We start from the raw sequence: 461373 nt of genomic DNA, 5'->3' as shown, positions 1-461373 counted from the left end.
TTAGTAGAAGAACTTATACGCCAGGGATATGATGTACGAGCTTTCGTCTATTATAACTCATTCAACTCGTGGGGATGGCTTGACTCGTTATCAGGTGATGTTAAGAGAGAGTTAGATGTATTTTCAGGTGATATTCGTGATCCACATGGAGTAAAAGAAGCTATGAAGGGGTGCAATATGGTTTTGCATCTGGCCTCGTTAATTGCAATTCCTTATTCCTACCATTCTCCAGATACGTATGTAGATACAAATATAAAAGGAACATTAAATATACTTCAAGCAGCACGAGAGCTTGGTGTTTCTAAAGTAATTCATACGTCAACTAGTGAAGTATATGGAACTGCTCAATATGTACCTATTAATGAAGAACATCCTTTACAGGGACAATCACCGTATTCTGCATCGAAAATTGGTGCAGATCAAATGGCATTATCTTTTTATCGTTCGTTTGAAACGCCAGTAGCAATTATCAGACCGTTTAATACGTATGGGCCACGTCAATCTGCACGTGCTGTTATTCCGACGATTATCACACAGATTGCATCGGGTAAGGAGAAGATCAAACTGGGTGCTTTAAGTCCGACGAGAGATTTTAATTATGTTAAAGATACTGTGAGTGGGTTTATTTCAATTATGAATAGTGAAAAAGCACTTGGTGAAGTGATTAATATAGGTAGTAATTATGAAATTTCAATAGGAGACACAGTTAAGACTATTGCTGATGTAATGGACAAAAAACTTGAAATTGAAACAGATGAAGTTCGCTTTCGTCCTGAAAAAAGTGAGGTGGAACGATTGTGGGCAGATAATCAAAAAGCGAAAGAATTGCTCGGCTGGGAACCATCATACGGTGGAATAGAAGGATTTAAACGTGGATTAAAAGAGACAGTTGATTGGTTTACAGATCCCGCGAATTTATCAAAATATAAGGCAGATGCATATAACATATGAACAAGCAGTGGCAGGAAATAATTCAGGGCATAAAAGAAATTTATGGTAATAAAGACTTTATTCCCTTACATGAGCCTACCTTCAGTGACAAAGAAGTTGAGTATGCAACGGACTGTATTCGAACGGGGTGGGTCTCATCTGTTGGTAAATATGTCGATGAGTTTGAGAAGAGGCTTGTAGAATATACAGGTGTGAAGCGAGCTATTGCTGTTGTTAATGGTACTGCTGCTTTGCATATTGCGTTAAAAATTGCTGGTGTGCAGGCGAATGATGAGGTTTTTATGCCGGCGCTTACATTTATAGCAACAGCAAACGCGGTTTCTTACTTACAGGCAGTTCCTCATTTTATTGATGTTTCTGAAGAAACATTAGGCATTGATCCCAAAAAACTTGAAGAATATATTCGAGAGATTGGTGAGATACACAATAATCAGCTCATTAATAAAATGACGGGCCGTGTAATACGGGCTATAGTTCCCATGCATACATTTGGTCATCCTGTAGATATTGATCCGTTAATTGATGTTTGTAAACGGTATAATCTTGTTCTTGTCGAAGATGCAGCGGAATCACTGGGTTCTTATTATAAGGGAAAGCACACTGGGGGATTTGGCCTTGTAGGCGCGCTCAGTTTTAATGGTAACAAAATCATGACCACTGGTGGCGGTGGGGCGATATTAACGAATGACGAACAACTTGCAGACTATGCAAAACATATTACTACAACTGCCAAAATACCGCATCGTTGGGAATACCGTCATGATGAGATAGGGTATAATTACCGAATGCCCAATATTAATGCGGCTCTAGGATGTGCCCAAATTGAAAAGATGGATGTATTTCTTGCAAAAAAAAGAGTGTTAACTCAAAGTTATAAAAAGTTGTTTGAGCAAATAGATGGAGTAGAATTATTTGTAGAACCTGCATTTGGTACGAGTAATTACTGGCTTCAAACCATTATCCTTGATTCGGAGCAACACAGTCGTGATGACGTGCTAGATTTATTGAATAAGGATGGAGCAATGGCAAGGCCAATTTGGACGCCAATGAATGAGTTAACTCCTTATATGCATTGTCCAAAAGGTGATTTGACAGTGACAAATGAGCTGAATAAAAGAGTTATTAACATTCCATCGACTCCTCTTTGAAAGGGGTAATCAATCATGAATAAACGTAAAATTTGTGTTGTCACTGGAACACGATCTGAATATGGGTTGTTGTATTGGTTGATGAAAGAAATCCATTCTAATGCTGAATTGGAACTACAATTAGTTGTTACTGGGATGCATTTATCTCCTGAATTTGGCCTAACTTATAAGCAAATTGAGGAAGATGGATTTACAATTGATAAAAAAGTAGAGATACTCTTGTCATCAGATACCTCTGTAGGTGTAGTTAAATCAATTGGAATTGCAACAATAGGATTTGCGGATGTACTTGATCAATTAAAGCCTGATTTAATTGTTATCTTAGGAGATCGATTTGAAATGCTGGCTGTGTCACAGGCTGCACTAATCATCGGTATCCCGATTGCACATTTACATGGTGGAGAGTTAACCTTTGGCGCATTTGATGACTCTATTCGTCACTCTATTACGAAGTTGGCCACGTGGCATTTCACTAGTACCGAAGAACATAAACAACGAGTAATTCAACTTGGTGAATCACCAGATCGAGTGTGGAATGTTGGTGCGTTAGGAATTGAAAATATTTTGAAAGTGCCACTTTTATCAAAAGATGAGCTATACAATCAGTTAAGTCTTGATAAAAACAAGTCACTTTTGCTTATTACATATCATCCTGAAACACATGGAGATAGGGATGGAATTCATCCGTTATTAAGGGCTTTAAGTGAATATACAAATGTGAACTTGCTCTTTACAAAAGCGAATGCCGATAATGGTGGACGTTATATTAACGAAGAGATCGAAAAATATACTAAACAAAATGAGACTGCCTTCTTGTTTGATTCGCTAGGGCAATTGCGGTACTTGAGTGCAGTTAAACATGCTGAATCTGTTATTGGTAATTCATCCAGTGGGCTTATTGAAGTCCCCTATCTACAAACGCCTACTGTAAATTGTGGTAATAGACAGGCGGGGAGACATAGACCGTCATCGGTTTTTGATGTTGAGTTAGACGAAGAATCTATTAAAAATGGCATTGAACAAGCTCTGCAATATGCTGGGCCGTATGAACAGCTCTTTGGTGATGGAAATGCTTCTCGCAAAATAGTGGAAATTCTTAAAGATATACCTTCCTATTTGATTCAGAAGGAGTTTTATGACTTATGAACAATCAAGTATATATAATCGCCGAAGCTGGTGTAAATCATAATGGTTCTCTTGATCTTGCTTTTAGACTAGTTGACGCAGCAGTGCTAGCTGGAGTAGATGCGGTAAAATTTCAAACCTATAAGACAGAAAATCTTGTCACCAAAAATGCAAAACAGGCAGAGTATCAAGTGGAGAACATTGGAGAAGAGACCTCACAATTTGCAATGTTAAAGAATCTAGAACTTTCGTATGAAGAGTTTTTCCAAATTAAGGCTTATTGCGATGAGAAAAAAATCGAATTTTTATCTACACCCTTTGATCGTGAAAGTATCGATTTTTTAGTAGATGAACTCGCGATTCGTACTGTGAAAATTTCGTCTGGTGAATTAACAAACACACCGTTCGTTCATTATATTGCTACAAAACGTAAACCAATAATTTTATCAACAGGTATGGCAACTATTGAGGATATACATGAATCTTTGTCCTTCATTGCCTACGGTCTGGCGTATCCAACAGATGAAGTGAAAATAGAAGCTGTGCAAAAGTTTTACCCCTCCTCTGAGGCAAAGAAGTGGTTGAAGGATTATGTAACGGTATTGCACTGTACAACTGAATATCCAACTCCATACGGAGATATTAATTTGCAGGCGATTGATCATTTAACAAGAGAGACCCAATTAGATGTGGGGTTATCTGATCATTCAGAGGGGATATACGTGCCTGTAGCTGCGGTTGCCCGTGGTGCTCAGGTTATTGAAAAACATTTTACAACAAGTAGGCTGTTGCCCGGTCCAGACCACCTCGCATCCTTAGAGCCAGATGAATTACAAGAGATGGTGAAGGCAATCCGCATTATTGAACTCTCATTAGGAGATGGAAATAAAAAGCCAACTATCAAAGAGCAGACAAATCAAATCGCTGCTCGTAAAAGCTTAGTAGCTGCGAAGTCAATTATGATTGGAGATACTATTACTAAAGAAAATTTAACTGTCAAAAGACCGGGAAGTGGTATGGCTCCTTCGCAATATTGGTCACTAATCGGTAAAAAGGCATCGAAAAGCTATAGTGAAGATGAGCTAATTGATGAGTAAGCCTGTCATCCTTATTGGAAACGGTGGCCACGCAGCGGTTATAACTGATATTCTGTTACAGCAAAAACGTTCAATTATGGGTTTCACAGCACCGGAAAAACAAGAGAATCGTTTTGGACTTTCATATCTTGGCACAGATAAAGTCATTGACTCATACAATATTTCTGATATTGAACTTGTACTTTGTTTAGGTTCTATTGGAGTACCTTATATTAGAGCGGATATATTTCAGCAATTTAAAACAAAGGGTTATACATTTTCCTCAGTCATTCATCGAAATGCAATTATTTCTCCTTACTCAAAATTAGGTGAGGGTGTGCAAATTATGGCGAGTGCTGTTATTGAATCTTTTGCAAGTGTTGCCGATAATACTATTATAAACACATCTTCAAGTATCAACCACGACTGCTCAGTTGGAAGTAGTTCTCACATTGCGCCGGGAGTTACACTTTCTGGAAACGTGATAGTCGGTGATTTAACACATATTGGAGCAGGATCGACAATTATTCAAAACGTTCAGATTGGAAGTCAAGTAATAATTGGAGCAGGATCGCTAGTTTTGCAGACGATAAGGGATAGAAGCAAGGCATACGGAACTCCCGCTAAGGAAGTGTAGAATAATGACAAAGTGGAGAAAAATTTTGATAAGCCCTCAAGTAACGATTTTGCAAACTATGAAATTAATTGATGATTCTGCATTACAATTCGCAATAGTCGTAGATGAAAACAGGTGTATACTTGGGACCGTTACAGATGGCGACATTCGCCGAGGACTCTTAAAGGGTTTATCTTTAGATACTTCAATTCAAAAAGTCATGAATGAAACTCCTATATACGAAAACGCTGGAAAGAAGCAGTTTTATTATAAAGAAGTAATGAAAAAGCTGAAATTAAAGCAACTGCCGATTGTAAATCAAGAAAAGCAGATTCTTGATGTTATTTTTGTGGATAATATAGTAGAAACGTCGCAAAAAGAAAATACCGTTATATTAATGGCTGGCGGTCTTGGGACGAGACTTCGTCCTTTGACGGATCATGTGCCGAAACCTATGTTGAAAGTTGGAGACAAACCTATTTTAGAAACAATTATTGAAAGTTTTAAAGGTTTTGGATTTACTAATTTCATTTTGTCGGTAAATTATAAGAAGGAAATAATTAAAGATTATTTTCAAGATGGATCTCATCTCGATGTAAATATATCATATATAGAAGAAACAAAGAGGCTCGGTACAGCAGGTGCATTGTCACTTATAGTGGAGAAGCCCGACCATCCTTTTTTTGTGATGAATGGAGATCTTTTGACTAAAGTTAACTATGAGCAACTACTCAATTTTCATAGTGAAACCAATTCTGTTGCGACAATGTGTGTAAGGGAGTATGAGTATCAGATACCATATGGTGTTTTAGAGATGGAGAATCACCGCTTGTTATCGATTGAAGAAAAACCGATTCATAAAAGTTTTGTTAATGCAGGTATTTATGTGTTAAGTCCTGAGGTTTTAAGTGAGATTCCTCAAAATGAATTTTATGATATGCCAGATCTTTTTAAGAAATTGATGAATGAACAAATAGACGCGTCAGCTTTTCCCTTGAGAGAGTATTGGCTTGATATAGGACGATTGGATGATTATGAAAAGGCTAACTATGAATTTTATGGAGGCTTAGTATGATAAAAAATAAAAAAATACTAGCCATTATCCCCGCACGCGGTGGCTCAAAAGGGCTTCCAAGAAAAAATATTCGTGAATTAGCAGGGAAACCTTTGATTGCATGGACGATAGAGGCTGGGCGAAAATCTAAATATATAGATAGGTTAATTGTATCATCAGAAGACTCCGAAATAATCGAAGTAGCAAAGGAATATGGAGCAGAGATCCCTTTTGTTCGCCCGAAGCATCTTGCAGAGGATGAATCCTTAGGATTGGATCCGGTGTTTCATGCATTGGGAGAGTTGCCTGGCTATGATATTGTAGTTCTACTACAACCGACATCACCATTGCGCTTAACTGAGGATATTGATGCTTGTATTGAACAACTAATAGTTTCAGGGGTACCTGCATGCGTCAGTATGACAGAGACAGAAATATTACCCTATTGGATGTATACTTTGCAAGATAGTGGATTAATGAAACCTATTATCACAAAAAAAGAAATCGGGATTAGGCGGCAAGATTTACCACCTGTTTATATTTTGAATGGTGCAGTTTATGTTGCAGAGATAGAATGGTTGTTTAGAGCAAAGTCATTTATAACAGAAGAAACTTCAGCATTTATTATGCCTAATAGCAGATCTTATGATATTGATACCGAAGAAGACTTCTTGTTGTGTGAGTGGAAGATGAACAAGGATTAGGTATATTGTTTTTTTTGAGAGCATTATGTTTAAGAATAATATATAACTAATCACCTTTTAAGGCTTCTCTACGGAGAGGCTTGTTTTGTTTTGCTTGTTTAGTTTGAAAAATAAGCTCGCGTAAAAAACTAATAACCTTAACAATGAAACTAATATTCAGACTAGGGTCTCGGAGGCTATAAGCATTTGAAGCATAATCGAGAGAAACTTATATTTCTATATTCTCAAGGATAAGTCCTAAAGTATCCCAGAAATCAACCGATATATAGAGTATAATATGAGCGCTGTTGGAGGTCGGGGTATATGAATGTACAGTTTTCTTTATCTGCCAGTTCTATGTCTTTCGGACAAAGCAGAAATGAGGTAACATCTGGAGCTTTACCGGAGAAGGTTCAAAGTAATACGGTTACTATTCGCGATGCTAAAGATATCAGTCTGAAAGAAAAGCAAGGGGAGAATATAACCGTTGCTGAGGAACAGCTTATTCGTACGATTGAGCGAGCAGTGAAATCTCTACAGGGTCCCCAAACCGCACTAGCAATCAGCATCCACGAGAAAACGCATGATATTATTGTAAAAGTGCTTAATAAGGAAACCGGAGAACTTATTCGTGAAGTACCACCAGAGAAGACTCTGGATTTAGTAGCTAAAATGATGGAAATTGCAGGTATTCTTGTAGACGAAAAAATATAATGTAGGGGGTACTAATTTGGTTACAAGAATTAATGGGTTTTCAGGGATGGACATAGATAGTATGGTCAAGAGTATGATGGCCGTCAAGCGTGTCCCACTGGACAAACTATACCAACAAAAAGAAATTTTGAATTGGACCAGAGATAGCTACCGTGAAATCAGTAGTAAACTATATGACTTTCGAATTAATAAGTTATCGGATAAATATAATTTATCATCTGCATTAAACTCAAATAAAGCTGTTGTTACTGGTAATACCAGTGCAGTCAAAGCCGAGTCGACATCCACCGCTAACGGAATAGATATGGATGTCACAGTAAAGCAGTTAGCAACCAGTACTACGTTAGAGACAAATGGAGTAGGGCTAAATAAAACTGGGAAAACAACACTGGCAGAACTTGTAACAGGTAAAGCTTTTAACGATCTTACTGATGCAGAAAAGGAAAAAGATTATACTCTAAATATTAACGGCGTTAGCTTCAGTAGCGTGAATGATGCAACGAAATCTTTATTTACTGGAGCTACGTCTATTTCTACTTTAGTATCAACAATTAATGCTGACAGTAAAGCCGGTGTTATCGCAAGTTTTGATGAGATCACAGGGAAATTGATTATTCGATCTAAGACAAGTGGTGCTCCGAGTAATGATCCGACAAGTATGGATGGGAAAATAGTATTAGGAGCAGATAACACCATACTTAGTAATGTTTTTAATGGTATAAAGCAATATACCAATCAAGATGGAAGTTTGACGGACACAAAACCTGGATTAGACGCTGTTATCAGCATAAATGGTTCTAGCGACATAAAACAAAAGAGTAATACGTTCACTATAAATGGAGTACAACTTACATTGCTTGCTGAAACTGGTGGGAACGGAACAACCAAGATCAGTAATCAATCTGATCCAGATAATGCTATCAAAAATATAAAAAGTTTTATTGAAGATTATAACAGTCTACTTGAATTGTTTAACAAGAAAGTGAATGAAGCTAAATATAGTGATTTCACTCCTCTTACTGATGAGCAAAAGAAGGAAATGAAAGAAAGTGAAATTCTAACTTGGACTCAGAAGGCTCAGAGCGGGCTTCTTAAAAATGATGACATCTTAAGATCAACCATATCGTCCATGCGTATGGTTATCTCTGAAAAAATGGGTAAACTAAGTGAGTTGGGCATTACAACGGGGAATTATTCTGAGGGCGGAAAATTAATAATTAATGAAGCGAAACTCAAATTAGCGATTAGTAATAATCCTCAAAGTGTAATAGATTTATTCCAAGGTTCTGCTAGTGAACCAAATGAGGGGCTTTTTGATAAATTGGGAGATACATTGGCTAAACCATTGGAAAGTATCTCTATACGTGCAGGTACTAACAAGTATACTGCTGACGTCACTAGTACATTTAAAGAAGAGAGTGTTATGGGTAAAAAGCTCAAAGATTACAATACTCGAATAAACAACATGCTGACAATATTAACAAATGCTGAGACTCGTTATTATAAACAGTTTTCAGCGATGGAGACAGCTATGAATAAGCTAACGACACAATCTTCCAGTCTGTTATCCAGTTAATATAATTATTATAAAGAGGGTGAGTTTTTTGATTAGATCTCCTTATGAGACATACCGCAAGTCTTCAGTCCAAACCTCAACCCCTGCACAGTTGGTGATCATGCTGTACGACGGAGCGATCCGTTTTGTGAGAACAGCAATTGATGGACTTACAAAAAAAGACTTTGAGAAAACAAATCTTAATTTTGGGAAGGCCCAGACAATTATGAGTGAACTAATGTCTACATTAGATCATTCTTATGAAGTTTCTAAGAATTTGTTCTCACTTTATGAATATACTAATCATCTTTTAATTGAAGCCAATATTCGCAAAAGCCCAGAAAAGGCAGAAGAGGCTATTGGCTACTTAACTGAGCTTCGGGAAACTTGGCTACAAGCATCCAAAATCGCTGCAGGTCAGGGACAGGCTGAAAGTGCTCATGGATGAATTAATCCGGAGTCTGGATCAACTCACCCGGGAGATCGAAGAGCGTCTTCAAGAGACCACCTATGAGGAGATGGAGGCTTTTGTGGACGAGCGCCAGAAACTTGTCGATTCAATTGCAGAAGAAGCCAAAATTTGTCGAGCAACGCCTGCACAAAAGCAAGAAATTAATCGAATTTTGGAACATGATAATGTGATCTTAGATAGAATGAACGCTCTTCGCTTCGAAGCTCAAGACTGGCTGCAGAAGCGGAATCAGGCCAAAACACAACGCAACGCCTATGAGGCCGCCTACACCCCAGACAGTTTCCTTATGGATCGCAAAAAATAATTTATCAGTGTTTCACTATAGGAGTAGACGGGTATTAAATACCGTCTGCTCCTTTTTTTGATCATTGTACCGAATCTATTTCTTGTTTATGGAAAATTTAATAGTTTATTTTACGTGGTAAATTATTGAATGTAAACATTTTCTTTTCCAATTGACAATAAAGAAGTTACGGTGGTATAGTCGAATTGTGAGCAAGACTCACGTTCATCTGATGACGAAGGGAATGTTTAATCAATGGAAGGTAAAGTAAAATGGTTTAACGCAGAAAAAGGTTATGGTTTTATCGAGACTGCAGACGGTGGCGACGTATTCGTACACTTTTCCGCGATTCAAACTGATGGTTTCAAGACATTGGATGAAGGTCAATCCGTAGAATTCGATATCGTTGAAGGTGCACGTGGACCACAAGCAGCTAACGTAATCAAATTATAATCATCCGGCGAAGCCGACTACATATAAGTAGATGGTTAGCAATTTAGACAGCGCTAGCAGGGATCTTGGAATCTTCCAAGATCCTTTTTTTGTGCGTTCATATGTGTCTAGTATAGCCAATCCTAGTAAAGAAAATAGCCTATTTTGTAAATTCATTTTATGGAAAATGTTAGAACTCTGCAAAAGGTGGGTAATAGATATACGTTGAGCTGTTTATCTTACCTCGACACACACTATGTTAGCCTAGGTTACTACATTCACGAAGAAATTCAATATAGCCTAAGCTATCAAAACAATTAGGAGGGTGATTAGCAGGATGAAGAAGATGTGGCGCGGTCTTATGACCGGAATATTAGGTACTAGTATGTTATTGGGGTCTCTCGGCAGCGTATCTGCTGCAACTGTACCTAAGGATATTCAAGGCCACTGGGCACAAGGTCAGCTGCAGGAATGGCTAGATAGAGGTTACCTTGGAGGCTACCCAGATGGAACGGTGAAACCAAACAAAGCAATTACGCGTGGTGAGTATGTGACTATGGTAAATCGCCTGTTAGGTTTTACAACTAAAGCAACAGTAACTTTCAAAGACATGAAGAGCACAAACTGGAATTACAGTGAAGTGGCTAAAGCTGTGGAAGCTGGATATATCGGAGGATACGAGGATAATACGTTCCGTCCTAATAATCCGCTTACAAGAGAAGAAGCAGCTGTAATTACTGCAAAATTACTTAAATTGAGCACCAATACAACTTCGAACAAATTTAAAGACAATGCACAAATTGCAGCATGGGCAAAAGGTGCTGTAGCAGCCGCAGTGGAAAAGAAGATTGTTAACGGTTATCCAGATGGAACCTTTGGTCCTAAGAGATCGTTAACACGTGCCGAGGCTGTAGGTATTATCAATACTTCAGCTATCTATTATCCTGGTAGTGGCACAAGTGGTGGTGTAACACCTACACCAACTCCAACGGCTACTCCGACACCAACAGCTACACCAACACCAACTGCTGCTCCAGGTGGTAGTACGGGCGGAGGTTCTGGCGGTGGTAACGGTGGTGGAAGTAGCACAGCGCCAACAGTAAGTGGGGCAACCTACGGTAATGTTGGTTCGGTCACAGCGGATGTATACCTGACACCTTCCGTAACTGGTGCAGTATACTATGTTGTAGCTCCTTATAATGCTGATGTAACTGCTCCAACTGCATTGCAGGTGGAAAAAGGACAAATTAGTAACGGGACTGCAAGTGGTATCCATGGTAGTGTTGCGACTGTAGCTAACACATCGGTTACGTTCTCTGTTTACGGATTGAATCCTGGTACAGAATATGCAACATATATCACGCTTGCGGATGCAGCTGGTAACTTGTCTACTGTAACGACAGTTCGGTTGACTACTGCTCAAGCTACTGCTAGCTCGATTTCGCTTTTTGAGCCAGGACAAGTTAGTACAGTTACAGCAGATGTATATGTTAAATATGGTGTGACAGGTGGCACTACAACCCCAGTTAGATATGTAGTATTACCAGCAAATGATAAGGCACCTACTGCAGCGCAGATTGCTTTAGGTCAAAATGGTAGCGGTACTGCATTGGCTGCTCCATGGACTAACACGCTTACGTTTGCTCCTGGTGTAAAGCATACACAGACTTTAACTGGTTTAGCAGCAAATACTGCCTATAAGGTATATGTTATTGCAGGATCGGGTTCTCAATGGTCTCCTGTAGAAATCATTCAAATTCATACCAAATAGCCTGACCTTATGTGATTTCATTCGGAGAATATAAGAGTGGAATCCGTACTATAATAACGACAGGTTTACTTTTGGTCCGGTAGGGCGATTGGTTGCTCTCACCGGACTTGTTTTATTTGTGAACGCTATGACAACATTTGTTATCTAAATGTAAGGGCTGTAAGGAATTGCTTTTTACTTAGCGCTTACAATTTGGTATAATGAAGGTGTAACTAAAGGAGGAGTGGCCATGCAATTCACCATTCGAGGTCAACAAATTGACGTGACCGACGCTTTGAGAGAGTATGTTGATAAGAAGCTCAGCAAACTTGAGAAGTATTTCGAAGCACCCCCTACCTCTGAAGGGTCTGTGACGCTTGGCGTAGTTCGCGGCCTTCATACGGTGGAAGTAACCATTCCGCTTGCTGGCGTGACGCTTCGTGCGGAAGATCGCAGCGATGACATGTATGCTTCCATAGACGCCGTTGTGGACAAGCTGGAACGCCAAATTCGCAAACACAAAACGAAGCTGAACCGTAAGTTCCGTCAAGAGGGACTCAAGACGCTGTTTGTGGATGGAGCTAGTGCCGCTGTTGCTGTAGAAGAACAAGATTATGATGATTTAGAAGTGGTTAGGAACAAACGCTTTACGATGAAGCCGATGGATGTGGAAGAAGCGATTCTTCAAATGAACATGGTAGGACATAATTTCTTTGTGTTTTCCAATATCGACACCTCGGAAGTTAGCGTAGTTTACAAACGTGATGATGGTAAATATGGACTGATTGAACAGGGCTAAGATACGATGATGCCAGTTATGCTCTAAGTATAAAGGGCCTCGAGAGTTAGTCAGGACTTAAGAAATTTAAACCGAGCCCCTATTCGCTTATAGCGAATAGGGCTCTTGTGCGTATATATGAAAAATGTGGCTGTTACACCTTGTATTGCGGCATCTCTTACAAACTGTTACAATTTATGAAGCAGCGGAATCGAATTTATAAATGGCCCTTTCAATTTTGTGAGGATGGGCTCGGTTCCACCATCTGTGTTGCATGAAAGGGGTTAACCATGCTAGGACTTGTAAAGAAAATATTCGGAGACACAAACGATCGTGACGTTAAACGTCTCATGAAGACAGTCGATGTAATTAATGGATTGGAGCCGGAATTTGTAGCACTATCCGATGAAGCTTTAAAAGCTAAGACGGAAGAGTTCCGCGCCCGTATTGAGAAAGGCGAAACCTTGGAAGAAATTCTTCCTGAGGCGTTTGCAACCGTACGTGAAGCTTCCAAACGGACGCTTGGCATGCGGCATTTTGATGTACAATTAATTGGTGGTATGGCTCTGCATGAAGGCCGAATCTCCGAGATGAAGACTGGTGAAGGTAAGACTCTAGTAGGAACATTGCCGGTTTACCTGAATGCTTTGCTTGGTAAAGGCGTACATGTAGTAACGGTCAATGACTATTTGGCTCAGCGCGACAGCGCACAAATGGCACAAATCTATAACTTCCTGGGCATGACGGTTGGGGTTAACCTAAGCGGTATGGACCATGCTGATAAACAAGATGCTTACGCCTGCGATATTACGTATGGCACGAACAACGAATTTGGTTTCGATTATTTGCGTGACAACATGGTGCTTTATAAAGAACAAATGGTTCAGCGCCCTCTTTATTTCTGTATTATTGATGAAGTGGACTCCATTCTTATTGATGAAGCCCGTACACCTCTTATCATTTCCGGACAAGCTGAGAAGTCTACTGAATTGTACTTTGCAGCAGACCGTTTTGTGAAAAAGCTTAAAGCTGAAGAAGACTACACAGTTGATATCAAAGTGAAGTCCGTAGCCTTGACTGAAAAAGGTGTAGCTACTGCTGAACGTGCTTTTGGTATTGAGAACTTGTATGATCACAGTCATGTAACCTTGAATCACCATATCGTCCAAGCCCTGAAAGCAAACGTAATTATGCGTCGTGACGTAGATTACGTTGTTAACGAGGGTGAGGTCGTTATTGTTGATGAATTTACGGGACGTTTAATGTCAGGCCGTCGTTATAGTGACGGTTTGCACCAAGCGATTGAAGCGAAGGAAGAAATCGAAGTACAGAATGAGAGCATGACGCTTGCTACGATTACTTTCCAGAACTATTTCCGTATGTATCGCAAATTGGGCGGTATGACAGGTACAGCTAAAACTGAGGAAGAAGAGTTCAAGAAGATTTATGGTCTTGAAGTTCTTCAAGTCCCTACGAATAAACCAAATCAGCGCATAGATATGCCGGATGTCGTCTACAAGAGTGAGAACGGTAAGTTCAACGCTGTAGTGGCAGAAATTGTAGAACGTCACAAAAAGAACCAACCTGTACTTGTGGGTACAGTGTCGATTGAGAATTCAGAGCTCGTATCTGAAATGCTGAAGCGCAAAGGCGTTAGACACCAAGTGCTTAACGCGAAGCATCACGCTGCGGAAGCTGAAATCATTACACATGCAGGTCAGCCTGGTACAGTTACGATTGCTACCAACATGGCAGGTCGTGGTACGGACATCGTTCTGGGCGAAGGTGTGACAGATCTTGGTGGTCTGCATATCATTGGTACAGAGCGTCATGAATCGCGCCGGATTGATAACCAGCTGCGTGGTCGTGCGGGTCGTCAAGGGGACCCGGGTTCTACACAATTCTACTTGTCCCTTGGGGATGAGTTGATGAAGCGTTTCGGCGCTGACAACGTTTTGAGTATGATGGATCGCCTTGGGTTTGAGGAAGATCAGCCGATTGAGAGCCGCATGATTACGCGTGCTGTGGAATCTGCTCAGAAACGTGTTGAAGGTAATAACTTTGATATTCGTAAAGTCGTATTGCAATATGATGACGTGATGAATCAACAGCGTGAAATTATTTATAAACAACGCCGTGAGATTCTGGAGTCTGAAAATATTAAAGATATCGTACTTGAGATGATCAAGCCAGTTATTGAACGTATTGTTCATGCACACTGCAGTGACGATATTCCTGAAAACTGGGAGCTGCAAGAAGTTGCTGATTACGTTAACAGCAAGCTGCTTGAAGAAGGTGCTTTGACTCGTGATATTCTGTGGGGCAAGGAAGCAGAAGAGATCATTGAGTACATCTTTGAACGTGTACTTGAGAAATATGCTGCTCGTGAAGAACGCCTAGGTTCAGAATTGGTACGTGAATTCGAGAAGGTAATCGTGCTGCGCTCCGTGGACAGCAAGTGGATGGATCATATCGATGCGATGGATCAATTGCGTCAAGGGATTCACCTACGTGCTTACGGTGGTACAGATCCACTTCGCGAGTATCAATTCGAAGGATTCGAAATGTTTAATACTATGACGGCTACGATTCAAGAAGAAGTAGCTACTTATATTATGAAGGCTCACATCGAGACAAATCAGGAGCGTCAATCCGTTGTAGAGGAAAATAAAATTTCCACTAACAGCGAACCTGCTGAGAAACGTCCGGTACATGTTGAGGCGGCAGCTGGTCGTAATGATCTTTGCCCTTGCGGAAGCGGCAAGAAGTACAAGAACTGCCACGGTCAAAACGCATAAGACAAACGTTTAGTAGCGCTCATATTCAGGTGTTGAAGATGTAAGTCTTTAACCCTGATCTCTATGGGTATACTAACCATAAAGAGCGGCTGGGCCCGGGGGTATCCCCCGTTTACGGCCCAGTCGCTTTTTTTGGATATTTAGCACTTTGAGTGAATGTGGAATGGAGAGAAGGTTTGGAACTGGAGAAACGGAGTGTTCGCCTTTGTTTCGGGATTCCAACCGCTATGCGGTTATCAATTCAAGGAATCTGGAAACAACAGCGATCGGAAGTCCAATCCTTCTCGGAATGGCTGAACATTCACTCATTACTAACTTTCCAATAACGACGACCGTAACAACCTATTTTGAAAGGTGAAGTGACCATATGATTGAAGCTAATGTAAAGCAGGATCTGCGTGAAATAGGCAAGAAACTAACTGACCTTAGGGGGTCTCTTTGACTTAGATCTTAAGCAAGAGATGATCTCGAACTTTGAAGAAAAAATGGCTGCTCCAGGCTTCTGGGATAATCCAGAGCAGGCACAGAGCGTGATCGGCGAGATGAATGCCGTGAAATCGTCCGTGGATCAATACGAGAAGCTGCAACAAGAATACGACGATGCTGCGATGATGGCAGAGCTTGCGGATGAAGAGGGCGATGAAGATCTTGCGGCAGAGATTGGGGAGACGATCAGCAGTTTAGGCAGCAAAGTGGATGAATTCGAGCTGCAATTGCTACTTAACCAGCCGTATGACAAGCTGAATGCTATTCTTGAGCTCCATCCGGGTGCGGGCGGTACGGAATCCCAAGACTGGGGCCAGATGCTACTGCGGATGTATACCCGTTGGGCTGAAAAACGTGGATTCAAGGTTGAGGTGCTGGACTACTTACCGGGTGATGAAGCGGGAATTAAGAGTGTTACACTACTTATTAAAGGCTTCAACGCCTACGGATATCTGAAAGCTGAAAAAGGTGTACATCGGCTAGTACGGATTTCTCCGTTTGACTCTTCGGGCAGACGGCATACCTCTTTTGTATCCTGTGATGTCGTTCCGGAAATTGCCGATGATGTAGAAGTTGAAATTCGTACTGAGGATTTGAAGATCGATACGTATCGGGCGAGCGGCGCCGGTGGACAGCATATCAATACCACAGACTCTGCGGTGCGGATTACTCACTTACCTACGGGTGTGGTGGTAACCTGTCAGAACGAACGTTCACAGATCAAAAACCGCGAACAAGCGATGAAAATGCTGCGTTCCAAGCTATATGAGCGCAAACTGCAAGAGCAGCAGCAGCATTTGGATGAGATTCGCGGTGAGCAATCCGATATTGCTTGGGGCAGTCAGATCCGTTCCTATGTATTCCATCCGTATAACATGGTTAAGGATCACCGTACTTCCGTGGAAACGGGGAATGTGGGTTCTGTTATGGACGGAGATATTGATGTATTCATTGATGGTTACCTGCGTAGCCAGATCAAGATTGAGGCAGAATAAAAGAGAGAGTTTCGGGGGAAACGGATACCATTCATGGATTAGGATGGGATGGCCGTTTCTTCTTTCGTAGAGCAAGATGACACTTTAAGGAGAGCCTTTGAAATGCAAAAAGTCAATTCACGTAATAAACCCCCACTGATTCCTCTGAATGGGCCACTCCGACATGTGGTGGATACGATGTTAATTTTGCTCGGATCGCTAGTTACAGCGCTGGGGTTTAATCTTTTTTTTCTGCCTAATCATATTGCTTCTGGTGGTGTATCCGGTCTGTCGGTATTGGCTGAAGCTTGGTTTGGGGCTGAGCCGGCATTTACGCAATGGGCGCTTAATATTCCGTTGTTTGTACTCGGGGTAATCTTCTTGGGTAAACAATACGGAGTTCGCTCGCTCCTTGGGAGCTTTGTGTTGCCGCTCTTTATCTTGTTGACAAAAGATTTGCCTGCACCTACCACCAATCCACTCTTAGCCTCCATTTATGGCGGTATCTGTGTGGGGGTGGGGTTAGGTCTTGTGTTCCGCGGACGGGGCTCGACAGGTGGACTTACTATTTTGGCGCAGATTATTCAAAAGATATCCGGTCTCAGCTTCTCGATTTCTGTAGTGCTGCTGGACGGGACGGTCATTGTGCTGGCTGCTTTTATACTCGGTATGGAACAAGCACTGTATGCACTGATCGGTCTGTTTGTTACAGGTAAGGCCATTAATGCGATAGAGGTAGGCTTCCGTTATACAAAGGTGGCTTACATAATCTCGGACAAGACGGAAGAAATATCTGAGGCGATTTTGAATGATCTGGATCGGGGTCTGACGAAGCTGGATGCACATGGCGGTTATACTGGTGATGAGCGTACGGTGCTAATGGTTGTAGTAGGTCAGAATGAGGTTTCCAGATTAAAAGCGATTGTTCAATCGGTAGATACTAGTGCTTTTGTGATTATAACTGAGGCGCATGAGGTGCTGGGTGAAGGCTTTAAAAGAGAAGTGTAATTTCTCCGAAAGGAGAAGCTACGCTTCTCTTTTTTTGTAAATAGAATTATATTTAGGAATAAAGAAAGTTAACACTATGTGTTGTATTTATATTAATTCAGTCGTATAATAATACATATTTCTAAGACGGTATGCATTATATTATTTATTATAATTCATGATAAGCAGGAAGTGGGGATGACAGTGGAAGGCAAGCTGAGAGCGGCGATTGTTGGATCAACGGGTTATGGGGGCGTAGAGCTGATTCGGCTGCTACAAAGTCATCCTAAGGTAGAGATTACTTCGGTAATTTCCTCATCAAGTGCAGGGGATGCTATAGAGGAAGGTTTTCCGCATTTGACGGGCATCATTGATCGAAGGCTGGATGGCGTTGACCCGGCTCAGATGGCTGAGCGGGCGGATGTGGTATTTACGGCAACGCCGTCGGGTGTGAGCGCAAAGCTGGTGCCGCAGCTGCTGGAAGCTGGACTTAAGGTCGTGGATCTGTCCGGTGATTTCCGATTGAAGGATGGTGCAGAGTATGAGCACTGGTATAAACATCCCGCTCCGGCTGATGAATATCTAGAGCAGGCTGTATACGGACTTTGCGAGGTGTTTGGAGAGCGTGCGGCTGGGGTTGATTTTATATCTAATCCAGGCTGTTATCCTACAGCTACACTTCTTGGACTAATTCCTGCAATTCAGGCAGGTTGGATTAAGCACGACAGTATTATTATTGATGCGAAATCAGGAGTTACTGGAGCAGGACGCGGAACAAGCCTGATGGTACATTATGCAGAGATTAATGAGAACTTTAAAGCTTATAAAATCAATAAGCATCAACATATACCAGAAATTGAGCAGACGCTCACAGAGATTGCGGGAGAAAAGGTAACGGTAACGTTCACCACACATCTCGTGCCGATGAGCCGGGGAATTATGAGTACGATGTATGCAGGGATGATGGACAATTATACGGAGCAGGATTTTGTGAATTTATACCGTGAATATTATGCGGGCCGGCCATATGTGCGGGTGCGTGATGTAGGTGTGATTCCGGCGACAAAAGAAGTTAGCGGCTCTAATTATTGTGATATTGGATTTGCAACAGATGCTCGTACAGGGCGGGTGACCATAGTCTCCGTCATTGATAATGTTGTAAAAGGTGCGGCAGGGCAGGCAATACAGAACCTTAATTTGATGATGGGATGGGAGGAAACCCTTGGCCTCGGCTACACACCTGTGTATCCATAAGGATCAGCGGTACAAATAATATGAGCGAGATTGAGTTATTTACCACCTTGGAGGGTGGAAGCATCACTTCACCTAAGGGTTTTAGGTCCGGAGGATTGCATTGTGGATTGAAAAAAACAGATCGCAACGATCTCGGAGTGATTCTGTGTGAAGTTCCGGCAACGGCTGCGGCCGTGTATACTACGAATGTTTTTCAGGCGGCCCCGCTGAAAGTGACTCGGGAAAGCCTTTCGAACGGAGTATTGCAGGCGGTTATCGTGAACAGCGGGAATGCCAATGCCTGCACAGGCGAACAAGGTGAAGCAGATGCTTATGAGATGCGCGCTGCTGCGGCTCAGCATTTAGGTGTGGCCGTTAATGATGTGGCTGTTGCTTCGACTGGAGTTATCGGTGAACTGTTGAAGATGGACTGCGTACGTACCGGAATTACTGCAATACCAGAGAAGCTGGATGGAGGAGCTATTGGCGCGGAGGAATTCTGCCAAGCTATACTTACCACTGATTTAGTTAAAAAAGAGATCGCCGTGAAGGTGCTCGTTGGCGGTGTAGAAGTTACAATTGCCGGAGCTGCAAAGGGCTCAGGGATGATCCATCCTAACATGGCTACCATGCTTGGCTTTATGACCACGGATGCTGATATTGCAGCGGAGGATTTACTTAGTCTTCTGCGTTCAGCTACGAATGTTACTTTTAATATGATTACAGTCGATGGAGATACTAGTACCAATGATATGTTAGTGTCGATGGCGAGTGGGCTTGCCGGTAATGAGAAGCTGACACGACTGCATCCGGATTGGGACGCTTTTGCTGCTGGATTCACGTATGTGTGCCAGACGCTTGCCAAAGCGATTGCTCGAGATGGCGAAGGTGCAACTCACCTGATTGAGGTTCAAGTGAATGGTGCTGTTCATGATGAGGCGGCGGCAGCGATTGCCAAAACAGTGGTTGGTTCTAGTCTAGTGAAATCTGCTATTTTTGGAGCGGATGCGAACTGGGGACGGATTATTGCTGCGGTTGGACGCGCGGGTGTTCCGGTATCTCCGGAGCGTGTGAACATTTCGTTAGGGGATATTGAGGTGCTTTTGCACTCGAAGCCAGTTGCTTTTGACGAGGAAAAGGCTTTGGCCTATTTGCAAAAAAGTGAAACTGTGCTGATCACTGTAGATCTGCATGATGGAAGCGGGAAAGCAACGGCTTGGGGCTGTGACCTAACTTACGATTATGTGCGTATTAACGCCGCATATCGCACTTAATTTATGGCGTGTTAAGCCCATAAGGGAAGGATACCGATTATATGACGCTAAATAGCGAGCTTGAACTTATAGATGCTTTAGATGGTAGTGGATTGTTTGTAATGAAATGCGGCGGCAGTACGCTTGCGGCTCTACCTGATTCTTTTTTTGAGGATTTGCGAGATTTGCAGGAGGAGGGCATTCAGCCAGTAATTGTTCATGGTGGAGGGCCAGCCATTTCCGAGAATCTAGCGAAACTGGGCATTGAAAGCAGCTTTGTGAATGGCCTGCGAGTAACCACCGAGGAAGTACTAGATGTTGTAGAGATGACGCTGGCAGGAAGTATAAACAAGGCGATTGTCCGGCGAATTCAAGGGAGCGGCGGTCTAGCTCTGGGGCTTTCGGGCATCGATGGAAATATGATTATTGCTAAACCAGTGGCGAACAGCGACGAAGTAGGTTTGGTAGGAGAAGTAACAGAAGTTAAGGCTGAGATCGTAACTGGTATTGTTGGGATGGGTTATATTCCTGTCATTGCACCTATCGGAGTAGATACAGCAGGTCAGCGCTACAATATTAACGCAGATACGGCAGCAGGGGCAGTTGCTTCCTATGTGGAGTCTCCCAAAATGATCGTCGTCACAGATGTTCCAGGCATCATGAGTACAGTGGAAGGTGAAAAGGTTGTGCTTCCCTCCGTTACTGTACAGGAAATCGAAGCCTTGATCGAAAGTGGGGAAATCTACGGTGGCATGATCCCTAAAGTGCGGGCAGCTATAGATTGCATTCAGGGCAGCGTATCAGAGGTTATCATTGTGGATGGAAAAGAACCACGGGTGCTTAGTCGAGTACTGCAAGGTGAAGCGATAGGTACACGTATTATTCGTTCGTAGGATCATAGATGAATACAAATTAGAGGCGCAGCCTGTTCACAGGAGCAGCCGATGGGAGAGTGACTTAGAATGAGCAAGCTTACACAAGCGGAGTTGGGTTCGCAAGCAGGGGCACAGCAGACCGATACAGTAGGATCAGGTACACCGGATGTTGCAACAAGCAAGCTGAGTGCAGTGTTCCCTTCTTACGCCAGATATGATCTCAGCTTAGTTAAAGGCAAGGGTACCTGGGTATGGGATGATAAAGGCAATAAGTATCTGGATTTCACCAGTGGATTGGCTGTGACCAGTCTAGGTCATGCTCCTGAAAAAGTCGGCGCTAAGCTGAAGGATCAGATTGATACGCTCTGGCATGTCTCGAATCTGTTCCATATTCCGGGACAAGATAAAGTTGCCAACCTTCTGACAGAGAATAGCTGCGCTGATCAAGTCTTTTTCTGCAATAGCGGGGCAGAAGCGAATGAGGCTGCTATTAAGCTGGCCCGCCGTTACCATCAGAAGATTAAGGGTGTCGACCGTTATGAGGTTATCACATTCGAACAATCCTTCCATGGACGTACACTGGCCACACTAACAGCTACAGGCCAGCAAAAGGTGAAAGAAGGGTTCCTGCCACTTCCAGCAGGTTTCAAGACCGTACCCTTGCATGATCTCCCAGCGTTAGAAGCTGCTATCGGAGATCATACAGCTGCTATCATGCTGGAGATGGTACTTGCAGAGGGTGGCGTGCTTGAGGTAGAACCTGAGTTCTTGAACGCTGTAGTGGCCTTGTGTAAGAACCACGGATTGCTTCTGATTGTAGATGAAGTACAGACAGGTATGGGACGTACAGGCAAGCTGTTCGCTCATCAGCATTATGGAATTGAACCGGATATTTTCACCTTGGCTAAGGGGATAGCTAGCGGGTTCCCGGCAGGTTTAATGCTTGGCAAAGGGTATTTGCGTGAAGCCTTCTCAGCGGGCAGCCATGCGTCCACCTTCGGGGGAACACCGCTAGCAACAGCTGTTATGGCAGCGACGATTGAGACGATGCTGGAAGATGAGCTTCCACAGCGCGCCGAAGATATGGGTAAGTACCTGACAGGTCTTTTGAAAGAGAAGCTGGCGGACTGTTCTTTTGTGAAGGATATCCGTGGTAAAGGGCTGTTGATCGGGATTGAATGTCAATCCCCAGTGGGCGATATTGTACTGGCTGGACAAAAGAAAGGCCTGTTGTTCGTGACAGCCGGTCCTAATGTCCTTCGTCTGCTGCCTAATCTATATGTAAGCAAAGAGGAGATCGACCAAGCGGTGGACATCCTATGCGAACTCATTCATACTTATGCTAAACAAGCAAACGGGGAGGTAAGCTCATGAGTCAGGGCGTACAGAGTAACAAGCACAACATTGCGCAGCAACTGAAAGGCCGTGATTTACTGGAGCTGAACGACTACAGCCCGGAGGAAATTACGTATCTGATTGATTCGGCGATTGAGCTGAAGAAGAAGCAGAAAAATGGCGAAGAATTTCAGCCGCTGAAGGGAAAGACGATTGGACTTATTTTTGAAAAATCCTCTACACGTACACGTGTGTCGTTTGAAGTTGGAATGTATCAGCTGGGAGGGCATGCCCTTTTCTTGAGCAAAAATGATATCCAGCTTGGACGCGGAGAAACTGTTGGAGATACAGCGCAAGTAATGTCGCGTTATCTCGATGGAATTATGATCCGTACCTTCGGTCATGACAAGGTTGAAGATCTCGCTCGTTATGCTTCTATTCCCGTAATCAACGGTCTTAGTGACCTGGCACATCCTTGCCAAGTGCTGGCCGATTATCAAACGATTTATGAGCACAAAGGAAAGCTCAAGGGCCTGAAGCTGGCTTACATCGGCGATGGCAACAATATGGCGCATTCCTTAATGATTGGCGGAGCTAAGCTGGGCGTGGACGTATCTATCGCCGGACCGGAAGGTTATGAGCCAGATGCAGCGGTTGTCGCAGAAGCTCGTGAGATCGCTAAAGAAACCGGAGCGAAGATTGTGGTCACTCGCAGCCCGCAAGAAGCTGTACAAGACGCTGACGTCATCTATACAGACGTATGGGCGAGTATGGGCTTCGAGGAGGAGCAAAAGGCACGTGAAGCGGCATTCAAGGACTATCAGGTTAATGAGGAGCTTGTAAAAGGCGCTAAGAGCGATTATCTCTTCCTGCACTGCCTGCCAGCCCACCGTGAGGAAGAAGTCAGCACAGGCGTGATTGACGGCCCTAACTCGGTGATCTTTGATCAGGCTGAGAACCGCCTGCATGCGCAAAAAGCTTTAATGGCTGCGTTGATGAGTTAAGGAATTTAAAAAATATAAAATATAAATCACTATATAAATTGAATTAATGTTGGGCGAAGTTAGACTTTGGACGATGGAGTAATGGAGCGGAATTTTTGGAACTGTAGGAGCGTAGCGTTCGCCTTTATCATCAGATTTTATCCGCACAATGCGGTTTGAATTAAAAGAAATCTGATGATAACAGCGACCGGAAGTCCAAATATTCAGTGTAATTGCGATTTATCGTCAGAGTGCTGGCAAAGGCACGTTTATTTTAATTTATATAGCCCACACGAAAGGAAGTTGCCACACCATGGCTAAAGAAAAAATTGTACTCGCCTATTCCGGCGGATTGGATACATCTGTTATTTTAAAATGGCTTAAAGAAACTTATGACGCGGAGATCATTGCCTTCACTGCTGATATCGGCCAAAAGGAAGAGCTCGACGGTTTGGAGGAAAAAGCACTCGCTACTGGCGCATCGAAAGTATACATCGACGACCTGCGCGATGAGTTCGCTAGCGATTTCATCTATCCAATGTTCCAATCTGGTGCCCTTTATGAAGGCCAATACTTGCTCGGAACTAGTATTGCTCGTCCATTGATCGCCAAGCGCATGGTAGATATCGCCATCGCTGAAGGCGCAACGGCTATCGCGCACGGCGCGACAGGAAAAGGGAACGACCAAGTCCGTTTCGAGCTTGGCGTAGCTGCATTGGCTCCGAACATCAAGGTGATTGCACCTTGGCGTCTGGAAGAGTTCCGCAATCAATTCCCAGGTCGTGCGGAAATGATCGCTTATGCGGAAGCTAATGATATTCCGGTACAAGCCTCTGCGGCGAAGCCGTATTCGATGGACCGTAACCTGCTGCACATCAGCTATGAGAGCGGCGTATTGGAAGATCCTTGGTTCGATCCAAGTGCACCAGAGAACAAAGGAATGTTCCTACTGAGCAATGCTCCTGAGGATGCTCCGGATGAAGCGGAATATTTGGAGCTCGAATTCGTTAAGGGAGACTGTGTAGCCCTGAATGGTGAGTCCTTAAACCCACTTCAAGTGATGGAGAAACTTAATGAGCTAGGCGGTAAACATGGTATCGGACGTGTGGATATGGTTGAGAACCGTTTTGTCGGCATGAAGAGCCGCGGCGTGTATGAGACTCCAGGTGGAACAATCCTGTTCGTCGCTCATCGCAAAATGGAATCCATCACGATGGACCGTGAAGTGATGAACCTGCGTGACAGCCTGATCACTCGTTACAGCACTTTGGTGTATAACGGTTTCTGGTTCGCTCCAGAGCGTATCGCACTGCAAGCTCTTGTAACACAGAGCCAACAAAATGTAACGGGTACTGTTCGTCTTAAACTGTACAAAGGCAACATCATCGGCGCTGGAGTGAAGAGCCCAGTCAGCCTGTACAATCCTGAGATTGCAACGATGGAAGCTGATCCTACACAAGCTTATGATCAAGGGGATGCCACTGGTTTTATCCACTTGAACGCTTTGCGCCTTAAAGTTTCTACAGGTGTAAATGGAGCTTCTAAATAGTACGATAACATAAACTTAAACGGGCAACCCCGAAGGCCGTTCCTCCCGTCAGGATAGGAGCGGCCCTCTGGCGTCCAAGAGGAGGAAACTACAGGTGAGCAAGCTTTGGGGCGGACGGTTTACTAAAGGAACAAACAAGCTGGTGGAGGAATATACGGCTTCCATTGGCTTTGATAAGGCTTTGGCCAAAGAGGATGTACAAGGCAGTCTGGCGCATGTCACAATGTTGGGCAAGTGCGGAATCCTTCCACAAGAAGACGTGGAAACAATCAAACAAGGTCTGAACAAAGTGCTGGACAAGGTCAATGCTGGAGAGGTTGTTTTCTCAGTATCGGATGAAGACATCCATATGAATATTGAAAAACATCTGATCGAGGAAATCGGTCCAGTTGGTGGTAAGCTGCACACAGGACGTAGCCGTAACGATCAAGTGGCGACGGACATGCACCTTTATTTACGTGGCCGTGTAGTTGAGCTAGTTAGTTTGCTGCATGAGCTGCAGGAAGCTTTGATCGAACAAGCAAAAGACAATGTGGAGACCATCATCCCTGGTTATACGCATTTGCAACGGGCACAGCCGATTCTGTTTGCTCATCACTTGCTGGCTTACGTATCGATGTTCCGCCGCGATGCAGAACGTCTGACGGACAGCTACAAACGGATCAACGTGCTGCCACTCGGAGCAGGAGCGCTTGCGGGAACGACCTTCCCGATTGACCGTCATTTTGTAGCGGAACAACTGGGTTTTGACAGTGTGTATGAGAACAGTCTGGATGCTGTCAGCGACCGCGATTTCATCGTGGAGTTCTTGGCGAATGCTTCCCTTATCATGACACATCTATCCAGACTCAGTGAGGAACTGGTCCTGTGGAGCAGCACAGAGTTCAGCTTTGTAGAACTGGATGATGCTTTCTGCACAGGCAGCAGCATTATGCCGCAGAAGAAGAACCCTGACGTACCAGAACTGGTACGGGGCAAAACAGGCCGCGTTTACGGCAACCTGATTGGCTTGCTGACGGTGCTGAAATCATTGCCACTGGCTTACAACAAGGATATGCAGGAAGACAAAGAAGGCATGTTCGATACGGTTACTACGCTGACTGGTGCACTGCAATTGTTCGCGCCGATGATCTCCACTATGAAGGTGAACAAAGGTCGTATGCGTGAAGCTGTGAACACGGATTTCTCGAATGCAACGGATATAGCCGACTTCTTGGTAGGTAAGGGGCTTCCTTTCCGCCAAGCGCATGAGGTAATTGGGAAAACGGTACTCTACTGCATCAACGAAGGCAAATTCTTGTTGGATTTGACGCTGGAAGAGTTCAAGCAATTCTCACCGCTGTTCGACGAGAATATCTATGCTGTTCTTCAACCGGAAGCTGTAGTTAACGCTCGTAACGTTTATGGCGGCACAGCCACTGTTCAGGTGAAGGCTGCAATTGAACGGGCAGAGCTGGCATTGCACGAAGCTAATGAATGGGTTGTACAACACGGAGACGCTATATTGTGAAAATATGATATAAATCCCGCCTCGCATTGTTAATAATGCGGGCGGGATTTTTTTGGGAAATATCTTTCAGTTATTAATTAGTATAGCCATATATGCCATTGAGGTGTATTCATTTCTCTTAAGCAATTCAATAACCCCACGTAAGTACAAGGAATCATGCTCAACCGATTTGGCAAAGGATTGAATTAATTTAATTACGTGATCAACCCCGAAATCCTCCTTGTGATGTCCAGCCATGCCAATCAAATGTAATTTGATTGATGAATAGTGTACTACAAGCATAATATAAGATTCGAAAATATCTGTATCATCTGAGCTTGGAAATAGATTTTTGTAAACATAATTCACTAAATAGTTCTCTAATATATATTCGTTAGCTCTCATAAATGGATCATAGTAATCTGTGTAAGCAAGTTGGTATCTTTCTGTAATTTCCTCAACTGTTGCATCTTTCGTATATTGAATGCCCTTAAGTACCTCTGCAAAACACTCCATATATCGTGTGCTCAGCACCCCCTGAGATACACGAATATCGGCCAGTGCTTTTAGAAGCTGCATTTGAATGGTTGTTGAGGTGGGGATAGCTGATAAACCTTCCCGGAAGCTACCGTCTTCTAACAAGGTATTATAGGAGGCGATTTGCTGAACAATTTCATCTAATTTTCCTTCTGAAAGGTATCCTTGTACTTTTTGATAGAACATTCCAAGCACAATTAATCTATGTGCTATGGTATAATTTCTATTTTGTAAGACTTGTATTGTGAAAATACGGAGATCCCAAAAATATTCATCAATTCTGTGCTTAGTCTTTTCACGATTAGTGTTTAATAGTCTACTCATGGGATATCTGATATTCATGGATTCTTCAATCTCATTAAATTGAATACCGTCTGGGTTTAACAAAGCTAGACGAGCCGCTTCAGGACAAGATAATGTGGCGGATTTCTCTAAATTTCCATTTACCTGATTGGTTATACGAGGGTAAGAACTACAAATCTCAGATAAGTAGTCTTCTCCTAGAGACTTTTGTATAGAACACAATTTTTCTTCATTTAGAAGAGGACAAGAGGCATCGGATTTCATCGCTATTTTTGCATAACTAGCTTCTGATGGGTTAGAACGTTTGCGTTTTATATGTTTATTTAGTGATGATTTCATTTCTCTATCGCCTACATTTTTATACTTTTTATAGGTTTGCCGATCAATATCAACATTCCAGCCTATACAACATGTATCTTCACAATCTGATCCAATACAAGAGAATTTCTCCAAATAAGCAGGAATAAGAACGATTCGTTTTTTTTCTGTCATGATCTATTTCTCCTTACGGTGTAGAATGCTATGTAGATTTATTATCGGCAGATATCATGAACAAATGAATGCTTATCTCCTTCTTAAAGGTAGTTCATGTCAGTACATCACGGAATCTCAATTTATCGGTGTATGGGGATCTTTTGTGCTACAGCATTGGTATAGTGCTAGTTTTGGTCCCGTGGAGAGCTTAGCCCTCTCGAGCATACGGAGACGCTATATTGTAAACCGTATCAATATCAAATCTCGCCTCAGACCTTTATAGGTATCAGGCGGGATTTTTTTTATTATCTAAATGAACTATGACTGGATTAGCAGTGTTCTTTACGGTTATCCTTAGGTTAGAGATAGGAGGGTTCGTAGGTATGAACAGAGAGCAAATCCTAGACGAGCTTAGATCGGAATTAAAAGTAGGCAATCATATTATTGGAGTAGCCACCGGTGCTGGTATAACGGCAAAGTATGCGAAGCAAGGTGGAGCTGATTTCATTCTGATGTTAAACTCGGGTAAATTTCGCCAGATGGGGAGGAGCTCTCTCGCTGGTATTTTACCATTTTGTAATAGCAATGATATGGTGATGGACTTTGCATCTAGAGAGATCATACCGTTGGTCAGAGATATCCCTATTATTTTTGGCCTCAATGCAACTGATCCGACCAAAGATATGGAATCCTATATAAGTGAAATAAAGAATAGAGGCTTTGCCGGCATTAACAATTACCCCACGGTGGGTTTAATAGATGGTCAATTTGGAGAAGCGCTCGAAGAAGAGGGGAATGGTTATCTACTTGAAGTAGAAGCCATAAGAATAGCCCATGAGAAGGATTTGTTTACCATTGCTTTTGTATTTGACGAAATCCAGGCAGCACAGATGATTGAGGCTGGAGCGGATATTATCTGTGCACATCTAGGTCTAACAGAAGGCGGGTTATTAGGCGCTAAAAAAGTATTCTCTCTGGAAGCTGCCAAGGTTAAAGCGGACAAGATATTTAATACATGCAATGAGCTAAAGCCTGATTTAATTAAGCTGGTTTACGGTGGTCCGGTGAAAACGCCAATTGATGTGCAATATATGTACAGCAATAATCAAAACTTGATGGGATATATCGGAGGCTCTGCTTTTGAAAGAATTCCCTCGGAGAAGTCCATTACGAATATAACCAAAGCTTTTAAAGTGTCGGGGACGCTGGATGAAGATGATTTTATGGTCAAAATGTTAGATGGCATCACAAAGCACTATGATTATGTTGAATTTGTAAAAGAATACGTAGCTCAAAATTATAGGAATGAGATCTTGTTTGCAGATTTAGCTAAGGTGGCACATGTATCCCGAAGTTACTTGAGTAGTTTGTTCACCAAAAAAGTAGGCTGCAGCTTCCAAACGTATCTCGTGCAATTTCGGATGGATAAGGCGGCGGAAATATTACATAGAGACCCTATCCAGTTATCTGAGCTAGCGCCATTAGTTGGATACCAGGATTATGCGCAGTTTAGCAAAATGTTCAAGAAGTATAAAGGGTTCTCTCCAAAACAATATAAATCTAACATAAACACAAAAACATAAGACATAAAAGCGTTTTCATCGATAAATCAAAGAAGTATGATTAACTCATAAGTTGATCATGCTTTTTTTTGAAATATAAGAAAGCATAAGTTTCACATTATACATTATCCTTATATTTCTTGTTGTAGATATCTGAAGAGGAGGTTGAAGAAATGAAGACGATTGCTATTGCCGGAACTTTTGACACCAAGGGTGAAGAATATCTCTACATTAAAAATTTACTGGAAAGCTTGGAGCTGGGTACATTTACAATTCATACAGGTGTGTTTGAGCCCACTTTTACACCGGATATCTCTAATAGAGAAGTAGCAGCAGCCGCGGGTATAAGTATAGATGAGCTCGTTGCCAAAAAAGATAGAGCACTAGCAACAGAATTATTAGCCAAAGGTATGGAAAAATTAGTACCTGAATTATATAAGCAAGGCAAATTTGATGGAATTATCTCCTTTGGGGGCACTGGAGGCACTTCACTTGTAACACCGGGTATGCGGGCATTACCTATTGGTGTACCTAAAGTGATGGTTTCGACCGTAGCTTCAGGGAATACTGCTCCATATGTAGGCACTAGTGATATTGTCATGATGCCATCCGTAGTGGATGTTGCCGGACTAAACTCTATTTCAACAAAGATTTTTACCAATGCAGCTTTCGCCATCGCCGGTATGCTTAAATTTGAGAATAAACAAGTGATAGAGAAAAAACCATTAATAGCTACAACGATGTTTGGGGTAACAACCCCCTGTGTGACGGCAGCCCGTAACTATCTTGAAGCTAGAGGCTATGAAGTGCTTGTATTCCATGCAACAGGTGTAGGCGGCCAGTCCATGGAAGCGCTAATCGAGGCTGGTTTTATTGAAGGTGTATTGGATCTGACCACAACAGAATGGGCGGACGAAATTATTGGTGGTGTGCTAAATGCTGGACCTCATCGGTTAGAAGCTGCTGGAAAACATCATATTCCACAGGTTGTATCGGTAGGCGCGGTTGATATGTGCAACTTTGGCCCTTATGATACGGTACCAGCGAAATTTGCTGGGCATAAGTTTTATAAACACAATCCAACAGTTACTCTGATGAGAACAACAGTAGAAGAAAATGAAGCTATCGGCAAAAAGCTTGTCGAGAAATTAAATATGGCCAAAGAGAAAACGGTGTTAATGCTGCCGCTTAAAGGGATATCCGGCATTGATGTTGCAGGGGAAGCTTTTTATGGGGTAGAGGAAGATCAAATGTTATTTGATACCTTAAGAAATGGTGTAAACAGAAATGTTGTCGAGGTTATCGAAATGGATTGTGCCATTAATGATGTGGAGTTTGCAGAAGCAGCAGCGCAGAAGCTAATAGATCTCATGAGCAAATAAGATTTTTATAAGATAAATAAATATTTAAATGGAGGCGTTACACATGAACAAAAATACAAGAACTGAAATCATGGCGAAGTTTAGAGAAGAAGTGGCAAATGGAAAGATTCTTTTAGGCGTGGGAGCCGGCACAGGGATTACTGCAAAAAGCAGTGAAGCTGGCGGAGCGGATATGCTGATTGTTTATAATTCAGGAAGATACAGAATGGCAGGCCGTGGATCACTGGCAGGGTTATTATCTTATGGGGATGCCAACCAAATTGTGGTCGAAATGGGCTCGGAGGTATTGCCTGTTGTAAAAAACACCCCTGTATTAGCAGGCGTATGCGGAACAGATCCATTTAGAGTAATGGAGGTTTATTTAAAACAACTTAAGGAACAAGGTTTTAGCGGCGTACAAAACTTCCCAACCGTAGGTTTGATCGATGGCGTATTCAGACAGAATCTAGAAGAGACCGGCATGGGATATGGTTTAGAAGTAGATATGATTAGAGCTGCGCATGAATTGGATATGCTCACCACTCCTTATGTATTTGATCCTGAGCAAGCAAAAGCCATGGCAGAAGCAGGCGCAGATATTTTGGTGGCACATATGGGCTTGACTACCAAAGGTACAATTGGAGCTAAGACCGCTCTTACTTTAGATGATTGTGTAGAAAGAATTGAAGCGATTATTAAAGCAGGGAAAGCTGTAAATCCAGATATTATGGTGATTTGTCACGGTGGACCGATTGCAGAGCCGGAAGATGCGGCGTACGTAATTGAACGGACAGAAGGCATAGACGGATTCTTTGGTGCATCTAGTATTGAAAGATTTGCTGCTGAAAAAGGAATCACAGAACAGACTGGATTATTTAAAAATATCACCAAACAAGCATAATTGCCTTCGGCGTCCTTATAATTAAAAAGAACCCTCCGAAGAGGGCAATCTGAGTAGAACAGATATTAAGATGCAGCTTATGGCTGCATCTTTTTGTTGTCTATTAAGTACAGCTAGTTACTTTTTAAAGGTAGCCATGCCAGCACATCGCGGATTTTGGCATCCCAGTATCCCCATTCATGTGTCCCCGGACCTTCTTCATAGGTTAAAGAAAGTGAGGTTGCCTGGCAAGCATCGCGGAATCTCAAGTTATCGGTGTATAGGAAATCTTCTGTGCCACAGCATTGATACAACGCTGGTTTTGGTCCCGTGGAGCGGTTCACTTCCTCAAGCAGCCAAAGAAGGTCTTCCGGCGTTCCGGCGGTATCTTCTTTTCCGAAGATCATTTCGTATTCTTTGCTTTTAGTGGTAGCACCTTCCCCGTTCAAGAAATTATGCGCCATATCAAGTGCTCCAGACAAACTCGCTGCCGCTGCAAAAGACTCGGGTCTACGCAGTCCCAGCTTAATTGCTCCATAACCACCCATAGACAACCCGGCTACAAAGTTCTCCTCGCGTTTATCGGATAGCGGGAAAAATGAGCGTGCCAACATTGGCAGCTCCTCACTAATGAAGGTCCAATAACGGCCTCCCATCGCCATATCTGTGTAGAAACTGCGGTGCACATTTGGCATTACCACAGCTATCCCCATCTCCGCTACATACCGTTCTATAGAAGTCCGGCGCAGCCAGATCGAATCATCGTCAGACAAGCCATGCAGTAAATACAAAGTAGGGTGAAGATCACCTCTTGTTACATTACTCATCCCGATTTGTGTAGTTGTTTTTTGCGGCAAAATTACAGTCATTGAGGTATTCAAACCTAGTACTTCAGAATAAAATTTGCACTCTATTAAAGCCATTTCATTCATCTCCTCTCTTTCCAAATCATAGCATAGACCTAAAGTGAGAGATATTGTAGAAATATCTGAATTATAAGGGTTTTGAGGATTGCTGTAGCTGGATATGAGAGAATATAATGGAAGTAGAAAATTTAGGAAAAACGTGCAAATACGAAAAGTATTTTCATAGGCGAGAGGCGGAAAGTAGGATGAAACCGGGCCTAAAGCAGGAAAAAGGATTTACGTTAATCGAAGTTCTGGCCGCTATTGTAATTTTATCGATAGTTTCTCTGGTGCTTACGTCTTACTTTACTAACGCCATGAGTTACTCTAAATCGAACCAGAACAAAACGATTATGGTCAATCTGGCGCGAAACGCGCTGTTTTATGTGGAGAAGCAGGATTTTGAGGCGATGAAGGAATTTTTTACGCAAGGGGAAGATGCGATAGAGGCTGAAAAATGCACCATAGTTAATTGCAGCTATAGTAATCTATTCTCAAACATGACAGCTTTGGCAAATGTTCTGAATCCAACAGTTAATGATATCCGTTATAAGATCAATATTATCTATCAACCGGAATTAGTCGATCATCCGTCCACTACTCCGATTGATAAATCAGCTGTAAAGTATTATTTAATACCCGTTAAAGTTGAGGTAAGACGAGTAGAAAATAATGAACAGCCCGCTTATAACGTAATGTTGGAGGGATACATAACTGATGAAAGAATTCGCTAAACGACTTAGGTCGGAACAAGGTTTTACTTTGGTGGAATTAATTGCGGCACTGACTGTATTTGCTATGATAGTCGGTCTAATCTCTGGAGTTACTATGTATGGATTTCGCAGCTATCATAAAATCTCAGTTCAGAACGCTTTACGGGACGAAGCGGATCTGATCATGTCCTCTATTATTACTGAACTCTATACATATAGTCCTGAACGGCTACAAAATATATCTGGAGGAATTGAACTAATAAAAGGCGGGAGTTCTCCGCGTGTGATTCGGGTATCAGGAAATGAAATTGTTATAAATGGTAAGGAAAGTGGAGCGGAATCTGGTTCTCCTATCGCGGTACAATCGAATATGGCAGGTTCTATCATAACTGCTTCCACATCAGATGGTAGATCATGTAATGTAGCCTCGCTATGCAATTCTGGTCTGATCCAGATTAAGTTGGTATTAAAGTATAAGGGAAATGAAACGGATAAGATGGAATTGGAAAGCCAATTTGGATTTTAGGAGGAAAACAGAGATGTTGAGGCGGGCAAGCCTTCGATCGGAACGAGGTTCGGCTTTGGTACTTGTGATGTTTATCGTCCTGTTGCTCACTATTTTAGGAGTTACGGTGCTTAGTGCTACGATTGGAGGAGCTAGGCGTACCGAAACTCGTGAGAATGATGTACAAAGCCTTCATTTAGCGCAGAAATCGATTGATGAGGCGATTGCCTATATTACAGCAGATTTAAATCAGAAAATACAAGTTAGTAGTAATACTACTCAGGCACAGTTTGATCAAGAAATAGAGACATTTTTAAGGGGCCTCAATTCTAATAAAGGAGCTTTTGTTACCGATACAAGCTTACAGGGAGCTAGCAATGAAATCACGGGAATTACTCTCGATGGCAGTTCTACAAGTAGTAAGCATGTAGTTACGATTAAGGCCAATGCAACAGTAAACGGCGTGTTAAGGACGTTGCAACAAAAGGTTGTGATTACGACATTCCCAGATTTTTTGAATTATTCATTAGGTTCTGAGGGAACGATCTATTTGAATGGTGCTCCTTATATTCAGGGGAATATTTATGCTGGAAATCAATTAAAAGTTAGCCAAGTGGCTAAGTATAGACATAACGCAGATTTGGAAAAACGCAGTCTATTTCCGTTAGTCGATGGAGAAGCTCATATTCAATCAATGAACGATCTGCTTTATTCCAGAACGGGTGATATTTTTGAAAAGGTGCCGACAATTGATGATGCCGACTATTCTTCACTAGATAATAGGGTGAAGACGATCGTTGAAAAAGCAAAGATCAAAAAGAAAACGACGTTTGTCCAAGTGAATGTGGAGGATTCCTTCCTAGATAAAGTTGCTGAGGCTTCAGGGTCGGCTGGAAATAAGAAGGTATTCAGCGATAGATATTATGGAGAGACTGGATCAAATAGTAGTGAAGAACCCATTGCTAGAGGAACAAGATTAATTAACACGCTTCAGCAACCCGGAGGCATTTCCACCTTATGGATGCCTATGTTAGAAGATTTTGAGGACATTGCAACTGGTGATACAGATGAAGAGAAGGAGCAGGAGAAACATAGACTTTTCGAAGAAGCGAAGCTATCACTGAAGCAAAACCTTGAGAGATTGGAGAGAAGCACGATCTTTATAGGGAATCTAAAGTTGGATGGAGTAATGTTAAATCAGATAAGGGATACTTCTAAGCTTAATCTAAGCACAGGGGCTCATTGGCTTATTGTAAACGGTGATTTAACAATAGATAGTTATTCAACGGCCATTGTCCAAAGCAACATTCTGGTGACAGGGAATTTATATATCAGAGGAAAAGCTGAATTTGATTCTACTATGTTTGTGCTTGGAAAAACTGATATTGTGGATGCCACGATATCAGGAATACCAACTGCAGGTAGCGGAAGTAAAGAACTTGTATTGATCTCAAAGGGAGCTATACTTATTAATCGGGTTGAAGAGTTTAAAAATGAGGCTACAAGATTAAGAGCCTTTTTTTATACGGATAGTACGGCAGAGTTGTACGGTGTGGGCTCTATATTTTCACTGGATGGTGGCTTTTTTGCTAAAGGAGATTTGATTATCAATGCGGTTGTTGGCAAAGTCAAGAAGGAGACAGGATCCGCAAACTTTAATTTTGATATCCAGACGGAGGTTGAGTCTCCTCGTTTTATTGTTAATTATAATGAACAAGTATTCGAAGATCAAAATGTGGGACTTCCACGTGTGAATCAAATAAACATTAATGTAGGCCCCATCGAATTGTTGATCTCTGGAAATTAAAGGATAATATGAATTATAAAAGCAGCCGATCAACTTCTGATCGGCTGCTTTTACATAATATAGATTTTGATGTGATTTAGTAGCGATTTTCTATAGTATCTTGTGTTCCAATAACCGTTATCGTATAATACGCTTCAATTGTCTTCTTACTTTGGGTAAAATAATAAGCTCTAATAACAGCTTCTCCTTTACTGAGCCCACGATAGACTCCATTCTGTTCTTGCAGAACAACTGGCTTAGAAGCATCCTCACTTGATTTATTACTTACTATCTCCCATTGTAGTTTGTGTAAAATGCTATCAGGTAGATTTCCATAAGGAGTTATCCATAAGCAGGGTAGCAAATTAAGGGATTCTCCGACTGTGATTTTTCCTGATTCCGGGTGGAATAATAGTCCAGGATCAAGAGGCACACTTATTGTATGAATATTACTGATAGTACCAGCGGCTTTGACCTGGATCTGGATATTTTCATGTGAACTTAAGCCCTTTAATATAACGTTCTTCGTGGAAGTTGTTATAGTTGAGACAGGAGTAGGATTATCCGCTGCGACAAATCCAGCATATTCAAGATCATTCTGGTTAACCAAACTCCATTCATACTGCTCTTTACTTGCGCTGTCAGGATCAGTAATTACCTCTAAATTAATTGTTTCTTCCTGGAAAACACTCTTAGATCCTTTGATTGTTAAGGACTTAAGTCCAACAGTTATTGTTTTGAAGGTATTAACGCCACCTGTATTCAAATCAGTAGTTACAGTAAGTTTTACAGTATATACCCCTGATTTTGTTGCTGTAAGATGAGCCTGGTCGTTATCACTATTAAGAGCTACATCATTAGTTGGTAATCCATTTGCATCCACGACGCTCCATGAAAATTGGGTTCCCGTTTCTTTTGTTAAGTAAGTAGCGTTGAAATCTATTTTCTCATTTACAAGAGCACTGTTAGGTCCAACAATATTTAATTGTGGATCGAGAACAGTAACAGTAGCCTTACTAATAAGATTACTTCCATCGTTAGCAGCTACTGTAATTTCAGCAGAGCCAACCTTTTTACCAGACACGACGCCTAATGGACTAACACTAACAATATTATCGTTGCTTGATGTCCAGATCAGTTGATTGAATTTCTCCAAGGGCTTAATAATCAGAGAAAGCATTTGGCTATCTCCTAATAAAAGTTGTGCTCCACTTAACTCTAAAGTAGTTATTCTGTCGATGGCAGTAATCGTCATCTCAGAAAATTTAATGATCGTACGCACTAGCGGATTAGAAGACGGCGACGGTGTCGGCGTTGATGATGGTGTCGGTGTTGGTGTTGGTACAGGAACTGGTCCTGTATAGGGAAGGATAGCAATATAGCATGATGCAGTACTCAGAGAAGCGGCAATTACATTGCCATATACATTCCCATTGCTGATGTTTAGTGCTGCTTTAGGAGCCAGGATCGAACCTTTTATTTCTACCCCCGAGATATTGACCGTTGTTGCATCTGGAAAGTTATATAGGATGTTGTTACCTGTTGTATTCTGTGGCAGATCAAAGGCTTTGTGAACATTAACAGTTGAACCAGTAATAGTATAAATCATAGTAGAGCCTGAAGAAGCAGTAACATTAGTCCATCCTGCCTGATTAAAATAATCTGATGTAAGGTTAAATATGTTGACTGAATGATCTCCTTTAATATATAAACCGTTATATTTTAGCTCTGTTGTTCCATTTTGCGGAACCGTGGCTAGTTGATTCGATAGATTCACATAATATTGTTGAGCTGACGCAAAATCGATAAGTGTATCGGTAACCTTCCTGTATGTTCCTGAGATGATGCTGCCACTATCAACTTTATTGAATTCTCCCTGGTGAATGATATTTCCATATACAGTACCATTGGTGAAATCTAGGTTACCACCAGTAACTATAGCATAAGGTACTTTGTTGCCGTTGGACATGTTAATGTCCACGCTACTGGTAGTAGTATCACCCCCAGCTGCCAGGTTACCCCTCAAAGAAGCAGTCACTGTGGCTTTTCCAAATATAAAAGCATTATAATCACCAGCAATTCCAAGCCCGGAGCCAGTTGCAGAAACCGATGGGTTGAAATTAGAAGTAGCGCTAGATGATGGACTAGCCGTGACAACTGCTGTCGCCGTTGGAGTAGGAGATGCAGAAGGAACAGCATGAATATCTACGAAGTCAACTAAGGCATTATTGAATATATATCTTGCTGCTACATTTGCTGATACATTAATAGTGAATTTGATGGGTTCATTAGAATCGGGTTGGAACGTCTTAATCCCATTCATGTTCTTCAATGTATAAGTAATGTTATTAAGCGGCTTCTCTAATGTTAGTCCTGTTTCTACACTACCAGAAGGATTAGTCATCCCATCAGGTAAACCTGATGCTTCAAGTTTAATGTTCGCTGGTAGAGTATCACGGAAAATAATATTAGAAATTACTTGATGATCGTAGGCTTGATCGATAGTACTTACTTGATCAAAAGGAATAGGCTTGGCTTGAATGATATAAGTGATAGTAAAAGGTTCGTTTTTTGCTACTTCGCCGCTAGTGCTAACATTGGTTGACAATTCCCGTGATAATTCAAGATTCGATCTTGCCTCCGAAATGGTAATATCAATATTTTTGGGAGATGCATAAGCGCCTTGCTTATCACGCGCTGTAATTTCTATTGTGAGTTTACCACCGCTCGGCAGAGGGTTTGGAAATACCTGATGAATAGTTTCTCCTGAAAAAATTGCCTTCTCTGCCATCCCTGTATTAGGTAGATAAGTATCTCCGGACTTAAAACGAATAGTTGTAAATAAATCACGATCTTTTAAATCGGGATCTTCGACAACATAATCTATTAATAGTTCATTCTGGTAAGAAGGCTTTATTTCACCTTGCTGAGGTGTTGATACAGTGATCTCTGGCGCATGATTTGCACCAATATACGCGCGATACATTGTATTGACGAAGAGCTTTTGCTCCCATTCCGGAAATTTAATGCTGGATGTTCCGAATACATGACCGGTACCTGAGTAAGTGACATTTCCTTTTGAGTATGTGTAATAGTGGTTCCAGCTATCATCGATATCGCGCGAACTCCCGGTTATGTTATACCATGGGATGACCGAAGCATCCTCCAGATCCAAAGTGAAGTATTGATTATGTGTAGTTGCTACTTGTGGTGGAATAATATTTGTCTGCTCATTATTTGCATTGATAGTACTTAAGTAGAAAGGGTACTGGGTCAGCAAGCCATCATTGATTGGTTTGACTGTAGTTGAGGGACTAGGAGCGTTTAAACCTAAGTTTGTTTCCGGGTCGATCTGACCCGTGATTTTTTTGAATTTTTTAACCCAATTACTTTTATTTTGATATACCGTATCATGTGTGAACATAACGCTTTGTTTAGTAACCTCGGTAAAATCAATAACAGCCTGGGTTGCAAGGTCACTTAACGGGGCTTTGTCATTATAAACATCGCGAAATCCAAAAATGAGCATATCATATACGCCGTTTAATCCATATTTATTATCTTTGGCATACTGAGTCGCAATATCGGTGTTGAATTCGGAAATGGTCTTGGTTGTAATTTTTAACTCGTAGCTGCTATTACTTAGGAAGCTTTGCGTCATATTTTCAGGATTGCGTAAACTACTGCTTCTTTCATTAGCAGCGATAGTAGGCAACACCTGAAGAATATTAACGATTGTTTTCTTGCCAAGGAATTGAATCGTACCGCTATCAAAGTCTTTTAATTTGTTCGGATTTAAGTTATCTACGATTTCTAGCTTCCAATATAGAAGCCCGGAGTATGTATTAGGAAGCTTGTATACAATTTCACCATTAGGATCTTGATTTAAAGTCTGTACAGCTACGACGTCATTTTCAGTCATTTTAATCGACTTATCTACACTGACATACAATTTGGCTAGAATGGGACGATCGCTGAGATTATTTACATTTGATACGTTGAATTTAAAACTAAGATTATTTCCGGGTTTATAAACATGTTCCTGGTTCTGGCTGTAATCAATAATGTTAGCTTTATTAGTAATTTGAATACGAGGACGTTGCTTTAAAAGATCCTTCTGAGCAGAAGGATCTTTTTTCAAATTTTCGATCCATGTATTTAACTCATTGTTATCGACGAACTTAACATTTGATTTTGGTGTTAATGTCCGGTAGGTATTGAAGGTGTTGTACAATATTCCGCGTTGGTTAGTTGTTTGCGTATCAAACGGCTCTTTGTTGAGTAATACGTAAAGTCCTTTATTAATAAAATAGTCGGTAATTTCTTTGGCTTTCAGGGCAGTTATGTCATTCATAACTGCTTTGGTATTATGATCTTTTCCGGAGACCCCACTTGTACTGTAAGTCCCCTTCCCGATATATACCGCATCATATCTTCCGTCCAGATCATCCCGCAGCGCCACAAAGCGCTTCATACTCATCGTGTCGATGGTAAGGTTAGATATTCCCGTTTTTAGAGACGCAAGCTCACTAACCCCACTCTCTGTAACCTCCAGCATACGAATTTGGTATTCATTAGAACTGGCATCGACATTCATAAAGTGATTTTTGATTGGCAGAACAAGCAGAAGGAGAAGCAGGGTAGTTACTGTAAAAATAAAAACTTTTTTGTTACTGGCAAGTTTCATTGTCATCTCTCCCTGATTGTTAACTATTGGCAGATATGGTCATATTACGTCTCGTATATGCTAGATTCCGACAGCCTTTTTCATTCCGTGTCGTTGTAAAATTATCCAATCTATGTTATATACATTCTAGGACATTCAGCATTGATAGACAACATAAATCTATTGAAATATACCTATTAAATTATAACTAAAGTCCTAGTTAGATTGAAAAATACTCAAAATTGACAAATTTATGGAAGGTGTATTTATGGTAATTATATCTTTCGTTTTTGAGCGAATCTTGCTGGGAATTTGATTTCTATTTCTATAAAAAATATCCATTATTTCAGCCGGCATAAATAACGGCATACGGAGATGAATAGACTTGGCTATCGCGAAAAAGAGACTGGGAGACTTGCTGGTAGAAAATAATATTATTTCGCAGGACCAGTTGCTTGAGGCTCTCGCGGAACAGCGTAAGAGTAAACGTAAGCTCGGCGATCTGCTAATCTCTCAAGGTTATATCACGGAGCAGCAGCTGATTGAAGTGCTTGAATTTCAACTCGGCATCCCGCATGTCAGTTTATTTAAATACCAGATAGATCCCGCAATCACGCAGATTATCCCTGAAAGTATGGCTAAGCGATATCAGGTGCTTCCATTCTTAAAAGAGGGTGGCAAGCTGATGGTTGCGATGGCGGACCCGCTGGATTATTTTGCGATAGAAGATTTACGAATGAGTACTGGTTTTCGGATCGAACCCGCTATTTCTACGAGAGATGAGCTGCAGCGGGCGATTGCGCGTCACTATGGCATGCGCGATTCTATGAATCAGATGCTGGTAGAACTTCCGACACAGGAAGAAATAGAAGAGACCGAGATTACAGATGAGGACTCTCCAATCGTACGTTTGGTCAATCAGATGATTCAGCAGGCAGTTGCCCTGCGGGCGTCTGATATACATATGGATCCAGGTGAAAATAATTTAACCATCCGCTACCGCATTGACGGAACCTTACGGACAGAGCGGATTATTCCTAAGCAGATGCAGGGCTTTATCACCGCCCGTCTGAAAATAATGGCCCGCCTGAATATCGCAGAACGGCGTTTGCCGCAGGACGGGCGGATCAAAATGCAGTTCGATTACAAAATGGTAGATATTCGTGTGTCTTCATTACCAACGATGCACGGAGAGAAGATTGTGCTGCGGCTGCTAGATTTAAGCACAGGGGTCAAATCCGTAGATGCTTTGGGATTCAGTGAGGGGAATGCAGAAGCTTTTAAGGAGATGATAGCTCGTCCTTATGGGATTTTGCTAATCACGGGCCCTACAGGTAGCGGAAAAACAACAACTTTATATTCAGCGTTAAATCAACTTAATGTAGAAAGCGCAAATATTATCACAGTCGAAGATCCAGTGGAATACCAGCTTGAAGGAGTAAATCAGGTGCACGTAAACTCGGCTATTGGACTAACCTTTGCAGCTGGGCTGCGTTCGATTCTTCGACAAGATCCGAATATCGTAATGGTCGGTGAGATACGGGATGCTGAAACTGCTGAAATTGCTGTTCGCGCCTCATTAACGGGTCATCTAGTGTTGTCTACTTTACATACAAACGATGCGATTAGCTCCGTCTCCCGATTGCGGGATATGGGGGTAGAACCTTATTTGATCGCTTCTTCGCTGATTGGTGTGGTAGCACAGCGGCTGGTGCGCAAAATTTGCACTGACTGCAAAGAAACCTACAAACCATCTGAACAGGAAGCAATTATGCTACGTAGCCTAGGACTACCTGCGGAAGAGTTACAGCGTGGACGCGGCTGTGGTAGCTGTAACAATTCTGGCTATCGTGGACGAATAGCGATTCATGAAGTACTCAGTATTGATGATCACTTACGGCAGCTCATTACAAACACTGCCTCAGTAGAGGAACTGCGTGCAGCAGGTAAAGCGCGAGGGCTTGTTCAACTGATGGATGACGGACTACTCAAGGTCAGTCAAGGAATTACAACGCTTCAAGAAGTCATGCGCGAGACGGTCTCACATTAGAGGTTAACAGCGATTTAGCATTCTAACTTAGGGGGAGCGGCTAATGCCAACGTATACGCGGGATATTAGACAACTATTACAAACGGCTTACTCCTCCAAAGCTTCTGACTTACATATTTCCGTAGGATCACCGCCGGTTATTCGGATGGATGGAAAGCTGCACTCGCTTGAGGGTGAGTCCGTGGTTGCTGAAGAAGCGGCAGATATGGCCAAAATGCTACTTGGTAGTGAACGAATTGAAGCATTTCGGAATGCGGGCGAGTTGGATTTTTCATATCCGCTTGATGGTGGGGTAAGATTCCGGGTGAACGTTTATCGTCAGCGGGGCGAGGTTAGTATCGCCGCCCGGGCCATTCCTGCAGAGATTCCGAGTCTGGAACAGCTGTCGATGCCTTCGATTTTAACTACTTTGTCGCTTAAGCCACAAGGTCTAATTTTGGTTACAGGACCCACAGGCAGCGGCAAATCTTCTACGCTTGCAGCTATGCTGAATTATATTAACCAGACGGAGAGCAAGCATATAGTGACGTTGGAAGATCCGATAGAATTTCTACATAACCATGGAACCTGTCTAGTAGATCAACGTGAAGTGGGAAGTGATACGGCTAGTTTTGCTAATGGATTACGTGCTGCCTTACGTCAGGACCCGGATGTTATTCTCGTTGGTGAGATGCGGGATTTGGAGACCATTTCAGCAGCGGTTACGGCCGCAGAGACAGGTCATCTTGTGATGGCAACTTTACACACAACAGACGCACCACAGACGATTGACCGAATTATCGACGCTTTTCCGGGCCATCAGCAGGGACAGATTCGTTCACAACTAGCATCAGTGCTGCTGGCAGTAGTCAGTCAGCGGTTGTTCCCAAGGGCTGGAGGTCGGGGGCGATTATGCGCAACGGAAATTTTGGTCAATACACCAGCCGTAGCCAATCTTATTCGTACCGAAAAAACACATCAGATCAAAAATGTGATGCAAACCGGACGCTCACAAGGCATGCACACCTTGGACATGAGCATCCGTGACTATTTATCGCAGGGGCTTATTGATCCAGCAGCAGCTAAGGCGTTTATGGCGGAGGTGAGCAGCTGATGCCTCTTTTTGAATATCAGGTGAAGACATCCGCGGGCAAATCTATCAAAGGGAAACTAACGGCAACCGATAAACCTACGGCGATGGAGGAGCTACGCAAGCGGGGACTTACGGTATTTTCACTGATTGAACGCAAAACCACAATTTTATCGATGGACATTTATATTGGTAATCCCGTTAAGCCGATTCATTTCATCATTTATTGCAGGCAGTTTGCCACGCTTATGCGGGCGGGGGTATCGATTGTGGATGCAACGCGTATTTTGGCAGAGCAGACCGAGAGTAAGCCACTGCGCAAAGCGTTAGTAGATGTTAATTCCAGCCTGATGCGCGGGATATCGTTCTCACAAGCCGTTCAGGATCATAAAAAAATCTTCCCGCAGCTATTTGTCAGCATGATCCGTGCCGGTGAGGAATCCGGTGATATTGAGGGGACGTTGGACAGGTTGGCTATGTTTTTTGAGAAACAGCACACCACGACAGAGAAGATAAAATCAGCGCTTACGTACCCGATTACCGTAGGGGTTATGGCGATTGCCGCGGTTATCTATCTACTTTGGGCGATTGTGCCGCAGTTTGTAACGATGTTTGAATCGATGGATGCCGAGCTTCCGGCAATTACACAGATGGTCTTGGCACTTAGCAAAAGCATTCAAGGTCAATGGTATTTCTGGATACTCGGAGTACTCCTCCTAGTGATAGCTTTTCAGATTACAAAACGTACGGAAAAGGGTGCTTACGCTCTGGATTATGCCAAGCTTAAGATACCTGTGTTTGGTAAGCTGAATCAAAAAGGCTCGATTGCTCAGTTTACGCGCACATTTTCTTCTCTTTATGCCAGCTCTGTACCGATCCTACAGTCCTTGGTGATTGTTGAGGAGGTAGCAGGAAATAAGGTCATCGGGAAATTCATCCGTAGTGCAGGCGATTCGCTAAGACAAGGAAATCCACTATCTGAGCCGCTAAAAAAAGCTTGGGTCTTTCCGCCACTAGTTACGCAGATGATAGCGATTGGCGAAGAGACAGGGGCGCTCGACACGATGTTGTCCAAGGTAGCTGATTTTTATGAGATGGACGTGGAGAATACCGTCGACCGTCTGAAATCGCTGCTTGAACCATTATTGATCGCTTTTCTAGCCGCTGTTGTAGGTGTGATTGTGGCCGCCATTATGCTGCCGATGTTCAGTCTGTACGGTAATATGTGAACCACTTGGTTCCTTGTATATATTGAGAGGGGTGACGCCGGGGAGGCGGGGCAAGATCCACGAAACTTACGCTGGCGATTAGACGACGATGGACGAGCTGTTTCCGTAAGCACAAGAAAGATGATGCTGGATTCACTGAAATGAAGGATATAGGCTTTATCACTCACACACCACTTAGAGGGGGAAATTAAATGTTAGCACAAGCGATTAAGAAAAGATTGAGCAAAGAGGAAAATCAAAAGGGGTTTACGCTGATTGAGTTGCTGGCAGTTATCGTTATTTTGGGGATTATTGCGGTTATTGCAATTCCGATGATTGGTGGAATAATTAATAATTCTAAGAAGGATGCAGACCTAGCGACAGCCCGACAACTTTATGATGCATCTCGTATGTATATTATGGGTGAGAAAAATGGCAATTTCACATCTGTTTCCAAGGTAACCCTTGCTGAACTAAAATCAGGTAAATATATTGATCAAACTCTTGTTTTACCAAGTTCAAAAGAATCACTTAATGGTACTACAACATTTGTAGAATATAACACAGAGGGAGAGCTGGTTTCGGTTACTATGGATCCTAAACCAGCGGGAAGTGATGGTGGGGTCTATGTTGCCAAAAAGGTGCTAGGTGAGAAAACAGCAGCGTCACCAACGCCAACACCAGCGTCTGGTAGCTAACAGGAATATCTAATTAATATCTATAAATTCAAACTTACAATCTATCCTAAGGAATCGGACTTCCCGATTCCTTTTTTAAAATCCAGAAGCTAACAGAGGACAGCCATGACGATATTTATCGCAAGTTACATCACATTACTGGGTCTGATTCTAGGCTCCTTCTATAACGTAGTGGCGCTGCGGGTGCCAGCCAAGGAATCCTTGCTTAATCCGCCGTCACATTGCCCGAACTGCAATACGCGGCTGAAAGCGCGGGATTTGTTTCCGGTGGTAAGCTACCTGCTGTCAGAAGGCAAATGCCGATACTGCGGCACAAGGGTATCGCCATTATACCCGCTTGGAGAAGCGGCAACGGGTTTGCTTTTTTTATGGGTGTATATGCAATTTGGCCTGACGGGTAAGGGAATCATCGGGTTCATTCTTGTGAGTTTAGTGGTTATCGTGACGGTTGCGGATTTGAAGTACATGCTGATTCCCAACAAGGTATTGTTGTTTTTTTTACCGCTGCTGCTGATTCTTGTACTGCTATTTCCAGAAGGACCGATATGGCATCATCTGCTAGGAGCAGTGCTTGGGGGAGGGGGCCTTATCCCTTTTGTTCTATTAGGTGGCATGGGGGCTGGAGATGTGAAGTTATTTGCGCTGCTGGGCTTGGTGATTGGCTTTCCAAATGTGATTTTAGCCTTTTTTGTGGCTTGTCTGCTTGGGAGCGTGGTGGGCGGACTGCTGATGCTGCTCGGTGTAATCAAACGTAAACAGCCGGTACCCTTCGGCCCATGGTTAGCTATAGGAGCTTTAATTAGTTTTGGATATGGTTCACACATCATCGGCGCGTATCTCTCGCTCATCGGATAGGAGGACATCGATCACATGCTTGGATTAGGCCCCAAAGTGGCCGGACTTTCAATTGAAGCTGCCGGAATCCGTTATATTAGTTTTAAGAATAAACAGTCATGGGAAGTCCGTAAAAAACGGTTTCTCCCGCTCCTTCCAGGCATGATCATTGAGAATCAGGTGGCGGATAGCGAGGCGCTTTATGATCGGGTAAGGCAGTGGGTGAAGAAGGAAGGGTTAAGGGGAAGTAAGGTTTCTTTGTCCATTCCACCTTCGCAGATCATTATCCGCAAAATGAGTATTCCTAGTACCAACGACAAACAGGTAGAACAACTGGTGAAGCTGGAAGTGGAGACGGGACTGCATCTACCTTTTGAAAATCCTGTCTACGACTATGTAACGCTCGAAGTGGATGAGGAGCAAAGCCACCTGCTCGTATTTGCTGCTCCGCGAAAATCGATTCAGGATTACGTAGAAATTCTGGAGCGGGCGGGTCTTCGGATAAGCAGTGTCGAAATTTCGGCAACCGCTTTGGCGCGTGCTATAACCACTGGGCACGGGGAGAGTTTTGCGGAGACGATGCTGATTAATATGGAGCCATCGGTAATGGACATTTATATGTTCAGAAACGGGAATCCGGTCTTCATTCGTACGATAAACTTACTTGATCTACATAAAGGAAGAAATTTAGCGGGAATGGATCTTTTGACAGACAGTGAAACCTTGGCAGAAACAGCTGTCGCTGTAGAAGAACATTTATCACCCGAGCAAATGGTTGAAATCACTGCGGAAATCTCCCGTATGCTCAGCTTTTATCAATACAGCTTGCATGACGGTTCCACTCGTATCAACAATTTAGTGATTACGGGCACTCCCTCGATTCGTAAACAACTGGACCTGGAGCTCCAGCAGTCCCTAGCTGAACTTGAAATAACTCCAATAAGTCTGGAACAGATGGCTAGTGCTGCTGTTTCTGACCCTGATCTAAATGATTACCGTGTAGCTGCCGGGACCGCTCTAAAAAATAGCATCAACACGGATACGATTGATCTATTGCCGAGAGAAGATCGGGAGACATTGCTATTTCCTTATGTCACGATGGGGCTTGTAGCGATTTGGCTGCTGGGGATGATCGGAACGGGGATTTATTTTTCGGCCAATAAGGGTCAAATCTCTAACGGTAAAGAACAGCTGCAAGGCCTGCAGGATCGCAGTTTAATGCTCCAAGTAGAGCTCGCGAAGCTTAAGAACAGCGGACCTAGACAGCTAGATCGGAAAGCAGCCATCATAGTGCTTCAGGACAATAAGGTGATTGCAGTCCCTATCTTGGACGAATTAGTGGGAGGATTGCCTAAGGAGGCACTAATCCGTGATATTAACTATACCTACCGGACATCTATAGATCTGACTGTAAATGTATCCACTATGGAGGATGCTTCCAACTATTTAAGACAACTTCGCCAAATGTCTTTTACGGCCGATGCCTCTATTCAAAAGCTTACTGAAGGAGCCGCAGATGCCATTTCATACAATACGTATACGGCTATTTATAAAGTGAACTTAGCAGCGGCTAAGCAGCAAAACAGTGATACGGATGCCAGCCAAGGGGAGGTGAGCAGCGATGGAACAGATCAATAAATATCGCTCTCCCATCGTACTAGGGGTGTTAATTCTATTCCTGATATTGTTTGCATTCTATATGCTGGGTGTTCAGCCGACTAATAAGGAAATTTCCGCACAGAGCAGCGAGATCAGTCAGTTGGAAAAGGAAGCAGAAGTCCTCCAAAACAAAATCAATGAGCTGAAGGGCAGCGGCAATGAGGGAGATCTAGAACAGAAGGAATTACTGGGGGAACTCCCAAAGGGCGATGACAGCGAAGGTCTGATTGTTGATTTACGGGAGGTTAGCACGTCCTCAAAAGCGCGGCTAAAGGATCTTAGTTTTGTTTTGGATGAGGCTAATCCGATTCAGCAAATGACAGGTTCAGCTGAGGTGTCATTCCCGACGGTCAAACAGATCAAAATGACTGCAGTGGTGGAGGGGACATATTCGGGGATACGGCAATGGATGGATGAACTACAAGCCTTACCTCGTATTGTGAATGTAGACTCTTTCAATTTTCAGCAATCCTACGAGGATCGTACTAAGAACAATACGGAGAGTATTTTGACTGCTAACGTAGCTTTTACAGCGTATTATGAGGCCACCGCAGCAGCATCCAATTAGGGTTCTAGTACTACTTTATTTAACTATATTACTCCGCTTTTCCTGTGAATCAGGAGGGTGGAGTTTTTTTATATTTTCAAAAGAGTTGTAATACGTTTTCATTCCTCTGTTTATTGGGTATTTTAGCTTGCGGGGTGCATAAGCTGAAACAGTGGCGATCGCCTGTATTTTTTAGATGAAAGAGGAGGAACTTCAGATGAACAAAAAATGGATGCTTGGTTCGTTGGCCCTATCCTTAGGCCTTTTATCAGCAGGTAGCGGAGTTATGGCAGCTTCATCATCAGTGGGAAGCTCGGCAATAAAAAATGTGGCTGTGATTGGTACAGGAAAAGAAGGTCCAGCTACCATAAACAATTTGACGGTAAAAAGTGTTGTACCGCTTGTTGTACATGCCAGAGCAATCTATTTCTATACTAGCCGCGGGGGCAACTTTTTCCCGATGGAAACCTTCATGTATAAAGCGCAAGAGTACCGTTACCTTTCCAATGATATTGGGACAAAGGCGAAGCTGATGAATTACATAAAAAAAGCCTACACGCATAATGCAGCAGCTTATTATGTGCAGACTCAATTTTTGGAGCATGAAGGTAGAATGTCACAGGTGAATGCGGATCTTGGAAACTCATTAATGTTTGAAAAAGCCACCGCCCGAATGCTCTCCAAAACTGCAACAACCGCTGAATTTGACTTAACAGTTCCTTATTCGAGCGGGCAGGAAGGCAGTGAGTCGGTGTATGTGAAGCTGAAAAAGGTGAATGGATACTGGAGAATTGATACGTCACCGGATATTCTTTTTTGAGGAAGGTTTAGGGTAGAAGAGGAAAGGTAAAGAGGTTCTACGCTTGGGCGCGGATAAGGTCAGAGGTATATGCAACACCAGCGAATTTACCTTTGCGAGTGATAATGACACAATCATTTTTCATAGGATCCGGGCGGTTCATAGCGAGGCTCAATACCATATCGAGTGGAGTGGAAATATCAAGAATGAGCGGGGTTTTGTTCATAAGCTTCATGGCAGGTTCTCTGTAGAATAGATCTACTCCGGATCTTCCGGTAGCTTTCAAAAAGAAACGTTCGCTCATCAACATTCCTAGGGGTTCATTCATAGCATTGCAGACGACGATACATTTGGATTCTGGATGCTGAAACATGACGCGAAGGGCTTCTCTGCAAGTGCGTGAGGCAAAAATAGCAGGAGCACTGCGGACAATACCAGTAAGATCATTTACAAGAGCTGTTGTCATAGGATGTTCATCCTTTCTGATTATGGGTCTACTTCTAATGTACCCCTGAATCGTAAATTTCAAAGCCGGGTAACGTAAGCTACAGGTAAAATAGATTGCTGGAAAAAATAACCGATCAGACCTTAGGGGCTCTGACCGGTTATTTGTTGTTAGCTATTCACTGCGGACGCCGTCCTCCACCAGCTGCTTTCGGGGGACATCCGGGATTATGGATTTGCTCACGCCTCCACGATTAATGGCGATTAATCGTTTTTGTGCGTAATATACGTCGCGGGACAGTTTATTCACCTCAGTGGATTTACCGTCAACATACTTTGTAATGTAGGTTTCAACAATATATCCGGTTTTCCCATTTTGAATAACGCGTGAGCTGCCACGAGGCAGTGAAGAATCGTTTACGTATTTATCGACTGGTGGGAGTACCTCTACTGTTTTTGAATGAACTTTGTAAGTGACATTTTGCGGAAACGTGCCGAACAGCTTTATGGTCAGTGATTTACCCTGCACAGCTGCTTTAATTATGAGATATTTGCCAGTCGTATTGCGAAAACGAAAGTTGATATAACCTTCAGCGAATGTTGCGTCCTGACCTTTGGGCAAGTAGTTGACGGGCAAGGAATGATTACGGCGTTCCACAATTTCTAGCCCTATACGCAGTGCGGCATTGTAAAGAGTGCTCGACACTTGGCAGATCCCTCCACCAACACCTGCTTGCAGCTTGCCGTTCACAATCACCGGCGCTTCACGGAAGCCGTAATTTACCTTTGCTTTTTCTATAGCTTTTCCATAATCAAAGACGGCTCCAGGCGGGAGAATGGTTCCATCCACAGCTTTGGCAGCAGCTTCCACGTTGTAGCTTCGTCCAGGTCCACTTGCACCTAGAGAGGTGCTGAACTGCATTACTTTTCGCTCGATACCTTGTTCCTTTAATTTCTTTAAAGTTATGTCAGGCTGCAGAATTAACAAAGGGACCTCCATCGTGATTCCCTTCTCCAGCAGGGCATTCAGATGATTAAAGCTGGTGGGGGCAGCTGCTCCTAAGGAAGTCTCCAGAGCTGTCCAATCAACCTCCAGGGAAGTTTTCTCAGAAGTATATACGATTCGGTCATCGCCTGTAATTCGTCGTGTAGCGTCCACTGGTTCACCAAAGGACTCCTTCTCCCAAGTGGGACTTAGAATCTTTTGAAATTGTGCGATTTCAAGATGGGTTTCAAGCCTCCACAGCTGAGGAAAGTTATAGCGTGCCTTTACCCGCTCCCAAAGCGTTCCTTCGGCAAGCTCTTTTAAGCCCTGCTGAAAAGCAGAGGCTTCATAGCTCAATCCAGTCTTACTAAGAGTTAGGGGTAAATCTGCATTGCCTTCCACTTTTAGTACTAGAGGGACGGATTCGAGGGCATGTAGCCGTTTATCCAGCTGGGAGCGGACCTCGGTGAGGGTCATGCCTCCGACCTGCCAGCCGGCAAGGGTTGTACCCTTTGGAAGCGTGGTTTTGCTGCCATATAGATGAAGCCCTCCGTAAATACAGGAGCCGATAAGGACGAGTGCGATGACCACTATGAGGGCAGCATGGATTTTTTTCATGATAAATCTCCTTTTGGGGATTTGGATTGCGCTAAGCAGGCGCGGCCCTGTAACAGAACTTAAAGAACACTTCGTGGGATACCGATAATAAATTAGTAAGAAATAAGTAGTCTCTAATAAAGGGAGTTACGACATCTGATAACAGGCACCGCTAGGTGCTTTTTTATATGTATATGTCCAGTCACTACAAAACTTTCGAATAGTCGTGCAGTTACGGGGTACTCAATCAGTTACAGATTTGTTACAATAGATACATTGCGGAAATATTGAAGTTTATGGAAACTTGAGGTGGACAATGTCGATTCGCACAAGTGGAAAATGTCATAATTGGGAAGTGAGAAAATGATTGAAATGCAAGATGTATGGAAAACGTACCCTAACGGAACTCACGCACTGCAAGGAGTTTCAGTGAAAATCGACCGCAATGAATTCGTGTACGTTGTCGGCCCTTCCGGCGCGGGTAAATCTACTTTTATGAAATTGATTTATAGAGAAGAAGTGCCTACCAAAGGACAGATTTCGGTGGGAGGTTTCAATATAGGAAAGCTAAAACCACGCAAAATCCCTTATGTCCGCCGTAATATCGGCGTTGTATTTCAAGATTTTCGGCTTTTGCCCAGAATGACGGCATACGAGAATGTAGCTTTTGCTATGGAAGTTATTGAAGCACCGAAAAAAGTCATCAAGAAACGTGTGAATGAGGTTCTTGATTTGGTTGGGCTGAGAAGTAAAGCGAATCGTGAGCCCTCACAGCTTTCTGGTGGTGAGCAGCAACGGATCGCTATTGCACGGGCTATCGTCAACAATCCTTCTGTTATTATTGCGGACGAGCCTACAGGTAACTTAGACCCCGAGACTTCATGGGGCATTATGCAGCTGCTTGACGAGATTAATTTTCGTGGAACAACGATTGTAATGGCTACCCATAACAGAGATATTGTGAACAAAATGCGCAAACGGGTGCTTGCGATTGAGAATGGAAACATTGTCAGAGACCAAGCGAGAGGGGAATATGGTTATGAGTTTTAAAACCTTCTTGCGACATGTGCGGGAAGGCTTCAAAAGCGTATTCCGTAATGGCTGGATGTCGATCGCCTCAATCACTTCGATTGTTGTTTCTCTTTTTGTTCTAGGTGTATTTATTCTTCTTGTTCTTAACGTAAATTCTGTAGCTGATGAGGCAGACAGTCAGGTACAGATCAAAGTGCATCTAGCTTTGAATACAGATCAGAAGATGCGCGAGACCCTGCAGACTGAAATTGGCAATATGCCGGAGATCAGCAAGATTACGTTCATCTCCAAGGAACAGGGACTTAAAGATCTCCGCGCAGATATGGGCGAGGAGGCAGCAGAGCTTCTGGAAGGGTTCGATGAAGACAATAACCCGCTTCCAGATACCCTTCAGGTAGAAGTTATTGAACCTACTACCGTTGCTTTTGTGGCTGAGAAGATTCAAGCCCTTAACAAGACACATACCGAACAGCCTATCTACAAAGTGAAATATGGCAAAGGCTCGATAGAAACATTGTTTAAAATCACGCGTGCCGTACGCAACATTGGCTTTATTTTTGTAGCGGGGCTGGCACTTATGTCTATGTTCCTCATCTCCAATACTATTCGGGTAACGATTCTTGCCCGGCGTAAAGAGATTGGGATTATGAAGCTGGTAGGCGCGACAAATTATTTTATTCGTTGGCCTTTCTTTATAGAAGGGGCATTAATTGGACTCATTGGATCATTGATTACTTCGGGTGTTTTATATGCCGGCTACAAGGGTTTGGAATCTTCGATACAGGGAGATCCAATGCTCGGATTGCAGCTGATCCCTTTCAGTGATATTTGGCTGCTGCTCGTAGGTCTGTTAGTTGGACTAGGTGTGTTGATCGGCGTCTGGGGAAGTACGGTTTCTATTCGTAAGTTTTTGAAAGTTTAATTTAAGAGTGAAGGATGGGGAGTGCGAGTTGAAGAAGATTGCCGCCGGACTAGCCGTAATGTTACTAGCTGTCACTATATTCCAACCCTCTGATGGATATGCCAAAAAAACAAGTGTTGCCGAAATCGATAAGCAATTAAAGCAGCTGCAACAAGAGGTGCAGGAAGCTAAAGCGCAGCAAGAGAAAGCGGAGTCCCAAACGCAGGAAGCGCAGCACTATAAGAATAAGACAAATATCAATTTACAATATGTATTGCAGCAAGTGGATCAAGTTAAAGGCAAAATGACCGAAATCTCTAACAAAATTTCCGACACAGAAGAATCTCTTAATGTTACAGCAACGGAATTGGATGAAGCAGAGGCACGAGTGGCCTCAAGAGAAGAACTCTTAGGATCCCGTGTCCGGTTGATGTACACCGATGGAGCGGTGTCTTACCTAGATGTTTTGCTCTCATCGACAAGCTTCTCTGATTTTCTGGGCCGCACCGATTCGCTTAAGATGATTGTGGATCAGGATCAGGAGCTGTTAGTCCAACACAAGCTGGACAAGCAGACAGTTGTAGAGAAGAAGCAGGAGCTTGAGGGGCAATATGCTCAAGCCAAGCAGTTATACACCTCCTTGGAAAATCAGAGAAGCCTGCTGAAAGAGAAGGAAGCGGAGAAGCAGGAGCTTATCGCATTTTATGATAAGCAGATTCAAGAAAGCGATGATCTAAGTGAAGAGCAGAATGAGAAGCTGGTTAAGCTGGCAAGCGAACGTTCTGCTTTGGAAACCCAAAAGGATAAGATTAAAGCTGAGGAAGCAGCGCGCAAAGCAGCAGCCGCCAAAGCAGAAGCGGCACGCCGGGCAGCAGCAGCTGCCAAGAAAGCCGCAGCCAGCAAGGCAAGCAGCAGTTCAAGCTCCAGCTCCTCAACCGCGTATGCTGGTGGAGATGGACCCTTCCTGCTCCCTGTAGGCTCGGCAAGAATATCTTCCTCCTACGGACCACGGACACACCCTATTACGGGGGAGAAGGGGAAAGTACACACCGGGGTAGACTTTGCAGTTCCACAAGGAACCAATATTCATGCGGCTGATTCGGGAACGGTAATCGTAGCTGAATGGTATAGCGGCTATGGATATTGTGTAATTATTGATCATGGCGGCGGAGTTTGGACCCTCTACGGCCATATCCGTAAAGGTGGTATCAAGGTTAGTCCTGGGGATAGAGTCAATCGTGGGGATGTGATTGCTGAATCCGGTTCTACAGGTAATTCGACGGGCCCCCATCTCCATTTTGAAGTTCGGATCGACGGCAAGACAGTAAATCCGATGCCTTATCTCTAATTTTTAAGAACTTATAACTCATATTATTTGAGCGTACGGCATATACTGGAAGAGATACCGTACCTTTCAGGACGGACTTATGGAGTTGTTTGCGAGATGGACAAGAAGGGACGGTGGGAACATCATGTTAAAAAAAAGCACAGCGGCGTTTATGATTATCGCCGCCCTGCTATGCGGTAGTCTGGTGACCTTGGGCGTGACGGGTTATAGTCATGTTATCGGACAAGCTGCAGGAGAAGGACTGGCCTCAGCATTGCAGGTTACTGGCCTTCAGCAGAAGGAATCCCAGAAGCTTGGAACGGCTCTCAATCTGATTGAGAGCAATTACTACGAGACAGTAGATCGGGAGAAGCTGATAGACGGTGCTGTCAACGGTATGATGGAAGCGCTGGGCGATCCTTATTCCAACTATATGGGCAAAGAAACAGCTGAGAAATTCGAAGAAAGCATTGAGGGTTCCTTTTCAGGTATCGGTGCGGAGGTCTCTTCGGATAATGGCAAGGTAGTCGTGGTCTCTCCGATCAAGGGCTCACCTGCTGAGAAAGCTGGGATTCAGGCCAAAGATGTTATTCTGTCCGTTAACGGTGAATCGCTGGAAGGCATGGAGCTGAATGCAGCTGTTGCCAAGATTCGCGGTCCTAAGGGCAGTGAGGCCACTTTGAAAATACAACGTTCCGGCTCTGTAGAGCCACTCGAATTTGTTCTTACCCGGGATGATGTGAAGCTCGAAACAGTCTACGCTACTATGGAAAAAGACAATGTGGGTGTAATCGAGGTTACGCAGTTCTCCCTGAATACCGCAGAACGATTCAAGGAAGAGCTGGAGAAGCTGGAGAAGCAAGGCATGAAGGGACTTGTTATTGACGTCCGTAATGATCCAGGTGGTGTTCTTCCGATTGTTATTGAAATGGCAGAGCAATTCGTTCCAGCTGGAAAATCTATAGTGCAAATAGAATATAAAGACAAAAAACGCGAAGTTAGTACCTCAAAAGGATCGAGTAAAGCTTATCCAGTGGTCGTGCTGATGAATAAAGGTAGCGCAAGTGCTTCGGAAATATTGGCGGGTGCTTTGCAGCAGTCGGCAGGAGCTAAGCTAATCGGTGACAATTCTTTCGGTAAAGGTACCGTGCAGACGAGCTTTGATAAACAGCTTGGAGACGGCAGCTTGCTGAAAGTTACCATTGCCAAATGGCTTACGCCAGACGGCACATGGATCCACGGTAAGGGCATTAAACCGGATATCGCGGTAGCGCAGCCGGATTACTTCTCGGTGGCTCCGATTAACAAGAGCGTGGCGCTGCAATATAATATGAACAACGCTGATGTGAAGAGTGCACAGACGATGCTGGACGGTTTGGGTTATAAGCCTGGACGTAAAGATGGCTATTTCGATGCTGGCACTAAGGACGCAGTGAAGAAGTTCCAAAGTACAGCAAAGCTTCAAGTCACAGGCATAATTGACGCCAAGACAGCCGAGGCGCTGGAAGCGGCGCTGATCAAGGTCATTCAAGACCCTGTTCACGACAACCAACGGAATAAAGGGATTGCTGAGATTCAGAAGGAAATTAAGGCGGCAGCGTCGAAAAAGTAAGAAGGCTGAATTCAGCCTTCTTTTTTTCTTTTAGATAAGAAAATGCCAACCGACGTAGAGGAATTAGAATATATACAAATCAGTCATCGGACGAAAAGGAGTGTGACGAACAGTTTGAATGTGATTCAGGAACTGTTAGGAAGCTTGGGCACTGCGTTCTTACACTTATTGATCCAGCCGTATTACTACATTGCTATTATATTTATTGCGTTATATTACCGTAGGCAGGTGGCATTAGAACGAAAGCTGATACATGTGAAATTACATAGCTGGGGTCAGGAAACGTGGCGGACGGTATGGAGTGGTCTAGTCATGGGTTTGGTCGTCTCTATAGCAGCCGTTCTGCTAGGAATATCATTATCAGGTACGGCTGTAGCCTGCATTTGGGTAGTTAGTCTCGTGTTGTCGCTATTGCGTGTACGGTATTTGTGCTTTGCGTATTCTATAGGCTTGTTAGGTATCATACAATTTGTAATTTCTTTCTTTCCAGATGCTTTAGATAGTGGAACGGTAGGGAATATTACCACCGCCATACGGGAGATGGATATTCCTGCTTTGCTAGTTTTAGCTGCGCTGCTGCACATGGCGGAGGCACTGCTGGCCCGCAGACAAGGGGCCAAGCTTGCAACGCCGCTCTTCCTGAAGGGAAAGCGCGGCATGGTCGTCGGCGGCTATCAGCTGCAGGCCTTCTGGCCGCTGCCGCTGTTCCTGCTGCTCCCATCGGGAGCAGGAACGGATTTGCCATGGCACTCGCTGCTCGGCGGCAGCCTTGGCATCGTCTCTTTGCCCGTCATCATCGGCTTCAGCGAGATGACACAGGGCATGCTGCCCGGGCGCAAGGCGGCCCGCACTGCAGGACGGCTGCTGATCTACAGCATCGTCCTGCTCGGCTTAAGCCTGCTTGCCGCTTGGTGGAGCCCGCTGACTCTGGTCGCGGCGCTCGCAGCCATTGTGCTGCACGAAGGGTTAAGCTGGTACAGCGCTCTGGAAGAGCGCAGCATCAGCCCCATCTTCGTGCATCCACCGCGCGGCCGCAAAGTGCTGGCCGTGCTGCCGGGCAGTCCCGGCCAGGAGCTGGGCATCCTGCCCGGCGAGATCTTACTGAAGGTCAACGGGGTCCTGTTGACCGATGCGGCGCAGCTACATGAGGCGCTGCGCATGAATCCAGCGTTCTGCAAGCTGGAGGTGCTGAACCGTGAAGGGGAGAGCAAATACCTTCAAAGCCCGATCTATGATGGGGATCACCATCAGCTCGGTATTATTTTGGTCCCGGAGACAGATGGGATGATTACCGCTGAGGCGAAGCCTTCCAGCATCTACAGCATCATCGGGATGAAGACAGGCATACGCAGTCGGAACCTTCCGGACGGCCAACTTAAACGAAAAAAAACCACTGAAGCCAAGCAGGAATCAGCGGAAGGATAACTAGAAGATGCCCCATAAGCCATGAAATGGTGAATGGGGTATCTTTGTTTTTGATTAGATGGTAATTTCGCGTGCGAGAAGTTGCTATCGGACCCAGTTGCCCCTAATCGCAGCATTTTCGCTTTTTTAGAATGGTAACGGACCCAAAAGGCGCTATTGGCATCAAAAACACCCCAAATGAGCCTCTTTCTGAGGAATAACGTCGCTGGGGTCCGAAACTCTGCTCAAACGCCGATAAAATTGTAAATAGCGTCGCTGGAGTCCGAACCCGCGTCCAAGGAGTAATGTCACTGGAGTCCGAACCGGCGCCCAAGGAGTAACGTCACTGGAGTCCGAACCCGAGCCCGTGCCCAAGGAGTAACGGTACTGGAGTCCGAACTCGCGCCCAAGGAGCAGCATCACTGGAGTCCGAACCCGCGCCAAGGAGCAGCGCGTCACTGGAGTCCGTAAGAAAAACTAACTTTGGCAGTGGACTATTCATATGCTATATGTTACTAGTTCAACCTTGCCTATTCTTCAAATAAAAAATTGCAATTTGCGTACGATCGCGGAGCTCTAATTTGCTTAATATATCCGTTATGTAATTTTTGACGGTGCCCTCGCTTAAAAAAAGCTGTCCGGCGATTTCTTTGTTACTATGCCCCTCAGCGATAGAAGCCACTACAGCCAGCTCTGTTTTGGTCAATCCGAAGGATTCCAGTGGCTGTACCTGTGGCAATTCTTGCCGTGCCGTAGGCTGCAGAAAGGTTGCAAGCTTGCGGGCGATATCAGGGTGGATAAGCATGTTCCCTTCAAAAACCGTTTTAATGCCCTGGATGATCCGGTCTGGCGGTATGTTTTTGAGCAAATATCCACTAGCTCCGTTACGTAGTGCCTCAATGATATATTCATCGTCGTCGAAGGTGGTCAGCATCAATATCGCAATTTGCGGAAAAGCCTGCTTAATCTTCTCCGTTCCTTCAACGCCACCGCAGCCGGGCATGCGGATATCCATCAGAGCCACATCGGCCATTAATCCTTCTTGAAGTAATTCCAAGGCTTCGTTACCTTCACAAGCTGCTCCAACAACTTCAATATCTGGGTCCATCCCTAGCAATACTTGCAGACTTTGGCGAATAAAGGGGTCGTCATCAACAATTAACACTTTAATCATTAGCATGGCTCCTTTCGTTATACAATCTCATCTTGCTTATAAATGGGCAGCCGCGTAATGACTGTAAAATGTGGCTCCTGCCTTAGTTCGAGTGTTCCGCCGATCAGATGAGTGCGCTCGTACATGCCTTTCATCCCGTCCCCACCACTCCCCAATAATTTGCGGAGCTTCTCTTCTTCTGGAAGTGATCCATTGTTGCTAACCTCCATAGTGATTCCTGCTTGCGCGTAGTCAATTTTGATCCGGATGGACGTTGCTTTTCCATGCCGCAAGGCGTTGGTTATAGCCTCACGGGCGTTTTTGTACAGGATCACTTGGATACTAGGATAGAGCGGATAAGGTATGCCCTGAACTTGGTATGAGGTCTCGATCCCCGTCTCACGCCCAATCTCTTCGAGCAGCCGGTCTAACGCATAAGCTCCCTCAAGCTTCGGAGTGTAGTTGATACGTTTAACTGCGGACCGCATATCGTCCATGCTGGCCGACAGCTGGTCACGAATCAGTTCCATCATTTGCATTCCGCTCTCGGGAGAGGTAGGTAAGGTCTGGAGGGCGGCCTCCATCATCATTTTAATCCGGATTAGCCGGTGGCCGATATCGTCATGGAGCTGGCGTGAGATTCGGACGCGCTCTTTGGACTGGGCAGACTCTTCTACTTGCGCGCTGAACTCCAGCAGGCGGTTGCGAGCTTCATCGAGTTCGAAATGCTTTTTGCGCAACTCATCATATAGAAGAAGAGTGTCTTCGCGCCGCTGGCCAGCTTTCAATAATAGCTTATTTAGGTAGGCAGTGAGCAGAAATGAAAGGTTAATGTAAGTCACTACGAGCGATGGAGAATTCTGGAGTGCAACGTTCAAAGCTATCAGATGTACACCTGTGAACACATAAGGCACTGCTTTAGGCTGGAGTCTGGAATAATAAAGCAGTGCTGATATAGCGGGGAAAATCATCATGCTGCCATATTGATAACATAACCAGGCCGTGAACAAGATTTCAATGATACTAATCAAAGCATGAATGGATCGAGGGAGCTTTGGCACCATGACCACAAGGAATAGAAGCATCAGGATATGCAGCGTGAAGATTCCATAATCGTTATATTGATAGACATAAATGGTAATAAACGCAGGGATTAAGATGAGTCCGTAACGCAATAAGTTTAGCTCTCTGGGCACGCCTTAGTCATCCTTTATGTTTTTTAATAATCTTAGCATATTATCCCACTACTTCAGGAGATGACTTTAGTCACCTTCAAAAAATGACCTTTCGTACATCCGCAAAAATTCAACCTAGAATAAAATTGAAAATATAGAAGCACACACGACAGGGGAGATAAGAGATGGCAATCGCGGTGTTGACCGATGTGGTGAAACGGTATGAGAACAAATTAACGGTAGATCATGTGAATGTTACGATTCAAGCAGGAGAGATCTTTGGCCTGCTAGGCCCGAACGGGGCAGGTAAAAGTACAACTATAAGTATGATTTGCGGACTGCTAAAAATTGATAGTGGAGACATTGTTATTGATGGGTTATCAGTCTCTTCGTATGCACTGGAGGTTAAGAAAAAGATCGGCTTAGTTCCGCAGGATTTGGCTTTGTACAATACAATGACAGCAGCAGAAAATGTAACTTTTTTCGGAAGATTGTATGGTTTGCGGGGGAAATTGCTGAAAGAGCGGGTGGCGGAAGCTCTCGCTTTCACAGGACTTAGTGACCGGGCCAAAGAAAAACCAGCTACCTTTTCCGGAGGGATGAAGAGACGTTTGAATATCGCTTGTGCCATCATGCATCATCCAAAGCTGATTATTATGGATGAGCCGACCGTAGGGATTGATCCGCAGTCTCGTAATCATATCCTTGAGTCGGTCAAAGAGCTGAATCGGCTTGGCTCAACCGTCATCTACACTAGTCATTATATGGAAGAGGTTGCAGCCATTTGTGATCGGGTAGCGATTATGGATAAGGGACATATCATTGCTTGTGGCACGGAAAAGGAGCTGCGGGAACGGGTTTCTCAAGAAGAAAAAATAGTGGTCAAAGCAACGAACATCACCCCGGAGCTAATCAATGAGCTTAGTCTACACCCGCGGATCACGAGAGTGGAAAGTAAAGAGGGAACGGTAGAAATGTATCTCCCCTCCTCACAGGATGAGCTGCAGGATATCTTATTTATTTTTGCTAAACATGAAGGCGTTATTGGTTCTTTAAATATTGAGGAGCCGGATCTGGAGACTTTATTCCTTAGTTTGACAGGACGGACATTGCGCGATTAAAGGAGGGAGAGAACGCTTTGAGAAATATTTGGACAATTATGATTTATGAGCTTCGCAGGCTGTTTATTTCACGCTCAATCATCATTAATATGTTTCTGCTACCGCTGCTTTTGATCTTTCTGCTGGGTGCTTCCCTCTCCAGTGTAATCGGTGATAAGGCAGCGTCTAAGATTGACCCTGTACGTGTTGGTGTAGTTAATCTTTCTGGAGAAGGGTATGAAAGCTCGGCGATGATAGACAGCTTTTTGAAGACGCCGGAGCTTAAGGATATCATTATTCCGGTCAAAGTAGGGAGCCGAGAGACAGCGGAAAGTGGCCTGCGCGCCGGGAAATATGGTTATGCGGTTATTGTTCCCCTAGGCTTCGATAAGAAAGTACAAAGCGGCGAAACTGCAAAGCTAGAGTTTGTTCTGGGCAAAGATCGGACAGATAACATGGTTGCGGGGACGGTATTCGATAACTTTTTGAACAATATTAACTATAAGCAATCCGTAGCTATGACGTTGGGTCCAGAAGCTTTGACTGCTACTGCACCAAGTTTGGGAGAGCAGCCTTCTGTTAAGGTTGGGGCGCTCAGTGAAGGTGGCCGATCCTATACAGCCTCCCAATTCTATGCGGTATCCATGATGCTGATGTTTCTGCTATATAGCGGTTTGACCGTCAGCAGCTCTCTTTTTAATGAAAAAGAAAATCACACCCTCTTCCGAATAACCTCAATGCCGGTAAAAGGTTCTGAGCTGTTTATTGGTAAAATGCTAGGCGTAGGGGTTGTAAGTGTAGTGCAGTGCGCAGCGATTATTATCCTGACTCATTTGTTGTTTGGCGTAAATTGGGGCAATCGTCCGGGCTTGCTGCTGCTCTTCTGTCTCTTAATGATCATAGCTTCCATGACATTATCGATTGTTATTTCAATGTTTTGCAAAACTAAAGCAAGTGCAGGAAGTATTGTTAATGTTATCACTGTGGTCATGACCTTCATTAGTGGAGGGATGGCTCCACTTCCGGAATCATGGGTGAACTCGGTCGGGGCATTTACCCTGAATCACTGGGTACTACAAGCTGTTCTAAAAATGATGCTGCATGCAGAGGTCTCAGAGATTTTGCCGAATCTGCTGGTCTTGTCGATCATCTGTCTGGTTCTATTCAGTGCAGCGGTTATCTCGTACCGGAAGGTAGGTTACCATGGATAAGATCTTAACGATTGCTTGGAATATGGTGAAAAGAACGATTGGTTCTCGGAATGGGCTGCTTTCGTATATTCTTCTGCCATGTCTTGTCGTGGCCGGGGTAGTAGCAATTAGTGGAAGTATGGGTGAGAGACCGGCTACTATTTTATATTCGAATATGGACGATGGTGCAGCGGGCAAACATTTGCTTACCGAGCTGGAGAATACCGGTGATTATAAGCTGGTAGAGAAGACAGATGAGGCTGATTTGAGGGAGAGTATTATCGATCAGAACGGAGAAGCCGGTATTTTGATACCGCAAAACTTCACCTCCGCACTGCTTGCTGGAGAAGAGCCACAAATTAGTGTGTATGAGCTTAAGGCTACTGAAACATCCATTATGGTAAAAATGAAAATCAGTGTAATTGCTGATGAAATGCGAAACACTGCTGGACTAATTGGAGCAGCTCGGACTGAGGCTACGGACTCGGACTCACAGTTTGCTGCCGTAATGCAAAGAGCTGAGCAACATAGTGTAGGCAGTATAAGAACAGATTATGATTTATATCCCAAAGAGGGCTTAAGCATCGTCACAGGATTTACTTTGATGTTCTTAATGGGGCTGGTTACAAGTTCAGTGTCGCTTATTATGGATGATCGAAGAGAACGAACAATGAAACGTATGTTCAGTGCCCCGGTTCGTTCGTATGAGATTGCCCTCGGTAATTTTCTGGGAAGCTTCATTGTTGGGTTAATTCAAATTGTTGTAGTACTTGCTTTGGGCCGTTATGTACTGCAGTTTGACTTTGGATTACCGCTCTACTTGTATTTTTTGGTTCTTGCAGCATTTATGCTCGTTTCCATGGGCTTAGCCAGTACGGTAGCAGGTCTGATTCGCAATCCCAATAATACTGGCATGCTTAATTCGCTGATCCTGACCCCGACCTGTATGCTTGGAGGCTGTTTCTGGCCGTTATCCATTATGCCGGATTATATGCAGAAGGCAGCTAATTTTGTACCGCAAAAATGGGCGATCCAAGCGATCGATATCGCTGCTACAGGTGGAGGCTGGAATGAATTATGGCTGCCTTTTGCCATCTTGGGTCTTATGGCCGCGGTGCTGCTGGCGATTGGTTCTGCTATTCTACGTCCGAGTGAAGCCGGAATTAACGCTTAAAAAATTTACAGATCATATAGATATGCATAGCTTGGACTACTCTATTCAGGTACAATAATAGGTATCAAATGTCCCTAGTTCTTAATATGTGTAAAAGAGGGGATTTCTAGGAGGATGAGCAGATGAGCAGCAATAAATTGGCTTGGACATGGCGGGTGAAGGAAGAATGTTTAGAGGAGTATGTAGCTATGCATTTAAATCCTTGGCCAGAAATTTTGGAGGAGCACAGTAAGGCTGGTATTTCTAACTATTCCATCTTTCAGAATGGCAATCAATTTTTTTACTGTTATGAGTGTGAGGATAGTAAGGCGGCTTTTGATTACATTGCCAAAAGTGATGCCTGCAACCGCTGGAATGCGATTACCTCTAAGATGGTTGAAGGGTCATTTGATTTCAATGATGAGGTGCCTATGCAGCCCTTACGTGAAGTGTTCTATCTGAAATAAGCAATTCAATTCTAGAACAAATCAAATGTGCATAATTTATATTATCGGCGCATCTGGTTTACAGTTATTTTAAATATAGGTATAATATAATTTATAAAGTTAAATTGAATAATTATTTGTTTTTTGGAGGAGCCTGTCAACAAGGGCTCCTCTTTGTCTTTTTTTGGCTTGGAGAAGCTCCTGGTTGGCAGTTCTTATATACAACAAGGGAGTGGATTGAAAGATGGAGTTTGTTTTATATCTTATGCTGATCATATTGTTCACCAAAGTAGCTGGTGATCTATCTGTGCGGCTTGGGCAACCAGCTGTGCTAGGCAAGCTTATTGTGGGAATCATACTGGGGCCTGCGGTACTGGGCTGGGTTCAGGATGGAGAGTTTATTCATTATATCTCTGAGATCGGTGTTCTACTGTTAATGTTCATAGCGGGGCTTGAGACGGATCTGGATCAATTGCGCAAGAACTGGAAATCAGCTTTTGCAGTAGCCGTCGGTGGAATTATATTACCCTTTTTGGGTGGGTTCGCCTTAGGAGAAATGTTTGGTTTTGCTTATCATAATGCATTGTTTATGGGCGTTATTCTTAGTGCAACATCGGTCAGCATATCGGTGCAGGTGTTAAAAGATATGAATAAGCTGAACACACGTGAAGGCTCTACAATTCTGGGGGCTGCCGTAGTAGATGATATTCTAGTTGTTATTTTGCTCGCTGTTCTGATGAGCTTTTTCGGTACAGGGGCAGACGTTTCTATTGGTCTTTTAATTGGGAAAAAGGTGTTGTTCTTTGCCGTAGCGATTATTGCCGGCTGGTTCATTGTTCCTCGGGTCATGAAATGGATGGCTCCGTTGAAGGTGACAGAGGCGATTATTTCAGCAGCGTTAATGATTTGTTTCGCATTCGCCTATTTTGCTGAAATCATGGGGATGGCAGGAATCATTGGTGCCTTTGCGGCTGGGATTGCTATCTCGCAAACTTCCTTTAAGCATACGGTAGAATCCAAGCTCGAACCGATTGCTTATTCGATTTTTGTGCCGGTCTTTTTTGTAAGTATCGGACTTAGTGTTTCCTTTGAAGGGGTAGGCAGTCAAATCGGCTTCGTGCTCTTACTTACGGTGGTTGCCATTCTGACCAAGCTGTTTGGTGGCGGTCTGGGTGCGCGTCTTACAGGCTTTGATAACCACTCGTCTGCCATTATAGGGTCTGGGATGATTTCACGGGGGGAAGTTGCGTTGATCATTGCCGCCACAGGGCTGCAAAGCGGCTTGTTACAGCAACAGTATTTTACTTCGGTCATAATTGTTGTCATTGTAACTACACTTGTAACGCCGCCACTATTGAAATTTATGTTCCGTGATCCAGTACGTGCGGAAGGGAAATAAACCATAACAAAAGGGAGTCCTGTTGGTCATTTATATGGCTAACGGGGCTCTTTTTTTATGCTCACGTTCCAGTTGCCATCATCAAGAAAAAGGACGGGGATCTGTCTACAGAAGGGGAAAGTTCCCCGTCTTAAGACTGAGTACGAAACCAGCCGTAGGGCTGTTTTGAGTTCAGCCAAAAATGACTAAACTAAATCTCGGGATGGAAATTAATACATAATCAAACAGACATAAGGGGAGTGCCAGAAATCATGTGGAGTGGAAGGGGAAAAAGAAAATGAAATGGTTAACAAAATGGTCGTTCGGTAACAAGGCTGCGGTGGGGCTTTTAGTAGTCATGGCTCTTGTGGTGGGAGGGATGAGCTACACTTCGCTACCGATGGAATTTATGCCAGAGGCGGATAATCCTCAAGTGACTGTAACTGTGCTGGGTCCTGGCCAGGATACACATGCTATGGAGACTAATGTAACGAAGCCGATAGAAGCTGGAGCAGCTTTTGTGAAAGGGAAGAAGGAAATACTGTCCACTTCCGGAGACGGATATGCGCAGGTAAATATTTTTTATGATTCGAAAACGAATATGAAGGATGCTGCGCAGGAGGTTCAGAAGGTCGTCGATTCATTGAAGTTCCCGGAAGGGGTAATGGCTCCTTTTGTACTTCAGTTGAATACCTCCATGATTCCTGTATCACAGGTTACTCTTGCTTTTGACGAAGGCCTGACTAAAGAGAATCTTAAGCTTGCGGAAGAAACTATCATTCCAGAGATGCAAAAAGCTGAAGGGGTAGCGAACGTTGCTTTATATGGTAAGGTAACTCCGCAGGTCAGCGTTAAGCTGGACCCGAAATTAATGGCTGAGAAGGGAGTCACGACTCCACAAGTATTAGGTTTACTTCAAGGACGTAATGTATCGGCATCCCTTGGGGAGCAAACGATTGGTGGGCAGACCGGCAATGTTAACGTAGTTTCTACGATAGATAGTATGGATACTTTGAAAAAGCTTCCTGTATCTGCGGGCGTTAAGCTACAGGATATCGCTGCTGTCGAATTGAAGCAGGATCAGGAAAGTGTCAGCCGTTCGAACGGGAAAGACGTTCTATTCGCCATAGTGACCAAAGAGGCTAATGCGAATGCAGTCAGTGTCGGAGATAACATTCAGGCTGCCGTAAATCATATTAATACAACCATTCCTAATGCAGAAGCAGCAGTGGTATTCAGTACATCGGATATGGTAGTTAGCTCGGTGAACAGTATGATGCGTGAGGTATTGCTAGGTGCATTATTTGCGACGATTGTGATTCTGTTGTTCCTGCGTAACCTGCGGGCTACTCTGATTACGGCAGTATCCATCCCACTTTCGTTAGCAGTCACCTTATATCTGCTGAATATTTCCGGCATAAGCTTGAATATCATTACACTCGGGGGAGTCGCGGTTGCGGTAGGCCGTTTGGTCGATGATAGTATCGTGGTGATTGAGAACATTTACCGTAGGCTGCAAAAAGAACCCTTTTCCCGTGAAATGATTATTAGTGCAACTGGGGAAGTGGCTAGAGCGATTACCTCATCAACCATTGCTACCGTAGCAGTATTTCTGCCGATGGGTCTCTTGCGTGGTAGTTTGCAAGCTTTCTTACTGCCGTTTGCTTTAACAGTGACCTATTCATTGCTTACTTCACTCGTAGTAGCTTTGACGGTTGTTCCTCTTTTAAGCTCATGGCTGCTGAGAAGAACATCAATGAAAGAACACGAACCTTCTAAATGGTTTATCCGCTTTCTGGACTGGAATCTTCGCCGTAAATGGGTTAGCTTATCGTTGGGTCTCCTGCTTCTGATTGGCTCCATTGCTGCTTATGTGACTATGCCCAAAGGGGCGCTCGATGCTTCGGATGCCAGCTATGTTTCTGTTCAGATGAATTATCCGAAGGATGTTCCTGTCAAAGATATTTTGGAAAAGGGAAAGCAGTTAGAACAAGATTTGATGAAGCAGCCACAAGCAGAAACGGTAATCATGCAATCAGGGAATAGTGCGGACGCCGCTAAGTGGGGGAGTGTTACCTCTGAAACCTTAGTGGACTATACCGTTGTTATGAAAAAAGGTGCAGATGCTCAGGCTTTTATTGATCATGTTCGTGAGGTAAAAGATTCATACACTGGAGCAACACTTGTTGCTAACCAAATGAGTATGATGGGATCCAGCTCTACCAGTGAATATATTGATATTGTCGGAGATAATCTTACAGATATTACTACTGTAGCAACAGAAGTTACTGCTAAGCTGAAGACCGTAGAGGGGATTCAAAAAGTCAGCAGCAATATGGAGGATACGAAACCTGTATTTTCCTTTAAGGTAGATCCGGCGCAAAGTAATGCGCAAGAGATTTCAATGCAGCTGTCAGCGATGCTTAATCCGATTCCAATGGGGCAAATTGAGCTCGATGGTGATGCAGCAGGTGTAGTGTTAGATCCTATGGTTCAGCCGCAAACGGAGCAGGATTTAAAAGCGCTGACGCTCATGACGGCTGAGGGGCTGAAGCCACTGTCTCAGCTCGCAACTTACGAGGTTCGGAATGAACCGGCAATGTTGTTCCATAAAGATGGGAAGCCGTATGTACGAATTACAGCAGAGGTTGATCCGAAGAAGGTATCTGAGATCGGTGCGAATATTAAAAAAGAAACCGATAGTCTTACACTTCCGAAAGGCGTGACCTTATTTGCAGGCGGAGCGTCAGTTGATCAGTCAGAGGATTTCAACGACCTGGGTATGACGGCATTGATCTCCATCGGGTTGGTGTATCTGATTATGGTACTCACCTTTAAAACCCTTCGGGCTCCACTGGCGATTATGTTCTCCTTGCCGCTCGCGGCGATTGGTGCGATTGTTGGACTTATCGTGTCCGGTGTAACGCCTGACTTCACTGCTCTGTTCGGGGCGTTGATGTTAATAGGTATTGTTGTTACGAATGCCATTGTGCTCATTGACCGGATTAAGCAAAATGAAGCCAATATGAGTATCCACGAGGCTATTCTAGAAGCTGCCGGAACACGGATGCGTCCGATTCTCATGACGGCGATTGCCACCATCTGCGCCATGACACCGCTGCTGTTCGGCCATGCCGAGATGGGCAGCATCGTCTCGCAAAGCTTGGCGATTGTAGTCATTGGCGGTTTAACCGCAGCAACACTGCTTACGCTGATTGTAGTGCCGGCGATTTACGAGTTGTTCTACTTCCGTAAATCGGCAAAAGAGCGTAAAGGAGCAGAAAAGACTAATGCTCCGGCGCTTTAAATAAGCAAACGGCAAGCCTCCGGGTTAATGGGGCTTGCCGTTTTTTTTTGTTTTGTTACAAATTCTTATAATTATGGAGTTAACTTGTCTAAACTAATAGCCAAAACTTTGTTTAGGAAAGGCTGAAAGGCGCTTTGCCAGATTGCAATATCCCCCCCTGAAATAAATATTTATTTTTTAATTTTAAATATTGCTATTTTCACAACAATGTACAGAGCATTTAACATAATTATTAAGAAAGATATTATTGGAAATATTCTATTTACCGCAGAAAATGCCAATATAAATAATGAAAACAAAAGTAAAAATGGAATAGACTTTGTATACTTTCTACTGAAAATCCCTACTAAACTCTTGATGGAATTCATTCCTTTCAGGGTAGCAGATATAAATATGTTGAGCATGATTTCTCGCTAGTCTCAGACTCCATTGTGAAATTTTTTTCTAATCAACGAATATCCCTATTTTCATAGAAAAAATGGATTTCGTATATATTCTAGGTAGGATATAGACAAGTGGTAATTGTTATGCTCTATTCTTTTTTGACGAAATTCCAAGAATACAGGACAGGTGAAAATTTCTTATCAAATAATCGGCCATAGAAAAATAACCCAAACAATGTTATTTCAATTCTTACTAATCTCCCATAACCCTAACTAATTATGTCATTGTTTTCCTTTGGATGGAGTGCTATGCTCTGTTTAATAAATACCATTAGTTAGGAGAATCGACTGTTTGAATATTCTTGAATGCGAACGAGCTTGGTTTACAGTAGATGATGTAGATAAAAAATCTAATAATTCCTTGTGTGAATTTTACCAACCCTGGAGTAACCTCAAAACAGAAAAATCCTTTTCTATAGAAGAGCTGGTTCCCTACGAGATTTTAGTTGAAGTATTACATTCAGAATTGGCGAAAGTAATGGAATTTCTCTTATTGCCCTTTGTCTTTTTCTTAACAGATCAAGCCGGCAATATTATTAATATTGTCAGTCCATTCGAAACGTTTCAGGAGAAAGTAGATCATTATGGAATTAGGAGTGGAACTAATCTTTCGAAGCAAATCTCTGGAGTGAATGCAGTTTCTTTAGCGATGGAGGTTGAGTCAATTGCAGTAGTGCGTGGAGAAGAGCATAGTATGCCAATGTTTAAAGAGTGGAATTGTGTATGCGCTCCTATAATGATAAATGATTGTATATGTGGATATATAGACATCTCATTTGAAGCCGAGAGGCAACTTGGTTTTTCGATTCTCTTTATTAAACAATTATCCGAAAAGATTGTGTTGAAGTTGAAGGAACGAAGCCCGAAGTTAATTGAGTACATATTTCAGGAGAAGTGTGATTTGTATCGATTATCCCCTAGAGAGAGAGAGGTAGCGTATCACTGGGCACTAAGAAAAGGGGCGCTGCAAATTTCCAACGACCTTAATGTGAAAGAGGGAACTGTGCGGAATATCGTTAAGAGTATTTACAGTAAGATGAATATCAGCGAGAGATGGGAATTGATTGAAAGATTGGCCATTGTGGTCCCAACTATTTAGGAACTGTTCTATATCCGTATCAGCCAGAGAACGTAGGGGAAGCGGGTAAGATTGAGCTCCGGCGCTTTAGATAAGCAAACGGCAAGCCTCCGGGTTAATGGGGCTTGCCGTTTTTTTGTTTTGTTACAAATCCTTATAATTATGGAGTTAACTTGTCTACACTAATCGGATAGGTCTGATCCAGCATCCATTTGCCTGCTTTGGATTTCTTCAGCGTTGTGACAGAGGTGGAGCGGTTATCCTGAAACTCAGGACCCTTAAGCTTGATGCTCGTCTGAACCATATATACGGCTGCGGTATCCTGGGTATAATGAATGATTTTGGCAGATTCCAGAGTGAACTTTAGATCATAGACTGTGAAAATTTGGCTGAAGAGCTGTTTGGTTTGTTCGAGAGCAGGGGACTCAGGATCAATAGTAGATAGCACACCTTGAATATTTTCTGCATTGGTATAGTCCAAGTTGCTCTTAAGCACAGCTAATATATCCGTTTCATCCGACTTCGTCACAGCTGGCTTAGCGTTCAGCAGTTTATCTGGGAGGATATATTGTACGCCTTTAATCTGCAGGTTGTTGATTTTCCAGTCTTCAGTGCTGGCAGTACGCGTTAAGCTATAAATATATTCAGTGGTATTGTCTAAGGTGAATGGACCGCTGAGGTGTGTAGTCGTTTCAACGGTGTGAACCGTAGCCTCTGTGGGTTGAAGGCTGATAACCTCTAATTGATCAAGTGAAATGGTCAGATCGTATTGCTCCATTTGGCTCTTAATCTGTGGCCCGATGACCACAAGAGGAGACTTGCTATCGATTAGGCTCATGAACCCTTCATAATTCTCAATGTTGGTATAGGTTACGTATTTTTCAAAAAAAGCATTAATTTCCTGCGGGTTTACCTGGTTAGTCTTGCCTGTAATGGTTACTGTCTTCGAGTGTGCATTCCAGGAGACTTCATTACCTGTAGCCTCCCCAACGAAGCGCAGCGGAATGTAAGTGGAATTATTGATGAGCTTAGGGGCAACAGAGAGTTGGGTTATTACACCATTGACGCTGGCCTGCTTGCTGCCTGGTCGCAGTGTAATCGTAAGCCCTTCCTTAGTACCTGTTATGGTACCTGTGGTTTGATTCCAATCGATTGAAAGTCCTAGTTTTTCAAAAACCGGGCGAAAAGGAACGACAATTGTACCATTATCATTGAAGGGAGCCTGTCCCTTCAGTGCGAGCTGTTGCTGATTGATCTGAATGGAGATTGGCTTCTCTGCGGCATGGACAGGCCAGGCGATAGCAGTAGAAAGAAGAGTTGCTGCGATTAGGCTAGATATGGTTTTCATCTTGTGATATCTCCTTTGGGTTATGAATGATAAATTAATGGTTATTAGAGGATAACTCCACTAAGAGCCAAAGTAACTTTTGCTTGGAATAAACCGTACTTTACTTTTTGCTTATCGAATTGCCGATTTAAGTTTAGTAAATCCAGCTTGTCCTGATCTGCCTGAGCCGCTGAGATTAACCCGCTATTTAGGAGAGTATCATTATCCTGGGAGACGCGTACGAGTTCCAATTGCTGCTCTTTTAGTTCTGAATATTCAAAATCAATTTCATTTGCTTCCGGCTTATAACTAGCCAGTTTTTCTTCGAGTTGTTGTTGTACTATATTTTTGTGTGCAATCTGGCTAGACCATAGGACTGAATAATAAGTGATGAGTTCAGCATCGGAAGCTTTAGCTGCGTCAAGATTATCTTTGGCGAGTGTGATACGTGCATCTTCTTCGCGTAAATCATAATTACTAGAGAGGCTAATTACTGTATTACAATTCACAGGCTCTGGTGTACTGGAAATGACATCATCTAGAAGGACTTCTGAATAGGATGATAATCCTAACTCAAGCTTAAATTGTTCTAACTGAGCTTCATAACTTCGAAGGTTACGTTCAAAAATAGATTTTTGTACTATGTTTTTACGATTAAAATCGTCCAAACTTCTCTTAGACAGAAGACCATGCTCATAGGACCGCAAGGTATCCTCAGACTGTTGAAACCAATATTGGCTTTCTTGTTTGTCATATTCAATCGTTTTTTTTAGAGAAGAGAGTTGATAATATTTCTGCACAGCATAGTAGCGGATGAGGGCTTCTGTTTTTTGAAGTCGTAACTGATTAATTACTTTATCTGTTTCTAATGTGCGTAACTGGTCATGAAATTCCTTAAGCTGCACTGTTTTAGTCTCTTGATTGTAACTGTTTTGGCTTTCATTCTGAGCGCTAACCCATTGATTCAGAGATGTGTTAATCATAATTTGAATGAGAATGGATTGATTGACCCCTGCCTGTTCTTCTTCACTTAAATCACCGTAACCAGGAATACTATTGATAAAAATATCAGGATTTACTGGCAGCAGCCCGCTGGTTGTGACTACATTTTTTTGCTCCAACTTTTTCTCTTCAGATGATACATATGAAAATTTGGAATCCGTTTCTGCAATATTCCATTGTGAGAGCTTGATATCTACATAGTTAGTTAATGCTAGCTGGATTGCTTCTTCCATGGAAAGCGATTTTATTGCGCTAGATACCTGCGTATTAGCATAAACTGTAATGGAATGCGGCAATAGGAGTAATAAGAAGGAGAGTATCAAGAGAGCTGATTTCTTTAACATTTAGCTGGCAACCTCACTATTCCTTTAAGTTGATTTTTTCAAGAACAAAATCAATGATCTTCTTGGAGTCGGTAATAACAGAGGCTTGCGCTATCATCCCTACACGAAGCTCTCCACGTTCACCTCTGCGATTAACAAGTGGGTCATTGGATATCGTTGCCTCCACCAGATAGTAGCTTAGACCGTCTTGCTGAACAATTGAATCTGTGCTGATAGATGTAATCGTACCTTTTTGGGAACCAAAATTTTGTTTAGGAAAGGCTGAAAAGCTGAAATCAACTTTATTGCCAATCGCTATTTTTCCTGCTTCAGCATTAGGTACAGCGATGCTCATTTTATATTTTGACTCGTTGCTAGGTATAATGGAGATCAAGGCTTCGCCGGATTGTACCATGTCCCCGATGCTGGTTTCTTTTAAAATATTAATGGTCCCGGAAATTGGTGCTATGAGCAGTCTTTTGTCTCGTTCAAGCTCAAGTCCCTTAACAGCCTCTTGCAGCGTAATTAAGGTTCTTTTATTTTCTTCTACTGCTGAATGAATCTGTACAATACGGTCAAGTTTCAGTTTTTTCAATGAGGTTGCTTCAGATGAACGGTTAAGCTTCTCTTGATTCAGTAGATCATTTTGCTGCTCAGTCAGCTGTTTCTTTTGCATTTCTAAAGTTTTTCGTTCTGAAACTGATGGATCGTGCCCATTTTTTAGCAAATCGAGGCTGACCTCTATTTCAACCAATTGCTGATTGTAATTGGTGATATTGCTTTCTGAGCTGAGCACGGCTTCGGTTTGGAATTGGTTGATTTGCAAATATGAACTTTCATATTGATGCTGTTCATCTGTAATCTGGGATTGAGGCACAAGGCGGTCCCCCAAGCTGAGCGAACGATTGTAGATTTCTTTTTTCTCAGCAGATTGTTTAGACAGTTGGACATATTTAATTTGGTATGTATTATATTGTTCCGTCCGTTTGGTATCTTCAATTGGAAGAAGATTTTGATTCTCTTTGATGGATTGCACAAGCAATTTCTCGTTTGCAATTTCAACATTTAGCAGTTTCTTTTTTCGTTCCAATTCAATTTTATTCTGAAGAGATTTATCCGAACTAGATTCGGCACTAAAGGTAGCAGAATCTTGCAAGCCTATATTCTCGTGAATGGCAGCTGTAAGCTGATCCTGGGTTCCTTGAAAGGTCTGCTGCTGCTGGCTGTATTCAAGGAGAAATTGTTCTACCATGTCATAATAGTAACCCTCATCTGCACGTTCAGAAGAAAACTGATTATCTAAATTGCTAATGCTTTGTTTATACAGCCCGAGATAGTGCAGTTTCTTAGTGAGCTTATTGATTTCTGAATTACGATTTGATAATTCTATATCAAGTTCTTTATGCTCAAAGGAAATTAACTGCTCGCCCTGCTTAATTTGCATCCCTTCATGGACATATACCTGTTCCACTTTTCCCATAGATGAAGTCTGAATGGTACTGACTTTTTCATTGGGTCTAACTACAGCAGAGGCTTTGGCAACTTCATCGATCTGGCCAAAATAGGACCAGACTAACGCAGCCCCCAATAGAATGAATAAGATAAGTATGAAAATGGAAATCACAGGACTGGTCTTGGATTCCATGATTTCTCTGCTATCTGTCATTTCTGATAAGTTATGTATTTGTGCGCTCATACAAGAGACACCTCGCCTACTCCTGCGGCATATTGATGGTTATGTTCTTGTTTTTGTTCAACTCCAGGGAGTTGATCTTTCCACAATTCATAGTACTTTTCACGGTAATCCAGAAGCTCCTGATGAGTTCCATGCTCAATAATCCGTCCTTGATCCATGACATAAATCCGATCACAACGCATGATTGTACTCAACCGGTGAGCGATAATAATCGTAGTCATGTCTTCAAAAGCATTAATCGTCTCCGATACAGCCTTCTCCGTTGTAGAATCCAGATTACTAGTGGCTTCATCCATTATAAGAATATCGGGCTGTTTAAGAACTGCCCTGGCGATAGCTAGTCGCTGCTTCTGTCCCCCGGAAAGGTTAGTAGCATTTTCTTCTAACAAAGTGTTGTAGCGGAGTGGAAGCTGATTAATGAATTCGTGTGCCTGTGCGGTCTGGCAGGCCGAAACAATTTGTTCCAGATCCGTATCCTGATTGACACCCAGACATAAATTTTCCCGGATTGTTCCGCTAAAAAAGAAAGTATCCTGTGATATATATGCGATTCGCTGTCTCAAGCTATCTAAATGAATATCTTTAATATTGTAGTTGTTAATTAAGATATCGCCTTTTTCATGTTGGTAAAATTGCATGATCAATTTGATCAGGGTGGTTTTACCCGAGCCGCTCTCACCGACAAAGGCGACTTTCTCGCCCTGTCTAAGTCTCAAATCAATATCATGAAGTACAAGGGAACGTGTACCATATCTGAAGCTGACACGATCAAATCTAATATCACCTTTTAATGAAGCAGGTTGAATCTTCTTGTCCTCATCCTCAAGCTTCTCCGCTTCTAAGTCGAGTATTTCCCCCAATCGGTCCGCCGCTACAACAGCTGTTTGCAGGGTAGGCTGGAGATTGATGAGATTTTGAATAGGTTCAAGGAAGTAAGCAAGTAATGAGTTATAAGTGATAAGTTGACCCATGGTCATATTTCCTTTTATTACTTGATTACCACCTACCCAGAGGATTGCTACACCTCCAAGCAACTGAACCACACCTTTTAGCGAGCCTTGTATATTATTGAAAATACCAAAGCTGAACACGGATTTCAGAAACGTGATGAATTTCTGTTCCGTCTCAAAGCCAACTTTAGACTCCGCATGGTAGGCTTTGACCGTCTCGATACCGTCTATGGATTCAACGATGTAGGAGGTAAGTTGGGCGTTTTTCTCCATTTGTTCACGGTTTAACCGGTCGAATGGCTTGTGGAATCCCCACACTAATGCTAGATATAAAGGAACCAGCAGCACAGTTACACCAAATAAAAGGGCACTTTGCGAATAAAGAATGATCCCCCCAGCAATAACCATGATAATATCGATCATGATGGTTAGGGTTGCGCTGGAGATGGCATCCCGTACCTTAGAGGCATCCATAAGTCTTGAGATGATTTCCCCCGTCTTGCGAGTACCAAAAAAGTTCATGGGTAGCTTCAACACATGATGGTAATAGCCGAGAATTAGCGAAATATCAAGCTTTTGGCTCAATGTTAGTAGAATGTGACTACGAAAAGCGTTCAATAAAACTTTGAATAGATATAGAATGATTACTCCAATGGATACTATATTCAGAGTCTTCTTTAAGCCAAACGGAAGAATCTCATCTAGCAGAAATTGAAAATAAAAGGCTGATAATATACCTAATATTGTATAGAGCATGGATGTCAAAAAAATTCCTAGTAGCATTCTTCTCTGAGGAATAAGTAAACCAAAAAAACGAGTGAATAAACCCTTGGACTCACCGCCCTTTTTGAACTGAGGGGTAGGAACCATTAATATGAGAACACCGGTCCAGATTTTAAAGAAGTCTTCTGGTGTATATTTAACAATGCCCTTCGCAGGATCCGAAACGACAACTGTTTTTTTTGTGATTTTATGAATAACAACGTAATGCAATAAAGTTTGGTCTATGACCACATGAGCAATAGCCGGAAGGGGGAAATCTTCGAAGAATGCCTCGTGAGTCCCTTTTACAGCCTTGGCAGTGAATCCTAATTTTTCAGCAGCTTTAACAAGGCCATAGGCGCTGGTACCCATTTTATCGGTTCCCGACATCTCGCGAATTTTAGTTATAGGATAGTTGAGACCATAGTTTTTACTTATAGTGGCGAGACAGGCAGCTCCGCAGTCTTTAATATCTTGTTGTTTGACACATTGGTATTTAGTGAATGCCATATAATCCTCCGAAAAGCAATTATTAAATGATGATTTTATATTGTGACCTGTGCTATACAATGAATCATTTATCTTTGTTGCTCATGTAAAATGCAATGAAAAATCCGATCAGGCCTAACGCCACTAATCCTACGCTTAATAAAATATCTCCAGATCTATTGTCACTTCGAATAATACCTTTTGAAGTTAACATATCTAATATGACTAAAGAAAAATAGATGAAAGCATAAATAAAAACTGCTATAAATGTCTTGTTTTTATTTTTCTTATATATATATATACCTGTTAGAAAAATTAAGAAATTCATTATAAACCATTGGGATGGGAGGATTATATTAGGTCTTACAATTAATAAGAATGATATTACTAGCCCTAAAGTAATGTCTATTCTAATTAGATACGATATTAATTTATCTATTTTCAAAAAAATCACTCGCAATCTATTTATGATTATTCTCTTCTTTTATAGAAGAAAAGATGGAGACATATCCATCTGAAGATGAATGTCTCCATCAAAATTTAGAATGAAGTACCCACTAAATATCCGGCAGCCACTGTACCACTTATGTAGACAACTGCGGCTGTGGCTGTTACTGGTGCGGCAGCAACAGCAGACATGATTGTAACCATACCTAACACTCCTGCACCTACCTTGGCCCAATCAACGCCACCATCAATATTGATACTATCTTCAAGTGTAAGTTCTGAAAAACTAGGGGCATATGAAAGCATTTAATTCCTCACTCCTTATAACAGATATTTAATGTTTTAGTCCGCTACCAGTAAGATATCCAGATACTATTGATCCACCCACTGCCATAATCGCAGTAGGAATCGTTACTGGTGCTGTGGTAACAGCGGCTACCACGGTTACCATTCCCAAGACTCCATAAGCAACATTATCCCAATTTATACCTCCGGAAATCTCCATCGTTTCAATGTTGGACAATGTTGAAAATTGACTATTAAGACTCAGTTCCATTCTATTCACCTCCTTTCGAGATAGACGAGTTTTGACTAGTTAAAGAAGACTAGGATTGATGCCAATACAAATATCTATTTTTATATTTTCACTAGTACCTTCAGATAAGTTTATATTATATGCGGATGTTATTTGATGTAGATTGTTTTGAGAGATATATTTGACTAAAAATTCATAAGCAGAATTGATGCCATTCATTTTACCTTCATACATCAAGCAAATTGCATTTATTAACTTGAATTCTTTCTTATATATAAAAGGGGGATTTTTTTTAATTTCTCCTTTTACTGGTACCATAATCTCAAAATCCACCATCTCTATGCCATTATTTCGGGATACAGAATGAGTAGAAGTGATTAAAGGACCGTTCTTTTGGAGGTTATAGTTGTTTAGTGAAAGGATAAATTCGTTTAGTTTATGATGTAAACAACTGGAAGGAATAGTGTTGCGATATGAGACTAAATTAAAATACTGGAATGTTTGTTTTTCATTAATTTTATACAATTCCACTGTGTTATCTCCTTAGAGGTTTCTTTTTTCTATGACTTAAGGCACATTGAATAGAAGAGAGTGTAAGGATAATTATTAATAATAAATGGGGCATCTAGCGGTTATTTAAGTTCTACAAATGTAATTATGGTCTTTATAACAAAGTTTGAAAATATCCCCCATTGGATATTTACTAATATGAATAAATATGTTAATAGTTGGTTGAATCTTCAATATTTAAATATATAATGGTATCATTTTACATTATAAATGATGGAAATCAGGAGGAGTTGGAATTGACAGTAACATACGATCAGACAAAACTTTGGTGTTCAGCTGAAGATCTAAAAAAGGAACAAATGGATTCTATCTCTTCATTGGGTAAAGTCAAAAGTTCAAAGGCCCCACAAAGAACGAGTGCGCACTCTTTTGAGGAGATTGGCCAGGAATCTATTTATCACGAGGCAATGATTCTTTCCCTACATAACGAGATGATTAAAATTAGTAAGTATATATCGGTAGATTTTGCGGCTTTTCTAACAGATGATATGGGGGGAATTCTCGATCTGTATTTCTCTTCAGTACATATAAAAGAAGAATTTGATAAGGCAGGAATAAGAGTTGGGAAGAGTTTTGCCAAACAGGATTTCGGGCTAAATGGTGTTTCACTTTCTATGGAAATGAATTCTATTGGAGTAGTTAAAGGGAGCGAACATACGAATTCTATATTTTCTAATTGGAACTGTGTATGTTCTCCTCTCTACTCAGATGGTGTTATAAGAGGCTATGTAGATATTTCTTTCTACAAAGGACTGCAAATCGAATTTGCTATTCCATTTATGCAACAGATAGCTGAAAACGTTACCGAGAAATGGATGTGGAGTAACCCTGAGATGCAGTTACTTAAACTAGAGTTTAGTTTTGAACAATTCAACTTGACTGCCCGAGAAAAAGAGGTGGCTCAAATGTGGTTATGTGAAAAAAGTGCATTGCGTATTTCTAACGAGTTGGGAATTAGTGAAGGTACAGTTAGAAATGTAGTGAAGAGCATATATAACAAAATGAATGTAACTGACCGTTGGCAGTTCACTAAGAAACTTTCATTTAATCCCGTACATAATCCAGAACTTCTGTATGTAAAATAGCATTTTTTAATATGAGAAAAGGAGACCACGTGTTAAGTGGTCTCCTTTATTTAGTGCGCCCAGCCGATAGTTATGGATTTCGTCCGAAAAGACAAGGGCATGATGCGGTAAGGAAAGCCAGAGCATTCATGAAAGAGGGATATCGATTCGTAGTCGATCTAGACTTGGAGAAATTCTTTGATCGCGTCAACCATGACCGACTGATGATGAAGATTTCGGCTAAAGTGAAGGACAAGAAAGTTCTCCTGCTGATTCGTAAATATCCTCAGTCAGGTGTGATGGAGAACGGGCTAGTAAATACGACAACAGAAGGGACACCGCAAGGTGGTCCACTCAGTCCGTTGTTATCTAACATCGTTTTGGACGAGCTCGACAAGGAACTCGAGAAAAGTGGACACCGCTTCGTCCGTTATGCGGACGACTGTAACATCTATGTGAAAACACTAAGAGCAGGAGAGCGAGTGAAGGCATCCGTCACCAGATTCATTGAGACAAGACTAAAACTAAAGGTGAACCAAGCGAAGAGTGCGGTGGACCGCCCATGGAGACGGAAATTTCTTGGGTTTTGCTTTAGTAGCGATAAAGAGCCCAAGGTGAGGATAGCAAAACAGTCCTTGCAGAAAGCGAAGGCTCGAATTCGGGAGATAACGTCCCGGAAGAAAGCGATGCGAACGGAAGAGCGAATCCAGGAGCTCAATCGATACTTGATGGGATGGCACGGATATTTCTCGCTGGCGGATACGCCAAGTGCCTTTAAAGCGATGGATATGTGGATTCGAAGGAGATTGCGAATGTGTCTCTGGAAGCAATGGAAGAGCCCGAGAACCAAAGTCAAAAGGCTTATATCCTTAGGCGTGCCTAAGGATATAAGCCTTTTGAGTGGGGAAATACTCGGAAAGGGTATTGGCGAATTGCAGGGAGTCCAATTCTGCAACGTGCATTGAATAACCAATATTGGGAATCCAATGGATTAAAGAGTGTATTGGACAGATACAACTCCTTACGGAATACCGCCGTATACCGAACGGTACGTACGGTGGTGTGAGAGGCCGGGGGCTCGCCGCCCCCTCCTACTCGATTTATTATTGAAATATTAACCGCAAGAACAATTCAAAACCGGCTTACGCGCAGCCTGTGTCTCATCCAAACGGCTAATCTCTGTGGTATGCGGTGCGTTGATTACGATTTCCGGTGTCTCCTGCGCTTCTTTAACGATCTGAATCATCGTATCGATGAAGCCGTCTAGCGTTTCTTTACTTTCGGTTTCCGTCGGCTCGATCATCATGCATTCCTCAACGGTCAGAGGGAAGTACACGGTTGGCGGGTGGTAGCCGAAGTCGAGCAATCGTTTAGCAACGTCTAAGGTGCGCACGCCATATTGCTTGAGGTTTTTGCCGGACATAACGAATTCATGCTTACATACACCCGGATATGGGATTTCAAAATACGGCGCCAGACGGTGCATCATATAGTTCGCATTCAGCACGGCATTTTCGGATACCTCACGTAGTCCGTCTGGACCATAGGTGCGAATGTAGGCATAGGCACGAACCAGAATACCAAAGTTTCCGTAAAAAGCTTTCACGCGTCCAATGGATTCGGGTCCGCCGAAGTCGAGTGAGAAGCTGCTATCTTCACTCTTCACCACAGTAGGTTGTGGTAGGAATGGAATCAAGATGGATTTTACGCCGACTGGTCCGGCCCCAGGGCCGCCACCGCCATGTGGGGTGCTCATTGTCTTATGCAAGTTCAGATGCACAACGTCAAAGCCCATGTCGCCAGGGCGGGTAATGCCCATAATGGCATTGGAGTTGGCTCCATCGTAATAGAGTAAGCCCCCTGCTTCATGCACGATCTCAGCAATCTCGACAATTTGGGTCTCGAACAAGCCGAGTGTGCTTGGGTTAGTCAGCATCAGTGCGGCTGTGTCGCTACCGACGGCTGCCTTCAGTGCTTCAAGATCGACCATTCCTTTATCTGTGGAAGGGATCGTGATCGTTTCAAGTCCTGCTGCTGAGGCACTAGCAGGATTGGTTCCGTGCGAGGAATCCGGCACGATAACCTTAGTACGCGTCTCGCCGCGACTTTCATGGTAGGCGCGGATCATCATGAGGCCGGTCCATTCACCATGAGCACCTGCGGCAGGCTGTAAGGATACAGCATCCATGCCCGTCAGCGCGGACAGATCATTTTGCAGGGTATACATTAATTCCAGTGCGCCTTGAATACTTTCTTCCGGTTGGTAGGGATGAATTTTGGCGAAGCCGGAGAAGCGGGCAACATCTTCGTTAATCTTCGGATTGTATTTCATCGTGCATGAACCGAGTGGATAGAAGCCATTGTCTACACCAAAGTTACGACGTGAAAGAGAAGTGTAGTGGCGAATGACATCCACTTCCGATACTTCTGGAAGTACGACGGGTTCGCTACGGAGTAAACCTGATGGAATCAGGGACTCCAAGGTTTCTTCCTGTGGTACATCGCATAGTGGCAAGGAGTAGGCCGAGCGGCCCGGACGGCTTAATTCAAAAATTAGACTTTGCTCCGGTTTCATAAACAGCCCTCCAGTGCGCTAGCGAATTGGTCGATTTCGGTTTTGCTTCTTTTTTCCGTTACGGCAACCAGCATATGTCCAGCAAGTTCAGGATAATCACGACCCAGATCATAACCGCCGAGATAACCGTCCTTCAGCAGCTTAGAATTAATAGCGGTCACGCTGCTGCCTTCAGGAAGCTTCACAACAAATTCGTTAAAGAATGGGGAGGAGAAGGCAAGTTCAGCACCTGTTAGTCCGCTAAGTTTATTAGCAGCGTAATGGCTTTTGCGAATGTTTAGCTCGCCTACTTCACGCATGCCTTCTTTGCCCATAACGGACAAGTAGACGGATGCGCAGAGAGCCAGCAGTGCCTGATTGGAGCAGATATTCGATGTCGCTTTTTCACGACGAATATGCTGTTCACGCGCTTGAAGTGTAAGAACGAAGCCACGTTTACCGTTACGGTCTACCGTTTGGCCAACGATCCGGCCTGGCATGCGGCGCATCAGGTGATCAGCTACGGCAAAGAATCCGCAAGTTGGACCCCCGAGAGAAGCTGGAATACCGAGTGGCTGAGCATCACCGACTACGATGTCGGCTCCAAGTTTGCCCGGAGTTTCAAGTACACCAAGAGCTATTGGGTTGGCGCTGACTACAAGAAGACCTTTAACCGCGTGAATCAGCGGCTCAACCGAGCGAAGATCCTCAATGCTACCGAAGAAGTTAGGCGATTGCACCAGTACTGCGGCAGTATCACCATCGATAGCTTCAGCAAGTTTAGCTTGATCGGTAACACCGTCTTTATAGTCAATCTCCACCACCTCCAGACCCCAAGCATTAGCCGAAGTACGTAGCACTTGGCGAGCCTCAGGATGAACGGTACGGGAGACGATTAATTTTTTGCGTTTGGTAGCACCAGCCGCGAGAACCGCTGCTTCGGATAAAGCTGTAGCGCCATCATACATACTGGCATTGGCAACTTTCATACCGGTTAGTTCGCAAATGTAGGATTGGAATTCGAAGATCGCTTGCAGCTCACCTTGGCTGATCTCCGGTTGATAAGGAGTGTAGGCAGTGTAGAATTCAGAACGGGAAATGACATGGTTGATGACCACAGGGATGTGATGATCGTATAATCCGGCGCCGAGGAAGCTGGCGTGAGAATCAAAGTCGGCATTTTGGTCAGCCAACCCTTTCATGTGGCGCAGCAGGGCGTATTCATCGAGTGGTTCAGACATCGGCATAGTGCCTTGGTAACGTACCGCTTCAGGAATATCGGAGAACAGCTCATCTATAGACTGAATCCCGACGGCCTCCATCATCTCTACGCGGTCCTGTTCTGTCATGGGCAGATAACGGTGCTTCATTAAGGTTTCACTCCTTGGCTTTTTTAAAATATAAGAAAGTACAATTTTCACGCTATACTTTATTCTTCTATTTCTCGCTTAAAAGCTCACCGTCCTTATATGGACGCTAAAGGCGTTTATACTTGTAAAAAGGGGCCTTAATCACTACAGCCTTAAGCTGCTTACCGCGTATCTCTACGTAAACCTCTGTGCCTATTTCACTGTAAGCAGCATCAATCAAAGCCAACCCCAGGTTACGTTTCAGCGTAGGGGACTGTGTTCCGGTTGTGACCTCACCAATCTTAACCCCATCTGCCCAAACAGGATAATGGGAGCGTGGAATGCCTCGATCAATCATTTCTAGGCCGACAAGGCGACGGGGAATCCCAGTTTCTTTTTGCTGTATTAGTGCATCGCGTCCGATAAAGTCTATTTTGTCCAGCTTCACGAAGAACTGTACTCCTGCTTCAAGCGGGGTGATGTCAGCGGATAGCTCCTGACCGTACAGTGGTAATTTTGCCTCAAAACGTAGGGTATCCCGTGCACCCAGTCCAGCAGGTGTTAATCCGTGGGGCGCGCCTGCTGCAAGCAGTCCGTTCCATAACGTTTCTGCACCTTCCAGCGGAGCGTAGATCTCGAAGCCATCTTCACCGGTATAACCCGTACGGGAGATAAGTACCTCTACACCGCAAACGGTAGCGCGTTCGATGAAATGGAAAGGCTTGAGTGCTGAAATAGGAGCATCAGTAACTTCCGCGAGAATGGTCTCTGCCAGAGGACCCTGCAAGGCGAGCAAAAGCGTCTCGTCAGAGACATTAGTGAGCGTGACTTCGCCGAATTCAGAGGTCAAATGCTCTTGCAGCCATTGGAAGTCTTTGTCGATGTTGGAGACATTAACGACGAGCATATAATGCCCTTCGCTTAGGCGATACACGAGTAGGTCGTCGACAACTCCGCCATTTGGATAACAGAGCAGCGTATATTGCGCCGCACCATCTGTAAGGCGGCTGACATCATTGGTTGTCATTTTTTGCAAAAAGTCTTCTGCACCGCTCCCAATCACCATGAATTCACCCATATGCGAGACATCGAACAGCCCAGCCTGCTGGCGAACGGCTTCGTGCTCTTTCACGATACCTGTAAACTGTACTGGCAGCTCCCAGCCACCGAAGTCAATGCACCTGTACTCCGTATAAGCGGAATAGAGATCATAAAAAGGTGTTCTTCTCAAAGCATCCATGTCGTCACTCCCCTTGATCTGATTACATACGAAAAAAAGGACAGGCAGAAGCAATCATGCATAAATGCACAAATCGCTTTCTGCTCTGTCCTTTGTACCTGAGAGTTACCCTGCCGTAACTAGCTTGCAGGTTTCCCCGTTGGTGATCTGACGCATCTAGCCTTGCGTCTGATGCTCTCCAGAGATACGTCCGACAAAGGTCCTTTTGCCTGAGAGATTCACCCCTGTTAGGGCTTACTCCTTCGGCGCCGTCTTCAAGTGAGACAGTCTCTCCCTATGCCATCATCCGCAATTATATTTCTTCGAGAAACGGTTATTGTCTATAAAAAGACGACAACGTCATTTCTTCTTGTATGTCTCCATTAAACGGGTATAGTCGGGCGCTGTCAACAAGAAAACGTCGAAAAAATGACAAATTTAAATTTCCTGTTAGTAATATTGACATTGTGAGCCGGGATAACTTAGGCTATAACTAAATTTAGAACTCCAAATTGGAAATGAGGCGGCTTGAAATGAGTGAAGTATTAGACAACCTTCTTTACAGCGAAGAGCATGAATGGGCACAGCAAGTAGAAGGGCGAGTAGTACGTGTTGGGATTACGGACCATGCTCAGCATTTATTAGGCGACATCGTATTTGTTGAGGTTCCTGAGGTAGGATCGACCATTTCGGCCGGTGACAGCGTAGGCAGTATCGAATCCGTTAAGACGGTATCGGAGTTGTATTCGCCCGTCTCTGGGACGGTTACCAAGGTGAATGATGGATTAGAAGCTAGTCCGGAGCTTATCAATGATCAGCCGTATGGCGGGGGTTGGATTTTTGAGATTGAAGTTGATGGAGAGTATGCTGATGCTGTAAAAGGTCTGTTAGATGCAGCTGGTTATAGCGCGTTAGTTGCTGAATAATTGGAAATCGGGGACGGAAAATAGTCTGATCAAGTGTGATATTCTTAGCAGCAAGTTTCTGTGATTCGGGGACTTGCTGTTTGTGTTTCTTATGTGGATTGTGCGAGTATTCGTAAACCCAATCGAGTGGTTTGAGGGTCTAGTGGAGTATGGAATTAGGGAAAACCTCCCTCATTTTAGACGATTATAGCGTGAGAGTTAGGGTTTTAGGGAATTCCTCCCTATCATCTGGGTAAAACCACTATTTCAGACTAAAAAGAGTAATAATCAGGGAGAAATTCCCTCATTCCGCGATTGGATACGATAATAGGTGAATAATCAGGGAGGTTTTCCCTAATTAAATTGGATGAAGCCCCTTGTAAGCTCAATGTGGTAATTGCAAAGGCCCCTGCCGCCGAACTTAGCTCTGAGCGCAAGCAACTATATTTTATTCCACCTCTTGAAGCTGTCGAAGTACAATGATCTCTACGCGTCGATTTTTCTGTTTGCCTGCTACCGTAGTATTATCTGCTGTTGGTCGGGTATCGGCATAACCTGCATATTGAAAAGTGTCCGGGTTCAGTCCTTCATTATCTAAGAAAAAGCGCAGCACAGAAAGCGCACGAGCACCCGATAGCTCCCAATTGTCGTTATAACGTGAAGCTGATGACACTGGTGTATTATCCGTATGTCCTTCAATGCTGATCGTTGCCCCGATATCTTTAAATAAGCCAGACAACTGCTGAAGAGCAGGAAGGGCTGGGGACTTCACATCTGCTTTACCCACATCAAAAAGAAAACGGTCGCTGAGCGTGATTTCTATGCCCTGCGGTTTGTCGGCTACAAATATTTGTTCACCGAGATTATTCTCCTCCACATAGTGGGTGATCACACCCATTAACTCAGCAAGCTTCGCCTCTTGTTCTCGAAAAGCCAACTCCCGTGCTGAAGGTGTTTCATTCTCCGTTTGTTCATCAGAACCGTCATTTGGTTTTGCAGTTGCGTTCGCATTCCCATCTGTACTCTCTGGTTTGTTGTCAGGGGTCTTTCCAGCATCTAAAATACCATCCCCGCCTTCAAGAACAGTGCTGCTCGACTTGAAAGTCTGGGATAAAGAGCCGGTCACGATATTATATTTGTCAGTGTCCAGGCTGCTCATCGCATACAATATAACGAAAAATATAAGTAAAAGTGTAATTAGATCAGCGTAAGTAATCATCCAACGATCACGGCTTTCTCGATTCTCTTCCCGCCGTTTGCGCCGGTCTCTTTGTCTCATATAAAACCTCTTGCTTCTGCACGGTCATCTGTGGTGGTGTCTGAAATGAAGGAGTTCAGTTTTTTACGCACCAGCAGCGGATGATCCCCGTTCTGTAGAGAAAGAATGCCTACTAGCAGCATCTCCATGCTATGCAGCTCACTTTGGCTGCGGGATTTGATTTTGGAAGCAATGGGTAAAAATATTAGATTAGCGATGGCTACTCCGTACAGTGTTGCAGTGAACGCTACTGCGATAGAGGTACCTAGATTTGATGGGTCCGTAAGGTTGCCCAGTACCCTAATGAGTCCCATAACTGTACCGATGATCCCCATCGTTGGAGCATATCCGCCAGCGGCTTCAAAAATCTTGGCGTAGCTTTCATGCTTCAATTCTTTCGCATCCATTTCCAATTCCAAAATCTGTCTTACCTGCTCAGGGTCAGTGCCATCGACGATAAGCAACAGTCCTTCGCGTGTAAAAGGATCAGGATGCAGTTCCGCTTGTTTTTCGAGCATTAAAACGCCGCCGCGGCGGGCCACTGTGGCCATTGCGATAAGCTCTTCTGCTTTCTCTTCATCACGTTCAGGATTGCGGCCAAAAGCCATGCGCAGAGCGGCGGGAATGGAGCGTAGCTTAGCTGCCGGGAAGCTGATCATTACGGCAGCAATCGTACCTCCAAATACAATCAAAGCTGCATTAAGCTGCAGCAGTCCGGAAAGGCTTCCGCCTTCCCAGAGGTAGCCGCCGATTAGCGCAGCCAGTCCGGCCACTAGGCCGATTATTGCGGTAATATCCATGCTTCAAGCTCCTAACATTTCTGTGTATTATGGTTTGCATCGATCTAAGCAACACTGTATAATGAACGGGAACACATATTCTTATCTTCCATATTTTTTACTGTCGTATGGAGAGAGAAGATTCAGACAACAATTATAATATATTAATCTAGTTTAGACGATAGAGGGGAGACGGGCAAATGAGTGATATTGTCGTCAGTACGAAGACTTTTGAATTGGAGTCCGAGTATACACCCCAGGGCGATCAGCCTCATGCCATAGATGAATTACTACAAGGCATCCGGCAGGGTAAGAAGCACCAGACGCTGCTGGGAGCGACAGGTACAGGGAAGACCTTTACTGTCGCGCAAGTTATTTCCAAATTAAATCGCCCCACGCTGGTTATTGCGCATAACAAGACACTGGCTGCCCAGCTGGCAAGTGAGTTTAAGGAGTTTTTCCCGAATAATTCGGTAGACTATTTCGTCAGCTACTACGACTATTACCAACCAGAGGCGTATATTCCCTCCTCCGATACTTATATTGAGAAAGATTCCAGTATTAACGAAGAGATTGATAAACTTCGCCACTCCGCGACAAGCTCCTTGTTCGAACGGCGTGACGTTATTATTGTAGCGAGTGTGTCTTGTATTTACGGTCTCGGTTCACCAATGGAATACGGAAGCTTGCTGTTGTCCTTGCGGGTTGGGATGGAGAAACCGCGCAATGAGATTCTGAGCAGACTGGTGGATATTCAATACCAGCGCAATGATATCAATTTTGTACGCGGAACATTCCGTGTACGTGGTGATGTGGTTGAGATCTTCCCAGCCTCTCAGGGTGAACATGCGATTCGTGTTGAATTGTTTGGGGATGAGATTGAGCGGATCACTGAAATAGATGTTTTAACGGGCGAATTGATCGGTGAACGCGATCATGTCGCCATTTTTCCGGCTTCTCACTTTGTTACCAAGGAAGAAACGATGCGTGTAGCAATAGTCAATATTGAACGGGAGCTAGAAGAGCGGCTGACCGTGCTTCGTGACGCAGGCAAGCTTCTGGAAGCGCAACGTTTGGAACAACGGACACGTTACGACATTGAAATGATGAAGGAAGTGGGTTTCTGTTCGGGGATCGAGAACTATTCCGGGCCACTAACCTTCAGGGAACCGGGAGCAACTCCATATACGTTAATGGATTATTTTCCTGATGATATGTTAATCGTCGTAGATGAATCCCATGTTACCCTTCCGCAAATTCGGGCGATGTATAACGGTGACCGGGCGCGTAAAACAGTGTTGGTAGAGCATGGTTTCCGTCTGCCTTCTGCACTGGATAACCGTCCGCTTCAGTTCGAAGAGTTCGAAGATAAAGTAAACCAGATCATTTACGTTTCCGCGACACCTGGACCTTATGAAATGGAACACTGCGAAACTATGGTGCAGCAGATTATCCGTCCGACTGGTCTATTGGATCCAATCATCGAGGTCCGTCCTACAGAAGGTCAGATTGATGATCTGATTAGCGAAATCCGTGACCGGGTTGAACGCGATGAACGTGTACTCGTTACCACTTTGACGAAGAAGATGTCGGAGGATCTGACAGACTACTTTAAGGAAATCGGGATTAAGGTTCGTTACATGCACTCTGACATCAAGACACTGGAACGGATGGCGATCTTGCGGGATCTTCGTCTCGGTACGTTCCATGTACTGGTAGGGATTAACCTCCTGAGAGAAGGTCTCGACTTACCGGAGGTATCTTTAGTTGCAATTCTCGATGCCGATAAAGAAGGGTTCCTTCGTTCCGAACGTTCACTAATTCAGACGATTGGCCGTGCGGCTCGTAACTCTGAGGGTCGTGTAATCATGTATGGTGATCGGATCACTGATTCGATGGAAAAAGCGATGAGCGAAACATCGCGCCGTCGCGCCATTCAGATTGCCCATAATGAGAAACATGGCATCACCCCAACCACTATTAATAAAAAAGTGCGTGACATCATCGAGGCAACGAAGGTTGCTGAGTCTAAAGCTGATTATCTCACAGGTGTTGGTGGCAAGATGAATAAGAAAGAAAAACAAAGTCTGATCCAGCGTCTGGAAGCTGAAATGAAGGACGCTGCCAAGAACCTGCAATTTGAACGCGCGGCAGAGCTACGCGACGCATTGCTGGAGCTTCGGGCTGAGTAATAAACTATTAATGTATCACCGATATTTAAAATAGGTATTGAACGGTGCTGTCCTAGACCGTTCTTTTTGAATCAATAGAGGGTCGCGTATCCCGCGATGTTTATGACACTTATGCGTATTCGCAGGGACAGCACCATGCAATGAACTTGGCACTTATGCGTATTCGCAGGGACAGCACCATGCAATGAACTTGGCACTTATGCGTATCCCGCAGGGACAGCACCATGCAACGTTTATGACAGTTGCATGTACCTGTCTTTAGTTAGTGCGCTAACGTCCAAGCGGTCCCGTAGGGATAAGCGCTCTGAGCATTGTAGTCACTAAGTTACGTCCCACCATACTCCTTCTCCAGAAAATGCGGGTGTCCAGAGGGTGCAACCCTTGGGGCCCTCCCTTGGAAGGGAGGGTTTGGGAGGGATCGAAAGGCTTTGAAAAGGCTTTGAGAATATTTTGAAATAAAGTTGAAATAGTTTTTTTAAAAGGAGAGGTTCCGTTGGCGAACGAAAATATTGTAATTAAAGGCGCGAGGGCGCACAATCTCAAAAACATCGATGTGACGATTCCACGTGACCGTTTCGTCGTGCTGACGGGACTTAGCGGCTCAGGTAAATCATCGCTTGCATTTGATACGATTTATGCTGAAGGACAACGGCGTTATGTTGAATCTTTGTCGGCTTATGCACGTCAGTTTTTGGGACAAATGGAGAAACCAGATGTGGATTCGATTGATGGTTTGTCCCCGGCGATATCTATAGATCAGAAGACAACAAGCCGGAACCCACGCTCCACGGTAGGTACAGTTACGGAGATTTATGACTATTTGCGGCTGCTCTTTGCACGTATTGGTCATCCCCATTGCCCAGAGCATGGCATTGAGATTACCTCCCAGACCGTTGAACAGATGGTAGACCGGATTATGCAGTATCCAGAGAAAACTCGGTTACAGATCCTGGCGCCAATCATTTCAGGACGTAAAGGTGAGCATAAAGGACTTTTCACAGATATCTCTAAGCAAGGCTTCGTACGTGTGCGTGTGGACGGGGAGCTAAGAGATCTGTCAGAGGATATTGAACTAGAAAAGAATAAAAAACATACAATAGAAGTTGTGGTAGACCGGATCGTTGTTAAAGACGATGTGGAGACCCGGCTGACGGATTCACTGGAGACGGCGCTTAAGCTTTCGGGCGGTAAAATCCTTGTTGATATCATCGGCCAGGAAGAGCTGCTTTTCAGCTCTAACTTTGCTTGTCCAATTTGTGGTTTTAGTATTGAAGAGTTGGCACCACGGATGTTCTCTTTCAACAGTCCGTTTGGAGCTTGTACAGAGTGCGATGGACTTGGCATGAAGATGGTGGTCGATCCAGACCTGCTTATTCCTGATGCTGAGAAATCCATTGAAGAAGGTGCTTTTTTAGCTTGGACTGGAAGTACTTCTAATTACTATCCGCAATTTCTGAAGTCGGTTTGTGAACACTTTAAAATTCCTCAGAACGTTCCGGTAAGCAGTCTGACACCTGATCATATGAATAAATTACTGAATGGTACAGGCAGTGAGAAGGTTCGCTTCCGTTATGAAAATGATTTCGGTCAAAAGAAAGATGCGATGGTTGCTTTTGAAGGGATTATACCTAACCTCGAGCGGCGTTACCGTGAAACTGCTTCGGATGGTATTCGTGAATTTATCGAAGGATTTATGAGTGCTAAGCCATGTCATGTATGTAAAGGTAAACGTCTGAAAAAAGAAATATTAGCTGTGACTATCAATGATCATAATATTTCTGATGTTACGGACCTTTCAATAGGAGACTGTCAGCATTGGTTTGAAGAGATAAAATTGAGCGAAAAAGAAACAGCCATCGCCAATCTCATTTTAAAAGAGATCTGCAATCGGCTTGGATTCCTTGTGAATGTAGGCTTGGATTATTTGACGCTTAGCCGTGCAGCGGGTTCGCTTTCCGGTGGTGAGGCGCAGCGTATTCGGTTGGCTACTCAGATCGGTTCAAGTCTCATGGGTGTATTGTACATTCTGGATGAGCCAAGTATTGGTTTGCATCAACGAGATAATGATCGCCTGATCTCTACGCTTGCGCATATGCGTGATTTAGGCAATACGCTGATTGTTGTAGAGCATGACGAAGACACGATGATGGCAGCGGATTACATTATTGATATTGGTCCGGGCGCAGGTATTCATGGTGGACAAGTTATGGCTCAAGGGACGCCAGAAGAGATTATGAAAGATCCGAATTCATTAACGGGTGAATATTTAAGCGGACGTAAATTTATTCCGGTTACCGCTAAACGCCGTCCTACCGATGATCGCTGGGTAGAAATACGTGGTGCTAAAGAGAATAACCTGAAAAATGTGAATGTGAAGATTCCATTAGGTGTATTTACAGCGGTGACAGGTGTATCGGGTTCTGGTAAATCCTCGCTTATCAACGAGATTCTTTACAAGAGTCTGGCACGGCAGTTGAATAAGGCTGTGAAGGTGCGTCCTGGTCAGCATAAAGAAATTCGTGGACTAGAAAATCTCGATAAAGTTATTGAAATCGATCAGTCGCCAATCGGGCGGACGCCGCGTTCCAACCCAGCAACCTATACAGGTGTATTCGATGACATCCGGGACCTGTTCTCCAAGACAAATGAGGCTAAGGTACGTGGTTTCCAAAAGGGACGCTTCAGCTTTAACGTAAAAGGCGGACGTTGTGAAGCTTGCCGTGGAGACGGGATCATTAAGATTGAGATGCACTTCTTGCCGGATGTGTATGTCCCTTGCGAAGTATGTAAGGGCAAACGGTATAACCGGGAAACACTAGAAGTGAAATATAAAGGCAAAAACATTTCAGATGTGTTAGAGATGACGGTAGAGGACGCAACAGAGTTTTTTGTAAATATCCCGCGTATCCATCGTAAAATGCAAACATTGATGGATGTAGGACTTGGGTATATTAAGATTGGTCAACCGGGAACCACTTTATCCGGTGGTGAAGCACAGCGGGTAAAGTTGGCTTCTGAGCTCTACCGTCGCAGCACGGGTAAAACACTTTATATTTTGGATGAGCCTACAACAGGCCTGCATGTAGATGACATTGGTCGTCTGCTTGAGGTATTGCATCGTTTGGTGGATTCCGGAGAATCGGTTCTTGTTATTGAACATAATCTGGATGTAATCAAGACAGCGGATTATATCATCGATATGGGACCGGAAGGTGGTAGCGGCGGGGGTACCGTCCTGGCAACAGGGACACCGGAGAAGATCATTACAGTCACAGAGTCTTACACAGGTAAGTATCTGAAGCCGGTTCTGATTCGTGATACAGAGCGGACCGAAGCGCTTATGCTTGAGACGGCGGAAACCCTCTAAATAAACAGTAAGTAATATAACCTATGTATATAAGGCCTCGGTATCTTGCCGGGGCTTTTGTTGTAGGATTATCCGGTAATTATACGAAAGACGGCTCATAGATATATGATGTGATCTTTCTAGCAAAAGTTATACGGATTCTATAGAAAAAATGGATTTAATAATAGGTAAGGTAGGCATATGTAGGACATGTTCGTAGTAAGATTCAATGAGGAGTATTCTGTTGATAGGGTTAACGGGTAAGTGATTAACATTAGGGTCAAAAGTTCCTTGAAAACCGAATAATTAATCATTCATATCACTCTATCAAATAACTGTTTATTAGATTAGGGAAAACCTCCCTGATAATCACAAAATGAGCTGATAATCGGTCAATATTAGGGACAATTTCCCTAATTCATTAAAGCCTAAATTTCGAGCCCAGAGTTCTAAGTTCTAAGTTCTAAGTTCTGAATTTTAATTCCAATTCACTGCTCAATTTATCTCATCTCTAAAGCAGTTAACGGACTTTCTATTGTAACCTTTATGACGATAGAGTTGATTGGACTCACAGTACTTTCACTAATCCACCCCAATTGTCAGTGATCAATCTCATCGTTATTACGGATTTTGCAGGGATAAAATATATTTTTTACGACAAATACATAATTTTTCTACAAAACCTATTGCATCGCCCAAATGGTAGCGATAACATAGAAGGTGATATGGGGATTACTGGATCTTGCTTGACAACATTTTTGAGGAGGTAAGGTTATGCTGCTTGCAGAAGTTGCCGCGCAAGGACCGTCTAAATTTCATACCTTTGATGTGTTTATGATTTTATTTACCATCTTGATTTTGGTCGGGGTTGTTCGACTATTGAAAGCTCCCCAGAAGAACAAATTTGCCATTGGTTTTGGAGCCGTTAGCTTGCTGGTTTTTGTGATCTCTGACTATGCCATGGTGATGCATTGGTTAAGTTAATGAAAGAACTAAATTGAACAGCTTTGCACCAAAAGACTCCTTTAACGCCATGGGCGCATTGAAGGCGTCTTTTTTCAAATAATATAATGTAAAATTTATCCATGAGCAAAGAGAGGGTCTGGTGAGGAATGAGGAGTGTTGGGGAGAAGCTGGTGAAGAAAGGATTAGGTCTATTACTGTGCGGCGTAGTGCTATCGGGAGTATGGAGTCAGTCGGTGTTTGCTTTTGATAGTACTAGTAAGGTAGTTAGTAAAGCAGGGGCAGAAGATCCGATACCTGGAATTATTAAAAGTATCACTCCTTCTGTTGTGGGCATTATCGGTAAAGACGAGAGTGGCGGTAATAGTGGCCCGGATGATCGGTACAATCTGACGCATGGCTCCGGCATCATTGTGAAATCGAACGGATGGATTGTAACCAATGCTCATGTAATCAAGGATCTGCAAAATGCCATAGTGGTCACTTCGGACTCCAAAACCTACAGCGTTAAAGAAACCTATCTGGATGAAGTTAGTGATCTGGCGCTGATCAAAATCAATGCCACCCATTTAAAGCCCGCCAAGTTTATTCCAGCGAGTGGCAAAACAGTGGTTGGGGAGAAGGTTATTGCTATCGGAACACCGATTAGCTTTTCTCTACGAAACTCAGCGACAGTAGGCGTTATAAGTGGTCTTAACCGTGAGGTAGATGCGGCGTATCGTCTTATCCAGAGTGACACTGCGATTAATCCCGGAAACAGCGGAGGGCCGCTTGTAAATATGAAGGGTGAGGTGCTGGGAATCAACAGCCTGAAATACTCAGCGGTGGGTGTGGAAAATATGGGGTTTTCGATTCCAACGAATACTGTGCAGTATATTATGAACCAGCTTTTAAAATATGGTGAGGTACAGCATCCGAGTCTTGGGCTAGAGCTGGAGGCAAGCTGGTCTACGATTGTGGGATTGCCAACGCTGGACCCGCTGTCCGTCACTAAGGTGGTGTCTTCAGAAGCGCTCAAGTCAGGGGTTGCTGAAGGGGACGTCTTGTATAGCATCGATGGGCATCGTGTGGTCTCACTAGTTGATATTAATGAATTGTTCAAAAGCTACCTGCCGGGAGCAACTGTGCGGCTGGTTATGCAAAGCGATGGGGATATCGTCGTCCGTAAACTCGTGCTCACTCAAGGTGATCCGTTGTTAAGCGGAGATGATTATGAAACGGATGGGGACGAGCACGCGGAAGAGTGATCAGCAAACTGGAGAGGGGGACGGTAAATGGGCTTGAAAATTTTAAAACAAGGATTTTGTGCGATGCTGGCCTTATTATTGCTATTTTCTATATTACCCATACAAACAGCATTAGCTTCACAAGGAGATAAGCTACAGCTGAGTCTAAAAGTTGGCAGTACTTCAGCTACGGTGAATGGTAAGAAGGTGGTTATCGAGCGGCCTTATACGGAGAACGGAACGGTTATGGTCCCGCTTGGGGTTTTTAAAAAGACGTTTGGCAGCACTGTTTCCTTAGAGCAGAACAATGTTGTAAAAGTAACCTATGGTGCTCATTCAGGGGTGATGACGATTGGGAGTGATATCGCTTGGAAGAATGGGATCAAAGTTAAACTGGGCTCAGCGCCCCGGATGGTTTCAGATGTGCTGATGGTACCGCTACGCTTTGTAGCTGATGTGTTAGGTGCGACCCTCTCTCAAGGGAGTGGGGGTGAGCTAATGGTTACCCTAGTTCCTATAGACAACGAAGAAGATACGCCAGAGGATACTGGGATTGACAGCGATGTTGGTAAGACTCAAATTGGAAACAGTTATTTTCAATGGACACTGAATTATCCCTCTGGGCTGATTGCTGGAAATAGCGGTGGAGATGAAAGTGTGGCTACCTTTTCAAGTGCGGACAATCTATATTATGTGGAGATTCATGTAAGTGACCAGGCGGTTGCGGTGGATACGGATGGGCTGTTGGAACAGCTGGTTCGGGAGGTCGAGGCAGGTGGGGAGCTGATTTTGGATCGGGAGTCGTTCCCCAAAGCCGCGGTACCTTATGCTAGATTGATCAGTAAAGATTCCAGTGGAGCGCTCTGGGAAAGCAGACTGTTATATGCTGAAGGTCGACTCTACGAGATTTATTTGACGGATAACAAAGCAGTTAATTATAAAGATTTTGCTAAATATACAGGATTACTTAACTCTTTCCAGCCTTCTTTTGATACTAAAAGCAAAAAAATCCGTGATCTTTCTACGGTGAAAAGTGGATTGCGTGACGCGTACAATGAGGACTATGGGATTTCACTACAGGTTCCCGCAGATTGGAGTAAGGACGACCAGCATCTCTATTACGAGAGTAAGCAGGGAAGTCATCTGAGTGTGGCAGTTACCTCGGCACCTGCTGGTTCTACACTAGAGAGCTGGGCTGAAGATCTGAAAATGAAAACTAAAGAAAATTTTGTAGCGGATGCTTATATTCTGAAAGACAGCAACAAGTCGGAGATCTCGGGCGTATCCGCACAAATTAATGAGCTACAGCTAAATTACGGCAACGGTGTTACTACAGAATATCAAGCTCTCATACTCAAAAATGGGTATCGTTATTATTTTGAATATGTAACAGCTGCTGGGCAAGATGACGATAAGGCAAAATTCAAAGCCATCATATCCTCTATTGATATTGATTTTGCTCTGCTGAAGGAGAACTTCGGGCGACTCGCTAGTGATGATTATAAGACGCTCAAAAATAAGACACTAACCAAAGTATCCAAAACCTACGGTTATGCCATTGATATTCCAAGTTTATGGACACCTTATCAGGATATTTTTGAGACGCAGTCGATTGAATATCGGTTCAGCGGAGGACGTCTACAGATCTACTCAAAACCCGAGGGTTCAGTGGATTATACAGTTAATGTGCTCAAAGATGCTTATCAAAATAAAAATAATGATCCCAAAGGCCCTCGTATAGAAAGTGTAGTGGAGTCTACCATTGCGGATGTCCCTGCTACGATCATAACTGCACATCAAATCAAAAATGGCATCCCTCTTCGCAGTAAGCAGGTTGTGTTTGGTAAAAATGATGTGGTCTACACGATTACCGTTACGCTGAATGATGCCAATGCCACTGCAGAACAGCAGGCTCTGTTAGACAAGACACTACAATCGTTTCGGTTTACAAACAGTAAGTAGTTAAAAAAGTACGAAAATCGTAGCTGACACAGGAATAGAGGCGTATAATTTAATCAGACGAAGAACGTCCCAGTTGCCGATTTGGCTTGGGGCGTTCTTTTTTTGGATAAAGGGGGAAAAGGGATATGAGGTGTACGATTGGAATCGTTTGTCACAATTTATGATATCGCTAGGTTCGGAGCCAATGTTATCCAAGTTGGGCATAATGTGAATAGCTAAAGGGTGGATTGATGTATTTGATACAACATTCTATCGTATGTCCCGTATGTCACGGAATTCCTAGTGAATTGTTGTAAATGTTGCAACTTTTTGTGCCGGTTGTCGATACTAGAGTGTGAGAATGATGATTTATGTACAACATTTAGTTGTCGAAGCACTGAATTGGGCAATAAAGTTGCATGTTCTACAACATTCATGGAGTAAAGAGCAATAAGCAAGAAGTCGGCTTTCTGACAGCATTATGACTTTTATTCTATATAAATGTTGGTAAACGCATAGCGCTCAAGTGTGATATTTGATACAATTATCAAGTTAATCAACTAGAAATGACCCGTCAAATGGCGGTTTGGGAGGATATAAATGAAAGAGCAACAAATACGCAGAGAAGACGTGGAGCTATTGGCACCGGCAGGTGATTGGGACTGCATGCGTGCAGCGGTAGCAAACGGAGCGGATGCTATCTTTTTTGGCGTAGAGAAGTTTAATGCACGGGCCAGAGCGAACAACTTTCGCATGGACGAGCTGTCGGAAATTATGGCGTTTTTGCATAGCTATGGTGTGAAGGGATTTTTGACCTTTAATATACTGGTTTTTGAAAATGAATTGTCTGATGCAAAAGAACTGATTGATGCATGCGTGGATGCTGGCGTAGACGCAGTAATTGTACAAGATTTAGGTTTGGTCAAAATGATCCGCGAAATCTCACCGGATTTCCCGATTCACGGATCGACACAGATGACCATTACTTCGCCGGAAGCGGTCGAGTTTACTAAACCTTTCAGTTTGGAACGTGTGGTATTAGGTCGTGAGAACAATTTGAAACAAATTCGTACGATCGGAGAGCAAGCCCGCTTACCGATGGAAGTATTCGTACACGGTGCTTTGTGTGTTTCCTACTCAGGTCAATGTCTGACCTCTGAAATGTGGGGCGGACGTTCAGCCAACCGCGGTGAATGTGCTCAGGCTTGCCGCTTGCCTTATGATCTGATGGTGGATGGTGAGGTAAAACCTATGGGAGACGTAACTTATTTGCTTTCTCCTAAGGACCTGGCAGCAATTGATCTAATGCCTGAACTGATCGAGGCGGGTGTGACTTCTTTTAAAATCGAAGGCCGCCTCAAAAGCCCGGAATATGTAGCGAATGTAGTTAGTAAGTATCGTAAAGCGATTGATCGGTATTTTGAAGGCGATCTGTCTAAACCTTCGAAGGAGGAGGTGCGCGAGCTGCAACAAAGCTTCTCCCGCGGGTTTACACATGGTTTCCTGGATGGAACGAACAATAAGAAACTGGTAGACGGGACTTTCCCAAAAAGCCGTGGTGTATATTTAGGGACGGTTGAGCAAATTCTGCGTGACGGAGTGGTCTGCCGTATTCATGCACCGCTTAAGCGTGGGGACGGAATTGTTTTTGACGCTGGGGATCCAACGAAAAAAGAAGAAGGCGGTCGTGTCTACGACCTCCGTCGTAAAGGTGTGAAGCTGGAAGGCGAAGCCGGAGAAGGCTGGATCATCGACATCGTAGCCGGTCGTAATGATGTGGATCTTCGTCGTCTAAATGTCGGTGACCGCATCTGGAAAACAAATGACCCTGCATTAGATAAGGCGCTGCGCCAGACTTATGAAACTGAAAAGCCGTACCGGGTATTTCCGGTACATGTTAGAGTGCAAGGCTGCGTCGGCGAGAAGCTGACGACTTGGTGGACGGACGTTCAGAAGAACGTTACCGTCCGTGTGGACTCGGAGCTCGCGCTGGAAGCCGCGCAAAAGCGTCCGATGGATACCGCGCTGCTGGAAGAACAATTCGGCCGCCTGGGCGGGACCGTGTTCCAGCTTGACGCGTTGGAGTCGCATCTGCAAGGCGACGTCATCGTCCCTATGCGCGAGCTGAACAGCATCCGCCGCCAAGCGGTGGAGCTGCTTGCGGGCGAGCGCCCGAAACCGCCCGTCTACGTGAAACGGGCGATCGAGGTTTACGGCGACGCCACCCACAAGGGCGTCGCTCCGCAGCGCGCTGGTGAAGCGGAGCTCACCGCGCTGTGCCGCAGCCTGCCGCAGGTGCAGGCTGCGCTCGAGGCCGGCGTGAGAAACATCTACGCCGACTTCGAGTTTATCAAGCAGTTCCCGGCAGCGGTAGATGCGGTACGGGCTGCAGGGGCCAGCATAGCGCTGGCCACGCCGCGCATTCATATGCCGGGCGAGAACGGCTACCACGCGAATATTCTTCGCTTGCAGCCGGATGCTGTGCTCGTGCGTAATACAGGCGCGTTATATTATTATCTGCGCCGCCGCCAGGAGCAGCCGGATGCTGTGCATCCACGCCTGATCGGTGATTTCTCACTGAATATCGCCAATCATAAAGCAGTGGATTTGTTCCTTGAGGCTGGCTGTGACATAGTAACGCCATCCTATGACTTGAACATTCAACAGATGGTTGATCTGCTTGAACACAGTGATACGTCCCGGATGGAGGTTGTTATTCATCAGCATTTGCCGATGTTCCATACTGAACACTGCGTGTACTGTACCTTTATGAGTGAAGGCACAGACTATACGAACTGTGGTCGTCCTTGTGAAGAGCACCGTGCTTCTTTGCAAGACCGTATTGGAATGTCACATCCAGTTCGTGTGGATGAAGGCTGCCGTAATACCGTCTATAACGCTGTTGAGCAGTCTGGTGCGGAGTATCTGAATAATTTCCGTGACCTAGGAGTATCTTCATACCGTGTGGAGTTCTTGGAAGAGACACCAGAGCAAGTGGCTGAGGTAATTAGCCTCTACAGCCGCGCTCTGCGTGGTGAAATCTCTGGTACACAGGTATGGAAGAGCTTAAAGGCTACTAACCAACTTGGTGTAACGCGTGGGCAATTGGTGAACGCGAAGTAATAAGAGTTAAGAGTTGAAGAAAAAGGGCTAAGTAACTACCAGGTAGATGCTGGTATTGCTTAGCCCTTTTTTTAGAATTGATCTCGTCCTCATCCTAATTTGCATATACTAAATAGTAGTATATTATAGGGTCAGCAAAGTATTTAAAATAGCAATAATTGATTATAATTCCTGCCCTCTTATTTCATTGGAATAGATATACAAATATAACAAACACTCTGACATAAATGTGCTGTAACTGCTATAATTGAAAGAAATATGCCATTTTAGGGTACTTACAGATATGTAATTGAAAAGAGTATACGATAGAAGGAGTTAATGTGATGAAGATCCGTAAAGCGATTATTCCCGCCGCAGGTCTCGGCACTCGTTTTTTACCTGCAACTAAAGCAATGCCTAAAGAAATGCTACCGATTGTAGATAAACCAACGATCCAATATATTGTTGAAGAAGCAGTCGCTTCCGGGATCGAGGATATTATTATTGTAACGGGGAAAGGCAAACGTGCGATTGAGGACCACTTTGATAACTCATTTGAACTGGAATTTAACTTGGCTGAGAAGCAGAAGTGGGAGCTGCTTGAATCCGTTCGCAAATCTTCTGAAATGGCTGATATCCATTATATCCGCCAAAAAGAGCCAAGAGGTCTCGGACATGCGATTTGGTGTGCACGTAAATTCATAGGAAACGAACCGTTTGCTGTACTACTCGGCGATGATATTGTTGAAGCGGACAAACCGTGCCTCAAACAGATGATTGACATATATGATGAGTATAAATCTTCTATCGTAGGTGTTCAGCCTGTTCCGTGGGAGGAAGTATCACGGTATGGTGTGGTAGATGGTTCGCCTTTGGCGGAACGTGTCTACAAGGCAAATCGTCTAGTAGAGAAGCCGAAGAGAGAAGAGGCTCCTTCGAACTTAGCTATACTGGGACGATATATTTTAACTCCACGTATCTTCGATATGCTTGGAGAACAGCAGGTGGGTGTAGGTGGAGAGATCCAACTTACAGATGCGATAGCACGTCTAAGCGAGGTTGAACGAATTATTGCCTATGACTTTGAAGGTAAACGTCATGATGTGGGTGAGAAAATGGGCTTTATCCAGACTACCATTCATTATGCACTTCAACACGAGGAGCTTAAAGATGACTTGCTTCGTTATATGAAAGAGCTTGTCGAGAGCGAAGCAGCTAAGGTTGGGCTATAAGAAAATCTCATAAAATAAAAAAAGTGCGCCACTGTAATTACAGTGGCGCGCTTTTATGGTTTCATTCTTTTTTAAAATTGTGAATTTGTAATGGCCTCAACTTGTGCTGCTTCCGCAGGATCAGCTGCGATCAGCGAATCGTATAGTGCCTGATCCTCGCCACCAGTTTTCGCCAGTGCAGCAAGGTACCAACGAGCAATCTCACGATTGGTTGCATCAGCGAAATCTTGGCTTAAGGCTGTTTTTAAGATGGAGGCTGCAATTTGTATCTTTCCAGACATATATTGCATTTTCCCTACCTTCAGTGTCACATCCGGAGTAAATATCTTCGAAGGATCATTATCCGCAAGTACATGATCGTAGGCCAAAAGCCCAATAACAAAGCCAGCTTTCATGTTGTCTATTCTATCTGGATTATCTTGTTGTGCATAAGCTGCCTGCCCCAAATCAAATGAACGGCTGATGAGTGAACTGTACCAATTTATATCCCATGGAGTTTCACTGTTCATGATATCCGTGTAATTAGCATCTGAATTAAGCTTGAGGGTGGACTTCGCTGCATCCTCTTGTCCGGATAAAAGTTGCATTTTGCCAACGTTCAAAGCGATAGTTGGCGTTACTGAGAAAGGACGCCCTTGCAGTTGTTCTGGTGGAAGAGTCTTCAGATGTTCTATTCCAGCAAGAACATGATTATATGCTTCTTGCGCTTCATTGAAATACTCTTGTTTCTTTGTCTCATCTTTTTGATTAAGTGCCTGCTGACCTAAGGCAAAGGAACGGCTGATTATTGCATCATACCAATCGATATCCCAGTTGAACTTATCTGCGTTGTCACGGTAAATACCCAAGGCGACGTCGCTTTGACCTTTCAGATCGTAGTAGCTCACTAATTGGAGCAGAAGATTTTTGTTGTATGGCTCATCTTTGAGTGCGCGAGTTAATACACTGTATGCCTCGTCAAGGAACTGTTCCTGTTGTGTTTGACTAAATACCTGCTGATCCAAGGCCGATAGATAAATTGTCGATTCTGGATGACTTGGACGTTTGTTCAAAGTCTCAATCAATGGGGCTCTAAGCTCTTCGTAGGAAGTGCTATAACTTCTCAATTGCTTAGCTTTCAAAGCAGAGTTACTGGAGCCAATATAGCTGATTGACAAGAACACTAGGAACAAGGTTCCTAAAGAAAGCACAGCGAGGTATCCGAAACGGATGCCCGCTTTATTCCAATTTTTCCGCAGTGGCTTGCTCTCCATAACGGAGGCCATTCCGGCAAGGCCAATAAAAACTAGTATGCCCATAAAGGCATAACTCATGTTGAAATCAAGTAGACTGTGCACAAGAATAGATAGAGCAATAATTAGATAGAAGAAACCATTCTCAAATTCGTTTTTATCCCGTTTTACATATCCACGAATATATTTATAGAAGATATACAGAATGAAACTCATAAATATGAGAAATCCAACAATACCTACTTCAATGAGAAATTGTAAGAAGAAGTTATGCACCTGCCGGCTTGTATAAGGGTTGTTTTGATAATGCTCATACAGTGAGGCCCAGCCTCCTCCACCAGCACCGAGGACCGGATAATCCTTAACCACCTTCACGGCATCCTTATAAAAAGTAATCCGCTCGAGTACGCTATGTTGCTGGAAATTGATGTTCTCGAGGCGAGTCTCCATGTTGTCAGGTAAGATGCTTTTTGCACTCGTACCGATAAGCAAGAAAGCTACAATAGCAACTAGAGCGACAGATCCGAGCGGAATCCAAAGACCTGTCCGTTTACGTGACGACCAATTCTCTAGTTTTGCATACAACCATGGTGCGACAAAACGCTGAATGACCCAAGAAAGGCCAGCCACAACTATTGAGGCTCCTAATAGATACGCCCAACCTTTTAAAGCTGAAGAAGAAGTGAAATTAGCATTTAACTCTATTCCTAGGTTAGTAACGGGTGTCGTAATGAGCAAAGCTACAATACCAGCAATTCCTAGATGCAGAATCCAAAGGATTTGCTGTGCAGGTTTTAGGAATAGAAGTAGGAGTATGAATACTACAGGTAGCAGGACTAAGCCGCCACGAGATAAGGTTAACAAGATCGACACAATGATGGGAACTAACATAAAGCCATGCGTCAACGTTCCATACCATTTTTTAGAGCGAATAAGCGCGAATATTGCTACAAATAGAAAGGCCATCAAGAAGGCTGCGTACGTATTTGCGTACTGAAAGATCGAAGTCAGACGAAGTCCGTTAGAGTCAGTCATAACTGCATCTAAGTAGACATCATTTCGGACGGTGTTTGAGAACCAGCCCACAAGAGCTCCTGCTAATTTACTGCTGCCTAACCAATTTAAAAGTCCAAAACCCACTATAAAATATGCAATCGCTAATATAGCATTTTGAATGACAACATTTACTTGCTTTTGCTTCATGAGATAAAAGGCTATAATGAAAACTGCGGCATATGTACACTGAATAAATAGCATATTCATCGCCGTGTAATGCGAAACTGCGACAAACAGTGACAGAGCATAGGTCACAGGGAGCAATAATGCTGCCCAAGCTACTAAATCACTCTGCCCTTCAAGCTTGAACTTTTTGTAATACAAGCCAACACAGGCCAGCAGCATCAGTGCGCTTAATAGTGCTGATACATATATTGGCTTCTCGTAATCAACTAGTGATCCATTAAACAATCCCACTTGAAATGGGGTCCAACACAAAAATAAAATAAAACCAACAACTAATGCCCATATCGGACTTGCTATCTTTTCAACATTTCTCGACTGAGCGGCGTTTTTACCGTATACTGGTTTCGACACGTTATAATCTCCTTTTCCTGTAGGTACGACAATATTTTAGCATATTGCTAACTTCTATTACTACTACTATGAATTGCACAATAAAGACCAAGTAAACTAGTACCACTTATTGTATCATCTCTGGACCGTTCTACTAGCGATCTTGATTTAGTTAGACAGAATGGCGTGATTTTAAATATATATTTTTTTGAAACAGAGGTTATTTCTAAATTTTCGTGATAATTGAAGGGGTATACGAATGAAATTTAAAAAATTGATACTTGCTGTAATGGGACTTATCTTAGTGGTCTTATTCTTTAATATGTTTGCTACATATCAAAAAAATGGAACCAAATTAACTTTTGAGGTTCAATTGAATTCTAACCAGTCCGATGATTACCAACTATTTTATATTATGAATAAGGATCAGGAATGGACAGAAGAACAATCACTTCATCAAAAATATGAGCAAAAGGGAGACTGGGTAAATCTAAAGTATGATTTACCTAAAAATGTATACTCCCTTAGATTAGATGTGGGGAATCAAAAGGCTATAGTTAAGATTAAAGATGTTAAGTTAAAAGGCAACTCAAGTGTAATCATTCCACTTGATGAAATAATAACTCAAGAGCATGAAGTGAAAATAACAAGTCAGAAAGATAAACAAATAGAACTTCAAGTATTAGATTCTGATCCGTATGTGATTTTAGATATTAAAGACCATCGTGATACGGCGATAGAAGGAACTAGCCTTCTGAATATTTCGATAATTTCATTAAGTAGTGTCGTTGCAACGTTAATTAGTCTTTACATTATAAACTCCATTAAAGAAGTTTATAGATTCTTGAGAGAGATATTTAAGGGTAGAAGGCTGATTTTCAGCCTAGCTAAAAATGATTTTAAAACTAAATATGCGTCTTCCTACTTGGGAATAGTCTGGGGGTTCATTCAACCACTACTAACCATTGTGACCTACTGGTTTGTATTTCAGGTAGGGTTACGAAGTGGTAGTGTATCGGATGTTCCATTTATTTTGTGGTTTATAGTTGCCATAATTCCATGGTTTTTCTTCTCAGAAGCTTTGTCTAGTGCTACAAATGTGTACTCAGAGTATAGTTATCTTGTCAAGAAGGTTGTATTTAAGATTGAACTTCTTCCTATAGTAAAGATTATTTCGGCTTTATTCGTACATTTGTTTTTCATTTTATTTATATTCGTGATGTATACTGGATATGGATATTACCCTAATTTATACAGTTTCCAGATGTTATATTATTTAATTTGTACAATCATGCTTGTTTTTTCGGTGTCTCTAGTCACATCTGCAATTGTGTTGTTTTTTAAAGATTTAAATCAAATCATAATAATAATTTTGCAAATAGGATTTTGGTTCACTCCTATTGGATGGTCATACACCATGTTACCGGATTTTTGGAGTAATGTTTTTAAATTAAATCCAATGTTCTATATTGTAGAAGGCTATAGAGATACTTTCATTTATAGCGTTTTATTTATCCAACATCCCTACTATACTCTTTATTTCTGGATGTTCTGCTTAACAGCACTTGTAGTTGGGATAAAGAGCTTGAAAAAATTGAAGCCTCATTTTGCAGATGTAATATAAAGTTGTAAAGGTGGAGTAAAGTTTTGAATGAGATAATCGAAATTCAAGATGTTGTAAAATCTTATAAATTATACGAAAAACCCATAGACCGCTTGAAAGAGGCTCTTTCCATATCTCATAGAACGTATCACAAAGAATTCAAAGCTCTTAACGGTATCTCATTTAAAGTTGAGAAGGGAGACGCTCTTGGGATTCTAGGTAAAAATGGATCGGGTAAATCAACGCTGTTGAAGTTGATAACAGGAGTCTTATCACCTTCAAGTGGGTCTATACAAGTAAAGGGTAAGATATCTGCAATTTTGGAGCTAGGAGCTGGATTTAATCCAGAGTACAGTGGCAAAGAGAATGTGTACTTAAATGGTCTGATGATGGGCTTTAGCCGTGAAGAAATTGACATCAAAATGAATGATATAATCGAATTTGCAGATATTGGAGAATTTATTGAGCAACCTGTAAAAATTTACTCTAGCGGTATGTTTGCAAGGTTGGCTTTTGCTGTTTCTATTAATGTAGAGCCAGATATACTTATTGTTGATGAAGCTCTTGCTGTTGGGGATGTGCGTTTTCAAACGAAGTGCATTGATAAAATGAAAGAGTTGAAGAGTAAGGGGACAACAATATTGTTTGTATCCCATGCAACTGAGCAAGTGAAGAGGTTCTGCAACAAAGCAGTTTGGCTTAAGGATGGTATAGTGCAAGCATCAGGAGAATCATCTGAAATTGCTGATCTATATGAAGACTTCATGAAATACAATACTGAGCATATTATGGAAACTGCGATTACCAATGATAATGAGCCAATTCCAGTCGTGCCACAAGATGATTTTATTAGACCGACGAATCCCGATGTATTAGCGTCAATTACAAAAGTGGAACTAAACAAGAATAACTTTAAAACTTTTGATGAGCTAGTAGTGGAAGTTGAATATGAAGTTTATGAAGATGTCATAGAAGATTTATTATTGGGTGTAGCGATTTATACTCCAGATCGAGAGTATATATTTGGCCCAAATACACACTTAGAGAAAATTGATATTCCGAATAAATTAGGAAGACATAGAGTGAAATATATTATATCTAGTTTGCCGTTACTTGGTGGGACTTTCTGTATAGATGTAGGGATATTCAATAATGAAGGAATAGTATGTCTACACTATAAAGAGAATATTGTGGACTTTATTATAACAAATAAATATATTTCTGAAGGGCTAATATATATGAACCATAGATGGGAAGTGTCAAAATGAAAAACACACTCTTTGATCAATATCAAAGATATAATAATATTCGGAAAATTATTAATGAAATGCGATGTGGTGATGAAAGCTTCCGTATTCTTGAAGTTGGGGCTAATGAACATCGTAATTTAGAAAATTTCTTGCCTTTAGACAAGATAACCTATTTAGATATTCAACTACCGGAAGAATTACAACATGATCCAAGTTATATTCTCGGCGATGCTACAAATATGGATTTCCCAGATGATGAGTATGATGTAATTGTTGCATTGGATGTATTTGAACATATTCCAGTGGAAAAGAGAAATCAATTTATTGATGAGTTATACCGCGTTAGTTCGCAAGTGTGTATTATAACTGCACCATTTCATTCACAACAATCGATAGATGCAGAATCTAGAGTGAACTCGGTCTATAAGAGTCTATTTAAAAAAAATTTCATATGGTTAGAAGAACATATGGACAATGGACTCCCTAATAAGGATTCTCTTAAAGAGTATCTCGAATTAAAAAATATAAGATATATGATGATTGGACATGGAAGAATAAATATTTGGGAAAAGTTAATGGGAATTCACTTTTTTGCCGCAAAGAATCCGGAATTGGCTGTCTATCGCCAAGAAATTGATAGATTTTATAATTCTTATATATTTGACCATGATTATACGGAAGATTCCTATAGGAAAATTGTTATTTTAGAAAAAGCAAGAAATCTAAACTTATCATTTGAAACATCTTCAGAAATTCCTGTAGAAACATTGAAAACGTTAGAAATGATGGAACGCACATTTTATAACCTATGCTCAATGACAGGTGAAAATGAGGAAGAAAATGCTTTTGTGGATAAAGTTCAGATTTTTATAGATTGTGGTGATGGGTTTACAGAGTCAAATAGTGAGTATTTTCAATTTAATGATGTAGAATTAATGAAATTTGTTAAAGTTGATCTTCGTGATTTTGATGTTATCAAAGGTATTAGAATTGATCCTTCAGATTACTGTGGCTTTTATAAAATCGATAATCTCAGACTTATTGGGGCTAATAATGATACTGAGATAAAATATCAAATGTCAGGTAGTTTTGATTTTAAAACTTCTAATGTTTATTTGTTTGAAAAGGATGATCCAAATATAATATTGAATTTTGAATCTGAAGTGGGCATAGCGCACATTGAATTCTATATATCGAAATTATCTACAACTGAGATTGTCAATCAATATGTGAGTATGTCAGTTAGTAAAGAAAATGAAATTATGTCTATAAATAGTGAATATAAGCAGCAAATAGAGATGAAAGAAACGCATATAAATAATTTAACTAATGACAAATATATCTTGGAAGAAGAAAATGAAAATCATTTAAAGACGAAGGAAATTTTTATAAGTAATTTATCAGATAATGGCAGGGTAATTGAAAATTTGAATGCTGAAATTGAGCACTTAAGAGCAGGGAGTATTGTAAAAGAAACCGAAAAACAAGAGTTGATCCAACAATTAGTAGAAAAGGAGCAAGAGTTAAGTAGTATTTATAACTCTAAAGCATGGAAGTTAGTGGTTAAAACGAGAAGAATATTGGGGAAATAACTAACAAAAGAAGCGCACTTAGGAGGATTGTATTGAAGATTACAGACATAGTTATTCGAATTTTGACAGTAATAGCGGGTGTGTTTGGTTTTAGATCAACCTTGAACCCCCTTCCAGTATCTGATTTAAAAAAAGTAAATGGAACATGGATTTCATTGGGGACAGATCCAGCATTTATTTTGGAAGGGAAGTTTTATTGCGGCTGGAACATCATATCTTGGAATTCAGTGAGCAGCGATAGTATTCCAGTTAAACTATATTGGGATGATGGTGCGGGGTTTTCGGAAGAAAAAAGTATGAATTTGGCCTCCATTTCTGCGGGTGAAAGTAAGTATAAGAGTATTTTTCACATCCCCATTGGCGTTAAAAAATTGAGACTAGATCCAGGTGATAGGGAATTTGAGTTTAAAATGGAAAAGGTATTGATTAAAAAAACAATTAAATACTATCTGATTTTAAAATCAATTCTGAATATTTTAAAACAACGTGGACTTAATACAAAAACAATCAAAATATTATTGCACAAAGCTTTAACTGTTTATAAAGCCCAAGGGTTAGCGGGTTTAAAACAAAAAATTAAGAATGTACAAGAAAATAAATTAGATACTAATAATAGTTATCAAGTGTGGCTTACTCGAAATGCGGTTACACCAAGTGCTTATCAAGAAGCTAATGAAAGCATGAAGAATTTTAATTATAATCCTTTAATATCAGTTATTCTTCCAGTCTATAATGTGGATGAAGTATGGCTAAGAAAATGTATTGACTCAGTAGTAGGTCAAATTTATACAAATTGGGAATTGTGTATTTCAGATGATGCCTCACCTAAAATGCATATTAAAAATGTGTTAAAAGAATATGAAGAGCAAGATGCAAGGATAAAAGTGGTGTTTAGGAAAACGAATGGTCATATCTCGGAAAACTCGAACTCAGCTCTTCAAATAGCATCTGGAGAATTTATCGCATTATTAGATCATGATGATGAACTAGCTTCAACGGCATTATTTGAGGTAGTGAAATTATTAAATACATATCCTGACGCTGATATGATTTATACAGATGAAGATAAAATAGGAGTTAATGGGGAGAGACATTCTCCATATTTTAAACCAGACTGGTCACCTGACCTGATTCTTTCTCATATGTATACATGTCATTTAGGTATATATCGGAAAGAAATCGTAGATCAAATAGGTGGATTTAGAAAAGGTTATGAGGGCAGTCAAGATTACGACCTTGTATTAAGGTTCACTGAATTATCTGAGCGTATACATCACTTGCCGAAAATTCTCTATCATTGGAGATCGATTCCTGAATCTACAGCTTCTGGATCAGGTGCTAAGAATTATACACACTACGCAGGAGTAAGGGCTTTAGAAGATACAATTAAAAGAAGAGGTATAGATGGTAAAGTACAAGAAATCGATGGTTATCCTAATATGTATCGCATTCATTACAATTTAAGCGAAGAACCTCTTGTTTCAATAATTATCCCTACAAAGGATGGAAGTGGAATACTAGATCTTTGTTTAGAGTCTATTGTTAATAAAACGAATTATAGCAACTACGAAATAATAATTGTAGATAATGGGAGTAAAGATGAAGAGACATTTTCTGTATTTGAAAAATGGAAACAACGTTTAAACGATAATCTTAAAATAATTCCTTTAGACATTCCATTTAATTACTCAAAGATTAATAATGTCGCTGTTCAAGCATCTAATGGTTCTTTAATATTGCTGCTTAATAATGATATTGAAATTATAAGTCCAAATTGGTTAGAAGAAATGGTGGGGTACACCCTTCGACCTAATACTGGAGCAGTTGGAGCCAAACTATATTACCCAGATCGAACTATACAGCATTCAGGTGTAATTATGGGGTTAGGTGGAGTCGCTGGGCACGCTTTTAGAACTTGTAATGAATTCGACCCTGGGTATTTTGGTATGTTATTAACAAATCGTAATAGTTCAGTGGTAACAGCGGCGTGTTTAATGGTAAGAAAAGAAGTGTTTAATGAAGTTGGTGGACTCGAAGAGGATCTTTCTGTAGCATTTAACGATGTGGACTTTTGTCTGAAATTAATTGATAAAGGGTATTATAATGTTTGCCTAAATAATGTGAGTTTATATCATCATGAATCAAAAACTAGAGGCGCTGAAGATACAGCTGAGAAAAAGGCGAGATTTATGCAAGAAATCGAGTATATGTTAGAAAAATGGCCTGGCTATATTAAGGCTGATCCCTACTATAATATAAATCTCTCATTAGAGAGTGATAAGGCTTATTCGTTGAAGATCTAGCTTTCAATAAATTACTATTATTTTGACTGAGAGAATTGGAGATATTGTATAATGTTGAAAAAGATACGTCTGGAAAAAGGATACTTGGTCTTAACTTTATGTATTTTAATTATTGGTTTTTTTATATTTAAAGACTTTTTTTTATTGAAAAATGTTTATATTTATAATGATATAGGAAGCGATACTAATAATTCATATTGGCCATATCTAACGTATTTATCAAATATGATTTATTCGGGAGATTTTTCTCTATGGTCATTTAATATAGGTATTGGAACAAGTATGTTTTCAACAAATCCAATTCTCACAGATCCATTTAATATTCTTGCAGCTCTTTGGGGTCCACATCTATTGGTATATATATTACCTTATATTGCTTTGTTGAAAATTTTGACTGCGGCCATAGGGTTTTATACTTACTTGAAATACATAGGAATGAGCAGATACTCTTCATTGATATCCTCATTATTATATGGTTTTAATGGATTTGTTATATTATGGGGACAACATTATCATATGGGGACTATCATAGTATTTATTCCTTTTGTACTATTAGGGTTCGAAAGATGGATGAAGGAAAAGAAAATTTGCCTATACGTTATTTCTTTGTTTTTAATAGCTTTTAGCAGTTATTATTTTTTGTATATGTTTGCCATATTCTTTATTATGTACGTGTTAGTTAGATACTTTGAAGAATACACCTTTCAGTTAAAGCATTTTGTTGTTTTTTTATTGAAAAATGCTTTGTATTCAATTTTGGCAATAGGGTTAAGTTGTTTCATATTACTTCCGTCAGTGTATGTAGCTTTGAATAATCCGAGAATTAGCGGGCAATTTATAGGTAATAATATTTTTAGTTTTGCTACTGTAATGGACTATTTAACTATTATATTTAGGCTTTTCTCAAATGATATCCTTGGAACAGGTACTCAATTTTATGGTTTGTGGAACTATTATGAAGCGCCAATATTGTATACTGGAACGATATCTCTGCTTTTAGTACCTTTGTTTTTTGTTTATGCTAATAGAAAAAACAGAATTATATATGGAACCTTATTCTTTTTCTTATTTCTGTTCCTAGTGTTTCCTTTCTTTTCACAATTTCTTAATGCTTTTAGTGCGAACTCGTATCGATGGACATTTATCATTATCGTCTTTGTTTGCATATTGAATGCCAAGACTCTCAACTATATTAGTGAGATTAAATTAAAATCCAATAATCTACTTTTATTTCTTTTATTTCTAACCATCATGTTTATATCAATAATTTCTTTATTGGTTGGAGATGATCTGTTAAATTGGAGCCAATTTTTCACACATTCTTTTAAGTATTTATTTATTTCATTGCTTTTGCTATTGATGTATTGTTTCGTTATAAAAATGATGAATAATCGCATCTATAAAAAAGTGATTCTTATTCTAATATGTATAGAATTGGCTGTTTTCTCATCGATTACTGTAAATAGAGTTATGCTTAGCAAAGAATCTATAAACTCCAAAACAGGATATAATGACTATACTAAAGAAGCTTTGAATTATATCAATGAAAAGGATAATGGTTTTTTTAGAATAGACAAAAGCTATAATTCGGTTTTTCTTGCTGATGCAATGAGTCAGGGTTATAAAGGATTGAAATCATATAATTCATTAAATCAACCCTCATATGTAGAATTTCTTAGGAACATGGGAGTTCCGTTTAAAATATTAAATCATCCAAATTACTTAACTGGTTTAGACTCAAATACGGATTTAAGTAGATTGTTAGGTGTTAGATATCTCTTAATTAATAATGAAGCGTTCGCACCGAATGGGTATGAATTGGTCAATGAAATAGAAAATGTAAAAATATATGAAGATAAGTATGCCTTACCATTAGGTTTTGCTTATGAAAGAGTGATTTCATATGAGGAATTTATGAAATATAATGCTGAAATACGAAGTAATATCTTACTAAAATCTTTCGTCTCTAAAGAAAATATGACAGAGATTAATAAGTACGACAATCTCGATTTAAGTGGAATCGATAACTCTATTGTGCTCTTAACAATGCCAATAGATAAGCAGAATATTGGATTATTGAATATAGATTCTGTAAATGGTGAGCTTGCTAATTCTTTAACTTTCAATGCTATAAATAATGACCCGCAGATTATTCTGCCACTGATCAAGGGCGAATCTCCAAGCCAGGAAATAAAAGTGTCCATGCATATTACTAGTAGTATTGCTTCGGAAGGACAAGTGTTTTTTGGAGGAGATAATGGCTTTAGTGAAGAAAACTCTAAAACATTTAATTATGGCGTTGGAGAAACTTTTTACGAGTTCACATTCGATTATTCAAATGTTAGTCAGTTAAGATTGGATATTTCAAACGCTCCAGGGCTGTTCACCATTTCTGATTTTAAAATTCAGTTTGTTGATAATAAATCATTAAATGATATCGAAAGCTTAAAGAAAAATAGTTTGAGTATTTCTAAATATTCGAATGATTATATTCGAGGAAGCATAGAGACCGATAGTCCTAAAAAGCTCTTCATGTCAATTCCCTTTGATAAAGGTTGGAGCGCTAAGGTTAATGGGGAAAAAGTCGGGATATCTAACATTAATCTAGGATTCATTGGTATTGACTTATTTGCTGGAAAAAACATGGTTGAACTGAGTTATACACCTCCTCTATTAATTACAGGGAGCGTAATTTCGTTTATTTCGCTATTATTTCTTCTTGCTATAATATTCTTGAAGAAGCGTAAGTCAAAAAGAAGCAATTAATTGGAGGAACTTATGAAAACAGAAAATAGTAAGATTATTTACGTGAACGAATTGGGTGACGAAAGAGGTAAGCTGGCCGTTATTGAAGCGAATTCAGCTGTTCCTTTTGAGATAAATCGAGTATTTTATATCTATGGTACTAAAGGCGGTGTTAGGAGAGGTTTTCATGCACATCATAAAACTCGTCAGGCATTAATATGTGTTTCAGGCAGTTGCAAAGTACATTTGAATAATTTAAAGAGGATAGAAGAAATTACATTAGACGAACCTAAAAAAGTTTTAATTCTTGAACCAAATGATTGGCATGAAATGTATGATTTTTCTCCAGATTGCGTATTACTCGTTCTCGCTTCCCACTTATATGATTCGGCAGATTATATTCGTGATTATGACAAATTTATAGAGGTGTATGGGGGATGAAACATTACTTTACTCATCCACAGGCTATTGTCGAATCGGAAAAAATTGGACATAACACCCGAGTTTGGGCGTTTGCACATATCTTACCGAATGCGGTGATTGGTTCAAACTGTAATATTAACGATCATACTTTCATCGAAAATGATGTAATCTTAGGGGATAATGTTACTGTTAAATCAGGAGTGTATATTTGGGATGGTGTTACAATAGAAGATAATGTTTTTATTGGTCCCAATGTTACTTTTACTAATGATTTGAGACCTCGTTCCAAACAGTACCCAACTGAATTTTTGAAGACTGTGCTTGAGGAATGGGTTTCAATAGGTGCAAACGCAACAATTATAGCAGGGAATACAATTGGTAGGTACGCTATGATTGGAGCAGGGTCTTTAGTGACTAAAAACATTCCAAACAATACGTTATGGTATGGTAATCCAGCCAAATTCAAAGGATATATTTGTAATTGTGGAGAAAAACTTAATAATGAATTGTTATGTTCTGCTTGTAGTAAACAATACTTACTGGAAGATGAAGTTATAGTTGAGCAACACTAAATTAATGAAATAGGTGAACAAAACATGATCCCTTTCCTCGATCTGAAGAAAATCAATCTGCGTCATGAAGAAGCTATATTAAATAGTGTTCGCAAAGTTCTACACTCTGGATGGTATATAATGGGTGAAGAAGTTAAATCTTTTGAATCGGAATTTGCTGATTATTGTGGCACCAAATATGCTCTGGGAGTAGCTAATGGATTAGATGCTCTTGAATTAATAATCAGAGCTTATGATATTGGTCCTGGAGACGAAATTATTGTGCCTTCGAATACCTATATTGCATCTATATTATCCATATCCGCTAATGGCGCAATACCTGTGTTAGTCGAACCTAACTTACTAACTTATAACCTAGACCCTGACAAACTTGAAGATAGTATTACTCCTAATACAAAGGCAATTCTAGTTGTTCACCTCTATGGTCAAGCATGTAATATGACGCCAATTAAGAGTATTGCAGAAAAATACAACCTGAAGATAATTGAAGATTGTGCGCAGGCTCATGGTGCTGTTTATGCTGATAAAATGGTGGGCAACTTAGGAGATGCCGCAGCATTCAGTTTCTATCCTGGCAAAAATCTCGGAGCCTTAGGAGATGCAGGTGCCATCACTACCAATGATGAAGAACTATATACAAATCTTCAGGCTTTAAGAAATTATGGATCACATAAGAAATATGAAAATATTTTCAAAGGATATAATAGTAGATTAGATGAACTTCAAGCACCAATTTTGAGTGAAAAGTTAAAGTATTTAGATGAAGATAACAACTACAGAAGAACTATCGCAACATATTACTTGAATAATATAAATAACGAAAATCTTGTATTGCCGTATGTTGAAGAAAAACCAGAATCACATGTCTGGCATGTGTTTGTTGTTAGAACGTCCTTGAGAACTGATTTTATTAACTTCATGAACCAAAAAGGTATTCAAACTATGATTCACTACCCTATTCCGCCTCATAAACAGGAAGCTTATAAAGAATGGAATGAATTATCCTTCCCTATCTCTGAAAAAATTCATTCAGAAATTGTTAGTCTTCCAATAAGTCCTGTGATGGATATGGAAGACGTGATAAGAATTGTGGAGGTTGTAAATGAGTACAAACCGTATTAAATTATCGATTGTTGTACCTATATATTATAATGATTTGAATATTCCACATACTATCCCACGATTACAGAACTTAGAGAAAATCATTCCGAATTGTGATTTTGAGTTTGTATTTGTAGATGATGGTTCAAAAGATAATTCATTTTCTTTACTAATGGATGCTAAAGAAAAAGATCCCCGTATTAAAGTCATTAAACTAAGTCGTAACTTTGGTTCGATGGCGGCTATACAGGCGGGCTTAAAATACACCACTGGTGATTGTGTTGGTATTATAGCTGCTGATTTACAAGACCCTCCTGAAATGTTTGAAGAGATGTTAGAACATTGGCGGACTGGAAAAAAGGTTGTACTTGGAACAAGAGCAGATAGAGAAGAGTCTCTTTCTCAGAAAATGTTCTCCAATACCTATTATTTTTTATTAGAGAAATTTGCATTAAAGGGTTACCCAAAAGGCGGATTTGATTTTTTGCTAATTGATAAACAGGTTGTACAAGAAGTGTTGGAGATACAAGAGAAAAATACGAATATCATGAGTCTCATTTATTGGCTCGGACATGATCAAGTACAAATACCTTATGTCAGACAAGAAAGAAAACTAGGGAAATCTAGGTGGACACTCTCGAAGAAAATAAAACTATTTGTTGATTCATTTGTAAGTTTCTCATACACACCTATTCGTTTTATGTCATTTATTGGTTTTGCTACAGCTCTTTTGAGTTTTCTATATGGTGTTTTTGTTATATTTAGCACTGTTTTTGGTATTATTGAGTTACAAGGATGGACTACAATTATAGCGCTAATTACTTTTTTATTAGGGATTATAATGATTATGTTAGGGATTATAGGTGAATATCTCTGGAGGATATTAGATGAAAGTAGAGAAAGACCATCCTACGTTGTTGACCAAACTTTTGAATAAACAATTTTTGAAATTTGTCATTAGTGGAGGAATAAATACATTATTTACATATTTGGTTTATTTGCTCCTTCTTCAAGTCCTGAGCTATTCCATGTCTTATACAATCTCATATATCTCGGGTATATTTCTTTCATATTACTTAAATACAATTTTTGTATTTAAAGAAAAAGTTACATTCAGGAAGTTTCTTAAATTTCCGGTCGTATATCTCGTGCAGTATTTAATTAATTTATTAATGTTGTTTGTTTTAGTAGAGTATTTAAATTTATCGAAACAAATCGTACCCTTAATAGTTATTGTAGTGACAATTCCAATTACCTACACACTTTCCAAGCTTATTATTAAAAGTAAATGAATGGAGGGAATATAATGAAAGGCATAATCCTAGCAGGTGGTACAGGCTCACGCTTATATCCATTAACAAAGGTAACAAATAAACATCTTCTTCCTGTAGGAAAATACCCTATGATTTTTCATTCTGTTTATAAATTAAAGCAAGCGGATGTAACAGACATACTGATTGTTACGGGGAAAGAACATATGGGCGACGTAGTTAATCTATTAGGTAGTGGCCGTGAAATGGGCGTTTGCTTTACTTACAAAGTACAAGATGAAGCAGGTGGAATTGCGCAGGCGTTGGACTTGGCAGAGCAATTTGTCGGAGATGATCAAATGATTGTTATCCTTGGCGATAATGTTTTTGCTGATGATATTGCTCCGTATGTGCGCAATTTCCGTGAGCAAAAGACAGGTGCGAAGATTTTAATACAAGAAGTTTCTGATCCTAAGCGTTTTGGTGTACCTGAACTAAATGGAAATCAAATTGTTTCTATTGAAGAGAAACCAGCTATGCCTAAATCAACCTATGCAGTAACAGGAATTTATATGTTCGATAGTGAAGTGTTTAATATTATCAAAACGATTACTCCTTCTGCACGTGGAGAATTAGAGATTACAGACGTTAACAATGCATATATCAACCGTGGAGAATTGACATTTGATGTTCTACAGGGATGGTGGACGGATGCAGGTACACATGCCTCATTAGCTAAAGCACATAACTTGGCTCAAGACCTTCTCTTTGGTGAAGAATTCGGAAAACTGAAACTTTAGATGTGAAGGAGTTTTGCAATATGAAAGTTACACCTCTACAACTACAAGGCGCTAGTATACTAGAACCTGTGGTCCACGGCGACAACCGGGGTTTTTTTATGGAAAGCTATAATGAAGAGATAGTGCATAAACTCGGTATAACTTACAATTTCATTCAAGACAATCAATCCCTCTCCGCAGAGGTTGGGGTGTTGCGTGGCTTACATTACCAGTTAAACCCTAAAGCTCAAACTAAATTAATTCGCGTCTTATCCGGTGCTATTTATGATGTTATCGTCGATATACGTTGTAATTCCCCTACATTTGGTCAATGGGTCGGAGTAATTCTTAGCGAATATAATAAACGTCAGCTACTGGTGCCTAAAGGCTTCGCGCATGGTTTTTGTACGTTAGTGCCTAACACCCAAGTATTATATAAGGTGGACGAATATTATTCCCCTGAAAATGATCGTGGCATATTATGGAATGATCCAGCCTTAGATATTGATTGGCCGACTTCTAGTCCGATATTGTCGGATAAGGATCAACGTCATCCATTACTGAAAGATGCGGAAATAAACTTTGATTAACAGTGGTAAGCAAAAATTTAAATATAATCTCAAAGAACAAAAGGTGGGCTATAAATGAAACTGCTAGTTACCGGCGGGGCTGGGTTTATCGGCAGCAACTTTGTGCTGTACATGTTACAACAACACCCTGATTACGAAATTGTTAATGTAGATGCATTGACGTATGCAGGCAATCTAGAGAATCTGAAAGCAATTGAGAATAATCCTAATTACACTTTTGTGAAGGCCGACATTACAGATGTTACTGCGATGGATGAACTGATTAGCCAGGGTGTGGATGTCGTTGTCAATTTCGCGGCGGAGTCGCATGTGGATCGGAGTATTTTAGAGCCGGAAGTGTTTGTGAAGACGAATGTACTTGGAACACAAGTGCTTTTGGATGCGGCGAAAAAATACAGTATCACTAAGTTTGTTCAAGTATCTACGGATGAGGTATATGGATCACTGGGAGCGACAGGATTATTCACCGAAGAAACTCCTCTGGCTCCTAACAGTCCATATTCAGCAAGTAAAGCAGGCGGAGACTTGCTAGTACGTGCGTATCACGAAACGTTTGGACTGCCAGTGAATATTACCCGCTGCTCAAACAATTATGGCCCGTACCAATTCCCGGAAAAGCTTATTCCGCTGATGATTTCCCGTGCACTTGCTGATCAAGCGTTGCCTGTTTATGGCGATGGAATGAATATCCGCGATTGGTTGTATGTTGAGGATCATTGCAGCGCGATTGATTTGGTTATTCATGAGGGTGTGAACGGCGAAGTCTACAACATTGGTGGCAATAATGAACGTACGAATGTGCATATTGTAAACACGGTATTGCAGGAACTAGGCAAGCCTGATTCTTTGATTACTTATGTTCAAGACCGTCCTGGTCATGATCGCCGTTATGGGATTGATCCAACTAAGATTATGAATGAACTGGGATGGAAGCCGAAACATACGTTTGAAACAGGTATTAAAGAAACTATCCAATGGTATCTCAATAACCGCGAGTGGTGGACCCGTATTCAATCTGGGGAATACCAAAAATATGCTGAACAGCAATATGGTGATCGTTTAGGTGACTCATTGTAATTTTGATACGGGGGTAAAATAGCTATGAAGGTACTTGTTACAGGTGCGGCCGGACAACTAGGTCAGGACGTAGTTTTACTGCTCCAGCATCAAGGTCACGAAGTGTTGGCTTGCGATCGTCAGGAGATGGATATTACTGATCTGGATCAGTGCATCCAAGTTATTGGCGGGTTTGGACCGGATGCGGTTATTCATTGTGCTGCTCATACGGCAGTAGATGCGGCAGAAAGTGATATTGATGCAGCTTATTTAATTAATGCTACTGGCAGCCGAAATGTAGCGCTTGCTTCTGAAAAAGCTGGAGCCAAGCTGGTGTATATTAGCACGGATTATGTATTTGATGGTATGGGTGCACAGCCTTACCATGAATATGATAATACAGACCCTAAGAGTATATACGGCAAATCGAAACGTGCGGGTGAGGTACTCGTTCAATCCCTCTCCTCTAAGTATTTCATCGTACGAACGTCATGGGTGTACGGCAAATACGGAAATAACTTTGTCAAAACAATGCTAAAGCTTGGTCAAGAAAAGCCAATGCTTCAAGTTGTCGATGACCAAAAAGGTTCGCCTACTTACACAGTCGATTTAGCTCGATTCTTGCTTGAGCTTGTTCAAACTGAGAAGTATGGTGTATACCATGCGTCAAATAGCGACTCTTGTACCTGGTTTGAATTTACACAGGCAATCTTTGTAGAGGCCGAGGATATTTTGGGTTTCAAATTCACTGCTACGCTTGAACCGTGTGCCACGGAACAGTTTCCGAGACCTGCACCACGTCCTCGGAATTCGGTGATGGAGCATCTGTCGATACGTACGAATGGTTTTGAGGACCTTCGACCTTGGCGTGAAGGCTTGAGAGATTTCCTCTTAGAGCTAAAAGAATAGAATAACACCAATTGAAACTCCCAAATCGTTTATAACGATGCGGGAGTTTTTTGTGTTCTTTCGTTATAATAAGAAGGAAGCAGGTAGTTAATTAGAAATTACAAAGTCGAGGATACTCATGAATAACAAAACAGTTAGTGTACATATCGTCACCTACAACAGTGCGGATGACATTATAGATTGCTTAGAGGCAGTAATGGCACAGGATTATCCTATTGAGAAAATTGTTGTTGTGGACAATGCGTCTTCGGACGATTGTGCAGAGAAAGTGAATATATTCTTTAACGCGGTCGATAAAGGGGCTTTTTCTAGTAATTCACTAGAGGAATTAGATCTGTTCAATTTACAAGCTAACAAGGAAGCGCCCACGAGCCTGCTACTTATCCAAAATCAAAAAAACACAGGCTTCGCCCCAGCTCATAACCAAGCTATAGCTGCTACAGAAACAGATTATGTGCTTGTCCTCAATCCGGATTTGACGCTGGCTCCAGACTATATCTCTAGACTAATCGCACAAATGGAAGCCAACCCGCAGATCGGCAGCGCCACAGGTAAGCTTTTGCTAAAGGCTGATCACGGATTAGTGGATAGCACTGGTCTTCGGATGAACAAAGCACGTCGTGCGTTTGACCGTGGTGCGGGGGAGCCAGCAGAACTATGGACACAGTCGGGGACAGTATTTGGTGTATCTGGGGCAGCGGCGATGTATCCTCGGCGGATGATTGAAGACGTTAGTGTTGATGGGGAGTTTTTTGATGCAGATTTTTTTGCATATAAGGAAGATGTGGATGTGGCTTGGAGAGCCCAGCTATTTGGCTGGCAGGGGTATTATGATGCTGAGGCAATTGGGTATCATGAACGTGGGTGGAAAACGTCTGGCCGTAGTACCAAACCAATGTTCATCCGGCGAATATCTTACATTAATCGCTACAAAATGATCTACAAGAATGAATCGGCTCGAACTATGCTGATGACAATCTTGATTTCCCTTCCCTATGAAATTGCCGCTCATGGTTATATGCTTCTGAGAGAGCCGAAGTTAATCGTAGCGTGGAAATCCTTTTTCACTCAGCTCCCAGCGTTAAAAAAGAAACGAAAATATATACAGACCATCGTAAAAGAGCGAAAGAACACGTAAATCAAACAGAATCTGGAAAAACCTCCCTGAAAGGTCATCTCCTCTCAGGGAGGTTTTATGTTATAATAATTGTCGGTAGATTACTATATTTGTCAGGAGCGTTACGCAGTGAATGTAGATGTAAGCATACTTATTGTCAATTACAACACGTGTCGCCTGACGATGGACTGTATCAGGTCGGTATATGACTCAGAAACGAACTATTCCTATGAGATTATTTTGATAGACAACAATTCCCATGATGATTCGGTAGAGATGATTGGTAGAGAGTTTCCAAGTGTCATGTTGATCGCAAATAACGACAATGTCGGTTTTGCCCGTGCAAATAATCAGGGGATGGAAGCTTCATCCGGACGGTATGTACTATTGCTCAATTCAGATACGGTGGTAAGCAGGGATACGCTGGAGACGATGATCTCCTTTATGGATGGTCGGCCCGATGTTGGGGCGTCAGGATGTAAGATTATTTTGCCAGATGGGTCGCTGGATAAAGCGTGTAAGCGAGGATTTCCTACACCGTCAGCTTCCTTCTATTATGCTTTTGGTTTCAGTAAGTTGTTTCCGGATCGACCGAAGTTTAACGGTTATCAGTTAGGTTATCTGGACCCTGATCTTGATTACCCGATAGATTGTCTGGTGGGTGCGTTTATGCTGCTGCGGCGGGAGACGATTGATCAGGTCGGCGGATTAGATGAAGAGTTTTTTATGTACGGTGAGGATTTAGACTGGTGCTATCGTATTAAAGAGGCTGGTTGGGAGATTTATTATTATCCGAAGACCTCCATCGTCCATCTCAAAGGCGGCAGTGCCAGACGTAGACCGTTCAAGATCGTCTATGAATTTCACAGGGCAATGATTTTATTTCATCGTAAGCATTATAGTAGGAAGTACAACAGTATTATAAATGGAACAGTATATGCTGGTGTTGGTATGAAGTTTGCTCTGTCCCTTTTGCGGAATGCCCTAATCTTTCCTAAAGCAGTTCTATCACCTGCACAGAGTCTTAGCTCTTCTACGGAAACAGGCGCTCGTAACGATAAGAATACTGAGGTGAGATTATGATTCGGCGGAATCAGAAATTTTTGACACAGCTCTATATGGTTGCTGACTTTCTTGTCATCCAACTGTCCTTTTTAGCGGCTTGGTGGATCAAGTTCAAGAGCGGATGGATGGAATCCTATAACACGCTGCCTGTAGAGTCTTACGCTTATTGGAGTATGATTTATGGCGTAGTAGCTGTCTTAATTGGTATCCTTTTATCGCTTTATTTGCCTAAGCGTAAGAAACGTTTTGTCGATGAATTTATTAAGATTTTCCAAGTGCATATCATGAGCATCTTCATCCTGCTTGGTTTAATGTTTTTCGTGAAAGAAATTGATATCTCCCGTACATATCTGGCTATTTATATGGGATTTAATGTTCTTTCCATTATGCTTTACCGTTATGTGTTGAAGAAGATGCTTAAATCTTTGCGCGAAAAAGGATTGAATCGCCAGTTCGTACTTATCATCGGCGCAGGTACTCTTGGTAAAAGATTCTACAACAATTTGGAACAATATCCTGAGCTTGGATATGAAGCCATTGGTTTCTTAGACGACTATCATACTTGGGATGGAATTGAAGAACAGCGCTATAAACCGATTCTAGGTACGGTTGATCAGTTATCCGGAATGCTGGAGATGCTGCCTGTGGACGAGGTTATTCTTGCTTTGCCGCTCGATGCGCATTCTAAATATCCTTCGATTATTGCAGCCTGTGAAAAAGCAGGGGTACGCACATTGATTATTCCGGATTTCTTTGATTATTTACCAGCTCGTCCTTACTTTGATAACTTTGCAGGTATGCCAATGATTAATGTTCGTGATATTCCACTGGATATGACGGGGAATAAGATGGCAAAACGTTTGTTTGATATCGTGTTCTCTCTATTCGCTATTATTATGATATCTCCTGTGATGCTGATCGTAGCTCTCGGCGTACGTCTTACCTCACCGGGACCGATCATATTCCGGCAGGAACGGGTGGGACTTAATCGGCGTAATTTTATGATGTATAAGTTTCGTTCAATGAAGCTGCAGCAGGACGGGGAAGAGGATACAGGTTGGAGTACGCGGGAAGATCCTCGTAGAACTCGATTTGGAACCTTTATCCGTAAGACAAGTCTGGATGAGCTTCCGCAATTTTTTAATGTATTACTCGGTCATATGAGTGTAGTTGGCCCACGGCCAGAACGACCATTTTATGTAGAACAATTCCGTGATGAAATTCCGAAGTATATGGTGAAGCACCATGTGCGTCCAGGAATTACGGGCTGGGCACAGAGCAATGGGCTGCGCGGGGACACTTCAATTGAGGAACGGATTAAGCACGATATTTTCTATATCGAGAACTGGTCCTTACTGTTCGATATTCGAATTATTTTCAAAACGATTCGCAACGGCTTCGTTAACAAAAACGCATATTGAGACCTGCACTTATTTAGATTTGTGAAATTTTAATAATACCCCGTTTTGCCACTGGCAGAGCGGGGTATTAATTTTCTAATCTAAACTTTGCAAAGGAAACTCACAACTATGAATAAGAAAAAGATTATTGCAACCGTAGTAATGATTGTCGCACTAATAATGATTCTTGTAATAACGTTGAACAAAGAGGAAGAGCAACCCGCGAGCGGTTTTGAAGCGCACAGAATCGTTGCACATGCCATGGGGGGAATTAACGGATATACGTATACCAATGCTTGGGAGGCCTTTGTCGCTAACTATGAACGGGGAACTCGCGTATTTGAAGTTGATTTTTTGTTATCGAAGGATGATCAGTTGGTTGCTCGGCATGAATGGACAGGCAATATGAGCAAGCTTTTAGGTCAGTTGGAGGTTCTCCCTGCTAATAAACAGGGTGTGGCACTAGATTACGAGGAATTTATGGACAGCCCCATCCTGAATATATACTCTCCGCTTGATATTGAGAAGGTGCTTGATCTAATGCAGAATTATCCAGATGCTTATATCGTTACGGATACCAAAGAAATCCAACCGGAACTTATAGAGAAGCAATTTACATTGCTGACCGAAGCGGCGCAGCGTCGGGATCCAGCGTTGTTGGAGCGGATAGTTCCACAGATCTACAATCAGCCGATGCTTGATGAGATCAATAAGGTGTATTCTTTTCCAGAAGTGCTTTACACCCTGTACCAATCTAAGGATACGGATGAACAAGTTATTGAGTTTGTTAAAAAAACAGGTGTGGATATTACGATGCCAGTTAGCCGGGCCACCAAGAGTTTTGTCAAACAGTTAAAAAATATCGGAGCTCGTGTATACGTTCATACAGTGGATGAAGAGGATGAGATTAGAGCGTTATCTCGTATGGGTGTAGACGGATTTTATAGTGATTTTGTGCCTGAAAATGATTTGAATAACCTCAGAGGTATACGTTGAAATCTATCTCCACTCATTACAACTAATATATCCCTGCAAAGTGCTGCTTTCCTCAGATGCGTATTCAGGTACTTTGCGGGGACCTCAAATTTACATACGAAAAAATGTTCGTATTTTTGTTCGCTTTAAATTGACACACCTCCTGTGCTGGCATAGACTAGATCTATATCTTTTGCGGCGGCAGGAGTGTTTTGTCTTGCCCAAATGACAATTAAGGATGATTCCCATGAAATCAGTACAGCAAATGATCAAACCTTGGCGGCATGTGTTTAAGTTGGACCCAGATCGTATGATTTCAGATGAGGATTTGGAGGCCGTTTGCTTGTCCGGCACGGATGCCATATTGATAGGAGGCTCTACAGGAGTTACTTATGAGAATACAGTAGATCTCTTATCAAGAGTAAGACGTTTTGAGCTGCCCTGTGCACTCGAGGTATCCGAACTTGAAGCTGCTGTACCCGGATTTGATCTTTATATGATTCCTATGGTGCTAAATACACCTGATCCAGCTTGGATTGTAGGCCATCATCGTCGAGCTATAGAGCGTTATGGATTTATGATCCCATGGGATCAGCTGCTAACGGAAGGTTACGTCGTTTTGAACAGTGATTCTTCAGTTGCGCGGATTACAGGGGCCGAGACAACCATTAATGCTGAAGAGGCGGCTGCGTATGCCCAGGTTGCGGACAAGCTGATGTCCCTGCCAATAGTCTATCTTGAATATAGCGGTAGATTTGGGGATATGGAGACAGTACGTATAGTGCGTGAGATGGTGGAGCAAGCCCAACTATTTTATGGAGGCGGCATTACTTGTGAGGCAGAGGCCGAGCAGGCAGCAGCTCTATGTGATACAGTAGTTGTCGGCAATATTATTTATCGGGATGTAGAGCAGGCAATTCGTACGGTATTTGCTGTTAAAAAGACGGTGCAAGAGCAGTTCGACTAGCGGTTAGCTTATGGACTACTTATGATTTGTAATTTCATTTTTAGAAAGGAGCATGTTACACATGCAACTTATTAACATACAAGACGCGGTCAGCCGATTGAATCCTCCACAAAGGCAGGCTGTCGAAACTACTGAAGGACCCCTTTTGATTATGGCTGGTGCGGGCAGTGGGAAGACGAGAGTGCTGACTCACAGAATTGCCTGGCTGATTGCTAATCGAAAGGCGCCGCCTTGGGCGATTTTGGCGATTACATTTACGAATAAAGCTGCGAGGGAAATGCAGGAACGTGTATCTAAGCTCGTTGGACCTGAGGGAAGAGATATTTGGGTATCCACCTTTCACTCCATGTGTGTTCGGATCTTGCGGAAGGATATTGAGCGCATTGGATTTACTTCCAACTTCTCGATTCTGGACTCTACAGACCAGTTATCAGTCATTCGTAATTGCATGAAGGAACTGAATATTGATACGAAAAAATTCGAACCGAAAGCTGTACAAGCCATAATTAGCGCATCTAAGAATGAACTGATTACTCCGGCGCAGTATGAGCAAAAAGTCGGTGATTATTTCGAAGGTTTAGTTGCCAAGGTTTATAAAATGTACCAACGGCGTTTGAGAAGCAATAACTCGCTTGATTTTGATGATTTGATTATGAAGACTATCGAATTATTTAAGGAAGTTCCCGAGGTTCTGGATTTTTACCAAAAGAAGTTCAAATACATCCATGTGGATGAGTATCAGGATACGAACAGAGCACAATACATGTTGTGCCGCATGCTGGCAGACAGCCACCACCGCATTTGTGTGGTAGGGGATAGTGACCAGTCGATCTATCGCTGGCGTGGTGCGGATATTACGAATATTCTTAATTTTGAAGAGGATTATCCGGAAGCGAAGACGATTCTGCTAGAACAGAATTACCGTTCAACCGCTAATATCCTGAATGCAGCCAATGGGGTAATCGCGCTTAATAGTGGCCGTAAACCGAAAAAGCTGTGGACCGATTCCGAGGAAGGCGCCAAGATTAAGGTGTACCGGGCGGATTCCGAGCATGACGAAGGGTATTTTGTAACCGGAGAAATCAGCAAAAATGTGAAGCAAGGTCAAGCTTACCAGAATCACGCGATTCTGTATCGGACGAATGCTCAGTCACGGGTAATAGAAGAAATTTTGATCAAATCAGATATTCCATATCAAATCGTTGGCGGGATCAAGTTCTATGATCGTAAAGAAATCAAGGATCTGCTGGCGTATCTACGTTTACTGTCTAACCCTGATGATGATATCAGCCTGACACGTATTATTAATGTTCCTAAGCGTGGATTAGGGGATACAACGGTTGGCAAGCTGGCAGCTGCTGCTGGTGAACGTGGTGTTTCTATTTTCCGAGTGCTGCAAACGGTCGATGATTTGGGCTTTGCCGGACGGACGCGGAATATGCTAGTAGAGTTCTACGATATGATTGAAGCTCTACACCGTATGGTGGAGTTCTTGTCTGTAACCGAATTGACGGAAAAAATACTGGAAATGTCGCAGTACCGTTTGGAGCTGCAAAATGAAAACACACTCGAATCACGCTCGCGGCTAGAGAATATCGATGAGTTCTTATCGGTGACGATGGAGTTTGAAAAGAACAACGAAGACAAGTCGCTGGTCTCCTTCCTCACGGATCTTGCACTTATCGCAGATATCGATAGTGTGAACGATGATGAAGAGGATCGTAGTGATGCGGTTGTGTTAATGACGATGCACAGCGCCAAAGGTCTGGAGTTCCCGACGGTATTTATCGTCGGAATGGAAGAAGGCGTGTTCCCACACAGCCGTGCCTTCCAGGACAACGACGAGCTGGAAGAGGAACGCCGGCTTGCGTATGTGGGGATCACCCGCGCGGAGAAACAACTGTTTCTCTCTTGTGCGCGGATGCGTACGCTCTTTGGCCGGACGACGGCGAACCAACCGTCCCGCTTCTTAGAGGAGATTCCGGAGGAACTGAAGGAAGATACCGTTAAGACTCAAGACCGCTTCCAGCGCGGAGGCGCGGAGGCAGGCGGTGCTTACGGCGGACGCGGCTTCGGCAGCGGTGGCCGTGGGAACTTTGGCGGCCGGGGCGGAGCCGCCGGAGCTACGCCGGCAGGCGGCGGAAGCACGGCGTCAGCGGCGGCAAGCAAGAGCAGCGTGACCGTGACCTCCGGAGGCGCACAGCGTGCTACCGGAGCAGGGGCTGCTGCAGCTGGCGATTACAAAGCGGGTGACAAGGTCTCCCACGGCAAATGGGGCACGGGCACCGTTGTATCTGTTAAAGGCAGCGGGAATGACACGGAGCTACAGATTGCTTTTCCGGCTCCCGTGGGTGTGAAACGCCTGCTTGCGGGGTTTGCGCCGATTACTAAAGTGGAATAATAGCAGACAACGATTAACGAACGGATATTTAGACCACGCTAACTTTAGGAAACTTATTGACGGAGGGATGTACCTGCATGGATGCTATGCATGTGATGGAAGAGCTTGTTGCGGAATTAAATAACTATAATTACCACTACTACACGCTGGATGCACCGCTAGTCAGCGATAAGGAATACGATGTTTTATACGACAAGCTTGTAGCACTGGAGGCTGAGAGTGGCTTCGTACTACCGGATTCGCCTACACAACGTGTAGGTGGAGAGCTGCTTAAGGGCTTCACGCCGCATCGGCATCTGGCACCGCTTTGGAGTCTGGATAAAGCACAGAATATTGAACAGCTGCGCAGCTGGAATACCCGGGTGCTCCGGTTAGTGAATGAATACAATCTTAAGAATCCAGATACCCCTCTTCCTGATCCTTGTTATGCAGTAGAACTGAAGTTCGATGGCTTAACGCTGAATTTAACCTATCGTAATGGTGTTCTCGAACAGGCATCAACGCGTGGCAATGGTGTAGTTGGCGAAGGAATACTTGCACAGGTGAAGACCATCAAATCCGTTCCATTGACGATTCCCTTCAAGGATGGGGTCATTGAGGTTCAGGGTGAAGGGATTATGAATCTGTCTGTGCTGGCTGATTATAATACAAGGGCTGCAGAGCCGCTGAAGAATGCGCGTAATGCAGCAGCAGGTGCACTGCGTAATCTTAATCCGAAGACTACTGCGGACCGCCGTTTGAACGCTTTTTTCTATAATGTAGGCTTTGCAGAAGGCGCGGAGTTCGCTGACCATCAGGAAATGATGGATTTTCTGCGGAATAACAAATTTAAAGTGAACCCATACCTGACCTACTGCAATGATTTTGATGATGTAACTGAGCAGCTCGCTGGAATCGAGGAGAGTCGTTCGAGTCTTGATTACCTCATTGATGGGGCTGTAATTAAGGTCACGGATTTCCGGATCCGTGAGGTGCTTGGCTACACTGACAAGTTCCCGCGTTGGGCAGTTGCTTATAAATTTGAAGCCGAAGAAACGACGACCGTGCTGGAGTCTGTTAGCTGGAATGTAGGTCGTACAGGTAAAGTGACTCCGCTGGCTCGGGTTGAGGCTGTAGAGCTTGCCGGAGTTACCGTTCAGAACTGCACCCTGAATAATGTGGGTGATATTGAGCGCAAAAACTTGAAATTCGCCTTAGGTTCGCGGGTCTTTATTCGCCGTTCCAATGATGTTATCCCAGAAATTCTTGGCAAGGTAACAGAGGAGAATGACGGTGGAGAGATTATTTTCCCTGAGGACTGTCCAGCTTGTGGATATCCGTTAGAAATGCGCGGAGCACATCTTTTCTGTAACAATAAACTGAATTGTAGGCCGCAGATTATCAGTCGGATCACCCACTTTGCTTCGCGTGATGCGATGGATATCGAGACGTTCAGTGAGAAGACGGCGGGTCAGCTCTATGATGAGCTTAATGTACATGACTCTGCGGATCTGTATGAACTGAACTTTGAGCAGCTTGTACAGCTGAACCGTTTTGGTGAGAAAAAAGCACAGAATTTGCTGCAAGCTTTAGAAGATAGCAAAGGTAGAGATCTTGCTTCATTTCTCTTTGCGTTAGGGATCCCTAACACAGGTAAAGCAACGACGAAGATGTTGGCTGATCATTTCCGCGATCTGGATGCTGTGATGCAGGCCAAAGCCGAGGAGCTCGCTGAGTTACCAGACATTGGTGGGATTGTCGCCGAGAGCATTGTCAGCTTCTTCGCAGACCCAGTTGTAGTAGCTAATGTTTCCCGCTTGCGGACGTTGGGTGTGGAAGCAAAGGCTCCTGAGGCGCCACGTCCTGTTAGTACCGATTCCTTCTTTAGTGGCAAAACGGTCGTATTGACCGGTTCCTTGCAAAAGCTTACCCGAGATGAAGCAGCTGAACGTCTGGAAGCACTCGGAGCAAAGGTGTCGGGAAGTGTGTCCAAGAAGACGGATTTAGTTATCGCTGGTGAAAAAGCTGGCAGTAAGCTGGCCAAAGCCCAGCAGTTAGGCATTCAAGTCATTGAGGATGAAGATGAGCTAATTCGCTTGTTGGATATGTAAGTAACAAACTATATTCGATTCCAAAAGGTTCCCGGTTCCATTTCGTTTAAGTACGAGAGGAGCAGGGGCCTTTTTTGCGTGGATTACAACTAAACGTTTCATTTTTAGAAAAAAATTCGGATGATCTGCTAATATATAGCTATAGATATTTATTACTATATTTGAAAGGAAACCCTTCCTGTGAAGAGAGAAACGATATTGTTAGTAGACGATGAGAAGGAAATTGTAGAACTGTTAACGATTTATCTCTGTAATGAAGGCTATAGACTGCTAAAGGCTTATGATGGAATGGAAGCGCTGGAATGTCTGCAGAAAGAGGAAGTTGATCTAATTATTCTTGATGTCATGATGCCTAAAATGGACGGGCTAGCTGCATGTATGAAGATCCGTGAAGAGCGGAAAATGCCAATTATCATACTATCAGCCAAAAATACAGATATGGACAAGATCTCCGGCCTGAGCCTCGGGGCAGATGACTACGTGGGCAAGCCGTTTAATCCTTTGGAGATTGTGGCACGAGTAAAATCACAGTTGCGCCGTTATCACGGATTCAATAAGGATAGTAATACCTTGGGAAACGACAGCAAACTAAGCTTTGAGGATCTGACTATAGATACGTCTAAGCATGAGGTGTATGTAGACCAGCAGAAGATTAAACTGACTCCGCGGGAATTCTCTATTCTAGAGCTTTTGGCGAGACACCAAGGTCAAGTGCTTAGCTTGGAGCAAATTTACAATAAGGTATGGAATGAACCTTTTCTAGATGGCGGTAACACAGTGATGGTACATATTCGTAATCTCCGAGACAAAATCGAAATCGATTCGAAACGCCCACGTTACATACAAACCGTCTGGGGAGTTGGCTATAAATTGGACGGACCTTCCTGAAAGGATTAGGTGAGGCTTCTTGAATTCTAAATATATAACGACGATTCGCTGGAAGTTTATGTTTGCTTTTTTGCTGAGTGTGCTTTCGGGCGCTTTGCTGCTCATGGCAGGGTACCAACTCGTCAACTTTATGATCTATCTAAATCCGGCTTCAGAGTCGGCTCCCTATTCACGCATACTGCGCTGGATTATTAATCATATTGGCTCTATGCCACTAATGACAGCAGCGGGTATTATCAGCTTTTTATTATTCTTTTTTATCTACACTCGTAAAGTTGTGCTGTATCTGGAAGAGATCACAAAAGGGATTCGAGAAATTACAAGCTCCGGGATGTCCCATAGAATTGAAGTCAGAACCACGGATGAGCTGGGTGTGCTGGCTGAGAATATTAATGAAATGGCTGAGCGTTTGCAGTACTCCATAGAGGAGGAACGTAAAGCTGTAAATGCGAAAAATGACTTGATCACAGGTGTTTCCCATGATTTACGCACCCCGCTTACCTCTGTCTTGGGCTTTCTGGAATACATCGAACAAGATCGATGTCAGGAAGAAGCGGAAATCCGGTATTACGTGGATATAGCCTACAACAAATCCCTGGTGCTGCGTAAACTGATCGATGATCTTTTTGAATACACACGTGTAAATAGTGGAGAGTACCCTTTGGTTATGCAGAGATTGGATTTGAAGGCCTTCATACGGCAGCTGGCGGAGGAGTCAGTTCCTGAACTAACAAAGGCGGATATGATCTATGAAATCGAGGACGTTGCTGATGAGTTATGGATAGAGGCTTCGCCTAAAGAATTAGTACGTGCTTATGAAAATTTGATTACTAACGCGATCCGTTACGGCAGAAGCGGCGGGAAATTGGAGATAGGTTTCAGTAAAAAGGAAAATGATGCTGTGGTCCGTATTAGCAACTTCGGAGAGAGGATTGCGGAAAGTGATATCCCTTTTATTTTTGAACGATTCTATCGGGCAGAAAAGTCGCGTTCACAGCATACAGGCGGCTCAGGGCTTGGACTTGCGATTGCCAAAAGTATCATCGAACGCCACAATGGCGTTATTTATGTAGAAAGTACATCTCTTCGCACGGATTTTATTACCCGTTTCCCATTCTTCATAGAATCTTAAGAAAACTATGGCGGGTTCTTAAGATTTGGAAGTTATCCTTGTGGCACAAGGAGGGAACTACCATGCCAAAACTTCGGACGGTTCGTATCAGCTATTTATATATTTTTATGGGTTGCGCTCTTTTGAGTGCTGCCTTTCTTTTTGTTGTCCAGCGGGCTGTCGATTTGCTGTATTCTCATTATTCGGGTCAACCAGGAGCCTTTTTTGTCCGGCTTATTCATTGGGTTATTAATCATATGGGTCAAACCCCTAGTGCCATCCTTCTATTTATTCTAGTCTTCGGTGGGCTGTATGTTCTTCGTTCACAGAAAATGGCTGATGATTTGCGCTCGCTAGTGGTGGGAACCTCGGAGCTGGCAGATAAAGGAGTCGCCCAGAACATCAAGGTTCTCTCTGGAGGAGAAATAGGTGAAATTGCTGCTAACCTCAATCGAATGCAAAGAATAGAAGTTCCAGATAGAGGTGCAAGCTCAAAGCGGATAGAGGACACACCAGCAGTAGCTTTATTAATAAGGACTAGGGCGATACTTCGCACTCTCCGTGAGGTTGAAGAGGATGGGGCGGAAGTACATACACTTCTTGCAGCAGCGAATGATGAAGTACGCAGTATGGAGCGGTTCCTGGAGAACCTGATTATCGAATCATGAGCAGATGGAATGCACGCACCCGGATATTGCGAGTAGGGTACCTATTATTTGATGTGAGTGTTATTAGTACGGTATTGGTGCTTTTGATTTTGTTCTTTGTATACCAGTATGGGGGGATTGTACTTAACCGGCATGAGGATAGGCTGCAATTGCCAGAATCAAGCCGCATCACAGCTTCAGATGGAACAGTTATACGAATGACTCCGCTACCGAGCTCGGGTTATAGGCTTACAGCAGAGCTTGAGGAGATGCCGGCTTTATTAATAGATACCTTTTTAACAGTAGAAGACCGCCGTTTTTATAGCCATCAAGGGGTCGATTATAAAGGGATATCACGCGCGTTCTTAAAAAATATCTTGGACATGAGTTTATCAGAAGGTGGCAGTAGTATTACTCAACAGCTTGCTCGCAATCTTTATTTGAACAGAGATAAGAATATGCTGCGTAAGTTAAATGAAACCTCTATTGCTTTTGCCTTGGAGCAGCGACTGACGAAACGTGAGATTTTGCAGCTGTACCTCAATCAGATTTATATGGGGCGGGGACAATATGGAGTAAAAGCAGCAGCGAAGCGTTACTTCGGCGTGTCTGATCTGAAAAAATTGGAGATCTGGCAAATAGCCACTCTGGCGGGAATCCCTAAAGGACCCTCTATTTATAACCCAGTAGACAATAGTGCATTATCCAAAACGAGAAGAAATCTAGTGCTAAAGATGATGTTCAATCAGCGACTAATCACGTATGGGCAAATGCAGGAAGCTATGAATAAACAATATCAGCCTCCAGCTGCGGTCGAAAATGGGGTTGCCGGAGTGTATTATGTGGATGCAGCCCTTAAGGAAGCGGCTCAGATCACAGGGGAATCCGTAGAGGAGCTTCGTACAGGCGGCTACACTATAGTTACAGGTTTGAACATCAAAGCACAGCAGGCACTTGAGCAGGCCGTTCTCAAAGAGGCTTCATTTCCACCTGACGGAAAAGATCAGCAGGTAGAAGCAGCTATGACCATAATGGATCATCGTACAGGAGAAGTAGTGGCATTGATTGGTGGGCGAGATCAAAACGAGGGCAATTTGAACAGAGCTATTATTGATGCACGTCAGCCGGGTTCCAGCTTTAAGCCGATCATTGATTATGGACCTGCACTCGAGAGCGGGAAATTCAACCCGAATAGTATGCTGTCCGACCGTAAAGTTGCTTATGGCAGCTATAAGCCTGAGAACTTGAACGGTATATACCAAGGTCAGGTCACAATGAACACAGCTTTGCAAAAATCCATCAATGCACCAGCCGTATGGGTATTGAAGCAGGTTGGAATCTCTTCTGCGCGGCAATTTGCCGCCAAATTAGGAATTGTACTGACGGAGGAGGACAATCATTTATCAATAGCTTTGGGGGGGCTTCATAATGGGGTTTCTCCACTAAAAATGGCCCAGGCCTACAGTGTCTTTGCTAGTGGAGGAAAATTTAATGCGGCTCATATGGTGCGCTCCATAACGGATTCAAAAGGGAAGGTCTTGTATACTCATCCCTCTGAATCACGTCAGGTAATCTCGCCGCGTACCGCAGAAGCGATGACGGCTATGTTACGCAATGTTGTTAATGAAGGAACAGGGAAAAAAGCGCAGATGAACAGACCAGTAGCGGGAAAGACCGGTACGACCCAATTGGACTTGGCTGGCGTGAGCAAGAAAGCTAATCGGGATCTTTGGTTTGTAGGCTATACTTCGGAGTGGACAGCTGCGGTATGGATGGGTTTTGATCGTACGAATCAGGATAATTACATGACTGAAGGCAGCGGGAAGGCTGCCGCTCTATTTTCTACAGTAATGAGTAAAGCCTTAAGTGATCATTGAGAAGTTATTGCGCCGCCCATTCTTCTAATTTCTCATCTCTAGGAAGCAGCAAGGCAAGAAACCCAAGCAGCGGGAGGAAGCCGCAAGCGATGAACACTTTAGCAATCCCGATACTATCAATGAGGTTGCCGAGGACTAATGAGCCGATCCCGCCGAGTCCAAAAGCAAGTCCCGTGATCAGACCTGAAACTGTGCCAATGTTGCCCGGATATAGCATTTGAGCATAAATGACGGTAACAGAGAAGCTGGACAGAAGGATGAAACCGCCAATCAGCAGCAATACAGCCGCCCATAATGGACCTACAAAGGGTAGAGCAAGTGCAAAGGGAACGGTTCCTACCATTGATAGTAAGATGAGATTACGCCGTCCAAAACGGTCAGCCAGCGGACCTCCAAAAAATGTACCCACTGCGCCAGCAGCCAAATACATAAAAATATAGATTTGGGCTTTATCCAGCGTCATTTGATATTTGTCCATTAGATAGAAGGCGTAGTAACTGCCGATAGAAGCGCCATACCAAGACCTAACAAAGACTAGGAATACAAGAATAATCGTTGCTGTTCGTATACTTTTTCGGCGGGCGGGGTCGATTGCCCGTGCTGTTGATTTTTTATGAAAGGTATAACCGGCATCTAGCATTTCTCTATACCAGCGAGCTACATAGGTCTGAACAGCGATTCCGGCAGCCGCGACGATCGTGAAGCCTAGGGCACCAATCTGGCCAAAGGGGATGAATACCCATTTCGTAAGCATTGGACCAAGGGACTGGCCAGCATTGCCGCCCACTTGAAAAATAGATTGCGACAATCCCTTTCGCTGACCTGCCGCCATATGAGCAACACGCATACCCTCTGGGTGGAAGGTGGCTGAACCGAATCCGATCAGGATAACCGAGAATAAGACCAGAAAATAGCTATTGGCATAAGCCAATAGAAGTACACCTAGAAATGTGCTGCACATACCCAGTGGTAATAATATAGGACGGGGTTTACGGTCTGCAGCATATCCAATGACGGGTTGGATTACTGATGACGTCATATTTAAAGCGAATGAGATCCATCCAATCTGGGCGAAAGAGAGCAGTAGATTATCTTTGAGAATAGGGAAGATTGCTGGAATGACTGCCTGTATAGAATCATTAAATAAATGAACAAAACTGACAGCTAACAAAATTTTATAAATCGTTGCCTGCTGCAGATTACGCTGCTCCTTGTCCTTGCTGTCTACCGTGGACGCAGCGTCTGTAGGTTTGGTCTTCATTTTGACTCCTCTCTGTACTGATAGTTAAAAGGTAAGATTGGCGAATACGATAAATTCTATTTAGCCACAAATAATGGATGAATGGTATCAATTTGTGTTGTATCGAAGTTATTTATACGAATGATTTTTTTATTTCAAAAAAAGCTTGCAAACTCAATGACAGCATGGTATATTATCTCTTGTGCTTACGACGCATCGCACATACGAAACACAAGCGATGAAGAAATAAGTTGACAAGATAGAAACAAACATGATATACTCTAATTCCTGTGCAAGAGACATTGAATGTCGAAATGCTAGGAGCAAGTTCTTTGAAAACTGAACAAATGGAACACGTTAATTTTTAAAAAGATTCAATTAATGAATCGTCAGTTTCAAAATGAGCATATCGCTCTTTTCAATACTAATTGGAGAGTTTGATCCTGGCTCAGGACGAACGCTGGCGGCGTGCCTAATACATGCAAGTCGAGCGGAGTTATTTTGAAAGCTTGCTTTCAAAATAACTTAGCGGCGGACGGGTGAGTAACACGTAGGCAACCTGCCCTTCAGACTGGGATAACTACCGGAAACGGTAGCTAATACCGGATAATTTCTTTTTTCTCCTGAGAGAAGAATGAAAGACGGAGCAATCTGTCACTGAGGGATGGGCCTGCGGCGCATTAGCTAGTTGGTGGGGTAACGGCCCACCAAGGCGACGATGCGTAGCCGACCTGAGAGGGTGAACGGCCACACTGGGACTGAGACACGGCCCAGACTCCTACGGGAGGCAGCAGTAGGGAATCTTCCGCAATGGGCGAAAGCCTGACGGAGCAACGCCGCGTGAGTGATGAAGGTTTTCGGATCGTAAAGCTCTGTTGCCAGGGAAGAACGTCCGGTAGAGTAACTGCTACCGGAGTGACGGTACCTGAGAAGAAAGCCCCGGCTAACTACGTGCCAGCAGCCGCGGTAATACGTAGGGGGCAAGCGTTGTCCGGAATTATTGGGCGTAAAGCGCGCGCAGGCGGCTATTTAAGTCTGGTGTTTAAACCTTGGGCTCAACCTGAGGTCGCACTGGAAACTGGGTGGCTTGAGTACAGAAGAGGAAAGTGGAATTCCACGTGTAGCGGTGAAATGCGTAGATATGTGGAGGAACACCAGTGGCGAAGGCGACTTTCTGGGCTGTAACTGACGCTGAGGCGCGAAAGCGTGGGGAGCAAACAGGATTAGATACCCTGGTAGTCCACGCCGTAAACGATGAGTGCTAGGTGTTAGGGGTTTCGATACCCTTGGTGCCGAAGTTAACACAGTAAGCACTCCGCCTGGGGAGTACGGTCGCAAGACTGAAACTCAAAGGAATTGACGGGGACCCGCACAAGCAGTGGAGTATGTGGTTTAATTCGAAGCAACGCGAAGAACCTTACCAGGTCTTGACATCCCTCTGAATCTGCTAGAGATAGCAGCGGCCTTCGGGACAGAGGAGACAGGTGGTGCATGGTTGTCGTCAGCTCGTGTCGTGAGATGTTGGGTTAAGTCCCGCAACGAGCGCAACCCTTAACTTTAGTTGCCAGCAGGTAATGCTGGGCACTCTAGAGTGACTGCCGGTGACAAACCGGAGGAAGGTGGGGATGACGTCAAATCATCATGCCCCTTATGACCTGGGCTACACACGTACTACAATGGCCGGTACAACGGGAAGCGAAGCCGCGAGGTGGAGCCAATCCCATCAAAGCCGGTCTCAGTTCGGATTGCAGGCTGCAACTCGCCTGCATGAAGTCGGAATTGCTAGTAATCGCGGATCAGCATGCCGCGGTGAATACGTTCCCGGGTCTTGTACACACCGCCCGTCACACCACGAGAGTTTACAACACCCGAAGTCGGTGGGGTAACCCGCAAGGGAGCCAGCCGCCGAAGGTGGGGTAGATGATTGGGGTGAAGTCGTAACAAGGTAGCCGTATCGGAAGGTGCGGCTGGATCACCTCCTTTCTATGGAGAATCGTTCTCTGCAATGAGAACATTCAAATCGGAAGTTTAACTTCCACAACCAATTAACGTGTATCCATTTGTTCGGTTTTGATGGAATTTGCGGGGCCATAGCTCAGCTGGGAGAGCGCCTGCCTTGCAAGCAGGAGGTCAGCGGTTCGATCCCGCTTGGCTCCACCAACAAACTTCATCTATTTGTTATGTCTATACACTTGATCCTTGAAAACTGGATACCGAAACGAATTTGCGTTTTAGAACATCTTTTAGCAACTTGTGCAAACAAGTAAATGTTATTAGTGAGATGATTCCAAAGAGAATGTCATCGTATGATATTTTCCTGCGGAAAAATCAAGGTTAAGCTAATAAGAGCACACGGAGGATGCCTAGGCGCCAGGAGCCGACGAAGGACGTGGCGAACAACGAAACTGCCTCGGGGAGCTGTAAGCAAGCTTTGATCCGGGGGTGTCCGAATGGGGAAACCCAGCTGTGGTAATTCGCAGTTACTCATTTCTGAATACATAGGAAATGTAGAGGCAGACCAGGGGAACTGAAACATCTAAGTACCCTGAGGAAGAGAAAACAATAGTGATTCCGTCAGTAGCGGCGAGCGAACGCGGAACAGCCTAAACCTAAGAGCTTGCTCTTAGGGGTTGTGGGACGTCTCACATGGAGTTACAAAGGAATATGGTAGGTGAAGAGGTCTGGAAAGGCCCGCGATAGAGGTAAAAGCCCTGTAACCTAAACTGTATTCTCTCCGAGACGGATCCCGAGTAGTGCGGGGCACGTGAAACCCCGTATGAATCCAGCAGGACCATCTGCTAAGGCTAAATACTACCTGGCGACCGATAGTGAAACAGTACCGTGAGGGAAAGGTGAAAAGCACCCCGGAAGGGGAGTGAAATAGAACCTGAAACCGTGTGCTTACAAAAAGTCAGAGCCCTATTAATGGGTGATGGCGTGCCTTTTGTAGAATGAACCGGCGAGTTACGTTTAACATGCAAGGTTAAGCCGAGAAGGTGGAGCCGCAGCGAAAGCGAGTCTGAATAGGGCGAATTAGTATGTGGACGTAGACCCGAAACCGTGTGATCTACCCCTGTCCAGGGTGAAGGTGCGGTAACACGCACTGGAGGCCCGAACCCACGTACGTTGAAAAGTGCGGGGATGAGGTGGGGGTAGCGGAGAAATTCCAATCGAACTCGGAGATAGCTGGTTCTCCCCGAAATAGCTTTAGGGCTAGCCTCGGTATAAGAGTAGTGGAGGTAGAGCACTGATTGGGTGCGGGGTCCGCAAGGATTACCAAGCTCAGTCAAACTCCGAATGCCATATACTTATTGCCGGGAGTCAGACAGTGAGTGCTAAGATCCATTGTCAAAAGGGAAACAGCCCAGACCATCAGCTAAGGTCCCCAAGTGTGTGTTAAGTGGGAAAGGATGTGGAGTTGCACAGACAACCAGGATGTTGGCTTAGAAGCAGCCACCATTGAAAGAGTGCGTAATAGCTCACTGGTCGAGTGACTCTGCGCCGAAAATGTAACGGGGCTAAACACACCACCGAAGCTATGGCTAGATACGTATGTATCTGGGGTAGGGGAGCGTTGTGTAGGGGTTGAAGGTGTACTGAAAAGAGCGCTGGACACTACACAAGTGAGAATGCCGGTATGAGTAACGAAAAGATCAGTGAGAATCTGATCCGCCGAAAGCCCAAGGTTTCCTGAGGAAGGCTCGTCCGCTCAGGGTAAGTCGGGACCTAAGGCGAGGCCGAAAGGCGTAGTCGAAGGACAACAGTTTGAAATTACTGTACCACCGTAATCCGCTATGAGCGATGGGGTGACGCAGGAGGGTAGTGACGCGGACTGATGGATGTCCGTCTAAGCAGTGAGGCTGATGTGTAGGCAAATCCGCACATCGTTAAGGCTGGGCTGTGATGGGGAGCGAAAATTGTAGTAGCGAAGGTCATGATCTCACACTGCCAAGAAAAGCCTCTAGCCAGGAGAAGGTGCCCGTACCGCAAACCGACACAGGTAGGCGAGAAGAGAATTCTAAGGCGCGCGGAAGAACTCTCGTTAAGGAACTCGGCAAAATGACCCCGTAACTTCGGGAGAAGGGGTGCCCCGGTAGTGTGAATAGCACGAGGGGGCCGCAGTGAAAAGGCCCAAGCGACTGTTTAGCAAAAACACAGGTCTGTGCGAAGCCGCAAGGCGAAGTATACGGGCTGACGCCTGCCCGGTGCTGGAAGGTTAAGGGGAGTGGTTAGGGGTAACCCGAAGCTATGAACCGAAGCCCCAGTAAACGGCGGCCGTAACTATAACGGTCCTAAGGTAGCGAAATTCCTTGTCAGGTAAATTCTGACCCGCACGAATGGCGTAACGACTTGGGCGCTGTCTCAACGAGAGATCCGGTGAAATTTTAATACCTGTGAAGATGCAGGTTACCCGCGACAAGACGGAAAGACCCCATGGAGCTTTACTGCAGCTTGATATTGAATTTGGGTACGATCTGTACAGGATAGGTGGGAGCCGTAGAAATCGGAGCGCAAGCTTCGGTGGAGGCGCCGTTGGGATACCACCCTGATCGTATCTAGGTTCTAACCTAGTGCCCTTATCGGGTACGGGGACCGTGTCAGGCGGGCAGTTTGACTGGGGCGGTCGCCTCCTAAAGAGTAACGGAGGCGTTCCAAGGTTCCCTCAGAATGGTTGGAAATCATTCGCAGAGTGCAAAGGCATAAGGGAGCTTGACTGCGAGACCTACAAGTCGAGCAGGGACGAAAGTCGGACTTAGTGATCCGGTGGTACCGCATGGAAGGGCCATCGCTCAACGGATAAAAGCTACCCTGGGGATAACAGGCTTATCTCCCCCAAGAGTCCACATCGACGGGGAGGTTTGGCACCTCGATGTCGGCTCATCGCATCCTGGGGCTGAAGTAGGTCCCAAGGGTTGGGCTGTTCGCCCATTAAAGCGGTACGCGAGCTGGGTTCAGAACGTCGTGAGACAGTTCGGTCCCTATCTGTCGTGGGCGCAGGAAATTTGAGAGGAGCTGTCCTTAGTACGAGAGGACCGGGATGGACGTACCGCTGGTGCACCAGTTGTTCCGCCAGGAGCATGGCTGGGTAGCTACGTACGGACGGGATAAGCGCTGAAAGCATCTAAGCGTGAAGCCCCCCTCAAGATGAGATTTCCCAATTAGTAAGACCCCTTGAAGACGACGAGGTAGATAGGTTGGAGGTGGAAGTGCAGTAATGCATGGAGCTGACCAATACTAATCGGTCGAGGGCTTATCCTATACGTAGAATGCAGATTCGTTTCGGATTCAGTTTTCAGGCATCAAGCCTGTAACACGCTTAGAAATTCATTCTCACTTCTGTGATGAACCGAATTTCACGCGGCAGCGTCTGTTTCACAGACGCATGTTTGGTGGCGATAGCGGAGGGGTTCCACGCGTACCCATCCCGAACACGACCGTTAAGCCCTCCAGCGCCGATGGTACTTGGACCGAAGGGTCCTGGGAGAGTAGGACGTTGCCAAGCACAAATAGACCACTGTTGATAACTCGACAGTGGCTTTTTTGCGTCTATTATAGATTGTGGAAAACTTGTGGATAATTCATTGGAATTTGCAGAAAACTTACGCACATGTGGATAGATGATTAAAAGGCAAAAAATCACCAAATGGTGTGGATTAAGTACATATTTATGTAGATCTGTCAACAGAAAACCTAAGTAATACACGGGTTGCTGTGGATATAGTCATATTTATGTGGATAGAGGGATTAATAAGTGGATAATTATTTTAACTTGAATAGAACAAGATTACAAGACTATTTTTAAAACTGCCTAAGGCTGTGGATAACTGAAAAAAGTTCGAAAAATATCCTTATAATTCGCACACAATACACTCTCTTGTTATACTAACCATAAAAGTAAATTCATAAATGATGAGGTGAGTTTTGTGGATATCAGACAGTTGCACTCAGAAGAGTTTGATCTAAGCATGGATTTATCTGAATATGCTTTTCAATACAAGCTGCCTAGTGAGAAAAGGGCGAATGCTAAGGAAAGATTTAAAGCAGAACGCGTATGGGGTGCTTTTGAAGAAGGTACTTTGGAAGCTAAACTTACTCTTCTTCCGTTCGAAGTGTACATACAAGGTAGATTAGTACCTATGGGAGGGCTCGCAGGGGTAGCGACATGGCCAGAGAATCGCAGACAGGGACATGTGGCAAAGCTCCTAGCGCATACGCTGCAAACGATGAATGAGGCGGGGCAGATATTATCTTTTCTGCATCCGTTCTTGATCCCCTTTTATCGCAAATTTGGTTGGGAAGTTTATTGTGAATATAAGAAATACTCCATTCCTGTTGCCAAGTTTCCCAAGAAGGTTGAAGTTGAGGGCAAGGTAAGACGTGGTGTTATAGATATCGAAGTATTGGACAACTTATACAATCGTTTTGCAGTTAGATATAACGGAACACTTAAGCGTGATTTGGACTGGTGGGAAAACTCTGTTCTGGATGATGAAGGTCAGACTGCGGTATTTTATTCACAGCTTGGGGAACCTGAAGGATACGTACTATATAAGATAGAAAATAGAGAGCTGGTCATTGATGAATTTGTGTTTTTGAACGAACAGGCCTGGCAGGGGCTGTGGACATTTCTTGCGAATCACGATTCGATGGTGACCGGTGCATCGCTAAAACTGGTGCCATCCGATGATATGTTACCCTTTTTGCTGCCTGATCCGCGTATAGAGCAGGAGAATTATCCTTATTTTATGGCGCGTATTGTTAATGCTAAAGCATTCGTGGAGAGTTATTCTTTTAAGCGTCACAACAGTCAGAAGAAACAGGTTATCTATATTGAAGATAAATATGCCCCATGGAATGACGGGTTGTGGGAATGGACTGTCTCCGAAAAGGGAGCAGCAGCTTTCTTGCGTATAGAGGGTGAACGGGATGCAGCTGACTTAAGCTGTGAGATTGGTACGCTGACGATTCTAATGTTTGGATATAAACGCCCGACAGAGCTGGCTCGTTATGGACGTGTGACTGGTAATCCGACGGCTCTGGAATGGCTCGAAGAAATCATACCGCAAGCTGAAACAGCACTTTTTGATCATTTTTAGAAAATAATTAGGCTCTCCCCTTCGAAAGAAGCTGGGAGAGTTCTTTATTTCCGAATACATTCGCTGAAAAAAGTGAAAAATAAGAGAATCCTCTTGGAATTAGCACAGAATATGTTATAATATTAAAAAGTCAAAGAAAGTCAAAGTCAACGCACCTGATGACATACAGTGCGATCCTCTGAATTCGTGAAGTTTTCTTCAGACTTATATGAATGAAGTTCACTAATGAATGTCATTAAGGATGCGGGCCGTAAGCGATATTATGAAGCTTTAAAGAGCACTGGAGGATGAGTGATGCGCAATATCTCTGATATTATTGAACAATATCTGAAGAATATTTTGCATGAAAGTCCCGAAGGTACGGTGGAAATCCAGCGAAATGACCTGGCGGACCAGTTCTCATGCGTACCGTCACAGATCAATTATGTTATTAGTACACGCTTTACACTGGAAAAAGGCTATGTGGTGGAAAGTAAGCGTGGTGGCGGGGGATATATTCGTATTCAACGTTTTGAATTGCCGCCCAACGTGGCACTGCATGCCCATTTAAACCATACTATAGGTGGCGGGATAGATCAGAACGCTGCCGAAGGGTTGATTTATCAACTGGAGGAAGCTGGTTTTCTAAGCAAGCGTGAGGCGTGTCTTATGCGCGCTGCTGTTTCTCGGGATTGCCTAACGGTTAAGATTCCATATCGGGATGAGATTCGGGCCAAGATTATGAAGGCGATGTTAATCTCTTTGTTAGGCAAATAATTGTCAATCATAAGGGAGGGGCTTTCGCTTATGCAATGTCAGGAATGTGGCGTCAAGCCAGCAACACTCCATTTCACCAAGATCGTGAATGGAGAGAAGACAGAATTTCATATCTGCGAGAGCTGTGCGCGGGAGAAGGGTGAACTGATCCCGGGAACTGCTGGAGGATTCTCCATTCACAGCTTGCTGTCCGGTCTGCTTGATCTTGAAGGGGCCGGTAAGGAAAAGACGGCTGCTACGAAGACTACGCAGAGTCTGCAATGTGAGAATTGTGGGATGACGTACTCGCAGTTTAGCAAATTGGGTCGTTTTGGCTGCAGCTCCTGTTATAAATATTTTAACAGTGCACTGGACCCGCTCTTTAAACGGGTGCATGGCAGCACTTCGCATGTAGGCAAGATTCCTAAACGTGCTGGAGCACAAATTGTGTTCAAGCGGCAAATTGATGAATTGAAGCTGGAATTACAGCAAAGTATCGCACAGGAGGAATTCGAAACTGCGGCAGAGCTGCGGGATCAAATTCGCCAACTTGAAAAAGAAATGGCACAAGAGTAAAGTCTTTGATATATAGGGGGGATATGACATGTCAAGTCTCCGATTTACTGAACAAGCGCTTAGTGATTGGATGCGCTCGGGAGGCAGTCACTCCGAGATTGTAATTAGCAGCCGTATGCGTATTGCACGTAATTTAGAGCATCTTCCATTCCCTATGCTTGCTTCCTTAGAGCAATCGGAAGAAGTATTAGAGCTGCTGGCCCCTGTGTTTCATGGGGAAACTGCTGCCGAATTCGGATCTTTTCAACTAATAAAGCTTGCTGAAGTGAATGAACTGGATAAAAAGGTATTGGTCGAGAAACATCTCATCAGTCCTAATCTGGCTAATGATTCACGTGGCGCAGCTGTGATATTAAATGAAGATGAGTCGGTTAGCATCATGATTAACGAAGAAGACCATCTGCGGATCCAATGTCTGTTCCCGGGTCTTCAGGTAAGAGAAGCATGGGAACGTGCGACAGCCATCGATGATATCTTCGAATCGGCTGTGAATTACGCTTTTGATGATAAAAGAGGATACTTGACCAGTTGTCCCACCAATGTGGGTACAGGGCTGCGTGCCTCAGTAATGCTGCATTTGCCAGCACTAGTAATGACCCAACAGATCAATCGCATATTGTCAGCAGTGAACCAAGTGGGATTGACTGTAAGAGGAATTTATGGTGAGGGCAGCGAAGCAGTAGGGAACATCTTTCAAATTTCCAATCAGATTACTCTCGGTCAAACGGAAAGTGAAATCATCGAGAACCTTCACAGTGTAGTCACCCAGATTATAGAGCATGAACGAAATGCCCGTGAAAGGCTGCTTGTAGATTCCGCTTTGAGAATTACAGACCGAGTCAAAAGATCTTATGGGATTTTGTGTTACGCTGCTCTAATGGAGCTTAAAGAATCCGCACAACGGCTGTCTGATGTGAGACTTGGGGTTGACCTTGGCATACTGGAAGGCCCTTCGATTTCCGTGCTTAATGAGCTTAACGTTAAGACACAGCCAGGATTTCTGCAAAAAATGTTCGGTGACGAGATGAACGCCACTGAACGGGATATGTATCGGGCGAAACTGCTCCGAGAAACACTGGGAACACAACATTAATATAGATATTTATTATTCATGGAGGTGCAGGAGATATGATGTTTGGAAGATTTACGGAACGCGCACAAAAAGTGCTAGCGCTAGCGCAGGAAGAAGCTGTTCGTTTAGGACACAACAATATTGGCACAGAACATATTTTGCTAGGACTTATTCGTGAAGGAGACGGCATTGCTGCTAAAGCATTAATCGCTTTGGGTCTGGGTCTTGAAAAAATCCAGGACGAAGTGGAGACACTGATTGGCAGAGGCCAAGAACAACCTACGAACATTGCTTATACTCCTCGCGCCAAAAAAGTAATCGAGTTGTCGATGGACGAAGCCCGCAAGCTGGGACATACGTATGTCGGCACTGAGCATATTCTGCTAGGACTTATTCGTGAAGGAGAAGGTGTCGCGGCTCGTGTGCTTAATAACCTAGGCATCAGCTTGAACAAAGCTCGTCAGCAAGTGCTTCAGCTTCTGGGAAGCAGCGAGGCTGCATCCAGTCATAGCGGAACACCTGCTAATGTCAGCACACCGACTCTAGACGGTCTAGCACGCGATTTGACGGCTTATGCCAAGGATGGCAACCTGGATCCAGTTATCGGTCGCAGCAAGGAAATTGAACGTGTTATTCAGGTACTGAGCCGCCGGACGAAGAACAACCCGGTGTTGATAGGTGAACCTGGGGTTGGTAAAACAGCTATTGCTGAAGGCTTGGCCCAAAAGATCATTAATAATGAAATTCCAGAAACACTGCGCGACAAACGCGTAATGACGCTCGATATGGGCTCTGTAGTGGCTGGTACTAAATATCGCGGTGAGTTTGAAGACCGCCTCAAGAAAATCATGGATGAGATTCGCCAAGCGGGGAATATCGTACTCTTTATCGATGAGCTTCATACGCTGATCGGTGCTGGTGGCGCAGAAGGTGCTATTGATGCTTCCAACATTCTTAAGCCGGCTTTAGCCCGCGGAGAACTTCAGTGCATCGGTGCGACTACGCTGGATGAATATCGTAAATATATTGAAAAAGATGCAGCTTTGGAGCGCCGTTTCCAACCCATTACGGTGGATCAGCCATCTCCAGAAGAAGCGGTACAAATTCTATTTGGACTTCGCGATCGTTATGAAGCACATCACCGTGTGAAAATTACGGATGAAGCTATCGTGGAAGCTGTAAAGCTGTCTGATCGTTACATTCCGGATCGTTTCCTGCCGGATAAAGCCATTGACCTTATCGATGAAGCAGGGTCTAAAGTAAGGCTTCACTCTTACACTATCCCGCCAAATCTGAAGGAACTAGAAATGCGCTTGGATGATATCCGCAAGGAGAAGGATTCTGCTGTTCAGAGCCAAGAGTTTGAGAAAGCGGCTGCCCTGCGTGATACGGAGCAAAAAATCCGTGAAGAGCTTGATACGACTAAGAACCAGTGGAAAGAAAAACAAGGACGCACCGATTCTGAAGTTACACCTGAAGATATCGCACAGGTTGTTGCAAGCTGGACGGGAATCCCTGTAAGCAAGCTGAAGGAAGAAGAGACCGACCGTCTGCTTAACATGGAAGCTCTGCTGCATGAACGAGTGATTGGTCAGGACGAAGCTGTTAAGGCTGTCAGCCGGGCATTGCGCCGGGCGCGTGCGGGTCTTAAAGATCCGAAACGTCCAATGGGCTCCTTTATCTTCCTCGGTCCTACGGGTGTAGGTAAAACTGAGTTGGCACGTGCGCTTGCTGAAGCTATGTTCGGCGATGAAAATGCGGTCATCCGTATTGATATGTCGGAATACATGGAGAAGCACTCCACGTCCCGTTTAGTTGGTGCCCCTCCTGGATATGTCGGCTATGAAGAAGGCGGCCAATTAACAGAGAAGGTACGTCGTAAACCATACTCTGTAGTACTGCTTGATGAAATTGAAAAAGCACATCCGGAAGTATTCAACATTTTGCTGCAAGTGCTTGAAGATGGTCGCCTTACCGACTCCAAAGGCCGGGTAGTTGACTTCCGCAATACACTTATCATTCTGACCTCTAACGTAGGCGCACAGGCAATCAAGAAGAATTCAACGCTTGGATTCACGGCTGTGCAAGATGCAGGAGCAGAATACGGCAATATGAAGGGCAAGGTTATGGAAGAGCTCAAAAAGAGCTTCCGTCCAGAGTTCTTGAACCGGATCGACGAAATCATCGTCTTCCACTCACTCGATGAGAAACATATCGCTGAGATCGTTACGTTGATGTCTGATGAGCTGCGCAAGCGCCTGCGTGAATATGATGTTGATTTCGTACTCACGGATGCAGCGAAGGCCTTCTTGGCTAAAGAAGGTTATGACCCAGCCTTTGGTGCACGTCCATTGCGCCGGGCAATTCAGAAGCATATTGAAGACCGTCTTTCTGAGGAATTGTTGAGAGGAAATATCCAAAAGGGTGATTCCCTCAATATTGATGAGGTCGGCGGAGAACTTGTGGTGACTAAAGTGGACGCTCCAGTAGCGCCAGCGCTTGAAAAAGAAGTAGAATCCGAATAAAATAAACAAGGCTTTCGCTCCTTATTTATAGAGGAGCGGAAGCCTTTTTTATTGGAAATAGATCAATTTAAAATATACATTTAATGCAAATACCGAATGACCTTTCGTTAAAGGGGTAGAAATGGTAAACTTTCATTAGAAGAAAATGATCCGAATTGTAAACAGTTCGGACCGTAAGGAGAACAAATGGCTAAAGCAAAAACAAAATTTTTTTGCACCGACTGTGGATATGAATCGCCAAAATGGTTCGGGAAATGCCCAGGGTGCCAGGCTTGGAACTCCATGGTGGAGGAAACGGAAAGCGTAGTCAAAACACAGGGAATGAATGCCCCTATTTTTCATAGTAAAGAAAAGGCACAGTCGATCATAAGTATAGAAAGTGACAAGGAACCGCGCATACTGACAGGTATAGGTGAGCTTAACCGTGTTCTCGGTGGGGGGATCGTACCAGGATCGCTGGTACTAGTAGGGGGAGACCCAGGAATCGGTAAATCTACGCTCTTATTACAGACCTCGCACGCCCTTACAACACAGGGATTGCGAGTACTGTATATCTCGGGCGAAGAATCGGTAAGGCAAACTAAGCTGCGCGCGGATCGCCTCGATGCGTTGTCAACGGAGCTTTATGTACTATGTGAGACAAATATGGAAAGCATAGAAGAAGCGATCGAACAAATCCAGCCACAATTTCTTGTCATCGATTCTATTCAGACCGTATTTATGCCAGAAGTAACGAGTGCGCCAGGCAGCGTGACCCAGGTTCGGGAGTGTACGACAAGATTTATGCGTATCGCTAAGATTCGTGGAATTGCAACAGTTCTCGTTGGTCATGTTACCAAGGAAGGGGCTATTGCTGGACCACGGATGCTTGAACATATGGTGGACTGTGTGCTGTATTTTGAGGGTGAGCGGCATCATACGTATAGACTTTTGCGGGCTGTAAAAAACCGCTTTGGCTCTACGAATGAAATCGGCATTTTCGAAATGGGTGAAGCGGGGCTTACCGAAGTAGAGAATCCATCGGAGCTCTTTTTATCGGAACGTCCGCTTGGCGTGGCTGGTTCTACTGTGGTGGCAAGTATGGAGGGAACTAGACCTGTGCTTGTAGAACTTCAGGCACTTGTTGCTGCCACCCACTTCCCTTCCCCACGGCGAATGTGCACAGGCATGGATCACCAGCGTATGGCACTTATTATCGCTGTACTCGAGAAACGGATGGGCATGTTCCTGCAGAATCAGGATGCATACCTGAATGTTGCCGGGGGAGTAAAGCTGGATGAACCGGCGATTGATCTAGCTGTAGCTATTAGTATCGCCTCCAGTTTTCGTGATATTTCAACAAAACCTTACGACGTTTTCTTCGGAGAAGTAGGACTTACCGGTGAGGTAAGAGGCGTTTCGCGCGCGGAAATGCGCGTTAAGGAGGCCGCAAAACTTGGCTTCCGGCGGGTGATTATGCCTGAAAAGAGCATGAAGGGATGGAAGCACCCGCAAGATATCCAGATTATTGGCGTCAGTACCGTAGCAGATGCACTATCGGTCGCGTTAGATTAGGGGGCACAGGGATATGAAAGAATATAACCAATTAGAGAATATGAATGATCTGCTCAGACTGGCGGCACCGGGTACACCTTTTCGGGAAGGTTTGGAGAATGTGCTGCGCGCTAAGACAGGGGCACTTATTGTCGTAGGGTACAGTCCTGAGGTGATGGACGTAGTGGATGGCGGATTCTCCATTAACTGCGATTTTTCGCCCAATTATTTATATGAGCTAGCTAAAATGGACGGAGCTATTATTCTAAGTGAGGATTTAAAGCGTATATTGTATGCTAATACACAACTTATACCGGATTCCTCTATCTCATCCATCGAGACGGGGATCCGTCACCGGACCGCGGAGCGGGTAGCGAAGCAAACGGGTAAGCTGGTGGTTTCCATTTCACAACGCCGCAATATCATCACGCTTTATCAAGGCTCGATTCGTTATGCACTCAAAGAGATTGGCGCAATTTTGGCAAAGGCTAACCAAGCGATTCAGACACTCGAGAAGTATAAAGCAGTGCTCACGCAAGGACTGACGAATTTGTCAGCTTCAGAATATGAGGGCATTGTTACCGTTGCTGAAGTAGTGGGCGTTATCCAGCGTGTAGAGATGGTTTTGCGCATAAAAATGGAGATCAAACGCTATATCAACGAATTGGGCAACGAAGGACGCCTGATCAGCATGCAGATGGAAGAACTGGTTGGAAATACAGAGGAAGAAGCATGGCTTCTATACAGAGACTATGCTAAGGAAGAGCAGGAAGATAAAATCCGTGAAATTATCGCTGGTCTCAAACGGATAAGCGATGATGATCTGATGGATGACAACCATATTGCCCGTATATTGGGTTATTCTTCTACGGCAATTACCTCTGAAGAAGTGGTGACTCCACGTGGTTATCGCCTGCTTAACAAAATTCCGCGGCTTCCGAATGTGATCATTCACAATCTGGTGGAGCGGTTTGAAATGCTGCCTAATTTGATGTCCGCAAGCATAGCTGAATTGGATGAAGTGGACGGAATTGGGGAGGTGCGGGCCCGTAATATTCAGGATGGGCTCAAACGTTTACAGAAGCAAGTTCTTATTGACAGGCAAATGTAAATAACATACAATCACGTAATATTGGGGACGTTAAAGGCCAAAGTTAGAAAATTGAGGTGAAGAAATGATACAAAAATCAATTCCGAGTCTTTTTACGATAGGTAATTTGATGCTCGGAATGTTTGGTATCATGATGGCGTTTGACGGTAAGATTAGCATGGCCGCTATCATGGTTATTATTGCTATGCTGTTAGACGGCTTAGATGGTCGAGTAGCTCGCGCTCTAAAATGCGAAAGCGAATTTGGCAAGGAGTTGGACTCCTTATCTGATGTCGTTTCTTTCGGAGTCGCACCGGCCGTTATTTTGTACGTCTCAAGCCTGCAGGATTTAAACTCTGCATTAGGCTGGACAGTAACTGCGATTTTTCCGGTGTTTGGTGCTTTGCGCTTAGCCCGTTTTAATGTTCGTCCGGGGGTTCCGGGTTATTTTATCGGTTTGCCAATTCCTGCTGCAGGTGGTGTACTGGCCACATTAGCTCTTTTTAATAAAGATGTTTCGGCTCCGTTTATGATCGTTGCTACACTGCTCTTATCCTATTTGATGGTCAGCACTGTTAAATATCCTAATTTCAAAAAGATTGGATTGCCGAAAAAAGCGGTGGTTGGAGCGCCAGTGGTTATTGTTGTTGCAGTGGCTGTAGCTGTTGTGTTCCCAGAGCAAATCGCTAAGCTGATCTTTGTCTTACTTGGAATTTATGCATTATACGGCTTTAAGCAAAATATTGATCGGTTGACAGCCAGACGCCGTCATCGTCGTCGTAGCCGTTCAGAGGATAAAGTGTATCACTCCAAGAACGGTTAATCGGTCCATAAGGTAAGGTAACTGAATAAATTATGACCAAAGGTTTTGTCTTCCCTAGGGGATGGCAAAGCCTTTTTGCATTTCCAGCGCTACCCCAAGTTTATCGTCTTGAAAATTGGAACATACTGGTGAGGAATAGATCCATTTAGGATGAATAAAAAGGAGGTGCGTTAGGTTATGTGGAAAAAAGTGATTTTGTCTTTTGCCTTAATATGTGGTGCTTGGTCAGGTTTTTCGCTATACCATGCGCTCGAAAGAGGATTCCCCAAGGGGATGGAAAAGCTGGGTGAAAGCTTACCTGTAGAAGGAAGCATTTTATTTACGGTGCTGGGTGCCATTATTTTTTTGTTTGCGGGGTCTTTATGCGCGGAATGGGGAGGTTCAAAACTGCGGGAGGCGGTTCACTACTGTTCGCGTATTCCAATGAATGAATTAGCTGCAAGTGCAGCTGGGCTTACAGGGGGGCTTCTGTTATCTCTCCTGTTATACCCTGCAATGATCTGGCTTGGGAAAGCTGGGCAGCTGCTGCAAGTGCCAGCTACGTTGGCTTTTGGATATCTGGGGCTGCGGATCGGTTTGGAGAAAAAAGAGGAGCTTGCTGCGCTGTGGACATCTGGACGCTGGGGCCAAGCGGCTGAGCCGGAAGGCCGCGGGCTTGAGGAACATAAAATTCTCGACACAAGTGTTATTATCGATGGAAGAATCGCTGACATTTGTAAGACGGGATTTATTGAGGGAACCATTGTCATACCTGAATTCGTGCTTGAAGAGCTCCAGCATATTGCTGATTCTTCGGATCTGTTGAAGCGGAACCGGGGACGGCGTGGGCTTGATATTCTCAATAAAATTCAAAAAGAGCTTGATGTGAAGGTATTGATCTATGAGGGAGATTTTGAAGAAATCTCTGAGGTTGACAGTAAGTTAGTGAAGTTAGCGAAGGTACTCCAAGGTAAAGTAGTCACTAATGATTTCAACTTAAATAAGGTTTGCGAATTGCAGGGTGTTTCCGTTCTGAATATTAACGATCTGGCGAATGCTGTGAAGCCTGTAGTGCTGCCTGGTGAGGAAATCGTAGTTCAGGTCATTAAGGATGGCAAAGAACATGGGCAAGGGGTAGCCTACTTAGACGATGGAACGATGATTGTTGTAGAAGGCGGACGTGAATATATCGGGACTACGATGGAGGTTCTGGTCACTAGCGTGCTGCAAACTTCGGCTGGCCGAATGATATTTGCTAAGCCAAAACTTTTGGAAAAAGCGCAATAAGTGAAGATAAAGTGTATGGGGACTGTCCTATGGGTTGGAAATGCCCGCCAAACACGTTATGATGGGATTATACGTGAAAGACAGGAGCCAGATTAATGTCAAACAGTGTGGGCGTCGTCATTGTGGCGGCAGGCAGAGGAACGCGAATGGGAACTGCGGAGAGCAAGCAATATTTGTTACTGCAGGGGAAGCCGATTATCGTTCATACGCTGGAGGTATTCCAGCAGCACGAATTGATCTCTGAAATCGTGCTCGTAACCGGTGAAGAGGATATTGAACGCTGCCGGGAATGGATACAGCTCTATAAGCTGGACAAGGTTAAGGCTATAGTAACTGGTGGATCTGAGCGTCAGCATTCCGTACATAAAGGGTTGTTGAAACTTACGACACAGTGGGTAATGGTACATGATGGTGTTCGTCCGTTTGTACAGCCGAATGAAATTGAGGCTTGCTACGAACGAGCGAAGCAGATGGGTGCTTCGGTTCTTGCTGTACCCGTCAAGGATACGATCAAACAGGTGGATAATGAAGGACAAGTACTGTCTACGCCGGATCGGCGAAGTCTGTGGGCGATTCAAACCCCGCAGACTTTTCGTCTTTCTGATTTGCTGGAGGCTTATGCAGCGGCAGAGCGGGATGGCTTTCTGGGCACCGATGACTCCAGCTTGGCGGAGCGTGCGGGGATTCCGGTTTCTGTGGTAGAGGGAAGCTACAGAAATATTAAGATTACGACACCTGATGATTTGGATTATGCAGAATTCACAGAAAGAAACAGGGGAGAGGGACAATCATGATCGCTGTAGGACAAGGATTTGATGTGCATCAGCTGGTAGAGGGCAGGCCTTGTATTATTGGGGGAGTTACGATTCCTTACGAAAAAGGATTGCTTGGGCATTCCGATGCAGATGTGCTGCTGCATGCAGTTAGTGACGCGATTCTAGGCGCAATTGGACTTGGTGATATTGGCAGACATTTTCCGGATACAGATCCAGCCTTTAAGGACGCAGATAGCTTGAAGTTATTAGAAGAGGTATGGGCACTTGCTCGTGAGCGAGGATATAAGCTGGGAAATATCGATTCAACGATTATCGCCCAAAAGCCTAAGATGGCTCCGTACATTCCACAAATGACCGAGATTATTGCACGTGCGCTTAATGCCGACCCGTCCAAGGTGAATGTTAAAGCTACTACAACTGAGCAGCTTGGTTTTGCCGGACGCGGCGAAGGAATTGCCGCACAATCTATTGTCTGTCTACTCCAAGATGTGATATCATCTTGAGATGGTCTAAGTAGTAAATTAAGTTCAACCATATGAAGCGGAGGGAATACAATGACGGATGAAGTCCGGGTGCGTTACGCACCGAGCCCTACGGGACATTTACATATAGGTAACGCCAGAACGGCGCTGTTTAACTATCTGTTCGCCCGTAATAAAGGCGGTAAATTCATTATCAGAATTGAAGATACAGACGTAAAGCGCAATGTCGCTGGTGGTGAAGAGAGCCAGCTTAAGTATTTGAAATGGTTGGGTATGGATTGGGATGAGAGCGTTGATGTTGGCGGAGAGTACGGACCCTACCGTCAGACAGAACGTCTTGACTTATATCGTGTACATTGGCAGGATTTGCTGGACAGAGGTTTGGCTTACCGCTGCTATTGCACAGAGGAAGAGCTGGAAGCGGAACGTGAAGAACAGACTGCTCGCGGAGAAACGCCTCGTTATTCTGGCAAACACCGTGATCTGACTGAAGAGCAACGTTTAGCTTTTGAAGCTGAGGGACGAGTGGCTAGCATTCGCTTCCGTGTGCCAGAAGATCGTACGTATGCGTTTGATGATCTCGTAAAAGGCAGTATTTCTTTTGACACAAAAGAAATGGGTGACTTTGTTATTGTGAAGAAGGACGGAATTCCGACCTATAACTTCGCGGTAGCTGTTGACGATCATCTGATGGCTATTACCCACGTATTGCGTGGAGAAGACCATATTTCCAACACACCCCGCCAGCTTATGATCTATGAAGCGCTTGGCTGGGAGCCACCTTTATTTGGTCACATGACGCTTATTGTTGGCGACAACCACAAGAAGCTCAGCAAACGGGATGAATCCGTTATTCAGTTTATCGAGCAATATGATGAATTGGGTTACTTGCCTGAGGCTCTGGTTAACTTCATTTCTCTGCTTGGCTGGTCTCCAGAGGGAGAAGAAGAGATCTTCAGTAAAGAAGAACTTATTTCTATTTTTGATGCGGACCGTTTGTCCAAAAGCCCGGCTGTGTTCGATAAAAACAAGCTGGCGCATCTGAATAATCATTATATTAAACATGCTGATCCTAAACGGATCTCTGCACTAGCTATTCCGCATTTGCAAAAAGCGGGTAAAATACCTGCTGAGCTGAATGAAGAGCAACAAGCATGGGCGGAAAGCCTTGTCGCGTTGTATCAAGAGCAGATGACTGCAGCTTCTGACATCGTGGCGCTATCGGAACTGTTCTTCCGCAGTCACCTAGAGTTAGAGACGGAAGCAGCGCAGGTTCTGGCTGAAAGCCAAGTTCCTGAGGTATTGTCTGCTTTTCTGGCTAAGGTTGAGGCCTGTCAGGATTTCAGTGCAAGCAACATGGCTGTTCTGATTAAGGAAGTACAGAAAGAAACAGGTCATAAGGGCAAAGCACTCTTTATGCCAATTCGTGTGGCTCTGACCGGACAAACGCACGGACGTGATCTTAATATAACCATTGCTTTGCTCGGCAAAAACCGGGTCATCGAACGTTTGAAATCACAAATTAAGGGCGCTTAAGGTCGTATTTCATACGACTAAACCCCCTTGTCAGTATCTTGTCTTTTGCGCTAAGATAGAATTATATGATAATAGCTGTGATCAGGAGAAGTACGTCCATTGAAGACAATTGCCAGAGAGAATAACCGAGAAAGGGACACCCTTTCGGGCTGGGAGTTATTCATTTGTCCGGGGCAGAACATGCGCCTGTGAGCTGCACGGTTGAATGACCTTTTTAAGGCTCATTAGATCGCGCCGGGAACGTCGCCGTTAATGATGCCAAGTGGAACGAAGAAATTCTGCCGTTTGTTACAATAGCGGCTCATTTGATTCGTTCAAGCAGAGTGGAACCGCGGTTAAACGTCTCTGCAGCATTATGCTGCAGAGACGTTTTTTGTCTAAATATAAGCAAAAATAATTTTCATACAATACTCTTTGTCTTATATTTCTAAGAGATAACAAACCAAGCGAACACTCACAGCATATGTATGATAAGGATGATGGGCCTGGAGACAATACCTTTCTTGTGTACCTGTAAACAGGAGATAAGGAAGTTAAGAAGAGAGGAACCGTGATGTTTAAGCATATTAAGTCGGACATTCGGGCGGTATTTGATAACGATCCTGCTGCCCGCAGCTGGTTCGAGGTTGTCTTCACATATGCCGGCTTGCACGCCATTTGGGGTCACCGGATCGCCCACTCTTTTTTCAAACGCCGCTGGTATACAATGGCTCGTATGGTTTCGCAGTTTAGCAGATTTATGACTGGTGTTGAGATCCATCCTGGAGCTGTCATCGGAAATAGGCTGTTTATCGACCATGGTATGGGGATTGTTATTGGAGAAACCTGCGAAATCGGTGATGATGTTATAATCTATCAAGGGGTTACGCTTGGAGGAACAGGAAAAGAAAAAGGTAAGCGACATCCCACGGTCGGCAACAATGTAGTTATTGGTTCCGGTGCGAAGGTTTTAGGATCTTTTCGTATTGGTGACAATTCAAATATAGGTTCGAATGCAGTTGTGTTGCGTGAAGTGCCTAACAACAGTACAGTAGTAGGGAATCCAGGTCGTGTGGTAAAACGTAATGGAGAACGGGTATCCGATCGGCTCGATCATACGAAGATGCCTGACCCGCTTGTCGATTCACTGCGGTTTTTGCAGAAAGAAATCGAAGAAATTAGGGAAAAGCTTGGCGCAGAAGATAAACAAAAAACCGCACAGCGGATAGCAGAAGCTCAGCAGTATATTGGTGACTACGAAATTTAAGCATCCCGGTATGAAGGAATCCGGAAGAACAGAAAGGGCTGGAATAAGGATGGCTTTACAAATATATAACACAATGACACGCAGCAAGGAACAGTTTGTGCCCCAGGAGCCGGGCAAAGTTAAGATGTATGTGTGTGGTCCAACCGTTTATGGATATATGCATATCGGAAATGCTAGACCTATAATTGTTTTTGATATGGTCCGGAATTACTTGGAGCAGTTAGGTAATGAGGTGCGGTATGTTACGAATTTCACGGATGTCGATGATAAACTGATTCGCAAAGCCGAAGAAATGAACACTACTGTAGCAGAGGTAGCGGAAACTTTCATTGCTGCTTACCGTGACGACCTGGAAGGGCTTGGTGTTAAACCGGCAACCTTGAATCCCCGTGTAACGGAAAGCATGGAGCTGATCATTGGATTTATTAAAGAGCTTGAGGAAAAAGGATACGCATACGAAAGCGGCGGCGATGTATATTACCGCACTTCAAAATTTGAAGACTACGGTAAATTATCTCGTCAGAATCTGGATGAGCTGCAGTTTGGTATCCGTGTTGAGGTGGACTCACGTAAGGAAAAACCGGAGGATTTTGTGCTTTGGAAAGCAGCCAAACCTGGTGAAGTGCACTGGAGTAGCCCTTGGGGAGACGGACGTCCCGGCTGGCATATTGAATGCTCGGCTATGGCGCGAGAGTTCTTGGGAGATACGATTGATATCCATGGTGGTGGACAAGATTTGCAGTTCCCGCATCATGAATGTGAATGCGCTCAGACCGAAGCTCTGACTGGTAAACCACTCTCTAATTACTGGATGCATAATGGATTCATCAACATCGGGGACGAGAAAATGTCGAAATCGCTCGGTAATGGCTGGCTTGTAAAAGACATCCGTGAGCGTTTTAAAGCAGGAGCTATCCGCTATTTCATGCTATCGACCCATTACCGTAACCCGCTGAATTTCTCAGAGGAATCTATGACTTCCGCCGAAAAGAGCGTTGAACGGATCACGCTTGCAGAGAGTAACGTTAAACATCGGCTTGAACTCGCTGCTGATGGTGCTCAAGGTGAGGTCAACTCAGAGATTAATGATAAGCTGTCGGCTATAGTGGCCAATTTCCATGCTAGAATGCAGGATGACTTTAATACGCCTGATGCGATCACGGCTATGTTCGATTGGGTGAGCCTGGCAAACCATACGCTTGCGAATAACGAGGCTGCTCCTGCTGATTTTGCTGCATTACTGCAAGCTTTTGGCGAAATGAATGCTGTGCTGCGTTTGACGCCTGAACTGGAAGAGGAAATTGCAAGTGAAGAAGTTGAACGGTTGATCGCCGAGCGGGTTGAAGCTCGTAAGAATAAGAATTGGAGCCGGTCTGACGAGATCCGTGATGAATTAGGCCGCTTGGGCATATTGCTTGAGGATACTCCACAAGGAATGCGGTGGCGTCGTAAATGAGTGAGGAACGCAAGTTTGATAACGGATGGTTTCCTTATGAGCCTTCCAAACCTGCGCGACTACTTTCGCCTATTGTTCTAGCTTATGTAGGAGATGCTATCTATGAGGTGGCTGTTCGCCAGTATTTAGTATCTCTTCCGAATTTGCGTCCGAACCATTTGCATCGTTCTGCTACAGGGCTGGTATCCGCTAAAGCACAGTGTGCAATTCTGAACTTTTTGGAGCCTAGTCTCACGGAAGAGGAGAAGGATGTCGCCCGTCAGGGAAGAAATGCGAAATCGGGAAGTGTTCCTAAGAATGCGGATGTGCTTGAATACCGTCATGCTACAGCTTTTGAGTGCTTGATTGGTCACTTGTACTACACAGGACAACAGGAGAGAATAGAAGAAATTGTGCACAAGGGTATACAGTTTATGTTGAAACAGCCGTGATAGGCTTTGGCGAAATAGAAAATAGGAGAAGTGAACATGGAAGAAGAATTGAAGACTGAAGAGGAAATATTGGCAGGGAAGCATTCTGTGCTTGAAGCGCTTCGTGCTGGTCGTACATTAAATAAAATTTGGATTGCAGAGACAGCCCAGAAGCATCTGACAGCACCCATCGTTGCCGAAGCCCGGAAAGCGGGAATTGTCATTCAGCATGTGGACAAGCGTAAGCTGGATCAACTGGCACCAGGCGTGCAGCATCAAGGGGTGGTTGCACAAGCAGCACCATTTGCCTATGTTGAAGTGGATGATCTGTTAGCTATAGCAGAAGCCAAAGGAGAACCGGCATTCCTTATTTTGCTTGATGAAATTGAAGATCCTCATAACCTGGGCTCGATTCTGCGGACGGCGGATTGTACTGGAGTACATGGGGTAATCGTACCTAAACGCCGTTCGGCTCAGATAACTGCGACCGTGTCCAAAACATCCGCGGGTGCTGTGGAGTATGTTCCGGTTGCCCGGGTTACAAACCTGGGTCAGACCATTGACCGTCTAAAAGAGCAGGGAGTCTGGGTAGTAGGAACAGACGTGGATACCGATCAGAATCTATACCAATCTGATATTTTCACGGGTCCGGTAGCTGTTGTAATTGGCAATGAGAATAAAGGAATGGGACGCCTGATTCGTGAAAAATGTGATGTACTTCTTAAGCTGCCGATGGCCGGAAAGATCAATTCATTAAATGCCTCTGTCGCCGCAGGAGTCATTATGTATGAAGTGATACGCCGCCGGCAACAGCAGGGATAGCTATGGCCGACTGGCGCGATGTGCTGCTTGTGGATGGATATAACATGATCGGTGGCTGGCCGGAACTTGTGGCACTGTCCCAGATTGGTATGCAGGAAGCACGCGACCGCTTGATGGATTTGCTGGCAGATTACCAGGCTTTCTCTGGACGAAGAGTTATTGCTGTTTTTGATGCATACCGTGTTCCGGGGTTGGGAAGGTCTTTTGTCCAGGGTAAGGTCCAGGTGTACTTCACCAAGGAAAAAGAAACCGCAGATGAATGCATTGAGCGACTGGTTGGGGAATATAGCAATCGGCGCCGGCAGATCTATGTGGCTACGAGTGATTTTATAGAGCAGCATATTATTTTTGCACAAGGTGCATTGCGAATTTCGGCAAGGGAATTGCATCTGGAAATTGAAGAGAATCAGAAACAAGTGAAAAAAGCTATTGAACCTGGCGGTGTCAGTTCTACTCGTCATTCTTTGGAAGACAAACTGCCTCCCGATGTGCGCAGTAAGTTGGAAAAATGGCGCAGACAGTGAGATCGAGGAAGAATCAGGAAATATTTTATTCCAATTTATGCTATTCTAGATTGATTTTGGACAAACTCCGGTTGACGGTGGAAGGTAACATAATATATACTGATCCTATATTTCGCGAAGTAACGATGTGTCTTGCGTTGCAGCCGGGGGGATTCTTGGTGAGTGTCGACCTCAAGGAAATAATGCTGTCTGAGTATGATTTCATAAGTGATGAAGATATTGTCGAGGCTTTCCGTGGTGGCGACAGTGGCGCATTAGAACACTTGATTAATAAATACCGTAACTTTGTACGTGCTAAAGCCCGCTCTTATTTCTTGATCGGGGCAGACCGTGAAGATATTGTACAAGAAGGAATGATTGGTCTATACAAGGCTATTCGTGACTTTAAAGGTGACAAGCTCTCTTCATTCAAGGCTTTTGCTGAGCTCTGCATTACACGACAGATTATAACGGCTATTAAGACGGCCACTCGTCAGAAACATATTCCGCTGAACTCTTATGTTTCCTTGGACAAGCCCATTTATGACGAAGATTCTGATAGAACACTTATGGATGTCATTTGTGGAACACAGGTTCTAGATCCAGAAGAGCTAATTATTAATCAAGAAGAATTCATTGGTCTTGAAGATAAGATGGCGGAGATTCTAAGTGATTTGGAGCGCAAGGTTCTGATGTTGTATTTAGACGGAAGATCCTATCAAGAGATTGCTGAAGATCTTAAACGGCATGTAAAGTCTATTGATAACGCTCTACAACGAGTAAAAAGGAAATTAGAAAGATATCTAGAAGTACGTGACAATTGATGATATAATGAACAAGAGAGGGCTCGGACATCGAGTTCTTTTTTTTAGTCTTTTTGAAATCACTCGGATAGAATTAGGTGCTTGCACCATAAATTACTATTTGAGCCGATTTTAGTCGTTGCCGTTGAAGGTAGGTTTATACACAGACGGAATACCCCATAATGGTAAGGAAGACAGCGAAGTGTGAGGAAGAGATAGACCCAAAGACAGGGTACGGCCATATGACTACTAAACCCGGAATTACCCAGTGCAGAACGGAATTCTTTCGTTGACACAGACCTTGACATTATGCTAAAGTGTTTTAGGTAGGCCTAAATTCGCGGCTTTTTTTTAGGATCAATATTTGCGTCTTCTAATGTGAATTAGAAGGACGTCTCGGGAGGTGCACATCATGCGGGTAATTATCACTTTGGCTTGTACAAGTTGCAAACAAAGAAACTATGCGACTACCAAAAACAAGCGAAATCACCCCGACCGCATGGAGATGAAGAAATTTTGCAAGTATTGTAACTCGCAAACTCCTCATCGCGAAACCAGATAGTCTGTGGAGGTGTAATCGGCATGAAACGTAGTTTCAAGTCTATGTTTTCCTTTTTCACTGAGAGCTGGAGTGAACTCAAAAAGGTTCGCTGGCCAAGTCGTAAAGAATTGACCAACTATACATTGATCGTTCTCGGTACGATTGTAGTTGTCGCTATTTACTTCTGGGTTCTGGACATCGGTATTTCCGCTGTGATTGAAGCGATTATTTAGAGAGGTCCCAGGTGGCTTGATATGGAAAAAAGATGGTATGTCGTTCATACCTATTCTGGGTATGAGAATAAGGTCAAAGCCAATTTGGAAAAGCGCGTTGAGTCCATGGGCATGGAAGACAAAATATTCCGCGTTCTTGTTCCTATGGAAGAAGAAATCGTAAACAAAGACGGTAAGAAAAAAACCGTTATGCGTAAAGTTTACCCCGGATATGTTTTGGTGGAAATGGTTCAGACTGATGATTCCTGGTATGTTGTCCGCAATACTCCGGGCGTTACTGGATTTGTTGGTTCGACAGGCTCAGGGTCTAAACCAACAGCTTTGCTTCCGGAAGAGGTAGAACAAATTCTGAAGCATATGGGCATGGTTGAACCTAAAGCGAAGATTGATTTCGAAATCAAGGAATCCGTACGTATTATGGTTGGTCCGTTTGCGAATTTTGTGGGCTCCGTGGAAGAAATTTTGGCTGACAAGAGCAAGATCAAAGTGCATGTTAACATGTTTGGACGGGAAACCCCGCTAGAGTTGGATTTCACTCAAGTGGAGAAAATATAACATAAGCTAGGGTTTCTTGTGGGAGAGCGCTATTGGCGTTCGAAGACCACTATTTTTGCAAGGAGGTGTCACTCATGGCTAAAAAAGTTATTAAAATGGTGAAACTGCAGATTCCTGCAGGGAAAGCGAATCCAGCGCCTCCAGTAGGTCCGGCGTTAGGTCAAGCAGGTGTCAACATCATGGCATTCTGTAAGGAATTTAATGCTCGTACTGCCGACCAGGCTGGCTTGATCATTCCGGTTGAAATTACAGTATTTGAAGACCGTTCCTTTACTTTCATCACTAAAACTCCTCCGGCTGCTGTTCTGCTTCGCATCGCTGCTAAAGTAGAAAAAGGATCCGGCGAACCAAACAAGAAAAAAGTAGCAAAAATCGGCCGCGCTGCGGTACGTGAAATTGCTGAAACAAAAATGCCTGACCTTAACGCTGCAACTGTTGAAGCTGCAATGCGTATGGTTGAAGGTACTGCCCGCAGTATGGGTATCACAATCGAAGACTAGTAGTTTTCGAAGAATCGGTCATTCGTGACCCGCAAGTATGTGGGAGGAATTTCCGCTAACACCACAAAGGAGGAACATTTTCATGGCTAAACATGGTAAGAAATACCAAGAAGCTGCTAAGCTGATCAACAGCGAAGCAACTTACGAGCCTTCAGAAGCTGTAGAGCTTGTGAAAAAGGCAGCGACTGCTAAGTTCGACGAAACCGTTGAAGCAGCAGTTCGTCTGGGTGTAGACCCACGTAAACAAGACCAAGCAGTTCGTGGTGTTGTTGTCCTGCCTCACGGCACTGGTAAAACACAACGCGTGCTTGTATTTGCAAAAGGTGAAAAAGCGAAAGAGGCTGAAGCTGCTGGCGCTGATTTTGTTGGTGATCAAGACATGATCAACAAAATTCAACAAGGCTGGTTTGAATTTGATGTCTGCGTAGCTACACCTGATATGATGAGTGAAGTCGGTAAACTGGGTCGTCTGCTTGGTGGTAAAGGTCTTATGCCTAACCCTAAAGCTGGCACAGTTACATTCGATGTTTCCAAGGCTGTGCAAGAAATCAAAGCCGGTAAAATCGAATACCGTCTCGACAAAGCAGGTCAAATTCACGCGCCAATCGGCAAAGTGTCCTTTGATGCTGCACAATTGAACGATAACCTTAAAGCTCTTATCGACGCTTTGAACCGTGCGAAACCAGCTGCTGCTAAAGGTGTATACCTTAAAGGCATCTCGATTTCTTCCACAATGGGACCTAGCGCTCGTGTGAACACAACCGTCTTCAGATAATTAAGGGTTGACTCTTTGAGTCAATTTTGATAATCTATAACAGTTGTGAAACTTAAGGTATCAATCTTAACCTTGAATATGCTTACCGTAGACAGTAGGTGCCTTAGTGCTTAATTTCCTACCGAGGTGTTGTGATAGAAACAAGAAGTAACGAGCTCGCTCGTATAACTTTCGTTTTATCAAGCCTTCGTGATTCTGCGGAGGCTTTTCTACTGCCTGCGTAGGAGCGGTGAAGCTTTCCTTGGAAAGAACGCCGACACATAAATTTTCAGGAGGTGTATACATTGGCAAATGCAAAAGTAATTCAAGCAAAACAAGACGCGGTTGACGTCGTTACTGCAAAACTGCAAAACAGTCTTTCGACTGTTGTAGCTGACTACCGTGGATTGAACGTTTCCCAAGTGACTGAACTGCGTAAGCAACTTCGTGAAGCTGGCGTTGAGTTTCAAGTCCTGAAGAACACATTGCTGCGTCGCGCAACTGCTGCGGCTGAGTTGAGTGAATTGGATGAAGTTTTGACTGGTCCAACAGCTATCGCATTCAGCACAACTGATGCAGTAGCACCAGCTAAAATTTTGAACGATTTCGCCAAGAAAAACGACGCTTTGAAATTGAAAGGCGGCGTAGTTGAAGGTCGTGTCATTGATGCGGAACAACTGAAAGCACTGGCTGAGCTTCCATCCCGCGATGGTTTGCTGTCCATGCTGCTTAGCGTACTTCAAGCTCCAATGCGCAACTTCGCGCTTGCAGTTAAAGCTGTTGCTGAAAAAGAAGAACAAAGCGCGTAAGCCTTTGACTCTTGCAGCATAATCAATACCACAAATAAATTTAAATATAAAATGGAGGTTCAATCATGAGTAAAGAAGCAATCTTGGAAGCAATTAAAGGCATGAGCGTATTGGAACTGAACGACCTGGTTAAAGCAATTGAAGAAGAATTCGGCGTAACTGCAGCAGCTCCAGTAGCAGCTGGCGGTGCAGTAGCAGCAGTAGCTGAAGAGCAATCCGAATTTGACGTAATTTTGACAGGCGCTGGCGCTTCCAAAATCAACGTTATCAAAATCGTTCGCGAAATCACTGGTCTTGGCTTGAAAGAAGCTAAAGATCTTGTAGACAACGCACCAAAAGCAATCAAAGAAAAAGTAAGCAAAGACGAAGCCGAAGCTACTAAAGCAAAATTGGAAGAAGCAGGCGCAGCTGTAGAAGTGAAGTAATTCCTTCTATTACTGAAAACCCCTTGAACTTGTTCAAGGGGTTTGTTTTATAAATAGAGTTAGTAGGGCGTATATACCAACTGCTAACATAATAGGAAAGGGAGGAAAGAGATGTCGCAACATTATTATTCGCAGCAGCCGGAAGTACGTCATGACAGACGTAGCATTGATACCGTACTAAGAGGCAAAAGCTTTCGTTTTACGAGCGATGCCGGTGTATTCTCTAAAGGGGACATCGATTACGGTAGCCGAGTTCTTATTGAAGCTATGATAATTCCGGACGGTTCAGCGGTGCTTGATGTAGGTTGTGGTTATGGGCCGATTGGATTAAGTGCAGCATACCTAGCTCCCAAAGGACATGTAACCATGATTGATATTAACAGTCGTGCGGTAGAACTGGCGCGTGAGAATGCTCAGCACAATGGAATCCGGAATGTTACGATAATGGAAAGCGATGTGCTCGGCGCATTGAATGAGCAGCAGAAGTTCGATGTGATTCTAACTAATCCTCCGATTCGTGCAGGAAAAGCTGTAGTGCATAAGATTTTTGAAGATGCGTATGAACATTTAAATGAGGGTGGCTATCTGTGGATTGTGATTCAGAAGAAGCAGGGCGCTCCATCCGCAGTGGCAAAACTAGAAAGCTTGTTCTCAATGGTGGAAGAAGTGGGGAAAGACAAAGGCTATCGTATTATTAAAGCGCAAAAATAAAATACAATAGGTTATTGACATGTGATAGTGATAATGGTATTATTATAAAATGTCAGTATTAAGATAGGCTCCATGTCTTTAGTTTGCTGAAATGTCAAGCAATATATTGTCGCCCGGCTAGCGCATGCCGCACGGCAAGTTTTTGCGAGTTGGTTGTCTATGCTCTAACGCAGCGAATGCTACGTGGTAATAGATAATAGCGCATAAACTATTGCTTGGTGACGTATAATATGTACGTTTTGGGCAAATCTACTTGATAAGGAGTATTTTGGTCATGGATAAATGCGCTCTTTTTTCGAAGATTTCGATAAGGGCTTTTCTTTTATTTATGACTGAATCCTTGTAGTATGGTTCCATTATACGGTTCCAAACAAGGGTTCGCAATCAATTTTTAAGTGAGTAGACATGAGGGGTGAGTAAAGTTGGCAGGACATCTTGTTCAGTATGGTCGACGCACTCGGCGGAGCTATGCGAGAATTAACGAGGTACTCGAGGTCCCGAACCTGATCGAGATCCAACAAAAATCTTATGATTGGTTTTTGGAGGAAGGATTGCGGGAAATGTTTCAGGACATCTCGCCGATCCAGGATTTCACAGGTAATTTGGTACTAGAGTTCATTGATTACAGCCTGGGTGAACCGAAATATACGGTTGACGACGCTAAAGAGCGGGACGTAACGTATGCGGCTCCTCTGCGTGTAAAGGTGCGGCTCATTAATAAAGAGACCGGTGAGGTTAAAGAGCAGGAAGTGTTCATGGGAGATTTCCCGCTGATGACGGAGACCGGCACTTTTATTATTAATGGTGCGGAACGGGTTATTGTCAGCCAGTTGGTTCGCTCTCCAAGCGTCTATTTCAGCACAAAAGTGGATAAGAACGGCAAAAAAACCTACACCGCCACAGTAATCCCGAACCGCGGAGCCTGGTTGGAACTTGAAACCGATGCTAAGGACATTATGTATGTTCGTATCGATCGGACTCGTAAAATTCCTGTTACCGTACTTTTGCGTGCTCTCGGTTTCGGTAGTGATGCCGAAATTCTGGAATTGCTTGGCAATGATGAATATATTCGCAATACGCTGGATAAAGACAACACGGACTCCACGGAGAAGGCGCTTATTGAAATTTATGAGCGTTTGCGTCCGGGCGAACCGCCGACACTAGACAATGCCAAAAGTTTGCTGGTTGCGCGTTTCTTTGATCCAAAACGCTACGACCTAGCTAATGTAGGCCGTTACAAAATTAATAAAAAGCTACACATTAAGAACCGTCTTTTCAATCAACGTCTTGCTCAGCCTTTGGTTGACGACTCTACTGGAGAAATCCTGGCAGAATCCGGCCAAATGGTCGATCGTAGACTGCTTGATGAATTGATTCCATATTTCGAAAAGAATGTTGCCTTTAAAAACTACCGTGTTACTGGTGGAGTTATGGACAGCGAAGATATTCCTCTTCAAACAATTGACGTATTCTCGCCAATTGAAGAAGGCCGGGTTATTAAGCTGATCGCTAACGGCAATATCGACAAATCTGTTAAGCATATTACTCAAGCTGATATTATATCCTCAATCAGCTACTTTATTAATTTGCTTCACGGAATTGGCAATACCGATGATATTGACCACTTGGGTAACCGTCGTCTGCGTTCTGTAGGTGAACTCTTGCAGAATCAGTTCCGTATCGGTTTGTCCCGGATGGAACGTGTTGTACGTGAAAGAATGTCGATTCAGGATGCTAATGCGATTACGCCTCAGGCTCTGATCAATATTCGTCCGGTCATCGCGTCTATTAAAGAGTTCTTCGGTAGCTCCCAGCTGTCTCAATTTATGGATCAGACGAACCCGCTTGCGGAACTTACGCATAAACGTCGTCTGTCCGCCCTCGGACCTGGTGGTTTGACACGTGAACGCGCGGGCTTTGAAGTTCGTGACGTCCATCACAGTCACTACGGTCGGATGTGTCCAATTGAAACGCCGGAAGGTCCAAACATCGGGTTGATCAACTCCTTGTCTACCTTTGCCCGCATCAATGAATACGGCTTTATTGAAGCTCCGTATCGTTGGGTGGATCCGAAGACTGGCAAGGTGACTGAGCAAATTGACTATCTGACTGCTGATGAGGAAGATAATTATGTAGTTGCTCAGGCTAACGTGTTGATCGAAGAAGATGGCACCTTTAAAGAAGACATGGTAATCGTTCGTTACAACAAAGACTCAGACAACATTACAACGATGCCAAGTAATCGTGTCGATTACATGGACGTTTCGCCTAAACAGGTTGTATCTGTCGCTACGGCGCTCATTCCGTTCCTTGAGAACGATGACTCCAACCGCGCACTGATGGGATCTAACATGCAACGTCAAGCTGTTCCGCTTCTAATTCCAAAAGCTCCGCTGGTCGGAACAGGGATGGAACATAAATCCGCTAAGGATTCTGGCGTATGTATCGTTTCCAAGTATGACGGTATTATCGAACGTTCTTCAGCTAATGAAATTTGGCTGCGTCGCGTTGAGACTGTCGAAGGCAAGGAAGTTAAAGGCGATATCGTTAAATATAAATTACACAAATTTATGCGTTCTAACCAAGGTACCTGTATTAACCAACGTCCTCTAGCTAAAAGAGGGGACATTGTTAAGAAGGGTGATATCCTGGCAGACGGTCCTTCCACAGAAATGGGCGAACTTGCTCTTGGCCGTAACGTAGTCGTTGCGTTCATGACTTGGGAAGGTTACAACTACGAGGATGCGATTCTGTTAAGTGAAAAGCTGGTTAAGGAAGATGTATATACTTCGATTCATATCGAAGAATACGAATCTGAAGCTCGCGACACTAAATTGGGACCTGAAGAAATTACGCGCGATATTCCGAACGTCGGCGAAGAAGCTTTGCGCAATCTTGATGAGCGCGGAATCATCCGCATCGGTGCGGAAATCAGCGCTGGTGACATTCTGGTGGGTAAGGTTACTCCTAAGGGTGTAACTGAACTGACAGCAGAAGAACGTCTCCTGCACGCTATCTTTGGTGAGAAAGCTCGTGAAGTACGGGATACCTCTTTACGCGTTCCTCATGGTAGTGATGGTATTATCGTGGACGTTAAAGTCTTTACACGTGAGAACGGCGATGAGCTGCCTCCTGGTGTAAATCAATTGGTTCGTGTCTACATCGCTCAGAAACGTAAGATCTCTGAGGGAGACAAGATGGCCGGACGTCACGGTAACAAGGGTGTCGTTGCCCGTATCCTGCCAGAAGAAGATATGCCGTTCCTTCCGGACGGTACGCCAGTACAGGTTGTTCTTAACCCTCTGGGCGTTCCTTCTCGTATGAACATCGGACAGGTGCTTGAGGTCCATATTGGTATGGCCGCATTGCGTCTGGGAATTCACATTGCAACGCCGGTATTTGACGGAGCGCGTGAGTACGACGTGTTTGATACGATGGAAGAAGCAGGTATGCAGCGTAATGGTAAAACCGTGCTGTATGATGGCCGTACAGGTGAACGCTTCGAACGTGAAGTTACTGTTGGTGTCATGCACATGATCAAACTGGCGCACATGGTTGATGATAAGATTCACGCCCGTTCAACAGGACCTTACTCGCTAGTTACGCAACAACCATTGGGTGGTAAAGCTCAATTTGGTGGACAGCGTTTCGGGGAGATGGAAGTGTGGGCGCTTGAAGCTTACGGTGCTGCATATACATTGCAAGAAATTTTGACCGTGAAATCCGATGACGTGGTTGGTCGCGTGAAGACGTACGAATCCATTGTCAAAGGTGAAAATGTACCGGAACCAGGTGTTCCTGAGTCGTTCAAGGTATTGATCAAAGAACTGCAGTCCCTGGGTATGGATGTTAAGATTCTTAGCGGTGACGAGCAGGAAATTGAAATGAGAGAATTGGACGATGAGGACGAGACGTCAGGTGACAAACTAAGCCTCAATTTAGAAGGTTCAGAAGTCGGAGTAGAATAATCAAGCTGGAGCTTAAAAGTTCCATTTTATAAAGGACCGCACGCCCTCTTTTGATGTAACAGTCAGAAGAGGGCAAAGCGGTACTAAATCAGGATTAGGTTAAGGAGGGTTGCTCCTTGTTGGACGTTAACAATTTTGAATTTATGAAAATCGGACTCGCTTCTCCGGAGAAGATTCGTTCATGGTCCCGCGGAGAAGTTAAGAAACCGGAAACCATTAACTATCGTACATTGAAACCGGAAAAAGAGGGTCTTTTCTGTGAGCGTATCTTTGGACCACAAAAAGACTGGGAATGTCATTGCGGTAAATACAAACGTGTCCGTTATAAGGGCGTAGTCTGCGACCGTTGTGGCGTTGAGGTTACCCGTGCTAAAGTTCGTCGTGAACGTATGGGTCACATTGAATTGGCTGCTCCGGTATCTCATATCTGGTATTTCAAAGGTATCCCAAGCCGCATGGGGCTTGCACTAGATATGTCTCCAAGATCACTTGAAGAAATTATCTATTTCGCATCTTATGTTGTAACGGATCCAGGTGAAACTCCACTGGAAAAGAAACAACTTCTGTCCGAGAAAGAATATCGTAGCTACCGTGAAAAATACGGTTATGGTTTCCAAGCCGGCATGGGTGCTGAAGCTGTTAAAAAGCTTCTTCAAGATATCGACATTGATAAAGAGCTGGAATTCCTCAAAGAAGAACTGCGTACGGCCCAAGGCCAACGCCGTAACCGGGCGATCAAACGTCTGGAAGTCATTGAAGCATTCCGTAACTCCGGCAACAAGCCTGATTGGATGATCATGGATGTTCTTCCGGTTATTCCTCCGGAGCTTCGTCCGATGGTTCAGTTGGATGGTGGCCGTTTTGCTACGTCTGATTTGAATGATCTCTATCGCCGTGTTATTAACCGGAACAACCGTCTGAAAAGACTGCTTGATCTCGGTGCTCCTGACATTATCGTGCAGAACGAAAAACGGATGCTCCAGGAAGCTGTCGATGCTCTCATCGATAACGGCCGTCGGGGACGTCCGGTAACCGGTCCTGGTAACCGTCCGCTTAAATCGCTCAGCCATATGCTGAAAGGTAAACAAGGACGTTTCCGCCAGAACTTGCTCGGTAAACGGGTTGACTACTCTGGACGTTCCGTTATCGTAGTAGGACCGTACCTCAAGATGTATCAGTGCGGACTTCCTAAGAAAATGGCGTTAGAATTGTTCAAGCCTTTTGTTATGAAAGAATTGGTTAATAAGGGCCTTGCCCACAACATAAAGAGCGCGAAACGTAAAGTTGAACGCGTAAGTCCTGAAGTTTGGGATGTACTCGAAGAAGTAATTAGAGAACACCCAGTACTTCTAAACCGCGCACCAACACTTCACCGTCTCGGTATTCAAGCATTTGAACCGATTTTGGTGGAAGGTCACGCTATTCGTCTTCACCCACTCGTATGTACGGCGTACAATGCCGACTTTGACGGTGACCAAATGGCGGTGCACGTTCCTCTGTCTGCAGAAGCTCAAGCGGAAGCACGCATTCTTATGCTTGCATCTGGTAATATCTTGAACCCTAAAGACGGTAAGCCAGTTGTAACACCTTCCCAGGATATGGTCCTTGGTACTTTCTACTTGACCATGGATAACAAGGAAGAAAAGGGTAGTGGTATGATTCTGCGTACCGTTAACGAAGCTGTATCAGCTTACCAACGCGGAACTGCAGGACTTCATGCTCGTGTTGCTATTCCGGCTAAAGCACTTGGCAAAACATGCTTTACGGAAGAACAACAAAATGCAATGTTGATTACTACGGTCGGTAAGATCATTTTTAATGAAATCTACCCAAGTAGTTTCCCTTATATCAACGAAGCAACCAAAACTAACTTGCTGCACGGCACACCAGAGAAATACTTTATCTACGAAAAAGGCGCGAACATTCGCGAGCTGATTGAATCCGCTCCAGAAGCCAGTGCTGTAGGTAAAGAATATCTGGGTCTGATTATTGCTCGTTGTTTTGAAACTTATCACACAACCAAAACTTCTATGATTTTGGATAAAATCAAACAACTCGGATTCACTTACTCCACACGTTCTGGTGTTACAGTTGCCGTGTCGGACGTTATTGTTCCTGAGGAGAAAGTTACCATCCTGAAAGAATCTGAAGCTAAGGTTGATGTGGTTGCTAACCAATATCGCCGTGGTTTGATCACCAATGACGAACGGTATGACCGTGTTATTGAGATCTGGTCGAAGACTAAGGATGATCTTACGAACATCCTGCTTAAGTCGATGGACCGTTTCAACTCTATCATGCTCATGGTTGACTCTAAAGCGCGTGGTAACAAATCGCAGATCACTCAGCTGGGTGGTATGCGTGGTCTGATGGCAACACCTTCAGGTCGGATTTTCGAATTGCCAATCAAGGCGAACTTCCGTGAAGGTCTTACCGTCTTGGAGTACTTTATCTCCACTCACGGAGCGCGTAAAGGTCTTGCCGATACCGCACTTCGTACCGCTGACTCAGGGTATCTGACTCGTCGTCTTGTTGACGTTGCCCAGGACGTTATTGTCCGTGAAGAAGATTGTGGAACCGATAAAGGCTTCACAGTTAGTCGTATTCAGGATGGTAAAGAAGTTATCGAAGATCTGTATGACCGTATTGAAGGTCGTTACTGCTTCGAAACTGTTCGTCACCCAGAAACAGGCGAAATCATTGTTCACCGCAATGATTTGATTGACTCCGATAAAGCGGAGGCAATTGTAAACGCAGGTGTAACTAAGCTGCAAATTCGTTCTGTACTGAGCTGCCGTGCCCGTCATGGTGTTTGTAAGAAATGTTACGGACGTAACTTGGCAACTGGTAAACACGTTGAGATTGGTGAAGCAGTTGGTATTATTGCCGCACAATCTATCGGTGAACCAGGAACCCAGCTTACAATGCGTACGTTCCATACCGGCGGTGTTGCCGGTGATGACATCACTCAAGGTTTGCCGCGTATTCAGGAGTTGTTTGAAGCTCGTAACCCTAAAGGTCAAGCTACAATCAGTGAGATCGATGGCGTAATCAAGGAAATCCGTGAAACCAAAGACCGTCGCGAAATCGAGGTTCAAGGTGAAGCAGAATCCAAGACTTATTCCATTACTTATGGTTCACGTCTACGTGTTAGCGAAGGCCAAGAAATCGAAGCCGGCGATGAGCTGACAGACGGTTCGATTGACCCTAAAGAAATGCTGCGTATCAAAGGGATCCGTGGGGTACAAAACTACATTCTGCAAGAAGTACAGCGTGTATACCGTAACCAAGGCGTTGAGATCAATGATAAGCACATTGAAGTTATGATCAAGCAAATGCTTCGGAAGATCCGTATCATTGACGCAGGTGACACAAGTCTGTTGCCAGGTGCATTTGCGGATATTCATGAGTACGAAGGTGCTAACAAGGAAGCTATCTTGTCTGGTAAAGAGCCTGCTGTTGCTAAACCAGTCTTGCTCGGTATTACCAAGGCGTCTCTTGAAACGGATTCCTTCTTGTCAGCTGCATCATTCCAAGAAACTACTCGTGTCCTAACAGACGCTGCTATCAAAGGTAAAGTAGATAAGTTGCTTGGACTTAAAGAAAATGTTATTATCGGTAAGTTGATTCCTGCAGGTACTGGGATGAACCGTTACCGTAACGTTAAGCTAAGTGATCCAAATGCAGAAAGCGAACTTGAATCTTTAGAGACGGTTCCTGCTGAATAAATTAGCAATCATGGTAGTGTGCTCATGTCATACCTACTCATAGGTGTGGCATGAGTGTTCTGCTGTGTATAATTTCTATAAAAATTGTTGCTGAATTTCTTGACACCATCTATTGATAATGCTAAAATGTCTAAGGTGCGTGAGTAGCCATGTTATCCTTGTTCATTGGAGGTAAAGAGAATGACTGATGATAGAGGACTACAGGATGCTCAGGTCAAGATCGGTACCAAACAAACCGTCAAGGCGGTAGAGTTGGGCCTAGCCGCAGAAGTCTATGTGGCAGAGGACGGAGATCAAAGGCTTACTTCCAGGATAGTTTTGCTTTGTAACAAACAAGGTGTTAAGATCACATATGTGGATACGATGCTGAATTTGGGCAAGGCCTGCGGAATAGAAGTTGGCGCTGCGATGGCAGCCGTCTTAAAACAATAGCTACAGAAATGTTTTTGTACTGGGGTGAACACCAGCGGCAAGAACTTTTCATTTGTCTTTTTATGAACCGCCTGGGTCTGTGGGCTTAGAGTTCTTAAATCGACTATCATTTCAGGAAGGGGGTGGCAACAACATGCCAACAATTAACCAATTGGTTCGTAAAGGCCGTCAAGCCAAAATCGAAAAATCTAAATCTCCCGCTCTTCAAAAAGGGTATAACGCCCTCAAGCGTGAGGCTACAAATTTGAGCGCTCCGCAAAAACGCGGTGTGTGCACTCGTGTAGGCACAATGACTCCACGTAAACCAAACTCAGCGCTTCGTAAATATGCCCGTGTTCGTTTGACGAACCGTCTCGAGGTAACAGCTTATATCCCGGGTATCGGACATAACTTACAAGAGCACAGTGTTGTATTACTTCGCGGAGGTAAAGTAAAGGACCTTGCAGGGGTTCGTTACCATATCGTTCGTGGTGCTTTGGATACAGCAGGTGTAGCTAACCGGATGCAAGCTCGTTCTAAATACGGTGCAAAACGTCCTAAAGCTAAGAAGTAAGATAACAATATCTGAATAATAAACATTTAAGAAAGGGGGATATCCATGCCACGCAAAGGTCCAGTTACAAAGAGAGACGTATTGCCAGATCCGTTGTATAATAGCAAGTTGGTTACTCGTTTGATTAACCGCATTATGCTGGGTGGTAAAAGAGGTGTCGCTCAAAGCATTCTGTACAATTCATTCAAATTGATTGAAGAACGTACGGGTAAAGATCCGATGGAAGTTTTCGAAGCTGCCATCAAGAATATCATGCCGGTTTTGGAAGTCAAAGCTCGTCGTGTCGGTGGTGCTAACTATCAAGTACCTATCGAGGTTAAACCAGAGAGACGTACTGCTCTGGGATTACGTTGGCTCGTAAACTACTCTCGCAACCGCGGTGAGAAGACTATGGAAGAGCGTTTGGCGGCTGAGATCATCGACGCTTCCAACAACACAGGCGCTTCTGTTAAGAAACGTGAAGATACACACAAAATGGCTGAAGCAAACAAAGCGTTCGCTCACTACCGTTGGTAGGATAAAGGTCATTCAAATAACTTATATTTTGAAGGGAGATCCATTTCATGGCTAGAGAGTTCTCCTTAAAAAATACACGTAACATCGGGATCATGGCGCATATTGATGCTGGTAAAACAACTACCACAGAGCGGATTCTTTTCTATACAGGCCGTACGCACAAAATCGGTGAAGTTCACGAGGGTGCTGCTACAATGGACTGGATGGAGCAAGAACAAGAGCGCGGAATCACGATTACGTCCGCTGCTACGACTGCTGCGTGGAAAGGTCACCGCATCAATATCATTGATACCCCAGGACACGTTGACTTCACTGTTGAAGTTGAACGTTCCCTGCGTGTATTGGATGGGGCAGTTGGTGTATTTAGTGCAAAAGAGGGCGTTGAGCCTCAGTCTGAAACCGTATGGAGACAGGCTGACCGTTATAACGTTCCCCGGATTGCATATGTAAACAAAATGGACATTATCGGTGCGGATTTCCTTAACGTAATCGAAACTATGCGTGATCGCCTTCAAGCCAATGCAGTTGCTATTCAATTGCCAATTGGTGCAGAAAGTGATTTCACTGGTATTATCGACTTAGTTGAGCAAAAAGCACACATGTTCAGAGATGATCTGGGCCAAAACATCGAAGTAACGGATATTCCGGAAGAATATTTGGCCAAAGTTGAGGAGCTGCGTCTCGAGTTGATCGAGAAAGTTGCTGAACTTGATGAGGATCTGACTATGAAGTATTTGGAAGGCGAAGAAATTACAATTCCGGAAATTAAAGCTGCAATTCGCAAAGGCGTAGTTGAAGTTAAATTGTTCCCTGTAATTGCTGGATCTTCCTACCGAAACAAAGGGATTCAGCTTATGCTGGATGCTGTTGTTGATTACTTGCCATCTCCTCTTGACGTTCCAGCTATCACTGGACATCTTGATGACGGTACAGAAGCTGTTCGTCACTCTTCGGATGAAGAGCCGTTTGCAGCTTTGGCATTTAAAATCATGACAGACCCTTATGTTGGTAAACTTACGTTCTTCCGTGTTTACTCAGGCGTACTTGAGTCCGGATCATACGTAGTTAATGCAACTAAGAACAAGCGTGAACGTATTGGTCGTATCCTTCAAATGCATGCGAACAGCCGTCAAGAAATTTCCATCGTGTATTCTGGCGACATCGCAGCTGCTGTTGGTTTGAAAGATACCAGTACAGGTGATACACTGTGTGATGAGAAGAATCCAGTAATTCTGGAATCAATGAACTTCCCTGATCCAGTTATCGAGATCGCTGTTGAACCAAAAACTAAAGCTGACCAAGATAAAATGGGCGTTGCTCTCGGAAAGTTGACTGAAGAGGATCCAACTCTTCGTGCTCACACTGATGAAGAAACAGGCCAAACAATCCTGGCTGGTATGGGTGAACTTCACTTGGACATCATCATCGACCGTATGCGTCGTGAGTTCAAAGTAGAAACCAATGTGGGTAAACCACAGGTTGCTTACCGCGAAACGTTCAAGGCACCTGCTCGCGTCGAAGGTAAATTTGTACGCCAATCTGGTGGTCGTGGTCAATACGGTCACGTATGGGTTGAGTTTGAACCCCTCGAACCAGGTACTGGTAGCAAATTCGAAAGTAAAGTTGTTGGTGGCTCGGTTCCTAGAGAGTACATCGCTCCTGCACTTGCGGGTATTGAAGAACAAATGAAAAACGGCGTACTTGCTGGCTTCCCGCTAGTAGACGTTAAAGCTACCATCGTAGATGGTTCTTATCATGATGTCGATTCCAACGAAATGGCATTTAAAATTGCCGGTTCGATGGCACTCAAAGCAGCTAAAGACAAGTGTAAGCCTGTCCTGCTTGAGCCAATCATGAAAGTAGAAGTAACTGTTCCTGAGGAATATATGGGTGATGTAATGGGTATGCTGAACTCCCGCCGTGGCCGTATCGAAGGTATGGATTCCCGTGGTGGAGCGCAAATTATCCGTGCTAAGGTGCCTCTTTCCGAAATGTTCGGATACTCTACAACACTTCGTTCTGGTACCCAAGGACGTGGCGTATTCTCAATGGAGCTTTCTCACTATGAAGAAGTTCCTAAATCCATTGCGGAAGAGATCGCTGCAAAGAACAAAGGCGCTGAATAATTACCAGTTTTAACTTGCCGTCCCGGGTATAAACACTCAGTCATCTAAGATTACACGTATGCGGGCGGCTCAAATATAAGGAACCCCACATTAAGGAGGAACTGTTCAAATGGCAAAGGCAAAGTTTGAACGTAACAAACCGCACGTTAACATCGGTACTATTGGTCACGTCGACCATGGTAAAACGACTCTGACTGCTGCAATCACTACTGTATTGTCCAAAACTTACGGTGGCGCAGCTATCGCATTCGATCAAATCGACAAAGCTCCTGAAGAGCGCGAACGTGGTATCACAATCTCCACTTCCCACGTTGAATATGAAACTCCTAACCGTCACTACGCTCACGTAGACTGCCCTGGTCACGCCGACTATGTTAAAAACATGATCACCGGCGCAGCGCAAATGGACGGAGCTATCCTGGTTGTATCCGCAGCTGATGGCCCAATGCCACAAACTCGCGAGCACATCCTGTTGTCCCGTCAAGTAGGCGTTCCTTACATCGTTGTCTTCTTGAACAAATGCGACATGGTTGAAGACGAAGAGTTGTTGGAATTGGTTGAAATGGAAGTTCGCGACTTGCTTAGCGAGTATGACTTCCCAGGCGACGATACTCCAATCATCCGTGGTTCTGCTCGTGAAGCTCTGCAAAACCCAGATGGCGATTACGCTAAAAAAATCATCGAAATGTTTGAAACAATCGATGAGTACATTCCACTTCCTGAGCGTCAAACTGACAAGCCTTTCTTGATGCCTGTCGAAGACGTATTCTCCATCACTGGCCGCGGTACTGTGGCAACTGGTCGCGTAGAACGCGGAACAGTTAAAGTCGGAGAAGAAATCGAAATCGTTGGTATTCACGAAGATACTAAGAAATCCGTAGTTACGGGCGTAGAAATGTTCCGTAAATTGCTGGATTCCGCTCAAGCTGGGGACAACATCGGAGCATTGCTTCGTGGTGTTGACCGTAACATGATCGAGCGTGGTCAAGTATTGGCTAAGCCGAACTCCGTTAAACCACACACTGAGTTCACTGCTCAAATTTACGTTCTGACAAAAGAAGAAGGTGGCCGTCACAAGCCTTTCTTCACTGGATACCGTCCACAGTTCTACTTCCGTACAACTGACGTAACTGGTATCATCAACTTGCCAGAAGGTACTGAAATGGTTATGCCTGGTGATAACATCTCCGTAACCGTACAACTGATCTCCCCAATCGCTATTGAAGAAGGTACTAAATTCTCCATTCGCGAAGGTGGCCGTACAGTTGGTGCTGGTAGCGTAGCTTCTATCCAAAAATAATAATTCGACTTCTATCTGCGGGTAGATTCCGAATTACAAACACCCCTGATTCTTCTTGCGGAGAATCAGGGGCTTTTTTGTTTTTTCTGAGAATAATGTATTATTCGACACCAATTGATAATAAAGCATAACAATATGATCTTTTTCTACATAATTCGTCAAATTACAACAATCAATTGTTTACAATTATACTAATGATAGAGTAAAATGAAGGAGGAATAATAATGTAAAATAATAGGAATTGTGGGAGAGTGGTAATATGGGGAAATGTCCTTTTTCCTTCATGCATGCGTTAACTGCACGTAATAATAATGTGGATTCTCCTGCCTCTCATTCCTTAGACTTCAAGGATCAGAATCATTCTGTGGCAGAGTCTTTTCATAAGCTGGATGGACATGGTGAGCTTAACGAGCAGATGAGAATGATTGATCTAACTGAAGCAGATTTGAACTTACTACGCAGGGTGAAACCTGTTGTTGAGCAAAATATAGACTATATCATTGATCAATTTTACAATTCGGTATTAGGCGTAAATAAACTTGAAGCTATTATTTTAGAGCATAGCAGTATAGACAGGTTAAAAACTACTCTTCGTGGGCATATTCTAGAGATTTTTAATGGAAAGGTTGATGATGAGTACATAGCAAAGCGTCTATTGATCGCTAATATTCATAAAAAAGTAGGGCTTGAGCCCAAATGGTACTTATCTGCTTTTCAGAATCTTCAGAACGTATTTATACGCGTTATATATAATGAAACAAACGATGATAATACACGCCTTCGAGTGGTTCAGACCGTGACCAAACTCCTTAACCTTGAGCAGCAGCTGGTTCTAGAAGAATATGAGAAGGAGAACATAAAAGAGAAGGAAGAGCAATATCTATTGGTGAAAAATGAATTAAAACAAAAAATTTCAGAGTTTAGCGTTGAATTGATAGATTATAGCATCGATACTAATGCTGCTGTAAAGCAGCTAGTGGCAAGCAGCAATGAAGTAAGTAGAACATTCCAACGTACGGCTGCATCCGCCCTGGAGTCACAGGGATTAGCTACAGATGGGCATGAACACTTGGGTGATTTGACTGAGCAAATTAATCTTATATATCAGACCACCAGTGAGATGGAAGACTCGATCATTGAGTTAAGCGATTCCTCTAAGCAAATTCAAAAAATTGTGAACTCAGTAAGGGAAATTGCCGATCAGACTAAAATCCTCTCACTTAATGCAACGATTGAAGCCGCTAGAGCCGGTGAGCATGGTAGAGGTTTTAGTGTGGTTGCTCAAGAAGTTAGCCGACTTGCAGAGGATACTAAGAGTACTGTAATTCAGATCGTAGAGCTAACAAATAAATCAGGTCTACTCACTCAGCAGGTTGTAGAAGAGATTCGTAAGGTGCAGGAGTTAACTAAGAATGGGAAGCACCAATCGGTCGAGACTAGTCTTTTGTTCTCTGATATTGTAGACGCTATGCGTAGCAGTACACAGGAGATTGTAATAGTGGAAGAAGAAATAAGAACCTTAATCCAAACCATTGAGGGGATCGGAACAGCAACGGCTCAGACTGCTTCCTCCGCAGAGTTTTTTAAGTCTGCCACAGAGAATCTTTAACATATATATAGTAGAAGAACAGCGCATGAAAAAAATATGCGTTGTTTTTCTATTTTCGCTTGCAATACTGCTGCCTATTATATATAATAATAAATGTTGTTCTGAGACGTTGCGATGATGTGAGAGGTTACTGACACACCCGGCCCCTTTGCCATGGGGACGAGGTCAGAAAATTTTCACGGAGTATGTCCGATACCAAATTGGGCGATAGAAGGAGGGACTAAAATGGCAAAGCAAAAAATTCGTATTCGCTTGAAAGCATACGACCACAGAATTCTTGATCAATCCGCTGAGAAGATTGTTGAAACAGCAAAACGTTCGGGTGCAGGTGTGTCCGGGCCGATTCCGTTACCAACTGAGAAGCAAATCATTACTATTCTCCGTGCGGTACACAAGTACAAGGATTCCCGTGAACAGTTTGAACAACGGACTCACAAACGTTTGATCGATATTGTGAACCCAACACCACAAACTGTGGATGCCTTGATGCGCTTGGATCTACCGTCCGGTGTAGATATCGAAATCAAATTGTAATTCTATTTTAAGTAACTTAGGAAAAGAAAAGAGGTGTCAACATTGAAAGGTATCTTAGGAAAAAAACTCGGTATGACTCAAGTGTTTACTCCAGAAGGTAACGTAATTCCTGTTACTGTTATCGAAGCAGGACCTTGTGTAGTACTGCAAAAGAAAGACCTGAATATCGACGGATATGAAGCAGTGCAATTGGGCTTTTCTGATAAAAAAGAAAAACGCTCCAATAAGCCTGAACAGGGTCACGCCAAAAAGGCAAATGCAACACCTAAGCGCTACGTTCGTGAAATTCGCGGTGTTGATCTCGGGTCTCTCGAGGTTGGACAAGAGCTGAAGGCTGATATCTTTGCTGAGGGCGAATTTGTTGACGTAACTGGTACATCTAAAGGTAAAGGTTTCCAAGGTAACATCAAACGTTGGGGACAAAGCCGCGGACCAATGGCACACGGATCGCGTTACCACAGAAGACCGGGTTCCATGGGTTCTATCCAAGCTAACCGTGTTCCTAAGGGCAAACGCCTTCCAGGACATATGGGTCACACGACTATTACGGTTCAAAAGCTTGAAATTATCAAGGTTGATGTTGAACGTAACGTATTGCTGGTTAAAGGCGCTATCCCAGGTCCTAAAAACAGCTTCGTGAAAGTTAAACAAACCGTTAAGAAATAATTATTGAAGAAAGGAGGAACATGAAATGCCAAAAGTAACACTTTTTAATATTAGTGGCAACGAAGTTGGTGAAGTGGAACTGAGCGATACAGTATTCGGTATTGAACCGAATGAGCACGTTCTACATGAAGCTGCGCTTATGCAAAGAGCTTCCCTACGTCGTGGTACACACAAAGTAAAAGGACGTTCTGAAGTTCGTGGCGGTGGACGTAAACCTTGGAAACAAAAAGGTACAGGTCGCGCTCGTCAAGGCTCCATTCGTTCTCCACAATGGAAAGGCGGCGGCGTTGTCTTCGGACCAACACCACGTAGCTATTCCTGGAAACTGCCTAAGAAGGTTCGTCGTTTGGCGATCAAATCGGCTTTGTCCTCGAAAGTACTCGAGAATGACATTATCGTATTGGATAGCTTGACAATGAATGCTCCGAAGACGAAAGAATTCGCAGCAATCTTGAACAACCTGAAAGTAGATCGTAAAGCGTTGATCGTAGCTACTAGCTATGATGATAACGTAGCACTTTCCGCTCGTAACATCCCTGGGGTGAAATTCGTAGCGGCTGACGGCATTAATGTTCTTGACGTACTGACGTACGACAAACTGATCATCACTAAAGAAGCAGTTCTGAAGGTAGAGGAGGTGTTCGCGTAATGAAAGATCCTCGTGATATTATCAAACGTCCGGTGATTACGGAACGTACTTCCGACTACATGAGCGAAATGAAATACGCTTTTGAAGTGGATATCCGTGCTAACAAAACCGAAATCAAAAAAGCTGTCGAGGCTATTTTCAAAGTAAAAGTAACTAATGTGAACACAATGCGCGTACCTGGCAAACTGAAACGTTATGGTAAATATTCTGGTTACACTCCAGAGTGGAAAAAAGCCATCGTTAAGCTTAGCCCGGACAGCAAACCGCTTGAATTTTTTGAAGCGGTAGAATAATACTCTGTTGAAGTAAGGAGGGAACTACAGTGCCAATCAAAAAGTACAAACCGACCTCTCCGGCAAGACGCGCTATGTCCGTGTCTACGTTTGAAGAAATTACAACAAACCAGCCAGAGAAATCGTTGCTTTCTCCGCTGTTCAAACATGCGGGACGCAACAACCAAGGTAAAATTACGGTTCGTCACCATGGCGGCGGACATAAACGTAAATACCGTATTATCGACTTCAAGCGGACTAAAGACGGCATACCAGGTAGCGTTGCTACAATCGAGTATGACCCGAACCGCACATCTAATATTGCTTTGATCCACTATGCTGATGGAGAGAAACGTTATATCATCGCTCCTAAAGGTCTAAGAGTTGGGGATAAAGTAGAGTCCGGTCCTGCGGCTGACATCAAAATTGGTAACAGTCTTCCACTGGAGAACATTCCAGTAGGTACAGTTATCCACAACATTGAGTTGAAACCAGGTAAAGGCGGACAATTGGTTCGTGCAGCTGGTACAGAAGCTCAATTGCTTGGTAAAGAAGAAAAATACTGTTCCGTTCGTTTGTCATCCGGTGAGGTTCGTAAGATCCTTAGCGTATGCCGTGCAACTATCGGTTCCGTAGGTAACGAAGATCACGAATTGATCAAAATCGGTAAAGCTGGACGTAGTCGCTGGCTCGGCCGTCGTCCTGAAGTTCGCGGGGTAGTAATGAACCCTAACGATCACCCACACGGTGGTGGTGAAGGTCGCGCTCCAATCGGACGTAAATCGCCAATGTCTCCATGGGGCAAACCAACCCTTGGTTACAAAACGCGTAAGAAAAACAAGGCATCTGATAAATATATCGTTCGCCGCCGCACTAAATAAGACGCTTCTGGCAAGTTAATAAAGCGCGAAGCGTCGATTCGCGGTTTGAAGAACCGGATGAAGGGAGGATTCACACATGGGTCGCAGTTTAAAGAAGGGGCCGTTTATCGATGGCTACCTGCTTAAAAAAGTTGAGGAACTGAACGAGGCTGAGAAAAAGGTTGTAGTTAAAACTTGGTCCCGTCGCTCAACCATTTTCCCTCAGTTTATCGGACATACGTTTGGTGTATATGACGGCCGTAAACACGTGCCTGTATACGTAACAGAAGATATGGTAGGTCACAAGTTGGGCGAGTTCGCGCCAACACGTACTTACAAAGGCCACGCGGGTGACGATAAGAAAACAAGAAGATAATAATAAGGTCTCTGTTTGAAAGGAGGTTAAACAATGGAAGCAAAAGCACATGCAAGATCGGTGCGAATTTCCGCTCGTAAAGCGAAACTGGTTGTTGACTTGATTCGCGGTAAGCAAGTGGGGGAAGCAATTGCTATTCTTCGCCACACTCCGAAATCCGCTTCTCCGGTCGTTGAAAAGTTGCTTAATTCGGCAATTGCGAATGCTGAGCATAACTATTCTTTGGACGTGAACAGTTTGTTCGTTAGCGAGGTTTTCGTTAACCAAGGACCTACTATGAAACGTTTCCGTCCGCGCGCCATGGGCCGCGCAAGTCGGATCAATAAACGCACGAGCCACATTACACTGGTGGTATCTGAGAAATAAGGAGGGATAACACGTGGGTCAAAAGGTAAATCCAATCGGACTCCGAATCGGTATTATTCGCGATTGGGAATCTAAATGGTATGCAGGAAAAGATTTCGGTACTCTTCTGATGGAAGACGTCAAAATCCGGGAATACCTTAAAGGCAAATTGAAGGATTCCGCTGTTTCCCATATCGAGATCGAAAGAGCGGCTAGCCGCGTGAACGTTACAATTCATACAGCTAAACCAGGTATGGTTATTGGTAAAGGCGGAGCAGAAGTAGAAGTACTTCGCAGCGCAGTTACAGCAATCGCTGGTGGCAAAAAAGTACACATCAACATCAATGAAATCAAGCACCCTGAATTGGATGCAATTCTTGTAGCTGAGAGCATTGCTCAACAATTGGAACGTCGTGTATCGTTCCGTCGTGCCCTCAAACAAGCGATTCAAAGAACTATGCGTTCTGGCGCAAAAGGGATTAAAACTCAAGTGGGCGGACGTCTTGGCGGAGCTGAGATTGCTCGTTCAGAAGGTTATAGCGAAGGAACAGTTCCACTTCATACGCTTCGTGCCGATATCGATTACGGAACGGCTGAAGCACATACAACTTACGGTCTTATCGGCGTAAAAGTATGGATCTACCGTGGAGAAGTTCTTCCCCCAGCTAAGAAACAAGCTGCTCAGGAAGGAGGCAACTAATCATGTTGGTACCAAAACGCGTAAAACACCGCAAGCAACAACGCGGACACATGAAGGGTATGGCAAAAGGCGGTACTGAATTGAACTTCGGCGAATTCGGCCTGGTTGCACTTGAACCGTCTTGGATCACTAACCGTCAGATCGAAGCTGCTCGTATCGCGATGACACGTTATATCAAACGTGGCGGTCAAGTTTGGATCAAGATTTTCCCAGATAAACCTATTACTCAAAAGCCTCTCGAGGTTCGTATGGGTAGTGGTAAAGGTAACGTTGAGAAATGGGTAGCCGTAGTTAAACCGGGCAAGATTATGTTCGAACTCGGAGGCGTGTCGGAAGAAATCGCTCGTGAAGCGATGCGTCTTGCCGCTCACAAGCTGCCTGTAAAGACTAAGTTTGTGAAACGTGAAGAATTGGGTGGTGAAGCAAATGAAAGCTAATGAACTTCGCAACTTAACCACTGCTGAGATTGAACAAAAGATCGCTGGATTCAAAGAGGAACTTTTTAATCTCCGTTTTCAATTGGCAACTGGCCAATTGGACAACCCAACTCGGATTCGTGACGTGCGTAAGGAAATAGCTCGTGCTAAAACCGTGATCCATCAAAGAGTGCTTGGGATTAGTTAAGTGAGACGGATCGCAGATCCGTATTCAGGAAGGAGGCTAACTAATGAGTGAAGAACGTAATGCACGTAAAGTGCTAATCGGTAAAGTGGTCAGTGATAAAATGGATAAAACCATCGTAGTTGCTGTTGAAACCTATAAGAAACACAATTTGTACCACAAACGCATCAAGTCTACGAAGAAATTCAAAGCACATGATGAGGGAAATGTTGCAAAGATTGGCGATACCGTAAAACTCATGGAAACTCGTCCGTTGTCTAAGGACAAACGTTGGAGACTAGTTGAAGTGGTAGAAGCAGCGGTTATCATCTAAGATAATCAAGAGAGTTTTTCCGGAAGGAGGAAATTATAATGATTCAACCATTTACACGTTTGCATGTGGCTGACAACTCTGGTGCGAAGGAACTGATGTGTATCCGCGTACTGGGTGGTACTGGACGCCGTACAGCAGCAATCGGTGATTTGATCGTTTGTTCCGTTAAACAAGCAACACCAGGCGGCGTTGTCAAAAAAGGTGATGTTGTTAGAGCGGTAGTTGTTCGTACGAAACGTTCCGTTCGTCGTAAAGATGGATCTTACATCGCATTCGACGAAAATGCAGCTGTTGTTGTTAAAGACGACAGAAGCCCTCGTGGAACACGTATCTTTGGACCAGTTGCTCGCGAACTTCGCGATAAAGACTACATGAAGATCGTTTCCTTGGCACCGGAAGTTATCTAATAAACACGGCACCAATAAGTTGAAGGTTAGTTATAGGAGGTGTAATAAATGCCTAGAGTGAAAAAAGTTCTGGAATCCCATAACAATAAACTGCACGTGAAGAAAGATGACGTGGTGCTTGTGATCAGTGGTAAAGACAAAGGCAAAAAAGGCCGTGTCATCGCTGCTTATCCTCGTGAAAACCGCGTTCTGGTAGAAGGCGTCAATATGGTGAAAAAACACCAAAAGCCGAACCAGCTGAATCCACAGGGTGGAATTATTGAGCAGGAAGCTTCGATTCATGTGTCCAACGTAATGCACATCGATCCGAAGACCGGCAAAGTAACCCGTATCGGTTACAAAGTTTTGGACAATGGTAAAAAAGTTCGGATTGCTAAAAGATCCGGAGAGATTATCGACTAATCTAGCCCTTAAGAAAGGAGGTTAAATCTTCATGGCAGCAAGAATGAAAGAACGTTTTCTTAACGAAATTACACCTGCTTTGATGCAGAAGTTTAACTATACAACTGTTATGCAAGTGCCTAAGATCGAGAAGGTTGTCATCAACATGGGTGTGGGTGACGCTGTTCAAAACTCCAAAGTACTTGATGCTGCAGTTAATGACATGCAGTTGATCGCTGGTCAAAAACCAGTAATCACTAAAGCTAAAAAATCCATCGCTGGTTTCAAACTACGCGAAAATATGCCGATTGGGGTTAAAGTAACACTGCGCGGAGAGCGTATGTATTACTTCTTGGACAAATTGTTCAACGTAACACTTCCACGTGTACGTGACTTCCGTGGTGTTTCCACTAAAGCCTTTGACGGCCGTGGTAACTACACACTTGGTCTTAAAGAACAATTGATCTTCCCCGAGATCGAATATGACAAAGTGGATAAAGTCCGCGGTATGGACATCGTTATTGTAACGACTGCTAAGACGGACGAGGAATCCCGCGAGCTGCTGGGTCAGCTGGGAATGCCTTTCGCAAAATAAAGTCGGTTAATCCATTTTCTCCGAAAATGTTTAGGAGGTGTCAGGCTAAGTGGCAAAAACTTCGATGAAAGTTAAACAACAACGTACGCCTAAGTTTAAAGTACGTGCATATACACGTTGCGAACGTTGTGGTCGTCCACATTCGGTACTGCAAAAGTTCAAAATTTGCAGAATTTGTTTCCGTGAATTAGCTTATAAAGGCCAGATCCCTGGCGTGAAAAAAGCAAGTTGGTAAGAAGTTTATAAACGGGAAGGAGGTTTACACACATGACTATGTCTGATCCTATTGCAGATATGCTTACTCGTATTCGTAACGCTAACATTGTGCGTCACGAGACGGTAGAAATGCCTGCTTCTACTATGAAGAAACAAATCGCTGACATTTTGAAGCGTGAAGGTTTCATCCGCGATGCGGAATTCGTTGAAGATAGCAAACAAGGGATTATCCGTATCTTCTTGAAATACGGCCCTAACCAAGAGCGTGTTATTTCTGGTTTGAAAAGAATCAGTAAACCAGGCCTTCGCGTATACACGAAGAGCAATGAAGTGCCTCGTGTACTCGGTGGTCTAGGAATCGCGATTATCTCCACATCTAAGGGAGTTATGACCGACAAAGAAGCTCGTCAATCAAAATCTGGCGGAGAAGTTGTCTGCTACATTTGGTAATAAACGTCACAAGATAAGGAGGTGCAACACATGTCTCGTATTGGTCGCAAACCAATCGCAGTACCTAGCGGTGTAGATGTCACTTTGGACAACGCCGTTATTACAGTAAAAGGTCCAAAAGGTTCTTTGACTCGTGAGCTTCATAAAGACATGAAGGTTACAGTTGAAAATAACGAAATTACCGTTGTTCGCCCGTCGGATAACAAATTGCATCGTTCACTTCACGGCACAACCCGCTCCGTTGTCAACAACATGGTAGCAGGTGTGACTGAAGGTTTCTCGAAATCTCTGGAACTGGTTGGGGTCGGATATCGTGCAAGCAAATCCGGAGATAAAATCGTTCTGAACGTTGGTTATTCCCACCCGGTTGAAATTACACCGGAAGCTGGTATCGAGTTCGAAGTTCCTGCGAACACGAAGATCATCGTTAAAGGTATCGATAAAGAACGCGTTGGCGCATACGCTGCTAAAATCCGTTCCGTTCGTGAACCAGAACCGTATAAAGGTAAAGGTATCAAATATGAAGGCGAGCGTATCATCCGCAAAGAAGGTAAAGCTGGTAAGAAGAAATAACCAGTTTAAACTTAATTGTAAGATACCCCGTGCATCTTAAAGTGAAGCTGTTTACGGCAAACTGAAGGGAGTGAAAGGGAAGTCATGATTACAAAAGAAGATAAAAACAAGGCTCGTCTCAAAAGACACCTGCGTGTTCGTAAGAAGATCCAGGGAACTACTGAGCGTCCACGTTTGAACGTATTCCGTTCTTCGAAACACATCTACGCTCAACTGATCGATGATGTTAAAGGGGTTACTATCGTATCCGCTTCTACACTTGATAAAGATCTGAGCGCTAACATCGGTAATGGCGGTAGCGTTGAAGCTGCAGCGAAAGTTGGCCAATTGGTCGCTGAGCGTGCCAAAGAAAAAGGATATGCAGTGGTCGTATTCGACCGCGGAGGTTACTTGTACCATGGACGGATTCAAGCATTGGCTGATGCAGCTCGTGAAGCTGGTCTTGAATTCTAGAATAATTCTTAAAAGGAGGTTAACGACTTGCGTGTAGATCCGAACAGTTTAGAACTGACAGAAAGAGTTGTACACATTAACCGTGTTGCAAAAGTTGTAAAAGGCGGACGCCGTTTCAGCTTTAGTGCACTTGTTGTTGTGGGCGACGGCAACGGCTACGTCGGTGCTGGTATCGGTAAAGCCGGCGAAGTTCCGGATGCCATCCGTAAAGGCATTGAAGACGCCAAGAAAAACCTGATTCACATCCCAATCGTAGGAACTTCGATTCCCCATCTCGTTACTGGACACTTCGGCGCAGGACGCGTGTTGTTGAAACCAGCATCAGAGGGTACTGGCGTTATCGCTGGCGGTCCAGTTCGTGCGGTATTGGAATTGGCAGGCGTTGGCGACATTTTGACAAAATCACTGGGTTCTTCGAATTCCATGAACATGGTCAATGCAACTTTGGAGGGACTTTCCCGTCTGAAACGCATTGAAGAGGTCGCGAAACTTCGCGGCAAATCTGTCGAAGAATTGCGCGGTTAAGGAGGGGAACGTCAATGGCAAAATTGCAAATTACCCTCGTACGTAGTGTAATCGGACGTCCAGAAACACAACGTGTTACTGTTAAGACGCTCGGCCTGCGTAAACTCAACACGACAGTGGTTCACAATGACAGTCCTGCAATTCGCGGAATGATCAATAAAGTGAGTCACTTGCTATCTGTAACTGAAATTGAAGGCTAATCGCCTCGCATAAATTAACAAACATAAGGAGGTGCAAACGATGAAGTTACATGAACTTGCTCCAGCTCCTGGTTCCCGCAAAGAACGCAATCGCGTTGGTCGTGGTCCTAGTAGCGGAAATGGTAAAACTTCCGGTCGCGGTCACAAAGGTCAAAACTCACGTTCTGGCGGTGGTGTTCGTCCGGGCTTCGAGGGTGGACAAAATCCGCTCTATCGTCGTCTGCCTAAACGTGGTTTCGTCAATCCTACCCGTAAAGAGTATGCGATTGTGAACCTGGAAGATCTGAATAGCTTTGCAGAAGGAACTGAAGTGACTCCGCAGTTGTTGCTTGAAACTGGTGTTGTCAAGAATTCCAAAAGCGGCATCAAGATTCTCGGCAACGGTGAGTTGACCGTAAAATTGACTGTACAAGCAAATAAGTTCTCTCAATCTGCGGTAGAGAAAATCGAGGCTGCCGGCGGTAAAACCGAGGTGATCTAATGTTCAAGACGCTTAAGAATATCTGGCATGTTGAAGATTTGCGCAAAAAGATCCTGTTTACCTTGTTCATTCTGATTATCTACCGTATCGGTTCGTTTGTTCCGGTTCCTGGTGTGAACAAAGATGTACTGCAAACAGCAAATCAGAGCGGTGACGCTTTGATGGGACTCTTGAACACCTTTTCGGGCGGAGCGCTCAAAAACTTCTCGATATTTGCGATCAGTATTTACCCGTACATTACAGCATCCATCATCGTGCAATTGCTGTCGATGGATGTTGTTCCCAAGTTTGCTGAATGGGCTAAACAAGGGGAGCACGGGAAAAAACAATTGGCGCAAATCACTCGTTACGGTACAGTGATATTAGCCCTGATCCAAGGTTTTGCTACGTCGATAGGGTTTAACCGGATTTATGGAACTCAAATGATGCCGAATGCGACATTTGCTGATTACTTGCTGGTTGCCATTATCTTGACGGCGGGTACTTCTTTCTTGATGTGGCTTGGTGAACAGATTACCGAAAAGGGAATCGGGAACGGGATTTCGATCCTGATTTTTGCGGGAATCGTCGCCGCCATTCCGGGATATATCACAAGTACGGCTAACTCAAGTTTTATTCAGCCGGATCAGGTGTTCCTGAATATTCTTAAAGTCGTTATCGTGCTGATTGTGATTGTAGCGATTATTACAGCAGTTATCTTCGTACAGCAAGGTATTCGGAAGATTCCTGTTCAATACGCTAAACGCGTAGTCGGCAATAAAATGTACGGTGGACAGAATACACATATCCCATTGAAAATTAATGCGGCAGGTGTAATTCCGGTAATCTTCGCCGTATCATTGCTTCAGTTCCCAGTTGTTCTCTCCAGTTTCTGGTCAACACATGCCTGGGCTCAATGGATTGCTAAGTATTTAGCAACCGATGCTCCACTTGGTATGCTTCTGTATGTAGTGATGATCATTGGGTTCACGTTCTTCTATACGTTCGTGCAGATGAATCCTCAGCAGATGGCTGATAACATGAAGAAGAATGGTGGGTACATTCCAGGTATCCGTCCTGGTAAAGCTACAGAGAAATATCTGACTAGAGTAATGTCTCGTCTGACTATGTCTGGCGCGCTATTCCTAGCTCTGATCTCTGTTTTGCCGATGTTCTTCGGTGCTATATCTGGATTGCCTAAAGAAGTTCGAATTGGCGGTACTGCACTGCTAATCGTAATCGGTGTGGCATTGGATACTATGAAGCAGATCGAGAGCCAATTGATCAAACGCCATTACAAAGGCTTCATCAATAAATAGGTGATAGGTTCCGGTGAAGCTTAAGTTTTTATTCTTCCCGGCACCTATTATGCTGTTTCTTGCTTGGTGGCGAACTTTTGGGGGGAGAGAGAAATCGTGAACATTTTATTCATGGGCCCTCCTGGGGCAGGCAAGGGAACACAAGCGGCAGAAATCGTTAAAGAATTTGGTATTCCTCATATTTCGACAGGAGATGCTTTCCGTTTGGCAATCAAACAGGAAACTCCGGTAGGATTGAAGGCCAAATCATTTATAGATCAAGGTTTGCTTGTACCAGATGATGTGACCATTGGGATAGTCGAAGAACGGTTGCAGCAGTCCGATTGCGAAAAAGGATTTCTATTGGATGGTTTTCCAAGAACTCTTTCGCAAGCGGAAGCGCTGGATGATATTCTTAGCCGTTTGAACACTTCTTTGGATCATGTCATCAACTTGAATGTTGACCGTGGATTGCTAATGGCGCGTCTTACTGGACGTCGTATCTGCAGCGTTTGCGGAGCATCCTACCATTTAATCTTCAACCCGCCGAAGCAAGATGGCATTTGCGACATTGATGGCGGTGAATTATATCAACGTCCGGATGACAACGAAGAAAGTGTAGGCAAGCGCCTGGATGAGTATGATAATAAAACAGCGCCGCTGCTTGCGTTTTATGATAATAAAGGTCTTTTGCGTCAGGTAAACGGGGAAAACGAAATTAATGTCGTTACTTCTGAAATCGTGTCTTTAATGCGGGGTTAATGTAATGATCATTTGTAAATCCGAACAGGAACTTGCCTTTATGAGGGAAGCTGGTCGAATTGTTGCCGAGAGTCACCGTCTTATTGCTCAGGCCATTGAGCCTGGCATTACAACGGGTGAGCTCGACAGAATCGCCGATCAATACATTCGCAGTCAAGATGCTGTGCCGTCTTTCAAAGGCTACAACGGTTTTCCTGCCAGCATTTGCGCTTCAGTCAACGAACAATTAGTGCATGGATTTCCTGGTAAACGTAAACTGATCGAAGGCGATATTGTTACGCTGGATATCGGTGCAGAGTACCGCGGTTATCACGGTGATTCCGCCTGGACCTACGGTGTGGGCAGCATTTCCGAAGAGGCTCAGCGTTTGCTGGACGTTACGGAAGGCTCCTTGTACGCGGGACTGGCGTTAGTTAAGCCGGATGTGCGCTTGTTTACAATCTCCCATGCTATTCAGCAATACATCGAAGAGGCTGGTTTCTCAGTCGTACGTGAGTATGTTGGTCATGGTATTGGGGCAAAACTGCATGAAGAACCGCAAATTCCGAATTATGGCATAGCGGACCGCGGACCACGTCTGAAACCGGGTATGGTGCTCGCGATTGAGCCGATGGTAAACGCAGGAAAGAGACATGTCAGAACACTGGAAGATAACTGGACTGTCGTTACGGTTGATGGCTCACTATGTGCTCACTTCGAGCATACAGTAGCAGTTACTCCGGACGGCATGGAAATTTTCACAAAACTGAATGCGTAGGTGATCTCCACTTGAATACTGTGAGCAGCCCGCAGGTTGGTCAATTAGTGAGAATTCTCAAAGGCAAAGATGCCGGAGAGGCAGCCGTTGTTATCGCAGTTGTTGATAGCAGATTTGTATACATTGCAGATGGAGACAAACGTAAGTTTGATGGGCCAAAGAAGAAGAATATTCTTCATCTTGAGCTCATACCCTTCATCAGCAGTGAGGTTGTGGACAGTTTGAAGGAAACTGGGCGGGTAACAAACGGAAAGCTGCGATTCGCAGTCATGAAGTATGCTGGACCCACCGGAATAAGTGCTGATGAGAAAGGAGACTAACTGTGGCTAAGGAAGATGTCATTGAAGTAGAAGGTACTGTCCTTGAACCGTTGCCAAACGCAACGTTTAAGGTTGAGCTTGAGAACGGTCATCAAATACTTGCCCATGTATCCGGTAAATTGCGGATGCACTTTATCCGTATTTTGACCGGAGACAAAGTGGTCGTGCAGTTATCGCCTTATGATTTATCAAAAGGTCGTATAACTTACCGTAAATAGATGGGAACTACGAAAAAAGTTTTGCTTCGCAAAACTTTGAGGAGGTAATTAACATGAAGGTAAGACCTTCTGTAAAGCCCATTTGCGAGAAATGTAAAGTAATCCGCCGCAAAGGGACTGTTATGGTGATTTGCGAAAATCCGAAACACAAACAAAAACAAGGTTAAGAAGGGGGTGTAGCGTAAAATGGCTCGTATAGCTGGAGTGGATTTGCCACGTGACAAACGCGTTGAGATCGCCTTGACTTATATTTTCGGAATCGGTAAAACGACTTCTCAGAAAATTCTTAATGAAACAGGCATTAGCGCTAATACACGTGTCCGTGATTTGACGGAAGATGAAGTCAGCAAACTGCGTGAAACGATCGACAAAACGGTTAAGGTTGAAGGTGACCTGCGTCGTGAAATTTCCTTAAATATTAAACGTCTTACTGAGATCGGCTGTTACCGCGGTGTTCGCCACCGTCGTGGATTGCCTGTTCGCGGTCAACGTACTAAAACGAATGCCCGTACCCGGAAAGGCCCGCGTCGTACGGTAGCAAACAAAAAGAAATAATAAGGGGGGATAAGAGACAATGGCTAAACCGAAAAAAGTCGTACGTACCAAACGTCGCGACCGTAAAAATATCGAATCCGGCGTGGCACATATTCGTTCCACGTTCAACAACACCATCGTTACCATCACGGATCCTCACGGAAATGCAATTTCCTGGGCAAGCTCCGGCGGCCAAGGATTTAAAGGTTCCCGTAAGTCCACTCCATTCGCAGCGCAAATGGCAGCTGAATCAGCAGCTAAAGCAGCTATGGAGCACGGCATGAAGTCGGTTGAGGTTATGGTTAAAGGACCGGGCGCGGGCCGCGAAGCAGCCATCCGTTCCCTTCAAGCTGCAGGGCTTGAAGTTAACCTTATTAAAGACGTAACTCCGGTTCCTCACAATGGATGCCGTCCGCCTAAGCGTCGTCGCGTATAGTGAAATCAGTATTGTGAATGTGGTATAATTCTGACGCATCTGCTAATAATAGGTGTTTAGGCATACTACATGATGCACCTGATGGGGTGACAGTTTCATATAGGAGCGACGTTGAAGGAGGGGTAAACTCGTGATAGAAATCGAAAAGCCGAAGATTGAGACCGTAGAAGCTAATGATGAAGGTACCTATGGGAAATTCGTAGTTGAACCGCTGGAACGTGGGTATGGCACGACTCTGGGGAACTCGCTTCGCCGGATATTGCTTTCTTCGCTTCCAGGAGCCGCAGTGACTTCGGTCCAAATTGACGGCGTTCTGCATGAGTTCTCGACCGTTCCAGGCGTAATGGAAGATGTGACGGAAATCATTCTGAACCTTAAAGCCTTGTCTCTGAAGATTCATTCAGACGAGGAAAAAGTGTTCGAGATTGATGCTGAAGGGGAAGGCATCGTTACCGCAGGTGATATCCGTGCGGACAGCGATGTTGAGATCCTCAATCCGGATCTTCACATTGCAACGCTGGGACCTGGTGCGAGACTTCATATGCGTATTTTTGCAGGCCGTGGTCGCGGCTATGTCCAAGCGGACCGGAACAAACGTGACGATCAGCCAATTGGTGTTATTCCAGTTGACTCCATCTACACTCCAATTTCACGCGTTAACTACGGCATAGACAATACACGTGTTGGTCAAGTGACTAACTACGACAAATTGACGCTTGAAATTTGGACGGATGGAAGTATCAGACCGGAAGAGGCTGTAAGCCTCGGAGCCAAAATTTTGAACGAGCACCTCGTTCTGTTCGTAGGTCTTACGGACGAAGCGAAAGACGCCGAAATTATGGTTGAAAAAGAAGAAGACAAAAAAGAAAAAGTACTTGAGATGACAATCGAAGAGCTTGATCTTTCTGTTCGTTCCTACAACTGCCTCAAACGTGCTGGTATTAATACCGTACAAGAGCTTACCACGAAGACTGAAGAAGATATGATGAAGGTGCGTAACCTTGGTCGCAAATCTTTGGAAGAAGTTCAGGAAAAGCTTGAGGAACTTGGTTTGGGTCTCCGCACAGAAGAATAGCTGCAGATTGCTTTAGTAAAGGAGGGAAAACACAATGGCATACCAAAAATTGGGCCGTGATTCCAGTGCGCGTAAAGCGTTATTTCGCGACATGGTAACGGATCTGTTTTTATACGAGCGCATCCAAACAACGGAAGCTAAAGCGAAAGAAGTTCGTTCTATCGCTGAAAAGCTGATCACTAAAGCTAAAAAAGGTGATCTTCATGCTCGTCGTCAAGTAGCTGCATTTGTTCGCCGCGAGACTGTTGATGGTGAACAAGATGCAATTCAAAAATTGTTCTCTGACATTGCTCCTCGTTACACTGAGCGTCCAGGTGGATACACTCGTATCCTTAAACTAGGACCTCGTCGTGGCGACGCTGCGCCTATGGTTTATCTTGAATTGGTAGACCGCGCGTAGTATCACAAGTATTGATTTCCGATGCTTCCCTTTCATCCAGCCCTCTTTGGAGTAAAGATGGGGGAAATATCAGCGTTATTGTGCTGCAGAGGCGCAAGACTCTGCTGTACTAATAACCGTGGGAATCACCTTGGTTCAATTGAAGGAGCTCCCGCAGGGGCTCTTTTTTTTGAAATTAAGGATCCTATAGGACTTGTAGTTCTATATATGAAAAATGGATGCCGTCCTACTAAGGACGGCGAAGCCATTTCTTCAAATAGAAGATCAGACAGTGCTTCGATCGACGTTCTGCTGACCGGTTTAAAAAGGAGAACGGAATGCGTAATCTATTGATGAAGGTCAATTATGACGGAACGAATTATGATGGCTTTCAGACCCAGCCTCAGGGCAATACGATTCAGGATCGGCTGGAGCAAGCCATACTCCATCTGACAGGTGAGAAGCTTAAGATTACTGCTTCAGGCCGCACGGATGCCGGAGTACATGCCTATGGCCAGCCTTTTAACTTTACAACCTCCTCTCGAATCCCAACTGAACGTTGGTGTCTAGCGCTTAATGCCCGGCTGCCACAAGACATCGTGGTTACAGAGGCTAGGGAAGTTCCGCTAACGTTTCACTCTCGTAGAGGGGCTAAGCGTAAAACTTACCGATACACGATTAATGGCAACAGGTTTCCAGATCCGTTTCAACGGCGCTGGCAGCTTCACCATCCAGTGAAGTTGGATATTCCTGCGATGCAGCAAGGCTTAACGCAAATTATAGGGACACATGACTTCACTTCGTTTGCATCACGACGGTCTACGAAGACTTCTCATGTACGAACGATCTTTGAAGCTCATATGGAAGTAGACCGCAGTATGTGCCGACCCTCTTCATCAGATCAAGGAGTTATCCATACTTATATAACAGGTAGTGGATTTCTTCAGCACATGGTTCGCATTATTATGGGGACTTTGATCCATGTGGGGGAAGGTAAAATACCTGCTGATAAGGTTGCTGAAATATTGGCAGCATGTGATCGATCACATGCTGGTCCAACAGCTGTGGCCATGGGGTTAGCTTTGTGGAGTGTTGAATATGACGAGATTGAAAGTGAATAGTTTTTTCTATAAATTTCTTCCTGATTAATAGGCTAAATGTTTAAAAATCACTTGCACTTGTTATGTTTATACTGTAATATAAAAGTTGTGTTTTCTTGATGGCTATCCCACAGCCCCGATCGAGAAAATGCCAAGAAAATGCTTTGCTTAACTCACATAATCGTAATTCAATGAGAAACAAGATATACGAAACAGAAGATTTTCGTACGAGAACAAGGAGGAAACATTCATGCGTACCACCTATATGGCGAAGCCGAACGAAGTTGAACGCAATTGGCACATTATTGATGCCGAAGGCAAAACACTCGGTCGTTTGGCCAGCGAAGCCGCTGCTTTGATCCGTGGCAAACACAAACCGCAATTCACTCCACACGTTGATACAGGAGATTTCGTTATCGTAATCAACGCTGAGAAAATTCACTTGACCGGTAAGAAATTGCAAAACAAAAAATACTACCGTCACTCGATGCACCCAGGTGGTTTGAAAGTTACTAATGCTGAAACTCTGCTGAATACTAAACCAGAACGCGTAATTGAATTCGCGGTTCATGGTATGATTCCTAAGACTCGTCAAGGGGACCACATGAAGCTGAGATTGAAAGTATATGCAGGCGCCGAGCATCCACATGCAGCACAAAAACCTGAAGTTTACGAACTTCGCGGATAAGAATAGAGGAGGACAGTTTCATGGCACAAGTACAATACTATGGGACAGGTCGTCGTAAACATTCGGTAGCACGTGTTCGCCTTGTACCGGGTGAAGGACGCATTGTCATTAACAAACGTGAGATGGACGAATATTTCGGTGTGGAAACACTGAAAATGATCGTAAAACAACCTTTGAACCTGACTGAAACACTGGGCAACTACGATGTAATCGTTCTTGCACATGGTGGCGGCATTTCCGGTCAAGCTGGAGCAATTCGTCACGGTATCTCCCGTGCATTGCTTAAAGTTGACCCTGAATATCGCGGTGCATTGAAGAAAGCCGGTTTCCTGACTCGTGACCCACGTATGAAGGAACGTAAGAAATACGGCTTGAAGGCTGCACGTCGTGCGCCTCAGTTCTCGAAACGTTAATATTTACAGAATTCAACCCTTGGCCATAAGGCCAAGGGTTTTATTTTTTATTGCCTCTTTCCACAAGAAATGGGCTTTTTTTGCATCTATTTACTAATTCTAACGGATGAAACGCATTGACTTCCTCAGTAAAAGTTATATACTATTTCATATAGAATTAGTTGGTTTTATTACTTCTTTTACCTCATTTATTCATACGATTAATATTTTGGATGGAGGAATACCTTAATGAACTTGCTCGAGAAAGAGGATTTAATCAAAGTTAAGGCCGAAGAATTAGAAACTGCTTCACCCGAGGAAATTATCCGCTGGGCTGTAGAAACATTTCCTAACATTACTTTTGCCTGCAGCTTTGGTGCCGAAGATGTAGTGCTAGTTGATATGCTTCACAAAGTTAGTCCGTCTACAGACGTCTTTTATCTCGATACAGATTATCATTTTAAGGAAACCTATGAGACCCGAGATTTGATGGCAGATAAATACGGGCTGGAGTTCGTACGAGTGTCTCCACAAATCACTCCGCAGGAGCAAGCACTTCAACACGGTGATGCGTTATGGACAGTAGACCCTAACCAATGCTGTGGGATTCGTAAAGTAGAGCCGCTGACTCGTATCCTATCTCAATATGAAGCTTGGATTACAGGCATTCGTCGTGACCAAGCGCCTACCCGTGCTAATGCCAAAAAGGTTGAGTATGATTATAAATTTGGTTTGGTTAAGTTTAATCCAATTGCGGATTGGACAACCGAGGATGTATGGAACTATATTCGTGAAAATGATGTAATTTATAACCCTCTACATGACCGTAACTATCCAAGTATCGGCTGTGAGCAATGTACACGTCAGGTTATGCCTGGTGAAGATCCGCGTGCTGGACGTTGGGCTGGATCAGAGAAGACTGAGTGTGGATTACACAAGTAAGACCTATCCCCGTGAGAACACAGAAGGAGAGACGATAATGACTTCAATACGTCCGCATGGCGGAACATTAGTTAACCGTGTAGTAGAGGGTACAGAAAGAGAAGAATTACTGCAGCTTGCACGTGATTATAAGGCGATTGCCGTGAACACCTGGACTTTATCTGATTTGGATCTAATTGCGGTAGGTGCATTTTCTCCACTGACTGGATTTTTGAATGAACAAGATTATCACTCCGTAGTCAAAAACATGCGTTTAGCAGATGGCACAGTGTGGAGCATTCCAATAACACTTGCTGTAGAAGAGGATGTGGCCTCTGGTTTAGCTATTGGAGACAAGGTATCTCTAATCAGTGAAGAGGATGGCGAGATCTACGGTTTATTGGATATTGAGAGTATTTATACGGTTGATCAAAACCTTGAAGCGCAAAATGTATTCAAAACAACAGACCCTGAACATCCAGGAGTAAGTAAGCTGTTGGCCCGCCCGGCTACCTATGTAGGAGGACCAATTACAGTGCTGAATAGACCACAGCCAGAAAAGTTCGGAGAATTTTATTTTGACCCTTCAGCTACACGTAAGATATTTGCAGACAAGGGCTGGAGAACAGTTGTAGGCTTCCAGACGCGTAACCCAGTTCATCGTGCACATGAATATATTCAAAAATGCGCTATGGAGGTTGTAGACGCTCTGTTCTTAAACCCGCTAGTGGGTGAGACGAAGTCTGATGATGTACCGGCAAATGTACGAATGAAGAGCTACCTGGCGCTTTTGGAGAATTATTATCCTGAGGATCGTACCTTTCTAGGTGTTTTCCCGGCGGCCATGCGTTATGCTGGTCCGAGAGAAGCGATTTTTCATGCTATGGTTCGCAAAAATTACGGCTGCACCCATTTTATTGTCGGACGTGACCATGCGGGCGTAGGTGATTACTACGGAACTTATGAAGCGCAAGAAATTTTCGCGAATTTCACCGCTGAGGAACTTGATATTACTCCATTATTTTTTGAACACAGCTTCTTCTGTAAAAAATGCGGAAATATGGCTTCCAGTAAAACCTGCCCACATCCTGGTGATGATCATATGACTTTGTCGGGTACAAAGGTACGGGCTTTGCTTCGGGAGGGTCAATGTCCGCCTCCTGAATTTACGCGACCTGAGGTTGCGCAGATTCTAATTGAAGGCATGACTCAAGAAGTAACAGCTTAATCATCGTTAGCTAGTACTATTTGGCCTTCTTGTCCCATATAGATGAGTATTATCTATCGGGACGAGGGGGTCTTTGTTATGTCTGGCCGAAAACACAGTAAAGTCTCGGTCTGGATCTCATGGAGCAGTATCAAAAAATGTATGCTGGGCGCGACACTGCTGGCTATAATGATCGGCATTATAGCGTATGACATGCCTACTGCCAAAACGTTAAATTATTGGAGTCTGCCTTTGTCTGGTAAAGTGATCGCTATCGACGCTGGACATGGGGGAGCAGATGGAGGGGCAGTTAGCCGGGAAGGGCTAATTGAGAAAGACATTAATCTTGCAGTCTCTCTTTATTTACGTGATTACCTGCAACAGGCAGGGGCTATTGTTGTGATGACCCGTGAGGGGGATTATGATTTGGCTCAGGAGGGCACTAAGGGCTATTCTAAGCGCAAGACTGAAGATCTTAAGCAAAGAGTAAGAAGCATTGAAGAGAAGGGCGCAGATCTTTTTATAAGCGTTCACATGAACAGTGTGCCTTCGAACCGATGGAGCGGGGCGCAGACCTTTTACTATCCCAATCACAAGGATAATAAAGCTATCGCAGAGTTTGTACAGAGTGAGCTGAAGACTACACTGGAGAATACTGATCGTGTAGCTAAGACTGTAAATACTGTTTATCTACTAAAAGCATTAAAAATACCTGCGATCCTTGTAGAGGTCGGTTTTTTGTCGCACCCTCAGGAATCAGTTCTACTCGGAGATGATGTTTATCAACGCAAGGTAGCGACTAGCATATATCGTGGCATTCTTCGTTATGCTTCCGAGTAGCCGGGACTACTCATCAGGAGATGGGTAATGCTATAATAGACAAAAACTCCGGAAGAATTCTCCTCCGGAAAGGAAACAGAGGTGCTTTCCATGCTGACTAGGGAACATATCCAGGAAATACTGCAGTCAATAACAGACCCGGAAACCGGAAAAAGCCTTGTGGAACTACAGCTGATCCGTGACATTATGATTAAAGAAGATCGTATATCTTTATCAATCGTATGTCTGGATCCTGAAGAGCAAAGTCGCATGGATCTAGAACAACGGGTTCGTGAGTTGCTTGAAGCGGGTGGAGTCACTAATGTGCATATCCGGCTGCGTGATGCAACCGATTATGAACGTGCTCTGCTTCGCGGAGAGAGTGCCGGGGAAGAGCCGTTGACTGATGAACCTGGGAAACTTAAGGGACATGCAGCAGGTCTTGACGATCATGAATTAATCAATGAGAACTCTGGTGTTAACTTTATCGCCATTGCCAGTGGTAAAGGCGGTGTTGGAAAGTCTACAGTTACTGTGAATTTGGCAGTAGCTTTGGCTAGAAAAGGTAAAAAGGTTGGATTGATTGATGCGGACATTTATGGGTTTAGCATCCCTGATATGATGGGAATCGAAGAGGGACCCGTTGTAGAAGAGGGAATCATTATTCCTGTGGAACGTTTCGGAGTGAAGGTCATGTCTATGGGCTTCTTTATCCGTGAGAATAGTCCGGTAATTTGGCGGGGACCTATGCTTGGCAAAATGCTGCGCCAATTCTTCGGTGATGTGGGCTGGGGAGAACTTGATTATATGCTGCTTGATCTTCCTCCAGGTACAGGTGATGTGGCGCTTGACGTACATCAGATGCTTCCTCACAGCAAAGAGATTATTGTTACTACCCCTCATGCTACCGCAGCGTTTGTGGCGGCTAGAGCGGGCTCTATGGCTCTGCAGACAGAACATGAGATTATTGGGGTCATTGAGAACATGGCTTATTATGAGTGTAAAGACTGCGGTAAAAAAGATTATATTTTTGGCAGAGGCGGAGGCGCTCGGCTTGCGGAGACACTCCATACCGAGCTGCTTGCACAAGTTCCATTGGGCGCACCGGACAACCATATTTCTGAACCGGATTTCTCACCTTCCGTATACAAGGAAGACACAGCTACTGCGTTGTTGTTTGCTGATATCGCCGATAAGCTGATTGCGAAATATGAGCACTAATTATTGTGCATAAAAAGAGGCCGTCCCACTTTGTTAGGTGGGATAAGGCCTCTTTTTTGTTATGTGCTTGAATCATCGCCGCTACCGCTGCCACTTTCACCACCGCTGCCGCTGCCTTCCTGTTTATCGCCGCTTTCGCCGCCCTTTTTCTGTTCCTTCGGTTCGAGCTCGTCCTGAACGACCTTTTTAAGTAAATTCAATACCTCCATCCGGAATAATGGAGTCTGCATAGATTCCTGGATGGTCTTCATGGATTGCTTTCGGTAGTCAGGTGTTTTGGTGAGATTAAGAAACATGGTCATCATTTCTGGAGACTTCATGATTTCCTCGACGGATTTTTGATAGGTGGGATCTTTAATTAGTTGCAGGTGCAATTCTTTGCTTTGTGATTGAATGGCTTTAGCAAAATCGCCTGCGAACTTGGGATCAGTCATAATTTTCTCGATTTCCTTTTGATATTCCGGTGCAGTGAGGGTATCTTTAACAGCGGTTTTTATATCCTCTGTTGTTTGAAGTGGCATCATTTTCATACTCATTCCGCTGGTGCCTCCAGAACTGGAATTTGATAATGATTCCTCAACTGCTTTTTTTCCATCTTCACTTTTTAATATATCAATAACCATGGTCTTCATTTCTTTATAACTGCCCTGACCAGAAGAAGAACTGCTCTGCTCACTTCCGCAAGCCGTTAAGGCCATAACAAAGCTTAAAGCCAAACCCACAGATCCGATAAATCTCCATTTCATTGGCGCTGCCCTCCTTTATTAGGATTCTCCAGTTGTATTATGCCGCATTAACACACATTTATGTTGCTGATGTAATGGTGTTTTGTCGGTATCCTTGGTAAAATAAATCTGACATAGGGGAGGTGAAGTGGCTGAGTATAAAAAAATGGTTTTATTTATTTTGGACAACCCTTCTAATAGGAGCGGGCGGAGCAGTAATCGCAGGTCTGGCACTGCAATTCGTGAACGGTCGAATTGATTTCAAAAGTGTCGCTGATTTCTTTTTATACCCGCTGATACTATTCGGCTACGGTATGCTTGTCAGTGTTTATGCGCAACTTGGTTTTTTTGCTTATCTAATTTTAAATTACATGGGCAATGGTGTTTTCCCGCCAAAAATTTGGAAATACATACAACTGGTGCTTTCTGTGCTCGCATTGCTTGAACTGATTTTTTTGCGTACCGTCGTTGGCGGGGAAAGAAGTGTCTTGTCTGATCTAATATTAGGAATCTTTATTTTGTTAGCTGCCATTATTGTGTCTTATTTCAAAGTGAAAAGTACAAACATCTCAGCTTGGATTCCAACCCTCTTTTTTATGACAGCTATTTCAATTGTGGAAATTATCGGCGTGCTCCGTATAGGTGTTGATAGTGCGACAGTGTTTATTGTTGTTCCGCTCATCGCCTGTAATGCATTCCAAATTTTGATGCTTCACCGTATTCTCAAGCCGGCAGCCGGATAAAGGCTGGGGCGAATTCAGCAAATCATGAACCCCGTGCTCTGGCCTTCAGAAAACGGGGTTTTTTGCTCTAGAATGTATCCTAACGATTAAAATCCGCTGGAGGAGGTTAATCTTAAAGAACAATAGAGCGGATTCTTTGTGTGTAGCAACGCTCACAAAACTAAGCAGATGCTTCCGAAGTGAGTTTTGTACGAAGTTTTTCAATGATGCACATGCTTTACAAAACTTTTAGGAGGGGAATATATGGACATCAAGCGTTATATGATAAAAGACACAAATGAAATCCAGCTTAACAAGCTGGACCCGGACGATACAGGTAACTTTAAATCAAAAAAAGAAGCAGAAGCCAAAACAGAGCAGTTAAAGGAACGGTTGGCAGAGCTTCAAGATATTCTTTTTGCACAGAAAAAGCATTCACTGCTCGTAATTCTGCAAGGGATGGATTCCAGCGGTAAGGATGGAACGGTTAAACATATTTTTTCAGGGATTAATCCACAAGGCTTTATAGTGACCAGCTTCAAGAAACCTTCTCTGGAGGAAGAAGCTCACGATTTCTTATGGAGAGTGCATCAAAAGACACCCCCTAAAGGCTACATCTCTGCATTTAACCGCTCACACTATGAAGATGTATTGGTACCGCGGGTACATGGGGGATTGAAAAAGGATGATTTGAAGCGCCGCTTTCGTTACATACGGCAGTTTGAGGAGATGCTGGTGGAAGAGGGAACGACAGTTATCAAGCTTTTTCTGCATATTTCAAAAGAGAAGCAGCTTAAGAAAATCAAAGAACGGCTTGAAGATCCCAAAAAACACTGGAAATTTGACGCAAGTGATCTACAGGAGCGGGAGTTTTGGGATGATTACCAAGAGGCATATGTAGATGTTTTTAAGGAGTCAAGTATTGATAAAGCACCCTGGTACTGGATACCAGCCAATCATCAATGGTACCGCAACTATTTGGCCTTATCCATCGTTGTAAAGACACTGGAGAGTCTGGATCTGAGCTATCCGAAGCTGAATACCCCCACACCCGACATATCGGAGCTCATTTCCCCGCGTCATTAATATTTGGATAAGACCAACATCTATTGCGGTACCTAAGATTGGGAGGAGCGTTACAGCCCGGCAGCATCCTCTAAGGCACTATTTAGTGAGGCCGAGTCGCGAACCTCTTTACCCTCCGCATTGCTTTGGCTGATCAGCTCAGAGACGGTAACGAATTCATAACCTTGTCTGCGGAGCTCATCGATAATTTGCGGAAGAGCTTCGTGAGTTTGTTTGCAGGAATCACTGGCATGTAGTAGAACGATATCACCAGGATGTGCTTTAGTCGTTACACGCTTCACGATATTGTCTACACCTATGTTCTTCCAGTCCAGAGAGTCTGTGTCCCACTGGATGACTTTGTAACCAAGATCATTGGCCACTTGCAGAACTCTTTTGTCAAAATCACCATTAGGCATACGAATTAAATTTGGTTCTTTACCGGTTAATTCTGTAAGCACAGTGTGAGCCGTTGTGATCTGAGTGCGAATCTCTTCGTTACTTAGAGTGCTGTAATTGACGTGTTTATGGCCATGACTGCCAATTTCGAATCCTGCGTTTTTAATGCTTGTTACAATATCCGGGTGAGTCTTACTCCATGGTGACGATAGGAAGAAGGTGGCTTTGTCCACTTTCTTGTCTTCAAGTACCTTCAAAATTGGTTCGGGTCTCTTTTCTCCCCAGCTAATATCGAAGGTTAGGGCAATCAGCTTCTTCTCTGTTGGCACACTGTAAATGGCAGAAGGTCCAGCCTCAGAAAAAACGGTGATATTACCCCTCTCGACATAGACAACTCCAGCAGCAAGAAGCACAGCGGCGAAGATATAGATGAACCTTTTGATCTTTTTGCCGCTGAATACATAAAAAGAATTCATTAATGACAGCGCTCCTCTCCCATGCGAAATGCTTGTTTGTTCTAAATGTATGCTCGTACCGCACGGTTATGACCTAAGAAACAGAGATCACAATTTCAGGAGGTATTTATGTTGTCGTTCTTCACGTTTGTTAAAGATATTAAATCGATCCGCAAGGCTTTGCTGCTATCCTGTCTGCTCTTCGTAATAGGAGCGGTTGTTGGCTGGGTAGCGACAAGTAGTCTGGAAAAACTATTGGTTCAGCAATTGGAAGGGCTTAGTGAGATCAGCGGAAACTTAAGAGACACCGCTAATCCGCAATGGAACTTCTTTGTATTTATATTTCTGAATAACGCCATCAAGGGCGTGGTTATTATTTTCCTGGGAGCGTTGTTCGGCATATTGCCAGCTATATTCTTATTTATAAACGGAGCGGTAATTGGCTACTTGATACATTTATCCGCACTGCAAGGACAGGATTTGTTCGATTTAATCGTAAAAGGATTGCTGCCACACGGGATTATAGAGATTCCGGCAATCATTATCGCGTGTGCCTTTGGGCTGCACTTTGGCGGAAAAGTGATTTCAAGTCTATTTCGATCTACAGATAGAAAAGAGGAGAGAAGCGCAGACTGGTCTGCTTTCATGCGTCAAACACTTACGGCTTCCATATGGACTGTAATCCTGTTATTTGTTGCAGCCATTATTGAAAGTACAATTACTTTTTCACTTTTATCATAAAACTTCCGGGAATAGAGCATAACATTAAGGGCGTTCATCCAAGGATTGCCTAAAGGTAAGGAGTATATAATCTAGACGAAACCATAAAGGGAATTTTTAATAATTATGGTTATAAAAAGAGGACTCCGGTTAATCTAGTGTAAGAGGATCTTAAGGCAGCTTTCTCCATGAGATGTACTTACTGATTATGCAAAAAAGGTTTTGGGGGTTTAGAGAAGGTGTTAATTGCAACTTCATGAAGGAGGCCAAGCATATGTTGGGAATGTTGTTTAACGAAAAGGAATGCAAGGAACTGGATTATGTTTTGAGAAAAGAACTAGATGAGATGCTGTTAGATTTGAGTGATCAGCGCTTGGACCAAAATATCAGGCACGCCATCGCTAATAGATATAAGACTGTATTCCGGATGTATGCTCGCTTCGCTCCTCAGAAAGAGCTTTCCAAGTATGCATGGGGTGGGCGTTCTTCTCAGTATAAACACTGAAGATATACGAGAATTGCTACAGTTTTATAAAGTTTTCAGATTATTTAATAAAATAGCTTGACTAAAAAGGAGTGCTCATGATAAATTATATCTCGCGCTCCTTTTGCTTGTGTAAAAGGAAAGCGGAAGGCAAGAAAAATTGAAAAAAAGATTTTTCAAAAAAAAGACTTGCCAAACAGCTTAACACTGTGATATATTATAAAGGTCGCCGCTGATAAACAACGACGACGAAATGAGAGATATTGATCTTTGAAAACTGAACAACGAGTGAGTGGGAAATCACGCAAGTGAAATCCAAAATTAGAGAATTAATTTTCTCGTCAGATGTTTCAAAATGAGCATATCGCTCTTTTCAATACTAATTGGAGAGTTTGATCCTGGCTCAGGACGAACGCTGGCGGCGTGCCTAATACATGCAAGTCGAGCGGAGTTACTTTGAAAGCTTGCTTTCAAAGTAACTTAGCGGCGGACGGGTGAGTAACACGTAGGCAACCTGCCCTTCAGACTGGGATAACTACCGGAAACGGTAGCTAATACCGGATAATTTCTTTTTTCTCCTGAGAGAAGAATGAAAGACGGAGCAATCTGTCACTGAGGGATGGGCCTGCGGCGCATTAGCTAGTTGGTGGGGTAACGGCCCACCAAGGCGACGATGCGTAGCCGACCTGAGAGGGTGAACGGCCACACTGGGACTGAGACACGGCCCAGACTCCTACGGGAGGCAGCAGTAGGGAATCTTCCGCAATGGGCGAAAGCCTGACGGAGCAACGCCGCGTGAGTGATGAAGGTTTTCGGATCGTAAAGCTCTGTTGCCAGGGAAGAACGTCCGGTAGAGTAACTGCTACCGGAGTGACGGTACCTGAGAAGAAAGCCCCGGCTAACTACGTGCCAGCAGCCGCGGTAATACGTAGGGGGCAAGCGTTGTCCGGAATTATTGGGCGTAAAGCGCGCGCAGGCGGCTATTTAAGTCTGGTGTTTAAACCTTGGGCTCAACCTGAGGTCGCACTGGAAACTGGGTGGCTTGAGTACAGAAGAGGAAAGTGGAATTCCACGTGTAGCGGTGAAATGCGTAGATATGTGGAGGAACACCAGTGGCGAAGGCGACTTTCTGGGCTGTAACTGACGCTGAGGCGCGAAAGCGTGGGGAGCAAACAGGATTAGATACCCTGGTAGTCCACGCCGTAAACGATGAGTGCTAGGTGTTAGGGGTTTCGATACCCTTGGTGCCGAAGTTAACACAGTAAGCACTCCGCCTGGGGAGTACGGTCGCAAGACTGAAACTCAAAGGAATTGACGGGGACCCGCACAAGCAGTGGAGTATGTGGTTTAATTCGAAGCAACGCGAAGAACCTTACCAGGTCTTGACATCCCTCTGAATCCACTAGAGATAGTGGCGGCCTTCGGGACAGAGGAGACAGGTGGTGCATGGTTGTCGTCAGCTCGTGTCGTGAGATGTTGGGTTAAGTCCCGCAACGAGCGCAACCCTTAACTTTAGTTGCCAGCAGGTAATGCTGGGCACTCTAGAGTGACTGCCGGTGACAAACCGGAGGAAGGTGGGGATGACGTCAAATCATCATGCCCCTTATGACCTGGGCTACACACGTACTACAATGGCCGGTACAACGGGAAGCGAAGCCGCGAGGTGGAGCCAATCCCATCAAAGCCGGTCTCAGTTCGGATTGCAGGCTGCAACTCGCCTGCATGAAGTCGGAATTGCTAGTAATCGCGGATCAGCATGCCGCGGTGAATACGTTCCCGGGTCTTGTACACACCGCCCGTCACACCACGAGAGTTTACAACACCCGAAGTCGGTGGGGTAACCCGCAAGGGAGCCAGCCGCCGAAGGTGGGGTAGATGATTGGGGTGAAGTCGTAACAAGGTAGCCGTATCGGAAGGTGCGGCTGGATCACCTCCTTTCTATGGAGAATCGTTCTCTGCAATGAGAACATTCAAATCGGAAGCTTAGCTTCCGCAATAGAACCTTCGGGTTCGAACACTCACTCGTGTTCAGTTTTGAAAGAGCAAGTCTCTTTCGTATGCGTTTGGTGGCGATAGCGGAGGGGTTCCACACGTACCCATCCCGAACACGACCGTTAAGCCCTCCAGCGCCGATGGTACTTGGACCGAAGGGTCCTGGGAGAGTAGGACGTTGCCAAGCGGACAACCAATTGATTGGTTGATTCACAATGTTATACATGTTATATGGGCTTTTAGCTCAGTTGGTTAGAGCGCACCTCTGATAAGGGTGAGGTCGGTGGTTCGAGTCCACCAAGGCCCACCATATAACATTATAGAGTAATTTTATGGGGCCATAGCTCAGCTGGGAGAGCGCCTGCCTTGCAAGCAGGAGGTCAGCGGTTCGATCCCGCTTGGCTCCACCATAAATTTTTGAATGAATAACTTTTTCAACTTGATCCTTGAAAACTGGATACCGAAACGAATTTGCGTTTTAGAACATCTTTTAGCAACTTGTGCAAACAAGTAAATGTTATTAGTGAGATTTTTCTTCGGAAGAATCAAGGTTAAGCTAATAAGAGCACACGGAGGATGCCTAGGCGCCAGGAGCCGACGAAGGACGTGGCGAACAACGAAACTGCCTCGGGGAGCTGTAAGCAAGCTTTGATCCGGGGGTGTCCGAATGGGGAAACCCAGCTGTGGTAATTCGCAGTTACTCATTTCTGAATACATAGGAAATGTAGAGGCAGACCAGGGGAACTGAAACATCTAAGTACCCTGAGGAAGAGAAAACAATAGTGATTCCGTCAGTAGCGGCGAGCGAACGCGGAACAGCCTAAACCTAAGAGCTTGCTCTTAGGGGTTGTGGGACGTCTCACATGGAGTTACAAAGGAATATGGTAGGTGAAGAGGTCTGGAAAGGCCCGCGATAGAGGTAAAAGCCCTGTAACCTAAACTGTATTCTCTCCGAGACGGATCCCGAGTAGTGCGGGGCACGTGAAACCCCGTATGAATCCAGCAGGACCATCTGCTAAGGCTAAATACTACCTGGCGACCGATAGTGAAACAGTACCGTGAGGGAAAGGTGAAAAGCACCCCGGAAGGGGAGTGAAATAGAACCTGAAACCGTGTGCTTACAAAAAGTCAGAGCCCTATTAATGGGTGATGGCGTGCCTTTTGTAGAATGAACCGGCGAGTTACGTTTAACATGCAAGGTTAAGCCGAGAAGGTGGAGCCGCAGCGAAAGCGAGTCTGAATAGGGCGAATTAGTATGTGGACGTAGACCCGAAACCGTGTGATCTACCCCTGTCCAGGGTGAAGGTGCGGTAACACGCACTGGAGGCCCGAACCCACGTACGTTGAAAAGTGCGGGGATGAGGTGGGGGTAGCGGAGAAATTCCAATCGAACTCGGAGATAGCTGGTTCTCCCCGAAATAGCTTTAGGGCTAGCCTCGGTATAAGAGTAGTGGAGGTAGAGCACTGATTGGGTGCGGGGTCCGCAAGGATTACCAAGCTCAGTCAAACTCCGAATGCCATATACTTATTGCCGGGAGTCAGACAGTGAGTGCTAAGATCCATTGTCAAAAGGGAAACAGCCCAGACCATCAGCTAAGGTCCCCAAGTGTGTGTTAAGTGGGAAAGGATGTGGAGTTGCACAGACAACCAGGATGTTGGCTTAGAAGCAGCCACCATTGAAAGAGTGCGTAATAGCTCACTGGTCGAGTGACTCTGCGCCGAAAATGTAACGGGGCTAAACACACCACCGAAGCTATGGCTAGATACGTATGTATCTGGGGTAGGGGAGCGTTGTGTAGGGGTTGAAGGTGTACTGAAAAGAGCGCTGGACACTACACAAGTGAGAATGCCGGTATGAGTAACGAAAAGATCAGTGAGAATCTGATCCGCCGAAAGCCCAAGGTTTCCTGAGGAAGGCTCGTCCGCTCAGGGTAAGTCGGGACCTAAGGCGAGGCCGAAAGGCGTAGTCGAAGGACAACAGTTTGAAATTACTGTACCACCGTAATCCGCTATGAGCGATGGGGTGACGCAGGAGGGTAGTGACGCGGACTGATGGATGTCCGTCTAAGCAGTGAGGCTGATGTGTAGGCAAATCCGCACATCGTTAAGGCTGGGCTGTGATGGGGAGCGAAAATTGTAGTAGCGAAGGTCATGATCTCACACTGCCAAGAAAAGCCTCTAGCCAGGAGAAGGTGCCCGTACCGCAAACCGACACAGGTAGGCGAGAAGAGAATTCTAAGGCGCGCGGAAGAACTCTCGTTAAGGAACTCGGCAAAATGACCCCGTAACTTCGGGAGAAGGGGTGCCCCGGTAGTGTGAATAGCACGAGGGGGCCGCAGTGAAAAGGCCCAAGCGACTGTTTAGCAAAAACACAGGTCTGTGCGAAGCCGCAAGGCGAAGTATACGGGCTGACGCCTGCCCGGTGCTGGAAGGTTAAGGGGAGTGGTTAGGGGTAACCCGAAGCTATGAACCGAAGCCCCAGTAAACGGCGGCCGTAACTATAACGGTCCTAAGGTAGCGAAATTCCTTGTCAGGTAAATTCTGACCCGCACGAATGGCGTAACGACTTGGGCGCTGTCTCAACGAGAGATCCGGTGAAATTTTAATACCTGTGAAGATGCAGGTTACCCGCGACAAGACGGAAAGACCCCATGGAGCTTTACTGCAGCTTGATATTGAATTTGGGTACGATCTGTACAGGATAGGTGGGAGCCGTAGAAATCGGAGCGCAAGCTTCGGTGGAGGCGCCGTTGGGATACCACCCTGATCGTATCTAGGTTCTAACCTAGTACCCTTACCGGGTACGGGGACCGTGTCAGGCGGGCAGTTTGACTGGGGCGGTCGCCTCCTAAAGAGTAACGGAGGCGTTCCAAGGTTCCCTCAGAATGGTTGGAAATCATTCGCAGAGTGCAAAGGCATAAGGGAGCTTGACTGCGAGACCTACAAGTCGAGCAGGGACGAAAGTCGGACTTAGTGATCCGGTGGTACCGCATGGAAGGGCCATCGCTCAACGGATAAAAGCTACCCTGGGGATAACAGGCTTATCTCCCCCAAGAGTCCACATCGACGGGGAGGTTTGGCACCTCGATGTCGGCTCATCGCATCCTGGGGCTGAAGTAGGTCCCAAGGGTTGGGCTGTTCGCCCATTAAAGCGGTACGCGAGCTGGGTTCAGAACGTCGTGAGACAGTTCGGTCCCTATCTGTCGTGGGCGCAGGAAATTTGAGAGGAGCTGTCCTTAGTACGAGAGGACCGGGATGGACGTACCGCTGGTGCACCAGTTGTTCCGCCAGGAGCATGGCTGGGTAGCTACGTACGGACGGGATAAGCGCTGAAAGCATCTAAGCGTGAAGCCCCCCTCAAGATGAGATTTCCCAATTAGTAAGACCCCTTGAAGACGACGAGGTAGATAGGTTGGAGGTGGAAGTGCAGTAATGCATGGAGCTGACCAATACTAATCGGTCGAGGGCTTATCCTATACGTAGAATGCAGATTTGTTTCGGATTCAGTTTTCAGGCGATTAAGCCTGAGCATTTACGCTGTAAATGCCCGTTTGGTGGCGATAGCGGAGGGGTTCCACACGTACCCATCCCGAACACGACCGTTAAGCCCTCCAGCGCCGATGGTACTTGGACCGAAGGGTCCTGGGAGAGTAGGACGTTGCCAAGCGGATATTCCCTGATAGCTCAGTTGGTAGAGCACTCGACTGTTAATCGAGTTGTCACAGGTTCGAGTCCTGTTCGGGGAGCCATGCTCTCATAGCTCAGCAGGTAGAGTGCTTCCATGGTAAGGAAGAGGTCACCGGTTCGAATCCGGTTGAGAGCTCCACAGATTTGCAAGGCCCGTTGGTCAAGGGGTTAAGACACCTCCCTTTCACGGAGGTAACATGGGTTCGAATCCCATACGGGTCACCAACTTTTACTTGTACTTACCCTTAGAGGGTCCCATAGATATGGAGGCTTAGCTCAGCTGGGAGAGCATCTGCCTTACAAGCAGAGGGTCGGGGGTTCGATCCCCTCAGCCTCCACCATAATCTTCCTAAGAGATTATGGGCAACATAGAGGTACCATCAATGGGGATTAGCCAAGCGGTAAGGCAACGGACTTTGACTCCGTCACTCATAGGTTCGAATCCTATATCCCCAGCCAAGTGCGAGCCATTAGCTCAGTTGGTAGAGCACCTGACTTTTAATCAGGGTGTCGAAGGTTCGAGTCCTTCATGGCTCACTTTTATTATTATCATGCGCGTGTGGCGGAATGGCAGACGCACCAGACTTAGGATCTGGCGTTTCACGACGTGGGGGTTCAAGTCCCTTCACGCGCACCACTTATTGCGGACGTGGCTCAGCGGTAGAGCATCGCCTTGCCAAGGCGAGGGTCGCGGGTTCGATTCCCGTCGTCCGCTCCATAATTTTGCGCCCTTAGCTCAGCTGGATAGAGCGTTTGACTACGAATCAAAAGGCCGGGAGTTCGAATCTCTCAGGGCGCGCCATTTTATTATTAAGCAATTATAGTATTTATAACGGGATGTAGCTCAGCTTGGTAGAGCACCTGGTTTGGGACCAGGGGGTCGCATGTTCAAATCGTGTCATCCCGATTTTCACCTTTGCGGGTGTAGTTCAATGGTAGAACTTCAGCCTTCCAAGCTGATAGCGTGGGTTCGATTCCCATCACCCGCTCCATAATTTTATAGTAACGGGATGTAGCTCAGCTTGGTAGAGCACCTGGTTTGGGACCAGGGGGTCGCATGTTCAAATCGTGTCATCCCGATACTCAGCTTAATCGCTGCTCAAAAGCTCTTACTTCGGTAAGGGCTTTTTTTGTTATGTATTGAATATACATATAAATACAGCCAAAGAACATATGTTCTATTATTCCTCCAAAAAAAATCGGACTTCCGGTGGAATTCCAATCCGTAGATAATAGTTTCTCCATGATTCCTCTTGTTCGGGGCTTCTGCCTGAAGATAATAATTTTACAGCAAAGACATTAGCTTGACGTTCAAGCTTCCCAGGAGAGAAATAGGAGCTTTCCTCCAGAAAAAAGCGATTGATCCCCTTGTGAAGCCGATCATGTCCTAATTCATGCGCACAAACGAAGCGCTGCCATTCTACAGGCAACTCATTATGAATGACGATAAACCTTCTTCTTAGTTTTCGATAATATAATCCCTTTGTGCCAGTCCCCAGATTCATGAAACGAATTTGAATGCCTAGTGCTGCGGCAAGCTCGAACGGGCAGTTGGTTTTATATTTTTTAATCAGACTATTGATCAGTTCATCCATGTTCTTCACCTGCAGCATGTTAGTATAGTTATTTAGTGTCTTTGGATTTTTTTCTCTTATTCATCTGTTTGGCTTCCCAGAACAATCCGGTTAGTACATCTTTTATCCTCTGTTTATCTTCTTTGTCTAATGGAATTCCGTCAAACATCAGCTCTCCATCATCCTCTAGCATTTTTCGAAAGTCTCTTTTATCTTTGCTTGTAGCCCAATCTGGGACAGCCTCATCGCTTGAAAGAGTCTGGTCCTGCAAATACCCTGCCTGATCCATTAGCTCCCCGTAGGGGACGCCAGTGGCCTCAGCAATTTTGCGTAACGTGGTTGGTTTAGGAACCCCTCTTAATCCATTCTCAATCCGGGAAATTTGCGAACCGCTAATTCCGGCTGATGCTGCTAATTGATTAATGGTGAGTCCTTTTGTTTCCCGAAGATGCTTCATATAATCTCCGAATTCCTGTTTCATCTCAACTCACTCCTTATTGGCTGTAACCTTATGATAATAATATAAGCCATTTTTGCCAATAGGTAAACAACAAAGCGTATATAATTGCCAAAAGGCAAGATAATGGAGGGATATATGCTCTTTTTCGATAAAAACAGCCTAAAACGGGGTTTTACGAGATTGGTAAAGAAGTGGTATATTATAGAAAAATACGAACAGAATACGAACAAGATTTATTTTATCACATTGGGCTGGAAAATTCCGCAAATTAAATCTCATTCAGTTAAACCCAAAAGGAGTGCATAAATGATGAACATATCAACTTTACCAGAGTTGGACCGTCGCCGAACCCAGGTCGCTATAGAGAGCATGTTGGAGAAATACCGTATTTTTAAGACCGTTACATTTGAAGCTAAGGAAGCAAGCACAACTTATTCATACACAGAAAGATTTCATGGTCCTACTAACACTGTAACTGATCAGACTGCTGCGATAGCTTCTTATAATGTGGACATCCCCGCCGCAAGGAGAGCTTATTGTTCCGCAATAGACTCTGTGGTAGAGAGACTCGATACGAGAGAACAGCAGCTGGTACGGGAAAGGTATATGAGAAGAGACGAGATGTACGATTATACGATTTACAATCATGTGTTTGATCCACCGGTAAGTAAGGACACTTACGTGAAGATACGCTCGAAGGCTTTTTACAAGATGGCATTAGCGTTAACGGATCTCGGCTTACTGTCTCTGCAAACTTTAGTAACAACAGCGCCTAGGGTAAAGAAAGAGAAAATGAGTATTACTTAATAGAAGTAGAATAGTTTGATTAGTAAAGAAGACTGTATCGTCCGAGCGGATGATGCGGTCTTTTTTTGAATTATAAGAAACTATAAGTTTCAGAATGTACTTTATCCTTATAATCCTCGCACAAAAACTTGCCGTCCATAAAAGGAGGGACCAAGGCTCTTTAGCTTGTCTTCAATTGTCTACCTCCAAAAAACCGCTCTATACCATCCCAAAGCTAGCCAAAACCTCGTCCGTTTACCCTCTCCGCAAGGATAATATGGGGGTATGATTATAACATGGCAAATGAAGCAAAAGAACACCGCAAGAGCATGAATGCTCTGCTAATAGTTCCGCCCTAAGGGTGATGAGAACAACCTAGCGGTGAAAGATTCTTCTCGCATTTGCCTAATGAAGAAGGGATATTATCCAACCTCGGATAGTATCCTTTTTTCTTAAATCTAGTTGAGGGGGTGTCTGCTTAATGTTCATGCAGTTGAAGGTTAACACCATCAAGGATCGACGAACGGTCGCAGATCAGAAAGGGATGGAGTGATGTCGGTACAACAATTGCGAGAACACATTACAAGTACACTTGAACGGTATTTTCCTGATGTGCCTGTATATGTAGAAGGAGAAAAACCTCAAACCGCTTATTTTCATCCCGGATTGATCTCAGCAACACTGGATCGGCAGCGGGAGGGCCGGTATTTAGCGGTCTACCGTTTTGGCATCCGTTATGAGCAAGGCAATTTGCTGGAAGCTGAGAGAATGGCAGATAAGCTGAGTGAGGCGATGGCAGGAATGGAGCAGGATGGTGGAGCTTTTCGTGTAGTTAGGCAAGCTTGGGAAGCTGGAACTGAAGGGCATGGGCCGCTGTTTACAGTTGACTATATGTTGTATTTGCAAAACGACAAGCCTGACAGCATTAAGATGGGACAAATGATTGGAGGAGAACGATTGAAATGAGTACTAAAGGAAGTAACGGGAATGGGTTCAGTAAGGAACAGATTGTGAATTCCCCACTTTTTACGCCGAGGGAAAAGGATATATTGAACGTTATTTTGCAGGATGGCAAGAACTATACGCTAGAAGAAGCAAAGCAATCTATGGGATTGTTCAAAAATAAGGAGGTAATGAACTAATGGCAGGCGGAACATGGACAACGCAAAATAAGGTGCGCCCCGGGGTGTACGTAAATGTAGCATCAAATCAAGGTGCCATCGGCAAAATGGGAGAACGCGGGATTACGGCATTGGCGCTTGCCCTATCTTGGGGAGAGCCGGGAGTAATCATGAGGATTACCCCGCAGGATGATGTGAATAAGCTGCTAGGAGTGGATTTGGAACATCCAACTCTACTGCCAGTGCGTGAAGCGCTGAAACGGGCGGGAACCTTGCTGCTCTATCGATTGAATGAAGGTGTTAAAGCGGCAGTCACAAATAACGGCCTTCAGGTAACAGCTAAATATGGCGGTGTACGCGGAAATGATCTTTTGATTGTGATTGAGAAAAATATAGAGAATGCTGCTCTTTTTGATGTAAAGACGTTGCTTAATGGAACCGAACTGAACAAGCAAACGGTCGGAACGGCTGAAGAGTTGGTCGCGAACGATTATGTTCAATTCCAGAAAAATGGTGCAGAAGGCTTGAAGCTAATTGCAGGCATGCCGCTTACAGGGGGGGCTAACGGAACCGTGACGAATGGAGCACATAGTGACTTCCTGTCTGCTCTTGAGGTGCAGGAATTCCAAACAGTGGGTCTAGTATCGCAGGATAGTGCTCTGAAGGCACTCTACAGTTCTTTTGTGAGACGGCTTCGGGATACAGAAGGGAAAAAGGTACAGGCTGTACTATCCGATTATGTGGCTGCAGGTCATGAAGGTGTGATTAGCGTGAATAATGGGGTAGTACTGAGCGACGGAACTACGATTGATAACGTCAATGCCGTTGCTTGGGTAGCTGGTGCTACAGCAGCAGCTGCTGTTAATGAATCGCTGACTTATCAGGGTTATGATGATTCGGTGGATGCTGATGTAAGACTTAGCCATTCTGAGACTACAGCTGCGTTGCTAAAAGGAGAGCTTATCTTTACTTACAGTGGCGGACGGGCTGTGGTGGAACAGGATATCAATACATTTACAGCGTTTTCACCGGACAAAGGCAAAGCATTCTCCAAAAATCGTGTACTGCGCGTGCTGGATGGAATTGCAAATGATATGAAGCGTATTTTTGAGAACTACTATATCGGTAAGGTCACGAATAATGAAGATGGCCGTGCTCTTTTCTGGTCACAGTGTGCGACTTATATGAATGATTTGCAGGATATGGGTGCGATTGAGGGCTTTAACGCGCAGACAGATGTTGTAGTTGTGGCTGGTGCAGATAGTGATAGTATCGTGCTGGATGTGGCTGTGAAACCGGTAGATTCGGTAGAAAAAGTATATATGAAAGTGAAGGTGGTTTAAGATGGCATTTTTAAAAGCTAGTGATACGATTTCCGGCCAGGAGGGCCGTGCTTATGCTGTGATTGGTACACAAACCGAAGAGATGTTCTATGTGAAAACTCTTGAAGCTACAGTAGAAAAAACAAAGGCAGAGGTGAAAACACTGGGCCGCCGGGGTGTTCAGCATAAAGCGACTGGATGGTCGGGCAGCGGTTCGATGACGATTTTTTATATGACTAGTCGTTTCCGCCAGATGATGCTCGATTATATGAATACGGGTGTTGATCAGTACTTCGATATTGAGGTTACGAACGAAGATCCATCGTCCAGCGTGGGAGCACAGCGTATTATTTTAAAAGGCGTGAACCTTGATAGTGTCATCATGGCCTCTCTCGATACAGAGTCAGACGCTCTAGAAGAAGAAGTTAGCTTTACCTTTGAAGATGTGCAGATTGTGCAAGCTTTTGGTGCTCCGGCAGGTTCCGGGCTTTAATTAAGACAACTAGATAGATTGGAGCAAGCAAGACCCGAACGTAGAATGAGGGGCGGGTCTCTTCTCTGTCTATTGGCAGCTAGTAGCAGGAGAAGTATCTAAATAAAAAATTCTAGGAGGAAGACAATGAGCGAATTAAGTTTGTTTTTTGCCCAAAATGTAGCATGTGACACGACCGAGGAGTTTGTAGTATCCCAGCGTTTTAAGGATAAGGAAGGAAATGCGGTAGCTTGGAAGCTGCGCAGTATGACTGAGGATGAGAATCAGGAATGCCGCAAGGCCGCAACCCGCAAAGTCAAAGGTAAAAACGGAGTGTATACCTCCGAAATTGAGCCTAACGATTATATGGCGAAGCTGATGACCTCAAGTGTAGTGCATCCGGATCTAAAAAATGCTGAATTACAGCGTTCTTATGGTGTTCTTGGTGCTGAGACACTGCTGCGTAAAATGCTGCTACCAGGTGAATTCGCGGCGTTGGGTGAGCGGGTGCAGGCCTTAAATGGTTTTGGCACGGACATGAACGAGCTGGTGGATGAAGTAAAAAACTAATCAACGAGGGCGATAGTGAAGCCAATTTTGCTTATTACGCCCTCCATGAGCTGCACATTTTACCCCATGAGCTGATGAAGCTGTCTTCCCGCGAACGCGCCGCAATATATGCGATGATTGCTGTTCGTGTGGAGAAGGAGAAGCGGGATCAGGCACGGAGTAAGGCGAGGAAGAGATAGTTAGGGGGTGAGAGAATGGCAGGTGTACAAAATAATATAGCTGGAATACAGCAAGTCTCTAATCAATGGATCAATGATATAACCAATCAGATTACAACACAGGTTTCGGCAAATATTTCAAATTCCTTCTCAGCAACCTTAAACCGTATCAGTATGAAAATAGTCAATAAACCCGTGTACAACATCACTAATAATTACAGTGCAGCTTATACCAGAATTCAAGCATCTATTGGAGGTGCGGTTCAGGCTCAGGAGAGACTGAATGATGCGGCTGATAGAGGGGCTGGAGGAGCTGAAAAGCAAGCAGGAACCTGGGAGAAGCTTACTGGAGCCTTTGAAAAGGCTAAGAGTATGGTGGAAAAAGTTAAAGGTGTCATGGAGAAGGTGCTTGTGCCCGCTGCTGAGCAGCAAAAGTGGGAAGATCTTTTTAAAGCAAAAACCGGAAATGCTGATGTTGGTGTAGCTATGTTTGATAAATTCAAGAAGAGAGCGCTAGAAACCGGACAGGACGTCAGCAAGTCTATGGAAAGTGTCTTGTCGTTTTATCCTAAAACACAAAATACGGACCAGCTAGATAAGCTAATGGATTATTCCACAAGGCTTAGTATGATGTCTCCAGAAGGTAAGGATATTGGCGATACTTCATCAGCGATTAATTCTGCATTTGATGGAGACTCTAGTGACTTAGCATCGATGCTTCAGGTAGATGAAGAGGAGCTTGGTGGACTCGACCTAGTAGCCAGTACGGGGAACATGGGCGCTTTTTTAAGTACTTTGGGAGATATCATGACAACGGCAGGTATGACGAGTACTTCGCTGCAAACCATGATGGATTCACCCGTAAATCAGTGGCAGACGCTTCTTGGAAACTATAACAATTCCTTAGCTGGCATGGGGCAAGGGGCTCTTGCAGCATTTTCCCCGTTGTTAAGCATTCTTAACGATGCGTTCTCAGAGGGTACCTTTCAGCCTATTATCGATGGGATGGCCATTGGATTGGCTATTATAGCACAAGGTTTTTCACAAGTAGTACAGGGAGCTTTGTTTCTTTGGAGTGTTCTTAGCAGTACGTTGCCTTATGTAGTACCAATTCTTTTGGGAATTGTTGCTGGGATTATAGCTTATAAAGTTGCCATGGGTGCAGCTGCAATCGCAACTAATATGTCAGCAATTGCGACTGGGATCGCTACCGCTGCGCAAGGGATTTACAACGCTGTGTTAAATGCTAATCCTATTGCTCTTGTAATTGGACTTGTTATTGCACTTATTGTGGCTTTTCTAGGAATTGTCGCAGCTCTTCAGCCAGTAAGAGATTTTCTTGCCAATATGTTCAGGGCTTTGGGACAGATCGTTGCAGATTTTGTAGGTTATGTGATTGATCTTTGGACCGGGTTTATTAATGGCATCATTGATGCTGCCAATTTTTTATTAGGTGGTATTAATAAAGTAATTGGCGCTGTTGGTAAATTTATTGGTATAGAATCAGAGATTAATCTTCATCTTGAACAGGTTGACAGCAGTCAATTTAAACAGAACGTGGAGATGAGCATTGAAAATACTTTTGATACAGCTGCGAATTTCACGCAAGATTTTGATGTTAATAAATTTAAAGAAAGCCTAAACGTTGGTGGAAACACGAATAACGAGACTACAATCAATCAATGGAATACTACTCATCAAGATGAATCAACGAAACCTCCGAAATCGCCTACCATTCCTGAGGTTCCAGTAGTTCCTGTGACGACGACTCCTGCGTTAAATACGCCTTCCGCTGTAGGTTCTTTTCAAAATGCAGGAGTACCGGGTAATCTGAACACCGTAAACCGTGTGAACGAGCTCGGCTCCATCAACGACACCGTAGACATCTCCAGTGATGATCTGAAAATGCTGCGCGAGCTGGCCGAGATTCAGGCGATCCAGAATTTTGTGGAGCTTACGCCGACGGTGCAGGTGACGACCGGGAATATTAACAATGCCGGAGACATTGATACGATTATCAACAAGATCGGGCAAAAGCTGAACGAGGAGTTTGTCTCTACGGCGCAGGGGGTGTATACGTAACGTGGAAGAGTACGGAATTTTTTTGGGCTTTAATAATCAGGAGGATGCAATCCGGCTGCCAGTCAATCCAGAGACCTTGGAAATCAAGGAGAGTGGAGATGGAAAAAGCTATACCATTATCGATCTGGGTGAGATCAATACGATTGCTTATCCGAAGCTTACGGAGATCACAATTGAAAGCATTTTCCCGGAACAAAGGTATCCGTTCGTATTGGTGCAAGAGGATGGATTGAAAAGGCCTTTTGAATATGTGGAGCTTATTAAGAAATGGATGACGAGTCGTCGGCCCATTCGGTTTGTGTTCTCCGGTGTGAGGTATCCCGATGATACGAAAAAGGATGAAAAGAAGTTAAACAAACCGCAGAAATGGCTAGAGGAATCTTCAATTAGTGAGGATAGATCTTTAGAAATTGATTTTGCTGTGAATATGGCTATGAGCATTGAAGGTTTCACTTGGAAGCTTAGTGCGGGTACGTCAGGGGATATTGAATATTCGTTATCTCTCAAAAAATACGTATTCTATCAGGCGGTAGCTGTGAAGGTTGTCAAAGGTGAAGTGAAGGCGGAACAGAAGCGGGCCAATGAAAAAGCAAAGCCTACTACCTATACCTTAAAAGCTGGAGACAGTCTATGGAGTATCGCTCAAAAAAACCTAGGAGATGGCTCGAAGTACAAAGCCATTCAAAAGCTTAATGGCATTCCGGATAGTGAGCTGAAAAAGCTGCCCATCGGTAAAGTCATCAAGCTGCCGTAGGAGGATGTTATGGAACTGCTAGTGAAGAATAAAGAAGGGAATCTATGGGATATTTCTGGCATCGTCTCAGATATTTCTTGGAAAACCGCACGGTCAGGTAAACCGTCAACGCTAGAGTTAACGCTTGTGGATAGCGGAATCTATCAGCTCCCCAAGTTCGGGATCAGCAACGGTGATATTATTCAGTTCAGTAAAGATAATGTAGATGTATTTTACGGATTTGTGTTCAGCATTGATACGGGCTCGGATCAGGAGATTAAGCTGACTGCCTATGATCAGATTCGTTATTTGCTGGGCAATGGTAGTTATGTTTTGCAGGATGTTACGGCTAGTGATGTTATCAAGAAAATAACAACGGACTACGGATTAAAGACAGGTGTGCTGGAGGAGACAGAGTACCGGATTCCTTCTTTAATTGAAGATGACAAAAAGCTGTTGGACATCATTATGGGAGCCATCGGCAGTGAGCTTCAGTATAAGGGGCGGTTGATGGCTTTTTACGATGATTTTGGGAAGCTGACGCTGCGTAAACCGGATTCTATGTTGCTTAACCTGGTGCTCGGAGCGGGTCATTATCTGTACGATTATTCGCTCAAAAAAAGTATTGATGACGATACGTACAACACGATTTTTCTGTACAAGGATAACGAGGCATCGGGCAAACGCGATTTCTATCCGGTTAGTGACAAGGACAATGTGAAACGCTGGGGTATCCTGCACTTGTATCAGAAGGCTGATGACAAAGCGAATGCTGCCCAAATTCAGGAGAAGGCAAACAATTTACTGAAAATGCACAACCGTGAAAAGCTCAGTCTCTCCGTACAGGCGATTGGTGATATGCGTGTAAGAGCAGGCAATTTCATTTATGTCCTATTGGATGAATTCGAGACTCAATTGTTTCTGGTGGACCAATGCAGCCATAAGATTTCTGGAGGGGAGCATACCATGTCCCTCGATATTAAGGTGGTGTAGAAATGATGTTAGATATTATTAAAAAAGCAAGTCTAGGAGCCGTGGGAAGTACAAATCCCGTGGCTTTTTCTTATGGAACGGTAACGGAGGCAGCTCCTTTGCAGATCCAGGTGGATCAGCGGTTTATTTTATCGGGGAATGCGTTAGTGCTGCCTGAATCGGTAATGGAAAGCAAGATCGACATCGAGGGCAAAGAAGTAATACTTCGGCGAGGACTAGCGAGTGGGGACCACGTATTAATGGTTCGAATGCAGGGCGGACAAAGCTACATTGTTCTGGATCGGCTGGTGAGCCCGATATGATCCCTGCGATTGGAAAAGCTGGACCGATAACGGCCCTGCTTGAGGGGGAGGTCAACCTTGAGCGTGGGGAAAGTCCTAGTCTTACGTACCGGATGGATTGGGAGAGAAAAAGGATTACAGGCCAAACGGATGGACTAGAAGCTGTTCAACAGGCGGCGGCTAAAATATTGCGAACCGATCGGTTTGAACATCTGATTTACAGTTCTGATTACGGAACAGAGTGGCGGTTGGTGCTTGGCAAGGATCGGCTGCTGGTTAGAGCTGAAATCAGACGTATCGTAAGTGAGGCACTACTTCAGGATGAACGAATCCTTAGCTTAGAGAATATTGTTGTTTCGTTTACCGGAGATAATCTAACTTTTGACTGCAAGGTCGTCACACGTTACGGAAATTTTCAGCTGAGAAAGGAGTGGAATGAGGATGTATGAGGATCAGACGTATGAGGCTCTTTTGGAGCGGATGCTGGACCGGATTCCATCAGGATTGGATAAACGCGAGGGCAGCATCATTTATGACGCGTTGGCTCCAGCAGCCGCTGAGTTGGCACAGATGTATATTGAGCTGGATGTGAATAATAATCTGTATTTTGCAGATACGGCTACCGGAGAGTACTTAGAGCGAAGTATCTCCTGGTCAGGCATTGTAAGGCGTGAAGCTAGCAAGGCGCAGCTGAAAGGAATTTTTTATAAGGCGGATGGAGGATTGTTAGATGTTCCACTCGGCAGCCGCTTCTCACTCGAAATGCTGAATTATACGGCTGTAGAGAAGTTATCTCCTGGAGTGTATCGCTTGGAAAGTGAAACCGCTGGAGAAGAAGGAAATCGATATTTTGGCTCTTTACTGCCAGTGGATTATATTTTAGACCTAGCGCGCGGAGAAATAGCTTCTCTTCTGATCCCTGGGGAGGACATTGAAACGGATGATGCACTACGCCAGCGTTATTTGGACTCAGCCAGATGCCCAGCTACTAGCGGAAATAAATATCACTATATGGAGTGGGCACTACAAGTTCCGGGTGTGGGAGGCGCACGTGTTTTTCCATTATGGAAAGGTCCTAAAACTGTGAAGGTGATTATTGTGGACGCCGAAAAAAAACCAGCATCCGAGCTGTTGGCGGCTCAGGTGCAGCAATACATTGATCCGGTCTCAGGAGCGGGTGAGGGACAAGCACCGGTAGGGGCTGTTGTGACCGTGGCGCCGGCTGCGGGCAAAAACATCAGTATAAGCGCCAAGGTAACCCTTGCTTCTGGCTATGCACTGCAAGCTGTAAACCAAGGCTTTCAGGTGATGCTTGAGAAATATCGCAAGGAGAAGGCTTTTTCAGCAACCTATATCAGTCAGTCTGTCATCGGGGCATTATTGCTTGCTACTGAAGGAGTTGCGGATTACACAGAGCTGAAGTTGAACAGTGGAGCGGGCAATGTGATGTTGAACGAAGAAGAAGTACCGTTGTTCGGCAACATTCTACTGGAGGTGTAGCATGGGTTATCCAGAGCAAATTGATATTTTTCAAGAAAAACTTAATAAAAAAGTAAACGGTAGCAGCTATGTTATCGAAGAGAGATTACCGCTTGTAAATGGCGTTTACAGTGGTCTTCTAGCGCATGACAATATTAATAATCAGACCATTGCGGTGTACACAGGGTCACAGTATTCCGGGATCGAGCTACGCAATTTCACTGTGTCTTTTCCGGATGAGGCGCCCTGGCGGCGGTTGATTAAGATTTTTGCCGATGTGCCTGAGGTATATGTGACTTACGAAACTCCCGGCGATACGGTTGAAGCAGAGGATATTAACGGTTTGCAGGTGAGTCTTATTGCTGTCCAGACTGAAGTAGAGCGTTATAAGAACAAGGGCCAGATTGACGGAGGATCATTTAGAAGAGAGGTGTAAAATGGCACAGACCATACAAATAAAGCGGGGTACAAAGGCTGAGCTAACGAGTTATGGCGTGTTGAAGGCAGGCGAGCTTGGTTTTTGCAGTGATACTAAGGAAGTTTATATTGGTGACGGCACGTCCAATTCCATGGTCGGCAGGGCGCTGTCAGGGGGAGAAGCTTCGCGTCCGGTTGCAGGATCCGTTGGTCGTTTGTATTACGTGACTACGGGTTCGAATAGCGGATATTTATATTTTGATGATGGGGCAGCTTGGCGGCGAGTGAACGCGCAGAAGCTTAGCGATCTGACAGGTACAATTGACGATATCGCTGATGGAGCAACCTATGCGAAGGTGCTTAAAGCGGATATTAGTGCGGGACATATCAATAAAGTATCGGATGGCACAAACGTAAAGACTGCCGCTGAGATCAAGACTCACATTGATGATGTGGCCAAGCACCGGACAATCAATGATACAGGGACTACGATTACAGACTTGTGGTCTGCACAAAAGATTAAAAATGAAATTGAGCTGGCTAAGCATAACATCGAACCGCAAGCGTCGGTAAAAGACCAGAACCTGCTGGCTCCACCTGCCAGTCCGGTTGAGGGGGATCGATATATTATTCCAGCAGGGGCAAACGGGGCATGGGCGGGCAAAACGAATCAAATTGTTGAATACCAATCTGCCGCTTGGGTATTTTATGTTCCTGCCGTCGGTTGGACCGCTTACGTCGATGATGAGCAGAAGATTTATAGCTGGAACGGCAGCGCATGGGTACGTACCGGTGGTGCACTACAGACCATTACAGCCGGGAGCGGGCTGATTGGTGGTGGTCAAGCCGATGCTGTGACGCTGAACATTGGTGCAGGTAATGGTATCACGGTCACTGCAGACGCGATTGCGGTTACCGCTGGAAAAGGAATCACCGTAGATGCAGCCGGTGTAGCTGTAAGTGTGGATGGAAGCAGTATCGTTTATGATGCAGCGAATGGCAATAGACTTACCGTAGCCAGTATTGATGGCGGAACATTCTAGGGGGCGGGACAATGGCTCTAAAAACATTGATTCAAATACGCCGCGGCTTGGAAAGCGCCATTGGAGCGCTGGCTATTGGTGAGCTTGGGTATTGTACAGACAGTGGCAAGCTGTACATTGGTTCTGCCGCTGGTAATGTCTTGCTGGTAGCCGCGCAGAGTACCGGGGATATGCTGAAAAGCATTTACGATACGAATAACAATGGCAAGGTGGATTTTGCGCAACAAGCGGATAGTGTAGCTTGGGCGGGGGTAGCAGGTAAACCAGTGGTATTTCCTCCGGCGGCGCATACACATGATTATTTGCCCAAAGGCCCCCTAACCTGGAATCAACTGAAGGGGGTGTAGAGGATGAGTTACGGCAGCTCTTTATACAGCGAATTGCAATATTCCGCAGATAAAGATTCGAGCCATCCGGGTGAAGTCGAGGCGCCTGATCTAATGCAGTATTTGCCGGACTATTATAAGGATGTCCGCGAAATGGAGAAGCTTCAGGAGACCATCGGGCTAGAAATTGGTGGACTGAAGCTGGGCACTATAGACGTACTGGATCAGGCTTTTGTTGAAACGGCAACGGTGAGCCTTGGACGATGGGAAGCTGAGCTTGGACTAAATATCGATTCATCCAAGTCATATGCCACACGCCGAGAGATGATTAAGGCAAAGCTGCGTGGAAATGGGACGACCACACCGGAGATGATTCAGCGGACGGCGTCAGCTTTTTCAGGTGGAGTGGTTGAAGTAAAGGAAGTGCCTGAGGAGTACCGTTTTGAGATTCATTTTGTGAGTACGCTGGGCATTCCCCCGAATATGGCGGGGTTGATTCAAATCATCGAAGAGATTAAACCTGCGCATTTAGCTTATGAATTTGTGTTCAGCTATACCTGGTGGGAATCTGTTAAGGCTTTGACTTGGGAGAGTGCTCACAGTAAAACATGGAACGAATTAAGAACTTATAGATAGGAGAGTGACATATGCAAACCACAGGAAATTTGGGCTTAAAGAAGCCAGAGGGAACAGATATCGTTGATATTGCCGATTTGAACGGGAATATGGACATTTTGGACAATGCAGTGAATGGCAAGGTCGATAAAGTAACAGGCAAACAGCTATCTTCGAATGACTACACCGCAGCTGAGAAAACAAAGCTGGCGGGGATTGCGACGGGAGCGAATAATTATGTGCATCCTAATCACACGGGGGATGTTATAAGTACTGGTGACGGGGGGACCGCAATTGCGGCTGGGGTGATTGTAAACGCCGATGTTAATGCTTCAGCCGGAATTGAGGCTTCGAAGATTGGAACGGGAGTGGTCTCTAATGCAGAGTTTGGGTACTTGGATGGGGTGACTAGTGGGATTCAGGGGCAGCTGAATGGTAGGGCGCCGTTGGTTACTACGCCTCAGCAGACGACAGCGGATATTACTTACTATGTGCGGACGGATGGGAATGACACAAACAACGGTTTAGCCAATACGGCAGCAGGGGCATTTAAAACAATCAATAGGGCTATCGGCATGATTCCTCAAGTTGTTAATCATACTGCATCTATAAATGTTACATCTGGAACCTATGCCGAAGATGTGAGGATTAGCGGCAAAGTAGGCGGTGGTCATGTTCAATTTATGGGTACTTCTGTAACTATCCGCTCCTTCGTGGCTGAACGGTGCAATCGTATTGTTATAGACGGTTTTTCTGCTAATACCACAACCTCAATGGGTTTTAATGCATATGACGGTGGAAACATCGACATTAAAAATTGCTCCTGTGGAACTACCGCTAATTATCCGGGCATTAATATTGCAGGTCAAAACGCAGACATTAGAAATTCTTCGGTATCTGGACGAAACTTTGGAATAATAGTCGGAAGTGCTTCGATTGTTACATCACTCGAAAACACGGGGCAAGCGAATGGCGTAGGTCTTTACACTAGTCATGGCGGTTCAATCTATAAATATGGCTCACAGCCATCAGGAATAACTCCCGAAGGCTCATTAAATGGTATCATCACAAGTGGGGTTCTTAACCCATGGGGAGATAATACAACGAATTCTAGAAGTAATATTGCATGCGGCGGTAGCGCTACACAAACAATCGTACCGCTCACATTCACTAAACTTTTATTCCCATCGGTTTACTATGATCGTTTAGGTGAATGGAATGCGACCACCGGGATTTTCACTGCAAAAGCTGCTGGTATATACGCTATTGATGTTATGGCTACATGCACATCCGTACCCTTGCCATTTGTGGTTCAGATTCAAATTTATAAAAACGGAGCGCGGGATCAGTGCATTGGAAGAACCGTTGCGTCAGCTAGTGGGCAAGACGTTTCCGTCCTTGGGGTTTCTAATACAGATCTTAGCGCTGGGCATACGCTTGAATTTTACATTTATCATTACGGAACATCTAACGTTGGGGTAACTGGTGACGGTCTTTTCAGTCATTTGAGAATAGTTAAAGTTGCATAGAAAAGGAGATGAGGAACAATGAATATAGCACAAGCAATTATGTATCTATACCCAAACGCCGACCCAATAAAAGATTTCATAGTGCAAGATAACGGAGCTGAACCCGTATTACACGAAGGCGTACACGGACGCACACGCTACGAAATCCGACTATTAGATCAAGACGAAACCGAGTATATAGAAGATGTACACTATCGTTATGTAGTGGATTTTAACCGATTGAAAAAGGGCGTAGACTACGACATTATTGAACGTGGCCCATACATCGCAGCTTGGAACCTAGATGTCCCACAACCAACGGAAGAAGAACTCGAAGCCGCGTGGGAAGCATATCTAGAAGCAGAAGCTAACAAACCACCAGAATTAAGCGAATTCGAGCAACTCCGTGCTGAAAATACTACTTTGCAAGACAGGCTTCAAGATGTCGAAGTCATTATGGCTGAATTACTCAGCATATAAACCCAAAAGGAGGTGAGTTGTAATCATGACAATGGATTCATTGACAGCCGCCAAACTCCGCTTGATGGCCAATGCCTGCATCACTCGTTTTGAGCGTGAGGAGGGTCCGATAGAGAATATCATTTCTTCCTATAACATGCAGCCGGATAATGAGATTTTGGTTAAGGATCAGATTATCGAGAAACGATCAGATATTCATTTTGCTGAAAACGATTCGACTGAGCAAGCTTCATCAGCCAAATAATTAGCACGCATCCACACAGGAGCGTGTTTTTTTGTGCCCTCGGTGGTGCCGGGGGCTATTACGCATCAACATCATTACAGAAAGGAGCAGACGAATGGGCGAAGGGGATATTGCGCAATTGGAGAAGCTGCTGCCGCTGGCAGATAAGTATGGGCTGGCTTATATTGTTGCTTTCATTTTGATGATCGTACTGATGGTGTTATTGCGTGCGATTGTCAAAGGGAACCTTGTACCGCGAGAAATGCTGGACCGGGCAGAGGAGGATCGGGATCGTCTGCAAGCGATTTTGGATAAGGAGCGCTCGGAGTTTATGCAGCCCACACTGGACGTCTTAAAGAAACTGAAGATTGACCATACGGAAGACAGGGGGAGTTAGGAATGCTGTCACAATGGATTCGGCGGCTGCTTCTCCCCCGGCATGTCGATAAAGAGATGGAGCTCCGCAGAGCCTCTACCAGCGTTACACTGACCATAAGTCATTATAAAAATGTCTCGCAGGAAATTCAGGAGGAGATTGATCGTAACCGGTTCGCCAAATATTTAGTTTATGATCGAGGGGATCATGATGCACATGATTGAATTTTTATTATTGGTGCTATATGGCACTACTACGGCCTGCGGAATATACATTATTCATCGCCACAGGCAATATTTTTACGAAAGATTCCAAAAAGGTGTGGTCAGCGTTTTTATGCTGGCTATGCTTTTTTTCTTATTGGCTTATACATTCAATATGCTTATCGTTCTACTATTCCGTTTGGCAGAATTACTAGGAGTGGACATGGCAACATGGCTGACTTGGCTTCATTATAGCTGGGCTATTGCCCAATTCGGTACAACTGGTGGAATTATCATATTAGCGATACTGACACGTTCCGGGAAATACGACCAATTTATTTATCTGAAAAAGATAGACAGAAAAGAGGAACATCATGCTGACATTAACTCAGGTGAAAAATAAATCAGCCCAACGCCTAACAGGCCTACATCCCGTAGTTCGTTCCGCTGCTACTGCGCTTATCGAGCGGTGTTACAAACTCAATATCTCCATTCTCATTACGCAGGGACTGCGCACGATAGCTGAACAGGATGCTTTATATGCACAAGGCCGCACCAAGCCCGGAGCAATTGTTACCAATGCACGTGGCGGATATAGCTATCACAATTTTGGATTGGCTGTAGATTTTGCTCTTTTGCTGCCGAATGGATCTAGTGTGTCTTGGGATATGTGCCGGGATGGTAATAACAACCAAATCGCAGATTGGCAGGAGGTTGTGAAGGAGGCAAAAGGGCTGGGCTTCGAGTGGGGAGGCGACTGGACAAGCTTCAAGGATTACCCCCATTTTCAAATGGCGTTTGGGTTAACACTCACACAGTTACGAGCAGGGACAAAGCCCTCAACATCTGCGGTGGAGTCAGCGTATAAGGTCATCAATCGGAAGGAGGAGGAAGAATTGAAGAGTGATGTTATTGCTGTCGTAAAGGTTAACGGGGTTAAGGTTGCAGATGGAGTGCTTGAAAAAGGCATCACCTACGTCCCTGTACGTGTTATTGCAGAAGCGCTGGGTGCTCAGGTAGGTTATGATTCTGCGACTCGAACGGTTGAGATTATAAGTAGCCACTAAGGAGGGAAAAGGATGGAAAATGGAACAATTTTAGATGATGTTATGGCATTCGCCTCTATATTAGCAGTATTCGTACTGGCACTGGTTCAGTTGGTCAAAAATAGTATCAACATCCCGCGTAATGCAGTCCCGATTATCGGACTATTGATAGGTTTGTTCATCGGCGTAGTAGCGTATCCTTTTACCGAACTAGATTTAGTGCTTCGCCTTTGGGCTGGGGGCCTTGCAGGTTTATCTGCGACGGGGTTGTTTGAGCTAGCTTTTAAGGATCGCCCGGGCACGACGAAAGGGTAAGTGGATAATAGGTACGAATTATAAAAAGGGCTGTTCCAAAAAGTCTGAAAAAGACCTAAGGAAGAGCCCCATTGTTTTTCTCATGATATTACATAAATAAGTTTCAGAACGAAAGCGTGCTGCCGGGTTGTAAAGAGTATAGTCCTGTGAAACCTTCTCCTTTTAATATAGAAGCTACTTGGTCGATATGTGGTTTGGGAGCATGGACGAGCACTGTCCGGTGGCTGGGAATCGTTTGGAGCATTTTGCGAATGTCCGGCAAGCCTTGATGGACTTTATAGCGGATAAGTGAGATTGTACAGCGTATGCTGCTAGATTCTCCGATCATAGCTTGCTTAAGAAGACGATGTCCAAAGCTTCCCGCAGCTAAATGTCCCGTAAAAATCACATGGTTGTCAGGAGAAACAGAGAGTTGATGGAAGTATTCTTGTGCTTTTGCCGACTGCATCATCCCGTCATCGGTGAATACGATAGCTCCCTTAAGATTCAACAGTGCCTTCGCACGTTCGTCCGAATTAGATACAACACACAAGTTTTTTCTGTTAAAAAGCGCATTTACGCGCTGAATAGCGTCCTCTTTCAGCCATTCCACCTTGTCGCTTAATGCTCGTAAAGGAGCGACGAGTGCTTCTTCAACGATCAATTGATGATCTGGAAAACATTCATTTGCCCATACGACCAATTCCTGGCTTCTGCCATGGATAGGCACAGGAAGGAGGACGGAGCCCCCTTTTTGCAAGGTATTGTGGATGGCTAGTTCTAATTGCTGTAATTTCACAAGCTGCTCATCAGGATCTGCCCCATAAGCGGCATCGATAATGGACAGATCAGCCACATTTTTAGCTTTGGCTTCCATAATTGCTGGGGTGTCTGCCGTGAGCAGCTGCGACTCCTCCGTATAATCCCCTGAGAAAAATACAGTTTTGTCCTCCCATTCTAGGCCCAGCCAAACCGAACCTGCTAAATGCCCGCTACGTCCCCATTGAACTCGAAGGTTAGGCGCAATCCTCAGCCAAGTTTGAGGGGAGACATGCTCCTCTAAATACTCGAATTGAATAGCTTCTTTATCCGTTTCCTCATAGGGGAGCGGGGCGGATTGAGCCGCCAAATATTTATCCCAGGCCTCGAAATAATCAGGAAGCTGTAATGAGGTGGATCTAGTAGTCCATACCTTCCCTCTGTATCCGTGTTTATAAAGTAAGGGCAGCGCTATGGAATGATCCTCATGAGCATGAGACAGAAATACTGCCTGCAAATGTGGAATAATATCCTTATCAAGTAGGGGGTATTCCCCTGGGCCTTCTTTTTTTACGCCACAATCGAGCAGGATGCCATTTCGTGAATCCTTGCCCTGCAAAAGATAGGAGGAACGGCCATGCTCTCCGGCCCCTCCCCAAATCGTTAGTCTGCTCATTGTTGTCTCCGCTTTCTATCTGGGCTTAAATATTCTAAGACTAATAGTAATAGGGTAGTGATGCCTACAGAGATTACAGCCATGGCCATCCCCATGGCTACCGCACCTTGTTCAAACTGGGCAAAAATATAGGTTGCCGAGGTCTGCATTGAAGGTGGCAGAATGAGTAATGAGGCTACCAGTTCCCGATTAGAAATGGTGAAAGTCATCATCCAGCCAGCCACCATCCCCGGAAGGATGAGGGGAAGCAGGATACGGCGGAACACATACAGCTTACTACCTCCGAATACTTGTCCCGCTTGCATCAGAGAGGAATCGATTTGCCCATAGCTTGCTTTTACATACTGAACAGTATAAGGAAGGAAAAGTACGACATAAGTCAGTACAACCATCCAGTAGGTATTATAGAGCGGGATAGGCATCCAGCGGGCATTCCACAGCAGAATTAGCCCTACTACAATTACAATTCCAGGGACTGTATTTGGAAGCAAGCTGAATAAATCTGTAATTTTCTGCTTGAATGTAGCCCCTTTTCCTACCGTTAAGGCAAACCAAGTCCCCAGAATAACAGCGATACTGGAAGCAACGATAGCTAATGTGAAGCTATTTAATAAGGCCTCAAGTCCTTGTGAGCCCGGGGATAACAGCTCTGCATAATGTTTTAAGGTTAAATTGCTCCAGGATACACCTTCTCCCCGAAGCTTCAATAATGAGGCTGTTATGATAGAGAAATAAGGAATGCCGATGGATGCCAGAAGCAACAGAAGAACATAACCCCAGCTAAGAAACCCTACGATGCCTGTACTCTTATAACGTTTAGTACGAGTTCCTTTTCCACCGATCAGACGGTAAGAGTAGCGGCTGCTAATTATAGACTGGATGTACCACATGACAAGACAAACTCCGAGTAGCAAGGAGGCTAGTGAAGTAGCCTTACCAAAATCAATCGGCCAACTGGAGATATATTTATGGATCTCAGAGGTCAGCACGTAAAAGCCGATCCTGCGGCCAAAGGTCGCAGGGGTACCGAATTCAGCAATGGTTTTGACGAAGATGAGCAGTGCTCCAAGCCCATAGCTAGAGAGCAGTAAAGGAATAATCACTCTTTTAAATCTGTAAAAGAAGGGGGCGCCGTGAACCGAGGCTGCTTCCTCCAGATTGCCCCCGATCTGCAAAAGCGCATTGCGCAGCAGCAAATACAAGAAAGGGAACAGATGAAGGCTCATGATCAGCACCATACCCCCATAACTAAAGAAATACGGTGTCAACACGGAGGAGGAGGGCAGAAACTGCTCCATATACCCACCCGTCTGCATAAACAACATCCAGCCCATAGAACCAATGTAAGGCGGCGTCATAAATGGAATTAACAGCACGACATCCAGCCAGTTGTGGCGCCCTAAGTCGGTTTTTGCCATAATCCAGGCTAGAGGCAGCGCAAACAACGTAGTTAGCAGAATAACGCTTACCCCAAGCCCGATAGAATTCAGCAGCACCTCTACTAGATCATTGCTCGCCATAATGGTTCGTAGTGGTGCGGCTATGTCGAGATGCCTCTCTGGATAAATACTGGTCCAGAAAATGAGCAGGAGTGGCAGCAGCACGAGCACGGTTAGTATAAATAAAGCCAGTCCACCGCTCACCCATTTAAATGAGCGCAAAGAGTTAGTATTCATTACGCTTATTTAAAAATTTGTGTGAAGGTCGAGGAAACTTCATCGCTGTGCTCATTCATCCATTCCCAATTCACATCAAATGTTTTGATTTCTTCAAGATTGGCACGATTTTCTGCCTTCACGTCAGTTCTGCCTGGCAGCAAATAGGCTTTGGCAACAAGGGCTTGCGCTTCATCGGAGAGCAGGTAGTCGATAAAAGCCTTAGCGTTATCTACATTTGGGCTTGTCTTAATGATCGCAGCCGGACGAGGGCTGATTACAGTTCCTTCAGCAGGATAGACGATATCCACAGGTTCTCCGTCAGCTTTTGCTTTATAAGCCATGTAATCTACGCCAGCAGCAACGACGGATTTAGCACCGGTAATCACCGGATCAAGTGCCTCTTGATTGGCGCCTGCCATAGCTACTTCATTGCTTTTATATTGTTTAAAAAGTTCCCAGCCACTGTCCCCCTTAGCACTTAAATACCCAGTCATGAAATCAAGAGCCGAGCCGGAAAGTGAAGGATCAGGGATATTGACTGCACCCTTCCATTCCGCTTTGCTGAGGTCATCCCAGGAGGTCGGCGGTGAGCTTACTTTTTTTGTATTGTAGACAATACCGAGTGCGGATGCACTGTAACTGAAATAGTTACCTTCATCTATATCTGACCAATCGCTAACCAGCTTGTCTGCATTAATCGCTTCTTTATATGGAAGTAATAATCCGTCGTTTTTCATTCCTTGCATGGACGGAAGAGAGGCGAGGACAACAACATCAACGACCGGGTTGGATTTTTCTGCTTCCATGCGGGCAAGTATTTTTCCTGTAGTGCCTTGGAACATTTCAACCTTAACGCCAGTTTTGGCTTCAAAGCCGTCTTTGATTTTATTGGCTAAACCTTCAGGGCCTGCACTGTAAACGACAAGATTGCCGCTTAGTGTCTTTTCTGTTGGTTGTGGGGCTTCAGTTTGCGTCGCCGCCGCAGTATCGGTTTGGTTGTTGCTTGCGTTAGCCGCAGGGGTGTTCGAGGAGCCGCAGCCCACTAAAGTAATACCAAGTGCAGTTGTTAGAAGAAGTGAACTTAACCCTTTTGTCTTTTTCATTTGATTCAATGTTATTGCCTCCCTAATATTGTTGTGTGCATCTTGCTGCATGGAACAGCATCATATAGAGCCATTCCATGCAGTGGACGCTTAATTCAGATGATGGATTTGGTGCTCTGAAGCGTACAGCTGAATCTTTTCCCCTACAGGTAGGCGCCGCTCATGATAAGCGGTCCAAGTCCCATTGTGCTCCATGTCCAGAATGATCTCATAGCGATCCCCCATATAACTCACATGCTGAATAGTCCCTGTAAAAGGAAGAGAGGAAGCATTCTCCTGAGACCAGCGTAAATGTTCTGGACGCAGCATCTGTTTATCCGGAACGATCCAGTTGGATTTACCAATAAAGTGGGCTACAAAAGGATGACTCGGTTTACGATAAATGTCCTCAGGAGATCCACTTTGTAAAATAGTACCACCTTGCATTACAACTACTTCATCTGACATAGACATCGCTTCGGTTTGATCATGCGTCACATACAGGGCTGTAATGCCCATGTTTTTTACCAAGGAGATTAACTCCAGCCTCATTTCATCTCGCAAGACCGCATCCAGCGCACTTAAGGGCTCATCGAATAATACAAGCTGAGGGCGCATGACTACGGCTCTGGCAAAAGCAACCCGCTGCTGTTGTCCACCAGACAACTGATGTGGAAAACGCAGCTCCAGCCCCTCCAGCTTGACCGATCGAAGCGCCTCCTGCACCCGAACCCGTAAATTCTTTTTTTGTTTGGAAGCTCGAAGGCCGAAGGCTACATTCTCGAACACAGTCAGATGCGGCCAGAGGGCGAAATCTTGAAAAACCATGCCAAAGTTACGGCGATGAATGGGGTGGCTAATTCTTTTGCTGCCTGAAAAAATAAACTCATCATCGATCAGAATTTCTCCTGCATCCGGTGTTTCCAGCCCAGCAATCAGACGGAGTAGTGTCGTCTTTCCACAACCTGAAGGACCGAGTAATGTCGTAAAGCTTCCAGCGGGAATCTTCAGATCTGCAGCTTTCAAGGCATGCACATCTCCGAATTTCTTTTCCAATCTGTGGATTGTAATTTCCTTCATTCTATCTACCTGCCTGTTCTTAAGCTTGTTCTTAGTGTAAAGGTAAAGAATTCCCGCTATATTTGCTGAATGTAACTGTGATATTAACTTTTTTGCCGATTTATTTTAACATTCATAGAATTCTTCTATGTTACCGTTTAGGAAAAGGCGAGGGAGTGGAAGAGAATGAACCTTAATCTAATGAAGCTGGAAATTGTAGAACTGCTGAATAAACATAAGAAAATTACCACGGTCGCAGATAAACTCGGACTAAAGCAGCCCACCGTTACGTATCATTTGAAGAATTTAGAGCAGCAATTGGGGGAGAAGTTATTTGAATCCAGAATGGATAAAATGATTCTTACGGAGAGTGGCAAAGCTTTTCTTCATTATGCGATCAAAATCAATGCGCTTGCTGCGGAAGCGGAGCGGGTGGTAAAAGAGTTCAGTCAGGCAGGTCGGGGGACGCTGAAAATTGGCGCCAGTTATGTTCCAGCTACTTATATTCTTCCACAAATATTGGGGCAGTTTGGCGAACAGCATCCGGGGATTACCATTTCTTTATCGGTTAAGCCTTCACCGGTGATCAAAGAAATGCTTGCCAGCCATGAGATTGATCTTGGTATTTTGTCTACGGAATCTTTTTATCTGCCTGATCTGCATACTCAAGCCTTATGTGAGGATGAGCTTGTCCTTGTTTTTGCACCTACACATGATTTTGCCGGATTTTCTAATTTAAACTCGGCGATGATTGCTTCAGCCAGCTTTATTTTACATGACAAGGAATCAAGCACACGCCAGTTGACGGATAAATGGTTTGAACGAGAGGGAAAAGAATCAAAACCGCATATTTTACTCGATTCACTGGAGGCAATTAAGCAATCGCTCATGAGTGGACAACATGTTTCATTTATTTCACGCCTTGCTGTGGAGGACGAGGTAGCCAGAGGAAGATTGCTAATGCGAGCCATTCCGGATTATAATTTTGAAAGACATATTTATTATTCATATAACCGTGATCGCCATTATTCTCCTTTAATTGGGCTGTTCATTGACCAGCTCCGCACAATCCGAATATAAGCATACATAGAGAATATACGATAGAGCCATTATATATATGAAAGAATACATAAAATATAAGGACTGTATAAATTCAGAAATTGGTGTATAATCTTAGGTGCTGTGTCGCTTTACAGCACAAAAAAGTTGCAGATTTTCAAACGGTTTTATTGTATGATATGAGGAAGCTTTAATAGACGATATTTAGACAGACAAACTTAACACATTGATCCGGAAGAGAATGGGGGGAGCAGCATGACCGAACTTACGACTACCGTCAGCAAAAGCAACTCTAACAATCTGCTGCGACGGGACGTACGGTTCTTGGGGAACATTTTAGGAGAGGTCTTGGTTCACCAAGGCGGTAACGAACTGCTGGAGATCGTGGAGAAGATCCGCGAGACCAGTAAATCGCTACGCTCACTATTTTTACCTGAACTGCATAGTGAATTTAAGGAGTTAATCAATTCTTTGGATCCGGAGAACCGTCATCAGGTAATAAGAGCGTTCGCCATTTATTTTCAATTGGTGAATATTGCCGAACAGAACCACCGGATTCGCCGTAAACGTGACTATGAACGTTCAGCTGGGGAGACAGTACAACCCGGTTCTATAGAAAGCGCTATTCAAGAGCTTCGTGAACGTGATTTCTCTCATGAGGAAGTCAACGAGATTATTGAAGGATTGTCTCTGGAACTTGTAATGACGGCACATCCAACGGAAGCTATGCGCCGTGCGATTCTCGATATTCATAAACGGATATCCGATGATGTTATGGGTCTTGATAACCCTACCTTAACTTTCCGTGAACGTGAACAGCTTCGCGAGAAGTTATTGAATGAAGTGATTACGCTTTGGCAAACGGATGAGCTGCGTGACCGCAAGCCTACAGTACTCGATGAAGTGCGTAATGGAATGTATTATTTCCATGAGACGATTTTCCATGTATTGCCCGACGTGTATCAAGAGCTTGAACGCTGTCTGAGCAAATATTATCCAGGACAGAATTGGCATGTGCCAACCTACTTGCGTTTTGGATCATGGATTGGCGGAGACCGTGATGGTAACCCATCGGTAACCTCAACAGTCACTGCGCAGACTTTACGCATGCAGCGTAAGCTGGCCATTCGTGAATATCAGCGTATTATGCGTGAACTCATGAAATATCTAAGCTTTAGCACAAGTATTGTTAAAGTGACGCCTGAGCTCGTAGAATCCATCGAAGCTGATCGTCAGATCATTAACCTAGGCAAGATGGAAGAATGGCGCAATGACAATGAACCTTACCGTATTAAACTTAGCTACATGATCTCTAAGACACAAAATGTTTTGGATGATGAGAAAAAAGATACTCCTGAGCGTTATGCTACACCTGAGGAGTTCATAGATGATTTAAATGTCATTGACCGCAGTCTACGGCATCACTACGCCGACTATGTGGCCGATACTTATATTAAAAAGCTAATCCGCCAAGTGGAGCTGTTCGGATTCCATACGGCAACTCTTGACGTGCGTCAACACAGTCAAGAACATGAGAATGCCATGACAGAAATTTTGGCGAAGATGAACATTTCGCCGGATTACTCTAAGTTGACGGAGATCGAGAAGATTGATCTGCTGGAGAAATTGCTGAATGATCCGCGTCCGTTGACCTCTTCTTACCAGACGTATACTGAAAGTACAGAGGAGTGTCTGGCTGTTTACCGGACGATCTTCGCATCGCAGGAAGAGTACGGCAAACAATGTATCACCAGTTATCTGATCAGTATGGCTGAAGCTGCGAGTGACATTCTGGAGGTTATGGTCTTCGCCAAAGAGGTAGGACTATTCCGCAAGGATAACGACGGTACAGTTGTATGTACCCTGCAAGCTGTGCCACTTTTTGAAACGATTGATGACTTGCATGAAGCACCGCAAATTATGAACACACTGCTCAATATGCCGATCTACCGTGATGCGGTAAGAGCAATGAATGATTTGCAGGAAATCATGCTTGGATATTCAGATAGTAATAAAGATGGCGGCGTGGTTACTGCTAACTGGGAACTGCGTGTTGCCCTAAAAGAAATTACAGCGACAGCGGATAAGTTCGGAATCAAGCTGAAGTTCTTCCATGGTCGTGGTGGAGCGCTCGGCCGCGGGGGTATGCCACTTAACCGCAGTATTCTTGCTCAGCCTGCTTCGACAATTGGCGGCGGGATTAAGATTACCGAGCAGGGAGAAGTAATCTCCTCCCGTTACTCCATGCAAGGGATTGCTTACCGCAGTCTGGAGCAAGCGACATCTGCGCTTGTAACAGCAGCAATTAGTGCGAGAGTGCCACAAGCGGATCTTTATGAAGAGAAATGGGAAGAGATTGTTGCCCGTATTTCTGAGGTCTCGCTGAACAAGTATCAGGATTTGATCTTCCGTGATCCGGATTTCCTGACTTATTTCAAAGAATCAACACCTCTGCCTGAGGTTGGAGAGCTTAATATCGGTTCCCGTCCTTCCAAACGGAAGAATAGCGATCGTTTTGAAGATCTGCGTGCAATTCCTTGGGTATTTGCATGGACACAAAGCCGTTATTTGCTCCCAGCCTGGTACGCTGCTGGAACCGGACTGCAGAGTTTCTATGAGGGTAAGGAAGAGAATCTGAAGATAATGCAACATATGTATGAGAACTTCTCATTCTTTACTACACTGATAGATACGCTGCAAATGGCTATTTCAAAAGCGGACTTGATCATTGCTAAGGAATATGCCAGCATGGGCAAGAACGAGGAAGCACGTCAACGGATCTTTGGCCAGATTGAAGATGAATTTAATCTGACTTCTGAGCTAATCCTGAAGATTACAGGCCAGCAGGATATTCTGGATAACGTTCCTGTGATTCAAGAGTCGATCAGACTCCGCAATCCATACGTTGATCCGCTTAGCTATCTGCAGGTTCAATTGCTATCTGAGCTTAGAGCGCTCCGTGAAATTGATGGAGATGATAGCGAGCTGCTTCGCGAAGTATTGCTTACCATCAACGGCATTGCCGCCGGTCTTCGGAATACCGGCTGATATAGTCTTAACAACAAAAAGTCCGCCCTATTTGGGGCGGACTTTTTTTGCCTAATACAAGTTGTTGTGATCATAAACTGTATATTGCTGCTGTGAACTTTACTTGTTCCTAAATATTGGAGAGTCATACCCGATATTTCTCTATTACCCTACCCAAGTAACCGAGATGTAATCGGAGGTAATTAACGTGGCACTTATTACTTCGGTGATGGAGCAGCGTAGAGGATATTTGGAACTGTAGGAGCGCCAGCGTTCGCCTTTATCCTCAGATTTCGACCGCTATATGCGGTTTATAATCAGGAAATGTGAGGATAACAGCGACCGGAAGTCCAAATATTTCTCGGAGCTGCACTTAATCGCCTATACCAAGTTGTCCAGTTTTTAACTCAGTTTACATAGAAGGTTACAATACAATCCTTGATTTTTACACAAACTTGAATTACGATTTAATTGCTTGTACCGTGGATATTTGCGAAGAAATACCAAGGGCGGCAAGTCTGGGGGAGTTAACAGGTGGAGAATTTGGAAGGCAGATTGACAAAGCTCGCCTTGAAGGGCGACCAAAGGGCATTTGCCGAGCTTGTGGAACTATATAAAGACAAAATATATCATTTAGCTTACAGGATGTTGAACAATCGCCATGAGGCGGAGGATATTGTTCAGGAGACCTTTTTGCGTGTGTATAGGAATTTGGATCGTTATGATGATAAACAGAAGTTCTCCACATGGATTTACCGGATTGGAACGAACCTCTGTATTGATAGATTGCGTAAACGAAAACCAACCTATTCGCTGGATGCTGAAATGAACGATCAGGAGGGCCTTGATGGCTATTCGTTGATTCCGAGCGACAATGTGACACCTGAGACCGAACTATTGCTCTCTGAGACGCAGGGGCTAATCTATGAAGCGATTGACAGTCTGCCTGTGAAATACAGGTCGGTGATGATTCTGAGATACCTGCAGGATCTGTCCCTTCAGGAGATTAGTGATGTCCTGGATATGCCCGTGACCACGATTAAGACGCGTGTACATCGAGGCCGTGAATTTTTGCGTAAAAAATTAGGCCCAAAAATGTAAAAATAGATTTTATTTATGAAACATCTTTTCGAGAGCGACGTATGTAAGTTAAGCAAGTCTTATGTGTCCTGACCCTTTGTCTTAGGATAATTAAATAGCACTCATGAAAGGATTGGCTCCTATGGAATGCAAACTGGCCGTCTCTATGATGCATGACTACTTGGATGACGACTTGCCCGAACAGCAGCAGAGGGAATTGAAGGAGCATCTTCTATCCTGTCCAGATTGCCGTGCAAAGTTTAAAGAATTGGAACAGACAGATATGTTGATGTTCTCCCTAATGCATCAGAATCCTGTAGCTTCAGATGATCTTGTGAGCCGGATAATGAGTTCATTGCCAAAGACTAAGAAAGAAAAAGCCTTTATTACCTGGATCAAGAGGCACCCTGCACTTACAGCGGCATCTCTATTCCTTGTCGTTATGCTGATGAGCACCGTAACTTTTTGGAGTCCAGACAGACAACTTGTAGTTAGAGGTGTTGATTTGGATCAAGTGGTCATCAAAGGGGATACTGTAATTGTACCTTCCGGCAAAATAATTACCGGAGACCTTACCATAGAGAACGGTAAAGCACAGGTATATGGAGAAGTGAACGGCAACGTGACAGTCATTGACGGATCTCTATATCAGGCTTCAACAGCTCATATTTCTGGGCAAGTCAAAAGCATAGACCAGGCAGTAAGCTGGTTCTGGTATAAAGTGACGAACATGTTCTCTGAAGTTGCCTACCGTTAATGCGGGCAGTGGTTACCTTGAGCAGGAATATTAATTAGCGCCTCTTTTTCCGGAAAGATGGCGCTTTTTTGTTTCCTTAAATTGGGTGGTTTCGGAAAGGATTGAGGGACTAAACTTGCAACTGAAGCCCGAACGTTATAACCTAGATATGATACAGAGCTAACAGACATTTTACATAAACCCAGCTAATTTGAAATGACGGGGGTTTTAGGCAATGAGTTATTTTACTGAGCTAACATGGAAAGATTCCATTAAAGATATAATTGATATCCTAATCGTCAGTTACATTATTTATAAAGTGCTTAATATGGTACGCGGGACGCGGGCGATTCAGCTTTTAAAAGGGATACTGGTTCTGGTCTTGATTTGGGCGGTAAGCACAATCTTGGACTTGTATACACTTAAATGGCTAATGAATCAAATGTTTACTTTCGGGGTCTTAGCTGTCTTTATTATTTTTCAGCCGGAACTACGAAGGGGACTGGAGCAGCTTGGACGGGGCAGATTTTTCGGACGGGCTGGAGAAAGTGACGAAGAGATCAGTAAGTTAATCGGCGAAGTGATTAAAGCCGTGAATTATTTATCTCGCAGAAAAATAGGGGCGTTAATCGTTTTTGAGCGGGAGACGGGGCTAAACGAATATACAGAGTCAGGTATACCCATGCGTTCCCTGGTCAGCTCCGAATTGCTTATTAACATCTTCATTCCCAATACACCTTTGCATGACGGAGCCCTTATTATGCAGGGAAATCAGATTGCTGCGGCTGCTTGTTACTTGCCTTTGTCCGAGAATCCTTTTATCAGCAAAGAACTGGGAACCCGGCATCGGGCTGCTATAGGAATAAGTGAGGTTGCGGACTCGGTGTCTGTCATTGTCTCGGAGGAGACAGGGCAGATTTCCCTTGCCATCAATGGCCAGATCGTTAGAGACATTAAGGAAGAATCCATGATATCGAAGCTCCATCAAGAGCTTAGTGTAAGTTCATCGCTGAAGGAGAAGGGTTCAACTTTCTGGAAACGGAAGGGGGACAAGAATCATGGATAAGTGGATGAATAATAACAATTTCAATAAGATTCTGGCCCTTGTGTTTGGGATCATTTTGTTTACGATGGTTCATGTCGATACTGCGCCTTCTGGACAGACAACAGTGGATATTAAAACAAAAACTATTGAGAATGTGAAGATTGAAGTGACCGGCCTTGACGAGGACAAATATGTCCTTGAACCCTTGGCTGTCGATAGTGTCAGTCTGGAGGTAGCGGGTAAAAATTCCGATATCTCCTTTCAGTTCTCGGATGACTATAAAGTGATGCTTGATCTGAGTAAGGTTGAACCTGGGGACACCACGTTGCCACTTTACTATAAACTACCCAAAGGTGTATCTCTAGTAAGAATGAATCCTAAAGAGGTTACTGTACATGTAGAACCGCGAAACACGAAGTCTTTTCCCATAACATTGGTTACAAAGGGAAAACCTGCAGCGGGCTATCAAATAGGCACGCCTGTCTTGCAGCCTACAGATACTGTAAAAGTGACACTTGCGGATAATGAACTAAGCAAGGTAGCCAAGATACAAGGGACTATTGAGCTTAACGGTGAGAACGAAACCTTTGTAGAAAAAAAACTGAAGCTACACGCTTATGATAATAATGGAAATGAAATTAAAAATGCTGTAATTGAGCCTTCTACTGTATCTGTGGAATTGCCGATTACCTTACCTTTTAAGAGTGTGCCGCTGGAGATTGGCTTTACTGGGCAACTTCCAGATTCACTCGTATTATCCAAAGTGACTCCTGAGCAGGAAACGGTCGTAGTGTATGGACAAGCAGAGGCTTTAAAAGCTTTATCTGCTTATGAAGCTACAGTCGACCTTAGTGCAATAGATTCTGCGGGGACGAAACAAGTAAAGGTGGATCTGAAGGCACCGGCTGGAACGGAGAAAGTTATGCCAGAAGCTGTGAATGTTTCATTAACCATCTCAGAAATTGCTGAGCGGACGATTGAGGCGGTACCCATCAAGCTCCAAGGCGTGGGGGATGATTTGGAAGGAAGTATTGTTAATCCTTCAAGCAAGGAAATTGCGCTTACCTTAAAGGGTGCACCTGCTTTACTTGATCAACTTGATAAGAAAAATATAGGGGTTGTGGCTGATGTTAGCGGACTTTCAGCTGGAACTCACGAGGTTTCTTTGCGGGTATCATTACCCAAGTTCATCGCATTAGCCAATGCAGGGGTGCCACTTACTGTGACCGTGCAGCTGCTATCGCCTGCAGCACCAGTCCCTACGCCTCATCCGGATACGGGGGGTGTAACTACTCCTGAACCGAGTTCTGAACCTGTTATAGGCGATGTGGAACCTACGGAGAAGCCCACGCATAGTGGAGAGGCTGGTGGAGCAACACCAACGCCTGTCCCGACGGATAGCAATCCGGAGAATAACGGCACAGCTAACACAAGTACGAATTCCGAGAATCCTGTAGGTACAGGCGGGACGTAATCTTTTGAGCCCAGAGGTACACCAAAATAGTATGCAATTCATATGATAGTACATTAAGCTAACGTAGCGTATTCAAAGGAGAAAAATAATGGGGAAGTATTTTGGAACTGACGGTGTGCGGGGAGTAGCAAACCGTGAATTGACTGCAGAAATGGCTTATAGTATTGGCCGTTGTGGAGGATATGTACTAGCGGGTAACTTGGATAAACCGAAGGTTGTTATCGGAATGGATACACGTATTTCCGGTCCTTTATTGGAATCCGCGCTGATAGCGGGCTTATTGTCTATTGGAGCTGATGTAATCCGTATAGGCGTAGTGAGTACCCCTGCTGTTGCTTATATTACGAGATTGTTAAAAGCAGACGCAGGCGTCATGATTTCAGCTTCTCACAATCCTGTAGAGGATAACGGCATTAAGTTCTTTGGTGGGGATGGCTTCAAGCTTACAGATGAAACTGAACTGCGCATTGAAGAGCTTATGGATGCTGAGGTAGATGAATTGCCACGTCCTATCGGTTCGGGTTTAGGTATGGTTACCGTAGATAATGATGCTAAGTATCTTTATCTGGAGTATTTGAAAACTACCATTTCTCAGGACTTTAAGGGAATCAAGGTTGTACTGGACTGTGCGCATGGCGCAGCGTATGAGCTTGCTCCAAGACTGTTCAGAGAGCTTGGCGCTGAGGTTATTTCTATCGGGGCTGAGCCAGATGGATTGAATATTAATGATGGATTTGGTTCGACACATCCAGAGACTTTGCGTGAAGAAGTCTTGCGTCATGGAGCCGATTTGGGACTTGCTTTTGACGGAGATGCTGACCGCCTGATCGCTATTGATAATAACGGTGATGAAGTCGATGGCGACTTTATCCTTTGTATTTGTGGTGATGCCATGAACCGTGCAGGTAAGCTGAAGGATAGCACGATTGTATCAACCGTTATGAGTAACATCGGATTCTATAAAGCTACCGAGAAATTATCCCTGAATACTGCTAAGACAGCTGTAGGGGATCGTTATGTTATGGAAGAAATGCGTCGTGGGGGCTTTAATCTAGGCGGAGAACAGTCTGGACATGTTATTTTCCTGGATTACAATACAACTGGTGATGGTATTCTTACAGCTATTCAGCTGGTAGATACGCTTAAGGCTACAGGCAAACAGCTTAGCGAAGTTAAGAGTATGATGATTAAATACCCGCAGGTGCTGGTTAATGTTCGTGTACAGGATAAGACTAACTACCCTAATAACCCGGCTATAGAAGCGGCTATCGCTGAAGTTGAAGGTAAGCTAGGTGACAATGGCCGTGTGCTTGTACGTCCGTCAGGTACGGAATCTCTAATCCGCGTTATGGCAGAGGGACCAGATAAGTCAGACCTAGATCTTTATGTGAATCAAATTGTGGAAGTAGTTCAACGCGAATTGGTATAATCCATTACCTTAACTATAAGGCTGGTGCAGTGAGCGAGAGCGATTCGGACTCGTTGCACCAGTGTTATTTTATTTTAGGATTGGATCGTTTGAACTGCTTTTGTAAAATTTAGGTTGATGCGCCATTGCCAAAGTACAACAAGGTGCATATAATAGATTAAGTGTCATTCTAGAAGGAAAGCGGGGATTGTGAGGTTAGCAATAGCAAGCGCCAGAGCTTGGTCTAGCGCGGGGGAGAAGGGAAAGCTGCTTACTTGTTATGTAGGCTATGGCTTGAACGGATCACGGCAGACGTAAGCTGACGAGGTGGAGGTGTTCGAAATGTTCGGCGGGGACCTCCCGGTGATGCACCAGAGCCGTAAATGGATACGGAAAATGAAAGGGCGACCTTTCACACAACGTTTTCATGGGTGCAACAAATTATATTATTCATGTGTGCGCGCATCAGAAGGAAACACGTTATTTCTGCCACGGCAGAGGAGAAGGCTGTGCATTTCATGAACATTAGAATGTAAGTGACAGTTTATTTTGTTGATCCTAAAATACAACAGAATATTTGCTTTTTCTCAAAAACATGCCGCACGGCACGTTTCTTTCCTTATGCCGCCACATTACGATAACTCGGACGGGGGAAATTATAATGTGTGGTATTGTAGGATATATTGGTAATCAGAATTCGCAGGGGATCTTGGTTGAGGGTTTGAAGAAATTGGAATATCGTGGATATGATTCCGCTGGTATTGCTGTATTTACCCAAGAAGGACTGCAAGTAGTGAAAGCTCAAGGCCGTTTGGCGAATCTGCAGTCGAAGCTCGAAGACAGCCCGCTGGCAGGTAGCGCAGGTATCGGACACACACGCTGGGCGACTCACGGTAAACCATCCGATGAGAATTCACATCCACATACGGATAACAGCATGAAGTTCTCGGTAGTTCATAACGGTATTGTCGAAAACTATCTGGATCTGAAAGAAGAGCTGATCGCTGGCGGATGCCACTTTGTCTCTGAAACCGATACAGAAGTTATTTCACATCTGATTGCTCGCGAATATGACGGAGATATCGTGAAGGCTGTACAAAAAGCGATTACGTTCATGCGCGGTGCGTTTGCATTAGGCGTCCTGACTGAATATGAACCAGATAAACTGGTGGCTGTGCGTCAAGCTAGCCCGCTCATTATCGGTCTTGGCGAAGGAGAAAACTTTATCGGGTCAGATATTCCGGCACTGCTTGAATATACCCGTAACGTATATATTTTGAACGACGGTGAAATGGCTGTGCTGACAAGAGATGCTGTCGAATTGATGACGATTGAAGGCAATTTTATTTCTCGGGAAATGATTACTGTCGATTGGGATGCAGTTACCGCAGAAAAAGGCGGCTACGAGCATTTCATGCTGAAAGAAATACACGAGCAACCTAAGGCTTACCGCGACACCATGCGTGGTCGTATCAATGCCGAAGGCAACAAGGTTGTATTGCCTGAACTGAACATGACTGAAGAACAAATCAAGAACATCCGTAACATTCAAGTCGTTGCTTGCGGAACGGCATACAACGCAGGTGTGGTAGGACGTACTATGATCGAATCTTTGGTTCGTATTCCAGTTGAAAATGATATCGCTTCGGAATATCGTTACCGTTCACCAATCGTGACTCCAGAAACTTTGGTTATCGTAGTCAGCCAATCCGGTGAGACTGCAGATACTTTGGCAGCTCTGCGTGAAGCGCAAGCTAACGGGGCACACGTATTGGCGATCACTAACGTAGTGGGCAGCTCTATTGCTCGGGAAGCAAACGATGTGTTGGTAACCTTGGCGGGTCCGGAAATTGCAGTGGCTTCGACCAAAGCTTACACTTCACAATTGCTCGCATTTGGATTGTTTGCTCTTTACTTGGCTGAAGTTCGTGGTACACAAACCGAAGCACAAGTTACTAAGATTCTTGCAGCTATGCAATCTCTACCAGAGCAAGTAGAAGAGATCCTAGCTCAAAAAGAAGCGATCAAAGGTTATGCTGAACAAATTTCTGAGCACAAAAACTTGTTCTTCATCGGTCGCGGCGTAGACTACGCTGTTGCTCAAGAAGGATCCTTGAAGCTGAAAGAAATTTCTTATATTCACTCCGAAGCTTATGCTGCAGGTGAATTGAAACACGGTACATTGGCTCTGATCGAAGAAGGCGTTCCAGTTATTGCCCTGGCAACTCAGGAAGCTGTACTTGAGAAGACCGTCAGCAACATCAAAGAAGTGAAAGCTCGCGGCGCAGATGTGCTGGCAATCACGCACCAAGAGCATTTAACTGACCTGCTTAGATCAGTTGATCAAGTGTTCGTGATTCCTAAAACACTTCCAATGCTGACAGCAGCTTTGTCCGTAGTGCCTCTGCAATTATTGTCCTATTATGCTTCTCTTGCGCTGGGTCATGATGTGGATAAACCACGTAACTTGGCGAAGAGTGTTACTGTGGAGTAGAATTGGTGATGTAAAAGTACAGTTGTTTGACTAATTACATTAATGTGTTGTTCTAAACATTAAAGTATTGTTTTGAGTAACAAAATTGCAATAAAGTTGTGTTTTGAAAAGCTTAAGACAAAAATGAGCGTGGAACAGCAACACTGACATCTAGAGCCGTCCTGAAAATACAGGGCGGCTTTATCTTTTTTTTATATGGGGGAAGATGATCTCACAAGGCCGACTTAGTGAAATTGAGCAGGGAAAGACTAAACCCTCTGCCGAAACTCTAAAAGAATTAAGGAAAGAAATTAATGTTGATTTAAACTGGTTATTCGACGAGGATATTTAATTTTGTTAATATGTTGATGGAGTGCTACCCGCGTACGTTCTTTAATAGGTAATTGGAAATGGAATATAATGAGGAGGACGCAGCCCAAGCGAAGGCGCGGGAGCGTTCTTTTTATTAAACTAACGGGAGGATATCCCTCAATTCAATGTTTTAAGTACGGCAGCATAACGAAACAGTAGTTCATTAGCGTTCGAACCAAAACAGTGAGATACAGACAACTGAAGCACGGATGAGTCGGAACGAAACTATCATACGGACGAAGATCCTGTCAGGCAGCATATCTGACCTCCACCTCATGGACAGGTTGAATGAAGGAATGTGGGAGCTAGGCTGTGAGACTTGGGAGGGTTGACCTCCATGAGGAATGTGGAGATCCATAAGTGCAACCATACTTTTCCTAGATAACCACTTTCTTCAGGGTGTGGTTAAGGAAATGTTCTTTTGCGCTTTTCCTCATCCCAACATTTTCTTCGATTTCAACTTGATTCCACCATGAAGTCGTCTGCACTGAACGAATAAAATCAGAAACCTAAGATATTACGAGCATTCAAGAGAAAAGTGATTCCTCATAGAGGGAGAATAGTTTAACAAAGGACAGGATACCGAAGCACCTGTTCTTCAATAATTTCACCATACTTCGGCTACTCTTTGTAAGTGGATTGATCTGTGTCCATGTAGACTACACATTAAAAGACTTATTAGAACATAATATTACATAGAGGAGAATTGGAGATTATTGCGTAAGGAAATTAATATTATAGTAAACTGATGTTCACATGCACTTTAAAAGGTAGTATAATAAAATAAGGAAAATAATACATTTTTTAGTTTGATCTTTTCCTTTACGGACCTTATCCATTCGTTCAACATTTAAGTGAATATAATATTTTAAAGTAGGAAATAATTTATTGGTATAGAAAGGGCGGGATAATATGTTTAAAAAAATATATTTAATAGCCTTTGCAGTGACTATTATTTCAGGAGTGGCATTAATATCAAATTCAAAAGCAGACACCTATCCAGAAATGGAAACCGTAAATAAGACAGTTGAAAATCCTGTTAACACTAATTTTTCAACAAATAACGTAAAATCCGTAAAATCCGTAGAATCCGTAGAATCAGTAAAAAACGTAGAATCCGTAGAATCAAAAATCGCAAAAGGGTATTATAGTCAACTATATACACCTCATGGCATGTTCTTGCGAGCAGATAAACAAAGTATCTTTAAGGAATCGGAGATAGCAAGAAATTTAGATCAAATCGGGCCTAATACGAATCAACTAATTTTTGAAGGCGAGTTTTTTTTAAAAGTAGATGAATCAACATTTCTTAAATCGTATCCCAATTCGTTGATCTTAAATGAAACCTTAAATGAAACAGATGAAAACCCGATTAGACTGACGAGGCTTCATTAAGCTAACTGGCAGGATAGTTTGAATATCCAATATACGGTATTAGATTAATTATATCGATAGTAGTACTTTTTATATGCATCGGATACATTGAGTTCCAAAGGATGGTTCAAAACAGTCAAACAAAATCATGAAGGTATAAGCCGCTGTAATGCGGCTTATACCTTATTTTGATGGAATTCACTATCAAGCTTATATATTTTGGCCTTCGGGTACATCATAAGATAATCGATTTACGGGTCGGATCAACAACTTTATCAAGGTGATTTTCCATTACAAGACGGAGGGATATTTTATCGGTCATAGGCCGGTGGAAAGTCGAAGAGGTAGGACCAGAAGTTTCAAAAGTGAAACAGGGGTTATCCCTTTCAATATTGTATCTGACTTCATACGAGCTAATATTTAACTACTGGCTACTCAGAAAATTGTAAGGTAATATCGCCGTTATTTGTATAAGCAGATAATTTTTTTGAACCATTCTCTTTATTGGCAGGCAAATTGCTATCTCCTTTCTTTACCTTGCTTAAGATCGCGAAATCATCATATGACCCTAGAATAGAACCGCTAATATTTCCGTTTTTTGTTTCAAGGGTTATAGCCGTCCCTACATTCAATTTGTCCAGTTGGATATTTCCGTTATTTATGTTTACTTCCACTGTCCCTAAAAACACGATTGTTGGTAATACAATACTTTCATTTGATGTTTTTAAAGTCAAATTTTTTAAAGTTGCATCAGGTATCGATACCTGAATAGTTCTGGTTACTTGCGAACCTTTTCCTCCGATATAGTCGTTCCATTCCTTATTACTGTCACTTACCATTGACAGTTCTTTATCGTCAGATAGATCAATCTTGTAAAAATCTTTCTCACTTTCATAGTAAACAATATGAATTTGTTCATCTTTAGATTGGAGAATAGTTATTTTTTTGTCCTTTACATCAATTGTTAAGGTATCAATCTTTTGGGCAGGGATGATGTAATTTTTTTCCTCCATGGAAGTGGAGTGGGAGGAGCATCCTGCCAATGATATCAATAGTGTCACCAATATGCCTATAGTAGTTAGTAATTTTTTTGCAGTACTTTTCATTATAAAATGCTCCTTTGTTAAATCATTTTTCTTTTTAATATAGCCAGTCCTACGAATGCCAATCCTAAGCTTCTATGCAGAAAAATTGCGATATGCAACAAAGTATTAGAGTTGAACATAATGATCTTGAAAAGTCTACCCAAATATGTTGCAAGAGTTGGATCGGATCATTTTTGTATTTCGTTGCGTTTATCAGTCGCATATGTTTTAATCATCATAAACTTTTGTGTTACAAAAAGGTCAAGAGGGTAGATATGAACAACTATTTTACAATTAAGCAAGCAGCAGAAATCGTAGAGATGACCAGTGAGACCTTGCGGCACTATGATCGTATTGGATTAGTCAAGCCATGTCATAAAGATGAATTGTCGGGATATCGATACTATTCCGAGCAGGAGCTCGTAAAGCTGCAAACCATTGAACTGCTCAAAGCAATGGATCTTACTTTAATGGATATTAAAGATATATTGCAGCAGAATGATCTCTCTAAAGTAATTGAATTTCTAAAACAGGCAGAAAAAAGAGCAGACGATAAAATTGCTCGTCTGCAGTATGCAAAATCGAAAATTAAACGTGCCTATCTACATTATGAAAATAAGTTCCACAACGGTTATAGTCAAAGTGAAAATTACTTTATCAGAAACATAGAGGCAAGGGTAATTATGCTTTCGAATAAAATGGAAAGCCCCACACTAAAGAATTTATGGGACTATCACAGACATTTCTATCAACAAATTGAGACTTCTCTGCATTCACAATTTCTATTTGAAGATATGGCGGGAATGTTCACGAATGAAGGAATAACACGGTTATTTGCTGTTTGCTTAAAATATCCGTCTTTAGAGGGGTTGACTGTGCTACCAGAAGGGGACTATCTGTGTGCAAACTGTACCGAAGAGAATAAGAATGCTGTATTACAAAATTTACTTGAAAGGGCAAAGACGGAATACGATGTGTGTCCAGATTTTGTTCTTCATAACATTACTGTGACTGGAATATTGCAGTGGGATTATCAGATACAACTGTTCATTAAGAAACGCACATGTTAGATTAAATACAAAGGAAAAGGTTTAGGAAGAGAAAATCGTTTGATTAAAAGTCGCTAATTTAGCGGCTTTTTTTTTGATTAAGCAATCACGGTTCTTGCCCCAGGCTGAGGACAAGAACGTTATACTTCGCCGATTAGCTAAATAGATAACATTTAACTATAGTTCAATGTTATCTATTTAGCTAACTGGTAGATTAACGCTATAAGCCTCTTAGGAATAGTATGATTAAGTGAAAAAAGTATTCTAATGAATTCTCTAATGTGAATAAATACAAATTCCACTTCAGTTAATCCATTTTCTATACATATTTTTAATAGTATATTGAGGTAAATAAAGTGATTTTTTACTTTGATAAATCCGAAATTGCTTTGTCGGTATTATTTTATGGCTTCGTAAGGATTGCAAAACCAGCGAAATATGGGAGTTTAAAACAGATGTGTGCCGTAGTTAGTTTTATGAAAGGAAGGTATAGGGGTGAGTATTTATTACGCTTCAAGCAAAGAGGATATCACTAAGGATGCACTCCAAGAGTTATTTCTTTCGGTAGAATGGGAGTCTGGCAAGTATCCAAACGAGCTTTTACAAGCAATCGGAGGGTCTCATTCAATTGTTACCGCTTGGGAAGGAGGAAAGCTTGTCGGTTTAATAAATGCTTTGTCAGATGGTGTTTTAACGGTATATTTTCATTATATGCTTATTAATCCGAGTTATCAGAGTATAGGTATAGGTAAGGAAATGATGAATATAATGCTTGATAGATATAAAGGGTGTAAAACAAAGGTATTAATTTCTTATCCGCATGCAGTGGATTTTTATAATAAGTTTGGCTTTAATACAGAGGATGGAGCTACACCAATGTTTATCTCAGAGTTGATATGATTAAAATAACGGATCACGATAGTTTAATCGCAACAAGAAGGCAGCCGATCAGAGGATCAGCTGCCGTTTTTATTGAAGTAAAGGGGCAGGATAACTCAGTAATTTCGCGAATACTCAAAAGATGGAATTATCACAAAGCTCCCGAATAAGACGTTATAAGAAATCGGCGAGAAACTATAAGGAGCAGAAAACATGAAATGCCCTCACTGTAACAACGAATTAAGTGAACTTCCTTTATGTTACGGAAGTGAAGCACCATATTATTTTTACACTGTACCAGAAGAGAAAAGAACAGAATTAATTAGAGATTTTTGTGTAATTGATGAACAGCATTTCTTTATTAGAGGCCATATTGAAATACCAATAATCGATAGCAAAGAGAAATTTATATGGAGTGTGTGGGTTTCTCTTAGTGAAGAAAACTTTCTGAAGTCTAATGAATTATTGCACGTAGAAGGAAGGGAGACGGAAGAACCTTATTTTGGTTGGTTATCGACTGAACTTTCAATATATCCAATAACTACATTATCGTTAAAGACAATGGTGCATACACAAGAGGTTGGTGCTGTTCCGTTAATAGAATTAGAACAAACGAATCATCCACTTGCAGTTGAACAAAGAGAAGGAATTACAATGGAGAGAGTTAAAGAAATTGCTCATTTAATAAACCATAGTCAGTAAGAGAAAAATTTGAATCTATAGTCGAAGAAGCTGCCGACAGCTTATTAAATCATATCTACGCCAACAGACACCCCTGCAAGGCTAAACTCGGTGCGTAATGTCGTTTAAGCTAACAGGAGACTTTTGTTCAATGAAACAGAGACAGTCTTAATATTTTATTTTCTGCTGACAATGACACTTTTTTATCCAAAAGGCAAACTTTCGGAGGGTATATTCTTGAGGCAGACTAAGCTAACTGAAGTGTTTTTTTATAAGTTGTCGCCCGTGAAACACTCAACGTCACCCGTACTCCTATTAGGGAGTTAACGAGTGGCGTTTTTTCATGCCCGATTCTACAGATGTAGTATCAACAAGGCGTGCCCTAAATCATTACACCTATAAAGATCACGGGTTAAATTGCAATCAACTTCAGCTGATGGAAAGTTAGCTTTACATGTATAATCCAATGTGTTATTCTTACGGAAAGTTAACTTTCCATAATTGCTTCAGGAGGTAAGATATTGAAAAACAGGCTTGAAGAGATTAGAAAAGAAAAAGGTATTAAACAAGAAGAACTAGCGGATAAATTGGAAGTATCCAGGCAAACGATTGGTTCACTTGAAAATGGCCGGTATAACCCATCCATCATTCTTGCATTTAAGATTGCGCGATTTTTTGAAATGAGTATTGAAGATATTTTCATTTACGAGGAGGAGCTGGGTAATGAAAACGGCAAGTAAATGGGTGCTCTTAACAATTGCAGGTGCTATTATGGTTTATATGGGTGGATTTATTTTAACTGACGAGAAGCTAAAAGGAATTTCCGGTTTGCTCATTGGTGTGGGTTCAGTCCTTGCAGTGCTTGGAGTAGGAAATATGGTGTATTCGTTATGGCTTAATAAGCCCCAGAACAAAATAAAAAATGATGAGAAAGTTAGAATGAGTAAAATTGAGGCTAATGATGAACGGAAAATAAGAATAAGAGAAAAAGCAGGTTGGAAAACTAATATTGTTAACTTTTACATCCTAATGGCTCTAACTGTTGTATTTAGTTTAATGGGAGTAGATCAAACTGTAGTCACTGTGTTATGTGGTGTTTTTGTTTTTCAAATCTCCTTAGGAATCTTCCTGTTTAATTATTATGCTAAGAGAATGTAATTGGAATGACGTAACATCAATTAGACCATTCGAAAATATTTTATTAGGAGAGAATGACATGGAAGTATTTGCAGAATATTTAGCGCAAATTGATAACCCGCAACATCGGGAAAGAATGGAAGAGGTTTTAGCTTGGGTAGCTGGTAAATTTACTGATTTAAAGCCAAAAGTTGCGTGGAATCAGCCTATGTTTACCGATCACGAGACTTTTATTATTGGCTTTAGTGTATCCAAACATCATTTGGCGGTTGCCCCTGAAATTGCAGGAATTAATCGTTTTTCTGATGAAATATTGCAGGCAGGTTATGATCACACCAAGCAGTTGTTACGCATCCGGTGGGAAAGTCCCGTTGATTTCTCATTACTTGAAAAAATGATCGAGTTTAATATTTTGGATAAGGCAGACTGTTCAACTTTTTGGCGGAAATAAAACATATTATTTAGCGTTCAATTCATTTTAAGCAAATTTATAAGTGGAAGCACCAGAGGACAAGTCACTTTTAATATGTGATTTGTCTTTTTTATTTGAATTCTCAGCACGAAATATTCAATATTTTGGAAGGTGGATGGAATGTTGGAAGCGAATTTATACACGTTAGTTCAACCTGCTGAATGATGAAAAATGGAAGTGAGACAAATGGCTGCTGTAAGCGAGAGCCAATTCAGATTGGAGGATGAAAATGCCACTAAACGATGATCAACTATTAGAGCTATTAAGAGGTCAGGGTATTCCTGAGATTCTTGAGATTAAAAGAACAAAACAAGAAATACGCAATCGAGCAGCACTCAATAAAATAGAAGTGTATACGAAAGACAATAAGGTTTTGTCGTTATTAGAGAAAATTACGAAGTCAGATCATATCCCATTTGAAAATACTATTTACAATCATTACTCTACCAAGGATGTATCTATTCCGAGAGTCTTTTTTAATAAATATGATACAGTTGGACAAGAAGGTATATTGTTGATGGAAGATCTGACCCCGACACATAACAATTTAGCAGACTGGGAAGTGCCTATTGATTCTGATAAATTAGCAAACATTATTGATGTGATCGCACAGTTTCATTCTGCTTCTTGGGAGACAAGCGAGTTAGCTCATCCCGAGCATTTGAAAAGTATAGAGCATTATTTAAAGCATATTTCGTATTTGGAGAGAGATTATCTGGATTTTAGAAAGCACCAGACTTATAACCTTGGGGAAGAACAGTTTAGTATTTACGAGAAGTGTTTACTTAGCTTGCGTGAAAATGCCCAGAAACATATTAGTCGTATCTCCAGATATCAAAATACAACATGCATCCATGGTGATCTAAATGTTGGCAATTTATTATATCCGATGTTCAGCAGTTCAAGGCCGTGCATCATTGATCTTGAAGCAGTGAAGGTTGGGCTTTGTACCGAGGATCTCGTTATGTTATTTATCCACGATTTGTTTCATGGCAGTGAGGAGACTACACGTATTTTTGATCTGTATTTTCATTCAATTAACAATAAAATCAGGAGCGCATACACGTACACACAATTTGTGGAGGACGTTAGATTATCGATTATGGAAGGAATCTTTTTTCCAATAAAGTTATTTGTCCATGAAGGAATTAAGGATGGGGAGCTTATATGGAAATCGATATATGCTTATAAGAATCTATTCTGAAAGGAAGTGGCCCTCGTTGTTTTTTCTTCAGATGTCTGGATACCCCGGATCAGGGAAGTCTTCATTAGCCAGAGTAATAGCGCAGCATACTTCTGCTGTTATTCTTGATCACGACATTGTAAAGTCTTCTCTTATGGAATCACTTGGAGCAAACATTGGGTTCAAGGAAGTTGGAAAAATTTCGTATGACATTGAATGGGCTTTGATAGATTTCCACTTATCTCAAGGTCATAATGTTATACTCGATAGCCCTTGTTTATACTCTGAAATGATAGAGAGAGGATTGAATCTGACCCGGAAATATAATGTGGAATATAAATATGTAGAATGTCTATTAAATGACTATGATGAGCTCAATAATAGACTGCGAAATAGAAAAAGAATGATTAGCCAGATTGAAAGAGTGCCTTCTGAAGAGACATTGCTAAAAACTATTGAAAATGCTAAAAAGCCATCTAATGTCAGAATACATATTGTTAATACAAAGGAACCGATTGAATCCTATATTAAAAGTGTCATTGAATACTTAAATACTTAGCCTAAATTTTGAGGAGGGGAACAGATGGATTTTGAGAAAGCAGCCCATTTCATTTGGACACATGGCAGATTATTAGAAAGAAGGGTTTTTGAATATATTTTCCACGGTGGATCAATGAGCAATGTTATGACTTCACTAACAGCCTACCAAAACGAAGATGGTGGGTTTGGAAATGCAATAGAGCCGGATTTACGGGTACCCGGTAGTCAGCCACTTTTCATGGAATTTGCACTACGTTTTTTATATGACTGTAACATAAAAGACGAAGAACTTTCTCAAAAAGCATGTGATTATATTTCAAAGCATGCTGATTTAAAAAAAGGGATTCCAACAATATTTCCTTCATCAGCAAACTATCCAAGAGCAGAACATTGGAGTAACCCTCTTTCTACAGAGCCATCATTTAGCAGACTTACTGGTCTTGTCGGGCTTCTTAAGTGGCAAGGGATAGAACATTCCTGGCTTGATAAGGCGACAGAAATTTGTTTGGAAGATATTCACGCACAAGCATATGACGATGCGCATACAATTTTGACTGCATTTTATTTATTGGAAAGCTTACCTCAATCGGATTATATCAAAGGATTATTTCAAAAATTATCTAAGGAGCTTATTACTGCCAACTTCTTTTGTATGGATGCCGCATCCCACAGTTATGGACTCTCTCCTCTAGAATTTTCGCCATCACCCAATTCTTACTGTAGCAGCATATTTTCTGATGAAACCATTCTTGATCACTTAAAAGTATTAGAACACCAACAGGAGGATGATGGAGGATGGCAGATAAAATGGGAGCCTCCCGGTGAAACAGCGAGGTTGGAATGGAGAGCCTATAAGACGCTAAAGAGTTTGATGATACTAAATTCATACAATAAGATTAATCTATGAGACTATTAAGGAGATAATAAACACTCCAAGGAGAGGAACCTATGAACAAATTAAGGGCAATCATAGTTCCGTTATTCTTAATCTTTTTATTGGGATGTAGTAAGGAGCAAATTAGCGATAATTCAAAAAAAGAATATAGCAAAGCTGAACAATTTATTACCGATATGGGCTATCTGATCATTAGTAATGAAGGAATTGTTTCTGAATATTTATTAGATAAAAAACTGCTGACGGAAATGCCATACATACAATATTGGAGTGTTCAAAGTGTTGATCCAATCGATTATATAGGCAAGGAAATAACTACAAGTAAGTTCATCGTTAAAAACCACCCCTTAGATAATGAGAAGGATAATACAAAAAAACAAACCCTGATTTTTCTGCTAGAAGCAGACGATGAAGTGATAGGAGGTTATAGTTTTCCTGATTTCGCTGAATTACATATGGGCTGGGTTTATACCATTGATGGGAATACACTCGAAGAATTGACCGGAGAAGCTTTCCCGAAATGGTCTAAGGAGTGGAATTTAAGATATAAATAATGGCTGGGGAGTATTTATAAAGGAGCAGATATGAAAAAACTAATCCTAGTGCTTGTAGCTGTGGTTATTATTTCGAATGCGATATGGAGTTATTTATATTTCAATAAAGAGGTCGAAACAAATTTAAACACTGGTGTTCAAGTATATACACTTAAGGGTACAGGGGATACATGGGATGTTTTAGATTACAAAATAATAATAAGGATGAAACAGTTCTTGTAAATGAAGCTAGGTCAACGGATGGACCCGTTTCAATATTAAGTAACACTGATATCGCGTCTATAACAGGTCCGTATTCGTATGACGAATTAAATAAAAATAGACAAAATTATGAAAATACCACTTTATCTATTACATGGAATGATAATGAAGGGGAGCTTCATTCCGAAACAATAAGTCTAGATATTGAGAGTGAAATTTCTCTTAAGGATGATCTTTAAGGGTGATAAATCCAAGAGACTATGATTGAATCTCTACGGACTGAAGGAAGATCCTCTACGCCCCAAAAGCCTGCCGGTACTTCACAGGAGACATGCCTTCAAACCTTCTGAACACTTTAATGAAATAGCTGGACTGGGCAAAACCGGACTGAGTAGCAACCTGAGCAATGGAGAGTCCTGTGGAAACTAGTAAAAGCTTGGCTTTAGCCAGCCGACAATCGGTTAAATAACGGTTAGGTGTTTTACCCATAACCACCCGGAACAGCCTTAGAAAATGATAGCTGCTGTACCCGGTCAATCTTGCCATCGATTCCAGAGACCAAGGGCTGGCACATTCGACATGGATGATATCTGCAGCACTGCGGATGGACTGCCTAACCTCGTGCGGTACTGAGCCGTGAAGCGGCTCGGAGTTCTGCAGCAATTTTACTAGAAGCTCATACAGCAGAGCAGATAGTCTTGGCTCGCTACGGGTCACGTAGGAAGCGCTTAGTAGGTACATTTCCTCGAATAGCTCGTCCAGCTTAGCATCCAAATCAAAAGTGAACAGGTATGCACGAGACTGGTCCACTTCTTCTAATAAGGGAAGGACAATTTCAGTGTTAAAATGAACCCAGCGGACATCCCAAGGCTCGCCTGGGTCAGAGCCGTATTGCTGATAAGCCCCTTTAGGGTACAGAAAACCTCGTCCTCTACTCATCGGAATACGTTCGCCCTCATGGAATACATAACCCTCCCCACCAAAGATCAAATGCAGGTTATAGCTCCCCAGAAAACCTTCGCTTCTTCTCTCTGTATGTTGTGGAAAGTGAGTGTAATGTCCCAAAAATTCAGGATAACAGACATATTTCGAAAAAGCCGGTGTCGGCAAATACCATTGTTTCTTCATGTTTGGCAGCACCCATTTCTGTAGCGCAACAGAGCGCAAGTTGGATTAAGGCAATGAACGCAAGATTATTATATGATAGCAATATTTTGTTATATAAGACCTCTTATTATTGATACTACAATAGAATTATAAAATATTGAAAGCATATTTTTAATACTTTGGAGGTAATGATGAAGAAACCTGTCGCAACTGAAAAATTCGAGCTTGGCGTTTGTTATTATCCGGAGCACTGGCCAGAAAACATGTGGGAGGACGATTATCGCCGGATGCGTGAACTCGGCTTTACAATCATTCGGATGGGGGAGTTTGCTTGGTCTATTTTTGAACCGGCAGAAGGGCAGTTTCAGTTCGGGCTCTTTGATCGGGCGATTGATCTAGCACATAAATATGGTCTTCAGGTTGTACTTGGTACTCCGACGGCGACGCCTCCAGCTTGGTTGACTGATAAGTATCCCGAAGTTTTAAATGTAACCTACGAAGGTGTTACACTTCAGCATGGCATGCGCCGTCATTATAATTACAGCAGTCCTAAATACCGGGAACTGTGTGCACGTATTGCAGAACAAATGGCTGAACATTACGGCAATCATCCGGGTGTAGTTGGCTGGCAAATTGATAATGAACTCAACTGTGAGATCAGTGAATTTTATTCGGAGAGTGACCATAAGGCTTTCCGGGAATGGCTACAGCAGAAATATGTTACACTTGAGCATTTGAACGAGGCTTGGGGAGCTGTTTTTTGGAATCAAAGCTATAGTGACTGGTCTCAGGTCTATCTTCCACGTCCGACTCCAGTACCGAAGCAACCCAATCCTCATCAGGCATTGGATGAAAAACGGTTTATTTCGGACAATACAATTTCTTTTGCCAAAAACCAAGCGGATATCATCCGTAAACTAGCCCCTAAGCAGTGGGTAACCACGAACGGTCTGTTCGGGCATCTCGATAGCCATGAAATGACGGATGAACTGTTGGATTTCTTCAGCTATGATTCCTATCCTCAGTTCTCTACTATTTTTTATGACCCGAATGAGCGGAATCCGCTGAATGATAGAGGCTGGGGACTGTCGTTATCTGTTGTTCGTTCGATATCCCCGAATTTCTGCATTATGGAGCAGCAGTCGGGCCCGGGTGGCTGGGTGAACCGGATGGATATGCCTTCTCCAAAGCCCGGGCAGATGCGGTTATGGACTTATCAGTCGATCGCTCATGGAGCAGATATGGTGTTATATTTCCGCTGGCGGACAGCTACGATGGGCAATGAAATTTATTGGCATGGAATCAATGACTATCATAATCAGCCTAACCGGAGAGTGCGGGAAGCAGGGCAGATCGGTCAGGAGCTGGCAGCAGCAGGTCATGCGTTTGTCGGTACTCGTAATCAGGCTAACATTGCTATTGTTCGTGATTATGACAATGAGTGGGATGGAGAATACGATGTTTGGCATGGCCCGTTTATGTGGAAGAGCAATAAGGAGTGGTACAAGGCGCTTCAGCGGAAGCATATCCCGAATGACGTACTCTATTTACGCAAAAAAACAACGCTGGAGGAGCTTGCAAGGTACGACGTGCTTATCTATCCTCACCCAGCGATTATGACAGATGAGACAGCAGCACTGCTGGATGAATATGTTCAGCAAGGCGGCAAACTGATCTTCGGCTGTAGAACCGGCTATAAGGATGGGCGCGGTCAATGTTATATGCGTCCTTTCCCAGGTGCTGCTAAGGATCTATGCGGGATCACAGTTGAAGAATTCACAATGGTTAAGGGCAGTCGTCAGCCAACAACAATTAGCTGGTCGGGCGTGACCGAAGTCGTTACAGGAGCAGATGACTTTAATGATATTCTCAAAATAGAGGAAGCTTCGGTTGAAGTGATGGCGGTTTACGCCTCTGATTATTATGCGGGAAAACCGGCGGTAACTAGAAATCGTCGCGGCAAGGGTGAGGTTTGGTATTACGGAGCCGTATTTAATGAACAGGCAGCGGCTGAGATCATAAATTTAATTGATCTACAATCGCCAGCAGATTGGCTGGAGCTCCCAGAAGAGGTAGAGCTGCAAGTCCGTACCGGAGCTTCTTCCAGTTATGCTTTTTTGCTTAATTATAATGAGACTCCTGTCACGATCCATCTTCATGAGACCAAAACAGATTTACTGAGCGGCACAACATTGTCGGGCGAGGTGCTTCTGGAAGGATTTGGGGTATTGGTGTTAAACTAACGTATACATTGATCTCACATTTGAGTAGATTTGGATAATTCTCTCTTTTCGGTTATACTTTGAAGTAGCAATTATATAGTCACGGGAGCTTGGTGGGACCAGGCTGAGAGGATAGTTATAACTATCGACCGTCAAACCTGATCTGGATAATGCCAGCGGAGGAAATGGAGCTCTATTTCTATTTGTCTACTCTAAGGCCGCATCTTAATACAGATGTGGCCTTTTCTATGTGTGGGGAGTAGACCGTCTCCGCTTGATCAAATCACCTTATAGGAGGAATTGAGATGACAAGCGAATTGAACAACGATCCAATCAATCTATCAGCTTTTCCAGCAAGTCAAAAAGTGTATGTAAAGGGTTCACGGTCTGATATTCAGGTGCCTATGCGGGAGATCTCACTTAGTCCAACTGCGGGCATAGACGGCGAAGAGGAGAATGCTCCAATTCATGTCTATGACACAAGCGGGGCTTATACGGATGCTAATATTCATACTGATATTCGTCAGGGGTTAGAGCCCAATCGTCTAAGCTGGATTGAGGAACGAGGGGATGCGGAAGCGTACGAAGGAAGAACCGTGAAGCCTGAAGATAACGGGAATGCAACGGGAAAAGCTGTGGCGGAAGTGTTTCCAGCGCTCCATAGAAAACCTTTGCGAGCGAAAAAGGGGCGTAATGTCTCTCAAATGCATTATGCACGCAAAGGGATTATTACTTCTGAAATGGAATACGTTGCGATTCGTGAGAATGTGACACCGGAATTTGTAAGAGATGAAGTAGCCCGCGGCCGCGCCATCATTCCAGCGAATATCAATCATCCAGAGAGTGAACCAATGATTATTGGACGCAATTTTTTAGTGAAGATCAATGCCAATATAGGAAATTCCGCAGTATCCTCATCCATAGAAGAAGAGGTAGAGAAGATGAGATGGGCCACCCGCTGGGGTGCAGATAATATAATGGATCTCTCCACAGGTAAAAACATCCATACGACACGCGAGTGGATCATCCGTAATTCTCCTGTTCCTATTGGAACGGTGCCTATCTATCAAGCGTTGGAAAAAGTGAATGGGAAAGCGGAAGATTTAACATGGGAAGTGTACCGTGATACGCTCATTGAGCAAGCGGAGCAAGGGGTTGATTATTTTACCATTCATGCGGGGGTTCTGCTTCGTTATATCCCGTTGACGGTACAACGTATGACAGGCATTGTTTCAAGAGGTGGCTCCATCATGGCGGCATGGTGTCTTGCGCATCATCAAGAGAACTTTTTATATACACATTTTGAAGAGATATGTGAAATCATGAAGCTGTACGATGTTTCTTTTTCCCTAGGCGATGGATTACGTCCGGGTTCGATTGCTGATGCGAATGATGAAGCACAATTTGCCGAGTTAGAGACGTTAGGTGAATTAACAGCTATAGCTTGGAGTCATGATGTACAGGTGATGGTAGAGGGTCCAGGACATGTGCCGATGCACTTGATTAAAGAGAATATGGATAAGCAACTTGAAACTTGTAACGAAGCCCCTTTTTATACATTAGGTCCACTGACTACAGATATTGCGCCTGGTTATGATCATATTACCTCTGCTATAGGTGCAGCGATGATTGGTTGGTTCGGTACAGCTATGTTATGTTACGTAACTCCGAAGGAACATCTTGGCCTGCCTAATAAGGAAGATGTACGTATAGGGGTCATTACTTATAAAATAGCGGCTCATGCCGCAGATTTGGCGAAAGGGCATAAAGGAGCACAAGACCGGGATAATGCTCTTTCGAAAGCCCGTTTTGAATTTCGTTGGCGTGATCAATTTCATTTATCGTTAGATCCTGAGCGAGCGCTCGAATATCATGATGAGACATTGCCTGCGGAAGGCGCTAAAACAGCTCATTTCTGTTCCATGTGCGGGCCGAAATTTTGCAGTATGAAGATCTCTCATAATATCCGGAATACGACGAGAATTGAATCAGGAATGCAAGAGAAGGCGCAAGAGTTTCTCCAAGGCGGGAGCCTCATTTATAGATAACTTTTTCTGCTAAAAAGAAATATCTAAAAGAAGTCGTCATTGGCGGCTTCTTCTTTTATACTTTGAATAGATAGGAGTTGATGAATTGGAAGCGATTCGTTCAGAGGAAGCCATTTTAGAGGATTTAAGTAATAGTTTCTATCATTTTTTTGGATTGAAAGTCCTTCATGCTACCCCAATAAAACGTGGCTGGTTAAATCTTAAATGGAAAATTATAACGGATTCAGGACCATTTCTACTTAAACAATACAACAAAAAAAGATATAAATTGTATAACCCAGAAGAGCTGAACTTTGCTTTTTCTCAACAGAAAAGACTGTATCTACAGGGGCTCCCATGTCCCGAATTGTTGGCTTATAACCATAAAGTTTTATTGGAATCAGATATGGGAGAGACGTTTATGGTTATGGAATATTGTGAAGGGCGTGTCATAGAGCCGGGCAAAATTAACATCCTTCAAATGTTTGATTTGGGTCGTGCCACAGGTAAAATGCATCGTTTATTAAATGATGGGACCCTTAGTTTGAAAAGAACCCCACAATTTATTCCCCAAAGCCCTGAGGAACGTTTAGAACATTGGAATGTACTCCTACAACAATCAAAGGAAATGGGCAAAACTTCACTCATCACTGACCTAGAGATACAACTGAGAGCGACTGAAGAAATAGATCCGGAAATATTCGAAGGACTTGTAGCTGGATGGGCACATCGTGATTTATGGGTTGATAATCTTTTATTTCAAGATAGCCAATTGTCTGCAATTCTAGATTTTGATCGGTTCAAATATGATTATCCGCAGCTTGATGTAGCGCGAGCAGTGATGTCATCTGCTTTAGATGAAGATTTAGATGGAGCACTAGCTTCAGCATTTATTGACGGATATCGTGAGGAACGAACGGTGGAGCAGGGGTATTTAACAAAATCATTGCAGTTGTTGTGGTATATGGAAAGCCCGTGGTGGATTAATGCCGCGATGGACAAACATAGTGTACCTCCAAAACGTTTTGCAAAAGAAATGAATTGGCTGGCTAAGAACCTGAACAATTTACCTGCTATCTTAGGGTACTTATAGTGAAAACGATTGAATTATAGCCTAAAAGATGCATTGACCAGCAAAAGTTTGGCGCCTATAATCTTAACAAGGAAAATTCATCAGATATTGAACCGTTTGTAAACGCATACAATGAGTTTTTTCCTTATTAATCATTGAAGGAGGAGATTAAAACTATTAAGTATTTCTTTTTTTCTCATTTTTGCAAACGTTTGCACATCACGATGGGCTTAAAATCGTAAGCTGCACTTAAAATTATGAGGAGGTTATTTACTTGGTATCCAAACAATCCAGGCGTTATATTTCGTGGTTAATTATTTTTTCACTCATTTTTAGTTTATTTGGTTTATCGGGTGGAGCATCGGCCAGCAATACGGATCATACAGTCACCTATACCAATCCTACAGCGGCAGCTGTGACCTTACATTGGACTACGAATAACTGGGCTAATACTACGGACACGGTGATGACCAAAAATGGAACCACGTTCATCGCCAACCTCAACGTTCAGGAAGGTGCCACCCTAGTTTATTGTTATCACATCACGGCTCCAACGGATAGTTGGGACAATAACGGCGGGAAGAACTGGACGGTTGTTATTCCGGTCGCCGGAAAATACGAAGCAGAGAGTGCATCCCTATCTGGTGGTGCAAAAGTAAATACGAATCACACTGGATATTCGGGCACTGGTTTTGTTGATGGATATACAACTACAGGAGCAGCCACCACTTTTAACGTCCAGGCTTCCGCAGCAGGGTCCTATAATGCCACGCTTCACTATGCTAATGCATCCGGCAGTGCTAAAAAAGTGTCCATTTATGTCAATGGAATAAAGGTTACACAGACAACATTAGCCAACCTGACCAACTGGGATACATGGGCAGACCAAACAGAAACACTCTCTTTACAGGCAGGAAATAACACGCTTGCTTATAAATATGACTCGGATGATAGCGGGAATATTAATATCGACTATGTGACCCTTTCGGCCGGAGCTACACCAACACCAACGATAACTCCTACCCCAACAGTGACACCAACACCTACGGTAACTCCTACCCCAACAGTGACGCCAACACCTACGGTAACTCCTACACCTACGGTAACTCCTACACCAACAGTGACGCCAACACCTACGGTAACTCCTACACCAACAGTGACGCCAACACCTACCATAACACCCACACCAACGCCAACAGTGACGCCAACACCTACACCTACTTCAGCGGGGCTAACCGTTCACTTTAAGAAACCAGCAAGCTGGAATGCAGCGATCCGCATCCATTACTGGAATCTGAATCCGGCAACCGTTCCGACTAGTGGAGCATGGCCGGGAATACTGATGAAATCGGACGGGAACGATTGGTATAGCTATACTGTTCCAAATGCTACAGGGGCAAGCCTGATCTTTAATGACGGCAATGGCAAACAGACGGCTGACTTATCTCGCAGCGTAAAAGAGGGCTGGTATAACTCAGATAACGTATGGTATGATGCCAATCCAGACGTTCCTAAGGTTCCGGTGATATCCGTCTCGCCTGTGCCCAAAACCTATGATTCTGCCCAAACGGTGACCCTATCCAGTACAAATAGCGGCGATAAAATTTATTATACGACCGACGGATCAACACCTACGACAACCTCAACGTTGTATACGACTCCAATCCAAGTACCTTCTTCTTTGACTATCAAAGCATTCGGCGTTAACTCTATAGGGCAAGCGGGTAATGTAGGCTCTTTTGCTTATGTGATTGATCTGAATGCCGATTTGCAAGCTCCGATTATCACTGCGAATCTGCCTGTTGGGAATTCGAGCTCAGCGGTTTCCGTATCTTTTAATATAAAAGACAACAAGGCGGCAACAACCACAGCATATTACACAGATAATGGTACGGAACCAACAATGAGTTCAAAAGTCTATATTTCAGGCAATGCACTGACATCTCTTACCGGACCGTCTATCTTGATTAATAAGACGACAACCTTAAAATTCCTTGTGATCGATGGTGCCGGAAATGAAACTAAACAGAGTTTTGTTTATAACATTGGTAATAAGGGCGATTTTCGTGAAGATACGATTTATTTTGTAATCACTTCCCGGTTTTATGATGGTGATTCGAGTAACAATGAGCATGCATGGGAGGATGCCAAGGCAGGAAATCCGGACTCTGATCCAGCTTGGCGAGGGGATTTCAAAGGACTGATTCAAAAGCTCGATTACATTAAAGCCTTAGGATTCAGTGCCATCTGGATTACACCTGTGGTGCAGAATGCCAGCGGTTATGATTATCATGGGTACCATGCAATAAATTTTGCAAAAGTAGATCCAAGATATGAATCCGCAGGGGCATCTTATCAGGATTTGATCAATGCAGCACACGCTAGAGGGATAAAGGTTATTCAAGATATTGTCGTCAATCATACCGGTAATTTTGGAGAAGAAAATCTGTTCCCGATGTTCAAAAAAGATCCAACGGCGGCGGACACCGTGAGTAACATGCTCAAAATTACGGATAAGCTGCCAGCTAACTATGATTCCATGACCCCGGATCAGCAATATCAGGCAAGACTTGCCTTAATGAAGACTGCGGAGACTAACAATAATATTTACCATACGGAAAAAAGTCTTTCTTGGGAGTCTTACACCGTCCAGACAGGACAGATTGCGGGAGACTGTGTGGACTTAAACACAGAGAATCCTCTAGTGAATCAGTATCTAATCGACAGCTATAATCAATATATTGATATGGGTGTGGATGCTTTCCGGGTCGATACTGTAAAGCATGTAAGCCGGTATATTTTTAACAAATATTTTGTGCCGGCATGGAAAACAAGAGGGGGCTCAGACTTCTTTGTCTTTGGGGAAGTGGCTACTCGGTACAGAGATGTGTGGAACAGTGGAATTCCGGCGATATCAACACCATTTTATACTTGGAAAAGCTCAAAACCCTATCCAGGTGACGGTCAAAATGACTACGCTTCCAATAAGCTATCGGTGGAACAAGAGTGGGCAGATAACTCTACTACAGCAGGACAACCTACCTCGAACAATGCTTTTTTAACAGGAAATACTTATCATACGCCTGATTATTCGAAGAAATCGGGTATGGATGTTATTGATTTTCCAATGCACTGGGCCTTCAAGACTGCTCAGGAAGCATTTAGTATGAGAAGCGGTGATCAATTCTATAATGATGCTACCTGGAATGTAACTTATATTGACTCTCATGACTATGCACCTGACCAAGCACCAGAAAATCAAAGATTTGCCGGCACACAGGACACTTGGGCTGAGAATCTCGCGCTGATGTTCACCTTCCGAGGAATACCTGCGATCTATTATGGTTCTGAAATTGAGTTCAAAAAAGGATCAGTCATTGATGTAGGTCCAAATGCGCCGTTAAGTACAACAGGCCGTGCTTACTTTGGCGATCATATTGAGGGTAGTGTTACTGTTCAAGATTACGGTAAATATACCAATGCTACTGGCACACTTGCAGACTCGTTAAATTATCCTCTGGCGAAACATATCAGACAACTTAATTTAATTAGAAGAGCTGTTCCTGCTTTGCAAAAAGGCCAATATTCTACAGAAAATGTATCAGGTGATTTGGCATTTAAAAGAAGATACACTGATAGTAGCCAAGGAATCGATAGCTTTGCTTTGGTTACAATCTCAGGAAATGCAACATTCACTGGAATTCCTAACGGAACTTATGTGGATGCAGTGACTGGTGATACCAAAACCGTTACCAACGGTGTGATCACAATCAACTGCTCCGGTAAAGGAAATGCACGGGTGTATGTATTGAACGGTAGTGGTGGAATCGGAGAGTCAGGAACCTATTTGAAGTAGGACCTATATAAGTTAACAGAAATAGCCTCAGTTCGGGATGAACCCGTACTGAGGTTGTTTTTATATAGTACAGATTGAAACGTCAGTATTTTTACCCGTGTTTAATGCAAAGTTCTTGCCATTTCATAAGCCAACTATATTGTTCATCGCAGAATTCTTTGGATATACTTTGCAATCCTTGACACTGCACTATTCTTGAGATGATTTGAAAATGTCTGATCGCAATAAAATCGAAAAGAGCCTTAAACTCATTACTACTTATTGTACGTGTTGTACTATAACCCGAATAGAAACGTTCGTACAAACGCATGGTTTGATCATACATCGATTCATTTGAGTGATTAAAATCGGTAGCATCACACATGTATGCAACATCCATACTCGGATAATCACCCGAAGCATCATCGAAGTCCAAAAGAATATATTCACCGCACTCATTTCTGAGCATATTTCCTGTGTGAAGGTCACCGTGACAAAAGCTTTTGGGAAGCCTTGTGATACGTTCCCATAATTCATTGCCGTAATGATTTAGTTCAAGGATTTTTCCTGGGTCAAATTGGAGATCTTGCATATTGGAGATATAACCATCGATGTAATCGAATTTTGTTCTACGGATAAGCTTCTCGGGGTATCGCTCCATTAAGTTATGGAGTTTCCCGATCTGTGTCCCGATGCTCTTCGCCTCGATTTTACCATCGGGTGTTGCTCCCTCGACATAATCGTATAGTATTCCAACGCAGCTGCTAGCCTGACTACTGAGTATAATGTGGCTATCATTCTGTACAGTTCTAATCACAGAAACTGCTGGATATGAGTTAGCTTTTAAATAATCGAGGATGCGAACCGTCTGCAGAGCATCATCCGTTTTAAAGCTACGAAATATTTTGAACATATACTTTTTCTCTTGGTTCTGCAAAAAATACACCCTACCGATCATCTCACGATGAAGGCTGATATTCTCTATATTTATTTGATAGGAGTGTTTAATTTCATTGATAAGGCTATCATATTCCATATACAAAGATCTCCTTCTGATATATATCGAGCTATAAAAAAAGTATATTCTCTTTGTACTTTATAACTAATATATAAAGCTTACACATACCATATGTCACTAGAAAATATTTAAGACAACCAAATAATGCTTGTAAATCATGATTGGAGATATTTATGAATACTATAGACGTCGATTTAGTAGCAAGATTAATAAATGAACAATTTCCTGAATGGTCCGATTTAGAGATCAGACCTGTGAAATTCAGTGGGCATGATAATCGGACTTTTCATTTAGGTGAACAGATGAGTGTGCGATTACCAAGTGCAGTCGCTTATGTTCCTCAAGTGGAGAAAGAACAACAATGGTTACCTTTTTTAAAGAAAGGACTGACGTTACCTATTTCAACACCATTAGCGAAAGGGACACCTACCAAAGAATATCCCTGGCCTTGGTCTATTAATAATTGGCTAAAGGGAGAGACTTTATCCCATGAGAACATTAATGATCTCAATCAATTTGCGAGAGACTTGGGAAGCTTTTTAATTGAATTACAGTCTATTGATGCTAGTGGGGGACCTTTAGCCGGAGAGCATAATTTTTATAGAGGTGGGTCCTTAGCTGTATATGATGAGGAATCTAGAAATGCGATTGAGCATAATAAAGATATTTTTAATGAAGGTCTATTGAAAAAGATCTGGGAACTGGCATTAGACTCTGAATGGGAGTCAGAACCAGTTTGGGTTCATGGTGATGTCGCACCTGGAAATATATTAGTCAAAGACGGACAGCTTTGTGCAGTCATTGATTTTGGCATATTAGGGGTGGGTGATCCTGCTTGTGATGCTGCAATGGCGTGGACTTTTTTTGATCAGGCTAGTAGAAGGATCTTTAAAAAGGTATTAAACATGGATGCACAAACGTGGAATAGAGCAAGAGGGTGGGCTTTATGGAAAGCACTGATCACCTATAATGGAAATCGATATTATTCTAACCCAACAGTAGCGGAAGAATCCTTGAATATTATCAATGTAATAGTAGAAGACATCGAATTGTAGAAATTGAACTACATAAAACATGTAAACTAAACCATAATAGTCAATAAGCACGAATGAGCATCAGTCAGATGATAAAGTGTTGTATTTAAATCCGAAAGAAAGGAATTTGTATGAACATTTAGCGACTGACAACGATTATCATATTAGAATTATTATAAATAACTTGACAGGCCTTAATTTGGTTAATTATAATAATTATAAATAGTATCCACTCTATTCATAAATTAAACCCAAAGGAGATTAAACAATATGTCATTAATCGGAACAGAAGTACTACCATTCAAAGCAAGCGCATTTCAAGATGGGAAATTTATCGATGTTACAGAAGAAAACTTCAAAGGTAAATGGAGTGTAGTTTGCTTTTACCCAGCTGACTTCACATTCGTATGCCCAACTGAACTAGAAGATTTGCAGAACCAATATGAAACCCTCAAACAACTAGGTGTTGAAGTATATTCCGTTTCTACTGACACACACTTTACACATAAAGCATGGCATGAAAGCTCCGCAGCAATTGGCAAGGTGAAATACATTATGATCGGCGATCCTTCCCATGTGGTTTCCCGCAACTTTGATGTATTGATCGAAGCTGACGGTCTTGCTGATCGTGGTACATTCATCATTGATCCAGACGGTGTTATTCAAACTGTTGAGATTAATGCTGGTGGTATCGGCCGTGATGCTAGCGCTCTTGTTAACAAAATTAAAGCAGCGCAATATGTACGCAATCATCCAGGTGAAGTTTGCCCAGCGAAATGGTCGGAAGGTGCAGAAACTCTTAAACCAAGTCTCGATCTTGTAGGTAAGATTTAAGGAGCGAAAGCTAAATGAAACTAGATCAAGAAATAAAAGCTCAACTAGCGCAATACCTAGAACTCTTGGAAGGCGATGTAGTACTGAAACTCAGTGCAGGCGCTGACGAGGCATCACAAGAGATGACCGAACTAGTTGATGAAATTGCCAAAATGTCACCTAGGATTACGGTGGAAAGAACCGAACTGTCTAGAACCCCAAGCTTTAGTGTAAATCGTGTGGGTGAAGATACAGGCGTAACCTTTGCCGGAACTCCGCTTGGACACGAATTTACTTCATTAGTATTGGCTCTGTTGCAGGTTAGCGGAAGAGCTCCTAAGGTTGAGCAAAGTGTAATTGATCAGATCAAAGGCATTAGTGGTGAATATAAGTTTGAAACTTATGTTAGCCTGAGCTGTCATAATTGCCCTGATGTTGTACAAGCACTGAATCTTATGAGTATCTTTAATCCGGGCATTACCCATACGATGATTGACGGTGGAGTATTCAAAGAAGAGGTAGAAAGCAAAGAAATTATGTCTGTTCCAAGCGTCTACCTTAATGGTGAATTTTTCGAAAGTGGTCGTATGACGGTTGAAGAAATTTTAGCTAAAATGGGCAGCAGTGTGGACGCATCTGAGTTTGACAATAAAGCTCCATATGATGTGCTTGTTGTCGGCAGCGGCCCAGCTGGTGCAAGTGCAGCCATTTATGCGGCACGTAAAGGTATTCGTACAGGTATTGTTGCTGAACGCTTTGGCGGACAGGTTAACGACACGCTTGGTATCGAGAACTTTATTAGTGTGAAGTACACTGAAGGTCCTCAACTCGTAGCTAAACTTGAAGAGCAAGTAAAAGAGTATGGCATTGATGTGATGAAATTGCAGCGTGTCAGACGTCTAGACAAAAATGACTTAATTGAAGTTGAACTTGAGAACGGTGCTGTTCTAAAGAGTAAGACGGTCATTCTGTCTACAGGTGCTCGTTGGCGGAATATGGGCGTGCCTGGTGAAGCTGAATTCAAGAACAAAGGTGTAGCCTACTGCCCACACTGTGATGGTCCTTTGTTTGCAGGCAAAGATGTTGCAGTTGTTGGCGGCGGTAACTCAGGTATTGAGGCAGCTATTGACCTTGCAGGTATAGTGAAGCATGTAACGGTTCTGGAATTTGCTCCAGAGCTCAAAGCTGATGCTGTACTGCAAGATCGTCTCTATAGCCTTCCTAACGTTACTGTTCTTAAAAACGTGCAAACTAAAGAGATTACCGGAACTGATAAGGTAAATGGTATTTCTTATGTTGATCGTGCGACAGAAGAGACTCACCATGTTGAATTGCAGGGTGTATTTGTACAGATTGGTCTGGTTCCAAATACAGAATGGCTAGGTGACACAGTTGAACGTACTCGCGTAGGTGAGATTGTTGTAGATAGCCATGGTGCTACTAGCTTACCAGGAGTATTTGCTGCTGGTGACTGCACTAATAGTGCTTATAAACAAATCATTATCTCGATGGGATCCGGTGCAACTGCAGCGCTAGGAGCATTTGATTATCTGATCCGTAACTAATCGATATTGTTAGTAACAGCAAGAGAACGAAAGCCCTCACTTTTCACAAAGTGGGGGCTTTTTTTATCTTTTGTGAGAGAGAAATGGGTGTTTGTAAACTTTTTTGGAGGATTTTATGAAGATTTTCGCGAATACATATCTAAAATATGAATTAAGCAAAATTAAGGGTTTAGATTAAATGCATGTATGTAAGGCATGATCTGGTTAGACTTGGTGCGCTATAAATAACGTTTTGCTGGAATGGAGACTATATTTCTGTGATTAACAACATTGAATCGTTAGACAAATTTATCTCACTTATACCAATTATAAAATTATCTATCCCCGCTGATTTATCAATAGCGATATGTGATTTGGAACGGTTCGTTGCTTATTTTCCTGGCGACACCATAAATTTAAACATTAACGAAGGACAACCTTTACACAAAGAAGAACCACTTTACTTAGCGATACAAGAGAATCGTACCTTGAAGTCCGATGTTCCAGCCCACTTTTATGGATTTGAGTTTACAGGTACAGCAACACCTCTTCACGATCAAACGGGACAAGTCATTGGCGGGATTGCAGTTCAGATTCGAAGACAAAGTGAATTAAAAGCCATTGTAGAACAAATCTCGGAATCATTATCCCAAGCCAATGAGCAAATTAATAATATTTCCTATGGCGTAAGTTCACTTTCCGATCACTCTCAGGAACTACTCATTCAATCTCAGCAGGCTGGAAAAGATGTGGAGAATACAACAGAAGTCCTATCCATTATAAACAGGGTTGCTGATCAAACGAATTTACTTGGGCTGAATGCTGCAATAGAAGCAGCGCATGCAGGTGAGAAAGGTAGAAGTTTTGAAGTCGTAGCCAAGGAAATCCGGAAATTTTCAAGGGAAACCGTCGCCTCGACGCAAAACATAAATAAAACCATGTTACAGATTAAGGGAATTACGAATCAAATGGCTAATTCGATAGAGAAGATAGCAGCTATCGGCCAAGAACAGGCGGCATCTGTTCAGCATACTTCTACATTTATTGAGGAAATAAAGATAATGTCCCAAAAACTTAACGAGTTTGCTAATAAATTATAAAAAGAGATTCAGTAGCAGTATTTTTGTCGCAATAAAAGAAAATTTTAAACGTATATTTAAAATCATGAATGGTATAGTAAGATAGTAATGAGTAATCAACATAGGAGGAATAAATTATGTCAACGCCGCACAATGCAGCACAAAATGGTGAAATCGCCAAAACAGTATTAATGCCAGGAGATCCTTTGAGAGCGAAGTATATTGCAGAAACCTATTTGGAGAACCCAACCCAATTTAATACGGTACGTAATATGTTTGGATATACAGGAACTTATAAAGGCAAAGAGGTTTCGGTAATGGGTTCGGGAATGGGAATGCCAAGTATCGGTATTTATTCTTATGAACTATACAAAAACTATGGTGTGGAAAACATCATTCGTATCGGTAGTGCTGGAGCATATACTGATAAATTGAATTTATTTGACGTGGTGTTGGCGGATAGCGCGTGGAGTGAATCTACATATGCCTATGTGCAAAGCGGTGTAGAAGGAGATATCCAGCTGCCAAGTAAAGAATTGAACGAAGTCATTGAAGCAGCGGCTACACGTATTAACAAGCCAGTTCTGACGGCGAGAATTCATTCCAGCGATGTATTCTATCATGAAGACAATGTGCCTGGAGTTAATGAATTTTACAATGAACATGGCTGTGTTTGTGTAGAAATGGAGAGTTATGCGTTGTTCCATAATGCGAAAGTGTTAGGTAAACAAGCTGCATGTATTCTTACCATTTCCGATTCGTTAGTTACTCATGCTGTAACCACGGCAGAAGAAAGACAAAATTCTTTCAACGGCATGATGGAAGTAGCTTTAGAAGCAGCGATTTCTATTTAATAAAAAAGATTAAGCAGCTTAAAAAGTTCTACGAGAAAAAGCTTGAAAGCCTATTAAATTCAGGATTAAGTCCTGATATTTAATAGGTTTTTTTCTCATTTGTAAGGTTGTGGAAATGGATAGGTGAAGCGTGTAAATTATTGTTGTTTTTAATCAAAATTTAATGTTAAATTCGTAATAATTCTCTCGGATTATACCGATATAAAAATCAAACCAAATGGCTACAAATCTTAGAAAAGACATCTAATCTCCATATGGTGGAAGTATTTATATTTTGGTGTAATGCCAAAGGGGGAAAATTGTGATTAAGCGGAGTGGCAATCTTTTATTAGCAATAAGTTTAGTATTCTCTATCGTCAGTTCTCTGTTTATGCCTGCAGTAATTTATGCAGCACCCAGCAATAGCAATAGCAATATCATAGATCAAAGCTCCACATCAGCTGGAAATTTGAGCAGTGTTGCTTTTGGTAACAATGTTTTTGTAGCGGTGGGCCAAGGAGGGATATCTACATCATCAAATGGCGTAGATTGGTCTATCTCAAAAAAGGCGGGGAACCCCAAACTAACTTCTATTGTGTTCGCTAATGGGCTGTTCTTAGCTATTGATGGTAGCGAAAAGGCAGTTTACAATTCACTCGATGGTGAAAATTGGACAAAAAAAACGTTAGCTATCACACCGGAAAGGTTGAAAGCGGTCAATGAAAAGTTCTTTGTATGGCAGTCAGTATATAAACCTGGCACCAATCCACCTTCTTATGATGTAACTCTACTACAATCCTCGGATGGCATTAACTGGACAGACACAGGAATCACTTCTACCAATGCAATATTCGGAATGCAAAGCTTAACGGATATTGCTTATGGCAACAACAAATATGTGGTCTCTGCTAACAATGCTGTCTATTATACCTCAACGAATCTGATCAATTGGACAACGGTCACCTTAACCGATCTTGTGATCAACCACTATAACTCTAGTTGGCCTTATGTTACGAATGTAATCTATTTAAATAATCGTTTCTTTAGTTATATCGTGACTCCGTATGCTAAAAAAGTATTCACCTCTACAGACGGTGCTAATTGGACCGTTGATGCCTCATGGGATAACAAGCAATTTTATGGGGGAGGTTCTTTAAATGGGAGCTATTTGTTGTTTGGGCAGGGTGTAATTTATAAATCTTCTGCGGCTCCGCTGGACAGCACCCAGTGGACATCTTCGGATACCCATACAACAATGATGATGAACAATATGGTTTACGGAAATGGAAAATATGTTGCTTCAGGGGGCAACGGCTTACTGGTTTCTTCTGACCTATCGGCGTGGAGTAATGTCAGCGGTAATCTGAAAAGTATTGCTAAGGATGGTAATGGCAATTATGTTGCCGTCTCATCCGGGGAATATGGCTCTATTTACAAATCTAATAGCTCCGCAGTATGGAACGATGTCACACCCTCCAAGCTGCCGGGAATGAATGCGGTCACTTATGGAGCAGGGAAGTTTATTGCGGTTACAGATAAAGAAAACTACAATCTTAACGCCAAAGTGGTGACCTCGACCAACGGTGATACTTGGACTATGACAGATACCGGAGTGCAGGACAATCTGACTGGCGTTGCTTTTGGCACAAATCAGTACGTTGCTGTTTCCGATTATGGCGGAATTTATTCTTCAGTTAACGGAACCTCATGGACAGAGAGATTTAAAAATGGGGATTTTGCATTTAATACAGTAGCTTACTTGAATAATCAATTTGTAGCTCTTGGGATGAAATACAATAGTACTACTTATGAGCAAGAGAGCGTTGTTATCGCAAAATCATCAGATGGAATACAGTGGAATGTGCCCTTAGAGATTGGGTTCCCCAATACTTCTTTAAAGGGAATTGCCTATGATGGTAGAGCTTATATTCTGGTTGGAGAAGATACACTTAGCCAGCAGGCAGTAATTCTAACCACAGAAGATTTGGTAACTTTTACGAAGGTTACAATATCAGCTAGCGCACTAAATAATATCAGCTTTGGTAATGGGAGTTTTCTGGCTGTTGGATTGAAGGGGGAGTTATTCTCTTCGGCAGACGGATCCACGTGGACTCAGGAAACATCTGATCTTACCTCTAATCTTAATGGCATTATTTACGATGGTACTAACTTTAAGGTCGTGGGGGATTATTTCACTAAAATGACCCTGAACCTAGGACCTACTCTTGCATATAGCATCACCGCTTCAGCGGCGACGTTGACACCTGTCGTAGGTGTAGATAATGGCATTACGCTGACTGTGAAGAACTCGCTGGGCAATATGGATACAACGTTTACCGGAACAAAAGAAGTGACGGTAACGGGTTATGGTGTTGCGCCGGACGGAACGTACGGAAGCTTAGGAAGCACCGCTTTAGCGGCTTCACCGAGCAAGATCAACGTTAATTTCGTTGAGGGTGTAGCACAGGTGAACCTGAAGCTGAACAAAGCTGGCGCGCAAGCGGTTGTGTTTAGCCAAGCAGGCGTAACCTCGCCAGCGGCAACAGCGCTGAACATTACACCTGTCGCAGGTAGCACAGCGACAATGAAGCTGACCACAGGCGTAAGTGCTCCGCAAGCCAATGGCGGCAGCTTCGCGCAGCAGCCAGTAATTACTTTGCTGGATCAGTTTGGGAATGTAAACCTTGGCGACAACAGTACGGTTGTTACTGTGTCGAAGAAGGACACTGGAAGCTGGACGTTGACGGGGAATACGACATTGACGGCAGTAGCGGGTGTCATTTCCTTTACGGATCTGGGAGCTACGAATGCAGCTGGAATCACCGGAGCGCAACTGGCATTTGATGCGACAGGACTTCCACAGATCACTAGTGTAGCGTTGAATCTTCCACAGCCACAGGGAGCACAAAGCATCACCGCCTCAGCAGCGACCTTGACGCCTGTCGTAGGTGTAGATAATGGCATTACGCTGACTGTGAAGAACTCGCTGGGCAATATGGATACAACGTTTACCGGAACAAAAGAAGTGACGGTAGCGGGTTATGATGTTGCGCCGGACGGAACGTACGGAAGCTTAGGAATCACCGCTTTGGCAGCTTCAGCGAGCAAGATCAACGTTGATTTCGTTGCGGGTGTAGCACAGGTGAACCTTAAGCTGAATAAAGCGGGAGCTCAGGCTGTTGTGTTTAGCCAAGCAGGCGTAACCTCGCCAGCGGCAACAGCGCTGAACATTGCACCTGTCGCAGGTAGCACAGCGATAATGAAGCTGACCACGGGCGTAAGTGCCCCGCAAGCCAATGGCGGTAGCTTCGCGCAGCAGCCAGTGATAACGCTGCTGGATCAGTTTGGGAATGTAAACATTGGCGACAACAGTACGATTGTTACTGTTTCGAAGAAGGATGCAGGAAGCTGGATGTTGACGGGGAATACGACGTTGACGGCAGTAGCGGGTGTCATTTCCTTTACGGATCTGGGAGCTACGAATGCAGCTGGAATCACCGGAGCCCAACTGGCATTTGATGCGACAGGACTTCCACAGATCACTAGTGTAGCGTTGAATCTTCCAGAGCCACAGGGAGCGCAAAGCATCACCGCCTCAGCGGCGACGTTGACACCTGTCGTAGGTGTAGATAATGGCATTACGCTGACCGTGAAAAATTCGCTGGGCGATACGGATGCAACGTTCACCGGAACGAAAGAAGTGACGGTAGCGGGTTATGATGTTGCGCCGGACGGAACGTACGGAAGCTTAGGAAGTACCGCTTTGGTAGCTTCACCGAGCAAGATCAACGTTGATTTCGTTGCGGGTGTAGCACAGGTGGATCTGAAGCTGAACAAAGCTGGCGCGCAAGCGGTTGTGTTCAGCCAAGCAGGCGTAGCCACGCCAGCAGCAACAGCGCTGAACATTACACCTGTCGCAGGTAGCACAGCGACAATGAAGCTGACCACAGGCGTAAGTGCGCCGCAAGCCAATGGCGGTAGCTTCGCGCAGCAGCCAGTGATAACGCTGCTGGATCAGTTTGGGAATGTAAACCTTGGCGACAACAGTACGGTTGTTACTGTGTCGAAGAAGGACACAGGAAGCTGGACGTTGACGGGGAATACGACGTTGACGGCAGTAGCAGGTGTCATTTCCTTTACGGATCTAGGAGCTACGAATGCAGCTGGAATCACCGGAGCGCAACTGGCATTTGATGCGACAGGACTTCCACAGATCACTAGTGTAGCGTTGAATCTTCCAGAGCCACAGGGAGCGCAAAGCATCACTGCCTCAGCGGCGACGTTAACGCCTGTCGTAGGTGTAGATAATGGCATTACGCTGACTGTGAAGAACTCGCTGGGCAATACGGATACAACGTTTACCGGAACAAAAGAAGTGACGGTAACGGGTTATGATGTTGCGCCGGACGGAACGTACGGAAGCTTAGGAAGTACCGCTTTGGCAGCTTCACCGAGCAAGATCAACGTTGATTTCGTTGAGGGTGTAGCTCAGGTGAACCTGAAGCTGAATAAAGCGGGAGCACAGGCTGTTGTGTTCAGCCAAGCAGGCGTAGCCACGCCAGCGGCAACAGCGCTGAACATTACACCTGTCGCAGGTAGCACGGCGACAATGAAGCTGACCACAGGCGTAAGTGCCCCGCAGACCAATGGCGGTAGCTTCGCGCAGCAGCCAGTGATAACGCTGCTGGATCAGTTTGGGAATGTAAACCTTGGCGACAACAGTACGGTTGTTACTGTGTCGAAGAAGGACACAGGAAGCTGGACGTTGACGGGGAATACGACGTTGACAGCAGTAGCGGGCCTCATTTCCTTTACGGATCTGGGAGCTACGAATGCAGCTGGAGTTACCGGAGCGCAACTGGCATTTGATGCGACAGGACTTACAGAGATCACTAGTGCAGTTATTGACCTTACCTGGCCTGAACTTGCTGCGCCAAGTATTGAGTCTGTAACAGCAGGAAACGGACATATTCGTATTACTTGGAGTCCCGTATATGGTACCGATAGTTACGCTGTATATCAGTCTACAGCTTCAGGTGTTTATGGAGCTGAGGTAGCTACTATAAGTGGCTCTGAGAACAGTTACGATGCTGTAGGATTAATTAATGGAACTGCTTATTATTTTATTGTTAAAGCTGTTAATCCTGATGGTATCAGTGCGGCTTCCAATGAAGTAACTAGAACGCCTCAGGTTCCAGCGCCGGGCGCGCCAATACTTCATTCACCTGTGGCAAGTAATGGCCTCATCGGCTTAACATGGGATCCGGTGAAGGGTGCGATTGGATACACTATATATCAAGGTATCACTTCTGGAATCTATGAGACCCAAGTGGCTACAGTAAGCGAATCTGTCTACAACTATGATGTGACAGGGTTAACTAATGGCCAATCTTATTATTTCGTAGTTAAGGCATCTAATCCGGGCGGGGAGAGTGCAGCTTCTAACGAAGTCAGCACGAAACCAAGAACATCACCATCTGCACCTACGGACTTAATAGCGGTAGCGGGAGATGGCGAGGCGACTGTGACATTTGCAGTTCCTGATTCGAACGGGGGAACTCCAATTACGAATTATGAGGTTACTGCTTCTCCGGGTAATATCGTAACGGTTGGGGCAACAAGTCCAATAACGGTAACAGGTCTAGCGAATGGAACCACTTATTCGTTTACAGTTAAAGCGATTAATAGCGCTGGTAGTAGTGTAGCTTCTGAAGTTTCGAACTCCGTGACACCGAAGTCATCAACGGAGGTTGAGGTTACACCTACACCGCCAACACCAACGCCAACGCCAACAGAATCACCGCCAACACCAACGCCAACGCCAACAGAATCACCGACATCAACACCGACTGCACCACCTTCAACAACTGCACCAACTGCAACAGCAGGATCCACTGCTACAGCTACAGCTACACCATCTAGCAGCATGGTTGAGGTATTGGTGAACGGTAAGGTTGAAAATGCCGGAACAGCAACGATATCTGAGCATAACGGGCAGACGGTTACCACGATTGTTGTAGATCAGGCAAAAATAGAGCAACGTATCGAAAAGGAAGACCAGAATGCAATTATAACTATCCCTGTGACTGCGACTTCACATGTGATTATTGGCGAGCTTAATGGCCAAATCATCAAAGATATGGAGCAGAAGCAGGCGCTGCTAATCATTCGTACTCCAAAAGGCACTTATACAATATCAGCAGCACAGATTGATATCAGTGCAATTTCAAAACAGTTTGGCACAGACATTGCTCTACAAGATGTGAAGGTGCAAATTTCAATTTCTGTTCCGACTGCGGATGCACTGAAAAGAATAGAAATGTTGGCAGCCAATGAAAAGCTAACGTTGGTAGCTCAGCCATTAGATTTCACGGTGAAGGTTACTTACGCTGGGAAAACTGTTGAACTCACTAAGTTTAATACCTATGTGGAAAGAACTATTCCTCTAGCGGATGGTGTAGACCTTAAGAAGATCACGACTGGGCTAGTGCTTGAAGCGGGGGGGACGTTCCGCCATGTACCCACACAGATTGTTGCCATTGATGGCAAACACTTTGCGAAAATACACAGTTTAACGAACAGTACGTATTTTGTAGTTCAAGATCCACAGAACTTCAAGGATGTCGCCACCCACTGGGCTAAGGACATTGTCAATGAGATGGCTTCCCGTAAGGTTATTAATGGAGTCGGCGACGATTTGTTTAACCCTAATCTGGAGATTACACGTGCAGAATTTGCGGCGATTATCGTACGTGGATTGGGATTGAAGTTGGAAAGCGGGACAACATCCTTTGCGGATGTAAAGGTCTCAGATTGGTATAATGATGCGGTGCAGACAGCTTACTCCTATAAGCTAATCAACGGTTTTGAAGATGGAGCGTTCCATCCAACAGACAAGATTACTCGGGAACAGGCGATGAGTATTATTGCTAAAGCTATGGTGATTACCGATTTGAAGACAAATCTTCCGGCCAAAGAAGCAAGCGAGCTGCTGAGCATTTACACGGATGCGAATGAAGCATCAGACTGGGCGAAGAGTGGCATCGCAGACAGCCTGCAAGCAGGAATCATCACGGGCAGAAGCGGAAATGTACTTGCCCCACAAGCCTTCATTACGAGAGCAGAAGTTGCGGCTATCATCCAAAGATTGCTGCAACAATCAGATTTGATTTAATACACGGTTCTGATTCGAGAGGATCCTTCATGCAGGAAGAGCTGCGGAGGGTCCTCTTTATTTTATTAGGTCAGAGACAATCATTTGTTGTTGCTTTTTTATTGACAAGAAGAAAAATCCAGTTAATAATAACATATGAATACATGCTCATATGTTATTATTAACTGGAGCTTTTGAATGTAACTGCGCAGGGCTACGAATACTATCTAGCTGAAGGTAATAGGAGGTTAAGCATGATGAACAAGAAGAACAAACGCAATCATCAGGTCGAGAATGTACACGGGCAACAGTCCAATCACGATCACAGTAACCACGACCACGCTCATGAAGGACACAGTCACGCGCATGAAGGACACAGTCACGCGCATGAAGGACACAGTCACTCCCATGACTCTCACGGGCATCAACATTTTGATCCTAGTGGAAATAAAAAAGGGCTTTTGATTGCGTTGATCATTACGGTTGGAATTATGTTTTTGGAGTTTTTTGGTGGGTTGATTACTAACAGCTTAGCCCTGTTATCGGACAGTGGGCATATGCTAAACGATGCAAGCTCTCTAGCATTAAGCCTAGTAGCGGTCTGGTTTGCAACTAAACCTGCTTCTCCGAACAAAACGTATGGTTTTCATCGATTTGAAATTTTGGCGGCACTCTTAAACGGAGTTACTTTATTTGTAGTTGCTGGATTTATCATTGTAGAAGCTTATGGGCGGTTTTTTGAGCCGCCGACAGTTGCCAGCGGATCTATGATGCTGATCGCAAGTATTGGTCTTTTAGCCAATGTGGCTAGTGCATGGTCGCTTATGAGAAAAGGGGATGTGAAAAATAACATTAATCTCCGTAGTGCTTATCTCCATGTGCTTGGTGATGCTTTAGGTTCAGTAGGGGCAATTATTGCCGGTTTAATCATGATGATTTTTGGCTGGTATGTTGCTGATCCAATCATAAGCGTACTGGTTGCTCTATTGATTCTTAGAGGGGCATGGGGAATTATCAAACATACCGTTCACGTCCTTATGGAAGGCACCCCGATTACAATTAATCCAGCTGAAGTAAAGGAAATCCTCGAAAGCATTGAGGGGGTTAGAAATGTTCATGACCTGCATATCTGGACCATAACTTCGGGATTAGATTCACTCAGCTGTCATATCTTAATTGAAGAGGAAGCAGATGACCAACGCATTTTGCAGCAAGCGATTCGGTTAATTGCCGATCATTTCAAAATTCAACATACAACCATTCAGGTTGAAACTTCAGCTATAGTTCATGAAGAATTGAAAATCTAATCAATGATTTATTTTTTGAATAGAATAGGGGGGCTATAGTATAATAAAAATACGAGGAAAGGGGTGATCGGTGCATGGATAATCTGACTCACGAGCATGAATCATGCAGTACGGATGAGCGGAAAAGTCATCACTCAGATAAAACTAAAAAGAATTTGATTAGCCGGCTCAATAGAATTGAAGGTCAGGTTAGAGGGCTAAAAGGGTTAATTGAAAAAGACACCTATTGTGATGATGTGCTGCATCAAATCTCCTCGGTCCAATCTGCATTGAACGGCGTGGGCAAGCTTTTGCTGGAGCATCATATGAAAAGTTGTGTAGTGGAACGTATCCAGGAAGGTGAGAACGAGGTACTGGATGAACTATTAGTTACCATCAATAAATTAATTAGATAATTGATCAATCGGAAGGATTCCCCGGAATCCTTTTTTATTTGCTCAAATTGGGTATATATAGAGTAGGGGACTATCCTAATTAATGAATTGAGAGGAGAATGTGTTATGGCACATCAAAACTACAAAGAGTGTATCGATGAGTGTTTAAAATGTATGATAGCTTGCAATCACTGTTACTCAGCTTGTTTGGATGAGGATCATGTGGGGATGATGAAGGTGTGCATTCGCCTGGATCGTGAATGTGCGGATATATGCGAGTTTGCAGCTCATGCCATGTCGATGAACAGTAAATATGCAAAAGAGATTTGTTTAGCTTGTGCAGAAGCTTGTGAAGCCTGCGGCAACGAATGCCAAAAGCATGATCATGAACATTGCCAGCAATGTGCAGAAGCTTGCTTAGCTTGTGCAAAAGTTTGCCGTGAAATGGCGGCGTAATTTAAAGCTTGAAACTGAAAGGGCTGCTGCGGCAGCCCTTTATTCATGAATAGGAAGCCAAATCTAAGGGCAACTAGTGAGGTTTTGTAAAATTATTAAGCAATATAGGTAAATATAGTGTTAAAATTTATTGAAATAATACCTTTATAATCAAGAGATATAGATGCCATAGGGGATGGCTGAGAAAAATAAACAGTTATGAGAGGGATGTTAACGACGGTATGATCAATCTTAGTCCAGAACGACTCCAGCAAGTTAGCTATATAGGGATTACTGAGGCTGATTTAGAATTATTAAAAAGCAAGGAGAAAGAATTCAACTTAATCGTTAGCTCATTGGTTGAGGAGCTGTATAAACAGATGACGATGGAGCCAGAGCTGCTCCACATCATTGAGCAGCACAGTACACTGGATCGATTGAAAGAAACACAGCAGTGGTATTTTTTATCTATGGCCGCTGGTGTGATCGATGAAGCATTTATTGAAAGACGTTTGCTTATCGGGAAAATCCATTCCCGTATTGGATTAACAACGAATTGGTATTTGGGGACGTACATATTATATCTGGATTTGGCTACTGCTTATTTTGAACGGATATTACCAAACGAATGGAAGCCTGTTATTCATGCCTTAACCAAGATGTTTAATCTCGATTCACAGCTCGTTCTTGAAGCCTATGAAGTGGATGAAAAAGCAAAAATAGAAAACTTGCTGGAGAAGCAAAATCACCTGCTTACAGGAGTGAGTTCAGCCGTTCAGGAGCTGGTATCTTTGATGGTTCAATTAAAGGATAGCAGTGAATCGATAGAAAGTTTAGCTAGTAAAAATGCTGATTATCAAGAGAAAACGCATCAAACGGTATTATATTTGGACAAAGAGGTGGAGTCTATTCATCAAGTGGGTACGATGATTAGAGAAGTGGCTGATCATACGCATCTTTTAGGCCTGAATGCGGCTATTGAAGCAGCCAGAGCTGGGGAGTTTGGAAGAGGTTTTGAAGTTGTGGCTAATGAAGTTCGTAAGCTAGCCCGTCGCTCAAAGGATTCACTGGTAACCATTGACCAGAAACTCGACAATATCAATGCCACCCTTTCCAAGGTGAAAAAAGAATCGGAACACAACTCCATGTATTCCAAGGATCAGGTCAAAAGCTCTCAAGAGCTGGCTTCCTTCGTGAACTTAATTGAAAAAGTGACTGCTGAGTTAGAGAACTTGAAATGAAGCTGCCACGGATTGAAACACTCCTTCAGAAAATTCTGAGGAGTGTTTTTTGTTTGAAGAAGTTATTAGCGGTATAGCTTAAACATCAGTTTTGGAGACACCGTTTAAGCTGGGCACATAATCAGCAGCCTTATCGATGTTCACCATCTGAGCGGCTTCATTGAAATTGTTGTTATTCTCCGCATTGTTTTTCTTACTTGGTTGATGTTTTCCTGGAGCTTCTTTGGGATTGGCACTATTTTTGGGCATGACATTCACCTCCATATTCTTCACCTAGTATGAGAAGGTAGTTTGAATTTTATGCCAGCAGTTGACAAGTGTATCATTAAAAGATATAGTTCATTTAATGATATATCTTTTAATGATACATATGAGGAGGTGATTAAGTGTCAAGAACGGACTCATTGGAAATGGGAGAGCTCACAGACACTGCATTTTATATTCTCTTGTCTTTAGTCGAAGCCAAACACGGATATCTGATTATGAAATCAATCGAAACGATGACGAACAATCAATTTTCAATTGGGCCTGCTTCCATGTATACAACCATTAAGAAGCTGCTAGCGGCTGAATTTATTGAGCTGTATAAAGAAGAAGAGGACGACAAACGAAAAACGTATATTGCAACGGAAAAAGGGATTGGATTGCTAAGAAAAGAAGTAGAGCGCCGAAAAGAAATGATTAGACATGCAGAACAAATTCTCAAATAAAAGGTGGGGAATAGGCATGAAGAATACAAAATATGTGACCAGCGGGGGCTTAGCTTTTACTGAAAAAGGAGATATGCAGAAATTGAGTAAGTATGCCAAAGGGGGCTGGCTCCTGGAGAGCTTTGCACCTTTGGGTTATAAGTTAAGAAAGGGAGATCCCCAGAATCTTGAGTACAGTGTAGATTATCACACAAATGTCGATGAGGAGTATTATTTGATTTTTGAAGATGCCGGATGGACTTATGTCTGTTCTGCCGGAAATGGGTTTCATATCTTTCGGGCAGCTGCAGGTACGGCGCCTATCTACTCGGACACAGGGACCCTCATTGACAAATATGAACGTGAAAAGAAAACGATGGGCAAAGTAGCCTTGCCATTGCTTATAGCTTTGATTGCTTTTATCTTCCTAGCGATCTTGGGCGTTAATGGATGGTTACCTGAGATCGTGAGGAATATCAGCCTGGTGTTAGTAGTGGTCACACTTTGTATGTTGGTCTTTCCGGGTCTTCCATACATTGCGTATCGATTCAAATTGAATAAATTACGAGAATAGCGAATGGATTTTTATCTAAAGGATGTTTGCACAGCCATGAATGAAGTTGGTTGTGGAACCATCCTTTTTTTAGTTGAGGAGTGAGAACAAATCTAAGTCTCAGATATATAGTACTAATGATCTATTAATGGAATTGCTTATATATTAATTCCATATTCTGTATTACAATGATAGCGAATACGAATTAGCTTGCTGTTTTCTTTCAAATTTATTACCACAATTGAAGAGGAGGCAATGAATGATGAAGAAGGATGCAAAGCTTAGGTTGAGTTGGAAAAGCCTTATTGTCGTATGCTTGGTAATTAGTATTCTTCCTGCCGGTTCCGCGTTTGCAGCAGTGAACAAACCTTTTCCGCAACATTCCACCTACACGAGTGGATCTATCAAGCCAAACAATGTAACCCAGACCAGTATGGATAATTCAGTGAAGACCAAATGGGATGCGTGGAAAACGGCCTATCTCAAACCAGCTGGCACTGGCAAATATTACGTTAAGTATAATTCAGATGGAGAAACGGTATCTGAAGCACATGGTTACGGGATGTTGTTCACAGTTTTGATGGCTGGTTATGACAGCAATGCTCAGACTTATTTTGACGGCTTATATAATTATTACAAGGCTCACCCAAGTGCAATTAACCCTTATTTGATGTCCTGGAAGCAAAACAGCAGCTTTCAAAATATTGAAGGCGAGGACTCTGCTACAGATGGAGATATGGATATAGCGTTCTCATTGCTGCTTGCGGACAAGCAGTGGGGAAGTAGTGGTACGATCAATTATTTACAAGCTGCAAAAGATATCATTAATGCGATTATGGACAATGAGATTAACCAGACACAGTGGACGATCCGTCTAGGTGACTGGGCGAATAGCGGCTCGTATAATACGGCAACTAGACCTTCTGATTTCATGCTAAATCATTTAAAAGCATTCCAACAGGCTACAGGAGATACCCGCTGGACGAATGTTATCGATAAAACGTACACGATTATAAATAGCCTTTATACGGGTTATAGCTCTAGCACTGGGCTGTTGCCTGATTTCGTAGTTTACTCTGGGGGTGTGTATAAACCTGCTGCGGCGAATTTCCTTGAGGATGCCAATGACGGGAATTACAATTACAATTCTTGTCGTACCCCATGGCGGATCGCAACAGATTATTTGATTACTGGAGACAGCAGGGCGCTTACGCAGCTCAATAAGATGAATAGCTGGATTAAGACTAAAGTAAGCAGTACACCTGGTAGTATAAAAGATGGGTACAAGCTAAACGGAACCGTATTTGGAAGTTACAATAGCGGTGCCTTCTATGCTCCATTTGGAGTCAGTGCGATGACCTCATCAACTTACCAAAGCTGGTTGAATTCTCTCTGGAGCCACACAGCAAGCAGTGCTGCAGAAGATTACTATGAAGACAGCATCAAGCTGTTTTCGATGATCGTTATGTCTGGTAACTGGTGGACCTATTAAGATAACGTATAGTTAGAAAAAGGCTGTCCCCAAAACGTTCATGCCCAAAACCATAAAAGTCAAACAGAACAGCGATTCTCCTAATATTGGAGAATCGCTGTTTTGCATTTTTGGTCAACTACTGTTTGTTTCAGTAGATTAGGGGCAAAAGTAAAGCCACCTGATCTCTAATGTTACGGTGGAGCATCCTTTATTTGATAACCAATTGAATCAAGGGGCGTACCTATTGATGCTCCAAAGGATGCAATAAGTGAAGCACTTATACAGCAATTGGGGAATTTCTCCCTAAAATTCAGAGATTTCTGTTCATCAGACTTATAATTAGGGAAAACTTCCCTTAATTTTGGCCGATTCAGTAACTAATAAAGAAATCCCCCTGATTATTAGGGAGGAATTCCCTGATTCCGTCCTTTTAGAGCCAAAATCGGCTATTTTCAGGGAGTATTTCCCTAATTAGTTTACACTTACGCTGCACATCGCACATCGCACATCGCACATCGCACATCGCACATCGCTCACCATTTCACTATTTTTAGGACAACCTTACTGAAGACTTTGCGGCATACAGATAAGTAGTACCGCAAAAGAATTGTGGTTTTAACGAACGTTGTTTTCGGTGAAACGTCCTGCCTGGTTATATACAATTGGATTAAATAGGAAGATATAGTTCCTTATATCTAAAAAGGGTAGGTGATAATATTGCTCTCAGACAAGAAACAATCTCTTCTATTTATTATTATCGTATGGGCAATGGCGTTAGGGATGTTGCTGCTTCCGGAATCGGCGCAAGGTCTGTATGGATTTACTCCTTTTTTCACAGTATGTATCATGATGTTTCTGATTGTGAGAGATGGATACAGTGCTGAGGGATGGAGAAGGTTGGGCTTCAAATTTAGGGGAGGCAAAGAATACATATTGGCTTTAGTTATTCCCTTAGGTTCACTGGGAGCGGGATATGCTGTCTATTGGATGGGATGGAACTCAAGCTTAATTTCTCCAGATTCATGGATCAAGACTGCTATATATTTGCTCGTTTACATTGTTCTTGGTTCATTATCTGCTTTGGGGGAAGAGATCGGTTGGAGGGGTTGGCTGCTCCCGCGTTTTCAATGGATGGGAAGAGTAAGTTCTAGTGTAACAATGGGCTTAATCTGGGCTATATGGCATTATCCGGCGATTCTTGGGCCGCGTGCTTATCATTCCTCTGGAAGCCGCTGGCTCGTGGTGGTGCTCTTTACCTTATCTGTTATGTTTGCGGGCATCATTATAAATGAACTGCGTCTGACCTCCGGTAGTATTTGGCCGGCAGTGCTTTTACACGGAACTAATAATGCTGTAGATAGTGTTTTGCACAATATTACTGTCAGTTCTTCACCTATGTTGGAGTATGTAGCCGGGGAGAGTGGTTGGGTTCCAGTGATTTTATATGGCTGCGCAGCGATATGGATTCTGGATCGAAACCACAGAGTGAAGCAGCAAAAAGCCAGGATAGAGCTATAATTCAATGCGGATATTTAGAGGAGAAGGAATATCATGCATAAAAGTATATAATTTCCTTTGTGATTCATATAAAATGGTAGGGGAATACCAAATAAGAATAGAGATATGTATAATTTTGTTCGTTCGGGGGATTTGAAATGACAGTAAAACTCCGCCAGTTATTCATATCAGGGTTACTTTGCATTTTTGTTTTTCTTATTATTCATTTTGTGTGGGTCATTCACTCTAACATCTTGCTTGGCGTTGGTCTGGAGCAGAATGAAGAAGGGCAATATTATATTGCTGAGGCAGACGTTTCAAGCGAAGGGTATAAACAGAATCTAAGGGAAGGGGATATCTTATTACGGGTTAATGGGAAACCGATTGATAAAGTGGATGAAGCTGTGAGATATGGAAGCTTAACTCAGGTTCAATCCGTTGACCTTCTTCGTAACTCCAAAGGGGGGGCTCCACTTGCTTTGCATTATGATATTGAGAATAAGTCCTCCATCTATCATACGTTTACCCAGCTTGTAGTCCCTGGAGCGACATTTGTTTTTTTGGCAGTGTTAAGCCTTCTATTATACCGCAGGAAAAGCGGGGATCGCTCAGCAGAGCTGCTGATTTTATTCTTTTTATTAGTCGGAATAACTTACTTTGCGGGATATGCCTCAAGTAGATCTGATCTTATTGGTAGAATCGCGATGGGTAGCGTGTTGCCTTTAATTCCACTGGTTTTTATTCACTTTCTCCAAGTATATCTGAAACGATTTGATGTATTAGTTCTATCTACTACTGTAATCAAAATATACTATGGCCTGGTCATTTTACTAAGCCTATTTTCCACCTCCAGTCTAATGGTTTACTCCTGGGATAGATCCTTGTATTCCTTTGTAAGGTTAATTATTATTGGGTTCTTTGTTTTTGGGATTTTTTACAGCATATTTAAGCTGCTATATTTATACCTTGCTTATCGAAGCACAGCGCTTAAATCGATGTTTAAAATTATGCTTACCGGACAAATCCTTGCGTTTACACCGTTTGTTCTCTTCTCAGCTGCACCCATTGCTGTTGGGGTCAACCTGATTCCTTACGAAATTACTACGATCTTTTTGTTTTTGATGCCAGTTACTTATTTTTATCTGCTGACGGCTAGGCAACTATTTGATATTGATTTCGCTTTTAATCGGTTTAAATATTATTTATTAATTGCTTTTTTTCCGGCGCTAATGATTGTAGCCGTACTTGCGATCATTCAGAGCAGGCAAGAGTATGATTGGATCAAATGGATTCAGATGTTTTTGGTTGTATATTTATCTATTACAATCTTTTTATTCTTTAAGGAGAAAATAGATTATTATTTCCGGCCTAAACTGTTCCGTGAGCTTTATCATTATCAAGGTAGTCTGGAGCGATTCTCGAAGCAAATCTCCAAGGTTATGATGCGGTCTGATTTGGAGGCTGCAATTTACAAGGAAATCAATGAGATTTTACCGGTTAGTCGGTCTGCTTTTTTTGAGAGAGATGAGGATATGAGTAACCTCGAACAAATAGTCGACAATTCGGGCCAAGAGATCAACATAGAATTTGTATCGAAATCTCCAGTTTTTAAGGTAGGAGAAGTAGTTCAACTCAAACAGGGGATCTTACTCGTAATCGGACGTCACCAAAAAAAATTTCATCTCCTCTGGATTGATCATAAGAAGAACCATACAAAGCTTAATTCGGATGAGCTTAACTGGTTAAATACCCTCGCAAATTATGCGAGTATTGTCTATGAGAATTTATATCTTATTGAAGGCTTGATTGAAGACCTTGAAGCAGAGATGAAAAAAGAGCTACATGCAGCACCATGGGTTCTACGCCTGATCTTTAACTTATCAGAGAAAGAACGCAGAAAGCTGGCGGCGGATTTACATGATTCTGCTCTTCAGGATCAGCTCATTTGGCTTCGCAGGCTGGAAACACTGATCTCCGATCATGATATTGAGGCGGATATTTTGCCAGAGCTGCTTCAGATTAAAGAGGGACTTCTGGATGTGATATATCAGATTAGGGAGACCTGCAATGAACTGCGTCCACCGCTGCTAAGAGAGACCGGAATTGTGAAGGCACTGGAACTATTGTTTGAGTATGCCCAGCTGCAGTCCAACTACATTATCACCTTTACATCCAGTCCGATTGGTGAGCTAAGTGAAGACCTGGTGATTGCGTTGTATCGAATAGTACAGGAGCTCCTGCGGAATGCCGGGAAACATGCCAAGGCGAATCAGATTGAAATTGAGCTGGACCAGCAAGAGCACCTCTATTTTCGATATAAGGATGATGGGATTGGCATGAATATAGTTGATATCAGGGAATCTTTTCAGCATATGGGCCTGTCTGGAATCAAAGAACGTGTTGCTAGCTTAGAGGGGGAGTGCACTTTTACCTCGGAGAAAGGGAAGGGACTGGAGGTTATTATTTATTTACCGACAATGGCTTTTGTAGAAGAAAAGCACAGAGGAGGCGATGACGATGATACGTATCTTGTTGGTTGATGATCATCCTTCAGTCGGAGAAGGAACCAAAACTATGATTGAGCAGGACGCGGATATGGAGGTTACTTTTGTTTTGTCAGCGATGGAAGCTTTGGATAGGCTGGAGCAACAAGAATTTGATGTGATCTTATGCGACCTCAACATGCCTACGATCAGCGGACTTGAATTCGCCAAAAGAGCCGTTCAACGTGATCCTGAATCTAAAGTGGTGATTTATACCGGATATGAGATCAGTGCTCATTATAATCTTTTGATGGAGTCAGGGGTCACAGGATTTATCTCTAAAACAGCTTCCCGAGAACAGTTGTTAAATACCATTCGTTGTGCACTAAGGAATGAGGCGGTCATTCCGGTGTCTTTACTTAAACAGCTACGAAGAAATGATATCAAGATTTCTAATCACCGGGATAATCGGCTGCTTGAAGAAGTGTCCATTAATCAAAGAGAACAGGAAATACTCCAAGAAGTAGCTAGTGGAAAAAGCAATAAAGACATAGCCAGCAAGCTTTTAATGTCACAAAGGACTGTAGAGTATAACCTGACGAGAATCTTTGAGAAGCTTAGTGTACATTCCAGATCCGAAGCTATAGTGGAAGGGAAGCGACTAGGTCTTGTTAGGATGGAGACTTTCTAAGTTGAAGCCCATACAACCCAATACATAGTTTTGTTAGTTTTATTCATGGTGTTAAGCACCTCACTTTTGCATCTTGATCGTCATTACCTGTAATTCATAATTCTGAACCATTCAGGTATTTAGAGTATTATTCTGAAGAAATCAAGGAGGAACATCCATATGATTGACATGAACCAAATATTTTTGATTACAGATATCCCAGGTTACTCCCCGCAAATCAGCCGACTTTTATCCATGATGAACTATGCAAGATATACAACATTAGAAGCCGTTAAGGGTCTAACTATGGAACAACTGGATTATTTATTGGATGCTCAGAGTAACTCTATTGGAGCGTTATTATTGCACTACGCTGCTGTAGAATATGCATATCAAGTAGCAACGTTTGAGCAAAGAGATTTGTCTGAAGAAGAGCTAACGAGATGGGGGCCAGCATTAAATTTAGGAGACGAAGGACGAGCCAATATTAAGGGGTATGACCTGAGCTATTATTTAGATCGCCTAAATGAAGTTAGACAAAAGACTTATGAATTATTCGCAACCGTCGATGATAATTGGTTATATACTGAAGAGGAATTCTGGCATAACAAACCTGCGAACTACTATTTTATGTGGTTTCACGTTTTTGAGGATGAAATCAATCATAGAGGCCAGATTAGGCTGATCCGAAAAAGAGCACTAGCTTAAGAAAGGAGGCGCGCGAATGGAGTACATAGAGAAAAATATAAAGCCTTTATTTAAGAAATATCCGCTGCTCTCGAAATTTATATTAACAGTGGTGATTATAGACATCGTTTATTACGCCGGAAAACAAGTTGGAGGATTAGCTTATCACCTCATGCACTAATTTCTTTTGAAAATAAGCCGAATAGAAAAGGCGAGTTCCACTCATTTTGAGTGTGAATTCGCCTTTTTATATTGCTTAACCTAAATATCTGCTGTAGCTCTGACTCTTCCATGTGGCTATCCAGTTCATTATCAGTTCACACAAATTTGTTAGGATATGAAACATCAAAAGAGATATAGAGCATGACCAGGAGAGGAAGAGAAATAAATGAAAATATTAGAAGTTAAACATGTAAAGAAATCATATACTTTGTACGGTAAAGAAAAGGTGCCAGTACTCCATGATGTGAATCTAAGCTTTGAGACAGGTGAATTCGTCTCTATTCTAGGTGAGTCTGGCTGCGGAAAGTCCACACTGATGAACATCATTGGGGGAATGGACTCCGATTATGAGGGCGAGGTCCTTGTCCGCGGAAAGAATTTAAGCACGATGACCGAAAAGGAAATGGATGATTATCGTAAGAACAATATTGGTTTCGTTTTTCAAAATTTCAATCTGATCCCGCATCTATCAGTTTTGGAGAATGTTACAGTGGCGATGCAGATGACGGATACCAGTGAGAAGGACCGTAATAAACGTGCTATAGATATTTTGACTGAGGTAGGCTTGAAAGAGCACCTGAAAAAACGTCCCAATCAGCTGTCCGGTGGACAGAAGCAAAGAGTATCCATCGCCCGCGCGCTAGCGAATAATCCTGATATTATTTTGGCAGATGAACCTACAGGGGCCTTGGACAAGGATACCGGCGATCAAATTTTAGCCTTATTGGACAGCATAGCCAAAAGAGGGATATTGGTCATTACCGTGACCCACTCACAGAAAGTAGCCGACTCTGGTACCCGTATCGTAAAGGTGGAAGAAGGACGGATTAAAGATGATATTCAGTTAAAGGACCGCTCTTTGATTAGTTACGATGGAGGAGAGGGGTCATCCCGGAATCTCAGTTTATTTGCATCTTTTAAAATGGCTCTGCAGAACATGAAGCTCAACGCCAAACGTAATGTATTGGTAGCTTTGGGTGGGTCTATTGGTATTTTAAGCGTACTGTTGATGCTTTCCTTAGGGAATGGAATTACGAACTATATGAATGACGAAATTAATTCAAGTATGGATCCTTTACTCGTGGATATAACTAAACCCAGTGAAGAAGCTAAAGGTATGCAAGGTCCAGAGGCAATGATGTTGCCCGGCGAAACGTTTACGGCTGCCGATATTGAAACCATCCGAAATATTCCGAATGTTGATTATGTAGAAACCATCACTTCCATTTCGGGCAAATCTACTATGGTTTATGCAGATCAGACGGTTAGTCTTACACAATTAACAACCTTAACGGATGCTTTTGCTAAAGAGACGATTACCGCAGGGGCTTTTCCAGAGGGCAAAGAGATATTATTACCCGTGAAAACGGCTAGTAAATTAAGCGGAAACGACAGTCCAGAGTCTTTGGTAGGGAAATCGATTCATCTATATATTAATGAAATGGATGCTAAGCATAAACCGATCACATTGGAACAAGAAGTCACTATCTCTGGTATTTATGAAAGCACTGATCCAAGAGCGCAAATGCAACCCACGGGTTATCTTCCAGCGCAGACTTTGGAGCAAATGTATGCTGACAAGGGGATTACAATAGGTCCAATTCAAGTTAATGCTTTTGCAACCGATATGAAATATGTGAATGATATTAATGCAGCCGCTGTTGATGCTGGGTTCTCAGGTTCTCAATCGGCAAAAATCATGGAGCGAATCACAACTTATGTGAATATGGCTACTATAGTTCTCTCTGGTATTGCCGGGATTTCACTTCTTGTATCAGGGATCATGATATTGGTTGTGCTATATATCAGTGTAGTGGAACGGACTAAGGAAATTGGGATTCTTCGGGCAATTGGCGCAAGGAAAAAAGATATCAAACGTATATTCTTTTCTGAATCAGCTTTATTAGGTGTATTCAGCGGTATCTTTGCGGTACTCTTTGCCATTGTCATTAGTTATGTGTTAAATATTCTCTTGGACAATGCTTTTGGAGTGAAACTTATTAATCTATCCGGTTATTATGTGTTATTCGGGATCGTTGTGAGTACTCTGATTAGTATTATCGCAGGTTTGATGCCATCCTCTAAGGCTGCCAAACTGGATCCAATGGAATCTCTACGATATGAATAAATAGGTTAGCGGAGAGGAAAATTGAGAGATGAACACGATTCTAGTGGCGGATGATGATTCTCATATCCGTAGATTAATACGATTATATCTTGAAAAAAACCAATTTTCCGTAGTGGAAGCAGCAGACGGTCAAGAGGCATTAGACATTCTAGCGCATACAAAGATCGATTTGGTGATTGTAGATGTGATGATGCCAAATGTAGATGGTATTGAATTGACCGAAGATATCCGATCTTATATCGATATTCCAATTCTGATGGTTACAGCTAGAGGAGAATCTAAGGACAAAGTCAGAGGATTTAATGCCGGATCAGATGATTATTTAGTCAAACCGTTTGATCCCATTGAATTGGTCCTGAGGGTAAAATCACTATTAAAAAGATATCATTTAACCTCCTCGAGTGTGATTCAACTAGGCGCAGTGATGATTGATCTGGGGAATTTGAACGTTGTTACGGCTCAGAGAACGGTGGAGTTGAAGAAAAAGGAATGTGAGTTGTTATTTGCTCTGGCGGGTTCGCCAGGGCAAATATTCACGCGTTCTCAGCTCATAGAAAATATTTGGGGTGTCGATTATGAAGGCGACGAGCGTACGGTAGATGTGCATATCAAACGTCTGAGAGAAAGACTTGAATCGATTCCCGAGCTAATTATTTCTACGGTAAGAGGACTTGGATACCGTCTGGAGTTGGCCTAAATGTTGAAAAAAAGCCTGCGTCTGCGTATTGTCATTACGTTCATTGGGATTGTGATCGTCAGCTTAATGATCTCTTTTTTGCTAAATGTACGGTTTTCCGAAAATAATGTGACCCCAAACCATATCTTCATTAGAGTAGCTGGAGACGTAGCCAAAGTGCTTACCCTAATCGATGATCCGGAAAAAGCACAGGCATTTACTAAACTGCTCAATAAATATGGGGTCGATATTGCGAAAGTGAGAGTGAATGAGTGGAGTGATGCTGTTTTTTCAGTGGATAAGGAGAAGGTTGCCGCTCTATTTAAGCCAGATTCCACAGACGCAGTGATGCTTAATGATAAGTCTGGTGTTGCTATTGTTGGCATTCCCATCGTAGATAAGGAGAAAGCTGCGCTCATCATTAAAATTGATTTTTCGTCGAGCTTGATCACATTCAGACGCAACGTGTTTTTTACACTTCTAACGGTTTTAGTCATTGGAAGTTTACTGATTCTCTTGATGTCCGGATTCATTGTTAAGCCTATCAAACGTCTGACGGAAGCAGCTAAAAAAATGGCATCAGGCGATTTATCTGTGCGCTTGACGCATAAAAATCAAGATGAGTTTGGGGAACTGATGGAAAGCTTTAATCATATGGCTAGTGAGCTGCAAAAGATAGACTCTGTTCGTGATGATTTTGTCAGCAATGTCTCTCATGAAATGCAGTCTCCGCTTACGTCCATTAGAGGGTTTACTAGAGCGCTGCAAGATGGTGTCGTTCCAGTAGAAGAGCAAAAAGAACATCTGGATATTATTTATCAGGAAACGCTGCGCTTATCCCGCCTAAGTGACAATCTGCTTAGATTAGCCTCGCTTGATTCAGAACATCATCCGGTTAATCTCACCACTTTTCAGCTGGATGAACAGTTAAGAAGAGCGATCGTTCTGGCGGAGCCACAATGGGCACAGAAAAACATTCAGATAGAATTAGATTTATTGCCCTGCGAAATTACGGTGGATAAAGATTTGTTTGATCAAGTCTGGCAAAACCTTATCAATAATGCTATAAAATATACAAGCCAAGAGGGTATCATTCATGTCGAAATCGAGCGTTCTATAGCGTTTGTGAAGGTTTCTATTAAAGATTCTGGTCAAGGCATACCAGAGGCAGCATTGCCCCGCATTTTTGATCGTTTTTATATGGTGGATAAAGCGCGGAGCAGCGTTCATAAAGGGAATGGACTTGGATTATCCATTGTTTTAAAAATTCTAAAAATGCATGATTGTAAAATAGAAGTGGAGAGCAAGGTTGGGGAAGGAACCCAGTTTATCGTCTGGATCCCTGTCTCTCAACCCTATGAATAGTTAACGGGCTGAAGCTTAAGGCAACCGCAGACCCTTTCATTTGTGAACCAAGCAATAGAAGACTCTCAAAAAGTTCCCAGAACTCGGTTCGCGCAAGCCATAGTTGCAGTAGGAACTGAACATTTGATCGGCATGATTGAATTAAATATTAGAAGCCATACGGACAGAAGCGGCGAAATCGGCTATATTGTCCATCCTGATGCCTGGGGACAGGGAGTCGCTACAGCAGCGGCCAGACGAATGTTGAAATTTGGCTTTGAAGAACTGCAACTACATCGAATATATGCGACCTGTGACCCTAGAAATAGCGGATCATCCAAGGTACTCACCAAGATAGGTATGACTTATGAGGGAAGATTAAGAGATGCTTTGCTTATTAAAGATGGATGGCGGGATTCTTTGATGTTCAGTATGTTGGAGCATGAGTGGACGGTAGCCCGCTAAAAATTAACTCTTGCTTCCGATTGGTAAGTTCACTAGAATATAAGTATTAGCTTATATACTTTCGAGAGGAGGAGAGAAGGAAATGCAGACACTAATGGAAATTGCTGAAGACTTGAAGCTGTTCGGAGATAAGACACGATTGGCAATGCTTTCTCTTCTGAAAGAGCGGGAATGGTGCGTGTGTGAATTCGTTGATATCTTTGACATTTCCCAGCCGGCGATTAGCCAGCATTTACGGAAATTGAAAAGTAGAGGAATCGTTCGGGAAAGCAAGCGGGGACAGTGGGTACATTATTCGTTAAATGTCGAGGATAAACCACATCTTAAAGCTGTTCTTCAACAGATGCCTAGTTCCAAATCGATATTGGCTGAACTGAATAAAGAGGCTAAAGAGCCATGCTGCGACTAAATTTCAGGTAAGGATTTTTTTGATTTATATATAATCATATAGTTATATAATGATATTGGATTGAAGTCACATGCTTATATAGGAGTGTTGAAAAAGATGTGGATTTGCAGTAAAAGGAGGATGGCACTTTGGCTATTGTAGCTATCCTTATATTTTTAGTAACTTTAATCCTTGTAATCTGGCAGCCCCGTAATTTATCGATTGGATGGTCAGCCTGCGGTGGCGCGAGCATAGCTTTGCTAGCTGGGGTAGTCAGCTTTAATGATGTTCTGGATGTAACGCAGATCGTGTGGAATGCTACTTTAGCGTTTGTGGCTATTATTCTGATTTCTTTAATTCTGGATCGAATCGGATTTTTTGAATGGGCTGCTTTACATATGGCGCGGGCTGCCCGCGGGAATGGCAGACGAATGTTTGTGTATGTCATCGTTCTTGGTGCGTTAGTGTCTGCATTTTTTGCGAATGATGGAGCGGCTCTGATTCTTACGCCTATTGTGCTTGCGATGGTAAGGGCGCTGCATTTTGATGAGAAAAAAGTATTTCCGTTTATTATCGCCAGCGGTTTTATTGCCGATACCACCTCACTGCCGCTCGTGGTCAGCAATCTGGTCAATATCGTATCAGCGGATTTTTTCGGGATTACGTTTATGGAGTATGCAGGCAAGATGATTATACCTACGCTGTTCTCACTTGTGGCGAGCATCGTAGTGCTCTATTTCTTTTTTCGCAAAAGTATTCCCAAGCACTTTAACGATTCACAGCTAAAAGACCCGCATGAGGCGATTAAAGACAAAAAAATGTTCCAGCTGTCATGGATTGTATTGGCTGTTCTTTTGGTAGGGTATTTTGTCAGCGAATTTTTGGGTATTCCGGTATCTGTGGTTGCGGGGATCATAGCTATTTTGTTCCTGCTTCTCGCGAGAAGCAGCCCTTACGTCAAGGTGAAAGAAGTGATTACAGGAGCGCCTTGGGCGATTGTGTTCTTTTCTATCGGAATGTATGTCGTAGTATATGGACTTCGAAATGTTGGGCTGACGGATTTACTTGCTAAGATGATTGGGTCTATTGCTGATCAGGGCTTATTTGCCGCAACGATGGGTATGGGCTTCATAGCTGCATTGATCTCATCGCTGATGAATAATCTGCCTACCGTTCTGATTGACGCGCTTGCCATTGATGCGACGCATACCACTGGAATCATTAGAGAGGCTTTAATATATGCGAATGTTATAGGTTCGGACTTAGGACCGAAGATCACTCCAATTGGCTCACTCGCCACACTGCTGTGGCTACATGTACTTTCGGCTAAAGGCGTGAAGATTTCTTGGGGAACGTATTTTAAGACAGGTATTATTTTAACCATTCCAACGTTATTTATTACGCTTTTAGGTCTTTATATGTGGTTGTTGATTAACTAATTTGGACAGGGGAAGATCAAGATGAACAAGAGAACGATTTATTTTTTATGTACAGGGAATTCCTGCAGAAGTCAGATGGCTGAAGGCTGGGCTAAGCAATATCTAGGAAAAGAATGGAGCGTGTACAGTGCAGGTATTGAAGCTCACGGTCTAAATCCAAAAGCTGTACAAGCGATGAGCGAAGTAGGCATAGATATTTCCGGCCAGACTTCGGATATTATTGATGCTAATCTGCTGAATAATGCGAATCTGGTCATTACCTTATGCGGAGATGCTGCGGATAAATGTCCAATGACCCCTCCGCAGGTCAAACGGGAACACTGGGGCTTCGATGATCCGGCAAAAGCGCAAGGGAGTGATGAAGAGAAGTGGGCAGTGTTCCAGCATGTGCGTGACCAGATTGGTGAAAGAATCAAACAATTTGCGGAGACGGGTGAATAAGCAAAAGGGAGGAAGTAACCTATTCTTTTAACTTAGGGTATTTCACCACTGGCCATTTAACTTTCCGTAAGGCATTGATCACTTCGGGCCCAACGTTCAAATTACTTTGAACCAATTCATGGGGAGTGAGAGCCATCCATTGGTTCAGAGAGACGTCGGCAAAACGGTCACTTTTGAACATTTCGAGGAACCACAACGATTCTTCTCCTGTATTCTGAATATAATGTCCAAATGCAAAAGGAACATACCCAACATCGCCAGCCCTGTAATTAAAGGTACGTGCTGCACCGTTTCCGGCAAACACAGTCATCCGTCCTTTTCCGGTAAGATAATATTGCCACTCATCGTTGTTGGGGTGCCAGTGGAGTTCTCTCATTCCTCCAGGTTCAATCTCTACCAGTGCAGCAGCCACGGTCTTGGAGACCGGAAAGTTGCTGGAGTCAACGATTCTGACGCTCCCGCCAGGAGTCTTTAATGGAGGCTGTGCCAACAGCGAATGTTTGAAGCTCTGTGGAATTTCTCCATATGGCGATTGCACCTTTTGGCTTTGTAATGAGCCGGGAACTTGATCCTGATAAATGTAGACTTGTTCAGTGGGGATGGAGTCAAAGGCCTCGGCAGGTATTCCAAAGTTAGCTGAAAGTACCTCTTTAGGCGTATGGGCGAACCAATCGGAAATAGACAAGGTATTCAGATCAGAGAAGCTTCCGTCGTCGAAGACAAGGAGAAATTCACAGCCTTCTTCAAGACCTTGTATAGAGTGAGGAATACCCGGCGGAAAATACCATAGATCACCAGGTCCTACATCTGCTATAAAGTTCCGTCCATTCTGATCCACAGCAGTAATCCGAGCGCGGCCTAACAGCATATAAGACCATTCCGCTTGCTGATGCCAGTGAAGCTCTCGTACTCCACCGGGGGTCAGGCTCATATTCACACCTGCCAGTGTAGTTGCGATAGGGAGTTCTCTGACGGTTACTTCTCTGGACCAGCCACCATGATTAAGCTGCATATGCGCATCAGAGAAAGAAAATTTCAAATTGGGAACCAGGCCCGCATCAGTCACCGGAGGAACGAACATATCCGGATTCTCAAGATCCCGCATAACATCTCGGGGTCCTTTATCTAATCCCCCTGTGCCATCGCTTCGGATGGGCTGGGGGATGTTTGTTTTGTTTGCCGAATCCTGTCCAGCAGAAGTCATAAGAGGTTCTCCTTTCTTGTTCCTTAAGAGTTCAATGAAAATATATGCGGAATGCTGTCTTTTATGATGGATAGCAGAAGTGGTACAAGTTGACATGTGTAGGGTCATCATTGATTATTACTAATAGAGGCTAAGGTTCTAGATGAACTGGAGAGGGGTTTGTGATGATTCACATCAAGGAGTCCTTACAACGATTAGGGAAAATAAAAGCTTACGTAATAGGTCTATTAGTGATTATGTTCGCCGCGGGATCTGCGGTTACACCTACATCGGTGTCGGCAGCTGTCCAGTTAGGGACACAGGTAATGCCACTGTCATACGGGGGATATTACGTGCTTTTTCCAGGTAAACTCGCCCCTTATTTCAAAGCAGGTAAATTAATGGTGCCGATTCGAGCCTTCTCCAATGCGATTGGCGCAGATTTGCTCTATGACGCTCTGAGCAAGAGTATTACTGTTTCACTGCTGGACCGATCGGTAGGAAATATTAAAGCAGGGCAGCTAGAGGCAGATTTTAATGGGGAGACCGTAGATTCATTAGGCGTTGCTCCAGAGATAAAGGATGGCACTCTGTTTGTTCCGGCGTCCCCCATTTTAGAAGGGCTTAAGTCTTTTCGCTGGGAAGTGCAATTTAATAATGTGAATAAATTAACCCTTGGTATTGGAGCCAGAAAAGGGGAGGAATGGGTGAAGCCTGAGGCAGATCGTGCGCTTGCTCCTTATCCACTCGAAACGACAGCACATCCGTATCCGTTATATCCTACTATGCTAACGCAGGCTCAATCCGGGAAAGAATATAGATTGACCTTAGGCGTGCAAAATACCTCCGGATTCATCATCCCTAAAGGAAACGCGGAATTAGAGCTGGTGAGTGTGGACAGTAAAGGGAATTCTTTTTATCAAACGTTGAAAGGACCTGATTCCTCAACCGCCAAGACGGCATTATTATCATTTTCCGTTAACATACCAACAGAGGCTGAATACGTCATTTTCAGGTCACGCACCTTGAGAGCGCAATAAGGCAATTGCTATAGATTATTCCAACAAGCTAGACAGAGAGCGGGTAAAGAAACAGATGACAGGGAACAAAGAGCAGCAATATCGCTTCAGCGAAGCACCGATTTGGGAATTGCAACGAACATATTATGAAGAGCAGGGATTAAAGGCTTGGAATAATGATCAGGTCCCGCAGTACATCACGAGTAACCCTATGATTGCGACAGCATACGCAGAGATGATCTTTGGATTTCTGCAAGACCGGGCTGGACAAGGGCATCTCTCAGAGACCGTTACGATTCTAGAACTTGGAGCGGGAGCAGGCCGGTTAGCCTTCCATGTGCTTAAAAAGTTATGTGAAATCGTAGACTACGCAGATATTCCTCTTCCTCCTTTTCGTTATGTGATGAGTGATTTGCCTTCCAAAAATATATCCAGCTGGCAGCAGCACCCGAGCCTACTTCCTTACGTAGAGCAGGGTATTTTGGACTTCGCTCGTTTTGATGCTGTGCAGGATGTAGAACTACATTTAGTACACGCTAAGCTCAGCATTCGGCCGGGTGATTTACAGCAGCCATTGGTGATTGTGGCAAATTACTTTTTTGACAGCATTCCGCAAGAATTAATTTATGTGGATGAAGGAAAAATATATGAATGTGAGGTTTCGATCCAGTATTCGGCGGAAGTTGATCCGGATAACCCCTCCGATGCGCTCGGCAAAATCATCCCGCAGTACCATTATCGGCGTGCGGCTAGTTATGAAGAGGAGACTTATCCCTATCATGACGTTATAACGCTTTATCAGCAGAAGCTGGAGGATTCACATATACTCTTTCCGGTGGTGGGGCTTACTTGTCTGGAGCGGCTTGCGCGGCTCTCTACAGAGGGATTCGTGCTGCTTACAGCGGATAAGGGTGACCATCGCTTAGAGAACTGGGAATTTGCAGAACCTCCATTGCTGATTCATCACGGAAGCTTCTCTTTGACCGCGAATTATCATGCGATAGAGCATGTGCTGAAACAAAAAGGGGCGCATTCAATATTCACCAGTCATCATTATAAAAACCTGAACATCGGCTGTATTCTTATGCTACCAACACCGCTGAGCTATACAAACACTCGGCTGGGTTACAAGCGGTTTATAGAACGTTTTGGCCCGGATGATTTCTTTAGTATGAAGGAATGGATGGATCAGCAATTAGATACGATGGGGCTGCAGCAAATTTTGGCCTTTTGGCGTTTGGGTGGGTATGATGCTGAATGGTTTATCCATAGCGCTGAACAGATTTCGGAGCTGCTGCCGGGTGCCAGTGATGAAGAAATGCTGGATCTACAGCGAGGTATACAGTTGATGTGGACGGGCTATTATCCGATGGAACAGAGTTATGATCTGTCGCTAGATGCGGGGTTGCTGCTGTATGAAATGGATAAATTCGCGGAAGCATTGGGTTACTTAGAACGCTCCATGCATGCGAGTACGGAAGAACCATTGGCATCAGTGCTGTATAGCATGGCAATCTGTAACTATGAGCTAGGAGCTGAAGCTGCTGCATTGGAATACGCGCGTAGAGCTTTGGCTGCAGAGCCTGACAATGAAGTAGTATTGGAGCTCCTAACGGCGCTTAGCGGGGAATAAGCACATTTACATAGGGTTATCTTTTTGGTATCCTATACAAAATAATCAAACGCGATGACGAGAAGAGTACATGAAATCATTCCTTCACAGAGAGCCCTGGATGATGAGAACAGGGTAAGGGAGATTTTATCGAAACAAGCCTCTGAGCGGCATATCGGAACCGGACTAAGGGGATGGTATGACGGGAGCTCCTGTTATAGAGCTAGAGTATAAGCACTGCGCAAGATGTTTTGCCGTACTTGATGAGATTAATATGGCGACATATTAATGAACCTGGGGTGGTACCGCGAGAATTTCGTCCCCAAGACCATAAGTCTTGGAGGTGAGGTTCTTTTTATTTTGCAGATTAAGCAGGCGGATATCACTTATAAACAGGAGGTAACACCAATGAACGAGGAACCGGAAGTATTAGCAGAGAGTTACATCGACAGATGGATTCAAGAAGAGCTGGAAGCAGGGACTTACAGTAGAGATATTTGCACGAGATTTCCACCGGAGCCTAACGGGTATCTGCACATTGGCAGTGCGTATGCTATTCATACGAACTATACGACTGCGAAAAAGTATGGCGGGAAGTTCCATTTGCGCTTTGATGACACCAATCCTTTAAAAGAGGATCTGGAGTATGTAAATGCCATCATCGAAGATATTCAATGGATGGGCTATCCACCGGACTATATTTTTTATGGATCAGACTATTCTGAGAAAATATACAATAGCGCAGTTACGTTAATCCGAAAAGGAAAGGCGTATGTCTGTGATTTATCACCTGAAGAGGTGACAGCCTATAGAGGGACGCTTACGGAGCCGGGAAAAAACAGCCCGTTCCGGGAGCGTTCTGTGGAAGAGAATTTGCGGTTATTTACGGAGATGAAAGCTGGAGATTATCCAACGGGAGCCAGAGTGTTGCGAGCTAAAATAGATATGAGCTCACCTAATATCAACTTACGTGATCCGGTGATTTACAGAATCATTCATGCGGAGCATTATAGAACGGGTAACGAATGGTGTATCTATCCGATGTATGATTTTGCCCATCCTATACAAGATGCTATCGAAGGGATTACGTATTCCTTATGCTCGATTGAATTTAAGGATCATCGGCCGCTCTATGAGTGGGTATTGAAGGAGCTGGATATCCCTGAGGCTCCTAAGCAAAGAGAGTTTGGACGGGTGAACATCACCGGAGTTGTGACGAGTAAACGGTATATCAGACAGCTGGTTACAGGCCATTATGTGGATGGCTGGGATGACCCGAGACTTCCTACGCTTCGCGGTTTACGCAGAAGAGGTTTTACGCCGGAGAGTATCCGGAATTTTGTGAAGGAAATTGGCTTTGTCAGAAATAGCACCATTGTGGATATTGCCATGTTAGAGCATGCGCTTAGACAAGATTTGAAGGCAAAGGTTCCAAGTGTGATGGCTGTTCTTAAGCCTTTAAAAGTGGTCATTACTAATTATCCTGAAGATCATAATGAATGGCTGACGATTGAGAATAACAGTGAAGATAAGTCACTTGGAGAAAGAGAGGTTCCTTTTTCACGAACCCTTTATATTGAACAAGAAGATTTCATGGAGGAGCCGCCAAAAGGGTATCACAGGCTGACTATGGGGAACGAAGTAAGGCTGAAGGGTGCTTATTTCATAAAGTGCAATGAAGTAATCAAGGATGAAGTTACCGGAGAAATCCTAGAGCTTCGCTGCACCTATGATCCGAGAACGAAGAGCGGAAGCGGGTTTAATGAACGGAAGGTTAAGGCAACCATTCACTGGGTATCGGCAGACCAGGCTATCAAGGCTGATGTTCATCTATATGAGCGGCTGCTGAAAGATAACGACGGTCCTAAAGAAGACGGTGAGCGCTGGGACGCGTATCTTAATCCAGATTCCTTAACGATCCTGAAGGATTGTTTGCTGGAGCCATCAATGGGCAACGCAAGGCCAGAAGATAAATTTCAATTGATCCGGCACGGATTTTTCTGCGTGGATAAGAAGTATACCACGGCAGATAAGCTGGTGCTGAACCGGATAGTACCGCTGAAGGACACATGGAAGAAAAATTCATAAGCAGCTTAAGCTGGGCGAAGATCGGGTAATTCCTGATCATCGTCCAGCTTTTTTTGTGCCTAGTCGTTGGTGAACAAGCAAATGAAAATTCCATATGAAACATGTTTACATTTTTCAGAAATAAGCATATACTTTAAATATAAGTTGCACAGGGGAAACTTTCGTGTATATAGACAACTTTTTCAGGGCAAGAGGAGGAATTGAAATGCTCGAACAAACTTTAGTAGAACAACCACATATAAAACAACATAAGAACTCGATTTCAGCACAAGCCGTACTTAACGGGGAGATCAAAGGGATTAAACGATTACTTCCTTTTCTAGGCCCAGCTTTTATCGCTGCTGTTGCTTATCTGGATCCAGGTAATTTTGCCACCAATATTACGGCGGGCTCCAAATATGGATATCTCTTATTGTGGGTGATCGTGGCCTCTAATCTAATGGCTGTGCTAATCCAAGCGTTATCCGCCAAGCTGGGGATTGCGACAGGCAAGAACTTGCCTGAGATCGCCCATGATCGTTTTCCGAAGAGTGTATCGATCTTCTTATGGATTCAAAGTGAGCTAGTGATTATAGCTACGGATCTGGCAGAGTTTATCGGGGCGGCATTAGGACTATATCTCTTATTTGATATTCCGATGCTGCCAGCAGCACTGATTACTGCGGTGGGCTCATTTGCTATCTTAGAGCTGCAACGCCGGGGATATCGCTCCTTAGAGGCAGGGATTGCCGCGATGATCCTTATAGTCGTATTAGCCTTCGCTTTTCAAGTTATTGTAGCTAAACCGGATATGGGAGCAGTTGCCGTAGGCATGTTTACACCTAAGTTTGAAGGGGTGGACAGCATCCTATTGGCCGCAGGAATTCTAGGCGCAACCGTGATGCCACATGCGATTTACCTGCATTCATCACTTACACAGAACCGTATCGTCGGGGTGAATGAATCGGAGAAAAAACAGATTTTCAAATTGGAATTTATAGATATTATTATTGCGATGATTATCGCAGGTGCAGTAAATCTGGCTATGGTTATTGTCTCCGCGGCATTGTTTTTCAAAAATGGTCTCGTGGTTGAGGATCTGGATGTCGCGTTTCAACAATTTGGTCACTTAGCTGGGCCAGTAACGGCGATCTCGTTTGGGTTGGGACTACTCATTGCGGGACTGTCGAGTTCCTCCGTAGGGACTATGGCTGGCGATGTGGTTATGCAAGGCTTCATCAACAAAAGAATTAACCTGTACTTGCGCCGTGCGATTACCATCATTCCGCCACTAGCGATCATTGGTTTTGGTGTGAATCCAACCAAAGCACTCGTGATCAGTCAGGTGATCCTGTCCTTTGGGATTGCGTTCGCGTTGATTCCGCTGGTTGTGTTTACAAGCAATCGCCAGATTATGGGCGGGTTAGTGAATCGCAAAATGACAGCCACTCTGGGCTGGATTATCTCCGGTCTGGTTGTATCGTTGAACTTGTTCTTGGTCTATCAAATGCTCGTATAAGGAAGCAGTCAAAAGAGCCCGACCCACAGATCTCCTCAGATCATACCTGAGAGATACATGGGTCGGGCTTTTTTTGGAGTGTTGTTCCAGCCAGTTATTTAAAATAATCCGCAACGCCTTCAGCGATGGCTTTAGCCGCTTTTTTCTGATAGGAGGCCTTGCGGACAATGGACTCGTCTGTAGGATTGGTAAGGAATCCAAGCTCAACCAAGGTAGCTGGAATCCGATTCTCCCTTAGGATGTGATAATCGCCAAAGGACAACCCGTTGCTTTTCAGACCGATGCCTTGCCCCAGCCGGGTTTCAATCGCCCGCGCCAGCTTCAAATCATCCGCTTCTGAATAAAAGAAGGTCAACGTTCCGGACACATTTTTAGGTGAAGAATTATAATGAACGCTTACAAAAGCATCAGCACGCAGGGCTTGGCTCATCTGAACACGACGAGCTAACGTCGGCTTCTGATCGTCTCGGGTGCGCGTCATCTCTACCCGTGCTCCTTTAGCAACAAGAGCATCGCGGACATAAAGTGCAGTATGCAGATTCAAATCTTTTTCCATGGTGTTATATGTAGTGCCAAGCATGCCCGGATCACTGCCGCCATGACCAGGATCGATGACGATCAGCTTTCCTCGTAGTCCGCCTTTATGCTGGACGGTGCTTATGCTGCTTGTACTGCTTGATGTGCTTCCACTTCGGATATACTGCTCTGCCACCCAACCGGTTTCACCGCTGACTGTGCGAATTCGAGCCCAGCCGTTCTGATGAAGAAGGAGAGTGACTGTATCCTTGGCTTTTAAAGAACCGAGCACCTTATAGTGAGTTCCTGGGCCACTTCGGATGCGCAGAGAATCAGCCGTGACTGTAGCCTTTGAAGTTCTACTAGAAGTATTGGCTGATGTTGACGAGGCAGTATTGGTTCTAGTAGCAATAGACGTTCCAGAAGCGCTGGATTGCAGGGAGTTGCTGTTCACCTTTTTTAGGTAATAACCCGCTACCCAGCCAGAGGTGCTCCCCGCCTTAACCATTAACCATCCGTGCTGCTCATCAGTCACAGTAACCCGAGCCCCATTCTTAATTGATCCTACAACAGTTGCATTCTTAGCCGGTTCATCGCGTACATTTAAAGAACTCGCATATACCTGTGCGGTATAACTTCCCGCTGCTGTCTTTGCTTCAGCAGACTGTGGCGCTGCTATACCCAAAAGGCAAGCTGTGAGCAGGGTGACACCTATCATTTTGTTCATAGTATCCTCGCTTTTTGAGAGTAGTCGTAATTCCTTACCCAATTTACGAGGTTTAGAATAATATTTTTTGAGAATATGGCCTCTTTTCTGGTGGTCTAAAGACTTGTATAATTATTACATATCGGGAAAGAGGATGAAGGAGCATTGCCGTGACTAAACCAAAGCTATTCATTGGATCTTCCAGGGAGTCTATACGTTATGCAAGAGCGATTCATGAGCAGCTGAAGAGGGATGCTGAAGTGCATCCTTGGTATGCCAACGCTTTTCGGGCGAATGAATACACTATGGAGGCGTTGGAGCGAAATTTGGATGAGAGCGATTTTGCCGTATTTGTGTTCTCGCCAGATGATGTCGCCAAAATCCGTGGTAAATATTATTATGTGACCCGCGATAATACGGGGTTTGAAATGGGTTTGTTTTGGGCTAGATTACGGCGCAGCCGTGTTTTTTGTCTAGTGCCTGATCAGGTAACTGCGCGTGATGATCTCATCCCTGGAGAAAATGTAGAAGAATATCATCTGCTATCTGATTTAGCGGGAATTACATCTTTAGAGTATGAAGTGCATCACGATAATCCTACGGCTGCTGTGGATGTGAGCTGTGGTAAGATTATTGATAGTATTCAAGAACGTGGAAGATTCCGTGACCCGCTTAAAGATTTAGAGCAGCTAAAGATGGATTTAAGGCGCAAAGAAAGTATCCTTCATTTTTTTTGGCAATATAATAGTAATGTGACCATCTCCGAGAATGGAGATAAATATCACGCACTTAGTGAGGCGATACGCAATTCCTTTTTACCTCCGAAGCATTGTCGTGTAATCGGTGCAGCCATCTGGCAGGCACAAGAGAAGGAACAACTTGTTCAGGTGGGGGGGAATGTCGGACGTGGTCACTCCTATCCCTTGTCTGTAACGAAAGGGAATGAGAAGCAGCCTAGTGTGGTAGATGCATTTTTATCGAGTAAATGGACTTTTTTTCAACGCACGGAAGTTGCAGAGGTATATATCCTATGCTATCCTCTAGGTAAGAAGTATGTTCTTTCCGTTCATTTCTCAGGAAGTGATGGATTATCTGCAGATGATCTTAAGGCGGTAGTTGGGAATAATCAGGATTTATTCCGTACCATCAATCATTTAGTAGGAGAGGATTCAGCATGAAGAGAATAAAAGGTATTAACAGCTTATCCGATGCTGTTCTCCGATCTGCGAGTGGTGGGAGCAGGAGTGCAGGCGGCGATGACAAAAGCACCAAAAGAAAAGCAGGCTCGAGTCATTCTGCTCAGCAGCCAGCTTCAGCTCAGATTTATACTGCACCTTCTTTGGACGGCGGAGACGACGAATATAAGAAGCTTATCAGCGGGAAAGTAGATAATAATAAACCATCCTTTGCGTGATTTTATTTATAAAAAGGGGGCCTCAGCCGTTGGCTTGAGGGCCCCTTTTTGGTATTCCATTCTAACGGCTGTTCTTCTTGGCGATCTCACGCCGTACGACAGGTGCAACCTCTGTTGCCAAAAGTTCAATGGCTTTGGCTACCTTAGCGTAAGGAAGGCCGCCGATATCGAGCTGAGTCATAAAGCGGCTATGACCGAACAGCTCATGCTGATAGAGAATTTTTTCGATAATTTGCTGCGGGCTGCCTACAGCCATCGTGTTATCAGCAGATACATATTGCCCAAAGTCATCACGAGACACCTTGTACTCTTGACCCGGTTTTGGACTGATAGAGTTACGGTAACTATAGTAGTAAGGGTAATATTCATCCAACGCCTGCTGTGAGGTTTCAGCAATGTAGCCGTGGCTAGTGATCGCAATCTTTAGATCTTCAGGTGGATGTCCTGCTTGAATTCCGGCACGCCGATAGGTTGCGGCAAGCTCTTGAAAAGGCTCTGGACTGCCGCTTAGGATGGCGATAGCCATTCCGGTCCCGAGCATCCCGGCCTTCTCCGCACTTTCTGGAGAACCGCCTACACCAATCCAGAGCGGAAGATTCTCTTGCAATGGACGTGGAGCAATCTCCGAATCCTTCAGCGATGAACGGAAGGAGCCCTCCCAGTTCATAACTTCATGTTTGTTAAGCTCCAAGAGTAAATTGATGTTCTCGGAGAATAGACGGTGATAATCTTCAAGCTCATACCCGAAGAGCGGAAAAGACTCCACAAAAGCACCACGCCCCGCAATAATCTCTGCACGTCCATTCGACAGCAAATCAAGTGTGGCGAAATCCTCGAACACCCGTACAGGATCAATGGTGCTTAATACGGTTGTTGCGCTCGTTAGTTTAATTCTGTTAGTAACCTGAGAAATGGCAGCCAGCACCACTGGCACCGAAGAAATTACAAAATCAAGACGATGATGCTCACCTACACCAAATACATCAAGTCCCGCCTCATCTGCCAGCTTAGCTGCAGCTACAACGTCGTCGAGACGTTGTTTTGGACTGATCTTCTTCCCTGTATGACAATCCGCTACGATGTCTCCTAAGGTATAGATACCAAATTCAAAATCGGATGCTGGTGCTGCGGTTGCTTCGTTACTCATGCTCACAAACCCCTTGTTATTCATATATTTGCTAAAGCCTGTCCGTGTATGGAGGAATGTGATTATTATAACACAATGACTTACAAAATGTAAGTTTGTGAGTAAATGTTTTGATTTCTTCTGTTGGTTTTGACAAAATGGAATAATAATCCATAAGTATTATGTCCTGCTCGTCCAATATTATTATATTTGATTTTAAGAAGCTATCCAAATGAGGCAGTTACTTATATGAGGAGGAGTTTGGTGGTGAGAGGAACAATATTGAAATCTTATTTTCGTACTGCAGTTATTGGTTTAGGGGTATTGCTTATGGTAAATCCGGTACAAGCAGCTGCGGTTGATCCACACACCTCTTTTATAGGCTCGAATGGTGATGATTACTATGCAAACCTGCCTGCTGCGAAGGTTGAATGGTCAACAACAATGGATTTGCCAGCTTTGAAAGATGTGCCGTCGGATTATATCATGGGTAAGGGTGTTGTTGCAGTCGGAGCGGGCAAAGCTTTTATCCTTCAAAAGGGTCAGCTTTTAGCGATTAACGTCCAGACTGGAAAAGTAATGTGGAAATACGGCTCCAAATTAACAACGCCGCTGCTCTATCAGGATGGCGTGGCTTACGTCACTTCGGAGGCAGGTACGATCTATGCAGTTAACGCGGCTACGGGCAAAAATAAATGGAGCTCATCGGCAACCAGTAAAGGTGTCAGTAAATTGTTAATTGATAAAGAGCAGCTATTCGCTGCTAATGGCGATATTCAAGCCTACAATCTGAAAGATGGCAAGTTGCAGTGGCGCGATAATTTCAGCGAAATGCTGTTTGAACCATTTATGGTTGAGGGGAATCTGGTGCTAGCTCAAAACTCAGAATCCGGAGCGTATACGTATGACATTTTACATGCGTTTGATCGAACAACAGGTAAAGAGCTTTGGAATAGTGGTAATCATAGTCTTCCGATTGCAGCAGATGGGACTACGCTTATCTCACAACGGGAAGCTACATTGGTAGACCCTCTTCCTTTGACGACACTCGATCATTTGGATGTGAAGACAGGTAAGCTTGTAAAGGCTGTAGAGTATAACCCCACTCATATAGATCCTAATCATCCGAAACCAGAAGAAGAATATATGACTAGCGGAGGCAGAGCCTGGATCATTGGGGACAGGATATATATTGGGGGACAAAAAGGAGTCTATGGCTACCCAGTAAATGTTGATCCAGCTGCCGTAACACGAGATAATTATTCGTATGAATCCATCGGAGCTAAGTTATCCTACGCGGCGGGTCCTTATGATGGAAGAATTCTTTTTAGTAACGAACAGAGCATCTATGGTGTTAAAATGTCTAATAAATCTGTGTTCCAGTACGGAGGAATCAGCAATCCGATTGCCCGCTTCGATCTGCTCGGACATGGCATGTATGTTGCCCAGACCGATGGGAAATTGGTTGCTATTGATCTAATTACCGCCAAACCTATCGTGCAGCTCAAAACATCAGGTAGAGTATTCGGCCCAACCTTGCTGGAGGATGGGATGATTATTGTGCAGAGTAAAGGGAAGTTAACTGCTTTCAAGGAGCCTCAGGCTCTGAAAATGAAATAATCGAATCCACAACGGCTCTCCGATAAACATCCGGCAGAGTCGTTTTTTAGTGGAATGATTCCACAATCCCAGTGCGAAAAATACAAATCTATTTTATGATAATAAGGTTATAGGATGAGTAGACTGTAAGTTAACGAAATTACATAGAAGGACCGAGGGATATTATGGAACAGCAAGCGGTTTGGGCGATAGGTATTTTTCTGCTGATTTATGGACTTATTATTTCCGAAAAGATTCACCGTACCATTCTGGCGATGTTAGGAGCTATCGTCATGATAGCGATGGGCATTGTGGATCAGGAGACGGCACTACAGCACATCGATTTTAATACTATAGGATTGCTTGTAGGGATGATGATGATTGTAGGGATTACCGCAGAGACGGGGCTCTTTAAATACGCAGCTGTGAAATCAGCTAAGTTGGCGAAGGGGAAGCCGAAGAGAATACTGATTGCTTTGTTTGTGATTACCGCAGTGGCTTCAGCCTTTTTGGATAATGTGACGACAGTGCTGCTTATGGTGCCAGTCACCTTCAGTATTACAAGACAACTGCGCATACATCCGCTGCCTTTTTTGATGTCACAAATTATCGCATCTAATGTAGGGGGAACGGCAACCTTGATCGGAGACCCGCCTAATATCATGATTGGCAGTGCGGTTAAGGAGCTGACCTTCATGGCTTTTATTAGCAATCTGACACCCGTGATTATCATCATCGTTTTGGCGTATATCCCGCTGCTGTTATTGATGTTCGGTAAACAAATTAAAACTACACCTGAATTGCAGCAGAGCATCATGGACATGGATGAGAAGGTTATGATTACAGATCATAAGTTGCTGCGAAAATGTTTGATCGTACTGGCAATTACGATTGCCGGGTTCTTTTTACATCAGGCGTTACATTTGGAGTCCGCTACGGTTGCACTGGCTGGTGCATTTTTACTGCTGCTGCTGACCGGAGGGGAACATATGCTGGAAAAAGCTTTTCACAGCGTGGAATGGATTACGATCTTCTTTTTTATCGGACTGTTCGTGTTGGTGTCAGGGCTTGTAGAGACAGGTGTGATTGCAGAGCTGGCAGCAAAAGCGATTGAAATAACGAATGGTGATGTGCTGATGAGCGCAATGATGATTTTATGGGTCAGCGCCATTACCTCGGCATTTCTGGATAACATCCCTTTTGTAGCAACTATGATCCCGCTGATTCAGGAGATGGGCAATATGGGGATCAGCAATTTGGAGCCGTTATGGTGGAGTTTGGCCTTAGGCGCTTGTCTGGGTGGCAATGGCACATTGATTGGTGCGAGTGCTAATTTGATCGTGGCGGGTTTGGCAGGAAAAGAGGGGTACCCGATTACATTCATGAAGTATTTGAAGGTCGGATTTCCTTTAATGCTGTTGTCCATTGTGATCTCCAGCGTGTATTTATATTTAAGATATCTGATGTAAGCAGCGTTGCTAAGAGCCGGGGGAGCGATATGCTTGAAGTGATATTTTGAAACGGTAGAAGTTGTGGAGGAAGTAGAAGGAGTAGGAGTAGTGGAAGTAGTGGAAGTAGTGGAAGTAGTGGAAGTAGTGGAAGTAGTGGAAGTGGTGGAAGTAGAGGAAGTAGAGGAAGTAGTGGGAGTAGAGGGAGTAGATGCAGAAGTATAAGTAACAAGTGGAGGCAAAATGCAGATTTTGAAGCGGTAGACATAGGTTGGAGTGACGGTGGGAGCATATAAGTGTATTTTGTACAGTTATAACTCATCGAATAAATTGTCCCCAAAAAATAGCTGTATTCAGTACACTTATTTTCATGATTTCCTCAGCTAAAGGTGGTTTTTCTGGATTTTAATTGTATAGAATACAGTTATATTCAGGACAACCCCTTTTTTATACGAAATAAGTGTACAGAATGCAACTAAATCAAAGATTTGATCTAGATTCGGCGATTAAAATATACGGGGAATCCGGAGGAGTTATTCCGAGGTTTACCCAAAGTCGACTTAACCCTACGCAATGCAGATAAACAAGCAGGCAGTGTTTCTCCAATATCTGGAGGCTCACTGCCTGCTTGTTTTTTACATTAGAAAGGGCTGTTTAAGGAGTATGGCTTCCAAAATACTGGTAAGTTCCTTTGGGATATTGATTCCACTCGCCCTCAAGTGAATACTGCTGTGATCCAGTGTATATACCAGATTTACGGACAATAGTTCCACCTGTGGAGAGGAATTGCTGAGTAGAGGTAGGGTCACCGAGAACATCCACGATTTGGCCGTTTTTCTTCAGTACTAATGCTGTAATATTATATGTTTTTGGATTATATAGACTCAGTTCATCATTGTAATAGGAGATATTCATTAAATCAAATGCGTCCCCAAAAGTAGAATCTATAAACATATACGGCATTGCTACAGGTACAGGGAATAATGGCCGGGAATAAACCTGTTTGGTTTGGGTGGCTTTCATAAATTGGTGGACTTCAAGGGTGTAACCTTCTGCTTTTCCTGCGGGATTACCATTTCCTTTATAGTACAGCTCAACTGCGATTCTGCCGTCACCGCCGTCCAGATACTCTGAGAAGAATAGCTCGGAGGTACCCTGTGAAGCCACGCTTATAGATAATACAACCGCTTTGCCATCAAAACCTACTATCCATACCGTTCCTGGACTTGTAGGACCATTCCATATAGCTCCATTCAGAGTTGCAGGTCCGCTCAATGAACCTGTGCTGCTTTCTGTATACACTTTAAATTGACTCTGATTAGGAATCAGCTTGGAAATATCGAAGGAAATATTGGATACACCTTGCTTGGTGGTTATTGGCACAAAGCCGTTGTTTACAAGCTGGGCTGTAATCAAGGTGAAAGTTGAGGTAGCTGAACCTCCTTTATCATCCGTTGCTGTGAGGGTCACTAAACCACTAGCTGAACTATTAGCTGCCGGAGTTATCGTCAGAGTGTTGCCATTAAGGCTAAGTGTACCAGCATTTACGTTATCTATAGAAGCTGAATAAGTAAGCATGTCATTGTCGGGATCTTGAAAAAGCTGGGCCAGATCAAATGTACGTGGTGCAGTGATACCTGGTGTTAAGAGTTGAGTAGTGATTCCAGATATCGCAATTGGTGGCTGATTAGACGTTACAGTGAATGCAAAAGTAGCAGTGTTAACGCCACCTTGGCCGTCCATTGCTGTTATTGTAATCATGGCTGTGCCTGAATCGACCGGCACAAGGTTGAGATGATTCCCATTTACAGATACAGTGGCAACGCTAGCGTCAGAGGATGCAGCTGCGAATGTAAGCGGGTCGCCGTCCGGATCAATGAACACATTACTGATGTCGACGTTTTGGACACCACTTGTGATCAGAGCAGATATTGGATCAATATTATTTTGCACGACTGGTGCATGGTTCACCGGAGTAGGCGCCGGAGTAGGGCTAGGAGTCGCCACCGGAGTAGGCTCAGGAGTCGTCACCGGAGTAGGACTAGGAGTCGCGACCGGAGTAGGACTAGGAGTCGCCACGGGAGTAGGCTCAGGAGTCGGCGCCGGAGTAGGCTCAGGAGTCGTCACCGGAGTAGGGCTAGGAGTCGTCACCGGAGTAGGGCTCGGAGTCGCGACCGGAGTAGGACTAGGAGTCGTCACCGGAGTAGGACTAGGAGTCGTCACCGGAGTAGGCTCAGGAGTCGCTACGGGAGTAGGGCTCGGAGTCGTCACCGGAGTAGGGCTCGGAGTCGCGACCGGAGTAGGACTAGGAGTCACTACCGGAGTAGGCTCAGGAGTCGGATCGCTCACGGCGTTAGCAGACGTGGACGAAGTATATGCAGGAGCAACGGCTCCAGATGCATTTTGAACCTTTTGGATATTATCTTGAATGGCTGTGTAATTTGTTATGAAATGTGAAGGCAGACTGTTGCCAGGCAACTGCAGATTTTGAATAGACAAGGAGGGATCGATGGTGATCCTAGCGCCGCCTTCAACTATTTTTAAGGTTTGCAGGGGACCGCTGCCATGAATAGTAACTGGAGTTATAGAATCCACAATGATCTGCCCAATTTGGCCCTGAAAAGTTATACTCGAAACGCCATTTTTAATCTTCAAATCACCGGTAACATTGCCTTTAATAACAACATCATTTCCAGAAATATTGAGCAAAGAACCGGAGGGTAAGCCGGAGGTATTTAGTTGAACCCCTTTTTGTACAATTTCAAGCTCTTGCAAACCATCTACATGACGATTCAAGGAATTGAACTTAAGGACAGCTCCTCTTAAAGCATCATGGTTGCTATCACCCATTAATTCTTTGAGTGTACCTTCAATGAGGTAAGGCGTGCCATTGATCGTTACGAAATCTCCATCTATATTGTCGATCGTTGCAGTTTGTTGTTCTTCTTTAAAAATATTCAGCAGAAAAGAAGCCATATCCTGCCGCTGAACAGTACCTTTGGGGCTGAACATATCTTCGGGAGAGTCTATAAGTTTAAGACGTAGTGCGACATCAGTATACTCTTTTGCCCAATTGCTGATTGTGGATTCGTCATTAACCTTGTTGGCTTGTCCGCCTTGTGCTCCAGTTCCGCGGATGGCACGTACAAATATAACTGCAAGCTCTTCCCTAGTTACAGGTCTGGATGGATTAAAATTACCTGTAAGATCACCCTCCATAAATCCTGCCTTTTTAACAGCCTCAATAGCGGAGACACTCCAACTGGAATCAGATACGTCTCTAAAGGAAGAAGCGGAATTCACTGAGGAATCTAGCTTTAAGGTCTTCGCTAAAATGGCTGCCAGCTCTTGGCGGGTCATAGTCGCAGTGGGTCTGAATTGTCCATTGGGATCGCCTTTAAGCAATCCTAGACGAGCAGCCTCGAGGATTGCGGCACTTTTCGTCTGTTGTATTTCGGTTAAATCGGAGAACGGTGGAGTGATTTCAGCTGCAGATGCATAGAGAGTACCACCGAACAAGGTGTTAAGGGCAACAAGTGTTGCTCCCCATTTTAATGATATGCTTTTCAAGCAAAAGCCCCTTCCTTAGAACCAATTTGTCATAAGCTTACTTCATTATATCGACGCAAAAGCAAAGTTTTTTAATACTTTCATCCTACTAAAAGTGATTAAATTCATTGCTTTTCTAACTTATGAACTAGAAATAACTCCACTTCTGTTCCATAAAAGGGCTTGTTTTTTGTTGACAGCTTATAAAATCGATGATATTTTAAATATTATAATTCCAATTGATTTACTTTGAATAATGATTGCCGACTGTTCCTACAGAGGTATTGCGAATGTAAAAACGCAATGCCTCTGTTTTTTTGTCCATACAGATTAAAGGAGGGGTCAAGGTGGGAGAAGCGTTGCTGTCTATTTCGAACCTAAATAAACGTTTTGAGTCTGCCGGTGGTCATGTTCAAGCACTCCATAATGTAGATCTCCATGTACAGGAGGGCGAATTTATTACAGTCATCGGCCCCAGCGGCTGTGGAAAAAGTACACTATTACGCATCGTAGCCGGTCTGGATAGCGGGTACACTGGCAGTGTCACCCTGGAAGGGGCGGAGATTGGGGGTCCTGGGATCGATAAGGGTTTTATTTTTCAGGAGCATCGCCTCTTTCCCTGGCTTACCGTTGAGAAGAATATTGCCTCTGATTTACCGCTAGGGAACAAGGAGGTTAGGCGGAAGGTCGATGAATTGATTGATCTGGTGAAGTTAAATGGATTTGAGAAATCTTATCCCCGCGAGTTGTCGGGAGGGATGGCCCAGCGGGTGGCAATAGCTCGTGCACTTCTGCGCAATCCGAAAATACTGCTGCTGGACGAACCGTTTGGTGCACTGGATGCATTCACTCGGGCTCATATGCAGACGGTATTGCTGGACATTTGGCGGGCTAACCAAACAACCATGATTTTTGTGACACATGATATTGATGAGGCTGTGTTCTTGGGGAATCGGGTAGTGATTCTAGAGCCGCGTCCCGGGAAAATACGTAAAATTGTACCGATAGATTTACCGTATCCACGGAAAAAAACAACGACATCCTTTCAAGAGCTGCGTTTGAAGGTGTTGAATTATTTTGAAAAGGTAGATGAGTTAGAGCTTACAGACGGAGCCGGAATATAAAATAGGTCGACCATACCCATGGAGACTTTCGAAGGCATTAACATTCGAGGGTCTCTTTCTGTTTATTTAAAGTGATTGTAAAGCTGAAAAAAGGTGGGTTCAAAGTATGACAAATCGGGCTGTAGTCATAAGAACTTCCGGAAGACCCGGAAAGGTGGCAACACTAGGACTTGGTCTTTTGCTGCCGGGCAGTGTGCTAATTCTGTGGCAGACGCTCGGGCATTATGGAATGATCTCGGAGATGCTGTTCCCTACGCCGTATACGATTGCGGAATCTTTTGTAACTTTAGCGGCTTCAGGCGATCTGTGGCCGAACTTTAGAATCAGCTTGGTCAGAGCCTTTTCTGGATTCCTGCTAGGTGGTGGACTGGGTCTGCTGTTAGGACTTCTCGTAGGCCTGTTCCGCAGATCGGAGAAGCTGTTAGATCCTTCCCTGCAAATGATCCGCATGATTCCCAGTCTGGCGGTAGTACCGCTGTTCATTTTATGGTTCGGGATCGGTGAGGAGTCGAAGGTGCTATTGATTGCTAAGGGAGCTTTTTTCCCACTTTATATCAATACGTTCATGGGAATTCGCGGCGTGGATAACAAGCTGTTCGAAGTTTCCCGGGTACTTGGCTTCAGCCGATTGAAGCAGATTGGCAGGTTAGTACTTCCAGCAGCGCTGCCGAACATTATTCTTGGAGTGCGTCTCTCTCTAGGGCTTTCTTGGCTGGGGTTAGTAGTGGCAGAGCTTATTGCATCTACCTCAGGCATTGGATACATGATGTCCGACGCGCGTCAATTCGCGGACACACCAGTGGTGTTCGTGGGAATTATTATTTTTGCCGTAGCTGGATTGTTGAGTGATTCCATTGTTCGTTACATTGAACGACGGTTGTTGAGATGGCAAGACAGTTATCGCGGATAACCTTGAACGCTCATTAAACAAAAGGGGGATGCACCATGAGCGATGGAGTAGAAGCTATTATCAAAAATACTAAAAGAGCCAGAGAAACGCTGGATAGCAGCGGCACAGCTCCTTTATCCAAGAAGACACCGAAGAAACCTGCAATACAAGTTGCATGGAAACCCCTGCTCTCTGATTGGGGAATGGGTGCAATTATCCCGGTGGTGACGTTAGTCCTTTGGCAGCTGGCAGGGAGTACGGGGCTGGTCTCCGCAACCTTTTTGCCGACCCCGCTTTCGATTGCAAGAGCTTTTACCGACTTGTTGGTTACTGGAGAGTTAACTCATCATCTGGGTGTCAGCATGGGTAGGGCGGGCATCGGATTTCTTATTGGAGGTGTGTTGGGTCTTCTATTCGGCGTACTGACTGGCTTGTTTCGCAGTGTAGAATATGTGCTCGATCCTAGCGTACAAGTGCTTAGGCTTGTTCCCCATTTAGCTATAGCGCCGCTCATTATTCTCTGGTTCGGGTTTGGAGAGATGTCAAAAGTTGTGATCATTATGACAGGCTCATTTTTTCCGCTCTATATTAATACGTTTATGGGCATCCGCAATGTGGACAATAAATTGTTCGAAGTAGCTCGTGTATTGGGATTCAGTCCATATCAGAAGCTGCGCAGGCTTATACTCCCGGCGGCGCTGCCTGGAATTTTGTTAGGGCTAAGGTTGTCGCTGGCTGTAGCTTGGATTGGTTTGGTTGTAGCAGAGCTTATTGGATCACAGTCAGGTATTGGGTTTCTTATCAATGAAGCGAAGCAGAACTCTAATACAGAGGTTGTATTCGTAGGCATTATTATTTTCGCAATTGTCGGTAAGCTGATCGATTCCTTGTTCCGGATTATTGAACGAAAGTTCCTGTTCTGGCGAGATAGTTACGAAGGCTAAACAAACTGAGGAGGTCTTAAACATATGAGTGGATCGGTGAAAAAAGGATCGGTGAATTTGGTGGCAGACGTGCTCGTTATCGGAGGAGGTCCGGCAGGAACGTGGGCAGCCCTTACTGCATCAGCGAAGGGAGCCAAAGTAATCCTTGCAGATAAAGGGTACTGCGGTTCAAGTGGGGCAACGGCACCGTCGGGAACGGGAGTCTGGTATGTGAAGCCGGATGAGAAGCTCCGGAAAGAGGCAAAAGCAAGTCGTTATGCGCTTGGCGGGCAGCTGGCTGAATCTCGCTGGATGGACCGGGTGCTGGATCAAACCTATGCCAATATGAACAAGCTGGGTGTTTCCGGTTATCCATTCCCTGTAGATGAGCAGGGCAATCAATTCCGAAGAAGTCTGCAAGGACCGGAATATATGAAATTAATGCGTAGGCTGGTGAAAAAGGCAGGCGTTAAAATTCTAGATCACAGCCCAGCCTTGGAACTCCTGGCAGATGAGCATGGCGTAGCTGGAGCGGCTGGAGTTCATACCCAGAGTGGAGAAACCTGGACTGTTCAGGCAGGAGCAGTCGTCATTGCTACCGGAGGCTGCGCCTTCCTAAGCAAGGCACTTGGCTGCAACGTGTTGACCGGAGATGGCTATCTCTTCGCTGCTGAGGCTGGGGCGAATCTGTCCGGCATGGAATTCTCCAATGCCTATGCGATCTGCCCTACGTTCTCTTCGGTGACCAAGACGGCGTATTACAGCTATGCCAGCTTTTATTATGAGGATGGAAGCGTTGTGGAGGGAGCCGGTTCCAAGAAGGGCCGTTCTGTAATTGCCCGGAATCTGTTGGCAGGTAATCAGGTGTACGCCAAGCTGGATGGGGCACCAGAGGATTTGAGACCGCTGCTGCGGGTGGCGCAGACGAACTTTTTCCTTCCTTTTGACCGCCAGGGAATTGATCCGTTCAAGGATGCGTTTCCGGTTACTTTGCGGCTCGAAGGCACGGTTCGGGGGACGGGTGGCATCCATATTACAGATGAAAGCTGCGGCACAGGTGTTCCCGGACTTTACGCGGCAGGAGATGCGGCTACCCGCGAGCTGATTTGCGGAGGTTTTACTGGCGGTGGCAGCCATAATGCGGCGTGGGCGATGTCTTCAGGTTCTTTTGCTGGTGAAGGAGCTGCTGTCTATGCACAGAGTCTGGGGTCGCACGCTGCGCAGCGTAGTCCAGTCGGCTTATCGTCATCACCACTGGTGCATCAGGAAGTGAAGCCGGGAGTGGCAGCCCAAACAGCAGAGTATGTGTCTGCTGTACAGGCTGAGGTGAAGCCGTATGACATCAATTTGTTCCGGACAGAACAAGGGCTGACGTCTGCACTAGATCGTCTGGATGGATTGTGGAAAGAGCAACGAAGCCGCGAAATTCAGCGTACGCCAGAAGGGGTCAAGGCACGGGAAGCCGAAGCCATGACCGCAACAGCCCGCTGGATGTACAATTCTGCACTTGCTCGTACAGAGACGAGAGGCATGCATAAGCGTGAGGATTTCAAGGCTACAGATCATGGCCAGCATCACCGCTTGATCAGTGGCGGATTAGATCAGGTATGGGTGAAGACGGAAGCCGTGGCTAAGGAGGGTGTTCTATCGTGATTGAGGTGATCAGCGCTGCCAGATGTGTAGAGTGCAACCAATGTGTATCTGTCTGCCCGACTAATGTTTTCGAACGGGTAGAGGATGGCATTCCTGTTATTGCCCGGCAGAGTGATTGCCAGACTTGCTTTATGTGTGAGCTGTATTGTCCTGTCGATGCTCTCTACGTTGCACCAGACTCTGAGAATATTATCGGTGTGACAGAAGCGGAACTTCAGGAGCAGGGACTACTTGGCGGTTATCGTGAAAAAGTAGGCTGGGGTAAGGGCAGGCAGCCTGTAGCAAGCCATGACTTTATGTATAAATTGGCGTCGAGGGCAGGGTTCTGAGCTGGATCAAGATTTAAATAAATAGCATAAACCTAGGGGGAGAAACAATGAAACAAGCGTACAGAGAGATTCAAGGGAAACGTTCTAGGAAGATTCGGTTTGCACTTTTAACTACAATTATGATGGCCATGCTGGTGCTTCAGGCTTGCGGAAATAATACGGGCGGCAATGGAGCATCTGCCTCCGGGGGATCAAATACGGAGAAGGCGGGAGAAGGGGCCACGAGCACGAGCAATGTTCCAGCGGTATTGAACTTTGGGTTTATCGGTTCCAACAAATTGAATGTGCCCGGCGGTGCAGAGGGTTGGGGCTTTTATAAAGGGATTATTCAAGAAGAGTTGAAGAAATACGGCATTACTGAAGTGAAGCTTACTGGCTTTCCAAACGGTCCGGATCAGACAGAATCCTTGATTAGTGGTCGGCTGGATATCGGCAGCCTTGGAGATACACCTGCTATTATTGCCTACGCTTCTGGAGCCAAGACCCGTCTGATTTCACAATCTTCCGCGAACACGATTGGTTATTTGATCGGCAAGAAGGATGGGCCCAAGACGGTGAAAGATCTGCAAGGTAAAACTATCGCGATTCAAAAAGGCTCCTTCATGCACCGATATGTAGTTGGATTACTACAGGAAGAAGGCGTGACCGACTACAAACTCGTGCATATGCTCATTCCTGATGCTACTGCAGCTTTAGCCCGTGGAGATGTAGATGCTACAACAAATCTAGGTGTTCCTGCGCTGAAGCTGATTGACCAAGGTTACACTCACTTGGATGATGCCTCGAAGCACCCGAACCTGCTTGGTTCTAGCGCAACAGTTGTGTCTGAGGATTATCTGGCGAAATTCCCTGATTTTCCGAAGGTATGGAACGAAGCTAGAGAGAAGGCCTTGGCAGACTTGAAGCAGCATGAAGATGAGTATTATCAATTTCTGGCTGAAATCGGAGATACAACGCCTGAGCTGGCGAAGCAAGTGAATCCGATTAGTGATATCAAGGATACTGCGTTCACTGATGAAGGAACAAAGCTGCTGGAAGGTACCAAAAACTTCCTCGTCGAAGAGAAGTTAGCGAAAAAAGACTTCAATATTAGCGATTGGCAGCTGAAATAAGTTGCTTAAAGGTTGCTTTAATTGAACTTAAGATTCTTCTGTAAAGGTAATTGAGTGACTGCGGTGAATGTTTGGACTTTCGGCCGCCTCTCCGCCACTCCTCCCTTTAGTGATTTTTAAGTTCAACTAACTCAGCTAATGGTGTAGGAGGAAAAAATATGTCGCAGCTTAAGAAGGAAATGACAGTGGATGTCCTCGTGCTTGGCGGAGGTCCTGCTGGGGCGTGGTCGGCATGGAGTGCAGCCTCGCAAGGTGCAAAGGTAGTCCTGGCGGATAAGGGCTACTTGGGCACTAGTGGCGCAACTGCACCGGGAGGAACAACGTTGCTCGTTATTCCTCCCATTGCCGAGCTGCGGGAGCAGGCAGTGCAGGCCAGACTTAAGGCCGGCGGATATTTGTCGGAGAATGCTTGGATCCACCGGGTGCTGGATCAGGTAGAGCAGAACCTGGCTCAAGTGGAGCAGTGGGGGTATCCGTTTCCGAAGGATGAAGAAGGAAACTCACTGCGTACCCATCTCCATGGACCAGAATATATGCGGATTATGCGAAAAGTTGTGCGCAAAGCAGGGGTCACAATTCTTGATCAGTCACCAGCGCTGGAACTTCTTCACGATGAACACGGTGTTGGTGGAGCGCGTGGGATCAACCGCCTGACAGGAGAGTCCTGGGAAGTGAAGGCAAATGCCGTTGTGATGGCTACCGGCGGCTGTGCTTTTCTCAGTAAAGGTCTTGGTTGCAATGTGCTGACAGGGGAAGGATTGTTGATGTCCGCAGAGGTGGGAGCTGATCTTTCGGGTATGGAATTCAGCCGCCAATATGCGCCAAGCTTTGCGGACGGAACCGTAACACGTGGACGCATGCTGGCTTGGGCCACTCTCTATGACGCGGACGGTCATCCGTTGCATAGAGGGGATCGGACCTTTGGCAGCATTCCTGAGCTGATGCTGAAGGGTCCGGTTTACGCTTCGCTGGATCTGGCAGACACCGCGGAGAAACAGGATTTCCTGCGCAAAGCGCATCCGATTTTCTTTATGCCGCTGGAGCGGGCGGGAATTGATGCGTTTAAGCAGAAATTCCCGCTCACCCTGCGCTATGAGGGCACGATGCGCGGGACTGGGGGTCTGCGCTTGAGCGGCACGGATTGCCAGACGACCGTGCCCGGACTCTATGCGGCGGGAGATGCCGCATCTCGCGAGAAAGTGACCGGCGCCATCTCCGGCGGCGGGGCTTATAACGCTTCCTGGGCCATGTGCAGCGGAAGCTGGGCTGGACAGGGAGCCGCGCAGCATGCGCTGTCCTGCCGAGGACAGGCGAACAGCCGCAAGCTGACCGCAGCGGGACGCTACGGGCTGGCGGCTGGCGCCGATGCCTCGGAAACGCTGGAGGTGAAGCCGCTAATCGCGGCAATCCAGCGTGAAATCTTGCCGCTGCAGATCAATTATTTCCGCAGCGAGCCGGGCATTTCTTCAGCCTTGAAGCGGCTGAATGCCTTGATGCCCTATTTGAACGGGCAGGCTCCTGCCAGCGTTCAGGGCATCGTGCAATCGCGTGAAGCCGCGGCTATGCTCGCGGTCGGCAGGTGGATGTACACCGCGGCACTCGCCCGGAAAGAGACCCGCGGACTGCAAAAGCTAGCGGAATATCCGGAGCTTGATCCGCGCCAGACTCACCGGCTGAGCTTATCCGGTATTCAACATATAAGCGTCAGTACAGAGGCTGTGCCCCATGCTCATGAACTGAATGCGCTGAAGGAGGGGCAAACGATATGATCGAATTAATCAGCTTGGAGCGTTGTGTTGGTTGTAAGCTGTGTACGAAAGTATGTCCGACGAACGTATTCGAAATGCAGGGGAAGATTCCGGTCATTGCCCGTCAGGAAGATTGCCAGACCTGTTTCATGTGTGAAGCTTATTGTCCTGTAGATGCTTTATACGTGGCACCACAGGCGGATCAGCTGATCGGTGTAAATGAGGAGGTGCTGATTCAGTCAGGTGTGTTGGGAAGCTGGCGTGCTGAAATCGGCTGGGGACCTGGTGCGAATGGTTCGATGGCGGAGAGGGACACGACTCCTTATTTTGAAGTGTTTACCGAGCAGTACCGAACATGATTAAGCAGATGCTTAAACCCAAAAAATCCGCCCGAAAGCTGGGCGGATATTTCATATATTAGAAACTTATAGCAGGGCTTCGATAGCTGGTTCAATATCCAGCGGGTCCACCGTAGATTCGAATCTAGTGACCACAGTGCCTTCGCGATCAATCAGGAATTTAGTGAAGTTCCACTTGATTTCGTCATTGTTCAGAGCCTCTGGATCTTTGTCTTCAAGCATGCTTTGCAACAGCTTTCCTGAAGAATGGTTGATATCGAACCCTTCAAATCCAGCCTGTTCTGTCAGGTAGGTGAAAAGAGGGTGTTTAGCTTCGCCTTTTACGTCAACCTTTTCAAAGAGTGGGAAGGTTACCCCGTAATTGATTTGGCAAAATACATTAACCTCTTCATTGCTGCCGGGTTCTTGCTCTCCAAATTGATTGGAAGGAAAGCCGAGAATTTGGAGGCCGCGTTCCTCGTACCGCTCATAAAGCTTTTGCAGATCTGAATATTGGTGGGTAAATCCGCACTTACTTGCTGTATTCACTATCAGTAGCACTTTACCTTTGTATTGCTCTAGCTCGATATCTTTTCCCCGAATACTGCGTGCTGAATATTGATAAATGCTCATGGCTGCTACATCCCTTCAGTTATCTATGCTTTTTGAAAAAGAACAGGAAATATTTATAATAATTAAATTGTAAACAATTCAATTATCGCTGTCAAACAATACAGCTTGAAGGAATTGGAACCGTAATTGCCAGGTTGGAATAGGATAGATAATGGGTATGGATCACTCAAAAAAATTTATTGCGTTAAAGCTACTCTGCGTTCCATTATTATCTTGCATCGGGGACGTTTTTTGATTAAGATAGCAGAAACCAGCGCAAAAGCCGCGCTGACATAGATAAGGACTATGACGAAGAGAGTAAGCATTATAGCGGATCTTAACAGGGAAGGCGTGCCGGAGACTGAGAGCACCCTCATGAGACGATTAATGCCGAAGTTCACTTCCGAGTCGGCCCCTGAAGTAGTTTGTCACAGGTTGTGGCAGGTATGAGTAGGGAGGCCCGCGCCCCGCGTTACCGGGTGAAAGACAGAATTAATTCTTAGTCAGGGGAACATGAGATTCTATTCCTTTGTGCTAGTATTCGGGTTAATTCTAAATAAGGGTGGTACCACGGCTCCTCGTCCCTTGCGACGGGGGGCCTTTTTGTGTTCCAAATTATAACAAAAAGAGGGAGTGGAAGGGTAATGAGTAACGTGGAATTGGATGTTCTTAGAGGTCGTCTGGATGAAATTAATGGGCAATTGCTGGAGCTGATCTCCGAGCGGGCTAAGATTGTTCAGGAGATTGGAGGAGTTAAAGAAAAACAAGGTGTCCCTAAATTTGATCCAGAACGGGAAAAACAGATGCTGGATAAGCTCGTAGCGAGCAACAAGGGCCCTTTCACTAACGGGACGATCCGTAGCCTCTTCAAACAAATTTTCTCAGCTTCTCTGGACTTACAAACAGATGATCATAAAAAAACTTTACTGGTAGCCCGCAAGAGCCACAAAGAGGATACAGTGATTGTTCTGCCGGGAGATGTAACGGTTGGCGGTCCTTCTTCACTGATGGTAGCCGGACCTTGCTCTGTGGAAAGTGAACTGCAGACTCGCACCGTAGCTGCCGCCCTGCAAAAAGCCGGAGTACGTGTAATGCGTGGAGGTGCCTTCAAGCCTCGGACTTCACCTTATGATTTCCAAGGGCTGGGAATGGACGGTTTAAGAATATTACGAGAAGCAGCAAATGAATATGGACTGCTGACCATCAGCGAAATTGTAGATCCAAGACATATTGAAGAGTCACTTGATTATGTGGATATCATCCAGATCGGTGCACGTAATATGCATAATTTCGAGCTGCTAAAAGCGGTCGGAGAAGTCGACAAGCCGGTACTGCTGAAACGTGGATTGGCTGCCACACTCGATGAATTCATCCATGCAGCGGAATATATCATGTCTCGTGGAAACACACAGATCATGCTGATTGAACGTGGAATTCGTACCTATGAAAAAGCGACCCGCAATACGCTTGATATCTCAGCAGTGCCAATTCTCAAACAGGAATGTCATTTGCCAGTATTGGTTGATGTAACTCACTCGACAGGCCGCAAAGACATCCTTATTCCATGTGCGAAAGCCGCACTCGCAGCTGGAGCTGACGGTATTATGGTGGAAGTGCATCCTGATCCTGCAACGGCATTGTCTGATGCCGCTCAGCAGCTGAACATTGATGAATTCAACACCTTCTTTAATGAAGTGAAGGCTTCCGGATTGTACCGGTAATCTAGAAATATAGAATTTGCATGATATTTTAAGGATTCGCTAGAAAATGAGGTGTATAAGCGCTTACAAGTCTAACTAATCTTTTTGTGAAGGTGAAGGTGGGTCGAGTACAATAAGCAACATTAGCGTTGCACCGGCCCCGGGTCTTTTCTGACAAAAGATCCACACATTTTAATAGTCACAGGAGGAAAATAGATTTTGAAGCAGCTTACCTTAAATAATGGGTGGTTTTCTAACACTCGAACCGATATTTTATCGGGGATGACCGTAGCCGTTGCGCTGATTCCTGAAGCGATCGCTTTTTCGATCCTGGCGGGAGTAAGTCCGATGGTTGGTTTATATGCCTCTTTTTGCATTGCGATTGTAACGGCACTTGCCGGAGGCAGACCCGGAATGATCTCGGCGGCTACGGGAGCTATGGCTCTGTTAGTCGGAAGTCTCGTACTAGAACACGGAATAGAGTATCTGTTCGCGGCAACTGTATTGGCTGGCGTGTTTCAGATATTGATGGGGATGCTAAAGCTGGGGCGGTTTATCACGTTTTTGCCACAGCCGGTCATGACGGGTTTTGTCAACGCGCTGGCGATACTGATTTTTATGGCACAGCTTACCCATTTTAAAGGACAAGGCTGGGTGATGTACGGACTGGTAGCTCTGACCTTGCTTATTATCTACACGGTTCCTCGGTTTACCAAAGCCGTACCTTCAGCACTTGTAGCGATTGTTATTGTTTCTGTTCTTAGTATCGCTCTTCATCTGGACGTAAGAACCGTAGGCGATATGGGGAATATTACAGCAACTTTGCCACTATTCCATCTCCCGCAAATCCCGTTCACGCTGGATACGCTGCTTATTATTTTGCCATATTCACTTTCGTTGGCCGTAGTTGGGCTATTGGAATCCCTGATGACTGCCACCTTAATAGATGATATTACGGGCACAGGTAGTGATAAGAACAGAGAGGCGAAGGGACAGGGGCTTGCGAATGTAGTCACTGGTTTTTTCGGAGGGATGGCAGGCTGTGCGATGATTGGCCAATCGATGGTTAACATGAAGTCAGGAGGACGCACGCGTCTGTCCACGTTTGTATCAGGGATCTTTTTATTATTCTTAATTATCGTACTTGGCGATGTGGTGAAGCAGATCCCGATGGGTGCGCTCGTCGGCGTAATGATAATGGTCTGTATCAGCACCTTTGAATGGGGCTCACTCAAAACTTTAACCCGTGTTCCGCTAAGCGATGCGCTGGTTATGATTGTGACGGTGGTCACTGTGGTGGTTACGGACAACCTTTCTATTGGGGTTTTGTTTGGAGTTCTGCTAAGTGCTTTAACGTTTGCTTGGAAAATAGCTTCGATCCGCCTAACTGTTCAGGAAGCAACCTCTTCCAAAACATATGCGGTATCCGGCCAGTTGTTCTTCGGCACGACAAGCCACTTCATTCATGAATTCGCCTACGATAGCGATCCGGATCATATTATTATCGATTTTTCACACTCCCATGTGTGGGACCAATCCGCTGTCCATGCCATAGCGAAGACGATGAGCAAATACGCCGAGCATGGTAAAAAAGTCACCATTACCGGACTTAATGACCAGAGCTCACAGCTGGTTCAGCGGGTGGGATTATCCATATGAAAAAAGATTGCGCTATATGCGCGATCTTTTTTTTATAGCAGATATTAACTGAAAGAAAGGCCAGCAAGGTTTTACTTTGGGTTTAAAATAATATAAAATATAAAGTGGATAATGTTTATCCGCTTTATACGCGGATGGTATTATCTACAGTTTGAATCAAGCTATTTACGTAAATCGAGGTGCTGTACATGCATATGAAAACAGGGGTAGAACAGTCGGTATATGCACTGGTTCTACTCAACATGCTGCCGGATAAGGCGGTGTTGTCTGGGGAAGCGATTAGCCAGCAGCTCGGAGCATCGGCGACCTATTTTCAGAAACTGTTAAGAAAGCTGGTAACCGCAGACATTATCACGTCTGTTCCCGGCATTAAAGGCGGTTTTAAATTAAAGAAAAGCCCTGAAGATATTCGTGTATATGACGTTTACCTCGCGGTGGAAGGCCAGCAGTCGCTGTATTCATCGAATGGTATTCTGGTAGATATGTTGGATTTAGAAAAAGAAGACAGCTGCTGCCTGTTATCGAATCTGATGGAAGAAGCTGAATCCTCTTGGAAAGCCGTATTAAAGCGGGAGACTATTGCTTCGTTGTCAGAGGAAATGCATGGTGAACGCTTTAAAGATAAGATTGCAGTCTTAGAGGAATGGGTCAGTAATAAAATGGTCATCTAACCAAAGAAGGGATGTATTCGCATGAGATTAAGCGTATTGGATCAGGCACCCGTGACAAGCGGCAACACTGCGGAAGGTGCCCTGAATAAAGCAGAAGAACTCGCTATTTTAGCAGATGAGCTGGGATATAGCAGAATGTGGATGGCAGAGCACCATGGCGGAAATACATTTGCTAGCTCAGCTCCGGAAGTAACGGCTGCCCGTTTAGCCGCCAAGACCAACCGTATTCGAATCGGCACCGGCGGTGTAATGATGATGCATTATTCTCCGCTTAAGCTGGCTGAAGTATTTAAAACGTTAAGTGCTTTTTCCCCGGGGAGAATTGATTTTGGTGTGGGACGAGCTCCTGGTGGCGATACAAGCGCCATGTACGCTTTATCTGAAGGCCGTGAGTTAATGCTGCATAATATGTATGACAAGCTTGGCATTACCATGCAGCTGCTTAGTGATCAGATTCCGGAAGATGAGCTATATGCCAAAAATCTCGCTGCTCCAACGAAGGTGGCGCTCCCTGAAGTATGGTTGTTAGGCTCGAGCGGCAATAGTGCGCGAAAAGCTGCACAAATGGGAGTCGGATACTCCTTCGCACAATTTTTTAATGGTGCGATGAATAATGAGATCTTGGACCATTACCGGAATAACTACCAGCCTTCTATCTTTATGGACAAACCAGAGATCAGTGTATCCTATATGGTGACCACAGCAGAAACGAAGGAAGAAGCTGAGTATGAAGCATTACCGCAGGATATTTTTCGGTTGATGATGAGTAAGGGCCGGATTACTCAGGTGCTGACACCAGAAGAAGCTCAGAACATTTCGCTATCGGAAATTGACCGGATGTCAATCAAGGAAGGGCGCAAGATTCATTTAGTTGGTGCGGTTAAAGACATCGCCGTACGTTTGCAAGAAGAACAAGCACAATATGGATTCCAAGAAGCAATGATATGCAGCATCCCACATTCGCAGGAGAAACGGCTAGAGGTTTACCGGCTACTGGCGCGTGAACTGCTAGGCTCTTGATTCTGGATAGCTAACCTTAACCCGCATTTGATGCGGGTTTTTTGTATGCCAATTTAGCTTTTTGATCGGCGCATACCCTCAAAAGACAATAAATTAACCCTCCCGCCTCCTAAAAGTAACATTTGAATGCCTAACTTCATCTATGATTAATGAAAGATTTATTTTTAAAAAGAGGTTAGGAAGTGATCAAGGATGTTTCCTTTACATAAATCCGTTACGCTGACAGCCTTGCTTCTAATGAATCTACTGGCAGGTTGCCAACATCAGGTGGACCCATCCCCCGCTCAATCGGCTAACGACTACCACACCTCAAGACCGAAGCCAACAAACACCGCTGCTAACCTCATTAAGCTGGAGTGGAACCTGGTGGATACAATGCCCATAGTCTCTCAACTAAGTGCTCCACCCACAGGCGCTACTTTGATTACAGAGAAGAAGCTGGAGGATTTTGGAGGAGTCAAAGTGAGTGTGTATACGATGGCTAGTGACGAAGACTATGTGTATGCCAGAACTTCTACTTCCAAAGGACAATACAGTCTAGGGGCGATAGGAACTTATAATTATCGTCAACCGGAGGATATCAAGGTAGAAGTAGTGCGGCTATTTAGCGAAAAGGTGTTGAAAATCACCGGGGGACTAGGAGCAAATAACTCGCTCAGTAACTATTATTTAATCGACGAGAGCGGTAACCCCTCGGGTTTGCTGCAAATTGATACCGGACATTCCAAAGAGCTGGATGTTGATCAGGATGGATCTTTTGAGGGTGTAGCCGCACATGGAAATCCGATGAGTGCCTATATTTACCGCTGGAATGTTGATCACGCTGAGATAACTTTTGTTAATGATGCTTTAAAGGCGGACTCCGTGGTGCTAACGGATGAAGGAATATATGAAGCTTCTAACATCGGGGACAAGCAGAGCAAGAAATTCCGGTTGACCGTAGAAGGACTGATCCCAGAGCGGTAACGCCATGACCACTGCTGTTGAAATATTTCCTGCGACCATTTACCCTAAACCTCCGTATAGACGGTTAAGCTTGAATGATTATCCATAATCTAGGAGGGGTATTGGATGAATATGCAAATGAATCCGAAATTGAAACAGCTGCGTCCGGGAAAAATAGTCACCGGTATTGCAGCGGTGCTTATTGTATTGTTGATCGGCGCGAACTCTTTTGTATCAGTGGAATATGGGCATGTAGGTTTATACAAAACCTTTGGTAAATTAAATGACAATACATTGTCACCCGGCATTCATTTTAAAATTCCATTTATTCAGACGGTGATTCAGGTCAATACACAGGTAACGAAGGCGGAGACCGATACTTCAGCCTCTTCAAAAGATCTTCAGCCCGTGTCCACACATGTGGCGGTGAACTATTCCGTAAATAAGGCTTCCGCCTTTAATCTGATGAACAATATCGGAGGTAATTTTGATAGTGTAATTATCAATCCGGCCATTCAAGAAATCGTTAAAGAAGTGACAGCCAAATATCCAGCAGAAGATTTGATTACGCGTCGTGATGTAGTGTCGAGTGAGATTAGTGAGCACTTAACCGCTAGGCTGGCAAAATATGACCTGATCGTCAACGATATTAACATCGTTAACTTTAAATTCTCGGAGGCATTTAACCAGTCGATTGAAGCAAAGCAGGTCGCCCAGCAGCAGGCATTGAAGGCCGAAAATGATCTCCGGCGGATTGAAATTGAAGCGAAGCAAAAAATCGCCCAGGCGCAAGCAGAGGCTGAATCTTTAAGACTTAAGAAGCAAGAGGTTACACCTGAGCTGGTGCAGCTGAAGCAAATTGAGGTTCAGGAGAAAGCGCTGGAAAAATGGAACGGCGTGTTGCCATCTGTAACAGGGGGAGCCACACCTTTTGTGGATGTTCAATCCCTGACTAAATAATTCATTATTGGGTTTCTGATTTATTTCCTCTGATGAAAGCCCTACTTCTATAGAAGTAGGGCTTTTTATGCTATTAATATTGATAAAGCATCGTAGGAATTTGCCAGCCAGCGCCAACTGACCAAAAGAAGACATAATCGCCACGTTTAATTCGTCCGTCCTCGACTCCGCGTTGAAAGGCGATAAAAGGACTGCTTGTGGCTGTGTAGCCGAACTCGTCGCCTACATAAATGAACTTTTCTGCGGTTAGCCCAAGTCCGATTTGGATGAGCTCGATATTTTTCAGTGAGAATTGTGAAAGGCAGAATGCAGAGATATCATCCGTAGTCAGACCGTTGCGTGAGAGAAGCTCCTTCATATCCGCTATAGCCGCATCCACACACACTGTACCGTCAAAAGGGGTCCACCGTATCCGAATCTGCTCTGGGGTCATACCCTCTTGATAAATATTCGACAGGCCGCAGGCCGGGAACATAATATTTTCGGAGCCTTCAGAATCGGTGTAATAAAGGGAATCTATGAAGCCTGCATACTCACTGCTGCGCTCTAGAATCACTGCTGCTGCGGCGTCCCCAAAGTTAGGGTAAGTAATTTCATCATCTGTATTGCAGTTTACTGAGCTGTAGTCGCTTCCTACAACGAGTGCGTACCTGATGCTGGGATTGGCTTGCATATAACGACTTGTCTGCTCCACGGCGGAGACCATTCCTGCGCAGTTAGCATTGGAATCCTGCGTAATGGTCCGGTGTTTACCTTGAAGCATACGGTGTAGGAGAAGTGCATTGGTAGGATAGGTGTACTCTGGCGTCTGTGAAGCGAACATGATCATGTCCATATCCTCACCTTGCAAATTCGCTTCGCTAAGCACTTTTTGGGCAGCCTTTAATCCCATCGTCAGAGCATTTTCACCCTGTTCTTTTACGATGTATCTCCGGTCGCGACCCATGACTTCTAGGAATCGTTTGATGTCCTTGCCCATACTCTGAAAATGCTTCAGATAATATTCGTTATCTACGATATGCTCTGGGTGGTAATAAGCAGCTTGGCGAATCGCTATATGTCCCAAGTGGCGCCTCCTATGCTTCAATAATTTCGTAATTTTCTAATTTCGTTGCCCGTGCCACTCGGCTTAACTGCATTTTTAGGACAGGGCTTTTGGCAATAATAAAGGTTACTTTTTTAAATCCGGATTGTTTGTACAGTATGTAGCATTGCTCAAGCATGGGAAGTGTGTCCTTTGAGGATACATTCAATGTCTTGCAATCTAGGATGATCTCATATTGTTTCGGGTCGAATGCACTTATGATTTGGTTGTACTCATTAATGAAACGTCCTGCATCTTCTGGCGACATAGTTCCTTCCACTTGTACATTCAGTTTTTGATCGGCAGCATTTGTGGCGAAATTGAAGTTTCCCATTTTTGATTAATCTCCTCCTAAGTTTTATCTAAGAAAAATTTTAATGAATAGGATAAAAAAACCTATTTATCTAAGACTATTATCGTATTTTTAATTGGGAAAGTTTAGGGGATTAAACCTTTATTTTTTTAAAAAGATAATTTAGGGAATGATAAACTACTTAAAATCCATAAAATCTGCACAAATTAAGGTTTGAGGTAGGCATGCCCACCCTGTTTGCTTTGCAAAGCACAGTTCTATTGGTATGATTACAGAGATGAAAAAAACTACTATCCAAATCATGGAGGAATAATAAAAATGAGCGAAATTACACTATCGGGGATCATTGATCATACACTGCTTAAAGCAGATGCACGGAAAGAAGACATTATTAAATTGGCGGAGGAAGCTAAAACTTATAAGTTTGCTTCTGTTTGCGTAAACCCTGCTTGGGTAGCTACTGCCCATGAAGTGCTGAAAGATACGCCTGAGGTTAAAGTATGTACAGTAATCGGCTTTCCGCTGGGGTCATCGACAACAGAGAGCAAAGCATTCGAGACTACCGATGCTATCGCTAAAGGTGCAGGCGAGGTGGATATGGTCATCAATATCGGAGCATTAAAAGATGGCAACGATGAGCTGGTTAAACGTGATATTGCAGCTGTTGTAGATGCAGCGCGCGGCAAAGCCCTGACAAAAGTCATCATTGAGGCTTGTCTGTTAACGGAAGAAGAAAAAGTTCGTGCCTGCAAGCTATCTGTTGAGGCCGGAGCAGATTACGTAAAAACATCCACTGGATTCTCTACAGGCGGGGCAACGAAAGAAGATATCGCGCTTATGCGTGCTACAGTTGGACCTAATATCGGTGTAAAAGCTTCCGGTGGTGTACGTAGTGCAGAAGATGCACATGTAATGGTACAAGCAGGTGCAAGCCGTATTGGAACTAGTGGTGGTGTAGCGATTGCTAAAGGCGAAACAAGCCAAAGCAATTACTAAGCCGAAGGGCTGAATCGAAAGCGGCGAGTGAGGAGGACAAGCTCATTCGCCGCTGTCCTGATTCAAACTATTAACCGATCAGCTTGATTAGCGATTGTGTTTTATACATAAGGTTGAGGTTTTTATTAATTTATATTGAAAGCGTTATCCAGTAGGTAGAGGACACTAGCAGAAGCATTTGACCAAAGTACAATAATTCACACCGGAATAATGAGATTTTTTTCTTTTCAAATGACGTGGTTTGTGAGAGAATGGGTACAATTCAAAATTGTTAATCATTTCTATACTTAATTATAGGGGAGGAAATACCTATGTCAGAAGATCGCAAGCTGTCGTTTGAAACTTTGGCTGTCCATGCAGGCCAGGAAATTGATCCAACTACTTTCTCACGTGCTGTACCGCTTTATCAGACCACTTCTTACGGGTTCCGTGATGCTGATCATGCAGCGGATCTGTTCGCGCTTAAAGAATTCGGTAATATTTATACTCGGCTGATGAACCCAACCACGGATGTATTTGAACAGCGTGTGGCAGCACTTGAGGGCGGGGCAGGTGCGCTTGCTACAGCTTCCGGGGCAGCGGCTATTTCCTTTTCCATTCTAAATATTGCGGGCGCTGGGGATGAAATTGTATCTGCAGCAAGCCTATATGGCGGGACTTATAATCTATTTTCGACAACACTGCCTAAGCTTGGTATTAAGGTACATTTCGTAGATTCGGATAATCCTGAGAACTTCCGTGCTGCGATTACAGATAAGACCAAAGCCTTGTATGCAGAAACAATCGGCAACCCACAGGGGAATGTTCTGGATATTGCGGCAGTTGCAGCGATCGCCCATGAACATGGGATTCCTCTCATCGTAGACAATACGTTCCCAAGTCCATATTTATTGCGTCCGATTGAGCATGGCGCGGACATTGTTGTCCATTCGGCAACCAAATTCATCGGTGGACATGGTACATCCATTGGCGGGATTATTGTTGACGGCGGTAAATTTGATTGGAAGGCAAGCGGTAAATTCCCAGGTCTTACGGAGCCAGATCCAAGCTATCATGGAGTGGTTTATACGGAAGCGGTGGGCCCGATTGCTTATATTATTAAAGCCCGCGTTCAATTGCTTCGCGATTTAGGGGCGGCGATTTCACCGTTCAATTCTTGGATGCTGCTGCAAGGTCTGGAGACTCTTCATTTGCGGATGGAACGTCATAGCCAGAATGCGCTGAAGGTAGCGCAATATTTGGAGGCACATTCAGATGTGGAATGGGTAAGTTATTCGGGACTTCCTACGCATCCATCTCATGAATTAGCGCAAAAGTATTTGCCTAAAGGCCAAGGTGCGATCCTTACTTTTGGTATTAAAGGTGGAAGTGCTGCGGGACGTAAGCTGATTGAGAATGTGAAGCTGTTCTCTCATTTAGCGAATGTTGGGGATTCCAAGTCATTGATCATCCACCCAGCGAGCACAACTCATGCACAGCTGTCGGATGAAGAGCAAATCACAGCCGGAGTAACGCCGGAATTGCTGCGTTTGTCGATCGGGACGGAGTCCATTGATGATATTATCTATGATCTGGAGCAAGCAATTGCTGCCAGTCAACAATAGAAGTTTATATTTCGAAAAGCATTACTGCTCTGCGGTAATGCTTTTTTTGTTGCCTAAAAAAGTTGGAATATTCATCGGATTTGGCAACGCTTGCATATTTCAGGTGTGGCTCCCGTATTTATAAGTGAGGTAGGTAAATGAAATGTCGGTCGCTTATGTTATATAGCTTGGCATACCGGCAGCAATCCAAAGATAAAGGGTGGGTGCGAGGATGAAGGGTGAACGTCAGCAGGATGGTTTGCGGAGTAGTGAAGAGCGCCCGTTCAAGTTCATGTATAAGGCTGGTGATCGGACTGTGGGAATGGAAATGAGCCAAGCTGGATCCGTAGCCTCCGCTGCCGCAGAATTTATCGCTGGAGTAGAGCAGAGGGATGTCATTGAGCCTTTGAAGCGGTCTTATTTTAAGCGGCCGGGGGAACCATCGACATTCCTAGTGCTGCGTGAAGGAAGAGAAGAACGTCTTGCTGGACGGGAAGGAACAAGGACTGTTCAAGCGGGCCCGTGTTTGATACGGAGTGAGGAATGGCTGCTGGAACCAGAGCTGTTCTGTCTTTATGAGAACTGGTTATCTAGCGAGGATGAACTCCAAACAGCGCGTATTCTGCAGCGAATCTCTTATCGTCTGCGCGCAGCTGTTGTCGAGCTGCTCGAATCTCCGGATGGCGAATGGGCAGCGGTCACCCTGCTGCATCCAGAGTCGCTTGCGGTGGCGCAGCCCGCCAAGCTTGCCGCGCTTCAGGACGCGCAGCTCGAAGCGCTGTTCGCTGCGGTGGCGGAGAGCCAGCGGCAAGGCGGCGATTGCCGCCTTGACCTGCTGGTCGCCTACACCGCAAGCGCAGCCGAATTCGCTGCAAAGCGCGAATTCATCGAAGACGTGGCCGATCAGACACTCGGCCACGCTTATGCGGCGGCATGCCGCATCGGGGCGCTGATCGCGCCCGATGTGGAGCCTGCCGCCGCTGCGGAAATCGCGCGTATCTCCGATTTCCTAGTGCTGGACGGCGCGGCGGGCGAACACGCGCCGGAAGAGACCGCCGCGGAGGAATTCGCCCTGGCGGCAGGGAAGATTTTTGCCGCCGTGACGAGCGTGAAGCCGGCGGCGGTGGTGCTCGCCGCGGGGACACCGGCGGCGTCGGCTTTGGCCGATCTGTATCAGATCGGGCTCAGCGGGATCTTTTGCAGCGCCGGTCAGCGGACCGAAGCGCTGCTGAGAGCGGCCTGCCTGATCTGGATCGCCAGGCAGCGAGAAACGCTGGATACTGCCGCCGGGGGAAGGCAGTAAGCTTTTTCTGCTGAACGATACGGTGCAGTTCATATAAGAATCGAAAAAAGACTTCAGAGCAGCGATTATCCGGTTATCGGAGAATCGTTGCTTTGTTTTTTTGGTCGTTAGCTACCTGCTTCAACAGCGTATATATAACCCAGTCCTCAACTCCGTGCTCCTACCTGTGCTCAACCTCAGCACTTAAACTAATCAACACTCAAACTAGGCACTAACCTCTGCACTCCTCACCCCCCGATGCTTAAGGACCCAGATGACGCTATTTGCCTGATTTTAGCTTTTTAAGCATGGTTTCGGACACCAGAGACACTATTCGTTAGGAAGAGGTACATATTTGGTGCTTTTCAGGTCAATAGCTGCAATGGAGTCCGTTAGAATACCAAATGTGTTTAAAATCAGCGATTAGGGTCAGCTGAGTCCGATAGTAGCTACATTCGCGAGCAACTTGCATCATACGTTCATCACTCGTGTCGTACTCATACTTTGCGCTCTACCTCCGCACTCAAACTAATCGTGCACCTCTGCACTTAAACTAATCAACACTCAAAGTCTGCACTTAACCTCCGCCCCCCTGATGCTTAAGGACCCAGATGACGCTATTTGCCTGATTTTAGCTTTTTAAGCATGGTTTCGGACACGAGAGACACTATTCGTTAGGAAGAGGTACATATTTGGTTCTTTTCAGGTCAATAGCTGCAATGGAGTCCGTTAGAATACCAAATGTGTTTAAAATCAGCGATTAGGGTCAGCTGAGTCCGATAGTAGCAACATACGCGAGCAACTTGCATCATACGTTCATCAATCGTGTCGTACTCATACTTTGCGCTCAACCTCCGTACTCAACCTCCGTACTTAAACTAATCAGCACTCAAAGTCTGCACTTAACCTCCGCCCCCTGATGCTTAAGGACCCAGATGACGCTATTTGCCTGATTTTAGCTTATTAAGCATGGTTTCGGACACGAGAGACGCTATTCGTTAGGAAGAGGTACATATTTGGTTCTTTTCAGGTCAATAGCTGCAATGGAGTCCGTTAGAATACCAAATGTGTTTAAAATCAGCGATTAGGGTCAGCTGAGTCCGATAGTAGCAACATACGCGAGCAACTTGCATCATACGTTCATCACTCGTGTCGTATTCATACTTTGCGCTCTACCTCCGCACTCAACCCCCTGTACTCCTACCCTGTTCCCAACCTCCGCACTTAAACTAATCTGCACTCATGCTTTGGATGCAACCTCCGCACTCCCACCCTGTGCCCAACCACCGCACTTAAACTAATTTGCACTCATGCTTTGCATTTAAACTCTGCACTTAACCTCTGCACTCCTCAACCCCCGATGCTTAAGGACCCAGATGACGCTATTTGCCTGATTTTAGCTTTTTAAGCGTAGTTTCGGACACCAGAGACGCTATTCGTTAGGAAGAGGTACATAATCCTCTGTACTATCACCAATAGCTACATGCAACATTAGTTTTAGGACATCCAGATACGTTTCCAGCTTCTCCTTACATTTTACATAAACAGGATAATGGCCGCAGCCGCTCGAATTTTATTAGCATCTTGCTGAATAGGGGTGCTGTAGATGTCTACAAATTTTAGAGTTGGCCTGCAAAAGGTCGTAGATCATTCTTACGATATTGAGATTGGGGAAGGTCTTTTTGGCGCTCTGATCGAGGATTTGAAACATGGAATTGTCGAGAATGTAAGCAAATTCGCGATTGTTACAGATTCAAAAGTTGAAGCCCTGTATGGACAAGCCTTGCTGGAACAACTGCATCAGAATGATTTTCAAGCGGAGTTATTTTCTTTCCCTGCTGGAGAGAAGTCTAAAACCCGAGAAACGAAGGCACAGCTGGAGGACCGGCTATTAAGCCGGTCTTATGGACGGGATTGCTGTATCCTTGCCATTGGAGGTGGAGCGGTAACGGATTTGGCAGGTTTTTTGGCTGGAACATTTGGTCGGGGAGTGCCAAGTTTGAACTATGCAACTACCCTTTTAGCAGCAGCGGATGCTTCTATTGGTGGTAAAACGGGCGTGAATACACCGGTTGCAACCAATCTAATTGGTGTTTTTCATCAGCCTAAAAAGGTCTACATTGACCTAGCCACTTGGAGAACGCTTCCGGTACGTGAGCTTCGTAGTGGGTTGGCTGAAACAATCAAACATGCCTGCATCGCGGATGCTGATTTTTTTGAGTTTCTTGAACAGAATATGGAGCGAGTGGTTTCCTCAGAAGGCGATCTTGTATTAGATCGAGAGGTTTGCGAACGGATTGCTTTTCATAATTGTGAGATCAAGTATAGCGTGGTGGAAAAGGATGAACTGGAGAGCAACCTGCGCCAAATTCTAAATCTGGGGCATACTGCTGGCCGGGCGTTAGAGGCATTAAGTGGTTATGAATTATTACATGGTGAGGCTATTGCGATTGGACTCGCGGTTCAGGTGCAGCTGGCAGAGCAGTTGGGGTATGTAACGGCTGACCAAACTCAGCGTGTGATTGCTTTGTTGAAGAAGGCGGGACTTCCGACTGAAATACCAGCAACTATTACAAATAGAATGCTGATTGATAAGATGTATACGGATAAAAAGGTTCGCAAAGGGCGTATACGGTTTGTGTTCCAAGCTGGAATTGGAGCGATGAAGTCTTTTGAAGGTGGAGCTTATTCGACGCCAGTTGAAGAGCAAGTCCTATCCGAGCTTTTAAATAAAATACGCAGCTAAGATAGGAAAAAGTTATTCTAAATTTATGACGAATAGCCCGGAAGGTAGGGTTTACTTTTTCGTTCAAGGTGGTATTATTAAAATATAAGTTGCACTAAGGAAATATAGTTGTACTATTGCAACAATGATTATCATTCTCACTACTCATAGTTATCATTCATGCTGTCCCGGCTAAGCCGGGGCAGCATGTGTCATTTTAGGGGTCTTAAGAATGGCTCTCATTATCATTTAGACAAAACAAAACGTATGCTCCCGATGCAAGTTTTGTTGCGAAGAGAAGTCAATGAAGTAATCCTACACAAAACTTTCAGGATGGTGATTATTATGCAAGCAACATCAAAACATTTACCCCAGCAAACCTCAATCTCCGGCAGCATGAAGAAACCAGGCGCTCCAAAACGCCGGTTCGATCTGAGAGCCATGCTCAGCAACTCCGAGATGCAGGCTGCGCTTGGCAGCGGAGTACTTATGCTTTTTGCTTGGGCTATGGGCAGCTGGTCAGAAGTTTTCTCTATAGTACTTTATGTTATTTCGTATACCATTGGTGGCTGGAACAAAGCCAAAGAAGGCGTTGAGACGCTCGTCAAAGAACGTGATCTCGATGTGAACCTGCTGATGATTGCGGCCGCACTAGGCGCAGCTACCATTGGGTACTGGAATGAAGGTGCTATGCTCATCTTTATTTTTGCGCTTAGTGGAGCTTTAGAGAGCTATACGATGGAACGGAGTAAGAAGGATATTTCCTCACTTATGGCCTTGAAACCTGCCACAGCCATGCGGATTGAGAAAGGAAGCATGAACGAGGTAGCTATCGATCAGTTAGTAATTGGAGATCTGTTGCTTGTACGTCCAGGGGATCTTATTCCTGCAGATGGTAAGGTGTACAGAGGAGAATCGGCAGTAGATCAGGCTTCCATTACAGGAGAGTCAGTGCCTGTTGAAAAATGTGCCGGCAGCGAAGTATTCGCAGGTACGGTCAATGGAGAAGGTCCACTTTATATTGAAGTAACGAAATCAGCAGAGAACACACTTTTTTCCAAGATCATTAAGATGGTAGAAGAAGCAGAGACGGATGTTCCAAACTCACAGCGATTCATTAAAAGACTGGAAGCCATCTATGCACGGGTTGTCGTTGCCTCGACTGTGGCTCTTATTTTTCTTCCACCCTTTTTGCTGGACTGGAGCTGGAGCGCAACCTTTTATAAAGCGATGGTTTTTCTTGTAGTAGCCTCGCCTTGTGCGTTGGTCTCATCGATTATGCCTGCGATGCTGTCGGCCATTTCCAAAAGTGCACGAAAAGGGATTTTATTTAAAGGTGGGGTCCACCTCGAAAATATGGCCCGGACCTCTGTTGTAGCTTTTGATAAGACAGGAACCCTTACAGAGGGAACTCCGCAGGTGACAGACTTTATTGCAGCTGAAGGCTACAACCGGGAAGAATTACTGGCGATTAGCGCATCCATTGAGCATATGTCCCGCCATCCATTGGCGGAAGCCATTGTGCGTAAAGCTGAGGAAGAATATCTGGAGCTGCGGGGTGTGCAGGAAAGTAAAACCATCACTGGCTGGGGAATTGAAGGTCAAGTTGACGGGCATCTCTGGAAAATTGGAAAGTCCAATTTACTGGATGAGCTGACTTCGTCTGCGATAAGTTCTGAGCTTGCATTCTGGAGAACTAAACGGCAGCAGTTGGCGGAAGAGGGGAAGACTGTCTCCATTATTTTGGACGGTGAGCATATCGCAGGTATGATTGCATTGCAGGATACAGTTCGCCCACAAGCAGAAGCCGCAGTGCGGAAGCTGCAGGAGCTGGGGATTAAAGTGGCTATGCTTACGGGTGACCGGGAAGCTACAGCAAAAGTTATTGCGGCTTCAACCGGAGTAGATTTAGTATTTGCCGACCTTTTACCAGAGGATAAAGTAAAGCATATTAAGGCGCTTCGTGAAGAGCACGGTAATGTTGTGATGGTGGGTGACGGTGTGAATGATGCGCCTGCTCTGGCTACAGCGACTGTTGGCATGGGTATGGGCATGAAAGGCAGTGGTGCAGCGCTTGAGATCGCCGATGTAGTACTTATGAATGATAATATTGAAGAGATCGCCTCGACCATTTCATTGGCACGGCGCTCACAGCGTATTGTGAAGCAAAATATGATTTTTGCTGTAACAGTAATCGCGGTTCTGATGATCAGTAACTTTGTGCAGGGCATCGCCCTTCCTTTTGGCGTGATCGGTCATGAAGGCAGTACGATATTGGTTATTCTTAATGGGCTGCGATTGTTGCGGTAAGTGGTCAGTGAAGTTACTGTGTATTATTTATTGCCAAAAATTAAATTGTTCACAAATGATTTTTCCCTGAGGGAGTCTGGCTTATTGACATTTTTGCTTTCAGTTAGCATAATTAAGACTACATTATAATTATTTTAAATAAGAAGCGACGTCACTGCCGTCTAACTCAAGGAGGATATAGATATGTATAAATCAATAATTGTTGGAACCGGACCGGCGGGGTTGACTGCTGCTATCTACTTGGCTCGTGCCAATTTGAACCCACTAGTAATCGAAGGACCTCAACCTGGCGGACAATTGACCACCACTACAGAAGTGGAGAATTTCCCGGGATTTCCTGATGGAATTATGGGTCCAGACTTAATGGATAATATGCGTAAACAAGCTGAACGTTTTGGTGCGGAATTCCGTACGGGTTGGGTGAACAGTGTAGAACTTGGAGAGCGTCCTTTTAAGCTTAATGTTGAAGGATTGGGTGTTCTTACGACGGATACCCTGATCATTTCCACTGGCGCTACGGCAAAATACCTCGGTATCCCAGGCGAGCAGGATAATGTGGGACGCGGTGTGAGCACCTGTGCTACCTGTGATGGATTCTTCTTCCGTAATAAAGAGATCGTGGTTGTTGGCGGTGGAGATTCTGCGCTTGAGGAAGCGGGTTTCTTGACTCGTTTTGCCTCCAAAGTAACGCTGGTACACCGTCGTGAAGAGCTACGTGCTTCCAAGATCATGCAGGATCGCGTTCGCGATAATGTTAAAGTAGCTTGGAGCCTGAATCGTACTCCTCTGGAAGTAACTTCTGGAGACAAAGGCGTGAGTGGACTAAAAGTGCTGAACAATGAGACCGGACAAGAAGAAATCATTGAAGCAAGCGGAGTGTTTGTGGCGATTGGCCACCATCCTAACACTGCATTTTTGGGTGGACAAATCACAACTAATACTGAAGGTTATATCATGACTAACCCAGGTACTTCTGAAACTAATATCCCAGGCGTATTCGCTTGTGGTGATGTGCAGGATACCCGTTATAGACAAGCAATTACGGCAGCAGGCAGTGGATGTATGGCAGCTATGGATGCTGAGAAATACATTGAAAGTCTGGAACATAGCGCGGTTATTCTGTAACATAACTGTAATCTTCCATAGGAGGTCTAATGATGGAAAATGTAATTGTATATACATCAACAAATTGTCCACATTGCCGTCAGGTGAAGAGCTTTTTGAGTGAAAAAGGCGTAGCCTATGAAGAGCGTAATATTGAGCAGAATGATGATTACGCGCAGCAGGTTTGGGATATGGGAATGAGAGCTGTTCCTGTAACTGTAATTGGTGAGCACAAAATCGTGGGGATGAATAAAACTCAGTTCGACAAAGCATTGGCGACTGTTTAATTAAATATATTTCTGTGAGGAAATTGCAAAAGGTCGCTTCCATTTTGGAGGTGATCTTTTTGTGGTCTAAGTATACAAAAATAGCCTGACGCTAATATGCGCAGGCTATTTTTTATGATGTAAATCGCAAAGTTCAATTTAAGCTTGAGTGAAAGAGGTAATGATCTGAAATAGGACGTATACAGCAACACCGCTGCCGATCAGAATGAATCCTGATTTCTTTTTGGCTTGAAAAAAACGGAGCACACCGAGACTGATCAAAGGGGCAATAATGAGCAGAAAAAGCAACACAGTGATGAACATCTGTGCCGAGATATCAGACGTATCAACATAGGTCATGGACTCGCTCTCCATTTCAAAAAAGGGGTTGTAGTGATAAATGTCACACTAACTTATCCTTTATTATATAGGATTTAAGTTGCTTTTACTGCACTTTTGATCCACCTAAATGCGGCAATTTTACGTCAATTCTATCCGCTCTTGAATTTCACCCGTGAAACTGTCCCGCAAAACGTTGTCCATTAGACTACATTAAACGGTCACCCGAATATCGCCTAGAAAATGCATAACTGCAGAGAACCCCGCGCCTATCATCGTGCCTCGGCTGCCCAGCTTGGAGAAGGTAATCTCGAGCTGCTGCTTATGATAAGGAAGTGTACGCTCGGCTACAACCCGGCGAAGGGGCTCCCCTAACCAGGCTTCTGCTTCGGATAAGGCTCCACCGATGACAATCAGCTCTGGATTAAAGCTATTGATTAGATTCGTTACTCCGATGCCGAGATATTCACCCATAGATGAGAAGTGGCGCAAGGCGTCTTCTTGTCCAGCGGCTGCATAACGGACCAGTTCTTGTGTGGTATGAGCAGGGAGGGAGAACTCGGAATGGTCATAGGTTTTCTCCGAGGCATATAGCTCCCAACAGCCACGGCTCCCACAACTGCACGGCTTGCCTTGTGCTTCAATCGTCATATGTCCGGTCTCGCCGGCATATCCTCTTGCACCTTTGTACAGCTCTCCGCCAATAATAATACCGGATCCGATCCCTGAACCCGCACTGATATAGAGCAGATGTCTAACATCTTTTGCCGCCCCAAAGTTCAGTTCACCTTGTGCACCTGCGTTAGCTTCGTTATCAATAGTGACTGGAACCGCGAATTCCGCCTCCAAAATACCCCGCAGGTCGACCATTTCCCAGCCAAGGTTGGGAGCAAAAAGAACAACCCCGTTCTCATCCACCATCCCGGGGACACCTACTCCGATGCCGACGATACCGTACGGGGATTCAGGTGCTTTATCAATCAAGTCTGAAATTGTTTTTTTCATCCGTTCCAGTACATAAGGCAGAGCATGATTGTCCAGGGAGAAATCGCTTTCGAAAAGAATGCCACCACTTAAATCACATAAGACGGCTGTCAGTTGCTTCACCCGTAGCTCTATACCGATTACACTGCCGGCCATGCTGTTAAAATGCAGCATTAGCGGCTTACGTCCGCCACTGGATTGACCTGGTCCAACTTCAGTCACTAATTCTTGAGCGCATAGCTCAGCCACCAGATTGGATACGGTAGCTTTATTCAGTCCGGTCATCTCTGAAACCTTGGCGCGCGAGAGCGGAGAGTTCCTTCGAATAGTATGTAGTACGATCGATTTATTGATTTTTTTGACCAGCGCCTGATCTCCGGTAACCTTCACGAATCACACATCCTTTTTAGCATAGTTCCCTTTTGTTGTATGCCACTTAGTCTAGAGTGATGTGCTGGAAATTGCAATACATCGGCAGAAAAGAGGAAATCTATGTTTGTTGGATTTTTTGAATATTAAACGGATAGGCAAGGGAGACTTAAAGAGGCGGAAATTTTATAAAAAAACTTTGTTTAACCAATATACAAAGTCAAAAAGATGTGTTAAGATGATGCTGTAAACGCTTGCTAGCGTAGCACAATATGAGGAGGATTACACAATGGCTTATTTTGAGACAGTGAACAAAATCTCTTACGAGGGAAGCCGTTCCACCAACCCTTATGCATTTAAATTCTACAATCCTAAAGAAGTCGTAGCCGGCAAAACTATGGAGGAACATCTGAAATTTGCAATGGCTTATTGGCATACATTAACTGCTGGCGGTTCTGATCCGTTTGGCGCTGAAACTGCAATTCGCAGCTGGGACAAATTGAGTGGTCTTGATAAAGCTAAAGCTCGCGCTGAAGCAGCATTCGAATTTATGGACAAGATGGATCTGCCTTACTTCTGCTTCCATGATGTAGATATCGCACCAGAAGGCGCATCTTTGCGTGAGTTCTACAGCAACATCGACACTATTGTTGATATCCTTGAACAAGGCATGAAGACTTCCGGCAAGAAATTGCTGTGGAATACAGCTAATATGTTCACTAACCCGCGTTATATGCACGGTGCAGGTTCTACACCTAACGCTGATGTTTTCGCACATGCAGCAGCACAAGTGAAGAAAGGTCTGGAAGTTGGTAAACGTCTGGGCGCAAGCAACTATGTATTCTGGGGCGGCCGTGAAGGTTACGAAGAATTGCTGAATACAGATATGGGTCTTGAACAAGATAACATTGCACGTCTGTTCAGCATGGCTGTAGATTACGCTAAGGAAATTGGTTTTGATGGTCAATTCCTGATCGAACCTAAACCAAAAGAGCCTACTAAACATCAATATGATTTCGATGCAGCAACAACAATTTCGTTCTTGCAAAAATACAACCTCGACAAGCACTTCAAGCTGAACCTTGAAGCTAACCACGCTACGCTTGCAGGTCATACTTTTGAACATGAACTTCGTGTAGCTCGTATTAATGGCATGCTTGGATCACTTGACGCTAACCAAGGGGATACACTGCTTGGTTGGGATACTGATGAATTCCCAGTAAACATCTACGATGCAACACTTACTCTTTATGAAGTATTGAAGAATGACGGTCTTGGCAAAGGCGGAATTAACTTCGACGCTAAAGTACGTCGTCCTTCCTTCGAGCCACAAGATCTGTTCTTGGCACACATCGCTGGTATGGATACTTACGCAAAAGGCTTGAAAGTTGCTGCTAAATTGATCGAAGATCGCGTATTCGAAGATTTCATTGACAAACGCTACAGCAGCTTCACAGAAGGCGTTGGTGCAGACATCGTTTCCGGTAAAGCAACATTGGCTTCTTTGGCTGAATATGCTTTGAACAATGAGAACCCACGTCCTAACCAATCCGGACGTCAAGAATACCTGAGAGCTACCCTTAACCAATACATCTTGGCTGAGTAGTCCTTATAGGGAGCTTGAAGCTTAGGCTTTGAGTCGAGTTTGAACAAATGCAACGGGGGTTGCTGAAGAGAGCATTCTTCGGCAGCCCCCTTTTTGTAGTAAAAACTAAGCAAGATGCTTACGAAGTAAGTTTTGCTCGAAGTAATTCAATGAAGTCTATGCTAACAAAACTTTTAGGAGGTCAAAAATGAAATACGTTATAGGTGTTGATTTGGGGACTAGTGCAGTGAAGACTGTTCTAGTGGACCCGCAGGGGAAGGTGGCTTTTGAGCATTCCGAGTCCTACCCGCTAAGCAGACCCCAACCGAACTGGAGTGAGCAAAATCCTGAAGATTGGGTAAAGGGCACGCTGGTCAGCCTGCGCCGTCTGATTGAAGTATCAGGCATAGACCCGTCTCAAGTAGACGGTCTAAGTTTCTCCGGACAAATGCACGGATTGGTACTGGTAGATAAAGAAGGGCAAGTGCTGCGTCCAGCTATTCTTTGGAATGATACCCGTACTACTGCACAATGTCGTAAGATTGAGAAGACGCTTGGAACGAAGTTGATCGATATCGCCAGAAACAAAGCATTGGAAGGTTTTACACTGCCTAAGATTCTGTGGGTTCAAGAGAATGAACCAGAAGTATTATCACAGGCGCATCAGTTCCTGCTGCCAAAAGATTATGTTCGTTATCGGTTGACGGGTGATTATGCAATGGATTACTCCGATGCTGCCGGAACGTTGCTATTGGATGTAGGTTCTAAAGAATGGAGTGCAGAAATCGCAGAGGCTTTTGAACTTCCGCTTTCTCTTTGTCCTAGATTGGTAGAATCCTTTGAACAGACTGGAACTTTATTGCCGGACATTGCTGAAGCGTCAGGTCTTTTATCTTCAACGAAGGTATTTGCTGGTGGTGCAGATAATGCTTGTGGCGCGCTCGGAGCGGGTGTATTGGGAGAAGGCCGGACCATGTGCAGTATTGGTACATCTGGTGTAGTTCTTTCTTATGAGAGCAATAAAGATTTGAATCTCGAAGGCAAAGTCCATTTCTTTAACCATGGTGAAAAAGATGCCTACTATATTATGGGGGTTACACTAGCTGCTGGTCATAGCCTTACGTGGTTCAAAGAAACCTTTGCGGCGGACAAAAGCTTTGATGAGCTGTTAAGCGGAGTTTCCTCTATTCCAGCTGGCAGCGGCGGCCTGTTATTCACACCTTATATTGTAGGAGAACGTACACCACATCCAGATGCGAATATTCGCGGAAGCTTTATTGGTATGGATTCAGGGCATACGTTGACGCATTTTACACGTGCAGTATTAGAAGGCATTACCTTCTCACTGCGTGAATCCATTGAGATTGTACGTGAGTCAGGCAAAGAGATTACAGAGATCATTGCAATTGGTGGTGGAGCTAAAAATGAGGCTTGGCTGCAAATGCAGGCTGATATTTTCAATGCATCCATCGTGAAGCTGGAAAGTGAACAGGGTCCGGCAATGGGAGCAGCTATGCTGGCGGCTTATGGAAGCGGATGGTTCACATCCCTTGCGGAATGTGCAGAAGCGTTTATCCGTCCTGCTGATGTTTATAAACCAGATCCGAAACAAACGGCAATCTATGATGGTCTATTCAACCTCTATCAGGAAGTTTACGGCCAGACCCGCGAATTGAATAACAAGCTGGCTGCATATCGCCAATAAAACGCCATTTATCAATCTGTCTGATATAAAAAAGGTCTTTCGCATCTGGCGGAAGGCCTTTTTAAAGACCATCTTCTTTATAGAGGTGATGAACGGCAATATTCAAAAATGTTGCCGTTTTCATTTTTCTTCTGTAAAGTATGGAATATCTCCAAGGTAGTGGCAGCCTGTACATGAGATAGTGAAGGTTTCGGGGGGCGAAAGGCCATGTTTCAATGGTTTGTTAAGGTGCTGAATGACATCAAAATCCGCAATAAGCTGCTACTTGCTTTTTTACTGACTACACTTTTACCGGTATTACTGGTAGGTGGTTATCTTACGATTGAGATGAGGACCATGGCGTTTGAGAACGCACTGGAGCAAGCTTCAATTAACGTAGATCGGGTAAAAAAAAGAACAGAAGAAGTCATCGGTGTATCGCAAGATATAGCGTATCGATTGTCCAATGATGCCCGGCTGAAAAAACTCGCCATACGCCAGTATGTAAGCACTTATGATGTGGTTGAGGCTTATCGGGATTACACTGATATGCGTGAATACCTAAGATTATATAAAGACATATCCAACATACGTTTATACACTGATAATGCTACGCTGCTTAACAACTGGGAGCTGATCAATCCTTCGTCTGCCATTAAGGAGAGCCAGTGGTATCAGAGAGCACAGCGGTACGATAGCCTCGTCGGTTGGGAATATATAGAGGATGAGCGTGATCAGCGGAATTATTTAAGCCTAGTCCGCAAAATCGAGCTGGAGGGCTCCAGTAAAATTGGCGTGCTCGTTATTAATGTAAACAGTCACCAGCTAACCTCAATTCTGAGCCAGGAATCATTTGATACCATGATCGTGGATGATCAGGATAATATCATTGCTGCGAACCGGAGCGATCGGACAGGAAAGAAACTGGCAGATGTTTCTTTTGATACAAAGCTTTTGGGGCAAGGAAGCGGGAGCTATGAGGCAGAAGTAGATGGTGAAGCCTCCAAAATAGTGATAGAAGAACTTAAACCACAAGCCAGCCGTAACGCCCTGCGAATTATTTCTGTTTTTTCTATTGATAGTATAGTCAAAGAACCTAATCGGGTGATTAAGCTTTCGATTACCGTGATTGCCGTAAGCGTTTTATTGGCCTTTTTAATCATATATAGTTTCTCTTCATTATTTTCACGTCGATTATTGCAGTTAAGCAGACATATTAACCGCGTTAGTACGGGTGATTTTGACACTTCATTAAAAATTGATGGCAAAGATGAAATTGCCCTGTTAGCTCGTCAGTTCAATTCTATGGTACGGAGTATTAACGATTTGATGTACGAGGTACAGGAATCTAATGACCAGAACAGTCTGCTGGAACAGAAACAGAATGATATCCGTTTTAAAATGCTGGCAAGCCAGATCAATCCTCATTTCTTGTTCAATGCGCTGGAATCTATTCGTATGGAGGCCCATATGAAAGGGCAAGTGGAGATTGCACGGGTAGTGCGTCTTCTTGGCAAAATGATGCGCAGTAATCTGGAGGTAGGCCGAAGTAAAATTTTGCTTAGCCAGGAGCTTGAAGTGGTTCGTTGTTATTTGGATATTCAGCAATTCCGTTATGAGGATCGTTTGAAATATCAATTTATTGTAGACCCTGCCGTCGAATCACTCTACATCCCGCCGCTGATTGTGCAGCCGCTTGTGGAAAATGCGGTGATTCATGGGCTGGACAACACGATGGATGGAGCAATGGTTACGGTGAATATTAAGCGTGAGCAGAATCATGCGGTCTTTACCATTACCGATAATGGAGCCGGGATCACTCCGGACAAGCTGGAGCAGATCCGTTATACCCTTGAGGTTCGTGATGAGCAGGAAGAGGCACGGATCGGGCTGCGCAATGTACACGACCGTTTGAAGTTATCCTACGGTGTTGAATATGGACTGAATATCGAAAGCCGGATGAATGAAGGAACATCTATTACGTTTCGTATTCCAATGGAGGACATAAATCTATGATCAAAGTATTGATTGTTGATGATGAACCAAAGCTGCGGGAAGGCCTTCGGGCTCTGATCCCTTGGGAAGAGCTAGGGTATACGGTGGTGGCTACGGCCGCCAACGGCTTGCAAGCACAGGAGAAATATCATATTTTTTATCCGGAACTGATTGTTGTGGATATCCGTATGCCTGGTATGGACGGGCTGGAGTTAATCGGTGAGCTGCGCGAGGAAGGCTCGACCAGCCATGTGCTGATTTTAAGTGGTCATGCGGACTTTGAGTATGCCAAACGAGCCATTTCATACCGCATTGACGGCTATTTACTGAAGCCGGTGGATGAGGAAGAGCTGATCAACTATTTGGAGGAACTCAGAGTCACGATCGCTCAGGAAGATCGCTTTAGCCGCTGGAATGAAGAGGAGCCTGCCCGTAATCGCGAAAGCCTGCTGCGTGCATTGCTGCAGCCTTCAACTGCGGAGGAGGGGGAGAATGATCCTGCTAAGCATGCGGCAGCACTGGGTCTTAAATCAGACCGTGTCGAAGTGATCCTACTCGAATTACTCGCGCCTGCGGGCGGCAGTGAGGAAGGGGAGCGGGCCGTTAAGGCCGCGGTAGAACAGTATTTTGGCAGCAGTGAAGAGCGGATGTTTTTCACGATGCCGCCATATATTGGATTCCTGCTGCAAGAGCCGCTGCCAGGAAAGCAGGAACAGGAGCGGCTGATGGAAGAGCTTGCTTCCTTAATTTGCCGCGAGGGATACGACTTCAGCGCAGCAACGGGAGGCCCTGTAGCTGGACCAGAAGAGGCGGCACAGTCTTTTCAAGTGGCGCGTGAATTGCTGCGCCGGGCATTCTTTTACCGCAAAGGGATTCTGATCAGCGCCGATCTCTCCGGTATGTTGTTTCCTGGAGTGGCGGAGGCGTACGCCGAAGAAGGGCAGGATGCGGAGAGCCGCCTAATGCTGGCTGTTGAAACCGGAAGCCGTGCGGCCATTGAACCGCTGGTGGATACGATCTGTGCGGAGCTACTGGCTGCGGGCAGTGAGGAGCAGCAGATTAAAGATACATTTGTGCGGATTCTCAGCACGGTGTTGGCCCGTCTCGAACCGGTCTATCCAGAGATTCGCAGCAATGCCGCTAAGCATTCCCCGCCGATCGGTGAGCTCTACCATAGTCATTACCTGGCAGACCTGCAAGAGCAGGCCGTCAATTTCATGGCGGAGATCGCCGATCAAATGTCCAGTGGCAGCAAAGGGAATGAGATCAAAAAAATTACGGAGCTAATCAACCGCCGTTACAATGAGAACCTTAAGCTTGAGACCTTATCCGAGTTATTTAATTACAACAGCGCATATCTAGGTAAAATGTTCAAGAACACTACCGGGGAATACTTCAATACGTATGTGGACAAAGTGCGGATTGAGAAGGCGAAGCAATTCCTAGCGCAAGGCATGAAAGTATATGAGGTGGCCGAGAAAGTAGGGTACATGAACCCCGATTACTTCAACGCCAAGTTCCGTAAATATGTAGGGCTCTCCCCGAGTTCTTTTCGCAAAAACATCTAAAATAGAAGCCCAAAAAGCCACAGTTGCAGTTCAGGTATAACCTGAGCTTTAGCTGTGGATTTTTTTTCTTACATTAAAGTTACTTCACTAATAATAAATCTAATCGTTGCTGCAATTCTAGATTTGCAGGGTCCTTTAGAAGGGCCAGAAGTAACGCTTGAATTTGATCCATCTCTTTAAAAGGTTCATTTTGTACATATTTGTCATGTATTCTGGTTTCCAAGGTATATCCATAATCGAACCCTAATGTTGAATACGTCGAAAGGGCGGCAACTTTACTCGCTTGCTCTACAGCAAGAATGCTTGGTGTTGAGGATCGTTCTAATTCCACTCTTAGACCGTCGAGTTCTGATGTCAGATTCAGGTCCAGCCTATTCATTAATCTGTTATGGCTTACGTTGTTATTGAATTGAAATAAATTTAGTGTCAATAATACTGCGGCGATAATCAATAATAATGTCTTGATGTTTTTGTTTTTCATTGCTCTCCTATTACCCTCCTTTAGGAAAAGAAATTGCAGGTACAACAGATAATGTCGACTCGGCATGTGCGTATAAGGAATATGTATCTGAAATAGTTGAAGTACTGATGTATCAGGTGATATTTTCTAGATAAGATGATATTAAAGTAATTAATTTTAATTGAACCATACGGAGGTTTTCGTTGAGGAGCAGGGCAGGGGTTACGGGTATACTTGTTACGCCTCATCTGAGAGCATATTATAGTTTTCATTCGCGGGTATGACGGACTCCAGAGTCGTTATTTGGGCTATTTCGAGTCCAATTTCGATTTATCGGACTCCATGTACGTTATTAGCTGCAAATGTTCTCCAAAAGGTGGTTTTTTAAGTGAATAAGGTCTTTATAGTCCGCCTAACCCAATAAGATGTGCAATTTGCTTAAATAAGGTCATTTCAGTCCGCGCCTTCGCTTCCGGCCACGTTCACTTATAGAACGTTAGCTCGGGGCGTTTTTTAATTATGGGATGAAGTATTAATTGTGTGAAATAGACAGGGGATTAAGTATCGTATTGATTTATGAAATCAAATAATTTCACTTAATTTTATTTTCAGTAAATTCATGTTTGTTTTCAGTGTTTTCAACGATGTATCCGCTTTATTTAGGCTCTAAATCTCTAATTTTCACCTGATTTTAGGTCGAATTTATAGGGTACTGCAATCGCTTACAGAGATTTAGAATATAGACATAGAGAGGAGGGGCTTTATGAAAGCGGACACAGTAACTTCTCAAATCCCGCCGGATACCCGAACACGCAACAAAAAGCCTGCTTCAGGAGGACGGTTTTGGAGAAGCTTTAAGAATCAAAAGTACTTATGGATGATGTCGATACCTTTTGTGATCTGGGCATTCGTCTTCAGTTATCTCCCGTTATGGGGCTGGACGATGGCTTTTCAAAAGTACAAGCCCGCACGTGGCTTTTTTGAACAAGAATGGGTAGGTTTTGAACACTTTAAGACACTGTTCAGTGACTCGCAATTCCTTCTGGCGCTGCGTAATACGCTGGCGATGAGTGGAATGGGCTTAGTCGCAGGATTTATCTTTCCAATAACGTTTGCAATATTGCTCAATGAAGTGCGTCTTGGCTTCTTTAAAAGATTTGCTCAAACAGTCTCGTATTTGCCCCACTTTGTATCATGGGTGGTTGCAGCGGGGATTGTAACTAAAATGTTATCTGGTGAAAATGGTCTTGTAAACGATATCTTGTTAGGAATAGGATTCATAGACGCACCTATCCAGTTTATGGCCCAGGGCCATCTCTTCTGGGGAATCGTTACCTTATCGGATGTCTGGAAAGAGACCGGATGGAACGCCATCATCTACCTTGCAGCTATCGCAGGTATTGGGCCTGAATTGTACGAAGCGGCCCGGGTAGACGGTGCCAGCAGGTTGCGTCAGGTATGGCATATTACACTTCCGGGTATTCGCCCAACAATTACTGTACTACTCATTATGTCGGTGGGTAATTTGCTCAATATCGGCTTTGAGAAGCAATTCTTGCTCGGAAACAACCTCGTTACCGACTATTCTCAAGTGCTAGACTTGTATTCACTGAAATACGGACTGGGCATGGCGAGATATTCCTACGGTACTGCGATCAATATATTCAACTCAGTGATCAGTGTAATTCTACTGTTTACGATTAATGGAATCTTCAAACGTACAACAAAAGAGAGCCTTCTGTAGCACAGAAGGCCCTTCTACCCAATCGTGGCAGTAAATTGCCCTTTTCATGAAAGGAGAGCGTTACAGTGGGAAATTCAGCTATCACCGGAAAGTCATGGTCAGACCGGATCTTTGATTTCTTTGTATATTTTGTAGTACTGTTCGTGGTTGTAATCACGATTTATCCGTTTTTGAACGTGCTTGCCATCTCACTGAATGATTCAGTGGACAGTGTGCGCGGTGGAGTGACCATCTATCCCCGGGATTTTACCTGGGACAATTACCTAAAGATCTTCACTTTCTCCGGATTAATCACCGGGTTTAAAATATCCGCTTTGCGGACAATTATCGGTACTTTGTTCGGACTGATCAGTGCCTCGATGCTGGCGTTTACGATCAGCCGCCCTGACTTTGCAGGTCGCAAGTTTGTCTCCACATTCTTGGCAATGACCATGTATATCTCAGGAGGAATGATTCCAATCTATATGCTGATCAAGGATCTGCATATGATGAACAGCTTTGCAGTCTATGTATTGCCTGGACTGGTTAGTGCCTTTAACGTCTTCGTTATCCGCTCCTTCATCGACGGCCTGCCGTATGCGCTGCAGGAATCGGCGAAGCTGGATGGAGCCAATGACTTTACTATCTACTTCCGCGTTATTCTGCCATTGATGAAGCCAGCGCTAGCAACGATCGCGCTATTCCTAGCAGTAGGTCAATGGAATGCATGGTTTGATACTTATCTGTACAATGGTTCAAGCCCTAACTTGACCACATTGCAATATGAATTGATGAAGGTTCTACAGACCACAACCAGTGGTAACGGAGGCGACTACCGCTCCAACATTGCTTCGCTGGCTTCCAATCAGGTCTCGCCGGAGTCGCTCAAAATGGCGATTACGATTGTCGTAACCGTACCGATCCTGTTGGTTTATCCGTTCATTCAGAAGTATTTTGTTAAAGGTATGACACTTGGTGCTGTGAAGAGCTAATCACAGTTTAACGGGGGAGCTTAGTCTCCCCTATGCTTAAAACCTATTGTGTATCCGTTTTCTTTTGGCAAGCTGGGTAAAGTATTAACAGGTCTTCACCTGTGATACGATAGATAAACAATTTTAAGGAGGGTTTATTTAATGGGAAGTAATAGAAAGATAAAAGCCAAAGCTACGGCATTAACGCTCACTTCTATTATGCTGCTCGGTGTGCTTGCAGGCTGCGGCGGTAACAATGGCAACAATGGTAATGCTGCAGCTGGAAATACAGGCGGCAACGCAACTAATGCTGGAAATGCGACCAATGCGGCTGAGGATATTTCCCCGCTCACGATGACCTTCTTCAGTGCAGACCCTAACCCGAACTGGACAGGTATGCAAGATGAAGTTGGTAAAGTGATTACGGAAAAAACGGGAGTAACCCTAAATGCTGAATATGCAGTTGGTGATCCTCAACAAAAAGTAGCCTTGATCGCAGCGAGCGGCGAATATCCGGATTTGATCAGTGCTAAGACTGATGTCAGTAAGCTGGTGGATGCAGGCGCAATGCTTGATCTAACAGACCTGATTGAAAAATATGCTCCGAATATCAAAAAAGTATTGGGCGAAGAAGGCATGAAACGTTCACGTTACAGTGACGATGATCATGCGATTTATGCCATCCCTACTTATGCAGGTGTGGACAACAAATATTTTGATGCTGGTGGCGGATTTGAACTACAGCACCGTGCTGTTAAAGAAGCTGGATATCCTGCAATCAAAACTGTTCAAGATTATGAGAACGTAATCAAGGCTTACCTGGAAAAACATCCTACGGATGAAAATGGTAACAAAAACATCGGCCTGACTCTGAATGCAGATGATTGGTACATGTACATTACAGTAACTAACCCAGCATTTATTACTACTGGTTCTCCTGACGATGGTGAATATGCGATTGATATCGACACCCAAGAAGTAACTTATCACTTCCGTCGTCCGGCTGAAAAAGAATATTTCCGCTGGCTCAACCACATGAACGATATCGGATTGCTTGATCCAGAAAGTTTCGTTCAAAAGTATGATCAGTACAAAGCTAAAATCGCTACCGGCCGCGTTATTGGTTTGATTGACCAAGACTGGGGTTATGGCGATGGAGAAAGAGCATTGAAAGCTGAAGGCAAGCTGGATCAAGGCTATGGACACTATCCTGTAACCTTGTCTGAGGAGTACAAAGAAACCTCCTTCTGGCCTACAGGCTTCATGGGTGGTAACGGAATTGGGATCAGCGTAGATGCTAAAGATCCAGTTCGTGCGATTAAATTCCTGGACTACCTGGCTTCCGACGAAGGTCAAGTATTGGTTAACTGGGGTATTGAAGGCAAACACTACAATGTTGTTGATGGCAAACGTGTCATTCCTGAAGATGTGAACGACCGTAAATATAATGACACTACCAACTTCCAAAAAGAAACTGGTTTGGGTAATGTCGGATCAAACTATGCATTGCTGAGCGCTCACTATGGCGACGGTGTATTGGATCCATCTGGTAACTACTACACAACTCGTTTCCCTGAGCAAGTAACCGTAGGTTACAATGCGGTTGAAAAAGAAACACTTGCTGCTTACAAAGCAACAACTTGGAAAGACCTTTTCCCAAGTGAAGATGAGTTCAAAGTTAAACCTTGGGGCGCAGCATGGAACATCACGATTCCTGGGGATAGCGAAATTGTCGTTCTTGACAACAAGCTGAAGGATATCAGTTGGAAACGGATCCCAGAAGCAATCTTGTCTAAACCAGCTGATTTCGATAAAGTTTGGGATGCTTACATGGCTGAGCTTGATAAAGCTGGTGTAACGAAAGCTGAAGATTTGCGTGAAGAGCTGGTTAAACAACGCGTGAAACTTTGGAATGATTAATTATTAATTTTCGTCTAATCCAATAAAAGCATGAAGATGGCGGGAAGTCCGAACGAAAGTCCGGGCCTCCCGCTGATTGCTTTTCACCGGTAATAACAGGACAGGAGGAATATACATGGGAGAGAGCAAGAACTCCGGACGGCATGAGTTATGGTACAAGCAGCCGGCGGCTGTATGGGAAGAGGCGCTGCCCGTAGGTAACGGGAGGCTGGGCGGCATGGTCTTTGGTGGAATCGAAGAAGAACGGATTCAATTAAATGAAGACACTCTATGGTCAGGTTTCCCGCGGGATAAAGCCAACTATGAGGCACTGCGGCATTTGGCTCCAGCTAAACAGCTAGTTGCAGAGGGGAAATACAAGGAAGCAGAAGCACTGGTGGACGCCAAAATGTTAGGCAGCCGGACGGAATCCTATCAACCGCTTGGAGATTTGCGATTGAAGTTTAATTTTGCAGGTCCTGTAGAGGATTACCGGAGAGAGCTTGATCTGGATCAGGCGTTGGCTACGGTATCCTATACTGCCGGTGGTGTAAGGATCGTACGTGAAGTATTGGCCAGCAGACCGGATGAAATTATAGCTCTTCATATCCGTGCTGAGGGGGGGGAGGGCCAAGCTACTCTGCCAGATTTCTGGGCGGATCTGGCATCACCACATCCTTTCAACTCGGAGATTACTCCGGATGGCATGCTGATTATGACTGGCCGTGCCCCGTCGCATGTGGCTGATAACTACGTAGGGGATCACCCGCGTGCAGTATTATATGAAGAGGGGCTTGGCATAAGTTTTGCTGCGGTTATGGAGATCCAGACGGAAGGTGGGACTTGTGTAGCGGAGAACGGCTCGCTGTTGATTTCTGGCGCGCACTCCATTACCCTTCGTCTGGCTGCGGCAACCGATTATGCCGGGTATGACCGGATGCCGGGAAGCGGTGGCAAGCTGCCAGCGGAGTTGTGCCTAGTGCAGTTAGCTTCAGCCTCTAAAGCATACGCAGAGCTTAAGCAGCGCCACTTAGAGGATCATCAATCCTTGTTCCACCGTGTGGAGTTGACGCTTGCATCTGCTGCTTCCCGAGGAGAGCTTCCGACTGATGAGCGCCTGGTACAATACCGCGAAGGACAGGCAGATCCTGAACTGGAAGCGTTGCTGTTCCAGTATGGCCGCTACCTGATGATTGCTGGCTCACGGCCGGGGACGCAAGCTCTGAATCTGCAGGGCATTTGGAATCCCTATATTCAGCCACCATGGAACAGCAATTATACGACAAATATAAACACCGAAATGAATTATTGGCCAGCCGAGTTATGCGGATTGGGTGAATGCCATGAACCTTTAATAGATTTTATCACGGAGCTTAGCGTGGCTGGCAGCCGTACAGCGAGTATTCATTATGCCGCACGTGGCTGGACAGTACACCATAATACCGATTTGTGGCGGATGACTTCTCCATCAGACGGTAAGGCGATGTGGGCTTTTTGGCCGATGGGCGGGGTATGGCTCTCTCGCCATCTATGGGAGCGTTACGCTTTTCGTCCAGATGAGGACTATTTGCGCACAGCTTATCCCATATTAAAGGGAGCCGCATTGTTTTGTCTGGATTGGCTAGTAGAGCTGCCTGATGGAAGATGGACCACAGGTCTGTCTACCTCGCCAGAGAATGTATTTCTGACTGCTGACGGCACACCATGCAGTGTCTCGGCTGGCTCAGCTATGGATTTATCGCTTATCGCTGAGTTGTTCAAGCACTGCATTCAGGCTGCTGATATTTTAAATACCGATGTAGAGCTGCGTCAGGAGCTTATGCAGAAACAGAAACAGCTTGCCCACCAAGGGATCGCACCGGACGGAACTGTCCGCGAATGGAATGAGGATTTTGCTGAACAAGAGCCTGGGCATCGTCATGTTTCTCATTTGTATGACCTGTACCCTGGGAACGTAATTAGCCCTTCCTCCACACCAGAGCTAGCGGAGGCGGCAGCCTTAACACTGAAGAAACGCATAGAACACGGAGGTGGCCATACAGGCTGGAGCGCAGCATGGTTGCTTAATCTTTATGCGCGTCTGAAGGATGGCGAGAGTGCGGTTAGCTGTCTACGTCGCATTTTGCAAGATTCCAGTTTGCCGAACCTGTTCGGAAATCATCCTCCGTTTCAGATTGATGGAAACTTCGGCACTACAGCCGGAATAGCAGAAATGCTTTTGCAGAGTCATCAGGAGGGTCTGGAACTATTACCTGCTCTTCCAGAGGAATGGTCTGAAGGCAGCGTGAAAGGGTTGGTGGCACGTGGTGGCTTTGTCATGACTATAGAATGGAGCGGGGGCTGTTTAACTAGGGCAGAGGTTACCTCGACTCATGGCCGATCCTGCAGAATTGTTCAACACCAGCCTTTGCTCATTCAAAAACCGGATGGTACACAGATTGAAGGAGCGGGGCTGGAATTTGAAACAGTAATAGGAGAGACCTATATCATTACACCCCTAAAGAAATAATTCATATTGATCTGGCTTAGAGGCTGTTCTCAGAGTAGAATTATTCTACAGAGAACAGTCTTTTTTTGCCCAAGTCTTCATTATCTATTAAATGGAGGGTTTTGAATAAGTCTGTAGGAGCCGGAGGATCAGAATAATTATGTGGAAAAAACGCTTCACGTTGGCAAAAGTCATTCTTGGAGGAGTGATTATTTGCGCAGCCATTCCCCCGACATTGTATTGGACCTGGGGGCATGCTTATGCGGCCACGACTTCACCGACCGTTCGTTCTGTGAGTGAAATTGCCCAGAAGCTAACCGGTGCGATGAATAATCGTAGAGAGACTATCACTTTTACTTATGAGGGGAAAACCTCGAATTTAAAAACACAGATACAAACGGGTCTAGATCAAGCGATGAATAGCGATCCCTATTTGTATTACATCATAGATAGCTACGGATACACTTATCGAGGGAGCAAAAGTTCTGTAAAGGTTACGGTAGAAGTGAAATACTTGGAAACGCTGGAGCAGACCGCTTTTGTGAACAAAGAAGTAAAGGCAACGCTCAAGAAGATCATTACACCGGGCATGAATAATCATCAGAAGGTTAAGGCTATCCACGACTGGGTGGTGCTGCGTCTGAAGTATGATACCTCTTATCGTAAATATACGGCTTATGAAGGCCTGAAGAGTGGCAGTGCCGTTTGCCAAGGGTATTCGCTGTTGACCTATAAGCTGCTCAAGGAAGCGGGATTCAGTAATAAAATCGTCGAGGGCACTGCAAAACAGCCGGGAGGACGCAGCCAGTCTCATGCTTGGAATCTAGTGCTGCTCGAAGGGAGATGGTATCATCTCGACACAACTTGGGATGACCCGACACCTGATAAAGCCGGCGTGGTAAGCACCGCGTATTACTTGAAGACGGATGCACAAATGCGTCAGGACCATAGCTGGACGAAGTCTTATCCGGCAGCCTCGGTTGCCTATTATAAGACCTTGTCAGCACTTGTAGAGCGTGGAGGACAGAGCGCCGGGGTGTATAAGCAGCTTCAGAAGGACCTTAATTATGAGCTGTATGCCGAGGAACGGATTGTACGTTCAGCAGCAGATTTAATTCAGCTGGCGAATAAGGCTGTCGCTTCAGGAGAGGGATCTTTATTATTCCGCTATGACGGTAGTGGAACCCAGCTGAAGAATGATCTACAGGAGTTATATAAACTTGGACTAGAGGAAGTGTCTTATTCTAGCACTTCTTTTGATAATACGGGTGATCTAAAAGTGTATGTGACTTGGGAATAGGCAAAGGGCTAAGTAAAATCAGGAGTTGAATATACTAGATTGATTTATATAAAAAGGGATATCCCGCAGCCTTTCAGGCTTCTGGATATCCCTTTTTTGCGGAGTCTATTTATTCTGGGTGAGTACTAAGATCGCATTTTTCCAAAGGAATAATATTACTCTTGCGGAAGAAGCGATAGCCGGCCCAAATCAAGACGAATAATGGCAGGCTGATATAGGAAACGGCAATACCGTACCAGTCGATGTTTCCACCTGAGAAGGCACCCATATTCTGGCCAAGGATGGCTACCGTACAAAGTACTAAGGCAAATATAGGCCCAAACGGGAACCATCTAGCCCGGTAAGGCAGCTCATCAAGGGAATGACCTTGAGCTATAAAGGCGCGTCTGAAACGATAATGGCAGACAGCGATGCCGAGCCAGTTAATAAATCCACACATACCGGAAGCATTAAGCAACCAGTTGTATACAGCACCATCACCAAAGAATGATGCTAAAAAGGCTAACATACCAACGGCTGTGGTCACGAGCAAAGCGCCAACAGGAACACCGCGGCGATTAAGCTTGCCTAGAGCACGTGGAGCCATTCCATCCTTAGCCATAGCGTACAGGACGCGGGTGGAGGCGTACATTCCCGAGTTCCCGGCTGACAATACGGAGCTGAGAATGACAGCATTCATGACGGATGCGGCAATAGCAAGTCCTGCTTTATTAAATACGATCGTAAACGGACTGACTCCGATATCATCAATACCACCGCGCAGCAGATCTGGATTCGTGTAAGGAATCAGCATTCCGATTACTAGTATAGCGAGGATATAAAAGATTAATATACGCCAGAAGACTTGGCGAATAGCAATAGGTACGTTACGGCGAGGGTTCTCACTCTCACCTGCTGCAACACCGATTAGCTCGGTGCCTTGGAAGGAGAATCCCGCAGCCATAAAGACACCGACGAAAGCGAAGAAGCCACCGTGGAACGAGCTGCCCCCGATCTGGAAATTGCTGAAGCCTACGGCTTTTCCGCCCATGATTCCGAAAATCATCAAAACTCCGACAATAAGGAAGGCGATAACAGTAATAATTTTGATAATGGCAAACCAATATTCTGATTCTCCGTATCCACGAGCAGATAGGAAATTAAGACCGAACATCAGCAGCAGGAACACGAGACTCCAGAGAAAGGAGGGACTGTCCGGGAACCAATATTTAATAATGACGGTGGCGGCAGACAATTCTGCTGCAATCGTAACCGCCCAGTTATACCAGAAGTTCCAGCCGATGGCGAACCCAAAAGCGGGGCTGACGAAACGCGTGCCGTAAGTGCTGAATGAGCCCGAATCCGGCAAATAGGTAGCGAGCTCTCCCAGACTGGTCATGAGGAAATAAACCATAACACCAACAGCCGTATAGGCTAGAAGTGCTCCACCGGGTCCGGCTGAAGCGATAGCGCCACCACTGGCCAGGAAGAGTCCAGTACCAATAGATCCTCCAAGCGCAATCATGGTCAAATGCCTTGCTTTAAATGATTTTTTTAGCTCAGGCGGGTTACTTACGTTGCCTTGTGCTAGATTTTGCTGCTTGCCCTGCATGATTTGACACTCCTTATGATCTAATCTTTCAATTCATGAACGGGGAGTGCTGAGCTGCTTCCTCCCGCAGAGCGGGAGAGTGTATTTGGTGATCTCCATAAGGTTATGGACAAACACTAAATATACAAATTCTGTAAACGCAAAGAAACCGCAGACTATATCTGCGGTTTCCATCTATACAGCTCCGCATCATACTCCCTGTGAAGATAGCGCAACACATTATGACCTGCTGCTATGCAGGTTATACAATGTGACAGTTCCGTGCCTTTCGGCAACGGCCCCAGCCTGCACCGCTGTAAGAGCGACAGTGCAGACTTCGGCAGATATTCCTTTCGACGCGATTCATAGACGGCTCTAACGTCTCCACGCGCGTACTCTTTATATCCGCGACCTCTACCTCATCTTAGTATGACGAGGCTATCTTTACTTCATTCATTTATAAACAACAGGAATTAGTATAAAGCAAGTTCGCAAGTCAAGCAATGACAAAATCCGGTAGGGAATGTTAGCTGCGACGACGCTCTGACATTTGCTGCCAAACGGTACCCGCCGCTGCTTCACCGGAAGCGATACGTTCCAAAGCCATTTTGGCCTGAAGTCCAACCTCGAATTCCGGATCTTCCGCCGCAACTGACAGCGCTTCTTGGGCATCGGATGTGCCCACCTCATAGAGGAAACGAGCTGCGCGCCAGCGGACAAGCTTGCTCTTATCTGTCAGTGCTGCCGTCATCACTGGCGTGGCGGCAGGATCGCCGATGTCGGACAGCGTATCGCCTGCCGTACGTCTCACGGCTGGCGCGCTGTCTGCCATCGCCTCATAGAGCAGCTCCATCGCTTCAGGCGTGCGAAGGTCGCCTAGATACACGACCGCAAGCCTGCGAATATGCAGCTTGGGATCGTGCAGCGCCGCCTTAAGCTCCGGCAGGAGCTCCGCCGTCGGCGTAAGATCCTCCAGCGCGGCGTAACGCACGCGCCAATCCTCATGCTTCAGGTCTCGCAGCAGCTCATCCTGACTGCGGGTTCGTCTCTGCTCGACGAACTCACCTTCGGCGCCGTGCGCAATGGCTTGCTGCACGAGAGAGTCGAGGCGTTCCTGCGGATACGCCGCTTCGACCTCTTGCTCCACCTCGCGTGCAATCTCCGCGGGCTCGCCATAACGCACGCCGTAATCAGTGAGCTTACGCTCTTTAATCATCACGGCGCTAGCCACATCCATAACCGCCTTCGTGAAGCGGTTTGCTAAGGAGATGCGCTCTTCATTCGCGCCGGTCTTAACGCGGATCTGCAGCGGAATTCCGCGGAACATCTGGACGAAGACTTGAGCTTCGCCGAAATGAGCGCCAGCGTTCTCATCGGCATTCCAATCGTCATTTAAGCCTTCGCTGTTGCCGAAGCGGTTCTGGACTTCTCTTAGAATCGCTGCCCAATCCGCATTGCCCTTGCGTTCGAGCGCTGCAAAGTCAGCAGCGTGATAGATGCTAATAACGCCCGGTATCGTTAACATTTCGCGTGCCCAGGCCGGTGCGGAACGTTCACTTTCTGGTGTATAGGTTCTGCGAATTCCAGGTTCCAGACTTTCGTCCAAATGAAGCTTCATCGTATTTGGACTTGGAGTCGGTTCAATAAAAGTAATCTTCATACGTAGCTCCCCCTTGAACGGTATATGCACCGCCATACTTTATACACATATTATCTCATTTCTGGCCTGAAACACAAAAGGGTACTTAGATATTTTGCGGAAAAAGGGCGCACCATTACCAAGTAACTTGTATATTTTGCAAAATACTCTGCCGTTCAATATAGTTGTATTATATTCGCTAAAGTAAAGCATGCTCGGCAAACTTCTAAAGATGAGGTGCTCTATGGCTAAATTTCGCTACAATAACCTCGACAATGTGAGTACCGATAAAACACTTAAAGAGTTTCGTAAGTGGCGGGAGGAACGTCGACGGAAGAAAAAAGATTATTCATATGTAGTGCCAAGTACGCCGCCGAGGTTAGCTTATCTGGCGGAGAATCGCCTGGAGACCACCATTACGTGGATTGGGCATTCAACGTTTTTCCTTCAATATGAAGGGATGAATATCATTACTGATCCAATCTGGGCGAGAAGACTAGGCTTTGAGAAAAGATTGGGGCAACCCGGGATTCCGCTCAGCGAAGTGCCTCCCATTGACCTGATTCTGATCTCGCACTCTCATTATGACCACTTGCATATGGCTTCTATCCGTAAATTATATAGAGCAGGGACAACCCTTGTTGTTCCTATAGGCTTGAAACGAAAGATGCTCCGCAAAGGATTTCGCAACTGCATAGAAATGGAATGGTGGCAGGAAAATACGCTGGGTAAAATTAAGCTTACCTTCGTGCCGACTCAGCACTGGACGCGGAGAACGCCTTGGGACACGAATACTTCTCATTGGGGAGGATACATTCTGCAGCCGATCGAATCGGATAGCGACAAGCTGCCCCCTAACCTGTATTTCGCAGGAGATAGCGGTTATTTTCCGGGTTTTAAGGAGATTGGGAGCCGCTATAAGCTTCATGTTGCACTCATGCCGATTGGAGCTTATGAACCGGAGTGGTTCATGACCTCGCAGCATGTAACCCCTGAAGAGGCTATACAAGCATTTGTAGATGTTGGAGCGGAGACCATGATTCCGATGCATTACGGCACCTATAGACTTGCTGATGATACGGCCCGGGAAGCGCTGGATCGGATGGAAAGTGCCCGGCTTAAACAGGGTATTTCTGAAGAACGAATCCGTACGCTCAGCTATGGCGAAACGCTTATTATACAACCCGAGAATCGCATAACTGGACAATAATTGAAAAAATTCCTCCTAACTGGCGACCTCTGTACAGCAGCTGGAATAACTTTAGTATTGGAGAGAACAGCTGAAAAGGCTATTTTACGGGCTTTTTGCTCTCTATTTATGCTATAATGAGCCGAAACCCTAAGTGAAAAGGATGGTAATGCGTAATGATTAGCACAAGCGGCGTAACACTCCGCTACGGAAAACGCGCTCTCTTTGAAGATGTAAACATAAAATTCACCCCTGGTAACTGCTACGGTTTGATTGGTGCCAATGGTGCCGGTAAATCAACCTTTCTGAAAATTCTGTCTGGTGAGATCGAAGCAAATACCGGTGAGGTACATGTTACACCGGGCGAACGTCTCGCAGTACTCAAACAGAACCATTTTGAGTATGATGAATTCCCAGTACTTGAGACCGTAATTATGGGTCATACACGTCTTTATGAAATTATGAAAGAAAAGGATGCGCTTTATGCGAAGTCCGATTTCACAGAAGCGGATGGCCTGCGTGCAGGAGAGCTTGAAGGTGAGTTCGCTGAGCTTAACGGCTGGGATGCTGAGCCAGATGCAGCTGCCATGCTGATTGGTCTCGGAATTATGCGTGAACTGCATGACAAAAAAATGGCCGAACTGAGCGGCAATGAAAAGGTACGGGTACTCTTGGCGCAAGCCTTGTTTGGCCGTCCAAATAACCTGCTGCTAGATGAGCCTACCAACCACTTGGATCTCGAATCTATTGGCTGGTTAGAGAACTTCCTCATGGACTATGAAGGTACTGTTATCGTCGTATCCCATGACCGTCACTTCCTGAATAAAGTATGTACGCATATTGCGGATATTGATTTTGGCAAAATCCAGATGTACGTCGGCAACTACGACTTCTGGTATGAGTCCAGTCAGCTTGCGCAAGCTTTGCAGCGTGATTCGAACAAGAAGAAGGAAGATAAAATCAAGGAATTGCAGGCATTTATCCAGCGTTTCTCGGCCAATGCTTCCAAGTCTAAACAAGCGACATCACGTAAGAAGCAACTTGAGAAAATTACACTGGACGACATTCGTCCGTCCAACCGTAAATATCCGTTCCTTAACTTCAAACCAGAACGTGAAGCGGGTAAACAATTGCTGACAGTCAGCGGATTGTCCAAAGCGGTTGAAGGTGAAAAGCTTCTTGATGAAATTAGCTTTGTAGTAAATAAAGGGGATAAGATTGCTTTTGTAGGCCCTTACTCCCAGCCTAAATCACTGCTATTTGATGTGATCATGGGTGAGCAAGAAGCGGATGCGGGCGAATATACATGGGGAGTAACTACAACTCAAGCGTATTTCCCGAAAGACAACTCCAGCTATTTCGATGGTGTGGAAATGAATCTTGTAGAATGGCTACGTCAGTATTCTAAAGATCAGGACGAAACTTTCCTGCGTGGATTCTTGGGCCGTATGTTGTTCGCCGGAGAAGAAGCACTGAAGAAAGCAAGTGTGCTGTCCGGGGGCGAGAAGGTTCGCTGTATGCTGGCCAAAATGATGCTCAACGGCGCGAACGTGCTTGTGTTCGATGAACCAACCAATCACTTGGATCTGGAATCCATCACGGCACTGAATAACGGGCTGATCGATTTCGATGGCACGATTCTATTCACTTCCCATGACCATCAGTTCATCCAAACCATTGCTAACCGCATCATCGAGATTACACCTACAGGTGTAATTGATCGCTCCATGAGCTACGATGAATATTTGGAGAATCCAGAAATTAAGGAAATGCGCCAGCGCATGTATCCTGTAGAAGTATAATATTTAATTTCCGCTATGCGGAAGGAATCCATGAAGCAGCTACACTAATCCTTTTAGGATCAGGGTAGCTGTCTTTATAATTTCAATTTTGAAAAGTTATTAACAAGTAGAATGCTACGGGGTGTATGCGGGGTTTCCAAGACAGGAGTCTTTAGCCCTTGAGGTTTCCCAAAGCGCATGTTTTCAGCTGGCTAATCGTACATTAAAGAGAAGCAATTATGAATTTGAAGAGTTCTAATCCATCCTATCAGGCAGGACGAACGTATAAACGGCTGCGTTTCCCCGAGGGATTCGCAGCCGTTTATGTTTAAGTATAAGTAAATACTAAGATCCGCCAGTACGACGGCGTTGGTTGTTAGGCTTTTTGTTATTTTGGCTTTTTAGCGGTTTGGCGGAACCGGCCTGAAATGTGGATCCAGGCTTGGAGGAAGATTGTTGCTTCTTCTGTTCCAGTTTTTTACGGATAGCTTCCGCTAAGTTGATTTTTCCTTTATCGTTGCTTTCGCTCATTATGATAACCTCCTTCGAAGCAAGTCCTTACACTTTATTCTAATTGTTTTTAAATGCTGCCACAAGGGCAAGAATAATTGAAAGAATTCTTTTCCGTATTTTAAATAATCGGGGGAAAAGAGGGGGAGCCAAGAATGACTGATATTTACGAAGATATACGTAAAGGTGAACGAGGAGCTTGGGTGAGCATAGCGGCTTACCTCATCCTATCATCATTCAAGCTGGTTTGTGGTTATTTATTTGCATCTAGCGCACTCGTAGCGGACGGGGTCAACAATTTAACAGATATCGTAGCATCCATAGCTGTACTGGTGGGGTTACGGATTTCGCGGAAGCCACCTGACTCTGACCACGCTTATGGGCACTTCCGGGCAGAGACCGTAGCGGCGTTGTTGGCTTCTTTTATCATGGCGGTAGTGGGCCTTCAAGTGATTGTGGAGGCGGTGCGTTCCTTTTTCGATCGTACAAAAGAAACGCCGCAGCTCTGGTCGGCAGCGGTGGCTATTGTATGTGCAGTAGCTATGATGGGGGTATACATATATAACAAAAGACTGGCCAAACAAATTAACAGTGGAGCACTTATGGCAGCGGCTAAGGATAATTTTTCTGATGCAATGGTCAGTGTTGGAGCCGCAGTTGGGATTGTGGGTGCACAGTTTGGTTTGCCATGGATTGATTCCGCAGCAGCTGTTCTTGTCGGACTCATTATCTCCAAGACCGCTTGGGATATTTTTCGTGATTCGACCTATCGGCTTACCGATGGCTTTGATCAAGATAAATTGATGGATCTACGCAGTACGATTGCTCGAACGCCGGGAGTAGAAGAGATTAAAGATGTGAAGGCACGGGTTCATGGTAATCATGTGCATGTGGATGTTGTAGTGGAAGTGGATGCGAATATTTCTGTGACGGAAGGTCATGAAATAAGTGATTCCATCGAAGAAAGAATGAGCAAAATGCATAATATTATGAATGTGCAGGTGCACGTGGAACCTAAAAAATAAATCACGAAATGCTATATTAAGGAAAAATAACACATATTCAAGGAGAAATCGAGACTTTAGACCTGTGTGTTACCATAAAGTGGCATGATTATATGTGAAATTTGGAGCATGTTCCAAATCCCGGGCAAGCCTATAATGAGGGCATAAAGGAATAATGTAGTACAATCCTTTATTGAAATCTCATCATGGAATTTGGGGGAACGTATGATCAAATCACATAAGCAAATTACAGCATCTTTGTTAGTATCTGCTGCAATTGTTGCAGGTTTAGGAGTATCTGCTCCTGGACAAGCAGCGGCAGCCTCAAGTTCATCTAATTCAGTTACAGCAGCTTCAGCCGTTCAAACAGGTGTGATCGAGGCTAGTGTTCGCCTTCGCAGCACCCCTTCTACTGACGGAGAAATAGTGAAGTACTTGCAAAAGGGAGATCAAGTGCAGATCCTTTCGCAGCCTAACAGCTATTGGTATCAAGTAAAAACGGCTGATGGTTCAGTGGGTTATACAAGTGCAGGAGATAAGTATATCAGCGTATCCTCTGCTTCAATAACGACACCATCGGCACAAACTGGCACCATTAAGTATGGTGTGAATCTTCGAGTTTCACCTTCAACAAGCGGGAAAATAATGAAGCTTTTGAATAAGGGAGAAAAAGTAGAAGTTCTGGCGCAGCCTAACAGTTACTGGTATCAAGTTAAAGCGGCGGATGGTAGCATCGGATATATAAGTTCAAGTGAACAATATAGTACACTTTCAGGAAACGGTGGGGGATCTGGAACGGTAACACCAACGCCTACACCTACACCTACACCCAATCCACCTGTAACAACACCGGGGGCTTCAGCCCAAATCGAACGGGTGATTGCTGCAGGCATGGGATATCTAGGAACGCCTTATGAGTATGGCTCCAGCAGAAATGATACAAGCACCTTTGATTGCTCGGACTTCATCCGGCAAATTTTTATGGATGCAGCCAATCTCAAACTGCCGGCGGATTCCCGTCAACAGGGAGATTGGGTGAAGTCGAATAGTACGGTGGTTACGTCTATTTCCAATTTGAAGCGCGGCGACTTAATGTTCTTTATGGATTATAAGGGGAATTCTGCTTCTGCTTATGAGGGAATCGACAAATCTACGGCTAGAATATCGCATGTTGCAATGTATCTAGGAGATGGACAAGTTCTACAAACTTATTCCGTAGCTTCAGGCGGGGTAAGGGTAGATAAATTAAGCGCTTCTTGGATGAATCGTTTTCTCTACGGAGGTTCGGTCATTCGCTAAATATATGAAAATGCAGGAAGCGACAGCATCGCATGTTTGTGACGGGTGAACGATGGCGGGCGTACGCGCAAGAGGGCTATCCTTTTAGTAGAATTCTCTACTGAAGGGGTAGCTCTTCCTGTTTATCTGTTCAGAATATGTACTCTCCACATAAAAAAAGGGCAGTACCATCGGCCATTTTCTTGGCTCTTGGGACACCCCTTCTTCGCTTATTGATTAATTATGGCAAAATCACATTGGCTGATACAGGAACCTTAACCCATGCTTTTCCCAGCCAAGTGTAAATTTCTCTCCATTCATTACCCCAAGTATCCGAAATGACTTCACCTGTTGTATCAAGAGTCTGAACGCCAAGCCAGCCTGCTGGAATTATACCTCCGACTGAAAAGTAGAAAGGTGTTTTCTCAGTCAGCACTATTTGCGGTGTAGCTGGACTCATATCCGCTGGAGTAATAATGGTTTCAAAAGAATTGCTGTAAGTGCTTCCAGTTACGGTTGCAGGAGCCGTAGTAGTTCCTGTTACTTCAGCTGCTGAAGCTGTAGCTGCAATGGAAGCCATAAGTCCTAAGGCTACTGTAAGGCTGGCGATTTTTTTCATGTTTGGTTCCTCCTGTGGGGGTTGGATGTATTTTTTTCCAAAAGTACTGTTTGTTAATAAGCTAGTAAACGTAAATGATGCGTGATGAACCACCCATTCAACATTTCTTATTTTCTCAAGTGACATCCGTGCAGGAATGACCTATACTTTCTGCATGATGAATAAGATATATGGATAGATATGGGAGGGATACAACAGTCACACCATTAATAAGAGGGGCTACATAGATCTGCCTCTGCGTCCCGTGAAGAGAGAAATTACAAACAGAACCAGGAAGACGAAGAACAGGATCTTAGCAAGACCAGCAGCGGCAGCTACTAGGTTGAAGAAACCAAAGATTCCGGCGATTACTGCGACTACAAGTAGTATTGCGGACCATTTTAACATTACATATCACCTATCCTTTTTTGATTAATGTAGTCATTGTATAAACGGGGACTTTGATTTTGAAACAAAAGGGAAGAGGGACTCTTGACAACGCTCGACAAGATGTTTCGGCTTATGGGACCAGGGGTAACTATGCAGTATACAAGGCTGATTAGCCGATATTTATGAGATATGGAAGGGGTTATGAATATGATCATTGAACTTAGTGTAGCACTCGTCGCAATTGCATTCGCAGTACTTGTTTTCTTTTTAATTAAAACTTTAAAGTCGGCAAAGGATTCACTCGACAAAGTCAGCCAAACCTTGGTGGAAGTACAGAAGACGATGGATGAGCTTACTTATGAAGTGAAAACGACGGTCAGACACGCAAATGAAATCACTGCCGATGTACAGCATAAGATTCAGAAGATTGACCCAGTCATCGATTCTGTCAAGAATCTGGGTGATGTTATGAATGAGCTAACCTTAACAGTCAAACAAGTGTCAGTCACAGTGATCGAGAAATATCGTAAATCGCGTGAGCTGAAGGAGAAAAGTAAGGAAGTCTCTATAAAAGAAGCTCCGCTAACTCCTGCTGAAGAACGTACTGTTAACTCCTATGATGCCATTTATGCTGAGAAGTCACCGGGAAAAATAGCTACAGTGCTAAAAGGTGTAGACGTAGCTGCAACTCTTTGGAAGAAATTTCGTCATTAAGCATAAGATAGTAAGGCTTCTGTAATCGGTGGCTGCAGATAAGAAAGGTGGGACACAACATGAACATGATGATCCTTTTATTTGGTCTTCTTTTCCCATACTTTGATGCGTCTCCACAGTTGGTGCCTATCTCTACTTTTATTGAACAACCTAAGTCGGTTCTCGCATTTGAACATGCTTCAGAATCCAGCCCATATATAAATCGCTTTGATTCTCTGCAAGGTGTCGCTTTATACACCACAAAGGAAGAACTGCTTCTGACCAAAGGCAATCCGCTTGCGGTGACAAATGATCCATTGCTAGAGACAGTGGAGTACCATTACGCAGATGTGACAGTGGGTGTGGGCGAGGGTGTTGTACTTTATGTACATGTTGCACCTCCGCAAGCACAGCAGTTCGGTTTACATGTAGATGGCGTAGAAATCGATCCTTTAACAGATAATCTGCAAGATACTCTGGGCAAACCGTATTTTATAGCCGAAGATGGGGATGTATACCTGAGAGGGAATAACGCACTCAAAATATATCGAAATTTGGCGGGTGAATTTGAAGGAATTGATTTATTTGATAGTATTTCTTCCTAATCTGTTTCATATTTGAGCAAATTGGTTAATAAACATAGGCTGTCTTTAGAATAAAGTAACCTCCAGCCCCACTAGGTATAGTGGGGCTGGAGGTTACTTTGCTGAATACGTAAATTGATCCTATGACTATATTTACATATTATGAAAATAGAAATAACACTGTGAAATAGCGTATGATATAGTTAGTAGGTTTGCAGAATTTTACGGTCGTAATACTAATCGTGTGAGGTGAAGATGATGAGAATCTTAATCGTGGATGACAATCCGACTAATGTTATCATTATCCGTGAAATCCTGAAAAAAGAAGATTACCGAAATTTCGTAACCGCATCCTCTGCCAAAGAGATGCTGGAACGGCTTGGAATCGGTTCGGTGAGTGAAGATGGACGTCCCCGGATGTCAGATATTGATCTGATTTTACTGGATATGATGATGCCAGAAATGGATGGGATCGAAGCATGTCGTGTTGTGCAGCAATACGAACATCTTAAGGATATTCCAATAATAATGGTTACAGCTGTAGGTGATTCAAAGAAATTGGCCGAAGCGCTGGATGCAGGTGCAGTAGATTATGTTACGAAACCTATTAATAAAGTGGAGCTAATGGCCCGGATTCGGCTTGCTCTGCGGTTAAAACGTGAGAAAGATTGGCATAAGGAACGGGATCAGCGGATTCAGGAGGAATTGAGACTGGCTGCACTCGTGCAGAATGCTGTACTCAGCCTCCCCCTGCAGGAAGAGAATTTCGAGGTGCATGCTATCTATCAGCCTTCCTCTGAATTGGCGGGTGATTTATATGCCTGGTATCCCCTTGGGGATGGCCGATATGGCGTAATACTCCTGGACATTATGGGACACGGTATATCGTCCTCTCTTTTTTGCATGTTCCTTGCGTCAGTATTAAAGGATACGGTAACTACCTATGTAGAGCCGGAAAAGGTAATTCAGGAACTCAATCGAAGGTTTAACCAACTTTATATTGAGAAAAAGCTGATTCAATATTATTTTACGACGATTTATCTTGTGATCGACACTCGTATAAAGCGTATTGACTACGTTAACGCCGGGCATCCACCTGCGCTATTTTTTGAGGGCGCAGCTAAGACTCCGGTCTTGCTGGAAAGTAATTGTCACCCTGTAGGCCTGTTTGAACGGATTGATATTCAGCCTCAGAGCTTGACCTACGAAGATGAAGGGCATTTGGTTCTCTATACAGATGGTCTGCTGGAGCTGGTTGAGGGTGAACAGGAAGAGCAGCTGAAGTTTATGATTAAGCATTTAAATGTTGAGCATGAATGGAAGGAAGAAACTATACGGGCTGCTTTTTTCAATGCTGATGTTCCTAAAGAGCGTGACGATGACAAATGTATAGTGTGGATCTCACTGAAGAAGGGAACAGAATGAGGATGAAAATAAAGGCTAAACTCTTAATTGGTTTTAGTGCGATGCTGGCGATTATGCTGGCACTTACTATGATTGGATACGATCGTTTGGATTATATGAATGGTCAGCTTGAGGGTTACCAGGATAGATATATGAAGGGGCGCTCTTCTTCAGGTATGCGTGGAGAAGTGAATGATATGGCGCGCATATTAACGACGACCATGTTAAGCGCGGATACATCAACGGTAGAATCACAAAAAAAAGAGATTGATAAAAAAATAGCTAAGGCGAATGAGCACTACGACAAAATAAAAGAATCAATGACTAGCGCTGAAGAGATGCAGATCGTTAATCAAATTGATGATTCTTATACGGTCTATCTAAATTATCAGGAAAAAATATTGAAGCTGCTATCAGCTGGTTATTTCCAGAATGCCAGCACGTATTCTAACACAGAGGGACAAGCGATTCAGAATGCCGTGTTAAATGCTCTGAACAGTCTCTCTGATTATAATGCCTTTATTATGAATGAAGAGAGCGCAAAAGCTAAAGATGCCTATCAAAGCTCTACTCAGATGGTCATCTTGATGATGATTGTGGGCCTGCTACTTGGACTTGGAGTTGTTCTATGGATCATTCCAAGCATTACGCGGGGGCTTAATGTCGTTTCGATGATGATTACCAGCTTTGGCAACGGCAGAATCCGGGCCATAAGGCGCATAAAGGTTACTTCGAAAGATGAGATTGGTGAGGTTGCCCTTGTCTTTAAGAAAATGGCGTTAGATCTTGAAGAGAAACAGCAAATGGAACAGGCTTATGCACAGGCACAGAATGATCAATCCTGGCTGAATGCAAATGTTGCTCAGGTGACAGAACTTCTCCGGGGGGTTAGCTCATTGGATCAGGTCTCACAGACCTTTATCAACGAGTTCACCCCTGTGCTCGGAGCCCAGTTTGGAGCTGTGTATTTGAAGGATGCTAATCGTCCCGATTTTTTACGAAGCAGTGGTTATTATGCAGTAGATAACGATAAGAAACCAAAGGAAGGTTTTTTGATTGGAGAAGGGCTTGTAGGACAAAGTGCGCTTGATATGCACCCAATCAGATTGGAGCGGGCTCCTGAAGATTATATCTCCGTGAAATCCGGCTTTGTGGATTCACAGCCAGGATATATTTCCATTCATCCGCTTATTTTTGAAGACGAGCTGCTCGGTGTAGTAGAATTTGCTTCATTCCAGCCATTTAGCAGTCTGAAAAATGATTTGCTGCAACAACTTGCGAATAATTTAAGCATTATTTTCAATAATATTAGTCGTCGTCTGATTGTAGAGAAATTACTGCGTGAGTCACAAGCACTTACGGAAGAACTGCAATGTCAGTCAGAGGAGCTGCAGACTCAGCAAGAAGAACTGCGTCGTTCTAATGAGAACTTGGAAGAGCAGACGGACGCGCTTAAGCGTTCAGAAGAACTGCTGCAACGCCAGCAGGAGGAACTGGAGCATTACAATACGGAACTCGTCGCCAAGACTCGTGCACTAGAGGAACAAGTGCAGGAGGTCGAGGAGAAAAAAGATGAAATTGAGCATGCTAAGGTTCAGCTAGAGAAACAGGCTATGCAATTATCCGTGACTAGTAAGTATAAATCGGAATTTATGGCGAACATGTCCCATGAATTGCGGACGCCGCTCAACAGTCTGCTGATCTTGTCCCAGCTGCTTACCGAGAACAAAGATGGTAATTTAACGGAGAAGCAGGTTGAATTTGCCCATACGATTTATATGTCAGGTGCTGACCTGCTTAAGATGATTGATGAAATTTTAGACCTGTCCAAGGTTGATGCAGGAAAAATGGAACTGAATCATGAAGAAATTAAACTGACTGAGCTGAAAAGCTTTGTGAAGCAGAATTTTGCTCCGCAGGCGATCAAAAAAGGACTCTCCTTACGGATAGCCTTTAACGAGCCGCTGCCAGATAGCGTTATTGCCGATAGTCACCGGTTGAAGCAGGTCTTAAGAAATCTGCTCTCCAATGCCTTTAAATTTACAACCGAAGGTTTTATCGAGTTTTCAGTTAGCCCGGCAGATAATAATCTCTTGCCACTAAATCTGCCGAGTGATAATGAATATATTGCTATTGCTGTGAAGGACAGTGGCATTGGTATTCCGGCTGACAAAACAGATATTGTATTTGAAGCCTTCCAGCAAGTAGACGGAACAACCAGCCGTAAATATGGAGGCACGGGGTTGGGATTGTCGATCAGCCGTGAATTGGTTCGTATAATGGGTGGAGCTATTGTGCTCGAATCCCGTGAGGGACAAGGCAGTACCTTCACTTTATATTTGCCGGTGAAGGCAAATTACAGTAAACAACGTGCAGAAATAGAAGCTGCGGTGTCCAAAGAGGATTCCACATATGATGAATATATTGGAGACATGCTTCCAACCTTAGTGCCAGCAGCAGTTAACGTACCCCTTCCACAACTGACAATTGAGGATGACCGTGACAATTTGACGGCGAATGACAAAGTCCTGCTTATTATTGAAGATGATGAAAGCTTTGCGAAAATCTTGTTAGACATGGCTCGTGGGCGCAGATTTAAAGGTTTAGTAGCGCTTCAAGGCGATATAGGACTGCAGATGGCAAAAACTTATTTGCCAGATGCGATCATTCTCGATATACAGCTGCCTGTAATGGACGGCTGGACCATCCTTAGAGAGCTGAAAAGTGCATCTCAGACCCGTCACATTCCTGTTCATGTTATCTCAGTGAACGATGAAGTGAAGCAAGGATTAATGATGGGAGCTATGGCGTATCTTAGAAAACCATCTTCAAGAGAAGCATTGGAGCGGGCTTTCTCACAAATTGAGAACTATACGTCCAGCACAGTGAAGTACCTTCTGATTGTTGAAGATGATGAGATTCAACGTCGTTCCATTATGGAATTGATCGGTCACGATGATGTAGCTATCACCGCGGTATCAACCGGCAATGAGGCACTGATGGAGCTGCGCAAGCAGAGATATGATTGTATGGTTCTGGATCTTATGCTTGGGGATATGAACGGCTTTGAATTGCTGGATCAGATTCGTGATGATGAAGAATTAAATGATCTTCCTATTATTATTTATACAGGTAAGGATTTAGATAGCAAAGAGGAGACACAGCTCCGCAAGTATGCTGAATCCATAATTATTAAGGATGTTCGTTCTCCGGAACGACTACTGGATGAGACAACGTTGTTCTTGCACCGGGTAGAAGCCAATCTTCCGGAAGATAAACGTAAAATTTTGCAGAAGCTGCATAACAAAGAAGAGTTATTCGAAGGGAAGAAAATACTGCTCGTCGATGATGATATTCGTAATGTTTTTGCACTCTCTAGTGTACTGGAAGAATACCACATGGAAGTGAAGTTTGCGGAGAATGGACGTGAAGCGCTGGAAATGCTGGTAGAGCAAGAAGATTTTGATCTCGTGCTTATGGATATGATGATGCCGGAAATGGACGGATATGAAGCTATGCGCCGAATCCGTGAAATGCCGCAATATCAGAAACTGCCTATTATTGCGCTTACCGCCAAAGCAATGAAAGAGGATCGCGCCAAATGTATTGAAGCGGGAGCTTCTGATTATATGAAGAAACCGATCGCAACAGGTCAACTTCTTTCGTTAATGCGTGTCTGGTTGTATTCGTAAACTCAAATTTGGGGTAATACCTTTTTAAGAACTAACATGACTAGAATTACGGTGTGTTAATAAGGGAGTCGGGATAACAATGAAAGCGATAGAACACGGATATGAGGAGCAGCCCGTTATGGTAGGAAGTGACGAGTTGGAGCAAATTGAGATCGAGCTGCTCCTTGATGGAGTACACCGTTTATATGGATATGATTTCCGGAATTATGCGTTGCCTTCTTTGAAGCGTCGTATCTGGCATCATGTGCATGCGGAGAATGTACACAGCATATCCGCGCTGCAAGAAAAGGTGCTGCATGATCGTGCCTGTTTTGAACGATTTGTCTATAGTCTCTCCATTCCGGTTACCGAAATGTTTAGGGACCCGGGGTTATTTTTAACGTTTCGCCAGAAGGTAGTTCCGTTGTTGAGGACTTATCCCTATATTCGTATCTGGCATGCTGGATGCTCCACTGGTGAAGAAGTATACTCTATGGCCATCCTGCTTCATGAAGAAGGGCTTTACGATAAGGCTCGGATTTATGCCACAGATATGAATGAGCGTTCTTTACAGCAGGCTAAGGAAGGCGTCTATGATATTAGCAGAATGAAGCAATACACTAAGAATTATTTGGAGGCGGGAGGTACCCGGGCATTCTCTGAATACTATACAGCGAAGTATAACTCGGTTATTTTACAGCCATATTTACGCAAAAACATTATATTCGCTGAGCATAACTTGGCTACAGATACTTCTTTTAATGAGTTTAATGTTATTTTCTGCCGCAATGTGATGATCTATTTCAATGATGAGCTGCGGGATCATGTTCACGGCTTGTTTCATGAAAGTTTAAGTCGTTTTGGAATACTTGTTCTAGGCTCTAAAGAATCCATTCACTTTACGAAGTACAGCGATTGTTATGAGTCTTTGGACAGAGTAGAAAAAATATACCGTAACATAAAATAACGCATGAAGGAGGGTGGTCCTATGGGGTTTCAAGAACCAATTCATATACTACTAGTAGATGACCGTCCTGAAAATCTGCTGGCGCTGGAGGCGGTACTTGAAAGCCAGCATTATGAGCTAGTCAAAGCCACCTCCGGCGAAGAAGCGCTGCGGTGTTTGTTAAGGTATGATTTTGCTGTCATCGTACTGGACGTGCAGATGCCAGGTATGGATGGGATCGAGACCGCAAAGTTGATTAAAGCCAGAGAAAAAACAAAGGAAATTCCGATTATCTTTATCTCTGCGAATAGTAAGGAAGCGGAGCATTTATTCGCGGGCTATTCTGCAGGGGCTATTGATTATATGGTCAAGCCCTTCATTCCACAAATTCTGAAGTCTAAGATACAAGGTTTTGTCGAGATGTATATTACGAGCAAGAAGCATCAGACTCAGACCATGCTGCTGCAGCAAAAGACGAAAGAACTGGAAATCATAAATAGTGAGCTCGTAAAGGCTAAGGAAGAGGCGGAGATCGCCTCCAAAGCGAAGTCGGAATTTCTGGCTATGATGAGTCATGAGATTCGTACACCAATGAATGGCGTAGTGGGTATGATTGATTTATTAATGGAGACTGACCTTGCTCCTGAGCAGAAGGAGTATTCCGAGATCATTCGGAAAAGTGCAGACACGTTGATTACGGTGATAAACGATATTCTTGATTTCACCAAAATGGAATCCGGCAAAATGGAAATCGAAGAGCAGCTGTTCGAACTTCGCACATGTATTCAAGAGGTGTTCAGCCTCTTTTCGGTGGAAGCGGGAAAAAAGAACCTGGAGCTTGCTTATTTTATCGATCAGAAGTTGCCTAGACTTTTATATGGAGATATGGCCCGTTTACGCCAAGTATTAATTAATCTGATTGCTAACGCAGTTAAATTTACGAATCAAGGCGGTGTCTATTTAGTCGCTTCCATCAAAGAAACATCTGGGAACAAGGTAGAAGTCGAGTTCACGATCATGGATACAGGGATTGGTATTTCTCCAGAGAAATGCGACCGATTGTTCCAACCGTTCTCACAGCTGGATTCTTCAATGACACGGAAATACGGGGGAACAGGGCTTGGTTTAGCCATATGTAAATCCCTTGTAGGCATGATGGGCGGAGAAATACGGGTAGAATCCATGGAGCAAAAAGGAGCTACCTTTATTTTTACGATACAAGCATCCGTACCTGGAGAAGATTTGACAGGAGGTTATCAAGAAGAGGAATCGCCTCATCTTCTTCTTAATCAGGAGAGCAGAAGCCGAATCCTTGTTGTAGATGACCATCCTATCAATCAGCGTCTGATGGTTAGCATGCTAGATAAGCTCGGCTATGAAGCTGATATGGCTGAGGACGGGAAACAGGCTGTGCAAATGGCGCTTAAGCAGCCCTATGATTTTATCTTTATGGATCTCCAAATGCCAGTAATGGATGGCCTGGAGGCAACCGCTCAAATCCGTCGAGAAGGCGGTCCGGCGGCTGAGAAGACTATTATTATTGCAATGACTGCGAATGTCATGGATGGCATCCAGAATCGCTGTAAAGCCTCAGGAATGGATGACTATATCAGCAAGCCACTTAAGATGAGTAGTATTAAGCAGATTATCTCTCGGTATTCTAGCAGCGATAATCGGATGGTTGAAACAGATACCTCTATTTTTCAGGCGTAACCCAAGATTTACTAGTTTATATTTTAATGTTATTTGTTTCAAAGGTAGGACTATGAGGTTATTAATATAGAAAATATTTATCAGGAGAGATCGTCTATGAACACGCATAAAAGTAATAAGTTTCACGCTAAGACAGAGACAAAAGAAAGTGTATGTACGGTTTTCCTGAATGGTGAACTTGATCTATCCGTGGCTTCCGATTTCCGTTTGGTAATGGAGCCGCTTGTAGGTGATACGAAGCATGATTTAGTAATAAATCTTAAAGAATTAAAATACATCGATAGCACGGGTATTGGTATTCTACTTTCGATCCTGAAATCAAGACAAGGTATGGACGTTAAGTTTATGGTTGAGGATGTTCCTCCCCAAATTCAGAAGCTGTTTGACATGACTGGTATTACCAAGTTTTTTGCCTCCCAAGAGAATTCCCACTAGGAAAGGATAGAACAAAGAATGAGTGATGATGTGCAAAAAGTAATTCTTCAGCTGCCGGCTAGCGCAGAGTATGTGGATATTGTTAGGTTGAATTTATATGGTATTGCTTCAAAAATGGGCTTCACCTACGAAGATATTGAAGATATGAAGGTAGCTGTATCAGAGGCGTGTAACAACTCAGTATTGTACGCCTATGGACAACAAGACGGAATGGTTGATGTAATCTTTGAGGTGGGTGAAAGTGCCCTATCCATTACAGTCAAAGACGAGGGGGAGAGCTTTGACGGTTTGGAAGACTCGTCCAGTGAGCGTATGACACTGCATGATAAAGAGTTAAGTGACGTTCAGGTCGGCGGTTTAGGGTTCTACTTAATGCAAGCGTTGATGGATGACGTGAGCGTCGTAAGTGAGGCCGGAAGAGGGACGGTAGTAACTTTGAAGAAGCACCTTAACTTTAGCGAGGAAAAGGTATGAGTGATAAGGTGACTCCCCCCGAGTCCATGAATGAAGCAGTCACCCAAATTTGGGAATATCAGCAGACTAAGGATAATGAACGCGCAACAGTGCTGATTAAGAAATATGAGCCTATGGTAAAAATGGCTGCTGGAAAAATTTCTCGCAACCGCCCCGACTTGTATGAGGATTTATATCAGGTCGGGCAAATGGCGCTCATCCGGTTATTACAGCAATATGATATTAGCCTTGGAATCCCTTTTGAGCCCTATGCGATGAAAAGCATGATTGGACATATGAAGAATTTCCTACGTGATAAATCTTGGTACATACAGGTACCTAGACGGATTAAAGAAAAGGGAGCACTTGTTCAACACGCGATTGACGAACTAACAGTGAAGCTGGAACGTTCGCCTGCGGTGGATGAGATTGCTCATTATCTTGATTTGTCTGTTGAAGAAACTGTAGAAGTACTGGCGGGCAGAGAATGTTATCATTACGTCTCCCTAGACTCGCCCCTTTCTCAAGAGGAGACAGGAGCCACACTAGGCGAGCTGATCAGCTCTGACGCAAATGATTACGAGACCGTAGAGAAACGTATGGATTTGCAACAAGCACTAGGTCAATTGAAGGAACAGGAGCAGCAGGTGCTGCTGTTAGCGTTCCAAGATGGACAATCCCAGCGGGCGATCGCCCAGAAGCTGGGGGTATCACAGATGAGCGTTTCACGCATACAGAAGCGGGCCACTGAGAAGTTAAAGCAGATTATGGCCAACTCTTCCTATTGAGTTCCTGTATGGGTAATATACATTTTCGACGATAAGGACATGCCTCTCTCCGCTGACTGGAGACCCGCATGTCCTTTATTTGTATACTGTTGTAGACTTATTCCCCCGCTTGTCCGTCCAACCTAGAGGATTAGACGGACAAGCGGGGGAAGCGGTCGATAGTTGGGGAATAGATTGATAGTCTTGCGGTTAGCTATTAGCATCAATGTATTTTTTAATTTCCCCAAGATACTCTCCGATTACTGGAACATTAAGAAAAAGACTAAGAATGTAGCCTAATAAACCAAGGACTACAAATGTTCCGAGAGATAGTCCAAGTCCCCGAGATATACCGGCCATCAGGTTTGTGATGATTCTTTTTTTCGGATCTGAATAGTTGTCGAGAATGTCTTTGAATTCTGATTTTTCCAGTGAGTGAGCGATCTTATCAAGACGACTGTTTAAGCGTTTCACTTCATGTCGCAACTCGAAAGGATGTTCATCAATTTCATAAGGTTTTGTTTGGTTATTTGAATCTGCCATGCGCCATCCCTGCTTTCTATAGCCCGAACGGGCATTAATTAAATGTCTAGTTGTATCTGCTGATGTGAATAAAGGTGTAACTAAACAACAGCCAGCTGCGGTCAGCTGGCTGTTGTTTGTTAAAGTGATAGCTGTATGATGCCGCAGATTAGTAATTGGATTTATAGGAGGATTTTACATCCTCTTTCGCATCCTTAGCCTGATTGGCAACCTCTTTAGAGGATGCTTTAGCTTCATCAGCTACGTCTTTAGAGGCGTCTTTAACATCCGAGCTTACATTGCTTGAGGCTTCACTTACAGTGTCACCAATTTTACTTCCAGCCTCTTGAAGAGTGGCGGCAATTTGTTGTTTGCTGTCACTGACAGTGGTATAGATATCAGAAGCTTTATCTGACACCGTACTAGCCAAATCGGTTGCTTTTTCGCCAACGGTTGTCGCAATAGCTTTGGTTTTGTCAGTTACGGCACCAGCAACTTCTTTGGTCTTGTCTGTAGCTTGAGAAAGTTTATCTGACAGATCACTGCGCATTTCACGACCAGGCTTTGGTGCAAATAGCAGGGCTGCTGCGGCACCAATTAAGCTACCAATAAAGATACCTTTTAATAAGCTGCTTCCGTTCTCTACTTCATGTTCTACGTTACTCATCACCAATCACTCCTTATAATTTATCTTACTTCGTATATAAACTTTGGCGTATGGGCTGAAACAGTTGAAGAGCAAGGGGGAGATTACGGGAGTTTAAGGGAGGATACGGTAACCTAGAGGGCTTTAGGTCATATAAACCGCCTTTTTAAGGCTTTATCAAGATTTGTTTATGCGCAAAAAGAAGGGCGAAGACAGGCTGTGATATGCAGCATATGTCTCCATCCTTCCACGATTGAATTTATAATGTTACGGATTAATCATTAACGGCTTGGAGTACCGCATAGCCGAATTCAGGCAGATTCAGATGCAGCTGGGATGTGGAGGTTTCAGTCCGTTTCTGCGTCTTTAGATTTACCCATATCGTGTCTGCTCCGGTTACAGGAATGATGACTTCGGCCATAACATCTTCATTGTTCAATACGATTATGAACCGGCTTTGTTTGTCCCACCGCTCATATACAAGCAGCTTTGGATAACCCGGAATCTCCAGCGCTTTAAATCCACTGCTCCGGAATGCGGGATGAGATTTACGAAGGCTGATCGTCCAGCGATAGTATTCGAACAATTCTTGATTCTGTTTCTGGGAGTCCCACTCCATACATTTTCGGTTGTCCGGATCGTATCCGCCATCCATGCCGATTTCATCGCCATAATAAACACAGGGTGCTCCTTGAAAGGTCATCTGGAACAAAACGGCCAGCTTTAACTTCCTGATGTCACCGCCACAAAGTGTCAGGAAACGAACTGTATCATGGCTGTCTAGCAGATTAAAGGCGGCTTCCGTAATTTGCTGCGGATAATTCGCTAGCATAGTAGCAACCGACTGAGAGAATTGTGCAGCATTGATCTGTCCGTGAGCGAAAAAATTAATTTGAATATTCGTTAGCGGGTAATTCATAACGGCGTCAAATTGATCGCCAAGCAGCCACGGCAAGGAATCATGCATGATTTCTCCTACGAGATAGGCTTCTGGATTAATGCTTTTGATCGTACTGCAGAATTGCCGCCAGAACGAATGGGAGACTTCATTTGCGACATCAAGCCGCCAGCCGTCTATACCGATTTCCTCGATCCAATAGCGGCCTGCATTCAGTAGATATTCTATGACTTCAGGATTCTCAGTGTTGAACTTAGGCATGATAGGCTCAAATGCAAAGGTGTCATAGGTGGGAATTCCGTCGATGACCTGTGGCGGCCACTCGCGTACATGGAACCAATCCGCATAACGTGAAGATTGCCCGTTCGCGAGCAGATCAACAAATGGCGGGAAGGTATGACCGCAATGATTAAAGACACCGTCCAGGATGACACGGATGCCTTTGGAGTGACAGGAGTCCACAAGCTCTTTCAGCAATGTATTGGTGCCAAAATGAGGATCGACCAAATAATAATCTTTTGTATCGTATTTATGATTGGTGGTTGCCGCAAATAAAGGATTAAAATATATAGCATTGATGCCCAATTCACAGAGATAATCCAAATGATCTAGTACACCCTGTAAGTCCCCTCCGAAGAAATTCCGAGGACTCGGCGTGCCGCCCCATTCCAATACATCTGTCGGATCGTTGGTGGGATCCCCATTCGCGAAACGCTCCGGGAATATTTGATAAAATACTGCATCTTTCACCCACGATGGAGGGGAGTGCACATCTTCACGATTCAAAAATGGAAAGTCGAACAAGCCTTCATATACAACAGCAGGTGGCTCTGGATAAAAACCTTTTTCTAAAAAATAAAGAACTTCGTCTTTGTCATAAAGCGCAAAGTAATACGCGAGTCTGCGGTAAACAGGACGGACGGAGGCTTGCCAGTAATCGAACAAGCCGTCAGAAGCGAGGCGCTGCATTGGAATGACCTCATGCGTTTTGTCCCAGCCAAATTTATCTCCACAGAAAAGATCGATCTGTGATACGTTGTCCCGCTTAGTTCTTATGCGAATATGAAGTGTAGACTCATCGTAGGCATATGACCAATTTTGTCCCATACGGTGATAAACGGCTTCCGGTTGAATCATACTCATTTTCCATCCCTTCGGGCATGTAAACGCAAAAAAGGGCCAACCTCATGATTTTCAGAGGTTGAACCCTTGGCGGTTTCATTGCCTTTAAATTTGTCTGCATCTTACCATAACCCTCAAGAGCAAAGCAAGAGGTTATTTCACAAGAAATTACAATATGGAATATTTAGTATGTGGTAGGGATAAAGAGAAAATAAAAGAAAAGAAAAGATAAACTTTGTTAAACCGTCTTTTTTGGACTTATACTCTGATTGCAATCAAAATTATGGATATTATAGAATGAGGGCGAACGAACTTGATTTTTCATAACACGCATTCAAATTAAAGGCACTGTTACCTGGAAAGGTACAACCTCGGCACTTTGTGCAAATGAGGTTGTATCTTTTTTATATGCTTTTTTTCAATGCGGGTTAGGTTTAATCACTCATGAACGAAGGGGAGATGAGCAAATGAAGAAGAGTAAACGTTCCAAAATGCAAGCGGTAACATTTAGTTTAGTCCTATGCCTGCTGTTAACTTTGACGGTCACCGCATGCGGTTCAGGCAATGGGAACTCCGCATCAAAGCCGAATTCGAGTCCGAATTCCGCAGTGAACGAGCCGGGGGGAACCACAAATGAGACAAATACTTCCGGAGAGAATACCACCGATGAGGAAATGAAACCAGAAGCAGGGGCCAAACTGATGGTCTGGGAAGCCAAGGAGCAGCTTGAGTACATGAAGCAGATTGCTGCTGATTTCGAAAAAGAATATGGTGTTCCCGTCACAGTTGAGGAAATGGCAGGTGGTGATCAAGGCGCAAGACTGGCGACGGATGGTCCGTCTAAACTTGCTGCAGATGTGTTGACTCTGCCCCATGACCAGATCGGGCAAGCCGTAAAAGCAGGGCTGCTTTTGCCAAATGATGTTTTTGAGGAAGAAACCAAATCAACGATGGTGGCAACAGCCGTTCAGGCATCGTCTTATGATGGCATTCTTTACGGTTATCCTAAATCGGTAGAAACCTATGCGCTGTTCTACAACAAGGACCTGATTCCTGACGCTCCTAAAACGTGGGATGATGTGATTGCTTTTGCAGATACGTACAACAATCCGAAGGAAAACAAATTCGCAATCATGTGGGAATTCGTCGGATATTACAGCTATCCGTTTATTGGCAGCTTCGGCGGATATATTTACGGAGACAACAATACGAATTTCAAGGATATTGGATTGAACAATGAAGGCACTATCAAAGGGTTTACGTTTCTGCAGAGCCTCAAAAAAATTCTGCCTTTGAATGCAGGAGATATCACTTATGACGTGAAAACACAGTTGTTCCAAGAAGGTAAGCTGGCGATGAATATCGACGGGCCGTGGTCCATAGCGGCGTTTAAGGAAAATGTTAACCTGGGTGTGGCGCCTCTTCCAAAGGGACCTGACGGTCAAGACAGTCTTTCTTTCTCCGGGGTCAAATCGTATTATGTCAACTCATATACGGAATATCCGGTCGCAGGCCGTTTGTTCGCACATTTTGCAAGCAATAAGGAGAATCAGCTTAAGAATTTTGAGATGACGGGAGCGATTCCTGCGAGTATAGAGGCTGGAGAAGCGCCGGAAATCAAAGATGACCCTATTATTGGCGGATTCTTCGAGCAATTCCAAAATTCCGTTCCAATGCCTTCCGTTTCAGAAATTAAATCGGTCTGGGAACCCCTAAAAGCAGCGTTTGTGTCCCTGTGGAACGACTCAAATCTTGATGTTAAACAGACGCTGGATCAGACTGTAACCACGATTCAGGCCGATCTGGAGTCGAAGTAAAGGGCAGGTGATTTAACCATGAGGAAGAAAACAGGCGCAGCGCTACTCTCGGCTATTATTCCGGGACTGGGCCAGTTCTACAACCGGCAGTGGCTGAAAGGATTGGTATTCCTGCTGGTGGGGTCTGCTGGAATCTACTATATTGCTCATGATCTGATGGGACATTTGCATGGCTTAATTACGCTTGGTGAATTTCCAAGCCGTATGGTCAAGGTAGGCAAATTAACCCGGATGGTGGAAGGCGACCACTCCATTTTTATGATGATCAATGGTCTAATGGCATTGCTGGCGCTGCTCTTTTATACAGCTTTTCATTTACTGAACATCAGAGATGCATTCCTAGTTGGAGCTGCACGGGACCGGAAAGAGCCCATTCATTCATTCGCTGAATCGCTCAGAGCTATGGGGCGGAGGAATTTTGCCTATCTTGTCCTCGCGATTCCCTTTGTGGCCGTGGTTTTTCTGACGATATTACCACTTGTTTTTTCGGTGCTACTGGCGTTTACGAACTATGCCGACCCGATTTTACCGCCAGCACATCTAGTAGACTGGGTGGGCTTCGGTAATTTTAATAAAATGCTTAGTCTGGATGTCTGGAGTTCCACCTTTGGTGGAGTGCTGACTTGGACCTTGATCTGGGCGGTTATTGCTACTGCGACGACTTACATTGGAGGTGTGCTTATTGCAGTACTTATTCACCAGCCCCGTGTCCGCTGCAAAAAGCTTTGGCGCACACTTCTGATCGTTCCTTTCGCTATTCCCAATATGATTTCTCTGCTCGTCATGCGCAATATGTTCAATAATCAATTCGGACCGATCAATAGTTATTTAAGAGCCTTGGGACTGGAGGGTGTGGCCTGGCTAACCAATCCTTTCTGGGCTAAGGTCACTGTAATTCTGGCTAATATGTGGATCGGCATTCCGGTGACCATGATTCTGGCCTTCGGGGTGCTGACAACAATTCCGAAGGATATGTATGAAGCGGCAGAAGTAGACGGTGCTGGGTCATTTTATAAATTCCGCATGATTACGCTGCCCATGGTATTGTTCGCAACCGCACCTATCCTGATTATGCAGTTTGCCGGCAACATTAACAGCTTTAATGTCATTTATCTAATGACTAACGGAGAACCGGTTAATCCTAACTACCAGTACGCGGGCCACACTGACCTGCTGGTGACTTGGCTTTATAAACTGGCGCTGAACCAGTCACAGTACAGCTTTGCTTCTGTCATCGGGATTGTCATCTTCCTGATGGTCGCGACATTCTCCATCTGGAGCTACCGGCGGACGCGATCCTTTAAAGAGGAGGATATGATTGCATGAAGCTAAGACTGACGGAAGCGTTAAAAACGTTTGGTAGCCATTTATTGCTGATTGTGCTCAGTTTTATTAGTCTTTTCCCAGCTTTCTGGATTATTATGTCTTCTTTCAAAACAGGAAACAGTTTGTTCAGTGACTCATTGATTCCTAAGAATTTCACCTTTGTTCATTACAAGGAACTGTTTGAGCAAACTAAATATTTGTTATGGTTCATGAATACGCTAAAGATTGCGGCGTTGTCTACGCTGCTCGGCACCTTTTTGCTGCTGCTGACTTCGTACGCCATTTCTCGTTATCGATTTACGGGCAGAAAAACTACACTAACCACGCTCCTAGTTCTGCAGATGTTTCCGGGATTTATGGCTATGATTGCAGTTTACGTGCTGCTGAACACACTTGGGCTACTGAATTCTCATTGGGCACTTGTGCTCGTGTACAGCAGCGGTGCTATTATCACGAATGTTTTTGTGGCTAAAGGTTTTTTTGATACGATTCCTAAAAGCTTGGAAGATGCTGCGCGAATGGATGGGGCGAGTCATATGAAAGTATTTCTTTCTATCATGATCCCGTTATCTAAGCCGATGCTCACCTATGCCAGCCTTATGATTTTCAACGGCTGCTTTGTGGATTTTATATTCGCCGACCTTGTATTGCGCACGGAGGATACAAGAACGCTCGCCGTTGGGCTTTACCGGATGGTGAACCAAAGTAACTCAACCGAGTTTACGTTGTTCGCTGCCGGAGCGGTATTGGTCGCTCTCCCAGTCACGCTGCTGTTCATTTTCCTACAGCGTTTCTTGGTGGATGGCCTGACCGCAGGTGCAAGCAAAGGATAAGACGAACTGCGCTACCCTTGTGAGGCTACGCTGAATTCCATAAAAACCGCTTTCTACTCAGAGATCAAGATTCTGAGAAGGAAGCGGTTTTTTATATTTTATCCGGTTTCTAAAATCTTCTTGGTGGGGACAGGATTGAAGAATAATGAAAATAGGAGTAGAATTCCTCATGGAACCAACACTTAAGGGAGTTTGTAGAGTACTCAAAAATCCCGGAGCACGGGGTTATTTTCTAGCATTTATTAAATGTGAATACTAATAAGTCCTTGTGAGTTATAGAGCATCTAGTTAAAAGAGGAGAGAAATCATGGAAACCGTATTAGTACGAGAGTATCGGGCGGATTTGCTGGAATGTGTCCATAGTGGGCATATTGCCATCGTAGGAGAGAACGGAAATTTAAAGGGGTATGCAGGTGATCCGGAATTTGTATCGTTCACCCGTTCAGCTGCTAAACCCCTTCAGGCTATTCCAGGCGTACGTGGGGGGATTGTGGAGCATTACGGCTTTACACCCGCAGAGGTTGCCCTGATGACCGCCTCTCATCGGGGAGAGAGCTACCATGTAGCTGCGCTAGAGAGCATATCCTCCAAGATTGGCATCGATGAGCAACAAATGATCTGTGCAACGAGTTACCCGCTGGATTATTCCAGCAGGGAGAATGCCATTCGTGGTGCGGGCAAAAGAAAGTTCTATCATAACTGTGCGGGCAAGCACATGGGTATCTTATCTTACAGTAAGCTCAAAGGTTTGCCGCTTGAAGAATACTCACAGCCGGAGCAAACGGTGCAGCGTGAGATTATCGACACCATTGCTTATATGGCTGGTGTGGCCCCAGACAGTATCGGTTTAGGTACGGACGGATGCGGGCTGCCGGTATTTGCTCTGCCTCTGACCGCCTTGGCGACGGCCTATTTGAAATTAGCCAATCCGGATTTGATTGCAGATGAAGCTACTCGCAAAGCGGTTACTACTATTACAACGGCAATGAATGCTTATCCGGAGATGGTTTCTGGATCTGGTCGCCTTGATTCTATTCTTTTGGAAGATGATAATATTATTGCTAAGGGTGGATTTAAGGGTGTGTATTGCTTCGGCTTACGCCGTGAGCGACTGGGGATTGCCTTCAAGATTCTGGACGGATCGGAAGAAGAGTGGGGACTTATTGTACAGGGAATTTTAAATCAAATTGGTTATAGTCAGAAAAATACCTTGGAAAAGCTGCGCAATGCATTTTCAGGCGTGATTTACAATGACGGGGGTACACGAGTAGGCCATGCGGATACTGAGTTCAAGCTTAATTTCATAAAGTAGGATCATATAAAAAGAGCCCTTCGACTACGAATCCATCTTCTGGATACACAGCGAAGGGCTTTTTTCTACGAGAAGCGGTGGTCATCTTTAAAGGACGGCAACATCGGTTCTTCTTGTAATAGGGAGAACTATTATTTATGACGTAGACGGCCGAGTTCGGAGACGAGTGCTTCCACCTGAGAAATACTCAGTCTGTCGCTGCCCATGGCTACCTCATAAACATCATAGATATCTTCATAATGATCTACTGAAAAAGCGGAGGCTTGCATCGCCGCGGCACTGGCCATTTTTAATTTGTTTTTGATAGCCTCGATCATATACTCAACATTTTCCTGACTAGGCTTTGTTAAATCCATTAGGTTAAAACATCCTCTCTGTATACTGATTCATGTATTTTACCATGTTTGGCAGCTTGACCACCATTTTTTTGTCGGGTTCACTGAAATCATGTTAAATTAAAGGCATGAGATCAAAAATATCATCGAAGGGAGGAAATGTATTGGCAATCAGAGAACAGGGAAGCGGAAAACGCATTAAAATGGACGATGCTGGATTAGTGTCCTTTTTCATGGAAATAGCTGCTCTGCATTCCGCCGAGGAAGTCACGTTCCTGTGCATTGGAACAGATCGGTCTACAGGAGATGCACTCGGTCCGCTTACGGGCAGCAAACTTGTGGAACATGGCTTCCGACATGTAATCGGTACGTTGCCGTCTCCTTGCGATGCAGATAACTTGGTGGCCAGAGTGGCTGAGATTCCCTCCGGGCATATTGTAGTTGCGGTAGATGCTTGTCTGGGTCCTCCGATCGCGCTTGGATATTACTTCGTTTCGAGTGAGCCACTACAGCCTGCACAATCGGTGGGGGCAAATCTTCCAGCCGTAGGTCACTATAGTTTGGCGGCCGTTGTAGATATGAATGGCCCGAAACCCTATAGAACGTTGCAGACCACTCCACTGCATAGAGTGATGGTTATGGCAGAACATATCGCTATAGCGGCAGCAAAAGGATTCGGACTCCAGTAGTACCCATTGGGCACTTAAAAATAAGTTGTCCGTTTCAAGGCGGGCTGTTTTGCTTAATAATAGATATTAGACACATTACCTTAGTATTCTAGAAAGAGGGAAGCAGCCATGGAAAGAGTTCGTTGTGACGGAAGCAATATATGCTACAGTGATCAGGGGAAAGGCGAAGTTATTGTATTGCTGCATGGCTTTTGTGGAAGCGCTGAATATTGGGAACAAGTCATTCCTGTCTTAAGCAGCGGCTACCGAGTGATTGCTCCCGATTTACGTGGTCACGGAGCTTCGGAAGCTCCATTAGGACCTTATAGTATTGAACAAATGGCAGATGATGTTCTGGGTCTGTTAGATTCGCTGGAGATTGCTGAATGCATCATGCTTGGTCATTCGCTTGGCGGATATATTACGCTATCGTTTGCTCAGCGTTATGCTTCTCGATTGAAAGGCTTTGGATTAATTCATTCTACTGCTTATCCAGATAGTGAAGAAGCTAAGGAAAAACGACTGAAGAGTGTCAGCGCGATTCAAAATGAAGGGATTACTCCTTTCGTAGACAGCTTCGTACCAGGATTGTTTGCTGAAGCAACCGCTTCTGCATCTCCACAGCTGCTGGAGCGCGCTAAAGAAATCGGCTACAAAACGCCTCCACAAGGAGCGGCAGGAGCTGCACTGGCGATGCGTGAGCGTCCAGATCGACGGGATGTAATTACGGCCACTACGTTGCCGGTATTGCTTGTTGCTGGCGAGCAGGATGGATTGATTCCTGCTGAACGAACCTTTACTGCGGATAAACCGAATATAACGCAAGCAACGATATCGGGTACAGGCCACATGAGTCTTTTTGAAGCTCCTGAACGATTAGCCGAGATCATAAAGGATTTTGTTCAGGCTTCCGTTTTAGACAATAGCCGCGTATAAAAAAAATATCTACAAAGAGGCAGCACGGCGCCATTATGGCGTGTGCTGCCTCTTTTTTTAAGGGCTATCTAATGATCTGGTATTCTCCTTAACTGGCATAGAATTCGGCAATGGTTTAAGATAAATCAATAGAATAACTTAAGTGGTCTGAGTCCTGAATTTTTTGCTACCACAGTACGGAAAAGGAGGAATTGCATGTTTCGAAGAGACTATATTGTCCGGATGATCGAAGATATGACGGCGATGGTTGCCAAGGTATTTTCTCTGAAGCAGGAACGGAAGACGACAGAAGCTTTATGGGAAATCGATGAGCTGTTGAACCGGCATTTTCCGCTGAATTCACGTCTTTTAAATTCACTATCTGTAGAAGATATCATAGATATGTTTCGTTTTGGCGGTGTGGTTGAGTCCGATAAGCTTCAAGGTCTGGCCAAACTGCTGAAGGAAGAAGGCAGCATTTATGCGGCAAATGGCGATAAGGATGCAGCATTATTTAGAAGTATGAGAGCTTTACATTTATATTTGTACGCGGATCTTCATGGAGCAGACAGGGAGCTGCTGCATATGACTCAGGAAATTGATGAACTCTTGCAGGATGTGCAGGCCTATCGTCTCCCGTCTAAAACGGAGCGGCTACTGTTGGAGTATATGGAGTCGGTAGGACGATATAGTAAAGCGGAGGACAGCCTCTACCGGCTGTGGGAGCAAGGAGAAGATGTTGTAATAGAAGGGGATAAGCTGTACAATCGGCTGCTGCTCAAATCATCTGCAGAATTGGAACAAGGTGCCCTTCCTCTGGAGGAAGTAGAGCAGGGGTTAAAAGAGTGGGGCAGGGTAACAGCGATACGAAAGGAAGCAGGAACCTGATGAATACGATGAATATCCCTTTATATATTATCGATTCTTTTGCAGAACAGGCTTATTCAGGCAATCCTGCGGCGGTATGTTTACTGGAGCATCCCGTCGATGAAGGTTATATGCAGAAGACAGCAGCGGAAATGAACTTGTCAGAGACAGCTTTTCTCTGGCCAGAGGAAGATGGATATCGCCTGCGATGGTTTACACCTAAAGTTGAGGTCAAGCTATGTGGGCATGGGACTCTAGCAAGTGCGCATGTACTATGGGAGAGCGGATTGCTAGCGCCTGACATGGAAGCAAGGTTCTATACACGCAGTGGGTTGCTCAGAGCTTCTCGTTCAGGAGATTTGATCTCACTGTACTTCCCGCCTTATCAGCTTCAACCCTCTCCTGTAATTTCAGGTCTCGCAGCAGCACTTGGTATTGCAGAAGCCAATGTGGTGGAAACTATGCGATATGCTGACAATGTACTTGTACGACTGGATCAGGAAGCCCGGGTTCGCGAACTCAGCCCTGACTTCGGAGCTTTATCCGGGCTTGAAGGGAGAGGTTTCGCGGTTACCGCAGAAAGCTCTATCGAAGGTATTGATTGTATATCACGTTTTTTTGCGCCGAAGGTAGGAGTGAATGAGGATCCGGTAACAGGCTCAGCGCATACTGCATTGGCACCTTTTTGGGCGGATAGACTCAATCGTACGCAGTTGACCGCTTATCAAGCTTCGAAACGTGGAGGTTTGCTTCAGTTAGAGGTAAGTAAAGACGAGATTAAGTTGTCTGGGCGAGCATTAACTATAGTTAGTGGAGAGCTGCATGTTAAGCCCTGCTAGAACAAGGAACGCCCCTTGTTAACACGTGATATAATGAACGATGATGGTTAGGAGACATAGATTCTCCATTTTTAATCCCGAAAGTGAGATGTGCGTTGTGGAATCTTTAACAGCTCTAATTGAACAACTAATTAATGACCGTACTTTGATTACGGCTACCCTAAGTCAAGTACGTTATAAAGGCGAAAATTGTACCAAAGTGCAGGTTAAACCTGTTGAACTAAAGGGGAAGCTGCATTATCAGTTTGCGTCCTATATTGGTACAAAGGTAGAACATCGCAACGTACCCGCAGAGTTAGCGGCGGAAGAAATATCTCTTTTATTTAGAGAAACGTATCGGCAAGGTTTGTTGTGTACAGTAGAAGCCGATTATCAGGTGCTTATTAGTAAGAAATTCAAAGTATCAATCCTAACCAAGTCTCCAAGTAAAAAGGAAGAGCCGGATCTAGCTCACAACCGTCGCAAACGTTATGTGCTGGAGGATGGAGAGCCTGTGCCATTTCTGGTGGAGCTTGGAATCATGAATAAAGAAGGTAAAGTGCTGGCCAAAAGATATGATAAGTTTCGGCAGATCAATCGTTTTCTGGAGATGGTAGAGGACGTGCTTGCCGATCTGCCAACAGGCCGACCGTTGACGATTGTGGATTTTGGCTGTGGAAAATCATATTTGACCTTTGCGCTGTATCACTATCTGACCGTTCGCAAGAAGCGGGAGCTTAATATCATTGGGTTAGATTTAAAAGCAGATGTGATTGAGCATTGTAACGAACTTGCTGCCAAAATCGGTTATGATCACTTGAAGTTCTTCGTGGGTGACATTGCCGAGTATAATGAGCTGGAGCAAGTGGACATGGTGATCACACTTCATGCTTGCGACACAGCTACCGATGCTGCCCTTGAAAAAGCAGTACGTTGGGGAGCGTCTGTTATTTTGTCCGTGCCTTGCTGCCAGCATGAATTATTCGCACAAATCGAAAATGAAGTAATGAGCCCTATGCTTTCGCATGGCATATTGAAAGAGCGTTTTTCCGCCTTGGCTACAGACGCCATTCGCGCCAAATTGCTCGACATGATGGGCTATAGCAGCCAGCTGCTGGAATTCATCGATCTGGAGAATACACCGAAGAACATTTTGATTCGTGCCGTTAAGAGCTCAGCCGGGGACAACTCCGTCAAATGGCGCGAATACACCGCATTCCGCGATTTTCTGGGAGCAAAACCCTACCTCGAACGCGTATGCGCGGATCTGCTTCCTACTGAGAGTTCGGTAGAAGGGTAGAGGCTATAAAGGTAGAAAGCGTAGGACGGTGCAGCTCACGCGATCTAATGGTGAGTTGATTTAGTTGTACTTTGTGCAACTAAATATGCTCTGAAGCTGCGTTTTAGTGATTTAGTTGCACTTTGTACACTTAAAAACGAACAATACTCCGCATATGGCGGGATTCTTGAAAAACAGTTGCACAAAGTACAATTAAAGTGAAAGTAAGCAGCGAGAGCACGGGATTAGCTGCACTTTTTACAACTATATAGCTTTTTTGATGAGAATTCGGATAGTGCAGCTAGTGTGATCCAATGATGAGGACGGTACGGCTAGTGCGATCTAATGGTGAGTTGGTTTAGTTGTACTTTGTGCAACTAAATATGCTCTGAAGCTGCGTTTTAGTAATTTAGTTGCACTTTGTACACTTAAAAACGAACAATACCCCGCATATGGCGGGATTCTTGAAAAACAGTTGCAGAAAGTACAATTAAAGTGGAAGTAAGCAGCGAGAGCACGGGAATAGCTGCACTTTTTACAACTATATAGTTTTTTTGGATGGGAATTCGGATTTTACAGCTAGTGTGATCCAATGATGAGGACGGTACGGCTAGTGCGATCTAATGGTGAGTTGGTTTAGTTGTACTTTGTGCAACTAAATATGCTCTGAAGCTGCGTTTTAGTAATTTAGTTGCACTTTGTACACTTAAAAACGAACAATACCCCGCATATGGCGGGATTCTTGAAAAACAGTTGCAGAAAGTACAATTAAAGTGGAAGTAAGCAGCGAGAGCACGGGAATAGCTGCACTTTTTACAACTATATAGTTTTTTTGGATGGGAATTCGGATTTTACAGCTAGTGCGATCAAATGGTTAGGGCGGTACGGCTCCTTTGTGGAGAGGTATCGTCTTTTTGCGTTCTAGTCTTGTATTAGTGAAATGTGGAAAGGATAGAGATAAATTAACGAATACAGGGGTATCTAAATGTGGCGTTTTAAAAAAGACCGGAGTCTGGAATCATTAACCGCATATATTTGTGGAGCCTTAGTGATAGCGGCTGGGGTGGGTGCTTGTTTGTTGCGGGGATTGTTTTTTACTGAGGAGATGTATCCCTTTCTAACTTTATGGTTTGTGTTGTGTTGTACGTGCTCGCTTTATTATCTTGTTGGGGTTGGCGCATGGAGAAAAAGTGGGGGAGGTGCAGTAAGTGGTATTACGGGAGTCAATGGAGTTAGTGAAGGTAGTGAAGGTAGTGAAGTTAGCGGAGAAAATAAAGCGTTAAGAATATTATTAAGCGTCCCTTTAATTATTCTATCGCTTTATGTGATTCATTGGTTGCGCGAGCCGCTTTCCTCCCAGGGAACTATGAATGAAATGCTGCGGTGGGGCTTGTATGCTAGCTTTGCATTATTGGTTTGTTTTTGTGCGGTGAACCGGGTGGGGCGGCGGATTGTAAATGTAACTTGGTCTATGGCGGGTATGTTTTTGAGCATGAGCGCTTTGTTGGCTGTTTGCGGAGTGGTAAAGTTGCCTTTCGCTGTCGCCTACAGCAATTCATCGGAAGTGAGCGCCACAGGGGTTAGGTTAGCAGGATTGATGGAATATCCGAATGCTTTTGGTGCTGTGATGGCTGTTTTTCTGCTGGAACGGCTATTTGTTGTTGCTGTTTATTACGGGGAGCCAAAAAAGAGCGTGAATATGTTGGGAGCAAGAAGTGTTGGGCTGGGGATGGAGTGCGCAGAAGCAGAACGGAGGAGCAAAGGGGCAGGAGGCGTGGAAGCGGAGCAGGGAAAAGCAGGAAGCACGACCGCCGCGCTGCTGCGCTTGCTGCCGCTGTTCCCGTACACCGCCGCGCTACTCCTCAGCGAGTCGCGCGGCGCATGGCTGACGGCGGCTTGCGCCTGCGCCGCCGTCTTGCTCTGGAAGCGGCAGCTAATCGCGCCGCTTCTTGCTGCTGGCGCCGCGCCCGTGGCCGCCGCGGTGCTACTCTACCGCCAACTGGCCCGTGCCGGGTTGGCGGTAGAGCCTGTGCCCGGCCTGCTGTTGCTGGCCGGGCTTTGGGCCGGCGCGCTGCTAGCCGGCCTGTGGCTGTGCCGCCGCCAGCGCAGCGCGGCGGGCACTGCCCGAGCCGCCATGCTGGCATTGGCGGCGGCAGGTTGGACGGCGGCGGGGATCGCCGTCCTCCTGCACGTGCGCGAGCGGATCACCGGACCGTCATCGACGGTATCCGCGCGCGGGCTGTTCTACCGCGACGCCTGGCGGCTAGCGGCAGAGGCACCTTGGCTGGGACGTGGGGGTGAGACTTGGCGGCATGCCTACCTTGCCGCCCAATCTCGCCCTTATGTAGGCAGCCAGGTGCATAATGGATACCTCGACATCCTGTTGAACTTAGGATTCGTTGGTCTTGCAGCCATACTCCTTATGCTGTTGGCAGCAGGCTGGCTGCTGGCTACTAAATCGCCGCGGTTGCTGCCGCCGTTTCTGGTCATCGTCTTACACAGCGTCGTCGATTTTGACTGGAGCTACGGATTATTTTGGCTGCTGCTATTCTGGCTGCCAGCGCTTGCTCTGGCTGAGGATAAGCAGAAACATCAATCTGCGCCAACCCACCCTCAGTCTGAGACCAAGCTGCCAATTCAATCCACATCTACGAACCCGCTCACCAATGTCACTACACCAGCGAATCCGCTAATCGCTCAATCCACATCTACGAACCCGCTCACCAATGTCACTACACCAGCGAATCCGCTAATCGCTCACTCCACATCTACGAACCCACTCACCAATGTCTCTACACCAGCGAATCCGCTAATCGCTCACTCCACATCTACGAACCCACTCACCAATGTCTCTACACCAGCGAATCCGCTAATCGCTCAATCCACATCTACGAATCCGCTCACCGGTGTCTCTACACCAGCGAATCCGCTAATCGCTCAATCCGCATCTACGAACCCGCTGACCAATGTTTCTACACTAGCGAATCCGCTAATCGCTCACTCCACATCTACGAACGCGCACATTGATGTTTCTACATCTACGAATCCGCTAATCGCTAACTCTACACCCAAGAAACAGCCCCAAATCCGCCTTCGCCGACTAATCGGAACTGCGGCATGTTGTTTTTCGCTTCTGCTGGGGGTGCTATCTTTTCACGCCGCTCAAGGAGAGAAGTTCTATCGACAAGCGATTATGTCGGTGGATCCTTCGGTGAAGGTAGAGTTGCTACAGCAATCGCTGGGTTGGAATCCCCGGTCACCTCGAACGGTTATAGCATTATCTAGGTTGCTCTCGGGTGAACAGAGCGTGAGTCTGCTTCGGCAGAGTTTGTTGTATTCTCCCGAGAATGCCAGCTTAAGCTGGGAGCTGGCTGAACGATGGATAAGCAGTGGCCGTCCGGGGGCGTCGTTATATTGGATGCGCCAGAGCCTTAGGCTGGATAAGTACAACAATGCCAAGTGGATGAAGGCGATTGAAGGGATGTTTCTTATGGGGCAAAAAAAGCTTGCAGAAGGAAATCGAAAGGAAGGCTTAGTCTGCGTCGCCTCTGGGAATGAACTTCTTCTGGAATATAGAAGGTTGGCAGAAGAGGAGGCTAATAAAGGAGGGCAACATAATGACCGTGAGTTCCAAATGACAGAACAAGCCGACGACTTGAGTCGACGGCTTAGTATGTTGGCTTTACGATTTTAGCGGACGTGAAATCATCCAGGAGTAGAGAATGGGCACGATAATTGCAAGTACGAGTGCCGTAATAATAAGAAGCTGAGACAAGGCTCCGCTCAAAAAGGCTCCTGCAAAAATAAGTAGGCCACCGATCATCCACATTATCCCGGATAGGCGATGTGTTTTTCGCCATACCTCGGGGTTGGCGAGCGTCCAGGCTGTACGAACCCCAAACAAGTAATTATCTTTTATCTGTGGCATGTAGTTGCCAAGAGCAATAAACATAATTCCAACAGCGCCTATGGCGATCTTCCCAACGTTTATATCTTTACCTAGACCGTAAGCAATCGACAGCACCAGCATTAGATTAAAAAGCACCCCAATAGCAAGTCTGCTCATGGCATAGGCATTTTCGAATTTTTTGTAATTGTCCCGCTTAGGGTCGATGCTGCGTGTGAACTGCATGATCAGCGGGAGCACAATGCCTAAGATTCCGAACACAAAAATAGCTATATTTTTGTCCCAGTATCTGTTGACCTTACCCGTAATTCCAAATTGTGCCGGTAACTCCTGCGGAAGCTTGCTGTAATTGATCAGAGCGTAGGCTAATGTAGCTAAACCTAATATTACGATGAGGGTATCCTGCCATCTCCATTTGAAATCTTTCATCATTAATCCGCCTCCTTTTTGGAATCGATATCCTGATGTTGCTGCTTTCCGTCCAGTGATTTACTCTCCGTCTCCGTTTGCTTACCTGTCCCAGTGAGCTCCAATAACCAACCGAGAACCTCTTCGAGGACTGTTGTGTTTAGCGAGTACATAATAAATTGTCCTTTTCGCTCATCCTGTACAAGATCGGCATGCTTCAGCGCATTCAGATGGTGAGAAATGCTTGGCTTAGACATGTTGAAAAAATCTGCGATTTCACCTGCGGTTCGATCTTTCTCCCTTAGTAACCGAATGATTTGGCGACGGGTAGGGTCAGCTAGTGCTTTGAAGGATTCATTCATATTCCACCCTGCCTTTCGATATTTAAATAATTATCTAAATGTATAATAACTCTTTGTTTTAATAGCTGTCAATGCAGTATTCACTTAGCAATAGCGTGTGTAAAAGTGTCACCGAATCTTTAAAATTAAGGACCGTTCAAAGCCTCCTCCTGTTCATACTAACGAAGGGCATGCATTCCTTGATGCACCGAACATACGACGCAGAGGAGCGGATATATGATACTAACCAATAAAGTCGCAGTTGTTACGGGTGCAGGATCGGGGATTGGAGAAGCGATTGCTCTGCTTTTTGCCCGACAGGGTGCTAAAGTGATTGCTGCGGACATCCATCTGGCGAATGTAGAAGCGGTAGCCAAAAAGGCGGAAAAGGGTGAGGGACACGGAGTCGTCTACCCCGTAAAGGCTGATGTCTCGAAGGAAGAGGACACACAGCGAATGATTGATGCCGCAACCACACAGTTCGGAGGCCTTCATATCCTTGTTAATAATGCCGGAATTATGGATAAAATGACGCCAGCGCACGAGATCACTGATGACTTGTGGGAACAGGTGCTTGCGGTCAACGTAACCGGTCCGATGAGAGCCATTCGTAAGGTTTTGCCGATTTTTATGGCGCAGGAAAGCGGATGTATCATCAATGTAGCCTCTATTGGCGGCTTAGCGGGCTCGCGGGCGGGAGTGGCTTATACTTCCTCTAAGCATGCTGTAATCGGGATGACCAAAAATATAGGATTTCAATACGCTAAGCTTGGAATTCGCTGTAATGCCATAGCGCCGGGCGGGGTAAAGACAAATATTGATCTGTCTGATCCAAGTCCTTTTGGGAGTCAAAAAGCGGGCGAAGGTATGGCGTCGATGCCACGGACAGGGGAGAGCAGTGAGATTGCTTCGGTAGCTTTATTTTTAGCTTCAGATGCTGCAAGCTTTTTGAATGGATCGGTGATAACGGCGGATGCCGGCTGGATGGCTTATTGATTGAGCGCAGATAAAAAGGTGTTCATTTTCCCTTTATTGGTGGAATTTGTTCACCTTTTTTGTTTATGCCTATTACTCAAACTCTTTTTAAGTATGGATTGGAAGATGGAAGCTGCTTGCCGCGTAAGTAGAAGTGATAAGGTTGCTTGTGCTAGAATAGGCTAAGAGAAACTGGAAAATATAGCAGAGCGGCAAAGCTTTTAAAAATATAAGAAAGTATAAGATTAGTATCTATGCTTTTATGTTCTTATATTTCACTCGCTTAAACGCTTAGTGTCTTATAAAGATGCCAAAGGCGATTAGCTTGATACATGTAGCCATATTCTGCGGAAAAGGGAGGAGGAGCACGTTTGCATTTTATTTCTGATCTGATCTCGACATTATTTGAATGGATTCAGAGTCTTGGTTATTTTGGGATTATGATCGGACTGATGATTGAAGTTATTCCTAGTGAAATTGTATTGGCTTTCGGTGGTTTCTTGGTATGGAGTGGAGATATTAATTTTTTCGGCGCAGTATTGTTTGGTACGATAGGCGGAGTGATTGCCCAGATCTTTGTATATTGGATTGGCCGTTATGGGGGCAGGCCTGTACTGGAGAAATACGGGAAATATATTCTTATCCAAAAAAAGCATATTGACCATTCGGAAGAGTGGTTCAATAAATATGGGACAGGTGTAATCTTTACGGCACGCTTTATTCCCGTTGTTCGCCATGCCATTTCCGTTCCAGCGGGGATTTCTCGTATGCCTTTAGGTAAGTTCACTTTATTGACTACACTTGCTGTTATTCCATGGAGTGCTTTGTTCGTATATCTCGGTATGACATTGGGGAATAAGTGGGAAGATATTGACGAGGTAGCAGCTAAGTATACCAACGAAATTATTCTCGTAGCGTTAGCACTAATCATCATTTATTTTGTGTATAAGTGGTTTAAATCCAAGAAGAGGGGGACTGCAAAATGAAACCGAATGTAGCTCATAAATTTGGAAAAGGTCTTACACCGCGCCAATTTGTAGAAAGCATGACGAAGAACCAGCAGGCTTTTGAATCCTGGTATGAGAAGTTTTCTTGGGAAGATGAGAGTGACAAGGAATTTTTTGAAAGCCTGAACCATCGTGATGATTTGCGAGTACTTATCCTTGCCGCTGATTGGTGTGGAGATGTAGTTCGTAATGTCCCTGCGGTATTCCGTATTTTGGAGACTGCCGGAATGAAGACAGAGGTATTCATTTTGGAGGAGAACCAGGAGCTTATGGATGAATTCTTGACCATGGGCGGAAGATCTGTTCCGATTGTGATCTTTGCAGATACCGGCGGATATGTGCTTGGACATTGGGGTCCTCGTCCAGAGCATGTGCAGAGCCTAATGAGAGAGTTCAAACGTGAGGATCCTGATCGCGAGGCCGCTGATTACGACAGCAAAATCGCAGAAGTACGTAAGGCTATGGGGCAAGCTTATGGGGAAGGAACGGAATCACAAGCAGTTATCGCAAAAGAGCTGCGTAGTCTGATTTCCGGATTCTAGACCAATGCTAAATATACGTTCGTTTAATTTAGGTCCGCTTCAGACCAATGCCTACTTGCTGACAGGTGCAGATCCAACGAAGGGTATCATTATTGATCCCGGTATGAATCCTGCGGCATTAGTGCGGAGTATTGAAGGGATGGAGATCGAGGCTATTTTGCTGACGCATGCGCACTTTGACCATATGGGCGGCGTAGACGAAATTCGTAAAGCTAAGAAATGCCCTGTTTATTTACATCCACTAGAGAGTGAATGGCTCAGCAGCCCTAAGCTAAATGGTTCATTGATGTGGCCTGATGTTTCATCTCCTTTAACTACAGATCCTGCAGAATATGATCTGGCAGAAGGACAAGTTCTGCAATTCATCGGACATACCTTCCGCGTGTACCATACACCTGGGCACTCTCCGGGCAGTGTCAGCTTCCTATGCGGGAATGATTTATTCTCTGGAGATGTGCTGTTTAAGATGGGAGTTGGGCGCACCGATTTGCCTGGTGGCAGGGAACGTGATTTGTTCGATTCTATTCGTGGCAAGCTGTACAAAATGGATGATGAAGTGAAGGTTTATCCAGGTCATGGCTCCCGAACAACCATCGGTTTTGAAAAAGTTCGTAACCCTTATATCCCTCAATAAACAATCATTCTAGTAGAACTGACAAGAATCGAGGAATTTTTGATAGACAAAGGGATACAAAAGGACTACAATATTGTTAATTAAATGTAACATTAACCTCGCGAAGCACGCAGACTGCGGAATTAATCCCGGTTTGCGTTCTTTTTTTGTCTACATATAGGTTTAAAAGCATGGGGGGAAATAGATTGGAGAAGAATATATATTACCCGTTGGATTACGGATGGTATGACTCCAAGGAGAAATGGACTAGTTTTTGCAGCAGTAAATGCCGATGTTTTTCAGAATGTTCTGGAAAGGGCGGTTTTTGTACTTCCATAGAACGCAGGGACATACAATCGGAGAATAAGGATGGGAGAATACCAGTGAATTCAGGAGGCGAGCCTAGAATAACGCCTCTTTTTTGGCATTTCCCTGCTGAAGCGGGATTGCTTCAGCCATGGCGGCGTAAGCTCTGGGAGCTCAAAAAATAAAGTTAAAGCGCATTGAACGAATCACTATACATAATCGTATTACAAATAAGAACGAAATCCTGAATGGAGGGGCAGATGAGCGATCAGGCGCTGGAGAAAATCAGACGGGCACAGCAGGGAGATACTTCAGCACTGTCTTCACTGCTGCGAGAACATTATACTTTTCTGTTCAAATATCTACTCAAAGTGACTATGGATCCGTTGCTGGCAGAGGATCTTGTACAGGACACGATGGTCAGATGTATGGAAAAAATCAATACCTATAACGGTTCTTCTTCGTTCTCCTCTTGGTTAATTACGATAGCCACCAGAATATTTATCGATCGAAAGCGGCGCTGGAAACGTGAGGCAGAATGGAAGAAACGGGAACAGCAGGCGCAGGGCACCCGTTCGATTCGTTGGCGGTTTGAGAGCAGGGGGGAAGAATGGAGTGAAGTACTTGATTCCATTTCCAAGCTACCCTCTGCTCAGAGGGTAGCTGTGCTGCTGAAGCATTATTATGGCTATAGCTATGAAGAAATCGGTGTGATCATGCAAATTCCTTCTGGCACGGTCAAATCGCGTGTGTCCCTTGGTCTTAACCAATTGCGAAAGGAGCTGAATGAGGATGGAGAAGGATAAGGAGCCAGAACTGTATTTGCACAAGCTTACTGAAGAGCTTGAACGTTTGGATGCGCAATATGATGACCTCACCCCACCTTCGTTACAGGAACTGGAGTGGTTAATGGCTGATGCAGCTGTGCAGAGAAAGAGAAGGGAACGCAAAGAACTACTGTTATTCTGGGGGGTCTCATTGATCCTGATCTGCGCATTTTTATCCATTCTCACTTCTGCACCAATGATCTATTGGATTATTCAGGCGATCATTCCTATTGTAGGACTGGGTGGCTTAGGGATCGCCAGGATCAGAAGAAATAGAGAAGGTGTACAAGAATGAATGAGCTGCAGGATGTGCCTCTTTGGTTGTGGTTTGGCATAGCAGTAGCGTTAATGCTGCAGGGGACCTTACTGTTCCGGGACGCAAGACGGCGCGGGAAAAAAGCTTGGTTCTGGGGGTTGTGGGCGATTACTACAGTTCCGTCACCCGCATTAGTCTACTTACTTGTTGTTATTCTTCCTGACCGACGTAGACGGAAGAAGCAGTTGTGAAGCTTTAGTAAGAAGCTCGTTCCTTTCATCCTATTACAAGGAGTGGTACTTCATGGAAGAGGTAAAATGGGGTTTAATCATGCCGTTAATTATTCTGCAGGCTTTGCTTGCTATTATTGGTCTGATATCTCTGGCCAAAGCGGATAACGTTCGTGGTCCAAAATGGATGTGGATTATTATCATTATTTGCGGAAATATATTAGGCAGCGTAGCTTATTTCACAATAGGAAGGAAAGATGTCTGATGTCACTCCTTCAAGTTAAGAATTTGCGCAAAAGCTATGGGGCGCATATTTCCGTAAATGATATAAGCTTTGAAATTGAGAAAGAACGGTGCGTCGCTTTACTGGGGCCTAACGGTGCTGGGAAAACGACCACACTTCGTATGCTGGCAGGGCTGCTAGAACCCACCTCTGGAATGATTTCATTTGAGGGGAGCCGTCCTGGAGCCGAATATCGCAGAGGATTAGGATATGTGCCACAGTCTCCAGCTTTTTATGGGTGGATGACTGGACATGAATATGTTGTTTTCGCTGCAAAGCTTAGTGGAATGGGAACTAAAGACGCATCCAGCAGGGCATTGGAATCGCTTGAGCGTGTAGGGCTTAAAGGTGATGCTCGTCGCCGGATTGGTGGATACTCCGGTGGGATGAAGCAGCGGCTGGGTCTGGCTCAGGCGCTTGTGCACCGGCCTCGTCTGCTGTTGCTTGATGAGCCTGTATCTGCACTTGATCCGATTGGCCGCAGAGAAGTAATGGGACTGCTGCGGGAGATACGTGAAGAGACAACTGTAGTTTTTTCTACACATGTGCTGCATGATGCAGAAGAAATTTGCGATGATATTATTTTAATGAATCAGGGCTTGATTGCTGAGAAGGGGTCTTTATCACAGCTGCGTACACAATACAGCCTTCCTGTTATTCGTTTACGTACAGAGAAGCAAGAAAAAGCTATTCAGTGGCTGGAGTCTCTTGCTGCCAAACCGTTTGTACTAGAGACTCAGTTGTTCGGAGATCAGGCAATTTTTAATGTGAACGATGTAGACATGGCCCGATGGACGATTCTGCAAGAAGCGGCGCAGCTCGAAATTCCATTACTGCAATTTGAAGCGGGTTCTTCCACGTTAGAGGATTTATTTATGAAGGTGGTGGGAGTATGAGAAGCGCCTGGGTCCTTTATCGCAGAGAAATGCTCGAAATGGCTCGCAGTTATAAGTTAATCTGGATACCTGTCGTTTTTATCCTATTAGGTATTATGCAGCCGTTAACTACTTATTATTTGCCGGAAATATTAAAAGCTTCAGGTGATGTTCCCCCAGGTCTGCTAGAGGGGTATGAAATACCGAGTGCCGCAGCTGTGATGGCACAATCTCTGGGACAGTACGGAACGATCGGAATGTTAGTATTGGCGCTTGGCGCGATGAATGTTTTAGCCGGTGAGCGCTATAGCGGAACTATGGAATTAATTCTGGTAAGGCCGGTTTCTCCAGCCGCAATAGTGTTCGCTAAATGGGCAGCGCAGCTGACCCTGTTGATCGTTGCTCTAGGATTAGGTGCAGCGGGCGCAGCTTACTACACGGAGCAGTTGATTGGTTCACTATCTTGGGGAGATGTCATCGCAGCTTCTGGAGTGTATGGATTGTGGCTGTTATGTGCTGTCTCAGCTACGTTGTTGTTTAGTGGATTTTTAAAATCTCCAGTTGCCGCCTTTTTAGCATTGGCGCTAATGGCAGGATTATCATTAGGCCAAAGCTTATTGCCTTCATGGTTTGAATGGGCACCTGCGGGGCTTTCCGGGTTATCGGCTGGAATTCTTATGGCTGGAGAAGGCTTCAGGGTTGGACCCTATCTTTCAGCAGCTATTTTGATCTTGATTTGTTTAGTGGGTGCTGCACTTTTGACAAGGAAGAATAACTTACCCGCTTGAACCATAAGTTATATTTTTATTAAATATAGTATATTTTCATAGAATTTGTAGGATCGGCCAGCCTTCAACTAGACAGTTCTATCTTTTTTTAGTAGACTGTTGAAACAAGCAAAATCTTGAAAGATTTTGGGGTTAGGAGGTAGGGCGATGCTGCGTTTAGGAGAGAAGATTGTCATTGTTGCGGACGCTTTCGAGCAGAGTCTTCCTATCGGGGAATACGGCTACCTAATTGCTTACGACCGCAATCCCGATAATGCGTTTGACTATGTTATTCGTGTACCAGAGGCTAATAGGAACTTTTATGTTCCGGCTGAGGACATTGAGGCGGAAGAACATTTATTAGTAGCTGAGGCTGAGAGAGCAACGCATGAAGCGTTGATTGATTATGCTTTGTCCACGTACAATGAGAAGCTGTTCCATCATTTGATGAACGGTGAAGATATGGATATAGAAGAGACGGAATCAACGTCAAGCGAAAGCATGTCCCAAGCGGATTTCATCAAACAAGTGAATCTTCGAGCTTGGATTTAAGGAAGGCCGGCGCAAGCCGGCTTTTTTGTTTTGTCATACCGCTGCTAGATGCTGTGAAATCACTGACTGTCAAAACCCTTCTCTATGAATATACTAACGATACGCTCCTTTAAAATGTGTAGGAATCCCCTTCACTTTGATAAAGGAGCGTTTGTTTTACAGCCCATCATTGAATTGTCCAAGCTTCTACAATATAATTAAAAACGTTATCCGGGCGCTTTAGCCCTTTAAACAGGAGGGATTTTTCTTATGAGCATTACCGTTAAAGATGTGCAGCATGTGGCCAAGCTGGCTCGTCTGCAGCTGAGCCCGGAAGAAGAGGCAACCTTTACAGAACAAATGAATGCTATTTTACAATATGCCGAGAAATTAAATGAGCTAGATACGGAGAATGTAAAGCCGACCACGCATGTGCTGCAAGTCAGCAATGTAATGCGGGAGGATGTTGTGAAGGATAGCCTTACGCAAGAGGAAGCACTTCTTAACGCTCCAGATGATGAAGACGGACATTTCAAGGTTCCAGCTGTTTTGGAATAACTACATAATTAGAAAGGGGGAAGAATCTTGAGCCTGTTTCAAAATCGATTGCCTGAAGTACACCGCATGTTAACTGCTAAAGAGGTATCGGTCAGTGAACTGACTGAAGAATCGCTGGCGATTATCGCTGAGCGGGATAAGAACGTAAATGCATTTTTGACCTTGAATGAGGAGGGCGCTCGTAGCACTGCACGCGCTTTGGACGACAAACTGGCATCCGGAGCAGCACGTGGGTTGCTGTTTGGTCTTCCTGCTGGAATCAAGGATAATATTGTAACTAAAGGCCTGCGCACAACTTGTGCCAGCCAATTTTTGAGCGACTTCCAGCCGATTTATAACGCTACTGTAGCTTCTAAACTGAAGCAAGCAGATGCCGTAACGATCGGTAAATTAAATATGGATGAATTCGCAATGGGCGGATCTAATGAGAACTCAAGCTTTGGTCCTGTACGCAATCCTTGGGATTTAGAGCGTGTGCCCGGCGGTTCCAGTGGCGGATCTGCAGCAGCAGTAGCTGCGGGCGAAGTGTTCTTCTCACTAGGTTCGGATACTGGGGGTTCCATCCGCCAGCCAGCTTCCTATTGTGGTGTTGTAGGTCTCAAACCTACTTATGGTCTTGTATCACGTTACGGGCTGGTAGCCTTTGCCTCCTCACTAGATCAGATTGGACCATTAACACGTAATGTAGAGGATTCTGCCTATGTGCTTCAAGCAATTGCTGGTTATGATGCCCAAGACTCTACTTCGGCTAAAGTAGAAATTCCTGATTATTTGAGTTCACTTACTGGTGATGTTTCCGGACTTCGCATTGCTGTTCCTAAGGAATACCTGGGAGCAGGTGTCGATGCTTCTGTGCGTGAGACAGTTTTGTCTGCACTTAAAGTGCTGGAAGGAATGGGTGCTGTCTGGGAGGAAGTTTCATTACCACATACGGAATACGCAGTAGCAGCTTATTATTTGCTGTCCTCTTCGGAAGCTTCATCTAACCTCGCGCGTTTTGACGGTGTGCGTTATGGCGCACGTGTAGATGAAGGCGGAGGATTGCTTGATCTATATCTTAATTCCCGCAGCCGCGGCTTTGGCCCTGAGGTTAAACGTCGTATTATGTTGGGTACTTATGCACTCAGCTCCGGGTATTACGATGCTTACTATTTAAAAGCACAAAAGGTGCGTACTTTGATTAAACAGGACTTTGATGACATCTTTAAAAAATATGATGTGGTCATCGGCCCAACAGCACCAACGACAGCATTCAAATTGGGTTCACAGACTGAAGATCCGCTGACCATGTATCTGAACGATATTCTCACGATTCCTGTAAGCTTGGCGGGTATTCCGGCCGTGAGTGTTCCTTGTGGTTTTGCGGAAGGCATGCCTGTAGGTCTGCAAATTATCGGTAAGGAATTTGACGAGAACACGATTTTGCGTGTCGCTCATGCTTTTGAACAAAATACAGATCATCACAAGCAGCGTCCACAGCTGTAGTAAAGGAGGGAATGGGATTACTTATGTCTAAATACGAAACGGTCATCGGCTTGGAAGTTCACGTAGAGCTTCATACCAACTCCAAAATCTTTTGCGGATGCTCCACTGAATTTGGAGCCCCACCTAACACTCATACCTGTCCTGTCTGCTTGGGTCACCCCGGCGTATTGCCAGTGCTCAACAAACAAGCGGTAGAATACGCTATGAAAGCAGCGATGGCGCTGAATTGCACCATTGGTGATGTTAGCAAATTCGACCGCAAGAACTATTTTTACCCGGATTCACCAAAAGCTTATCAGATTTCACAATTTGATCAGCCTATCGGCCTGAACGGTTGGATCGACATTGAAGTTAACGGAGAGACCAAACGGATCGGCATTACTCGTCTTCATTTGGAAGAGGATGCAGGTAAGCTTACGCACGTAGATGGCGGTTTTGCCTCGCTTGTCGATTTTAACCGGGTGGGAACACCGCTTATCGAAATCGTATCCGAACCTGATCTGCGCTCCCCTGAGGAAGCTCGTGCTTATCTGGAGAAAATCCGTGCGATTATGCAGTATTGTGACGTATCCGATGTCAAGATGGAAGAAGGATCGATGCGCTGTGACGCGAACATCAGTCTACGCCCAGAAGGACAAGAGGAATTCGGCATTAGAGCAGAGCTTAAGAACATGAACTCCTTCCGCGGTGTATTGCGTGGACTGGAGTATGAACAATATCGTCAGGCTGAGATCCTGGATGATGGTGGAGTTGTTGTGCAGGAGACTCGCCGCTGGGATGAAGCACAAGGGAAAACATTATCGATGCGCGGGAAAGAAGAAGCGCATGATTATCGTTACTTCCCGGACCCGGACTTGATCGTTCTGCATATTGATGATGCTTGGAAAGAATCCATTCGTTCAACGATTCCAGAACTTCCGGATGCTCGGAAAGCACGTTATAGCGGGGAACTGGGCTTGACAGCTTATGATGCAGGCGTCATTACATCCTCTAAACTGTTAGCGGACTTTTTCGAAGGATGTCTTGCCTATACGCAGGATGCCAAGGCTGTAGCTAACTGGATTATGGGTGACTTGCTTGCCTATTTGAATGGTAATAATCTGGAGTTGTCGCAGGTACAAATTACACCACAAGGGCTAGGCGAGATGATCGGGCTGATTGCAGCCGGAACCATCAGCAGCAAAATCGCTAAAACAGTATTTAAAGAAATGCTAGAGAGCGGTAAACTGCCAGCCGTTATCGTTGAGGAAAAAGGTCTAGTGCAGATCAGCGATGAAGGTGCCATTAAAGGAATTGTGGAAGCAGTCGTAGCCGCCAATCCGCAATCAGTGGAAGATTATAAAGCAGGTAAACAGAAAGCAATCGGCTTCCTGGTCGGACAAGTCATGAAAGAAAGTAAAGGTAAGGCGAATCCGGGTCTTGCTAATAAACTTCTCATCGAGGTATTGAGCAGCTAAACGCTTGTCGTCCATTAAAGGACGCCGAAGGCGTTTATAATTGGGGTAATATACTTATGTAATAAGCTAAGGGCTTGTCGGCAACGGCAGGCCCTTAGCGGCATATAAGGGGACTGGTTAGGATGAATACAATTAACAAGCTAAATCTGCAGGATGAAAGCACCGTTAATGAATTATGGAGTCTTCAGCATAAGGCCTATAGACTGGAAGCTGAACTAATAGGCTTTCGTGAAATTCCACCTCTGATGGAGACGAGAGAAATGCTCAGCAGCTCTAAAGAGGATTTTTATGGCTGCTTCGATATTGATGAAGAACTAATGGGTGCTGTTGCTGTAGAGGAAGAATCTCCTGGCAAATTGACGATTACACGAATGATGGTGGGGCCGGACTTTTTTCGTAGAGGTATCGCTAGCCATCTTTTGGAATATGTATTTGAGCATTTTGCAGGGATGGAGCAATTCGTTGTGTCGACAGGCAAAAAGAATACACCTGCCGTTTCGTTGTACAGTAAACATGGTTTTCTGCCTACCGGTGTGGAGGAAGTCGCTCCAGGAGTTGAATTGATTGAATTTCATCGGAGTGGTTCTCTTTGAAAAAAGATATTCATAGACAACTATTTACGAAAGGAGGAGTCCAAAATGAAACATGACTCTGCAATGCTCCCAGAGCAGGAAGAACTGCAAGGTTCTGTTGATATAGAGACTAAGGAAAATGAGATACAGAAGAGGATTATTCCTCCGCGTCCGAAGCGGCGCCACCGCAAACGTAAATTTATTGCTGGACTGCTGGCAGCACTCATCCCTGGGACGGGGCATTTGTATTTTGGGCTTCTCCGAAAAGGGATCACCTTCATCTTTCTAATTCTTTTGGATATCTCAGCTTTATTGTATTTCTCATCCATCGGGATGCAGATCAATGTTCCACTGCTTATTTTACTTGCGCTCATTATTCCAGTGATCTATTTTTATAACGTGTATGACGTATTGCAATTAGCGGACAGGCTTCTTCGCTTCCCAGAGGATCATGATCTTGCTATTCCTGTGACCAAAGCAAACGAGGCTCCTAAACGTCGTAGTATCGTCAGCGAGCCTGGGATATCCTTTGGACTCTTATTGCTCTTAGGGGGCGCCCTGCTTATTCTGTTCCGGCAGAAACCAACATGGCTCCAGTTCTTTATTGAACATTATGCCGAAATGGCCGTGTCTGTCATTTTAGTATGCGGTGGCTTATTTATAGGAGCTAGAGAAATTGCCAGAGCAGTTGTGCAGCGTAAAGACAATGAACCTCGCAAGCGGCGCGTGGGAAGATATACGGCTTCTATATTACTGATAGCTATTTCTGTTCCTTTGTTTTTGGATTGGAGAGAGGGAACTGACTATATGCTCCTGCTCTTGAAGTGGTGGCCAGTCATCCCGGTGATATGGGGGATTGAGTTCCTGCTGATGTTTATCTTCTCTAACCGTTCAGCCAAGGGAACCAGAATCAGATTGGATTTACGTGGACTTTTATCTGCTATATTGCTAGCTGCGAGTGTATTTATTGTTGCAGAGCAAGAACATTATTTATATCTATGGAAAAATGTCAGTCTAAACCTGACGGCAGCTGCAGTGGACTATGGTGAGGCTAAAGGCAGCAAATATCAGAAAGCCCCGCTAATTGTTCCGGTGGAATTAAATACAGCCAAAATATCTATTGATAGTATTAATGGTGATATTTTATTACACCGTGCTCCAGTGGATGATATTCAAATTACGACGACAGTTTGGGTAGATCAGTTGGATGGGCCGATGGCTGAAGCTATATCAGAACAGTCCTTTGTGGACGTTGTTGAAGGGCCCAACATAAAAATCACCTCGAATAGCAAGGCCTATGGAGAATCCGGTAAACGCCAGCCACGCATGGATTTAGATATTTACTTGCCGGAGGATCGCCGCTTTAACCTCGATGTTCGCACTATGAATGGCGGGATCACGTTGCAGAATGTAGAAGCCATTGAAGACATTTCTCTGGAAACGGGGAATGGAGAGCTGATCCTTCATCGTATCTTTGGTAATGTTAAGGGAAAAACACTGAATGGAGCTGTCCGTGCCAGATCTGTTCAAGGCAGCGTTGATTTAACAACGAGCGGAGGCAATATGAATGCTTGGGATGTTACCGGTGCTTTGAAATTATCGACGGCTGTCGGCAATATTAGTGCGATCGGAAATAGCAATGATATCGATATTACTACCAAAAACGGTAATTTAGAGGTTGATGGAGCCAGATCCAAGCTACATGCCGAATCTCTAAATGGTACCATTGATGTTCGCTCTTCTGATGTCGCTGGAGATTGGGACATTTATAGCGCAGTTGGTGACATTCAATTGTATTTACCGATGTTAAGCAACTATACAGTGAATGGATCCAGTGGATATGGAGATATTACTTCAGATTTGCCTGAACTTACAATTGATAAGAAAAAAGTATCAGGTGAAGTGGGGACCGGCGAGTTCAAGCTTCATGTTGAAGGAAATAGCAATCTAAATGTTAGGAAATATTGAAAAAAGTAATTTTTCTTATATAATAATAAATATAATGTATAGACTTCGTTGACAATATTGAAAAATCGGTCTTACAATCTTAAAAAGTATTTCTTTTATTTTTAAATTCAAAAGGCGGTGACAGTAATGGGGAGTGGAGTACAACATGCACTGGAACAATTAAAGACAACAGGTGTCCGTATAACGCCCCAGCGTCATGCGATTCTTACGTATTTGATGGAAGCAATGAATCATCCTACAGCTGACGATATATACCGGGCGCTAGAGCCGAAATTTCCGAGCATGAGCGTAGCAACTGTATATAATAATCTCAAGATGTTTATGGAAGCCGGCATGGTTCGCGAGTTGACCTACGGGGATAGTTCCAGTCGTTTTGATGCCAATGTATCTGATCATTATCATGTCATCTGTCAGCTATGCGGTAAGATTGAAGATTTTAGTTATCCTTCGCTTCATGATGTAGAGATACATGCAGAGCAGGAAACGGGCTTCAAAATTACGGGTTTGCGTATGGAATTGCATGGAGTTTGCAAATGTTGCAGAGAGAAGCAACAATAAGACAGAATACTACTGACTTAAGGGCGTATAGCCAAGCTACACAATAAACGTGTGAAATCCGAAAGCGGAGGACTCACGTTTTTATTTTTTTCAAAATAACAAAATATAGTGAAAATGACTAACTTATACTGGTTATCCGGAACCAAGTGGATGTTATAATCGTATTGTTAGACTTAACTTAAAATCATCTAATATTTGGAGGATATATTTTGGACAGAAGATATAGACAGAAACGCGTCAAAAAGCGCGGAGGTCTTTTCCGACGCTTTTTTGGACTTTTGCTCATTGCGGCAGCAGCTTATTGGGTTGTGTTTTTTGTATTGCCAAATCGCCAGCACATCGATCCAGACTGGAAAGGCCTAGAACATCCTATCTTCGTAAAAGGAGAGCTAACAGGATATTCCGCCTCAGGGACCGGTGATAGCATGCTTTTACCTCTACCATTACTGCAGGAACATGTGGACTCATCTATTCGTTATGAAGAAAAGACTAAATCGGTCATCTTATCAACGGAAAGTGAACTTCTATATATGCAAGAGGATAAAACCAATGCTAGTCTGAACAATCGTCCGCTGCAGCTACGGCTGGCACCTGAAGTTAAGGAAAAGATAACTTATCTTCCTGCGGATGTTTTAGAAGACCTGTATGGGTTTGAGATTCAAGAGGATACGACTACCGGGGCTGTGCTGTTAATGACAGCAGGGGAGAGTGTACCGCTGGGGAAAGTGAAAGGTGAAGCAGGTGATAAGACAGTCGCTCTTCGCAGCGAAGCGTCGATTCACGCACCCATCGTGGCCGATATGTCCCCAGGTGCCATCGTGAGTATTTGGAATAAGGAAAATGAGGACTGGCTGTATGTGCAGTTAAGCAGCGGTTATGCGGGTTATGCCAAGGTCAGTGATATTATCTCAGACGGTCAAAAGACAGTGGAACCCAAAAGCACCACTCCCTCACGGGCAGAACGAAGCTGGAAAGGGAAGTCAGTGAATTTATATTGGGAAGCTGTTTATCAACGCAAACCTGACCCAAGTACATTCGGTGAGCTTCCGGGCGTTAACGTGGCTAGCCCGACTTGGTTCAGTATCATAGATGGTGATGGGAATGTGCGCAGTCAGGCTGATAGTGCGTATGTGCAGTGGGCCCATGAGCGCGGTTTGGAAGTATGGGGGCTGCTCAGCAATAGCTTTGAACCAGACATAACCACTGAGGCATTGTCGAGCTATGAGAAGCGGATGAACGCGATCGTACAGATCCTCGAGTATTCAGATTTATACAAGCTGGATGGAATTAATATTGACTTTGAGAATGTATATACGAAAGACGGGGAGAATGTTACACAATTTATGCGAGAGCTAAAACCTATGGCTCAAGCCAAAAACTTAATCGTCTCCATAGACGTAACCCCTAAATCTAACAGTGAGATGTGGTCAGCATTCCTTGATCGTAGAGCTCTTAATTCAGTAGTTGATTATCTTATTGTTATGGCTTATGACGAGCATTGGGCTGCTAGTCCTGTAGCAGGCTCTGTTGCGTCTCTGCCGTGGGTAGAAAGCTCGTTAAGCCGGATCATAGAGGAAGACGATGTGCCGCCTGAGAAGCTGATTCTAGGGATTCCACTGTACACTAGAATCTGGACTGAGGCCCAGGTGGATGGCAAGACCAAAGTAAGCTCTAAATCGGTTAGTATGAATGCCGTTGAAAAAATTATTAAAGAGAAGAAGCTGACCCCAACCTTTGATAAGGCAGCAGGGCAGAATTACGTTGAGTATAAGGAGGATGGCGCTCTTAAAAAAATATGGATCGAAGACAAAGTTTCTTTAGAAGCTAGAGTTGAGCTTGCTAAGTCTTTAGGGCTTGGTGGCATTGGTTCATGGAATCGCAGCTTTAGTAATCCGTCTGCGTGGGAGGCATTACAAGGGATTCATAAGTAATTATTATTTCATTTATAATGAACAAAGGGGCTCCCAATACGGGGGCCCCTTTGTTGTATTAAGCAAATGTTTGATCGCATTATAAATCGCTAGTAATAAGCTTCTGTAAGATGTGTTTTATTGATTAAGCTGCTGACTCTTAAGTTGTTCCGCAGTAATATTGGCCTCAGCTGGATCCATAGTAAGGATGGTATGGCAGAACATACAGCGGTCTGTTTTGCCCAGCATTTTGGTCAGCTTGTGACATTCAGGGCATTCCAGTTGGACTGCGCTAGTTGACAGCATCCCAGCCCAGAAATAGATTGCAAGACTTGCCATCATTGAGATTAAACCGATTACAAGACCGATTCCAGCGAATACTTTTCCAGTTGAGCCCCAAAACACGATGCCCGCTGTACCCAAAACCATAAGTCCCATTCCGAGCATTGTGAGCAGTAATCCCCATGTGCGAAAAGCGTTGATCTTAGCCGTTTTAAACTTCATGAGTGTTTGCTCCTAACTAAATATAGTTGGGTTGTCCAGAAGGAACTGTCTTTCATATGTAGAATAATAATTATAACTGAATTATAACTGACTGGACGCAAAATCGCCAAATTTAATGGAGGGAAGCATGGAACTGTCCAATGTAACTTTGTTGAGTGGAGAAACGTTTGATGAGAATGTTTTAGGAGCGGTCGTTTTGCGGCAGAATGGGGATATTCCGTTTCAAAGCGCACTTCTTCAAGATTTTGATATGGTAGTGTTAGTTTTGCATGAAGAACAGGATAGAGAGCATATTGTTCGCCATACCATTGCCGGTGACCAACGGACCCAGTCAGTCCATATTGGCCTTTTTGCTTTGGAGCAGGCTGTTATGGCAGGGGATAATAACGAACTTCTTATCAGTTTGATGAGGGGGGAAGTGATCTGGGACCCCAAGGGAATACTAGAGGAAATGCGACGTGAGATACTGCAATTTGAAGGACCGATCAAGGAACGGGTCGCATTTATGGAGTTTGCTCGCTTTTTGCATATGTATGTGAAATCCAAGCGCTATATAGAGGCTGGCTTTATTATGGATGCTTACAACTGTGTATTGATAGCCTTATACCATTGGGCAAGAATAGAAGTGAGTGAAGTGGGTGCTTTCCCCGAGCCAGCTATTTGGGAGCAGGTTAAAAGCATGAATACCTCTGTTCATAAACTTTATGAGGAGTTAACGATCAGTACTGAGACCTTAGAGCAACGTGTGGAGCTTGTGCTTCTTGCATGTGAATTTGGGATTATGTCCAAAATGACGGACTGTTGTCTATTGCTCTTTAATATTTTGAATAGCCGTAAGGAAGCATGGAGCATTAAAGAATTACTGCAGCATTCAGGTCTGAGTCAATTAGAGTCTGAACTACCCCTTGTTTTACGAAAGCTGGTTTCTCGTTCGCTAATCCGAGAGATTACATCTTGGGCTGATGTTCACGAGGGAGAAGGGCATGCGATCCGCTATACATTATAGAGATGAATTAGATACAGCAGAAGATGTTTAATTATAGAGAGATGAGCAAGGATAGGGAGAGGCTGAGCACTCTCTTTTTGTTTGTTTACTAATATGAAACGCTCATATTTATCCAGAAAAATTAATGGTTGACTCTTTCCTTGTTCATGTGTTAAATTATAACTCGTCCCTCTGACACAGAGATGTGCTTTCGAAAACTTTCGAAAGACAACCAAAAAAAGAAATTAAAAAAAAGGTTGACTAAAACGAGGACGCTGTGATATATTATAAAGGTCGCTGCTGAACAACACATCGACGAAATAAACAGCTTGATCTTTGAAAACTGAACAACGAGTGAGTAGGAAATCACGTAAGTGAAATCCAAAATTAGAGAATTAATTTTCTCGTCAGATGTTTCAAAATGAGCATATCGCTCTTTTCAATACTAATTGGAGAGTTTGATCCTGGCTCAGGACGAACGCTGGCGGCGTGCCTAATACATGCAAGTCGAGCGGAGTTACTTTGAAAGCTTGCTTTCAAAATAACTTAGCGGCGGACGGGTGAGTAACACGTAGGCAACCTGCCCTTCAGACTGGGATAACTACCGGAAACGGTAGCTAATACCGGATAATTTCTTTTTTCTCCTGAGAGAAGAATGAAAGACGGAGCAATCTGTCACTGAGGGATGGGCCTGCGGCGCATTAGCTAGTTGGTGGGGTAACGGCCCACCAAGGCGACGATGCGTAGCCGACCTGAGAGGGTGAACGGCCACACTGGGACTGAGACACGGCCCAGACTCCTACGGGAGGCAGCAGTAGGGAATCTTCCGCAATGGGCGAAAGCCTGACGGAGCAACGCCGCGTGAGTGATGAAGGTTTTCGGATCGTAAAGCTCTGTTGCCAGGGAAGAACGTCCGGTAGAGTAACTGCTACCGGAGTGACGGTACCTGAGAAGAAAGCCCCGGCTAACTACGTGCCAGCAGCCGCGGTAATACGTAGGGGGCAAGCGTTGTCCGGAATTATTGGGCGTAAAGCGCGCGCAGGCGGCTATTTAAGTCTGGTGTTTAAACCTTGGGCTCAACCTGAGGTCGCACTGGAAACTGGGTGGCTTGAGTACAGAAGAGGAAAGTGGAATTCCACGTGTAGCGGTGAAATGCGTAGATATGTGGAGGAACACCAGTGGCGAAGGCGACTTTCTGGGCTGTAACTGACGCTGAGGCGCGAAAGCGTGGGGAGCAAACAGGATTAGATACCCTGGTAGTCCACGCCGTAAACGATGAGTGCTAGGTGTTAGGGGTTTCGATACCCTTGGTGCCGAAGTTAACACAGTAAGCACTCCGCCTGGGGAGTACGGTCGCAAGACTGAAACTCAAAGGAATTGACGGGGACCCGCACAAGCAGTGGAGTATGTGGTTTAATTCGAAGCAACGCGAAGAACCTTACCAGGTCTTGACATCCCTCTGAATCTGCTAGAGATAGCAGCGGCCTTCGGGACAGAGGAGACAGGTGGTGCATGGTTGTCGTCAGCTCGTGTCGTGAGATGTTGGGTTAAGTCCCGCAACGAGCGCAACCCTTAACTTTAGTTGCCAGCAGGTAATGCTGGGCACTCTAGAGTGACTGCCGGTGACAAACCGGAGGAAGGTGGGGATGACGTCAAATCATCATGCCCCTTATGACCTGGGCTACACACGTACTACAATGGCCGGTACAACGGGAAGCGAAGCCGCGAGGTGGAGCCAATCCCATCAAAGCCGGTCTCAGTTCGGATTGCAGGCTGCAACTCGCCTGCATGAAGTCGGAATTGCTAGTAATCGCGGATCAGCATGCCGCGGTGAATACGTTCCCGGGTCTTGTACACACCGCCCGTCACACCACGAGAGTTTACAACACCCGAAGTCGGTGGGGTAACCCGCAAGGGAGCCAGCCGCCGAAGGTGGGGTAGATGATTGGGGTGAAGTCGTAACAAGGTAGCCGTATCGGAAGGTGCGGCTGGATCACCTCCTTTCTATGGAGAATCGTTCTCTGCAATGAGAACATTCAAATCGGAAGCTAAGCTTCCAAAACTCAGGTTTAGGCCTGTTACTCACTCGTTGCTCAGTTTTGAGAGTTTAAGCTCTCAAGTAAGACTTGATCCTTGAAAACTGGATACCGAAACGAATTTGCGTTTTAGAACATCTTTTAGCAACTTGTGTAAACAAGTAAATGTTATTAGTGAGATTTTTCTTCGGAAGAATCAAGGTTAAGCTAATAAGAGCACACGGAGGATGCCTAGGCGCCAGGAGCCGACGAAGGACGTGGCGAACAACGAAACTGCCTCGGGGAGCTGTAAGCAAGCTTTGATCCGGGGGTGTCCGAATGGGGAAACCCAGCTGTGGTAATTCGCAGTTACTCATTTCTGAATACATAGGAAATGTAGAGGCAGACCAGGGGAACTGAAACATCTAAGTACCCTGAGGAAGAGAAAACAATAGTGATTCCGTCAGTAGCGGCGAGCGAACGCGGAACAGCCTAAACCTAAGAGCTTGCTCTTAGGGGTTGTGGGACGTCTCACATGGAGTTACAAAGGAATATGGTAGGTGAAGAGGTCTGGAAAGGCCCGCGATAGAGGTAAAAGCCCTGTAGCCTAAACTGTATTCTCTCCGAGACGGATCCCGAGTAGTGCGGGGCACGTGAAACCCCGTATGAATCCAGCAGGACCATCTGCTAAGGCTAAATACTACCTGGCGACCGATAGTGAAACAGTACCGTGAGGGAAAGGTGAAAAGCACCCCGGAAGGGGAGTGAAATAGAACCTGAAACCGTGTGCTTACAAAAAGTCAGAGCCCTATTAATGGGTGATGGCGTGCCTTTTGTAGAATGAACCGGCGAGTTACGTTTAACATGCAAGGTTAAGCCGAGAAGGTGGAGCCGCAGCGAAAGCGAGTCTGAATAGGGCGAATTAGTATGTGGACGTAGACCCGAAACCGTGTGATCTACCCCTGTCCAGGGTGAAGGTGCGGTAACACGCACTGGAGGCCCGAACCCACGTACGTTGAAAAGTGCGGGGATGAGGTGGGGGTAGCGGAGAAATTCCAATCGAACTCGGAGATAGCTGGTTCTCCCCGAAATAGCTTTAGGGCTAGCCTCGGTATAAGAGTAGTGGAGGTAGAGCACTGATTGGGTGCGGGGTCCGCAAGGATTACCAAGCTCAGTCAAACTCCGAATGCCATATACTTATTGCCGGGAGTCAGACAGTGAGTGCTAAGATCCATTGTCAAAAGGGAAACAGCCCAGACCATCAGCTAAGGTCCCCAAGTGTGTGTTAAGTGGGAAAGGATGTGGAGTTGCACAGACAACCAGGATGTTGGCTTAGAAGCAGCCACCATTGAAAGAGTGCGTAATAGCTCACTGGTCGAGTGACTCTGCGCCGAAAATGTAACGGGGCTAAACACACCACCGAAGCTATGGCTAGATACGTATGTATCTGGGGTAGGGGAGCGTTGTGTAGGGGTTGAAGGTGTACTGAAAAGAGCGCTGGACACTACACAAGTGAGAATGCCGGTATGAGTAACGAAAAGATCAGTGAGAATCTGATCCGCCGAAAGCCCAAGGTTTCCTGAGGAAGGCTCGTCCGCTCAGGGTAAGTCGGGACCTAAGGCGAGGCCGAAAGGCGTAGTCGAAGGACAACAGTTTGAAATTACTGTACCACCGTAATCCGCTATGAGCGATGGGGTGACGCAGGAGGGTAGTGACGCGGACTGATGGATGTCCGTCTAAGCAGTGAGGCTGATGTGTAGGCAAATCCGCACATCGATAAGGCTGGGCTGTGATGGGGAGCGAAAATTATAGTAGCGAAGGTCATGATCTCACACTGCCAAGAAAAGCCTCTAGCCAGGAGAAGGTGCCCGTACCGCAAACCGACACAGGTAGGCGAGAAGAGAATTCTAAGGCGCGCGGAAGAACTCTCGTTAAGGAACTCGGCAAAATGACCCCGTAACTTCGGGAGAAGGGGTGCCCCGGTAGTGTGAATAGCACGAGGGGGCCGCAGTGAAAAGGCCCAAGCGACTGTTTAGCAAAAACACAGGTCTGTGCGAAGCCGCAAGGCGAAGTATACGGGCTGACGCCTGCCCGGTGCTGGAAGGTTAAGGGGAGTGGTTAGGGGTAACCCGAAGCTATGAACCGAAGCCCCAGTAAACGGCGGCCGTAACTATAACGGTCCTAAGGTAGCGAAATTCCTTGTCAGGTAAATTCTGACCCGCACGAATGGCGTAACGACTTGGGCGCTGTCTCAACGAGAGATCCGGTGAAATTTTAATACCTGTGAAGATGCAGGTTACCCGCGACAAGACGGAAAGACCCCATGGAGCTTTACTGCAGCTTGATATTGAATTTGGGTACGATCTGTACAGGATAGGTGGGAGCCGTAGAAATCGGAGCGCAAGCTTCGGTGGAGGCGCCGTTGGGATACCACCCTGATCGTATCTAGGTTCTAACCTAGTACCCTTACCGGGTACGGGGACCGTGTCAGGCGGGCAGTTTGACTGGGGCGGTCGCCTCCTAAAGAGTAACGGAGGCGTTCCAAGGTTCCCTCAGAATGGTTGGAAATCATTCGCAGAGTGCAAAGGCATAAGGGAGCTTGACTGCGAGACCTACAAGTCGAGCAGGGACGAAAGTCGGACTTAGTGATCCGGTGGTACCGCATGGAAGGGCCATCGCTCAACGGATAAAAGCTACCCTGGGGATAACAGGCTTATCTCCCCCAAGAGTCCACATCGACGGGGAGGTTTGGCACCTCGATGTCGGCTCATCGCATCCTGGGGCTGAAGTAGGTCCCAAGGGTTGGGCTGTTCGCCCATTAAAGCGGTACGCGAGCTGGGTTCAGAACGTCGTGAGACAGTTCGGTCCCTATCTGTCGTGGGCGCAGGAAATTTGAGAGGAGCTGTCCTTAGTACGAGAGGACCGGGATGGACGTACCGCTGGTGCACCAGTTGTTCCGCCAGGAGCATGGCTGGGTAGCTACGTACGGACGGGATAAGCGCTGAAAGCATCTAAGCGTGAAGCCCCCCTCAAGATGAGATTTCCCAATTAGTAAGACCCCTTGAAGACGACGAGGTAGATAGGTTGGAGGTGGAAGTGCAGCAATGCATGGAGCTGACCAATACTAATCGGTCGAGGGCTTATCCTATACTTAGAATGCAAATTCGTTTCGGATTCAGTTTTCAGGCATCAAGCCTGGTATGAATATTCCCTGATAGCTCAGTTGGTAGAGCACTCGACTGTTAATCGAGTTGTCACAGGTTCGAGTCCTGTTCGGGGAGCCATATGGAGAGGTGTCCGAGTTTGGCCGAAGGAGCACGATTGGAAATCGTGTAGGCGCCACAAGCGTCTCGAGGGTTCGAATCCCTCTCTCTCCGCCACAAATTTTTAATTAGTATGGCCCGTTGGTCAAGGGGTTAAGACACCTCCCTTTCACGGAGGTAACATGGGTTCGAATCCCATACGGGTCACCAAATCTTCACTTGATTTATCCTAGTGGACTTTGGTACAATAACAATTGTTGTTTATGGAGGCTTAGCTCAGCTGGGAGAGCATCTGCCTTACAAGCAGAGGGTCGGGGGTTCGATCCCCTCAGCCTCCACCATAACACTTTCTTACTGACGCGGGGTGGAGCAGCCCGGTAGCTCGTCGGGCTCATAACCCGAAGGCCGCAGGTTCAAATCCTGCCCCCGCAACCAATTAACTTAAGCAATTATATCTTTTGGAACCGTGGTGTAGTTGGCCTAACATGCCTGCCTGTCACGCAGGAGATCGCGGGTTCGAATCCCGTCGGTTCCGCCATTTTCATCATGGCTCGGTAGCTCAGTCGGTAGAGCAGAGGACTGAAAATCCTCGTGTCGGCGGTTCGATTCCGTCCCGAGCCACCATTTATCATCACAAAAGAATGAGTGCCATGCCGGTGTAGCTCAATTGGTAGAGCAACTGACTTGTAATCAGTAGGTTGGGGGTTCAAGTCCTCTCGCCGGCACCATCCTTGGAGGATTAGCGAAGTGGCCAAACGCATCAGACTGTAAATCTGCTCACGTGAGTGTTCGGTGGTTCGAATCCATCATCCTCCACCAGTTTTTAGGGGCATAGTTTAAAGGTAGAACAACGGTCTCCAAAACCGTTGGTGTGGGTTCAATTCCTGCTGCCCCTGCCAAGTTCTTTCTAAAGTTTAATATGGCGGCCGTGGCGAAGGGGTTAACGCACCGGATTGTGGTTCCGGCATTCGTGGGTTCGAGACCCATCGGCCGCCCCATTTACTTTAAAATGAATAATGGCAACAATATCAACTTAATATGGCGACTGTGGCGAAGGGGTTAACGCACCGGATTGTGGTTCCGGCATTCGTGGGTTCGAGACCCATCAGTCGCCCCATTTTACTTTAAAATGTTATTGGGGATTAGCCAAGCGGTAAGGCAACGGACTTTGACTCCGTCACTCATAGGTTCGAATCCTATATCCCCAGCCATTTTATGCGGACGTGGCTCAGCGGTAGAGCATCGCCTTGCCAAGGCGAGGGTCGCGGGTTCGATTCCCGTCGTCCGCTCCAAGTTTTCATGGCGCCATAGCCAAGTGGTAAGGCAAAGCTCTGCAAAAGCTTTATCCCCAGTTCAAATCTGGGTGGCGCCTCCATTTAGTTCATATGTGCCGGCGTGGCGGAATGGCAGACGCGCTCGACTCAAAATCGAGTGGGAAACCGTGGAGGTTCGAGTCCTCTCGCCGGTATCTTAAAAAGGTTTGTAAGAATGCTTTTATAAGCAATCTTACAAACCTTTTTCTTTATGTCCTTGGGTTTACAGCAGTAAGCCGTTGAATAGAGAGTTTCTCTATTTCAACGGCTTTTTTTAATCTGATTAGTGATTAACCTGATTGATTATTAATGCGGAATGCTCGCGGGGTAAGACCTATTTCTCGTTTGAACATATTGCAGAATTGGGCATCGTTCACAAAACCTGCAGCAGCAGATACTTCAGAGATTTGCATCTGAGTATGACGTAATAGAGATTTTGCATAATCCAGGCGTTTTAACAGCAAATACCGCAGGGGTGAAGACCCGAAACGTTCTTTAAATAGATGGCGAAAACGATCGTAACTATATCCGGACATTTCTGATAGTGTTTCGACGGACAATTTATGGCGATAATGCTCATTCATATAATTAAGGACATATTGTACTCGATCTTCTGTTGGGGATTGATATCCAGAGGCACTAAGAAGCCTCATAAGATGGACGGTAATCTCGCTCATTTGTAGGTTTAGAAGCTCAGAGAATCCGTCTTGCTTGCGTGTAAACTCTGCTTTCATTCGCAGCAGGATTTGAAGAACGGTCTGATCTTTATCATCTTCATATACGCCGAGCAGATTACTCATATTAGGGTGTTCTGAGTGGAAGCCTACAAATAATACATTTGCATCCTCACGGTGGTGCTCGTCATGTTTATGATTGGGTGGCACAAGCGCGAAAGAAGAGGAGCGAAAATGGTAACTTCGTGGGCCAACATTGGTTGTCCCTACCCCCTGTAAATAATAGACTAGTTCGTAGCATTCATGCTGGTGTGGAGGGATATAAGTATTTAGCTCATGTGTGGCACTTACAATATATAGAACACGATCCATGATGATCCTCCAATACTTATGTTTTAGCCGAATCGTACAAAACAATGACCGAAATCATATAATTATTTTTAATAATATTTGTTATGATCGTATCAATAAATCCGAAAGTTCGCAACCTGACTGGCCATCTCGTTCGGAAATAAAGCGGATTATTAATAATAATGGTATTTTTATTGCTATTTTTGAGCCTAAACGTTAAGTTTATTACTTTTAATGATACTTTATTTGGAAAAAAGAGAATTTCCATTTGAACCGTGAATTATACAATGGGTGAAGATGGGATTCTGCGGATTACTAACCAACTAAAATTAGGGGTGGAATAGAGTAATGAATAAAAAAGTTCTTTCTTTGTTGTTATTAATGGTGATGGTTCTGGTCACAGCATGTGGGAATAACACGTCCAATAACGGTTCTTCTGCGAATACTGGATCAAACGCTGCTGAGGGTGGAGAAACAGGTGCAGGGGATAAACTCAAGGTTGTATTGCTGATTCCGGGGACACTTGGGGATAAATCATTTTTTGATTCCGCTAATAACGGCTTGCAAAAGGTTAAGGATGAACTTGGTGCAGTAACAAAGGTTGTTGAAATGGGCGTTGATAAAACGAAATGGGAGCCTACATTTAACGATATCGCTTCCGAGGATTGGGATGTAATTATTTCTGGCGGTTCTGAAATTACAGAGATGTTTAATGCAACGGCAGAATTGTATCCAGACAAAAAATTCATTAATTATGATACCGACATCGATGAAGCACCAGATAACATGTACAACATGTCTTATGCGACAAATGAAGTATCTTTCTTGGCAGGTGCAGTAGCAGCATTAGCTACACAATCGGATATGCCGAATGCTACCCCTGAGAATGTGATTGGGTTTGTGGGCGGTATGGATATTCCGGGGATTAATGCTTTCTTGGTCGGTTACATTCAAGGTGCTCAGTACGTTGATCCTGATGTAAAAGTGGCTGTGTCGTACGCTGGTGATTTTGTTAACCCGGCAAAAGGTAAGGAGCTGTCTCTAATTCAATATAACTCCGGTGTGGATGTTATTTTTAACGTGGCTGGGGGTACAGGTCTTGGGATCTTTGACGCAGCTAAAGAGAAGAAAAAATATGCAATCGGTGTAGACTCCGATCAGGCAATGTTGATTAACGATACAGATAGTGAAAAAGCAAATCTAATCGTTACTTCATCTATTAAAAAGATTGATACGGCTATTCTAGGTGCAGTGAAGAGATTGCAAGAGGGTACGCTAGAAATGGGCAAACGTGATGTATTGAGCTTTGTAGATGATGGTGTAGGTATTGCTGAGAATGATATTTATAAAAATGTATTCCCGGCTGATCTTCAGGCCAAGGTTGAAGAAGTGAAGCAAAAGCTGATCAATAAAGAAATTAAAGTGGATAATGCGATGGGGATGGAAACCGCAGAGGTAGAAGCTATTCGTAACGCAGTTAAGCCTTAAGCCTTAAGCTTTAAACCTTAAGATCAGCTCTATAGAGATAAACCTACAGTTGGAGATTCTTCTAGTCAGGGGAATTCCAGCTGTATATTTTTGCAGACCTCCAAGTTGAAAGGCGTTGAGACCTATGTACACAGCTCTGCTGGAAATGCGGGGAATTACCAAGGTATATCCCAATGGCGTCGTTGCAAATAAAGACGTGCATTTTTCTTTACGTGAGGGAGAAATACATGCGATTGCAGGTGAGAACGGTGCAGGTAAATCGACTTTAATGAAGATTATGTTCGGCATGGAAGAGCCAAGTGAAGGCGAGATCTATATCAAGGGTGAAAAAGTAAAGCTGCAATCCGCTCAGGACGCCATTGATAGAGGCATCGGCATGGTCCACCAGCATTTCATGTTGGTACCTTCTTTTACGGTGGCAGAGAATATGGTGCTGGGTATGGAGCCGCGCAGAGGAGTTGGCATCAATTATGCCGAGGCTGTGCGCATGACGGAAGAGACCGCAAGGAAATACAATCTGGCCGTGGATCCAAAGGCAAAAGTAGAGGATCTTACAGTTGGGATGAAGCAAAAGGTTGAGATTCTTAAGGCGCTGCTGCGTGGTGCGAAAATTCTGGTGCTTGATGAGCCAACTGCGGTGTTGACTCCACAGGAAACAGAGGAATTGTTCCGCGAGCTTAAGCAATTAAGGGAACAGGGCCATACGATAGTTTTTATTTCGCACAAATTAAAGGAAGTCAAAGCGATTTGCGACAGAATTACGATTATGCGCAGCGGCCGTAGTGAAGGTGTTTTTCAAACACAGGATGTGACAGAACAGGAAATCTCGCGGTTAATGGTCGGCAGAGATGTCGTGCTGAAATATGACAAAGAGATTCTGGCTGTTAGTGAGCCAGTACTAACGGTGCAGGGACTCGGTGTGAATGATGCAGATGGCAAAGCATTATTGTCGGATATCAATTTTGCGGTACGTGGTGGGCAGATCGTTGGGATTGCTGGTGTAGAAGGCAACGGGCAGACACAGCTCATTGAAGCTCTTACAGGTAGCTTGAGAGGTGTCTCAAGTCAGGGTTCTGTACTAGTGAAGGGAAAGGATATCCGTGAATCGGATATTTTGGATATTCGTAAGCTAGGCGTTTCCTATATACCGGAGGATCGGATGCGGCAAGGGATCGCTAGTGAGGCTAGCATAGCTGATAATCTGCTATCTACTCAGTATCGTACAAAAGCAATGAATAAAGGTCTTTTTTTGAATGGCTCACGAATTGCCAAGCTAGCAGTATCCCTTGTAGAGGAATTTAAAGTCCGCTGTTCAGGACCTTCTCAGCCCATAGGAATGTTGTCAGGTGGTAACATGCAGAAGGTAGTCGTAGCTAGAGAGTGTTCGACTGAACCGCAGCTGCTTATTGCAGAACAGCCGACACGGGGTGTGGATATAGGCGCAGCCCAGTTCATACATCAAAAGTTGTTGGAATTACGTTCAGACGATTGCGCGATTTTGCTAGTGTCGGCAGATTTGAATGAGATCTTGGAGATCAGCGATAGTCTGTTAGTAATGTACGAGGGTAAGATTGTTGCCTTTTTCGAGGAGCCATCTAAGGTTAGTGAGGAAGAATTAGGTCTTTATATGCTGGGGATTCATCGACAGGACGAGGAGCACATCGGGAGGGCCGTAAATCATGTTTAAAGTTAAATATTTTGAGTACATTCGGACATCGGCGGTAATCGTTATTGCACTCGCTATTGCCTTTCTGATCATCTCTTTGGTCAGTAATCAGCCTGTGAAGACGATTGGTATATTCCTATTAGAGCCGTTATCCAGTAAAGGTCATATTGGTAATGTGATTGAGATGGCGATTCCGCTCATGTTCACTGGGTTGGCAGTATCCTTGTTGTTTCGAGCCAATATGTTCAACCTGGGAGCTGAAGGGATTTTCTATTTCTCCGGTGTTGTAACTTCCGTATTGGCTATTCATTTAACGCTGGACGGCTGGCTGCATCCGATGGTAGCTATTGCTGCAGGTTCAATTGTAGGAGCGTTGCTCTCGGCAATACCTGGTATTCTGAAGGCAAAATGGAATGCTAATGAGTTGGTTACATCCTTAATGTTCAATAATATTTTGTTCGGAGTAGGGCTATACCTACTGAACTATCATCTGCGTGATGCTAAAGCTTTTGCCAATGTATCCTACAAATTCGAGAAAACGGCACTGCTGAGTAAAATGGTCTCGGGCACCCGTATTCATACCGGTCTTATTATCGTTATCGTGCTTATTATTGCAGCTCATCTATTCCTATACAAAACGAAATGGGGATATGAGCTGCGCATGACAGGCATCAACCGGGACTTTGCCCGTTATTCCGGTATGAAGACAGCCAAGGTTATTATTCTCGTCCACTTGATTGCAGGTTTTATCGCAGGTATGGGGGGCTCCGTAGAAGTGCTGGGGATGTATAACCGTTTCCAATGGACGTCACTGCCTGGTTATGGTTTGGATGGTGCCCTTGTAGCGATGTTAGCCAAAAATAATCCGCTGTCCGTAATCGGCTCTGCATTATTCCTAGCGTACATTCGAATTGGGGCTGACATGATGGCGCGTTTGTCTGATGTACCTTCAGAGATGATCTCAATTATACAGGCAATTATCATTCTTCTGATTTCGGCTGAGCAATTTCTGAAGTTCTGGAAAAATCGGATGCTCTTGAAGGAGGCGAAGGAAGCGTGAACAGTTTGTTTGATGTGATTTTTACAACTGACTTTGCGTTCTCTGTCCTTCGCGTGACGACTCCGATTCTGTTCGCTGCGCTCGGCGCACTCATCTCCAATCGTGCAGGGATCATTAACATTGGGATGGAGGGCATCATGCTTGTTGCCGCTTTAGCGGGTGTCATCATAAGCAGCTATACGCATAGCGCGTGGGTAGGTCTGCTTGGGGCGGTGTTGTCTGGAACATTGATCGCTGGAATATTAGCTTTTTTCACCCTGAAATTCAAAACACATATCATTCTCGGGGGTGTGGCCATTAATATGTTCGCTTCGGGAGGCACTGTGTTTATTCTCTATCTGCTTAGTGGCGACAAGGGTTCTTCCACTTCTCTGGCGAGTAAAGTTCTGCCTAGTGTCCAGATTCCTTTGTTGAAGGATATCCCGGTGCTTGGACCTATTTTATCGGGGCATCACATTCTGACGTATGTTTCTATATTGGCTGTGTTTGTTGTCTACTATCTATTAAACCGTACACCGCTTGGACTGCGCATTCGTTCAGTGGGTGAAAATCCACATGCGGCTCAATCCGTGGGTGTAAGTGTTGTAAAAATACAGTATATGGCTTTGCTGCTTAGCGGATTTTTTGCCGGTTTAGGCGGTGCTTATATGTCGATGGGGTATTTGTCACTGTTTACCCGCGATATGATCGCTGGCCGGGGCTGGATTGCCATTGCCGCTGAGTCGATGGGAAGAAGTACGACCGTAGGCACGGCGCTGACCTCTTTATTATTTGGTACTGCAGATGCATTGTCGAATGCGCTACAGGTGTTGAAGATTCCTGCGGAGCTAATCGCCACTCTTCCTTATGTAGCCACAGTAATTGGACTTGTGATCTACGCAGTATCTGAGACACGAAAAAAGAATAAAAAACTTAAAAGCCCGCTAGTTAAATAGCGATTGAAATGATTGATACACAGACAAGGAGTGAGTAACTATGCCAACACCTATTATTATTGACTGCGATCCAGGGCATGATGACGCAATAGCGATACTGCTTGCCATAGCAAATTCGGAGAAGTTAGATCTGCGCGGGATTACAACGGTTGGTGGAAACCAAATTTTAGATAAAATCACGGAAAACGCCCTGAAGGTGATCAGCTTCGTGAATGCTGACATTCCTGTAGCTAAAGGGGCTGCTGGCCCACTGTTCGGCAAGCTTGTTACAGGTGAGGAAGCGCATGGTGAATCGGGCATGGATGGGCCGCTTTTGCCTCCAAGTAAATTCCGCCCTGTAGAGCAGGGTGCTGTGGAGTTTATGCTGAATATCATCCGTTCTTCAGAGGAGAAGATTACGCTCGTGCCGATGGCTCCTTTAACAAATATCGCACTGCTAATCACGGCTTATCCAGAGATTAAAGACAGAATTGAAAAAATCTCACTGATGGGGGGAGGTATCTTTTATGGGAATGTCACCTCTACTGCGGAGTTTAATATCTATGTAGATCCTGAAGCAGCCCGTATTGTGTTTGAGTCGGGGATTCCGATCACAATGAGTGGTCTGGATGTGACCGATAAGGCTGCTATTTTTGAAGATGAGATCCTAGCATTGAAAGAGCGGGGACCAGTGTCTACAATGGTCGGAGAATTGCTGGATTTCTATTCGATTTACGGTAAAAAAATGGGCTATGTCGGCAGTGCGCTGCATGATCCATGTGCGGTTGCCTGGCTGCTGCATCCGGAACTATTTGAATCTGAGCATCTATATGTAACGGTGGAGACCGAAGGCAAGCTGACGCGGGGAATGACAGTTGCAGACAGACGGAAAAAGACGGATCGTCCAGCGAATGTACAAGTATTGGTGGGCGTTGACCGGGAAGCATTTATGAAGCTGATCTTTGATTCACTGGAAAAGCTTGATCAAGAGCTGCTGCTAGCGGCTGAAGGGAAGTAGCCTATGGCAGGATGGGAGAGACTTCAAGAGACCGTGCAGTTTGAAATTGCTCAGCGTGGAGAAGAAGGTTGCGAGATTGATGGGTTCGCGGATAAGCTAGCGGCTGCTGGTGCCGATGAGCTCAAGCTGATGCAGGTATACAATGAGCTAATGGAGCTTACGATTAGTGAGGATTTTCCGTATCAAGAGCCATCCTCTCTGGAGGAGATTCGTCAACTACGTCCAGAAGGTCCACGTAAGCTTGAGGCGGACTGGAGCGAGGCAGAATGGAGAGATAAGTTCTATGGAGCCTGGCTCGGTAGAAGTGTCGGCTGCGCACTTGGGAAACCGCTGGAGTATTGGGACTATCTCTATGGGAAAGATGGCCGTTCGGGCTGGGAGAATATTGAGCTATGGTTTCAGGGTGCGGACGCCTGGCCAATTACTGGCTATACGCCTGGGCATTCACGGGCAGAGGCTGAATATGGTCTTGGCTTAAGTGAATGGACATATGCGAGTACCCGCGAGACGATCAAGTATATGGAAAGCGATGACGATATTCGCTACACTGTCCTGGGTCTTATGCTGCTGGAGCAGAAGGGTCTGAACTGGGATTCTTGGGATATCGGAAAGCTGTGGCATACACATTTAACATATAGTCAGGTGTGCACGGCGGAGACACAGTCATATATGAATTTTGCGCAGGAGACCTCTCATCTGCATGGCGAGAAGCCTGCGGATTGGCTGGTGCGGCAGGAAAGAGTGCGGATGCACTTAAACCCTTACCGCGAGTGGATTGGTGCCGCTATACGCGCAGATGGACTGGCTTATGGCGCAGCAGGTTATCCTGAGCTTGCGGCAGAACTAGGCTGGCGCGACGCTTCATTTTCACATGTGAAAAATGGTATCTACGGTGAGATGTTGAATGCGGCGATGATATCGGCAGCTTTTGCAGAGAAGGATAATGAACGGATCCTAGAGATAGGCCTTAGTGAGATTCCGCGTACCAGTCGTTTGGCCAGTGATGTTTTGCGGGGGATAGATATTGCGCAGAAGGCCAAAAGTGAGCGGGAGTTGGTTCGTAACATTTGGGATACTTTTAGCCACTATGATGCAGTCCATACAAATAATAATGCTGCTCTTGTAGCTGCGTCGCTTGTTTATGGCGGGAATGACTTTGAAAAAACAGTTGTCACTTCCGTATATGGTGGAATGGATACAGACTGTAACGGGGCTACTGTGGGCTCAATTATGGGAGCGAAGCTTGGAGCAAGTAAGTTGCCGGCTTCATGGATCGAACCGCTTCACGATACGTTATATGCCGATCTGCCCGGATTCCATCCGATAGCGATTTCGGAATGTGCGGAACGCAGCTACCAAGTGTTCTTGAAGATTCGCAGAGAGCTTGGCGAAAAGGCATAAAAGATTTAGCGAGTATGGGACTCGATAGATCAGGGATTCAGGGATTACTATATGAATTATGGGATGTCTTAAGCTATTGGCTTAGACATCTTTTTTTGTGTAACAGCAGGTCTTTAATCACACTCCAACGAACCAAATGTAGCTTTAACTGCATTTCATACACTTAAAAAAACCAAATATGGCTATATTAACAGTGGAGCGTTTAGTGGTGGGGCAATAGGAGAATCATGATTTCAAGAGGGAAGGATTATCTTTGCTAACCCTTTTTATTTTATTAATAAATGTGTAAAAAGAGCCCGGTATAAAGGGGTTTTAGGTTTTCATCAACCTTCCTGGTATATCATTTAAAGAAAAATGATGACACAGCAGAAGAAATGTCTTATTATTTAAGGAGATTTTTAATAAAACAGATTTGAGAAAATTGTAATACAATGTCTCACTTGATGGAGGTTCATTATATAAGGGAAAGGAAGGGGGAGCTTCTAATACTGTCGCTGAGTCGGGTAAGTAAAGGGTACAAGCTGAAGGAAGGCATCTATCAGGCTGTAGATGAGGTATCGCTGGAGGTAAAGCAGGGATCCATTCATGGGATCATTGGTGAGAGTGGTGCGGGGAAATCTACGCTGCTGCGACTGATGAATCTTCTGGAACAGCCGGATGAGGGAACGGTTACCGTAGATGGCCACAACCTGACCGAAATGCCTAGTAAAGCACTGCGTAAAGCAAGGCAAAAGATTGGAATGATCTTTCAACAATTTAATCTTGTTTATAACGTCACTGTAGAGCGGAATGTTTCGATCCCGCTGGAGCTGGCAGATGTCCCAAAGCATGAACGAATGAAGCGTGTGAAGGAGTGTCTGGATTTTGTTGGACTGGCAGATAAGGCAAAACAATATCCGGCACAGCTCAGCGGAGGACAACGTCAGCGTGTTGCGATTGCCCGCGCGCTAGCGAACAGTCCGGGAATATTACTGTGTGACGAGCCAACGTCCTCCCTGGACCCTGGAACCACTACAGATATCTTGAACGTGCTGAAGCATGTGAATTCAAGTCTTGGAGTAACGGTTGTCATTGTTACGCATGAGATGGATGTTGTTAAAAGCATATGTACTCATGTATCGGTGATGGAAAAAGGGCGCATTGTAGATTCGTTCTCTCGTGAAGACGGTGAATTCCGTCCAGCGGCAGCCAGTACCGGGACATACCGCGATCAGATTCTTGGTAAAGCGGGGGAAGATCATGTTTGATAGTGTACTTCAATATCAGGCACAGATGTGGGATTCGATTGGTGAAACCTTTGTGATGGTTGGTATTTCTGTTGGAGCGGCCGTGCTGCTGGGGCTTCCACTGGGTACCTTGTTGTTTTTTTTCCGAAAAGGGCAGCTTTATGAGAATACAACGTTGTCTCTGGTGCTCAACAGTATCGTTAATATTATCCGCTCTTTTCCGTTCCTGCTGCTGGTCGTTGCGCTAATTCCAGTCACTCGTTTCCTGGTCGGGACCGCCATTGGTACGATTGCAGCAGCGGTTCCATTATCTATAATCGCTATTGCCTATTATGCTCGGTTAGTGGAGCAGTCGTTGCTGGAGGTTCCTAAAGGGGTCATTGAAGCAGCATTATCGATGGGAGCCTCGAAGCTGGGCTTGATCTTTAAATTTCTGTATGTGGAAGCTCGTTCGGGTCTAGTCCTTGGACTTACTACTTCTACAATTAGCTTTATCTCCTTCTCGACCGTGATGGGAGTTGTTGGTGGGGGAGGGGTTGGTGATTTCGCTATCCGTTATGGTTATCAGCGTTTTGAGACGGAAGTGATGATCTATGCCATTCTAGTGATGATTGTATTAGTCCAATTGGTTCAGTTCACCGGGGGGACTATCGCAAGGCTGTTGGATAAGCGGTAATACAAAATAGTTCAATATATAAACTGGGGGTTAGTAGTACTAATGAAAAAATCAATGATACTTGTGCTTACATTAATGGTATTGGTCGTAGCGGGTTGTGGCTCTAATAAAGCAGCCGAGAACAATACTGCAAAAGGTAGTAATGATGAGTTAACCAAATTAAAGATCGCTACACTGATCCCACCTATGACAGAAATTCTGGATATTGTGAAGCCGCTCCTGAAGGAAGATGGCATTGATCTGGAGATCGTTGTTCTCTCTGATAATGTGCAGCCTAATGAGGCGTTGGCTAATAAAGAAGTAGACGCTAACTTTTTCCAACACGTTCCTTATATGAAGCAATATAATGAAAGCAAAGGCTCTAATCTGGTAGAGGTACAGCCTGTTTATGACGCTATTTATGGCGGATACTCCAAACGTTATAAGACTATAGCTGATCTTCCTGAAGGGGCTACGCTTGTAATGGCTAATGATCCATCTAACATCGGCCGTTCATTGCAAATGTTCGCTGCAGCTGATCTTATTAAGCTAAAAGAAGGCGTAGGCATTCAAGCCACACAAGCAGACATTACTGAAAATCCAAAAAAATTCAAGTTTGAAGAAGTCGATCTCTTAATGCTGGCCCGTATGCTTGATGATGGCGATCTGGTAGCCATGACTCCGGCTTATGCGAGCCCACTAGGATTGACACCGAAGAAAGATGCACTGATTACGGAAGGCGAAGATTCCGAATTCACAATTACTTTGGTGGCACGTGAAGATAACAAGGACTCTGACGCCATTCAAAAGCTGGCTAAACGGATCAGCGGTCCTGAAGTGAAAAAGTTCCTTGAGGATAATTACGCGGATATTGCGTTGCCTGCGTTTAAATAAGCTGAATATGGATCTATAAAAAAGGGCAGCCCGGCGATATTTACCGGGCTGCCCTTTTTGTAATAGGAGTATTTAGGTGTGTCTTACATTACTCGGCTTCTCTCAGCCGTTCCACAATGGATGCTTGGGATAACGTTTTATAGGCTCTCAGTGTCACTGTGTAAGCGAGAATTAACAAAATAGGAACGGTGAGGATAAACGGCAGCCAACTCATCTGAAATACCATAAAGGCCATATTATCCGTGATGTTTTTGGAAAGGTTATAGGTCAGCAATACACCTAATGTTGAGGTTATGAGGACGGTTAGCAAAACGGTGTAGAATCCTTCAAGGATCAGCATACGTTTTAGCTGCTTTTTGGTCATGCCAATACTCTCCAGCATGGCAAATTCATTCCGGCGGGAGACTACCCCGGTGAGTACAGTGTTGATATAATTCAGCACCCCGATTAGAGCAATGACCAGGCTAAGCCCATACCCGACGGTTTGAAAAATGCGAATGAATCCACCGAGCTCATCCTTGTAATCCTCTCTTGATTTTAAAGTTAATTCATCAGTTGAATCTGTTAAAGCTTTGACCACTTGTTCTACCTGGTCCAGCTTAGTCGGATCGACATGTAGTGTGGCTGAAACGATATTGGCTGGATCTGTACCCTTCGGCATTTCCTTCTGCAGCTCCGAAGCAGGGAGGAAGATGTTGTAACCTAACATAGAGTAAGATTTTGTTGTGGCAGCATATACTGCATCATGTTTTACTACTGCCATCACTTCATAAGATTTACCCGACTTCTCGAAAGTGACTGTTTCTCCAGGATGATAATAGGTGCGGTAGCTATCTTCTTCTATAAACATGGCCTCAGATATGACCGCATATTTTCCTGAAGCAAACTTCTGCCTGTTAAACTCCCCTTCAATAATATCCTTGTCCACAAGATCATACCAGCCCGGATCTAATCCATATAAATGATTGTAGACCATCCCCCCCTTATCTAAAGTGGAGAGAAGATAAGGATGTGGGTCAGCAGCTGCCATTGGCTCCAAAATAGCCCGGACAGCATCATCGACAGGAGATGGAACATATCTGTGGTAAACCTTATCAACAGTTTCTACACCGTCAATTTTACTTAGATTGTTGGCAAATTCCTCTGAAAGCTTATATGGATCACCGTCTCGAGGCCCTGTAATACTGACTAGCACTTCATTCTGAACTAAAAAATCACCGGAGATAAAGGCACGCAGATATTTATTCACATCCAGTGAGGAGATTACTGTGAAAATGGTACTGAACAAGATGATACTCAAGGAGAGTGAAGAGAGCATCAGGATCAGCTTCTTTTTGCTTCTGAACAGGTTGGAGAACGCCATGTTGTGAAGTTTTGCGCCATGTTTTGATTTTTTGGCATTCCGTTTTCCACCGCTGCTGACTCCGGCAAATTTCACAGCCTCTACCGGCGAGGTTCGCGAAGCCATCCGGCCCGGTTTGCTTGCGGCGATCCATACTGTCATAAACGAGAATGCTGCTGCACCAATAAATATCCAGGGGCTAGCAGAATAGACATTATCAGTAGAACCGTTTAAAAATGAGGAGGCCATAGGGAGAATCAGCAGACCTAGCAGATACCCGAACCCCAATCCAAAAGGCAATGCGACGAGATAAAGTGAGCGGGCCTGAATGGAGATGATCTTTTTCAGTTGTCGGGGTGTGGTACCGATGGTCTTTAGCAGCCCGTAAAATTTGACATCCCGCACGACGGAAATAAAAAAGATATTGTAGATTAGTAAATAGCCGCTCAGCATGGTGATAAGAATGACAACTGCATAAGGAATGATATTCATTAGATTATCGGAGAGAGAAACACTCGTATAAGCCGGATTGACACCATAAGGTACATCCAGGCCGGTGTCCGTCAAAATCTTTTGTACCTTCTGTTCAATATTATAAGAATTATTAAACATCACCCCTAGACCTGCGGTGTTCACATAAGAACCCGTTGCCTCAGAGATGTCCGGGTCAATATGGGAAATGTTCTTCTGTGTAAATGCTTCGGATACAAAAGCCAATCCTGACATCGCCAAATTTTGATCGGTTTCGTAATATCCGGAGAGCTTAAAGTCTTGGCTTATGACTTTTTCACCAATGTCTATATCCAGCTTCACAGTCTGGCTTAACTCATGTTTTGCTCCTAGCAAGTCAAGCGCCCAAGTATTTAGGACGATTTCATTCTCTTGGGAGGGCAGTCCGCCGGCTATAAAGTTGATAAAACCGTGTTTGGCATAATTCTCGTCAATTCGAAGGACCTCTACCCGGTGATTCTTGAACAGACTGGTGCTTATATCGCCAACCTTAAGGAAGACGCCATACTCTTTGATGGATGGTTGATTCTTCAGCTTCTCCAACTCGGCAGGATTCAGATATTTGAAGCTTCCATGATAATCGCTGCCGGTAGTCTGCATTTGTGCGCGTTGCATCGATTTGTTAATACTGAGCGCCAAGGTAAACACGCTGGTGATCAAAAGCGTAGTCAGTACGATGGCACAGATGATAGTGAAATTGCGAGCACGGTTGGCTTTGAGGCTTTTTTTGGCTAAAGTAGCAATGGTCTTATGGTTATTCGTGCTGATCATGGCTGGCTCACTCCGGAGCTACGGAGTTGTCCAGTGAAAATGACGCCATCTTCAATACGGATAATACGGTCAGCAGTTTGAGCAATTTGTTCATTGTGTGTGATCATCACAATGGTTTGGTTGAATTTTTCACTCATCTGTTTAAGTAAAATCAGCACTTCTTGGCTTGTTTTGCTGTCCAGATTACCTGTAGGTTCATCTGCTAAGATGATTGAAGGTTTGGTCGCCAATGCTCTGGCTATTGCCACCCGTTGCTGCTGTCCGCCAGACAGATTAGAAGGTAGAGTATTCATCTTTTCCTGCAAGCCTAAAGTGCGGATGATTAGATCAAGATAAGTTTCGTCAATTTTGCCACCGTCCAGTTCAATGGGCAGCACAATATTCTCCCGCACATTTAGTATGGGTACCAAATTGTAGTTCTGAAAAACAAACCCCACCGATCTGCGCCGAAAAATGGTCAGCTTCTCATCACTCATCGCAAAAATATCATTCCCGTCCACGTAAACCTTGCCCTCTGTTGCCCGATCTAATCCGCCAAGCATATGAAGAAGAGTGCTTTTGCCGCTGCCGCTAGTGCCGACAATGGCGACAAACTCCCCTTTATCCACTGACAGTGATATACCGTCCAAAGCCTTAACGCTTGAGCCAACCTTTCCATAGTGTTTTTTTAAATTTTCAGTCTGTAGAATCGGCATAACTCTTCCCCTCCAATGAGATCTGTTTGTCCATGATTTAAGGGTAGCAAATCAATCTGACAGGAGAGTGTCTGAATTCTGACCATAATGACACATTCTATTTCAGCGCTGGGGCAGGTAAACAGAGAAAGTTGTACCTTTTCCAGTTTCAGAAATGACGTTGATATGGCCGCCTTGCGCCGTGATAATCTCTCTGGACAAAAACAACCCGATGCCGACCCCCTCGAATTCACGCGCTTGCTTTCCTCGGTAAAACCGCTTAAAGATGTGAGGGATTTCTTCGCTGGGGATTCCAAGTCCAGTATCGGTAAGGTGGAGACAGGTGAACATCTCGTTGCTTTCAGCAAGAACGGAAATTTGTCCGTTATGCGGTGTGTACTTCACAGCATTCTCGAGCAGGTTGAATAGTGCTTCACTTGTCCATTTGACATCGTGGCAGGCTAAGATGTGTGTCCCGCAGTCAATATTGATCGTAATTTGTTTGTTTTCCGCTTGTGCATAAATCTGGGATAAAGCCTGCGTCAGAGTTTGTATGAGCGGTTTCGCCTCAATCTGCTGTAGGGAGATCATTCCTGTTTCCAAACGTGATAATTTGATTAGAGACTGAATCAGCCAATCCAACTTATCTGACTGCGCTTTAATATGCTGTATGTAGTGCCGGACATTCTCATTTAGTCCGGGCATCTCTTCGAGCAACTGACTGAATACCATGATATTAGAGAGGGGGGTCTTGGTTTGATGGGAGATATCCGAGATCAGCTCTTTTATTTTGTTTTTCTCTGTTTGGATATTTCGTTCATTCGCCTTAGCCATCCCTATATACCGCTTTAGTTTATGTTCCATCGAAGACAGAGCGGTTTCTTCATAGTTAGTGAGTGGCGGCAGGTCATGTATAGCCCGTTCAATCGCAGTGTCCAAGGTCTGTATATAGATTGCGATCTGGTGGTTCCATAACCAGACCCATACGGCTCCTGTCGCTAATATACAGATGATAAATAGAGAAGTCAGTTGGAGCAGAGTGGGGTCGAACCCGTACAGAAACATTATACTGCCGATAAAACAGGCCACTAGTATAAGGATGATCAGTAAAAAGAGCCTATGAATTTGCTTGAAATTAGCAGGTGGGCTATTGGTTTTCATGGTTTTTGCCCTTCAGTCCACATGTATCCAAGTCCGTAAATGGTCTTGATATATTTGGGTGCTGCCGGGTCATCCTCAAGTTTAGCACGCAGCCGTTTGATGGCTACTGTCAATGCGTTTTCATCCACAAATTCGGCATCCTTGCTCCAGATCTTGTCTATCAGCTGTTCTCGGGTCAAAATATTGCCCGTATTCGTCACCAGCAGCCGCAGCAGTTTTTGCTCAGTTTTGCTCAGCTGGAGCGATTGTTTATTTTTGCTGTACTCCAGTTTCTCAAAATCGAGTTCTAAGGGACCCAATGTTATTTTTCCAGTCCCTAGTGATTCCGTTCTTCTGAGCACTGCCATTACTCTGGCGCGAAGCACCATTAGGCTGAATGGTTTAGTGATATAGTCATCGCCCCCCAATGCAAAACCGGTGATAATGTCGGACTCCATATCATTGGCGGTTAGGAAAATAATGGGTACGCGTGAGGTCTTGCGAAGTTGCTCGCAATAATCCAGTCCACTGCCGTCTGGCAGATTGATGTCCAGAATGATGAGATCAATAGGGTTAACTGCGAAAATATGCTCCGCCGCGGCAATATCGTAGGCTTGATGGATCATGACATTGTTTTGAGAAAGAGTGAGAGCGATCCCTTTATTTAAACTACGGTCGTCCTCAACGATCAGTATGTTCATAGTAATTCTCCTTTGTTTCTTATTTGATCATTATACATTCTCGGGATTTATTCGAAAGCGAGATTTTTATTTAGTAGACAGTTGAAAGTGGACTTTTCTTTATAATCTTTAAAAATGTTTTATTGTATATTAAATGTAATTTTCTAGAACAAATAGTTAGTATAGTCCTCAAAAAAAACATTGTAAACGAATTTTTTTATATAAAATAGTAAATTTTTGGAATAAAGTGGATCTTGGAAAAAAATGTCGAAGCACACACTATTTATTCTAGTTATTGGTATTGCAAGAAATTTCACGACGGTATGACACATGAAGAATCAGATATTCTAAAGAAATAGAGGGGTTGTGCATGAGTATATTAAAAGCTAACGACTTGAGAAAGTATTACGGTAGTGAACCAAACCCTGTCAAAGCGTTGGATGGCATAACAATGAGTGTGGAGCAAGGTGAATTTGTGGCTATCGTTGGGACTTCCGGCAGCGGTAAGTCTACGCTACTGCATATGCTCGGGGGCCTTGATAATCCTACCTCTGGCACCGTAGAAGTGAATGGGAAAGAACTGTCAAAGATGAACAGTGATCAGCTTACGATTTTTAGACGTAAAAATATCGGGTTCATTTTTCAAAATTATAATCTAATGCCGATACTTAATGTCTACGAGAATATCGTTCTGCCGATTGAACTTGATGGAAACAAGGTGGATAAGGAGTATGTGAACATCATTGTAAGGATGTTAGGACTGAAGGAGAAGCTGAATAATTTACCCAACAATTTGTCTGGGGGCCAACAACAGCGTGTAGCAATTGCAAGGGCTTTAGCGATGAAGCCCGCTATTATCCTTGCCGATGAGCCCACTGGAAATTTGGATAGTCAAACAAGTGAAGAGGTAATCAAGCTGCTGGAAATGACTAGTCACCAACTAAATCAAACAATCATTATGATTACACATAACAACGAAATTTCCTTGCGTGCTGATCGGATTCTCCGTATGGAGGATGGGAAAATCGTGGATTAGAGAGGGGAAAAATGTATAGAAATCATTCTTCATCCGTCATCCGAAAATTATTTCAGAGATACTATAAGGCAAACAAAACCAGAAATATTATATTGGCATGCGCCATCATTCTTACGACCATTCTGATTACAGCAGCTTGCAGCACATTTTACAGTTACTTGAAATTATCTAAACATCAAGAAATGAAAGAAACCGGGACAAGTGCTAATGTTATTTTGAGTCGTCCAACACAGAATCAATTAGATTTATTAAGTAAATTTGATATTTTAAAGCCTGAAATGAATATTCAAACCAAAATGGGATCACTTGTCAATAATAAGGGACAGGCTGGGATTGATATACAGATGATCAGTTCTACAAATTGGGAGGAATATAGCGGATCACTTGTAGATAATATGCAGGGTACCTATCCTGCTAAAGGCAATGAAATCATGATGTCAACATGGCTGTTGAATAGGTTGGGATACTCAAAGCCGCGGAATGGAATGGAGGTTTCATTGTCTGTTGCTATCAGTGATATTTCAAAAAACGGCGACGCAGAGGTTCAGAGCCTTCCCTTTACTCTGTCTGGATTCTATGAGGACACGGCAAATATCAATTCTGAAAACAATCGAATTGTCTTTTTTTCAGAAACATTTTTAAGAGAACATCCGCAGGAAGTGCCGAATCTTGTAGGGTTATTATTTAAAGATACCAGACATTATCACGATAAAATCGAGCAGATTCGAGCCTCCATTGATTTGGATGGAAATCAGCAGTTGATTCCTTCATATGACGGTAAATTGAATATGAATGTCAAGGATTCACTGGTTGCAGTAATAATGGTTTTGTTTTTTATGTTTGATGGATACCTTATTATTTTCAATGTTGCGTATATCTCTATTACTCGAGACGTACGATTTTATGGGCTGCTGAAAATGCTGGGAATGACTAATGCGCAAATCAAGCAAATTGTCTATTACAGTGTTGCTAAAGTAGCCTTTTTTGCCCTGCCTGTGGGGATGCTGTTGGGATGGGGGCTTTCATTTTACGTAGTGCCGCTTGCCTTATCTTCGTATGAGGGTTTCTCATCCATAGATAGGCAAGTCAACTTATGGGTGTTGCTCTTGGCCCTATTTTTCTCAGCGTTAACTCTATTTTTAAGCTATAGAGCACCTGCAAAGAAGGCAGGGAGAATTTCTCCGATTGAAGCGTCGAAACATACTGATACACAATCCGGAAAACAAAAATCAAGAGGTAGACATGGCGCGAAAATACCGTATATGTCGTTAAAAAATATACTCCATAGTAAAAAAAGATTGCTTTTTGTTGTGTTAACGCTCTTCTTAGGCAGCACTGCACTTGTGGTGCTTTCCACATTTCTAAAATCCTTCAGTGCGGAGGAATACATCAATGCAGAGGTTAAATACGACATTGCTATGTATAACCAAATGACCAGAGCCAGTTTTAATCCAACAGAGGAGCAGCACTTTACTCCTGAGTTGTTGTCGCAAATTTCCGCAGTAAACGGGATCCGTGAACTCGAACGAACGACGGTAGTATCTATTTTCCAGCATTATTCAGATAGTACTCATGGTGAGTGGCTGCGAAATTACAATGAATTTCGTGCAGGTGTGAATGAGGAACTCAGAGATAAAAAACATTATGAGGAAGATCCTAAAACTAACTTTTGGGGTTTATTGATCGGCATTGATGATAAAAAACTGGAGGAGTATAACCGTACTGCTAAGAACCCGATTAATTTAAGCGACTTTTCCAAAGGGAAGATAGCATTGGTAACTGATATTAATGGGAATGGCATTCCAATAGGTGTACAGATACCCTTTACGGTAATTGACAACAACAAGAGCTATAAGGTGAAAATTGGCGGTCAAATGACGTTTGAACGTGATGCTATGAATAGTGGTGCTGCTCCATGGCTAATTGTGTCAAATAATGTTATCAACAAATATCATTCTGATGCTGTGATTTACTCTATTAAGATTAATGCGCAAAAAGGAAAAGAACAGGATGTGTTGAATGAGGTCAAACTCCTTACAAGCGGAGACAGCAGCATTTCACGCACCTCAAAAATTGAACAGGCAAAAGCGTTTGCTGACTTAAAGCAGTCTTTTTCCAATCTTTCTATTGTTATCATTATCATTTTAAGCAGCATCGGTGTTTTGAATTTTATTAACACTATATTAGTAAGCATTGTATCCAGAAAACAGGAGTTTGCTGTTCTAGCATCTATTGGCGCGACGAAGAAGCAGATTAAATGGCTGATCACCTTTGAAGGAATCTGGTTTGCTCTAATTGCTTTTGTTCTTACATTAATAGTGGGTAGTGGCATTAGTTATCTGGTCTTTAATATATTGCATGAATATATAGGCTATGGAGTGTTTAGATATCCGGTTACCTCTTTAATCATATATTCGGGGGTTGTCTTGTTGATCTGTTCTATAATTCCTGGTTTGTTGTACAAATCTATTTCCCGTTCAAGTGTTATTGAACAGCTAAGACAAGCGGAATAATAATGCAAGGGAGGTGGGAACTTTGAAACACAATAGTGGAAAAACTATGAAAAAATTGGCAAAGCGCTCTCTTAAATCTAGCAAAAATTATTTTGCTATTCTGGCAATAGCCTTGGCTGCGATTATGTTCACCAGTGTATTTACTATTGCAGGGAGTTTGTTAGAGTCAATGAAAGACAACAAGATGAGAATCGCGGGGAGCAATGCTCATGGTGGATTTCATCAAATGTCTATGCCTGAGTATAAAAGAGTCTCTTCAGATTTAATGATTAAGGACATCTCCTATTCGGTTCTTATCGGTGATGCACAGGGGGCTGCCTTTTCTAAGTTACCTACAGAAGTGAGGTATGGTGAGGAAAAGTATGCAAAATGGGCGTATAGCTTACCACAGCTTGGAAACATGCCACAGCAAAAGAAAGACATAAGTGTAAGCACCTTGGTATTGGATGCGCTGGGTCTTCCCCATACATTAGGTCAATCTATTTCGTTAACCTTCAAAACAGATGAAAAAACAATAACAGATACCTTTACCGTTTGTGGAATTTGGGATGGAAATCCGCTCTCTTGGCGTCAAAATATTTGGCTTTCTCGTGAATATGCAGATTTAATAGCTCCTGTGGCAACTGAACCATGGAACAACCGTCCCAATGTGTACTCAGGCTATATCAACAGTCAATTTTGGTTTTCGAATACGTGGGATATTGAAACGAAATCTGAACAACTTGCCAGCAGAAGTGATTTTGATGGTCAAATAACTGTTAACGCTTCTTATGATATTCTAGGATCTGAACCTCAAAATATACTTCTAGGTTTCCTTGTAATCACAGTGATTTTCTTAGCTGGATATTTGTTAATCTACAATATATTCTATATTTCAATTGCACAAGAAATTAAATCTTATGGTTTATTAAAAGTCATTGGGACAACCTCAAAACAAATCAAAAGAATGGTTCGTTATAAGGCAATATATCTTGCTTGTATCGGTATTCCTTTTGGACTAGTGATAGGTTGGACGATCGGTCGTTTTCTTGTTCCGGCTATTATCGATATTTTTGGTGAAGATATGCGCGTCGTAACAAGTGTACACCCGCTTATTTTTGCTATTGCCGCTATATTCAGCCTCTGCACAGTGTTATTAAGTTGCTTAGGGCCAGCAAAGGTTGCATCAAGGGTTTCTCCAATAGAAGCTCTAAGTTATGTTGAAGGAAAACAGGCGGGAGAACTAAGAAGAAAAAAGAAAAAAGCTCAACCAATAACATCCGTTCGTCTAGCAATGGCTAATTTAAAGAGGAACCCCCGAAAAGTGATCATCGTCACGCTTTCTTTTACACTTAGTTTGGTTATTCTTAATAGTACTTATGGTCTTGTGCATTCTTTTGATTTTAATAAGTTCATTGAGTTTCAGTCTGTTTCGGACTTTACGGTTGCTGATACTTCTATCATAAATAATTCGCCTCCATTTGATACTTCCGGTGTAAGCAATGAGTTCATAAAACAAGTAGAGTCATTGGACGGGCTTGAAAATAGCGGTAATGTTTATGTACTCCCTTTAACACAAAATTTAAGTGATCAGGCAATGTCTGCGCTGAAAAGAGAAGTCGGATTGATGAATGAAAAGGACCAAGAGGAATTTCTGAGTTCTCAGGAAATGGTGAAACGGAGATCAATAGTGAATACATTTGGTTTCAGTGAGTGGCCGGCACAGATGATTCAAGTAAAGGAAGGAGCTTTGGATCAAAAACGCTGGGAGAACGGAGAGGGAATCTATGTTACTAACTGTAAGAAATTCCTAGATGGTACAAGCAGCATTTATCATCCGGGAGATAAAGTTAAAGTGAGTTTTGGAAACGGAAAGGAAAAGGAATATGAAGTGCTTGCCATTGTTGATTTTCCGGGAGCTATTCACTCAGTGGCATATTATGATATAGGATTAGAGTATTTGTTGCCTTCGGATGAACTGCTTGCCCATGCAGATTCTATGCTGCCAATGTATACAATCTTTAACGTAGATGATGAACATTTAACTCAGACAGAAAAATGGCTGGAGGACTATTGCTTACATACGGATACCGGATTGGATTTCTATTCGAAGAATACTTCTAGAGAAACCTTTCGTAGTTTAATCTTTATGTATGAGGTGGTAGGAGGTGCATTTTGTATTCTGCTAGGTGTTATTGGGATTCTGAATTTCATAAATTCCATGCAAACTTCTATTTTAACCAGAAAACGAGAAATTGCCATGCTGCAATCAATAGCCATGACGGAGAAGCAGGTAAAAGAAATGCTTATCTTTGAGGGGGGCGGGTATGCCTTCCTAGGGCTGATGTTTTCGATTGTGCTAGGAAGCTTGGCAAATACTACCCTAGTACCCGCAATGGGAGCAGAACTTGATTATTTTACTTGGACTTTTACATTAACCCCTATTTTACTTAGTATAATCCCCTTTATGCTGATCTCTATTGTAGTACCCGTTTTGTGTTACCACAGCATATCTAAGAAGACTATTATTGAAAGATTACGGAGCGAGGTTTTTTGATAAAGAGCCGCATAGTTAACCCTAAAGGAAAGTTCAAAAGGGCATCACCTATATAGGGTGGTGTCCTTTTAATTTTTGATGGGTAGCATTCCCATTTATATGTGCAAAGGTTGGTTATGACCTACAACTAGCCCAACAGTGGTCTGTAGTCGTACAGCTACCTCGACTAAGGTCCAGTACGAAAAACCGTCGTTGGTCTGTTTTGAAAGTCTGCGATTTACCCTAGAATAAGGCTATAAGGTTAAGGACAACGAAAGGCGGTGAGAAAAAATGCAAAGAAGACAAGGAAACGGATTAGCGGTTGTACTGATTGTGATTGGTGCGGTTATGCTGCTCGGCATTGCGCTTCCTCTGATCCACGGAATGTTCAGATTACTTTTCCCGGTATTGCTGGTTGTTCTCGGGTACTACGGGATTAAGAGCGGACGCAAGATTATTGGTTGGGTACTGATGTTCATTGGTGTGATGTCCCTGATCGCGAAGCTTTCCTGGATCATTGGACCACTTCTAGGAGTGGCGTTGATCGTCTGGGGCGTATCAGCATTAAAGGGCAGAAGTAACAAGGGTACTTATTAAGAAGCAATGTACTTAAACAAGAAGCAGGGAGGGAGCAGGAGATCATGAGTGTTTTTCGTCGCATGAGGGATATTACTGTAGCTAATCTAAACGAACGTCTGGAGCAAAGCCAAGATCCCGTGAAACTAATTGATCAATTTCTACATTCAACCCGTGAGGAAATCAGTGAAGCTGAAAGGCTGTACCAGCAATATGCTTCCCACACGAAGCAATTGCAGCAGCAAGTGAACCAAGCAACTGCCATGAGAAACAAACGTGAAGAGCAGGCGTTGTTGGCACTGAAAGCAGGCGAGGATCATCTCGCGAAGCTGGCTTTACAAGAAAAGATCATCCACGAGGAAAAACTGGAGCAATATAGCGGGCTGCTAGAACAGAGCAAGCAATCCTTGTTTGAACTTGAAGCACAGCTGAATGAGCTGAAAATAGAGTATCAAACGGTGTACAGCAAACGTCAGTATTATTCGGCACGAATGGAGTCGCTGCGATTGCAGCAACGGATGAATCAAAGAGCCAGTGCTTATGGCAATGGTGGTGATGTTCCCAAAATGTTCGGACGTCTGGAAGATCAGATGTCGGATTGGGAATTAGAAGCAAAGAGCTTGCGTGATTTGCGGCGCATGGGACAGGAATATGCGGTGCAAGCGGGTGAGACCGTAGCGACCGTACTCGAAAGAGAAATGGCTCGCCTAAAGGAGAAACTGAACAATGGTGGAAAGGAGTAGCGCTATGAGTCGATTGTATCGTTCAACAAGAGATAAAGTGATGACGGGTCTTGCAGGTGGATTATCTGAGACACTCGGTATTGATTCCACGTTATTCCGGATTCTATTACTGGTCAGCATTCCGTTTACAGGTGGTGCGGTGATTCCGGTATACTTCATTGCAGCAATGGTCATTCCTAAGGAACCGACGCATTATAATCCATTTGGACCAGGGCCTGGGGCACCGGGTGGCCCATTCGGCGGACCCTACTCAGGCAGACCGGAACATGGACACGGACCACAAGCTACTGGCGGATATGGACCTTATGGACGCCAGCCAAATTACAATCCTAATTTTGAGAAGAACAACGCTTATTCCGCACCGGACTCCGGTTTGGATGCGATGATGAAGGATATTGAGAAGAAGGCTTTGCAAAAAGAAGTAGAAGAACTCAAACAAAAACTGTCTAAATATGAGAAAGGGGAATTGTAAATCATGGGAGTATTTCAAAGAATTAAAGATATGACAAAAGCGTCGGTAAATGACTTGTTGGATAAGGTAGAGGACCCAATCGTAATGCTTAACCAATATCTGCGCGATATGGAGGCTGAAATTCACGAAGCAGAAGTAACAGTTGCTAAACAAATGGCTAACGAACGCCGTATGAAGCAACGTGTGGAAGAAGCAGCGAAAATGTCTGCACAACGTGGATCACAAGCTGAACTGGCACTGAAAAATGGCCAAGAAGAAGTAACTCGCAAGCTGTTGGAAGAAAAAATCTACTTTGACCAAAAGCAAGTGGAGTACAGTGATCTTCACGCACAAGCTGAAGTACACGCTAAGGAATTAGTGCAACAACTGCATGACATGAAGGATGAGTTCTACAAGCTGCGCAACAAACGTAACGAGCTTGTATCCCGTGCTCAAATGGCTAAAGCTAAAAAACAAATGTCGCAAATCAGCAGCGTACATTCCATTGAAAGTGGCAGTGCATCACTCGGATTCCACCGGATGGAAGAGAAAATTATGCAGCTTGAGGCTGAAGCAGATGTAATGCGTGCACCTTACAGCCCATCCGCTGCTTATAGCAAACCCGTTGATGTTGAGAAGCAACTGAAAGTGGATGAGCAATTGGCGCTACTGAAAAACAAGCTGAATGATACACCCGCGGCTCCTTCTCTAAACAAAAAAGAACAATAAATCCTGTTCCTAAAACTTGGACGGATATGATATGCTGGACAAGAAGAAGCCATACGGTATGGATCTCCATACCGATATGGCTTTTATAGCGGCTAGCTATAATATTTAACGGTGATAATATTCCTCATCATAGTGACGGATATCTAACCGATAGTATAAAATGAGTTTTGCTTCGCAAAACTTTTAGGAGGTGCGAAATGGATAAACGAAACCGTTTGATTGCCATCGGACTGATTGCTGTTGGCTGCATGATGATTTTTGGTAGATGGCTCGGCTTTTTCTCCATTGTCGCGCTTCTGTTCCTGCTGCTGGGAGTCTACCGTACGACATCAGGCAAAGTAAAGCAGGGCTATAAACTGCTCGGGATAGGTGCTGTATTGCTTTTGCTGGACCATTTGGTGCTCGTGCTGGGGATTTGTTTAATCTCACTTGGGATGTTTTTTACCAAATCCAAAAGAGTACAGCGTAAGGAAGGGTTTATGCAGAAGCAGAACTTTTCATCCAGATTTGACTGGGACCGCTCACCTTGGGTGATGCACAGCCTTAGCTCTTGGCATGTACTGGGTGAGGCCGATGTGGATCTTTCATTAGCTATGGCGGATCATAAGGAAACGGTCATGCTGTTTCAAGGGATTTTTGGCGATATGGACATTAACCTGTCCGATGATTACGGCGTGGAAATTGAAGCTTTTGTGCTCTTTGGGTCCATTGAATTCGGCAACCAGCGAGATACAGGGATGTTGAACCGTCTGAATTGGAAATCAGCTAATTATGACAGCAGTGAATACAAAGTGAAATTTAGTGTTTCTTATTTAATGGGAGATCTAGATGTACGATTATCCTGAAAAGCTTGATAGAGAAGGGAGAGTCCCCCGCATGGAAAAAAAGAACAAAAACATGATATCACGCAGCATGGGTGAGGGGGCTCTGTTCTCTTTGGTCATGCTGCTTGTGATAATGTATGTCATGTATACATATGGCTATTTGAAGCCTTTTGAAAGCTGGAAATTTGGCGTGCGGACAGCCGTCACTCTAATTCTTCTGCCTATGGGCTTTGGGATTGGTTATGGCTTTTATCAGAGCTTTCGTGTGAAGCGGCAGTTGGAACGTCTTAGGCAGACCCTCGTATTATGGGAAAAGGGGAATTTGACGCTGTCCATGCCGGATCTAGGTGATGATGAGCTGGGAAGGCTCGGAGAACAGCTTGGCCGGATTAGCGGCAAATGGGAGAATCAAGTGACGACGCTGCAGCGGTTGTCCACGAATAACGCGAAGCTTGCGGAGCAGGCGCGGGTATCTGCTATTATGGAGGAACGGCAGCGGCTTGCGCGTGAACTGCACGACGCTGTTTCCCAGCAGCTATTTGCAATCTCCATGACTGCCACGGCGGTGGGCCGGACCTTGGAGAAAGATTTCGATAAAGCCCAGCGGCAAATTGCGCTTATAGAAGAAATGTCTGCCGTAGCCCAATCGGAGATGAGGGCATTGCTGCTGCATTTGAGACCTGTTTATTTGGAAGGAAAGGGACTCGAACAAGGTCTGCAGGAATTGATCAAGGAGCTTAAGGTCAAGGTACCGATCGAAATTGTATTTGAGATGGACCCTGATGTGCAGCTGTTAAAAGGGGTAGAGAATCACTTGTTCCGTATCGTCCAAGAGGCGATTTCTAATACACTTCGTCATGCGAAAGCAGAAAAAATAGAAATCCGGCTGCATAGACGGGGAGATACAGTTCGCTTGACGTTGCGTGATGATGGGATCGGCTTTGAGATGGACGACACCAAACAAGCTTCCTATGGTTTGTCGAACATGCAGGAGCGGATTAATGAAATCGGAGGCTCCATTCAGTTCATTACCGCTCCGGGTAAAGGAATGCGTATTGAAATTACCGTTCCGTTAGTCAATGAATAATAGGAGGAAAGAGTAACCATGGAGATGGAGGAAGCAATTAAAGTACTACTCGTAGATGATCATGAAATGGTACGGATCGGGCTAGCAGCAGTTTTAGGTACCGAGGATGGAATTGAGGTCGTAGGTGAAGCTGGAAGTGGAGAAGAAGGTATTCGGCTGGCTCAAGAGTACAATCCCGATGTGGTCTTAATGGATCTCGTAATGGATGGGATGGATGGCATAGAAACGACTAAACAGCTGATGAAGCAGTACCCAGAGATCAAAGTTATTGTTCTAACAAGCTATTTGGACGATGAAAAGATGTATCCCGTTATTGAAGCGGGCGCCTTTAGTTATCTGCTGAAGACTTCGCGGGCTAGTGAAGTGGCGGATGCGATCCGCGCTGCGGCAAGAGGACAGTCCGTGCTTGAGTCACAGGTGGCCTCTAAAATGATGAACCGTTTTCGAAACAATGCAAAAGGAGAATCACCTGCTTATAAAGAGCTTACGGAGCGCGAGATGGAAGTATTACGTCTGTTGGCGCAAGGTAAATCCAATCAGGATATTGCCGATCAACTAATTATTGGAATCAAAACTGTGAAATTTCATGTGACGAATATTCTCGCGAAGCTGGGCGTGGAAGACCGGACCCAAGCTGCAATTTATGCATATAAAAATGGACTAGCTGAATAATAATAAAGGACTGAAGCCTCTGCTTCAGTCCTTTTTATTGTACAAGAAAGTGTGTTTTGGGGCTCCCGCAAAGTACTTGAGTACGCCTCGAAGTATAAACCCTCACTTGGTGGGGATATTTCAGGTATAGAATCTCCTAATTCGAACATACTGTCTAGTAGATTGCTAGAGAGGTTCGAAGGGAGAATGACATATGCGGAAGATGAAGCTGAACAACGGAACAAAAAAAGGGACTTTTTTTATAATGATAATCGTGTGCTGCGCTGCGGCTCTGCTAGTTAATCTGCAAAGTGTTAAAGCGAATTCAACCGTTCTTGATGAGGACGTTAACCAAGCTTCAACAGGAGCCGAACTGAATCATGCTCTTGTGAGCTTAATTGATCTCGGAAAAGAAACAACCGTTTCTGATTCACCGCTGCGTTTAGTGTTAAAGTGGCAGGGAGAAAGCAGCAATTACGCGGATCTGTCTGCCGAAGTTGCTAAGCTAAGCACAAGTCTCGGATTGAATGTACCGTCAGGTACTGAGGAAGATGGACATATGACGTATCGTACAGAAGCTGTAAAACCATATGAAACGCGGCTCTCCTTATTTTGGAGTGAACTTAGCGAAGGCAACAGTTATGTGATTGTAACGTTAGAAGCGGCTGATCTGCAAAATGAAGCCAGCTTTCAAGCGGCTGCTCGTGAAGTAAGTATGATTCTTGAACAGAATAAAATTAAGGTGGAATGGAATATATCCCTTCAAGGAAGCGCGCAAGAACAGGGAGCACCTGAAAAAGTTCTAGCACAGACGGAGTCATTGATGCATGACCGGTTTGAAGCTGTGACCGGAGGAGAAAGCTACAAGGATATCTCAACGGTTAGCCGTACGTATTCGATTCCTAATTTGAATCGTTCTGTGATGAGTGGAAATCAGTCAGTTTCTGCCCAAATCGCAGTGCATCATGAAGATCAGAAGGGGACAAACCGCGTAACTATAGGCTTTCCTTTAATAACCATCGAATATTGACATTTTTCTCTTATATAAGCGCAGATATAGTTAATAATAAGAAATATTAATTGAAATTTGCGAAATCCCGAGAGTATTTGTCAGGAATGTGATAGCATCCTTTTTAGGAATATGCTAAAATGACATAACGTCGTTATTCACCTTATGTTAGTACCGACGCTGAGCATGTCAATAAACTATATTACATACAGAAAGATGAGGAGCCATGGCTGAAAATCAAACCCTTGATGCACTGCACACACCCGGTGCTGTCTTTTTTATCTTTGGGGCAACCGGAGACTTAGCCCGGCGTAAGCTTTTCCCGGCGATTTACAGCTTGTACCGTGAAGGTAAGCTGGCACAAGATTTTGCGGTAATTGGCGTGGCGCGGCGCCCGCGTACTCAGGAAGAATTTAGAAGTGATGTGAAGGAATCCATCCTTGAATTCTGCCGTTACAAAGCGGGAGAAGAAAGCGAATGGAATGAGTTTGTTCAGCATTTCGAATACAAATCTCTGGACATTAACAATATTGATGGTTTCCGCGAGCTAAGAGCACAAACTGAAGTTCTTGAAGAGAAATTCAGTATTCCGGGCAATCGGATGTTCTATCTTGCGCTGGCGCCTGAATTGTTCGGCAGTGTCTCCTTCAATCTTAAAGCTGGCGGGATGCTGGATAGTACGGGTTGGAATCGCCTCGTAATTGAGAAGCCTTTTGGTTATAATCTGGAGTCGGCTGAACAGCTGAACGAACAGATTCGTCAGGTCTTCAAAGAAGAGGAAATTTACCGGATTGACCACTATCTTGGTAAAGAAATGGTACAGAATATCGAAGTGATTCGATTTGCTAATGCTTTTTTCGAACCGCTCTGGAATAATAAACATATTGCCAATATTCAAATTACACTTGGCGAAACCGTAGGTGTAGAAGAACGCGGTGGTTACTATGACCATGCGGGAGCCTTACGGGACATGGGCCAGAATCATATACTGCAACTGCTGACTATGATTGCTATGGAACCACCAAGCCGTCTGCTCGCAGAAGATATTCGTGATGAGAAAGTGAAGGTACTTCGTTCCCTTCGTCCTTATGCGACATCTGATGAGGTGCGTGAGAATGTCGTAAGAGCACAATATATTCAAGGCTTACACCAAGGCAAAACCCTTCCTGCTTACCGTCAGGAAGATAAGGTTGACCCTGAGTCGAATACAGAGACGTATTTTGCTGCCCGTGTATTTGTAGATAACTTCCGCTGGGCTGGAGTTCCTTTCTACATCCGTACAGGTAAACGTCTCCCAGTGAAGACGACGGAAGTGGTAGTTGAGTTCAAAGGTATGCCAACCAACGTTTATTTGGGACAAAAGCATAAACTTGAGCCTAACCTCCTTGTAATCCGTGTGAACCCAATGGAAGGCATTTATGTAAAGATTAATGCCAAGAAACCAGGTTCAGAGTCTGAGATTCAACCGCTGGCTATGGACTTCTGTCAGAGCTGCCTGGTTGGAATCAATTCTCCTGAAGCATATGAGCGCTTGCTACATGATGCCGCACGCGGCGATTCCACTTATTTCACTCGTTGGGATGAGGTATCCTCGGCATGGTCATTCGTGGATCGTATTGCGAAAGCATGGAGCGAAGAGTCTAGCGACTTATCTTCTTATCCTGCTGGCTCTTGGGGTCCAGTGGAAGCAGATGAACTGCTTGCTAAAGAAGGTTTCCATTGGTGGCCTGTAAACGGCCAAGATGAAGATAATGTGGTTTGGCTGAAGAATAACTAAACCTTGAGTTAATGCTATCTCCCTGCAGAGGATGCAGGGAGATTTTTTGTAATGCTAAGATCTAAAAGATTGGACTTCAGACGGTGTTCGGGGGATCTGGGCACTGTTCTAATAACTGCACTTTGTACAATTAAAATCGCTTATCTCGTTGTGATTAGTCTTTTAGATGTATTTTCTGCAACTATAATCACCGCATAAGGCGGAAAAACGTGCACAACTTATTTTTAATTGCATCAAATGCAACTAAAGGCTAATGAAAATGCTAATACTTCAAGTAAGTGTAGGAAATACATCTATTTTCTTGAGCGATGATATGTGGGGATCATAATCCAGACCATTTGGGAGATATTTTGCGGCACGCGCTTTTTAGTAGATAATGTCTGCCGGATTTTGATATACTTTAGAGGATGCTTTCACTTGAAGCGGACTGGAGCTAGACCTAAGAGCTATTCATTCAGAAATGAAGGGGTATGAACAATGAGCAGAGCACCGATTTGATGAACCCCAGTGTAATTGAAGCAGAAGCAGGAATTTTATATATGAAGGGATATGTGTAATGAACAAAGCAATAGATCAGAAGCTGCAAAAGGAAGTGGATAGACGCAGAACCTTTGCGATCATTTCCCACCCGGATGCGGGTAAAACAACTTTAACGGAGAAACTGCTGTTATTCGGTGGCGCGATCCGTCTGGCGGGAACGGTTAAGGCCCGTAAAGCGAATAAGCATGCGACGAGTGACTGGATGGAAATTGAGAAGCAGCGGGGGATTTCTGTAACGTCTTCCGTGATGCAGTTTGATTATTTGAATCATCGCGTGAACATTTTGGATACACCGGGTCACCAAGACTTCAGTGAGGACACCTACCGTACCCTAACTGCAGCGGATAGTGCGGTCATGCTTATTGACGTGGCAAAAGGTGTGGAAGCCCAAACCACCAAACTGTTTCAGGTATGTGCTAAACGGGGTATTCCGATCTTTACCTTTATTAACAAGCTGGACCGTGAAGGACGTAGCCCGTTTGATCTGATGGAAGAGCTGGAGCAGGTTCTTGGTATTCGTTCTGTGCCAATGAACTGGCCGATCGGTAGTGGACGTGAGCTATGCGGCGTATATGACCGGATGAAAAATCAGGTAGAGCTATTCCAAGGTGACGATCACTCCGTAATCAAGGTTCAAAAGGTTGACGGATACCGTGATCCAATCATTCGTGAAATGGCTGGAGAGTATCTGCATGATCAACTGTGTCAGGATCTGGAGCTGCTGGATGTAGCAGGCGATGCTTTTGACTATGAAAAAGTATTAAGTGGTGAACTCACACCTGTGTTCTTTGGCAGTGCGATCAACAATTTTGGCGTACAGACTTTCCTCGATAATTTCTTGGATCTGGCACCGAAGCCTGAACCACGCCGCAGTACTATAGGGGTAGTAGAACCAACGAATGAGAAATTCACTGGTTATGTGTTCAAAATTCAAGCGAACATGAACCCGGCTCACCGTGACCGGATTGCTTTCCTGCGTATTGTGTCCGGGAAATTCGAACGGGGTATGAGCGTGAAGCATGTACGTGCCGGTAAAGATATCAAGCTGGCGCAACCACAGCAATTTTTGGCGCAGGACCGCGATATCGTAGAGGAAGCTTATCCGGGAGATATCATCGGTCTGTTTGATCCAGGTATTTTTAGAATTGGTGATACCTTGAGCCAAGCAGGAGATATGGAATTCGATGAGCTGCCAACGTTCTCACCAGAGATTTTTGCTAAAGTGAGTATTAAAAATGCATTGAAATCGAAGCAGTTCCAGAAGGGTGTCGATCAGCTGACTGAAGAGGGCATGATCCAGGTGTTCCGCACGGTCAACTTTGACGATATTTTGCTTGGCGTAGTTGGACAACTGCAGTTTGAAGTGTTTGAGTACCGCATGAAGGGTGAATATGGTGTGGATGTTCAGTTGCAGAGAATGCCGTACCAGTTTGCACGTTGGATCGTAGATGAAACTAAGCCGGATGCGAGCAAATTCAGAATCAACTCAACGTTGGTGACGGATAAGAAGGGCAATTTTGTCGTGTTGTTCGAGAACGAATATGCTATGCGGACAGCGATGGATAAGAACCCGACAGCTAAATTCCTGGAAATGGCTCCAAAAGCATTACTATAATTAGGACGCTATAACTTTCTGAATGTAATAATAAAACCTCCGCCTCCATAGGTGAAGTTACACCATGGTGAGCGGAGGTTTTTGACTAGTTGCGGTCAGTTTACGATGTGATATCCCCAGGGGTAATAGTCTCCAGGTGATCATGCAGCATGGTAACCAACCTATCTTGCTTAGCGGGATCTAAATCCTTCCAGATCATTTCGAACACGGCGCCAAGTCCCGGGAGTGCTGCCTCCGGACCGTCCACAGAGCCTTCAATCATATGACGTAAATCCTCTTCAGATTGACCGTGCACTTTATGAATAATCGCCTGGCGCAAGTCAATGGTAACGGGCATAATGTACCTCCTTTTTTGAAAATATAGTGATATTGACCTCGTTATAATGTGCCCTGCAAAGGTGCTGGAAATTCAAGTTTTTGTCCAAATATAAGATAGTATAAGTTTGACACATATATATCATCCTTATATTCCTACGAGAAACGGTTGTCATCCATAAGGACGGCAATGACGTTTCTTCTTGGCTTATGCTATACTGTTTGAGATATAGAATGCTACGGGAGGTACATAGACATGGCCAAAAAACAATATGCCGTCATCGGTATGGGGCGTTTCGGATCTAGTGTTGCTAAGGCGCTCAGCGGCATGGGGTTTGATGTACTTGCGATTGATGCTGACGAGCAGCGAACACAGGAAATTTCAAGTATTGTAACTCATGCCGTATCTGCAGATTCCACGGATGAGGAGGCGCTGCGTGCCCTTGGTATTCGCAATTTTGATGTGGTGGTTGTAGCCATTGGCGAGGACATACAAGCTAGCATCCTGACAACACTTATCCTAAAAGACCTGGGTGTGCCTGCAATTCTGGCAAAAGCCAAAGGTGAACTGCACGGCAAAGTATTAAGCAAAATTGGTGCGGACAAGGTGATTTATCCTGAACGGGATATGGGAATGCGGGTTGCGCATCATCTTGCTTCGCCTAATATATTGGATTATATTGAGCTGTCGCCGGACTACAGTATTCTGGATATGAAGGTATCCGGACCGATGCTCGGAAAAAATCTACAGGAGCTCGACATCCGCGCAAGATTTGGCTGCAACGTAATGGCCATCCGCCAAGGTGAAGAAATGAACATCTCTCCCCGTGCAGAGGATCGCCTGATCGATGGCGATATCCTTGTTATTGTTGGGCATAAGGATAATTTGACGAAGCTGGAGATGGCGTATCAGTAGGAACAAAGAATAAATGGCAAGGCAGAAGAAAGGAAGACTTTATGGAAATCATGTCTCCGCAAAATACGCGGGTTAAAGAGTGGGCCGGGTTACAGGAGAAAAAGCATCGTGACAAGGCTCGTAAATATATCGTAGAGGGCGTTCATCTGGTTCAAGAAGCACTGCTGGCTGAAGCAGATGTGGAATGCCTTGCTTATGACCTCGACAAAGGAATGCCTGCTGAACTTAAGGGGCTGCTTCAGGCCGTTCAGGGAATGGAAGTGATTGGCGTTTCGGCGGCGATCATCTCAAAATGCAGCAGCACCAATACGCCGCAGCCGGTGTTCGCCATCGTGCGGAAGGAACAGCAGGCTGTAGAAGCTATCCTAGCGAAGAAGGATAGCCTTGTGGTTGTGCTGGACGGCGTGCAAGATCCCGGCAATGTCGGCACCATCATTCGCAGTGCGGATGCAGCGGGAGCAGACGGAGTGATCCTCGGACAAGGCTGTGCCGACCTCTATAATCCGAAGACCATCCGGTCCACGATGGGCTCGATGTTCCATCTTCCGGTGGTGGAGGGAGATTTAAGTGAGATTTTGCCACAGGCCCGGGAAAATGGGGCGCTGCTGGTGAGCACTTCGCTGCAGGGCGAAGAATCGTGCTATGAGCACGATTTTCAGGGCAGCCAGTGGCTGCTGATTGGCAGCGAAGGAAAAGGCATCTCGCCGGAAACGGCGCGACTCGTGGACAAGAGTATCATCATCCCGATGGCAGGCCGCGCGGAATCGCTGAACGCCGCAATGGCGGCGACGATTTTGCTGTTTGAGGGCATGAGACAGCGGGGATAAATTGTCACCGTTTGTAACGTGGTGTGAGTTGTAAGTCATCTTGTCACCGTTTGGAACGTAGTTTTCTCACAGTAAATCCAGTCCTGATGATCAAGATAATCTTGATCATCAGGACTTTTTTATAATCCTGCAACAGTATTGGCTGCACATAAGCCTGGCCATTTCCATTCTCAATACTTATACATTCTTTAGAAATTACTGTTTTCCGAATATTCATGTGTCATTCTTTTTTACGACAAATATATACGAATGTTGGAGGGAAAGTGTAAGGCACAAATTCAATTTTCTCAATAAGTAGTTGTTTAGCCCATCTTTTTTTCATGTGCAGCGAGTGCTGATATGCAACTAAAATTCCGCCTGGTTTAAGTGACTTAACAATCTGATGTAGGATTTTGTCACGCATTTCAATTGAAAAATTAAAAAATGGTAATCCGCAAATTATGCAATCTAACTCACGGATGCCTTCCTGATTCAATTTCTTGAGTAAGTAGCTGGCGTTGGAATGGAAAATGCATTCCGGATAAATTGCTTTTAAGTGTTCTCTCATTTTTTTATTCCGCTCAAACAAAAGCACTTTTGTAGAATTCGTTAATTGTGATGTCATGAGATGTGTAATAGCACCTGTACCAGCTCCAAGCTCTGCAACGGCATTTACATTATGCCATTGTACAGACTGGACTATTTTATTGGCTAATAATTGCGAACTGGGTAGAATATTTCCTACCCGCTTTGGATCTTTGAGGAAGCCTTGTAAGAAAAGTAAGTATTCAGACATAATCAATTAGCAATCCTCTCCGAAAGGCAATCTCAGTTGGAATGTGAAGACGTCATGAGTGTGTTTAAGCGTTAAAGTACCCTTGTGCAACTCAGCAATATTCCTAGCTATCGAAAGACCAAGTCCTGCCCCGGTTTGAATTCCCTGGCTTTTTCTTGAGTGGTCAACCTTATAAAATCGGTCAAATAGACGGTTTTCTTGATCCTGTGAGAGGGGAGTTCCTTTATTTTCAATCGCAATGGTACAGTGTTCAGAATCGGTTGTAATTCGTATGCTAATGCTTCCCGGGCTGATGGAATATTTTAAGGCGTTCATAAGTAGATTATCTATGGCTCTGGCTATTTTCTCACTGTCGATTAAGGTGATGATTGGACTCTTATCTATATCTTTTATAAGGTGGACATTGTTTTCTTGAGCGATCGGTTCGAATTCGAATAACAATTGATTCAAAAGCTGCGACAAATCGATTCTCTCCAGATTTAAACGGGAGTCAGCCGAATTAAGTCGGGTATATTCAAACAAATCATCGAGGAGTTTCTTCAAATGAAGCGCCTTGTTATAGGTGTTTTGAATAAAACGTGTGTATTCTTTTTTATCTTGGTACGATTCTGTACGTAAAAGCTCAATATACCCGATAATACTTGTAAGAGGGGTACGTAAGTCGTGTGAAATCCCCGTGATCATCTCCATCTTGGATTTTTCTATTTCGCGTTCCTTGATGATCTGTTGCTCTAAGCGCTCTGCCATCCGGTTGATGTTCAAAGCCACCAGTCCTAGTTCATCTTGGCGCACAACATTTACCCGATAACTCAAATTACCTTCGGATATAATCTGAAGTCCTTGTTCCAGCGCAATTAAATCTTTGACGATTCGCCGGGTCAATGTAAAAAATGTAATAACGAAAATAATGAAAAACATCGGAGTAAGAAGGTAGGCAAGAAAATTGAACACCCAATCCAATTTTGTCGCATTTCCAAAATGAA

At 44.2% G+C, this 461373-nt stretch carries 401 protein-coding genes, 31 tRNA genes, 9 rRNA genes, 1 pseudogene, 3 riboswitches and 2 other annotated features (2 of these 447 running past the window's edge); of the genes and pseudogenes, 378 read left to right on the top strand and 64 right to left on the bottom strand.

What is annotated here, in order from left to right; all coding sequences use genetic code 11:
- From MHI25_RS28805 to argH, 24 genes are all read left to right on the top strand, one after another.
- Nucleotides 1-951, top strand: partial view of an NAD-dependent 4,6-dehydratase LegB gene (locus MHI25_RS28805; RefSeq protein ID WP_340394693.1) — the 3' portion only. The gene continues 51 nt to the left of window position 1, outside the view; only the last 951 of its 1002 coding nucleotides appear in the window; the start codon falls outside the window, past its left edge; it ends in the stop codon at nucleotides 949-951.
- Entirely contained in the window at nucleotides 948-2099 is a 1152-nt protein-coding gene (locus MHI25_RS28800) for a LegC family aminotransferase (RefSeq protein ID WP_076123888.1), read from the top strand. Before MHI25_RS28805 ends, MHI25_RS28800 begins: the two co-directional genes overlap by 4 nt.
- Before the next feature lie 15 nt (nucleotides 2100-2114).
- Nucleotides 2115-3245 (top strand): UDP-N-acetylglucosamine 2-epimerase, encoded by a 1131-nt coding sequence (gene neuC, locus MHI25_RS28795; RefSeq protein ID WP_076123886.1) that lies wholly within the window; start codon nucleotides 2115-2117, stop codon nucleotides 3243-3245.
- Nucleotides 3242-4321 (top strand): N-acetylneuraminate synthase, encoded by a 1080-nt coding sequence (gene neuB / locus MHI25_RS28790; protein ID WP_076123884.1) that lies wholly within the window; start codon nucleotides 3242-3244, stop codon nucleotides 4319-4321. Before neuC ends, neuB begins: the two co-directional genes overlap by 4 nt.
- On the top strand, nucleotides 4314-4937 hold the full coding sequence (locus MHI25_RS28785; RefSeq protein ID WP_076182097.1) for an acetyltransferase: 624 nt from the start codon (nucleotides 4314-4316) through the stop codon (nucleotides 4935-4937). The genes neuB and MHI25_RS28785 overlap by 8 nt, the downstream gene beginning before the upstream one ends.
- Before the next feature lie 4 nt (nucleotides 4938-4941).
- Nucleotides 4942-5991, top strand: a complete 1050-nt coding sequence (locus tag MHI25_RS28780) for a nucleotidyltransferase family protein (protein ID WP_076123880.1) — start codon at nucleotides 4942-4944, stop codon at nucleotides 5989-5991.
- Nucleotides 5988-6674, top strand: coding sequence for an acylneuraminate cytidylyltransferase family protein (locus tag MHI25_RS28775; RefSeq protein ID WP_076123878.1), 687 nt, complete (start codon nucleotides 5988-5990; stop codon nucleotides 6672-6674). The genes MHI25_RS28780 and MHI25_RS28775 overlap by 4 nt, the downstream gene beginning before the upstream one ends.
- Before the next feature lie 303 nt (nucleotides 6675-6977).
- Nucleotides 6978-7367 (top strand): flagellar protein FlaG, encoded by a 390-nt coding sequence (locus MHI25_RS28770; RefSeq protein WP_076123876.1) that lies wholly within the window; start codon nucleotides 6978-6980, stop codon nucleotides 7365-7367.
- Nucleotides 7368-7383: 16 nt separating this feature from the next.
- On the top strand, nucleotides 7384-8943 hold the full coding sequence (fliD, locus tag MHI25_RS28765; protein ID WP_081393510.1) for a flagellar filament capping protein FliD: 1560 nt from the start codon (nucleotides 7384-7386) through the stop codon (nucleotides 8941-8943).
- Nucleotides 8944-8962: 19 nt separating this feature from the next.
- Nucleotides 8963-9370: a flagellar export chaperone FliS gene (fliS, locus tag MHI25_RS28760; RefSeq protein WP_340394692.1), complete on the top strand. Its 408-nt coding sequence runs from the start codon at nucleotides 8963-8965 to the stop codon at nucleotides 9368-9370.
- Nucleotides 9363-9698, top strand: a complete 336-nt coding sequence (locus tag MHI25_RS28755) for a flagellar protein FliT (RefSeq protein WP_076301432.1) — start codon at nucleotides 9363-9365, stop codon at nucleotides 9696-9698. Before fliS ends, MHI25_RS28755 begins: the two co-directional genes overlap by 8 nt.
- Before the next feature lie 234 nt (nucleotides 9699-9932).
- Nucleotides 9933-10130 (top strand): cold shock domain-containing protein, encoded by a 198-nt coding sequence (locus MHI25_RS28750; protein ID WP_019915069.1) that lies wholly within the window; start codon nucleotides 9933-9935, stop codon nucleotides 10128-10130.
- Nucleotides 10131-10446: 316 nt separating this feature from the next.
- Nucleotides 10447-11880, top strand: a complete 1434-nt coding sequence (locus MHI25_RS28745) for an S-layer homology domain-containing protein (protein WP_340394691.1) — start codon at nucleotides 10447-10449, stop codon at nucleotides 11878-11880.
- A 229-nt stretch (nucleotides 11881-12109) separates the two neighbouring features.
- Nucleotides 12110-12658, top strand: a complete 549-nt coding sequence (raiA, locus tag MHI25_RS28740; protein WP_036678506.1) for a ribosome-associated translation inhibitor RaiA — start codon at nucleotides 12110-12112, stop codon at nucleotides 12656-12658.
- A gap of 269 nt (nucleotides 12659-12927) precedes the next feature.
- Nucleotides 12928-15435 (top strand): preprotein translocase subunit SecA, encoded by a 2508-nt coding sequence (gene secA, locus MHI25_RS28735; protein WP_036678509.1) that lies wholly within the window; start codon nucleotides 12928-12930, stop codon nucleotides 15433-15435.
- A 367-nt stretch (nucleotides 15436-15802) separates the two neighbouring features.
- A protein-coding gene (gene prfB, locus MHI25_RS28730; protein ID WP_139329815.1) for a peptide chain release factor 2 occupies nucleotides 15803-16916 on the top strand; the annotation gives its coding sequence in 2 pieces (ribosomal slippage) (nucleotides 15803-15874 and nucleotides 15876-16916; 1113 coding nt in all).
- A 102-nt stretch (nucleotides 16917-17018) separates the two neighbouring features.
- Entirely contained in the window at nucleotides 17019-17903 is an 885-nt protein-coding gene (locus MHI25_RS28725; protein WP_036678511.1) for a YitT family protein, read from the top strand.
- A 183-nt stretch (nucleotides 17904-18086) separates the two neighbouring features.
- Entirely contained in the window at nucleotides 18087-19136 is a 1050-nt protein-coding gene (gene argC, locus MHI25_RS28720) for an N-acetyl-gamma-glutamyl-phosphate reductase (protein ID WP_218642206.1), read from the top strand.
- Between the two features lie 20 nt (nucleotides 19137-19156).
- Nucleotides 19157-20389 carry a bifunctional ornithine acetyltransferase/N-acetylglutamate synthase gene (gene argJ, locus MHI25_RS28715; RefSeq protein ID WP_076282429.1) on the top strand — a complete coding sequence of 411 codons (1233 nt, stop codon included), beginning with the start codon at nucleotides 19157-19159 and terminating at the stop codon, nucleotides 20387-20389.
- A 41-nt stretch (nucleotides 20390-20430) separates the two neighbouring features.
- The gene (gene argB, locus MHI25_RS28710) at nucleotides 20431-21261 is read left to right on the top strand and encodes an acetylglutamate kinase (protein WP_076282430.1); all 831 of its coding nucleotides are present in this window, start codon (nucleotides 20431-20433) and stop codon (nucleotides 21259-21261) included.
- Nucleotides 21262-21330: 69 nt separating this feature from the next.
- Nucleotides 21331-22617 (top strand): aspartate aminotransferase family protein, encoded by a 1287-nt coding sequence (locus MHI25_RS28705; protein ID WP_076303605.1) that lies wholly within the window; start codon nucleotides 21331-21333, stop codon nucleotides 22615-22617.
- A complete protein-coding gene (gene argF, locus MHI25_RS28700) occupies nucleotides 22614-23582 on the top strand; it encodes an ornithine carbamoyltransferase (protein WP_076182119.1) in 969 nt (322 codons plus the stop codon). The genes MHI25_RS28705 and argF overlap by 4 nt, the downstream gene beginning before the upstream one ends.
- Before the next feature lie 292 nt (nucleotides 23583-23874).
- Nucleotides 23875-25110 (top strand): argininosuccinate synthase, encoded by a 1236-nt coding sequence (locus MHI25_RS28695; protein WP_076305768.1) that lies wholly within the window; start codon nucleotides 23875-23877, stop codon nucleotides 25108-25110.
- Nucleotides 25111-25204: 94 nt separating this feature from the next.
- On the top strand, nucleotides 25205-26620 hold the full coding sequence (gene argH / locus MHI25_RS28690) for an argininosuccinate lyase (protein ID WP_036678523.1): 1416 nt from the start codon (nucleotides 25205-25207) through the stop codon (nucleotides 26618-26620).
- Between the two features lie 66 nt (nucleotides 26621-26686).
- On the opposite strand, the gene fliB is transcribed toward argH, so the two are convergent.
- Complete coding sequence (gene fliB / locus MHI25_RS28685; protein WP_076123859.1) at nucleotides 26687-27931, bottom strand: flagellin lysine-N-methylase; 1245 nt, start codon at nucleotides 27929-27931, stop codon at nucleotides 26687-26689.
- A gap of 365 nt (nucleotides 27932-28296) precedes the next feature.
- Here fliB and MHI25_RS28680 point away from each other — a divergent pair, with 365 nt between their 5' ends.
- From MHI25_RS28680 to MHI25_RS28670, 3 genes are all read left to right on the top strand, one after another.
- Entirely contained in the window at nucleotides 28297-29496 is a 1200-nt protein-coding gene (locus MHI25_RS28680; RefSeq protein WP_076182123.1) for a phosphoenolpyruvate hydrolase family protein, read from the top strand.
- Between the two features lie 152 nt (nucleotides 29497-29648).
- On the top strand, nucleotides 29649-30857 hold the full coding sequence (locus MHI25_RS28675) for a Tm-1-like ATP-binding domain-containing protein (protein ID WP_340394690.1): 1209 nt from the start codon (nucleotides 29649-29651) through the stop codon (nucleotides 30855-30857).
- Nucleotides 30858-30900: 43 nt separating this feature from the next.
- Complete coding sequence (locus tag MHI25_RS28670) at nucleotides 30901-31737, top strand: phosphoenolpyruvate hydrolase family protein (RefSeq protein ID WP_038573568.1); 837 nt, start codon at nucleotides 30901-30903, stop codon at nucleotides 31735-31737.
- 113 nt (nucleotides 31738-31850) lie between these two features.
- On the opposite strand, the gene MHI25_RS28665 is transcribed toward MHI25_RS28670, so the two are convergent.
- A complete protein-coding gene (locus tag MHI25_RS28665; protein WP_076182126.1) occupies nucleotides 31851-32639 on the bottom strand; it encodes an alpha/beta hydrolase family protein in 789 nt (262 codons plus the stop codon).
- Between the two features lie 188 nt (nucleotides 32640-32827).
- Here MHI25_RS28665 and MHI25_RS28660 point away from each other — a divergent pair, with 188 nt between their 5' ends.
- From MHI25_RS28660 to MHI25_RS28650, 3 genes are read left to right on the top strand one after another with little or no spacing between them, the layout of a single operon-like run.
- On the top strand, nucleotides 32828-33355 hold the full coding sequence (locus MHI25_RS28660) for a type II secretion system protein (RefSeq protein WP_076182128.1): 528 nt from the start codon (nucleotides 32828-32830) through the stop codon (nucleotides 33353-33355).
- A complete protein-coding gene (locus tag MHI25_RS28655) occupies nucleotides 33339-33860 on the top strand; it encodes a prepilin-type N-terminal cleavage/methylation domain-containing protein (protein WP_076182130.1) in 522 nt (173 codons plus the stop codon). The genes MHI25_RS28660 and MHI25_RS28655 overlap by 17 nt, the downstream gene beginning before the upstream one ends.
- A gap of 55 nt (nucleotides 33861-33915) precedes the next feature.
- Complete coding sequence (locus MHI25_RS28650; protein WP_143763837.1) at nucleotides 33916-35646, top strand: hypothetical protein; 1731 nt, start codon at nucleotides 33916-33918, stop codon at nucleotides 35644-35646.
- A 76-nt stretch (nucleotides 35647-35722) separates the two neighbouring features.
- Here the strand turns inward: MHI25_RS28650 and MHI25_RS28645 are convergent, their stop codons facing one another.
- Complete coding sequence (locus MHI25_RS28645; protein WP_340394689.1) at nucleotides 35723-40312, bottom strand: DUF5057 domain-containing protein; 4590 nt, start codon at nucleotides 40310-40312, stop codon at nucleotides 35723-35725.
- A gap of 364 nt (nucleotides 40313-40676) precedes the next feature.
- Between MHI25_RS28645 and MHI25_RS28640 the strand changes: the two genes are divergently transcribed.
- From MHI25_RS28640 to MHI25_RS28605, 8 genes are all read left to right on the top strand, one after another.
- Nucleotides 40677-42341 (top strand): ATPase, T2SS/T4P/T4SS family, encoded by a 1665-nt coding sequence (locus MHI25_RS28640; protein WP_076099665.1) that lies wholly within the window; start codon nucleotides 40677-40679, stop codon nucleotides 42339-42341.
- 43 nt (nucleotides 42342-42384) lie between these two features.
- A complete protein-coding gene (locus MHI25_RS28635) occupies nucleotides 42385-43434 on the top strand; it encodes a type IV pilus twitching motility protein PilT (RefSeq protein ID WP_076301422.1) in 1050 nt (349 codons plus the stop codon).
- Nucleotides 43434-44639 carry a type II secretion system F family protein gene (locus tag MHI25_RS28630; RefSeq protein WP_076123841.1) on the top strand — a complete coding sequence of 402 codons (1206 nt, stop codon included), beginning with the start codon at nucleotides 43434-43436 and terminating at the stop codon, nucleotides 44637-44639. Before MHI25_RS28635 ends, MHI25_RS28630 begins: the two co-directional genes overlap by 1 nt.
- 191 nt (nucleotides 44640-44830) lie before the next feature.
- Complete coding sequence (locus tag MHI25_RS28625) at nucleotides 44831-45316, top strand: type II secretion system protein (protein ID WP_339170131.1); 486 nt, start codon at nucleotides 44831-44833, stop codon at nucleotides 45314-45316.
- Between the two features lie 105 nt (nucleotides 45317-45421).
- A complete protein-coding gene (locus tag MHI25_RS28620) occupies nucleotides 45422-46171 on the top strand; it encodes a prepilin peptidase (protein ID WP_340394688.1) in 750 nt (249 codons plus the stop codon).
- A 15-nt stretch (nucleotides 46172-46186) separates the two neighbouring features.
- Entirely contained in the window at nucleotides 46187-47788 is a 1602-nt protein-coding gene (pilM, locus tag MHI25_RS28615) for a pilus assembly protein PilM (RefSeq protein WP_340394687.1), read from the top strand.
- A complete protein-coding gene (pilO, locus tag MHI25_RS28610) occupies nucleotides 47772-48377 on the top strand; it encodes a type 4a pilus biogenesis protein PilO (RefSeq protein WP_248549029.1) in 606 nt (201 codons plus the stop codon). Before pilM ends, pilO begins: the two co-directional genes overlap by 17 nt.
- A gap of 196 nt (nucleotides 48378-48573) precedes the next feature.
- Nucleotides 48574-49176: a DL-endopeptidase inhibitor IseA family protein gene (locus MHI25_RS28605; RefSeq protein WP_051491029.1), complete on the top strand. Its 603-nt coding sequence runs from the start codon at nucleotides 48574-48576 to the stop codon at nucleotides 49174-49176.
- Nucleotides 49177-49213: 37 nt separating this feature from the next.
- On the opposite strand, the gene MHI25_RS28600 is transcribed toward MHI25_RS28605, so the two are convergent.
- Together MHI25_RS28600 and MHI25_RS28595 are read right to left on the bottom strand one after the other, a co-directional pair.
- Nucleotides 49214-49621: a CBS domain-containing protein gene (locus tag MHI25_RS28600; protein ID WP_076182146.1), complete on the bottom strand. Its 408-nt coding sequence runs from the start codon at nucleotides 49619-49621 to the stop codon at nucleotides 49214-49216.
- A gap of 153 nt (nucleotides 49622-49774) precedes the next feature.
- A complete protein-coding gene (locus MHI25_RS28595) occupies nucleotides 49775-51202 on the bottom strand; it encodes a VanW family protein (protein WP_339210922.1) in 1428 nt (475 codons plus the stop codon).
- Between the two features lie 342 nt (nucleotides 51203-51544).
- Here MHI25_RS28595 and ftsE point away from each other — a divergent pair, with 342 nt between their 5' ends.
- The 5 genes from ftsE (at nucleotide 51545) to MHI25_RS28570 (ending at nucleotide 57478) form a co-directional block, all read left to right on the top strand.
- Nucleotides 51545-52231 carry a cell division ATP-binding protein FtsE gene (gene ftsE / locus MHI25_RS28590; RefSeq protein ID WP_036678556.1) on the top strand — a complete coding sequence of 229 codons (687 nt, stop codon included), beginning with the start codon at nucleotides 51545-51547 and terminating at the stop codon, nucleotides 52229-52231.
- A complete protein-coding gene (ftsX, locus tag MHI25_RS28585) occupies nucleotides 52221-53135 on the top strand; it encodes a permease-like cell division protein FtsX (protein ID WP_076123828.1) in 915 nt (304 codons plus the stop codon). The genes ftsE and ftsX overlap by 11 nt, the downstream gene beginning before the upstream one ends.
- A 28-nt stretch (nucleotides 53136-53163) precedes the next feature.
- Nucleotides 53164-54462, top strand: coding sequence for a peptidoglycan DD-metalloendopeptidase family protein (locus MHI25_RS28580; RefSeq protein ID WP_076123826.1), 1299 nt, complete (start codon nucleotides 53164-53166; stop codon nucleotides 54460-54462).
- Between the two features lie 124 nt (nucleotides 54463-54586).
- Nucleotides 54587-56053: a S41 family peptidase gene (locus tag MHI25_RS28575; RefSeq protein WP_076301416.1), complete on the top strand. Its 1467-nt coding sequence runs from the start codon at nucleotides 54587-54589 to the stop codon at nucleotides 56051-56053.
- Nucleotides 56054-56503: 450 nt separating this feature from the next.
- Nucleotides 56504-57478 (top strand): PDZ domain-containing protein, encoded by a 975-nt coding sequence (locus MHI25_RS28570; protein WP_232061470.1) that lies wholly within the window; start codon nucleotides 56504-56506, stop codon nucleotides 57476-57478.
- A gap of 499 nt (nucleotides 57479-57977) precedes the next feature.
- On the opposite strand, the gene MHI25_RS28565 is transcribed toward MHI25_RS28570, so the two are convergent.
- Both MHI25_RS28565 and MHI25_RS28560 read right to left on the bottom strand, forming a co-directional pair.
- Nucleotides 57978-58631, bottom strand: a complete 654-nt coding sequence (locus MHI25_RS28565; RefSeq protein ID WP_076123821.1) for a response regulator transcription factor — start codon at nucleotides 58629-58631, stop codon at nucleotides 57978-57980.
- 17 nt (nucleotides 58632-58648) lie between these two features.
- A complete protein-coding gene (locus MHI25_RS28560) occupies nucleotides 58649-59806 on the bottom strand; it encodes a sensor histidine kinase (RefSeq protein ID WP_076279161.1) in 1158 nt (385 codons plus the stop codon).
- 164 nt (nucleotides 59807-59970) lie between these two features.
- Between MHI25_RS28560 and MHI25_RS28555 the strand changes: the two genes are divergently transcribed.
- The 7 genes from MHI25_RS28555 to MHI25_RS28525 all read left to right on the top strand — a co-directional run bounded on the left by MHI25_RS28555 (nucleotide 59971) and on the right by MHI25_RS28525 (nucleotide 69901).
- Nucleotides 59971-60906, top strand: a complete 936-nt coding sequence (locus MHI25_RS28555; RefSeq protein WP_036678569.1) for an ABC transporter ATP-binding protein — start codon at nucleotides 59971-59973, stop codon at nucleotides 60904-60906.
- Between the two features lie 17 nt (nucleotides 60907-60923).
- Nucleotides 60924-62096, top strand: coding sequence for an ABC transporter permease (locus tag MHI25_RS28550; RefSeq protein ID WP_081387850.1), 1173 nt, complete (start codon nucleotides 60924-60926; stop codon nucleotides 62094-62096).
- The gene (locus MHI25_RS28545) at nucleotides 62089-63249 is read left to right on the top strand and encodes an ABC transporter permease (protein WP_076192450.1); all 1161 of its coding nucleotides are present in this window, start codon (nucleotides 62089-62091) and stop codon (nucleotides 63247-63249) included. Before MHI25_RS28550 ends, MHI25_RS28545 begins: the two co-directional genes overlap by 8 nt.
- 122 nt (nucleotides 63250-63371) lie before the next feature.
- Nucleotides 63372-63695 (top strand): L-rhamnose mutarotase, encoded by a 324-nt coding sequence (locus MHI25_RS28540; RefSeq protein WP_038573529.1) that lies wholly within the window; start codon nucleotides 63372-63374, stop codon nucleotides 63693-63695.
- Between the two features lie 223 nt (nucleotides 63696-63918).
- On the top strand, nucleotides 63919-65073 hold the full coding sequence (locus MHI25_RS28535; protein WP_340394686.1) for a cation:proton antiporter: 1155 nt from the start codon (nucleotides 63919-63921) through the stop codon (nucleotides 65071-65073).
- Nucleotides 65074-65350: 277 nt separating this feature from the next.
- Nucleotides 65351-68359, top strand: coding sequence for an efflux RND transporter permease subunit (locus MHI25_RS28530; protein WP_076123813.1), 3009 nt, complete (start codon nucleotides 65351-65353; stop codon nucleotides 68357-68359).
- 735 nt (nucleotides 68360-69094) lie between these two features.
- Nucleotides 69095-69901, top strand: coding sequence for a helix-turn-helix transcriptional regulator (locus MHI25_RS28525; RefSeq protein ID WP_076192459.1), 807 nt, complete (start codon nucleotides 69095-69097; stop codon nucleotides 69899-69901).
- A gap of 139 nt (nucleotides 69902-70040) precedes the next feature.
- Here MHI25_RS28525 and MHI25_RS28520 read toward each other — a convergent pair whose 3' ends face one another.
- The 7 genes from MHI25_RS28520 to MHI25_RS28490 form a co-directional block, all read right to left on the bottom strand.
- Entirely contained in the window at nucleotides 70041-71228 is a 1188-nt protein-coding gene (locus MHI25_RS28520) for a copper amine oxidase N-terminal domain-containing protein (protein ID WP_340394685.1), read from the bottom strand.
- Nucleotides 71229-71272: 44 nt separating this feature from the next.
- Complete coding sequence (locus tag MHI25_RS28515) at nucleotides 71273-72553, bottom strand: hypothetical protein (RefSeq protein ID WP_076303621.1); 1281 nt, start codon at nucleotides 72551-72553, stop codon at nucleotides 71273-71275.
- 16 nt (nucleotides 72554-72569) lie between these two features.
- Nucleotides 72570-74228 carry an HlyD family efflux transporter periplasmic adaptor subunit gene (locus MHI25_RS28510; RefSeq protein WP_340394684.1) on the bottom strand — a complete coding sequence of 553 codons (1659 nt, stop codon included), beginning with the start codon at nucleotides 74226-74228 and terminating at the stop codon, nucleotides 72570-72572.
- Nucleotides 74225-76450: a peptidase domain-containing ABC transporter gene (locus MHI25_RS28505; protein ID WP_076123804.1), complete on the bottom strand. Its 2226-nt coding sequence runs from the start codon at nucleotides 76448-76450 to the stop codon at nucleotides 74225-74227. Before MHI25_RS28505 ends, MHI25_RS28510 begins: the two co-directional genes overlap by 4 nt.
- 519 nt (nucleotides 76451-76969) lie before the next feature.
- A complete protein-coding gene (locus MHI25_RS28500) occupies nucleotides 76970-77182 on the bottom strand; it encodes a hypothetical protein (RefSeq protein WP_076123801.1) in 213 nt (70 codons plus the stop codon).
- Between the two features lie 28 nt (nucleotides 77183-77210).
- On the bottom strand, nucleotides 77211-77432 hold the full coding sequence (locus tag MHI25_RS28495) for a hypothetical protein (protein ID WP_076123799.1): 222 nt from the start codon (nucleotides 77430-77432) through the stop codon (nucleotides 77211-77213).
- A 39-nt stretch (nucleotides 77433-77471) separates the two neighbouring features.
- Nucleotides 77472-77942: a hypothetical protein gene (locus MHI25_RS28490; RefSeq protein ID WP_340394683.1), complete on the bottom strand. Its 471-nt coding sequence runs from the start codon at nucleotides 77940-77942 to the stop codon at nucleotides 77472-77474.
- Nucleotides 77943-78217: 275 nt separating this feature from the next.
- Between MHI25_RS28490 and MHI25_RS28485 the strand changes: the two genes are divergently transcribed.
- Together MHI25_RS28485 and MHI25_RS28480 are read left to right on the top strand one after the other, a co-directional pair.
- On the top strand, nucleotides 78218-79066 hold the full coding sequence (locus MHI25_RS28485; RefSeq protein WP_340394682.1) for a LuxR C-terminal-related transcriptional regulator: 849 nt from the start codon (nucleotides 78218-78220) through the stop codon (nucleotides 79064-79066).
- A gap of 68 nt (nucleotides 79067-79134) precedes the next feature.
- Nucleotides 79135-80111, top strand: a pseudogene (locus MHI25_RS28480) (reverse transcriptase domain-containing protein); the annotation flags it as partial.
- A 48-nt stretch (nucleotides 80112-80159) separates the two neighbouring features.
- On the opposite strand, the gene gcvPB reads toward MHI25_RS28480, so the two are convergent.
- The 3 genes from gcvPB to gcvT all read right to left on the bottom strand — a co-directional run bounded on the left by gcvPB (nucleotide 80160) and on the right by gcvT (nucleotide 84188).
- Entirely contained in the window at nucleotides 80160-81620 is a 1461-nt protein-coding gene (gene gcvPB / locus MHI25_RS28475) for an aminomethyl-transferring glycine dehydrogenase subunit GcvPB (protein WP_076182165.1), read from the bottom strand.
- Entirely contained in the window at nucleotides 81617-82969 is a 1353-nt protein-coding gene (gene gcvPA, locus MHI25_RS28470) for an aminomethyl-transferring glycine dehydrogenase subunit GcvPA (protein ID WP_076307504.1), read from the bottom strand. Before gcvPA ends, gcvPB begins: the two co-directional genes overlap by 4 nt.
- Before the next feature lie 106 nt (nucleotides 82970-83075).
- Nucleotides 83076-84188, bottom strand: coding sequence for a glycine cleavage system aminomethyltransferase GcvT (gcvT, locus tag MHI25_RS28465; protein WP_340394681.1), 1113 nt, complete (start codon nucleotides 84186-84188; stop codon nucleotides 83076-83078).
- A 187-nt stretch (nucleotides 84189-84375) separates the two neighbouring features.
- A riboswitch (glycine riboswitch) is annotated at nucleotides 84376-84474 on the bottom strand.
- Between the two features lie 226 nt (nucleotides 84475-84700).
- On the opposite strand from gcvT, the gene gcvH reads away from it, so the two are divergent.
- The gene (gene gcvH / locus MHI25_RS28460; protein ID WP_340394680.1) at nucleotides 84701-85093 is read left to right on the top strand and encodes a glycine cleavage system protein GcvH; all 393 of its coding nucleotides are present in this window, start codon (nucleotides 84701-84703) and stop codon (nucleotides 85091-85093) included.
- Between the two features lie 427 nt (nucleotides 85094-85520).
- Here gcvH and MHI25_RS28455 read toward each other — a convergent pair whose 3' ends face one another.
- Nucleotides 85521-86351, bottom strand: coding sequence for a flagellar motor protein MotB (locus MHI25_RS28455; RefSeq protein ID WP_340394679.1), 831 nt, complete (start codon nucleotides 86349-86351; stop codon nucleotides 85521-85523).
- On the bottom strand, nucleotides 86348-87130 hold the full coding sequence (locus MHI25_RS28450; protein ID WP_076123782.1) for a flagellar motor protein: 783 nt from the start codon (nucleotides 87128-87130) through the stop codon (nucleotides 86348-86350). The genes MHI25_RS28455 and MHI25_RS28450 overlap by 4 nt, the downstream gene beginning before the upstream one ends.
- Nucleotides 87131-87309: 179 nt before the next feature.
- Between MHI25_RS28450 and uvrB the strand changes: the two genes are divergently transcribed.
- The 7 genes from uvrB (at nucleotide 87310) to galU (ending at nucleotide 101111) form a co-directional block, all read left to right on the top strand.
- Entirely contained in the window at nucleotides 87310-89301 is a 1992-nt protein-coding gene (gene uvrB, locus MHI25_RS28445) for an excinuclease ABC subunit UvrB (RefSeq protein ID WP_036678623.1), read from the top strand.
- A 493-nt stretch (nucleotides 89302-89794) separates the two neighbouring features.
- Nucleotides 89795-92668: an excinuclease ABC subunit UvrA gene (gene uvrA / locus MHI25_RS28440; protein WP_076137311.1), complete on the top strand. Its 2874-nt coding sequence runs from the start codon at nucleotides 89795-89797 to the stop codon at nucleotides 92666-92668.
- A gap of 753 nt (nucleotides 92669-93421) precedes the next feature.
- Entirely contained in the window at nucleotides 93422-93631 is a 210-nt protein-coding gene (locus tag MHI25_RS28435; protein ID WP_036678627.1) for a DUF2759 family protein, read from the top strand.
- A gap of 152 nt (nucleotides 93632-93783) precedes the next feature.
- A complete protein-coding gene (locus MHI25_RS28430) occupies nucleotides 93784-94857 on the top strand; it encodes a trypsin-like peptidase domain-containing protein (protein ID WP_340394678.1) in 1074 nt (357 codons plus the stop codon).
- Nucleotides 94858-94884: 27 nt separating this feature from the next.
- On the top strand, nucleotides 94885-96798 hold the full coding sequence (locus tag MHI25_RS28425) for a stalk domain-containing protein (protein ID WP_340394677.1): 1914 nt from the start codon (nucleotides 94885-94887) through the stop codon (nucleotides 96796-96798).
- Between the two features lie 579 nt (nucleotides 96799-97377).
- On the top strand, nucleotides 97378-99900 hold the full coding sequence (locus MHI25_RS28420) for a U32 family peptidase (protein ID WP_076276879.1): 2523 nt from the start codon (nucleotides 97378-97380) through the stop codon (nucleotides 99898-99900).
- A 323-nt stretch (nucleotides 99901-100223) separates the two neighbouring features.
- Nucleotides 100224-101111, top strand: a complete 888-nt coding sequence (gene galU / locus MHI25_RS28415) for a UTP--glucose-1-phosphate uridylyltransferase GalU (protein ID WP_076099650.1) — start codon at nucleotides 100224-100226, stop codon at nucleotides 101109-101111.
- A 71-nt stretch (nucleotides 101112-101182) separates the two neighbouring features.
- Here the strand turns inward: galU and MHI25_RS28410 are convergent, their stop codons facing one another.
- Nucleotides 101183-103936 carry an O-antigen ligase family protein gene (locus tag MHI25_RS28410; protein WP_340394676.1) on the bottom strand — a complete coding sequence of 918 codons (2754 nt, stop codon included), beginning with the start codon at nucleotides 103934-103936 and terminating at the stop codon, nucleotides 101183-101185.
- A 238-nt stretch (nucleotides 103937-104174) separates the two neighbouring features.
- Here MHI25_RS28410 and MHI25_RS28405 point away from each other — a divergent pair, with 238 nt between their 5' ends.
- The 25 genes from MHI25_RS28405 to MHI25_RS28285 all read left to right on the top strand — a co-directional run bounded on the left by MHI25_RS28405 (nucleotide 104175) and on the right by MHI25_RS28285 (nucleotide 134626).
- Nucleotides 104175-105539 (top strand): ABC transporter permease, encoded by a 1365-nt coding sequence (locus MHI25_RS28405; RefSeq protein WP_340394675.1) that lies wholly within the window; start codon nucleotides 104175-104177, stop codon nucleotides 105537-105539.
- Nucleotides 105540-105562: 23 nt separating this feature from the next.
- On the top strand, nucleotides 105563-106786 hold the full coding sequence (locus MHI25_RS28400; RefSeq protein WP_340394674.1) for an ABC transporter ATP-binding protein: 1224 nt from the start codon (nucleotides 105563-105565) through the stop codon (nucleotides 106784-106786).
- On the top strand, nucleotides 106783-108360 hold the full coding sequence (locus MHI25_RS28395; protein WP_076099646.1) for a methyltransferase domain-containing protein: 1578 nt from the start codon (nucleotides 106783-106785) through the stop codon (nucleotides 108358-108360). Before MHI25_RS28400 ends, MHI25_RS28395 begins: the two co-directional genes overlap by 4 nt.
- Before the next feature lie 32 nt (nucleotides 108361-108392).
- Nucleotides 108393-110663, top strand: coding sequence for a glycosyltransferase family 2 protein (locus MHI25_RS28390; protein ID WP_139330996.1), 2271 nt, complete (start codon nucleotides 108393-108395; stop codon nucleotides 110661-110663).
- A gap of 51 nt (nucleotides 110664-110714) precedes the next feature.
- A complete protein-coding gene (locus MHI25_RS28385) occupies nucleotides 110715-113429 on the top strand; it encodes a YfhO family protein (protein WP_076099645.1) in 2715 nt (904 codons plus the stop codon).
- Between the two features lie 12 nt (nucleotides 113430-113441).
- Nucleotides 113442-113849: an FdtA/QdtA family cupin domain-containing protein gene (locus MHI25_RS28380; protein WP_076099644.1), complete on the top strand. Its 408-nt coding sequence runs from the start codon at nucleotides 113442-113444 to the stop codon at nucleotides 113847-113849.
- On the top strand, nucleotides 113846-114403 hold the full coding sequence (locus tag MHI25_RS28375; protein WP_076099643.1) for an acyltransferase: 558 nt from the start codon (nucleotides 113846-113848) through the stop codon (nucleotides 114401-114403). The genes MHI25_RS28380 and MHI25_RS28375 overlap by 4 nt, the downstream gene beginning before the upstream one ends.
- A 24-nt stretch (nucleotides 114404-114427) precedes the next feature.
- Entirely contained in the window at nucleotides 114428-115525 is a 1098-nt protein-coding gene (locus MHI25_RS28370) for a DegT/DnrJ/EryC1/StrS family aminotransferase (RefSeq protein ID WP_076305745.1), read from the top strand.
- The gene (locus MHI25_RS28365; protein ID WP_076305744.1) at nucleotides 115506-116441 is read left to right on the top strand and encodes a glycosyltransferase family 2 protein; all 936 of its coding nucleotides are present in this window, start codon (nucleotides 115506-115508) and stop codon (nucleotides 116439-116441) included. The genes MHI25_RS28370 and MHI25_RS28365 overlap by 20 nt, the downstream gene beginning before the upstream one ends.
- Nucleotides 116392-116796: a GtrA family protein gene (locus MHI25_RS28360; protein WP_076099640.1), complete on the top strand. Its 405-nt coding sequence runs from the start codon at nucleotides 116392-116394 to the stop codon at nucleotides 116794-116796. Before MHI25_RS28365 ends, MHI25_RS28360 begins: the two co-directional genes overlap by 50 nt.
- A 14-nt stretch (nucleotides 116797-116810) precedes the next feature.
- Nucleotides 116811-117554, top strand: a complete 744-nt coding sequence (locus MHI25_RS28355; protein ID WP_076099639.1) for a sugar phosphate nucleotidyltransferase — start codon at nucleotides 116811-116813, stop codon at nucleotides 117552-117554.
- A 20-nt stretch (nucleotides 117555-117574) separates the two neighbouring features.
- Nucleotides 117575-118123, top strand: a complete 549-nt coding sequence (gene rfbC / locus MHI25_RS28350) for a dTDP-4-dehydrorhamnose 3,5-epimerase (RefSeq protein WP_340394673.1) — start codon at nucleotides 117575-117577, stop codon at nucleotides 118121-118123.
- Between the two features lie 54 nt (nucleotides 118124-118177).
- The gene (gene rfbB / locus MHI25_RS28345; protein WP_076099637.1) at nucleotides 118178-119200 is read left to right on the top strand and encodes a dTDP-glucose 4,6-dehydratase; all 1023 of its coding nucleotides are present in this window, start codon (nucleotides 118178-118180) and stop codon (nucleotides 119198-119200) included.
- 24 nt (nucleotides 119201-119224) lie between these two features.
- Nucleotides 119225-120088 carry a dTDP-4-dehydrorhamnose reductase gene (gene rfbD / locus MHI25_RS28340; protein ID WP_076305743.1) on the top strand — a complete coding sequence of 288 codons (864 nt, stop codon included), beginning with the start codon at nucleotides 119225-119227 and terminating at the stop codon, nucleotides 120086-120088.
- A gap of 118 nt (nucleotides 120089-120206) precedes the next feature.
- The gene (locus MHI25_RS28335; protein WP_076305742.1) at nucleotides 120207-121226 is read left to right on the top strand and encodes a glycosyltransferase family 2 protein; all 1020 of its coding nucleotides are present in this window, start codon (nucleotides 120207-120209) and stop codon (nucleotides 121224-121226) included.
- A gap of 108 nt (nucleotides 121227-121334) precedes the next feature.
- Nucleotides 121335-122288, top strand: a complete 954-nt coding sequence (locus tag MHI25_RS28330) for a glycosyltransferase family 2 protein (protein ID WP_340394672.1) — start codon at nucleotides 121335-121337, stop codon at nucleotides 122286-122288.
- Nucleotides 122285-123691 carry an undecaprenyl-phosphate glucose phosphotransferase gene (locus tag MHI25_RS28325; protein ID WP_076301400.1) on the top strand — a complete coding sequence of 469 codons (1407 nt, stop codon included), beginning with the start codon at nucleotides 122285-122287 and terminating at the stop codon, nucleotides 123689-123691. The genes MHI25_RS28330 and MHI25_RS28325 overlap by 4 nt, the downstream gene beginning before the upstream one ends.
- Before the next feature lie 108 nt (nucleotides 123692-123799).
- Entirely contained in the window at nucleotides 123800-124666 is an 867-nt protein-coding gene (locus MHI25_RS28320) for a phosphatidylinositol-specific phospholipase C/glycerophosphodiester phosphodiesterase family protein (RefSeq protein ID WP_076310677.1), read from the top strand.
- Between the two features lie 226 nt (nucleotides 124667-124892).
- Entirely contained in the window at nucleotides 124893-125612 is a 720-nt protein-coding gene (locus MHI25_RS28315) for a heptaprenylglyceryl phosphate synthase (RefSeq protein WP_139330100.1), read from the top strand.
- Nucleotides 125613-125673: 61 nt separating this feature from the next.
- Nucleotides 125674-128013, top strand: coding sequence for a DNA helicase PcrA (gene pcrA / locus MHI25_RS28310; protein WP_076276865.1), 2340 nt, complete (start codon nucleotides 125674-125676; stop codon nucleotides 128011-128013).
- A 77-nt stretch (nucleotides 128014-128090) separates the two neighbouring features.
- The gene (gene ligA, locus MHI25_RS28305; RefSeq protein ID WP_076099629.1) at nucleotides 128091-130103 is read left to right on the top strand and encodes an NAD-dependent DNA ligase LigA; all 2013 of its coding nucleotides are present in this window, start codon (nucleotides 128091-128093) and stop codon (nucleotides 130101-130103) included.
- Between the two features lie 180 nt (nucleotides 130104-130283).
- On the top strand, nucleotides 130284-130991 hold the full coding sequence (locus MHI25_RS28300) for a response regulator transcription factor (protein ID WP_036678667.1): 708 nt from the start codon (nucleotides 130284-130286) through the stop codon (nucleotides 130989-130991).
- A 19-nt stretch (nucleotides 130992-131010) separates the two neighbouring features.
- On the top strand, nucleotides 131011-132123 hold the full coding sequence (locus tag MHI25_RS28295) for a HAMP domain-containing sensor histidine kinase (RefSeq protein WP_340394671.1): 1113 nt from the start codon (nucleotides 131011-131013) through the stop codon (nucleotides 132121-132123).
- A 62-nt stretch (nucleotides 132124-132185) separates the two neighbouring features.
- The gene (locus tag MHI25_RS28290) at nucleotides 132186-132770 is read left to right on the top strand and encodes a hypothetical protein (RefSeq protein WP_340394670.1); all 585 of its coding nucleotides are present in this window, start codon (nucleotides 132186-132188) and stop codon (nucleotides 132768-132770) included.
- On the top strand, nucleotides 132767-134626 hold the full coding sequence (locus MHI25_RS28285; RefSeq protein WP_340394669.1) for a PBP1A family penicillin-binding protein: 1860 nt from the start codon (nucleotides 132767-132769) through the stop codon (nucleotides 134624-134626). Before MHI25_RS28290 ends, MHI25_RS28285 begins: the two co-directional genes overlap by 4 nt.
- Before the next feature lie 4 nt (nucleotides 134627-134630).
- Here the strand turns inward: MHI25_RS28285 and MHI25_RS28280 are convergent, their stop codons facing one another.
- On the bottom strand, nucleotides 134631-135887 hold the full coding sequence (locus MHI25_RS28280; RefSeq protein WP_036678676.1) for an MFS transporter: 1257 nt from the start codon (nucleotides 135885-135887) through the stop codon (nucleotides 134631-134633).
- A gap of 404 nt (nucleotides 135888-136291) precedes the next feature.
- On the opposite strand from MHI25_RS28280, the gene MHI25_RS28275 reads away from it, so the two are divergent.
- From MHI25_RS28275 to MHI25_RS27900, 76 genes are all read left to right on the top strand, one after another.
- Nucleotides 136292-137849, top strand: a 16S ribosomal RNA gene (locus MHI25_RS28275).
- A gap of 101 nt (nucleotides 137850-137950) precedes the next feature.
- A tRNA-Ala gene (locus MHI25_RS28270) sits at nucleotides 137951-138026 on the top strand.
- A 172-nt stretch (nucleotides 138027-138198) separates the two neighbouring features.
- Nucleotides 138199-141125, top strand: a 23S ribosomal RNA gene (locus MHI25_RS28265).
- 127 nt (nucleotides 141126-141252) lie between these two features.
- Nucleotides 141253-141369, top strand: a 5S ribosomal RNA gene (gene rrf / locus MHI25_RS28260).
- The 16S, 23S and 5S rRNA genes sit together here with 1 tRNA gene alongside, the layout of an rRNA operon.
- A gap of 421 nt (nucleotides 141370-141790) precedes the next feature.
- On the top strand, nucleotides 141791-142963 hold the full coding sequence (locus tag MHI25_RS28255; RefSeq protein WP_340394668.1) for a GNAT family N-acetyltransferase: 1173 nt from the start codon (nucleotides 141791-141793) through the stop codon (nucleotides 142961-142963).
- Between the two features lie 294 nt (nucleotides 142964-143257).
- The gene (locus tag MHI25_RS28250; RefSeq protein ID WP_036680465.1) at nucleotides 143258-143719 is read left to right on the top strand and encodes a CtsR family transcriptional regulator; all 462 of its coding nucleotides are present in this window, start codon (nucleotides 143258-143260) and stop codon (nucleotides 143717-143719) included.
- Between the two features lie 30 nt (nucleotides 143720-143749).
- On the top strand, nucleotides 143750-144274 hold the full coding sequence (locus MHI25_RS28245; protein WP_036680467.1) for a UvrB/UvrC motif-containing protein: 525 nt from the start codon (nucleotides 143750-143752) through the stop codon (nucleotides 144272-144274).
- Nucleotides 144275-144302: 28 nt separating this feature from the next.
- Nucleotides 144303-145367, top strand: a complete 1065-nt coding sequence (locus tag MHI25_RS28240; protein WP_036680469.1) for a protein arginine kinase — start codon at nucleotides 144303-144305, stop codon at nucleotides 145365-145367.
- Nucleotides 145368-145402: 35 nt separating this feature from the next.
- Nucleotides 145403-147871 (top strand): ATP-dependent protease ATP-binding subunit ClpC, encoded by a 2469-nt coding sequence (gene clpC / locus MHI25_RS28235; RefSeq protein ID WP_036680471.1) that lies wholly within the window; start codon nucleotides 145403-145405, stop codon nucleotides 147869-147871.
- A gap of 186 nt (nucleotides 147872-148057) precedes the next feature.
- On the top strand, nucleotides 148058-149425 hold the full coding sequence (gene radA / locus MHI25_RS28230) for a DNA repair protein RadA (RefSeq protein ID WP_036680472.1): 1368 nt from the start codon (nucleotides 148058-148060) through the stop codon (nucleotides 149423-149425).
- A gap of 13 nt (nucleotides 149426-149438) precedes the next feature.
- Nucleotides 149439-150515 (top strand): DNA integrity scanning diadenylate cyclase DisA, encoded by a 1077-nt coding sequence (gene disA / locus MHI25_RS28225; protein ID WP_036680475.1) that lies wholly within the window; start codon nucleotides 149439-149441, stop codon nucleotides 150513-150515.
- A 64-nt stretch (nucleotides 150516-150579) separates the two neighbouring features.
- Nucleotides 150580-151317: a CDP-diacylglycerol--serine O-phosphatidyltransferase gene (gene pssA / locus MHI25_RS28220; RefSeq protein WP_036680477.1), complete on the top strand. Its 738-nt coding sequence runs from the start codon at nucleotides 150580-150582 to the stop codon at nucleotides 151315-151317.
- Between the two features lie 177 nt (nucleotides 151318-151494).
- On the top strand, nucleotides 151495-152583 hold the full coding sequence (locus MHI25_RS28215; RefSeq protein ID WP_036680481.1) for a PIN/TRAM domain-containing protein: 1089 nt from the start codon (nucleotides 151495-151497) through the stop codon (nucleotides 152581-152583).
- A gap of 95 nt (nucleotides 152584-152678) precedes the next feature.
- Nucleotides 152679-153377 carry a 2-C-methyl-D-erythritol 4-phosphate cytidylyltransferase gene (ispD, locus tag MHI25_RS28210; protein ID WP_076130021.1) on the top strand — a complete coding sequence of 233 codons (699 nt, stop codon included), beginning with the start codon at nucleotides 152679-152681 and terminating at the stop codon, nucleotides 153375-153377.
- Nucleotides 153374-153862: a 2-C-methyl-D-erythritol 2,4-cyclodiphosphate synthase gene (gene ispF / locus MHI25_RS28205; protein ID WP_340394667.1), complete on the top strand. Its 489-nt coding sequence runs from the start codon at nucleotides 153374-153376 to the stop codon at nucleotides 153860-153862. The genes ispD and ispF overlap by 4 nt, the downstream gene beginning before the upstream one ends.
- 51 nt (nucleotides 153863-153913) lie before the next feature.
- A complete protein-coding gene (gene gltX, locus MHI25_RS28200; RefSeq protein ID WP_036680487.1) occupies nucleotides 153914-155377 on the top strand; it encodes a glutamate--tRNA ligase in 1464 nt (487 codons plus the stop codon).
- Nucleotides 155378-155930: 553 nt separating this feature from the next.
- Nucleotides 155931-156623 carry a serine O-acetyltransferase gene (gene cysE, locus MHI25_RS28195; RefSeq protein WP_036680489.1) on the top strand — a complete coding sequence of 231 codons (693 nt, stop codon included), beginning with the start codon at nucleotides 155931-155933 and terminating at the stop codon, nucleotides 156621-156623.
- A gap of 49 nt (nucleotides 156624-156672) precedes the next feature.
- Nucleotides 156673-158079 (top strand): cysteine--tRNA ligase, encoded by a 1407-nt coding sequence (cysS, locus tag MHI25_RS28190; RefSeq protein WP_076130023.1) that lies wholly within the window; start codon nucleotides 156673-156675, stop codon nucleotides 158077-158079.
- On the top strand, nucleotides 158076-158510 hold the full coding sequence (locus MHI25_RS28185) for a ribonuclease III domain-containing protein (protein WP_076099622.1): 435 nt from the start codon (nucleotides 158076-158078) through the stop codon (nucleotides 158508-158510). The genes cysS and MHI25_RS28185 overlap by 4 nt, the downstream gene beginning before the upstream one ends.
- 36 nt (nucleotides 158511-158546) lie before the next feature.
- Nucleotides 158547-159311 (top strand): 23S rRNA (guanosine(2251)-2'-O)-methyltransferase RlmB, encoded by a 765-nt coding sequence (rlmB, locus tag MHI25_RS28180; protein WP_076105935.1) that lies wholly within the window; start codon nucleotides 158547-158549, stop codon nucleotides 159309-159311.
- A 2-nt stretch (nucleotides 159312-159313) separates the two neighbouring features.
- Nucleotides 159314-159835, top strand: a complete 522-nt coding sequence (locus MHI25_RS28175; RefSeq protein WP_036680494.1) for an NYN domain-containing protein — start codon at nucleotides 159314-159316, stop codon at nucleotides 159833-159835.
- Nucleotides 159836-159993: 158 nt separating this feature from the next.
- Nucleotides 159994-160638: an RNA polymerase sporulation sigma factor SigH gene (gene sigH / locus MHI25_RS28170; RefSeq protein ID WP_036680496.1), complete on the top strand. Its 645-nt coding sequence runs from the start codon at nucleotides 159994-159996 to the stop codon at nucleotides 160636-160638.
- A 391-nt stretch (nucleotides 160639-161029) separates the two neighbouring features.
- Entirely contained in the window at nucleotides 161030-161179 is a 150-nt protein-coding gene (gene rpmG / locus MHI25_RS28165; protein ID WP_076099620.1) for a 50S ribosomal protein L33, read from the top strand.
- 20 nt (nucleotides 161180-161199) lie between these two features.
- Nucleotides 161200-161391, top strand: a complete 192-nt coding sequence (gene secE / locus MHI25_RS28160) for a preprotein translocase subunit SecE (protein ID WP_036680497.1) — start codon at nucleotides 161200-161202, stop codon at nucleotides 161389-161391.
- A 21-nt stretch (nucleotides 161392-161412) separates the two neighbouring features.
- The gene (gene nusG / locus MHI25_RS28155) at nucleotides 161413-161946 is read left to right on the top strand and encodes a transcription termination/antitermination protein NusG (protein WP_036680499.1); all 534 of its coding nucleotides are present in this window, start codon (nucleotides 161413-161415) and stop codon (nucleotides 161944-161946) included.
- A gap of 74 nt (nucleotides 161947-162020) precedes the next feature.
- Nucleotides 162021-162446: a 50S ribosomal protein L11 gene (gene rplK / locus MHI25_RS28150; protein ID WP_036680502.1), complete on the top strand. Its 426-nt coding sequence runs from the start codon at nucleotides 162021-162023 to the stop codon at nucleotides 162444-162446.
- An 82-nt stretch (nucleotides 162447-162528) separates the two neighbouring features.
- Nucleotides 162529-163221, top strand: coding sequence for a 50S ribosomal protein L1 (gene rplA / locus MHI25_RS28145; RefSeq protein ID WP_036680504.1), 693 nt, complete (start codon nucleotides 162529-162531; stop codon nucleotides 163219-163221).
- A 67-nt stretch (nucleotides 163222-163288) separates the two neighbouring features.
- Nucleotides 163289-163441: a sequence feature (ribosomal protein L10 leader region), on the top strand.
- Between the two features lie 64 nt (nucleotides 163442-163505).
- Nucleotides 163506-164009: a 50S ribosomal protein L10 gene (rplJ, locus tag MHI25_RS28140; RefSeq protein WP_076099619.1), complete on the top strand. Its 504-nt coding sequence runs from the start codon at nucleotides 163506-163508 to the stop codon at nucleotides 164007-164009.
- A gap of 65 nt (nucleotides 164010-164074) precedes the next feature.
- A complete protein-coding gene (rplL, locus tag MHI25_RS28135; protein WP_036680508.1) occupies nucleotides 164075-164434 on the top strand; it encodes a 50S ribosomal protein L7/L12 in 360 nt (119 codons plus the stop codon).
- Nucleotides 164435-164545: 111 nt separating this feature from the next.
- Nucleotides 164546-165145 carry a class I SAM-dependent methyltransferase gene (locus tag MHI25_RS28130; protein WP_076186625.1) on the top strand — a complete coding sequence of 200 codons (600 nt, stop codon included), beginning with the start codon at nucleotides 164546-164548 and terminating at the stop codon, nucleotides 165143-165145.
- A gap of 422 nt (nucleotides 165146-165567) precedes the next feature.
- The gene (rpoB, locus tag MHI25_RS28125) at nucleotides 165568-169113 is read left to right on the top strand and encodes a DNA-directed RNA polymerase subunit beta (protein ID WP_038573461.1); all 3546 of its coding nucleotides are present in this window, start codon (nucleotides 165568-165570) and stop codon (nucleotides 169111-169113) included.
- 116 nt (nucleotides 169114-169229) lie between these two features.
- Entirely contained in the window at nucleotides 169230-172841 is a 3612-nt protein-coding gene (rpoC, locus tag MHI25_RS28120; protein ID WP_076130019.1) for a DNA-directed RNA polymerase subunit beta', read from the top strand.
- A 180-nt stretch (nucleotides 172842-173021) separates the two neighbouring features.
- Complete coding sequence (locus MHI25_RS28115) at nucleotides 173022-173273, top strand: ribosomal L7Ae/L30e/S12e/Gadd45 family protein (RefSeq protein WP_038573459.1); 252 nt, start codon at nucleotides 173022-173024, stop codon at nucleotides 173271-173273.
- 133 nt (nucleotides 173274-173406) lie between these two features.
- Nucleotides 173407-173826 (top strand): 30S ribosomal protein S12, encoded by a 420-nt coding sequence (gene rpsL, locus MHI25_RS28110; protein WP_036680518.1) that lies wholly within the window; start codon nucleotides 173407-173409, stop codon nucleotides 173824-173826.
- Between the two features lie 45 nt (nucleotides 173827-173871).
- The gene (gene rpsG / locus MHI25_RS28105; protein ID WP_036680520.1) at nucleotides 173872-174342 is read left to right on the top strand and encodes a 30S ribosomal protein S7; all 471 of its coding nucleotides are present in this window, start codon (nucleotides 173872-173874) and stop codon (nucleotides 174340-174342) included.
- A 47-nt stretch (nucleotides 174343-174389) separates the two neighbouring features.
- Nucleotides 174390-176468: an elongation factor G gene (fusA, locus tag MHI25_RS28100; RefSeq protein ID WP_036680521.1), complete on the top strand. Its 2079-nt coding sequence runs from the start codon at nucleotides 174390-174392 to the stop codon at nucleotides 176466-176468.
- Between the two features lie 109 nt (nucleotides 176469-176577).
- On the top strand, nucleotides 176578-177768 hold the full coding sequence (gene tuf / locus MHI25_RS28095; protein WP_036680523.1) for an elongation factor Tu: 1191 nt from the start codon (nucleotides 176578-176580) through the stop codon (nucleotides 177766-177768).
- A 259-nt stretch (nucleotides 177769-178027) separates the two neighbouring features.
- Entirely contained in the window at nucleotides 178028-179377 is a 1350-nt protein-coding gene (locus MHI25_RS28090; protein WP_076280122.1) for a globin-coupled sensor protein, read from the top strand.
- Between the two features lie 225 nt (nucleotides 179378-179602).
- Nucleotides 179603-179911: a 30S ribosomal protein S10 gene (gene rpsJ, locus MHI25_RS28085; RefSeq protein WP_017692074.1), complete on the top strand. Its 309-nt coding sequence runs from the start codon at nucleotides 179603-179605 to the stop codon at nucleotides 179909-179911.
- A 42-nt stretch (nucleotides 179912-179953) separates the two neighbouring features.
- The gene (gene rplC, locus MHI25_RS28080; protein ID WP_036680532.1) at nucleotides 179954-180577 is read left to right on the top strand and encodes a 50S ribosomal protein L3; all 624 of its coding nucleotides are present in this window, start codon (nucleotides 179954-179956) and stop codon (nucleotides 180575-180577) included.
- A 25-nt stretch (nucleotides 180578-180602) separates the two neighbouring features.
- The gene (gene rplD / locus MHI25_RS28075; protein WP_036680536.1) at nucleotides 180603-181226 is read left to right on the top strand and encodes a 50S ribosomal protein L4; all 624 of its coding nucleotides are present in this window, start codon (nucleotides 180603-180605) and stop codon (nucleotides 181224-181226) included.
- A complete protein-coding gene (gene rplW, locus MHI25_RS28070; protein WP_036680537.1) occupies nucleotides 181226-181519 on the top strand; it encodes a 50S ribosomal protein L23 in 294 nt (97 codons plus the stop codon). Before rplD ends, rplW begins: the two co-directional genes overlap by 1 nt.
- A gap of 29 nt (nucleotides 181520-181548) precedes the next feature.
- Nucleotides 181549-182379, top strand: coding sequence for a 50S ribosomal protein L2 (rplB, locus tag MHI25_RS28065; RefSeq protein WP_036680541.1), 831 nt, complete (start codon nucleotides 181549-181551; stop codon nucleotides 182377-182379).
- Between the two features lie 76 nt (nucleotides 182380-182455).
- Complete coding sequence (rpsS, locus tag MHI25_RS28060; RefSeq protein WP_036652940.1) at nucleotides 182456-182734, top strand: 30S ribosomal protein S19; 279 nt, start codon at nucleotides 182456-182458, stop codon at nucleotides 182732-182734.
- Nucleotides 182735-182767: 33 nt separating this feature from the next.
- Nucleotides 182768-183100, top strand: coding sequence for a 50S ribosomal protein L22 (gene rplV / locus MHI25_RS28055; RefSeq protein WP_036680546.1), 333 nt, complete (start codon nucleotides 182768-182770; stop codon nucleotides 183098-183100).
- A 13-nt stretch (nucleotides 183101-183113) separates the two neighbouring features.
- Entirely contained in the window at nucleotides 183114-183779 is a 666-nt protein-coding gene (gene rpsC, locus MHI25_RS28050; RefSeq protein ID WP_038573452.1) for a 30S ribosomal protein S3, read from the top strand.
- 2 nt (nucleotides 183780-183781) lie between these two features.
- Nucleotides 183782-184216, top strand: coding sequence for a 50S ribosomal protein L16 (gene rplP, locus MHI25_RS28045; RefSeq protein ID WP_036680552.1), 435 nt, complete (start codon nucleotides 183782-183784; stop codon nucleotides 184214-184216).
- Nucleotides 184206-184403, top strand: a complete 198-nt coding sequence (gene rpmC, locus MHI25_RS28040; RefSeq protein WP_019908232.1) for a 50S ribosomal protein L29 — start codon at nucleotides 184206-184208, stop codon at nucleotides 184401-184403. Before rplP ends, rpmC begins: the two co-directional genes overlap by 11 nt.
- Nucleotides 184404-184446: 43 nt before the next feature.
- Nucleotides 184447-184713 (top strand): 30S ribosomal protein S17, encoded by a 267-nt coding sequence (rpsQ, locus tag MHI25_RS28035; protein WP_036680554.1) that lies wholly within the window; start codon nucleotides 184447-184449, stop codon nucleotides 184711-184713.
- A 38-nt stretch (nucleotides 184714-184751) separates the two neighbouring features.
- On the top strand, nucleotides 184752-185120 hold the full coding sequence (rplN, locus tag MHI25_RS28030; RefSeq protein ID WP_036680556.1) for a 50S ribosomal protein L14: 369 nt from the start codon (nucleotides 184752-184754) through the stop codon (nucleotides 185118-185120).
- A gap of 48 nt (nucleotides 185121-185168) precedes the next feature.
- Nucleotides 185169-185522 (top strand): 50S ribosomal protein L24, encoded by a 354-nt coding sequence (gene rplX / locus MHI25_RS28025; RefSeq protein WP_076099615.1) that lies wholly within the window; start codon nucleotides 185169-185171, stop codon nucleotides 185520-185522.
- Nucleotides 185523-185553: 31 nt separating this feature from the next.
- The gene (gene rplE / locus MHI25_RS28020) at nucleotides 185554-186096 is read left to right on the top strand and encodes a 50S ribosomal protein L5 (RefSeq protein ID WP_036680558.1); all 543 of its coding nucleotides are present in this window, start codon (nucleotides 185554-185556) and stop codon (nucleotides 186094-186096) included.
- Between the two features lie 49 nt (nucleotides 186097-186145).
- Nucleotides 186146-186331: a type Z 30S ribosomal protein S14 gene (locus tag MHI25_RS28015; protein WP_013312154.1), complete on the top strand. Its 186-nt coding sequence runs from the start codon at nucleotides 186146-186148 to the stop codon at nucleotides 186329-186331.
- 32 nt (nucleotides 186332-186363) lie between these two features.
- Nucleotides 186364-186762, top strand: coding sequence for a 30S ribosomal protein S8 (gene rpsH, locus MHI25_RS28010; RefSeq protein ID WP_036680560.1), 399 nt, complete (start codon nucleotides 186364-186366; stop codon nucleotides 186760-186762).
- Nucleotides 186763-186792: 30 nt separating this feature from the next.
- Complete coding sequence (gene rplF, locus MHI25_RS28005; RefSeq protein WP_036680562.1) at nucleotides 186793-187335, top strand: 50S ribosomal protein L6; 543 nt, start codon at nucleotides 186793-186795, stop codon at nucleotides 187333-187335.
- An 84-nt stretch (nucleotides 187336-187419) separates the two neighbouring features.
- Nucleotides 187420-187788: a 50S ribosomal protein L18 gene (gene rplR, locus MHI25_RS28000; protein ID WP_036680564.1), complete on the top strand. Its 369-nt coding sequence runs from the start codon at nucleotides 187420-187422 to the stop codon at nucleotides 187786-187788.
- Between the two features lie 27 nt (nucleotides 187789-187815).
- Nucleotides 187816-188313, top strand: coding sequence for a 30S ribosomal protein S5 (gene rpsE / locus MHI25_RS27995; RefSeq protein ID WP_036652980.1), 498 nt, complete (start codon nucleotides 187816-187818; stop codon nucleotides 188311-188313).
- A 14-nt stretch (nucleotides 188314-188327) separates the two neighbouring features.
- Nucleotides 188328-188513: a 50S ribosomal protein L30 gene (gene rpmD, locus MHI25_RS27990; protein ID WP_036680567.1), complete on the top strand. Its 186-nt coding sequence runs from the start codon at nucleotides 188328-188330 to the stop codon at nucleotides 188511-188513.
- A gap of 40 nt (nucleotides 188514-188553) precedes the next feature.
- Nucleotides 188554-188994, top strand: coding sequence for a 50S ribosomal protein L15 (gene rplO, locus MHI25_RS27985; protein ID WP_036680569.1), 441 nt, complete (start codon nucleotides 188554-188556; stop codon nucleotides 188992-188994).
- Nucleotides 188994-190292 carry a preprotein translocase subunit SecY gene (secY, locus tag MHI25_RS27980; RefSeq protein ID WP_340394666.1) on the top strand — a complete coding sequence of 433 codons (1299 nt, stop codon included), beginning with the start codon at nucleotides 188994-188996 and terminating at the stop codon, nucleotides 190290-190292. The genes rplO and secY overlap by 1 nt, the downstream gene beginning before the upstream one ends.
- Before the next feature lie 96 nt (nucleotides 190293-190388).
- A complete protein-coding gene (locus MHI25_RS27975) occupies nucleotides 190389-191033 on the top strand; it encodes an adenylate kinase (RefSeq protein ID WP_038573451.1) in 645 nt (214 codons plus the stop codon).
- Between the two features lie 4 nt (nucleotides 191034-191037).
- Nucleotides 191038-191790, top strand: a complete 753-nt coding sequence (gene map / locus MHI25_RS27970; RefSeq protein ID WP_038573450.1) for a type I methionyl aminopeptidase — start codon at nucleotides 191038-191040, stop codon at nucleotides 191788-191790.
- Between the two features lie 11 nt (nucleotides 191791-191801).
- Nucleotides 191802-192110, top strand: a complete 309-nt coding sequence (locus tag MHI25_RS27965; RefSeq protein ID WP_036680581.1) for a KOW domain-containing RNA-binding protein — start codon at nucleotides 191802-191804, stop codon at nucleotides 192108-192110.
- A 2-nt stretch (nucleotides 192111-192112) separates the two neighbouring features.
- Complete coding sequence (gene infA, locus MHI25_RS27960) at nucleotides 192113-192328, top strand: translation initiation factor IF-1 (RefSeq protein ID WP_036652996.1); 216 nt, start codon at nucleotides 192113-192115, stop codon at nucleotides 192326-192328.
- 53 nt (nucleotides 192329-192381) lie between these two features.
- Nucleotides 192382-192495 (top strand): 50S ribosomal protein L36, encoded by a 114-nt coding sequence (rpmJ, locus tag MHI25_RS27955; RefSeq protein WP_003322638.1) that lies wholly within the window; start codon nucleotides 192382-192384, stop codon nucleotides 192493-192495.
- A gap of 19 nt (nucleotides 192496-192514) precedes the next feature.
- The gene (gene rpsM / locus MHI25_RS27950) at nucleotides 192515-192883 is read left to right on the top strand and encodes a 30S ribosomal protein S13 (protein WP_036680583.1); all 369 of its coding nucleotides are present in this window, start codon (nucleotides 192515-192517) and stop codon (nucleotides 192881-192883) included.
- 19 nt (nucleotides 192884-192902) lie between these two features.
- Nucleotides 192903-193298, top strand: coding sequence for a 30S ribosomal protein S11 (gene rpsK / locus MHI25_RS27945; protein ID WP_019908251.1), 396 nt, complete (start codon nucleotides 192903-192905; stop codon nucleotides 193296-193298).
- A 130-nt stretch (nucleotides 193299-193428) separates the two neighbouring features.
- Nucleotides 193429-194373: a DNA-directed RNA polymerase subunit alpha gene (locus MHI25_RS27940; protein WP_036680585.1), complete on the top strand. Its 945-nt coding sequence runs from the start codon at nucleotides 193429-193431 to the stop codon at nucleotides 194371-194373.
- A gap of 34 nt (nucleotides 194374-194407) precedes the next feature.
- Complete coding sequence (gene rplQ / locus MHI25_RS27935; protein ID WP_019908254.1) at nucleotides 194408-194773, top strand: 50S ribosomal protein L17; 366 nt, start codon at nucleotides 194408-194410, stop codon at nucleotides 194771-194773.
- A 317-nt stretch (nucleotides 194774-195090) separates the two neighbouring features.
- Entirely contained in the window at nucleotides 195091-195873 is a 783-nt protein-coding gene (gene truA / locus MHI25_RS27930; RefSeq protein ID WP_036680587.1) for a tRNA pseudouridine(38-40) synthase TruA, read from the top strand.
- A gap of 229 nt (nucleotides 195874-196102) precedes the next feature.
- Entirely contained in the window at nucleotides 196103-196540 is a 438-nt protein-coding gene (gene rplM, locus MHI25_RS27925; RefSeq protein ID WP_036680589.1) for a 50S ribosomal protein L13, read from the top strand.
- 20 nt (nucleotides 196541-196560) lie between these two features.
- Nucleotides 196561-196953 (top strand): 30S ribosomal protein S9, encoded by a 393-nt coding sequence (gene rpsI, locus MHI25_RS27920; protein WP_025706574.1) that lies wholly within the window; start codon nucleotides 196561-196563, stop codon nucleotides 196951-196953.
- A 228-nt stretch (nucleotides 196954-197181) separates the two neighbouring features.
- Entirely contained in the window at nucleotides 197182-197874 is a 693-nt protein-coding gene (locus tag MHI25_RS27915; RefSeq protein WP_036680616.1) for a phosphoadenylyl-sulfate reductase, read from the top strand.
- A gap of 37 nt (nucleotides 197875-197911) precedes the next feature.
- The gene (gene sat / locus MHI25_RS27910; RefSeq protein WP_076282721.1) at nucleotides 197912-199081 is read left to right on the top strand and encodes a sulfate adenylyltransferase; all 1170 of its coding nucleotides are present in this window, start codon (nucleotides 197912-197914) and stop codon (nucleotides 199079-199081) included.
- A gap of 78 nt (nucleotides 199082-199159) precedes the next feature.
- Nucleotides 199160-199900 carry an N-acetylmuramoyl-L-alanine amidase CwlD gene (gene cwlD, locus MHI25_RS27905; protein WP_038573445.1) on the top strand — a complete coding sequence of 247 codons (741 nt, stop codon included), beginning with the start codon at nucleotides 199160-199162 and terminating at the stop codon, nucleotides 199898-199900.
- Nucleotides 199901-199990: 90 nt separating this feature from the next.
- Nucleotides 199991-201100, top strand: a complete 1110-nt coding sequence (locus MHI25_RS27900; RefSeq protein WP_339245158.1) for an Mrp/NBP35 family ATP-binding protein — start codon at nucleotides 199991-199993, stop codon at nucleotides 201098-201100.
- 59 nt (nucleotides 201101-201159) lie between these two features.
- Here MHI25_RS27900 and gerD read toward each other — a convergent pair whose 3' ends face one another.
- Nucleotides 201160-201846: a spore germination lipoprotein GerD gene (gene gerD, locus MHI25_RS27895; RefSeq protein WP_036680627.1), complete on the bottom strand. Its 687-nt coding sequence runs from the start codon at nucleotides 201844-201846 to the stop codon at nucleotides 201160-201162.
- Between the two features lie 131 nt (nucleotides 201847-201977).
- Here gerD and MHI25_RS27890 point away from each other — a divergent pair, with 131 nt between their 5' ends.
- Together MHI25_RS27890 and MHI25_RS27885 are read left to right on the top strand one after the other, a co-directional pair.
- Nucleotides 201978-202568 (top strand): KinB-signaling pathway activation protein, encoded by a 591-nt coding sequence (locus MHI25_RS27890; RefSeq protein ID WP_038574906.1) that lies wholly within the window; start codon nucleotides 201978-201980, stop codon nucleotides 202566-202568.
- 243 nt (nucleotides 202569-202811) lie between these two features.
- Nucleotides 202812-203633, top strand: coding sequence for a PPK2 family polyphosphate kinase (locus MHI25_RS27885; protein ID WP_076280126.1), 822 nt, complete (start codon nucleotides 202812-202814; stop codon nucleotides 203631-203633).
- Between the two features lie 50 nt (nucleotides 203634-203683).
- On the opposite strand, the gene pdaB is transcribed toward MHI25_RS27885, so the two are convergent.
- Nucleotides 203684-204487: a polysaccharide deacetylase family sporulation protein PdaB gene (pdaB, locus tag MHI25_RS27880; RefSeq protein WP_036680629.1), complete on the bottom strand. Its 804-nt coding sequence runs from the start codon at nucleotides 204485-204487 to the stop codon at nucleotides 203684-203686.
- Nucleotides 204488-204595: 108 nt separating this feature from the next.
- On the opposite strand from pdaB, the gene MHI25_RS27875 reads away from it, so the two are divergent.
- The 20 genes from MHI25_RS27875 to MHI25_RS27780 all read left to right on the top strand — a co-directional run bounded on the left by MHI25_RS27875 (nucleotide 204596) and on the right by MHI25_RS27780 (nucleotide 212429).
- Nucleotides 204596-205207 (top strand): stage II sporulation protein M, encoded by a 612-nt coding sequence (locus MHI25_RS27875; protein WP_076138447.1) that lies wholly within the window; start codon nucleotides 204596-204598, stop codon nucleotides 205205-205207.
- Nucleotides 205208-205460: 253 nt separating this feature from the next.
- Complete coding sequence (locus MHI25_RS27870) at nucleotides 205461-205691, top strand: hypothetical protein (RefSeq protein WP_036680631.1); 231 nt, start codon at nucleotides 205461-205463, stop codon at nucleotides 205689-205691.
- A 359-nt stretch (nucleotides 205692-206050) separates the two neighbouring features.
- Nucleotides 206051-207608, top strand: a 16S ribosomal RNA gene (locus MHI25_RS27865).
- Nucleotides 207609-207732: 124 nt separating this feature from the next.
- Nucleotides 207733-207849, top strand: a 5S ribosomal RNA gene (gene rrf, locus MHI25_RS27860).
- Nucleotides 207850-207895: 46 nt separating this feature from the next.
- Nucleotides 207896-207972 (top strand) — tRNA-Ile (locus MHI25_RS27855).
- 24 nt (nucleotides 207973-207996) lie between these two features.
- Nucleotides 207997-208072 (top strand) — tRNA-Ala (locus MHI25_RS27850).
- 139 nt (nucleotides 208073-208211) lie between these two features.
- A 23S ribosomal RNA gene (locus MHI25_RS27845) occupies nucleotides 208212-211138 on the top strand.
- Nucleotides 211139-211212: 74 nt separating this feature from the next.
- Nucleotides 211213-211329: ribosomal RNA gene (rrf, locus tag MHI25_RS27840) — 5S ribosomal RNA — on the top strand.
- Between the two features lie 6 nt (nucleotides 211330-211335).
- Nucleotides 211336-211411, top strand: a tRNA-Asn gene (locus MHI25_RS27835).
- Nucleotide 211412: 1 nt separating this feature from the next.
- Nucleotides 211413-211488, top strand: a tRNA-Thr gene (locus MHI25_RS27830).
- A gap of 11 nt (nucleotides 211489-211499) precedes the next feature.
- Nucleotides 211500-211574: transfer RNA gene (locus MHI25_RS27825), tRNA-Glu, on the top strand.
- A 40-nt stretch (nucleotides 211575-211614) separates the two neighbouring features.
- Nucleotides 211615-211690: transfer RNA gene (locus MHI25_RS27820), tRNA-Val, on the top strand.
- Between the two features lie 43 nt (nucleotides 211691-211733).
- Nucleotides 211734-211808: transfer RNA gene (locus MHI25_RS27815), tRNA-Gln, on the top strand.
- Nucleotides 211809-211813: 5 nt separating this feature from the next.
- Nucleotides 211814-211886: transfer RNA gene (locus MHI25_RS27810), tRNA-Lys, on the top strand.
- Between the two features lie 16 nt (nucleotides 211887-211902).
- A tRNA-Leu gene (locus MHI25_RS27805) sits at nucleotides 211903-211986 on the top strand.
- 6 nt (nucleotides 211987-211992) lie between these two features.
- A tRNA-Gly gene (locus MHI25_RS27800) sits at nucleotides 211993-212067 on the top strand.
- A 7-nt stretch (nucleotides 212068-212074) separates the two neighbouring features.
- Nucleotides 212075-212151: transfer RNA gene (locus MHI25_RS27795), tRNA-Arg, on the top strand.
- 31 nt (nucleotides 212152-212182) lie between these two features.
- Nucleotides 212183-212256: transfer RNA gene (locus tag MHI25_RS27790), tRNA-Pro, on the top strand.
- 11 nt (nucleotides 212257-212267) lie between these two features.
- Nucleotides 212268-212341: transfer RNA gene (locus MHI25_RS27785), tRNA-Gly, on the top strand.
- Nucleotides 212342-212355: 14 nt separating this feature from the next.
- Nucleotides 212356-212429, top strand: a tRNA-Pro gene (locus tag MHI25_RS27780).
- Nucleotides 212430-212530: 101 nt separating this feature from the next.
- Here MHI25_RS27780 and MHI25_RS27775 read toward each other — a convergent pair.
- Both MHI25_RS27775 and MHI25_RS27770 read right to left on the bottom strand, forming a co-directional pair.
- Nucleotides 212531-212944, bottom strand: a complete 414-nt coding sequence (locus MHI25_RS27775) for an ImmA/IrrE family metallo-endopeptidase (RefSeq protein ID WP_036681396.1) — start codon at nucleotides 212942-212944, stop codon at nucleotides 212531-212533.
- 28 nt (nucleotides 212945-212972) lie between these two features.
- Nucleotides 212973-213404 carry a helix-turn-helix transcriptional regulator gene (locus tag MHI25_RS27770; RefSeq protein WP_076220514.1) on the bottom strand — a complete coding sequence of 144 codons (432 nt, stop codon included), beginning with the start codon at nucleotides 213402-213404 and terminating at the stop codon, nucleotides 212973-212975.
- A gap of 285 nt (nucleotides 213405-213689) precedes the next feature.
- Here MHI25_RS27770 and MHI25_RS27765 point away from each other — a divergent pair, with 285 nt between their 5' ends.
- The 24 genes from MHI25_RS27765 to MHI25_RS27650 all read left to right on the top strand — a co-directional run bounded on the left by MHI25_RS27765 (nucleotide 213690) and on the right by MHI25_RS27650 (nucleotide 229932).
- A complete protein-coding gene (locus MHI25_RS27765) occupies nucleotides 213690-214190 on the top strand; it encodes an ArpU family phage packaging/lysis transcriptional regulator (protein ID WP_094902361.1) in 501 nt (166 codons plus the stop codon).
- Nucleotides 214191-214721: 531 nt separating this feature from the next.
- Nucleotides 214722-215135 (top strand): DUF6838 family protein, encoded by a 414-nt coding sequence (locus MHI25_RS27760; protein WP_038573440.1) that lies wholly within the window; start codon nucleotides 214722-214724, stop codon nucleotides 215133-215135.
- Entirely contained in the window at nucleotides 215132-215311 is a 180-nt protein-coding gene (locus tag MHI25_RS27755; protein ID WP_076220512.1) for a hypothetical protein, read from the top strand. Before MHI25_RS27760 ends, MHI25_RS27755 begins: the two co-directional genes overlap by 4 nt.
- Entirely contained in the window at nucleotides 215311-216633 is a 1323-nt protein-coding gene (locus MHI25_RS27750; protein ID WP_340394665.1) for a phage tail sheath family protein, read from the top strand. The genes MHI25_RS27755 and MHI25_RS27750 overlap by 1 nt, the downstream gene beginning before the upstream one ends.
- A gap of 1 nt (nucleotide 216634) precedes the next feature.
- A complete protein-coding gene (locus tag MHI25_RS27745; RefSeq protein ID WP_036681245.1) occupies nucleotides 216635-217105 on the top strand; it encodes a phage tail tube protein in 471 nt (156 codons plus the stop codon).
- A gap of 126 nt (nucleotides 217106-217231) precedes the next feature.
- The gene (locus MHI25_RS27740) at nucleotides 217232-217654 is read left to right on the top strand and encodes a phage portal protein (RefSeq protein WP_076129761.1); all 423 of its coding nucleotides are present in this window, start codon (nucleotides 217232-217234) and stop codon (nucleotides 217652-217654) included.
- A gap of 194 nt (nucleotides 217655-217848) precedes the next feature.
- On the top strand, nucleotides 217849-219894 hold the full coding sequence (locus tag MHI25_RS27735; RefSeq protein WP_076193917.1) for a hypothetical protein: 2046 nt from the start codon (nucleotides 217849-217851) through the stop codon (nucleotides 219892-219894).
- 1 nt (nucleotide 219895) lies between these two features.
- Entirely contained in the window at nucleotides 219896-220648 is a 753-nt protein-coding gene (locus MHI25_RS27730) for a LysM peptidoglycan-binding domain-containing protein (RefSeq protein WP_340394664.1), read from the top strand.
- 9 nt (nucleotides 220649-220657) lie between these two features.
- A complete protein-coding gene (locus tag MHI25_RS27725) occupies nucleotides 220658-221620 on the top strand; it encodes a hypothetical protein (protein ID WP_076099867.1) in 963 nt (320 codons plus the stop codon).
- Between the two features lie 5 nt (nucleotides 221621-221625).
- A complete protein-coding gene (locus MHI25_RS27720; RefSeq protein WP_340395715.1) occupies nucleotides 221626-221922 on the top strand; it encodes a DUF2577 domain-containing protein in 297 nt (98 codons plus the stop codon).
- Nucleotides 221919-222350 carry a DUF2634 domain-containing protein gene (locus MHI25_RS27715; protein ID WP_076099869.1) on the top strand — a complete coding sequence of 144 codons (432 nt, stop codon included), beginning with the start codon at nucleotides 221919-221921 and terminating at the stop codon, nucleotides 222348-222350. The genes MHI25_RS27720 and MHI25_RS27715 overlap by 4 nt, the downstream gene beginning before the upstream one ends.
- Nucleotides 222343-223401 (top strand): baseplate J/gp47 family protein, encoded by a 1059-nt coding sequence (locus tag MHI25_RS27710; RefSeq protein WP_340394663.1) that lies wholly within the window; start codon nucleotides 222343-222345, stop codon nucleotides 223399-223401. Before MHI25_RS27715 ends, MHI25_RS27710 begins: the two co-directional genes overlap by 8 nt.
- Before the next feature lies 1 nt (nucleotide 223402).
- Nucleotides 223403-223816: a phosphoglucomutase gene (locus tag MHI25_RS27705; protein ID WP_340394662.1), complete on the top strand. Its 414-nt coding sequence runs from the start codon at nucleotides 223403-223405 to the stop codon at nucleotides 223814-223816.
- Between the two features lies 1 nt (nucleotide 223817).
- On the top strand, nucleotides 223818-224840 hold the full coding sequence (locus MHI25_RS27700) for a DUF2793 domain-containing protein (protein ID WP_340394661.1): 1023 nt from the start codon (nucleotides 223818-223820) through the stop codon (nucleotides 224838-224840).
- An 11-nt stretch (nucleotides 224841-224851) separates the two neighbouring features.
- Complete coding sequence (locus MHI25_RS27695) at nucleotides 224852-225187, top strand: hypothetical protein (protein ID WP_076099872.1); 336 nt, start codon at nucleotides 224852-224854, stop codon at nucleotides 225185-225187.
- 3 nt (nucleotides 225188-225190) lie between these two features.
- Nucleotides 225191-225802, top strand: coding sequence for a putative phage tail protein (locus tag MHI25_RS27690; RefSeq protein ID WP_076280154.1), 612 nt, complete (start codon nucleotides 225191-225193; stop codon nucleotides 225800-225802).
- An 11-nt stretch (nucleotides 225803-225813) separates the two neighbouring features.
- Nucleotides 225814-227310, top strand: a complete 1497-nt coding sequence (locus MHI25_RS27685; protein ID WP_340394660.1) for a hypothetical protein — start codon at nucleotides 225814-225816, stop codon at nucleotides 227308-227310.
- Between the two features lie 18 nt (nucleotides 227311-227328).
- The gene (locus MHI25_RS27680) at nucleotides 227329-227769 is read left to right on the top strand and encodes an XkdW family protein (protein ID WP_339188616.1); all 441 of its coding nucleotides are present in this window, start codon (nucleotides 227329-227331) and stop codon (nucleotides 227767-227769) included.
- 25 nt (nucleotides 227770-227794) lie between these two features.
- Nucleotides 227795-228013 (top strand): hypothetical protein, encoded by a 219-nt coding sequence (locus MHI25_RS27675; protein ID WP_340394659.1) that lies wholly within the window; start codon nucleotides 227795-227797, stop codon nucleotides 228011-228013.
- A 94-nt stretch (nucleotides 228014-228107) separates the two neighbouring features.
- Nucleotides 228108-228389 carry a hypothetical protein gene (locus MHI25_RS27670; protein ID WP_036681272.1) on the top strand — a complete coding sequence of 94 codons (282 nt, stop codon included), beginning with the start codon at nucleotides 228108-228110 and terminating at the stop codon, nucleotides 228387-228389.
- A 2-nt stretch (nucleotides 228390-228391) separates the two neighbouring features.
- Entirely contained in the window at nucleotides 228392-228592 is a 201-nt protein-coding gene (locus MHI25_RS27665; RefSeq protein ID WP_036681274.1) for a hypothetical protein, read from the top strand.
- Complete coding sequence (locus tag MHI25_RS27660; RefSeq protein ID WP_076310313.1) at nucleotides 228585-228974, top strand: hypothetical protein; 390 nt, start codon at nucleotides 228585-228587, stop codon at nucleotides 228972-228974. The genes MHI25_RS27665 and MHI25_RS27660 overlap by 8 nt, the downstream gene beginning before the upstream one ends.
- Complete coding sequence (locus MHI25_RS27655; protein ID WP_076220614.1) at nucleotides 228946-229638, top strand: M15 family metallopeptidase; 693 nt, start codon at nucleotides 228946-228948, stop codon at nucleotides 229636-229638. The genes MHI25_RS27660 and MHI25_RS27655 overlap by 29 nt, the downstream gene beginning before the upstream one ends.
- 12 nt (nucleotides 229639-229650) lie before the next feature.
- Nucleotides 229651-229932, top strand: a complete 282-nt coding sequence (locus MHI25_RS27650) for a holin (protein WP_076220613.1) — start codon at nucleotides 229651-229653, stop codon at nucleotides 229930-229932.
- Between the two features lie 103 nt (nucleotides 229933-230035).
- Here the strand turns inward: MHI25_RS27650 and MHI25_RS27645 are convergent, their stop codons facing one another.
- From MHI25_RS27645 to MHI25_RS27630, 4 genes are all read right to left on the bottom strand, one after another.
- Nucleotides 230036-231346 (bottom strand): MBL fold metallo-hydrolase, encoded by a 1311-nt coding sequence (locus MHI25_RS27645; protein WP_340394658.1) that lies wholly within the window; start codon nucleotides 231344-231346, stop codon nucleotides 230036-230038.
- Nucleotides 231343-233022, bottom strand: coding sequence for an iron ABC transporter permease (locus tag MHI25_RS27640; RefSeq protein WP_340394657.1), 1680 nt, complete (start codon nucleotides 233020-233022; stop codon nucleotides 231343-231345). The genes MHI25_RS27645 and MHI25_RS27640 overlap by 4 nt, the downstream gene beginning before the upstream one ends.
- Nucleotides 233023-233027: 5 nt before the next feature.
- A complete protein-coding gene (locus MHI25_RS27635) occupies nucleotides 233028-234107 on the bottom strand; it encodes an ABC transporter substrate-binding protein (RefSeq protein ID WP_076307214.1) in 1080 nt (359 codons plus the stop codon).
- Nucleotides 234108-234197: 90 nt separating this feature from the next.
- The gene (locus MHI25_RS27630) at nucleotides 234198-235166 is read right to left on the bottom strand and encodes an ABC transporter ATP-binding protein (RefSeq protein ID WP_076219057.1); all 969 of its coding nucleotides are present in this window, start codon (nucleotides 235164-235166) and stop codon (nucleotides 234198-234200) included.
- A gap of 165 nt (nucleotides 235167-235331) precedes the next feature.
- Here MHI25_RS27630 and MHI25_RS27625 point away from each other — a divergent pair, with 165 nt between their 5' ends.
- From MHI25_RS27625 to MHI25_RS27585, 9 genes are all read left to right on the top strand, one after another.
- The gene (locus MHI25_RS27625; RefSeq protein ID WP_076129777.1) at nucleotides 235332-236225 is read left to right on the top strand and encodes a LysR family transcriptional regulator; all 894 of its coding nucleotides are present in this window, start codon (nucleotides 235332-235334) and stop codon (nucleotides 236223-236225) included.
- A 234-nt stretch (nucleotides 236226-236459) separates the two neighbouring features.
- Nucleotides 236460-239252, top strand: a complete 2793-nt coding sequence (ppc, locus tag MHI25_RS27620) for a phosphoenolpyruvate carboxylase (protein ID WP_038573414.1) — start codon at nucleotides 236460-236462, stop codon at nucleotides 239250-239252.
- A 513-nt stretch (nucleotides 239253-239765) separates the two neighbouring features.
- Complete coding sequence (sigW, locus tag MHI25_RS27615; protein ID WP_036681288.1) at nucleotides 239766-240332, top strand: RNA polymerase sigma factor SigW; 567 nt, start codon at nucleotides 239766-239768, stop codon at nucleotides 240330-240332.
- Nucleotides 240333-240453: 121 nt separating this feature from the next.
- Nucleotides 240454-241068 carry a zf-HC2 domain-containing protein gene (locus MHI25_RS27610; protein ID WP_036681404.1) on the top strand — a complete coding sequence of 205 codons (615 nt, stop codon included), beginning with the start codon at nucleotides 240454-240456 and terminating at the stop codon, nucleotides 241066-241068.
- Between the two features lie 214 nt (nucleotides 241069-241282).
- Nucleotides 241283-242113 (top strand): diadenylate cyclase CdaA, encoded by an 831-nt coding sequence (cdaA, locus tag MHI25_RS27605; RefSeq protein WP_036681290.1) that lies wholly within the window; start codon nucleotides 241283-241285, stop codon nucleotides 242111-242113.
- On the top strand, nucleotides 242106-243566 hold the full coding sequence (locus MHI25_RS27600; RefSeq protein WP_081386458.1) for a CdaR family protein: 1461 nt from the start codon (nucleotides 242106-242108) through the stop codon (nucleotides 243564-243566). Before cdaA ends, MHI25_RS27600 begins: the two co-directional genes overlap by 8 nt.
- 88 nt (nucleotides 243567-243654) lie before the next feature.
- The gene (glmM, locus tag MHI25_RS27595) at nucleotides 243655-244995 is read left to right on the top strand and encodes a phosphoglucosamine mutase (RefSeq protein WP_340394656.1); all 1341 of its coding nucleotides are present in this window, start codon (nucleotides 243655-243657) and stop codon (nucleotides 244993-244995) included.
- Nucleotides 244996-245635: 640 nt separating this feature from the next.
- The gene (gene glmS / locus MHI25_RS27590) at nucleotides 245636-247468 is read left to right on the top strand and encodes a glutamine--fructose-6-phosphate transaminase (isomerizing) (protein WP_340394655.1); all 1833 of its coding nucleotides are present in this window, start codon (nucleotides 245636-245638) and stop codon (nucleotides 247466-247468) included.
- Nucleotides 247469-248731: 1263 nt separating this feature from the next.
- Entirely contained in the window at nucleotides 248732-249214 is a 483-nt protein-coding gene (locus MHI25_RS27585) for a hypothetical protein (RefSeq protein WP_340394654.1), read from the top strand.
- 410 nt (nucleotides 249215-249624) lie between these two features.
- Here the strand turns inward: MHI25_RS27585 and MHI25_RS27580 are convergent, their stop codons facing one another.
- Complete coding sequence (locus MHI25_RS27580; protein WP_076307194.1) at nucleotides 249625-250299, bottom strand: DUF4097 family beta strand repeat-containing protein; 675 nt, start codon at nucleotides 250297-250299, stop codon at nucleotides 249625-249627.
- Nucleotides 250300-250553: 254 nt separating this feature from the next.
- Here MHI25_RS27580 and MHI25_RS27575 point away from each other — a divergent pair, with 254 nt between their 5' ends.
- The 11 genes from MHI25_RS27575 (at nucleotide 250554) to MHI25_RS27525 (ending at nucleotide 258108) form a co-directional block, all read left to right on the top strand.
- Nucleotides 250554-251348 (top strand): MerR family transcriptional regulator, encoded by a 795-nt coding sequence (locus tag MHI25_RS27575; protein WP_076304933.1) that lies wholly within the window; start codon nucleotides 250554-250556, stop codon nucleotides 251346-251348.
- Nucleotides 251349-251822: 474 nt separating this feature from the next.
- Nucleotides 251823-252227 carry a GNAT family N-acetyltransferase gene (locus tag MHI25_RS27570; protein ID WP_038573410.1) on the top strand — a complete coding sequence of 135 codons (405 nt, stop codon included), beginning with the start codon at nucleotides 251823-251825 and terminating at the stop codon, nucleotides 252225-252227.
- A gap of 192 nt (nucleotides 252228-252419) precedes the next feature.
- The gene (locus MHI25_RS27565; protein ID WP_076208636.1) at nucleotides 252420-252908 is read left to right on the top strand and encodes a DUF2199 domain-containing protein; all 489 of its coding nucleotides are present in this window, start codon (nucleotides 252420-252422) and stop codon (nucleotides 252906-252908) included.
- 500 nt (nucleotides 252909-253408) lie between these two features.
- Nucleotides 253409-253627: a helix-turn-helix transcriptional regulator gene (locus MHI25_RS27560; RefSeq protein WP_036681352.1), complete on the top strand. Its 219-nt coding sequence runs from the start codon at nucleotides 253409-253411 to the stop codon at nucleotides 253625-253627.
- Complete coding sequence (locus tag MHI25_RS27555; RefSeq protein ID WP_076129794.1) at nucleotides 253611-254045, top strand: hypothetical protein; 435 nt, start codon at nucleotides 253611-253613, stop codon at nucleotides 254043-254045. Before MHI25_RS27560 ends, MHI25_RS27555 begins: the two co-directional genes overlap by 17 nt.
- Nucleotides 254046-254103: 58 nt before the next feature.
- Nucleotides 254104-254475 (top strand): iron chaperone, encoded by a 372-nt coding sequence (locus MHI25_RS27550; RefSeq protein WP_076277822.1) that lies wholly within the window; start codon nucleotides 254104-254106, stop codon nucleotides 254473-254475.
- Between the two features lie 250 nt (nucleotides 254476-254725).
- Entirely contained in the window at nucleotides 254726-255700 is a 975-nt protein-coding gene (locus MHI25_RS27545) for a phosphotransferase (protein ID WP_340394653.1), read from the top strand.
- Between the two features lie 16 nt (nucleotides 255701-255716).
- Nucleotides 255717-256238: an AAA family ATPase gene (locus MHI25_RS27540; protein ID WP_076186542.1), complete on the top strand. Its 522-nt coding sequence runs from the start codon at nucleotides 255717-255719 to the stop codon at nucleotides 256236-256238.
- 24 nt (nucleotides 256239-256262) lie between these two features.
- Nucleotides 256263-257126: a hypothetical protein gene (locus MHI25_RS27535; RefSeq protein WP_340394652.1), complete on the top strand. Its 864-nt coding sequence runs from the start codon at nucleotides 256263-256265 to the stop codon at nucleotides 257124-257126.
- Between the two features lie 41 nt (nucleotides 257127-257167).
- Nucleotides 257168-257668, top strand: a complete 501-nt coding sequence (locus MHI25_RS27530; RefSeq protein ID WP_340394651.1) for a hypothetical protein — start codon at nucleotides 257168-257170, stop codon at nucleotides 257666-257668.
- Between the two features lie 170 nt (nucleotides 257669-257838).
- Nucleotides 257839-258108, top strand: a complete 270-nt coding sequence (locus tag MHI25_RS27525) for a hypothetical protein (RefSeq protein WP_143763916.1) — start codon at nucleotides 257839-257841, stop codon at nucleotides 258106-258108.
- 55 nt (nucleotides 258109-258163) lie between these two features.
- Here the strand turns inward: MHI25_RS27525 and MHI25_RS27520 are convergent, their stop codons facing one another.
- Entirely contained in the window at nucleotides 258164-258997 is an 834-nt protein-coding gene (locus tag MHI25_RS27520) for an AraC family transcriptional regulator (protein ID WP_111505655.1), read from the bottom strand.
- 170 nt (nucleotides 258998-259167) lie between these two features.
- On the opposite strand from MHI25_RS27520, the gene MHI25_RS27515 reads away from it, so the two are divergent.
- The 4 genes from MHI25_RS27515 (at nucleotide 259168) to MHI25_RS27500 (ending at nucleotide 268153) form a co-directional block, all read left to right on the top strand.
- On the top strand, nucleotides 259168-261219 hold the full coding sequence (locus tag MHI25_RS27515) for a beta-galactosidase (RefSeq protein ID WP_340394650.1): 2052 nt from the start codon (nucleotides 259168-259170) through the stop codon (nucleotides 261217-261219).
- Nucleotides 261220-261290: 71 nt separating this feature from the next.
- Nucleotides 261291-261399, top strand: a riboswitch (TPP riboswitch).
- Nucleotides 261400-261503: 104 nt separating this feature from the next.
- A complete protein-coding gene (gene thiC, locus MHI25_RS27510; protein ID WP_340394649.1) occupies nucleotides 261504-263246 on the top strand; it encodes a phosphomethylpyrimidine synthase ThiC in 1743 nt (580 codons plus the stop codon).
- An 85-nt stretch (nucleotides 263247-263331) separates the two neighbouring features.
- Nucleotides 263332-264318, top strand: coding sequence for a phosphotransferase (locus MHI25_RS27505; protein ID WP_340394648.1), 987 nt, complete (start codon nucleotides 263332-263334; stop codon nucleotides 264316-264318).
- 253 nt (nucleotides 264319-264571) lie between these two features.
- A complete protein-coding gene (locus tag MHI25_RS27500; protein ID WP_340394647.1) occupies nucleotides 264572-268153 on the top strand; it encodes an alpha-amylase family glycosyl hydrolase in 3582 nt (1193 codons plus the stop codon).
- Between the two features lie 91 nt (nucleotides 268154-268244).
- Here the strand turns inward: MHI25_RS27500 and MHI25_RS27495 are convergent, their stop codons facing one another.
- Complete coding sequence (locus MHI25_RS27495) at nucleotides 268245-269168, bottom strand: phosphotransferase (protein WP_076282689.1); 924 nt, start codon at nucleotides 269166-269168, stop codon at nucleotides 268245-268247.
- A 155-nt stretch (nucleotides 269169-269323) separates the two neighbouring features.
- Between MHI25_RS27495 and MHI25_RS27490 the strand changes: the two genes are divergently transcribed.
- From MHI25_RS27490 to MHI25_RS27445, 10 genes are all read left to right on the top strand, one after another.
- Nucleotides 269324-270205, top strand: a complete 882-nt coding sequence (locus MHI25_RS27490) for an aminoglycoside phosphotransferase family protein (RefSeq protein ID WP_340394646.1) — start codon at nucleotides 269324-269326, stop codon at nucleotides 270203-270205.
- 249 nt (nucleotides 270206-270454) lie between these two features.
- A complete protein-coding gene (gene ahpC / locus MHI25_RS27485) occupies nucleotides 270455-271018 on the top strand; it encodes an alkyl hydroperoxide reductase subunit C (RefSeq protein WP_036681373.1) in 564 nt (187 codons plus the stop codon).
- Between the two features lie 14 nt (nucleotides 271019-271032).
- Nucleotides 271033-272562: an alkyl hydroperoxide reductase subunit F gene (ahpF, locus tag MHI25_RS27480; RefSeq protein WP_076277814.1), complete on the top strand. Its 1530-nt coding sequence runs from the start codon at nucleotides 271033-271035 to the stop codon at nucleotides 272560-272562.
- Between the two features lie 257 nt (nucleotides 272563-272819).
- Complete coding sequence (locus MHI25_RS27475) at nucleotides 272820-273641, top strand: methyl-accepting chemotaxis protein (protein ID WP_076129804.1); 822 nt, start codon at nucleotides 272820-272822, stop codon at nucleotides 273639-273641.
- 116 nt (nucleotides 273642-273757) lie between these two features.
- Nucleotides 273758-274474: a purine-nucleoside phosphorylase gene (gene deoD / locus MHI25_RS27470; RefSeq protein ID WP_036681380.1), complete on the top strand. Its 717-nt coding sequence runs from the start codon at nucleotides 273758-273760 to the stop codon at nucleotides 274472-274474.
- A 301-nt stretch (nucleotides 274475-274775) separates the two neighbouring features.
- The gene (locus tag MHI25_RS27465) at nucleotides 274776-281627 is read left to right on the top strand and encodes an S-layer homology domain-containing protein (RefSeq protein ID WP_340394645.1); all 6852 of its coding nucleotides are present in this window, start codon (nucleotides 274776-274778) and stop codon (nucleotides 281625-281627) included.
- A gap of 236 nt (nucleotides 281628-281863) precedes the next feature.
- Nucleotides 281864-282913 (top strand): cation diffusion facilitator family transporter, encoded by a 1050-nt coding sequence (locus tag MHI25_RS27460; RefSeq protein WP_340395714.1) that lies wholly within the window; start codon nucleotides 281864-281866, stop codon nucleotides 282911-282913.
- A gap of 74 nt (nucleotides 282914-282987) precedes the next feature.
- The gene (locus MHI25_RS27455) at nucleotides 282988-283308 is read left to right on the top strand and encodes a metal-sensitive transcriptional regulator (protein WP_076128794.1); all 321 of its coding nucleotides are present in this window, start codon (nucleotides 282988-282990) and stop codon (nucleotides 283306-283308) included.
- Between the two features lie 105 nt (nucleotides 283309-283413).
- Nucleotides 283414-283743, top strand: coding sequence for a four-helix bundle copper-binding protein (locus tag MHI25_RS27450; protein ID WP_076310323.1), 330 nt, complete (start codon nucleotides 283414-283416; stop codon nucleotides 283741-283743).
- A gap of 221 nt (nucleotides 283744-283964) precedes the next feature.
- A complete protein-coding gene (locus tag MHI25_RS27445; RefSeq protein WP_076128790.1) occupies nucleotides 283965-284963 on the top strand; it encodes a globin-coupled sensor protein in 999 nt (332 codons plus the stop codon).
- 78 nt (nucleotides 284964-285041) lie between these two features.
- Here MHI25_RS27445 and MHI25_RS27440 read toward each other — a convergent pair whose 3' ends face one another.
- Nucleotides 285042-285212 carry a hypothetical protein gene (locus MHI25_RS27440; RefSeq protein ID WP_155288200.1) on the bottom strand — a complete coding sequence of 57 codons (171 nt, stop codon included), beginning with the start codon at nucleotides 285210-285212 and terminating at the stop codon, nucleotides 285042-285044.
- A gap of 137 nt (nucleotides 285213-285349) precedes the next feature.
- Here MHI25_RS27440 and MHI25_RS27435 point away from each other — a divergent pair, with 137 nt between their 5' ends.
- The 15 genes from MHI25_RS27435 (at nucleotide 285350) to arsC (ending at nucleotide 300119) form a co-directional block, all read left to right on the top strand.
- Entirely contained in the window at nucleotides 285350-285673 is a 324-nt protein-coding gene (locus tag MHI25_RS27435; RefSeq protein WP_036681391.1) for a PadR family transcriptional regulator, read from the top strand.
- A gap of 16 nt (nucleotides 285674-285689) precedes the next feature.
- A complete protein-coding gene (locus MHI25_RS27430) occupies nucleotides 285690-286226 on the top strand; it encodes a DUF2812 domain-containing protein (RefSeq protein WP_076185471.1) in 537 nt (178 codons plus the stop codon).
- Nucleotides 286227-286464: 238 nt separating this feature from the next.
- Nucleotides 286465-287697, top strand: a complete 1233-nt coding sequence (locus MHI25_RS27425; protein ID WP_256717231.1) for a glycosyl hydrolase family 8 — start codon at nucleotides 286465-286467, stop codon at nucleotides 287695-287697.
- A gap of 690 nt (nucleotides 287698-288387) precedes the next feature.
- Nucleotides 288388-289197 carry a CPBP family intramembrane glutamic endopeptidase gene (locus tag MHI25_RS27420; RefSeq protein WP_139330196.1) on the top strand — a complete coding sequence of 270 codons (810 nt, stop codon included), beginning with the start codon at nucleotides 288388-288390 and terminating at the stop codon, nucleotides 289195-289197.
- 137 nt (nucleotides 289198-289334) lie between these two features.
- Nucleotides 289335-291716, top strand: coding sequence for an ATP-binding protein (locus MHI25_RS27415; RefSeq protein ID WP_340394644.1), 2382 nt, complete (start codon nucleotides 289335-289337; stop codon nucleotides 291714-291716).
- Nucleotides 291694-292350, top strand: a complete 657-nt coding sequence (locus MHI25_RS27410; RefSeq protein WP_038573390.1) for a response regulator transcription factor — start codon at nucleotides 291694-291696, stop codon at nucleotides 292348-292350. Before MHI25_RS27415 ends, MHI25_RS27410 begins: the two co-directional genes overlap by 23 nt.
- A 168-nt stretch (nucleotides 292351-292518) precedes the next feature.
- On the top strand, nucleotides 292519-293037 hold the full coding sequence (locus MHI25_RS27405) for a DinB family protein (protein ID WP_340395713.1): 519 nt from the start codon (nucleotides 292519-292521) through the stop codon (nucleotides 293035-293037).
- 16 nt (nucleotides 293038-293053) lie between these two features.
- Complete coding sequence (locus MHI25_RS27400) at nucleotides 293054-293197, top strand: hypothetical protein (protein ID WP_175620025.1); 144 nt, start codon at nucleotides 293054-293056, stop codon at nucleotides 293195-293197.
- 207 nt (nucleotides 293198-293404) lie between these two features.
- Nucleotides 293405-295366, top strand: a complete 1962-nt coding sequence (locus MHI25_RS27395; RefSeq protein WP_076307279.1) for an ABC transporter ATP-binding protein/permease — start codon at nucleotides 293405-293407, stop codon at nucleotides 295364-295366.
- Nucleotides 295367-295394: 28 nt separating this feature from the next.
- Entirely contained in the window at nucleotides 295395-296063 is a 669-nt protein-coding gene (locus tag MHI25_RS27390) for a response regulator transcription factor (protein WP_076128780.1), read from the top strand.
- Entirely contained in the window at nucleotides 296064-297407 is a 1344-nt protein-coding gene (locus MHI25_RS27385; RefSeq protein ID WP_076219256.1) for a HAMP domain-containing sensor histidine kinase, read from the top strand.
- A 42-nt stretch (nucleotides 297408-297449) separates the two neighbouring features.
- Entirely contained in the window at nucleotides 297450-297851 is a 402-nt protein-coding gene (locus MHI25_RS27380) for a GNAT family protein (protein WP_339188563.1), read from the top strand.
- 82 nt (nucleotides 297852-297933) lie between these two features.
- Entirely contained in the window at nucleotides 297934-298260 is a 327-nt protein-coding gene (locus tag MHI25_RS27375; protein WP_076185465.1) for a metalloregulator ArsR/SmtB family transcription factor, read from the top strand.
- Between the two features lie 128 nt (nucleotides 298261-298388).
- Nucleotides 298389-299678 carry an arsenic transporter gene (locus MHI25_RS27370; protein WP_340394643.1) on the top strand — a complete coding sequence of 430 codons (1290 nt, stop codon included), beginning with the start codon at nucleotides 298389-298391 and terminating at the stop codon, nucleotides 299676-299678.
- 21 nt (nucleotides 299679-299699) lie between these two features.
- Nucleotides 299700-300119 (top strand): arsenate reductase (thioredoxin), encoded by a 420-nt coding sequence (arsC, locus tag MHI25_RS27365; RefSeq protein ID WP_076193631.1) that lies wholly within the window; start codon nucleotides 299700-299702, stop codon nucleotides 300117-300119.
- A gap of 19 nt (nucleotides 300120-300138) precedes the next feature.
- Here arsC and MHI25_RS27360 read toward each other — a convergent pair whose 3' ends face one another.
- A complete protein-coding gene (locus MHI25_RS27360) occupies nucleotides 300139-301323 on the bottom strand; it encodes an oxalate decarboxylase family bicupin (protein ID WP_076128773.1) in 1185 nt (394 codons plus the stop codon).
- A 164-nt stretch (nucleotides 301324-301487) separates the two neighbouring features.
- On the opposite strand from MHI25_RS27360, the gene MHI25_RS27355 reads away from it, so the two are divergent.
- From MHI25_RS27355 to MHI25_RS27340, 4 genes are all read left to right on the top strand, one after another.
- Entirely contained in the window at nucleotides 301488-302342 is an 855-nt protein-coding gene (locus tag MHI25_RS27355) for a copper amine oxidase N-terminal domain-containing protein (protein ID WP_076308767.1), read from the top strand.
- 55 nt (nucleotides 302343-302397) lie between these two features.
- A complete protein-coding gene (locus MHI25_RS27350) occupies nucleotides 302398-303954 on the top strand; it encodes an SAM-dependent methyltransferase (protein WP_076280271.1) in 1557 nt (518 codons plus the stop codon).
- Between the two features lie 45 nt (nucleotides 303955-303999).
- Nucleotides 304000-304260 (top strand) — a binding site (T-box leader).
- Nucleotides 304261-304341: 81 nt separating this feature from the next.
- Complete coding sequence (locus MHI25_RS27345; RefSeq protein ID WP_340394642.1) at nucleotides 304342-306021, top strand: glutamine--tRNA ligase/YqeY domain fusion protein; 1680 nt, start codon at nucleotides 304342-304344, stop codon at nucleotides 306019-306021.
- Nucleotides 306022-306226: 205 nt separating this feature from the next.
- Entirely contained in the window at nucleotides 306227-307519 is a 1293-nt protein-coding gene (locus MHI25_RS27340; RefSeq protein ID WP_076219332.1) for an Nramp family divalent metal transporter, read from the top strand.
- A gap of 94 nt (nucleotides 307520-307613) precedes the next feature.
- On the opposite strand, the gene MHI25_RS27335 is transcribed toward MHI25_RS27340, so the two are convergent.
- Complete coding sequence (locus tag MHI25_RS27335) at nucleotides 307614-308762, bottom strand: N-acetylmuramoyl-L-alanine amidase (RefSeq protein ID WP_340394641.1); 1149 nt, start codon at nucleotides 308760-308762, stop codon at nucleotides 307614-307616.
- A 149-nt stretch (nucleotides 308763-308911) separates the two neighbouring features.
- On the opposite strand from MHI25_RS27335, the gene MHI25_RS27330 reads away from it, so the two are divergent.
- Nucleotides 308912-309919 (top strand): TIR domain-containing protein, encoded by a 1008-nt coding sequence (locus MHI25_RS27330; RefSeq protein WP_175617364.1) that lies wholly within the window; start codon nucleotides 308912-308914, stop codon nucleotides 309917-309919.
- Nucleotides 309916-310155 carry a hypothetical protein gene (locus tag MHI25_RS27325; protein WP_036680302.1) on the top strand — a complete coding sequence of 80 codons (240 nt, stop codon included), beginning with the start codon at nucleotides 309916-309918 and terminating at the stop codon, nucleotides 310153-310155. The genes MHI25_RS27330 and MHI25_RS27325 overlap by 4 nt, the downstream gene beginning before the upstream one ends.
- A gap of 61 nt (nucleotides 310156-310216) precedes the next feature.
- On the opposite strand, the gene MHI25_RS27320 is transcribed toward MHI25_RS27325, so the two are convergent.
- Complete coding sequence (locus MHI25_RS27320) at nucleotides 310217-311302, bottom strand: LLM class flavin-dependent oxidoreductase (RefSeq protein WP_340394640.1); 1086 nt, start codon at nucleotides 311300-311302, stop codon at nucleotides 310217-310219.
- Nucleotides 311303-311548: 246 nt separating this feature from the next.
- Here MHI25_RS27320 and MHI25_RS27315 point away from each other — a divergent pair, with 246 nt between their 5' ends.
- Both MHI25_RS27315 and MHI25_RS27310 read left to right on the top strand, forming a co-directional pair.
- Nucleotides 311549-312901, top strand: a complete 1353-nt coding sequence (locus MHI25_RS27315) for a PQQ-binding-like beta-propeller repeat protein (RefSeq protein ID WP_340394639.1) — start codon at nucleotides 311549-311551, stop codon at nucleotides 312899-312901.
- Nucleotides 312902-313065: 164 nt separating this feature from the next.
- A complete protein-coding gene (locus MHI25_RS27310) occupies nucleotides 313066-314349 on the top strand; it encodes an ArsB/NhaD family transporter (protein WP_340394638.1) in 1284 nt (427 codons plus the stop codon).
- Between the two features lie 633 nt (nucleotides 314350-314982).
- On the opposite strand, the gene MHI25_RS27305 is transcribed toward MHI25_RS27310, so the two are convergent.
- A complete protein-coding gene (locus MHI25_RS27305; RefSeq protein ID WP_340394637.1) occupies nucleotides 314983-317898 on the bottom strand; it encodes an S-layer homology domain-containing protein in 2916 nt (971 codons plus the stop codon).
- A gap of 326 nt (nucleotides 317899-318224) precedes the next feature.
- Between MHI25_RS27305 and MHI25_RS27300 the strand changes: the two genes are divergently transcribed.
- The 8 genes from MHI25_RS27300 (at nucleotide 318225) to MHI25_RS27265 (ending at nucleotide 326014) form a co-directional block, all read left to right on the top strand.
- Complete coding sequence (locus MHI25_RS27300; protein ID WP_036680296.1) at nucleotides 318225-319001, top strand: ABC transporter ATP-binding protein; 777 nt, start codon at nucleotides 318225-318227, stop codon at nucleotides 318999-319001.
- A gap of 106 nt (nucleotides 319002-319107) precedes the next feature.
- Entirely contained in the window at nucleotides 319108-319911 is an 804-nt protein-coding gene (locus tag MHI25_RS27295) for an ABC transporter permease (protein ID WP_076128755.1), read from the top strand.
- 35 nt (nucleotides 319912-319946) lie between these two features.
- Nucleotides 319947-320834 carry an ABC transporter permease gene (locus MHI25_RS27290; RefSeq protein ID WP_076128753.1) on the top strand — a complete coding sequence of 296 codons (888 nt, stop codon included), beginning with the start codon at nucleotides 319947-319949 and terminating at the stop codon, nucleotides 320832-320834.
- Between the two features lie 24 nt (nucleotides 320835-320858).
- Nucleotides 320859-322466, top strand: coding sequence for an FAD-binding protein (locus MHI25_RS27285; RefSeq protein ID WP_076128751.1), 1608 nt, complete (start codon nucleotides 320859-320861; stop codon nucleotides 322464-322466).
- On the top strand, nucleotides 322463-322795 hold the full coding sequence (locus MHI25_RS27280; RefSeq protein ID WP_036680289.1) for a ferredoxin family protein: 333 nt from the start codon (nucleotides 322463-322465) through the stop codon (nucleotides 322793-322795). The genes MHI25_RS27285 and MHI25_RS27280 overlap by 4 nt, the downstream gene beginning before the upstream one ends.
- Before the next feature lie 47 nt (nucleotides 322796-322842).
- On the top strand, nucleotides 322843-323907 hold the full coding sequence (locus tag MHI25_RS27275) for an ABC transporter substrate-binding protein (protein ID WP_076310332.1): 1065 nt from the start codon (nucleotides 322843-322845) through the stop codon (nucleotides 323905-323907).
- A 158-nt stretch (nucleotides 323908-324065) separates the two neighbouring features.
- Nucleotides 324066-325676 carry an FAD-binding protein gene (locus tag MHI25_RS27270; protein WP_340394636.1) on the top strand — a complete coding sequence of 537 codons (1611 nt, stop codon included), beginning with the start codon at nucleotides 324066-324068 and terminating at the stop codon, nucleotides 325674-325676.
- Nucleotides 325673-326014, top strand: a complete 342-nt coding sequence (locus MHI25_RS27265; protein WP_076128745.1) for a 4Fe-4S binding protein — start codon at nucleotides 325673-325675, stop codon at nucleotides 326012-326014. Before MHI25_RS27270 ends, MHI25_RS27265 begins: the two co-directional genes overlap by 4 nt.
- 66 nt (nucleotides 326015-326080) lie before the next feature.
- Here MHI25_RS27265 and MHI25_RS27260 read toward each other — a convergent pair whose 3' ends face one another.
- Nucleotides 326081-326626, bottom strand: coding sequence for a glutathione peroxidase (locus MHI25_RS27260; RefSeq protein WP_340394635.1), 546 nt, complete (start codon nucleotides 326624-326626; stop codon nucleotides 326081-326083).
- A gap of 623 nt (nucleotides 326627-327249) precedes the next feature.
- On the opposite strand from MHI25_RS27260, the gene MHI25_RS27255 reads away from it, so the two are divergent.
- From MHI25_RS27255 to MHI25_RS27230, 6 genes are all read left to right on the top strand, one after another.
- The gene (locus tag MHI25_RS27255; RefSeq protein ID WP_076193656.1) at nucleotides 327250-328326 is read left to right on the top strand and encodes a bifunctional 3-deoxy-7-phosphoheptulonate synthase/chorismate mutase; all 1077 of its coding nucleotides are present in this window, start codon (nucleotides 327250-327252) and stop codon (nucleotides 328324-328326) included.
- Nucleotides 328327-328587: 261 nt separating this feature from the next.
- Nucleotides 328588-329964 carry a SulP family inorganic anion transporter gene (locus MHI25_RS27250; RefSeq protein WP_254847764.1) on the top strand — a complete coding sequence of 459 codons (1377 nt, stop codon included), beginning with the start codon at nucleotides 328588-328590 and terminating at the stop codon, nucleotides 329962-329964.
- 188 nt (nucleotides 329965-330152) lie between these two features.
- Nucleotides 330153-330635, top strand: coding sequence for an Rrf2 family transcriptional regulator (locus MHI25_RS27245; RefSeq protein ID WP_076185449.1), 483 nt, complete (start codon nucleotides 330153-330155; stop codon nucleotides 330633-330635).
- Nucleotides 330636-330656: 21 nt separating this feature from the next.
- Nucleotides 330657-331655 (top strand): LLM class flavin-dependent oxidoreductase, encoded by a 999-nt coding sequence (locus MHI25_RS27240; RefSeq protein WP_248549622.1) that lies wholly within the window; start codon nucleotides 330657-330659, stop codon nucleotides 331653-331655.
- Nucleotides 331656-331847: 192 nt separating this feature from the next.
- Nucleotides 331848-332621, top strand: coding sequence for a hypothetical protein (locus MHI25_RS27235; protein ID WP_076280277.1), 774 nt, complete (start codon nucleotides 331848-331850; stop codon nucleotides 332619-332621).
- 105 nt (nucleotides 332622-332726) lie between these two features.
- A complete protein-coding gene (locus MHI25_RS27230; protein ID WP_076128733.1) occupies nucleotides 332727-333560 on the top strand; it encodes a prohibitin family protein in 834 nt (277 codons plus the stop codon).
- A 73-nt stretch (nucleotides 333561-333633) separates the two neighbouring features.
- On the opposite strand, the gene MHI25_RS27225 is transcribed toward MHI25_RS27230, so the two are convergent.
- Both MHI25_RS27225 and MHI25_RS27220 read right to left on the bottom strand, forming a co-directional pair.
- Nucleotides 333634-334626, bottom strand: coding sequence for a 3-oxoacyl-ACP synthase III family protein (locus tag MHI25_RS27225; protein WP_076219606.1), 993 nt, complete (start codon nucleotides 334624-334626; stop codon nucleotides 333634-333636).
- A gap of 10 nt (nucleotides 334627-334636) precedes the next feature.
- A complete protein-coding gene (locus MHI25_RS27220; RefSeq protein ID WP_076099934.1) occupies nucleotides 334637-334978 on the bottom strand; it encodes a hypothetical protein in 342 nt (113 codons plus the stop codon).
- Nucleotides 334979-335275: 297 nt separating this feature from the next.
- Between MHI25_RS27220 and deoC the strand changes: the two genes are divergently transcribed.
- From deoC to MHI25_RS27185, 7 genes are all read left to right on the top strand, one after another.
- The gene (deoC, locus tag MHI25_RS27215) at nucleotides 335276-335953 is read left to right on the top strand and encodes a deoxyribose-phosphate aldolase (RefSeq protein ID WP_036680262.1); all 678 of its coding nucleotides are present in this window, start codon (nucleotides 335276-335278) and stop codon (nucleotides 335951-335953) included.
- A 311-nt stretch (nucleotides 335954-336264) separates the two neighbouring features.
- Nucleotides 336265-337557: a homocysteine synthase gene (locus MHI25_RS27210; protein WP_036680260.1), complete on the top strand. Its 1293-nt coding sequence runs from the start codon at nucleotides 336265-336267 to the stop codon at nucleotides 337555-337557.
- Between the two features lie 211 nt (nucleotides 337558-337768).
- Complete coding sequence (locus tag MHI25_RS27205) at nucleotides 337769-338839, top strand: hypothetical protein (RefSeq protein WP_340394634.1); 1071 nt, start codon at nucleotides 337769-337771, stop codon at nucleotides 338837-338839.
- Between the two features lie 1585 nt (nucleotides 338840-340424).
- On the top strand, nucleotides 340425-341564 hold the full coding sequence (aroB, locus tag MHI25_RS27200) for a 3-dehydroquinate synthase (RefSeq protein ID WP_076308757.1): 1140 nt from the start codon (nucleotides 340425-340427) through the stop codon (nucleotides 341562-341564).
- Nucleotides 341565-341888: 324 nt separating this feature from the next.
- Entirely contained in the window at nucleotides 341889-343853 is a 1965-nt protein-coding gene (locus MHI25_RS27195) for a heavy metal translocating P-type ATPase (RefSeq protein ID WP_339281427.1), read from the top strand.
- A 183-nt stretch (nucleotides 343854-344036) separates the two neighbouring features.
- Nucleotides 344037-344978 carry a thioredoxin-disulfide reductase gene (trxB, locus tag MHI25_RS27190; RefSeq protein ID WP_076128718.1) on the top strand — a complete coding sequence of 314 codons (942 nt, stop codon included), beginning with the start codon at nucleotides 344037-344039 and terminating at the stop codon, nucleotides 344976-344978.
- 32 nt (nucleotides 344979-345010) lie between these two features.
- Entirely contained in the window at nucleotides 345011-345244 is a 234-nt protein-coding gene (locus MHI25_RS27185; RefSeq protein WP_076128716.1) for a glutaredoxin family protein, read from the top strand.
- Nucleotides 345245-345382: 138 nt separating this feature from the next.
- On the opposite strand, the gene MHI25_RS27180 is transcribed toward MHI25_RS27185, so the two are convergent.
- Nucleotides 345383-345583: a hypothetical protein gene (locus MHI25_RS27180; RefSeq protein WP_036680251.1), complete on the bottom strand. Its 201-nt coding sequence runs from the start codon at nucleotides 345581-345583 to the stop codon at nucleotides 345383-345385.
- Nucleotides 345584-345775: 192 nt separating this feature from the next.
- Nucleotides 345776-346936, bottom strand: a complete 1161-nt coding sequence (locus MHI25_RS27175; protein WP_076179356.1) for an ROK family transcriptional regulator — start codon at nucleotides 346934-346936, stop codon at nucleotides 345776-345778.
- Nucleotides 346937-347204: 268 nt separating this feature from the next.
- Here MHI25_RS27175 and xylA point away from each other — a divergent pair, with 268 nt between their 5' ends.
- The 4 genes from xylA (at nucleotide 347205) to MHI25_RS27155 (ending at nucleotide 353747) form a co-directional block, all read left to right on the top strand.
- Nucleotides 347205-348521, top strand: a complete 1317-nt coding sequence (xylA, locus tag MHI25_RS27170; protein ID WP_076128712.1) for a xylose isomerase — start codon at nucleotides 347205-347207, stop codon at nucleotides 348519-348521.
- Nucleotides 348522-348708: 187 nt separating this feature from the next.
- Entirely contained in the window at nucleotides 348709-350205 is a 1497-nt protein-coding gene (xylB, locus tag MHI25_RS27165; protein WP_076128710.1) for a xylulokinase, read from the top strand.
- A 207-nt stretch (nucleotides 350206-350412) separates the two neighbouring features.
- Complete coding sequence (locus MHI25_RS27160) at nucleotides 350413-352200, top strand: sensor histidine kinase (protein WP_076128708.1); 1788 nt, start codon at nucleotides 350413-350415, stop codon at nucleotides 352198-352200.
- The gene (locus MHI25_RS27155; RefSeq protein WP_340394633.1) at nucleotides 352197-353747 is read left to right on the top strand and encodes a response regulator transcription factor; all 1551 of its coding nucleotides are present in this window, start codon (nucleotides 352197-352199) and stop codon (nucleotides 353745-353747) included. Before MHI25_RS27160 ends, MHI25_RS27155 begins: the two co-directional genes overlap by 4 nt.
- Before the next feature lie 79 nt (nucleotides 353748-353826).
- Here MHI25_RS27155 and MHI25_RS27150 read toward each other — a convergent pair whose 3' ends face one another.
- Nucleotides 353827-354228: a hypothetical protein gene (locus tag MHI25_RS27150; protein WP_248549626.1), complete on the bottom strand. Its 402-nt coding sequence runs from the start codon at nucleotides 354226-354228 to the stop codon at nucleotides 353827-353829.
- A 742-nt stretch (nucleotides 354229-354970) separates the two neighbouring features.
- Here MHI25_RS27150 and MHI25_RS27145 point away from each other — a divergent pair.
- The 5 genes from MHI25_RS27145 to MHI25_RS27125 all read left to right on the top strand — a co-directional run bounded on the left by MHI25_RS27145 (nucleotide 354971) and on the right by MHI25_RS27125 (nucleotide 362588).
- A complete protein-coding gene (locus MHI25_RS27145) occupies nucleotides 354971-355951 on the top strand; it encodes an ABC transporter permease subunit (RefSeq protein ID WP_076100584.1) in 981 nt (326 codons plus the stop codon).
- 65 nt (nucleotides 355952-356016) lie between these two features.
- Nucleotides 356017-356922: a carbohydrate ABC transporter permease gene (locus MHI25_RS27140; protein ID WP_076128700.1), complete on the top strand. Its 906-nt coding sequence runs from the start codon at nucleotides 356017-356019 to the stop codon at nucleotides 356920-356922.
- A 141-nt stretch (nucleotides 356923-357063) separates the two neighbouring features.
- Nucleotides 357064-358821: an ABC transporter substrate-binding protein gene (locus MHI25_RS27135; RefSeq protein WP_080742630.1), complete on the top strand. Its 1758-nt coding sequence runs from the start codon at nucleotides 357064-357066 to the stop codon at nucleotides 358819-358821.
- 115 nt (nucleotides 358822-358936) lie between these two features.
- Complete coding sequence (locus MHI25_RS27130) at nucleotides 358937-361309, top strand: glycoside hydrolase family 95 protein (protein WP_340394632.1); 2373 nt, start codon at nucleotides 358937-358939, stop codon at nucleotides 361307-361309.
- Nucleotides 361310-361448: 139 nt separating this feature from the next.
- Nucleotides 361449-362588 carry a transglutaminase domain-containing protein gene (locus MHI25_RS27125; protein ID WP_076185435.1) on the top strand — a complete coding sequence of 380 codons (1140 nt, stop codon included), beginning with the start codon at nucleotides 361449-361451 and terminating at the stop codon, nucleotides 362586-362588.
- Between the two features lie 109 nt (nucleotides 362589-362697).
- On the opposite strand, the gene MHI25_RS27120 is transcribed toward MHI25_RS27125, so the two are convergent.
- Together MHI25_RS27120 and MHI25_RS27115 are read right to left on the bottom strand one after the other, a co-directional pair.
- The gene (locus MHI25_RS27120; protein WP_076219968.1) at nucleotides 362698-364179 is read right to left on the bottom strand and encodes an amino acid permease; all 1482 of its coding nucleotides are present in this window, start codon (nucleotides 364177-364179) and stop codon (nucleotides 362698-362700) included.
- 199 nt (nucleotides 364180-364378) lie between these two features.
- A riboswitch (Lysine riboswitch) is annotated at nucleotides 364379-364583 on the bottom strand.
- A 101-nt stretch (nucleotides 364584-364684) separates the two neighbouring features.
- A complete protein-coding gene (locus tag MHI25_RS27115) occupies nucleotides 364685-365818 on the bottom strand; it encodes a virulence factor (RefSeq protein ID WP_340394631.1) in 1134 nt (377 codons plus the stop codon).
- Between the two features lie 223 nt (nucleotides 365819-366041).
- Here MHI25_RS27115 and MHI25_RS27110 point away from each other — a divergent pair, with 223 nt between their 5' ends.
- Nucleotides 366042-367007 (top strand): MBL fold metallo-hydrolase, encoded by a 966-nt coding sequence (locus MHI25_RS27110; protein ID WP_076277150.1) that lies wholly within the window; start codon nucleotides 366042-366044, stop codon nucleotides 367005-367007.
- A 155-nt stretch (nucleotides 367008-367162) separates the two neighbouring features.
- Nucleotides 367163-368788, top strand: a complete 1626-nt coding sequence (locus MHI25_RS27105) for an ATP-binding cassette domain-containing protein (protein ID WP_036680232.1) — start codon at nucleotides 367163-367165, stop codon at nucleotides 368786-368788.
- 324 nt (nucleotides 368789-369112) lie between these two features.
- Here the strand turns inward: MHI25_RS27105 and MHI25_RS27100 are convergent, their stop codons facing one another.
- Nucleotides 369113-369298 carry a hypothetical protein gene (locus MHI25_RS27100; RefSeq protein WP_036680230.1) on the bottom strand — a complete coding sequence of 62 codons (186 nt, stop codon included), beginning with the start codon at nucleotides 369296-369298 and terminating at the stop codon, nucleotides 369113-369115.
- A 134-nt stretch (nucleotides 369299-369432) separates the two neighbouring features.
- On the opposite strand from MHI25_RS27100, the gene MHI25_RS27095 reads away from it, so the two are divergent.
- On the top strand, nucleotides 369433-370302 hold the full coding sequence (locus MHI25_RS27095) for a cation diffusion facilitator family transporter (RefSeq protein WP_340394630.1): 870 nt from the start codon (nucleotides 369433-369435) through the stop codon (nucleotides 370300-370302).
- Between the two features lie 204 nt (nucleotides 370303-370506).
- Nucleotides 370507-371580: an SH3 domain-containing C40 family peptidase gene (locus MHI25_RS27090; protein WP_340394629.1), complete on the top strand. Its 1074-nt coding sequence runs from the start codon at nucleotides 370507-370509 to the stop codon at nucleotides 371578-371580.
- 220 nt (nucleotides 371581-371800) lie between these two features.
- Here the strand turns inward: MHI25_RS27090 and MHI25_RS27085 are convergent, their stop codons facing one another.
- A complete protein-coding gene (locus tag MHI25_RS27085; RefSeq protein WP_076128684.1) occupies nucleotides 371801-372178 on the bottom strand; it encodes a hypothetical protein in 378 nt (125 codons plus the stop codon).
- 219 nt (nucleotides 372179-372397) lie between these two features.
- Nucleotides 372398-372565, bottom strand: a complete 168-nt coding sequence (locus tag MHI25_RS27080; protein ID WP_036680225.1) for a DUF1328 domain-containing protein — start codon at nucleotides 372563-372565, stop codon at nucleotides 372398-372400.
- A gap of 189 nt (nucleotides 372566-372754) precedes the next feature.
- On the opposite strand from MHI25_RS27080, the gene MHI25_RS27075 reads away from it, so the two are divergent.
- The 9 genes from MHI25_RS27075 (at nucleotide 372755) to MHI25_RS27035 (ending at nucleotide 383234) form a co-directional block, all read left to right on the top strand.
- Complete coding sequence (locus MHI25_RS27075) at nucleotides 372755-373261, top strand: DUF948 domain-containing protein (protein WP_036680224.1); 507 nt, start codon at nucleotides 372755-372757, stop codon at nucleotides 373259-373261.
- A gap of 59 nt (nucleotides 373262-373320) precedes the next feature.
- The gene (locus tag MHI25_RS27070; protein ID WP_076128682.1) at nucleotides 373321-373845 is read left to right on the top strand and encodes a hypothetical protein; all 525 of its coding nucleotides are present in this window, start codon (nucleotides 373321-373323) and stop codon (nucleotides 373843-373845) included.
- 237 nt (nucleotides 373846-374082) lie between these two features.
- A complete protein-coding gene (locus MHI25_RS27065) occupies nucleotides 374083-375249 on the top strand; it encodes a fused response regulator/phosphatase (protein WP_340394628.1) in 1167 nt (388 codons plus the stop codon).
- A 2-nt stretch (nucleotides 375250-375251) separates the two neighbouring features.
- Complete coding sequence (locus tag MHI25_RS27060; protein ID WP_340395712.1) at nucleotides 375252-378920, top strand: response regulator; 3669 nt, start codon at nucleotides 375252-375254, stop codon at nucleotides 378918-378920.
- Nucleotides 378921-378999: 79 nt separating this feature from the next.
- A complete protein-coding gene (locus tag MHI25_RS27055) occupies nucleotides 379000-379866 on the top strand; it encodes a protein-glutamate O-methyltransferase CheR (protein WP_051491113.1) in 867 nt (288 codons plus the stop codon).
- Nucleotides 379867-379887: 21 nt separating this feature from the next.
- Nucleotides 379888-381558: a response regulator gene (locus tag MHI25_RS27050; RefSeq protein ID WP_076128677.1), complete on the top strand. Its 1671-nt coding sequence runs from the start codon at nucleotides 379888-379890 to the stop codon at nucleotides 381556-381558.
- A gap of 96 nt (nucleotides 381559-381654) precedes the next feature.
- Nucleotides 381655-381993 carry an STAS domain-containing protein gene (locus MHI25_RS27045; protein ID WP_076128675.1) on the top strand — a complete coding sequence of 113 codons (339 nt, stop codon included), beginning with the start codon at nucleotides 381655-381657 and terminating at the stop codon, nucleotides 381991-381993.
- An 18-nt stretch (nucleotides 381994-382011) separates the two neighbouring features.
- Nucleotides 382012-382467, top strand: coding sequence for an anti-sigma B factor RsbW (gene rsbW / locus MHI25_RS27040; protein WP_036680217.1), 456 nt, complete (start codon nucleotides 382012-382014; stop codon nucleotides 382465-382467).
- Complete coding sequence (locus MHI25_RS27035; protein WP_076128673.1) at nucleotides 382464-383234, top strand: sigma-70 family RNA polymerase sigma factor; 771 nt, start codon at nucleotides 382464-382466, stop codon at nucleotides 383232-383234. The genes rsbW and MHI25_RS27035 overlap by 4 nt, the downstream gene beginning before the upstream one ends.
- 189 nt (nucleotides 383235-383423) lie before the next feature.
- On the opposite strand, the gene MHI25_RS27030 is transcribed toward MHI25_RS27035, so the two are convergent.
- From MHI25_RS27030 to MHI25_RS27020, 3 genes are all read right to left on the bottom strand, one after another.
- Nucleotides 383424-383756, bottom strand: a complete 333-nt coding sequence (locus tag MHI25_RS27030; RefSeq protein WP_036680215.1) for a DUF5665 domain-containing protein — start codon at nucleotides 383754-383756, stop codon at nucleotides 383424-383426.
- A gap of 148 nt (nucleotides 383757-383904) precedes the next feature.
- A complete protein-coding gene (locus MHI25_RS27025; protein ID WP_076128671.1) occupies nucleotides 383905-384402 on the bottom strand; it encodes a YtxH domain-containing protein in 498 nt (165 codons plus the stop codon).
- A 253-nt stretch (nucleotides 384403-384655) separates the two neighbouring features.
- On the bottom strand, nucleotides 384656-386422 hold the full coding sequence (locus MHI25_RS27020) for a glycoside hydrolase family 13 protein (RefSeq protein WP_305953968.1): 1767 nt from the start codon (nucleotides 386420-386422) through the stop codon (nucleotides 384656-384658).
- A gap of 446 nt (nucleotides 386423-386868) precedes the next feature.
- Here MHI25_RS27020 and MHI25_RS27015 point away from each other — a divergent pair, with 446 nt between their 5' ends.
- From MHI25_RS27015 to MHI25_RS27000, 4 genes are all read left to right on the top strand, one after another.
- A complete protein-coding gene (locus MHI25_RS27015; protein ID WP_256715815.1) occupies nucleotides 386869-388218 on the top strand; it encodes a maltose ABC transporter substrate-binding protein in 1350 nt (449 codons plus the stop codon).
- Nucleotides 388219-388236: 18 nt separating this feature from the next.
- On the top strand, nucleotides 388237-389544 hold the full coding sequence (locus MHI25_RS27010; protein WP_076128669.1) for a sugar ABC transporter permease: 1308 nt from the start codon (nucleotides 388237-388239) through the stop codon (nucleotides 389542-389544).
- Nucleotides 389541-390377 carry a sugar ABC transporter permease gene (locus MHI25_RS27005; RefSeq protein WP_076128667.1) on the top strand — a complete coding sequence of 279 codons (837 nt, stop codon included), beginning with the start codon at nucleotides 389541-389543 and terminating at the stop codon, nucleotides 390375-390377. Before MHI25_RS27010 ends, MHI25_RS27005 begins: the two co-directional genes overlap by 4 nt.
- A 307-nt stretch (nucleotides 390378-390684) precedes the next feature.
- Nucleotides 390685-391689 carry an asparaginase gene (locus MHI25_RS27000; RefSeq protein WP_076128665.1) on the top strand — a complete coding sequence of 335 codons (1005 nt, stop codon included), beginning with the start codon at nucleotides 390685-390687 and terminating at the stop codon, nucleotides 391687-391689.
- A 131-nt stretch (nucleotides 391690-391820) separates the two neighbouring features.
- Here MHI25_RS27000 and MHI25_RS26995 read toward each other — a convergent pair whose 3' ends face one another.
- Nucleotides 391821-392045 carry a DUF1128 domain-containing protein gene (locus tag MHI25_RS26995; RefSeq protein ID WP_036680203.1) on the bottom strand — a complete coding sequence of 75 codons (225 nt, stop codon included), beginning with the start codon at nucleotides 392043-392045 and terminating at the stop codon, nucleotides 391821-391823.
- 143 nt (nucleotides 392046-392188) lie between these two features.
- Between MHI25_RS26995 and yyaC the strand changes: the two genes are divergently transcribed.
- The 6 genes from yyaC (at nucleotide 392189) to MHI25_RS26965 (ending at nucleotide 400265) form a co-directional block, all read left to right on the top strand.
- Nucleotides 392189-392713: a spore protease YyaC gene (yyaC, locus tag MHI25_RS26990; RefSeq protein WP_248549634.1), complete on the top strand. Its 525-nt coding sequence runs from the start codon at nucleotides 392189-392191 to the stop codon at nucleotides 392711-392713.
- A gap of 108 nt (nucleotides 392714-392821) precedes the next feature.
- Nucleotides 392822-393628, top strand: a complete 807-nt coding sequence (locus tag MHI25_RS26985) for an alpha/beta hydrolase (RefSeq protein ID WP_340394627.1) — start codon at nucleotides 392822-392824, stop codon at nucleotides 393626-393628.
- A gap of 195 nt (nucleotides 393629-393823) precedes the next feature.
- A complete protein-coding gene (locus MHI25_RS26980) occupies nucleotides 393824-394495 on the top strand; it encodes a DUF6483 family protein (protein WP_076128661.1) in 672 nt (223 codons plus the stop codon).
- Complete coding sequence (locus MHI25_RS26975) at nucleotides 394495-395313, top strand: PhzF family phenazine biosynthesis protein (RefSeq protein ID WP_340394626.1); 819 nt, start codon at nucleotides 394495-394497, stop codon at nucleotides 395311-395313. The genes MHI25_RS26980 and MHI25_RS26975 overlap by 1 nt, the downstream gene beginning before the upstream one ends.
- 88 nt (nucleotides 395314-395401) lie before the next feature.
- Entirely contained in the window at nucleotides 395402-396592 is a 1191-nt protein-coding gene (locus MHI25_RS26970) for an SAM-dependent methyltransferase (RefSeq protein ID WP_076303094.1), read from the top strand.
- 964 nt (nucleotides 396593-397556) lie between these two features.
- Nucleotides 397557-400265, top strand: coding sequence for an O-antigen ligase family protein (locus tag MHI25_RS26965; protein ID WP_340394625.1), 2709 nt, complete (start codon nucleotides 397557-397559; stop codon nucleotides 400263-400265).
- Here MHI25_RS26965 and MHI25_RS26960 read toward each other — a convergent pair.
- Nucleotides 400254-400910, bottom strand: a complete 657-nt coding sequence (locus tag MHI25_RS26960) for an SdpI family protein (protein WP_076193667.1) — start codon at nucleotides 400908-400910, stop codon at nucleotides 400254-400256. The genes MHI25_RS26965 and MHI25_RS26960 overlap by 12 nt on opposite strands.
- The gene (locus MHI25_RS26955) at nucleotides 400910-401248 is read right to left on the bottom strand and encodes an autorepressor SdpR family transcription factor (protein WP_076179758.1); all 339 of its coding nucleotides are present in this window, start codon (nucleotides 401246-401248) and stop codon (nucleotides 400910-400912) included. Before MHI25_RS26955 ends, MHI25_RS26960 begins: the two co-directional genes overlap by 1 nt.
- A gap of 216 nt (nucleotides 401249-401464) precedes the next feature.
- Between MHI25_RS26955 and MHI25_RS26950 the strand changes: the two genes are divergently transcribed.
- The 18 genes from MHI25_RS26950 (at nucleotide 401465) to MHI25_RS26865 (ending at nucleotide 416968) form a co-directional block, all read left to right on the top strand.
- Nucleotides 401465-402223, top strand: a complete 759-nt coding sequence (locus tag MHI25_RS26950) for a glucose 1-dehydrogenase (RefSeq protein ID WP_076128654.1) — start codon at nucleotides 401465-401467, stop codon at nucleotides 402221-402223.
- Nucleotides 402224-402573: 350 nt separating this feature from the next.
- Nucleotides 402574-403188 carry a DedA family protein gene (locus MHI25_RS26945; RefSeq protein ID WP_036680184.1) on the top strand — a complete coding sequence of 205 codons (615 nt, stop codon included), beginning with the start codon at nucleotides 402574-402576 and terminating at the stop codon, nucleotides 403186-403188.
- Complete coding sequence (locus MHI25_RS26940) at nucleotides 403185-403751, top strand: thioredoxin family protein (RefSeq protein ID WP_340394624.1); 567 nt, start codon at nucleotides 403185-403187, stop codon at nucleotides 403749-403751. Before MHI25_RS26945 ends, MHI25_RS26940 begins: the two co-directional genes overlap by 4 nt.
- 4 nt (nucleotides 403752-403755) lie before the next feature.
- Entirely contained in the window at nucleotides 403756-404385 is a 630-nt protein-coding gene (locus MHI25_RS26935; RefSeq protein ID WP_076128651.1) for an MBL fold metallo-hydrolase, read from the top strand.
- 545 nt (nucleotides 404386-404930) lie between these two features.
- Nucleotides 404931-405476, top strand: coding sequence for an RNA polymerase sigma factor SigY (gene sigY, locus MHI25_RS26930; RefSeq protein WP_076179762.1), 546 nt, complete (start codon nucleotides 404931-404933; stop codon nucleotides 405474-405476).
- Entirely contained in the window at nucleotides 405463-405792 is a 330-nt protein-coding gene (locus MHI25_RS26925; RefSeq protein WP_076128645.1) for a YxlC family protein, read from the top strand. Before sigY ends, MHI25_RS26925 begins: the two co-directional genes overlap by 14 nt.
- Nucleotides 405789-406004, top strand: coding sequence for a hypothetical protein (locus tag MHI25_RS26920; RefSeq protein WP_036680176.1), 216 nt, complete (start codon nucleotides 405789-405791; stop codon nucleotides 406002-406004). The genes MHI25_RS26925 and MHI25_RS26920 overlap by 4 nt, the downstream gene beginning before the upstream one ends.
- Nucleotides 406005-406056: 52 nt before the next feature.
- Nucleotides 406057-406248 (top strand): PLDc N-terminal domain-containing protein, encoded by a 192-nt coding sequence (locus MHI25_RS26915; protein ID WP_036680175.1) that lies wholly within the window; start codon nucleotides 406057-406059, stop codon nucleotides 406246-406248.
- Nucleotides 406248-407162, top strand: coding sequence for an ABC transporter ATP-binding protein (locus MHI25_RS26910; RefSeq protein WP_340394623.1), 915 nt, complete (start codon nucleotides 406248-406250; stop codon nucleotides 407160-407162). The genes MHI25_RS26915 and MHI25_RS26910 overlap by 1 nt, the downstream gene beginning before the upstream one ends.
- Nucleotides 407159-407929, top strand: coding sequence for an ABC transporter permease subunit (locus MHI25_RS26905; protein WP_340394622.1), 771 nt, complete (start codon nucleotides 407159-407161; stop codon nucleotides 407927-407929). Before MHI25_RS26910 ends, MHI25_RS26905 begins: the two co-directional genes overlap by 4 nt.
- Before the next feature lie 147 nt (nucleotides 407930-408076).
- Complete coding sequence (locus MHI25_RS26900) at nucleotides 408077-408460, top strand: hypothetical protein (protein WP_036680170.1); 384 nt, start codon at nucleotides 408077-408079, stop codon at nucleotides 408458-408460.
- A gap of 249 nt (nucleotides 408461-408709) precedes the next feature.
- Nucleotides 408710-408997: an Asp-tRNA(Asn)/Glu-tRNA(Gln) amidotransferase subunit GatC gene (gene gatC / locus MHI25_RS26895; protein WP_036680166.1), complete on the top strand. Its 288-nt coding sequence runs from the start codon at nucleotides 408710-408712 to the stop codon at nucleotides 408995-408997.
- Nucleotides 408998-409024: 27 nt separating this feature from the next.
- Nucleotides 409025-410482: an Asp-tRNA(Asn)/Glu-tRNA(Gln) amidotransferase subunit GatA gene (gatA, locus tag MHI25_RS26890; protein WP_340394621.1), complete on the top strand. Its 1458-nt coding sequence runs from the start codon at nucleotides 409025-409027 to the stop codon at nucleotides 410480-410482.
- A 23-nt stretch (nucleotides 410483-410505) separates the two neighbouring features.
- Nucleotides 410506-411939 (top strand): Asp-tRNA(Asn)/Glu-tRNA(Gln) amidotransferase subunit GatB, encoded by a 1434-nt coding sequence (gatB, locus tag MHI25_RS26885; RefSeq protein ID WP_175617363.1) that lies wholly within the window; start codon nucleotides 410506-410508, stop codon nucleotides 411937-411939.
- Between the two features lie 122 nt (nucleotides 411940-412061).
- Nucleotides 412062-412532 (top strand): GNAT family N-acetyltransferase, encoded by a 471-nt coding sequence (locus MHI25_RS26880; RefSeq protein WP_340394620.1) that lies wholly within the window; start codon nucleotides 412062-412064, stop codon nucleotides 412530-412532.
- 45 nt (nucleotides 412533-412577) lie between these two features.
- Entirely contained in the window at nucleotides 412578-414479 is a 1902-nt protein-coding gene (locus MHI25_RS26875; protein WP_340394619.1) for a DUF4097 family beta strand repeat-containing protein, read from the top strand.
- A gap of 126 nt (nucleotides 414480-414605) precedes the next feature.
- On the top strand, nucleotides 414606-415037 hold the full coding sequence (gene perR / locus MHI25_RS26870) for a peroxide-responsive transcriptional repressor PerR (RefSeq protein ID WP_036680160.1): 432 nt from the start codon (nucleotides 414606-414608) through the stop codon (nucleotides 415035-415037).
- Nucleotides 415038-415246: 209 nt separating this feature from the next.
- Nucleotides 415247-416968: a glycosyl hydrolase family 18 protein gene (locus MHI25_RS26865; RefSeq protein WP_340394618.1), complete on the top strand. Its 1722-nt coding sequence runs from the start codon at nucleotides 415247-415249 to the stop codon at nucleotides 416966-416968.
- Nucleotides 416969-417085: 117 nt separating this feature from the next.
- On the opposite strand, the gene MHI25_RS26860 is transcribed toward MHI25_RS26865, so the two are convergent.
- The gene (locus MHI25_RS26860) at nucleotides 417086-417451 is read right to left on the bottom strand and encodes a DUF2614 family zinc ribbon-containing protein (RefSeq protein ID WP_036680151.1); all 366 of its coding nucleotides are present in this window, start codon (nucleotides 417449-417451) and stop codon (nucleotides 417086-417088) included.
- A 127-nt stretch (nucleotides 417452-417578) separates the two neighbouring features.
- Between MHI25_RS26860 and MHI25_RS26855 the strand changes: the two genes are divergently transcribed.
- From MHI25_RS26855 to MHI25_RS26765, 19 genes are all read left to right on the top strand, one after another.
- Nucleotides 417579-418457 (top strand): nucleotidyltransferase-like protein, encoded by an 879-nt coding sequence (locus MHI25_RS26855; RefSeq protein WP_280753539.1) that lies wholly within the window; start codon nucleotides 417579-417581, stop codon nucleotides 418455-418457.
- A 425-nt stretch (nucleotides 418458-418882) separates the two neighbouring features.
- Nucleotides 418883-420440: ribosomal RNA gene (locus MHI25_RS26850) — 16S ribosomal RNA — on the top strand.
- A gap of 232 nt (nucleotides 420441-420672) precedes the next feature.
- Nucleotides 420673-423599: ribosomal RNA gene (locus MHI25_RS26845) — 23S ribosomal RNA — on the top strand.
- Nucleotides 423600-423659: 60 nt separating this feature from the next.
- Nucleotides 423660-423735, top strand: a tRNA-Asn gene (locus MHI25_RS26840).
- Between the two features lie 3 nt (nucleotides 423736-423738).
- Nucleotides 423739-423831: transfer RNA gene (locus MHI25_RS26835), tRNA-Ser, on the top strand.
- A gap of 18 nt (nucleotides 423832-423849) precedes the next feature.
- A tRNA-Glu gene (locus MHI25_RS26830) sits at nucleotides 423850-423924 on the top strand.
- 55 nt (nucleotides 423925-423979) lie between these two features.
- A tRNA-Val gene (locus tag MHI25_RS26825) sits at nucleotides 423980-424055 on the top strand.
- Nucleotides 424056-424072: 17 nt separating this feature from the next.
- A tRNA-Met gene (locus MHI25_RS26820) sits at nucleotides 424073-424149 on the top strand.
- A gap of 25 nt (nucleotides 424150-424174) precedes the next feature.
- Nucleotides 424175-424252 (top strand) — tRNA-Asp (locus MHI25_RS26815).
- Between the two features lie 10 nt (nucleotides 424253-424262).
- Nucleotides 424263-424338, top strand: a tRNA-Phe gene (locus MHI25_RS26810).
- Between the two features lie 28 nt (nucleotides 424339-424366).
- Nucleotides 424367-424442 (top strand) — tRNA-Thr (locus tag MHI25_RS26805).
- 5 nt (nucleotides 424443-424447) lie between these two features.
- Nucleotides 424448-424533 (top strand) — tRNA-Tyr (locus MHI25_RS26800).
- Nucleotides 424534-424539: 6 nt separating this feature from the next.
- Nucleotides 424540-424613, top strand: a tRNA-Trp gene (locus tag MHI25_RS26795).
- A 23-nt stretch (nucleotides 424614-424636) separates the two neighbouring features.
- Nucleotides 424637-424712, top strand: a tRNA-His gene (locus MHI25_RS26790).
- Nucleotides 424713-424755: 43 nt separating this feature from the next.
- Nucleotides 424756-424831, top strand: a tRNA-His gene (locus MHI25_RS26785).
- A 19-nt stretch (nucleotides 424832-424850) separates the two neighbouring features.
- A tRNA-Gln gene (locus MHI25_RS26780) sits at nucleotides 424851-424925 on the top strand.
- A gap of 6 nt (nucleotides 424926-424931) precedes the next feature.
- Nucleotides 424932-425006: transfer RNA gene (locus MHI25_RS26775), tRNA-Gly, on the top strand.
- 9 nt (nucleotides 425007-425015) lie between these two features.
- Nucleotides 425016-425089: transfer RNA gene (locus MHI25_RS26770), tRNA-Cys, on the top strand.
- Nucleotides 425090-425103: 14 nt separating this feature from the next.
- Nucleotides 425104-425182: transfer RNA gene (locus MHI25_RS26765), tRNA-Leu, on the top strand.
- Nucleotides 425183-425317: 135 nt separating this feature from the next.
- On the opposite strand, the gene MHI25_RS26760 is transcribed toward MHI25_RS26765, so the two are convergent.
- Nucleotides 425318-426073 (bottom strand): AraC family transcriptional regulator, encoded by a 756-nt coding sequence (locus MHI25_RS26760; protein ID WP_076130295.1) that lies wholly within the window; start codon nucleotides 426071-426073, stop codon nucleotides 425318-425320.
- 327 nt (nucleotides 426074-426400) lie between these two features.
- Here MHI25_RS26760 and MHI25_RS26755 point away from each other — a divergent pair, with 327 nt between their 5' ends.
- The 9 genes from MHI25_RS26755 (at nucleotide 426401) to MHI25_RS26715 (ending at nucleotide 436374) form a co-directional block, all read left to right on the top strand.
- Entirely contained in the window at nucleotides 426401-427540 is a 1140-nt protein-coding gene (locus MHI25_RS26755) for a BMP family ABC transporter substrate-binding protein (protein ID WP_076184828.1), read from the top strand.
- Nucleotides 427541-427664: 124 nt separating this feature from the next.
- On the top strand, nucleotides 427665-429227 hold the full coding sequence (locus MHI25_RS26750) for an ABC transporter ATP-binding protein (RefSeq protein WP_076130297.1): 1563 nt from the start codon (nucleotides 427665-427667) through the stop codon (nucleotides 429225-429227).
- Complete coding sequence (locus MHI25_RS26745) at nucleotides 429220-430266, top strand: ABC transporter permease (protein WP_036685569.1); 1047 nt, start codon at nucleotides 429220-429222, stop codon at nucleotides 430264-430266. The genes MHI25_RS26750 and MHI25_RS26745 overlap by 8 nt, the downstream gene beginning before the upstream one ends.
- Nucleotides 430263-431201: an ABC transporter permease gene (locus tag MHI25_RS26740; RefSeq protein ID WP_036685567.1), complete on the top strand. Its 939-nt coding sequence runs from the start codon at nucleotides 430263-430265 to the stop codon at nucleotides 431199-431201. Before MHI25_RS26745 ends, MHI25_RS26740 begins: the two co-directional genes overlap by 4 nt.
- 40 nt (nucleotides 431202-431241) lie before the next feature.
- Entirely contained in the window at nucleotides 431242-432198 is a 957-nt protein-coding gene (locus MHI25_RS26735) for a nucleoside hydrolase (protein WP_340394617.1), read from the top strand.
- A 3-nt stretch (nucleotides 432199-432201) separates the two neighbouring features.
- Nucleotides 432202-433599 (top strand): ADP-ribosylglycohydrolase family protein, encoded by a 1398-nt coding sequence (locus MHI25_RS26730; protein WP_076302375.1) that lies wholly within the window; start codon nucleotides 432202-432204, stop codon nucleotides 433597-433599.
- A gap of 485 nt (nucleotides 433600-434084) precedes the next feature.
- Entirely contained in the window at nucleotides 434085-434846 is a 762-nt protein-coding gene (locus MHI25_RS26725; RefSeq protein ID WP_081386423.1) for an ATP-binding cassette domain-containing protein, read from the top strand.
- Nucleotides 434839-435501, top strand: coding sequence for a methionine ABC transporter permease (locus tag MHI25_RS26720; protein ID WP_036685560.1), 663 nt, complete (start codon nucleotides 434839-434841; stop codon nucleotides 435499-435501). The genes MHI25_RS26725 and MHI25_RS26720 overlap by 8 nt, the downstream gene beginning before the upstream one ends.
- 42 nt (nucleotides 435502-435543) lie before the next feature.
- Nucleotides 435544-436374 carry a MetQ/NlpA family ABC transporter substrate-binding protein gene (locus MHI25_RS26715; RefSeq protein WP_076308850.1) on the top strand — a complete coding sequence of 277 codons (831 nt, stop codon included), beginning with the start codon at nucleotides 435544-435546 and terminating at the stop codon, nucleotides 436372-436374.
- An 88-nt stretch (nucleotides 436375-436462) separates the two neighbouring features.
- On the opposite strand, the gene MHI25_RS26710 is transcribed toward MHI25_RS26715, so the two are convergent.
- The 4 genes from MHI25_RS26710 to MHI25_RS26695 form a co-directional block, all read right to left on the bottom strand.
- Nucleotides 436463-438997, bottom strand: coding sequence for an FtsX-like permease family protein (locus MHI25_RS26710; protein WP_340394616.1), 2535 nt, complete (start codon nucleotides 438995-438997; stop codon nucleotides 436463-436465).
- Entirely contained in the window at nucleotides 438994-439692 is a 699-nt protein-coding gene (locus MHI25_RS26705; RefSeq protein WP_340394615.1) for an ABC transporter ATP-binding protein, read from the bottom strand. The genes MHI25_RS26710 and MHI25_RS26705 overlap by 4 nt, the downstream gene beginning before the upstream one ends.
- Before the next feature lie 102 nt (nucleotides 439693-439794).
- On the bottom strand, nucleotides 439795-440832 hold the full coding sequence (locus MHI25_RS26700) for a HAMP domain-containing sensor histidine kinase (protein WP_248549723.1): 1038 nt from the start codon (nucleotides 440830-440832) through the stop codon (nucleotides 439795-439797).
- On the bottom strand, nucleotides 440829-441512 hold the full coding sequence (locus MHI25_RS26695; RefSeq protein WP_076130304.1) for a response regulator transcription factor: 684 nt from the start codon (nucleotides 441510-441512) through the stop codon (nucleotides 440829-440831). The genes MHI25_RS26700 and MHI25_RS26695 overlap by 4 nt, the downstream gene beginning before the upstream one ends.
- 349 nt (nucleotides 441513-441861) lie before the next feature.
- Here MHI25_RS26695 and MHI25_RS26690 point away from each other — a divergent pair, with 349 nt between their 5' ends.
- The 13 genes from MHI25_RS26690 (at nucleotide 441862) to MHI25_RS26630 (ending at nucleotide 457557) form a co-directional block, all read left to right on the top strand.
- A complete protein-coding gene (locus MHI25_RS26690) occupies nucleotides 441862-442527 on the top strand; it encodes an ABC transporter ATP-binding protein (RefSeq protein ID WP_076130305.1) in 666 nt (221 codons plus the stop codon).
- A 158-nt stretch (nucleotides 442528-442685) separates the two neighbouring features.
- Entirely contained in the window at nucleotides 442686-445040 is a 2355-nt protein-coding gene (locus MHI25_RS26685) for an ABC transporter permease (RefSeq protein WP_340394614.1), read from the top strand.
- Nucleotides 445041-445062: 22 nt separating this feature from the next.
- Nucleotides 445063-447576 (top strand): ABC transporter permease, encoded by a 2514-nt coding sequence (locus MHI25_RS26680; protein WP_340394613.1) that lies wholly within the window; start codon nucleotides 445063-445065, stop codon nucleotides 447574-447576.
- A gap of 270 nt (nucleotides 447577-447846) precedes the next feature.
- Nucleotides 447847-448152: a hypothetical protein gene (locus MHI25_RS26675; protein ID WP_076130307.1), complete on the top strand. Its 306-nt coding sequence runs from the start codon at nucleotides 447847-447849 to the stop codon at nucleotides 448150-448152.
- Between the two features lie 44 nt (nucleotides 448153-448196).
- On the top strand, nucleotides 448197-448874 hold the full coding sequence (locus tag MHI25_RS26670; protein WP_036685541.1) for a PspA/IM30 family protein: 678 nt from the start codon (nucleotides 448197-448199) through the stop codon (nucleotides 448872-448874).
- Between the two features lie 4 nt (nucleotides 448875-448878).
- Entirely contained in the window at nucleotides 448879-449346 is a 468-nt protein-coding gene (locus MHI25_RS26665) for a PspC domain-containing protein (protein WP_076184838.1), read from the top strand.
- 3 nt (nucleotides 449347-449349) lie between these two features.
- A complete protein-coding gene (locus MHI25_RS26660; protein ID WP_036685540.1) occupies nucleotides 449350-450054 on the top strand; it encodes a PspA/IM30 family protein in 705 nt (234 codons plus the stop codon).
- A 197-nt stretch (nucleotides 450055-450251) separates the two neighbouring features.
- Nucleotides 450252-450899, top strand: a complete 648-nt coding sequence (gene liaF / locus MHI25_RS26655; RefSeq protein WP_036685537.1) for a cell wall-active antibiotics response protein LiaF — start codon at nucleotides 450252-450254, stop codon at nucleotides 450897-450899.
- A gap of 31 nt (nucleotides 450900-450930) precedes the next feature.
- Complete coding sequence (locus tag MHI25_RS26650; protein WP_340394612.1) at nucleotides 450931-451965, top strand: sensor histidine kinase; 1035 nt, start codon at nucleotides 450931-450933, stop codon at nucleotides 451963-451965.
- Nucleotides 451966-451983: 18 nt separating this feature from the next.
- Complete coding sequence (locus MHI25_RS26645) at nucleotides 451984-452637, top strand: response regulator transcription factor (protein ID WP_036685532.1); 654 nt, start codon at nucleotides 451984-451986, stop codon at nucleotides 452635-452637.
- A 193-nt stretch (nucleotides 452638-452830) separates the two neighbouring features.
- A complete protein-coding gene (locus MHI25_RS26640) occupies nucleotides 452831-453646 on the top strand; it encodes a YwmB family TATA-box binding protein (protein WP_340394611.1) in 816 nt (271 codons plus the stop codon).
- A gap of 205 nt (nucleotides 453647-453851) precedes the next feature.
- A complete protein-coding gene (gene zwf / locus MHI25_RS26635; RefSeq protein WP_036685526.1) occupies nucleotides 453852-455402 on the top strand; it encodes a glucose-6-phosphate dehydrogenase in 1551 nt (516 codons plus the stop codon).
- A 556-nt stretch (nucleotides 455403-455958) separates the two neighbouring features.
- Nucleotides 455959-457557 (top strand): peptide chain release factor 3, encoded by a 1599-nt coding sequence (locus MHI25_RS26630; protein ID WP_076184819.1) that lies wholly within the window; start codon nucleotides 455959-455961, stop codon nucleotides 457555-457557.
- A 100-nt stretch (nucleotides 457558-457657) separates the two neighbouring features.
- Here MHI25_RS26630 and MHI25_RS26625 read toward each other — a convergent pair whose 3' ends face one another.
- A complete protein-coding gene (locus tag MHI25_RS26625) occupies nucleotides 457658-457894 on the bottom strand; it encodes a small acid-soluble spore protein SspI (RefSeq protein WP_076130310.1) in 237 nt (78 codons plus the stop codon).
- Between the two features lie 234 nt (nucleotides 457895-458128).
- Between MHI25_RS26625 and MHI25_RS26620 the strand changes: the two genes are divergently transcribed.
- Together MHI25_RS26620 and MHI25_RS26615 are read left to right on the top strand one after the other, a co-directional pair.
- Nucleotides 458129-458788: a TrkA family potassium uptake protein gene (locus MHI25_RS26620; RefSeq protein ID WP_036685517.1), complete on the top strand. Its 660-nt coding sequence runs from the start codon at nucleotides 458129-458131 to the stop codon at nucleotides 458786-458788.
- A 41-nt stretch (nucleotides 458789-458829) separates the two neighbouring features.
- Nucleotides 458830-459615 carry an RNA methyltransferase gene (locus tag MHI25_RS26615; protein ID WP_248549719.1) on the top strand — a complete coding sequence of 262 codons (786 nt, stop codon included), beginning with the start codon at nucleotides 458830-458832 and terminating at the stop codon, nucleotides 459613-459615.
- Between the two features lie 43 nt (nucleotides 459616-459658).
- Here the strand turns inward: MHI25_RS26615 and MHI25_RS26610 are convergent, their stop codons facing one another.
- The 3 genes in view from MHI25_RS26610 to MHI25_RS26600 are tightly spaced (at most 6 nt apart) and all read right to left on the bottom strand, a layout consistent with a single transcriptional unit that may run on beyond the window.
- Complete coding sequence (locus MHI25_RS26610) at nucleotides 459659-459832, bottom strand: hypothetical protein (RefSeq protein WP_340394610.1); 174 nt, start codon at nucleotides 459830-459832, stop codon at nucleotides 459659-459661.
- 3 nt (nucleotides 459833-459835) lie between these two features.
- Nucleotides 459836-460390 carry a methyltransferase domain-containing protein gene (locus tag MHI25_RS26605; protein ID WP_081383349.1) on the bottom strand — a complete coding sequence of 185 codons (555 nt, stop codon included), beginning with the start codon at nucleotides 460388-460390 and terminating at the stop codon, nucleotides 459836-459838.
- Nucleotides 460391-460396: 6 nt separating this feature from the next.
- Nucleotides 460397-461373, bottom strand: the 3' portion of a protein-coding gene (locus MHI25_RS26600; RefSeq protein ID WP_340395711.1) for a HAMP domain-containing sensor histidine kinase. Its footprint extends 58 nt past the window's final position; only the last 977 of its 1035 coding nucleotides appear in the window; the start codon falls outside the window, past its right edge; it ends in the stop codon at nucleotides 460397-460399.

This window comes from Paenibacillus sp. FSL E2-0177 (assembly GCF_037992975.1).
Classification (GTDB): domain Bacteria; phylum Bacillota; class Bacilli; order Paenibacillales; family Paenibacillaceae; genus Paenibacillus_AQ; species Paenibacillus_AQ odorifer.
Note: the sequence above shows the minus strand (reverse complement) of the source record. Positions and strands in the feature narration are given on the sequence as shown.

Excerpts from the sequence above, each read along its gene's own strand:
- MHI25_RS27390 (WP_076128780.1), top strand. The coding sequence starts at position 295,395 with ATGAACACGATTCTAGTGGCGGATGATGATTCTCATATCCGTAGATTA.
- MHI25_RS27535 (WP_340394652.1), top strand. The coding sequence starts at position 256,263 with ATGGATTTTGAGAAAGCAGCCCATTTCATTTGGACACATGGCAGATTA.
- MHI25_RS27135 (WP_080742630.1), top strand. The coding sequence starts at position 357,064 with ATGGGAAGTAATAGAAAGATAAAAGCCAAAGCTACGGCATTAACGCTC.
- MHI25_RS26730 (WP_076302375.1), top strand. The coding sequence starts at position 432,202 with ATGGCAGGATGGGAGAGACTTCAAGAGACCGTGCAGTTTGAAATTGCT.
- MHI25_RS27490 (WP_340394646.1), top strand. The coding sequence starts at position 269,324 with ATGAATACTATAGACGTCGATTTAGTAGCAAGATTAATAAATGAACAA.
- MHI25_RS28670 (WP_038573568.1), top strand. The coding sequence starts at position 30,901 with ATGAACAAAAATACAAGAACTGAAATCATGGCGAAGTTTAGAGAAGAA.
- MHI25_RS26650 (WP_340394612.1), top strand. The coding sequence starts at position 450,931 with ATGGAAAAAAAGAACAAAAACATGATATCACGCAGCATGGGTGAGGGG.
- pilO (WP_248549029.1), top strand. The coding sequence starts at position 47,772 with ATGGAACAGATCAATAAATATCGCTCTCCCATCGTACTAGGGGTGTTA.
- gerD (WP_036680627.1), bottom strand. The coding sequence starts at position 201,846 with ATGAAATGGAGATTTATCGGATCTGTGGGTTTGGCTTTAAGCTTTGTT.
- MHI25_RS28115 (WP_038573459.1), top strand. The coding sequence starts at position 173,022 with ATGACTGATGATAGAGGACTACAGGATGCTCAGGTCAAGATCGGTACC.
- MHI25_RS27285 (WP_076128751.1), top strand. The coding sequence starts at position 320,859 with ATGAGTGGATCGGTGAAAAAAGGATCGGTGAATTTGGTGGCAGACGTG.
- rplQ (WP_019908254.1), top strand. The coding sequence starts at position 194,408 with ATGGCATACCAAAAATTGGGCCGTGATTCCAGTGCGCGTAAAGCGTTA.
- MHI25_RS28665 (WP_076182126.1), bottom strand. The coding sequence starts at position 32,639 with ATGGCTTTAATAGAGTGCAAATTTTATTCTGAAGTACTAGGTTTGAAT.
- MHI25_RS27080 (WP_036680225.1), bottom strand. The coding sequence starts at position 372,565 with ATGTTAAAATGGTCCGCAATACTACTTGTAGTCGCAGTAATCGCCGGA.
- MHI25_RS27870 (WP_036680631.1), top strand. The coding sequence starts at position 205,461 with ATGTTGGGAATGTTGTTTAACGAAAAGGAATGCAAGGAACTGGATTAT.
- MHI25_RS27050 (WP_076128677.1), top strand. The coding sequence starts at position 379,888 with ATGGGGTTTCAAGAACCAATTCATATACTACTAGTAGATGACCGTCCT.
- rplL (WP_036680508.1), top strand. The coding sequence starts at position 164,075 with ATGAGTAAAGAAGCAATCTTGGAAGCAATTAAAGGCATGAGCGTATTG.
- MHI25_RS27745 (WP_036681245.1), top strand. The coding sequence starts at position 216,635 with ATGGCATTTTTAAAAGCTAGTGATACGATTTCCGGCCAGGAGGGCCGT.
- MHI25_RS27240 (WP_248549622.1), top strand. The coding sequence starts at position 330,657 with ATGAGATTAAGCGTATTGGATCAGGCACCCGTGACAAGCGGCAACACT.
- rplV (WP_036680546.1), top strand. The coding sequence starts at position 182,768 with ATGGAAGCAAAAGCACATGCAAGATCGGTGCGAATTTCCGCTCGTAAA.
- MHI25_RS26705 (WP_340394615.1), bottom strand. The coding sequence starts at position 439,692 with ATGCCGATTCTACAGACTGAAAATTTAAAAAAACACTATGGAAAGGTT.
- rpsK (WP_019908251.1), top strand. The coding sequence starts at position 192,903 with ATGGCTAAACCGAAAAAAGTCGTACGTACCAAACGTCGCGACCGTAAA.
- MHI25_RS27115 (WP_340394631.1), bottom strand. The coding sequence starts at position 365,818 with ATGAAGATTACTTTTATTGAACCGACTCCAAGTCCAAATACGATGAAG.
- MHI25_RS28420 (WP_076276879.1), top strand. The coding sequence starts at position 97,378 with ATGAAAGAGCAACAAATACGCAGAGAAGACGTGGAGCTATTGGCACCG.
- gatB (WP_175617363.1), top strand. The coding sequence starts at position 410,506 with ATGTCTAAATACGAAACGGTCATCGGCTTGGAAGTTCACGTAGAGCTT.
- MHI25_RS26630 (WP_076184819.1), top strand. The coding sequence starts at position 455,959 with ATGAACAAAGCAATAGATCAGAAGCTGCAAAAGGAAGTGGATAGACGC.
- MHI25_RS27550 (WP_076277822.1), top strand. The coding sequence starts at position 254,104 with ATGGAAGTATTTGCAGAATATTTAGCGCAAATTGATAACCCGCAACAT.
- MHI25_RS27345 (WP_340394642.1), top strand. The coding sequence starts at position 304,342 with ATGAACGAGGAACCGGAAGTATTAGCAGAGAGTTACATCGACAGATGG.
- MHI25_RS28510 (WP_340394684.1), bottom strand. The coding sequence starts at position 74,228 with ATGAGCGCACAAATACATAACTTATCAGAAATGACAGATAGCAGAGAA.
- gcvPA (WP_076307504.1), bottom strand. The coding sequence starts at position 82,969 with ATGAAGCACCGTTATCTGCCCATGACAGAACAGGACCGCGTAGAGATG.
- rplO (WP_036680569.1), top strand. The coding sequence starts at position 188,554 with ATGAAGTTACATGAACTTGCTCCAGCTCCTGGTTCCCGCAAAGAACGC.
- MHI25_RS27765 (WP_094902361.1), top strand. The coding sequence starts at position 213,690 with ATGATGAACATATCAACTTTACCAGAGTTGGACCGTCGCCGAACCCAG.
- MHI25_RS27735 (WP_076193917.1), top strand. The coding sequence starts at position 217,849 with ATGGCAGGTGTACAAAATAATATAGCTGGAATACAGCAAGTCTCTAAT.
- MHI25_RS28800 (WP_076123888.1), top strand. The coding sequence starts at position 948 with ATGAACAAGCAGTGGCAGGAAATAATTCAGGGCATAAAAGAAATTTAT.
- MHI25_RS27525 (WP_143763916.1), top strand. The coding sequence starts at position 257,839 with ATGGGATGTTTTAGATTACAAAATAATAATAAGGATGAAACAGTTCTT.
- rplD (WP_036680536.1), top strand. The coding sequence starts at position 180,603 with ATGCCAAAAGTAACACTTTTTAATATTAGTGGCAACGAAGTTGGTGAA.
- MHI25_RS27710 (WP_340394663.1), top strand. The coding sequence starts at position 222,343 with ATGTATGAGGATCAGACGTATGAGGCTCTTTTGGAGCGGATGCTGGAC.
- MHI25_RS27060 (WP_340395712.1), top strand. The coding sequence starts at position 375,252 with ATGAAAATAAAGGCTAAACTCTTAATTGGTTTTAGTGCGATGCTGGCG.
- MHI25_RS27770 (WP_076220514.1), bottom strand. The coding sequence starts at position 213,404 with ATGAAACAGGAATTCGGAGATTATATGAAGCATCTTCGGGAAACAAAA.
- argF (WP_076182119.1), top strand. The coding sequence starts at position 22,614 with ATGAGTCAGGGCGTACAGAGTAACAAGCACAACATTGCGCAGCAACTG.
- MHI25_RS28520 (WP_340394685.1), bottom strand. The coding sequence starts at position 71,228 with ATGAAAACCATATCTAGCCTAATCGCAGCAACTCTTCTTTCTACTGCT.
- neuB (WP_076123884.1), top strand. The coding sequence starts at position 3,242 with ATGAACAATCAAGTATATATAATCGCCGAAGCTGGTGTAAATCATAAT.
- MHI25_RS27120 (WP_076219968.1), bottom strand. The coding sequence starts at position 364,179 with ATGCAGGGCAAGCAGCAAAATCTAGCACAAGGCAACGTAAGTAACCCG.
- MHI25_RS28365 (WP_076305744.1), top strand. The coding sequence starts at position 115,506 with ATGAGTACAAACCGTATTAAATTATCGATTGTTGTACCTATATATTAT.
- MHI25_RS27270 (WP_340394636.1), top strand. The coding sequence starts at position 324,066 with ATGTCGCAGCTTAAGAAGGAAATGACAGTGGATGTCCTCGTGCTTGGC.
- MHI25_RS27645 (WP_340394658.1), bottom strand. The coding sequence starts at position 231,346 with ATGAGCAGACTAACGATTTGGGGAGGGGCCGGAGAGCATGGCCGTTCC.
- MHI25_RS27460 (WP_340395714.1), top strand. The coding sequence starts at position 281,864 with ATGAACAAGAAGAACAAACGCAATCATCAGGTCGAGAATGTACACGGG.
- MHI25_RS28515 (WP_076303621.1), bottom strand. The coding sequence starts at position 72,553 with ATGTTAAAGAAATCAGCTCTCTTGATACTCTCCTTCTTATTACTCCTA.
- deoC (WP_036680262.1), top strand. The coding sequence starts at position 335,276 with ATGAGCGAAATTACACTATCGGGGATCATTGATCATACACTGCTTAAA.
- MHI25_RS28705 (WP_076303605.1), top strand. The coding sequence starts at position 21,331 with ATGAGCAAGCTTACACAAGCGGAGTTGGGTTCGCAAGCAGGGGCACAG.
- MHI25_RS28500 (WP_076123801.1), bottom strand. The coding sequence starts at position 77,182 with ATGCTTTCATATGCCCCTAGTTTTTCAGAACTTACACTTGAAGATAGT.
- MHI25_RS26855 (WP_280753539.1), top strand. The coding sequence starts at position 417,579 with ATGGAACTGTCCAATGTAACTTTGTTGAGTGGAGAAACGTTTGATGAG.
- MHI25_RS26975 (WP_340394626.1), top strand. The coding sequence starts at position 394,495 with ATGAATACGATGAATATCCCTTTATATATTATCGATTCTTTTGCAGAA.
- MHI25_RS26610 (WP_340394610.1), bottom strand. The coding sequence starts at position 459,832 with ATGAATATTCGGAAAACAGTAATTTCTAAAGAATGTATAAGTATTGAG.
- MHI25_RS28595 (WP_339210922.1), bottom strand. The coding sequence starts at position 51,202 with ATGAAAAAAATCCATGCTGCCCTCATAGTGGTCATCGCACTCGTCCTT.
- MHI25_RS27070 (WP_076128682.1), top strand. The coding sequence starts at position 373,321 with ATGAACATGATGATCCTTTTATTTGGTCTTCTTTTCCCATACTTTGAT.
- MHI25_RS26660 (WP_036685540.1), top strand. The coding sequence starts at position 449,350 with ATGGGAGTATTTCAAAGAATTAAAGATATGACAAAAGCGTCGGTAAAT.
- MHI25_RS26605 (WP_081383349.1), bottom strand. The coding sequence starts at position 460,390 with ATGTCTGAATACTTACTTTTCTTACAAGGCTTCCTCAAAGATCCAAAG.
- map (WP_038573450.1), top strand. The coding sequence starts at position 191,038 with ATGATCATTTGTAAATCCGAACAGGAACTTGCCTTTATGAGGGAAGCT.
- MHI25_RS26965 (WP_340394625.1), top strand. The coding sequence starts at position 397,557 with ATGTGGCGTTTTAAAAAAGACCGGAGTCTGGAATCATTAACCGCATAT.
- MHI25_RS28375 (WP_076099643.1), top strand. The coding sequence starts at position 113,846 with ATGAAACATTACTTTACTCATCCACAGGCTATTGTCGAATCGGAAAAA.
- MHI25_RS27090 (WP_340394629.1), top strand. The coding sequence starts at position 370,507 with ATGATCAAATCACATAAGCAAATTACAGCATCTTTGTTAGTATCTGCT.
- MHI25_RS26625 (WP_076130310.1), bottom strand. The coding sequence starts at position 457,894 with ATGCCCGTTACCATTGACTTGCGCCAGGCGATTATTCATAAAGTGCAC.
- MHI25_RS27580 (WP_076307194.1), bottom strand. The coding sequence starts at position 250,299 with ATGAAAAGTACTGCAAAAAAATTACTAACTACTATAGGCATATTGGTG.
- argJ (WP_076282429.1), top strand. The coding sequence starts at position 19,157 with ATGAGCGAGATTGAGTTATTTACCACCTTGGAGGGTGGAAGCATCACT.
- MHI25_RS27385 (WP_076219256.1), top strand. The coding sequence starts at position 296,064 with ATGTTGAAAAAAAGCCTGCGTCTGCGTATTGTCATTACGTTCATTGGG.
- MHI25_RS27400 (WP_175620025.1), top strand. The coding sequence starts at position 293,054 with ATGGAGTACATAGAGAAAAATATAAAGCCTTTATTTAAGAAATATCCG.
- MHI25_RS26640 (WP_340394611.1), top strand. The coding sequence starts at position 452,831 with ATGCGGAAGATGAAGCTGAACAACGGAACAAAAAAAGGGACTTTTTTT.
- MHI25_RS27325 (WP_036680302.1), top strand. The coding sequence starts at position 309,916 with ATGAAGAGAATAAAAGGTATTAACAGCTTATCCGATGCTGTTCTCCGA.
- MHI25_RS27630 (WP_076219057.1), bottom strand. The coding sequence starts at position 235,166 with ATGAAGGAAATTACAATCCACAGATTGGAAAAGAAATTCGGAGATGTG.
- MHI25_RS26750 (WP_076130297.1), top strand. The coding sequence starts at position 427,665 with ATGTACACAGCTCTGCTGGAAATGCGGGGAATTACCAAGGTATATCCC.
- MHI25_RS26900 (WP_036680170.1), top strand. The coding sequence starts at position 408,077 with ATGCTGCGTTTAGGAGAGAAGATTGTCATTGTTGCGGACGCTTTCGAG.
- rpmC (WP_019908232.1), top strand. The coding sequence starts at position 184,206 with ATGAAAGCTAATGAACTTCGCAACTTAACCACTGCTGAGATTGAACAA.
- MHI25_RS26665 (WP_076184838.1), top strand. The coding sequence starts at position 448,879 with ATGAGTCGATTGTATCGTTCAACAAGAGATAAAGTGATGACGGGTCTT.
- MHI25_RS28245 (WP_036680467.1), top strand. The coding sequence starts at position 143,750 with ATGCAATGTCAGGAATGTGGCGTCAAGCCAGCAACACTCCATTTCACC.
- MHI25_RS26670 (WP_036685541.1), top strand. The coding sequence starts at position 448,197 with ATGAGTGTTTTTCGTCGCATGAGGGATATTACTGTAGCTAATCTAAAC.
- MHI25_RS27680 (WP_339188616.1), top strand. The coding sequence starts at position 227,329 with ATGAATATAGCACAAGCAATTATGTATCTATACCCAAACGCCGACCCA.
- MHI25_RS27565 (WP_076208636.1), top strand. The coding sequence starts at position 252,420 with ATGAAATGCCCTCACTGTAACAACGAATTAAGTGAACTTCCTTTATGT.
- MHI25_RS27715 (WP_076099869.1), top strand. The coding sequence starts at position 221,919 with ATGATCCCTGCGATTGGAAAAGCTGGACCGATAACGGCCCTGCTTGAG.
- MHI25_RS26880 (WP_340394620.1), top strand. The coding sequence starts at position 412,062 with ATGAATACAATTAACAAGCTAAATCTGCAGGATGAAAGCACCGTTAAT.
- MHI25_RS26960 (WP_076193667.1), bottom strand. The coding sequence starts at position 400,910 with ATGATGAAAGATTTCAAATGGAGATGGCAGGATACCCTCATCGTAATA.
- MHI25_RS27010 (WP_076128669.1), top strand. The coding sequence starts at position 388,237 with ATGAGGAAGAAAACAGGCGCAGCGCTACTCTCGGCTATTATTCCGGGA.
- MHI25_RS28285 (WP_340394669.1), top strand. The coding sequence starts at position 132,767 with ATGAGCAGATGGAATGCACGCACCCGGATATTGCGAGTAGGGTACCTA.
- MHI25_RS27005 (WP_076128667.1), top strand. The coding sequence starts at position 389,541 with ATGAAGCTAAGACTGACGGAAGCGTTAAAAACGTTTGGTAGCCATTTA.
- MHI25_RS27125 (WP_076185435.1), top strand. The coding sequence starts at position 361,449 with ATGTGGAAAAAACGCTTCACGTTGGCAAAAGTCATTCTTGGAGGAGTG.
- MHI25_RS28565 (WP_076123821.1), bottom strand. The coding sequence starts at position 58,631 with ATGATTAAAGTGTTAATTGTTGATGACGACCCCTTTATTCGCCAAAGT.
- MHI25_RS27075 (WP_036680224.1), top strand. The coding sequence starts at position 372,755 with ATGATCATTGAACTTAGTGTAGCACTCGTCGCAATTGCATTCGCAGTA.
- MHI25_RS27720 (WP_340395715.1), top strand. The coding sequence starts at position 221,626 with ATGTTAGATATTATTAAAAAAGCAAGTCTAGGAGCCGTGGGAAGTACA.
- MHI25_RS27375 (WP_076185465.1), top strand. The coding sequence starts at position 297,934 with ATGCAGACACTAATGGAAATTGCTGAAGACTTGAAGCTGTTCGGAGAT.
- MHI25_RS27055 (WP_051491113.1), top strand. The coding sequence starts at position 379,000 with ATGAAAGCGATAGAACACGGATATGAGGAGCAGCCCGTTATGGTAGGA.
- sigY (WP_076179762.1), top strand. The coding sequence starts at position 404,931 with ATGAGCGATCAGGCGCTGGAGAAAATCAGACGGGCACAGCAGGGAGAT.
- xylA (WP_076128712.1), top strand. The coding sequence starts at position 347,205 with ATGGCTTATTTTGAGACAGTGAACAAAATCTCTTACGAGGGAAGCCGT.
- MHI25_RS27530 (WP_340394651.1), top strand. The coding sequence starts at position 257,168 with ATGAACAAATTAAGGGCAATCATAGTTCCGTTATTCTTAATCTTTTTA.
- MHI25_RS26710 (WP_340394616.1), bottom strand. The coding sequence starts at position 438,997 with ATGATCAGCACGAATAACCATAAGACCATTGCTACTTTAGCCAAAAAA.
- MHI25_RS28755 (WP_076301432.1), top strand. The coding sequence starts at position 9,363 with ATGGATGAATTAATCCGGAGTCTGGATCAACTCACCCGGGAGATCGAA.
- MHI25_RS28455 (WP_340394679.1), bottom strand. The coding sequence starts at position 86,351 with ATGAGACAAAGAGACCGGCGCAAACGGCGGGAAGAGAATCGAGAAAGC.
- pcrA (WP_076276865.1), top strand. The coding sequence starts at position 125,674 with ATGCAACTTATTAACATACAAGACGCGGTCAGCCGATTGAATCCTCCA.
- MHI25_RS28185 (WP_076099622.1), top strand. The coding sequence starts at position 158,076 with ATGAGTGAGGAACGCAAGTTTGATAACGGATGGTTTCCTTATGAGCCT.
- MHI25_RS28575 (WP_076301416.1), top strand. The coding sequence starts at position 54,587 with ATGTTAAAAAAAAGCACAGCGGCGTTTATGATTATCGCCGCCCTGCTA.
- MHI25_RS27410 (WP_038573390.1), top strand. The coding sequence starts at position 291,694 with ATGATACGTATCTTGTTGGTTGATGATCATCCTTCAGTCGGAGAAGGA.
- MHI25_RS28405 (WP_340394675.1), top strand. The coding sequence starts at position 104,175 with ATGAAATTTAAAAAATTGATACTTGCTGTAATGGGACTTATCTTAGTG.
- MHI25_RS27320 (WP_340394640.1), bottom strand. The coding sequence starts at position 311,302 with ATGAGTAACGAAGCAACCGCAGCACCAGCATCCGATTTTGAATTTGGT.
- MHI25_RS28600 (WP_076182146.1), bottom strand. The coding sequence starts at position 49,621 with ATGACAACAGCTCTTGTAAATGATCTTACTGGTATTGTCCGCAGTGCT.
- MHI25_RS27675 (WP_340394659.1), top strand. The coding sequence starts at position 227,795 with ATGACAATGGATTCATTGACAGCCGCCAAACTCCGCTTGATGGCCAAT.
- MHI25_RS27275 (WP_076310332.1), top strand. The coding sequence starts at position 322,843 with ATGAAACAAGCGTACAGAGAGATTCAAGGGAAACGTTCTAGGAAGATT.
- MHI25_RS26745 (WP_036685569.1), top strand. The coding sequence starts at position 429,220 with ATGTTTAAAGTTAAATATTTTGAGTACATTCGGACATCGGCGGTAATC.
- rpmD (WP_036680567.1), top strand. The coding sequence starts at position 188,328 with ATGGCAAAATTGCAAATTACCCTCGTACGTAGTGTAATCGGACGTCCA.
- MHI25_RS28635 (WP_076301422.1), top strand. The coding sequence starts at position 42,385 with ATGCCAACGTATACGCGGGATATTAGACAACTATTACAAACGGCTTAC.
- MHI25_RS26925 (WP_076128645.1), top strand. The coding sequence starts at position 405,463 with ATGGAGAAGGATAAGGAGCCAGAACTGTATTTGCACAAGCTTACTGAA.
- MHI25_RS27760 (WP_038573440.1), top strand. The coding sequence starts at position 214,722 with ATGTCGGTACAACAATTGCGAGAACACATTACAAGTACACTTGAACGG.
- MHI25_RS27025 (WP_076128671.1), bottom strand. The coding sequence starts at position 384,402 with ATGAGTAACGTAGAACATGAAGTAGAGAACGGAAGCAGCTTATTAAAA.
- MHI25_RS27110 (WP_076277150.1), top strand. The coding sequence starts at position 366,042 with ATGGCTAAATTTCGCTACAATAACCTCGACAATGTGAGTACCGATAAA.
- MHI25_RS27440 (WP_155288200.1), bottom strand. The coding sequence starts at position 285,212 with ATGCCCAAAAATAGTGCCAATCCCAAAGAAGCTCCAGGAAAACATCAA.
- MHI25_RS28645 (WP_340394689.1), bottom strand. The coding sequence starts at position 40,312 with ATGAAACTTGCCAGTAACAAAAAAGTTTTTATTTTTACAGTAACTACC.
- MHI25_RS27545 (WP_340394653.1), top strand. The coding sequence starts at position 254,726 with ATGCCACTAAACGATGATCAACTATTAGAGCTATTAAGAGGTCAGGGT.
- pilM (WP_340394687.1), top strand. The coding sequence starts at position 46,187 with ATGCTTGGATTAGGCCCCAAAGTGGCCGGACTTTCAATTGAAGCTGCC.
- MHI25_RS27195 (WP_339281427.1), top strand. The coding sequence starts at position 341,889 with ATGCAAGCAACATCAAAACATTTACCCCAGCAAACCTCAATCTCCGGC.
- MHI25_RS28385 (WP_076099645.1), top strand. The coding sequence starts at position 110,715 with ATGTTGAAAAAGATACGTCTGGAAAAAGGATACTTGGTCTTAACTTTA.
- secE (WP_036680497.1), top strand. The coding sequence starts at position 161,200 with ATGAAACGTAGTTTCAAGTCTATGTTTTCCTTTTTCACTGAGAGCTGG.
- raiA (WP_036678506.1), top strand. The coding sequence starts at position 12,110 with ATGCAATTCACCATTCGAGGTCAACAAATTGACGTGACCGACGCTTTG.
- rpsS (WP_036652940.1), top strand. The coding sequence starts at position 182,456 with ATGGGTCGCAGTTTAAAGAAGGGGCCGTTTATCGATGGCTACCTGCTT.
- pdaB (WP_036680629.1), bottom strand. The coding sequence starts at position 204,487 with ATGAATTCTTTTTATGTATTCAGCGGCAAAAAGATCAAAAGGTTCATC.
- MHI25_RS27030 (WP_036680215.1), bottom strand. The coding sequence starts at position 383,756 with ATGGCAGATTCAAATAACCAAACAAAACCTTATGAAATTGATGAACAT.
- MHI25_RS26690 (WP_076130305.1), top strand. The coding sequence starts at position 441,862 with ATGAGTATATTAAAAGCTAACGACTTGAGAAAGTATTACGGTAGTGAA.
- rplF (WP_036680562.1), top strand. The coding sequence starts at position 186,793 with ATGTCTCGTATTGGTCGCAAACCAATCGCAGTACCTAGCGGTGTAGAT.
- MHI25_RS26905 (WP_340394622.1), top strand. The coding sequence starts at position 407,159 with ATGAGAAGCGCCTGGGTCCTTTATCGCAGAGAAATGCTCGAAATGGCT.
- radA (WP_036680472.1), top strand. The coding sequence starts at position 148,058 with ATGGCTAAAGCAAAAACAAAATTTTTTTGCACCGACTGTGGATATGAA.
- MHI25_RS27230 (WP_076128733.1), top strand. The coding sequence starts at position 332,727 with ATGAATATGCAAATGAATCCGAAATTGAAACAGCTGCGTCCGGGAAAA.
- rplE (WP_036680558.1), top strand. The coding sequence starts at position 185,554 with ATGGCAGCAAGAATGAAAGAACGTTTTCTTAACGAAATTACACCTGCT.
- MHI25_RS28425 (WP_340394677.1), top strand. The coding sequence starts at position 94,885 with ATGGGCTTGAAAATTTTAAAACAAGGATTTTGTGCGATGCTGGCCTTA.
- rplW (WP_036680537.1), top strand. The coding sequence starts at position 181,226 with ATGAAAGATCCTCGTGATATTATCAAACGTCCGGTGATTACGGAACGT.
- MHI25_RS26760 (WP_076130295.1), bottom strand. The coding sequence starts at position 426,073 with ATGGATCGTGTTCTATATATTGTAAGTGCCACACATGAGCTAAATACT.
- rplA (WP_036680504.1), top strand. The coding sequence starts at position 162,529 with ATGGCTAAACATGGTAAGAAATACCAAGAAGCTGCTAAGCTGATCAAC.
- gatC (WP_036680166.1), top strand. The coding sequence starts at position 408,710 with ATGAGCATTACCGTTAAAGATGTGCAGCATGTGGCCAAGCTGGCTCGT.
- rplM (WP_036680589.1), top strand. The coding sequence starts at position 196,103 with ATGCGTACCACCTATATGGCGAAGCCGAACGAAGTTGAACGCAATTGG.
- MHI25_RS27150 (WP_248549626.1), bottom strand. The coding sequence starts at position 354,228 with ATGAAAAACAAAAACATCAAGACATTATTATTGATTATCGCCGCAGTA.
- rpsJ (WP_017692074.1), top strand. The coding sequence starts at position 179,603 with ATGGCAAAGCAAAAAATTCGTATTCGCTTGAAAGCATACGACCACAGA.
- neuC (WP_076123886.1), top strand. The coding sequence starts at position 2,115 with ATGAATAAACGTAAAATTTGTGTTGTCACTGGAACACGATCTGAATAT.
- aroB (WP_076308757.1), top strand. The coding sequence starts at position 340,425 with ATGTCTACAAATTTTAGAGTTGGCCTGCAAAAGGTCGTAGATCATTCT.
- rpsM (WP_036680583.1), top strand. The coding sequence starts at position 192,515 with ATGGCTCGTATAGCTGGAGTGGATTTGCCACGTGACAAACGCGTTGAG.
- MHI25_RS26955 (WP_076179758.1), bottom strand. The coding sequence starts at position 401,248 with ATGAATGAATCCTTCAAAGCACTAGCTGACCCTACCCGTCGCCAAATC.
- MHI25_RS26860 (WP_036680151.1), bottom strand. The coding sequence starts at position 417,451 with ATGAAGTTTAAAACGGCTAAGATCAACGCTTTTCGCACATGGGGATTA.
- MHI25_RS28680 (WP_076182123.1), top strand. The coding sequence starts at position 28,297 with ATGAACAGAGAGCAAATCCTAGACGAGCTTAGATCGGAATTAAAAGTA.
- MHI25_RS28280 (WP_036678676.1), bottom strand. The coding sequence starts at position 135,887 with ATGAAGACCAAACCTACAGACGCTGCGTCCACGGTAGACAGCAAGGAC.
- MHI25_RS28725 (WP_036678511.1), top strand. The coding sequence starts at position 17,019 with ATGCAAAAAGTCAATTCACGTAATAAACCCCCACTGATTCCTCTGAAT.
- MHI25_RS28130 (WP_076186625.1), top strand. The coding sequence starts at position 164,546 with ATGTCGCAACATTATTATTCGCAGCAGCCGGAAGTACGTCATGACAGA.
- MHI25_RS27650 (WP_076220613.1), top strand. The coding sequence starts at position 229,651 with ATGGAAAATGGAACAATTTTAGATGATGTTATGGCATTCGCCTCTATA.
- ahpF (WP_076277814.1), top strand. The coding sequence starts at position 271,033 with ATGAAACTAGATCAAGAAATAAAAGCTCAACTAGCGCAATACCTAGAA.
- MHI25_RS28530 (WP_076123813.1), top strand. The coding sequence starts at position 65,351 with ATGAAATGGTTAACAAAATGGTCGTTCGGTAACAAGGCTGCGGTGGGG.
- zwf (WP_036685526.1), top strand. The coding sequence starts at position 453,852 with ATGGCTGAAAATCAAACCCTTGATGCACTGCACACACCCGGTGCTGTC.
- MHI25_RS28780 (WP_076123880.1), top strand. The coding sequence starts at position 4,942 with ATGACAAAGTGGAGAAAAATTTTGATAAGCCCTCAAGTAACGATTTTG.
- MHI25_RS26695 (WP_076130304.1), bottom strand. The coding sequence starts at position 441,512 with ATGAACATACTGATCGTTGAGGACGACCGTAGTTTAAATAAAGGGATC.
- MHI25_RS28175 (WP_036680494.1), top strand. The coding sequence starts at position 159,314 with ATGGCCGACTGGCGCGATGTGCTGCTTGTGGATGGATATAACATGATC.
- MHI25_RS27585 (WP_340394654.1), top strand. The coding sequence starts at position 248,732 with ATGTTTAAAAAAATATATTTAATAGCCTTTGCAGTGACTATTATTTCA.
- MHI25_RS27885 (WP_076280126.1), top strand. The coding sequence starts at position 202,812 with ATGGACATCAAGCGTTATATGATAAAAGACACAAATGAAATCCAGCTT.
- MHI25_RS27155 (WP_340394633.1), top strand. The coding sequence starts at position 352,197 with ATGATCAAAGTATTGATTGTTGATGATGAACCAAAGCTGCGGGAAGGC.
- MHI25_RS27700 (WP_340394661.1), top strand. The coding sequence starts at position 223,818 with ATGGCACAGACCATACAAATAAAGCGGGGTACAAAGGCTGAGCTAACG.
- MHI25_RS26940 (WP_340394624.1), top strand. The coding sequence starts at position 403,185 with ATGAAACCGAATGTAGCTCATAAATTTGGAAAAGGTCTTACACCGCGC.
- MHI25_RS27610 (WP_036681404.1), top strand. The coding sequence starts at position 240,454 with ATGGAATGCAAACTGGCCGTCTCTATGATGCATGACTACTTGGATGAC.
- xylB (WP_076128710.1), top strand. The coding sequence starts at position 348,709 with ATGAAATACGTTATAGGTGTTGATTTGGGGACTAGTGCAGTGAAGACT.
- cwlD (WP_038573445.1), top strand. The coding sequence starts at position 199,160 with ATGTCTGGCCGAAAACACAGTAAAGTCTCGGTCTGGATCTCATGGAGC.
- rfbB (WP_076099637.1), top strand. The coding sequence starts at position 118,178 with ATGAAACTGCTAGTTACCGGCGGGGCTGGGTTTATCGGCAGCAACTTT.
- rlmB (WP_076105935.1), top strand. The coding sequence starts at position 158,547 with ATGGAAGAAGAATTGAAGACTGAAGAGGAAATATTGGCAGGGAAGCAT.
- MHI25_RS28395 (WP_076099646.1), top strand. The coding sequence starts at position 106,783 with ATGAAAAACACACTCTTTGATCAATATCAAAGATATAATAATATTCGG.
- MHI25_RS28290 (WP_340394670.1), top strand. The coding sequence starts at position 132,186 with ATGCCAAAACTTCGGACGGTTCGTATCAGCTATTTATATATTTTTATG.
- MHI25_RS27900 (WP_339245158.1), top strand. The coding sequence starts at position 199,991 with ATGCTGACTAGGGAACATATCCAGGAAATACTGCAGTCAATAACAGAC.
- secA (WP_036678509.1), top strand. The coding sequence starts at position 12,928 with ATGCTAGGACTTGTAAAGAAAATATTCGGAGACACAAACGATCGTGAC.
- ispD (WP_076130021.1), top strand. The coding sequence starts at position 152,679 with ATGTCAAACAGTGTGGGCGTCGTCATTGTGGCGGCAGGCAGAGGAACG.
- MHI25_RS28380 (WP_076099644.1), top strand. The coding sequence starts at position 113,442 with ATGAAAACAGAAAATAGTAAGATTATTTACGTGAACGAATTGGGTGAC.
- glmM (WP_340394656.1), top strand. The coding sequence starts at position 243,655 with ATGGGGAAGTATTTTGGAACTGACGGTGTGCGGGGAGTAGCAAACCGT.
- MHI25_RS27255 (WP_076193656.1), top strand. The coding sequence starts at position 327,250 with ATGAGTAACGTGGAATTGGATGTTCTTAGAGGTCGTCTGGATGAAATT.
- MHI25_RS27515 (WP_340394650.1), top strand. The coding sequence starts at position 259,168 with ATGAAGAAACCTGTCGCAACTGAAAAATTCGAGCTTGGCGTTTGTTAT.
- MHI25_RS28620 (WP_340394688.1), top strand. The coding sequence starts at position 45,422 with ATGACGATATTTATCGCAAGTTACATCACATTACTGGGTCTGATTCTA.
- perR (WP_036680160.1), top strand. The coding sequence starts at position 414,606 with ATGGGGAGTGGAGTACAACATGCACTGGAACAATTAAAGACAACAGGT.
- MHI25_RS28240 (WP_036680469.1), top strand. The coding sequence starts at position 144,303 with ATGTCAAGTCTCCGATTTACTGAACAAGCGCTTAGTGATTGGATGCGC.
- MHI25_RS26715 (WP_076308850.1), top strand. The coding sequence starts at position 435,544 with ATGAAAAAATCAATGATACTTGTGCTTACATTAATGGTATTGGTCGTA.
- MHI25_RS27105 (WP_036680232.1), top strand. The coding sequence starts at position 367,163 with ATGATTAGCACAAGCGGCGTAACACTCCGCTACGGAAAACGCGCTCTC.
- MHI25_RS26970 (WP_076303094.1), top strand. The coding sequence starts at position 395,402 with ATGTGCGTTGTGGAATCTTTAACAGCTCTAATTGAACAACTAATTAAT.
- rpsL (WP_036680518.1), top strand. The coding sequence starts at position 173,407 with ATGCCAACAATTAACCAATTGGTTCGTAAAGGCCGTCAAGCCAAAATC.
- MHI25_RS27340 (WP_076219332.1), top strand. The coding sequence starts at position 306,227 with ATGCTCGAACAAACTTTAGTAGAACAACCACATATAAAACAACATAAG.
- MHI25_RS27775 (WP_036681396.1), bottom strand. The coding sequence starts at position 212,944 with ATGGATGAACTGATCAATAGTCTGATTAAAAAATATAAAACCAACTGC.
- MHI25_RS28325 (WP_076301400.1), top strand. The coding sequence starts at position 122,285 with ATGATTCGGCGGAATCAGAAATTTTTGACACAGCTCTATATGGTTGCT.
- MHI25_RS28495 (WP_076123799.1), bottom strand. The coding sequence starts at position 77,432 with ATGGAACTGAGTCTTAATAGTCAATTTTCAACATTGTCCAACATTGAA.
- ftsX (WP_076123828.1), top strand. The coding sequence starts at position 52,221 with ATGAGTTTTAAAACCTTCTTGCGACATGTGCGGGAAGGCTTCAAAAGC.
- MHI25_RS27210 (WP_036680260.1), top strand. The coding sequence starts at position 336,265 with ATGTCAGAAGATCGCAAGCTGTCGTTTGAAACTTTGGCTGTCCATGCA.
- MHI25_RS27430 (WP_076185471.1), top strand. The coding sequence starts at position 285,690 with ATGAAGAATACAAAATATGTGACCAGCGGGGGCTTAGCTTTTACTGAA.
- fliB (WP_076123859.1), bottom strand. The coding sequence starts at position 27,931 with ATGACAGAAAAAAAACGAATCGTTCTTATTCCTGCTTATTTGGAGAAA.
- MHI25_RS27695 (WP_076099872.1), top strand. The coding sequence starts at position 224,852 with ATGGCTCTAAAAACATTGATTCAAATACGCCGCGGCTTGGAAAGCGCC.
- MHI25_RS26910 (WP_340394623.1), top strand. The coding sequence starts at position 406,248 with ATGTCACTCCTTCAAGTTAAGAATTTGCGCAAAAGCTATGGGGCGCAT.
- argB (WP_076282430.1), top strand. The coding sequence starts at position 20,431 with ATGACGCTAAATAGCGAGCTTGAACTTATAGATGCTTTAGATGGTAGT.
- ispF (WP_340394667.1), top strand. The coding sequence starts at position 153,374 with ATGATCGCTGTAGGACAAGGATTTGATGTGCATCAGCTGGTAGAGGGC.
- MHI25_RS27445 (WP_076128790.1), top strand. The coding sequence starts at position 283,965 with ATGATCAATCTTAGTCCAGAACGACTCCAGCAAGTTAGCTATATAGGG.
- MHI25_RS27265 (WP_076128745.1), top strand. The coding sequence starts at position 325,673 with ATGATCGAATTAATCAGCTTGGAGCGTTGTGTTGGTTGTAAGCTGTGT.
- MHI25_RS27335 (WP_340394641.1), bottom strand. The coding sequence starts at position 308,762 with ATGAACAAAATGATAGGTGTCACCCTGCTCACAGCTTGCCTTTTGGGT.
- MHI25_RS28750 (WP_019915069.1), top strand. The coding sequence starts at position 9,933 with ATGGAAGGTAAAGTAAAATGGTTTAACGCAGAAAAAGGTTATGGTTTT.
- MHI25_RS27145 (WP_076100584.1), top strand. The coding sequence starts at position 354,971 with ATGAAAGCGGACACAGTAACTTCTCAAATCCCGCCGGATACCCGAACA.
- MHI25_RS28505 (WP_076123804.1), bottom strand. The coding sequence starts at position 76,450 with ATGGCATTCACTAAATACCAATGTGTCAAACAACAAGATATTAAAGAC.
- MHI25_RS27160 (WP_076128708.1), top strand. The coding sequence starts at position 350,413 with ATGTTTCAATGGTTTGTTAAGGTGCTGAATGACATCAAAATCCGCAAT.
- MHI25_RS28695 (WP_076305768.1), top strand. The coding sequence starts at position 23,875 with ATGGCTAAAGAAAAAATTGTACTCGCCTATTCCGGCGGATTGGATACA.
- MHI25_RS26615 (WP_248549719.1), top strand. The coding sequence starts at position 458,830 with ATGGAAATCATGTCTCCGCAAAATACGCGGGTTAAAGAGTGGGCCGGG.
- MHI25_RS27310 (WP_340394638.1), top strand. The coding sequence starts at position 313,066 with ATGGAACAGCAAGCGGTTTGGGCGATAGGTATTTTTCTGCTGATTTAT.
- ligA (WP_076099629.1), top strand. The coding sequence starts at position 128,091 with ATGGATGCTATGCATGTGATGGAAGAGCTTGTTGCGGAATTAAATAAC.
- MHI25_RS27725 (WP_076099867.1), top strand. The coding sequence starts at position 220,658 with ATGGAACTGCTAGTGAAGAATAAAGAAGGGAATCTATGGGATATTTCT.
- MHI25_RS27665 (WP_036681274.1), top strand. The coding sequence starts at position 228,392 with ATGCTGTCACAATGGATTCGGCGGCTGCTTCTCCCCCGGCATGTCGAT.
- trxB (WP_076128718.1), top strand. The coding sequence starts at position 344,037 with ATGTATAAATCAATAATTGTTGGAACCGGACCGGCGGGGTTGACTGCT.
- MHI25_RS28355 (WP_076099639.1), top strand. The coding sequence starts at position 116,811 with ATGAAAGGCATAATCCTAGCAGGTGGTACAGGCTCACGCTTATATCCA.
- MHI25_RS27295 (WP_076128755.1), top strand. The coding sequence starts at position 319,108 with ATGACAAATCGGGCTGTAGTCATAAGAACTTCCGGAAGACCCGGAAAG.
- MHI25_RS27750 (WP_340394665.1), top strand. The coding sequence starts at position 215,311 with ATGGCAGGCGGAACATGGACAACGCAAAATAAGGTGCGCCCCGGGGTG.
- secY (WP_340394666.1), top strand. The coding sequence starts at position 188,994 with ATGTTCAAGACGCTTAAGAATATCTGGCATGTTGAAGATTTGCGCAAA.
- MHI25_RS27100 (WP_036680230.1), bottom strand. The coding sequence starts at position 369,298 with ATGAGCGAAAGCAACGATAAAGGAAAAATCAACTTAGCGGAAGCTATC.
- MHI25_RS27915 (WP_036680616.1), top strand. The coding sequence starts at position 197,182 with ATGAACTTGCTCGAGAAAGAGGATTTAATCAAAGTTAAGGCCGAAGAA.
- MHI25_RS28370 (WP_076305745.1), top strand. The coding sequence starts at position 114,428 with ATGATCCCTTTCCTCGATCTGAAGAAAATCAATCTGCGTCATGAAGAA.
- MHI25_RS27035 (WP_076128673.1), top strand. The coding sequence starts at position 382,464 with ATGAGTGATAAGGTGACTCCCCCCGAGTCCATGAATGAAGCAGTCACC.
- rplP (WP_036680552.1), top strand. The coding sequence starts at position 183,782 with ATGTTGGTACCAAAACGCGTAAAACACCGCAAGCAACAACGCGGACAC.
- MHI25_RS28745 (WP_340394691.1), top strand. The coding sequence starts at position 10,447 with ATGAAGAAGATGTGGCGCGGTCTTATGACCGGAATATTAGGTACTAGT.
- MHI25_RS27640 (WP_340394657.1), bottom strand. The coding sequence starts at position 233,022 with ATGAATACTAACTCTTTGCGCTCATTTAAATGGGTGAGCGGTGGACTG.
- MHI25_RS27085 (WP_076128684.1), bottom strand. The coding sequence starts at position 372,178 with ATGAAAAAAATCGCCAGCCTTACAGTAGCCTTAGGACTTATGGCTTCC.
- MHI25_RS28775 (WP_076123878.1), top strand. The coding sequence starts at position 5,988 with ATGATAAAAAATAAAAAAATACTAGCCATTATCCCCGCACGCGGTGGC.
- rplK (WP_036680502.1), top strand. The coding sequence starts at position 162,021 with ATGGCTAAAAAAGTTATTAAAATGGTGAAACTGCAGATTCCTGCAGGG.
- MHI25_RS27095 (WP_340394630.1), top strand. The coding sequence starts at position 369,433 with ATGACTGATATTTACGAAGATATACGTAAAGGTGAACGAGGAGCTTGG.
- MHI25_RS26675 (WP_076130307.1), top strand. The coding sequence starts at position 447,847 with ATGCAAAGAAGACAAGGAAACGGATTAGCGGTTGTACTGATTGTGATT.
- MHI25_RS28770 (WP_076123876.1), top strand. The coding sequence starts at position 6,978 with ATGAATGTACAGTTTTCTTTATCTGCCAGTTCTATGTCTTTCGGACAA.
- MHI25_RS27185 (WP_076128716.1), top strand. The coding sequence starts at position 345,011 with ATGGAAAATGTAATTGTATATACATCAACAAATTGTCCACATTGCCGT.
- MHI25_RS26620 (WP_036685517.1), top strand. The coding sequence starts at position 458,129 with ATGGCCAAAAAACAATATGCCGTCATCGGTATGGGGCGTTTCGGATCT.
- MHI25_RS28555 (WP_036678569.1), top strand. The coding sequence starts at position 59,971 with ATGGCAATCGCGGTGTTGACCGATGTGGTGAAACGGTATGAGAACAAA.
- galU (WP_076099650.1), top strand. The coding sequence starts at position 100,224 with ATGAAGATCCGTAAAGCGATTATTCCCGCCGCAGGTCTCGGCACTCGT.
- MHI25_RS28625 (WP_339170131.1), top strand. The coding sequence starts at position 44,831 with ATGTTAGCACAAGCGATTAAGAAAAGATTGAGCAAAGAGGAAAATCAA.
- rpsQ (WP_036680554.1), top strand. The coding sequence starts at position 184,447 with ATGAGTGAAGAACGTAATGCACGTAAAGTGCTAATCGGTAAAGTGGTC.
- MHI25_RS26995 (WP_036680203.1), bottom strand. The coding sequence starts at position 392,045 with ATGGATTTAACAAAGCCTAGTCAGGAAAATGTTGAGTATATGATCGAG.
- MHI25_RS27740 (WP_076129761.1), top strand. The coding sequence starts at position 217,232 with ATGAGCGAATTAAGTTTGTTTTTTGCCCAAAATGTAGCATGTGACACG.
- rpmJ (WP_003322638.1), top strand. The coding sequence starts at position 192,382 with ATGAAGGTAAGACCTTCTGTAAAGCCCATTTGCGAGAAATGTAAAGTA.
- MHI25_RS27290 (WP_076128753.1), top strand. The coding sequence starts at position 319,947 with ATGAGCGATGGAGTAGAAGCTATTATCAAAAATACTAAAAGAGCCAGA.
- MHI25_RS26645 (WP_036685532.1), top strand. The coding sequence starts at position 451,984 with ATGGAGATGGAGGAAGCAATTAAAGTACTACTCGTAGATGATCATGAA.
- MHI25_RS27600 (WP_081386458.1), top strand. The coding sequence starts at position 242,106 with ATGGATAAGTGGATGAATAATAACAATTTCAATAAGATTCTGGCCCTT.
- MHI25_RS28320 (WP_076310677.1), top strand. The coding sequence starts at position 123,800 with ATGAATAAGAAAAAGATTATTGCAACCGTAGTAATGATTGTCGCACTA.
- arsC (WP_076193631.1), top strand. The coding sequence starts at position 299,700 with ATGAACAAGAGAACGATTTATTTTTTATGTACAGGGAATTCCTGCAGA.
- MHI25_RS28250 (WP_036680465.1), top strand. The coding sequence starts at position 143,258 with ATGCGCAATATCTCTGATATTATTGAACAATATCTGAAGAATATTTTG.
- MHI25_RS28435 (WP_036678627.1), top strand. The coding sequence starts at position 93,422 with ATGCTGCTTGCAGAAGTTGCCGCGCAAGGACCGTCTAAATTTCATACC.
- MHI25_RS26950 (WP_076128654.1), top strand. The coding sequence starts at position 401,465 with ATGATACTAACCAATAAAGTCGCAGTTGTTACGGGTGCAGGATCGGGG.
- cysS (WP_076130023.1), top strand. The coding sequence starts at position 156,673 with ATGGCTTTACAAATATATAACACAATGACACGCAGCAAGGAACAGTTT.
- tuf (WP_036680523.1), top strand. The coding sequence starts at position 176,578 with ATGGCAAAGGCAAAGTTTGAACGTAACAAACCGCACGTTAACATCGGT.
- MHI25_RS28545 (WP_076192450.1), top strand. The coding sequence starts at position 62,089 with ATGGATAAGATCTTAACGATTGCTTGGAATATGGTGAAAAGAACGATT.
- MHI25_RS27670 (WP_036681272.1), top strand. The coding sequence starts at position 228,108 with ATGGGCGAAGGGGATATTGCGCAATTGGAGAAGCTGCTGCCGCTGGCA.
- rplN (WP_036680556.1), top strand. The coding sequence starts at position 184,752 with ATGATTCAACCATTTACACGTTTGCATGTGGCTGACAACTCTGGTGCG.
- MHI25_RS26980 (WP_076128661.1), top strand. The coding sequence starts at position 393,824 with ATGTTTCGAAGAGACTATATTGTCCGGATGATCGAAGATATGACGGCG.
- MHI25_RS26755 (WP_076184828.1), top strand. The coding sequence starts at position 426,401 with ATGAATAAAAAAGTTCTTTCTTTGTTGTTATTAATGGTGATGGTTCTG.
- rfbD (WP_076305743.1), top strand. The coding sequence starts at position 119,225 with ATGAAGGTACTTGTTACAGGTGCGGCCGGACAACTAGGTCAGGACGTA.
- MHI25_RS28360 (WP_076099640.1), top strand. The coding sequence starts at position 116,392 with ATGAAAGTAGAGAAAGACCATCCTACGTTGTTGACCAAACTTTTGAAT.
- rplR (WP_036680564.1), top strand. The coding sequence starts at position 187,420 with ATGATTACAAAAGAAGATAAAAACAAGGCTCGTCTCAAAAGACACCTG.
- MHI25_RS26920 (WP_036680176.1), top strand. The coding sequence starts at position 405,789 with ATGAATGAGCTGCAGGATGTGCCTCTTTGGTTGTGGTTTGGCATAGCA.
- MHI25_RS27405 (WP_340395713.1), top strand. The coding sequence starts at position 292,519 with ATGAACCAAATATTTTTGATTACAGATATCCCAGGTTACTCCCCGCAA.
- ftsE (WP_036678556.1), top strand. The coding sequence starts at position 51,545 with ATGATTGAAATGCAAGATGTATGGAAAACGTACCCTAACGGAACTCAC.
- MHI25_RS27705 (WP_340394662.1), top strand. The coding sequence starts at position 223,403 with ATGGGTTATCCAGAGCAAATTGATATTTTTCAAGAAAAACTTAATAAA.
- MHI25_RS27220 (WP_076099934.1), bottom strand. The coding sequence starts at position 334,978 with ATGGGAAACTTCAATTTCGCCACAAATGCTGCCGATCAAAAACTGAAT.
- disA (WP_036680475.1), top strand. The coding sequence starts at position 149,439 with ATGAAAGAATATAACCAATTAGAGAATATGAATGATCTGCTCAGACTG.
- MHI25_RS27655 (WP_076220614.1), top strand. The coding sequence starts at position 228,946 with ATGCTGACATTAACTCAGGTGAAAAATAAATCAGCCCAACGCCTAACA.
- MHI25_RS26985 (WP_340394627.1), top strand. The coding sequence starts at position 392,822 with ATGGAAAGAGTTCGTTGTGACGGAAGCAATATATGCTACAGTGATCAG.
- MHI25_RS27455 (WP_076128794.1), top strand. The coding sequence starts at position 282,988 with ATGGATAATCTGACTCACGAGCATGAATCATGCAGTACGGATGAGCGG.
- MHI25_RS27245 (WP_076185449.1), top strand. The coding sequence starts at position 330,153 with ATGCATATGAAAACAGGGGTAGAACAGTCGGTATATGCACTGGTTCTA.
- MHI25_RS27355 (WP_076308767.1), top strand. The coding sequence starts at position 301,488 with ATGATTCACATCAAGGAGTCCTTACAACGATTAGGGAAAATAAAAGCT.
- MHI25_RS28315 (WP_139330100.1), top strand. The coding sequence starts at position 124,893 with ATGAAATCAGTACAGCAAATGATCAAACCTTGGCGGCATGTGTTTAAG.
- MHI25_RS28605 (WP_051491029.1), top strand. The coding sequence starts at position 48,574 with ATGAACAAAAAATGGATGCTTGGTTCGTTGGCCCTATCCTTAGGCCTT.
- MHI25_RS28335 (WP_076305742.1), top strand. The coding sequence starts at position 120,207 with ATGAATAACAAAACAGTTAGTGTACATATCGTCACCTACAACAGTGCG.
- MHI25_RS28785 (WP_076182097.1), top strand. The coding sequence starts at position 4,314 with ATGAGTAAGCCTGTCATCCTTATTGGAAACGGTGGCCACGCAGCGGTT.
- MHI25_RS27260 (WP_340394635.1), bottom strand. The coding sequence starts at position 326,626 with ATGAGCATTTATCAATATTCAGCACGCAGTATTCGGGGAAAAGATATC.
- gcvT (WP_340394681.1), bottom strand. The coding sequence starts at position 84,188 with ATGGATGCTTTGAGAAGAACACCTTTTTATGATCTCTATTCCGCTTAT.
- MHI25_RS26735 (WP_340394617.1), top strand. The coding sequence starts at position 431,242 with ATGCCAACACCTATTATTATTGACTGCGATCCAGGGCATGATGACGCA.
- ppc (WP_038573414.1), top strand. The coding sequence starts at position 236,460 with ATGACCGAACTTACGACTACCGTCAGCAAAAGCAACTCTAACAATCTG.
- MHI25_RS27250 (WP_254847764.1), top strand. The coding sequence starts at position 328,588 with ATGACCGTAGCCGTTGCGCTGATTCCTGAAGCGATCGCTTTTTCGATC.
- MHI25_RS27690 (WP_076280154.1), top strand. The coding sequence starts at position 225,191 with ATGAGTTACGGCAGCTCTTTATACAGCGAATTGCAATATTCCGCAGAT.
- glmS (WP_340394655.1), top strand. The coding sequence starts at position 245,636 with ATGTGTGGTATTGTAGGATATATTGGTAATCAGAATTCGCAGGGGATC.
- thiC (WP_340394649.1), top strand. The coding sequence starts at position 261,504 with ATGACAAGCGAATTGAACAACGATCCAATCAATCTATCAGCTTTTCCA.
- MHI25_RS27575 (WP_076304933.1), top strand. The coding sequence starts at position 250,554 with ATGAACAACTATTTTACAATTAAGCAAGCAGCAGAAATCGTAGAGATG.
- cdaA (WP_036681290.1), top strand. The coding sequence starts at position 241,283 with ATGAGTTATTTTACTGAGCTAACATGGAAAGATTCCATTAAAGATATA.
- MHI25_RS27000 (WP_076128665.1), top strand. The coding sequence starts at position 390,685 with ATGGAAACCGTATTAGTACGAGAGTATCGGGCGGATTTGCTGGAATGT.
- rpmG (WP_076099620.1), top strand. The coding sequence starts at position 161,030 with ATGCGGGTAATTATCACTTTGGCTTGTACAAGTTGCAAACAAAGAAAC.
- MHI25_RS27660 (WP_076310313.1), top strand. The coding sequence starts at position 228,585 with ATGATTGAATTTTTATTATTGGTGCTATATGGCACTACTACGGCCTGC.
- cysE (WP_036680489.1), top strand. The coding sequence starts at position 155,931 with ATGTTTAAGCATATTAAGTCGGACATTCGGGCGGTATTTGATAACGAT.
- rplX (WP_076099615.1), top strand. The coding sequence starts at position 185,169 with ATGCCTAGAGTGAAAAAAGTTCTGGAATCCCATAACAATAAACTGCAC.
- sat (WP_076282721.1), top strand. The coding sequence starts at position 197,912 with ATGACTTCAATACGTCCGCATGGCGGAACATTAGTTAACCGTGTAGTA.
- MHI25_RS27520 (WP_111505655.1), bottom strand. The coding sequence starts at position 258,997 with ATGAAGAAACAATGGTATTTGCCGACACCGGCTTTTTCGAAATATGTC.
- MHI25_RS27180 (WP_036680251.1), bottom strand. The coding sequence starts at position 345,583 with ATGACCTATGTTGATACGTCTGATATCTCGGCACAGATGTTCATCACT.
- gcvPB (WP_076182165.1), bottom strand. The coding sequence starts at position 81,620 with ATGAAACCGGAGCAAAGTCTAATTTTTGAATTAAGCCGTCCGGGCCGC.
- rfbC (WP_340394673.1), top strand. The coding sequence starts at position 117,575 with ATGAAAGTTACACCTCTACAACTACAAGGCGCTAGTATACTAGAACCT.
- MHI25_RS27555 (WP_076129794.1), top strand. The coding sequence starts at position 253,611 with ATGAAAACGGCAAGTAAATGGGTGCTCTTAACAATTGCAGGTGCTATT.
- MHI25_RS27495 (WP_076282689.1), bottom strand. The coding sequence starts at position 269,168 with ATGGAATATGATAGCCTTATCAATGAAATTAAACACTCCTATCAAATA.
- MHI25_RS27350 (WP_076280271.1), top strand. The coding sequence starts at position 302,398 with ATGACAGGGAACAAAGAGCAGCAATATCGCTTCAGCGAAGCACCGATT.
- uvrB (WP_036678623.1), top strand. The coding sequence starts at position 87,310 with ATGAGTGATATTGTCGTCAGTACGAAGACTTTTGAATTGGAGTCCGAG.
- MHI25_RS28655 (WP_076182130.1), top strand. The coding sequence starts at position 33,339 with ATGAAAGAATTCGCTAAACGACTTAGGTCGGAACAAGGTTTTACTTTG.
- MHI25_RS27205 (WP_340394634.1), top strand. The coding sequence starts at position 337,769 with ATGAAGGGTGAACGTCAGCAGGATGGTTTGCGGAGTAGTGAAGAGCGC.
- liaF (WP_036685537.1), top strand. The coding sequence starts at position 450,252 with ATGGATAAACGAAACCGTTTGATTGCCATCGGACTGATTGCTGTTGGC.
- nusG (WP_036680499.1), top strand. The coding sequence starts at position 161,413 with ATGGAAAAAAGATGGTATGTCGTTCATACCTATTCTGGGTATGAGAAT.
- rpsH (WP_036680560.1), top strand. The coding sequence starts at position 186,364 with ATGACTATGTCTGATCCTATTGCAGATATGCTTACTCGTATTCGTAAC.
- MHI25_RS28215 (WP_036680481.1), top strand. The coding sequence starts at position 151,495 with ATGTGGAAAAAAGTGATTTTGTCTTTTGCCTTAATATGTGGTGCTTGG.
- gltX (WP_036680487.1), top strand. The coding sequence starts at position 153,914 with ATGACGGATGAAGTCCGGGTGCGTTACGCACCGAGCCCTACGGGACAT.
- MHI25_RS27755 (WP_076220512.1), top strand. The coding sequence starts at position 215,132 with ATGAGTACTAAAGGAAGTAACGGGAATGGGTTCAGTAAGGAACAGATT.
- MHI25_RS27685 (WP_340394660.1), top strand. The coding sequence starts at position 225,814 with ATGCAAACCACAGGAAATTTGGGCTTAAAGAAGCCAGAGGGAACAGAT.
- MHI25_RS26935 (WP_076128651.1), top strand. The coding sequence starts at position 403,756 with ATGCTAAATATACGTTCGTTTAATTTAGGTCCGCTTCAGACCAATGCC.
- truA (WP_036680587.1), top strand. The coding sequence starts at position 195,091 with ATGCGTAATCTATTGATGAAGGTCAATTATGACGGAACGAATTATGAT.
- MHI25_RS28090 (WP_076280122.1), top strand. The coding sequence starts at position 178,028 with ATGGGGAAATGTCCTTTTTCCTTCATGCATGCGTTAACTGCACGTAAT.
- rpsI (WP_025706574.1), top strand. The coding sequence starts at position 196,561 with ATGGCACAAGTACAATACTATGGGACAGGTCGTCGTAAACATTCGGTA.
- MHI25_RS26875 (WP_340394619.1), top strand. The coding sequence starts at position 412,578 with ATGAAACATGACTCTGCAATGCTCCCAGAGCAGGAAGAACTGCAAGGT.
- fusA (WP_036680521.1), top strand. The coding sequence starts at position 174,390 with ATGGCTAGAGAGTTCTCCTTAAAAAATACACGTAACATCGGGATCATG.
- MHI25_RS27450 (WP_076310323.1), top strand. The coding sequence starts at position 283,414 with ATGGCACATCAAAACTACAAAGAGTGTATCGATGAGTGTTTAAAATGT.
- MHI25_RS26915 (WP_036680175.1), top strand. The coding sequence starts at position 406,057 with ATGGAAGAGGTAAAATGGGGTTTAATCATGCCGTTAATTATTCTGCAG.
- clpC (WP_036680471.1), top strand. The coding sequence starts at position 145,403 with ATGATGTTTGGAAGATTTACGGAACGCGCACAAAAAGTGCTAGCGCTA.
- MHI25_RS27020 (WP_305953968.1), bottom strand. The coding sequence starts at position 386,422 with ATGAGTATGATTCAACCGGAAGCCGTTTATCACCGTATGGGACAAAAT.
- MHI25_RS27045 (WP_076128675.1), top strand. The coding sequence starts at position 381,655 with ATGAACACGCATAAAAGTAATAAGTTTCACGCTAAGACAGAGACAAAA.
- MHI25_RS28660 (WP_076182128.1), top strand. The coding sequence starts at position 32,828 with ATGAAACCGGGCCTAAAGCAGGAAAAAGGATTTACGTTAATCGAAGTT.
- rsbW (WP_036680217.1), top strand. The coding sequence starts at position 382,012 with ATGAGTGATGATGTGCAAAAAGTAATTCTTCAGCTGCCGGCTAGCGCA.
- MHI25_RS27130 (WP_340394632.1), top strand. The coding sequence starts at position 358,937 with ATGGGAGAGAGCAAGAACTCCGGACGGCATGAGTTATGGTACAAGCAG.
- MHI25_RS28535 (WP_340394686.1), top strand. The coding sequence starts at position 63,919 with ATGGAGTTTGTTTTATATCTTATGCTGATCATATTGTTCACCAAAGTA.
- MHI25_RS27415 (WP_340394644.1), top strand. The coding sequence starts at position 289,335 with ATGACAGTAAAACTCCGCCAGTTATTCATATCAGGGTTACTTTGCATT.
- gcvH (WP_340394680.1), top strand. The coding sequence starts at position 84,701 with ATGAGTGAAGTATTAGACAACCTTCTTTACAGCGAAGAGCATGAATGG.
- MHI25_RS27015 (WP_256715815.1), top strand. The coding sequence starts at position 386,869 with ATGAAGAAGAGTAAACGTTCCAAAATGCAAGCGGTAACATTTAGTTTA.
- MHI25_RS27360 (WP_076128773.1), bottom strand. The coding sequence starts at position 301,323 with ATGACTTCTGCTGGACAGGATTCGGCAAACAAAACAAACATCCCCCAG.
- MHI25_RS27425 (WP_256717231.1), top strand. The coding sequence starts at position 286,465 with ATGATGAAGAAGGATGCAAAGCTTAGGTTGAGTTGGAAAAGCCTTATT.
- MHI25_RS27625 (WP_076129777.1), top strand. The coding sequence starts at position 235,332 with ATGAACCTTAATCTAATGAAGCTGGAAATTGTAGAACTGCTGAATAAA.
- deoD (WP_036681380.1), top strand. The coding sequence starts at position 273,758 with ATGTCAACGCCGCACAATGCAGCACAAAATGGTGAAATCGCCAAAACA.
- MHI25_RS27875 (WP_076138447.1), top strand. The coding sequence starts at position 204,596 with ATGTTGTCGTTCTTCACGTTTGTTAAAGATATTAAATCGATCCGCAAG.
- MHI25_RS27065 (WP_340394628.1), top strand. The coding sequence starts at position 374,083 with ATGAGAATCTTAATCGTGGATGACAATCCGACTAATGTTATCATTATC.
- rpsG (WP_036680520.1), top strand. The coding sequence starts at position 173,872 with ATGCCACGCAAAGGTCCAGTTACAAAGAGAGACGTATTGCCAGATCCG.
- MHI25_RS28540 (WP_038573529.1), top strand. The coding sequence starts at position 63,372 with ATGAGCAGCAATAAATTGGCTTGGACATGGCGGGTGAAGGAAGAATGT.
- MHI25_RS26700 (WP_248549723.1), bottom strand. The coding sequence starts at position 440,832 with ATGAAAACCAATAGCCCACCTGCTAATTTCAAGCAAATTCATAGGCTC.
- MHI25_RS27235 (WP_076280277.1), top strand. The coding sequence starts at position 331,848 with ATGTTTCCTTTACATAAATCCGTTACGCTGACAGCCTTGCTTCTAATG.
- MHI25_RS28675 (WP_340394690.1), top strand. The coding sequence starts at position 29,649 with ATGAAGACGATTGCTATTGCCGGAACTTTTGACACCAAGGGTGAAGAA.
- MHI25_RS28630 (WP_076123841.1), top strand. The coding sequence starts at position 43,434 with ATGCCTCTTTTTGAATATCAGGTGAAGACATCCGCGGGCAAATCTATC.
- MHI25_RS26720 (WP_036685560.1), top strand. The coding sequence starts at position 434,839 with ATGTTTGATAGTGTACTTCAATATCAGGCACAGATGTGGGATTCGATT.
- MHI25_RS27635 (WP_076307214.1), bottom strand. The coding sequence starts at position 234,107 with ATGAAAAAGACAAAAGGGTTAAGTTCACTTCTTCTAACAACTGCACTT.
- pssA (WP_036680477.1), top strand. The coding sequence starts at position 150,580 with ATGATACAAAAATCAATTCCGAGTCTTTTTACGATAGGTAATTTGATG.
- MHI25_RS28450 (WP_076123782.1), bottom strand. The coding sequence starts at position 87,130 with ATGGATATTACCGCAATAATCGGCCTAGTGGCCGGACTGGCTGCGCTA.
- MHI25_RS27395 (WP_076307279.1), top strand. The coding sequence starts at position 293,405 with ATGAAAATATTAGAAGTTAAACATGTAAAGAAATCATATACTTTGTAC.
- ahpC (WP_036681373.1), top strand. The coding sequence starts at position 270,455 with ATGTCATTAATCGGAACAGAAGTACTACCATTCAAAGCAAGCGCATTT.